Raw genomic sequence first — 461,373 nt, 5'->3', positions numbered from 1 at the left:
GTTTACGTTGTTCTTGACGTCACGATTGAAGGGTTTAAAGAAGTACTAGGGATCTGGATTGGTAAATCATAATCTTCAAAGTTTTGGTTAATAGTACTAAATGAATTGAGAAATCGTGGGGTTCAAGATATTCTGATTGCTTGCACAGACAATTTAAATGGCTTCAGTGAGGCAATCCAGGCAACGTTTCCACAAGCAGAAGTTTTAAAAGTGTATCGTTCATCAAATTCGCAACAGTATCCGTTTTGTCGGTTACAAAGATTTAAAAGCGGTAACGGTTGATTTAAAGCCTGTTTATAAGGCTTCTACGGAAGAATTAGCGACTTTTTCAAGCATCTTGCAGAATTATCATTTATACGACCAATGTGATTGAATGCTTTTGCCGTCAGCTACGTAAACCAACAAAGTCGAAAAGTGTCTTTCCTTCAGATGAATCATTGCTAAAAATGCTGTCTCTCGTTACCATGGATGTCACAAAAAAAGTGAACCATGAAGGTTCAAAATAGGGGACAAATTCTGTCACAATTCGTCATATTTTTTGAAGATAGAGTTACCGATTACATTTAACGGGAAAATAACTTACACAAAAACCTTTACAGATCCAGCTTGCAATAAGAAGTCAAGGTAAAAACTTGTCTGAGTGGAAGGCACGACAAGTAACACATCCACCCGTGAAAACAGATGGATTTTTAACATCTCTAGAAGCTGTCACTACTCGCCTACTCCATAAATGAGGACTTCTAAAAGAACGCCAACCACTCATCACTCGCTACTTTATTTCTTCATCTTGAATAGATTGATGTATTCTCTCTCACTTATGCTATCTCGAATTCTATCTTCTGCTTCTTGTTCCCTTATATATTTTGCAATTGTTTTCTGATTCAAGCCAACTGCACTTACGTAATAGCCTTTTGCCCAAAAACTTTTATTCTCATATTTATACACTAAGTTTCCATGCTGCTCATGGATAAGCGTTGCGCTTCTTCCTTTTAAGAATCCCATGAAACTTGAATTACTTATTTTCGGTGGCACTCTTACTAACATATGAATATAATCTGGCATTGTATGAGCTTCTATTATTTTTTACTTCTTTCATTTCACAGAGCTTACGCAAGATTCTTCCGATGTCCTTTCTCAATTCTCTATAAATCACTTTTTCTTATATTTTGGTGTAACTACTATGTGGTACTTACAATTTCATCGACTGTGTGATAAACTTTTGGCGTCATTGATGACATAGAAAAACTCCTTTCGATAATATGAGCGGTTGGTAGCCATTTATTAGTATATCGATAGGAGTTTTTACCGCTGTATATATGCATGGGATTCCTAGAAAGTTGAAAAAATAATAGACCGTCTTTCAGATTGGGCCCATACTATGAGACTTGCTGGCAAAAGTGTTATACTTTTTTCAACATGTAATTCTAATGGTCATACAACAGCAATAGATACACTGCATTCATATGTATTGCGCTTTAGAGGGAGAGTAATTGGGAAATACGTTTCAGCAGATTTTGTCCCAGATTTGCTAAATCGAGAAGATATTATTTTTATAACTAATAGTGAAAATACTGATAAAATCAATAAAATCGCAGAAGAGATTGTAAGGAAGTGGGACACACCATTTATATCTAATAAGTTCTTGGAAACTACATTTAAAGCCTATAAAGATACACAAATAACAAATATTGAAAATAACTATTCAACAGAAGAAACAGACTATTGGGTTTGTTCTGGAATGATAAATTACAGTTCATTTCAAGAATGGGTTAACGTTCAAGCATAATTTTGATGGTTTATCTCGATATATTAATAAATAATAATTATGGGAGGTTGTTTTTATGAGAAAGAAAATACTATTGTTATTGTTGTTAGAGGTTATTTCTTTACTGAGTTTAATAAATCAATCTCCTCCATTAGAGCCATTCGTAATAATAATTGCTACTATTTTAGGAATCCTTAATGTACACTTTAAATTAATCAATAATTTTAGGCTTGTATATTTTTTGGTTTTCTTGAGTGTTCCGATACGTTTATATTCCATCATTTTTGATAAACATATGATAGATCTAGTTTATGCTAACTTTGTTTGTTTAGCATTTTTAGTTGTTTATATAATTAAGGATAAGAAAAGAGTAATGTAATGAAAAAAGTAAAATATATTCCTTCATATGAACACTCAGAATGTGCTTTGTCGTGTATTACTATGATTAGTCAATATTTCAATAAAGATGTCAGCTTAACTAAGCTAAGAGAATTTTATGGTGTTCCTCAAGGTGGATATTCGATATCACAGATGGCAGAGGAAAATCTATCTTCTGGCTGGGTCAATATGAATGATAACCGTGTGCAGATTAAGCGAAAACAGTTTGAAAAAATGGATGTTATTTAGTGAAAATGAGCCTGAATATGACCTAATATAGGTAGTCGTATCAAGGCTCTTTCTACTTTGAACGGAGCTTAACATTATGGAAAAAAGACGCGATAGCAAAGGACGAATTTTAAGGACTGGAGAGAGCCAGAGAAAAGACGGAAGATACGCCTACAATATATAAGCACTTGGATAGCTAAAGTTTGAGTACGCTTGGAAACTTGTTCCAACGGATCAAAAAACAGCAGGAAAACGTGAGGATATATCACTCCGTGAAAAGAAACAAGCGATACAAAAAGACCTCAATGACGCCATTGACACTGTTGGAAAGAAAATGACAGTCTGCCAGCTTTATGCGAAGAAGAACAGCCACAGAAAGAACATCAAGCGCAAGTACCTTATGGACATTCTGAAAAAAAGCTCCCTCGGTGTTAAAAGCATTGATACGGTCAAGCAGTCAGATGCCAAAGAATGGTATATCAGAATGAAAGAAAATGGATACGTCTACAAGAAGATCGTATCAGAAAGAACCCCTTTTCGATTTTAAATTGAGTGATGTTCTGGAAGATGATACAGAACCTAAAATTGTTTTAATCCCACAACAGGAAGCAAAACTACTGTCCTTTAAAGAAAGCGAGAAGGTTTATGAAAAGTATCGTGATGAAATCATTATTCTCTTGGAAATGGGGCTTCGTGTTTAAGAATTATGTGGACTGACTATTAAAGACTTAGATTTCCAAAACAGGTCAATCAATGTAGACCACCAGATTTTGAGAGATACAGAAGTCGGGTACTACACGGAACTGCCTAAGACAAACAGCGGTATCCATCAGTTTCCCATGAGTGAAAAGGATTATCAACCGTGAAGGTTTGCCAAAGGTAGCAGTAAATTATGAGGGTATAGTTAAAGTGTTGATTAAGAAATATAACAAGACACATGAGGACAAGTTACCAAATGTGCGCCACATATTTTCAGACATACATTTTGTAACAACATGGCAAACATAGGAATGAACCCGAACAGCTTACAGTACATCATGGGATCTTCCAACATAACCATGCCACTTGGCTATTATGCACACGGTTCATTCGTTTCTGCAAAAGCTGAAATGGAACGGCTGTCAGCGTAGTAGTAAAGGATGAATTTACTACACTTTTACTACTTTTGAAAGCAAAGTCATACATGGATATACCAGCTCATGCAATGTATCTTCCGACATTTGATAACATTTGAAAAGATAATAAAAATTCTTATGAATTTTTATTATCTTTTCTACTTTAATGACTTTAGTCAGTTGAAATCTCTAAAGAGATTTCGACAAAAAAACCACGCGTACTGCGCGTGGAGGCCAGAGCTTTAGCGATAAAAACTCCTTTCGATATAATAGATAAAGGCTACCAACCGTTATCAAATCGAAAGGAGTTTTTGAATGTCGAACGACGATAAAAGTTTAGCACATACTCGTTGGAATTGTAAGTATCATCTTGTGTTTACACCAAAATATAGAAGAAAAGTAATCTATGGTAAATTGAGGCGAGATATAGGGAAAATACTAAGGAAATTGTGTGAGATGAAAGAAGTCGAAATCATTGAAGCGCATGCAATGCCCGACCATATCCATATGTTGGTAAGAATTCCACCGAAGTTGAGTGTATCAGGTTTTATGGGTTTCTTAAAAGGAAGAAGTGCAGTAATCATTCATGAACGTCATGCGAATTTAAAATACAATTATGGAAATCGATCCTTTTGGTCAAAAGGCTATTATGTGAGCACTGTAGGACTGAACCAAAAAACGATAGCAAAGTATATACGAGAACAAGAAGCAGAAGATCGAGTAAGGGATAGTATAAACAAAAGAGAGTATAAAGATCCATTTAGGAAGTAACAACTAGATAAGAATAGAAAGGTAGCGGTTGGCGGTCTCTAAAAAAAGCTCCCTTAAAGGGAGCAGCAGGTAGCGAGCCCTTCTAGGGCTAGTAAATATCCACCCGCTATGCGGGTGGATATTTACTTTCATGGGGGACGAGTATAAGAATTATATTAATTGCATTTACAGTTAAGGCTGTTTATTTTTCGCACTTTGTAATTTTAGTATAAATAATCTATGTCCATGATAAATGGATAAACTAAAAAGAAACGCAAAAATAGTTGGAAGCACCCATCCTAACCCTAACGAAGCAAGTGGAATATAATGATGATAGAAATCTATTATATTTACGATAACAGGTTTTTGAGTAATCACAGAAGGAGAATTTTCTAACATATCTATAATGGCTGGAACTGCTGCAAAAAATGTTGTCACTTTATAAATAGTTGGATTTTTATTGAAAAATTTTGTAGTCAGTGATAGTAGTATCAAAGTTAATGAAAGCGGGTAAAGTAGCATCAATACAGGCAAAGACCATTGGATAATGTTATTTAATCCGGCATTAGCAATAATAAATGAAATAAATGTAGTTAAACGTAACCAAAATACGTAGCTGACTTTAGGAAATAATTTATGAAAATCTTGTGCAAAAGAAACAACTAGACCCATGGCGGTAGTAAAGACGCCTAAAGTGACCATTATTCCTAAAAGAATAGCGCCAAAGTTACCCAGATAATAACGGAATATTTCTGATAAAGCAATGCCTCCATTTTCAGACAATGTTAGTTTATTTAGACTCATTACTCCTAAAAGGATGAGCCCAAAATAAATAGCTATTTCAAATAATATACTAATTAATCCAGATTTAGCAGTTACGATTGCTATTTGTTTATTTTTAAACCCTAAATCTCGTACGGAACGGACAAATGTAACACTTAAAGCAAGTAAAGCCACTGCATCAACTGTATTATATCCTTCTAAAATGCCATTTATTAATGGGGTCGATCGATAAGAAAAATAAGCAGGTTGATTTAGTCCTCCCATAGGATAAAAAGTAGCCAATAAAAATATTATAGTCAGCAAAACAAGAAAAATTGTGTTTAAGTATTTTCCTACATATTTGACTAATTGATTAGGATGAATAGTTAAGAAATATATGAATATGAAGAAAAAAGCAGAGAAAACAAACATACCAATTGTCATAAATCTTTCTGGAAGAAAAGGTTTTGCTGCCATTTCAAAAGCGGTAGCTGCAGTACGTGGAGTACCAAAAAAGGGTCCGATTGTTAAATGTACTAGAATAAGGAATAAGGCAGCATACCATTTCTCGGTTGGTTTAGCTAAATCGTATAAACCGTCACTATTAGTTACTGTGACTGCAAGAATAGCTAAAAGAGGAAATAATGCACCTGAAATAGCAAATCCAATTCCAGCATTCGACCAATTATGCCCAGAAAGTTGACCAAGATGAACAGGAAAAATCAGATTACCTGATCCAAAAAATAAGCCGAAGATGAGAGAGCTGATTATTAGAAGTTGTTTATAAGAATGAGTTTTATTCATAAAAGATTCCTCCGATAACAAAAAGTATATTTCTGATTTATTTTTCTAATCGCGATAATATCGTTTCTCATGAGAATCACCACCTTGAAATAAAATAAAAAAGAGCCCTTTTCCACTAGGAAAAGGGCTCTAAAACACTAGAACGATACCACCTTTTTTAACTTAAATAAGTTATCTCTTTCTCGCAGACGCTTTAATGAATACAAGTTATCTGCTAGCCCGATAATGGGGGCAACCACAATGTTCTACATTTTCGACATTGACTCGGAAATGATGTTCGTCTATTCGATTTATTGTCATTTCTCACTTTCATGACTCACTGGGAATAAATACTTGAATAGCTACTGTTTTCCTCTACGATTTACGGTATGAAGTTATTAAAATATGCTTTTTATTTTACATTTACTTGTGGATATAGTCAATATAAAAAAGCTTCATTTGGTATGTTCAAAACACTGTGAAGAAATAAGGAACGATTCTTATGATTGATTATCAATAAATACTCCTATCTTTAAATCATTTGGTTTTGGATTCATAATGACTTGCCAGCCATAAGCTGCCCAATCATAATCCTCCCCAATCTACATGGCAAAAGAATGTCCAGAACCCATCAACTGCGGACCACCTAATTTAGACACATACCACGCAGTGCCTCCATAGCACTCTCCATTGTTTGTGGTTTGCCCAATGACACCGTCTAACACCTTTGTGTTTCCTTTGCTTTTTGTAGGCAAGCTATTCCAATGTTTGATCGCAAATACATCATATTCAGTCAAATTGTACGATTTTATGATTCCCATGGCTCCCTGATAGTACGCACTTCCTTCTGTAATCCTTGCAGTCGCTTAGCTCTACCACAACCTAAACGGTTTTTAAAAGAAATTTTCGAAATTTAGGAACTAAAAGATGCAGATGTGTTTCTTGAAAACACAAAAAATAATTAAGCTAGCGTAGAGTGAAGGAGGTGCTGTATAGACGTACACACTAAATTAAGAACTTTTGATAAATAATTTAGAGAAAGAAAAAGTGAAAAAACTGCAATCGCTATTATACGGTAAAGGTGTGTTAAGTATAGAGTGTACCAAGAACTGCTTTGTCAGAATTAATTGAATCGGAAAGTGGAAGTGAGGTGAGAGATGAAAATCATAGTTGATGGAACACCTGAAGAAATAGAAGAATTGCTCCAAGCTATTGGGAGCAGCGAAGAGCAACTAAAAGTTAAACTACCTATTTCAATAAAAGACAACAAAATTATTTTTTATGAAGTTCATATTTAGCAAGAATTTTGCTGTTTGCATTTAAAGTAGCTTGAGAATAAGTGTAGCAATTGTGATGAAGTTTTTCTTCACGATTTCATCCTGCTAGAGTGTTTTCTAATTTTTTCTGGAATAGATTTAACTTCTTTATTAAAATATCTTTCTGCTAATTTCTCAATTTCGTTTTTAATATCCATGTAGTTTTTACTCTCCTTATTAATATTTAGTCTGTCACCCTGATAAGGAGATTATATGACAAAACGAATATGAATTTTAGAAGTAGTTATTTTTTAAAGCCTCATATCCATCGGGTAAAACGCGTATAAAGAGGCAAAAAAATTCCCCGTTAGGTAGATAACCGACTTCGCTATCGATAAAGTTTTTTGCAGTTAAGAATAATAAAGCGTGTTCAATTTCTTCACGAGCGTATGAAGCTAAAATTGAGTGTTGGAAGAAAGAGTCGGCTCTTGGATGATCCTTAGGATCAAAGTTTTTTGCAACTGAAAGAACATCGTAAGCAATCACAGGAATTTGTTTCACAGAATCACCTCCCAAATAATTATAATAAGTTATTTTAGAAACGTAAATATGAAATAAACTGAGAAATAGAGGAAGGAGAATGTCAAAAGAAAAAAATCTGGAATATTTATTCGTAGAAATTTACTCATTCATAAAGGAATCGATACTGATGAAGTAATAACTGAAAAAGCTATACTTTTTGCTTAAGAAATCGCAAATTTAATTAATACGAAATAAATCAAGCAATTATTCTAATAGATAATTGTTTCTACAAAAAACACGTAAAAATCGAGTGAATGGTTCAACTTCGGAGTAAGATTTTCTAGGTTAAATTTTTTGATACTCCTAAAATCACAGAGACATAATTTTTAGGAATACCTTCGAGGTTTAATCGGCATGTTGATTAATGCCTAACATTATCCAACAATTACGGAATTGGTTCACTAGAGTACTTTTGAGTGCTGCTATTGATTCAACATGTTAAATCTGCTCATGATTATTTGTGGAGTATTCGTATATATGACAGGGAGGTAGGTCAATTGAAAATCTAGGCATCAAAGGAGAATCAATATATATAAAAGACTGCATTGCTTGCTGAAACCAAAAAGGACCCACTTCGAAATAAGCCGAAACGAGCAGGGAAAATGGAGTTAAATGAAACACTATTAATAAAACTCTATTTAAGTAAAGTAATACCATGATTAATGACAAAATTCAATAGATTTTAAAGGAACTACAAAAGGAATGCGAAAAAGAAAGGATATCAGCACTTTGTACCTTGAATAAAGGGCGCAATGTGACTGTTATGTTTGTTGGTTCACTACCTGATATTGCGTTTTGTTTAGCCGTTCAAGAATTAGAGATCCCTATACCCACAAAAATTTTACGGAATGCTGGGCTTGGCTCACTAGGAAAACAAACAGTGAAAATAGAACAGACCATATCTTTGTCATTAAACGATAATAATCGACGTAATTTTTTTAGCATATCAGATCATCTCCATCTGTTTTCACAATTATATCAAAAAATATGGTTTGAAAACTAATATTTAGTTAGTTAACCTAAGCAATTGCAGAAAAAAGACTGCCACCCGATATGACAGTCAATGAGCTGATTGAAATATGCTTTTACCCGACTGGAAAAAAGAAAAAAGGAGGATCAGCTCATCACTATTGTACAACAATTAGAAATGAAAGTGAAATATATGTTCGATATGAAAATTTTTTGATTATTGAATTACGAGTAACTCACGCCAAGTTATTTTGAGTAGGGCGCTCAGAAATGAAGATGGAGAATTGTACGAAAGAAAAATTCCCGAAGGTAAAATGGAAGAAGCTCGCAGTGTTATTGGGTACTATTCAAATTTCAGCAAGACTTTAATTGGATACAACACGATTATGTATTACATGGCGATAAACCTATTAATTACATGAAAACTTACAAAGAAGAGCTAGAAACGATTACTAAGGCGTGTGAAGATTGGTTAAACATGGGAGATCCATTTAATTAATCCGACAAAGTCACCTACGCTTATAGTGTGAAAAAAGGACTGCCGTCTCCTTTAGCGGCAGTCTATGAGTTAGCAGATTTTATTGCAAATAGGAAACGACTGTTACTAGCTCGTCTAAATTATATCACAATATAAAAAGCACCAAGCTTTCGTCCAATGCTATAGGTAATATGACACTACAATTATAGCATAAGGAGTGGCTAATTTGATCGTTTTATTACCAGAAATAGACATAAATAAAACGAAAATGAATGCACGAAAAGTTTTATCTCAGTATCGTAAGTGGGAACGTATCGCAAGCAAAGCAGCTATAGATATTAAATCACCGCTTCTAAGTGACATACATCGAACGTTAGTCGTATCGATAAATAAGACGATGGTCTATTAGAACGAGTGCATGCTGAGAACGAGCGAGATGTCATTATAAGAGCTTTAGTAGCACTTTCCTGGAGTCTATCTATGACTTATCGCGAGCCTGAGAAAGATTCTGTGTATGAAATCAGTTTAGATATGAGATACAGAGAAATCCCAATTAAAAAATATCGTTCAGTTGCATTGATGGAATTTACCGAGGCATATAAACACGGTGAGTTGTTAGTGCGATAATAATTATACTTTTTGTTCGAAAAAAGATGATAGAATAGTAGTGAAAAAATAGTGTATAAGACGACACGCAAAAAAATGGTGAAAGGAGTTGAAAAACTTCATTTCCTTTTAAAGTTCACGTGCCGTATTTATGTTACTGTGGTGGAAAGGGCAGACGCGCTAGAATTCCAAATGATACCAGTTAAGGGCGGAGCTTAGCTCAAATTAGGGGAGGTATCATGCAAGGTTCGAATCCTTTGACAGTGACTTAGTAACCGAGAACGTGGTAGGGGTAGAACCTGATGAGATTGAAGTGGAGATACAGACGGTGTGTAGGTTACTTGTACATAAAAACGGCGCTATAATTTCTAGGACTGATAGAAAATCATTCTATCGGTCCTTTTGAGCATAAAAAAACAAAACATACAGAAGCTCCGTTAGAATTGAATCACCACAACACAATCAAAGGAGCGTTCTGTATGTCTGACCTTCATCTTATCAAACTATTACTAGGAATCAAAGATGAAAACATTCAAATCACTCATGTCGAGAAGAAAAAAATACATTCAATCAACAGTATCGTTGTTTCTGCCACGCTCATTAAAACGATTCAGCGCTGTCCTCAGTGTAAACAGGTGAATCAACATGGGCTGATCGTTAAGAACGGAAAGAAAAAATCGCTGGTTTTTCTCAATAAGTGTGCGAATCAACGGACTTATCTTGCTTTGGCAAAGCAACGGTACCTCTGTCGTGGCTGTCACACCTATTTTACGGCGAATACCTACATTGTTGAAAAAAACTTTTTTATCGCCAAACAAGTACATTATAAAATATTGGAAGAATTGACTGAAAAACAAGCAATGACGACGATTTCTAAACATTGCGGCGTTTCTTGGTCAACTGTTTCGCGAACACTCGCTTCTCTGCTCCCCATGACAAACGTGAAAAGGAATTGGTTGCCTCGCTGTTTATTGGTGGATGAATTTCGTTCATTGAAAAATCAAGTCGGTCCCTATTCTTTTTCTTGTATGGATGGCGATACTGGGAAATTACTGGATATTCTTCCTTCACGTAAGAAGAAAGACTTGGTTTCTTATTTTATGCAATTTGAACGACGTGCACGTTTAAACGTAAAAATACTCGTAACGGATATGAATGCTTCTTATGCTTCGTTGATAAAAGAGTGCTTTCCTCATGCCAAACTCGTTGTGGATCGCTTTCACATCGTCAAGCACCTCATTCGCAGTTTTGAGGATATTCGACTACGAGTCATGAAAAGCTTCGACCGAAACGATCCAATACAAGCCAAACACTATCGACAAGTGAAGGCTTTATCTCGACTTCTGATTAAACGACAGGACATGCTTGATTATGATAAATGGACAAAATGGCGTAATTTTGGTTGGGACTATCTAACCGAAAGTGAAGTCGTAGAACGTCTGCTTTCTACTTCTGATGAACTACGAATAGCTTATGCTTACTATCAAGAAATTCTTCAAGCTTTTCATGACAAAGAAGCGGACATCTTCTTTCAGCTTGTAAAAACAATGCCCAAGTCGGTTTCAAGAGAACTGCACCATATAAAAAAAGCGTTTATAAACTATGAATCCGGCATTCGTTTAGCCTTAGAGTTGCCTTACTCAAATGCCAAAATAGAGAATCTGCATACCCACATCAAAGCATTGAAACGAATAGCTTACGGGTTTAGAAGCTTTCGTAGGATGAAAACCAGAATTTTCTTAATCAATCATCTGATCACTTACTAAACATAAAAAAACATCTAAAGCAGAAAATCAATTCTACCTTAGATGTTCTTATATCACTCTATCAGTCCTATTGACAAAGAGCCTATATTCTATTGTAGAAAAGTGAAAAGATGGTGGTTAATTTCTTGAATAAAGGGGTACTTCCTATGGTTCATAGTTTTATCTCTAGAAAGGAGTAGACATGTCTATTTATCAAGCATTATCGTTGATGATTGCTTTTGCGACGTTAGTGTTGCTGATTACAGATCACAAGAATAAAAAACATCTAACACTTTAGCAGAAAGTAAGTGGTTAAACAATTGAAATTAACTTACCGTCTTTTTAACGATTCTACATGGAACGTATTACTAGCACATCGTTTTTCCATTTGGATTATACCACGAAACAAAATAAATTAAATCAAGACTACTCAGTATAATTGAGTGGTCTTTTTTTAGTCTTAAAAAAGCCACTAGACTATGGGTTCTAGTGGCTAGGTAGCATTCATGAAAAAATTTGTAGGTTGCTATTTACAAATTACAAAAAAAGTTACTACCAAAAAAATTATATCAAATGGGGCTAGAGAATAAAAGAGCTTTTAGAATGTGACATTTATTTTTTACATAAAAGCAACTAGGAGAGAGTATGAAAAACTATTGATATGGATCGTTAACACATAAATACCCACAACTGAACTACTCAGTTGATGTAGTTTGTGTTGTAATGTCTGTGCAGGTAAAGAAGAATGCTACCGTTGTCGAAATGACGAGAGAAGCACCACCGAAAGAGATTGATCATTGTAAGCTAGTTGGCGGATTAGATGGCAATGTTGATCTGAAAGGTATAACTGATAATAGTTACACGAAAAATAACCAATCAACAACAAACACACCAGCTATTGATGCAGGTAAAGAAGTAGAAAATACACCTACTTCTGCAGTAAGAGTTGGTGATACGGTCAAAGTGAAATTTAATGTCGATGCTTGGTCAACTAGTGAAGCTATTCCACAATGGCTGAAAGGCAACAGTTACAAAGTATTGTTAGAAGGTATTTTGTCATGGATTAGTAAAGGCGATATTGAATTATTGCTAGATGTGGCAACAGTTACTGATAACCAATCAGAATCAACTTATGTGGTACAATATGGCGAAACATTATTGGGGATTGCTTATCAATGTGGTACAGACTATTAAATCTTAGCTTCATTAAATGGCTTGGTCAATCCTAATTTGATTTATCTAGGACAAGTTTTAAAAGTCAAAAGATCGTTAATAAGTAATGTTTACACAGTCCGATATGGGGATAATTTATTTAGCATTGCGGCTAAATTTGGAACGACTTATCAAGTGTTGACACAACGAAATGGATTAACAAATCTTAACGTAATCTATTCAGGTCAACAGACAGTTTATTAAGTATTGACTAATACTTAATTGAAATAGTATAACTTTTTTGGCAGTATTTGCTTACTATCAATACTAATCAACTCAAAAGACTGACCAAGAATCTAGTATCGGTCAGTCTTTTGAGTTGATTAGATCATTCGGCTCATAACTGTCCTGATTACAGGCTACATACTTTAAAGCATCTCTAGGCCAATCACTAGTTAGAACTAAGTTTTATCTTGAAAAATAGAATCGAGTGAATACACTAAAAGTATCTTAATGTCTATTGTATTATTTGTGGTCTAATAAAACTTTACATGTATATTTTTTGCAAACAAGAAAGATTTCAGATAAAATATTTTTATCAGATATAAGCAATCCTTAAAAGAAAGTAGCAGGATCAGGGAATTTAGAAAGGGACACTGATCCTGCTACTTTTTCTTTTTTATTGTAATATGTTGAAAGAATAATTATATATGAAAATCAAAGAAAGCCCAAAATAATTAGGGTTTCTTTGTGAATATAAACTATTTATTTAACCTTTTACATCGTCAGCGATATCTTCTGCTTTTTCTTTTACATCAGAAGCTACTTCTTTAACTTTATCGGTCGTTTCTTATCTACCATTTAAACCACCTCTTAAAAAAGAATAATGAACCTTGCAGGATTTAAACCTACGACCTGACGGTTATTAGCCGTTTGCTCTAACCAACTGAGTTAAAGATCCTAAATAAAATGAATGCTTAATTTCTTGAATAATAAAAAAATACATTATAGAATATAAATAGGTGTTAATAACATCCTCCATAAGAGAGTAACAGGGCCTAGGAGCTTGGGGAAGTCTTTTAGGAAAACTGTTACTCTTTTACGCTATAGCTATGTAAGAATAGTATATCATTAAAAATAATCAAGGAGTATTGCACTTGATTATTTTTTGTATACTAAGTATTATGTTTATAAGTGATATAAGATATCCATTTTTCTCCGAGACCTGCATTAGTGTGGGTCTTTTTTACTTCGGCTCTATAATATCTAGTGTTGGTGACGCCTTCTGTTGCCAATACTTTTTCTTTTTTCTAATAAACGCAAACAGACACCTTGAAATCCTTTAGAATAAAGTCGACGAAAACCATTCAAAGGAGTGTTTCAAGATGTCCTATTCAGAGTTTACCAAAGAGTTACTAGATATTCTAGACCTAAATCTTATCTTTCATGAAGATGCCTTTCGCAAAGAGCGAATCAATGACGAAACATGTTTTGTTTTTGATGGCACATTGACCTATCAACCAGAGGAATGCTTCCATTGTCACTATCAAAATAAGCAAACGATCATTAAATGGGGCTGGAAAAAAGTATCCATCTTATTGAATGATGTCAGTAACTACAAGACCATTCTGCGGATTAACAAACAGCGCTTCAAATGTAAACACTGTGGAAAGACTTTTTTAGCAGAAGATTCAGTTAGTGATCGTCGCTGCTCCATCGCCCGCAGAGTCAAACAAGCCATTCTTGAGCTATTAAGTGAGCCTATTTCTATGTCTTTGATTGCACGTATGAAGCACATTTCTCCGACCACTGTCATTCGAATACTTCGCAGCCTTCGGCCTAAAACCGTTTCTTTGAACCAGCCGTTACCAGAAGTGGTGTGTTTCGATGAATTCAAATCGGTGAAAAACGTCTCGGGAGCCATGAGCTTTGTCATGATGGACGGCAAGACCCATCAACTGATTGATATTGTGGAAAATCGGCAACTCAATCCTTTACGCGACTATTTCTTGCGCTACCCTAGAAAAGTCCGTGAACAAGTGCGTCTAGTGGTTTCAGATTTCTATACACCTTATCGCACATTGGTGAAAGAGTGTTTTCCGAATGCCCGAATCGTCGCCGATCGCTTTCATATTAGCCAACACATTGGTCGGGCTTTTACCAACCACCGAATTCAAGTAATGAAGACCTTTAAAAAAGGGGATCGTCGGTCGAAGCACTTAAAGAAATACTGGAGACTACTTCAAAAGAATGCGTGGGAATTGAAAGGTCAGCATCGCTACTGGCGTCCGTCATTTCGAGATCATCTGACAGAAGCAGAGATAGTCGATCGGCTATTATCTTATGATGATTCCTTAAAGCGAGGCTACGAAGTCTACCAGGATTTTCTTTCCGTTATCAGAAGACAAGATGTTCCTGAATTCGTCGCGCTCCTAAAAGAAGACTACAAGGAGTTGCCAGAGCACTACCAACCAGTGTTCACGACCTTCAAGAAATACCAAACAGAAATCAAACGAGCGTTGCGCGTTCCCTATTCCAACGGCCCTATAGAATGTTTGAATAACCATATCAAAGTACTAAAACGAATTGCCTATGGCTTTAGAAACTTTCAAAACTACCGAGAACGAATCTTTTTATATCGAGGAAAATATTTTAAGAAAACTAAGAATACTACCCAACTGACTAAAGCCAGAACAACAACACGGCTAGACAAGATAGCTGTCTAGCCGTGTGAGTATCTCGATTATTCTATTGAATTTCTTCACCAACACTCATTGACGAAGAGCCCTGTGACGAGTTTTCTTTCTTTTAATTCTGCAATTAATTTTAAATTTTCTTCCCAATTCATATGACTATTGCCAGTTTCGTTTGTTTGACTAGTACAATCTAAAGAAACAATACTAAGAAGTAAATGGCTCTTTTCAAGATATTCAAACATTTCTGACGTAAAGTAACCTGTATCATGGGTGGATAAAAAAGCATCTTTACCATCGTCTATAACGAAAATAAAACAATCTTCGCTGAAATTTCCATGTTGTGCAGGAAGGGGATAAATCGTATAGTTCGCAATAGTAAAACATTTGTAGGGCTGAATAACCTGATAATGTAATCGGGTATCGTCTTGACGACCTTCTAAATCAAAGGCGCGCTGATAAAACGTCTTAACTGCTTCATTTCCGTAAACAGTTAAACGATTTGGAATATCTAATGCATAACCAGACATTCGATAAGCCAAATCCTCGCCGTAAAAATGATCGGAATGCCAATGAGAGATTAGTAAAGAGTCAAAGTCTGCAAAACACAAGTCGTACTGCAACAGGTGTAAATAAGAATCCCCTGGAAAATCAATCAGTAGGACATCATCAATAATTAATTGAGTTTGTGTACGAATTTCTCGTCCTTTTTTCTCTCGAGCGTACTTACATAATTTACAATTACAAAAAATTCCTGGAATCCGTTCTGCTGCACCCGTACCTAAATAGTTGATTTTCATTGGGAGTACCTAACCTTTCTTTGACATTCTTCATACTTAGTAGATAACGCTGAACCTTAAAGTAAATGGGCATGGAAACTGAAACATTTGTTGTGTCCATCTTACCTTTTTTAGAGAAGAATTGAAATGGAATTTCTTAAGTAAATTTGCGTAAAATAGAAAAAGCTAGACGCCTTTTTTAATAAGCTGAATTTGTTGCGAATGTTCATGCTATTTCCGAGAAAAAGTTTTACCAAAGGCACTTTCATATCCATCTGCTATTAGTTATAGAAAAATAACAAGATGGACATAGCTTATTAGAGCAAAAATAACTACGCTATTGATAAAGAGTGAGGCGTGTTTTGAACAGGTTACGTGGGCAAATGAATTTGAATAAAAGGGATGACAAAAGATGACTATTGAAAAATTAGAATATTTTTATACCATTGCAAAATATAATAGTATTTCCAAAGCAGCCTCTGAACTCCATGTTAGTAAATCAACCTTAAGTGCGTCATTAAAAGATTTGGAAAGTGAATTGGGCCATTTACTTTTTGACCGTAACGGGAATTCTTTGACGTTAAATTCCTATGGTGATAAAATCGTCCAATCTGTATATATCATTTTAAACGAGGCTAAGAAAATGAAACTTAATTTGCATGAAATGATTGAGAATCCAGTGATGCGTTTAGGTTTTGGAAATACGTCCTTGATGTATAAAGTGACAGAAAATGAGGATCAACTGAATCGTTTTTGGGAATGTTACCATGGTTCATCGTTTGAGTTATTGAATAAATTGGAGAATCATGAGTTGGATTTTGTGATTACTTCTGCAGATGTGAATAGTCCAGTTTTAAAGAAAGAACAATTAATTGAACTAAAAATGTATCTTTGTGTTTCAAGAGAAATTAAACAAGAAATTGAGGAAGAAGGCTTCAGCTGTTTGACCAACTATCCATTTCTATTTTTGCCGCATCACTTAGATCATTTAGAAGCTACCAAGAGTGTGCTAGAAATGTTGCAATTAACAAGTCCGCTTGTTTGTTGCTACGATACGTTGATGCTTACTCGTCTCATTGAAAAAAGTAAAGGAGTTTATGCGGTAATCTCTCTTCGGAAAGAACAACTGCAGGAAATTGATTCTAAACTCTTCTTTTTACCGATTGAACGAAAACAAAAATTTTATTTATACCGAAATGTTTCCAGTTCGGTTTTTGTCCAACCTGGTCAAATCAAGGCAACTTTACAAAAGTTGCTAGAGACTTAGCCATTAAAATTACTTTGGAATAGTTACCAAAAATAGCTTTATTCGCTTAGATTTACTTTTGCTGCGGATAAGGCTATTTTTGTTGTTCATTGTTTAAAAGAGATGCTCAATTATGGGGCTGTTCGATATTTCTGAACAGAATGTTCAATTATTTAATAACTTAAGAATCGATAAATCGTATCTATTACGGTTCAATTTAAAGGGGTTCTGGTGTATAGTTTGGCTATCTAAAGATTTACTTTTTTAAATATAAAATAACTAAATGGCAAGGAATATAAAGAACTGTTGATACGTGAGTACTTGCGATAACTGTGTCGTTAGAAGTTTAAGTGTCATTGTTGCTTTTCCTGTTTTATGTAGTTGCTAGAAAGGACTGTTTTTATGATCGATAGAAAAAAAGTTATTTTGTATACTTGTTGCATGAGTTTGTTTGTAGTGACCATGGATGTTACGGTTGTCAATGTGGCGTTACCATCCATTCAAAGTGATTTTCACACGAATCTGTCTACATTACAGTGGGTAACAGATGGCTACACTTTAATGGTAGCATCCTTATTATTGTTGTCTGGGTCTACAGCAGATCGAATTGGCCGTAAACGAGTCCTTCAATTGGGCTTAGCCTGTTTTGGTTTAGCGTCTTTCCTATGTGGGATTTCGCAAACCCCAGGGCAATTGATCGCGTTTCGCATGTTGCAAGGGATTGGCGGTTCTATGTTAAATCCGGTAGCAATGTCTATTATTACACAGGTATTTACCGAAAAGTTAGAAAGAGCGAAAGCAATTGGCTTGTGGGGCTCTGTTACAGGGATTTCCTTAGGCATGGGCCCGATTATTGGCGGACTAATTGTTTCTTATTTTAGCTGGCGGTATGTCTTTTTTGTAAATGTACCGATCATTGCTGCGGCAATTATCCTTACACAAAAGTTTGTACCTGAGTCAAAAGTAGAGAAAACGGCGAAAAATGATTTTGTTGGTCAAGCATTGATGATTCTTTTTCTATTTAGTTCTATCTATTCCATTATCGGACTACCTAGAAAAGGGCTTTTCGCGCCAGATATTTTAAGTACTGGGATAATCGGCTGTTTAGCCATTGTCATTTTCTTTATTTATGAATATAACATTGACAATCCGTTAATCAACCCGCGTTTCTTTTTATCTATTCCATTTACATCGGCTTCTTTTTTAGCTATTTTTGGCTTCATCATATATAACGGCTATTTATTTTTAAACACGCTATATTTGCAAGAAATGAGAGGCTTCAGCCCGTTGGAAGCTGGCTTATCAACCATTCCTTTGGCTTTTGTTAGTTTTCTTGTTGCACCGAGAGCCGGCGAAATGGTAGGGAGAATAGGGACGAAACGTCCTATTATGCTTTGTGGTATTTCAATGTTGGCTGTTAGCTTTTTACAATTATTTGTAACTAAAACAACGCCTATGATTATTTTATTTATTATTTATATCTTTTTAGGCATTGGGTTTGGGATGTTAAATTCACCGATTACCATTACAGCGATTGAAGGAATGCCACTTTCTCAGTCAGGAACGGCAGCAGCCATTGCGGTGACATGTAAGCAAATTGGCAATTCTTTAGGGGTTGCGCTACCAAGTCTTTTAATTACAAAGCCTATTACTAGTTCGCTTACTCGAACACCTTTTACAAACGTATGGCTTTTATTTGGATGTTGCGCCATTGCGATTATCTTTTTAAGTTATTTATCCAATTCTCCGCTAGCGAAAAAGTCATTGCGCAGAGTTAGGTTTTATTTTTAACAAATCAAGATTTTTTTGAAGGGAAAGGAAGACAAACTTAGATGAAAAAAATAAATAACCGATTAGGACTCTTTTTATTTTTTGTTTTACTCTTTTGGGCAAAAACGATTCTGGCGTATTACCTAGATTTCTCATTGGGCGTTAAGGGCAGTCTCCAGCGAGAAATTTTATGGTTCAATCCAGTTGCTACTACGCTGTTATTATTTGGTTTTAGTTTGTATTTTAAAAAGCATAAAACATTTATGCTTAGCTTAACTCTTTTAAATGTTTTAAATACATTAATTTTATATTTGAATATTATTTTTTATCGTGAATTCACTGACTTTATTACCATCCAATCTGTTTTTGGCTTTTCAAAAGTTTCAGAAGGGATTTCTGGTGATTTACTTGCTTTAATGAGAGTCCACGATGTCTTTTATTGGCTAGATACTTTAGTGCTGCTCGTTTTGGTATTTTACTCTTTTAAACAGCGACGGAATCATCAAGTCTTTGTGACCAAACCTATCAACAGAAGATTGGCGATCTCAATTAGTTGTTTAAGTGTCTTGCTCTTTTCGGTTAACTTATTTTTAAGCGAAACCGATCGTCCTCAATTGCTTCAAAGAATTTTTGATCGTAATTATATTGTAAAATATCTTGGCTTGGATGCATTCACAGCCATCGATGGTGTCAAAACAGCCATGTCAAATGAGGTAAGAGCAGAAGCTAGTTCAAACGAATTACCTGAAATCATGAAATTTACCAAGCAAAACAATTTACCGCTTAATCCGCAGTATGCCGGGATTGCCAAAGGAAAAAATGTATTTGTGATTCATTTAGAAAGTTTTCAACAATTTTTGATTAATATGAAAGTCCAAGGCCAAGAGGTTACACCGTTTTTAAATCAGCTCTATCAAAACAAAGCGACAATCAGTTTTGATAATTTCTTTCATGAAGTAGGGCAAGGAAAAACGAGTGATGCGGAGAACATGTTGGAAACAGGAACATTCGGGTTACCGCAAGGCTCTCTTTTTACACAATTAGGATCAGACAATACTTTCGAAGCGGCTCCCGCAGTTTTAGGACAAAAAGGCTATACAACCGCTGTTTTCCATGGGAATGTGGGGAGTTTTTGGAATCGAGACCATGTGTATAAAAACTTAGGTTATCAATACTTTTTTGATCGGTCATATTTTTCAAAAGATGACAAAATGCTAGGTTACGGTATTTTAGATAAACAATTGTTGCGTGAATCAGCTAGTGAGCTTGAGCATTTACAGCAGCCATTCTATGCGAAGTTTTTAACTGTGACCAATCATACCCCTTATTATACGGATGACCAAAACTTCCCGTTTCCTAAATTGAACACAGGCAATTCGATTGTGGATGATTATGTTCGAACAGCGCACTATTTGGATCAATCGCTAGAACAATTTTTCCATTACTTGCAAACAACAAGTTTATACAATCATTCTATTTTTGTTATTTATGGTGACCACTTCGGTATTTCAGATGCGAACAACAAGGACTTATGTAAAGCCTTCAACCGCGATCCAAAAACGTGGACAAACTATGACAATGCGCAATTGCAAAGAGTACCTTTGATGTTTTACATGCCAGGCTATACGCAAGGGAAAATCATGCACGAATATGGTGGGGAAATTGACGTTTTACCGACACTGTACCATCTTTTAGGTGTCGATGATAAAAATTATATCCATTTTGGCACGGACCTTTTATCTCCTCAATATAAACAAGTGGTTCCTTTTAGAAATGGCGATTTTGTAACGCCTCAATTTTCTTATCTAGGTGGGGAAATCTACAATAATCAAGGAAAAAAATTAGACCAAGTTCCAGCAGATTTAAAAGCAGAAGTCACGAAAGATAACGATTGGGTGAAAAAATCGTTAAGTTTATCTGACAAATTAAATCAGGAAAACCTTTTACGTTTTTATAAACCACAAGGATTCCAAGAAGTGCAACCAAAGGACTACAACTATGATGTGGCTTTTGAAAAAAACAAAGTCTTAGAAGTAGAAAAACAAAAAAATGCACAATCAACTAGCTTGTTTAGTCAAAATGGCAATCAAACGACAGTCCAAAATTATCCGAATACGCCGTAGATCATTTAAGAAGGATAATTTTTGTAAGGGAAAAAGGATCTTGTATGAAGTGAAGAAGGTCAGGACAGAACCGTTTATTTTCGAAGGAATTGGTTCTGTTCCCGCCATTTATCAGGTTTTGAGCCTGGAACAAAAATCCAAAGTGATTTTTGTCCCAGGCTCTTTCGCTCTTTTATTGAGTAAGAAGTCAGTTTAGAATTTATATTAAGTTTCGCTGTACATTTTAAAATTACTATCAACAGAAAATACAACAGGCGGATTTCTAGATAAAAAAATTAGTAAAACAAGTATTAAATAAATAGTATTTTTGAGGATAAAGTAAGAGAAATGTTGTTTTTTTAATAGTTGTTAACGAAAACAAAATTATTTTATAACCATAAAATATATTTTTATTATAATTATATTATAAAATAATGAGCATATGATTTGCAGATAAGTTTTTCAGGGCCTATTCTGAATAGGAACTTAGCTATAAAAATAAAAGAGGAGAGTGGTTTTGATGAGAAAAACTCAGAAGATTGTGCCAATTGTGACAGCTTCAGACGAAAATTATGCTCCTTATTTGAATGTAATGATGACAACTGTTTTAGAAAATTGTCATGCGGAGAGACCTGTTCATTTTTATGTGATTGATGATGGGCTGTCGCTATCTAGCAAAAAAGCACTCCGAGAAACGGTTAGTAGTAACTCACAAAGTGCGACTGTTGAATTTCTAACAGCAGACAAAGAAGTTTATCAAAATTTTTTAGTGAGTGATCATATTACAACGACCGCTTACTTACGCATTTCTTTACCGTCACTTTTACAAAAATATAGCTATAAAAAGGTTCTTTATTTAGATGCAGATACGCTGGTTTTAGATGATATTGTCCAGTTGTATGATACGCCATTAGTGAACCAAACGATTGGCGCGGTTATTGATCCTGGTCAAGCATATGCCTTGAAACGTTTGGGCATCCATTCCTCCGATTATTATTTTAATTCTGGAGTCATGATGATTGATATTGACCGATGGAACGAGAAAGCAATCACTCAAAAAACAATTCAGTATCTAGAAGAAAATGGGGACCGCATAGTTTATCATGATCAAGATGCTTTAAACGCTGTTCTTTATGAAGATTGGCTAGCTCTAGAACCAAGATGGAATATGCAGACGTCTTTAGTTTTTAATCGTCATGAAGCGCCTAATGAGGCTTACCAAAAATTATATGCAGCGGGAAATCAAGAGCCAGCGATTATTCATTTTACTGGTCACGATAAACCCTGGAATACGTTAGAAAATCATCCTTATACAGCTCTTTATCTAAACAAGTTAAAGAAAGTAGGTGCAAGAAATGGAAAATAGAAAAGAATTAGCGATTGTCTCCTGTTGCAATACCAACTTTGTACCGCATCTTGCTGCTATGTTTGTTTCAATTTTAGAAAATAGTCCTTCAGCGGCAGCTGTTCATTTTTATGTGATTGATGACAATATCAATTTTGAAAGCAAGCAACTACTGTATTTTACGATTAAACATACCCAAATCAATGCAGAGTTAACATTTTTAAAAATCAACCCCCATTTTTTCAAAAATGTTGTAACCAGTGAACGAATTCCCAAAACAGCTTACTACAGGATTGCTATTCCAGAGCTGTTTAGAGGAAGCCAGATCGAACGGCTGTTGTATATGGATTGTGACATGATTGCCTTAGATGATGTCGCAAAATTATGGACAGTTGATTTAGGTGAAAATATCATCGCCGCTGTTGAAGATGCAGGGTTCCATCAACGTTTGGAAAAAATGGCGATTCCTGCAGAATCTATGTGTTATTTTAACTCAGGCTTGTTGCTAATCGATGTTAAAAAATGGTTGAATTTAGATGTAACCACTAAAGTCTTAAGATTTATTGAAGAAAATCCAGATAAATTACGTTTCCATGATCAAGATGCATTGAATGCGGTTTTACACGACCGTTGGACCCTGTTGCATCCTAAGTGGAACGCCCAAGGTTATATTCTGTCAAAAGCGAAAAAACATCCAACTATTTATGGAGAAAAACAATATGAAGAAACGAGAAGAGCACCATCCATTATCCACTTTACTGGCCATGTCAAACCTTGGACGAAAGAATTTCAGTGGTATACCAAGCGTTATTATGATCAATATGCGAATAGGACGGCCTTTCGTTGTGTCAACACATTCAATCAATATTTATCTTATACGAAAATTAGCAGAAGGATTGAATATGCTCAATAATGAATATTGTCATGGATTTCGTAAAATCAGTTACTTGTTAGTTGTTGCCAGAACCAAACAATAGAAACGAAGAAGTCGGGATCGAACTGTTTTTCAGATTTTGAGTATGAGACAAAAATCTAAAGTGATTTTTGTCTCATACTCTTTTTTGTCTATTTAAAATAAAGCCAGCAACTGGTATCATATTTAAGGATGGTTTTTTATAAAAAAATGATTTCTTGAGGAAAAAAATATTACAATAAAGAAAAATAAAAAAATGTAAACGTTATCATTTCAAGGTTATAGCGGTATGAAGATATTTATTAATACTTTTTATTGACAAAATAAAAAAAACCACCGTACTATTGGTTTGTGGTTATAACCAGTTAGGGTAAAGGAGAAAGTTATGGAAAATGCCTTTAAAAACAAAGCTTTGTATCATCAACTTGTTGATTTGCTGCAGGAACGAATCGAAACATGCATGATTCCTCATGACAAGTTGCCCTCTGAACGTGAATTGACTGCACAATATGGAGTGAGTCGGACGACGGTCCGGTTAGCGCTACAAGAACTAGAAAATAGAGGTTCCATCTATCGTCGTCATGGCAAAGGAACATTTGTTTCAGATATAAAAAAAGAGGCCGCTGATTTAGCTGGCGCATATAGTTTTACAGAACAAATGAAAGGGCTGGGTCGAAAACCACATACCCGTATATTATCCTTCGAAAAATTGGAAGCGGATAAATTTATTTGTCAGCATTTGAATCTTTCGTTAGGAGAGGCAGTTTTTAAATTAAGTCGGTTGCGGATTGCTGATAACGAGCCATTAATGGTTGAAGACACATACTTGCCTGTGAAATTTTTCTTATCACTCACGGATCAATTACTACGTAGCAAACCATTATATGATCTATTTTCAGAAGATTTTAAGCAAACCGTTCGTTTAGCTGATGAAGAATTATATGCTAGCATTGCGTCAAAAGAAGATGCCAAATTATTGATGATTCCAGAAGGAGCGCCAGTCCTTCATTTAGCACGCCAGACATATAACATGAAAAATGAAATTATTGAATTTACGTTGAGTGTGGCGCGAGCAGACCAATTTCATTATCAGATACGCCATATTCGGAATAGTTAGGAGAGTTAAGTATGTTTACAGCAGAAAAAGAAGAACTAGAACAACTAGGAGCGGAAATCACGACACGTGAAATTCGTCAGCAACCTGAGCTTTGGCAAGAAACCGTGACACTTTATCATGAAAATCAAACAGCTTTGGAAAACTTTTTAAAAGAAGTCCAAGCCAAAGCGCAAGGAAAACGCACAAGAGTAATTTTTACAGGAGCAGGGACTTCGCAATATGTCGGTGATACTGTTGTACCTTATCTCCGAGCACACGGCGACACACAAGCCTTTTCATTCGAAAGTATTGGGACAACGGATATTGTGGCCAAACCAGAAGATTATCTGATTAAAGACGAACCAACATTGTTAGTTTCGTTTGCAAGAAGTGGAAATAGTCCTGAAAGTTTAGCGGCAGTTGAAGTAGCTAATCAAGTGGTTGAAACAATTCATCATTTAGCGATCACTTGTGCCGAAGAAGGACAACTGGCACAAATAAGCCAAAAAGAAGAAAACAGCTTTTTATTCTTAATGCCAACACGTTCCAATGATGGTGGTTTTGCGATGACTGGTAGCTTTTCTTGCATGACCTTGGGTACATTACTACTCTTTGATCAAACAGCCTTTGAGCAAAAACAAGATTATGTAACCGCTCTAATTAAATTAGGTGAAGAAGTGCTATCCCGTGAAGAAGAATTAAATGAAATTGTTAACCTTGATTTTGAACGCATTGTTTATGTTGGTTCTGGAAGTTTAGCTGGTTTGACAAGAGAAGCGCAATTGAAAATTTTAGAACTAACAGCCGGCAAAGTTGCCACAATTTTTGACTCTTCTATGGGCTTCCGTCATGGACCAAAATCATTTATTAATGAAAAAACAATAATGTTTGGTTTTGTTAATAATACACCATACACAAGAGATTATGACTTGGATATCTTAGAAGAAGTTCACGGTGACGAAATTGCGGCGGGTGTTTTCGCGATTGCTCAACCTGGCAAACGTAATTTCTCAGGTTCAACTATTGAATATTCCGCAGAAACTGCTCTATTACCTGATGGCTATTTAGCATTAGCAGATATCATGGTAGCCCAAACAGTCGCACTTTTAACATCTATTAAAGTTGGAAATAAACCGGATACCCCTTCACCGACAGGTACAGTGAATCGTGTGGTTAAAGGCGTAACGATTTATGACTATAAATAATACAACATTTGGAGGAGGAACTATGCTTACGTTAACAGCTGGAAAAAAAGCGGCAATGGATCGTTTGTCAACCCAAGAAGGAATCATTAGCGCATTAGCCATTGATCAACGAGGTGCCTTGAAAAAAATGATCAAAGCACTAGATGTAGAGCCAACCGATGCACAAATTGAAACGTTTAAAGAATTGGTCTCGAAAGAATTGACACCTTATGCGTCCGCCATTTTATTGGATCCAGAATATGGATTGCCTGCTGCAAAAGCACGCGATACCGAGGCTGGATTGTTACTCGCTTATGAAAAAACGGGCTATGATGCAACAACTCCGGGACGATTGCCTGATTTACTAGCAGATTGGTCTGTTTTACGCTTGAAAGAAGAAGGCGCAGACGCGATTAAATTTTTACTCTACTATGATGTGGATGAGGATCCAGAAATCAATCATCAAAAACATGTATTCATTGAACGCTTAGGAAGTGAATGTGCAGAAGAAGACCTACCATTTTACTTAGAATTAGTTTCTTACGATGCACAAATAGCAGATGCAACTTCTTTAGAATATGCAAAAGTTAAACCGCATAAAGTGAATGAAATGATGAAAGAATTTTCTAAACCCCAATATAAAGTAGATGTATTGAAAGTGGAAGTTCCAGTTAATATGAATTTTGTAGAAGGTTTTGCGCCGGCTGAAACAGCGTATACAAAAGAGGAAGCGGCGAATTATTTCTTAGAACAAAGTCAAGCCACTGATTTACCATTTATCTTTTTAAGTGCCGGTGTCTCAACAGAGCTATTCCAAGAAACACTACGTTTCGCTAAAGAAGCTGGTTCAACATTTAATGGTGTTTTATGTGGCCGTGCTACGTGGAAAAATGGCGTGAAACCTTTCGTTGAAGCAGGAGAAACTGCGGCTTGTGATTGGTTAAAAACAGAAGGCCGAGAAAACATTGAAAGTTTAAATGAAGTCATCGCGGCAACCGCCAGCTCTTGGCATGCAAAAGTTCAAGTAAACGAAGGATAATTGGGAGGCATAGCTGTGATAGTAACAGTAACAATGAATCCGTCAATTGATATCTCCTACCTATTAGATCATCTAAAGCTTGATACCGTTAATCGGACCAGTCAGGTGACCAAAACCCCTGGTGGCAAAGGATTAAATGTCACTCGTGTCATTCATGATTTAGGTGGAGATGTTATAGCTACCGGCGTTCTTGGTGGTTTTCATGGGGCGTTTATTGCAAACGAGTTAAAGAAAGCAAACATCCCCCAAGCATTTACGTCAATCAAAGAAGAAACGCGTGATTCGATTGCGATTTTGCACGAAGGGAATCAAACTGAAATTTTAGAAGCTGGACCGACTGTTTCCCCAGAAGAAATCAGTAACTTCCTTGAAAATTTCGATCAATTAATTAAGAAAGCAGAAATTGTCACAATTTCTGGCAGTTTAGCGAAAGGATTAGCATCAAATTTTTATCAAGAATTAGTTCAAAAAGCTCAAGCACAAGAGGTTAAAGTACTACTAGATACTTCTGGTGATAGTTTAAGGCAAGTTCTTCAAGGACCATGGAAACCGTATTTAATTAAACCTAATTTAGAGGAACTAGAAGGATTGCTAGAGCAAGATTTTTCAGAAAATCCATTAGCAACTGTACAAACAGCTTTAACAAAACCAATGTTTGCTGGAATTGAATGGATTGTCGTATCTTTAGGAAAAGATGGTGCAATTGCCAAACATCACGATCAATTCTATCGTGTAAAAATTCCAACGATTCAAGCTAAAAATCCTGTTGGTTCAGGAGATGCAACCATTGCTGGTCTTGCATATGGACTAGCCAAGGATGCCCCAGCGGCCGAACTGCTAAAATGGGGCATGGCGGCTGGAATGGCTAATGCCCAAGAAAGAACGACTGGGCATGTAGACGTAGAGAACGTGAAGAAACATCTTATGAACATCCAAGTAGTTGAAATTGCTAAATAAAGAGCTTTCTTTATTTAGCAATTATCCAGCAATTGAAAGCGTTTACTAGAAAGGGTGGCAATGTGGACAGATTTGAAATTAAAGAGGAGTTTCTTTTAAATGGTCAACCATTTAAAATTTTATCAGGCGCCATTCATTATTTTCGTGTAGATCCCTCAGATTGGTATCATTCACTTTATAACTTGAAAGCTTTAGGCTTCAATACAGTTGAGACATATGTACCATGGAATTTACATGAACCGCAAAAAGGAACATTTCATTTTGAGGGAATATTAGATTTGGAGCGCTTTTTAAAATTAGCACAAGAACTTGGACTATATGCGATTGTGCGGCCGTCTCCTTATATTTGTGCAGAATGGGAGTTTGGTGGTTTTCCAGCTTGGCTATTAAATGAACCAGGACGGATGCGTTCGAATAATCCAACCTATCTGAAGCATGTTGCGGAATATTATGATGTTTTAATGGAAAAAATTGTTCCGCATCAACTTGCTAACGGTGGCAATATTTTAATGATTCAAATCGAAAACGAATATGGTTCATTTGGCGAAGAAAAAGCGTATTTACGGGCGATTCGTGATTTGATGATTGCACGTGGCGTGACAGCACCATTTTTTACTTCTGACGGGCCATGGCGCGCAACATTGCGGGCAGGCAGCATGATTGAAGATGATATTTTAGTAACTGGGAATTTTGGCTCAAAAGCCAAAGAAAATTTCGGTATGATGCAAGCCTTTTTTGAAGAACATGGTAAAAAATGGCCGTTAATGTGTATGGAATTTTGGGATGGCTGGTTTAATCGTTGGAAAGAGCCAATTATTAAACGAGATCCGCAAGAATTGGCTGAATCAGTTAGAGAAGCATTAGCATTAGGCAGTATCAACTTATATATGTTTCATGGCGGCACCAATTTTGGGTTTATGAATGGCTGCTCCGCACGAGGAACCATTGATTTACCACAAATCACTTCCTATGATTATGATGCGCCACTTGATGAACAAGGGAACCCAACCGAAAAGTATTTTGCGTTACAAAAAATGCTTCACGAGGAGTATCCTGCGTTACCACAAGCTGAGCCATTAGTAAAAGAATCTTTTGCGCAAACAGCAATTCCTTTAACCAACAAAGTGAGTTTGTTTGCAACCTTAGAAACGATTAGTCAGCCAGTAATTAGCGTTTATCCGCAAACCATGGAACAATTAGGACAAAATACAGGCTATCTTCTTTACCGAACAAGCATTGAAAAAGATGCTGCAGAAGAAAAGCTAAGAGTGATTGACGGTCGTGATCGTCTGCAATTATTTGTCAATCAGGTACATCAAGCAACGCAATATCAAACGGAAATCGGCGAAGATATTTACGTTACACTGCCGCAAGAGAATAATCAAATCGATGTTTTAATGGAAAATATGGGTCGTGTCAATTACGGGCACAAATTATTTGCAGATACTCAGAAAAAAGGGATTCGAACGGGTGTCATGGCAGATTTACATTTTATGACGCAATGGCAACAATATTGTTTACCTATGACAAGCTGTGAACAGGTAGACTATTCAAGAGAATGGCAACCTGATCAACCAAGCTTTTACCAGTATCATGTGGAGTTAGCAGAAGTGAAAGATACATTTATTGATGTTTCTAAATTCGGCAAAGGAATTGTTTTTGTTAACCAAACCAATCTTGGTCGTTTCTGGAATGTTGGTCCCACGCTTTCCTTATATATTCCCAAAGGATTATTAAAAGAAGGGCAAAATGAGATCGTCATTTTTGAAACGGAAGGAACGTACCAACCAGAAATTCAGTTAGTAAAAGAACCACTATATAAAGAAATGAAAGAGGGATTACAATGAGTATTATTGGCGTAAGAATTGATGGACGTTTGATTCATGGACAAGTGGCAAATTTATGGGCGACAAAATTGAATATTTCCAGAATTATGGTCGTTGATGATGAGGTTGCAGGGAATGCCATTGAAAAAAGTGGCTTAAAATTAGCAACACCAGCTGGCGTGAAACTAAGCGTGTTACCAGTTGAAAAAGCTGCTCAAAATATTTTAGCAGGAAAATACGACTCACAACGTTTACTAATTGTGGTACGGAAACCAGATCGTTTATTAAAACTAGTAGAACTTGGGGTGCCGATTAAAGAAATCAATGTTGGGAACATGTCACAAACAAACGAAACACGGTCGATTACTAAGTCAATCAATGTGGTCGATCAAGATATTGAGGTTTTTAAAGAGTTAAATGCTAAAGGTGTCCATCTGATTGCTCAAATGGTGCCAAGTGACAAAGCGGAAGACTTTATGAGTTTGATAACAAAATAGGAGGGAACAAAAAATGAATATCTTATGGTGGCAGATCTTATTATTAACATTATACGCAGGATACCAAATTTTAGATGAATTACAAATTTATTCTTCATTAAGTGCGCCAGTGTTTGCAGGTCTTTTTGCAGGATTAGTGATGGGGGATATTAAAGCAGGACTTATTATTGGTGGAAGTATGCAATTAACTGTATTAGGAGTTGGGACTTTCGGGGGTGCTTCCAAAATTGATGCTAACTCAGGCACGATTCTTGCCACAGCATTTTCTGTGTCTTTAGGAATGAACCCTGAACAAGCAATCGCTGCTATTGCAGTACCAGTTGCTAGTTTAATGATTCAATTAGACATTTTGGCTCGTTTTGCGAATACCTACTTTGCACATCGGATTGATAAAATGGTCGAAGATATGAACTATAAAGGAATTGAACGTAACTTCTTAATGGGTGCCTTACCTTGGTCTCTTTCTCGAATGATTCCAGTCTTCTTAGCACTTGCTTTTGGTGGTGGTTTAGTACAAAAAGTTGTATCTGTCCTAAATGGCGATTTGAAATGGTTAGGTGATGGCTTGTCTGTTGCTGGGGCGGTCTTACCAGCGGTCGGTTTTGCAATTTTACTACGTTACTTACCAGTGAAAAAACATTTCCCTTATTTAATTCTTGGTTTCACTGTAACTGCTTTACTAGGAACAATCTTTACAAACATGCAACTTTTAGGAACATCTGTTGCGAGCGTTGTGAAAGACTTCAGTGGTGTATTTAACGCACTACCAATGTTAGCAGTTGCTTTAATTGGTTTCGCTTTAGCCGCAATTAGCTACAAAAATGGTCAAATGATTCCGAGTGGGCCAGCAGCCAAAAAAGAACATGCAGCGAATGATTCAGACGAAGGAGAGATTGAAGATGACGAAATCTAATTATAAATTGACGAAAGAAGATTTTAAACAAATTAATCGCAGAAGCTTGTTTACTTTCCAATTAGGTTGGAACTACGAAAGAATGCAAGGATCAGGTTACTTGTATACGATTTTGCCACAATTGCGCAAAATTTATGGGGATGATACGCCTGAATTAAAAGAAGTGATGAAAACACACACGCAATTTTTCAATACTTCAAACTTCTTTAATACGATTATTACAGGGATCGATTTGGCCATTGAAGAAAAAGAAGGCATTGCTGGAAAACAAACAGTTTCAGGTTTGAAAACTGGTTTAATGGGACCGTTTGCAGCAATTGGGGATTCAATTTTCGCAGCTTTAATTCCAACTATTTTTGGGGCGCTAGCTGCCAACATGGCGATTAATGGCAACCCAACTGGTATCTTTATCTGGATTGTTGCTCAAATTGCCGTGATGGTCTTCCGTTGGAAACAATTGGAATTTGCGTATCGCGAAGGAATTTCTTTGGTGACAACTATGCAACACCGCTTAACTGCCTTAACAGACGCTGCAACTTTACTAGGGGTCTTCATGGTTGGCGCTTTAGTGGCAACGATGGTTAATGTCAAACTATCATGGGCACCAAGTATTGGGGATGTAACACTTAACATGCAAAATAACTTGGATATGATTTTACCACGTCTACTTCCTGCAGGAATTGTCGGTGGCGTTTATTGGATGCTAGGTAAAAAGAATATGACGTCTACTAAAGCCATTTTTATCGTATTAATTGTCTGTGTCGCATTGTCTGCGTTAGGTGTTATTTCAAAATAAGTAAGACAGGAGAAAATCGATGAGTGAACATTTAGTTTTAGTAAGTCATGGCCGTTTTTGCGAGGAATTGAAAAAAAGTGCGGAGATGATTATGGGACCGCAAGAAACAATTTCCACTGTTGCTTTATTACCAGAAGAAGGTGAAGCTGACTTTTTAGAAAAATTTGAAGCGATTACGGAATCGCTAGAAGATTTTGTTGTCTTTGCTGATCTATTAGGGGGGACACCTTGTAATATTTTATCCAAAAAAATTATGCAAGGTGCTTCGTTTGACTTATATACTGGGATGAATTTACCGATGGTTATCAGCTATGTAAATGCAAGTTTATTAGCGATCGAAGGTGACTATGTTAAGGAATCAGCAGAAAGTATTGTGAAAGTCAACGAATTGCTGCTAAATGTTGCAGTAGATGGCGAGGATGAATAATTCTGACTTGTTGTCGTAAGTAATCAAAGTTTTTAAGAGAATGATTTAGAGATGGACGTTCCAAAAATAAAAGAATTTATTTTTGGAACGCCCCTTTAATTGTTAATAATGAAAGCGTGTTCAAAAATGTTAGGGGGCTGATTTATCAGATGAAACATGGAAAAATAAAACGATTTAGTACATTGACACTATTGGCAAGCGCAACGATTTTAGTACCATTAAGTACGTCTGCAGAAGAAACAACAAACAGCAGCACTGAAACAAGCTCATCAATGGTGGAACCTGCCGCAACAGAAGAAAAATTGTGGCAATCTGATTTTCCAGGAGGGAAAACTGGTGAGTGGCAAGATGTGATTGGTAAAACAAATCGAGAATTAGCAGGAGAGTCATTGGCGATTTCACGAGATGCAGCAGCAGGTAATAATGCCGTATCTTTAAATTTAGATTCCCCTAAATTAGCTGATGGTGAAGTAGAAACAAAGTTTAAATACACTGCTGGAAGCGGTCGAACGGGTGTGATTATACGTGGTAATACCAAAGATAGCTGGGTTTTTGTAGGCTATAACGCGAATGGCAAATGGTTAGTTGAAAGCCCTAATTCGTGGAATGATTCAATTTCTGGGCCAACGTTAAATGAAGATACGAATTATTTGTTGAAAGTACGTTATGTTGGTGAAAAAATTACTATCTGGCTTAACACCACGTTGATTTACGAAGGAGAACCTGTTTTGGCCAATGGAGACAAAATTCCAACAGAAGCCGGACATGTGGGTGTCCGTTTGTGGTACGACAAAAAAATTGTCAATTATGACTATTTTAAAAATGGCCCCGTAGATAGCATTCCAGAAATTGTGCCAGAAGTGACACAAATTGCGCCAGTCAAAGTTTTTACAAAAATTGGTGTCGCACCAAAATTACCGAAACAAGTAAAAGTGACCTATAATACTGGTAAAGAAGCCAATGAAGCAGTCCGTTGGAATGAAATCGATCCTGATGCATATAAAGAACCAGGAACTTTTGAAGTCGACGGTACTTTGGAAAATACAAACATCAAAGCAAAAGCCAGCATTGTTGTTGCTAAAGACAATGAAGCTGAAAAAGGCGACAAAATCTCTTCCGCAGATTTAACAGCCGTGGTTGATCCACAATTTCCACGAATTATTCGCTACGAAGACCCTCAGAGTAATCAAGTGATTTTTAATGGCCAACACGAGAAAATTGACCAAGTAATGATTGATGGCAAAGCATATAAAGCAACTGCTGAAAAACAGAAGAGTGAAGCAAATCAAGCCGTTTATAACGTAGCTGTCCCAGAAATTGGTTTGCGTTTCACAACGACATTGACTGTTTCCGAAGGCCAAGAATTAGCTATGAAACTCTCAGATATTCGTGAAGAAGGAACCAAAATACACACAATTTCAATTCCAAATCAAGGCTTGATTTCTGTCAATAGTACAGATGAAGGGGCGACTTTTGCTGGCGTTGTGATGAATACTGGGACAAATGCAAATAACGGAAATAAAAATGGTGATACTATCCAAGATTTAACTACAACAAGCCAAGAAGAAACGAAAAAATATATGTATGGTTTCTTAAATACGGCGAATTATGCTGCAAGTTTTTGGACGAACGCCTATGGAGACGGCTCTGTCGATGGTAGTGACAACAATCGAATCCATAAACAAACAAAAGAAGCGGCGACTGGTTTTGTAACAACCTTGTCAAGTGGGGCATGGACCTATCGACCATTTGATGCACCGGAAGATTACACAACTGGAGAAACGCCAGAAGTGAAAGTTAAATTCTCAAAAGATAGCAACGACGACAATCGGGTGGATTGGCAAGATGCGGCAATTGGGTTCCGTTCAATTATGAATAACCCAATGGGTGCGGAAAAAGTCCCTGAATTAGTCAACCAACGGATTCCTTTTAACTTTGCTAGTCAGGCGACAAACCCATTCTTAGTGACGTTAGACGAATCAAAACGTATTTACAATTTAACAGATGGATTAGGACAAATGAATTTACTAAAAGGGTATCAAAATGAAGGACATGATTCTGCGCATCCAGATTACGGTGCTATTGGTCAGCGACCTGGTGGGGAACAAGCGTTGAATCAATTAATTGATGAAGGACATAAATTAAATGCCGTTTTCGGTGTGCATATTAATGACACCGAGTCTTACCCAGAAGCAAAAGGATTTAATGAGGAATTAGTTGATCCAACGAAGCGTGGCTGGGATTGGTTAGATCCGTCTTATTTTATTAAACAAAGACCCGATACATTGAGTGGTCGTCGCTATGAGCGCTTTAAAGAATTAAAACAAAAAGCACCGAATCTAGATTATATTTATGTTGATGTTTGGGGCAACCAAGGCGAATCAGGTTGGGCAAGTCGTCAACTAAGTAAAGAAATTAATTCACTCGGTTGGTTTACAACCAATGAATTTCCGAATGCTTTAGAGTATGACTCGGTTTGGAACCATTGGTCTGCAGAAAAAGATTACGGCGGTACAACAACGAAAGGCTTTAACAGTACAATCGTTCGTTTTATTCGGAATCATCAAAAAGACACTTGGATTATTTCCGACAACCCTTTGTTAGGTGGAGCTGAATTTGAAGCCTATGAAGGTTGGGTGGGTAAAACCAATTTTAATACCTATCGCCAAAAAACTTTTGCCATTAATGTCCCAACTAAGTTCTTACAACATTACCAAATTACAAACTGGGAAACTACAACAGCAGCAGATGGTCAAATCTATGGCACAATTAAATTAGCGAACGGTGCTGAAAAAGTGACCGTTACTCAAGCAGATGCTAATTCGCCAAGAAGCATTACGTTAAATGAGACAGAAGTTCTAAAAGGTGATGCGTATCTACTGCCTTGGAATGTCAATGGTCAAGACAAACTATATCACTGGAATCCAAAAGGCGGTACCAGCACTTGGTCATTGGATAAGAAAATGCAAGGAAAAACGAATTTACATTTATATGAATTAACAGATCAAGGGCGTATTGACAAAGGCGCAATTGCCACTACAAATAACCAAGTGACCATCCAAGCCGAGGCTAATACACCGTATGTCATTGCTGAACCTGATAGTATTGAACCCATGACATTCGGAACAGGAACACCATTTAAAGATCCTGGATTTAATGAAGCCAATACCTTGAAAAATAACTGGAAAGTTTTCCGAGGTGATGGAGAGGTTAAAAAAGATGCCAACGGTGATTATGTCTTTAGTTCAGAAAAAGAAAGAACCGAAATCAAACAAGACATCAATCTTCCTAAACCAGGAAAATATAGTTTGTATCTAAACACAGAAACACATGATCGCAAAGCCACAGTAACTGTTAAAATTGGTGGTAAAAAATATACGCGGACAGTGAATAATTCGGTTGCCCAAAACTATATTCAGGCAGATATTAACCATACAAGCAGGAAAAATCCGCAGTATATGCAAAATATGCGAATTGATTTTGAAATCCCAGATAATGCCAAAAAAGGCTCGGTGACGTTAGCGGTTGATAAAGGCAATTCCGTTACAAAATTTGATGATTTACGAATTGTTGAGCGTCAAACGGATATCATGAACCCAGACAAACAAACAGTTATTAAGCAAGATTTTGAAGACACACAAGCAGTTGGGTTATATCCGTTTGTTAAAGGCTCAGCTGGTGGTGTAGAAGATCCACGGATTCATTTATCAGAAAGAAATGAACCTTACACACAATATGGTTGGAATGGAAACCTTGTTTCAGATGTATTAGAAGGCAACTGGTCCTTGAAAGCCCATAAACAAGGAGCAGGTTTGATGCTTCAAACAATTCCGCAAAATATTAAATTTGAACCGAACAAGAAATATACGGTCCAATTTGATTATCAAACTGATGGTGAAAATGTCTTTACTGCTGGGACCATTAATGGGGAGTTGAAAAATAACAATGACTTTAAGCCAGTCGGTGAGTTGACTTCGACAGCAGCAGATGGTCAAACCAAGCATTATGAAGCAGAAATAATTGGGGATGCTTCAGGAAACACCACGTTTGGTATTTTTACAACAGGTGCCGATAAAGATTTCATTATGGATAACTTTACGGTCACAGTGGAATCGAAAAAATAAATTTAGTCTATCTAGAAGAGGTCGGAACAGAAGTGTTTAACTCCGAGAAATAAGAAGGAATTTCCGGAAATTATTCTATAATTTTTGGAGACCAAGTAGGTATTGTTCATCATCGAATCACTACGTTCTTCGTGATTCTCAACAATTTCGGCTTATTTCCGAAGGACCTTCACCAAGTAGGTACGATGATTTCATCTGTTCATGCTTCACAGTGAAACATCGCAACTCTTAGAGCTGTAGCTCTTTTGAAGGCTGTACTGTGACGAGACGCATGTCGAGAAAACACCTTAGAAGTTGTTGAGATCGGAGCAACGCGTAGTGTTGCTTCTGTTCCCGCCGTTTATCAGTTTTTGAGCGTGAAGCAAAAATCCAAAGTGATTTTTGTCCCACGCTCTACTTCTTTTATGAGAAGAAGCAAGGTCTAGTGCCTCATTTTTATACTGCAGAATAAACAGACACATTTTTTAAAGTGTCAGGCTTCTTTGTGTATTTCATCAAGAACGAATGGACAAACTTGCCTTTTGCCACAAATCGTTTACAATTACAATGATAGGCATAATTTATTTAGAGGTGAAGTGATTGAAGAAATACAATGTTGATTGGAATTACTGGGTTGTCCGCTTTTTATTTGTAATGGCGCTGATTGTTGGCTATTTATTAATCACGAATTATCAGCACTTTGTCCATAGTGTTTCGGGTTTATTAGGCATCTTATCCCCATTCATTACTGGGTTCGTGATTGCTTATTTATTGAGTGGAAGTCAGAAAAAAATCGAGGGATTACTAGAAAGAGTTCCTTTACCAGCCGTAAAAAAAGCGAAACACGGCTTGAGCGTACTCCTTTTGTACCTGATTATTTTGTTTATTTTTGTCTTGACATTAAACTATATCGTTCCGCTACTCATTAGTAATTTAGTAGATTTAGCAAACTCTTTACCCACTTTTTATGATCACATGGTTCAGTTTGTGATGAGTTTAGAAGATAAAGGGATTTTAAAAACAGCCGTGATTGAAAAATATTTAAATAGTGTCCTTAAAGATTTGTCGCCAGAACGTTTTTTAAATCAATGGACACAAGCGTTGTTTTCATTAGGAACGTTGACTAAAAATGTTTCTTCATTCTTTTTAAATGCATTTTTGACGTTGATTATCTCAATATATGCGCTGGTATTTAAGCAATCTATTTTGACATTTGTTAAAAAGGCTGCCCACAAATTGCTGTCTGAAAAAGTGTACAAGCAAACACAAACCTGGTTAAATACAACGAATAAAATTTTCTATAAATTTATCAGCTGCCAATTTCTTGATGCCTGTATAATTGGCGTTTCATCAACGATTTTGTTAAGTATTTTGAATGTGAAATTTGCTGTGACTTTGGGGATTTTATTAGGTATTTGTAATATGATTCCTTATTTTGGTTCGATTTTTGCGTCAATTGTTGCTGGTGTGATTACGCTTTTCACAGGTGGTGTTACTCAAGCCATTACGGTGTTACTAGTTTTATTAATTTTACAACAAATTGACGGTAATATTATTGGTCCTCGAATTATGGGAGATGCCCTAAATGTCAATCCGATTTTAATTATTGTTTCAATCACGATTGGGGGAGCGTACTTCGGCGTCTTAGGGATGTTTTTAGCAGTTCCTGTTGCTGCAATCATTAAAATTATTGTCTCGGAGTGGCTAAATGAATCAAAAGAAAATGATAAGATTGTAGATTCTATTGAATCCTAAAGTAAAACTTTTCGTCGCGCGTTGACGAAAAGTTTTTTAGTGGAAAAGAAAGTTTAATTATTTGGAATTTTTGATATGCTATACTTAAAGTAAATAAAAAATCAAAATTGAGGTGAATAGATGCAGTTTTTAAAAAAATATGGCGGCTATTTTTTAGTTTTAGGGGTCTTACTTGATTTTTTTACACCTTATTATGTCGGATTCAAAGATCAAGGTTACAATCAATTGACAGAAGTAATTAGCTTATTAGGTGAGGTGAATAGTCCAGTTAGGGAAAACTTTAATCGGTTAACTATCATTGCGGGAATGTTGATGTTAGCAAGTTTACCTAGGATATATGCTATTTTTTCCAGAAAAACGAAAAAAGGTGCTTGGTTAGTAGTGGCAATGATTGGCGCTTATGGTTTATTTGATTGTATTTTCAGTGGGCTCTTCAGCGTAGACACTTCAAGCGCTGGCACAGTTGCTGCCGCGCTTCATAACGGAGGATCAGCAGTCGGTTATACAGGCTTTTTGTTGTTATCAGGCGTCTTAACCATTATCTATAGTAAATACGGTTCGCAAAAAAATAAAAAACTTTTTGGCTTTTTGTTTATTTTATGTATGCTTGCAGCCGGCTTATATGGCTTAGCAAGGATTCCACAACTACAACAGGTAAAACCATTTAATTATTTAGGCTTATGGCAAAGAGTGAGTTCATTTTGTAATTATCTACCAATGCTGGCACTGTGTTTACAAACTAAAACCAATGACAAATTTGATTGAACATTTGTCATTGGTTTTTTACTAGTTAAAATTGTCTGGTAATAACTTAATTATTGGCTACGGTGACTTCACCAGTAACAGTGGCACCATCTTTTTCTAAGTCAGCAGAATCTTTGTATTCTTGTTTATCAAAAGTAATATTGCCATTAACTTTGGTACCATTTAAAGTAAAGCCATTTGCTTTCACCTCAATATCACCTTTGACAGTCCCGTGAACGATATTGAAATTTTCAGAAGAAACGATTAGCTTAGGAACCGTGATTTCATATTCAGCAGTTACTTTTTTATTATCATCTTGAGAATAAAGCGCTAATTTACGATAGACATCGTTGGAATCTTTCCCCTTATCATGGAAAGTACCAGCAACTGTTACCTCTTTATCAAAAGTGACATTGTCAGTAGCTGCGACAATCCAATTTCCTTTATCACTTAACGCCATTTCGAGCTCTTCAGGCTTGGCACTAATTGAAGCACCAGAGACTACTTCTGTACTTGAATTAGCTGTTTCTTTGCTACTAGAACTACTATCTGTTTTTTTATCAGATGAACAAGCACTAAGCAGCACAAGAGCAGCAGTTGCCGTCAAAACAGTGGTGAGTACTTTAGACATTTTCATGAAAATCCCTCCAAAAAATTTATTTATTTCTTCCTTTATCATAACTGATTCAAAGGGAAATGAGTAATCATACACTCAAAGATTGAGAAGTTTGGCCAACGGGAAATTAGGCTTATTCTCTCAAGAATGTTCAGGAAATATTCAAAGTAATCATTTCTTTTTCAAATGTTCCTTTTCTGTAGTAAGCTAGTAATAGACAGAATTTAAGGAGGAGATTTTGATGCCTTGGAATATGAATGATTATCCTACATCAATGAAAAATTTAGCACCTTTGATTCGGAAAAAAGCGATAGATATTGGCAATGCGTTGCTTGCGGATGGCTACCCTGATGATCGCGCCATTCCAATTGCGATTAGTCAAGCGGAGAAATGGTATCAAGAGGCAAGTGAAGCAGACAAAAAAGCCTTCGAACAAGAAGCAAATCCTACGAAACAAGATTCGCATAAACAGGATAAACATGCGGGAAAATTATTAACGGCGGCTGTCAACGTTAAATATAAAGACGGCCAATGGTTGGTGATTTCAGACAGCGCTGAAAAAGCAAGTAATACATTTACCCACAAACAAGAGGCGGTTGAACGAGCTCAAGAAATTGCTCGGAATAAGCAAACAAAGTTGAAAATCTATAAGCAAGATGGTACGTTACAAGAAACCAAAGAATATACTGAATAATTTTTCGAAACCTTGATATTCCGTTGCAATTCAAGAAACGGTTATCAAGGTTTTTTTGCGAGGGAGAAATGGACAAGTAAGAAAAAATAACAAAAGTTAAGAATGAGAATAAGACTTGCTTTTCTAGTTTTTGGTGGGTACAATTACACTAATTAAGATAAAAAATCAAAATAATTGAGGTGCTACGACAATGGAAAAAGCCAATCTTGATTGGAATAATTTAGGATTTTCTTACATTAAAACGCCCTTTCGTTATATTAGTTATTGGCGAGATGGCAAGTGGGAAGAAGGCACGCTAACAGATAACAATCAGTTAACGATTAGTGAAGGTTCGCCTGCTTTACATTATGGCCAACAATGTTTTGAAGGATTAAAAGCGTATCAATGTGCAGATGGTTCTGTCAATTTGTTTCGTCCAGATGAAAATGCCAAACGGCTACAAAAAAGTTGTGCGCGTCTACTGATGCCACAAGTGCCAGTAGAAACCTTTGTTTCTGCATGCCAAGAAGTGGTGAAAGCCAACCTTGCTTATTTACCGCCATATGGAACGGGCGGTACGTTGTATCTTCGCCCTTATATGATTGGTGTCGGCGATAATATTGGCGTAGCACCCGCCAAAGAATACATTTTTTCTATTTTTTGCGTGCCGGTTGGTTCGTATTTTAAAAATGGTTTAGCACCAACCAACTTTATTGTTTCTGACTATGATCGAGCAGCGGGTCGAGGAACTGGGGCCGCTAAAGTGGGGGGCAATTATGCAGCTAGTCTTTTACCAGGTGCAGAAGCACATGAGAAAGAATTTAGTGATTGCATTTATTTAGATCCGTATACGCATACGAAAATTGAAGAAGTTGGTGCAGCCAATTTCTTTGGCATAACCAAAGAGGGTACTTTTATTACGCCGAAATCAGCGTCTATTTTACCAAGTATTACTAAATATTCATTATTGACGCTAGCAAAAGAACGTTTAGGGATGACGGCGCTTGAAGGAGACGTTTACATTGATCGATTAGCGGACTTCTCCGAAGCGGGTGCTTGTGGCACAGCGGCGATTATTTCTCCTATCGGTGGGATTCAAAATGGCACAGATTTCCATGTATTTTATAGTGAAACGGAAGTTGGACCAGTGACTAAGCAACTATATGATGAACTGGTTGGCATACAGTTTGGTGACAAAGAAGCGCCAGAAGGCTGGATTGTAAAAGTTTAAAGAGACAAAAAAGAGAGAATTCATGCTCTCTTTTTTTTTGTGTAGAATATTCAGAATTTTCTATAAAAATATTGACTTTGATTCTATTTAAAGGAATAATGGAAGATACAAGATTTAAAAAAGGAGGGGAAGTTATTGCTTATTAAATCAGCAGAATCAGAAGAAATGACGATTTTTTTTGATAAAGAAAACCAACCAAATGCACAAGTTCAAATGGGCATTATTACATTACAACCTGGTGAAAAACGGCCTTTAGCTGGATATGCTCGCCATGAACAGGATGAATATTCTTATGTGATTTCTGGCGAAGCACATACGATTTTAGAAGATGGTCAAGACTTAGTCGGAAAAGCTGGACAAGCCCAATTAATTGAAGCTGGTGAGGGGCACATTAATTATAATAATGGGTTGGAGCCAGCGGTCGTTGTCTGGATGCTTGTTGAAAGGACAAAATAAAAGGGGAGCTGTCTTTCTGTAAGTAAGAGCATAAAAAAATGAAGAGTTATAGGAGAAAGAAGATGAAAAAGTATTTAAAAATCACAATGGTTTGTATTTTATTGGTAGGATTTTTAGCTGGGTGTACCAATAAAAATGAAAATAAAAAGAAACAGAAAAATACCAAAGAAGCCGTTCAACTGATGTCACCCTCGGAATTAACAACGCTCAACACCTCTGTATTATTGGATTTTCCAGATGCTATTGTCCAAACAGCAGCGTTTGAAGGGTTATATAGTTTAGATGAACAAGACCAATTGGTACCAGCCGTAGCAAAAGCATTGCCGACGATTTCAGAAGATGGAAAAACCTACACGATTTCTTTGAGAAAAGAAGCGGTTTGGAGTAACGATGATCCTGTCACAGCGCATGATTTTGAATATGCTTGGAAAAAAATGATTGATCCTAAAAACGGCTTTGTTTATAGCTTCCTCATCGTTGAAACAATTCAAAATGGTGCAGAAATCTCAGCGGGGAAATTAGCACCCAATGAACTAGGTGTCACAGCTGTGGATGATTATACATTAAAAGTGACGCTCAAAGAGCCAAAACCCTACTTTACGTCCTTGTTAGCTTTTCCTACATTTTTCCCGCAAAATCAAAAAGTAGTCGAACAATTTGGTGCGGACTATGGAACTGCTAGTGATAAAGTCGTCTATAATGGTCCGTTCGTGGTAAAAGATTGGCAGCAAACAAAGATGGACTGGCAACTAGCAAAAAATAATCGCTATTGGGATCACCAGAACGTGCGCTCAGACATTATCAATTATACGGTTATCAAAGAAACATCTACTGCATTGAATCTTTTTGAAGATGGACAATTAGATGTGGCTACACTAAGTGGTGAACTGGCGCAACAGAATAAAAATAATACGTTGTATCATTCGTATCCAACAGCGACAATGAACTATTTGCGCTTAAATCAAAAACGGAAAGGGCAAGCAACGCCGCTTGCAAACGAAAACCTGCGTAAAGCATTGGCTTTAGGAATAGATAAAGAAAATCTAGTCAATAATATTATTGCAGATGGTTCTAAAGCTTTACATGGTGCGATTACGGAAGGCTTTGTGGCGAATCCCACAACGGGTCTCGATTTTCGTCAAGAAGCAGGTGATTTAATGGTTTATAACAAAGAAAAAGCGCAAAGTTATTGGAAAAAAGCACAAGCAGAATTAGGAGAAAAGGTTAACGTTGAATTGATGGTAACAGATGATGGTTCTTACAAAAAAATTGGTGAAAGTTTGCAAGGCTCGCTACAAGAACTGTTTCCTGGTTTGACAATAGAGCTAACCGCATTGCCGACCGAAGCTGCATTGAACTTTGGGCGAGAAAGTGATTATGATTTATTCTTAATTTACTGGACACCAGACTATCAAGATCCTATTTCTACCCTGATGACTTTATACAAGGGCAATGATCGCAATTATCAGAACCCTGTCTATGACAAATTATTAGATGAAGCAGCCACAACCTATGCCTTAGAGCCAGAAAAAAGATGGGCGATACTGATTGCAGCTGAAAAAGAAGTGATTGAAACGACTGCTGGCATGATTCCACTTAGCCAAAATGAACAAACAGTCCTGCAAAATGATAAAGTCAAAGGCTTGAATTTTCATACCTTTGGCGCTCCATTAACGTTAAAAAATGTTTATAAGGAAAAATAAAAAGAGAGCCTGGGCTGAAAATCGCTTTTGATTTTCGGCCCAGGCTTAAATCCTGCTTTTTAACCCAAAATTTGTCACCATTTAGCCTTTTCGGGTTTTATCTCGAACGCTTCTGTTCTAATAGTTCAAAATCAGGTGCAGTGTGGGGCTGGGCATATTTTTTCATATATGTCGGCAAGGCTTGACTAATCTTCGTTGGTAAAACAACATAGTCAGTTTTGGCCAAATCATCTCCAATGAGACTGTGTAAGTAGACGGCGCCAGCAATGGTTTCAATTGTCGGCTTAAACTGAGCTAAAAAACCAGCAATGATGCCAGCCAAGGTATCCCCAGTTCCGCCAGTAGCCATCCCAGGGTTGCCACCTGTATTTTGAAAAGGTTCTCCTGCGTGGAAAATTGTTGTGCGATGACTTTTTAAAACAATCGTACTGCCTAATTTTGCTTGTTGGCGCTGGTTATTTGCCAGTGTTTGTTGCTCGATAGGTAAGTGACTCAAACGTTGCCATTCTATTTGATGAGGTGTGAAAACAACTTTTTCAGGATAGGTAAGGGAAAAATTGCCTTGGCTAAACAGGGTAATTGCTGAGCCATCGATAATTAACCATTGTTGTTTTTGATGTTGGGCGAGTACCATCTTTAATATTTGTTGTGCAGTAGCATCTAAGCCTAAACCTGGACCAATTAAAATAACCTCCGCTTGCTCTACGACGTCCGTCAGAAGGACTGTTTCTTCAAAGCCCACGACCATCGCTTCTGGGCATCTTGCATGTAAAGCCCCGTGGTTTTTAACATCAGTAATCACAGTGGTGAGACCAGCGCCACTATTGATACACGCTTCGGTACTCATGATGATGGCTCCGCCATATTGACGGTTTCCTCCGATTAATACGACACGCCCAAAATTGCTTTTATAAGAGTCGGAGGGGCGTTGAGTGATGACTTCCTCTAAAATGTCCTTGCTTAAATAGCGCATTCTATCACTCCTTTTCTTGGGATTTCTTTGTTCTCAGTATACTACAAGAGCCCCGAAAAAATCAGTTTATTTAATGTTAAAAGTTACTCTATTGAAGGCAATGAGGTGTATAATAAGGACCAGATAAATGAGTTAGGAGAGTGAAACAGATGGAAGAGAAAAAAACATTTTATATGAGTGGCTACGTAGGAATTGCGAGCTTATTAGTTATTTTAATTGCGGGAATTGGTTTATTTATTTATGGAGCGAGTCATACCAATGGTGTTCTTGTTGTTTTAGGTATTATTTTGTTAGTTGGGGCTATTTTATTTTTAAGTTCCTTAACCATTGTTAGTCCCAACCAGGCGAAAGCTATTTTATTTTTTGGTCGCTACTTAGGTACGATTAAAGAAAATGGGTTGTTTATTACCATTCCATTTACGCAAAAAATGAACATTTCTTTGAAAGTACGAAATTTCAATAGTTCTCTATTAAAAGTCAATGACTCTGACGGGAATCCAATCGAAATCTCTGCGGTCATCGTTTTTCGGGTAGTCGATACAGCTAAGGCGTTATTTAATGTCGATTATTATCAAGACTTTGTGGAAATTCAAAGCGAAACGGCAATCCGGCATGTAGCAACACAATATCCTTATGACACTTTTTCAGATAATGATGTAACTCTGCGAGGAAATACCGAACAAATTTCCGAGGAGTTAACCAAAGAATTGCAAGAACGCTTAGCAGTGGCTGGTGTAGAGGTTATCGAAACACGGTTGAATCATTTAGCTTATGCAACTGAAATAGCTAGCTCCATGTTGCAAAGACAGCAAGCAAAAGCAATCTTAGCGGCCCGACAAACAATTGTTGAAGGTGCGGTAAGCATGACACAAATGGCCTTAGAACAGATTGAAGAAGGGCAAGAAATTAATTTTACCGATGAACGAAAAGTACAACTTATTAATAATTTACTAGTCTCAATCATTACTGATAAGGGCACACAACCAGTTATTAATACAGGCGACGTTTCTTCTTAAAGAGGAAGCAACGCTAAAAATAGCAAAAAAGAGTCATCTTTCCGATGGCTCTTTTTTTGGCAAACACGAACATTATATAATTTTAATTTATAATATTTCGGTTTTTCTTTGACATCTCTTTTTCTCATTGTTAGAATAACAGTGAAAAAAGGCGGAAGGAGTTATTATATTCATGAAACCATTAGTCGCTGTGATTATGGGAAGTACCTCAGACTGGGCAACGATGAAAGCTGCTTGTCTTGTGTTAGAAGAGTTGAAAATTCCTTATGAAAAACGAGTGATATCAGCACATAGGACCCCTGATTTGATGTTTCGTTTTGCAGAGGAATCACGAACAAAAGGATTGAAGGTTATTATTGCTGGCGCTGGTGGAGCGGCCCATTTACCAGGGATGGTAGCTGCAAAGACAACCTTACCTGTCATTGGTGTTCCAGTTAAAACACGAACATTAAACGGTATTGATTCACTGTTGTCTATTGTGCAGATGCCAGGGGGAGTTCCTGTAGCAACAACTGCGATTGGCTCAGCAGGTGCTACCAATGCTGGGTTATTAGCTGCAGAAATACTAAGTATTGATGATTTACAGTTAGCAGAAAGAATCCAAGCAAGACGACAATCATTGGAAAAAGCGGTTATGGAAAGTGGGGAACAACTTGAATAAACCTTTAAAAGTCGGAGCAACTATTGGCATTATAGGTGGGGGACAGTTAGGGCGAATGCTAGTCATGAGTGGTAAAAAAATGGGTTTCCAAATGATTGTGTTGGACCCAACGCTCAATAGTCCAGCTGGTCAAGTAGCTGACCGTCAAATTGTGGCAGCCTTTGATCAGATATCTGCTTTAACTGAACTAGCAGAGTTATGCGATGTGATCACCTATGAATTTGAAAATATTGAAGTGGCCTCTCTAGAAAAGGCCATTCCACTAGAAAAGCTGCCACAAGGAACAGAATTGTTAAAAATTACTCAAAATCGATTGCTTGAAAAAATGTTTCTTCAATCGATTGGCTGTAAGATTGCCCCTTTTACGGAAGTGAAAAGTCAGAAAGAGCTGCCACAAGCAACAGAAAAGATTGGTTTTCCATGTGTCTTAAAAACTATTCAAGGTGGATACGATGGAAAAGGACAGGTCGTCTTAAAATGCGAAGAGGATTTCTCCCAAGCGACTGAATTATTAGCTAACGCCACTTGTGAATTAGAAAAGTGGGTGCCTTTCACTAAAGAACTTTCAATCATCGTTGCAGGGAATAAGCATGGTTACCAAAGCTTTCCTGCATCTGAAAACATTCATCGAAAGAATATCTTGCATGAATCAATTGTGCCCGCTCGAATTTCTGAGAATGTGCAACAAAAAGCAGCGGAATTGGCGCAACACATTGCTGAGGAATTAAATTTATCTGGGGTTTTAGCTATCGAACTGTTTTTAACGGATTCAGAAGAGTTGTACGTCAATGAATTAGCGCCACGGCCTCATAACTCAGGTCATTACTCTATTGAAGCTTGCTCATTTAGTCAATTTGATGCGCATATTCGAGGAATTAGCAATTGGGGCATTGGGTTACCCCAGTTACTTCAACCAGTGGTTATGGTGAATCTCCTAGGCGAACACTTAGAAAAAAGCTACCAGTTATGCACGTCAAAACCTACTTGGCAAGTCCATTACTATGGAAAAGCCGAATCAAAAGTTGGCAGAAAAATGGGCCACGTCACCATTACAACACCTTGCTTATCAGAAACGTTAAAGGAAATTGAGACTGTTGGTATTTGGAACGTAACTTAATAAATGCTTGCTCCAAGCAAGTTTTTTATTTTTACATTCGACAAACACGAACGATTATTGTTTTTTTATAACTAATGTAAGTTTTTAACTGATGTAAATCAGCTGAGTTAGAAAGAATAGGGTTCATGAAGCTAACGAGAAGAGGGAAAGAATGGAAAAGAAAGCACTTGTGTATACAGGAAAAGCGAAGAAGTTGTATCAAACAGAAAATGCTGCGGTTCTTTTTGTGGAATATCTTGATCAAGCAACAGCTTTAAACGGTCAAAGAAAAGACAAAGTTCTTGGAAAAGGCGCTTTAAATAATCAAATCACTAGTCTTATTTTTGAATATTTACAGCAACAGAAGATTCCCAATCATTTTATCAAAAAAGTATCTGAACACGAACAATTAATTCAGGCCGTAGAAATGATTCCTTTGGAAGTTGTCGTACGTAATTATGCGGCAGGAAGTTTTTCGAAGCGTTTAGCGATTGAAGAGGGCACTAAATTAGTGACGCCCATTATTGAATTTTATTACAAAGAAGATCGTCTGGATGATCCTTTTATTAACGAAGACCATATTCAATTTCTAAAAGTAGCCACTCCTGCTGAAATTGTGGAGATTAAAGCATTGGCTTTACAAATTAATCAGGCGCTTAGTCAACTCTTTCAACGTCTCAATATTTGTTTGATCGATTTTAAAATCGAGATTGGTCGGACGAAGGCCAATCAATTGTTACTGGCAGATGAAATTTCTCCAGACACCTGTCGTCTATGGGATTTAAACACAAACGAACATCTGGATAAAGATGTTTATCGCCGTGAATTAGGAGAAATAGTTCCTGTATATGAAGAAGTTTTACAACGTTTACTAACAGCTAATTGAGGAGGAAGCGCGTATGTATTTTGTCAAAGTCTATGTTACGTATAAAGAATCAATTTTGGATCCCCAAGGTGAAGCGGTTAAGGAAGCAGTCCATCGGCTTGGTTTTACAGAAGTAGCCGAAATCCGTGTCGGTAAGTATTTTGAAATGCACGTCCAGCAGACAGAAGCAATTGAAGAGAAAATTGAACAAATTTGTGATCAACTATTAGCCAATGTAAATATGGAATCCTATCGTTTTGAAATTTTATCTTTGGAGGAAATTTAAATGAAATTGGCAGTGATTGTTTTTCCAGGATCCAATTGTGATGCAGACTTATTGTGGGCTGTCAAAGAGGTGATGGGCGTCGATGCAGAATTTGTCCGACACGATGCCACTTCTTTAGCAAAATTTGATGGCGTATTGTTGCCTGGTGGTTTTTCTTATGGCGATTACTTACGTTGTGGTGCAATTGCTCGGTTTTCGCCAATTATCAATGAGGTGATTCGCTTTGCTACAGAAGGCAAAATGGTTTTTGGTACTTGTAATGGCTTTCAAATTTTAACAGAAATTGGCTTACTTCCTGGCACGTTGCTAAGAAATGATTCGCTTCGTTTTATTTGTAAAAGTGTCCCATTGAAAGTGAATACGCACACAAAGTTTACAAGCGAGTATCCTGAAAATGTTTCGATACATTTACCAGTAGCACATGGCGAAGGGAATTACTATTGTGATGAAAAAACGTTGCAAGAGCTGAAAGAAAAGAACCAAATTGTTTTTACGTATCAAGAAAAGGTGAACGGTAGTCTTGAGAATATTGCTGGTATTTGTAATGAACAGGGCAATGTTCTAGGAATGATGCCTCATCCGGAACGAGCGATGGAAGAATTGTTAGGTTCAACAGATGGACGCAGCTTTTTTGCTTCAATCATTAAAAACTTTGGAAAGGAATTAAGCCAATGATGAATGAACCAACACCAAAAGAAATCAAGGAGACACGGTTGTATGCAGAATGGGGACTAACAGATGAAGAATATCATCAGATTGAGACCATTTTACAAAGAGAACCTAATTATACAGAAACTGGCTTATTTTCCGTGATGTGGAGTGAACATTGCTCTTACAAAAATTCCAAGCCCGTTTTAAAAAAGTTTCCGACGGAAGGGCCACAAGTGCTTCAAGGCCCTGGTGAAGGAGCTGGGATTGTCGATATTGGTGACGGATTAGCTGTTGTTTTTAAAGCAGAGAGCCATAATCATCCTTCTGCAGTAGAACCTTACGAAGGAGCAGCTACAGGCGTTGGTGGAATTATTCGCGATATTTTCAGTATGGGGGCGCGGCCGATTGCTTTACTGGATTCGCTAAGATTTGGCGAACTGACGGATGCACGAACACGTTATTTGTTTCAAGAAGTTGTGGCGGGGATTAGCGGTTATGGAAATTGTATTGGTATTCCAACCGTTGGCGGCGAAATTGCTTTTGAGCCATGTTATCAAGGAAACCCACTTGTTAATGCTATGTGTGTGGGATTGATTCGTCATGATGAAATTCAAAAAGGCCAAGCAAAAGGCGTCGGAAATAGCATTCTTTACGTAGGTGCGAAAACAGGACGAGATGGAATTCATGGTGCGACCTTTGCTTCAGAAGAATTTAGTGAAGGTGAAGAACAGCAACGATCTGCGGTACAAGTAGGTGATCCGTTTATGGAAAAATTATTATTGGAAGCTTGTCTTGATTTAATCAAAAATCATCAAGATATTTTAATCGGCATCCAAGATATGGGGGCGGCTGGCTTGGTTTCTTCAAGTGCTGAAATGGCATCAAAAGCAGGTTCAGGCTTGATTCTAGAGCTAGATAAAGTTCCACAGAGAGAGACGCAGATGAGCCCCTATGAAATGCTCTTGTCTGAGTCCCAAGAACGGATGTTAATCTGTGTGGAAAAAGGAGCAGAACAGCAAGTTTGTGAATTGTTTCAAACGTATGACTTAGAAGCGGTAGCGATTGGCTCCGTAACAGATGATGGACAGTATCGTGTCTTTCACGGTGGCAAAATAGTCGCAGATGTACCAGTAGATGCTTTGGCAGAAGAAGCCCCTGTCTACCAGAAAGCCTATCAAGAACCAGAGCGGATGCGTGCTTTTAAAAAATTAGCGCCCTTCATTCCAGAAATTACGAATAGTACGGAATTATTAAAACGCCTATTGCAACAGCCAACGATTGCATCGAAAAAATCAGTTTACGAAACCTATGATAGTCAAGTACAAACGAATACAGTGGTGCAACCAGGAAGTGATGCAGCTGTTTTAAGAGTGCGGGGCACCAATAAAGCCTTAGCGATGACGACAGATTGTAATAGCCGTTATTTGTATTTAAATCCTGAAATTGGTGGGCAAATTGCGGTTGCAGAAGCAGCCCGTAATATTGTAGCAAGTGGAGCACAACCTTTGGCTATCACTGATTGCTTGAATTATGGTTCCCCAGATAAACCAGAAAGTTTTTGGGAATTATGGACGTCGGCGGATGGAATCGCCGCCGCCTGCCGTCAGCTAGGAACACCCGTGATTTCAGGGAACGTCTCTCTTTACAATGAAACAGATGGTCAAGCCATTTACCCTACGCCGATGATTGGTATGGTGGGAGTGATTGAAGATGTTTCACAAATTACCACACAAGCGTTTAAACAAGTTGATGACTTAATTTATCTCATCGGTGAAACCCACGAAGATTTTAACGGCTCAGAAATTCAAAAAATGCAACTGGGTCGAATTGAAGGGCAATTACGCTCATTTGATTTAAAAGAGGAAAAAGCAAACCAAGAATTAGTTTTAAAAGCAATTCAAGCAGGCCTAGTTGCTAGCGCGCATGATTGCGCTGAAGGTGGCGTTGCCGTTGCTTTAGCCGAGTCGGCTTTTGCTAACGAACTGGGGTTACAGGTGACACTGCCATTAAAAAAAGAATATCTATTTGCGGAGACGCAATCCCGTTTTATTCTTTCAGTTAGTTCCCAGCATCAAGAAGCATTTGAAACACTTATCGGAAGAAAAGCTCAACATATTGGGAAAGTGACTGAAACTGGTTTGATCATTCATGCGTTAGATGATGTGATCAATTGTTCAACAAAAGAAGCCAAAGCCTTATGGGAGGATGCGATTCCATGTCTTATGAAGCAAAAAGCTTAAATGAAGAGTGTGGTATTTTTGGTATTTGGGGTCATCCTGATGCGGCACAAGTGACTTATTTTGGCTTACACAGCTTGCAGCATCGAGGCCAAGAAGGCGCGGGAATTGTGGCGAACAATTCTGGGAAATTAGATGGCCACCGTGATTTAGGTTTATTAGCAGAAGTATTTCAAAAGCAAGAACAACTGAATGCGTTAGAAGGAACGGCGGCTATTGGTCATGTACGCTATGCAACCGCTGGTACGGGTAGCGTGGATAATATTCAGCCATTTTTATTTAAATTTTATGATAGTCAAATTGGGTTAGCACACAATGGCAATTTGACAAATGCCAAGCGTTTACGAAAACAACTAGAAAGAGAAGGAGCTATTTTTCATTCCAATTCAGACACTGAAATTTTAATGCACTTGATTCGAAAAAGCACTGCTGCCTCGTTTCTCGATAAATTAAAAGAGAGCTTGAATTTGGTTAAGGGTGGCTTTGCTTATCTTTTATTAACAGAAACGATGATGATTGCTGCACTGGATCCCAACGGCTTTCGCCCTCTCTCCATCGGACAAATGAACAATGGGGCGTACGTTGTCGCATCCGAAACGTGTGCATTAGAAACAGTTGGGGCTCGCTTTATTCAAGATGTGGCGCCTGGTGAAGTAGTCATCATTTCTGATGAAGGCTTGAAAATAGAGGTTTTCACTACGGAAGTCCAACCGGCGATTTGCGCAATGGAATATATTTATTTTGCACGACCAGATTCAAATATTGCTGGAGTTAATGTGCATACAGCTCGTAAAAGAATGGGGAAGAACTTGGCAATCGAAAGTCCAGTCGCAGCTGATATGGTAATTGGGGTACCAAACTCGTCATTGTCTGCAGCTAGCGGCTATGCAGAAGAAGCACGGATTCCTTACGAACTAGGTTTAGTAAAAAATCAATATGTCGCTCGAACATTCATCCAGCCGACACAAGAATTAAGAGAACAAGGTGTCCGTATGAAACTATCGGCAGTTCGTGGCGTGGTCAAAGGAAAAAAAGTCATTTTAGTAGATGATTCGATTGTTCGCGGGACCACTATTCGACGCATTATTCATTTATTAAAAGAAGCAGAAGCGCAAGAAGTTCATGTCAGAATTGCTTCACCACCATTAAAATATCCGTGTTTTTATGGCATTGATATACAGACGCGGGACGAACTAATTGCGGCAAACTATTCAATTGAAGAAATCAAAGAGCAGATTGGCGCAGATTCGCTGGCTTTTTTGAGTGAAGCAGGGCTGATTGATGGGATTCAATTAAATTATGATGCTCCTTATTCTGGGCTGTGTATGGCTTACTTTAATGGAGACTATCCAACGCCTTTGTATGATTATGAAGAACAATATCAAGCATCCTTGAAAAAAGAAACTAGGAGGAATTGACATGGAAAATGCCTATTCAAAAGCTGGCGTAAATGTTGAGGCAGGATACGAAGTAGTGGAACGAATTCAAAAGCATAGCCAAAAGACACAACGGACGGGAACGTTGGGCATGCTTGGTGGTTTTGGTGGTTGTTTTGATTTAAGCAGTTACAAGCTTAAAGAACCAGTTTTGGTATCAGGAACGGATGGCGTAGGCACAAAGTTACTCTTGGCAATTGAAGAACAGAGACACGAGACAATCGGAATTGATTGTGTAGCAATGTGTGTCAATGATGTCGTCGCACAAGGCGCCGAACCGTTATATTTTTTAGATTATTTAGCGTTAGGGACCGTTAATCCAGCTAAAGTTGAAGCAATTGTTGCGGGTGTTGCGGCTGGCTGTTGTGAGGCGAATGCAGCCTTAATTGGGGGCGAAACAGCTGAAATGCCTGATATGTATGAAGCAGATGCTTATGACGTGGCTGGTTTTGCCGTGGGTATTGCTGAGAAAAGTCAACTCTTGACTCCAAGTAACGTAAAAGAAGGCGATTTCTTGATTGGTCTTCCTTCAAGTGGTCTTCATTCTAATGGTTACTCTTTAGTAAGAAATGTTTTTTTTAAGAAACATTCGTTTAAAACAACGGACAAGCTTCCAGAATTGGCACCCAAAACGTTAGGGGAAGAATTATTAACACCAACAAAAATTTATGTGAAGGAATTATTGCCATTGTTAAAAGCAGGACTCGTGCATGGGGCTGCGCATATTACTGGCGGCGGGTTTTTAGAAAATCTACCAAGAATGTTTTCTTCTTCATTAGCTGCAGAGATTCAATTAAATAGTTGGCCAGTGCTACCAATTTTTAAATTGCTTCAAAAATATGGTGAAATTCCATCTGAAGAAATGTATGAAATTTTCAATATGGGCTTAGGGATGATTTTAGCGGTGAGTCCAGAGCATGTTGAAAAAGTTCAGGAGCTTTTGCCAGAAGCTTTTGAAATTGGTCGTTTGGTACCTAGGAAAACGAAAGCCGTTATTTTTAAGGAAGCCTTATGAAGATAGCTGTTTTTGCATCTGGCAATGGTAGCAATTTTGAGGCGATTGCTGCAGCTTTTTCCCAGAAAAAAATTGCAGGGCAGTTGAGCTTAGTCTTTTGTGACCAGCCTGAAGCCTATGTATTGACCCGTGCCCAAAAACGCAAGATTCCCGTTGTTTGCTTTTCACCATCTGATTTTCCATCTCGTGGGCAGTATGAAGAACAAGTATTGAAACATTTAAAAGAGCATCAGATCGATTTAATCGTGTTAGCTGGTTATTTGAGAATTATCGGCAAGACTTTACTGGAGGCTTATCCAAAGAGAATCGTCAATATTCATCCTTCTCTGTTACCTAGTTTTCCAGGTCTTCACGGAATTGAAGAGGCATTTCATTATGGAGTGAAAATAACAGGAATCACTATCCATTATGTTGACTCTGGGGTTGATACAGGACCGATTATTTTTCAAACAACAACCAAGATTGATACTGAAGATACATTGGACACATTAGCAGAGAAAATTCATGCTCTTGAGCACGAATGGTACCCAAAAATAATTTCACAAATTGTAAAGGAGACAATGAAATGACCAAAAGAGCATTGATTAGCGTTTCAGACAAAACAGGAGTGATAACATTTGCAGCAGGCTTAGTTGCAAATGGCTTTGAAATTATCTCCACTGGGGGAACAAGGACTGTCTTGGAAGAAGCGGGGGTACCGACACTTGCTATTGACGACATCACTGGCTTTCCAGAAATGTTAGATGGCCGTGTCAAAACGTTACATCCGAATATCCATGGCGGACTTTTGGCAAAAAGGGGAAACCAAACGCATCAAAAAGCACTGACTGAACAAGGCATTCAATTTATTGACCTTGTAGTAGTGAATCTTTATCCATTTAAAGAAACAATTTTAAAACCAGCGATCTCTGAAGCAGAAGCGATTGAAATGATTGATATTGGCGGTCCTAGCATGTTACGTTCAGCGGCAAAAAATTATCAAGACGTAACAGCAGTGGTTGATCCTAGTGATTATGAACAGGTATTAAGTGAAATTAGCAGCACTGGAACTAGCCAGTTAGCCACTAGAAAAAGATTAGCAGCAAAAGTCTTTCGTCATACCGCTGCTTATGACGCGCTTATCGCTGACTATTTAACGACGCAAGTGGGTGAAACTGAACCAGAGAAACAGACGCTTACTTATGAACGTAAGCAAACATTGCGCTATGGCGAAAATAGCCATCAACAGGCCACCTTTTATCAATCCGTTGTACCTGTATCATTATCCGTTGCTTCCGCTCGACAACTTCATGGCAAAGAACTGTCATATAACAATATTCGAGATGCTGATGCAGCGCTCCGGATTGCTAGCGAGTTTACAGAACCTACGGTCGTCGCTGTTAAACATATGAACCCATGTGGAATAGGAACAGGAAAAACGATTTTGGCAGCCTATCGTCAGGCATTTGAAGCAGATCCAGTTTCAATTTTTGGTGGCATTGTTGTTTTGAATCGTCCAGTGGACCAAGCGACTGCGGCTGAAATGCATCAAATCTTTTTAGAGATAATTATTGCGCCTAGTTTTGAGGAAGAAGCTCTGGCCCTGTTATCTCAGAAAAAGAATCTTCGTTTGTTAACGTTAGATTTTCATGCTCAAGAAAAAAAAGCGAAGGAATTAGTTTCTGTTATGGGTGGGTTATTAATTCAAGAACAGGATACAGTTGTTGAAAATGACCAAGCATGGCAAGTTGTTACAGAGCGCCAACCCACACCAGCCGAAAGAGACGCCTTGAACTTTGCTTGGAAAGCAGTCAAGCATGTAAAATCAAACGCTATTGTTTTAGCCAATGAAAGCCAAACGGTGGGGATTGGCGCTGGTCAAATGAATCGAATTGGTTCAGTAAAAATTGCAGTTGATCAAGCCCAAGCAGCTGGAAAATTACAAGGGGCCGTCTTAGCAAGTGATGCCTTTTTCCCCATGGCAGATAGCGTGGAATATGCTGCACAACATGGCATTCAAGCAATTATTCAGCCAGGCGGGAGCATTAAAGATCAAGCATCAATTGATCTAGCGAATCATTATGGTATTGCGATGATTTTTACTGGGACTCGTCATTTCAAACATTAATTTTTAAAGGAGAAACCGATGAATATATTAGTGATTGGGCGTGGTGGTCGTGAACATGCAATCGCCAAAAAATTACAGCAAGAAAATAAAGTCAAGACTGTTTATTGTGCACCAGGTAATCCTGGTATGAGTGGTGATAATATTCGGACTGTACCTATCAGTGAAGAGCAGCAAACGGAACTAATTCAATTTGCGAAGGATAATCAGATTGATTGGACATTCGTCGGACCGGAAACGCCATTAATTGAAGGTATTGTAGATGCCTTTCAAGCAGCGGGATTACTGATTTTTGGCCCGACAAAAGCAGCTGCAATAATTGAAGGTTCAAAAAGTTTTGCGAAAGATTTTATGCAAAAATATCAGATTCCAACGGCAGCATATCGGGTCTTTCAACGTTTGGCACCTGCCTTAGAATATATTGAACAGCAAGGAGTACCAATTGTTATTAAGGCAGATGGTTTGGCAGCTGGAAAAGGAGTAGTAGTTGCCGAAACAAAAACAGCCGCAAAACGGGCGCTAGTTGCGATGATGGAGGACCAACAATTTGGAGCAAGCGGTCAAACGGTTGTAATCGAAGAATTTTTGCAAGGAGAAGAATTTTCCTTAATGGCTTTTGTTTCTAATGAGAAGGTATATCCGATGGTGATTGCTCAAGATCATAAGCGGATTTTCGATGGGGATGCTGGGCCGAATACAGGGGGGATGGGCGCTTATACACCAGTGCCTCAGATCCCAGAAGAAGCGGTTCAGCAAGCCATTAGTCAAGTCCTGAAACCGACTGCTAAAGGAATGGTGGCTGAAAAACGTCCGTTTCAAGGGATTTTATATGCTGGTTTAATCCAAACAGCAACTGGCCCCAAGGTTATTGAATTTAATGCTCGATTTGGGGATCCAGAAACACAAGTTGTGTTGGCACGTTTAGAGAGTCCCCTTTCAGAAATAATTTCTTCATTGCTGGCGAAAGAGCAACCAACGATTGTATGGAATGAGTTAGCGAGTGTTGGTGTTGTTGTAGCAGCAGAAGGCTATCCTAATCAATACAAGACAAATCTACCATTGCCTGAAATGTCTGGTGAAACCATCTATTATGCAGGGGTAACTCGTTCAGAACAGGCTCTGGTTTCGGCTGGCGGACGAATCTTTTTAGCAGAAGCAACTGCTTCGACTCTTGAAGAAGCCCGCAAAAAAGTTTATCAAACATTGGATAATTACTCATTTCCTGGAATGTACTACCGAAAAGATATAGGTGTGAAAGGCTTGATTTAGGATTTTCAAAAACAGAGGCAAGGACATTTAATCGAATGTTTCCTTGTCTTTTTTTTATTGCAAATTCAGATAGGGAGGCATAAACTGAAAGTATATCCATCATTAAACTAGAGGAGAAAGCTAAAATAATGAGAGAGAAGCAGATTGAAAAAGTTAGTCAGCGGTTATTTATTGTTACAAGTATTTTAGCAGTCAGTTTACTATTATTAAGTGCGGTGGTATATCCTGATTTACCAGCTCGTGTGCCCATTCATGTGAATTTTTTGGGCAAGGGTAATTCGTTTGGCCCAAGATATAGTATATTTATGTGGCCAGTGGTCCTGTTTGGCTTGAGTATTTATCAACGAAGTTATCAATCAGTACAACCATATGGTAGGTGGCTGAAGGTGTTCTTAATCATTGTTAATCTTGGCGCTTTGTTTAGTATTCTGCGTCTATTTATTCATTTGTTGGTTTGAAGGGGTCGAAAGGTGAGAAAATGAGAAAGTTAATTTTAGTTTTTGTGGGTTGTGCCATGGCCTTTTGTTTATGGCCTAATCAAGCGGAGGCTGTAGCTGGTGGCTATGGCGGTGGACGTGTAGAAAGTCCTAGCGGAGGTAATCCCTCGAATGGTTTTTCGCCAAGCGGTGATGGATCAAGAAGTTATGTTCATCATAACGAGACCGGGACCAGCAACACAACGCCACTGGAAGGCTTAATTTCAACAGTGTTTTTTGTTCTTTTTGGGGGCGCGATGATTTGGCAAAGACGCCGCAGAAATCAACCAGTCGATGAAGGAGCTTTTCAAGAAATGTGGGCAGCATTACCTGGAACATCAAAAGAAAAAAAGGCACTCTTAAAAGAAATACAACAAACGTTTTTAGAAATACAACAAGCGTGGGATCAAGAAAACTTGTCTGTAGTCAAAGATAACTATACAGAAAAACTTTATCAAAAACATCTTGCAGTATTACAAGCAAATCAACAAGCGGGCATCAGAAATCATGTGAAAAAAGTGAAAGTAGCGCCAGCTTCGAATTATCATCCTATTAGTGAAACCAGTTTTTCACTGATGCTTCATTTTTCTTGTATTGACTACGAGGAAGATACTCAAAGCGGTCGTGTTTTATCGGGATACAAGCATCAAAAACAATATTTTTCACAACTTTGGTATTTTGATTACAATCCATCTCTTGGAAAATGGCAAGCAGACTTCATTCAACCTAAAGGATAGTGCTAAAAAGCGCTTGGGGTTTAAACCCCAAGCGCTTTTTTATTCTTCGATGCGTTTTACAAGCTGTATTTTTTTATTTAATACGTAAATCAGGATGCCGCCGACCGTCATTGAAAGAAGTTCACCAAGTCCAACGGTCAACCATGTGTACCAAAAAGGTAACTGATAAAAGAACGTTAAGGGTCCGGCGACAGTGAACATGGACAAAGCAAAAAGAATGGCCGTCAGCATTAGTTTAATCAATAAATTTTGCTGATTTTTTGTCGCAAAATAGGCAATCCATAAGACTGCGCACGTTCCAGCGCTACCGATGACTATATCGATGATACCAAGAGGCGAAGCGGTGTTGGCAATCGCAACCCCTAACGTAATGGACCAGATATATCGCTTGTTAAAAACGCCTAAATAATTAAATAATTCGGCAAGACGAAGCTGTATCGGACCAAAACTAAGCGGAGCGAGAAGTACAGTGACAACAACATACAAAGCGGTAACCAGCGCCATTTTAGCCAACGCCGTAGCTGACCACGTACTGGTTTGTGGATTTGATGAATGATTCATTTAAGATTCTCCTTTATAAAACAACGACGTGTTTTAGTGATAACCATAACCAAAGGAAGGGCAGTAAAGCCAACTGAAGTGTTATGGTGTGAGTTGCCTCACTGTGTTACATGTTACTGAAGAACAGACACTCTGTAAAGTCTTTTTATTTCATGGTCCAACCACCATCAATGGTCATAACTGTGCCATGGATATAATCAGCGTCATCACTAGCTAGAAATAATGAAAGTTTTGCTACCTCTTGTGGCTGTGCCCAACGGCCCGCAGGTGTTTCACTTGCTACCCAAGTAGCCATTTCACCTTCTCCTGCAAAATCAGCTGCGTTCATGGGTGTTTGGATGGCACCTGGCGCAATCGCATTTGCTCGAATGCCTAATTTGGCATAATCGTAGGAAAGTTGTTTTGTATACCCGATGATTGCGTGTTTGGAGGCAGTGTACGCTGCGCCGCCGCCCCCAGCTACTAAGCCAGCGATAGATGCCATATTAACGATTACTCCTTTTTTTTGTTGGAGGAAATAAGGTAATAGAGCATTGGTCACTAAAAAGACACTTTTTAAATTGGTTGCTAAAATTTGATCCCATAAAGCTTCCGAAGTTTCTAGAGAAGGACGATAATCATCTAAAATACCTGCCGTATTTAATAAAATATCAATTTGGCCGTTGTTTTTCACAATTTGTTTCATCGTGGCTTGCACAAATGAGGGAGAAGACACATCACCGACAAAATAAGTAAATGGCTTAGTAGAATCTGGGTTAACCAGTGCGGCTGTCTGTTTTAACCCCGTTTCGTCTAGGTCGATGCCAATAACTTCAGCACCTTGCTCAGCAAAGGCAATTGCTTGTGCTTGGCCAATCCCTGAAGCTGCACCGGTTACAAGCACCCGTTTTGTTTCAAATTCTTTTGGCATAAGAAAAACTCCTTTAAACATTTAAAAATTAAGGTCTGGAAGAACGAGCAATCGCCGTAATCTGCCAGACCTTATGTGTATAATTATGCTTCAACAATCACCCAATCTTCTGCTAAGACATCACAAGGTGTTGGTGAAAACATGCTGTAGCCTTCATCAGAAGTTTTGATTAAAAAATACGGGGTAACTTGTAAAAATTCACCTTCGGAGGTGCCAATTTCATCACGTAATTCAATAAAAAGTTCAAAACCGCTCCAGCCTTTACGTACGGCTTTTTTTCCTGCTTTAATCTGTGGCAATACTTCTTCAAATGTCATTTGATTGTGCTCCTTTTTCGTTAAATGGTAGTTCATGATAGCTTGTTGCACCTTTTTCAATTGTCAACTGACCGTTAAGTAGATCCGTCATTTCAGCTATAAATGTTTCTGTTGCTTGTTCATCTACTAAACAAATTAACTGAATAGACTCTGTGTAAATAGTTTCTTTAAGCGTGTAGGGACTATGTTCCAAAAAGGCTTGGGCTTTTCCTAATAAAGGATAGGCGATCGTAATCAATAGTTCTTGTTGCAATTTGCCAATGACTAAACCAATTTCATCTAAAGTGTTGGAAAGAGCATGACTATATGCTCGGATTAAACCACCAGTGCCTAATTTTATTCCGCCAAAATAACGAGTGACAACAGCCACTACATTGATTAACTCTTTTTTCTTTAAGACTTCCAGCATTGGAACACCAGCAGTACCACTAGGTTCGCCGTCATCGCTGCTCCGCTGAATGTCATTTTTTTCGCCGATCACAAAAGCACTACAATTATGATTGGCTTTCCAATGTTCTTTTTTTATTGCGGCGATAAAGGCTTTTGCTTCTTCTTCTGATGTTACGCGCTTTACAGAACAGATAAACCGCGATTTCTTGATTTCAATCTCGCTGAAACCATCTTGTTTGACTGTAATATAGCTTTCTAACATATGGGCATCCTTTTCTCTCGTAATAAAGTCAGTATAAAAAAGAATCAACTGAATAGCAACTTTTTCTCTCATCTTTTTTGTGAGATTTTTTGGAAAAAAACGTTATAATAAGGTATGATAGAGAAAAGGGAGGCGCTGGAAAATGGTACATACACGACAGAAAAAATATGATACAATTACTCATTATTTGAAAACGAATGGCGGTTCCCAAGTTACCTTGACCTTTACCCAGTTTGATGAATTGTTATTCCCTCATTCTGGTTTACCAAAAACTGCTAAGACAGATGTCGATTGGTGGGCGAACGATTATAAGCATCCAGAAAAGGGCGCTTATGGTTGGTTGAATGCGAGTTACCAAGTAGTTCAAGTGAATTTGGAAAAAGAATATGTGGTATTTAATAAATTACTGAAATCAGCATGGTACGTTTAAACCAAGGTTGTATCCGCTTTAAAAAACAAGAATGATTGACAAAAATTAACTTTACACTATAATATTTTTAATAGATAATGTTGAAAATTGAAAAAGGCAATGGTAAAAGGGGCTGTTAAAATGTCAAAAAAAACAATTATGTTAGTTTGCTCCGCAGGAATGAGTACTAGTTTACTTGTTACAAAAATGCAAAAAGCAGCATTTAATCAAGGCTTAGATGCCCATATATTTGCGGCTTCTGCATCGGAAGCAGAAACGAATTTAGAAAATAATCCAGTTGATGTGTTATTGTTAGGTCCACAAGTTCGTTATATGAAGAGTGATTTTGAAAAGCGTCTATCACCAAAAGGTATCCCAACAGATGTCATTAGCATGTCTGATTACGGCTTAATGAACGGGGAAAAAGTGCTGGAACAAGCCTTGGGTTTGTTAGCACAAGCAGATAAAAAAGAGTAAAAAAACAAGTTGTTTTTTCGAGAATCTTCGAAAAAGCAACTTGTCTTTTTTTATGACTTTAGTTAATTAGAATTGAGCTGAAGCAGTCATTCTGGTTTATCAGTTCCATAAATTATAGAGCCGAAATTAGTCCTGTGAGCTAGAGAAAGACAACTGTCTTTAATTTTTTACTTTAATCTAGATACTAAAAAAACATACTTAACAATCTATTTTCTGAATAATGAACACTTTTTTCTGTAGTCTAAAAGTAGTAAAAAGTAGTAATTCAAAGAATGATTAACAATATTTTTATATACGAGTCATTATAGTATGGCATAAGCAATTCGAATAACAGACTTATTCAGCAAATAAATGAGAGAGAATTCTGTTTTTGTTGTTTAAAAATAATGAGGTTATTTCATAAGGCATACTTTCTTCATACGTGATTTCTAAAGGACTATCTTTATCAAAAGAAATAATTTGTGAGTCAGGCATTGCAAGTAATATAGGTGAATGAGAGACAATAATAAACTGAGACCCCTCATCAATTAGTTTTTTTATAGATATCATTAAGGCTAGTTGGCGTTGAGGTGAGAGAGCCGCTTCAGGTTCATCTAACAGGTACAGACCATTTCCTCTAAACCGATGGTTCACCAGATTCAAAAAACTTTCGCCGTGTGATTGATGATGTAGGGATTTATCGCCATATTCAGAAAAATCTAAGTCTATATTTTCTGCATATGTAGCAACATTGTAGAAACTTTCAGCTCTTAAAAAGAAGCCATCCGTAGCACGCTTTACACTTTTTCCAACAGTTAAATAATTATGTAAATCCAAGTGAGTATCGTTTGTAGAGAAATTAAAATTAATACTACCGCCTTCAGGATTAAATCCCCAATTGACTGCGATTGCTTCTAATAAAGTGGATTTTCCAGTTCCATTTTCACCTGAAAAAAAAGTAATAGGTTTTTTAAAATTTAGTGAATTAAATTTATTCAGCCCTTCAATTTTTGAAAAAACAGAATCTTCTTCAAAAGCTTTGAGTTCTAGTCTTTTTAAAAAAATATTTTCCATGATAAAGCTTGCTCCTTTCTAGTCTTTTCAAATTAAAGCTTGAATTACTAGATATACTTTAACATTAATTTTTCTTTAAAGGTAGATAAATTTGTTTATAAAAAAGCTGCATATAGGTAAGTCGAAAGTAGAAGATTCGTGTAAACAATAAAGCGTATCAAGAGTTTGTTTAGTAGGTAACGACTAGATAAGAATAGAAAGATAACGGTGGGAGATCTCCTTTTTCGCAAAAAAGCTAGAGAAATGCGTATTTTATAATTGAGGTGGTTAACATGGAAGATTTGCATGGACGTAAAATAATTCTTGAAGAAACAGAACCTTCAATACAGACAAAACTGGTTTATTTACCAACAATGTTAGAGCGTTCACCCCTAACAATTCAATGTCAGCGGTGCGGGGAAGTCGTATCCAAAAAAGAAAACAGACTGGCGACAAATGTATACTACTGTCATGCGTGCATTCAATTAGGCCGTGTGACTTCTTGTCAAAAATTTTGTCATTTACCAGAAAGGCCCAATAGCCCAAGAACTGTCTTTTTTGAGTGGTCTGGACAATTAACAAAGGGACAGCAAGCGATCTCGGTTGAACTTTGTGAGACAGCAAAAGCAAGAGAGAATCGCTTAGTGTGGGCAGTTACAGGTGCAGGCAAAACAGAAATGTTATTTGCTGTTTTGCACCAAACCTTACAAGAAGGGGGGCGGATTGCGCTGGCTTCGCCGCGTGTCGATGTTTGCTTAGAACTGTTTCCCAGAATCCAAGCGGTTTTTCCTCATGAAGCAATTGCTTTACTTCATGGAAACAGTCAAGAACCGTATCGTTATACGAAACTAGTGATTTGCACCACCCATCAATTATTGAAATTCCATCAAGCATTTGATTTACTTATCGTTGATGAAGTCGACTCTTTTCCTTTTGTTAATAACGAGCATCTTTATTATGGAGTGCGTAACGCACGAAAAAAAAGAAGTAGTTTGGTGTACTTAACAGCAACCCCTACGAAAGAATTACGGAAGCTTTTACAGCAAAAGAAGTTAGCAGCCAGTATTTTGCCAGCAAGATATCATCGTAGGCCATTGCCTGTGCCACGCCGATTTTGGGTTCAGTCGTGGCAACGTCTTTCTAGCAAAAATATTAAAATCATTGCACATCATTTGAAACGTTTATTGGTGCGTAATTCAGTTTTACTATTTTGCCCAAATATTCCATTAATTCACCAATTGCATCCATTAATAGCTGAGCGATTTTCCGACAAAGAAGTTGTCGCCGTTTATGGTAGTGATGAGCTTCGCCTAGAAAAAGTTCAAGCAATGCGTCAGCAGAAAACGGATATTTTGATCACTACAACCATTTTAGAACGTGGTGTGACTTTTGATGCAGTCTCAGTTATTGTTTATGGTGCCAATCATCGAGTCTTCACTTCTTCAACACTTGTCCAAATTGCGGGCCGAGTCGATCGAAGACAAGAATTCAATTACGGCGAAGTTTTATTTTTACATGATGGGGAAACAAGAGACATGAAAGAGGCAATTCGGCAAATAAAGCAAATGAATCGCTTGGCTAGCAAACGAGGGATGTTAGATGGATTGTAAAAATTGCGCAAGCCCCATTCGTTTGGAGATAACATTAAAAATGCTCTTACGTTTTAAAAAATGGGCGAGGCCTTCACTTTGCCAGCACTGCCAAGCAAAGTTCCAGAAACTGCCAATGACAGGCACTTGTTTTGGCTGTAGTCGCGTCAGCCAAGAGCGCTATTGTTTTGATTGTCAAAGGTGGCAGCTGCTTTATCCAGAGTATTCTTTTCATAATGCAGCGTTGTTTCATTATGATGAAGGAATGCAAGAGTGGATGGAACGCTATAAATTTCAAGGAGACTATCGCTTAAGAATGTGTTTTAACGAGGAAATCAACTTTTACTTTCAGCAACAATCTGCGGACTATATTATTCCGGTGCCCTTATCCGAAAAACGAATGCAAGAACGAGGCTTCAACCAAGTAATTGGCTTACTAGAAGCGGCTGATGTTCCGTACAGCCCTTTTTTAATTAGAAAAGAGGAAAATGTTCCGCAATCTAAGAAAACTAGAAAGGAAAGGATGCAGTTGCAACAACCATTTGACATCCAAAAAGAAAACCAAAAAAAATTAAAAAATTGTTCTATTATTTTGGTGGATGACATCTATACCACTGGACGAACTCTTTTCCACGCAGCTGCTGTTATCAATGACTGTTATCCTAAAAGTTTGAATACGTTTACTCTCGCGCGGTAAAAAGAAAAGAATTCATAAATTTGATGACTATTTTGTTGGCAAAACCCAGATTATTCGATATAATGAAATTAAGAAGAAGGGAATTAAAGAGTGGTCCTTTAATCTTTTCTTTACTGGTAGATGAAAGGGGTAATTGTTATGTTTAGATATAATGTACGTGGAGAAAATATCGAGGTAACCGAAGCGATTCGAGACTATGTTGAGAAAAAAGTCGGTAAATTAGAAAGATATTTCAGCGATTCACCTGAAGCAACGGTTCACGTGAATTTGAAAGTGTACACTGAAAAAACAGCCAAAGTCGAGGTTACTATTCCTCTTCCTTATCTAGTTTTACGAGCTGAAGAAACGTCACCTGATTTATACGCAAGTATTGATTTGGTTGTCGATAAATTAGAACGACAAATTCGTAAATTTAAAACAAAAATCAACAGAAAATCTCGTGAAACAGGACGTAACAATACAAAAGCCGCTGTCTTCTTAGTTGGTGAAGAAACAGAAGAAACACCTTCAGAATTAGACATCGTTCGTACAAAACGTCTATCATTAAAACCGATGGACAGTGAAGAAGCTGTTTTACAAATGAACATGTTAGGACACAACTTCTTCATTTTTGAAGATGCTGAAACAAATGGAACAAGCATTGTTTACCGTCGTAAAGATGGCAAATATGGCTTGATTGAAACAGACTAAAGCTTAAAATAAGAGCTGAAATGCCTTCGTGCATTTCAGCTCTTTAAACATCTTTAAAGCACGGAGTAAAGAAAAAATAAAGAAATACATAAAATAACTTTAAAAGTTCCTCTTTTAAAGGAAAATGTCTGTAAAATAGAGAGAAATGGTTTTCTTTCTCGTCAAGTAATGATAAAATAAAACGGATAGATTGTGCTTCTTGTACAAAAAGGATACAAAAATAAAAAGAGGTAATTGAAAGGAACACAGATACCAATGGCAAATTTTTTGAAAAAAATGATTGAAAACGATAAAAAAGAATTAAGACGATTAGAAAAAATCGCCGATAAAATTGATGCACATGCAAGTGCAATGGAACAACTAAGCGATGAACAATTACGTGAAAAAACAGATGAATTTAAAGCCCGTTATCAAAAAGGGGAAACCTTAGACGAACTATTACCAGAAGCGTTTGCGGTTGTCCGTGAAGCTGCTAAACGTGTACTAGGTTTATTCCCATACCGTGTCCAATTAATGGGTGGGATTGTGCTTCATGACGGGAACATTCCTGAAATGAGAACAGGTGAAGGGAAAACCTTGACTGCCACAATGCCTGTATACTTGAATGCACTATCTGGCGAAGGAGTACACGTTGTTACAGTTAATGAATACTTAGCAACCCGCGACTCTAACGAAATGGGAGAATTATATAATTTCTTAGGCTTAAGCGTTGGCTTAAACATTAACTCTAAATCTTCTGATGAAAAACGTGAAGCGTATAACTGTGATATCACTTATAGTACAAATAACGAATTAGGATTTGACTATTTGCGTGATAACATGGTTGTTTATCGCAGCCAAATGGTTCAACGTCCATTAAACTATGCAATTGTCGATGAAGTGGATTCAATCTTAATTGATGAAGCAAGAACCCCATTAATTATTTCTGGACAAGCTGAAAAATCGACAGCACTCTATACGCGTGCCGATAATTTTGTCAAACGCTTAAAAGAGGATGAAGATTACAAAATTGATATTCAGTCTAAAACAATTGGTTTAACAGAAGCAGGGATTGAAAAAGCGGAACAAACTTTTGGATTGGATAACCTTTACGATATTGAAAATACAGCATTAACGCACCATTTAGATCAAGCGTTACGGGCAAACTATATCATGTTACTAGACATTGATTACGTGGTTCAAGACAATAAAGTCTTAATTGTTGACCAATTTACTGGTCGTATCATGGATGGTCGTCGTTATTCTGATGGCTTGCATCAAGCGATTGAAGCAAAAGAAGGCGTCGAAATTGAAGATGAAACAAAAACAATGGCGACGATTACGTTCCAAAACTACTTCCGGATGTACAAAAAACTAGCCGGGATGACTGGTACTGCTAAAACAGAGGAAGAAGAATTCCGTGAAATTTACAATATTCAAGTCATTCAAATTCCAACCAATCGTCCAATTATCCGTGACGATCGTCCAGATTTACTTTATCCAACCTTAGAAAGTAAATTTAATGCAGTGGTGGAAGATATTAAAGAACGTTACCACAAAGGACAACCAGTGTTGGTGGGGACTGTTGCGGTAGAAACGTCAGAATTACTTTCTGATAAATTAAACGCAGCTAAAATTCCTCATGAAGTATTAAATGCGAAAAATCACTTTAAAGAAGCCGAAATCATTATGAACGCTGGTCAAAAAGGCGCAGTTACAATTGCAACAAATATGGCTGGTCGTGGAACGGATATTAAACTTGGTTTAGGTGTACTTGAACTAGGTGGTCTAGCAGTTATCGGGACAGAACGTCATGAGTCACGTCGTATTGATAATCAGTTGCGTGGACGTGCAGGACGTCAAGGGGATCCAGGGGTTTCACAATTTTATTTATCTTTAGAAGATGACTTAATGAAACGCTTTGGTTCAGAACGAATTAAAACATTCTTAGAACGAATGAATGTGCAAGAAGAAGATGCAGTTATTCAAAGTAAAATGTTTACTCGCCAAGTAGAGTCTGCTCAAAAACGTGTGGAAGGAAATAACTATGACACACGTAAAAATGTCTTACAATACGATGACGTGATGCGCGAGCAACGTGAAGTTATTTATGCGCAACGACAAGAAGTAATTATGGAAGAAAATGACTTGTCTGATGTATTGATGGGCATGGTAAAACGGACGATTGGCCGAGTGGTGGATAGCCATACACAACTAGAAAAAGAAGAATGGAATTTAGATGGGATTGTCGATTTTGCAGCCTCAACACTTGTCCATGAAGATACGATTTCTAAAAAAGATTTAGAAAATAAATCAGCTGAAGAAATCAAAGACTACTTAGTGGCACGTGCGCAAGAAGTATTTGAAGAAAAATCTCAACAATTGAATGGTCAAGAACAATTGCTAGAATTTGAAAAAGTAGTCATCTTGCGTGTTGTCGATACTAAATGGACAGATCACATTGATGCAATGGATCAATTACGCCAATCTGTCGGCTTACGTGCGTACGGTCAAAACAACCCATTAGTAGAATATCAAACAGAAGGTTATTCTATGTATAACAATATGGTGGGTTCAATCGAATATGAAGTAACACGTTTATTCATGAAATCGGAAATTCGCCAAAATGTCCAACGTGAGCAAGTAGCTCAAGGACAAGCGGAACATCCAGAAACAGAACAAGATGCAGCTGCACAAAGCAACACAAGTGCGAAGCGTCAACCTGTGCGTGTAGATAAAAAAGTGGGCCGTAATGATTTATGCCCATGCGGAAGTGGCAAAAAATTCAAAAATTGTCATGGAAGAAACGCTTAATTAAAGAAAAAACGCAGGGTGGGGCAATTTGTCCCGCCTTTGCTCTTTTTACAATAAAGAGAAAGAAGGAATCATTTTGGAAAACCCAGAAATTCGTACATTATTAGACGAAATGACACAAAAAATTACTAGCTTCAGGAGGTCTCTTTGACTTAGACCAGTTAGAAGAAGACATTGCCGAGGCGGAAAATCGGATGGGAGAACCTGGTTTTTGGGACAACACAGAAACGGCTCAAAAGCTAATTAACGAAACCAATAGTTTGAAAGAAAAATATCAACAATTTCATCAGCTCTCTGAGGAACTTGACGAATTAACGGTGATGTTTGAATTACAACAAGAAGAATATGATGCAGAGATTCAAGAAGAATTGGAAGAAAGAATTCATCTCTTGCAAGAACGTTTAACAACGTATGAGCTATCCTTACTACTAAATGAGCCATATGATCATAATAACGCCCTAATTGAATTACACCCTGGTGCCGGTGGTACTGAATCACAAGATTGGGGAAGTATGCTTTTACGAATGTACACACGTTGGGCAGAAAGTCACGGTTTCCAAGTTGAAACGTTGGATTACCAAGCTGGAGATGAAGCAGGGATTAAAAGTGTCACCTTATTAATCAAAGGTTACAATGCTTATGGTTACCTAAAATCTGAAAAAGGTGTCCATCGTCTTGTGCGGATTTCGCCCTTTGATTCCGCCAAACGCCGTCATACTTCGTTTTGTTCAGTTGATGTAATGCCTGAATTAGACGATACAATAGAGATTGCGATCAATCCAGATGACTTAAAAATTGATACCTATCGAGCAAGTGGTGCCGGTGGTCAGCATATTAATAAAACAGAATCGGCTGTTCGAATTACACATATTCCAACAGGCACCGTTGTCGCAAGCCAAGCACAACGTTCTCAATTAAAAAACCGTGAGCAAGCAATGAGTATGTTAAAAGCCAAATTATATCAATTGGAAATGGAAAAGAAAGCTCAAGAAGCAGCAAGTTTACGTGGTGAACAAATGGAAATTGGTTGGGGCTCACAAATCCGTTCTTACGTGTTCCATCCGTATTCAATGGTCAAAGACCATCGGACAAATTACGAAACCGGCAATGTACAAGCTGTGATGGATGGAGACCTTGATGGTTTCATTGATGCCTACTTAAAACAGCGCTTAAGTTAAGCTCTTCATTAAATTGAAATAAAAATGTAACTTAATGCAAGAAGTTTGCAATATTGACATGTTATAATGAGTAGGATTGAAGAAAAAAGAGATGGAGAGAACGCCATGATTGAAATGAAAGATGTAATGAAGAAATATTCGAATGGTACAACAGCGATTCGGAATATTTCAGTAGAGATTGACCAAGGCGAGTTCGTCTATGTGGTTGGTCCCTCAGGTGCAGGGAAATCAACCTTTATTAGATTAATGTATCGTGAAGAAAAAGCAACAAAAGGTAATTTGACAGTTGCAGGTCATGATTTAATGAAAATAAAAAATAAAGAAGTTCCTTATTTACGTCGTGAAATCGGCATCGTTTTCCAAGACTATAAACTATTACCTAAGAAAACTGTGTATGAGAATGTGGCCTATGCGATGCAAGTTATCGGACGACGTCCTCGCGAAATCAAAAAACGCGTGATGGAAGTTTTAGATTTAGTCGGTCTAAAACATAAGGTACGTGTTTTTCCAAGCGAACTTTCTGGTGGGGAACAGCAACGGGTATCCATTGCACGAGCAATTGTAAATACACCGAAAGTTTTAATTGCCGATGAACCAACTGGGAACTTAGATCCAGAGAATTCATGGGAAATCATGAAATTGTTGGACCGGATTAACGCACAAGGAACAACAGTCGTGATGGCAACGCATAATAGTACAATTGTAAATACGATTCGTCACCGTGTTATTGCCATTGAAAATGGTCGCATTATCCGTGACCAAGTGGAAGGAGAATACGGCTACGATGATTAGAACATTCTTTTCTCATTTATTTGAAAGTATCAAAAGTTTAAAACGGAACGGTTGGATGACTGTTGCCTCAGCAAGTGCGGTTACAATTACATTAGTTTTAGTTGGTATTTTTATGGGCGTTATTTTTAATGCAACGAAACTTGCTGATGATGTCGAAAAAAACGTGACAGTGTCAGTTTTTGTCGATATTGGTACAAAACAAAATGAAATGAAAACATTAGAAAAACAACTTAAAGGATTAGACAATGTTGAAGATATTTCTTATTCAAACAAAGATCAACAATTGAAAAAAATCCAAGAACAAATGGGGGATGCCTGGAATCTTTTCGAAGGCGACAGTAACCCATTATACGATGTGTATTATGTCCGTGCGAAAACACCAGAAGACACGAAAGATATTGCGAAACAAGCAGCTAAATTCCCAAGTGTTTTTAAAGCCGATTACGGTGGTGTAAACTCAGACAAAATCTTTAAAATCGCTCAAACCGTTCGAACTTGGGGCTTAGCAGCTGCTGCATTACTTTTATTCGTTGCAGTGTTCTTAATTTCCAACACCATTCGGATTACGATTTTATCTCGTCAAAAAGAAATCCAAATTATGCGTCTTGTAGGAGCGAAAAACAGTTTCATTCGTTGGCCGTTCTTCTTAGAAGGTGCTTGGATTGGGTTGATTGGCGCAATCGTGCCAGTCATCATTATGACGTTAGGCTACCATCAAGTTTATAACATGTTTAACCCGCAGTTATTGCGTTCGAATTATTCATTAATTCGTCCAGAAGATTTTATCTGGAAAGTTAATCTATTAATGATTGCAACAGGAATGATTATTGGATCACTAGGTTCAGTTATTTCAATGCGTCGTTTCTTGAAAATTTAAAAAAGTATAATTTTGCGGACAAAAACCTTGCCATCTAAGTGATTTATCACATAGAGATTGCTAAGATGAGAGAAATGTTTTTGTTCAGTAGGCTATCTTAAAAGTAAAAAAATGACACATAAGTTGACTCGACTTATGTGTCATTTTTTAGTTAATAATCAACACACCAATCCATCGGAAAATCTGTAGTAGATTTTGTATACGGGAGGACCTATCTGATGGTAAAATTTATTGCCATATGCTTAAAACGTATATATTATTTAAGCATAAGCAGATAACCGTAGATTAAAATTGTGGAAATTGTTATTTTTTCTTTCTAAATCATGATAAATTAAAGGGGTAATAGTTATCATAAATTTCTGAAAATTATTTATTGAAAATTGTATCCCTTTACAAAAAATATTGTATAATTAAATTATTAATTGTCATTGCTTAAAGGAGGTTCTCATGTACAGTATAGGTTTAGATTTAGGGATTAGTAGTGTTGGTTGGTCAGTAATTGATGAACGGACAGGCAATGTTATTGATTTAGGTATCCGTTTATTTAGTGCGAAAAATAGTGAAAAAAATTTAGAACGACGCACAAATCGAGGTGGACGTCGTTTAATTAGACGGAAAACGAATCGCTTAAAAGATGCAAAAAAAATACTTGCGGCTGTTGGATTTTATGAAGATAAATCATTAAAAAATAGTTGCCCGTACCAATTAAGAGTAAAAGGATTGACAGAACCATTAAGCAAAGGAGAAATTTATAAAGTGACTCTTCACATTTTAAAAAAACGTGGAATTAGTTACTTAGACGAAGATGATACGGAAGCAGCGAAAGAAAGTCAAGATTATAAGGAACAAGTTAGGGAAAATGCTCAGTTGTTAACAAAATATACGCCGGGTCAAATCCAATTACAGCGGCTGAAAGAAAATAATCGAGTGAAAACAGGAATCAATGCTCAAGGTAATTATCAGTTAAATGTTTTTAAAGTTTCTGCTTATGCAAATGAATTGGCAACCATTCTTAAAACCCAACAAGCCTTTTATCCTAACGAATTGACAGATGATTGGATTGCATTATTTGTACAGCCTGGTATTGCAGAGGAAGCTGGATTAATTTATCGCAAACGACCGTATTATCATGGACCAGGAAATGAAGCCAATAACAGTCCTTATGGTCGTTGGTCTGATTTTAAAAAAACAGGCCAACCAGCAACAAATATTTTTGATAAATTGATTGGCAAAGACTTTCAAGGTGAACTACGAGCAAGCGGCTTAAGTCTATCTGCACAACAATATAATTTACTCAATGATTTAACCAATTTAAAAATTGATGGAGAAATACCACTTTCGCCAGAACAAAAAGAATACATTTTAGCAGAATTAATGACCAAAGAATTTACTCGTTTTGGCGTTAATGATGTGGCTAAATTGCTGGGTGTAAAAAAAGAACGATTAAGTGGTTGGCGTTTGGATAAAAAAGGTAAACCAGAAATTCATACATTAAAAGGCTATCGGAATTGGCGAAAAATCTTTGCAGAATCAGGGATCGATTTGGCTACGTTACCAACAGAAACGATCGACTGTTTAGCAAAAGTTTTAACCTTAAATACCGAACGCGAAGGGATTGAAAATACGTTAGCTTTTGAACTGCCTGAATTAGCTGAATCTGTGAAGTTACTCGTTTTGGATCGCTACAAAGAATTGAGTCAAAGTGTTAGCACGCAAGCGTGGCATCGTTTTTCTTTAAAGACATTACACTTATTAATTCCAAAACTAATGAACGCTACTTCAGAACAAAATACACTATTAGAACAGTTTCAGTTAAAGTCAGATGTTAGAAAACGTTATAGTGAATATAAAAAATTACCAACAAAAGATGTTTTGACAGAAATTTATAATCCAACGGTGAACAAAACAGTGAGTCAAGCCTTCAAAGTCATAGATGCTTTGTTAGTAAAATATGGAAAAGAGCAAATTCGTTACATCACTATTGAAATGCCTAGGGACGATAACGAAGAAGATGAAAAAAAACGAATAAAAGAATTACATGCAAAGAATAGTCAACGAAAGAATGACAGCCAAAGTTATTTTATGCAAAAGTCTGGATGGAGCCAAGAAAAATTTCAAACGACCATTCAAAAAAATCGTCGTTTTTTAGCTAAGTTATTATACTATTACGAACAAGATGGCATATGTGCCTATACAGGACTGTCTATTTCTCCTGAATTATTGGTTAGTGATTCAACAGAAATTGATCATATTATTCCAATTTCGATTAGCTTAGATGATTCTATTAATAATAAAGTACTGGTTTTAAGTAAAGCTAATCAAGTCAAAGGACAACAAACACCATATGATGCATGGATGGACGGTTCTTTCAAAAAAATTAACGGGAAATTTAGCAACTGGGATGACTATCAAAAATGGGTGGAAAGTCGCCATTTTAGTCATAAAAAAGAAAATAATTTATTGGAAACGCGGAATATTTTTGACAGTGAGCAAGTCGAAAAATTTTTAGCTAGAAATCTGAATGATACGCGTTATGCCAGTCGTTTAGTTTTAAATACCTTACAGAGTTTTTTTGCAAATCAGGAAACGAAAGTTCGAGTAGTTAACGGCAGTTTTACTCATACTTTACGGAAAAAATGGGGTGCTGACTTAGATAAAACTCGTGAAACACATCATCATCATGCCGTTGATGCGACATTGTGTGCAGTCACCCCGTTTGTCAAAGTTAGTCGTTATCACTATGCAGTGAAGGAAGAAACTGGTGAAAAAGTCATGCGTGAAATCGATTTCGAAACTGGTGAAATTGTCGATGAAATGTCTTACCGGGAATTCAAAAAATCAAAGAAGTATGAACGAAAAACCTATCAGGTAAAATGGCCTAATTTTCGTGAGCAATTGAAGCCAGTAAACCTCCATCCAAGAATTAAATTTTCTCACCAAGTGGATCGTAAAGCTAACCGCAAACTCAGTGATGCCACTATTTATTCTGTTCGAGAGAAAACGGAAGTCAAAACGCTGAAAAGTGGTAAACAAAAAATAACGACTGACGAGTACACAATCGGTAAAATCAAAGACATTTACACGGTAGATGGTTGGGAAGCCTTCAAGAAAAAACAAGATAAACTTTTAATGAAAGATCTTGATGAAAAGACCTATGAACGATTGTTGTTTATTGCAGAAACAACTCCTGATTTTCAAGAAGTGGAAGAAAAAAATGGTAAGGTAAAGCGTGTTAAACGTTCACCGTTTGCTGTTTACTGTGAAGAAAATGATATTCCAGCGATTCAGAAATATGCGAAAAAAAACAATGGACCACTTATTCGTAGTTTGAAGTATTATGACAGTAAATTGAATAAACATATTAATATCACCAAGGATTCACAAGGACGACCTGTTGAAAAAACTAAAAATGGTCGCAAAGTTACGCTACAAAGTTTAAAACCATATCGCTACGATATTTATCAAGACTTAGAAACTAAGGCTTATTATACAGTACAACTATATTATTCTGACTTACGTTTTGTGGAAGGTAAGTATGGAATCACAGAAAAAGAATACATGAAAAAAGTCGCCGAACAGACAAAAGGACAAGTGGTGCGTTTCTGTTTTTCTTTACAAAAAAATGATGGTTTGGAAATCGAATGGAAAGATAGCCAACGCTATGATGTGCGTTTTTATAATTTCCAAAGTGCTAATAGTATTAATTTTAAAGGGTTAGAGCAAGAAATGATGCCAGCAGAAAATCAATTTAAGCAAAAACCTTATAATAATGGAGCCATCAATTTAAATATTGCTAAATATGGCAAAGAAGGCAAAAAGTTACGAAAATTCAATACAGATATTTTAGGAAAGAAACATTATCTGTATTATGAAAAAGAACCAAAGAATATTATTAAATAAAAAGGAAGAAACGAAAAGGAAAGGGTTGCATGATTAGCGTTTTTGTAGTAATCTTTAATTGTAGTCGACGGACTACCGCGTTTGACGAAACGCGTCTTTAATAATTTTACTGATAAGAAATTATTGAGAATCTACAAAAATAAGGCATTTTGCCGAATTTACCGCCCTACATATGTAGGGCGGTTTTTTTATTAAAAAGGAGGGAATGTTGTTGGGATTTCGAACAGTTTTCGTAAAAAATGGCGAGAAATTAAAAGTAAAGTTAGATAATTTAGAAGTGATAAAAGAAGGGAATACATATGTCATTCCTTTGACAGATATTGAAAGTGTAATTTTAGAAGGCGACCAGACAGTCATCACTACACGGTTACTAGCGAAGTTCGCACAACATCATATTGATACCGTGATTTGTGATAATACGTTCATGCCTGTAGGTGTTTTTCTTGGTATTGGTCAGTATCATCGCAGTGCGAAACGAGCAATCTGGCAAAGTAATTGGACAGAAGAACATAAACAAGTAGCGTGGTGCGAAATTGTAACACAAAAAATTCAGAATCAAATCGCAGTTGCGAAATATTTAGGAACAGATTCCGAACGAGTGGAAGTATTAGAAAAACTTAGTGAAGGAATTTTACCAGGGGATACAACGAATCGTGAAGGACATGTTGCAAAAGTATATTTTCATTCATTGTATGGTGTGGGTTTTACCCGTGAAGAAGAGTGTTTACCAAATGCCTGTATGAATTATGGCTATGCAGTTATTCGTGCACAAATGGCCCGTTGCGTGGTAGCGTTAGGATTATTACCGATGTTAGGGATTTTCCATAAAAATGAATATAATTCGTTTAACCTAGTTGATGACTTAATGGAACCTTTTCGTCCATTAATGGATTGGTATATTCATCAAACGATATTGAAAAAGAATGAAAAGTATTTAACCTATCATAGTCGTTTAACCTTGGTGGAATTTTTACATCAAAAGATTAAGGTGAAAAACAAAAAAATTTATATGAACCAAGCAATGTCTTAATATGTAGCTGCTTTTGTGAAAGCAATGGAAACAGGTGATTTTGAAAACGTTCAGAAAATTCATTTGGTAAATATGTTGGAGTGTGAGGGGAAGTGAGTTTAGGAGTCGTGCGATTAATGTGTTTATTTGATTTACCCTTTGAAACGAAACAGGAGCAAAAAGAATACCGAATTTTTAGAAAACATTTACTGGAAAATGGATTTATTATGTTGCAGTATTCTATTTATTATCGGAGTTTGCCCAATCGTAGTGCGTTAAAAAAATATGAAACAATTCTAAAGAGAAAAGTACCACGTTCAGGGAACGTTCGATTGTTGTATGTTTCAGAAATTCAGTTTCAAGATATGCTATTATTGGCGGGCAGTCGTAGTCATCAAGAAGAAGTAGTTGGCGTTCGTCGATTGGTGGTGATTTAATGAAACAAATTCGTTTAGAATATCAGTATCAATAATTTATTGAATTCTTTTTGGAAGATTATGTATTTTTTTATGGAGGAGAAAACCAATGGCGTCGTAAAATATTACGAACATTAAAACGGTTTGCGAAACAAAAAGCGTTAAGTGACTTAGAAGAATCAATCTATGGAGATAACGGTATTGAAATTTTTTTAGAAGAAAAAAAGTTAAAGGCAAAGAGTATTGATTTTTACTTTTTAGAGGACAATACAAGTATTTTTCAACAAATGAATTTTATCAAAGGTACGTTACTTCACCAGGAATTACTTTATTTACAAGATGATTTTGATATTACAAATCAAATGAGCAATTTAAATGATCAGTTGTTAAAACTAGAAAATTTAATGAATGATAAATTAAATAACTATTTAACGAATATTGAACCGCATTTTTTAGAAATGAATTTTCAGGATATTTTGAAGTATTCGTTGTCATTAAACTATTTAGAAAATGGCCAATCGTTGCCTTTAGAAATGATGGATACAGGGGAATTGTTGGCTGAATTTATTTATCTCTTGCAACGGAGTATCAGCCGAAGAGAACAGCCTGTCTGGCTTGTTATTACAAATCCAGAAAGTTTTTTGGAGACGGAATCAATTTATTATCTCTTTCAGCAGTTAAAGAAATTGGCTCAAGAAACAAAGCAGTTGAAGTTTTTTATTTTTAGTAATAGAAGCTTACCTTTACCGTATACGGAGGAAGATGTTGAGAAAACGATTTTGTTATATGATAAGTATCAGCAGTTGCCAGTTTTTGATGTTTTTCGTCAAAGTATCGAGCGACATTATCCAGATCAACTCTCTTGGACAAATCAACAACTAATTGATGCTTTTTATCGAGTCTGTCATTTTGTTGGTGATCAGTATACAAAAAATTATCTTTTACCTAAAGATATGATATTATTAAAATTGTTGAAGGAATTGTTAGATGACAATAGTGAGTGTGTCGATACGTCGATGGAAAAGCTCACTGTATTGGAAGAACAATATTTTCGCGAACGATTATTGCGGAAAGAGTGAGTTTGGAATTTTAACCGTGTAAAGTTATATTTTTTATCAAAAGGATTATTAATGAGATTTCAAATTTTAAATTTGAGGTTTTTGTACTCTCAATAATTTCTTATCAGTAAAACAGCTTGTTCCGTTTCGCTTTTAAGTGACTGGTTTTTGTACTCTCAATAATTTCTTATCAGTAAAACCGCGTGTATTAATTTTTCGCGGCTGCTTCTGTTTTTGTACTCTCAATAATTTCTTATCAGTAAAACAATAAGGAAGTAGGTTGGATGTACGAACTCGCTTTTATACCCCAAATAATTTTCAAAAAAGCCATCCCCACTAAATGTTTAAATATAGTCATCTTTCTAGCATAATTATTTGTATCTGAAGCAACAGCCAAATTGGCTTTTTCAGATACTTTTTGTTATTTAATTTAAGAGTTTTCTCAGTTGTACCAACAAATTGATAACTTATAATTTTCAAGTCCTACATATAATGGTAAAATAGAATAGATTGAAATTAATTGGAGGAATAATGAATCGATGAAAAAAAGATTGCTATTATTTATTGGTTTGGCAAGTATACTTACTTTGACAGGATGTGCAAAATGGATTGATCGTGGTGAATCCATCACAGCGGTAGGCTCATCAGCTTTACAACCATTAGTAGAGACAGCGAGTGAGGAATATCAAAGCCAAAATCCGGGAAGATTTATTAATGTCCAAGGTGGCGGAAGCGGAACAGGTCTGAGTCAAGTCCAATCTGGCGCGGTAGACATTGGTAATTCTGATTTATTTGCAGAAGAGAAAAAGGGCATCAAAGCGGAAGACTTAATTGATCATAAAGTTGCTGTCGTTGGGATTACACCAATCGTTAACAAAAATGTCGGTGTCAAAGATATCTCAATGGAAAATTTAAAGAAAATCTTTTTAGGTGAAGTAACAAACTGGAAAGAACTTGGCGGGAAAGACCAAAAAATTGTTATTTTGAACAGAGCGGCCGGTAGTGGTACGCGTGCGACTTTTGAAAAATGGGTCTTGGGAGATAAAACAGCCATTCGTGCGCAAGAACAAGATTCCAGCGGCATGGTTCGTTCCATTGTTTCTGATACACCAGGAGCGATTAGTTATACCGCATTTTCATATGTTACTGATGAAGTAGCTACGTTAAGTATTGATGGTGTTCAGCCAACAGATGAAAATGTAATGAACAATAAATGGATTATTTGGTCTTATGAACACATGTACACTCGTAAAAATCCAAGTGATTTAACCAAAGAGTTTTTAGACTTTATGTTGTCAGATGATATCCAAGAACGTGTGATTGGTCAATTAGGGTATATTCCTGTTTCGAAAATGGAAATTGAACGGGATTGGCAAGGAAATGTCATTAAATAATTCTCTTAACACAAAATTTACAAACTTAACATAAAATTTACATGTTATTAAAAACAAATTGATGTAAAAAAGGTACACTATTTTTATCTGTAAAAGTTGGATTGTTTGAGGAGGAAATATTCTTGGAAGATGTACAGAAAAAATTATTAACAAAATCGAAAAGAGCCAAGATGGAGCAACGAGGGAAATTTATTAGTTTCCTATGTATTGCCTTAATTGTAGCAGTGGTTGTTTCAATTTTCTATTTTGTTGCAAGTAAAGGACTTGCTACATTCTTTAAAGATAAGATTAACGTGTTTGATTTCTTATTTGGAACAAACTGGAACCCAAGTGATATCGGCGCAGACGGTAAACCCATGGTTGGGGCTTTACCAATGATTGCGGGTTCTTTTATTGTAACGTTTTTGTCAGCGATTGTTGCGACGCCATTTGCGATTGGAGCGGCTGTTTTTATGACAGAAATTTCACCTAAAAAAGGAGCGAAATTTTTGCAACCAGTTATTGAATTACTTGTAGGGATTCCCTCTGTTGTTTATGGATTTATTGGTTTATCTGTCATTGTTCCTTTTGTCCGTTCAATCTTTGGCGGAACTGGCTTCGGTATTTTAGCTGGTACGTTTGTACTATTTGTCATGATTTTACCAACGGTCACTACAATGACCGTAGATGCATTAAAAGCTGTGCCCAGACATTATCGTGAAGCGTCGTTGGCGCTTGGTGCTACGCGTTGGCAAACGATTTATAAAGTTGTCTTGCGAGCAGCTGTGCCTGGTATTTTAACTGCGGTTGTCTTTGGTATGGCTCGTGCGTTTGGTGAAGCCTTAGCAATCCAAATGGTAATCGGAAATGCAGCTGTGATGCCAACTAGTTTGACAACACCAGCTTCGACACTAACAAGTATTTTGACAATGGGGATTGGGAATACGATTATGGGAACAGTTGAAAACAACGTTCTTTGGTCTTTAGCCTTGATTCTATTGTTGATGTCTTTACTATTCAACATTGTTATCCGAATTATCGGTAAGAGAGGAGCCTTAAAATAATGAATGCAAAAAAAGCAGATAAAATCGCAACAGGTATCTTATATGCCGTATCTGGCGTCATTGTTTTAATTTTGGCGGCCTTACTGATTTACATTTTAGCTAGAGGAATTCCACATATTTCGTGGGAATTTTTAACACAACCATCCAGAGCCTATCAAGTTGGTGGTGGGATTGGTATTCAGCTTTTTAACTCACTATATTTACTATTGATTACAATGATTATTAGTATTCCAATTTCATTGGGTGCTGGAATTTACTTATCGGAATATGCGAAAAAGAATTGGTTAACTGATTTAATTCGTACCTCGATTGAAATTTTAAGTTCATTGCCTTCCGTTGTTGTCGGGCTGTTCGGCTTCTTGATTTTCGTTGTACAAATCGGATATGGCTTTTCAATCTTATCAGGTGCGTTAGCATTAACATTTTTTAACTTACCATTATTGACTAGAAATGTTGAGGAATCTTTGAAAGCCATTCATTATACACAGCGTGAAGCGGGGTTAGCCTTAGGTCTTTCACGTTGGGAAACAGTTAAAAAAGTTATTTTGCCAGAAGCATTACCAGGAATTTTGACAGGTGTTATTTTGAGTTCTGGTCGGATTTTCGGTGAAGCCGCTGCGCTAATTTATACAGCAGGACAAAGCGCACCTGCCTTAGATTTCAGTAATTGGAATCCATTGAGCGTTTCAAGTCCAATTAGCATTTTCCGTCAAGCGGAAACGTTGGCTGTGCATATTTGGAAAATTAATACCGAAGGAACGATGCCAGATGGCGCTGCGGTCTCAGCAGGTGCCTCCGCTGTGTTAATTTTAGTAGTTTTACTTTTCAATTTCGGCGCTCGCTTTATCGGCAACCGTCTTTATAAGAGAATGACATCAGCTTAATGTTAGGGGAATTAGCATGAAAGAATACAATTTAAATGATACCCATTTACTTCAACTAGATAGCCAAAAAGGCCCGATTGCGTTACACACGGAAGACTTACATGTCTTTTACGGGGACAATGAGGCTATCAAAGGTGTTGATTTGCAATTTGAAAAGAACAAAATAACCGCCTTAATTGGACCTTCTGGTTGCGGTAAATCCACGTATTTACGTTCGCTAAATCGTATGAACGATGGCATTGCCAATTCACGTGTTACTGGAAAAATCATGTATAAAGATGTCGATGTCAATACGAAAGAAGTTGACGTCTACGAAATGAGAAAACGCATTGGCATGGTTTTTCAGCGGCCCAACCCATTTAGTAAATCTATCTATGAAAATATCACATTCGCATTGAAACAGCATGGTGAAAAGGATAAGAAAAAATTAGATGAAATCGTTGAAACAAGTTTGAAGCAAGCCGCACTTTGGGATCAAGTGAAAGATAACTTAAATAAAAGCGCCTTAGCTCTGTCTGGTGGGCAACAACAACGTTTGTGTATCGCTCGGGCAATTGCGATGAAACCAGATATTTTATTGTTAGATGAACCGGCAAGCGCGTTAGATCCGATTTCAACAGGAACGGTTGAAGAAACGTTAGTGAATTTAAAAGATGATTACACGATCATCATTGTGACACATAACATGCAACAAGCGGCGCGGATTAGTGACTATACAGCTTTCTTCTATATGGGTAAAGTCATTGAATACGACCATACAAGAAAAATCTTTACACGACCAAAAATTCAAGCAACGGAAGACTACGTTTCAGGACATTTTGGTTAGGAGGAGCAAGATGGGCAAAGAAATTATTTCATCAAAAGATTTACATTTATATTACGGGAAAAAAGAAGCATTGAAAGGCATTGATTTAACTTTTAATCAAGGAGAATTAACTGCCATGATTGGTCCTTCTGGTTGCGGGAAATCAACGTATTTACGTTGCTTGAATCGTATGAATGATTTAATTCCAGATGTAACTATTACTGGAAGTGTTGTCTATAAAGGAAAAGATATTTATGGACCGAAAACAGATAACGTTGAATTACGTAAAGAAATTGGGATGGTTTTCCAACAACCTAATCCATTTCCATTTTCAGTTTATGAAAATGTGATTTATGGCTTGCGCCTAAAAGGAGTCAAAGACAAGCAAGTCTTAGATGAAGCAGTTGAAACCAGTTTGAAAGCAGCTGCCGTTTGGGAGGATGTCAAAGATAAACTTCACAAAAGTGCACTTTCACTTTCTGGTGGACAACAACAGCGGGTTTGTATCGCTCGTGTTTTAGCTGTGGAACCAGATATTATTTTATTAGATGAACCAACTAGCGCCTTGGACCCAGTTTCTAGTGGTAAAATTGAAAACATGCTGTTAACATTAAAAGAGAAATATACCATGATTATGGTGACACATAATATGTCGCAAGCATCACGGATCTCTGATAAAACGGCCTTCTTTTTACAAGGTGATTTAATTGAATTTAATGACACGAAAAAAGTATTTTTAAATCCAAAAGAAAAACAAACAGAAGATTACATTTCTGGTAAATTTGGTTAAAAGGGGGAAAAAGAATGTTACGGACACAATTTGAAGAAGAACTATTGAATCTGCACAATCAATTTTATGAAATGGGTATGATGGTTAGTAGTGCCGTCCATAAATCCGTGAAGGCATATATTAATCATGATAAAAAATTAGCTCAAGAAGTGATTGATCGCGATATTGAAATCAATGATATGGAAGTCAAACTTGAGAAAAAGAGTTTTGAAATGATTGCGTTACAACAACCAGTGACAACAGACTTACGTATGATTATCACTGTTATGAAAGCTAGTTCGGATTTAGAAAGAATGGCGGACCATGCCGTTTCAATTGCTAAATCAACGATTCGCTTAAAAGGAGAAACACGTATTCCTGAAATTGAAAAAGAAATTTCAGATATGTCTGATTATGTGAAAAAAATGGTGGATAATGTTTTAATCGCCTATGTTAAAACGGATCAAAAAGATGCACGAATGATTGCACAAATGGATGATCGTACTAATGAATATTTCGATAGTATTTACAAACATGCCGTAGAAGCAATGAAAGCTAATCCAGAAACGGTCATTAGCGGAACTGATTATCTACATGTGGCACAATACTTGGAAAGAATTGGCGACTATGTCACAAATATTTGTGAGTGGATTGTTTACTTGGCAACTGGTAAAATTACCGAATTGAATAGTAATCGTGACGAACAATTTTAAGAAAAACAAATAAAAAAACTAGGAGACGGCCTTTTTTAGACCAATTCCTAGTTTTTTTAGCGTAAAATGAACTGATTTTATAAAACTAGTCCTTACTAATGAGAAGAAATCGTTCTTAAGTCCTATGACAAATGATCAAAAACAAGGCATAATAATGCATGTAAGGAAAACACTATTGAGTGAAAAATTTGCTAAGGAGGCAATATCCATGAAAGAAAGAGAACGCGTATTAGAATTAGTGAAAAAAGGTATTCTAACGTCAGAAGAAGCGTTAATTTTATTAGAAAATATGGCAACTGAAAAAGATGAAAAACAAATCGAAAAAGCTGCTGAAAAAGTTGATACACAAAATATTGGAACAACAAATAAAGAAGATCAAGTCGCAGATTTAATGGATGCATTAGAAAAAGGAGAATCAGAAGGACCTACTGTTGATTCGTTTGAAGAAAATACACAGGACAGTGCAGAAAAAGATCGTGAAAACTTAGAAAGAATTCTTGATGAGTTAGCAACAAAAGCCAATCGTGCTTCGGCTGAATTGGACGAAGTCAACGCAGAAATTGCCGGCATCAAAGAAGAAATTAAAGAAGTCGCAGAAGAAATTGGAACATTAGATACAAAAGAAGAATTAGATGCATTGACAGAAGATGAACAAGTTCAACGAAAAGACTTGCACGTTTTACTTGCACAATTAGAAGAAAAATTAGCGACTCAAAGTACTGAAAAAACAGCACTGGAAGAAGAACTAAAAAACATTCGTAAAGAACAATGGAAAGGTCAATGGAATGATACAAAAGAAAAAGTTTCTTCTCAATTCTCTGAAGAGTGGAAAGATCAAGCCACAGACACCTTTAACCAAGTCGGCGGCAAAGTTGCCGAAGTTGGCGGCCAAGTGGGAGAATTCTTGAAAAAAACATTTAATTCTTTCAGTGACACCATGAATGATAATGTGGAATGGAAAGACATTAAAATGAAAGTTCCTGGTGTGGCAACAACTAAGTTTGAACATGAGTTTAATTATCCAAATCCACAAGCAAGTTTAATTGATGTCAAGGTAGCAAATGGTACCGTGGTTTTCAAAACTTGGGATCAAGAAGATGTGAAAGTCGAAGCAAAAATCAAATTATATGGTAAAATGGCAGGAGATTCACCAATGGAAGCTTTCTTAGAACGAAGTGACATTGATGTGGATGATGAAACGATCTCTTTCCAAGTGCCAAACAAACGAGTGAAAGCAGATTTAACGTTCTATTTACCAAAACGCACTTACGATCATGTATCTGTTAAATTATTAAACGGAAATGTCTTAGTAGAAGAGTTAACAGCGAAAGATGTTTACACAAAATCAACGAATGGGACGATTACGTTTAAAAAAATTGATGCAACTATGTTAGAAATTGAAGGCGTGAATGGTGAAATTAAAGTCCTAGAAGGAACGATTTTAGATAACATTATTGAAACAGTCAATGGTGACGTGTCTATTTCCGCGGCACCAGAAAGTCTAAGTGTTTCTCTGATTAATGGAGATATCCGCATTACAGCTAAAGAAAAAACGCTTCGTCGTGTTGAAGCAAGCTCTGCAAATGGGAATATCAAGTTGGCCTTGCCAAATGACTTAGGCGTTGAAGGGCAAGTGAAAACGAATTTAGGTAGTATTAACAGCCGTTTAACAGATATTGAAGTTGTTCGTGAAAAGAAAGATCGCGGCAATCAACAATTACATTTTAGACGTGTACTGGAAGAATCAATGGCTCAAATTAATGCTTCTACAACAACGGGAAGTATTTTCCTAAAAGATACGGATAAATAATTAATAATTTTAAGCTAGATGGGCTGACGAATCAGCCTTTCTAGTGTAAAATTTAGTAGACGAGGTGAAAACATATGAAAAGAAAACTAACAAAATCTCCGAATAACGTGGTTTTAACAGGAAGCTTAGCTGGGATTGCTGATTGGCTAGGAATTGACCCAACAATTATTCGTGTTGTTTATGTCTTGCTCAGCTTTTTCTCAGCAGGATTTCCAGGCATTCTCTTATACATTGCCTTAGCAGTCTTGATCCCTTCTGGAAGAACAGGAAGCGATCGCGGCTACGGCCATCAAAATCCTTATAATAGAAATGTTCGCAATGAAAATCCTTATGCTGCCAATAAAAAGCAACGTAAAGAAGCGGAAAAAATTGATGATGACGAATGGAGTGACTTTTAATGACATATTTTCAGCGATTGGTTGTTAATACACTGACATTCATTTCTTTATCAGTTGTTTTTCCTGGCATGATTCATGTGAGAGGCATAATGCCTGCAATTATTGCCGCTTTTGTTCTCTCAATCCTAAATATGTTGGTGAAACCAGTCTTAACAATCTTGTCGCTCCCATTTACTTTATTAACGTTTGGTCTATTTAGCTTTGTTGTCAATGCAGCGATTTTACAAATGACCTCGTTTTTTGTGGGGGAAATGAACTTTGGCTTCTCAAGTTTTTGGGCAGCGGTGCTAATGGCTGTAATTATGTCAATTGTCAATACGATCGTTACGGATCACAATTTATCTAAATATGAATAAAAAAAGCCTGAAGAACGTAGCATAAAATGCGTTCTTCAGGCTTTTTCGATGGTTAAGTTTTCTAGGTGACATTCTGGATGGCGGCTGATATAGCCATATAAAATGTTTAAAAAATCAACTTGTTGCTTCGAGTAATGCTCAATTGTTTTCGGTGGTTTTTTGGGCATGATTTTTTTTGCTAGTTCAAGCGGTGAATATTTTTGAAACGTTTGTTTAGTTACAACACGTGTTGCTACCACCAAGCCTTGGTAAATTAAATAGTATTTGATTTTTTTCTGACAAGGTAACCACATCAGTTGCCAATCTCGTTGGTTAGCTTGACTAATTCGTTGATTTTGGTTTGCAAAGCGCGTCAGAAAGAGCCAATCTTCCTTGAGTTTTGCCGCTTTTTCGAAGGCTTGTTTTTCAGCAACTTCTTGCATTTGTTGAGCAATTCGTTTGATTGGTTCTCGTCCTTGATTATGGAAAAAGTCGAACAATTCTTGTTGAAATAGTTCGGTCGGAATGGCACTCTCTTTTTGAAAGGTTTGATGCCAATAGTTGGTTGGGACGAGATCGTAGATACTATCCAAAATTATTTTTAAACGGTTTAATTTTCGGCGAATCGAATAAGGACCAAAACAGTTCTCTTTAGTGGGAATATTTAAGAGTTTAATCTCTAATTGCCGCTCATTAACGGCTACCGATACATAAGAATATTGTTCATAAGCATTCATTTGGCGATTGTAGCGCGGCCGATACTGTTGAATCAGTTGACATTCTAGAAGGAGCGCATCCAATTCTGTGTCAGTATGGAGAACATCGAAGTCTATAATTTGTTTGATTAAACGCATCGTCTTTCGAGAATGTTGATTACTATTAATAAAATAGCTCGACACGCGATTTTTTAATTTTTTGGCTTTACCCACATAAATAATTGTGTCGGTTGCGTCTTTCATTAAATAAACACCCGGTGTTAACGGTAGTTGATGGGCTTTTTCCTTTAAATATTCTTTCATAAGTTTCCTCTTTTCTTAAAAGGATCGGCTTCAAGTATACAAAGTTTTCTGAAATAGTCAAGTGACAGAAATAGCATAGATAATTTCAAAGAAAAATAGTTTCATTTTTTTGAAATATGATAATTCTAGGAATTATCTAGTGAATAGCTAGAAACTTGTATTTTTAAATGATAAAATATAACAAGTAGCAGAAAGGACTGACATTCGATATGACAGAAGTGGTAAAGATTTATCAACTGGTAGAAAATCTTTCTTTAGAAGTAGTTTACGGAGATGAAGAAAGCTTAAATAGAACAATTAAAACTGGTGAAATTTCCCGGCCAGGCTTAGAATTAACTGGGTATTTTAATTATTATTCGCATGATCGTTTACAATTATTTGGGAGCAAAGAAATTACCTTTGCAGAACGAATGATGCCTGAAGAGCGTTTATTAGTGATGCGCCGTTTATGTGCGAAAGATACTCCAGCCTTTATAGTATCCAGAGGACTAGAAATCCCCGAAGAATTAATTACAGCAGCAAAAGAAAATGGGGTTTCTGTATTACGTTCACCGATTTCAACTTCCCGTTTATTAGGGGAACTATCCAGTTATTTAGATGGTCGTTTAGCTGTTCGGACAAGTGTCCATGGGGTTTTAGTTGATGTTTATGGACTTGGTGTTTTGATTCAAGGAGATAGCGGTATTGGTAAAAGTGAAACAGCTTTAGAGCTTATTAAACGTGGACATCGGCTAATCGCAGACGATCGTGTCGATGTTTATCAGCAAGATGAATTAACCGTGGTGGGAGAGCCACCAAAAATTTTGCAGCATTTAATTGAAATTCGTGGTATCGGAATTATTGACGTCATGAACCTGTTTGGAGCTAGTGCGGTCCGCGGCTTTATGCAAGTTCAATTGGTCGTTTATTTAGAGGCGTGGGAAAAAGACAAGAAATATGATCGCCTCGGTAGTGATGATGCAATGGTTGAAATAGCTAACGTTGATGTCCCTCAGATTCGTATTCCTGTTAAGACCGGCCGAAATGTGGCCATTATCATTGAAGTAGCAGCAATGAACTTCCGCGCGAAAACAATGGGCTATGATGCAACAAAAACGTTCGAAGAGCGCTTAACCCGTTTGATTGAAGAAAATTCAGGAGAATAGAAGGAGAAGATGTGATGATGTTAGCTCAAGTAAATTCAATTGCATTTCGCCTTTTCGGTATTCCCGTCTATTGGTATGCAATTATTATTGTTTCAGGGATTGCTTTAGCTGTTTGGCTAAGTAGTCGTGAAGCCGTTCGTGTTGGTTTAAAAGAAGATGATGTCTTTGACTTTATGCTCTGGGGATTACCTGCAGCAATTGTTGGCGCGCGCTTGTATTACGTCGCTTTTCAATGGCAAGACTATGTAGACAATCCGATTGAAATTTTCTTTACTCGAAATGGTGGCTTAGCGATTTATGGTGGTCTTATTGGTGGGGGACTGGCGCTGTTTTTCTTTACGCGTCATCGTTTCATTTCTACATGGACTTTTTTAGATATTGCTGCACCAAGTGTGATTTTAGCGCAAGCAATTGGTCGCTGGGGCAACTTTATGAATCATGAAGCCTATGGGCCAGCGACCACCAGACAATTTTTAGAAAATCTCCATTTACCAACGTTTATCATTGATAACATGAATATCAACGGAACGTATCATCAACCAACATTTTTATATGAATCTGTCTGGAATGTTTTAGGCTTTATCGTTTTAGTGTTATTACGCAAAAAGCCACACTTTTTAAAAGAAGGCGAAGTCTTTTTAGGTTATATAATATGGTATTCTTTCGGCCGCTTCTTCATCGAAGGGTTACGGATGGACAGTTTGTATGCGTTTAGTAATATTCGTGTCTCGCAATTGTTGTCTTTAGTAATGTTCGTGGCAGCAATTGTTATTGTGATTGTTCGTAGAAGGAATCCCAATTTGAAATTTTACAATCGGGAGAAACAAAAGAAAAAAATAACAACTTCTTAATCCAACTTGATCGAAGAATATGGTAAACTAAAGAAGTAACGTTGTTTAGCGAAAGGAGAGTTTCACCGATGAAACAAAAAGTCGCTGTTTTAGGTCCAGGTTCCTGGGGGACAGCTTTAGCTCAAGTATTAGCCGAAAATGGACACGAGGTCTGTATTTGGGGAAATAAACCAGAGCAAATCGATGAAATAAATACAAAACATACCAACAAACATTATTTACCAGAATTAATCTTACCTACTTCAATTCAGGCAACCACTGATTTAGCTACTGCTTTAGTAGATGTGGATGCGGTACTGTTTGTGGTACCAACTAAAGCCATTCGTTCAGTAGCACAAGAAGTGGCCCAACATTTAAAAACAAAACCAATTATTATTCATGCAAGTAAAGGGCTCGAACAAGGTACACATAAGCGGATTTCAGAAGTGATAGCGGAAGAGATTCCAGCAGAAAAACGGCAAGGGATTGTGGTTTTATCTGGTCCAAGCCATGCAGAAGAAGTCGCTGTTCATGACATCACAACCATTACAGCAGCAAGCGAAAATTTAGCAGACGCTGTGTATGTGCAAGAGTTGTTTATGAATGATTACTTTAGAATTTATACGAATGATGATGTGATTGGTGTAGAAACAGGGGCGGCCTTAAAAAATATTATTGCTTTGGGCGCCGGAGCGATTCATGGCTTAGGCTTTGGTGATAATGCCAAAGCGGCAATTATGACTCGTGGTTTAGCAGAAATTAGTCGTTTAGGGGTTGCGATGGGAGCAAACCCATTAACATTTATTGGTTTAAGTGGTGTTGGGGATTTAATTGTTACTTGTACAAGTGTCCATTCTCGAAATTGGCGTGCGGGTAATTTATTAGGAAAAGGTCATAAGTTAGATGAAGTCTTAGAAAACATGGGCATGATTGTGGAAGGTGTTTCAACAACTAAAGCAGCCTATGAATTGGCACAACAACTAGAAGTCGAAATGCCAATCACAGAAACAATCTACAATGTCTTGTACAATGACGAAGATGTACAACAAGCAGCAAAAGAAATCATGTTGCGCGATGGCAAAACCGAAAACGAATTTACACTTGATTTTTAGGAGGAAAAAAGATGAAAGTTAAAAAGGCAGTTATTCCAGCAGCTGGGTTAGGAACACGTTTCTTGCCGGCTACTAAAGCGATGGCAAAAGAAATGTTACCGATTGTTGATAAACCAACGATTCAATTTATTGTAGAAGAAGCACTAGCTTCAGGAATCGAAGATATTTTAATTGTGACAGGCAAAGCCAAACGTCCGATTGAAGATCATTTCGATTCAAATGTTGAACTAGAAAATAATTTAAAAGAAAAAAATAAAACCGATTTATTGAAATTAGTCGAAGAAACAACGGATGTTAATTTACATTTTATTCGTCAATCCCATCCGAAAGGCTTAGGTCACGCTGTTTTACAAGCGAAAGCATTTGTTGGCAATGAACCTTTTGTCGTGATGTTAGGCGACGATTTAATGGAAGATAAAGTGCCATTAACGAAACAATTAATGGATGATTACGAACAAACACATGCTTCGACAATTGCGGTAATGAAAGTACCCCATGAAGATACTTCAAAATATGGTATTATCAATCCAGAAAAAGAAATCGAAAAAGGACTATACAATGTCGAGAATTTTGTTGAAAAACCAAAGCCCGAGGAAGCACCAAGTGATTTAGCGATTATCGGCCGTTATTTATTAACCCCTGAAATTTTTGATGTACTTGAAAATCAAAAACCAGGCGCTGGTAACGAAATTCAGTTAACAGATGCGATTGACACTTTAAATAAAACACAACGCGTTTTTGCTCGTGAGTTTAAAGGAGAACGTTACGACGTTGGCGATAAATTTGGGTTTATGAAAACAAGCATTGAATATGGTTTGACTCATCCAGAAGTAAAAGATAATTTACGAGAATACATTATTAATTTAGGTGCTCAATTAGCGAAAAAAGAGCAACCAAAAGAAAAATAAATAAAAATAAGCGTAAAATTTCAATTCGTTAGAAGGAAATTTTACGCTTATTTTCTTAAAGAAAAGGGCATGAGAATTTTATAAAATAAATTGTCATTCTTAGCTTTATGAGTTGTGAAAAATATAAGTTGGTGTTATCCTAAGATTATAAATAAAATTTCAGAGGGGAGTAATGATATGTCAGGTGGGGAAATTGCTGCCTTAATTGCAGCGGTAGCATTTGTTGTTTTAGTCATCTTTTTAGTACTTGTGTTATATAAAGTTTCTCAAGTTGTTTCAAAAATTGAAGATACAATTGATGAAACAAATACAACAATCAAAGTCGTGACTAGCGATGTGAATGTATTGAGTCGCCAAGTGGAAGGCTTGCTTGTTAAAAGCAATGAACTATTGACAGATGTGAATCAAAAAGTGGCAACGATTGATCCGTTGTTTACGGCCGTTGCTGATTTAAGCGAAAGTGTCTCTGAATTGAACACCTCAAGTAAACATTTGATTACAAAGGTAGGAACCGTAGGGAAAGGCACAGCGAAAGCTGGTTTAGTGAGTAAAGTAGGCGGTTCTGCTTTTAGAGCAATGCGTTCAAAAAATAAAAAAACAAATAACTAATTGGAGGAGATTTTTATGGCTAAAAAAGGCGGATTTTTCTTAGGAGCAGTAATTGGTGGAACAGCAGCAGCCGTTGCCGCATTATTACTTGCACCAAAATCAGGTAAAGAATTACGTGATGATTTATCAAATCAAACAGATGATTTAAAAAACAAAGCGCAAGATTACACAGATTATGCTGTTCAAAAAGGAACAGAATTAACAGAAATCGCAAAACAAAAAGCCGGCGTTTTATCAGATCAAGCCTCTGATTTGGCAGGTTCTGTCAAAGAAAAAACAAAAGATTCATTGGATAAAGCACAAGGTGTTTCTGGCGACATGCTTGATAACTTTAAAAAACAAACAGGTGATTTATCTGATCAATTTAAAAAAGCAGCTGACGATGCTCAAGATCACGCGGAAGATTTAGGTGAAATTGCCGAAGATGCAGCAGAAGATATCTATATTGACGTTAAAGATTCTGCGGCAGCGGCCAAAGAAACTGTTTCTGCTGGTGTCGTTGAAGCAAAAGAAACCACCAAAGATGTTCCTGAAAAAGCTGCAGAAGCAAAAGAAGATGTTAAAGATGCAGCGAAAGACGTAAAAAAAGAATTTAAAGGGTAACAAGCGTTTAGCTTATGAAAGTTAGCAACGGATCGTGTTGCTTTTGTTCAGCGGCTTACCTTAAAATTTAGAAATGAGGCCATCAGTCCGGTTGACTGATGGCCTCATTTTATTTTTATGCTATTGAATAATTTGCAATTCTTTGGTTGTCTTAGTGAATGGTTCGGAGCCTGTTTTCGTTACGTGTAAACAATCTTCAATACGAACGCCTACTTTTCCAGGAATGTAAATACCGGGCTCAATAGAGAAACACATACCTTCTTCAATGACTAAATCATTGCCATGAACCAGCGATGGGTATTCATGGACAGTGGTTCCAATGCCATGGCCTAAGCGATGGTTAAAATATTCCCCATAACCAGCTTTTGTGATTACACCTCGAGCAATATCATCTAATTCGCCTGCTGTAACACCAGGTTTCACCGCTTCAGTTGCTGCTAATTGTGCTTCTAAAACAATTCCATAAATTTCTTTTTGGAAATCAGAAGGTTCCAAGTAGCTGACTGTTCGTGTGGCATCACTACAATAGCCATTATGAACGACACCTAAATCAAATAACACTAAGTCATGGGGCTCAATTTTTGTTTCGCCAGGTACCCCGTGAGGACTAGCTCCGTTTTTTCCTGTTAAGACTAACGTATCAAAACTCATCGAGCGAATACCTTGACGTTTTAATTGATACTCGATTTCTGCAACAATTTCTTGTTCCGCAACGCCTGCTTGAATTGCTTTGAAGCCAATCTCAAAAGCGACATCCGCCCAACTACCAGCTTCTAGTAAACGTTGAATTTCAGGTTCTGTTTTAATTAATTGAAGTTTTTCAATTAAAGGCGTAACATCATGCGAAAAATCGCTAGCTGGGAAATGGGTTTTCAATTGATCAAAACGAGCTAAAGAAAGAGCTTGTTTTTCTAAAGCAAAGCGTGGTGTGCCTTGTGTTCGTTTATTTAATAAAGCCGCAATTTTTTCCCAAGGATTTTCGCTATCTAAATAACCATAAACGGGATAAGTCCAACTACTCTTTTCGGCATCTTCGACTTCCAATGCAGGTGTAAATAAAAATGATTGGTCGTCCGCAGCGATAAACAAAGCTAACACGCGTTCATGAGGTTCGCTTTCGTAACCGGAAAAGTAAGCGATATGACCAGGATCACTAATATAAGTGAAGTCAATCTTTTCTTGGTGCATCCAATTTTTTAAATCGGCAATTTTTTCTTGATTCATAAAACATCCTTCTTTCTTTTATTCTGAAGTGAATCACAGTACTATCATAACATGAAATGACAAAAAGTTCCTTTTGAAATGGAAAGTAAATTTTCATGAAAAAACGATAAAACGGTTGCAAAAATAGAAGAATTTTGATATTCTAGGCTAGGAAAGAAATGTAAACAGTGTTTTCAGAAAATGAGAACAAATTCATATTTATAGGAGAAGAAACATGGAAAAACAAACAATTACAATTTATGATGTTGCTAGAGAGGCAAATGTATCTATGGCTACTGTTTCTCGTGTTGTCAATGGTAATCCCAATGTAAAACCAGCAACGCGTAAAAAAGTCTTAGAAGTGATTGATCGCTTAGATTACCGTCCTAACGCAGTCGCACGTGGTTTAGCAAGTAAAAAAACGACAACAGTGGGTGTCATTATTCCAGATGTTAGTAATGCATTTTTTGCTTCATTAGCACGTGGCATTGACGACGTGGCTACAATGTATAAATATAATATCATTTTAGCTAATTCAGATGGAGACGATCAAAAAGAAGTTACTGTATTAAACAATTTACTTGCCAAGCAAGTAGATGGGATTATCTTTATGGGTCATCGCATTACAGATGATATTCGTGGTGAATTTTCACGTTCAAAAACACCTGTTGTCTTAGCAGGTTCAATTGATCCAGACGAACAAGTTGGTAGCGTTAATATTGATTACACAGAAGCAACGAAAGATGCAACAGCGACTTTAGCGAAAAATGGGAACAAAAAAATTGCTTTTGTTAGTGGTGCATTAATCGATCCAATTAATGGTCAAAACCGAATGAAAGGCTACAAAGAAGCTTTAGCGGAAAATGGCTTGTCTTATAATGAAGGCTTAGTTTTTGAATCTGAATATAAATTTAAAGCAGGCATTAATTTGGCTGAGCGTGTCCGTAATAGTGGGGCAACTGCTGCCTTTGTTACAGATGATGAGCTAGCAATTGGCTTATTAGATGGGATGCTAGATGCTGGTGTGAAAGTTCCAGAAGAATTTGAAATCATTACAAGCAATAACTCATTGCTTACAGAAGTCTCTCGTCCACGTCTATCAAGTATTACACAACCTTTATATGATATCGGTGCCGTGTCAATGCGTTTATTAACAAAACTAATGAACAAAGAAGAAATTGAAGAAAAAACAGTTGTTTTACCTTATGGAATTGATCAAAAAGGTTCAACAAAATAAATTGAATTAAACGGCTAAACTAAGAGCGTTAACTCTTAGTTTAGCCGTTTTTTGATACCTAAAAATGAGCCAGAAAACGTATTTTTCTGGCTCATTTTAGCGAGTTAATTATTGTTCTTTTTATTATCGTTGTTTTTATTGTTGTTATTATTTGTAGTGGCACGTGGAGCAAGATTTCCCCAGTAAGAAGCGTAATTGCTGTCTGTTCCACCGATCCCAAATTTATAGGTACTTTGTGGTGCACCATCTTTGGCATAGTATGAAGTCGTTGTTTTGCCAGGTGTATTGAACTTGGCACCATTATAGGTAATTGAGCCAGGTTTTTCACCAGTAAATTCAGAAACTTTTGATTTAATGACACTTGGGTCTAATTCAAATTTTTGACCAATGCCAAACAATTCTGGATTCGCATAGTACAGCGCGTTAGCTAAGTTCGCCATATAATTCCCGTTATTGTCGCCGCTGGTCGTCGTCATTGGCGCTGGTAGATCATGTCCTGACCAAGAACTTAGTGTCACAGTCGGGGTAGAGACAATTAGCCATGAATCTTTATAGTCATTAGTTGTCCCAGTTTTTCCGACCCAATCAGCACTGGCTAAATGAGGATTCAAGCCAGCTAATGTTGGTTTGAATTTTGTCGTATTCGCAGAATCCACCACTGAGCGCAACAAGTCATTCATAATAGAAGCGGTCGCCGGTGAATAAACTTGCGTTCCTTCATCTTTGTGTTCGTAGACCACATGTCCGCTATTGTCTGTGATTTTTTCAATCATGTAGGCTTTTTGATATTTACCTTTGTTAGCAAGCGCTTGGAAGCCGTTTGTTTGTGTTACAACATTTGTTTCTACTGAACCCAATGGCGCAGATTCGTAAGCCCAAGCATCTGAAGCTGGATAGTTCATTTTACTTAAGTAGTGATTGTAAGAGAAATTATCATCACCCATTTTTTTCCTTAGCTCATTATTAACATGAACGACAGGGATATTGAAAGACCAATTCAAGGCATTCCGAACAGTCACGAATTGATTTAAATCCACATTTGTGGAATTAACAAATTCTGTACCATCAGCATAAGTCGTTGGGTAGTTGGCCAGACGACTTTCAGAACCAATGAGTCCTTGATCAATCGCAGGGCCATAGACAGAAATTGGTTTAATCGTAGAACCAACTTGACGATCGGCATTAAAGGCATGGTTGTTTTGATTAATATCGAAGTTTCTGCCGCCGATAAAACCAAGGATACGACCAGTAGCGTTATCCATTAAAATATTGCCAGTTTCAATCATTGTATTCCCATTGACATCTGCAGTGCCATCATCAAGCAAATAACCATAATTTGCGACAGCGGTTTGCATCGTGTTATAAATGTTCTGATCAATGGTTGATTGGATTGTATAGCCTTGCGACTGGATTTCGCGACGTGCTTGTTCTTCATATTGATCTAAACCAACTTGATCTAAATCATCACGATTAACTTTAGCTTTTTTCATATCTAAATCCATGACAATCTCAACTGCTTTATCTAACACCGTATAGTATAGATAGCCTTCTGTATTGACATTGGCCTGTTCAGTTGGTAAAAAATCTTTTTTCAAGTCGTAAGCTTTGGCTTCTTCATATTCCTTTTGTGAAATTGCTTTTTCTCGGTACATACTGAAAAGAACAAAATCTTTTCTCTTCATTCCTAAAGATAAATCGTCTTTCAAGGCACCAGTGTTAGTATAGGGCGTGTAAACAATGGGACTTTGGGGAAGTCCTGCGATAAAGGCCGCTTGAGGAAGATTCAAGTCCTTGGCACTTTTACCAAAGAGTCCTTTGGCTGCTTCTTCCACGCCTGCAATATTTTCACCTTTGTTATTACGACCAAAAGGGGAGACATTTAGATAAGTTGTCACGATTTCGTCCTTAGAAAAGTATTTTTCAATACGTAAAGCTAATAAAATTTCGTTGGCTTTCCGTTTAAAAGTCGTTTCGTCAGTTAAAATCTGTTGCTTTACCAATTGCTGAGTCAATGTTGAACCACCAGAAGAACCGCCGATACCTGTCGCATCAGAAATCAACGCTCGAACTAGCGCTTTTGGTACTACCCCATGATGTTCTTCAAAATATTCATCTTCTGTTGAAATAATGGCTTTTTTTAGCAATGGAGACATTTGATCGCCATTAATTCGTGTCCGAATTAAATCTGATTTGATGTTAGCAATCGGAGTACCATCTGCGTAAGTCATTTTTGACACTTCGGTAATATCACTGATTTCTTTTTGCAATTCTTCCTTCGTTGGGGGCTGTGTATCTTCAACTAGAAAAGCAAAATAGCCCATTCCAATACCTAAGCCAAGAGAGCCACCTAAGACAATCAGAATAACCCCAAAAACCACTAATGACTGAAAAACGCGAATAATGACATTTAAAATAAGTAAAAAGACATTGCCGCCAGAAGAGGTCGTTGGTTTTTGCTTATTGTTACTTGAATTATTTTTCAAAAGCTTCACCTCAATAAAATGATACATTCTGTGTTATTATAGCAAAAAAAAGCTTCTATGAATAGTTTCTACACCAATTGCCATTTTTTGTTGAAAAAACTTAAGAGAAAATAGGGAAATCTCATTTTTTGACTTTTCAAGTGTGACAGAATCGGTTACTATGAATAGGGGAATTTGATCTATTATTATGTTTTACTATAGGAGGAAAATCATGAATTCAGCTTTTTTTGAAGAATTAAAAGCCCGTGGGTTGGTCTACCAAGTCACAGATGAAGAAGCCTTACAAAAACAATTAAATGAAGAATCTGTTAAATTATATATCGGCTTTGATCCAACGGCAGACAGTTTACACATCGGGCATCTACTGCCAATTCTTATGTTACGTCGTTTCCAACAAAATGGTCATGTGCCCATTGCTTTAGTTGGTGGCGGAACAGGCATGATTGGTGATCCATCATTCAAAGATGCAGAACGTAGTTTAAACACACTTGATACAGTGAAAGCTTGGTCTGAAAGTATTAAGGGCCAGTTGTCACGTTTTATCGATTTTGAAGATGAAAAAAATCCAGCGATTCTAGCAAATAACTATGATTGGCTTGGAGAACTTTCATTAATTGATTTCTTACGTGATGTGGGAAAAAACTTTACAATTAATTATATGATGAGTAAAGAAAGCGTGAAACGCCGAATCGAAACAGGAATTTCTTATACTGAATTTGCGTATCAATTATTACAAGCGTATGATTTCTTGAAATTGTACGAAACAGAAGGCTGTTTATTGCAATTAGGCGGCAGTGATCAATGGGGAAACATTACTTCAGGGATTGAATTATTACGCCGAGAACAAGAAGTTCAAGGATTTGGCTTAACTATGCCTTTAATTACAAAAGCAGATGGTACCAAATTTGGTAAAACAGAAGGAAACGCAGTTTGGCTAGATGCGGAAAAAACTTCGCCATATGAATTTTATCAATTCTGGATTAACACAGATGATCGTGATGTCGTGAAATTCTTGAAATACTTTACTTTCTTAACATTGGATGAAATTGCAACAATTGAAGAAGAATTTACAGCGAACCCAGGTCAACGTGCTGCGCAAAAAGCGTTAGCCAAAGAAGTGACTACTTTAGTCCACGGTGAAGCAGCCTATCATCAAGCGGTTAAAATTTCAGAAGCGTTGTTCAGCGGAGATATCCAAAGCTTAACAGCAGAAGAAATTAAACAAGGATTTAAAGATGTACCAACGTACGAGGTGCAACCAGAGGATCAATTAAGTTTAGTTGACTTATTAGTTACCTCAAAAATAGAACCATCCAAACGTCAAGCCCGTGAAGATGTTCAAAATGGAGCGATTTACGTCAATGGAGAACGTAGACAAGATTTAGCAGCTGAATTGACAGAAACTGATAAAATCGAAGGGCAATTTACTGTGATTCGTCGCGGTAAGAAAAAATATTTCTTGTTAAAATACTAAAACACTGTGAACTTCAATCTTATACGGTTTATAAATTAAAAATAATAGTTAACAGTTAATACTAGCTTAATATTTTGCTTTAGGAAGACTTGTTTACCTTAATGTAAGCAAGTCTTTTTATAAAGTTTTGCTTATAGTACTAGAATCAATAGTCACCAACATTATCTTGAACGGTTTATTATATAAAAATACCGACCAAGTTTCTCTGGTCGGTATTCTGTCTAATTTTTAAGTCTCACTACAGATAGCCAATCCTTACTTGTATAATATTACTGTATGGAAACCTTCCATAGATCCTGACAGACCTTGATTTTGTAGTGAATCAATTTTTATATCAACAATTTCATAACCATCTAACTGCATAGAAGATATTATTTCATCAATTTGCGTAGTGTATTTGTCCTCACAGCCAAAATTTTGATTAATCCATTTACTAAAACTATTTACCATAACTAGATGAGTTAAACCATCTTTAGGTTTTAAAAATTTTTTTATTTCTTTTTGATAAATAGATTCTGCAGCACTTTTTTGTCCTTTTGTAAACATTCCCACTCTATTTCACCACCTTTCCAGTAAAATTATTATTGCTAATATATTTATTGCTTCAAGCTTTTTGTGAATGTCCAAAGTGTTAATCACTAATAAAGTTAGACTATTATTCCTCTCTATGGTGATTCATTAAGGAAAAGTATTGGTTAAAGCATATAGACGATAAAGATAGTATATCAATGTTCACAAAAGTCTACAATAAAAATTCAAATTTGTTATAGACTATATTAGAAAAGTAATGGGTGGGTATTGTTGTATCAACAATAAGGAGGACTGTAAGAAAAGTCCTTTGTCAAGATAGTATTGAAATAAAAAGCTGAAAATCAAAAGGACAAATGTTACAAAAAACTCTTTTTTACTATTGGGCATATTCAATTACAGATAACTTGTGCTATGCTAGAATAAAAAGTGCAGTCGCTATAAGGAGTAGGTTATGAAATCAATTGTCGAAAAGTTAAACTTAACGAAGTATCAGCACCCAGTTATTTTAAATAGACCACAGGCAGAGTATCTATCTGAATTTGCTTCAGCCGCGCAGCAATTACCCTCAGAACCAGTTGAGCTGATTTTTGCATTTGTAAAAACGATGGCGGAATTTCAAGAGATTGTTTCAATGGTGATTGAAGGTCAACATTTAGTAGAAAATGGGTTGTTATATGTGGCTTATCCGAAAAAAGGCAATAAAATGTATCCAACTTTTGTCCACCGAGATGAAATTTTTCCAACATTACAAGTAAACGAGGCAGATGGGTATATTAAAGGCTCAACCTTAAAATTTAATCGCATGGTTAGTTTAGATGAGACTTTTACGGTTGTCGGCATGAAGAATGTTCTTAAAAAGCCAGCGAAGAATCAGACCAGTTCTGCTGTTGGGGATTATGTTCAATATTTACCAGAAATTGAAGCGTTGGTACAAACAGAACCAGCTGCTGCAGCGACATTCGCTGCATTAACGCCTGGTTATCAAAAAGAGTGGGCGCGGTATGTATTTAGTGCAAAGCGAGCGGAGACACGGAAAAAGCGGCAAACTGAAATGTTAGTCATTTTAAAAGAAGGCTATAAAACCAAAGCGCTTTATCAGCAAAGGAAGAAATAATGGCGCAGTCAATTGAAACAGTTACAGCATACATCGAAACAGTTGAACCAAAATGGCGAATTGCTTATCAGCAAGTATTAGACGTCGTTTCGCAAAATTTGCCAGCAGGATTTGAATTAACGATGCAATATGGCATGCCAACCTTTGTTGTGCCGCTTTCAGTATTTCCAGAAGGCTATCTCAACCGTGGTGATGAACCGTTACCATTTATCAGCTTAGGCGCTACTAAAAGGCAAGTAGCTTTATATCACATGGTATTAATGGGAAATGAAGCCGTCCGAAGTTGGTTTCAAGAAGCCTATCAGGAACAAGTGTCAACAAAGCTAAACATGGGGAAAAGTTGTATTCGCTTCACTAATCCTAAGCGAATACCCTATGAACTAATTGGCGAATTAGTAACAAAAATCACGCTAGAAGAATGGCTGCAACAGTATCAACACCACCAAAAGAAAAAGAAGAATTATTAGGAGGAACCACATGTTATTAGGATCACACGTTAGTATGAGTGGCAAGAAAATGCTATTAGGCTCTGCCGAGGAAGCGGCTAGCTATGGCTCAACAACCTTTATGATTTATACAGGCGCGCCACAAAACACGCGCCGGAAACCGATTGAAGAAATGAATATTGAAGCTGGGCAAGCTTTTATGAAGGAACACAATTTAAGTAATATCGTCGTTCATGCCCCGTATATTATTAATTTAGGTAATACAATTAAAACGGAAAATTTCGGTTTTGCCGTAGACTTTTTGCGACAAGAAATTGAGCGAGCACAAGCGTTGGGAGCAACGCAAATCACGTTACACCCAGGTGCGCATGTTGGCGCAGGTCCAGAAGCCGGCATCAAACAAATTGTTAAAGGTCTAAACGAAGTCTTGTGGAAAGAGCAAATCCCTCAAATCGCTTTAGAAACAATGGCTGGTAAAGGGACCGAAATCGGCCGTACATTTGACGAACTAGCTGCGATTATTGACGGAGTTACGCTGAATGATAAACTTTCTGTCACTCTGGATACTTGCCACATTAATGATGCAGGTTATAATGTAAAAGATGATTTTGATGGCGTATTAGTTGAATTTGATAAAATTATCGGATTGGATCGTTTAAAAGTTATTCATGTGAATGATTCTAAAAATCCTATGGGCTCACATAAAGATCGTCATGCCAATATTGGCTTTGGCACTATTGGTTTTGAAGCTTTAAACGGTGTGGTTCACCATGAAAAATTAACTGCTTTACCAAAAATTTTAGAAACACCTTATGTCGGAGAAGACAAAAAAAATAAAAAGGCCCCTTACGGCTTTGAAATTGCGATGTTAAAAAATCAAACATTTGATCCAGAATTATTAGAAAAAATTCAAGGACAAAACTAAAGCAACAATCGCTCTTAAAGGTCCTATTGACATTTAAGAGCGTATATTTTTGACTTTTAATCACTATTTTGCAAAAAAATCAGACTTTTTTCATTATTTAAGAGAAATCCCGCAAAAAGAACTTTTCTTTTTTTGCTATTTCTAGTAAAATAATTCATTGAGAGCAAAACTATACGGAGAGGAGAGAGTTTCAATGGCAACAGGTTGGGTAGTATTAATCGCAGTAATCGCTTTATTAGTAGGCGCTGCAGGGGGCTTTTTCCTTGCACGCAAATATATGCAAGATTATTTCAAAAAAAATCCTCCCGTTAATGAGGATATGTTACGCATGATGATGGCATCAATGGGTCAAAAACCGTCAGAGAAAAAGGTTAGACAAATGATGCAACAAATGAAAAACCAAGGAAAATAGTAAAGGTTATTCAGGTAATCATGAATAAGTGTAAAAACGGGCTGATTTTCAGTCCGTTTTTTTGTTGTTTTGCGGGAGAATAGGATAATCTAGGAGGAAAAGAGCGAAACGTTTAATCAAAAACAACAATAACGAAGAAACCTTCTAGCTCGAAAGTAGTCTTCGTAGAACAACAAAGTAAAGGAGGGACAACTGAATGTCCATATTCAAAAAATTAGGCTGGTTTTTTAAGCAAGAGAAAAAAAGTTATATTATTGGGGTTTTCTCATTAATGATGGTCGCTCTTGTTCAATTAGTCCCGCCCAAAGTTATTGGCGTCGTTGTAGATGAAATCGTTAACAAAGAAATTCGCTTAACGAAAATTATCGTGTGGGTTGCACTCTTGGTTGGTGCTGGGCTTGCCCAATATCTTTTTCGCTATATTTGGCGGATGCATATTTGGGGGAGTGCCGCTCGTTTGGAAAAAGAGCTACGGACTCAATTATTTCATCATTTCACAAAAATGGATAGTATCTTTTATCAGAAATATCGGACAGGTGACTTGATGGCGCATGCAACCAATGATTTAAATGCCATCCAAAATGTGGCTGGAGCTGGGATTTTAACATTTGCTGACTCTGTGATTACGGGAGGAACAACAATTATCGCAATGGTTCTATTTGTCGATTGGCGCTTAACATTAATTGCTTTATTACCGCTGCCTTTATTAGCGGTCACCTCACGAGTTCTAGGTTCTAAGTTGCATGATGCCTTTCGAGATTCACAAGCTGCTTTTTCAGCGATTAATGATAAAACACAAGAAAGTATCACTGGAATTAAAGTCATTAAAACATTTGGGCAAGAAAAAGAAGATCTTGCTGATTTTACAGAGAAAATTGATGATGCTATCGTCAAAAATAAACGAACGAACTTTTTAGATGCACTATTTGATCCGTTTATTACGCTGATTATTGGTGTTTCTTATGTTTTGACAATTATTATTGGTGGTCGTTTCATCATGGAAGGAACGATTAGTTTAGGTCAGTTGGTCTCTTTCATTGCCTATATTGGGATGCTAGTTTGGCCAATGTTTGCGATTGGGCGCTTATTTAATGTGTTAGAACGTGGGAATGCTAGTTACGATCGTGTGAACGAATTATTACATGAAAAAACGCATATTATCGAACGAAAAGATGCCATCAAAACAATGGCGCAAGGAACAATTTCAATGAAGATTGATTCTTTTTCTTATCCAAAAGAAGAGGCAGTGGCGTTGGAAAATATCCAATTTTCGTTGCAAGAAGGAGAAACTTTGGGGATTGTTGGCAAAACAGGCGCTGGTAAAACCACTATTTTGAAGTTGTTGATGCGTGAATATGACCAATACCAAGGAACGATTTCCTTTGGAAAACATGACATTAAAAATTACACATTAGATGCATTGATGGGTGCAATGGGTTACGTGCCACAGGACCATTTTCTCTTTTCCATGACGGTACGAGATAACATTCGTTTTGCTAAACCAGACTTGGAACAAGCAGCAGTTGAACAAGCGGCAGCATTAGCATTTATTAACCAAGAAATTAAAGCATTCCCTGAAGGCTATGACACAATGGTTGGGGAACGTGGCGTTTCGCTTTCTGGAGGACAAAAACAACGGATTTCTATTGCACGGGCCTTGATTGTTGAACCAGAATTGTTAATTTTAGACGATGCCTTATCTGCAGTCGATGCGAAGACTGAAGAGGCGATTTTATCAAATCTAAAAGAAACACGCCAAGAAAAAACCACTATTATTACAGCGCATCGTTTAAGTAGTGTCATGCATGCAAAAGAAATCTTAGTGTTGGATGAAGGGAAAATTATTGAACGGGGGACACATCAGGAGTTACTGGCTCAGAAGGGTTGGTATCAGCGGATGTGGGAAAAACAGCAATTAGAAGCGAAAATTGAAGGGAGTGAGAGTTAATGGAAGAAAAGTATCAATCCGAATGGTCCAGAGAGTTACCGCTGAAAGAACAATTAACGATTGTTCAGCGTTTGTTTCGTTTTGCCAAACCGTTTCGACGCATGTTTTACACAGCTATTCTCTTTGCATTTGTCTTATCAATTATCAATATTCTTTTGCCTAGAGTCATTCAAGTTTTTATGGATAATTATTTAACGCCTAAAACTGCTACAATGCAGGTGATTCTAACTTTTGCTGCTATTTATTTTTTTGGTGTCATTGTCAAAAGTATTGTTTGGTTTTTCCAATGGTATTTGTATTCGATGGCTTCTTTAAAAACGTATCAATATATACGAGTGAAATTATTTGAAAAATTACACACTTTAGGTATGCGTTATTTTGATCAAACACCAGCGGGTTCGACGGTGTCTCGTGTTACAAATGACACAGAAACATTGTTTGAATTCTGGTATGTATTCTTAATGGTGATTACAGGAATTTTTGCCGTAATCTCGTCATTTTTTGCAATGTTTCAACTCAGTCCAGAAATCTCATTTTATTGTCTAATTTTCTTGCCAATTTTATTAGTTGTGATTTGGTATTACCAAAAATTTAGTTCAAAATTATATCGCAGTATGCGGGAAAAATTAAGTCAATTAAACACCAAACTAAATGAATACATCTCTGGTATGCAAATCATTCAACAATTTCGCCAAGAAAAGCGTTTGGAAAAAGAATTTGAGGAAACCAATGATGATTATTTAAAAACACGTGTAGCAATGATTCGTATGAATTCGTTATTATTAAGTCCCATCATTAATTTGTTGTATACGTTGGCGATTGCATTGGCCTTAACTATGTTTGGCATCGATGCTTTACATTCACCTGTTGAAGCGGGGATGATTTATGCTTTTGTAACGTATGTCCAAGCTTTTTTTAATCCGATGACGCAAATGATGGACTTCCTAAGTATCTTTACAGATGGGATTGTCGCAGGTAGCCGTATTTTAAAAATTATGGATACGGAAGAATTAACGCCGCAACAATCAGTAGGTGCGAATGGGGAAATTATTCGCGGGAAAATTGAATTTCGCAATGTTACTTTTTCTTATGACGGCAAAAACGAAGTATTGAAAAATATTAGCTTTGTTGCAAATCCCGGGGAAACCGTCGCTTTAGTCGGTCATACAGGAAGTGGTAAAAGTTCAATTATTAATGTACTCATGCGCTTCTATGAATTTTATGAAGGGCAGATTTTAATTGATGATCGTGACATTCGTGATTTTCCCATGACAGAATTACGGGAAAAGATGGGCTTAGTATTACAGGACGCTTTCATGTTTTATGGAGATATTGCTGGAAATATCCGTTTACTGAATCCCAATATTACAGATGAACAAATTAAACAGGCTGCGGAATTTGTTCAGGCGGATAAATTTATCCACACGTTACCCAATACCTATCATGCGAAAGTCATTGAACGAGGAGCGAGTTATTCTAGTGGACAACGTCAATTAATTTCGTTTGCACGAACGATTGTGACTGATCCCAAAATTTTAGTTTTAGATGAAGCAACCGCTAATATTGATACAGAAACAGAAGGATTGATTCAAGAAGGATTAGCCAAAATGCGTCAAGGGAGAACGACAATTGCGATTGCGCATCGCCTTTCGACGATTCGTGATGCAAACTTGATTTTAGTTTTAGACAAAGGACAGATTGTAGAACGAGGAACGCATGAAACGTTATTGGCAGAAGGTGGCCTTTATGCGGATATGTATCAGTTACAAAGTACGGAAGTTTAACGTAACAACTGAAAGAGTTAAATAACCCAAACAAAGACATTTAGTGTTAGGAAATTCCTAATTCTAGGTGTCTTTGTAGCTCTTTAAATTGCAAAAAAGAATAGAAATGGTATGATATGAAGAGAGAAAAACAAACGAGGAAGTTAGGTGGAACTGTGAAGCCAGTTATAGTCAAAAATGTGCGAATAGGTGAAGGGAATCCCAAAATTGTGGTGCCCATTGTTGCTCCAACAGCCGAGGATATTTTGGCCGAAGCAACGGCGAGCCAAACACTAGATTGTGATTTGGTGGAATGGCGTTTAGACTATTATGAAAATGTCGCTGATTTTTCCGATGTATGTAATCTTTCACAACAAGTGATGGAACGGTTGGGGCAAAAACCGTTATTGTTAACTTTTCGTACACAAAAAGAAGGTGGCGAAATGGCTTTTTCCGAGGAAAATTATTTTGCTTTGTATCATGAATTAGTGAAAAAGGGTGCGTTGGATTTATTGGATATTGAATTATTTGCGAATCCACTGGCGGCAGATACGTTAATTCATGAAGCTAAAAAGGCGGGGATTAAAATTGTTCTCTGTAATCACGACTTTCAGAAAACACCGTCGCAAGAGGAGATTGTCGCGCGGTTACGCCAAATGCAAATGCGTCAGGCGGATATTTGTAAAATAGCTGTGATGCCACAAGATGCGACAGATGTACTTACGTTACTTTCAGCAACCAATGAAATGTACACCCATTATGCATCCGTCCCAATCGTTACTATGTCAATGGGACAGTTAGGGATGATTAGTCGCGTAACAGGTCAACTGTTCGGGTCGGCACTAACTTTTGGCTCCGCCCAGCAAGCGTCTGCACCAGGCCAACTATCCGTACAAGTATTAAGAAATTATTTAAAGACATTCGAACAAAACAAGTGATTCAGAAGGTGAAAAAAGTGGCAAAGAAAAAAACACAACAAAAAACGAATGCGATGCGCATGGTAGAACAACATAAAGTACCATATAAAGAATATGAATTCGCTTGGAGCGAAGATCATTTAAGTGCAGAAAGTGTCGCTGAAAGTTTAGGTATTGACAAAGGACGAATTTTTAAAACCTTGGTTACAGTAGGTAATAAAACAGGTCCCGTCGTGGCTGTCATTCCTGGTAATCAAGAATTAGATTTGAAAAAATTAGCGAAAGCTAGTGGCAACAAAAAGGTAGAAATGCTTCACTTAAAAGATTTAGAAGCAACCACAGGCTATATTCGTGGGGGCTGTTCACCAATTGGGATGAAAAAACAATTTCCCACCTATTTGGCTGAAGAAGCTCAACAATATTCTGCAATTATTGTTTCTGCAGGCAAACGTGGCATGCAAATTGAATTAGCTCCTGAAGCAATCCTTTCGCTAACCAATGGACAATTTGCGGAAATAACGACAAAAGAATAAGTGGCTATAAGAAGAAGTCGAGACAGAACCGTTTATCTGTTTTTAAACGTGGAGCAAAAATCACTAGGGATTTTTGCTCCACGTGTTTAATTATCAAATTAATAAAGGAAAAGCATTAAGTAGACAGTGCTACTTTTTATTGGGATAAAATTTTTGTAATGCTTGCCGTGCGAGCATATCGGCCGCTTTGTTTTGACTTTCAGGTAGCCATTTGATTAAGAGCAAAGGGAAATTCTTTTCTAGTTGTTGATATTCTGCTAAATAAGGCTGGTACTTTTCATTTTTAGCATAGTTTTTTTCAATTGTTTGGACAACAATTTTACTATCTGAGTGGAGAAGAACGGTTTGTTGATTGTCTTCATTGGCAATCGCTTGTTTTAAAGCTTCAATCAGCACTTTAAATTCGGCTTCGTGATTACTAACAATGCCTAAAGGCACATGCAATTGTTGCCGCGATTGGTCGGTGAGGTAAACGATACCGCCGCCAGATTCACCTGGATTGCCTTTTGTTGCAGCATCTACATAAATTCTTAACATAAAATTACTCCTAATTTCTTTTTGTTCTTAAAAAAAGTATGTTACTATTATAACATATTTAAATTTAGCGGCGTTGATCCAGAAGTAGTGAGGGCACTTTATGAAAAAACAGAAATTCTATTGGCAGCCAGAATTAGCATCAACAATTATTTACTGGTCTTGCACATTTTGTATATTATTTATTAGTTTAATTTTAGCATTGGAAAATAATGGTCCTTACTTGATTAGTAATCTGGTGATGGTTCCATTTTTTGTGTTTGCGTATCTAGGAATTGCGCGGTCTTTTAACCTGACAGAAACATCTTTAATTGTCAGAGATGTTTTATGGTTTCGCAAAAAAGCACTTCCGCTTTCTCAGATAGAAAAAGTAACCTACAATGAAAAAAGCATCGAAATTTTTTCCTCAGAATTTAAGGAAGGCTCAAAAGTCTTTTTAATGAAAAAGAAAACGATTCCGTTATTTCTTGAGGCACTTAAGGTAAAAAAGCCTGAATTGAAGGTAGCAGAAGATCATTCTTTGGGCCTTCATAAAAAAGAAGAAAAAAACAAGAGTGAGTCATAAGTCGAAACGACTGGTGACCCACTCTCAAAATCTTAAAATAATCAGCTGAAACAAACGCTACGTTTACTTACTTTTTGGAGCTAAGCGCTGTTGGTTCAGCTTTTTTAGTTATCTATTTTTTTGACATGTGCTGCTTGTAGCCCACGATTGCCTTCCATTATCTCGAATTCTACAGATTGATTCTCATCAAGTGATTTGAATCCGTCACCTTCTATAGCAGTGAAGTGGACAAAAATCTCATCTTCTTCGTTGTAAACGATAAAACCATAACCTTTTCTGTTATCGAACCATTTGACAATTCCTTTTTGCATCCAATTCACGCTCCTTTTAGATTTGTAAAGACACTTTCATTATACGAGAAAAGGCTACCAAACGTCAATGGTTGGGTTGTTTAAAAAAGGTTATTCTAGCCATTCTATTCAATACAAGCTATAATTTAAAAGAAACAATGTGTCACAAAGACGATAAAGAATTGAAAAGGGGTCCGTTATGAAGACAGATATTAACATTGCACAAGCAGCAACATTAAAACCTATTCAAGAGATTGCCGAAACAATCGGTCTTTCAGAAGATTCGCTCGAACTTTATGGAAAATACAAAGCGAAAATAGATTTTCCAACGCTTCAATCCTTAGAAGCGAAACCAGAAGGTAAATTAATCCTCGTTACGTCGATTAATCCAACGCCAGCAGGAGAAGGAAAGTCAACCGTGACCATTGGTTTAGGAGATGCATTAAATCAAATCAATAAAAAAACAGTTATTGCCCTAAGAGAACCATCATTAGGTCCTGTGATGGGGATTAAAGGTGGCGCAACAGGTGGCGGTTACGCACAAGTATTACCAATGGAAGAAATCAATTTGCATTTTACTGGTGATATGCATGCCATTACGACAGCCAATAATGCCTTAGCTGCGTTACTAGATAATCATTTACAGCAAGGAAATGAATTAAAGATTGATTCTCGGCGGGTGATTTGGAAACGTGCAGTGGATCTAAATGATCGTGCGCTCAGACAGGTCGTTGTTGGTTTAGGCGGTCCTTTCCAAGGTGTACCAAGAGAAGACGGTTTCGATATTACTGTGGCAAGCGAAATTATGGCGATTCTTTGTTTATCGCAAAATTTAACGGACTTAAAAGAACGCTTAAGTCGGATTATTGTCGCCTATAATGACCAAAGAGAGCCGGTGACGGTTAAAGATTTAAACGTGGCAGGTGCCCTGACTTTATTATTGAAAGACGCCTTAAAACCTAATTTAGTTCAAACGATTGAAGGAACTCCAGCTTTTGTTCACGGTGGTCCTTTTGCCAATATCGCTCATGGATGTAACAGTATTTTAGCGACAAAAACGGCTTTGCATCTAGGGGATTATGTCGTAACAGAAGCAGGTTTTGGTGGCGACTTAGGTGGCGAAAAATTTTTAGATATTAAAGTACCTTCTTTAGGAAAAGCACCCGATGCCGTTGTGATTGTGGCAACGATTCGCGCGTTGAAAATGCATGGCGGTTTGGCGAAAGATCAGTTAGCAGAAGAAAATTTACCAGCGTTACAAAAAGGCTTTGCCAACTTAGAAAAACATATTCAAAACATGCAACGTTATGATGTACCAGTAGTTGTTGCAATTAATGAGTTTACACAGGATACAGAGAAGGAAATTCAACTGTTGAAAGAAGCCTGCCAAGCGTTAGGCGTGCCCGTCGAGTTAACAAGTGTTTGGGCGCAAGGTGGCGCAGGTGGCACGAATCTAGCGAAAACAGTAGTAGCAGAGATTGAAGCCAATACAAAACAGTTTCAACCTTTATATAATCCTCGCCAAACTATTGAAGAAAAAATTCAAGCCATTGTACAAACGATTTACGGCGGGGAACAGGCGATTTTTTCTCCGAAAGCGCAAAAACAAATCGCAGACTTTACAAAAAATGGTTGGGATCAATTACCAATCTGCATGGCGAAGACACAGTATTCACTTTCTGACGATCCTCAAAAATTAGGACGGCCAGAAGGATTTACGATTACGATTCGTGAGCTAGTTCCAAAAATCGGTGCAGGGTTTATCGTGGCGTTAACGGGTGACATTTTAACGATGCCTGGCTTGCCGAAAGTTCCTGCTGCGTTAAATATGGATGTGGACGAAACGGGTCAAGCGAGCGGTCTCTTTTAAAGCCGCTCTTTCCTGAGACCTATTTTTAGTATATACTTGAAAGTAGCTCAATAAAAAATAATGACGGAAATTTATTGCGTAGTTTATTATAAGGAGCAACGACTATGGGGGAACGAGCAGATACATTTTTAGCACACTTTAATCGCATTGAAAAGTGGATGAGAGAGAGACTGAACAATCCTGTCAACATGGGATTCAGTGAAATGACAAGACGTCTTTCCCGAAAAGAAAAAGGACAGATTGCTCAATTTGAAGAGGATTTGCTTCAAATGGCTCAGTTAAGAAATGCCATCGTTCATGAGCGAATTGCTGATGATTTTGTAATTGCAGAGCCAAACGAATGGGCAGTTCAACGAATTGAAACGATTGAACAAGCTTTAACAAAACCAGAAAAAGTAGTGCCTAAATTTGCGAAACGTGTTACAGCTTTTGAAATCACCACTTCTTTAGAAACGTTATTAACGATTATTGCAAAAAAACAATATTCCCAATTTCCGATTTATGAAAAAGGTGTATTTAAAGGATTAATCACGGTTCGAGGGATTGGTGTATGGTTTGCCATTGAGAGCACCAAAGGCGAAGTTCACATTGCCAACCGAACGGTGCGAGAATTGTTGGCATCAAATTATAAACGCAGCAACTATCAATTTGTTTCAATTGAAGCAACCGTTTTTGAAGTTGAACAAATGTTTCGGGAGCAGCCACGCTTAGAAGCTGTGCTTATTAGTAAAAGTGGCCATCCTAATGGTGAGTTAGTAGGCATTGTTCGACCAAGAGATTTAGCAAGTATTCATAGAGAAAAGGAATGACGCGATTGTTAGTAGTATATTTTTTAATCAGTGCCTTATTAGTAGGGCTTGACCAATGGAGCAAATATTTGACGGTCCAAAACATTTCTTTGGGTGAAACAAAAGAATTCATTCCTGGATTTTTGTCGCTGACCCATTTAAGAAATACCGGAGCCGCTTGGAGCTTATTAGAAGGAAAGATGATATTCTTTTATGTCATCACAGTAATTGTTAGTGTCGTGATTATTTATTTATTAATTAAGAATTATAAAAAAAGTATCTGGTATTCTGTAGGTTTATCTTTTGTCTTAGCAGGTGCCATTGGGAATTTTATTGATCGTGTACGTTTAGGCTACGTAGTGGACATGCTCCAAACGGATTTTATGAATTTTCCTATTTTTAATGTTGCAGATAGTACGTTAGTGGTCGGCGTTATTTGTATATTTATTTATTTGATTTTAGATGAAAAAGCAGCAAAGGAAGGCAAAAATGGAACAAATTAACGTAACGATTCAAACAGAAAAAGGCCGGATTGATAAAGTATTAAGTGAACATTTACCCAATCATTCCCGCTCGCAAATTCAACAATGGTTAAAAGAAAAACACGTAACAGTTAATGGTGAAACGGTCCGCGCAAATTACAAAGTTACAGCAGGCGATGAAATTGTTGTAACAATTCCTGAACCAGAAGTTCTAGATATGGTAGCAGAGGATATTCCTTTGACCATTGTTTATGAAGACAATGATGTGATTGTCGTCAACAAACCTCAAGGCATGGTCGTTCATCCTTCGGCAGGGCATCCCAATGGTACATTAGTGAACGCGTTACTTCATCATGCGGATCACTTATCGGCGATTAATGATGTGGTGCGACCGGGAATTGTTCATCGAATTGATAAAGATACTTCGGGGCTATTGATGGTGGCTAAAAATGATCAAGCCCATGAATCATTAGCGAAACAGCTAAAAGAAAAAACATCGTTACGTAAATACGTTGCCTTGGTCCACGGTGTTATTCCTCACGATAAGGGAGAAATAAATGCGCCTATTGGTCGTTCCAAGGTTGACCGTAAAATGCAAGCGGTCATTGAAGGCGGTAAAGAAGCAGTCACGCATTTTACTGTTTTAGAGCGTTTTGATGCATTTACCTTAGTTGAATTACAACTAGAAACAGGCCGGACACATCAAATCCGTGTTCACATGAAATATATCGGTTATCCATTAGCTGGAGATCCATTATATGGACCGAAAAAAACATTGCCTGGCAATGGACAATTTTTACATGCGAAGTTATTAGGCTTTACACATCCTACTACAGGTGAACAATTAGTCTTTGAAGCACCTTTACCAGAAGTTTTTGAAAAAACTTTACACCAATTAAGAAATAATCATTGATTTTTTTCTGAAGAAGAGGTAAACTCTTTTTTAAGAAGAAAAATAACTAAATAACTGTAACCTTTAAGTTTAGTCCCGTGAGGCTAAGAAGGAATCATGCAAAAGAACACTAGGTGCGCTTAGTTAGTAAGTTGTGTGGGCTACATGGTACCCTTGTACCTTTTTAAACTGTAACCAACATCCTCCTATCCTCATACGGGTAGGAGGATTTTTTGTTGGAAAAAATAACAGGACAATTTCAATAAAAATCCACTTATTTTTCAGCTGCTCAATTGAAGGAAGAATCGCTGACCCCAAGACAGCGAGGACGTAGATAAAAAAGAAATGAGGAGGAAATTATTATGCCAAAGAAAGAAGTTGTTGACGCAGTCACAATGAAACGAGCGCTTACTCGAATCTCGTATGAAATTATTGAAAGAAACAAAGGAATTCAAGACATTGTTTTAGTAGGAATTAAAACGCGTGGGATATACATTGCACAACGTCTAGCCGAACGCTTAAAACAATTAGAAGATATTGACGTGCCAGTTGGTGAATTAGATATTACTTTGTATCGTGATGATGTGAAAGATATGGAGGAACCTGAATTACATTCTTCTGACGTACCAGTCTCAATTGAAGGTAAAGAAGTTATTTTAGTGGATGATGTCTTGTACACGGGCCGGACCATTCGTGCTGCGATGGACGCTGTTATGGATTTAGGTCGTCCAAGAAAAATCTCTTTAGCAGTCTTAGTAGATCGTGGGCATCGGGAACTACCGATTCGTGCCGATTATGTAGGAAAAAATATTCCAACATCAAAAACTGAGGAAATTATTGTGGAAATGGAAGAGCGTGACGGCGCAGATCGTATTATGATCAGTAAAGGAAACGAATAAAAAGGAGTGAACAACGTTGTCAGAAAAAGAATTTCGAAATGAGGATGCAGTCTTAGATATTAAAGACAGACCGCAAGCTTTTCACTGGGTTGGCCTAAGTTTACAACATTTATTTACGATGTTTGGCGCAACGGTTTTAGTACCAATCTTAGTGGGAATTGACCCAGGGATTGCGTTAGTCAGTTCAGGATTAGGAACAATGGTCTATCTGATTACTACAAAAGGAAAAATCCCCGCCTATCTTGGCAGTAGCTTTGCTTTTATTGCAGCGATGCAGATGTTAATGAAGAGTGATGGTTATCCAGCCATTGCCCAAGGTGCTATGACAACCGGCTTGGTATACCTAATCGTTTCATTAATCATTAAAAAAATTGGTTCCGACTGGTTGGATAAAATTTTACCGCCTATCGTTGTAGGACCTGTCGTGATGGTTATCGGTTTAGGCTTGGCTGCTAACGCCGCAAATAACGCAATGTATAACAACAACGTTTATGATTTTAAATATATTGCCGTAGCCTTGATTACTTTAGGCTTAACCATTTTTTACAACATGTTTTTCAAAGGCTTCCTAGGATTAATTCCAATTCTTTTGGGAATTGTCAGTGGGTACCTAGTCGCTTTAGCTTTCGGAATTATTGATTTAACCCCTATTAAAGAAGCTGCGTGGTTTGCTTTACCGAATTTTGAAGTACCTTTTGTTCAATATGAACCGAAATTGTATTTAAATGCCATTACAACAATGGCACCAATTGCTTTTGTAACAATGACAGAACATATTGGTCATTTAATGGTCTTGAATAAATTAACCAAGCGCAACTTTTTCCAAGACCCAGGCTTATCTAAAACTTTAATGGGAGATGGCTTAGCGCAAATTGTAGCAGGTTTTGTTGGTGGACCGCCAGTTACAAGTTATGGTGAAAATATCGGCGTGTTGGCAATTACAAGAGTACACAGTGTCTTCGTGATTGGTGGAGCCGCGGTGTTCGCTGTAGCTTTAGGATTTGTTGGAAAATTAAGTGCCTTGATTCTAAGTATCCCAGGACCAGTTATTTCAGGAATTAGTTTCGTCTTGTTCGGTGTGATTGCCGCAAGTGGTTTGAAAATCTTAATCGATAATAAGATTAATTTTGATAAGAAAAAGAATTTATTGATTGCTTCAGTAATTTTAGTCATCGGCATTGGTGGCTTAGTCTTCAAAGTAGGAACCTTTGAATTGTCTTCAATGGCATTAGCAACCGTCTTAGGAATTGTTTTGAATTTAATTTTACCGGAAAACGCACGTAGCGAAGAACAGTAGGAGGACTGGACGAATGATTATTACATCTGAACGAATTAGTTTAAAACATCTTTTAACTGCTGAGGCTTTAACCGACCGTGAAGTCATGGGGTTAATCCGTCGCGCAGGAGAATTTAAACAGGGGGCAAAATGGCACCCAGAAGAACGTCAATATTTTGCAACAAACTTGTTTTTTGAAAATAGTACTCGAACACATAAAAGTTTTGAGGTAGCTGAGAAAAAATTAGGCTTAGAAGTGATTGAGTTTGAAGCAAGTAGAAGTTCTGTTCAAAAAGGAGAAACGTTATACGATACAGTACTAACGATGTCGGCAATTGGTGTAGATGTAGCAGTCATTCGTCATGGTAAAGAAAATTATTACGATGAATTGATTCAAAGTAAAACGATTCAATGTTCTATTATTAACGGTGGGGACGGGAGTGGACAACACCCTACACAATGTTTATTGGATCTGATGACCATTTATGAAGAATTTGGTGGATTTGAAGGCTTGAAAGTGGCGATTGTGGGAGATATTACACATTCTCGCGTTGCTAAATCAAATATGCAGTTATTAAACCGTTTAGGCGCTGAAATTTATTTTTCAGGTCCAGAAGAGTGGTATGATCATCAGTTTGATGTCTATGGACAATATGTGCCGCTAGATGAAATTGTTGAAAAAGTCGATGTGATGATGTTACTTCGCGTGCAGCACGAACGTCATGATGGTAAGGAAAGTTTTTCAAAAGAAGGCTATCATTTGGAATATGGTTTAACCAACGAACGGGCAACTCGTTTACAGAAACACGCAATTATTATGCATCCAGCGCCAGTCAATCGGGATGTTGAACTGGCAGATGAATTAGTGGAAAGTCTGCAATCAAGAATCGTCGCGCAAATGAGTAACGGAGTCTTTATGCGCATGGCAATTTTGGAAGCAATTTTACATGGAAAGGCCTAGGTGGAGAAATGAAGACGTTAATTAAGAATGGAAAAATCATCAAAAAAGAGAATCAATTGATTGAGGCAGCACTTTGGCTAGAAAATGGTGTGATTCACGCAATCGGAGAATCGTTTGACGAAGCAGATTTTGAGCAAGTGTTTGATGCGAACGGGCAACTAATCACGCCAGGCTTGGTGGATGTGCATGTTCACTTTAGAGAACCAGGCTTTACGTATAAAGAAACGATTAAAACGGGTAGTAAAGCTGCTGCTCGCGGTGGTTTTACTACGGTTTGCGCAATGCCCAATTTGAATCCAGTACCAGATACGGCTGAAAAATTAAGTGAGGTTTACGACTTAATTCAAAAAGATGCAGTCGTGAAAGTTTTACAATATGCGCCCATTACAGAAGAACTACGGAGTGAAGTTTTAACCAATCAGAAAGCCTTAAAGGAAGCGGGTGCCTTTGCATTTACGAATGATGGTGTTGGTGTCCAAACGGCAGGAACGATGTACTTAGCCATGAAAGAAGCGGCTGCATTAAATATGGCGCTTGTTGCGCACACGGAAGATGAATCTTTATTATTTGGTGGTGTGATGCATGAAGGAGAAGTTTCTAAGAAATTAGGCCTACCAGGGATTTTAAGTGCAACGGAAGCTTCACAAATTGCTCGGGATATTACTTTAGCGAAAGAAACAGGCGTTCATTATCATGTTTGTCATGTTTCAACAGAAGAAAGCGTGCGCGTTATTCGAGATGCTAAAAAAGCAGGGATTCACGTAACAGCCGAAGTTTCGCCACACCATTTAATTTTAGTCGATGAGGATATTCCTGGTGACGAAGGGTTTTGGAAAATGAACCCGCCATTACGTGGTTTAGCAGATCGACAAGCATTGATTGACGGCTTGTTAGATGGCACGATTGACTGTATTGCTACCGACCATGCGCCCCATGGTTTAGAAGAAAAGCAACAATCATTTTTAAACGCACCTTTTGGCATTGTCGGTAGTGAAACGGCCTTCCAATTGATTTATACGAACTTTGTCGAAACAGGCATTTTCACATTAGAACAAGTGATTGATTGGATGGCAGTGAAACCGGCAGAAATTTTTGGATTAAACGCAGGAACACTAACAATTGGTGCACCAGCAGATATTGCAGTTTTTGACTTAGCAACAGCTGCACCAATTGATGCAGAAGCATTTGAATCAATGGCTGTCAATACACCATTTACAGGGTGGACAGTCAAAGGAAAGACACTTATGACATTTGTTGACGGAGCATTAGCTTGGTCGGAGGAGGCGCAGTAGGTTTGAAAAGGTTATTGATTTTAGAAGACGGAACAGTATTTGAAGGAAAAGCGTTTGGTGCAGAAGGCAATGTAGTAGGAGAAGTTGTTTTTACTACTGGCATGACAGGTTACCAAGAAGCAATTACTGACCAAAGTTTTAATGGACAAATGATTACTTTTACGTATCCATTAGTTGGAAATTACGGGGTCAACCGAGATGATTATGAATCCATTGCACCAACCTGTAAAGGTGTCATTGTTAAAGAGCATGCGCGGGTTGCTTCAAATTGGCGTCAACAAATGACCTTGGATGAATTTTTAAAGCGCAAAGGGATTCCGGGAATTTCAGGAATTGATACGCGTGCGCTGACTCGTAAGTTACGATCAGCTGGAACAATGAAAGGGAGCATCATTGATGCCGTGGATGATTTGCCGCATGCATTTGATCAACTAAAAGCGACGGTCATGCCGAAAAATCAAGTGGCACAAGTCTCCACTACTAAACCTTATCCGAGTCCAGGTATTGGGCGTAATGTAGTCGTCGTTGATTTCGGGTTGAAACATAGTATTTTGCGAGAATTATCAAAACGGCAATGCAACTTAACCGTGTTGCCTTATAATACAACGGCCGAAGAGATTTTAGAATTAAGTCCCGATGGTGTCATGTTGACAAATGGGCCTGGAGATCCCAAAGATGTGCCTGAAGCTATTGAAATGATTCAAGCAATCCAAGGAAAAGTTCCAATTTTCGGCATCTGCTTAGGTCATCAGTTATTTTCATTAGCAAATGGTGCGGATACGTATAAGATGAAGTTTGGACATCGCGGTTTGAATCATCCTGTACGAGAAATTGCAACAGGACGCATTGATTTCACTTCACAAAATCACGGATATGCCGTAGATGAAGCAACAATTGATCCAGAAAAATTACTTGTGACCCACGTGGAAGTCAATGATGGAACGGTTGAAGGCGTGCGTCATCGAGATTATCCAGCTTTTACTGTGCAATATCACCCAGATGCGGCTCCAGGACCGCACGATGGTCTTCATTTATTTGACGAATTTATGGAATTAATGGATGCATGGAAGGAGCAAAACTAATGCCAAAACGAACGGACATCAAGAAAATCATGGTGATTGGTTCAGGACCAATCATTATTGGACAAGCAGCAGAATTTGACTATGCAGGCACACAAGCCTGTTTAGCGCTAAAAGAAGAAGGGTATGAAGTTGTCTTAGTAAACTCAAATCCAGCGACTATCATGACCGATAAGGAAATCGCGGATCATGTTTATATCGAACCGATTACTTTAGAATTTGTTTCAAGAATTTTGCGAAAAGAACGTCCTGATGCTCTTCTACCAACATTAGGTGGTCAAACTGGATTAAATATGGCGATGGAATTATCGGAATCAGGAATTTTAGATGAGCTAAATGTAGAATTGCTAGGAACAAAGCTCAGTGCGATTGACCAAGCGGAAGACCGTGATTTATTTAAACAATTGATGGAAGAATTAGAACAACCGATTCCAGAAAGTGAAATTGTCAATACGGTGGAACAAGCCGTGGCTTTTGCCAAACGAATTGGCTATCCAATTATCGTTCGTCCCGCATTTACTTTAGGTGGAACAGGCGGCGGCATGTGTGATACGGAAGAAGAACTCCGCCAAATTGCCGAAAACGGTCTGAAATTATCACCAGTTACACAATGTTTAATTGAAAAAAGTATTGCTGGTTTTAAAGAAATTGAATATGAAGTGATGCGTGATTCGGCTGATAATGCGATTGTGGTTTGTAACATGGAAAACTTTGATCCTGTCGGCATTCACACTGGGGATTCGATTGTTTTTGCTCCGAGTCAAACCTTATCAGATTATGAATACCAAATGTTGCGAGATGCGTCTTTGAAAATTATTCGTGCATTAAAAATTGAAGGTGGCTGTAATGTTCAATTAGCTTTGGATCCGCATAGCTTTAATTATTATGTGATAGAAGTGAATCCTCGTGTTTCTCGCTCATCTGCACTTGCTAGTAAAGCCACAGGGTATCCCATTGCGAAGTTAGCTGCAAAAATTGCTGTTGGTTTAACATTAGATGAAATGAAAAATCCAGTTACTGGAACCACTTATGCCGAATTTGAACCGGCTTTGGACTATGTTGTTTCCAAAATTCCTCGTTGGCCTTTTGACAAATTTGAAAAAGGTGCTCGAGAACTAGGAACGCAAATGAAAGCAACCGGGGAAGTCATGGCAATTGGCCGCAATATTGAAGAATCCTTATTAAAAGCAGTTCGTTCTTTAGAAATTGGTGCTTATCACAACGAGTTAGCAGAACTAAGTCATGTCAGTGATTTAGAATTAACGAAGAAAATGGTCCATGCGCAAGATGATCGATTGTTCTACTTATCAGAAGCCATTCGTAGAGGATATAGCATCGAAGAATTACAAAGTTTAACGAAAATTGATTTATTCTTCTTGGATAAACTTTTACACATTATCGAAATTGAAACAACCCTTGAAAGTCACGTGGACAACGTAGCTGTCTTGAAAGAAGCCAAACAAAATGGCTTTTCTGATCGGAAAATCGCAGCACTTTGGGGACAAACAGAACAAGCCATCGCTGACTTCCGCAGAGCCAATCAAATTGTGCCCGTCTATAAAATGGTGGATACGTGTGCTGCAGAGTTTGAATCACATACGCCTTATTTTTATAGCACGTATGAAGTGGAAAACGAAAGCAATGTTTCGAAAAAGCCTTCTGTACTAGTATTAGGTTCTGGTCCCATTCGCATTGGTCAAGGGGTCGAGTTTGATTATGCAACCGTTCATTCTGTCAAAGCAATCCAAGCGGCTGGTTATGAAGCAATTATTATGAATAGTAATCCTGAAACAGTTTCAACAGATTTCTCTGTTTCTGATAAATTATACTTTGAGCCATTAACTTTAGAAGATGTCATGAATGTGATTGATTTAGAAAATCCGATTGGCGTGATCGTCCAATTTGGTGGACAAACAGCGATTAATTTAGCTGAGCCGCTCACAAAACAAGGCGTTAAAATTCTTGGAACAACGATTGAAGATTTAGATCGTGCGGAAAATCGTGATTTATTTGAACAAGCTTTGCAAGAGTTAGAGATTCCTCAACCACCAGGAGATACGGCCACAAGTGCAGAAGAAGCAGTCGTGATTGCTGATCGTATCGGCTATCCCGTTTTAGTGCGTCCAAGTTATGTTTTAGGTGGTCGTGCAATGGAAATTGTCGAAAATCAAAAGGATTTGGAAGATTATATGCGACATGCAGTCAAAGCTTCTCCAGAACATCCTGTCTTGGTTGATAGCTATTTATTGGGACAAGAATGTGAAGTTGATGCCATTTGTGATGGTGAAACAGTACTAATTCCAGGGATTATGGAACATATTGAACGAGCTGGCGTTCATTCTGGCGATTCAATGGCGGTTTATCCACCGCAGTATCTTTCTCAAGAAATTCAGGCAACAATTGCCGATTATACAAAAAAACTAGCACTTGGTTTAAACTGTGTAGGCATGATGAATATTCAATTTGTTATTCATGAAAATCGTGTTTATGTGATTGAAGTGAATCCTCGTGCGAGTCGAACAGTTCCTTTCTTAAGTAAAATCACAGGGATTCCGATGGCCCAAGTTGCTACAAAAGCGATTCTTGGTGAGAAACTGACTGACCTAGGATATCAAGATGGATTATACCCTGAAAGTAAACAAGTTCATGTGAAAGCCCCTGTGTTCTCCTTTACGAAACTACAAAAAGTAGATACGTACTTAGGGCCTGAAATGAAATCAACTGGGGAAGTTATGGGTAGTGATTATTATTTAGAAAAAGCCTTGTATAAAGCCTTTGAAGCATCTGGCTTGCATTTGCCAAGTTATGGAGCTGTACTTTTCACCATTGCTGATGAAACAAAAGAAGAGGCGTTAGAAATTGCTAAGCGTTTTTCAGCAATTGGCTATAGTTTAGTCGCAACGGAAGGAACCGCTGACTTTTTAGCGAAGCATCAGTTGCCTGTTAAGAAAGTGACGAAAATTTCTAATCCTGAAGGGGAAACCGTGCTGGATGTCATTCGTAATGGGAATGCACAAGTGGTAATCAATACCATGGATAAAAATCGTTCCAGTGCCAACCAAGATGGGTTTTCAATCCGTCGGGAAGCAGTCGAACATGGGATTCCATTGTTTACCTCACTTGACACAGCGAATGCGATTTTAAAAGTTTTAGAATCAAGAGCCTTTACGACAGAAGCCATTTAAGCAAAAATCTGGAACAATCGTCTGAGGAGGACTGTTCCAGATTCTTTTACGAAGAAATAGAAAATCATTTATAGGGGAATCAGAGAATAAAGGAGTGAAGGATACTGATGCAGAGAAAGCAAGAAATGATGACCATTGTAGCTCAAAAACAGTTAGCGCCACGGATTTATCAGTTAGACTTACAAGGCGAGTTAGTGAAAGAGATGACACGACCTGGACAGTTTGTGCATATCAAGGTTCCGCGTGCAGATTTACTTTTGCGGCGACCGATTAGCATCAACCAAATTGATCATTCGAACGAAACCTGTCGTTTGATTTATCGAGTCGAAGGCGCTGGAACGGAAGTGTTTGCCACCATGAAGGCTGGTGAACAATTAGATATTTTAGGTCCTTTAGGAAACGGCTTTGATATAACTACCGTAGCAGCTGGTCAAACTGCTTTTATCGTTGGCGGAGGAATCGGGATTCCCCCATTGTATGAATTATCAAAACAACTCAATGAAAAAGGCGTGAAAGTGATTCATTTTCTTGGTTATGCATCAAAAGAGGTTGCTTATTACCAACAAGAATTTATGGCATTAGGAGAAACACATTTTGCCACAGATGACGGCTCGTTTGGCGCTCATGGCAACGTGGGACGTTTATTGTCAGAAGCGTTAGCAAAAGGACGGATCCCTGATGCAGTTTATGCTTGTGGTGCGAATGGTATGTTAAAAGCAATTGATTCTTTATTTCCAACACATCCACACGTTTACCTTTCTTTAGAAGAACGGATGGCCTGTGGAATTGGGGCTTGTTATGCCTGCGTTTGCCATAAAAAAGGAGACACTACTGGAGCAAAAAGTGTCAAGGTCTGTGATGAAGGTCCGATTTTTAAAGCAAGTGAGGTTATCTTATAATGAAAAATCCTTTAGCTGTTTCAATTCCAGGTTTAACATTAAAAAATCCAATTATTCCCGCCAGTGGTTGCTTTGGGTTCGGGGAAGAATATGCTAACTATTATGACCTTGATCAATTAGGTTCAATTATGATTAAGGCAACAACGCCCCAAGCACGATATGGAAATCCCACGCCACGTGTAGCTGAAACACCTAGTGGTATGCTAAATGCCATTGGATTGCAGAATCCAGGTTTAGAAGTGGTGATGCAAGAAAAATTACCGAAATTAGAAAAATACCCTAACTTACCGATTATCGCAAATGTTGCAGGTGCTTGCGAAGAGGACTATGTGGCTGTTTGCGCAAAAATTGGGCAAGCGCCTAACGTCAAAGCAATTGAATTGAATATTTCCTGTCCTAATGTGAAACATGGCGGCATAGCTTTTGGTACAGATCCAGAGGTTGCTTTTCAATTAACACAAGCAGTCAAAAAAGTCGCATCTGTTCCGATTTATGTTAAACTATCACCAAACGTAACGGACATTGTGCCGATCGCCCAAGCAATTGAAGCAGGGGGCGCAGACGGTTTTTCTATGATTAATACATTGCTCGGGATGCGCATTGATTTAAAAACGAGAAAACCTATTTTAGCCAATCAAACTGGTGGACTATCTGGACCAGCCATTAAACCTGTTGCTATTCGCTTAATCCGACAAGTCGCCAGTGTTTCTCAGTTGCCAATTATTGGAATGGGCGGTGTTCAAACAGTGGATGATGTCTTGGAAATGTTCATGGCAGGTGCTAGCGCTGTCGGTGTTGGTACGGCCAATTTTACAGATCCATATATTTGTCCGAAGTTGATTGACGGATTACCTAAGCGAATGGAAGAGTTAGGTATTGAATCGTTGGAACAATTAATTAAAGAAGTGAGAGAGGGGCAGCAAAATGCACGATAGACCAATTATTGCGTTAGATTTTCCCACGCAAAAAGAAGTGGCTGTTTTTTTAGAAAAATTTCCTAAGGAAGAAGCCTTGTTTGTTAAAGTGGGAATGGAACTTTTTTACGCAGAAGGACCAGCGATTGTTCGCTGGCTTAAAGAACAAGGACATGATGTTTTCTTGGATTTAAAATTACATGATATTCCGAATACTGTGGAAAAAGCGATGACAAATTTAGCAAAATTAGGCGTTGCCATTACCAATGTCCATGCAGCAGGGGGCGTTCGAATGATGCAAGCAGCTAAGGAAGGTCTAATCAAAGGGACTCAGCCAGGCGCTAAGGTTCCTGAGTTAATTGCTGTAACCCAGTTGACTTCTACTAGTGAAGAAGAGATGCACCATGATCAATTAATCAACGTTTCTTTAGAGACAAGTGTCATTCATTATGCTAAATGTGCGGAAAAAGCGGGTCTGGATGGCGTGGTTTGTTCAGCATTAGAAGCACGTGGTATTCAAGAAGCAACCAAGCAAACGTTTATTTGCTTAACACCTGGTATTCGTCCAGCAGGAAGTGCAGTAGGTGACCAACAACGGGTCGTTACGCCGCAACATGCTCGCGAAATCGGGTCCACATATATCGTTGTTGGCCGACCTATTACCCAAGCAGAAAATCCTTACGAAGCCTATCAAGAAATCAAAAAAGACTGGAGCGGAAAGTAACATGACAAAAGTAGCAAAAAAGATTGCCAAAGATTTATTAGATATTGAAGCGGTATTTTTAAACCCTAATGAGCCGTTTACCTGGGCTAGTGGCATAAAAAGCCCGATTTATTGTGATAACCGTATCACGATGAGTTATCCTGCTGTGCGTAAAGAAATTGCAGAAGGCTTAGCGGCAAAAATTAAAGAAACTTTCCCAGAAGTCGAAGTGATTGCTGGGACAGCTACCGCAGGGATTCCACATGCGGCATGGGTAGCCGATATTTTAGGATTACCAATGGTTTATATCCGCAGTAAAGCCAAAGATCACGGCAAAGGGAATCAAATTGAAGGCCGAATTTCTGAAGGACAAAAAATGGTAGTTATCGAGGATTTAATTTCAACCGGCGGTAGCGTTTTAGAAGCGGCAGAAGCGGCGGAACGTGAAGGAGCAACGGTTTTAGGCGTTGCGGCAATCTTCACTTATGAGTTACCCAAAGGAACGGCAAATTTTGCAGATAAACAGATGACGTTACTAACGTTAACCAATTATTCAACTTTAATTGATGCTGCATTAGAAGCAAATTATATCGAAGAAAAAGATGTTACCTTATTACAAGAATGGAAAAAAGATCCTGAAAACTGGGGCAAATAAACGTTGAACTAAAGATAGTTCTTGTCGTCTGATTTTTAGTGTCATTTTCAGTAACCAGATTTAACGGTAGGAGAACTTAGGTCATTTGCCGAGGAGCGTAATGATCTAAGTTCTTTTGTTTGACGTAGAAAAGATGTTAGGATAGAGTTTTAACATGAGTTTTACCTGATTACTATGTGGAAATGAAGGAAGAGTGTATGAAAAAAATAAAAAATATGGACGTTGAATGGAGCTATACAGGCAACGATGGACCGGAACATTGGCATACGCTATGTGACTGGTTTGCAGAAGGTGCTAAGTTTGCTTATCAATCGCCAATTGCTTTAGAAAAAGAAAGTGCTGAGACAGTAAATTCTCAGATTACGTTTCATTATAAAAAAGAAGAATTCACTGAAAAGGAATTCAAAAATACGTTTCATTTTGTACCACCAAATACGGAAAGTTACGTAATGTTTGAAAATGTTGCGTATCATTTAACCGATATTCATTTTCATATGCCTAGCGAACATTTGCTATCGGGAAAGCAGTATCCGCTAGAATTCCATTTGGTTCATATGAATGATGCTGGCGAAAATTTAGTTGTCGGTTGCCTGTTTACCATCACTGAGGAAGAAAATCGTTTTTCAGAAGCGAATCATCCGATGGACTGGGAAAACGGCACGCACCAACAATGGTTTAATCCGTCAATCTTTTTACCAGAGGAGCGTCTACACTACCATTATGTAGGCTCGTTAACAACACCGCCAACTAAGGGTCCAGTGAAATGGTTTGTATTTGATACCATTCAAAAAATGGATCAAGCCTTTTTAAATAAGATCAAGGAAGGTATGTTGACCTTTAACAATCGGCCCCTTCAGCCGTTGAATGGGCGTAAGATTTATTTTTCAAATGATTAGTGTGTGGAGGAAAAAGTGTTGAATATTCAACAAATGAAGTATGTTGCTGCCATAGCTAACAATGGGAGTTTTCGGGAAGCAGCCAAAAAACTATTTATTACACAACCTAGCTTGTCAAATAGTATTCGAGAATTAGAAGAAGAACTAGGAATTTCCCTCTTTTTACGTACTAATAAAGGCGCTTTTTTAACAGAAGAAGGAATGGTTTTTTTAGAACAAGCAGAGAAAGTCTTAGTTCAAATGGAGTTATTGGAAAATCGCTATCGCGAGACAGTGACCAGCGAACGATTCTCCATCTCTTCGCAACATTACGATTTTTTAGGTGAGGTAATTGCCAAAGTTCTTAAAAAGTATGGGGATCAATATAAAGATTTTCGTGTCTTTGAAACCACGACCTTAAAAGTAATTGAAGACGTCAAAGGATTTCACAGTGAGCTGGGGATTATTTATTTAAATGAACAAAATAGTGTCAGTATTGAACGGTATTTAGAACAAGCTAATCTAGCCTACGAGGTAATTAGTACTTTTAATACACACATTTTTTTAGGAAATCATCATCCTTTAGCCAAGCAAAAAGAAATTCATTTAGAGGAATTAGTTCCCTATCCACAAGTTCGCTTTAATCAAGAAGGAAGCAATTTTTCCTATTTTTCTGAAGATTTAGTTGAAATTCCTGAACAGGAATCGGTCATTCATACTACGGATCGTGGAACCTTGATGAATTTGTTGGTAGAAACCAATGCTTATGCTTCTGGTTCAGGAGTCGTAACGGGTTTTACGAAGAAAGAAATTCGGTTAGTGCCATTGGCGCCAGCTTTGGAAAATCGTATTTGTTTACTCTTTCCCAAAAATCGGGAAATCAGTCCAATTGGTCGCTACTTTATCAAAGAACTAAAAGCGTTGTTTAAAAAAGAGGTAGATACCAAAACATTTAGCACTAAGGAATAAAAAGAAGAGGTCGGGACAGAAGTGTTTAACTCCGAGAAATAAGAAGGAATTTCCGAAAATTGTTCTTTAATTTTTGGAGAATTTCGGCTTATTTCCGAAGGAGTTGCTTCTGTTCCCGCCGTTTATTAGTTTTTGAGCGTGGAGCAAAAATCCAAAGTGATTTTTGTCCCACGCTCTTCTTTTTTTGCTCATTTTGAAACAGTAGAAATGGTTTCTCTTTCAATTAATGTGACAGGTACTTGAATGTCTTCTATGATTTGAATGTCTTGTTGCATCGTTTGTAATAACACTTCACCAGCTAGTTTTCCCATTTCTTTAAAGTCTTGCGCCATGGTTGTTAATGGCGGTTCGACAAATGCTGCTGCTTGAATATCGTCAAAACCAATAATCGATAATTCTTCAGGCACATGAATACCTAGGTTTTTACAGTTTCGTAAACAATGTAACGCGCTGAAGTCATTATCGCAGACCACGGCTGTGAGTTGGTGCGCCTCAAAATACTGTTTAAAGTTGTGTTCATCTAAGAGATTGGTTTCCGTGATTGCTGTATGGAACGCCAGATTGGCTTCTTTTAAAGCTTGGAGATAACCTAAATAACGTTGCCGAACGGATTGTAGGGCCGGACTTCCTGAAAGGATATATCCAATTTTTGTATGTCCTAAGCCAATTAAGCGTTCGGTTGCTGTTTTACCACCAGCAAAGTTGTCTGATTGAATGGTTGCAAAAGGTAAATCATGGATCTTTTTATCCAAGACAACGACTGGAAAATTCATCAAAGCCAACTCAAACAATAAGTCGAGGTAGTCATTACTAGTAGCAGCATAATAGACAAGCCCGGCAAACTCATTCACAATGTCCGCAGCATTTTTCTCTCTCAAAAAATTAGGCGAGGTCATAAAGACTTCTAAACCAGCTGCTTGAATAGTAGGGGCCAAACCGCTATAGAAATTTCCTACTGATAAATCGTCTGCAAAAGGCAATAAAAAAAGAACTTTATTTAAAGAGGTATGGAGAGGGTGCTTTGGTGCTTGAACAAAACTTCCTTTTCCTTGGTGACGTTGGATTACGCCTTGCGTTTCCAACTCAGTTAGCGCTCGTTTGGACGTAATTCTACTGACGTTAAACTGAGCCGATAATTCTTTTTCGGTAGGCACTTGCGCTCCAACAGGCAATCGCCCTGAATCAATTTCATTTTGTAAATAATCAATAATTTGTTGATATAATGGTTGCTTCATTCATTTCACCTCACAATAAGATATATCTTATTTATAGTTTACCATAAATTAATTGGTTTTAAAATGAAAAAAATGATTGAAATCACTAGACAAAGTGAAATGTAAACGCTATAATTCAATTGTAAAATGATATATCAAATTTAAGAGGTGACGAGAATGGTTTATACAGAAGTTCCAAAATCCGTAGCAACATTTATGGAGACAATTACAGAAAAATGCGGTGAAGCACATCAAGATTGGGCAAAAAACTTTCAGGCGGCCTTTGCCAATACTTTACTAACAACAGTGAAACGTCAAGAAGATGGTACTACCTTTTTATTAACAGGCGATATTCCAGCAATGTGGTTAAGAGACTCAACAGCACAAGTTCGTCCCTATTTAGTGATTGCGAAAGAAGACGAAGACCTTGCTCAAATGATTGCTGGTTTGGTTAAGCGCCAGTTTCGTTATATTTGCATTGATCCATATGCCAATGCGTTTAATGAAACAGATAATCATGCAGGCCATCAAACTGATAAGACCGAAATGAATGGCTGGATTTGGGAACGGAAATATGAAATTGATTCATTATGTTACCCGGTCCAATTAGCCTATTTACTTTATAAAAATACTGGGATGACCGAACAATTTAATTCAGATTTTGTGGAAGGCGTCAAAAAAATTCTCAACGTTTTTACAACAGAACAAGATCACGCACAGTCACCTTATTTATTTGAACGAGATACGTGGCGTCAAGAAGATACGTTGGTTGAAGCAGGGAAAGGAACACCAGTTGGCAAAACAGGGATGACATGGTCAGGCTTCCGTCCTAGTGATGATGCCTGCCAATATGGTTACTTAGTTCCTTCTAATATGTTTGCAGTCGTAATTTTAGGCTATATTCAAGAAATTTTCTCTGATGTTTTAGAAGATGCTACGATTGTGGCGATTGCTAAAAAATTACAAGAAGAGATTGAAGAAGGCATCCAAACATTTGGACGAACAAAAAATCAAAATAACGAAACGATTTATGCGTATGAAGTGGATGGCTTAGGCAATGCAAGCGTGATGGATGACAGTAATGTTCCCAATTTAGTAGCAGCCCCTTATCTGGGTTATTGTTCAACAGAGGATGAACAATATTTAACAACGCGTCAAACCTTATTAAGTAAAGAAAATCCTTACTTCTATGAAGGCAAATACGCGAAAGGGATTGGTAGCTCGCATACACCAGAAAATTACGTGTGGCCGATTGCTCTAGCAATGGAAGGAATGACAACCAAAGATAAAGCAGAAAAAGAACGAATTTTAGATTTATTGGTTGCCACAGATGCGGGGACTCATTTGATGCATGAAGGTTTTGACGTAGATAATCCTGAAAATTATACAAGAGAATGGTTTTCATGGGCTAATATGATGTTTTGTGAATTAGTTATGGATTATTTTGACATCCGAGTGGAAAAATAGGAGGAAAAGTGATGACAAAGAAAAAAGTCTATATTGTTTCCCATAGTCATTGGGATCGTGAATGGTATCTTCCTTATGAAGAACATCATATGCGCTTAATTGAATTAGTGGATAATGTATTAGATTTAATTGAAAATGATCCTGAGTTTAACAGTTTCCATTTAGATGGACAAACGATTATCTTAGACGACTATTTACAAGTTCGCCCAGAGAAAAAAGAAGCCGTGAAAAAAGCTGTCCAAGCAGGCAAACTAAAAATCGGACCATTTTATATTTTACAAGATGACTTTTTAATTAGCTCTGAATCCAATGTTCGAAACATGCTGATTGGGCATTTAGAAAGTCAAAAATGGGGAGCACCAGTTCAATTAGGTTACTTCCCGGATACATTTGGGAATATGGGTCAAACGCCTCAAATGATGCAATTAGCAAATCTGCCTGCGGCTGCGTTTGGACGCGGGGTGAAACCGATTGGCTTTGATAATCAAGTCTTAGAAAGCGACTATAGCTCACAATATTCTGAAATGTGGTGGGAAGGTCCTGACCAAACCAAAATTTTCGGCTTGCTTTTTGCGAACTGGTATAGTAACGGGAACGAAATTCCTTCAGAAAAAGAAGCGGCAATCGCTTTTTGGAAACAAAAATTGGCTGATGTGGAACGTTACGCTTCCACAAACCATTTATTGATGATGAATGGGGTCGACCACCAACCGGTACAAAGAGATATTACTAAGGCCATCGCTTTAGCCAATGAACTATTCCCAGAATATGAATTTATTCATTCCAATTTCGATGACTATTTGAAAGCTGTTCAAGAGGAGTTACCAGAAGATTTAGGAACAGTAACAGGCGAATTAACGAGTCAAGAAACGGATGGCTGGTACACATTAGCCAATACTTCTTCTGCTCGCGTCTATTTAAAACAGTGGAACACAAAAGTGCAACGCCAATTAGAAAATATCGCAGAACCTTTAGCAGCAATGGCTTACGAAGTAACTGGCGACTACCCACATGACCAATTTGATTATGCTTGGAAAACATTGCTTCAAAACCATCCGCACGATAGTATTTGTGGCTGTTCTGTCGACGAGGTTCACCGAGGCATGATGACTCGCTTTGAAAATGCCAATGATGTCGGGCATTTCTTAGCAGATGAAGCAACACGACAATTAACAGAAGCAATTGATACAAGTGTTTTCCCAGAAAAAGCGCACCCGTTTGTTTTATTTAATACTAGTGGCTATCAGAAAACGGAGGTTGTCACTGTGGAAGTGGAGATTGAACGATTGCCATTTTATACAGGAAAACCTGAAGATCTTTATCATGAATTAAAACAAAAAGCCACCCCAGATTATCAAGTGATTGATCCAACAGGACAAGCCGTTGCAAGCCGTATTGTCAAAGAAGATGTTCGTTTTGGTTACGATTTACCTAAAGATGCTTTCCGTCAACCGTACATGGCTAAATACTTAACGGTCGAATTATCTGTCAAAGAAATGGCGCCATTCTCTTGGGATAGCTTTGCATTGATTCAAGGAAAAACGAAAGCTTTTGAAGGAAGTCTTTTGGCTCAACCAGCAACAAATGAAATGGAAAACGAATTTATTCAAGTGAAAATTGAAAACAATGGTAGCTTAACCATTGCTGACAAAAAAACAGGAGAAACATTTTCAAAATTGTTAACATTTGAAGATACTGGCGACATTGGGAATGAATATATCTTTTTCAAACCGACTGAAGACCAAGGAATTACAACCGAAAATGTAACGGCTGAAATTACGAATAAAGAAAATTCCCCTGTAAAAGCAAGTTATCAAATTAAACAAACCGTCATGTTACCAGTTTCAGCAGATGAACGATTAGAAGAAGAACAAAAGGCTGTTCGTGAGTTTAGAGAACGCCAAGCACAACGTTCAACGACGCTTCGCCCGTTCGAAATAACGACAGTGGTTACAATGATCAAAGAAAGTAACCAATTGTTCTTTGAAACAACCATTAATAATCAAATCAAAGATCATCGTTTACGCGTGCTTTTCCCAACTGGCATGGTCACAGAAACACACGAAGCGGATAGTATTTATGAAGTCGTGACACGACCAAATCAAGTAAGCGACACATGGGAAAATCCAACAAACCCGCAGCACCAACAAGCGTTTGTGAATGTTCATGACCAAAACAAAGGCGTGACTATCTTCAATGAAGGCTTAAATGAGTATGAAGTCTTAGCAGATGGAACCATTGCGGTCACATTAATTCGTTGTGTTGGCGAACTAGGTGATTGGGGCTATTTTGCGACACCAGAAGCACAATGTCAAGGAGAATATACCTTTAAATATGGTTTGTCATTGCATGGAAAACCAGAAGAACGCTTTGCTACGTATCAACAAGCCTATAGTGCACAAATTCCTTTTACTGCAGCTACTACTGCGCGTCATGAAGGTAAACTAGCACCGAACCATGTCTACTTGACAACGGCAGAAGGACCAATTGGTTGGACAGCCGTTAAACGTCAAGAGCAAACAAATCATTTAGTCGTTCGTGGCTTTAATCTAACAGCGCAAAATATTCCTTGTGAACTTCACAAAGAGACACAACCAGCGACTTGTTTAACAAATGTATTAGAAGAACCGTTGACACCAGCGATAGAAGTTGATGCACCATTACGTCCGTTTGAAATTCGGACATGGCGTTTCGAAAAATAAATAAATAGGAGAACTTTGTTGAAAAGGACAAAGTTCTCCTATTTTCTTCTCTGCCGTTTTTTTGAGATATTTATAATAAAAATCTAGCGAAACAATGAGAAAATCATTCATTTTACGGTCAATTTGTGCTACTATAACGTCAACTGAAGGAGTGAAGCTAAATGGATTTAACCAATCGTTTTAATCGTCAAGTAAATAAAATTGCTGTTTCTTTAATTCGTCAATTTGACGAACAAGTCTCAGGAATTGAAGGTATTTTAAAATTAACACTAGGAGAGCCGGATTTTAACACACCTGAGCATGTCAAAAAAGCAGCCAAAGAAGCAATTGATGCGAATTTTTCTCATTATACAGGGATGTCTGGTTTGTTAGATGTCCGTGAAGCAGCCGCTTATTTTATGAAAGAAAAGTACCATTTGACTTACCAGCCTGCGACAGAAATTTTAGTAACAGTTGGAGCAACAGAAGCGATTTCAGCTTCGTTATTAGCAATTTTAGAACAAGGTGACAAAGTGCTATTGCCAGCACCTATTTACCCAGGGTATGAACCAATTATTACATTGGCGGGGGCGGAGCCGATATATTTGGATACACGAGACAACGATTTTGTCTTGACCCCTGAAATGATTGAAGCGGCAATGGCCGAGCATGGGGAACAAGTCAAAGCAATTATTTTAAATTATCCTAGCAACCCAACTGGTGTCACCTATAACCGCCAAGAGTTGCAAGCAATTGCTGATGTTCTAAAAAAATACGACATTTTTGTGATTAGTGATGAAATTTATAGTGAGTTAACTTATGATGAGAGTCATGTTTCGATTGCTGAAATGTTACGTGACCAAACGATTTTAATTAACGGTTTGTCGAAATCACATGCCATGACAGGCTGGCGGATTGGCTTTATTTTTGCACCAGCGATTTTAACAGCGGAGATTATTAAAGTTCATCAGTATTTAGTTACTGCGGCTGCAACAGTGTCTCAAAAAGCGGCTGTTCGTGCCTTAATCGAAGGAATGCATGATGCTGAAATTATGAAAGAAGAGTATCGGAAACGGCGCGATTTTGTTTATGAACAGATGACTCAATTGGGGTTTGAGGTTGCGCGTCCAAATGGCGCCTTTTATATTTTTGCTAAGATTCCTACTGGTTATGAACAAGATTCTATGAAATTTTGTATTGATTTAGCGCAAAAAGAAGCAGTAGCGTTGATTCCAGGTATTTCTTTTGGTCCAGAAGCAGAAGGATACGTCCGAATTAGTTATGCGTCCGATATGGATAAATTAACAACGGCCATGGAACGAATCGCACATTACATGGCGACCCAACGCGTAACGCACTAGCCTTTATAGATTCTTTACACACCTTTACCTTTTATTTACATTTAATTGAAACAGAATTAACAGAGTCTTGGTAGACTAAACTTGTAACTAATTGAAAAGGAAGTGCAAAGATGAAAAAACGTGTAATTGCAGCAACTATGCTGAGTCTAGGGTTATTATTAACTGGGTGCGGAGCTCAAGGAGGCACAACTGAAAAATCCAGCGAAGCGGATAGTAACAAACCAGTTAAAATTGTCGCTGTTGGTTCCACCGCTTTACAACCGTTAGTAGATGCTGCGAAAGATCAATTTACACAAGAACATCCCAATTATACAGTTTCTGTCCAAGGTGGCGGCAGCGGAACAGGACTTTCGCAAGTTGCGGATGGCGCAGTGACCATTGGAAATTCCGATGTGTTTGCCGAAGAGAAAGATGGCGTGGATGCCTCTAAATTAGTCGATCATCGGGTGGCCGTGGTCGGTATGGGACCAGTGGTCAACAAAGAAGTCGGCGTGAAGAATTTAACAAAGCAACAATTGATTGATGTCTTTACTGGCAAAGTCAAAAACTGGAAAGAAGTGGGCGGCAAAGATCAAGAAATCGTCGTAATAAACCGCGCAAACGGAAGTGGCACCCGAGCAACATTTGAAAAATGGGGCTTAGATGGAGCTAAACCAGTTCAATCACAAGAACAAGATTCTTCGGGAACAGTTCGTAAAATTGTTGAACAAACACCAGGAGCAATCAGCTATTTAGCTTTTTCTTATATGGATGATTCCACCGTTGCCTTAAGCATTGATGGTGTTGAACCAAAAGAAGAACACGTGAAAGACAATTCATGGAAAATCTGGTCTTATGAACATATGTATACAAAAGGGGAGCCTAATAAAGAAGTAAAAGCCTTCTTAGACTATATGGTCACCGATGATGTTCAAAAAACCATTGTCAAAGACTTAGGTTATTTAGCCATCACAGACATGCAAGTAGAACGTGATGTAAATGGAAAAGTAACTGAAAAATAAACAAAAAAACTCAGCCAATAAACAGGATTGGCTGAGTTTTTTAGGCTTCTTTTTTTGTTAAAGGCAAGGTGATTGTAAAAGTGGTCCCTAAGCCTAAGTGACTATCAATGACGATTTTACCGCCTAATAATTCTGTGTAATTTTGGACAATAGCTAGACCTAGACCGGTGCCACCAGAATGACGGCTACGTGCTTTATCGACACGATAGAACCGTTCAAAGATCCGTTCTTGGTCTTTTTGACTAATGCCAATGCCAGTATCTTGAACAGATAAACGTAATTGCTGATTTTCAATAGCATAAGAAATAGTAATCTGTCCATTTTCTTGGGAATACTGAATGGCATTTTCAATTAGATTCTTCACGATTGGATAAAACAATTCGTATTTGGTGAAAAATTGGCTCTCTGGCAGACCATGAACGACTGTTTTCAGCTGTTTTGCTGCCAATTGTTGCTGATAAGAACCGAGAATTTCTGTAATGAATTTTTCTAAAGTAATTTCTTGTTCTGCATAAGGAATTGTTGCGCTGCCCCGAGAAAGTTCTAAAATTTCTTGAATTAATTGTTGCAGACGCTGGGCATCTTTTTGCATGATGTGCAAAAATTGATCAAGGACTTCCGGATCTTCTTTGGCGCCATCTATGAGTGTCTCGGTAAAGCCCAAAAGAGAAGTGACAGGCGTTTTTAATTCATGAGACACATTTGATACAAAATCTTTTTGCATTTTTTCTAGTTGGCGAACGCGCGTTAAATCATAGGCAATTCCTAACACTTGATAATCATTGGCGCTTTGATCATCCAAGTAACGAAGAGAAAGATCTAAGCGTAAAGGTGTTGGTCCTTGTGTCACAGTAATTTCTTGATGTAAACTGTTTTTTTCAGCGACGACTTGATGGATTAAATGAATCAAATCGGCGTCTTGAATCACTTCAAGATAATTGCTTTGCATATTTTTAGCAGAGAGTCCTAACATTTCCTGCATTTTAGGGTTCAACAGACGAAGCCGTCCTTGCGTATCAATGATAAAGACACCAATCATCAGCTCATCTAAAAGTTCGTGAAATTGCTCATCCGCAGACGTATACGCTTTATACGTTTGACTTACTTGTTGACTCAGTAAGTTAATAGTTTCGTAAAGTTCATTCCATTCAGAAGATTGCTGGATAATGGATCGATTTTCATCTGGATGTTTAAGCATTCGTTTCAGAATCGGTAAGACAGTCACTAGCGGTTGATTTTTTTGCCGTAACAATAAAAAGATAAACAAGGTAATTAGTAGGAACAAGATGCCAAATGTAAAGATAATATAGCGACGAAAAGATTGGATATTTTTAGAAAATAGCGCAGTTTGTTCCGAAATCCGAATAATACCAACGATTTCTCCTGATTTTAAAACAGGCGTGGCAACGTACAGAAGTTCTTTATTTAACGTTTTACTCTTTCGTAAAGCTGAACCATAGGTAGCTCCTGATAGAACCGCAGCGATTTCAGGTCGTTTTTTGTGCGACTCTAGCGGTTCATTTTGGCTGCTGTCAAAAAAGACGGTACCATTTTTTTGCAACAAAGTTACTCGTTCTTCTGCATCATCTAACGCATGGGTGACAAGGAGTTGTTGTTGGTTTGTCAGTTGCCCTTTTTCGAAAACGGAAGGGGGCAACTGGTCTGTTAAAAGGGTATTTTTTCTTCTTAAATAGGTTTCTTGCTGAGCAACCATTTCTTTTTGAAAGAAAAAATTGGTCGCTGCAATACTCCCGACAAATAATAAAAGCATGACTGCCGCAACTAAAAAATATTCAATCCGCAGTCTCTTTTTCATCGTTTTGGCTCCTGAAAACGGTAGCCAAAGCCACGGACAGTTACTAAGTAAACGGGCCGTTTGGGATCGGGCTCGATTTTATCACGTAAATGACTAATGTGGACATCGACGATGCGACTTTGTCCAGCGAAGTCATATTGCCAAATTCGTTCCAACAAGGTTTCCCGATTAATGACCCGATCTTTGCGTTTCATAAAGTAAACGAGTAATTCAAATTCTTTCGGTGTTAGTTCAATGGGCTGATTGCGCACAAAGACTTCATAATTTTGTTCATCCACACGAATCTCGCCAATCACAAGCGGAGCTTTAGGTGTGTCCTCTTGAAGCGGTTCGGTCGTGGTAGGTTTTAAACGACGGAAAATAGCTTTCATGCGTGCTAGGACTTCTCTGGGACTAAAAGGTTTTGTTAAATAATCATCTGCTCCAATTTCTAAGCCGATGATTTTATCTACTTGTTCATCTTTGGCAGTTAAAATCAAAATAGGCGTGTCAATTTTTTCTCGACGAAGTGCCTTGGTAATTTCTAAGCCATCCATACCAGGAAGCATTACATCTAAAATTATAAAATCATATTGATTAGACAAAGCTAATTCGAAGCCGTTTTTACCATCTTCGGAAGTAGTCACCTGATAGCCTTCTTTTTCCAAATTAAAGGTTAACAAAGTTAAAATCGATGGTTCATCATCGACGACAAGAACTTTTTTCATTTACATAACTCCTTCAAGAAATTTCTGAAAATAAGTGTATATTTCACTATTGTTAGTTTAACATATTTTTAGAGGAAGAACGTACTTTAAAGTAAGCGAGAATGCTACTTTTGAGAAAAGTCAACTCATGGTATAATAGAGAAATGAAATGAGGAGAAGCGAATGATTGGTATTAGTAGTTGCTTAGGTGGGATTTGTTGCCGTTACGATGGAAAATCTCAAGAACAAGAAGCGTTAAAACAACTTGTAACTAATGGAAAAGCAATAATGATTTGTCCCGAAGTTTTAGGCGAATTGCCCATTCCACGTCCGCCAGCAGAAATCATTGGCGGGGATGGCTTTGATGTTTGGGCGAATACTGCTTATGTATATACGGATAACGGGGAAGATGTGACTGTGGCATTTAAAGCAGGGGCACAACGCGCGTATCAAAAATTAAAAGCCCAACAAATTACAACCTTGATTTTGAAAGAAAAAAGTCCCAGCTGTGGCAGCCAGCTGATTTATGATGGACAATTTTCTGGCATTAAAAAAGCTGGAGTTGGAGTCGCAACTGCTTATTTTATTCAACAAGGAATGACCGTTTATTCTGAAGAAACATGGCAACTTGCAGACATTTCTTTTTAAAAGGTAAAAACTTAGTAAAAAAAGATTGACTATTCCCTATGAAATCGGTAACCTATAAGGGATTGAAGATGGGAGCACGGCTCATGGAAATGGAAAAAACAAACCGCATGAATGCGTTATTTGAATTTTATTCGACATTATTAACGGAAAAGCAGATGAATTATATGGAGCTTTACTATGCTGATGACTTTTCTTTAGGAGAAATTGCGGAAGAATATGAGGTTAGTCGCCAAGCGGTTTATGATAACATTAAACGAACCGAAAAAATTTTAGAAGAATACGAAAAAAAGTTACATCTTTATTCAAACTATGTTGTACGGAAAGAATATCTTGAACAACTACAGCAGTATGTTCAAGAAACTTATCCCAAAGATAGTGAAATCAAAAAATATATTGAACAAATTCAAGAAATAGAGGAATGAAACTATGGCTTTTGAGAGTTTAACAAACCGCCTACAACAGGCAATGAGTAAAATCCGTCGTAAGGGAAAAGTTTCCGAAGCCGACGTAAAAGAAATGATGCGAGAAATCCGTTTGGCTTTATTAGAAGCCGACGTTAATTTACAAGTGGTCAAAGATTTCACAAAACGCGTCAGAGAACGGGCAGTAGGAGTTGAAGTATTAGAAAGCTTATCACCAGCCCAACAAATTGTGAAAATTGTTGATGAAGAATTAACGAAAACGTTAGGTTCAGAAACGGTTGAACTGAATAAATCTCCAAAAATCCCGACAGTGATTATGATGACAGGGTTACAAGGGGCTGGTAAAACAACTTTTACTGGTAAATTAGCCAAACACTTAATGAAAACTGAAAACGCTCGTCCGCTTTTAATCGCTGGTGACGTTTATCGTCCAGCAGCGATTGATCAGTTGAAGGTTTTAGGTCAACAATTAGAAGTTCCCGTTTTTGATATGGGAACCGATGCTAATCCAGTGGAAATTGTTCGTCAAGGGTTAGCGTTAGCAAAAGAAAAGAAAAATGATTATGTCTTAATTGATACGGCCGGCCGTTTACACATTGACGAAGCTTTAATGGACGAATTGAAACAAATTAAAGAGTTGGCTAATCCCAATGAAATTCTGTTAGTTGTTGATGCGATGACGGGGCAAGATGCTGTCAACGTTGCAGATAGTTTTAATGAACAGCTTGGAATTACTGGGGTTGTTATTACCAAAATGGACGGCGATACTCGTGGGGGGGCTGCGCTGTCAATTCGGGCAGTAACGGGGGCTCCGATTAAATTTGTCGGTTCTGGTGAAAAATTAACTGATTTAGAAATTTTCCATCCCGATCGTATGTCGAGTCGTATCCTAGGTATGGGGGACATGTTGACGCTAATTGAAAAAGCGCAACAAGATTACGATGAGAAAAAAGCAGAAGAACTTGCTCAAAAAATGAAAGAAAACAGTTTTGACTTTAACGATTTTATTGAGCAATTGGATCAAGTTATGGGCATGGGACCGATTGAAGACTTATTAAAAATGATCCCTGGAATGAGTAACATGCCTGGTATTGAAAATGTCAAAGTCGATCCAAAAGATGTGGCACGGAAACGGGCGATGGTCTTATCAATGACCCCTGCAGAACGTGAAAATCCTGATCTATTAAATCCTAGTCGCCGCCGCAGAATTGCAGCTGGTTCAGGAAATAGTGTGGTTGAAGTCAATCGTATGATTAAACAATTTAAAGAATCCAAAAAAATGATGCAACAAATGTCCAAAGGGGATATGAACATTCCTGGTATGGATCAAATGCTAGGTGGCGGCGTTAAAGGCAAGCTAGGTAAAATGGCCATGAATCGTATGATGAAGAAAAACAAAAAGAAGAAAAAGAAAAAAAGATAAACAGGCTTTAGTTAATTATCGTAAGAAACAGAAAGTGCGCCATCAGTCGAAGAGACTGATGGCGCACTTTCTGTTTAAGCGTAGTTTTGGATAATTGCGTTTAACGCTTCGGCAAAACCAGCGCCGTGTTGTTCATAATATGACGTAAATCGTTCATCGCCAACATACATAAGGCCTAACCCTTTGTGTGCTTCTGGCGAATAGCTTGACCAAGAGTACATTAACCAATCTTTGTGTAATTGGAAAATTTCTTGCGCAAGTTGGCTAGTTAACTTGGGTGATTTTTGATACATGGCTAACTTAGAAAATAAATCTTTTTCCACGTTCTGCATTGCTTGCATGTCTTTTTCCGTCAAGTTTAAATATTTTTTGTTGGCTTGTTCAATCGTTTCGTTGCCATATTTTTCCCGAATCTCTTTACCATATTTTTCTTCGTTTTCTTGAACTCGTTGTTGTTTGAATGCTTCGAATTTTTGCTGATCTGACATGTTTATCTCTCCTTTGTAATGGTGTAAGGTTTGTTGAACAGAGGCTAAAAGACGATCAATTTCATTGCGCTTTTCCAATAGTTTTTGTTGATGCTCGTATAAAGCCTGTTCAACATTAAAGTCAGGTTGCTCCAAAATTTCTTTAATTTCATCTAGTTTCAGATCCAATTCACGGTAAAAAAGAATTTGTTGCAAACGATTCACCTCGGCTTGCCCGTAAATTCGATAACCAGAAGAATTAATTCTGGCTGGTTGAAGAAGACCAATTTCATCATAATATCGTAACGTCCGTGCACTGACGCCAGATAGTGAAGCCATTTTTTTAATTGTATATTCCATCATTCATTCCTCCTGACAAAATCTATCATAAACCTTTACGTAACGAGAGGGTCAAGCAAAAAAATAAAAAAAGTGAGACAACCTGTAAAAAGTTACCTCACTTTTTCTCGATTGATTCAATTAGGCAGTTAAGCGATTAAAGAAATCCACGTAAGCATCTACAATTGATTGTAAGAAACCAACAGTGCCATCAATAATTTTACCATCTTCACCAATTAAGTTCGTAATGCCGCCAATATAGGCTTCAGGTTGTTGTAAAGTTGGAACATTTAAGAATACTAATGATTGTCTTAAATGATGGTTCGCACCAAATCCGCTAATTGCACCTGGTGAAACACTCACCACAAGTCCTGGTTTTTTATCCCAAACGCTTTCGCCATACGGACGTGAACCGACATCCAATGCATTTTTTAAAACAGCTGGTACTGAACGGTTATATTCTGGTGTTACAAACATCACACCATCTATTTGTTTGACTTCTTCACGGAATGTTGTCCAAGCTTCAGTGGGGGTTCCTTCATCATCCAAATCTTGATTGTATAATTCTAAATCACCAATGTTAATAAAAACAGGTTCGAAATCAGCTGGAAATAAGTCCGCCATTGTTTTTGCTACCAATTTGTTAAATGAATCTTTTCTTAAACTCCCTACAAAAATACCAATTTTTTTTGTCATGTAAATCCCTCCATTTTTCTTTTACTTACTTTATGATAGTACTTTTTCGAAAAAAGCGCAAACGTTTTATCCTTGTACATTGTTGAACTTCGTAACTTCACGTATAATAGCTAGTAAAAGGATGAGTAAAGGAGCAACTGCTTGAATAAAAAAATAAATTGGCGCCGACAATTAACACCGTCGGAGAAACAAACATTGACTGAATTAAGAAACAAGGAAATGATTAAACAAGGAACTTTTTATAAATTGGAACAAACATTTCCTGAGGAATCAGCTTATACTTATTATGGTTTATACAGGAAGGGACAAGCCATTCAAGCGTATATCGTAGAGTATTGTTTTGATGGGGAAACCTTGGAAGCGACGATTGTTGCGCCAAATGTAGGACCATTTTTTGAAGAACTTGTTCAAGAACTCGAAAAGCAAGCAGCTTTGTGGGGAATGAAAGAAGTCTTTCTCGTGATGGAAGACAAGCAATCTGTTGGCCTGAATTATTTTAATAGACAAGGAATTGTGCCAGCTTTTTCAGAACAGTATCTGGTTTTTCAAAGAGAAACATACTCACAGGAGTTGGCGAAGCTGACACTTCTCCGACCGCAAGTGGCTGATTTGGATTCCTTGGCTAGGTTACTAGAAGGTACGCCTTTGCCGGAGGACCTTCAACGAACACTTATTTATAAAGAAAACAATCAACTTTTAGCCACGCTACGTTTGGATCATTTTGAAAACGAATGGGGGATTTATGGCTTTGTTGTGACAAAAACGCAACGAGGTCGCGGTCTTGGCCGTCAAGTGTTACAGTCTGCGCTCCGAATGATTTTAGAAAATTCAGCTTCAGCGACTATTTTTTTAGAAGTTGAAACAGAAAATCAAGCAGCGCTTCATCTCTATCAAACAGAAGGCTTTCAAGTGAGAAACCAGTACAACTATTATCAAATTTTGTGAAAATTCTTCATTATTTCGTTTGTTTTCCTGCAAATTGGCTAAAAAAATTGAAAAAAAGTAAAGGTGTCAAGAAAAAACTCTTTACAGGTTGTTGTTAATCTGTTAAACTAACTCTTGTGATTAAGTTAATGGAGGTGTATTTAATAATGGCAGTTAAAATTCGTTTAAAACGTATGGGTTCTAAAAAGAGTCCTTTTTACCGTATTGTAGTAGCTGATTCTCGTTCTCCTCGTGATGGACGTTTCATCGAAACTGTAGGTACTTACAACCCTTTGAAAGACCCTGCAGAAGTAGTTTTAAAAGAAGATTTAGTTTTAGATTGGTTATCTAAAGGTGCGCAACCTTCTGATACAGTTCGTAACATCCTTTCAAAAGAAGGCGTTATGAAAAAACATCATGAAGCTAAAAACGTTAAGAAATAAGGTGATTGAATATGGCAGATGTGAAAGAGTTAATTTTAACTATTGTCCGTCCGTTAGTCAGTCAACCTGAAGCAGTCTCATTAGAAATTGAGGAATCAACTGATTTCCTCGAGTATAATTTGACTGTGGCCAAAGAAGATATTGGACGTATCATTGGTAAACAAGGGCGTGTTGCAAAAGCAATTCGGACAATTGTTTATAGTGTACGTATCGATGGTCCGAAAAAGGTCCGTTTAAATATTCTTGATGGTAAATAAGCATTAACAAGGAGGTAGCCTAGCTATCTTCTTTTTTTATACATAACCAAAAAGTTTTCATTGCTAGAGACAGGCCTTTCTTGCTAAAATAGATGTATCCAGAATAAAGGAGCGATTTGTATGGCAAAACGAATTATCATTATGAACTTTGATATTGAAAGTAAATCGTACCAAGCATTTTCCGAAATAAAAAAGATGCAGGCAGAAAGACAGCTTAAAGGTGAGCAAATGGCGGTTGTTACGCATGTTAATGATGGCCAGCATCAATTTAAAATCAATGATTTTATCGATTTTACAGGCAACAATCATACATCAAAAGATAGCATGATTGGGATGCTAGTAGGCATATTAGGTGGTCCTCTGGGCATTCTTTTTGGCTGGTTTGCTGGAAGTATGTATGGTGCAAGCAAAGACGCCAAAGAAATTCAAGAAGCCCAAACGGTTTTTGAACATGTGATTCAAAAGATTGATGAAGGACAAACGGGATTGTTATTAATTGCAGAAGAAGAAGACAACCGTCCGCTCAACCAATTGGTTATGTTTGACTTAGGTGGCGAAATCACGCGGCTTGATTTAGAGGAAGTCCAACAAGAAATTAACGATGCGAACGAAGTTGCAAATGAAGCGAAACAATCGTGGCAAGCAAAAAAAGAACAACATAAAGAAGCGACATCGAAAGAAGAATAAGGATCAAAGACTGTTTTCTGAATAAAGGGAAACAGTCTTTTAAAATACTAAGAAATCACGGTTTTTTATGGTAGTTTGCTAATTTTTTGTTATTTTATCGTAAAATACGGTAAACTAAGAAGAAAACTTTGAGAAAATAGATAAATTATTATTTGCTAAAGGAGCAAACTTCTTCTAAAATAAAAAGGAAGTTTAAAAGAAAGTATGGTAGCAGATGGAAATACAATTTTTAGGAACAGGCGCTGGTGTGCCAGCAAAACATCGCAATGTCACAGGGATTGCGTTGAAATTATTAGATGAACGAAATTCAGTTTGGCTCTTCGATTGTGGGGAAGGGACTCAATTGCAAATTTTAAAAAGTAGTATTCGCCCAAGAAAAATTGAAAAGATTTTTATTACACATTTACATGGGGATCATATTTTTGGTTTACCTGGTTTGTTAAGTAGTCGTTCTTTTCAGGGCGGGACAGAACCTTTAGAAATCTATGGACCAGTTGGGATTGCTGATTTTGTTAAAACTTCTTTACGAGTCTCACAATCGCGGTTGTCCTATCCACTGAAATTTATTGAATTAACGAAAGAAAATGACGTTATTTTTAAAGATAAACAATTCACTGTTCGCTGTAATATCTTGGACCATGGCATCACGAGCTTTGGCTATCGAATTGAGGAAGCAGCGCATGAAGGAGAATTACAAGTAGAGAAACTTCAAGCTTTAGGGATTCCTTCTGGGCCATTGTATGGCAAACTCAAACGTGGTGAAACGATCGTTTTTGATGGACAGGAAATTAATGGACAAGCGTTTGTGGGAGAACGTAAACCCGGACGAATCGTGACGATTTTAGGAGACACTCGCAAAACCAAAAATAGTGTAACTTTAGCACGACGAGCGGATGTTTTAGTCCATGAAAGTACGTTTAATAAACACGAAGCAAAAATGGCAAAAGCCTACTTCCACTCAACCAGTCAACAAGCAGCTGAAGTTGCAAAAGAAGCGCAAGTAAAACAACTTATCTTAACGCATATTAGTGCCCGTTATTTAACCAAAGAGGCCTATCAGCTTCAAGAAGAAGCCCAAGAAATTTTCCCCAATACAAAAATCGTAAAAGATATGGATATCATTGAGATTCCATTTGCCAATGAAGGAGGAGCTTAGATGGATTTAACAAATAAAGTCGTTGTCGTAACTGGAGGTTCAGCTGGTTTAGGTGAACAAATTTGTTATGAAGCAGCTAAACAAGGGGCAGTCGTCGTTGTCTGCGCCCGCAGAATTAATTTGATTGGTAAAGTTCGCGAGCAGTGTGCCGCTTTAAGCGGACGAGAAGCATTTTCTTATCAATTAGATATTGCCGATCCAGAAAGTGTTGAACGTGTGGTTGAAGCTATTTCAGCAGAAGTTGGTCCTATAGATGTTTTAGTCAACAATGCTGGTTTTGGCTTGTTTGAAAATTTTGTTGAAATTGACTTGGCTGTTGCACGCCAAATGTTTGATGTCAACGTTTTAGGAATGATGACGTTTACTCAAAAAGTAGCTATTAAAATGATTGAAGCTGGGCAAGGACATATTATCAACGTTGCTTCAATGGCTGGGAAGATGGCTACAGCTAAATCAACCGTTTATTCTGCAACGAAATTTGCTGTGTTAGGTTTTTCAAATGCTTTACGTTTAGAATTGAAACCGTTGGGTGTAGCAGTAACGACTGTCAATCCAGGACCAATCCAAACAGAATTCTTTGATAAAGCGGACCCGACAGGCACTTATCTAGCTGCGGTGGATAAAATTGTTTTAGACCCTACGAAATTAGCGAAAGAAGTGGTTGGGAGTATGGGGACTTCTCGACGTGAGATTAATCGTCCGTTTGTCATGGAAGCGGCTGCCCGCTTTTATACATTGTTTCCACATTTAGGAGATTTCATAGCGGGAAATATTTTAAATAAAAAATAAAGGAGTCGATCAAGTCATGAAAAATCAATGGCGTGTTATTTTGGGCCTTGTGTTGGTCTTAATTGTTGTTATTTTTGCTGTTTTAAATAATCAAGCTGTTCCAGTAAACTTTGGTTTTACTAAAATTAGTGGACCGTTAATCTTAATTATTTTAGGTTCTGCAATTATTGGCGCACTAGTTGGATTACTAACCTCCACAACCACCATTTGGAACCAACGTAAGGAATTAAAAGCTGTACAAAAAGAGTTGGATATTTATAAAAATGATATGGATAAATTAGTCAAAGAAGAAACGGAAAAAGTTCAACGTTCTTTTGATAATCAATTGGCTGATTTGCAAGCCAAACAAGCGGCAGCACCACAAGTCGCAGAACCAGTGGTCAACGAACAAACATCAAACACAGAAGTAGACGCAACGCCTGTGTCAGGTAGTCGTATTGATCGTTATGTGAAACCTCGTGTGAATGAAGAGGAACAAAAATAAGGAAGAGACTTTATCGCTAAGTTTCTTTTAAAATAAAACTGTGATATCTGCTATTTATCTAACAGATATCACAGTTTTTTTCTCAGATTTAAAAAAATGCTTTCTTTAGTTTTTGGAAAAATTTTGCTATAATTACTTGGTTAGGAGTGACGTCGTGAAAAAATCAAACTATCAATGGCAGTTACAGACAAAGACAGAATTACCTGTAGAATTTATAGAACAATTAAAAAAAGAAGAAATTAATCCATTAATTGGCCAACTTTTATGGCACCGCAATATCCGGACAGAAGAAGCATTACGTAAGTTTCTACATCCGACTATCGAAGATATTTATGATCCGTTCTTAATGCATGATATGGAGAAAGCGGTAGCCCGCATCCAGCAAGCCGTCGAAGCGGGTGAACAAATCCTTGTCTATGGGGATTATGATGCAGATGGCATCACTAGTACCACGGTTATGAAAGAAGCAATCGAATTAGTCGGTGGCATGGTTCAGTACTTTCTACCAAATCGTTTTGTTCATGGATATGGACCTAATAAAGACGTATTTGCTGAACAAATTGAACAAGGAGTCCAATTAATTGTAACCGTTGATAATGGTGTAGCTGGACATGAAGCAATTAACTACGCTATGGCTCAAGGGGTAGATGTAATCGTTACTGACCATCATGAATTGCCTGAACAATTACCAGAGGCCTATGCGATTGTCCACCCTAGACATCCGCAAGGAGACTATCCTTTTGGAGATTTAGCTGGTGTTGGCGTGGCTTTCAAAGTCGCTACTGCGTTACTTGGTGAATTGCCAATTGAGTTATTAGATTTGGTAGCAATCGGGACAATTGCTGACTTGGTTTCATTAACCGATGAAAATAGAACGTTTGTCAAAATGGGCCTGCAAATGATTCAAACTGGTGATCGAATTGGTTTAGACGTTTTATTACAAGAAGCGGGTGTGAAAAAGGAAGCTGTTTCAGAAGAATCAATTGGCTTTACCATTGGACCTCGTTTAAACGCATTAGGTCGATTAGGAGAAGCCGCACCAGGTGTTGAATTGATGACTACATTTGATGAAGAACAAGCGCTGGAAATCGCTAAATATATTGATCAACAAAACAATGAACGAAAAGACATTGTAACGACGATTGCCAAAGAAGCCCTGGATTTAATCGACCCGAATGCGCCGGTCCATATTTTAGCGAAACAAGGCTGGCATGAAGGCGTCTTAGGGATTGTCGCGGGCCGCATTATGCAAGAAACGGGGAAACCAACCATTATTTTAGCAATAGATGAATCTGGTACGACTGCTAAAGGCTCTGGACGTAGCATTAGCGCATTGAATCTCTATGAGGCGTTGAACGAAGTGCGTGAGCAATTCACTCATTTTGGTGGGCATCATATGGCAGCGGGAATGACTTTACCTGTTGAAAATATTTCTTTTGTTCAAGAACATTTGGCACACTTTATTGAAAAAAATCAAATTGATATGGCTAATGGACAAGAGTTACTCATTAGTGAGAGCTTAGCGGTTTCGCAGGCAACGACTACTTTTATTGATCAATTGCGTATTTTGGCGCCTTTTGGGACTGATAATACTGTGCCAACTTTTGTATTTAAGGAAATCACGCCTACGCAAATTCGGCAAATTGGTGCAGATAATGCACATCTGAAATTTCAAATGAATCAAGAAGGGGCACAATTGGATGCAATTGCTTTTCAAATGGGGCCTCAAGCGGATGAACTAGCACAAGGAACCGCCGATGTGGCAGGCCAACTTTCCATCAATGAATGGAATGGTCGTAAGAAACCACAATTAATGGTGACTGATTTTGCTGTATCGGGAAGACAATTATTTGATTTTCGTGGCAAAAATAATCAAACGAAACCAATTCCTTCAGAAGCAACAGCTTATCTTTTGTTTGATGAAAAAAATCAAAAATTCATTTCAGATCCAACCGCTAATATTATTGTTTGGTCAAACCAAGAAGAATTGGTGGAAGCTGTTTCTCAAAATCAAATCGAACAACTGGTTTTTGTCGACTGTCCTGTGGAAGCAATCACGGTTAAAGAAATTGTTGAAGCGACTGAGATCCAACGTATATACATGATGTTTATTTCACCAGAAGAAGCTTATTTAAACGGTATGGCTTCACGTGAACAATTTGCAACATTGTATAAATTTATTTTGCAGCAAAAAGAAGTAAATCTACGTTCCCAGCTATCGAAGGTGGCAAATTACTTAAATATCCAAGAAAAATTATTAATTTTCATGATACAGGTGTTTTTTGACTTAGGATTTGTTACAATAGAAAGCGGTGTTTTAAACAGTATTGAGAAACCCGACAATCGACCATTGACTGAAAGTCAAGTGTACCAACAACGATTGAAAAAAATAAAAACAGAAGAATTTCTACTTTACAGTGATTGTCAAACAATACAACAATGGCTGTGGAATGAGGAGGACAAATAAAAATGGATTTAAGAGATTACATTGCAAGCATTCCAGATTATCCTGAGAAAGGGATCGTGTTCCGTGACATTTCTCCATTAATGGCTAATGGGGATGCCTACCGTGAAGCAACGAAACAAATCGTGGATTACGCGAAAGAAAAAAGAATTGATATGGTTGTAGGACCAGAAGCTCGTGGCTTTATTGTCGGCTGTCCAGTGGCTTATGAACTAGGGGTTGGCTTTGCTCCGGTTCGTAAAAAAGGAAAACTTCCTCGTGAAACCATCGAAGTGACTTATGACTTAGAATATGGTTCAGATACATTAACGTTGCACAAAGATGCCATCACACCAGGTCAACGTGTTTTGATTTGTGATGACTTGCTAGCAACTGGTGGTACAATTAAAGCAACCATCGAATTAGTCGAACAATTAGGTGGTATTGTGGTTGGTTGTGCGTTCCTAATTGAATTAATGGATTTACATGGCCGCGATAAAATTGATGGCTACGATATTGTTACCTTAATGGAATACTAATCTAATTTAATGGCTCTTCGTCAATGAGTGTTGGTGAAGAAATTCAATAGAATAATCGAGATACTCACACGGCTAGACAGCTATCTTGTCTAGCCGTGTTGTTGTTCTGGCTTTAGTCAGTTGGGTAGTATTCTTAGTTTTCTTAAAATATTTTCCTCGATATAAAAAGATTCGTTCTCGGTAGTTTTGAAAGTTTCTAAAGCCATAGGCAATTCGTTTTAGTACTTTGATATGGTTATTCAAACATTCTATAGGGCCGTTGGAATAGGGAACGCGCAACGCTCGTTTGATTTCTGTTTGGTATTTCTTGAAGGTCGTGAACACTGGTTGGTAGTGCTCTGGCAACTCCTTGTAGTCTTCTTTTAGGAGCGCGACGAATTCAGGAACATCTTGTCTTCTGATAACGGAAAGAAAATCCTGGTAGACTTCGTAGCCTCGCTTTAAGGAATCATCATAAGATAATAGCCGATCGACTATCTCTGCTTCTGTCAGATGATCTCGAAATGACGGACGCCAGTAGCGATGCTGACCTTTCAATTCCCACGCATTCTTTTGAAGTAGTCTCCAGTATTTCTTTAAGTGCTTCGACCGACGATCCCCTTTTTTAAAGGTCTTCATTACTTGAATTCGGTGGTTGGTAAAAGCCCGACCAATGTGTTGGCTAATATGAAAGCGATCGGCGACGATTCGGGCATTCGGAAAACACTCTTTCACCAATGTGCGATAAGGTGTATAGAAATCTGAAACCACTAGACGCACTTGTTCACGGACTTTTCTAGGGTAGCGCAAGAAATAGTCGCGTAAAGGATTGAGTTGCCGATTTTCCACAATATCAATCAGTTGATGGGTCTTGCCGTCCATCATGACAAAGCTCATGGCTCCCGAGACGTTTTTCACCGATTTGAATTCATCGAAACACACCACTTCTGGTAACGGCTGGTTCAAAGAAACGGTTTTAGGCCGAAGGCTGCGAAGTATTCGAATGACAGTGGTCGGAGAAATGTGCTTCATACGTGCAATCAAAGACATAGAAATAGGCTCACTTAATAGCTCAAGAATGGCTTGTTTGACTCTGCGGGCGATGGAGCAGCGACGATCACTAACTGAATCTTCTGCTAAAAAAGTCTTTCCACAGTGTTTACATTTGAAGCGCTGTTTGTTAATCCGCAGAATGGTCTTGTAGTTACTGACATCATTCAATAAGATGGATACTTTTTTCCAGCCCCATTTAATGATCGTTTGCTTATTTTGATAGTGACAATGGAAGCATTCCTCTGGTTGATAGGTCAATGTGCCATCAAAAACAAAACATGTTTCGTCATTGATTCGCTCTTTGCGAAAGGCATCTTCATGAAAGATAAGATTTAGGTCTAGAATATCTAGTAACTCTTTGGTAAACTCTGAATAGGACATCTTGAAACACTCCTTTGAATGGTTTTCGTCGACTTTATTCTAAAGGATTTCAAGGTGTCTGTTTGCGTTTATTAGAAAAAAGAAAAAGTATTGGCAACAGAAGGCGTCACCAACACTAGATATTATAGAGCCAATTTAATTAGAAAGAGCGAAGGAATTTAATCCTTCGCTCTTTCTTTGACATATTTATAAAAACGGAGCGTAGCTTGGGGGGAACACACCGTTTTATTATTTATTAAGGGAACTTACGATAAACGTATCTTGCTTGCTGTTGTTTACGTGTACGTGTATAACGCTTCTCATCCCATGACATAAACCAAAGAATAAATAACGGCGTCACGATCATAAAAGCAAGACGTAATCCTAATGTTCCCAAAAAAATACCTATAACCAATACAAAAAATAAAAATCCAACACGACGAATTGCTTCCATGTGTATCACCTCTTCATTTGATTCGAACGAGTGTTCGTATTGTTATTATACGAATGTATGTTCGTTTTGTAAAGTCTTTTCTACTAATTTATGTTAAAATAATTCGAAAAGAAGAATAATCCTTTATAATAAAGAGATTTAGGGCAATAAAAGAACACGATGCTTTGAGCATCGTGTTCTTATTGTGCTGTGATTACGTATAAAAGAGAACAGAAAAATACATGAGGATCGCTGCAAGCATGACGAACAAGTGCCAAACCACATGCATAAACCGCACATTTTTCAATGAATAGAAGGCTGCACCTAATGTGTAAGACACACCCCCTGCGACCAATAACGCTGTTCCTGTAAACCCAAGAGATTCATATAACGGACGAGCAGCGATGATACAGAGCCAACCTAAAACAATATAAATAATCGTTGAAATGTTTTTCACTGTTTCTTGTTTATGCAACGTGAGGGATTTATAGACAATACCAACGATGGCGATTAACCAAACTAAACTGAATAAAGTCCAACCTAACCAGCCGCCAATACTAATTAAGCAAAACGGCGTATAGCTGCCAGCAATCAATAAGAAAATAGAACTATGATCGAAGACCTGAAAGACCTTTTTGGCTCTTGTAAAAATTAAACTATGAAATAACGTTGAAGATAAAAAAAGTAGAATCAACATGGAGCCATAAATAGCATAAGATACCACGTGAATCGGTGAGCCTAAACGAGCTCCTTTAACAAGTAAAATGACTAAACCAGCAATACTTAAACCTGCGCCTATGCCATGTGTAACTGCATTTAAGACTTCGTTCACGATTAGGTATTTTTTTGAGAAATGCGTTTTTTCCAATAAATTCACTTCCTTTATTTTAATTTGATGAAAAATTCGGCAGTGTCTGTTATACTATAACTAGATAATTAACCGTTTAATGGTATTCTACCATGAAAACAGGTTCCTTTTAAAGAAAGAGTGATAAATTTATGACAAACGTTAAAATCGTAACGGATTCTTCATGTACGATGGAAAAAAGTCTTAGAGATGAATTAAATATCCATATGATGCCTTTATCAATTATGGTTGATGGCGTTGTTTATCCAGATGATGATCATTTGCCAGGCGAAAAATTTATGGACATGATGGCTAATGCGAAGGCCTTACCCAAAACCAGTCAACCACCAATTGGTGAATTTGTAGAATTATATGATCGCTTAGGTGAAGATGGCAGTGAAGTAATTTCGATTCACATGACAAAAGGCTTAAGTGGAACGGTTGAAGCGGCCCGTCAAGCTAGTAACTTATCATCAAGTAAAGTAACGGTGATTGATAGCGATTTTACAGACCAAGGTTTGTCTTTCCAAGTCATTCAAGCAGCAAAATTGGCACAAGCGGGAGCGGGTGTTCCAGAAATTTTAGCTGAAATTGAACGCGTCAAACAAAATACTAAATTATACATTGGCATTTCAACATTAGATAATTTGGTTAAAGGTGGACGAATCAGCCGTACAACAGGATTATTATCAAACATTTTTAATATGAAAGTTGTCATGGACTTTGAAAATACGGAATTGGTTCCTGTAGCGAAAGGCCGAGGCGTTAAAACGTTTAATAAATGGTTTGACGAATTGAAATCAGAATTAAGTAAGATTCCAAATGTTCGACAAATTGGCATTTCTCATGCGGATGGGCTAGAACTAGCAAATGGATTCAAAGAAGGATTACAAGCAATCTTTAAAGACATGGATATTCCCGTATTACATACGAATCCAGTCATTGCAACACATACAGGAAAAAATGCCTTTGCTATTATGTACTATACAGACTAAGAAATAACGAGGTTGGGTCTCACTCTTAAATGAGTAGACGCAACCTCTTTCTAACAAGAAAAGGAAAATTTCTTGTTGGTTTATTTAAAAGGAAGTGACGAAGATGAAAAAACAAACACAGCATATTTTGCTGACCGTCTTAACACCTATCCTCATTGCGCTAGGTGTTTTTACATTGTTAAGTGTGGCCATCCCCAAAGCAAAGCCACTATTAAAGCAAGAGAAAGTGGCCACAACTGCTCAAAAAAATCAAAAAGAAGTCATTCATTATACAGCAATCGGTGATTCTTTAACTGAAGGAATTGGCGATTTGACGAATAGTGGAGGTTTTGTTCCTATTGTGGCAGATGATTTAAAAGAACACTACAACTTGAACGGTGTTCAAACAGACAATTTTGGGAAAAATGGGGATCGTAGTGATCAAATTTTAAAACGAATCAAAGAGAAACCTGAAATTCAAAAGGGCCTTGCCTCTGCGGACGTGATTACGCTAACGGTTGGTGGAAATGACTTAATGAAAGTAATTAGTAGTAATATTTTCGACTTGAAAGTTAGCTCGTTCAATCGTCCTCAAAAAGCCTATCAACGCCGAGTAAGACGACTACTTGAAGAAATCCGAGAGTACAACGAGAAGGCCCCTATTTATGTCTTAGGAATTTACAATCCCTTCTACTTAAACTTTTCCGAAATTACAGAAATGCAAGAAATCGTTGATAACTGGAATCAAGCAACCGAAGAAATGGTTCAAGAGCAAAAACGAGCCTATTTCATTCCTATCAATGATTTACTCTATAAAGGTCGTGGCGATGAAGTTGGCGTAACTGGTGGCGACTCAGAAACTACAGGAAGTAGTGCTAGCAAAGAGGATTTAAACAATTTGTTATATGAAGAAGATCGCTTCCATCCGAATAATCTTGGCTACCAAATTATGGCCGGAGCTGTCCGGGATGAAATGGTCAAGACAGAGAAAGAATGGATAACCAAATCAGAAGGTAGTGAATAAAATGAATGAAGAAAAGCCAAAAACAAGTAAATCAATTAAAAAGACACAACCAACCAATCTTAAACGAAATCCCTGGAAAATCGCTTTTCTTGTTCTAGTGGGTTTAGTCATTGGTAGTGTAGCTTTCGTGACATTTCGAGCAACACAAGTTCGCGAACCAGATTTAAAGAAAATACCAGCAATTGTTGAAAAAGAAGGCGAGCCAGTCGTCACAATTCAGTCAAAAAAACAACAAGTGAACAAACTGATTGACTTTTATTTAGCCGACTTTCAAAAAGGCTCGGAGATTAAATATAAATTTTATTTAGAAAATGATGCTTTATTAAATGGAACATTTCAGGTGTTAGGGCATGACATTCCTTTTTACTTATATTTTGATCCTTACGTGATGGCGAATGGTAATGTACAATTAAAAGCAAAAAGTTTATCTATAGGAACGTTAGGCTTGCCAATTAAAGAAGTATTGAAATTTGCTAAACGTTCTTACAAACTACCTAAATGGGTTGAAATCAATCCAGATGATCAAACTGTTTTATTACGTTTAGATCAGTTTAGAATGCAAAATGGTCTATTTGTTCGAGCAGAAAAGATTAATTTAGTTGACGATGACATTCGGATGAATATATACTTGCCAAAAGAGAAATAAAAAAGGAGTGTTAGAGATGGAAGAAAAAGCAATTTTTGCAGGCGGCTGTTTCTGGTGTATGGTGCAGCCTTTTGATACACAACCAGGGATTATCTCAGTTGTTTCGGGTTATACAGGTGGGCATGTTCCTAATCCAACATATGAACAGGTTCTAACACACACAACAGGCCATACGGAAGCAGTAGAAATCACTTTTGATCCAGCGATTATTTCTTACGAACAATTAGTGGATATTTATTGGCAACAAACAGATCCTACTGATGCTTTCGGTCAGTTTCAAGACCGCGGCGATAATTATCGGCCAGTTATTTTTTATCGTTCTCAAGAACAAAAAGAAACTGCTGAGAAAAGTAAAGAACGTCTAGCTAATAGCGGCCGTTTTACAGAACCAATTGTTACCACCATCGAACCAGCAGCACCATTTTATCCTGCTGAAGAATACCATCAAGACTTTTATAAAAAAGATGCTTTGCGTTATGGATTGTCCCATCAACGTAGAAGTGAATTTATCGAAGAAAAATGGAGTGATTAATTTACATGAGACGAAGCTTTTACCATTACTTAATGACATTAAAAGGTCCGGCTAAAGATCCTGAAACTGATTTTGCCAATGAAGCGGCCAAAGATATTCAGTTTCCAAAACAAACCGAGGATTATCATGAACTTTCTTCTTATTTAGAAATGAATGCTGACTATTTAAGCAACATGGACATCTTTGATGAGTTATGGGAAAAGTACCTTGAAAACAATAAATAAATCCAGAGGAAAAGCAAACAAAGCTTTTCCTCTTTTTTCATTCATGTTATAGTAAACAAAAGTAGTGACGAATTTGTTAGAAATGAGATGAAATCTATGAAGAACAAACGAACTGTTCCTTTTTATCAATATATTATTTCGCTCCTCTGTGTCGCATTTTTAGCTGGAGGAAGTAGTTATATTTATTTTGATCATCGTGTTAAAAAGATGAGTCAAGAAGGGGCAATTACCAATGCTGATTTAAGCAAAGTGCAGGATTTATATAATGAAATTAGTACCAATTATGTAGGTGAAGTAGATAAAAATGAATTAGTTGAAGGCGCCTTAAAAGGCATGTCTGAAGCCATTGGAGACCCATACTCAACTTATCTAAATGAATCTGCTGCCAATGATTTAAACGAAAGCTTATCTGGCGATTTTGAAGGAATTGGTGCCACTATGACAATGAAAGATGGCGAACCAGTTGTAGCAGAGGCACCTGTAGCAGATTCCCCAGCTGAAAAAGCGGGAATCAAAGAAGGCGATATTATTGAAAAAGTTGATGGTACAGCTACAAAAGGGATGAAACTAGCAGAAGTCGTCTCAAAAGTCCGAGGTAAAAAAGGAACTTCCGTTGAATTGACTATCCAAAGAGAGGGAGAAACTAAAAATATCTCAATCAAACGTGGGAAAATTCCCGTTAAAACAGTGACTGGTGAGTTAGACAAAAATGATGCACAAATTGGCTCGATTAAAATTACGTCCTTTGGTAAAAAAACATATCAAGAATTGAAAGAAACAATCACGAATTTACGAGACAAAGGAGCTAAATCCTTTGTAATTGATGTACGCCAAAATCCTGGTGGACTGCTAGATCAAGCAGAGCGAATGGCCAGTATGTTTTTAAAAAATGGCGAAACAATTGTTCAATTTGAAGACAAAAAAGGACGTACGATGAAAGAAGTTGCTTCCAAAGAATTAGACGACGGCTTTAAAGTAAAAGAACCTGTTGCAGTTATCATTGATGGCAATAGTGCCAGTGCATCCGAAATTTTTGCTGCAGCACTGCATGAATCTGCGAATGTCCCACTAATTGGAACGAAAACATTTGGCAAAGGAACGGTCCAAACGGTGAAAGATTTAAATGACCAAACCGAAATAAAATTGACTGTTTTAAAATGGTTAACACCAAAAGGCGAATGGATCAACGAAAAAGGAATTGAACCAACCATCAAAGCTGATTACCCCGAGTATGCCTATTTAAAATTGATTCCTCGCGATAAAACGCTAAAAGAAGGAGATCAATCTGAAGATATTCAGAACTTAAATGCTATTTTAGCTGTATTAGCGTATCCTGTTGATGAAAACAATGCAAACTACACCGCAGAAACAAAAGCAGCGGTTAGCGATCTTCAACAGAAAAATGGCTTGCCTGTAACTGGAGAAATCGACAATGAAACAGCCACAAAAATTGAAGCCACTTTAGGTAAATTAATTCTTGAAAATGACGCTGCCTACGATACAGCAGTCAAAGAAATTCAAAAAAACTAGAAAAAAGGTGGCACGAAGTTGAAGAAGAAACGTGATTATGTTGGGTATTTAATGTACTTTCTGAAAATCTTAGTACCAGCAATCGTAGCCGTTTTTATTTTAAGAGGATTTTTCCTGATTCCTGTTCGGGTGGATGGCCATTCCATGCAAAAAACCTTGAATCAAGGAGATATGATTGTGATGGAAAAATTCTCCGCCATTAAACGGTTTGATGTGGTGGTCTTTAAAACAGACACAGGATCGATTCTGATTAAACGTGTGATTGGTTTACCAGGAGAAGCTGTGCGTTACGAAAACGATCAATTATATGTCAATAATCAGCCAATCGCTGAACCGTATTTAACTAAAAACAGAAAAAAAGATCATGAAACGATGCCTTACACTACGAATTTTGATTCAAAAGAATTGTTAATGCAAGAAAAATTACCTAAAGATAGCTATTTTGTGCTTGGTGATAATCGCCGTATGTCCAAAGACAGCCGTTCTTTTGGTGCAATACATGCAGATCAAATCTTAGGGAAAGCACAATTTGTTTATTACCCACTCACTCATATGAAGATCATTCCTAAATAAGTAAGACCACTAGTTCGTTTATTTAAATAACGACTAGTGGTCTTTTCTAATCTGAAAAATTGTTCTCTTAGCTGAAAAATGTTAAGGTTAAAGTAATGATAGATGTAGGAGGTCATGCAAATGATTAGAAAAACAATTTTAGCAAGTTCTATCTTAGGTGTTGGGTTACTGATTGGTGCATGTGGAAACCAAACCCAAACCCAAATGAATTCAACCAATACCAGTGAATCATCACAGCCTAAAGTAACCGAATCAAGTCGCAAGTCATCTGAAAGTGCGTCTAATAACGAAGGTGTATCAAGCGATTCTAGTAAATCCACAAGTTCCACTACAGAATCAGAAATGTTAAAAGGTCTGGCGGAAGAAAAAATGCTAAAAGAAAAAATTCCGTCCTTAAATCAAACAACGATTAAGAAAGTCACTGATAATGAGTATAAACGCATTCTTGTGATGGAAGAAAAGGCTACAGGAACGACCTATAAAAGTATTTTGATCAAAAAACAAAATCGCTTAAAAATTGTCAACGAAACAACCGATGAATTGTTATACAATGGAACCCTATAAGAACGAAACCATTCAATAAACTCAAAAGTATAGCCATTGTTTTCAAAGAAAAATTTCTTTGGAAACAATGGTTTTTTTATTGACAAAAGAATTTCTAGGATATATAGTTAGTTACATAAGTAGTTAACCATTTAAGTGAGGTGTAAAAATGGAATTTAATTTTTCGGGGGAAAAGCCTTTATTTCAGCAAGTAGCCGATCAGATTGCCGAAGGAATTTTTAATGGCGCTTACTTAGAAGGCGAACAAATTCCCTCAACCACAGAAATATCAAAAAGTTATCAAATCAATCCAGCCACCGTTTTAAAAGGAATGAATTTATTAGTAGAACGACAGCTGATTGAAAAGAAAAGGGGGATTGGCATGTTTGTTTTACCAGGCGCTCAAGAGAGAGTAAGAAGTGCACGGAAAGAAGAATTTTTAAATAAAGAAGTCTTAGAAGTTGTCGCAGAAGCTAAAAAATTAGGGATTACAGCCGAACAATTAAAACAACTAATTGAAAGAGGGTATGACGCATGAGTTTGCGGGTGGAATCAGTAAGCAAAAAATATCATCAAAAAAAGGCATTAGATAATATTTCAATTACTTTTGAAAAAGAAACGATTTATGGGCTCTTAGGCAGAAACGGGGCTGGTAAAAGTACGTTATTAAATATCATAAATAATCGAAGTTTTGCCACTTCAGGTTCCGTTCAATTGGCGGGAGAAACAGTGACCGATAATGAGGCCGCTTTGACTCATATTTACTTAATGAGTGAAGATAATTTGTTTCCTCCTCAGTTAAAAATTAAAGATATTTTTAAAACGACTGAAGGTTTTTATGGATCCTTTGACTGGTCTTTGGCCGAACAAATGTTAAGCGATTTTGGTTTAGATAGTAAAAAGACATTCAAAAAATTATCAACTGGTTATCGGAGTATTGCTAAACTAATAGTGGCGCTATCCGTCCCCTGTGAGTATATTTTTTTAGATGAGCCAGTCTTAGGTTTAGACGCCAATCATCGGGAATTATTTTATACTTATTTAATTGAGACATACCAAGAACGTCCCCGTACGTTTGTGATTTCTACCCATTTGATTGAAGAAATTGCGAATTTATTAGAAGATATTATCATCATTGATCAAGGAAAATTGATTCGCGCAGAATCTATTGAAACAATTTTGAAAAACGGTCGCATTGTTTCTGGGCCGAAAGAACAAGTAGAGCGCTATACTCAGTCATTGGAAATCTTAGGCATGGACACTTTAGGTGGGGCAGTTACGGCTTACGTGTACGGCGACTTGCCGACTGAAAAAGCAGAGGTTCAAATTGCGCCGCTAAATTTACAAACATATTTTGTGCAATTAACCAATAGAAAGAAGGAAAAGTAAAATGAAATTTAAAACAGCTTTGCAGTATCGTGTTATTTATCAAGTCCGTTCTTTAGCAATTTATTTTGGCTTTTATGCTTTGTTCGGCATTCTTTTTCCTCTTATTGGCTTGCTCTTTTCTAACGACGTAAATACTGTCAGCTCTGATGCAGTAATTCCTTGTCTGGTTTTTATGGGGATACTATCATTTTTAGGGGTAAACACAGATTTTAAACTGTTTATTCAAAACGGGCTTTCCCGCTGGACAATTTTTTTGGTGAATTTTGTAAGTAATGCTATTTTATCTTTGGTTGGATCCTTGGCTGTACTTGTACTGATTAAAGTATTTAGCGGCAATTTCATTTCTCATTTTCAATTATCAATGAAATTAATTGATGTCTATGCGCAAGGAAACTTTTTCATGTCGTGGTTGCTCTTTTTTATCTTACTAATGCTTAGCGGCTCACTTGGCTTGTTAGCAGGTGTCTTTAATGATCGGATAGATGGCGTAAAAAAACTCATTGTTTTATTGCTGTTATTAATGATTCCTATTTTACTGGGCACGATTGCACAATTAGGGGGGGCACCAATGCGCCTGAGAATGCTCCATGTCTTGCAAGCAATGGTTGGTTATCAATCCACTGGTTTTACTGTCCTGCCACTTCTTCTGACAATCAGTTGCTTTGTGGGCATTAATCTTGGTTTGGCCTATTTATTGAATAAACATCGTGAAATTAAACGCGTAAATGCATAACTAATTAATAAGAACATGTTCAATGAGGTGAATTTGGAACATGTTCTTATTGTTTTAATTGAGAGATACATCGGAAGTACCATGACAAAGGAAAGGGCTTCCGTCAAAATAGAAAGAGAAGAAAGGAGTATGAAAAGAGTAAAAAACTTTGTAAATAAGTAAACGACAAAGAATGAAAAATGGAGGGGTAACATGGCGGTAATTGAAGCAAAAAATATTAAAAAAAGTTATGGAAAGAACGAAACAAAATTTGATGCGTTAAAAGGTGTTGATTTAAAAGTTGAAAAAGGTGAATCTGTGGCCATAATTGGTAAAAGTGGCTCTGGGAAATCAACATTTATGCACATTTTGGCATTGCTAGATCAACCAACTTCAGGAGATATTTATTTAAATGGTAAAAATGTTACTAGTATTAGAAAGAAAGTGCTGAATAAAACGAGAAATGAAGAATTTGGTTTTGTTTTTCAACAATTCTTTATGAATGCCAAGGATACAGTTTTAAATAATGTTCTTTTACCATTAAAAATTGGTGGGATTTCCGGTAGCAAGAGGAAAAAGATGGCTTTAGATGCGTTAAAAGCAGTCGGTTTGGAAGATAAAGTTCAAAATAAAGCGAATAATTTATCTGGTGGCCAAAAACAACGGGTATGTATAGCGCGTGCTTTAGTTAATAATCCGCAAATTATTTTTGCAGATGAACCTACAGGGAATTTAGATTCTGCCACTGGGAAGAAAATTGAAGAATTGTTATTTGATTTAAATAAAAATAAAGGAATTACCTTAATTATTGTGACACATGATCCAGACTTAGCAGCACGTTGTGATCGGCAAGTTCATGTTCGAGACGGCTTGATTGTAGGAGGAGATGAGTAAATGAAATTTAGAGATATTTTAAAATCAGCTAGTACCAATTTAATGCGTAATAAAGGTCGAACCGTATTGACCATTATTGCAATCTTTATTGGAGCATTTACCATAGCTTTAACTACAGGAGTCAATATTGGTGTAAATGATTATATTGACAAACAAGTCGGCAGTGTCGGTGGTGCAAATCAGCTATTTATTCAGCCAAAAATGGAGATGAATGTTGGTAACGGAACAGAACCAAGTAAATATAATCCAGAGAAAAAAACCAGTACGATTCAACAACAAAGTATGCTTGCTGAAAAAGATATTGAGAAGATTAAAAAAATCTCGGATGTTACATCAGTGGAACCAATGAAATCCGTTGCTATCGATTATATAAAAGGAGCAGATAAGCATAAATATGTATTTTCAGCTACTTCTGCGCTAGATGAGATGACCATTGATTTAGCGGCTGGCCGTAAAGTTTCGCAAACGAGCCAGGACTTCGAAATTAATTTGTCACCAGAATATGTAAAAGCGCTCGGCTATACATCTAGTAAAGCTGCCGTGGGAGAAACAGTTCAATTAGGTATCTCAAGTTCCTTGAAAGGACAAGAGCAAGTTATTGAAGCAAAAATTGTTGGCGTTAGAAATGCCAGTGTCATTCAAAATGGGCTCTCGCTGATGAATAAAGCATTGATTGATAAAGTTGTCTCAATCAATCAAGCAGATCTTCCAGAACATTTAAAAAATCAATACGCGATGATTATTGCTGAAGTTAAAAAAGACAGCACGCCAGAGCAGATTAAGGACATCAAAAAAGATTTAGATAAAGCTGGCTATTTAGCGACTACTGTCGAAGATGAAATTGGCATGATTCGTAATATAATCAATGCAATCACTGGTGTTTTAACCATGTTTGGTGCAATTGCCTTGTTAGCTGCAAGCTTTGGCATTATTAACACGCTGTATATGTCTGTCCAAGAAAGAACGCGAGAAATTGGTTTAATGAAAGCCATGGGACTTAGCAATGGGAAAGTCTTTACAATTTTTAGTGTTGAGGCGGCTTTAATTGGCTTTTTTGGCTCAATATTAGGCATTTTAGGAGCTGTTGGGGTTGGAAATTTAGTTAATCGTTTGGCAACGGATTCTTTTTTAAAGGCTTTAACAGGATTTAAATTAATTCAATTTTCATTGCCATCTTCATTAACGATTATCTTAGTTATTATGTTTATTGCTTTTTTAGCAGGAACTTTACCAGCTCGAAGAGCAGCAAAATTAGATCCAATTGAATCTTTACGTTATGAATAATAGACTAAAAACAGCTACTTTCTCTCAATTTAACTAAAGCATATTCTTATATAAAAAGAAGGCAATAGGCGTATACTAAAAGTGTGAAAAATGAAACAAATGAGAGGAAGTTGGTTTATGAAAGCTGTTGTGATTAATCAGTACGGAAGTAAAGAGGTACTTGAAGAAGCAGAAGTAACACTGCCAGAATTATCGGAACATCAAGTGTTGGTAAAAGAATACGCGACATCAATTAATCCGATTGATTGGAAATTGCGTGAAGGATATTTAAAACAGATGTTTGATTGGTCCTTTCCGATTATTCTTGGTTGGGATGTCGCTGGTGTGATTACAGAGGTGGGGAGTCAAGTAACGGATTGGCAAGTTGGCGATAAAGTTTTTGCTCGTCCTGAAACTACTCGTTTTGGTACCTATGCAGAAGTAACGATTGTGGATGATCATTTATTAGCAAAAATCCCTGAAACAATTAGCTTTGAAGAAGCGGCTGCCGTTCCGTTGGCTGGTTTAACCGCTTGGCAAGCATTGTTTGATCATGGTCACCTTAAAGAAGGAGAAACTGTTTTAATTCATGCGGGTGCAGGTGGGGTCGGTACTTATGCGATTCAACTAGCAAAAGAAGCGGGCGCACATGTCATCACGACCGCTAGCGCAAAAAATCATGCTTTACTGAAAAAAATTGGTGCAGATGAAGTGATTGATTATCATACAACGAATTTTGCAGAGGTATTAGCTGATGTTGATTTGGTCTTTGATACAATGGGTGGTGAGGTTCAAAAAAATAGTTTTGACGTCTTAAAACCAAACACCGGTCGTCTTGTTTCAATTGTGGGCATTGAAGATAAACAATTGGCAGCCGAAAAAAATATTTCTGCTGAAAGTATTTGGCTTCAACCAAATGGAGAACAATTACAAAAAATTGCTGATTTGATGGCAGCTGGAAAAGTGAAATCAATTATTGGTGAAGTTTTCCCTTTTTCTAGACAAGGGATTTATGATGCACATGCACTCAGTGAAACGCACCATGCAGTTGGTAAAATAGTTGTTCAAATGGCAGAATAAAAAGAAGCTCAGACAGTGAATTATCTTAAAATAGAAAAAGTGGGTCCTAAGTCATTTCGACTTAGGACCCACTTTTTTGTTAAGAGGACAGATGTACCAACCAAGTTTGTGTTTCCTTAATTTCTTGATAAGTTAATTGATGACTTTGTGTCCAAACCTCTTGTACGGTTGCTCCATGATTCTGAAATAATTGAATCACACGCATACTTTCAGGAAGTGGGACAATCGGGTCATGCTCTCCTAGAGATAATAAAACAGAAGTGGCGGTCAAGTCTGGTTGATTGGTCAATTCAACAGGAAACATGGGATGATAGAGGACAGCTTGATGGTAGCTGCCGGGATGAGTAAGCAATAATTGAATAGCGATATTGGCCCCATTTGAATAGCCAATAAAAATAATTTTATCCAATGAAAATTGATGCTCGTTAGCGGCTTGTTGAATAAACTTATGAAGCGCCTCACCGCGTTTTTCTAGATCTTCTAAGTCATAATGACCTTCCGCTAGGCGCTTAAAATAACGATTCATTCCATTTTCTGAAACATCACCACGAATACTTAGTACAGTGGCTTGTTTATTTAGTTCTTGGGCAATTGGTAGGAGAGATGTTTCATCACCACCTGTACCGTGAAGTAGCACAAAGACAGGTGCTTCAGGATGTCCTTTTTTAAAAATTGAATGCATGTTTTTTCCTCCTTAGGCTCGTTTTGTATTGAAAGGCTTGATAACACTCTCAATATACTCACGACGGTTTTCTAAAAATGGTGCAAGAGATAACTTTTCTCCTAATGTTTCGTAAGGTTCATCCCCCATAAATCCTGGTTCATCGGTGGCTAATTCGACTAAAATATGCCCAATGCGAACATACAATGATTCAAAATAATAACGATCGACATAGCCAGAGTTTTGTAAGCCTAAATGATCAAAGAGCGCTTGCCAAGTCCCAAGTGATTTACGATCCGCTAGGCGGAATGCAACGTGATGTACTTCACCATATCCTTGTTGTGCTTGTGAGCTAGTATCATCGTCTACCAAAACGACTTGGGCACCATTGCCACCTTGGCCAACTTCTAGTAAATAGCGATTGCCTTCTTGTGCCACTAGGTGAAAGCCTAGAATTTCTTCAAAGACTTCTTTGAATTCATGAAAATAGGAAATAGCTATTTCGACAGGTCCTAAGCCATAAATCGCAAATTCTGTTGGAACAGGTCCTTTTTTCCAAGGGGTGCCCGCTGCAACGCCCTGATTTAATTCATCAGAGATTAATTGATACGCTTGATCATCAAAATCCCAGAAGCGAAGGACTTTTTTGCCAAATTCTTCAGAAATACCTGTGTGTTTGACCGCAAATTTATTAAAGCGATTTTCATAATAAGTCAAAGCTGCATCTGAAGGAACCCGGAACCCTGTTCTTGAAATTGTATTGGTTCCTTTTAATCCTTTAGGGTTATTGGGAAAATCGAAAAAGGTCATGGTTGTACCTGGTGTACCCAAATCATCAGCAAAATAGGTATGGTAAGTATAGATATCATCTTGATTCACTGTTTTTTTGACTAAACGCATCCCTAAAACGTCTGTAAAGAAGTGATAGTTTTTTTCTGCATCACTTGTCATAGCTGTAACGTGGTGGATTCCTAATAATTGATCTTCTTTTTTCATCATTATTTCCTCATTTCGTTTCATTTGTTATTTTTCGTAAAGTTTTTTGAAGAAGTGTTAATTCTTCGGAAGAGAGTTGTTCAAATGCTTCTGCAATTCGCTTTGCATGCGTCGGGAAAATTTCTTCAATTAATGTTTTTCCAGCTTCTGTTAATTCGACGTAAGTAATGCGTCGGTCTTTTTCACTGGGGGTGCGCGTTACATAGCCTTTTTTATGTAATTGGTCAATAACATAAGTGGTGCTACTGCTAGCAATTAAAATTTTCTCCTTAATTTTTTGGATGGTCTGAGGACCTTTATGGAGTAACAGCTCTAATACTGAAAATTCTGTAATGTTTAAGTCATAACAAGTAACATCTTGCTTGGCAAGTTGCTCTAGTTGATGGCTGGTTCTTAATAAACCGATATAGGCTTTTAAAGCTTCTTGCTGTTGGCTCATTGTTTCACCTCTTTTTATTTCGAATTCGAGATAAATATAACTTGCTTTTGGTAAGTAATCAATTAATATGCTTAAAAAGACAGCCAGCAAAAAATGTGAATTTTTGCTGGCTGTCTTTTTTGTTTAATTTAGAAGATCGTTGGAACTAAGCCGCCATCGATTCTTAAGGCTTCGCCTGAGAATGAAGAAGAATCCGGGCTGGCCACAAAGGTAACAAAACGACCAATTTCTTCTGGTCGAATGAGCCGTTGGATTTGTGAACGAGAACGATGATTTTTCATGAAATCTTTTTCCCAATCCTCTTTGGGAATGTCTGAACCAGCGTACATATCTTCCAACATTTTTTCTACACCTTCGGTAAGGGTTGAGCCAGGCATAACCGTGTTAACGGTGACATGTGTGCCGACAGTTAAGTTGGATAAACTTTTAGCTAAGGAAAGATTCATCGTTTTTGTCATGCTATATTGGGGCATTTCGCCAGAAGGCATCACTGCTTCTTCGCTAGCGATGAAAATAATGCGACCAAAATCTTGTGCAAGCATTTTAGGTAGATAAGCTTTTGCTAATGCATTGCCTGACAACACGTTCACAGTAAAAAATTTTTCCCAAGTGGCGTCATCGATGTCCCAGTATTCCATTGGTTCAAAAATCCCCATATTATTCACTAAAATGTCGACTTTAGGGAATTTTTCAAGTAAAGTAGTTCGTTGACTTTCAATGGAAATATCGGCAGTTCCTGCTTGAGGATGAGTGTCTGGAAACATTGTTTGTATTTCTTCAACAACTTTGATTACTTCGGCTTCATTGCGCCCATTGATAATGACATCGGTCCCTTCACGAGCCATTTCAATCGCAATTGCTTTGCCAATTCCTTTGGTTGAACCAGTAATTAATGCTAATTTATTCGTTAAGTGTAAATCCATTTAAATCCCTCCAACGTTTGTCTATCTCTAGTGTAGGTCTTTTTCTGGACTTTTAAAAGGAAAAAGTTTTTTCGGCCTGCGGGAAACAAGCCCCAATAATTACTTAACAGCTAGATTTTCACTTTTTGGGCGTAAAACGAGTAATTATTGTCAGTAAAAAAGCATCACTTTTTTGATAGAATAACTAGAGACGAAATTGGCTAAGACCAATTTTGTAAAATTGTACATAAAAAAGAAGAGTGGGAATGCTATGAAGAAACAATATTACTGGAATATACCCGATAACTTACTAAACTCGTTAAAACAGCGGAAAAAGTTATACAACTTTTATAAAAATGAACAAAATAAGGCAAGAGAATTAGTAGAAAATTGTCAGTCGGTTCTTTTTCCTGAATTAGTCGCTTCGCTGAATAAAATAGATGAACGGATTAAATTATTGATATTCTATCAAAATTTAGAAGATTGTGAGCTTTCAGAAGAAGAAATTATTACTGTGATTGAGCGAGAATATTTTGTGACTTTTTATGAAACAATTGAAGAACCGACCACTGAAATTATTAGTAGTCATTCTATGTATTATTTATTGCAACAGCTGACTAAAGAAATGCTTTGGGATTTAGACTTTAGTAACATGTTAAAACAAGGTCAGTTAGTTGATTTAATGGATTACCAAAAATTGACCAAATGTTATCAAAAGCTACAGAATCAAGCTAAAAATTTGATTGAAAAATTAAATAAAGAAACATTTTACACATTCTATAGTCAACTTTTATTGATTGATTGCCAATGCAAATTATTAATAGAAGAGGCGCTTCTGAAAGAAGAATCATTGATGACGGTCGATGAATGCTTAATAGCCATTAAGCAAGAAATTCGAAAAATTCATTTTGAACAATTTAAATACCAACATTATTTATTCGAAGATTTATCTTTGCGGTACCAAGTTTAACGAAAGTGACAAAAAGAATGGTTGAATCTAACAAGAATGTTCGTTGTTTTCTGTTATATAAAAAGATATGATAGTTTCTGTAGAAAAAATAAAGGAGACGATTCATGAACGCAAATCGCTTAAAGTTATTGATGATGGGGTTAATGGTTCTTGACCATATTAATTATTTTGTTCCGCCAGAATGGGCACTGATTTTTCATGTAATTACTCGTTGTGTCGGTGTGTTTTTTGGTTATATGGCTGTAGAAGGCTTCAACTATACACGGAATGTTTATCGCTACAATGGTCGTTTGTATATTTGGGCAGCAATCATGTTTGTTGGAAATACGCTGCTAAATCATTTAGTGAATAATCCAGCTGTCGCTGTTCACAACAATATTTTCTTCACCTTAGCCCTTGGTGTCAGTATGTTAATTGTGACAAAAGCGATGCTAGAGATGCCAAAAATCAGTTTAAAAATTGTTTTATTGATTAGTATACTAGCAATTTTAGGAATAGGAGCAATGTTTGCTGAAGGTGGCATTGTGATGTTACCTTTTATGTTGATTACGTATTTAGCCAGAAAGAGACTTGTCTTACGGAACTGTTTATATGGTGCATTAGCGCTCTTTTTCTTAGTTACAAGTTTTCAATGGTTGGGAGATTGGCCAACGACAATTGAAATGTTAGCTTATAATTCTGATTTTATGTTTATCACTGTGTTACCATTTATATCGCTTTACAATGGTGAGAGAGGGAGCAAAGCACCATTTTTCAAATATTTATTTTACGGATTCTATCCGCTTCATTTATGGCTGATTGCATTGATAGCTAATTACGTTCATTAAACCTTTTTATATTAAAAGAATAAAAACAGCGGCTCACAAAAATGTGAGTCGCTATTTTTTTAGATGGGTAAGATACTGATTCCTAAAAGAAGAGTGACAAGTAGAAAAACAAAAAGCACAATTCGCTTATCATGAACCAGTAAGGCAATGTATTCTCGGATTAGAGCAGTTGGTAAAAAATATAAGGCAGTTGGCGCCCCGACACCTTCAGCTTTTAAGCCGACACGATGGGCATACATAGCTCCTCGTAAGACATGATAGTTATTTGTTGAAAAAATAACAGAGGGTTGTTTAGAATCAGACGGCATCTTTTGCCAATCTGCCTGAATTATTGCTTTAGAAAACAACATATTTTCATAAGTGGTGGTGGATTGGTCCTCCATCAAAATTGCTTCTGCAGGAATATTTTGTGAAAGCAAATATTTTTTCATTGCGAAAGCTTCGGCCACAGGTTCGTCAGGACCTTGACCCCCGCTGACTACAAATTTAGCGGTGGGATTTTTCTCATAATATTCAATTCCTTTATCTAACCGACTCTTCAAAAGTGGAGGTACTTCCTCGCTACGAATTCCCGAACCTAAAACAATGATATAATCAACCGCTTTTTTTAAAGGAATCATTTGGTACATCCATGAATACAAGACGTAAGCAGCAAATAGAAAGGTCAGCAAAAGATCCATTAACAATAGAAAAAGTAAGAACAGAAAAAGCACATAAGGTATTTGCGCTGTGCCAACTGATAATAAATATAGAAAGGCTGGTAAAGCAATTAATAAGTTCAGCCCTAAGCCCGCCGACAATTTAGCCGTGACACTTTTGCCTTCTTTCGTTTGCATCGTACGTGAGTTAAAAATAAAGTAAAGGCAAATGCCGATAAACACAGCGGGAATTAATAGATAAGCAATGGCCAAGGTAATTAGGTCGCCATTCTTAAAATGTAAATAAATTTTGTCTAGTCCGATAAATAGTAAGGTGACTAATGACAATAAGGTGCCAGAAGCCAAAGTGATACCGCCGAGGATACTGCGGTTATTAATTTTTAATATACCAAATCCTAGTAGGGCGATAAACAAAAAGAATAGTAGTAGTGCCATTTAATTCCTCCTAAAAATAAGTATCTAAAGTATAACATGGTTTAGAATCTGACATAAATAAACAGCTGTGCCGAAGTATAAGTTTTCCTTTCATTCTTAGAAAAGAAGTTTTTTCATGAAAAGTAAATTAGATAACGATTGTTTAGAGAAGGAAAAGCTTGATTTACTAAGCTTTTCCTTCTCTATAAAAAATATTAATAAGGGCATAAAAATTAACAATTTGTATGCGCTTACATACTAAGGTAGATTTAAAGTGTAAAGAAGAAAAAATGAGGTGAGAAAATGATCACTGTTTCAATTGCAGGAGGTTCACAACCAGAGATTTTACAGCTAGTTAAAAAAGCACTAAAAGAAGCCGAGCAACCGTTGCAGTTTATTGTATTTGATACAAGCGAAAATCTTGATACTGAAAATCTCTGGAAATATGTTCATTGCTCAGATGAGGCCGCGGTAGCACAGGAAGCTGTCAGTCTAGTTGCAACCGGTCAAGCACAAATTTTATTGAAAGGAATTATTCAGACCCACACATTACTAAAAGAAATGTTGAAAAGTGAGCATCAATTAAAAAATAAACCGATTCTTTCCCATGTAGCAATGGTGGAGCTGCCTGCGGGGAAAACCTTCTTGTTAACCGATTGTGCGATGAATATCGCCCCCACTCAAGCGACACTCATTGAAATTGTTGAAAATGCTAAAGAAGTCGCCCAAAAATTGGGACTGCACCACCCGAAAATTGCTTTGTTAAGCGCAGCGGAAAATTTCAATCCTAAAATGCCTTCGTCTGTTTTAGCAAAAGAAGTCACGGCACATTTTAATGATCAACAAGAGGCTACGGTTTTTGGTCCACTTTCGCTTGATTTAGCGACCTCTGAAGAAGCGGTTGCGCATAAACGTTACAGCGGTCCTATCATGGGGGATGCAGATATTTTAGTGGTCCCAACTATTGATGTTGGCAATTGTTTATACAAATCATTAACCTTGTTTGGGCACGCCAAGGTGGGAGGAACGATTGTTGGCACAAAAGTCCCAGTCGTTTTAACATCTAGAAGCGATTCGACAGAAAGCAAATTCCATTCATTAAGATTTGCCATGAGACAAGTTTAAAAAAAGGAGCAGAAAACAATGGAAACAGTATTGGTTATTAATCCTGGCTCGACCTCCACGAAGTTAGCGCTTTTTGCTAATCATGATTGCTTGGCGGAAGAAACGCTTAGACATAGCGTCCAAGAATTGGCACCTTTTGAAAATGTTGTCAGTCAAACATCATTTCGAAAACAAATGATCGCGGAATTTTTAGAAACACATAACATCACACAATTAGCCGCTGTCGTGGGGCGTGGTGGTTTGCTTAAGCCTATTCCTGGCGGTACGTATCTTGTCGATCAACAAATGCTAGAAGATTTGCGGACAGAACGCTTTAATACCCATGCTTCAAATTTAGGGGCGATTTTAGCTAATGAGTTTGCAGAAAAATATCACGTGCCAGCCTTTATTGTCGATCCTGTTGTTGTAGATGAGCTACAGCCATTAGCCAGGATTTCTGGATTAAAAGGCATTCAGCGGCGTAGCGTTGGTCACGCCTTAAATCAAAAAGCGGTCGCTCGAAAAATCGCTGAGGATTTAGGAAAAACATATGAGCAAAGCAATTTTATCGTTGTTCATTTAGGTGGGGGCATTAGCTTGGGGGCGCATCAAAAAGGCCGCATGGTGGATGTGGTAAATGGGCTTGATGGTGAAGGTCCTTATACGCCTGAACGCAGTGGCGCCTTACCGCTCGTTGAATTTGCGCAATGGATACTTGAACAGGAGTTAACGATTAGCCAAGTGAAAAAGCTAATTGCGGGGAATAGCGGTCTTAAATCATACCTAGGTGAAACAGATTTACGGCATATCCAAGCACAAATAGCTGCAGATGATCAAACAGCAAATTACTATTTAAAAGGAATGTGTTACCAAATCGCAAAAAGTATTGGCGAGATGGCCGTAGTTCTTGAAGGCACAATTGATGCAATTATTTTAACAGGGGGCGCAGCCTACTCGCAAACCGTTGTTCAAGAAATTAGTCAAAAAATCACTTGGATTGCACCAATTAAGGTTTACCCAGGTGAAATGGAGATGGCTGCTTTATATGAAGGCGTCAATCGAGTATTAACAGGGGAAGAACAAGCTTTAAATTATAGTGAAGCAAAAATTGAGCAGGAGTGATCAAAATGGCGGAACAAACAGATTTACTGATTTTAGGTGGCGGAACAGGAGGCTATGTAGCAGCAATTCGAGCCGCACAAAAAGGGCTAAACGTCACAATTGTTGAAAAATACAAATTAGGTGGCACTTGTTTGCACAAAGGCTGTATCCCTACAAAAGCTTTATTAAGAAGCGCAGAGGTTTTTGATACCTTAAAACAAGCGGCTTCTTTTGGGATTGAAACAGAGGCAGCGTCCATTGATTTTTCTAAAATACAACAACGGAAAGAAGGAATTATTGAGCAGTTACACAAAGGTGTTGAAGGCTTATGCAAGAAAAATAAAATCAAAATTTTAGCAGGCGAAGGTGCGATTTTAGGTCCCTCTATTTTTTCACCAGTCTCTGGCGCAGTGGCAGTTACGTTTAATGATCCAACACGGGAAGAAGAAATTATCGTTCCTAAAAATGTCATTATTGCGACAGGCTCTAGTCCTAAAACGTTACCTAATTTGCCACTGGATGAAGAATTTATCTTATCTTCTGATGGGATGCTTGAATTAGAAGAGCTACCAGAATCAATTGCAATTATTGGTGGTGGCGTTATTGGTGTCGAGTGGGCTTCTTTATTAAATAGTTTAGGTGTCAACGTAACTATCATTGAATTTTTGGATCGTTTACTTATAAATGAGAGTGCAACAATTTCTAAAGAATTAAAGAAACGTTTAGAGCAACGAGGAATTAACATTTTATTAGGTAGCAAAGTCCAAGAAGCGAAAGTTACCGGACAGAAGGTTCAAGTAGAAGTTGCAGGACAAGAAACCCTCACTGTTGACAAAGTCATGGTAGCAATTGGTCGTCAACCCAATATCAATAAGTTAGGGTTACAGAATACCTCAGTGAAATATACTGACAAAGGCATTGAAGTAAATGAATTTTATCAAACCACAGAAGGACATATTTATGCGATTGGTGATTGTATTGATACACTTCAACTAGCGCATGTGGCTATGAAAGAAGGAGAGCTAGCTGTTCAGCATCTTTTAGGCGAGACAGTTGAACCTTTAAATTATACAAACGTGCCTCGAGGTGTTTATACAAATCCTGAAATAGCAAGTGTCGGCTATACTAGAGAAACTTTGCCAGCAGATAAAGAAGTAGTGATTGGCACCTTTAATTTTAATGGTAATGGTAAATCACTTGTTTATGGAGAAACAGATGGCTTTATAGAAGTAATTCGTGACAAGAAGACCGATGATTTATTAGGGGTTTCTATGATTGGGCCACATGTCACGGATTTAATTGCCGAAGCAAGTACTGCCATGTATTTAGATGCCGCGCCCATTGAAATTGGTGAAGCAATCCATGCGCATCCAACAATGACAGAAGTATTGCAAGAAGCAGCCTTAGATACTTATGGCTTAGCGATTCACAAATAGAGAAAGGTTGATGAAAATGAAAGCGCTTAAAAAATCAGGTTTATCAAAAGAAGAATTGATTCAGGCATATCGTCAAGTACTACGAGGACGTCGTTTAGACGAACGGTTGTGGCAATTAACAAGGATTGGTAAGACCTCTTTCAATATTTCTGGTCAAGGGGCAGAAGTTGCACAAGTAGCGATGGTGATGGCTTTTGATCCTCAAAAAGATTATTTTTTACCGTATTATCGTGATATGACCGCGTGCTTGGTTTGGGGCATGACCTCCAAAGATATTTTAATGGGTTCTTTTGGAAAAGAAGCGGATCCTTCTTCCCATGGTCGTCAAATGCCGAATCATTATGGTTCAAAAGAGCATAATATTGTTTCCTTCTCTTCAACAGTAAGTACACAAATGCCATTAGCGACAGGTGTTGGTTATGCAGCGCAACTTCAAAAGGCTGATTTTGTTGCATTGACCACCACTGGGGAAGGCTCTGCCAATCAAGGAGAAGTCCAAGAAGCTATGAACTTTGCAGGCGTAAAAAAATTACCAGTCATTTTTGTTGTTGAAAATAATGAATATGCGATTTCTGTCCCAATTGAAGAACAGTATGCCAATAAACGAATGGCCGATCGCGCGAAAGCTTATGGCTTTGAAGGTGTAACCGTTGATGGTAGTGATTTTACTGAAGTCTATCTAGCGTTTAAAGAAGCAGTAAAAGCGGCTCGCGGGAAAAAAGGACCAAAATTGATTGAATTAATGGTTTCTCGCTTGACTTCTCATTCCGCTGACGATGATCAATCTGTTTATCGTTCAAAAGAAGAAATTGAAGAGATGAAAAAGAACGATGCAGTGAAGCTTTTTGAAAAACAATTATTAGAAGAGGGCTATTTAACAGACGAAGACATTGCCAAAATTGATGAAGAAATTCGTGCAGAAATCAATCAAGCAACGGATGAAGCAGAAGCAATGCCAGATCCTGTACCGACATCAATTTTAGAAGAAGTGTATGCAAAATAAGAGAAGAGGAGAAGAAATATAATGGCTGAGATGACTTATTTAGAAGCAATTAACTTAGGAATTTCTGAAGAAATGGCTCGTGATGAAAAAGTAGTTATTTTTGGAGAAGATGTCGGCGGCGACAAAGGCGGCGTGTTCGGTGTAACAAAGGACTTGGCTGCTAAATACGGTGACGAGCGTTGTTTTAATACACCGTTAACAGAAGGCTTAATTGGTGGTTTAGCTGTCGGCTTAGGTTTAATGGGCTATCGCGCAATTGGTGAATTTCAATTTGCGGATTACATTTTGCCTGCAACCAATCAATTGTTATCAGAGGCTCGGACAATGCGCTATAGAACAAAAGGCGATTGGACTGCGCCAATCGTTTATCGGACACCTTATGGCGGCGGTGTTCGTGGTGGGCTGTATCATTCTCAGTCTACAGAAAAAGTTTTTTGTGGACAACCAGGATTAAGAGTTGTGACCCCCTCTAATCCTTATGATGCAAAAGGGATGATTAAAGCAGCGATTCGTTCCGATGATCCAGTCATTTTTTACGAACATAAGCGTTTATATCGTTTACTAAAAGATGAAGTGCCTGCAGATGATTATATCGTACCAATTGACAAAGCCAATGTCGTTAGAACGGGTAGTGATTTAACCGTGATTAGTTACGGCATGACCTTGCAATTAGCTTTAGCTGCGGCGGAAAAACTAGCCGCTGAAGGAATTGATGCCGAAATCGTCGATGTTCGCTCATTATATCCTTTAGATCACGAAACATTAGTAGCTGCAGCTAAGAAAACAGGGAAGGTTTTACTCGTAACAGAAGACAATAAAGAAGGCAGCGTGATGAGTGAAATTGCGGCAATGATTTCAGAAGATGCTCTCTTTGATTTAGATGCACCGATTCAACGACTTGCAGGACCTGATTGTCCAAGCATGCCTTATGCATTACCTTTAGAAAGAGAATTTTTAATCAATGAAGAGCAAGTATTAGCAGCAATGAAAGAATTAGCAGAATTTTAATTGAAGCAAGGAGGAAAAAATAAATGGCCACAAAAGAAATCAAAATGCCTCATCTAGGCGAAAGTGTCACAGAGGCAGCCATTGTCCAATGGTTAGTTAAACCAGGAGATGCAGTGAAACGCTATGATCCCTTAATGGAAGTCGTTTCTGATAAAGTCACCACGGAAGTCCCATCAGATTTTGATGGTGTAGTAAAAGAATTTCTGATTTCTCTAGATACAGATGTGCCCATCGGAACAGCGGTGATGACGTTAGAGACAGAAGAAACAACAGAAGAAACAGAAGTAGCTACTTTAGCACCAGTGAAAGAAGCAAGTGCGGAACAAGCACAAGAACATGAAACGGCTGAAACAACAAGCACTGCGACGTCCCATCAAAAAAATAATGGTCGTTATTCCCCAGCAGTCCTTAAAATTGCCCAAGAAAAAAAGATTGATTTAACACAAGTTACAGGGACAGGTCGTGATGGTCGGATTACTAGAAAAGATGTTACAAACTTTACACCAACACAGGCAAGAACACCTGATAAAACAGTGAGTCCAGGAACTAGCCCTTCAAATTCAGAGGAGCCAGTTGCTTCGCAAAATGAAAGCGCCGCAACAGCTAGTCCAACTGAAACAACCACAGATAAAATTGTCTCTGCAGATCCTGTACGTAAAGCGATTGCTAAAAAAATGGTCCAAAGTGTCAACGAAATCCCTCACGCTTGGTTAATGGTGGAAGCGGATGTGACCAACTTAGTCCAACTTAGAAATTCATTAAAAGATGAATTTAAACAACAAGAGGGCCTATCTCTAAGCTTCTTCCCATTTTTTGCCAAAGCAGTCATTCAAGCGTTAAAGAAAAATCCAAAAATCAATACATCTTGGGATGATGGCTCAATTATTTATCATAAAGATGTTAATTTATCCATAGCTGTAACGACAGACGAGCATCTTTACGTGCCAGTGATTCAACAAGCGGATAACTATTCGATTGCAGGGCTAGCTAAAGAAATCAATCGCTTGGCACAAGAAGTCCGACAAGGAACGCTAGCAAGCAAGGAAATGCAAGGAGGGACCTTTACTCTTAATAATACTGGAACACTAGGTTCCGTCCAATCGATGGGAATTATTAACCATCCACAAGCTGCGATATTACAAGTAGAGTCAATTAATAAACGCCTTGTGCCAACCGCAGATGGAGGCTTTAAAGTGGCAGATATGGTTAACTTATGTCTTTCTATTGATCATCGAATTTTAGATGGACAACAAGCAGGTAAGTTCTTGCGAGATGTTAAAGATAATTTAGCGAAATATAATGCGGATACGGATGTATATTAAAAATCGTTCCTTGCTTTAGTTAAATAAAAAGCGCCTCAAAGAAATAAGCGCTCTTCTTTGAGGCCGCTCTTTATCTAACAGAAAGTTCAATCATTCTCAAACTTGTTTTAAAAAAACAAAAATAATCAATAGGAGTGTTGAAAATGCCCACTGATAAACTGGATGCTCAATTAACCCCAAGAATATTTTTTAACAAAGTGTTAGCTGGAACAGCTTCCGGCACCATTATCGCCTTAATTCCCAATGCTGTATTAGGAGCCATTTTAAAATATTTTGCAGAATACAAGATTATCGAAATGATTATTCATGCGGCGCAAATTTTCCAACTAGCCACCCCTTTAATTATTGGTGGACTGATTGCTTTTCAATTTGGCTTAACGCCACAGAAAATGATGATTGCTGGCGGTGCAGCATTTGCTGGCTCTGGCGTGATTAAATTTAATTCAGAAGTGAAAGGCTTTATTGGTGCAGGTACTGGTGACATCATTAATATTATGATTACCGCTTCTGTTGCAGTCTTACTTTTATTAGTCATTGATAAAAAATTCGGTTCAGTGGAAATCATTGCTTTACCGATCGTTGTTGGAGTAGGTGCAGGCTTGTTTGGCATGTTGATTTACCCATATGTGACACAGATCACGGTTGCCATTGGGAAAGTGATTAACAATTTTACTGATTTCCAGCCAATTATCATGAGTATTTTAATTGCTTGTTCATTTGCTGCACTGATTATTTCACCAATCACTACTGTGGCAATCGGTTTGGCGATTCAGTTGAATGGCTTGTCTGCAGGTGCTGCCGCAATGGGAATTGCAGCCACAACTGTTGTTCTTGTGATTAATTCTTGGAATGTCAACCAATCGGGAGTGACACTGGCTGTCTCTTTGGGCGGTATGAAAATGATGATGCCTAACTTATTTAAATACCCAATTATTTTAATTCCTTGTTTATTTACAGCGACTATTTCAGCAATTCCTGTGGTTCTATTCAACATTTCAGGAACCCCACAATCGGCTGGATTTGGCTTGGTTGGACTCGTGGGGCCACTTGCTTCATTGGATGCGGGCTTAGGGATCTTACCTTTACTCTTTTCTTGGTTTGTTGTTCCAATTGTCGCGGGTTTATTCTCAAAATTCTTATTTGAAAAAGTGTTGAAACTTTATGATAGTAAAGTCGTCTTTGCTTATCAAGGCTAGGCTATCCATTAATTTTCTTTAATGATTTGGATAAAATCTCTAACATCTTCTGTCAGACTAAAATCGCGGCGCAAAGCAATGCCGATGGGGAAATAGTCAAACTTATCTTTTAAAGGAATCCATTTCAGTCCTTGACTTTTTCCCACTTCATAATATTCAATCGGCAGCAAACAAATCGAATTATTTTTTTGTAAACTATAAAGAAGTACTTGTAAATCATCGTTATGCAAAATGATATTCGGCTCATAACCGAAGCTCCGAGTCCGATCTAGTAGTAGGCGACCAATCATAAAATTATCACTTAACGATGAAAATCGTTGATCTTTCAAATCTTTAAAAGTTAATTTTTCATATTGGGAGAGAGGATTTGATTCTGGTACCACGACATAAACATGGTAGCCTTTGGTAGTCGTTTCTAAAGGTTCAATATGAATAATTTCAGGTAAGGTATTTGGGAAAGAAATTAGTCCCATATCAATTTCTTTATTTGCTAACATCGTTTGTAATTTTGGCGAGCCGTCTTGCTGTAATATTAAATTCACATGTGGATGGGTTGTTAAAAATCGTGAAATTTCTTTCATAAATTGTACAGCAAATAAAGTAGTTAACCCTAAACGCAATTGCTTTTTAACTGGTTTCTGGTTCATTTCACGAATATCTGTTACCAATTGATCGAATTGAAAAACAACTTCTTGGCCATGTTCATATAAATAAACACCAGTATCGGTCAATTGAAACGGTTGATCAGAATGATCAAACAACGCTGTGCCTAACTCAGATTCCATTTTTTTCAATGCTAAAGAAAGTGTTGGTTGGGTGACAAATAAATTGCGAGCGGCCGCCGATAAACTGCGGGTATTAACAATTTCAATGAAGTACTTTAAAAGCTGAATATTCATCAGAAACTCCCTTTCTTTTTAAAAGCGCTTACACAAATGTGCTTGGATAAAAAATAACAAATAGATCACTTATAATATAACATATGTTTTGCCTTTTTATTGCTATAAAAGTAAGAGATAGAGATTTTCTTAGCAGATTTTTACCTAAAAATAAAAAATTGAACGGAGGAAAAGAAATGAAGATTATTATCGCAGGTGCTGGCGCTATGGGCAGTCGCTTTGGACTAATGTTACATCAAGCAGGAAATGACGTTATTTTTGTTGATGGTTGGCCAGAACATATTGAAGCAATAAGAAAAAACGGGTTAGTTGCTGATTTTAATGGCGAAGTGATGACCGCTAAAATTCCTATTTATCCTCAGACAGAAGTAGCAAGCATCGATTTTACAGCAGACTTAGTTATCCTATTTACAAAAGCAATGCAACTGGAAGGAATGCTTGAAGCATTAGAACATTTCCTTAATAAAAATACGAAAGTTTTATGCTTGTTAAATGGAATTGGTCACGAAGATATTATCAAAAAATACGTGCCATACGAAAATATTTTATTAGGAAACACAATGTGGACCGCTGGGTTAGAAGGACCTGGCAAAGTAAAATTATTTGGCAATGGTTCGATTGATTTACAAAATTTAGGAGCGCAAAGTGAACAAGCGGCAGAAGCAGTCATTAAGGTATTAAATAACGCTGGCTTAAATGCACGTTATTCTGAGAATATTTTATCATCCATTTATAAGAAGGCCTGTGTGAATGGAACAATGAATGGTTTATGTACTTTGTTGGATTGTAATATGGCAGACTTTGGCGAAACAGAGCAAGCAGATCAAATTGTTCAACAAATAGTTAATGAATTTTTAGCAGTCGCTGAAGCGGAACAAGTTACGTTAGATAAACAAGCAGTCCTTCAACAAATCCGCTCGTGTTATAATCGAGAAACAATTGGTCTGCACCATCCATCGATGTATCAGGACTTAATAACCAATCATCGTTTAACCGAAATTGATTATATCAATGGAGCAATTGTTCGCAAAGGGAAAGTCTATGGGATTGCTACACCGTACTGTCAGTTTTTAACAGAGTTAATTCATTGTAAAGAAAATTTACTTCATGCTAAATAACAAGTAAAAACAGAAATATTTTTGAGTCAGTCTTGAGAAGAGCTTGACCTACTAATTTCTATACTTTGCCAGTGTACAAGGCTGAGACAAAATCCAAAGTGATTTTGTCTCAGCTTTTTTGTTTTTTTAAGAACACTGCAGAAAATAAATCAAATCCGTGAAAAATATGTTAAACTAGAGAAGGTGTTTTTTCGCAAGAATCTACGCGGAACACAGGACTCGTTGAAGAATTGAATCAAAGAAACAATGTGTTAAAGAAGGGATTTGAACAGATTATGACCATTCAATGGTTTTCCGGCCATATGGCCAAAGCAAGAAGAGAAGTTTCTGAAAAAATCAAATATGTCGATATTGTATTTGAACTAGTTGATGCGCGGTTACCGCTTTCTTCCCGTAACCCAATGATGGACCAAATTGTCCAACAAAAACCACGATTAGTCCTTTTAAATAAAGGGGACTTAGCAGATAACGACCAAAATAAAAAATGGCAACATTACTTTCAAAAGAAAGGGTACCAAACCCTAGTCATCAATGCCCAACAAAATAAAGGAATCAATAAAATTGTGCCAGCAGCCAAGGAAGCGTTAAAAGAAAAATTGGCTCGTGAACAGGCGAAAGGCTTGAAACCGCGTGCGATTCGCGCCATGTGTATTGGGATCCCCAATGTTGGTAAGTCAACCTTAATGAATCGTTTAGTCGGAAAAAAAATTGCGCAAACTGGGAACAAGCCAGGTGTGACAAAAGGACAACAATGGTTACGCTCTGGTTCCCAATTGGAATTACTGGATACACCAGGAATTCTTTGGCCAAAATTTGAAGATGAAGAAATTGGGAAAAAATTAGCTTTAACTGGCGCTATAAAAGATCAATTATTGCATTTAGATGATTTGGCGATTTATGGATTAGAATTTTTTGCACGTTTTTATCCGCAACGTTTGACGGAACGATATGGTTTAACAGAGGAAGAGCTATTTTTACCTGCCCCAGAACAATTGATGTTAATTAGCCAAAAACGTGGTTTTAGAGATGATTATAATCGAGCCAGCGAAATGATTATTTTAGAAATTCGCAGTGGAAAATTAGGTACGTATACTTTGGACCGCTGGGAAGAACTAGGAGACGAATAACATGGCAAAAGAGTCGATTCAGGCAATCAAAGAAGCGTTGCTAACTGTCACTGATGCAACCGATGAACGATTAGCAAGCTGGCGAGAAGATGAACGTTCAGGAGTGCAACAAGCGATCAAACAATGGGAACGTCGCCAGTTAGCCAAAGAAAAAGAATGGCAACTTTTTAAAGAAATGAGTCAATTTGAGGAAGCGGCCTATAAAAAAGGCCATCGTTTAATTGCGGGAATTGATGAAGTAGGCCGCGGACCATTAGCTGGCCCTGTTGTGACAGCTGCAGTTATTTTGCCGAAAGATTGTCAATTATTAGGCTTAAATGATTCAAAAAAACTATCTGCTAAAAAACGGGAAACGTTATATAACCAGATTCAAGAACAGGCTGTCGCTATCGGGTTAGGTATCGCTGATCAAGGAGTCATTGATCAAATTAATATTTATCAAGCAACTAAACAAGCGATGAAAATGGCAATTGACGATTTAGCTTTTGCACCAGATTATTTATTAATTGATGCAATGCAGTTAGACGTTCCCCAACCACAAGAAAGTTTGATTAAAGGGGATGCGCGCTCCATTTCGATTGCAGCAGCCAGTATTATTGCAAAAGTAACAAGAGATCGATTAATGGAAGAATATGATGAATTATATCCTGGATATGGATTTAAAAACAATGCAGGTTATGGAACAAAAGAACATCTTCTCGGGTTAGAAAAATACGGTGTAACACCCATTCATCGACGTACGTTTGCGCCAATAAAAGATATGATTTAAAAATAAAACACTTTTTTTACGTATTCTTATTTTAAGAAGATGTGAAAGAGGTGTTTTTTGTTGGAAATTTTACAACGACAATTATTATTTAAATTAGCGGTATGCCAAGGAATTGGCAATTTAGGGATCTTAAAAGTGTTACAAGAAGCTATCGCACAAAAGCGTGTTGATTTTTCCAGTACAGAAATTATTAGAATTGCTGAAATCAAGAAATATCGTGAATTATTTGAACAATCTTGGTTACACCATACGATTCATAGTGAAGCGTTATATATACGACAATGCCAACACCAATTTATGACAATTTTAGATGCCGTCTATCCTAAATTATTACGAGAAATTTATAATCCACCAGCAATTCTTTTTTATAGAGGAAATTTACAATTGTTAAGCAGAAGGAAAATTGGCATCGTCGGCGCTCGCTATGCCACTTCGTATGGGTTAAGAGTGACTGAAGCTCTGGTTCCTAAAATAGTCAAAGAAGGGTTCACAATCGTCAGTGGTCTTGCCAAAGGTATCGATAGTCGTAGCCATGAGATGGCCATCCAGAACGGGGGTCAGACAATTGGAATTTTAGGCACTGGATTAGATGTATATTATCCGTATGAAAAGAAAGAATTACAGCAAACTATGAAGCAGAATCAGCTTGTTTTAACAGAATATGTGAATGGGAGTGGGCCGAAAAAATATCATTTTCCTGCACGTAATCGCATTATTGCTGGATTATCTTTAGGGGTCTGCGTGATGGAAGCTCGTAAGAATAGTGGCTCTTTAATTACTGCACAAGCGGCGATGGATTACGGGCGCGAGGTATTTGCCGTACCGGGAAGTATTTTCCAGTCTTTTTCAACAGGCTGCCATGAATTAATTCAGGACGGCGCTAAATGTGTTCAGACAATAGATGATATTTGTGAAGAATTGTGACTTTTACTAATTGTGAATTGACAACCTACGTTCACTTCGGTACTATTTAATCAGATTTTAATCTTTTGGTTGTTAGTTAGGAGTGTCTAAATGGAAACGGTTGTTAGAAAAAGATGGTTGTTTGGTATGCAGCTACTGGGCTTTTTGGTTTTGGATCAAATTCCTTTGATGATGGTCTCAGTTGTTCAAGTTTCTACAGAAAACTTTTGGTTTCGCTTTGTTAGTGGATTAGTGGCTGTTGGACTTGGTGCCTATTTCGTCTATCTATTTGTTGCTTTTTTGAAAAAGAAAAAGCTCATAACTTGGACTTTTTTAGGAATCAAAGAAACCTTGCCAGTGGCCTTGTTAGGTTTGGTGATAATCTTTTGTGTGGGAATATTTGGTGATTTCTTATTACGTCTGGAAGGACTAGAGACGACCTCTAACCAACAAAGTGTTGAAGAAATTGTTCAAGCCATTCCTAAAGGGCTTATACTTATTTTTGCAGGTGTGATTGGGCCAATTTTCGAAGAGGGAATTTTTCGTGTCGGGATTCAAGCGTTTTTCAAGCCAGCTTCAAAAATAGGCATACTCGTTTCTTCTATTTTATTTGCACTTGTGCACACGCCCACAGATATAGGTAGTTTTATTATTTATTGGGGCATGGGTTTAGCGTTAAGTTGGGTCTATCTACGCACGGGTCGCTTTGAAGCTGCTGTCTTGACTCATTTTATTTGGAATGTTTTGGGTATTTTAATGCTTTAGGATAAAATCTATAAATCATATGCATTTTTTATTTATAAATTCGGACAGTCAAACAGAAATGACAGAAATGTTAGAAAGCCTAGTCTTGACAAACCTGTTCTATATAGCATATGATGTATTACGATTTGTGCGTTTTTTACATATATTATATAGTAGGAAAGCGAACGCGAAAGGAGCTAATTGAATGGCCTATAAGTATCTCGTGATTGTAGAATCACCTGCCAAAGCCAAAACAATTGAAAAATATCTAGGAAGAAACTACAAGGTGGTTGCCAGTGTTGGTCACATTCGCGATTTACCAAAAAGTAAAATGGGGATTGATATTGAAAATAATTATGAACCTCATTATATTTCGATTCGCGGAAAAGGCGATGTCATCAAAAGTTTAAAAGCGGCTGCAAAAAAAGCTGAAAAAGTCTATCTCGCAGCCGATCCGGACCGAGAAGGTGAAGCAATTGCTTGGCATTTAGCTTATCTTCTTGGCCTTGATTTAAAAGATAAAAACCGTGTGGTATTCAATGAGATCACTAAAGAAGCGGTAAAAGCGGCATTTAAAGAACCTAGAACCATCAACGTTGATTTAGTTGATGCACAACAAGCACGGCGCATTTTAGACCGTTTAGTTGGATACTCGATTAGTCCTATTTTATGGCGTAAAGTAAAAAAAGGTTTGAGTGCTGGTCGTGTGCAATCTGTTGCTTTAAAAATGATTATTGATCGAGAAAATGAAATTCGAGAATTTAAACCTGAAGAATATTGGAGCATTGATGGGAATTTCCAAAAAGGTCGCAAGAAATTCAAAGCAAATTTTTGGGGCGTAGATGGTAAAAAGAAAAAATTACCAAATGCAGAAGCGGTGAAAGAAATCACTTCTCGAATTGACGGTAAAGATTACGATGTTACAAAAGTTGAGAAAAAAGAACGGAAACGTAATCCTGCATTACCTTTTACAACCAGTAGTTTACAACAAGAAGCGGCACGTAAATTAAATTTCCGTACCCGTAAAACCATGATGGTTGCGCAACAATTGTATGAGGGAATTGCTTTAGGGAAACAAGGCACTGTGGGGCTGATTACCTACATGCGTACAGACTCAACCAGAATTGCTGATTCCGCCAAAGCAGAAGCTGCTGAATTCATTGAAAAGACCTACGGAGATGAGTTCTCAGCACATGGCGGCCGCAAAGCAAAAAATACGCAAGGTGCACAAGATGCCCATGAAGCGGTTCGTCCGTCAAGCGTTTTAAGAACACCTGATGAAATGAAGAAGTATTTAGATAAAGATCAATTAAAATTATATACTCTTATTTGGTCGCGCTTTGTTGCTAGTCAAATGACACCAGCGATTTTAGATACCATGAAGGTCACGCTTCAACAGAACGGCGTAACGTTTATTGCCAATGGCTCCAAAGTGAAATTTAAAGGGTTTATGCAAGTATATGTTGAAGGACGCGATGATGGTAAAGAAGACAAGGAAAATATTTTACCTGAATTAGTAGAAGGTGACGTTGTTAAATCGGTCGATATCGAACCGAAACAACACTTTACTCAACCACCGGCTCGTTTTAGTGAAGCCACGTTAATCCGGACTTTAGAAGAAAATGGTGTGGGCCGACCATCAACATATGCGCCAACATTAGAAACCATTCAACGGCGTTATTACGTGAAGCTAACCAATAAACGGTTTGAACCAACGGAATTAGGTGAAATTGTGAATTCCCTAGTTTCAGAGTTTTTCCCACAAATTGTCGATACACATTTTACAGCGACAATGGAAACGGACTTAGATAAAGTCGGTGAAGGCCAAGAAAAATGGGTTGAAGTTGTCGATCGCTTCTACAAGCCCTTCGAAAAAGAATTAACAAATGCCGAAGAAAAAATTGAAAAAATCCAAATTAAAGATGAACCAGCAGGCTTTGACTGCGAACTATGTGGACATCCAATGGTGATTAAACTGGGTCGCTACGGAAAATTTTATGCATGTAGTAATTTCCCAGATTGTCGGAATACAAAAGCGATTGTCAAAGAAATTGGCGTGACGTGTCCTGTGTGTCACGAAGGGCAAGTTATCGAACGCAAATCAAAGAAAAATCGGATTTTCTATGGCTGTAGTCGGTACCCAGAGTGTGACTTCACTTCTTGGGACAAACCAGTAGGCCGACCATGTCCAAAATGTGGGCAATATTTAGTAGAGAAAAAAGTTAAAGGCGGCAAACAAGTCGTTTGTATCAATGGTGATTATGAAGAAAACGTCCAAAAATAAGAAAAATTGAGACCGAAGAATTTACTTCGGTCTTCTCTTTTAGTAAAATGAATTGAGTTTGTAAGAGACAGCTCTTAACTTCTTGACATAGAAAGGAATTTTTATACATGACAAAAAAAGTCACAATTATTGGTGCCGGTTTAGCTGGAAGTGAAGCGGCATGGCAAGTGGCCAATGCTGGCGTACCAGTTGATTTATATGAAATGCGCCCTGTCAAAAAGACACCAGCGCATCAAACAGAAAATTTTGCAGAGTTAGTTTGTTCTAATTCATTACGTGGAAATAGTTTAACCAATGCGGTAGGTGTTTTGAAAGAAGAAATGCGCCGTTTAAATTCAATCATTATTGGTAGTGCAGATCAAACCGCTGTACCAGCTGGCGGCGCCTTAGCAGTTGACCGTGATTCTTTTTCTGAAACAATCACTGAAAAAATTAAAAGTCATCCATTAATTACAATCAAAAATGAAGAGATCACCGATATTCCGGAAGGGATTGTAATTATTGCAACGGGTCCCTTAACCTCTGAAAGCTTATCTCAAAAAATTCAAGAATTTAATGGTTCTGAAGGCTTTTATTTTTACGATGCAGCAGCACCAATTATTGATAAATCAACAATTGACATGGATAAAGTTTATTTAAAATCTCGTTATAACAAGGGCGAAGCGGCTTACTTAAACTGTCCGATGACTGAAGAAGAATTCAATGCTTTTCATGAAGCACTAGTCAATGCAGAAGTGGTTCCTTTACGCACGTTTGAAAAAGAGAAGTTTTTCGAAGGCTGTATGCCCATCGAAGTAATGGCGCAACGTGGCATTAAAACCATGTTGTTTGGTCCGATGAAACCTGTCGGACTAGAAGACCCTAAAACAGGTAAACGCCCTTATGCTGTAATTCAATTACGTCAAGACAATGCTGCAGCTTCTTTATACAATATTGTTGGTTTCCAAACGCATTTAAAATGGGGTGAACAAAAACGAGTATTCCGTATGATTCCGGGATTAGAAAATGCTGAATTTGTTCGCTATGGCGTCATGCACCGTAATAGTTTTATGAATTCTCCAGAGTTGCTAAAACCAACCTACCAATCAAAAAAACGTGACGATCTGTTTTTTGCTGGACAAATGACTGGTGTTGAAGGATATGTTGAAAGCGCGGCAAGTGGTTTACTCGCAGGTATTAACGCAGCTCGTCTTGCCAAAGGGGAAGAGCCGATTGAATTCCCTCGCGAAACGACTTTAGGAAGTATGGCTTATTATATTACACATGCAGAAGGCAAACATTTCCAACCAATGAATGCAAACTTTGGGCTTTTCCCAGAGTTACCTGAACGAATTCGTGACAAAAAAGAACGCTATGAAGCAATTGCTAATCGGGCCTTAGATGTCCAAGCTCAAGTTATCCAATCTTTAGACTAAATTAGAAAAAATATGAGAAAAGACCGAGCATCATTGCTAAGAAATGCGATGATACTCAGTCTTTTAATTTTTAGAAAAAAATAACAAAAGCTAAAGAATAGTTAAAATTGTGAACATATTTAGAAATATTGATTAAATTCTGACAACTTAATTGTCTTTTGAAAAAGGTTATGCTAAAGTTACTTTGTAATCGAATGAGGAGGGCTATCACATGGAAGAAAAGAATTGGCCTGAGTTATTTGCTCGTTATCTTATTGTCGAAAGAGGCTATTCAGAAAAAACAAAAAAAGCATATCAAGAAGATATACAACATTTTTTTTCGTTTTTAAAGACTTCAGGTAATGACAATTATTTGACTGTGGAACATTTGGATGTTCGGGCTTATTTGAGCGAATTGTACGATCAGGAATATAGCCGTAATTCGATTAGTCGAAAAATTGCCAGTTTGCGTTCTTTTTATCAATTCTTATTAAAAAATGAAGCAATCCAAGAAAATCCTTTTTCCTATGTTCATATGAAAAAGAAACAGTTACGGTTGCCCCGTTTTTTTTATGAAAAAGAAATGGATGCATTATTTGAGAGCGCACAAGGGGAGCAACCGCTTGATTTGAGAAATCAAGCATTACTAGAAGTTCTGTATGGGACTGGTATTCGGGTCAGTGAATGTGCGAACTTAACGGTGGACGCAGTTGACTTTCAAGCTTCTGTTTTATTGGTTCACGGAAAAGGAAATAAAGACCGTTATGTGCCTTTTGGTTCATTTGCACAAGACGCCTTAAAGGATTACTTAGAGAATGGCCGCGCGCTATTAATGACAAAATATCAAAAAAAACATCCGTATGTCTTTGTTAATCATCATGGTGAACAAATCACGCCAACAGGGATTGAATATGTCTTAAACCAACTAATTAAAAAAAGTTCATTAAATGCGGAAATTCATCCCCACATGTTACGCCATACATTTGCGACACATTTATTAAATAATGGCGCCGATATGCGGACAGTTCAAGAATTATTAGGACATGCTAATTTATCAACAACTCAGATATATGCGCATGTGACAAAAGAAAGTTTACAAAAAAATTATCGAACGTTTCATCCTCGTGCATAATGGAGGGAAACGTCTAGGAGGAACAACAATGGTTGAATCACAATTTCACTCTACAACAATTTGTGCAGTCGAAAAAGATGGAAAATTTGCAATGGCTGGTGACGGCCAAGTAACAATGGGCGAATCTGTCGTTATGAAAGGTACAGCCAAAAAAGTGCGCCGTATTTACAATGATGAAGTCGTTGTCGGTTTTGCAGGAAGTGTGGCAGATGCCTTTACATTAGAAGAAAAGTTTGAAGGGAAATTAAATGAATACAACGGAAACTTAACGAGAGCTGCGGTTGAGTTAGCCCAAGAGTGGCGTACACAACAGTCTATGCAAAAATTAGAAGCTATGCTGATTGTGATGAATAAGGAAGAAATGCTCTTAGTTTCAGGAACTGGGGAAGTCATTACACCAGACGATGGTATTTTAGCAATTGGTTCTGGCGGTAATTTTGCTTTGTCCGCTGCAAGAGCCATGAAAAACTTTGGTGATAAAGAAATGCCAGCGAAAGAGATTGCTAAAAATGCCTTAAATATTGCTGCAGATATCTGTGTATTTACGAATCATAATATCATTGTAGAAGAATTATAAGCGAGGGAAAATCCATGAATGAATTAAACAAAACACCAAAAGAAATAGTCAAAGAACTAGATCAATATATTGTTGGACAGCAAGCTGCCAAAAAATCAGTGGCGGTAGCTTTACGTAACCGCTATCGTCGCTTGCAATTAGAAGAAAATATGCAACAAGATATTACGCCTAAAAACTTACTAATGATTGGACCAACAGGTGTTGGTAAAACTGAGATTGCTCGTCGTCTCGCAAAAATTGTCAATGCGCCTTTTGTAAAAGTTGAAGCAACCAAATTTACAGAAGTAGGGTATGTCGGTCGGGATGTCGAATCAATGGTTCGGGATTTAGTAGAAAATGCGATCCAAATTGTTGAAAAACAACAATACAGTCGCGTGTACGCGCAAGCGTTGAAAAAGGCCAATCAACGTTTAGTCAAAGTATTAGTGCCTGGAATTAAAAAAGAACAAAAACAGGCTGGCGGTAATCAATTTGAACAAATGATGAATATGTTTAACATGGCTCAGCAACAGCAAGAAGCACAAGAAGAAGTAACGGAAGATATTCGAACGAATCGCCGAACAATTTTGGAACAGCTGGAAAAAGGTCTATTAGATAATCGTGAAGTAACAATTGAAATTGAAGAACCGAAGAAAACGATGCCAGCTATGAACAATGGCCTAGAACAAATGGGCATCGACTTAAATGAAACGTTAGGCGCTCTGTCACCAAAGAAAAAAATCGAACGTACTGTAACGGTGAAAGAAGCACAAGAATTATTAGTGAAAGAAGAATCAGCAAAAATTGTCAATGACGCTGATATTCATAGTGAAGCGATTCGTTTAGCTGAATCAAGCGGAATTATTTTTATCGATGAGATTGATAAAATCACCTCTAAAAGTCAACAAAGTTCGGGCGAAGTCTCTCGTGAAGGAGTACAAAGAGACATTTTGCCGATTGTTGAAGGCTCTCAAGTTAACACGAAGTATGGTCCTTTACAAACGGATCACATTTTATTTATCGCTTCAGGTGCTTTTCACTTGTCAAAACCAAGTGACTTGATTCCAGAATTACAAGGCCGCTTCCCAATTCGAGTTGAATTAGATGATTTAACGGCGGATGACTTCGTAAGTATCTTAACTGAGCCAAATAATGCTTTAATTAAACAATATGTAGCATTAATTGGCACAGAAAATGTTTCAGTCATCTTTACCAAAGAAGCAATTGAACGGTTAGCACACATCGCTTATGATGTAAACCGTGATACAGATAATATTGGGGCGCGTCGTTTACACACAATTTTAGAACGTTTATTAGAAGATTTATTATATGAAGCACCAGATATGCAAATGGGTGAAATTACGATTACCGAAGCATATGTCAATGAAAAATTGAATGACATTGTTCAAAATGAAGATTTAAGTCGTTACATCTTATAAAAAAGGCTGGAGGAGAAAAGATGGCTACATTATTAGAAAAAACACGTCAAGTGAACGAGCTTTTGCAAAAAAATAATCTGTTTGACGTACAAGCAGAACTTCCGTACAACAAAATGGCAATGATTTTAGGGGATATTTTAGAAAGTAATGCGTATATTATTAGCAGTTCAGGAGATTTGTTGGGGTATACTGAAAAATTAGATGTTAATAATGCCCGTATCAAAAATATGTTTAAAGAGAAAAAATTTCCTCAAGGATACACCGAGGCCGTGGATATGCTCAAAGTAACCGAAGCCAATATTCCAATAGATAGTGATTTAACTGCATTTCCTTTTGAATCACGAGAGCTGTATCCGTTTGGTTTAACCACTATTGTGCCTTTGTACGGTGCCGGCAAACGCTTGGGTACGATTATTTTAGCGCGTGTTGAAAAATCCTTTAACGAGGATGATTTAGTGTTAGCTGAATATAGTGCGACCGTTGTCGGCATGCAAATTTTGTATCATCAATCCAGAACAATTGAAGCAGAAGTTCGCAGTGCGACTGCCGTGCAAATGGCCATCAACACTCTTTCCTATAGTGAATTAAAAGCCGTCCATGCCATTTTTGAAGCCTTAGATGGCGAAGAAGGTCGTTTAACTGCTTCAAGTATTGCAGACGAAATAGGCATTACTCGTTCCGTAATTGTGAATGCCTTAAGAAAATTAGAATCAGCTGGAATTATTGAATCACGTTCTCTTGGTATGAAAGGGACTTATTTAAAAGTGTTAAATCAACAATTTATTAAAGAGTTGGAAAAATAAGCAATTGCTCGTATCAACTAGGAGGACAACGCAATGACTGTACAAATTGAAAATGAATTTCTAATCGCAACATTTGCTGAAGAAGGAGCAGAATTAGTAAGTTTACAATCAAAAGAAACCGGCATTGAATATATTTGGCAAGGAAATCCTGAATTTTGGGCCCGCCATGCGCCCGTACTTTTTCCGATTGTCGGTCGTCTAAAAGAAGATACGTATATGTACCAAAATCAAGCGTATCATTTAACTCAACATGGTTTTGCTCGTGATCAAGTATTTGATGTGATTGAAAAAGGTGGAGAAGAAGTTTCTTTTTCACTAAAATCAACAAAAGAAACCAAGAAGAAGTATCCTTTTGATTTTGAACTAGTGATTACTTATACATTAGAACACCAAGAATTGACTGTAAACTACCAAGTAGAAAATACAGGGAAAGAAGAGATGTATTTTGGGATTGGTGGTCATCCAGCCTTTAATGTACCTTTAGAATCTTCACTAACGTTTGAAGATTATTATCTAAGTTTTTCACCTAAAAAATCACGGACACAAATTCCCTTAGCAGGCCCGTTTATTGATTTAGCGAATAAAACGCTAGCCCAAACGAATACCAGCTTTGACTTAACGCATCAATTATTTGAAAATGATGCAATGATTTTTGAAACAAAAGGTCAAACAGCAATTACGATTGCCACAGACGAAAGTGACCATCAAGTCACTTTGAGTTATCCAGAAATGCCTTTTGTGGGGATTTGGTCACCGACACCGAAAGAAGCGCCTTTTGTCTGTATCGAACCTTGGTGCGGGATTGCTGATGCTGTCGACGCAACTGGCCAACTTGCTGAAAAATTTGGCATCAATAAGTTACCAGCTAACGAACTATTTAAAACACAGTATATGATTAGTGTAAAATAAAGAAAAAGGCTGTGAACATTATTTGTTCACAGCCTTTTTCTTTATTTTTTTGCACGTAAGCCAAAAGAGAGGCGACTTTCTGTTCCATTTTTAATTCGCTGAATGTTTTCACGATGACGGACAAAGATAAAAGTAGTCAAAGCAATCGCAATCACGGTTAATAACCAGTTAAATGTTGGTAAAATAGCTGGGACAGTGAAAGGCAAAATAATAGTAGAAAGTGTAATTAGTACAGCGCTAATCATACTTGTTAAACTCACCATACTGGTTAGATACAGACAAATCACAAAAATAAGAGCAGAATAAATAAAAAATGTGGGGCTGTATGCTAATAACATGCCAGCGCTAGTGGCTACGGCTTTACCACCTTTGAAATTGGCAAAAATAGGGAAGGTATGCCCTAAAACAGCTGCTACCCCAAAGAAGAGCGGATTCACGCCTTGTAAACCAAACAAATAGGGTAATGAAGTGGCTAACGTTCCTTTCAAGATATCCATTAATAATACCGTAATTCCGGCAGGTTTCCCTAAGACACGAAATGTATTGGTTGTTCCTGTATTCCCACTCCCAAATTGGCGTATATCTTTTTTAAAGAAAAGTTTGCCAATCCAAACACCTGAGGGAATCGAACCTAATAAATAGGCAACAAGTAACAAAATGACGATTTTCATCAAGTTAACCTCTTTCTTATTCAAACTAGGATTTATTTTATCATGAATAGAAAAACGGAACAACGTCTAATAACTAAAACAAGAAAAGTTTTTCTTTTGCTTGAGGAAGCGTTGACAAATGGTTGATAACCGTTATAATAAATGTGTGTCATTAGACAAAGACGTCTAATCACTGGTTTGAAAATTAGTTATCAACGAAGATACAATATATATGTACTTATGAAGTGTCAGGGAAAGAGGTGCGAATCCTCTACAGACCTACCTACTGTATGGTGGATGAAACCAATAAGACCACAGATTATTCTGGAAGGATTGGGAGTAAGAAGAAGCTAAGTCAGGATACCGGCTTGATAAGTCTAATCATTCTTTTGTAGGAAAAAGAAGGGGCTTTGAAGATAACTGGCTGAGTATATCATTAGCATAGTTAAGTGACTGCTTTTTTTCTATTGGAGAAAAAAGTGGTTTTTTTGTATTGTTTTGACGTTGAGACAAAGGAGGTTCATTTCAGAAAATTTTCCCCAAAATAAAATAGACGAATGCGAGGATGAAAAAATGAAAAAATTTACTTTAACAATGATGACTTTAGGTTTAGTAGCAGCACTTGGCTTAGCAGGATGTGGTAAACAGGAAAAGAAAGCAACTACCTCTTCTGAAAAAACAGAAGTAACGTTACCAACCAAAGACCGTAGCGGCAAAGAAATTACTTTACCCAAAGAAGCAACCAAAATTATTTCCCTAGTGCCATCAACAACAGAAGTGATTGAAGACTTAGGTAAAACCGACCAATTAATCGCAGTTGATACTCAAAGTAGTACAATGATGACTGATTTAAAAAAATTACCACAAATGGATATGATGGCTGTCGATGCAGAAAAATTGATTGCCTTGAAACCGCAAATTGTTTATGTGAATGACATCAATTTAGCTAGTTCAGAAAGTGTTTGGAAACAAGTGGAAGATGCTGGAATTACAGTCGTTAATATCCCCACTAGTACAAGTATCAAAGCAATCAAAGAAGACGTCCAATTCATCGCGGATAGCTTATCCGAACATGAAAAAGGACAAAAGTTAATCAAAACAATGGATCAAGAAATCGACGAAGTAGCCAAAATTGGGAAAACTATTAAAAAACCAAAAACTGTTTTGTTTGAAGTGGCTGCCTTACCAGACATTTATAGTTTTGGTAATGGGACATTTTTAAATGAAATGATTGAAACAATTGGGGCAAAAAATGTTTTGGCAAATGAAAAAGGCTGGTTACCAGTGACAGAAGAAGCGGCCATTGCTGCAAAACCAGAAGTCATTTTAACCAATGTTAACTATATGAAAGATCCCGCCAAAGAAATTTTAGCTCGTAAAAACTGGGAAAACGTTCCTGCAGTTCAAAACAAAGAAGTTTTCGAAATTGATAACATGTCTAGCTCTTTACCAAATAACCACATTACCAAAGCATTAAAACAAATGGCAAAAGCTGTTTATCCAGAGGAATACAAGGATTTAAAAGATGAGTAAAAAAACGTGTCTCATACTGATGCTCTTGATCAGTATGAGCATGCTCTTTTTGGGTATTAAAATTGGAAGTGTTCAGATTTCGTTAACGGATTTGCTTCAAATTTTAGTGAAAAAGACGGTTTCAGAAGACGGGATTTTAGAGGGAATCATCTGGAATGTTCGGTTACCGCGTGTCGTGATGGCCTATCTCGTGGGCGCAGGCTTAGCAGTAAGTGGCACGGTGATGCAATCACTCTTGGGTAATCCTTTAGCTTCTTCGTATACTTTGGGCGTATCAGCGGGAGCATCCTTAGGCGCTGCGTTAATCATGGTAACTGGAGTAACTGCTTCGATCTTAGGGGCATTTTTATTGCCTTTAACTGGTTTTATCTTTGGCTTAGCAACGGTCTTTTTAGTTTTGTTATTTACGCAAACAATGGATAGTCAAATGTCCAATCAAACAGTTGTTTTAGTAGGAATGATTATGACCTTGTTTGTCGGTGCTATTTTGACGTTGATTACAGCACTTTTCCAAGATTATTTGAAACAATTAGTCTTTTGGCAAATGGGTAGTTTTTCTGGCAGTAATTGGCAAAAAATTGCTATTTATTGTCCAATCTTGCTTGTCAGCAGTCTGTTTCTTTGGTTTGATGCCAACGCATTGGATGTTCTTGGCTTAGGAGAAGAACATGCGATGTTAGCGGGAGTAGAAGTCAAAACAGCAAAACTACGCATTATTCTTTTGGCTAGTTTATTAGCAGGAAGTGCGGTTTCATTTGTCGGTGTGATTGGTTTTGTTGATTTAATAGCACCACATATTGTCCGTCGCTATTTAGGGGCGACTCATCGCTGGCTGATTCCCGGTTCAGCAATCTTAGGTGGGACCATCATGGTAATAGGGGACACAATTGCCCGCACGATTTTATCACCAAGAGAAATTCCCATTGGGGCCGTAACAGCCTTGATTGGAGCGCCATTCTTCTTGTATATTTACTTTAAAAAAAGGGGCGTTGCTGCATGATTGAATTAAAAGAAACAGCTGTAACGCTCCAACAAACCCCCATTTTAAAAGATATTTCCCTCGTTTTTCCGACAGGTAGTAAAACTTGTATTTTAGGTCCAAATGGTTGCGGTAAAACGACACTTTTAAAAACGATTGCCGGACTTGTCCCTTATAGTGGTTCTGTTTTAATTGATGGTCAAGAAGTTCATGGACAAAAGCGGAAGGAATTGGCAACGAAAGTAGCGATGATGAGTCAATTCACGACAGTTGCTTTTGATTATACGGTTTACGAAACAGTTTTGATGGGGGCGTATCGACAACAAGCACAACGTTTTTTACCCATTGTTTCTAAACAAGAAAAAGAACGAGTCCTTTATTATTTAGAACGCACGGGTTTATTGCCTTTAAAAGATAAAGTTGTCAATCAGCTTTCAGGAGGACAACAACAACGAGTATTTTTGGCTAAATTATTTGTACAAGATCCAGAAATTATTTTATTGGATGAACCCAATAATCATTTGGATATTCGGTATCAACAAGAATTGATTCAGCAGTTAAATGAGTGGAGTGCGCAAGAAGGGAAAACGTTAATCGGGGTGTTTCATGATATCCGTTTAGCGTTAACGCTAAGTGAAAAAATTGTGTTTATGAAGCAAGGGAAAGTGGCCGCGCAAGGTGATTTTCAAACGTTGGCTTCCAAAGAATTTTTACAAACAATTTTTGAAACAGATATTGTCTCCTATTTTCAGAAACAACATAAAGTTTGGAAAACTATTCAATAATTTTGACAAGTTTTTTGGAAACAGGTAAGATAAAGGCAAAGAATCAGAAACACAATGGCGTGTTTTAACAAATCGGCAAAGGAGCCCAAGACTAAGTACGTGATGGTACTTGCTTTGGGCTCCTTTTTTATGGAGGTAGCGATGAAACGAATCATTTTAATGGGAGCTATCGGTTGTGGCAAAACCACGTTATGTCAAGCTCTGCAAGGCAAAGAATTAATTTATGATAAAACACAGGCGGTGGAATTTCATACAGAAATGATTGATACACCAGGCGAGTTTATTTTGCATCGGCAATATTATAATGCGTTAAACGTCACAGCGGCAGAAGCAGATGTGATCGGTTTGGTTCAAAGTGCTGTAGAAACACAACAAGTTTTTTCACCAGGATTTGGTAGTATTTTCCCGAAAGAAATCATTGGTATTTTAACCAAGATTGATTTAGCACAAGATTCTCAGCAGTTAGAGATTGTTCGGCAACAATTAAAAAGTGCGGGTGCAACAAGAATTTTTGAAATTTCTTCTGTTGAAAAAATTGGCTTGCAAGAATTAGTAGATTATTTAGAGGAGGATGAAGCAGAATGAAAATTTATACAAAAACTGGCGATAAGGGAATGACGAAATTAGTCGGCAGCTCAACCGTCGCTAAAGATTCTGATCGAGTTGAAAGTTATGGAACGATTGATGAATTGAATTCTTGGGTCGGCTATATTATCAGCCAACTTCCACAAGAAAATCAAGAAATTAAAGAAGAACTAGAAGCTTTACAACATTTACTTTTTGATGCGGGAACAGATTTGTCAACACCGATTGAAGCACAACGACCATTTAAATTACAAAAGGCAAGTGTGCATTGGCTAGAACAGCGGATTGATTTCTACACTGCACAATCACCAGATATTGATCGTTTTATTTTACCTGGCGGAACCCCAGCAGCCAGTATGGTTCATGTGGCTCGGACGATTGCACGGCGCGCAGAACGCATCATTGTTCGTTTAAATTGGACAGCCAAAATTAACGAAGAGGTATTAATTTTTACCAATCGTTTATCAGATTATTTTTATGCGTTGGCTCGCTATTTAAATGTTCAAGCACAACGACCTGATGTTTTTTATGAACGAAGCGAAAAAGTTTTCCACAAAATTAAAGAAGATGGATTGTAAACAGTTGCTTTTCTAAAAAACTTATGGTAAATTTCAGATAGATTAAACGAATATTTTATGAAAATATGAATGGAAGCCAGTGAGAATCTGGCACGGTCCCGCCACTGTGAAGAAGCAAGGTTGCTTTTAAGTCAGGTCTTTTCATTTTTTCATTATTGGGCATGCTGTTTCGAGGCAAAACAGGATGTTTCTTAACAACGCTTGTGTTGAAAATCCAGCCCAAGATATTTGTATTAATCCAATTAATGGCACGAGGAAGTGCTTTTGGGAATTTTGGGCTGGTCTTTCAATGTTGAAGGAGATTTCAGGTACAATGACGTACTGCTATATTCCCTTTTTTTATTGACAATTAATTAAAGGCGTTGTACTCTATGGATAAGGTTTCGTGTACAATGGCGTATACATAAGGAAGCAAAGACGCTTCAGACAGATGATTTTTCGTTTGTTTGAAGTGTCTTTTTGTATTTTATTAAGGAGGAATTGAGATGAAAACAATTCATTTCCCTACCGAACTATGGGTAGGAGAAGGCGCATTAGCCAATTTGGAAACACTTCATGATAGACGTGTTTTCATTGTCACAGATCCATTCATGGTTGACTCTGGATTTGTGAATGAAGTGACAAAGCATTTAACAAAAAGTGAATGGCAAATTTTTAGTGACATCATCCCCGATCCACCAATTGATAAGATTGCTGCGGGAATTAAGCAGTTAGCGACATTTCAAGGAGATACGATATTAGCTTTAGGTGGGGGATCCGCTATTGATGCGGCCAAAGCAATGAAATTTTTTGGCAAACGTACTTTGCAAACTCAGATTGCTGAGTTTATTGCGGTTCCTACAACTAGTGGGACTGGTTCAGAAGTTACGAATTTTTCAGTGATTACGGTTGCTGAAACTGGTACCAAAATCCCGCTTGTAACGGATGAAATTCAACCAGAAATTGCTATTTTAGATACAAATTTAGTGATGAGTGTGCCACCAAAAATCACAGCGGATACAGGAATGGACGTCTTAACGCATGTTATTGAAGCGTATGTTTCAACAGAAGCAAATCCGATTTCAGATGCGTTGTGCGAAAAAGTCGTTCGCTTAGTATTCGACAATTTAGAAATAGCCTTTAATCAGGGTAGCAACCAACAAGCCCGTGAAAATATGCATTTAGCTTCATGTATGGCAGGGATGGCGTTTAATGTTACTTCGTTAGGCTTGAATCACGGTATTGCTCATGCGGCCGGTGCGCGTTTACATGTGCCACATGGACGAATGAATGCAATGCTCTTACCTGAAGTCATTGCATATAACAGTGGCTTAGCGAATGGCAAAGTCACCAACGAACCAACAGCTAAACGTTATGCGCAGTTAGCAAATTGTCTAAATGATACACAGACAACCAATGCACGAATTGGTGTTCAACAATTTATTCGACAAATCAAGCAACTCCGTCAAAAATTAGACATGCCTGCCACTTTTAGTGATTATGGTTTACCAAAAGAAGAAGTCCAAGCTGCGATCCCAAAAATAGCTGAAGGCGCATTGATGGATGGCTGCACCAAAACAAATCCTGTCCAACCAACAGCAGCAGAAGTGACAAAAATTTTAAATTCTATCTTATAAGCGATTGACAGGATGAAATCGATAACATATAATGTGGGTAGCACAACGGCGTGCTTCAAAATTTAAGAGCAAAGAAGCTCCTTAGTAGAAAGCGAAAGTGGAACCTTTACGTTTTTTATTGAGGATTTTTTATTTGCTAAATTAAAGGAGCGAGTCTGGTTGGAAGAAAAACAACGAATGATTCAAGAATATGTTCCTGGGAAACAAGTAACGTTAGCGCACATCATTGCTAGTCCTAATAAAGAAATTTATACAAAATTAGGGTTGCCAGAAGGCACCAGCAATGCACTAGGTATTTTGACAATCACTCCGAGCGAAGCGGCAATTATCGCTGTTGATATTGCGACTAAAAGCGGAGATATCCAAATCGGTTTTATTGATCGTTTTTCTGGATCGGTGGTCATTTCTGGTGACGTAAGCTCAGTGGAAGCAGCCTTACAAGCGGTGATTGAAGGTTTACAACAGATTTTAAACTTTTCTGTAACTTGTAAAATTACCAGAACATAGCGTTGAAAGGACAAGGGCGTGAAGAAAATGGATGGACGAATTGTAATAGTCGATGATGAACCTATTACGAGACTTGATATTCGTGATATTGTGATAGAAGCAGGGTACGAAGTAGTCGGTGAAGCAGCTGATGGTTTTGAAGCAATTGAGGTATGTAAAAAAACACAACCTGACCTAGTATTAATGGACATTCAAATGCCAATTTTAGATGGTCTAAAAGCAGGTAAAAAAATTGTTCAAGACCAACTAGCCAGTAGTATTGTCTTTTTATCTGCATACAGTGACGTACAAAATACGGACAAAGCTAAAAAATTAGGCGCACTGGGTTATTTAGTTAAACCTCTAGATGAAAAATCATTAATACCTACAATTGAAATGAGCATTGAACGAGGCAAACAAACGCAGCTGTTACTAAATCAAATCGATAAATTAAGTTTAAAATTAGAAGAACGTAAAATTATCGAAAAAGCCAAAGGTATTCTTGTAAAAGAAAATCATATATCGGAAGAAGAAGCCTACCAAATGTTGCGTACGTTAAGCATGAACAAACGCGCACGTATGAGTGAAATTGCAGAATTGATTGTAATGGATGATGAATAAATGAAACGATTAGAGCAATTATGTCACCAATATACCAATCTTTCAGAATCAGACATTAAAGAATTACAACGTACAGCACGTTATCTTTCTTCGACGACACTCTATCAAAGTGCAGATGTTTTTATTGATGTGTATAAGGAAATGTCACAGCAAGCACTAGTCGTTTATCATAAGCCGCCTGCGAAGACAACTTCTTTATATAGCGGAGATGTCGTCGGGATGGAAGCTTTATTAAAAAATGAACCTGGTGTTCTGCGTACCATGCAAACTAGCTTAAATAGCATTGGTTTGTTAGCAGTGACTCAGGAAAATCGTTTGATTAAGCAAAATATCTATCCCATTCGCAATGAACATCGAACGATTGGTGTCATTATTGTCGAGATTGCGGCAGATGAAGAGATTCAAGCGGACTTACAAAAAGAGGAGCTAAATAACTGCCAGTTAGCAAAAGTAGCGAAATCAACTAGTCAAGTCGACGCATTATTTATTGATCAATTGGCAGAAGCCGTTTTGATTTTTGATGCGGCGGGTCACTTATTAATTACCAATCACAATGCACAAGAGCTTTATCGCAAACTTGGTTATCGGGACAATATCATTGGAATGAGTTATGACAATTTGTCCATCGATTATACAACTTTTGAATATGTGTTGTATCAAATGAAATATAAAATGAGTAATCAACCAATTGAAAGCAAAACGACCTACCTTAATTATTATTTTAAGGTTCGGAAAGTGTGGTTGGCATCAGAAGAACAACTGATTATGATTATTCAAGACAATACAGAATTTAAAGAAAAAGAAGCGGAAATTATTTCCAAATCTGTTGCGATTCGTGAAATTCATCATCGTGTTAAAAATAACTTGCAATCGGTGGTTTCCTTATTGCGTATTCAAGAAAGGCGAACGCAAAGCCCCGAAGCAAAGAAAGTCCTTCATGAAAGTGTCAATCGAATTATGGCGATTGCAGCCACCCATGAATTGCTGTCAAAACAAGTCAAAGATGACGTTGCTTTACGGCAAACATTGGAAGCAGTGATGTATAATTTTAGACATCTTTTTCAAGGCGCACAACCCATTGAGATGATGATGGATGTTGATCCAGCCATTATGGTTTCTAGCGAACAAATGGTCACCATTTCCCTTGTTGTCAACGAACTATTACAAAACATTTTTGATCATGCATTTGAGCCACAAACAAGTGGCGTTGTTAAACTTAGTGGAACATTAGATAATAAAATGATTACCATTACTGTTACAGATAATGGTAAAGGCTATGACGTTCATCAAAGTAACGAGACCAGTTTAGGTTTGATGATTGTCAAAAGCTACGTAAAAGATAAATTAAAAGGAAAAATTACAATTGAATCCAATAAACAGGGAACTAAAACCTGTTTCTATTTCGAACAGAACACCAGTGATGTTGTTCATTGATTAAGCAAAGGCGCTTAAAGAAAAGTAGAAAGAAATTTTCTAACGATTCTTTAAGTGCCTTTTTGTATGCAAAAGGAGGCGAGTCAGGCGATGTCGAAGGAAACACTTTTAACCGTAGGGATTGATTTAGGGACGTCTACAACCCAATTAGTCTTGTCAGAATTAACTGTTGAAAATTTTGCCTCTGCGTTTACAGTACCACGTATCAGCATTTCTGATAAAAAAGTCATTTACCGAAGTGACATTATCTTTACACCCTTACTTAACCAATCAGAAATTGATGCAGAACCTATCAAAGCGTTTGTAGCGGAGCAATATCGCCAAGCAGGTATTCATAAACAAGATATTCAAATGGGTGCGGTAATTATCACAGGTGAAACTGCTCGAAAAAGCAATGCCAACAATGTGCTACGAGCACTTAGTGGCTATGCAGGTGATTTTGTCGTTGCTACGGCTGGACCTGATTTAGAAAGTATCATTGCCGGGAAAGGCGCTGGGGCTCAAACCTATTCTGAAACGAAACGCAAACCAGTGGTTAATTTAGACATTGGTGGTGGAACGACAAATTTAGCTGTCTTTAAAGATGGCGAAGTGATTGACACGGCTTGTTTTGACATTGGCGGACGCTTAATTAAATTAGATCAACAACAAAAAATCACCTATATAGCTCCGAAGATTCAAGAAATTATAAATAAAAAAGGGCTAACCTTGCACCTTGGTGACCAAGCCACCGAACAAAACTTACTGCCAATTATTTCGGAATTAGTTGCCGTGTTAGAAAATAGCATTGGCTTGGGGACACAAAGTCCGTTCTACCAGTTATTAGTAACCAACCATCCACTACGAAAAGCTGAGGAATTACCAATTGTAACATTTTCTGGTGGTGTGGCTGATTGCTTAAATACGACAAGTACGAATCTCTTTAAATATGGGGACATCGGCTTACTTTTAGGGAAATACTTGAGAAAGTCACTGATTTTTTCGGAAAAAGAAGTCTTAGAAAGCGCAGAAACAATCCGAGCGACGGTCGTCGGAGCAGGTTCACATACTGCTGAAATTAGCGGAAGTACGATCGCTTACCGTGAGCAAATTTTGCCGGTAAAAAATATCCCAATTCTAAAATTAGCGCAAGAGGATGAAACCCTTACTGTGACAGAATTAGGCCAGCGAATCCAAGAAAAACTCAATTGGCATCGTATTGAAGAAACACCCCAGATTGCCCTAGCAATTAGAGGCATGAGCAATCCAACATTTGCTGATATTCAACGCTACGGTCAAGGGATTGTGGAAGGATTAGCTAGTTTAGTTGCTGAACAAATTCCCATTATTGTTATGGTGGATGAAGACATGGCGAAAGCTTTAGGGCATGCCTTAAGTGCCCATCTGCCAAAAGACTATCCGTTTATCTGTCTTGATTCGGTCAAAGTAGAAAACGGTGATTATGTAGATATCGGTTTACCAGTGGCAGAAGGAGCCGTCCTTCCAGTCATTGTTAAGACCTTAGTATTTAATTAAAAAGGAGCGACACAAAGATGATTTTAAAAACCAAACTATTTGGCAAAGTCTATCAATTTACATCCGTTAAAGAAGTCTTAGCCAAAGCCAATGAAGAAAAGTCTGGCGACAAGTTAGCTGGCGTAGCTGCTAATTCAGCCGAAGAACGCGTGGCAGCAAAAGTCGTTTTATCGGAATTGTCCTTAAATGACTTGTTTAACAATCCCGTTGTTGATTATGACGAAGACGAAGTGACGCGCATTATTATTGATCAAGTCAATATGCGAATTTTTGAAAGTATTAAACATTGGACAGTTGCAGAATTACGCGAATTTATCTTATCTTCGGAAACAACCGATTTTGATATCAAACGAATTTCCCGTGGACTCACTTCTGAAATGATTGCTGCTGTCTGTAAATTAATGTCCAACATGGATCTAATTGTTGGCGCAAAAAAAATCAATATTGAAAAAACCGCCAACACAACAATTGGCCGTCCCGGAACTTTTTCAAATCGTTTACAGCCGAACCATCCAACCGATAATGTCGATGGCATTATGGCATCAGTTATGGAAGGTCTTTCTTATGGCGCCGGTGATGCGTTAATTGGTTTGAATCCTGTTGATGATTCTACAGAAAGTGTTAAACGGATCTTAAACAAATTTGAAGAGTTCCGCAGCGAATGGGAAATTCCAACACAAACTTGCGTGCTTGCTCACGTAACGACACAAATGGAAGCCATGCGTCAAGGCGCGCCAACTGGCTTAGTCTTTCAATCCATCGCTGGTTCAGAAAAAGGGAACACAGCATTTGGTTTAAATGCAGAAATTTTAGCTGAAGCACAAGATTTAGCGCTTCACAGTGGTCAAGCAGCTGGTCCTAATGTGATGTATTTTGAAACAGGTCAAGGCTCAGAACTTTCTTCTGAAGCGAACTTTGGCGCAGACCAAGTCACAATGGAAGCGCGTTGTTATGGCTTAGCCAAAAAATTTGATCCGTATATTGTAAATACCGTTGTCGGCTTTATTGGACCAGAATATCTTTACGATTCAAAACAAGTCATCCGCGCTGGTTTAGAAGATCATTTCATGGGCAAATTAACTGGAATTTCAATGGGCTGTGATGTCTGCTACACCAACCATATGAAAGCTGATCAAAATGATATGGAAAACTTAGCAATGTTATTAGCAACAGCTGGTTGTACGTATATCATGGGGATTCCTCATGGCGATGATGTCATGTTAAATTATCAAACAACTGGGTTCCATGAAACTGCGACGATTCGTGAAACATTAGGCTTACGTCCAATTAAAGAATTTGAAGAATGGATGGAAAAAATGGGCTTAATGGAAAACGGAAAATTAACAAGTCGCGCTGGCGATGCATCTGTATTTATTAAATAAACGAGGTGAGAATACAAATGAACGAAAAAGAATTAAAAGAAATGATTGCCGGAATTTTAACAGAAATGGTCGCTGACAATCAAGCGGTTTCGACTGCCACTGTGACTGCTGAAGAAAAACCAGTCACAACACACGTCACTGAAACGACAGAAATTGAAGAAGGCCTAATTCCTGACATTACTGAAGTAGATTTACGTAAACAATTACTATTGAAAAATGCCGTTGATCCTGAAGCACTATTAAAAATGAAAGCTTTCTCGCCAGCTCGTTTAGGCGTTGGTCGTGCAGGGACACGTTATATGACTAGTTCAACATTACGTTTCCGAGCGGACCATGCGGCAGCACAAGATGCGGTCTTTTCAGACGTAAGCGAAGACTTGGTAAAAGAAATGAATTTTATTTCTACAAAAACAATCTGTAACAGTAAAGATGAATATTTAACACGTCCAGATTATGGTCGTCAATTTGATGAAGAAAATAGTGAAATCATTCGGAAAAATACGACACCAAAAGCCAAAATCCAAATGGTCGTAGGGGATGGCCTTAGTTCAGCTGCTATCGAAGCGAATATTAAAGAAGTCCTACCAGCAATTAAACAAGGATTAAACATGTACAACTTAGATTTCGACAATGTAGTTTTTGTTAAATATTGTCGCGTGCCAGCAATGGATAAAATTGGTGAAATCACTGACGCTGATGTTGTTTGCTTGCTAGTTGGCGAACGTCCTGGTTTAGTAACAGCTGAATCTATGAGTGCCTACATTGCTTACAAACCAACTGTCGGTATGCCAGAAGCACGGCGGACAGTTATTTCAAATATTCACAAAGGTGGGACACCGGCTGTTGAAGCAGGGGCCTACATTGCCGAAATTATTAAAAAAATGTTAGACAAGAAAAAATCTGGTATTGATTTAAAAGAAGCTGAATAAAGGAGGATTTCTCATGAAAAATGATCGTCTAGGCGCAAATGTCCTAAGTATGAAAGTCATTCCCAATGTCGATCCGGCATTAGCAAAAGAATTATCATTGAAACCAGAACATCGCTCATTAGGAATTGTTACTTCCGATTGTGATGATGTCACTTATGTTGCATTAGATGAAGCAACCAAAGCCGCCGATGTTACTGTAGTTTACGGTAAAAGTATGTATGCTGGCGCAGCAAATGCTTCAACCAAATTAGCCGGTGAAGTGATTGGCATTATTGCTGGTCCGAGTCCTGCCGAAGTCAATAGTGGCTTGAGTGTCATTACGCAAGTCATTGAAGAAGAAGCCAGCTTCTATAGTGCTAACGAAGATGACAGCATTGTTTATTTTGCACATGTAGTGTCAAGAACGGGTAGCTTTTTATCTGAACAAGCGAATATTCCTGAAGGTGAAGCGATTGCTTATCTGATTGCACCACCGCTAGAAGCAATGGTTGGTTTAGATGCAGCAATGAAAGCTGCCGATGTTCAAATGGGTGTCTTTTATGGCCCACCTTCTGAAACGAACTTTGGCGGCGCTTTATTGACAGGTAGTCAATCTGCATGTAAAGCTGCTTGCAGTGCGTTTGAACAAGTCATTCAAAATATCGCTGACAATCCGTTGAGTTATTAAGGATGTGACCTGAATGAAAGCATTAGGAATGGTCGAAGTCAAAGGATTTTTAGGTGCCATTAGTGTGGCCGATGCGGCATTGAAAGCCGCCGACGTTACTTTGTTAAAAGCTGAAATTATTAATGGCGGTTTAACAACTGTGGAACTGATTGGTGACGTTGCCGCGGTTCAAGCTGCCGTTGAAGTAGGCACGGAAGTAGCTAAAGAATTAAATTGTTTAATTGCTCATCATGTGATCTCACGGGTTGATGCTCAAACGGAAGTAATTTTATCAGATCAAGAACCCAAGTCAGCACCTGAACCGATGGAACAAATAGAAGTAATTGAAGAAGAGATTGAAACACCAGATTTGGAAGAACACACTGGCACACGCCAAAAATTAGAAACACAACGCGTGGTTGATTTACGCAAACAAGCCTACAAAATGAACCTAAGTAGTTTAAAGAAAAGTGAGATTAAATTTGCCAATAAAGAAGCTTTAATTCAAGCAATCATGGCTGAAATAGAAAGAAGTGAAGACGAGTGGAATTAGTAGATAAAGACTTACGTTCCATCCAAGAAACAAGAAATTTAATCAGAAAAGCCAAAGAGGCACAGCAAGTATTAGCAACATTTTCGCAAAAACAAATCGATGCGATTGTCCAAGCAGTTTCAGAGGCTACGTTTAACCAACGAGAAAAGTTAGCGAAAATGGCCAATGAAGAAACAGGATTTGGTATTTATGAAGATAAAATCATCAAAAATGCTTTCGCTTCAAAAGTAGTATATGACGAAATGAAGGACAAAGCTACAGTTGGTGTGATCCATGATGACGCTGCCAAAAAAGTCACTGAAATTGCTGTCCCAGTTGGTGTAATTGCAGGATTAATTCCTTCTACCAACCCGACATCAACAGTCATTTACAAAGCATTAATTTCATTAAAAGCGGCCAACAGCATTGTTTTTTCACCACATCCCAATGCGTTGAAATCGATTATTGAAACAGTGGAAATTATCCAAAAAGCGGCTATTGCTGCAGGGGCACCAGAAGGTTGTGTCTCGGTCATCAAAACGCCAACCATGCAAGCGACCAGCGAATTAATGAAAAATAAAGAAACAAATTTAATTTTAGCTACTGGTGGAAACGCAATGGTTAAAGCAGCGTACTCTTCTGGAACACCAGCAATCGGTGTCGGGCCTGGTAATGGACCAGCCTACATCGAACGAAGTGCAAATGTTCCCCATGCAGTGAAACAAATAATGGATTCAAAAACTTTCGATAACGGTACAATTTGTGCATCGGAACAATCAATTATTGTTGAAACTGTCAACCGTGAAGCGGTCAAAGAAGAGTTAATTAAGCAGGGAGCGTATTTCTTAAGTCCAGCCGAAGCCGACAAATTAGCTAAATTTATTTTACGACCAAACGGTACAATGAACCCGCAAATCGTAGGACGTTCCGTTCAACATATTGCTTCATTAGTCGGTTTATCTATTCCAAAAGATCGCCGCTTAATTGTTGCCGAGGAAACACATGTAGGCTTGAAATATCCATTTTCAAGAGAAAAATTGGCACCGATTATTGCTTTCTATACAGTTGAAAACTGGGAAGCAGCTTGCGCGTTATCAATTGAAATTTTGAAAGGTGAAGGTGCGGGTCATACGATGGGTATTCACACAGAAAACAAAGAAGTCATTCGTGAATTTGGCTTAAGAAAACCCGTCTCTCGTTTGCTTGTTAACACCTCTGGTACACTTGGCGGAATTGGTGCTTCAACTAACTTAGTGCCAGCATTAACACTAGGTTGTGGCGCAGTTGGTGGCAGCTCAACTTCTGATAATATTGGGGTTGAAAATCTGTTCAATTTACGTCGTGTTGCTTATGGCGTGCGTGATTTAGAAGAGATTCGTCAAGAATTTGGTCAAACATCAACCACATCTGTGGCTACTTCTTGCGAAACAACCAATCAAGAAGAACTAGTAAATGCCGTGGTGGCTCAAGTTTTAGCTCGCTTAAACTAACAAGAAACGAGCGAGTAAGAGTAAAACAAATAAATTATTGGATTTAGGGTTTGGGACCTAAGTCAAATTGATAATTGTCCCAAATTTTTAAAAATAAAACATACATCTTAGGAGGAAATTATAATGTCAAGTACAAATGCTTTAGGAATGATCGAAACTCGTGGTTTAGTAGGTGCTGTTGAAGCAGCTGATGCAATGGTGAAAGCGGCAAACGTTACTTTAATTGGAAAAGAACAAGTCGGTGGCGGTTTAGTTACAGTAATGGTTCGCGGTGACGTTGGTGCTGTAAAAGCAGCAACAGATGCTGGTGCTGCTGCAGCAGAACGTGTTGGTGAATTATTATCTGTCCATGTAATTCCACGTCCACATACAGAAGTAGACGCTATTTTACCACACGCAACAACTGAATTATAATTTTGATTTTTTGGGGCAGAGGTAGGTTCATTACTTCTGTCCTAAACTTTCATTGAGGAGGGGTGTTATGACAGTTATTACAGAAGATATGCTTCGCAACAAAAGGCTTAAAAAAGAACTAGAAGATGGCACGGATTTTGTGTTTCCTGTAGGCAGTTTTCTGACGCCAGCCGCCAAAAGCTATCTACGCGAGCATCGGATTAATAGCAGCTTCTCTTCAACAAACCCATTGCTTTCTGAGGTTCATTCAGTGAAGGCCTCCTCACAAAAACAAAAACAAGAACATTTATCAAAAGAAACAATTTATGAGATTCGGCACTTAAGCCATCTATTGTATTTGCCTTTCTTAACGAATGAAGCGTTATCAACAGAAGGTTGGTTATATTTCGAACAACAACAACAGTGGTTAGAGAAGTTTATTTTAGAACAGTCGATTGTAATGGAACCAGTCATTTCGGAATCAAAGGTAACTATTCTAACTAACCAACAGAGACAATGGCGCTATTCCTCAAAAGAAATTCAATTACAACTAGATAAAATTATTCTCCAGTTAAAAGGAGAATCACAACTGTTCGGCCTTTTTCAATCTTGGGCTACAGAATTAATTAGCACCATGGCTGAAATATCACGAAACTAGGAGATGAACAAATTGGATTCAATGAATGAAATTGTTGAAGAAGTTGTTAAACGAATTCAGCAACAACAACAAAATACTTTTGAAGTTGAAGCATCTGGCCGACATGTTCATTTGTCTCGTCAAGAGATTGATGCATTATTTGGACCAGGATATCAACTAACAAAAGTGAAAGATTTATCACAACCTGGACAGTTCGTTTGTAAAGAACGAATTACGGTTGCTGGACCTAAAGGACTTTTTCAAAATGTGGTTATTTTAGGCCCTGAACGTAGCGAATCACAAGTCGAAGTTTCTATGACGGATACGCGTATTTTAGGAATTAATGCCCCAGTTAGAGAGAGTGGCAAGACAGAAGGGACACCTGGCGTCACGCTGATGAACGGATCAGCAGTTGTGACATTAAGTCACGGCTTAATTGTTGCCAAACGTCATATTCACATGACACCAGAAGATGCCTTAAAAAATAAAGTAAGCAATAGCCAAATTGTGCAAGTCAAAGTGGAAGGCACACGTCCGTTAATCTTTGATGATGTAGTTGTACGAATCAGTCCGCGATTTGCAACGTACATGCACATTGACTACGATGAAGCCAACGCTTGCGGCTTAACCAAAGGAGCTCGTGGCTATATTCTTAAGTAAAAGGAGGAAGGACAATGAACGTTTCTGAAATGGAAAATTTGATTCAACAGATTACTGATCAAATTTGTCAACAATTGCTGTCGTCGTCTTATTCAGTGGCTTTAGCAGAAGCAAAAGAAGCATTTCCTGAAGAAATGTTTGTTCGTTTTCCTGATGTAAATTGGGTAACCAAGGAGCAGAAGCTAGCACGAGGCTTGGTTGTAAAGAGGCTAACGATTTCCCAAGTAAATGCGATTGCGCATTTACAGGAAACGGATGAATTAGTCAAAAACATCTTAGCATTCTTATTTGAAGGTAAGCCGGTATTGGTTTTAACCCCAATACCTTCAGTGAGTAAAAACTCACGATTGAAGTATCGTTTGAAACAAACGATTCAGGAAAACGTGGACATGTGCCAACAGTTTGGGATGATTTTTTATCATGATTCAGAAAATTACGCTGTGTTTCAGGCGGCCTGTCAAAAACAACTTCGTTCTTTAGCTGAGACCAAACGAACCTACATTACTGAAAAACAATTGATAAGAATGACAGAATCAGGTGTTTCTTTAAGTAAAAACGCCTATTTAACCCCGTTAGCGAAAGATTATGCTAGGAAACATCAATTGCTGACGTAAGGAGGAAAAACGATGCTTTTAGGAAAAGTGACTGGTAGCCTTTGGTCAACAAGAAAAGATGAAAAATTAAATGGCTGGAAATTTATGATGGTTGATATTTTGAATCAAGAGGACGAAAAGCAAGGATTTCTAATTGCTGCTGACAACGCTGGAGCTGGTGTCGGGGACAAAGTGTTAATTAGTCAAGGCAATGCTGCCCGTATTTCGGCAGAAGATCCGAATGTCCCAATTGATGCAATGATTGTTGGTGTCATTGATTCTACAGAGGAAGAATAGGGAGGACGAGACATGAGCATTAATGAAATTATTATGTATATTATGGTTCTTTTCATGATTATTGGAGGAATCGATAAATGTATTGGCAACAAACTAGGTTTAGGGGAGCAATTTGAGGAAGGGATTATGGCTATGGGTTCTCTAGCGCTTTCTATGGTAGGGATTATCACTTTAGCGCCTGTCTTAGCCAATCTTTTAAGTCCGATTGTCGTTCCTGTCTATGAATTACTAGGGGCTGATCCAGCAATGTTTGCCACAACCTTATTGGCTAATGATATGGGCGGCTTTGCGTTAGCGCAACAATTAGCCAATGATCCACAAGCTGGTTTATTTGCGGGGGCAATCTTAGGTGCAATGATGGGGCCAACGTTAGTCTTTACAATTCCAGTAGCGCTGGGCATTATCCAAAAAGACGATCAGCAATTCTTAGCAACGGGTGTTTTGAGCGGGATTATTACAATTCCTTTTGGTTTATTAGCAGGTGGTTTAACAGCTGGCATGCCATTGTCATTGATTGTTCCTAACTTAATTCCAATTATTATTGTTGCCGCTTTAATTATTTTAGGTTTATGGTTAGCGCCAAATGGCATGATTAAAGGCTTCCAAATTTTTGGTCAAGGCGTAGTGATTGTCGCTATCTTTGGTTTAGTTGTGGGGGCGATTCAACTATTATTAGGAATTACAGTGATTCCTGGTATTGCACCAGTTACTGAAGGAATTGAAGTCGTTGGCGGGATTGCTTTAACTTTAGCTGGCGCTTTCTGTTTAGTAGCAGTGATTACGAAAGTCTTTAATAAACCATTGATGAAACTAGGAAAAGTTTTAGGAATGAATGAAGTAGCGGCTGCAGGAATGGTTGCTACATTAGCTAACAATATTCCCATGTTCCAAATGTTAAAAGACATGGATAATCGAGGAAAAATTATTAATATCGCTTTTGCTGTTTCGGCTTCTTTCGTTTTAGGTGACCACCTTGGTTTTACTGCAGGCGTAGCAAAAGAAATGATTTTTCCAATGATTGTTGGCAAATTAGTTGGAGGGATTACCGCCATTTTTGTGGCTATCTTTATGGCAAATCGAATGCTAGGGAAACCCGAAACAGAAGTGAAATAATGAGGTGTAAATATGACAGAATTAAAACGTGAAATGATTGAAACGCTTGTTCGACAAATTGTCACAGAAAAATTAATGCCGACTAAACAAGTGGATCCCAGTGGAATTATGTCCATCAAATTACCCGAAATTGACGTAACAGAAGACGATCGCTTAGATACAGGCAACCCAGCGGACATTGTTTACACAAAAGATCTGTTTTCTTTAGAAGAAAGCCCGCGCCTTGGTTGCGGTTTAATGGTGATGAAAGATACCACCTTCGATTGGACACTAGAATACGATGAAATTGATTATATTATTTCAGGACAACTAGATATACTGATTGACGGACGTAAAATTTCTGCAACAGCCGGCGAAATTATTTTAATCCCGAAAAGTAGCAAAATTCAATTTTCAGTGACGGGGGATGCCCGCTTTGTCTACGTGACTTATCCAGCAGATTGGCAAAGCCAATAATTATTTTGTCGGTATTCAGAGAATAATTTTGCCAAAACCCTTTACTCAGCGTTATAATAAATAAGAACGAAAAAAGGGGTTGAGTGAATGACATTTGAGAATCCAAGTCAAAATCAAATTTTTGATATTCTAAAACAAGCAAAAAATATTGCGGTGGTTGGTTTGAGTAACAAGCCCGACCGCACAAGTTACAAAATTGCAGAAATTTTACAGCAACATGGCTATCGTGTGTTACCTGTCAATCCAGTTTTAAAAGGTGAAACGGTGCTTGGCGAAACGGTTTATGGGGCATTAACAGAGATTCCTGAAAAGATTGATATTGTTGACGTTTTTCGGCGAAGTGAATTTTTGCCAGAAGTGGCCGCAGAAGCATTGAAAACAGAAGCGCCTGTCTTTTGGGCCCAACTAGGTTTGGAAAATGAAGAGGCAGCGAACTTGTTATTAAATGAAGGTCGTCAAGTTATTATGGACCGTTGTATTAAAATTGAATTGGCAAAAATGGCAGATGCTGAATAAACACGTGTAATTTTATAAAGAAAGAGCGTCCTGAACGGAAAGCTCTTTTTTTTTTGACCCAGATAGAGTATTATTGTAATGATGGTTTTAGAAGGAGCGAACGGAAAACGCAAGAAACCGGCTCACTCTTCTTCTAATTCTTTAAGAAATAGTTAATGTACGCTTATTAACTAAACGAGAATCTAAGTATAAGGAGTTTTTTCTTTGGCTAAAAAAATTAACAATGAGTACAATGATGCCTCTATCCAAGTCCTAGAAGGATTGGAAGCAGTGAGGAAAAGACCTGGTATGTATATCGGTTCAACCGATAGCCGTGGACTCCATCACTTAGTCTATGAAATTGTCGATAACGCAGTCGATGAAGCGTTATCTGGCTACGGGAATGAAATCAACGTAACTATCCAAAAAGATAATAGTATTTGTGTTGCAGACTCTGGCCGCGGAATGCCAACAGGGATGCATGCTTCTGGTATCCCAACAGTAGAAGTAATTTTTACTGTCTTACATGCGGGTGGTAAGTTTGGCCAAGGTGGCTATAAAACTTCAGGCGGACTCCATGGGGTGGGTGCCAGTGTTGTTAATGCCTTATCTAAGTGGTTAGAAGTTCATATTGTCCGTGATGGCGTAGAATACATGGAACGATTTGAGGACGGCGGTAAACCAGTTGGTACCTTAAAAAAAATCGGCAAAACAAAAAAACGCAACGGTACCTCTGTTACTTTTTTACCTGACGACACCATTTTCTCTACGACAAATTTTTCTTACGAAATTTTAGCAGAACGTTTGAGAGAATCAGCTTTCTTATTAAAAGGCGTCAAAATTACTTTAACAGATGAACGTGGGGAAGAACCCAAAGAAGAAGTCTTTCACTACGAAGAAGGCATTAAAGAATTTGTTGCCTATCTAAATGAAGAAAAAGATACATTAACACCCGTTGTTTATTTTTCAGGAGCCAAAGAAGGTATTGAAGTTGAATTAGCTTACCAATACAACGATGGCTATTCTGAAAATGTTTTATCTTTCGTTAACAATGTCCGCACAAAAGATGGCGGTACCCACGAAGTCGGTATGAAAACGTCAATGACAAAGGCGTACAATGAATATGCACGTAAAGTAGGACTATTAAAAGAAAAAGATAAAAATTTAGAAGGTAGCGACTTCCGTGAAGGCTTAGCAGCCGTCCTTTCTATTCGAGTACCAGAAAACTTACTACAGTTCGAGGGCCAAACCAAAGGGAAATTAGGTACACCTTTAGCAAGAACCGTTGTCGATAACGTCGTAGGCGAACAAATGGGCTTCTATTTACAAGAAAACAGTGAAATGAGTCAATCATTAATTCGGAAAGCGATTAAAGCCCGTGAAGCCCGTGAAGCGGCTCGCAAAGCCCGTGAAGAAAGCCGGAACGGTAAAAAACGGAAAAAAGGCGAATCGTTACTTTCTGGAAAATTAACCCCAGCTCAATCCAGAAATCCTAAGAAAAATGAATTATATCTTGTCGAAGGAGACTCGGCCGGTGGTTCAGCAAAACAAGGACGCGATCGGAAGTTTCAAGCCATTTTACCGCTACGAGGAAAAGTCATTAATACGGAAAAAGCGAAAATGCAAGACATCTTGAAAAACGAAGAAATCAATACTATGATCTATACAATTGGCGCAGGCGTTGGTCCTGAATTTTCAATTGAAGATTGTAATTATGATAAAATCATCATCATGACCGATGCGGATACCGATGGTGCACATATTCAAGTGTTGCTATTAACGTTCTTCTATCGTTATATGAAACCATTAATTGAAGCCGGCAAAGTCTACATTGCCTTACCACCACTTTATAAAGTCTCTAAAGGAACTGGAAAAAAATCAGTCATTGAGTATGCTTGGACCGATGGTGAATTGGCAGAAGTGATTGATAAAGTTGGTAAAGGCTATATGCTCCAACGCTATAAAGGTTTGGGTGAAATGAATGCAGAACAACTTTGGGAAACAACGATGGATCCTGAAACTAGAACCTTAATTCGTGTTCGGATTGATGATGCAGCTCAAGCAGAACGCCGTGTGACCACATTAATGGGCGACAAAGTCGAACCTCGTCGAAAATGGATTGAACAACATGTTCAATTTACGTTGGAAGAAGATGGCAGTATTTTAGATCGTTCAGAAGAAGACACTTCTGTACCAACAGGAGAAAGTCTTTTAGATGCGGAAAAAACAAAAGAAGCAGAACAAACCGATGACACTGAAATCAGTTTGTTTGACATAGAGTAGGGAGTGACAATTTTGGAAAAACGCCAAGAAGTTCAAGAATTAACCCTTGAAGAAGTAATGGGCGATCGTTTTGGAAGATATTCCAAATACATCATTCAAGAACGGGCCCTACCAGATATTCGAGATGGGCTAAAACCAGTACAACGCCGCATTCTCTTTTCAATGAATAAAGACGGCAATACCTTTGATAAAGGCTTTCGTAAATCAGCAAAATCTGTCGGAAACATTATGGGGAATTATCATCCCCATGGCGACAGTAGTATTTATGAAGCGATGGTGCGTCTAAGTCAAGACTGGAAATTACGGGAAGTACTAATTGAAATGCACGGAAACAACGGAAGTATGGATGGCGACCCACCAGCGGCGATGCGTTATACAGAAGCTCGTTTATCACAGTTAAGTGGTGAGTTGTTAAAAGATATCGACAAAAATACCGTCGATTTCGTCTGGAATTTTGACGATACAGAAAAAGAACCCACTGTTTTACCAGCCAAATATCCTAATTTATTGGTAAACGGCTCAACGGGGATTTCAGCAGGCTATGCAACAGAAATTCCTACGCATAATTTAGCGGAAATCATTGATGGAACTGTGTATTTAATTGATCATCCTAATGCAAGTTTAGAGAAATTAATGGAATACATTCCAGGACCAGATTTCCCAACAGGTGGGATCCTACAAGGAAAAGCAGAAATTAAAAAAGCCTACGAAACCGGCCGTGGTAAAGTAATTTTACGTGCGAAGACAAAGATTGAGCCCTTAAAAGGCGGCAAACAACAAATTGTCATTTCTGAAATTCCTTATGAAGTCAACAAAGCAACGCTAGTGAAGAAGATGGATGAAATCCGTTTAAATAAAAAAGTAGACGGCATTGCCGAAGTTCGTGACGAAAGTGACAGAACTGGCTTGCAAATTGTTGTTGAACTAAAAAAAGATGTCAATGCAGAAGGTATTTTAAATTATCTATTTAAAAATACTGAATTACAGATTAACTATAATTTTAATATGGTTGCGATTGACAACATGACCCCGCAACAAGTGGGCCTTAAACGGATTTTAGAAAGTTACATTACGCACCGCAAATCAGTTATCATTAATCGTTGTCAATTTGAGTTGAACAAAGCTCGCAAACGTGAGCACATTGTTGCTGGTTTAATTAAAGCATTGTCTATCTTAGATAAAGTGATTGCAACAATCCGTGGCAGTAAAGATAAAAAAGATGCGAAGAAGAACTTAGTATCCGACTATGCGTTTACTGAAGAACAAGCTGAAGCAATCGTTACTTTACAGCTATACCGTTTAACCAATACGGATATTACTGATTTACAAGAAGAAGCAAAAACTTTAGAGCAACAAATTGCTGAGTTATTGAACATTTTAAACAATGAAAAAGAACTATTCTCAGTCATGAAAAAAGAACTTCGCGAAGTTAAAAAGCAATATGGCAATCCTCGCTTAACTCAAATTGAAGAGGAAATCCAAGAAATCAAGATTGAAACAGCCGTGTTAGTTGCACAGGAAGACGTGGTCGTAACCGTGACGCACGAAGGCTATATCAAACGGAGTAGTATTCGTTCTTATACAGCATCAAAACCAGAAGAAATCGGCATGAAAGAAGGCGACTTTTTACTATATGCTGGCGAAGTCAATACATTAGATCATCTTTTACTAGTAACAAATAAAGGAAATATGATCTATCGCCCCGTCCATGAGTTGCCAGATTTACGCTGGAAAGAAATTGGCGAACATATTTCTCAAACCATTTTAAATCTTGCTATCGATGAATCGATTATTGCTGTATATCCTTATAAAGAGTTAAGTCCGACAAAAACCTTTGTTTTCATTACAAAAGCTGGCATGATTAAACAAACCAAAATGGCTGATTTTGAGCCTTGGCGCACTTATAAGAGCCGCCCGACATCTTGTATGAAATTAAAATCAGACCAAGATGAAATTACCAATGTTTATTTAACAAATGATCAAGACTTATTGGATGTTTTCCTCGTGAGCAATCGCGGTTTTGGCTTACGCTATCCATTATATGAAGTACCTGTTGTGGGTAGTAAAGCGGCTGGAGTTAAATCAATGAACCTCAAAGAAGACGATTATGTCGTTAATGGTTTACTGGTTCATTCTGAAGGGGATACACCGATTGTCATCGTTACCCAACGTGGCGGTGTTAAACGCATGTTAGCCCAAGAATTAACACAATTAGGACGAGCAAAACGTGGATTAATGGTCTTACGGGAATTGAAGAAAAATCCACATCGTGTTGTCTTTATGTCTGAAAGTACCGATTTAGATTTATTAGTTACTACGCAAAAAGGCACACAAGAAGTTATTCAGTCGAAAAACTATCCAATCAGTGAACGAACATCCAACGGTTCCTTTGTCATCGATGAACAAAAAGATGGCCAAGTAATGGAAGTCCACGAGATGCATTCTGCAGTGATTGAAGAAGAACAAACAAACTAAACTGTGTTATAAATATCTCCACAGCAGCCATCTGTATTAATACAGATGGCTGCTGTTTTTAATACAGAAGTACATTTTTCACAAGTGATAACAACTATAAATCGTTCTTATTTTCACAAGTATAAATGTTTATATATCAGCGTTTATAATCTTCGCTCCCCGTTTATTTATTAAGAAAGTGCAATAAATAATAAAAAAACGCTTGCATCTAAAAGGTTATGTGTTATACTAATCACATAAAGCTGTTACATACAATCAAGTAGCAGTTAACTAAGGAGGCAAACACTTCATGAAACAATGGGAAGGCTTTAAAGGCGACAAATGGAGAACAAGCGTTGACACTCGTGATTTTATTCAAAACAACTACACAGAGTACAAAGGCGACGACAGTTTCTTAGAACCAATCGCTCCGAGCACTGACAAATTATGGACAAAACTACAAGAATTATTTGAAATCCAACATGAAAAAAATGGCGTTTATGACATGGATAGCGATATCCCAGCAACTATTACGTCACATGAACCTGGTTACTTAATCAAAGAAGAAGAAAAAATTGTCGGTTTACAAACAGATGTACCATTAAAACAAGCATTTATGCCATTCGGTGGTATTAAAATGGCGAACAATGCCTTAGTTTCAAATGGTTATGAAACTGACGAAGAAATGACAAAAATCTTCACAGAATACAGAAAAACACATAACCAAGGTGTTTTTGATGCCTACACAGCTGAAATGCGTTTAGCACGTAAAAACAAAATCATTACTGGTCTTCCAGATGCTTATGGCCGTGGCCGTATTATCGGTGACTATCGTCGTATCGCATTATATGGTATCGACTACTTAATGGAACAAAAGAAAAAAGATCATGATAACACTGGTAACAAAGAAATGACAGACGATGTTATTCGCTTACGTGAAGAAATTTCTGAACAATACCGTGCGTTAAATGACTTAAAACAAATGGCTGCTTCTTATGGTTTCGATATTTCTCGTCCTGCTGCAAATGCGCAAGAAGCAATCCAATGGTTATACTTTGGTTACCTAGGTGCCATTAAATCTCAAAATGGTGCGGCAATGTCAATTGGTCGTATCTCAGCATTCTTAGATATCTATATCCAACGTGACTTAGAAGCAGGTTTAATCACTGAATTCGAAGCACAAGAAATGATTGACCATTTAATCATGAAATTACGTATGGTTAAATTTGCACGGACACCAGAATACAACCAATTATTCTCTGGTTATCCAATTTGGGCAACATTATCTATTGCTGGTATGGGTATTGACGGTCGTTCATTAGTTACCAAAAATGACTTCCGTATCTTACACACATTAACAAACATGGGACCATCTCCAGAACCTAACTTAACTGTATTATATTCTTCTCACTTACCAGAAGGCTTCAGAACATATGCAGCTAAAATCGCGAAAGAAAGCTCATCTATCCAATTTGAAAACGATGACTTATTACGTGAAAACTGGGGTTCTGACGACTGCGCAATCGCATGTTGTGTTTCTGCAACAGTTATGGGTAAAGATATGCAATTCTTCGGCGCTCGTGCGAACTTAGCGAAAGCTGTTCTTTATGCAATTAACGGCGGGGTCGACGAAAAAACTAAAATGCAAGTAGCACCAAAATATCGTCCAATGACTGGTGACAAATTAGATTACCATGAATTCATGGAACGCTATAAAGACATCTTAGACTGGTTAGCTGAATTGTATGTTAACACATTAAACATTATTCATTACATGCATGATAAATATGCATATGAAGCACCACAATTAGCTTTAATGGATACTGATTTACAACGGACATTCGCAACTGGTATTGCCGGAATCTCTCATGCGACTGATAGTATCATGGCAATTAAACACGGTGAAGTAGAAGTAATCCGTGACGAAGATGGTATGGCAATTGATTATGTACCAACAAAAGAATTCCCAACATACGGAAACGATAACGAAGAAGCCGATGCAATGGCTAACTGGATTTTAGATTACTTTATGACACAAATTAAACGTCAACACACATACCGTAACTCTAAACCAACGACTTCATTATTAACAATCACTTCAAACGTTGTTTATGGTAAAGCAACAGGGAACACGCCTGACGGACGTCGTGCCGGCAAACCTCTTGCACCAGGTGCGAACCCAAGTTATCAAGACGGTAAATTCTTAGGTGAGAAAAATGGCTTGTTAGCTTCATTAAACTCAACAGCTCGTTTAGAATATACAATCGCTTTAGATGGTATTTCTAATACACAAACCATCAACCCTAATGGTTTAGGTAAAGACGACGACACAAGAATTAACAACTTACGTAACGTATTAGATGGCTACTTCGATAAAGGTGGTTACCACTTAAACGTAAACGTATTTACAAACGAATTATTATTAGATGCACAAGCACATCCAGAAAAATATCCAAACTTAACTATCCGTGTATCTGGATATGCCGTGAAATTCCGTGACTTAACTCCTGAACAACAAGCAGACGTTATCTCAAGAACTTCACACGACAGACTATAAAAAACATTTACATTATTTAACTGAAAGGGTGACATTCAACGTGTCATCCTTTTCGTTTGAAAGAAGAGGGATCATTATGACAACACCAGTTACAGGTAGAATTCATTCAACAGAAAATTTTGGTACCGTTGATGGCCCAGGTGTCCGTTTTATCGTATTTACACAAGGGTGTCGCATGAGATGTCAATTCTGTCATAATCCAGATACTTGGAAAATTGGTTCCGGTGGTCGTGTGGTGACGACTGACGAAGTATTAGAGGAAGCATTACGTTTTCGCTCTTATTGGGGCGAAAAGGGTGGTATCACTGTCAGTGGTGGTGAGCCGCTATTGCAAATGGACTTTTTGATCGATTTATTTAAAAAAGCCAAAGCACAAGGCATTCATACAACCTTAGATACGTGTGGCAAACCTTTTACTCGGGAAGAACCCTTCATTAGTCAATTTGATGAATTGATGAAGTACACAGATTTACTCTTATTCGACATCAAACATATTGATAACGAGCAGCATAAACTGTTAACAACGCAATCAAATGATAATATTTTGGAAATGGCTACCTATTTATCTGAAATTAACAAACCTGTTTGGATTCGCCACGTATTGGTGCCTCAACGTAGTGATTACGACGAATATTTAATCCGTCTGGATGCCTTCATAAAAACATTAAACAATGTAGATAAAGTTGAAGTGCTTCCTTACCATACGATGGGCAAGTACAAATGGGAAGAACTAGGTATTCCTTATCCATTAGAAGGAATTGAGCCTCCTAAAAATGATCGTGTTGAAAATGCGAAAAAACTACTACATGTCGAGGACTATCAAGGTTATCTAGCACGTTAACAAACGAAAAAATAGAAAAGAAGACAATTTTTTTGTTGTTTCTTTTCTATTTTTTGTTATCATTAAGAGTGAATCAAAACCAAGGAGTGTGTATTATGTCAAAAATTTTAGTTTTTGGACACCAAAATCCTGATACAGATGCTATCGGAGCGGCAATTAGTTTTGCTTACTTACAAAAAGAATTAGGAAAAGAGACAGAAGCTGTCGCTTTAGGAACACCAAGTGAAGAAACACAATATGCCTTAGATTACTTCAATATTGAAGCACCACGTGTTGTCACTGAAGCAGCTAGCGAAACAAACCAAGTCATGTTAGTGGATCATAACGAATTCCAACAAAGCATTTCAGATATCGCTGAAGTAAACATTTTAGCAGTAGTGGATCATCACCGGATTGCCAACTTCGAAACAGCAGATCCATTGTATTATCGTGCAGAACCAGTAGGGTGTACCAGTACAATCATCTATAAAATGTTTAAAGAAAATAACGTGACAATTCCAGCTCAAATTGCTGGTATGATGGTCTCAGCGATTATTTCTGATACATTATTATTTAAATCACCAACTTGCACACAAGAAGACATCGATGCAGCGCACGCCCTAGCTGATATTGCTGAAATTAATTTAGAAGGCTATGGTCTTGACTTATTAAAAGCAGGAACAAATTTAAGCGATAAATCAGCTGAAGTCCTTTTAGATTTAGATGCTAAGAGCTTCCCAATGAACGGCAAAGCAGTTCGCGTTGCTCAAGTAAATACCGTCGATTTAGCAGAAGTTTTAGATCGTCAAGCTGAATTAGAAGCAGCTATGGCCGCAGAAAATGCAGCCAATAATTATGACTTGTTTGTCTTAATTATTACGAATATCCTAGACAGTGATTCTGAATTATTAGCGATTGGTGCGGAACAAGCCAAAATTGAAGCAGCGTTCAATGTAACATTAGTTAACAATCGTGCGTTCTTACCAGGCGTTGTTTCTCGTAAAAAACAAGTAGTACCACAATTAACAGAAGTCTTTAACTAAAACCGTAAGCGCCTAAGCAACGCGATAAATTCCTTGTTGCTTAGGCGCTTCAATAGTAAAGGGGCGTTAACATGAATGATTTAGCAATTTACTATCATTCTCCGCAACAAACGAAACAATACAATCATTTGCTCAACCAATCACTTTTTTTCCCTCTTGTTACTTTTATGTATGAACATCGGGAAGAAAGAATCATTTTAAGACAATTAAAAGCGGCCTTTGCAACAGAAGCCAAGTTAGAACAATTTTTATCAGAAATGATTGATTGTCAGTTAATCATTCGTGAAAATCGTCAATATCGTTTGAATTTTCCTATTTATACGGCAGCTGAAGTTGCGAGTTTGCCCTTGGCTGAAGACGAACTTCCTAAGTTTAAAGGAACTGTAACAGAGCAATTATTTTGGCTAGCTGAATCTTTTTGGCCACAAGTGTTTCCAGAAGAGGAAGACTATTTTTTTGGCGTGAGCGGTGGCCCCTCATTTTATCAAAAACAAAGATTGGCCTCGGCACAACTATCTATAATTACGCTTGAAAAAGAAAAGACAGAGGTTCCAACAATGCCTCGTTATTTTGATTACTTGGGCAAAGAGCAATCCTTGCCAGAAGCCTTCAGCGCTTTATATGACTTGCTAGGGGACGTAAATCCTGAATACTATCTTTCGCAAGCGAGAAGAGTCATTAAACAAGCTCTGCGAGGCCGCAAAGTCAGTACTGTGCCTAATATTTTTCAAGAAAGTTTGCACTTGACCCAAGTGATTACGATTGACCAGGACCACTTAAAACTCCTTTTACCAGTAGCAACGGAACAAGCCGATCCTTTAGAAGCACAGTCGGATATTCTAGCATTTTATTATGAAAAAATTGCTAACCGATCGGCCATCGAACGCTTAGTTTTTATGCAACAATTGATTGAGCAACTAGGTACGAACTCTCTAAGTTATCTTAGAATAAATTAAAGTTACGATAATTTTATTATGTAAACTAAAAATCAATAACAAGAAATGACGCCGCTTCTTAGTGAGAAATGGCGTCATTTCTTTTGCGAACTTTTTTCGTCCAAAACCCACCGGAAATGAACTTAGGCTCATAGGAAATGATAAATGCTCTCGGCTCTAATTGATTGATTAATTTGTACAATGTACGTTCGTTTTTTCTTGGGGAAAGAATTTCTAAAACCATTCGTTCTCCTTCGCGTCCGTAGGCAACACTTTGTGTAACACCATAGCCGTGTTCACGAAGTGTTTCTGGTAAATGAAATTGTTCAGTAGTAGAAGGGAGGATAACCGATACCATAATATAACCCAAGGCCAAATAGTCTTCGATTTTAATTCCTACACTAATGCCAACAGCGTAACCAAGCGCATAAACAAGTAAATTTAAAGGATTGTCTAACCGATTCAGAACCATACTTAGCCCTAAGACATAAATTGTTATTTCAGCCATACTAACCAGCGGTGCAATAACCCGATAACCTTTCATCGTTAACATAAAACGAATAGTATTTAAGGTAATATACGCAAAATTAATGATAAAAATCATAGCTAACATTTTCAAATCAACGACCATAAAATAAGTACCTCTTTTCAAAATCTTTACATCCAGCCCTCATTATAGTACAGAAAAACTGAGAATCAAAGGCGAAACACTTATAGAAATGAATTCTTTTTTGAATACTCGCTCATATTATTCGCCTAATTTAACTGTTATTTGATATAATCTTAGTATGAAGTAAGAAGGAGGTAAGCGATGAAAATTTTTGTTTGGATTTTGTTATTTTTATTAGTAATTAACGTTATTGCTGCCTTAATTACTGTTTTTAGAAAACCTCGTAGTATTTCCAGCGTTTTAGCATGGATGATGACGTTGATTTTCTTGCCCGGTATCGGCTTTATTATTTACTTATTCTGTGGGCGAGGCATCGATGGACAAGAAGTTTTTAAATTGTCTGATGATGAAAAACAAATGGTTCAACGAATTAAAGAAAAAGTGGACGTTGATAACAAAAAAGCAGGGCGCGATAAACGTTATGATTTACTTTATGATGCGAAAGTTTTAAATCGTTATTTCCGGAATATGGACGCATCACCGTTGGCCAAAAGAAATAGTTTGCAATTATTCACAGATGGCCAAGAAAAATTCCAAGCATTATTTGAAGATATTCGTGCAGCGAAAGAAACCGTTCATGTGGAGTATTATGCGTTTTTTAATGACACAATTGGTAATCAATTTTTAGATGTATTAATCGAAAAGTTGCATGAAGGCGTGGAAGTTTACTTAATTTACGATCCTTGGGGTTCACCCGGCGCAAATAAAAAGTTTTTTGCTCGTTACGTTGACGCTGGAGGAAAAGTAGCTCCCTTTATTACTTCTCGCGATATGATCCGTAAAACACGTCTAAATTATCATTTGCATCGAAAAATTGTTGTCATCGATGGGAAAATTGGCTGGACCGGCGGGTTCAATGTTGGGGATCAATATTTGAATGTCACCGAAAAATTTGGTTACTGGCGAGATACCCATATTCGTTTGGTCGGGACGGCCGTATTTTCATTGCAAGAGATATTTATCATGGATTGGAATGCTTCAGTCAAATATCCTGAAGAACGTATGACGTATCATGAAAAATATTTTAAATTACCAGAAGATCATGAAGTGGAGCATTTGTCCTTACAAGTTGTTTCAGATGGTCCTGATTCAGAAGAAGAAATTTTGAAAAGCGGGTTTGTTCGGATGATTTTTTCTGCAGAAAAGAGTGTCTGGATTCAAACACCGTATTTAATCCCTGATGATAGTATGATTAATGCGTTGTTAGTGGCGGTTCGTTCGGGTGTCGACGTGCGAATTATGATTCCTTGTATGCCTGACCATCCCTTTATTTACCGCGCAACACAATATTACGCGAATTACTTACACAAACGCGGCATTAAAATTTATATTTATGATAGTGGGTTTATTCATGCAAAAACAATGGTGATTGATGATGAATTAGCTATGGTTGGGACAACAAACCAAGATATTCGCAGTTATTCATTGAATTTTGAGGTAAGTACGTTTATTTACAATCCTGACATTGCGTGGATGTTAGCGCAAGTCTTTGAAGAAGATATAGAAAAAAGTGTCTTACTAACCGACGAGATAATTAAAAAACAAGGGTACTGGCTACGCTTCAAGCAAAACTTTTCACGCTTGTTGTCACCAGTCTTGTAATCAAATAAATCAGCAGTGAATGTAGTAAACTACTATTTTTACTGCTGATTTTAGTAACAAAACACTGAGGTGGTCTACCTAATTCATTGATAATCCCTCTAAATAATGGTAAATTAAAAATAAATTCAATCAGCTATTCTATCGTGAGAAACATAATTATTACGTAGATCAGATCAAAGGGACATTCACGACGAGCAAATATTGAGTGTGTTTGCTGAAACGTGCATGTGTGATTTGGTCTTTTTTATTGAGCTGTTATTTTATAGATAAGGAGTGGTCACCATGGACTACCAAGCAATAGCAAAAGAAATTTTGAAAGACGTAGGTGGCAAAGACAATATCGTGGATGTCACACATTGTTATACACGATTGCGTTTCGTATTGAAAGATACGAAACAAGCGAACAAAGAAGCCTTACTACAAACAGAAGGTGTCATTTCTGTTGTTGAAAGCGGCGGGCAGTATCAAGTGGTTTTAGGCAATAAAGTCGCGCATGTCTATAATGCTCTAGAACCTTTGTTGGCTCAGCCACTTACGACCAAAACATCCACAAAAGAAAAAAATTCATTAGGTAATCGAATTTTAAATACTGTTGCCGCGATTTTCACACCTGTCGTACCAGCAATTGCCGCTTCAGGCATGTTAAAAGGAATTCTAGCCATCGCTGTGATGGTCGCAAACAATTTTTACCAGGTCGATTTAAAACCTTTGAATACGTATATTATTTTAAGCGCCGCTTCCGATGCACTTTTTTATTTTATGCCAGTTATTTTAGGTTATTCAGCTGCTAAGGTTTTCAAAACAAACGAATATATCGCCATGGTAATTGGTGCCACCTTATGTTATCCAACCATCGTTTCATTAATGACTGAAGAATCAGCGGTTACCTTGTTTGGATTACATGTGACCAAAGCCAATTACGTTTCCACAGTAATTCCTATTATTCTTGCAATTTTTATTTTAGCTTATGTACAACGCTTTTTGGAAAAAGTGATTCCAGAAGTTCTAAAAATTATTATGGTTCCTACGCTGTCATTACTTTTAATGATTCCAGCCACTTTATTATTATTTGGACCGATAGGGATTTATTTAGGTGACGGCGTGAATTGGTTGTATTATTATATAATGAATTTTAGTCCCATCTTGTTAGGCGGTTTTATCGGCGGAATTTGGTGTGTCTTAGTCATTTTTGGGGCTCACCGTGGGCTTGTGCCAATTGGGATTAATGATGTCGCTCGAACAGGACGGCAAAATTTGCTAGCGTTTGCTGGTGCAGCGAACTTTTCTCAAGCGGGCGCCGCATTTGGCGTGTTTGTCCGCACAAAAAATAAAGACTTGAAAGCTGTTGCTGCCTCTGCAACAGTGACTGCATTATTTGGTATCACAGAACCAGCCATTTATGGGGCAAACTTGCGGCTAAAAAAACCGATGATTTATGCGGTGGCTAGCGGAGCAGCAGGCGGGGCCTTAATGGGCTGGGGCGGTTCCTACGGGACAGCCTTCGCTAACCAAGGACTCTTGACCATCCCAGTTTACGCAGAAGCAGGAACCAAAGCCTTTATTTGTTATTTATTAGGTTGTGGCATTGCTTTTTTTGGTGCATTTCTATTAACGATTTTTCTAGGCTTTAATGATTTACCGCTTGACGAGTCACGTCAAGAACCAGTCCTAAAGACAGAGGCAACGACAGTCAAAGAAAAACAACGGATTCAAGCACCTGTTCAAGGACAACTCGTATCTTTAGACCAAATCAACGATGAAGTCTTTGCTTCTCAACAAATGGGAAAAACGCTAGCTATTTATCCGACAGAGGAACAAATTGTTTCACCAGGAAATGGGCAAGTGACGGCTTTATATCCAACTCATCATGCAATTGGCTTAAAGTTAGACAATGGTGCTGAAATCCTCCTTCACATTGGAATCAATACAGTCGAATTAAAAGGGCGGGGATTTGAAACGTTCGTAAAAGTAGGAGAAAGGGTCAGACTAGGACAGAAACTGCTCTCTTTTGATAAACAAATCATCCAAGCTGCTGGTTATGATCCAACCGTCTTAGTCATCGTAACAAATACTGCGGAAATGGCTATAATTGAGACAACCAAACAAACAGAGATTACACCACAAACAAATTTATTTTTCATGCAAGTAAAGGAGCAAAACTAATGGTTAAACAATTTAAGAACGATTTTTTATGGGGCGCTTCTTCCTCCGCTTTTCAAATTGAGGGCGCTTGGAATGAGGACGGCAAAGGCCTAACAGTCGCTGATTACAATTCTTTTAAAAAGTCAGCTGTACAAGCAGATACGAAAGTCGCCAGCGATTTTTACCATCGTTTCAAAGAGGACATTGCGTTAATGAAAGAATTAGGCTTAAAAACCTATCGTTTTTCTCTTTCATGGGCACGAATCATTCCAACAGGTGATGGCGAAATCAATCAAGCCGGCATCGATTTTTATAATGCTGTCATTGATACACTTTTAGAAAACGATATTTTGCCGTTTGTCACACTTTATCATTTTGATTTACCTTTTGCATTGGTGGAAAAATACAATGGTTGGGTTGATCGTCGCTGCGTTTCCGCATTTCAACGCTATGCGCAAGTTTGTTATCAAGCGTTTGGTGATCGAGTCAAAAATTGGCAAGTTACGAACGAACAAAACTTAATGATTCGTGTTGATGAACGAATGAATATGTACGATGTTGCACCAGAAAATGCTGAAAAAATTCGTGCACAAATGGATTACCATATGTTTGTTGCCCATGCGTTAGCGACGAATGATTGTCACCAATTGGTCGCTGGGGGAAAAGTCGGTCCCTCTGTTTCCTCAACGATGACTTATCCTAGTTCCAATAAACCTGAGGATGTTTGGGCAGCTCGTATGAATGATAACTTTAAAACAAATTATGCTCTAGAAATGTATTGTTTTGGCGAATACCCTGGTTACTATCAAGAGTATTTAACCAAATGCGGCATTTATCCCGAAACACAGCCAGAAGATCAAGCAATTTTGAAAGCCGCTAAACCAGATTTTATCGCCCTTAATTATTATCGGACGTTAGTCGCTAGCTATTTACCGACAGATGAGCAACACCCATTGGGTACGAAAGAAAAGGACATTGATTTTGATCTATACGGTTATTTCAAAATCGAAAAAAATCAACATTTAAAAACCTCTAAGTATGGTGCCCAAATTGATCCAACTGGTCTACGTTTAGTTTTAAATGATTATTATCGTCAATACCGTTTGCCGTTAATCATTACAGAAAACGGCTTAGGCACACCAGATCACCTAACAGAGGACGGAAAAATTCATGATGACTATCGAATTGCGTATTTGCATGATCATATTGCTGCTTGTCATGCGGCTATTTCTGACGGTGTTGAGTTGTTTGGTTATTGCCCTTGGTCGGTCATGGATATTTTAAGTTCCCATCAAGGATTCAAAAAACGCTACGGTTTTATTTACGTTAATCGTGAAGACCATGAGTTAAAAGATTTACGACGTATTAAAAAAGATAGTTTTTATTGGTACCAATCAGTGATTAAAAATAATGGGTTACCAGAAGAATAATGACCAAAAAGGATCATCCGTTGGCATAAGCGGGTGATCCTTTTGTTTTCAAGTTTTGTCGTTCCGTGTTAGGCTTAAGTTAATAAACCCATTAAAGGTGGTGAGAGAGATGAATAACTACGATTTATGGAAATGGGCTGCCGGGAAACGAACCGAAAAAGATAAAAATGAAACCTATAGCGCCAAAAATTGGTGGTATGTTTTACTAATGCTCGGTGTATTTGTAGGGATCATGTTGTTGTATTATTTAATCTCTGTGCTTTGGAATTAAGGGAAAATGGGCAAATGAGGAATTAAGAATAAAAAAAGACACCTTTTCAGGTGTCTTTTTTAACAGGATTCAGACAATGATAGCTGAATCGGAATAGGATAATTTTCCTCGAGCGTAACATCAGGATCCTTCATTCTACGAAGCAGTAAGTCAATCATAACGTCACACATCTCGTCGATTGGCTGCACAATGGTTGATAGTTGTGGGGCAATTCTTTTGATTAATTTTGTCCCATCATAACCAATTACTTTTAATTCTTCAGGAATGGCTATCTTCAATTTTTGAGCAATATTCATAACTGTAATTGCTGTCAAATCATCGGTACAAAAGATGCCGTCTACAGTTTTATTTTGAAGCAAACGTTCGATTTCTAGATTTTTTAATGTTGTAGAGGTTCCATTATCAATTTGTAGAATCGTTTTTTCTGTGCCATATTTTTCCATTGTTTGTTTATAACCAGCCAATCGATAATCGCTAGGTGCGCCTGTGTTATTAGCACCAGTAATAATTGCAATCTTTTGTGCACCACTTGCAAATAAGGCTTCAGTGGCTTTTTGGCCCCCTTGAAAGTTTTGCGAAGAGACAATTGGAATGCCAGGTGCCAAGAAACGGTCAAAGGAAACAATAGGTAGTGAAACATTTTCATATTCGTTAATAGCTAAGTTATGGCTACCAGTGATTACACCGTCCACTTTATTTGCAGCGAGCATTCGTAAATAGGCGCGCTCTTTTTCTGGATCTTTTTCACTATCACATAAAATCACTTTATATCCTTGAACAAAGAGCTTTCTTTCCAGTGTTTCAATTAATTCACCAAAAAATGGATGACTAACAGAAGGGAAGACTAAACCAATCAGCTGCGTACTTTTTCCTTGGAGGCTTCTGGCTAATCCATTAGGTTGATAATTTAATTCTTCCATCGCTTGATGAACTTTATCAATTGTTTTTTGACTAAGATAACCATAATTATTAATCACGCGGCTTACCGTTGTCGGGCTCACCCCAGCAAGCTTTGCTACATCCGTTAATTTAACCACCATCAAAATTCACCATCATTCCTAATTATTCGTATTTTCCAGCTCATAAAAACAAGCTTTTGCCGTCTTGGATAGATGAAGATACTGTTGCGCTTTATCTGGAAAGAAGCGACCAGTCATCGTTTTTTCACCTTTATTTACATAGATTTCTGCAACAGAGCAATCAACAAAAATAGTTAACTGAACTGACTTATTTTTCCTAATTTTAGTTTCACGAATTGTGCCATACTTTTCAGCAAAAGGTTGGCCAGCAAATGTTCGATCAAGGGTTATTTTACCATGAATCGTATCAATTGTAATTAAAAGTCCTTTTGAACCCGTTTCGTTCGCTAAAAGCCGAATAAAAGCAATCTCATTTTTGGAAATATCCACTTCTAATTCAAAAGAAGCAGTAGATAAAAAATGGCAGCCATTTGATAAAGTAGTGGCGGATTGACGAAGCATTTTTGTTTCAGAAACTGGATATTGAAATAGTTTCCCGTTGTGAATTGTGAGTTCTTTAACCAGACTTAAGCCATTTGCCCAACCCTCCACATCACTTGGGTAAGTGATTTCTGGCAATCCAATCCAACTGACCGCAAGTGCACGACCATCTGGCGCATTAAAGGCTTGAGTGGCGTAGACATCAAATCCTTCATCTAAATTTTCAAAAGGCCTAGCCTGAACTAAAGAAAGATTCTCCAAATCAAACGTTTCGGCCAATGTGTACATATTCGGATAGATATTCTGATAACTTTTTACAGATGGAGATAGACCTTGTGGGCAAAATAATAAGACAGGCTGGCCATCAATAAATACCAAATTGGGGCATTCAACCATGTAGCCTAATTCTTGGTCGGTGAACGTCAATTCGCCAAGTTGATGAAAATTGTGTACGTTTCGATCTTTAGAAAAATAGACCACAATTTTTCCTTGTCCATTTAAATCACTAGCACCAATTAATAAAACAAGTCCTTCTTGATAAGGAAATACCATCGGATCACGAAAATGGGAAGAATAATTGGGGTCAATAGGTAGGAATGGTGTTGATTCCTTTGTGATCGCACCTAAAGAATTCAGCCATGCAATATTTTGATATGCAAATCGTTGCCAAGTTTGATCACGAACATTTCCTGTATAAAATAAACATAGTTGGTTATCTATTGGTAAAGCTGAGCCTGAATAGACGCCATGAGAATCATATTCAGAGTCGGGATAAAGGGCAATTCCTTCATAATCCCAGTGAATTAAGTCGGAGGAAGTTAAGTGGGCCCAACTTTTTAGTCCGTGAACACTCCCGAAAGGAAACGCTTGATAAAATAAATGCCACTGGTTATTGAAATATGAAAAACCGTTGGGATCATTTAGTAGTCCTGTCTGTGGTTGAATATGATACTTAAAACGCCAACTAGATTGCGCGATAATAGAAGTTAAATTTTCGAGGTGAGCAGATGTCCAAGAAGAATAAGGTGCATAACGTAATTCATCAGTCCATTGGTTCATGATGCTTAACATAAGTAATGTCTCCTTTATTAGAAAATAGTAGTTAGTCTAATAGTATAAACAAATCAGAAAAAAGTCAAACGTATAACACATATAAATCTATTCAAATCAAAAGAATATTATAATTTACATTTATTTATGATAAACGTTTGACATATTACGCAAAAACGAGTATCATACAGAATGTAAAAACGGTTACAGAAAAAATTAACAGGACTAGTTTAAGAGTGAGGAGAACCAGAATGAACAGAAATTGGTGGCAAAAAGAAGTGGCCTATCAAATTTATCCACGTAGCTTTTCGGATAGTAATAATGACGGAATTGGTGATTTACAAGGCATTATTCAAAAACTGGATTACTTAGAAAATTTAGGAATTACGCTGATTTGGCTGAGTCCAATGTACCCGTCGCCAATGGCTGACAATGGATATGATATTTCAGACTATTATGGTATTTCTAGCGATTTTGGTACAATGGCAGACTTCGATGAACTCATTGAAGAAGCAAAAAAACGAAACATAAAAGTTATTTTAGATTTGGTGGTAAACCATACATCTGATGAACATGCTTGGTTTCAAGATGTTTTAAAAAATCCTCAAAGTCGTTTTCGAGACTTTTATATTATAAAAGAAGGACAAGAAGCACCTACAAATTGGCGGTCTAACTTCGGTGGTAGTGTTTGGGAAAAATTACCTGGGGAAGATGCCTACTACTTTCATGCCTTTCATAAAAAACAGCCGGATTTAAATTGGGAAAATCCTGAACTACGCAAAGAAATCTACCAAATGATCCGTTTTTGGTTAAACAAAGGAATTGCTGGTTTTCGTGTAGATGCGATTAATTTTATTAAGAAAGATTTGACTTGGACAAACTTACCTGCTGATGGGGCAGATCAATTAGCCAAAGTAACAAAAGCTAGTAGAAACATGCCAGGAATGAGTGACTTTCTGAACGAGTTAAAAGAAAAAGCTTTTGATGGTTTTGATATTGTCACAGTTGCCGAAGCGGCCGGCGTCAATTATCCAAATTTATCAGAATTTATTGGAGAAACAGGGTATTTCGACATGATTTTTGACTTCAAATGGTCTGATTTGGATGTAAAATCAGGAAGCGAATGGTTTTATAGAATCGATTGGTCTTGGAATGATTTACGCACATTAATTTTCAAACAGCAAGAAGCCATGCAAGAGGCTGGTTGGAGTGCAAATTTTATCGAAAATCATGATCAACCTCGAGCGACAACGAAATATTTAAAAGAACAGGCTCAACAGCCAAATGCGATTAAAACATTCGGCGCCATGTATTTCTTTTTAAGAGGCACGCCTTTTATTTACCAAGGACAAGAATTAGGAATGACCAATTTTGAAAGGGGTTCGATTGATGAATTCGATGATATTTCTAGCATTGATCAATACTATCGAGCAATAAAAGAAGGATTTACGCCCAAAGAAGCCTTGTCACTTGTCAATTTACGTAGTCGAGACAATGCCCGCACGCCTTTTCCATGGAATGATTCTATGTATGGCGGTTTTTCAAGCGTCAAGCCTTGGTTAGGAATGGTGGATAATTATAAAGAAATCAATGCCGAAGCAGAAATAAAAAATAGTCAAAGTATTTTTCATTTCTATAAGCGGATGATTGCATTTCGTCAAAAGAGTCCCTATACAGACATCTTACTTTATGGAACATTTGAGGGACTATCAAATCTTCCAGATAATGTTATTGCTTATAAACGCAAATTAAATGAAAAAACGATTTACGCCTTTTTTAATTTTGGTGAGGCGGTTCCAATCCCTCATTATTTAGTTAATGGCACAGTTATTTTTGATACACAGTCTGAAGAACGAGAGCAATTAGTTCAGCAGGGAACATTATTAAAAAGCTATCAAGGACTATTGATTACTATAAATGAGTAGCTAGGAGGAGTATAACATGGCAGAAAATTATCAGCAGGCAGCCAAGGACATTATTCAATTAATCGGTATGGATAACATTATATCGGTCACCCATTGTCAAACGCGGTTACGTTTTATTTTGAAGGACCACGAACAAGTAGATGGTAAACAACTAGAAAAAATCGATTTAGTCAAGGGTGTTTTTTATAATGGTGGTCAATACCAAGTGATTTTAGGAACTGGTATTGTGACTAAAGTGTATGATGAAATAGAAAAACTTGGAATCAATGTTGTGTCAAAAGCAGAGCAAACAGCAATTTTAAAAAATAATGAAACGGGCATGCGCAAAACAATGCGCATTTTAAGTGAAATATTCATTCCAATTGTTCCAGTAATTGCAGCAACAGGATTGTTCCTAGGGTTAAAAGGTGTTATTTTTAACGATACTTTTTTACAATTATTCGGAGCAAGTGTAGCCAATATTCCTGAAAGCTTTCAACAAATTGTCTCTGTCATTACAGATACCGTCTTTGCCTTTTTGCCAGCTTTGATTGTTTGGTCTACCTTTAAAGCATTTAATGCGACGCCTGTAATCGGGATTGTTATTGGTTTAATGATGGTATCACCCATTTTACCAAACGCTTATGCAGTTGCAACACCAGATTCTGGCGTGAAAGCTATTATGGCTTTTGGTTTTATCCCAGTTGTCGGTGCACAAGGATCCGTGTTAAGTGCAATTGCTGCTGGTATAATTGGCGCAAAGATTGAACTTTTTTTCCGAAAAAAGATGCCGAATATTCTTGATCAAATTTTTACACCCTTTATGACTATGTTAATTACTTTTTTAATCATGATTCTCGGAATTGGCCCAATTTTGCATACCGTTGAGTTAGGCATGGTAGATGTTGTCCAATGGTTGATTGGGTTGCCCTTAGGATTAGGTGGTTTTGTGATTGGTGCCTCATATCCTTTAATGGTTTTGATTGGTATTCATCATACACTAACTATGGTAGAAACATCATTATTAGCAAATACAGGATTTAATGCATTGATTACAATATGTGCCATGTATGGGTTTGCCAACGTTGGCAGTTGTTTAGCTTTTGCGAAAAAAGCGCAAGATAGCAAAGTGAAGTCGACGGCCATCGGTTCTATGTTGTCTCAATTATTTGGAGTTAGTGAACCTGTGTTATTTGGATTACTTATTCGTTGGAACTTAAAACCGTTGCTATGTGTCTTGTTTACGTCAGGTTTAGGCGGAGCAATTTTAGCTATTTTTCATATTCAATCAAATTCTTATGGATTAGCCGTTATTCCTTCTTTCTTAATGTATATCTATAGTGCACATCAATTAGTGATCTATTTATTAGTCGCACTTTTATCTGTCGGTGTATGTTATGCATTAACCAGTCTATTTGCAATTCCACAAGAGGTTTTAATTTCAGATAAAGTAATCGAAGAGGAAGAACGCGAAGTCTTTAAAATGCAACATAACACCTTAGATGAACAACTTTTTTCTCCGGTAAATGGTTACGCCATGAATCTTACTGCTGTTAATGACCCAGTATTTTCAAGCGAGATGATGGGCAAAGGTTTAGCAATCATGCCAACAGCGAACAAGGTTTACGCGCCTGCAGATGGTTTATTAAACTTGGTTGCAGAAACTGGACACGCTTATGGTATCCAAACGGACGCAGGAGCTGAGGTATTAATTCATATAGGAATTGATACTGTCACATTGGGGCAGGAGGTCTTTCAGACACAAGTAAGCCAAGGTCACCGTGTTAAAAAAGGAGATCTTTTAGGAACGTTCGATCGAAAAGCCATTAAAGAAGCTGGGCTTGACTCAACTGTCATGGTTATCATTACAAATACTTCAAGTTATTTAAGCGTAGAGCCAATGATGTCAGATCATAATGAAATTACGCCGGAACAAATCATTTTAAATCTAAATACACCTAACTAAACAAAAGAACAGCAAGAAGTAGTTATCACTTCTTGCTGTTCTTTTTCTTAATAAAAAACCAATGATTTTCGGTTGTATTTGTCTATCCGTTTGTAGTATGATTGAGTCAGTTTTAAAGGAAACATGCCAAGTATGGAAGACCATACTTGACACGCATTGACTAATTAAACATGGGGAACGTTGCCATAAGTTGATGTTCCAGTCAATAATGCAAGTAAATCAAACATAGCATGTACCTCCTTTAATTGATAATCAAAGTATAACATTTTTTAATGAATTTACATAATAATACAAGTGGAGGTCTGTTCGTGAAGGTAGCAGGAGACAAAATAAAACAAGCGAGAAAACTTAAAAAAATCACACAATCAGAGCTGGCTAACGGCATCTGTACGCAAGCAACAATTAGTAATATTGAAAACCGTAATCTATGTGACAGTTTAGATATTTTCTCATCTATTTGCCTCCGATTAGATTTAGAAGTAGAAGAATGTATGATGATTTCTGAAGAAAAGAAAATTGAAAATCTACTAAACAAAGTCGAGGATTTATCTTTACGGCTATTTCACTTAGAGGCCTACAATTTATTACAAGAAGTGCCTGAAGGTCTTATCTTATCTAATAATGAACTAACGACTAAATTGTTATATTATAAGGGAATTACTTGTTTATTAGGAAAAAAAGATAAAGCAGAGGCCTTGTTTTACCTATACCGGGGCGCGGAAATTGACCGTAAAGTCAATATTTACAACATTTTAAGCCTGAATGCGCTAGGTACGCTATATGAACTGGAAAAAGATATGAGAAAAGCGCAAGTGTATTACGAAAAATCATTACAAGAATTGGAACAATTTAAATTAGAATGTTCCTTGGAGCGTTGTAGAATTTATTATAATTCTGCTAAATTCTACTCGGAAATGAAAGACTACCAAAAAAGTGTCATTTTAAGCGAAAAAGGGATTCAGATTTGTCGTGACAAACACTCCATTTATTTGCTAGATTATCTTTTATATGAAAAAGCCTTTAACAAACAAATGCTCGGGGAAGACACAGCCGATGACTATCGTCAAGCTTATTATTTTACACAATTTTTTGGTAATACAGAAGTTCTACAATATATTGAGAAAGATATGAAAGCTTTTAATATTTCCTATTAATTTAATCAAAAAGCCGATAAAAACTGAAAACCCAGTTTTTATCGGCTTTTTGAAAAGTCTAGGCAAGTTGCTTTTAAAAATCAGCAGTCACGGTTACGATAAGCAAGACGAAGTATTTAGGAGGATTTAAAAATGAAAAGAGTAATGTGGTTTAGACGTGATTTACGATTACAGGATAATAAAGCATTAGCACACGCGTTACAAAATTCTGCAGCTGATGAATTGATTTTATTATTCCAAATGAATCCTCAACAATTTATTCAAGAAAGTGCTAATCATAACGCTTTTTTTGCAAGTTTAGCCTCGTTTAAAGAACGAATCGATCAAGAGGCACATTTACAAATCATGGTCGGCGAACCGTTAGATTTATTTTCACGTTTGAAACGCAAATTACCCGATTGGCAGGCCATTTATTTTAATGAAGATACTTGTGGCTTTGGGGCAAAGCGGGACCAGCAAGCTATGCGCTTTTTTGAAGAAAATAATATTCAGCCTTTCTCTTTTCAAGATGCCTATTTGCATGGCTCTGAAGAAATTAAGAAGAACGATGGTAGCAAGTACCAAGTGTTTACGCCCTATTACAATAAATGGAAAGAGGCGCCTAAAGAAACCCCGATTCCTGTTTCCTATACAGCTGAAAAAATTTTTAGTGCGTGTCTTTTTTCAGAAGAGGAAGCAGATTATCGTGAACAGATTGCGAGGATTCCTTTAAAACACTATATTGTCGGCGAAAAAACAGCCAGAAGGTGCTTAAATACTTTTATTGATCAAAAACTTCAATCCTATGAAAATAAGCGTGATTTTCCTTATCAGGATCAAACGAGTCATCTGTCTACTTTTTTAAGAACGGGAGAACTTTCGATTCGCACCATTTGGCAAGAGCTTGCATCTGCGCCTTCTAGCTTAAGTAAAGAAACCTTCAAAAAAGAATTAGCTTGGCGCGACTTTTACAATATGATCTATAGTACGTTTCCACAACAAAAAGAGGAAGCTATTCAAGAAAAATTTCGTTATATTCAATGGACAAATGACCCAGAAATGTTTGCCAAGTGGCAAAAAGGGGAGACGGGGTACCCTATAATTGATGCCGCAATGCGACAACTGAATCAAACTGGTTGGATGCACAACCGCTTAAGAATGATTACTGCCTCTTTTTTAGTTAAAAATTTACACATCGATTGGCGTTGGGGTGAAAAATACTTTCAAAAAATGTTGATTGATTATGATGCCGCCAATAATATCGGTGGCTGGCAATGGGCTGCTTCGACAGGAACGGACGCTGTCCCGTATTTTCGGATTTTTAATCCAATTATCCAGTCAAAAAAATTTGATAATGACGGCCAGTTCATCAAAAAATATGTTCCAGAACTTAAGCAAGTGCCACAAAAGTATATTCATCAACCAAATCTAATGAACGAAGCCTTACAAACGCAATATCATGTACATTTAGGAGAAAATTATCCAAAACCCATTGTCGATTATGCATCAAGTAAAAAACAAACATTATTTCTATATGAAGCGAGCAAAGAAATTCATCAAGAAATGAACAATCCAAGGTTTCAATAAACAGTAAACCCAACTAGCTTAGCAAACAACTGTAAGGTTAGTTGGGTGAATTGATTGGTCGAAAGAGAGGTGCAATTTATCGGCTAAAGTTTTTTATTTTATTCTAGTTTACATAATATACATTATACAAAGTAGTTTTGAATTGGCGAATGTTAGGATTAAGCGCAACATATAATTGTTTTAGTATAAAGATTGTTCGTGATTTGCTCTATTATATCATGTTTCAATTTCCGTATAAATAGTATCGTTCGTTTTATTCTTTTTTATAACAATGTAAAAAATATTTGTTGGTGCTAGAAAGCTTTCGAATACTCCAAATTAAATTTGTGCTGCGGTGATTTCCACTTAAAGATTTTTCGTGGCCGTAAATTCATACTTTGAACAGCTTGATTGATCTTATTTTGAGAAATATTTTTAAAATTAGATGGTTTTGGAAAATATTCTCTGAGTAATCCATTATGATTTTCATTTGATCCGCGTTCATGTGGCGCGCATGGATTAGCATAATAGATTTTGCAGTCAAAAGTGTCTTCAATAAGTCCAATTTCAAACTGATTGACAAACTCGCTTCCACGGTCACATGTGATCGATTTCACACTATGTGGATACATTTCCACTAGACGCTTAATTGCTGTCATCATGGATCTACCTGTCTTGTTCGGTATCTTAATTGCTACATAATGCCTTGTTTTACGTTCTATGAATGTTGCTAGACACAACGGTATCTGCTTCCCAATGACCGAACTCCGTTCGTAACTGAACCTCTTCTGGTCGGTTCTCCAACGTGCGCCCTTCAAAGAAAGCTCGATCCGGCCGTTTTAATCGTTTCCCAGTATTCTTTATTTTGTAACGTTTTCCACGACCGCGTAATTTCTTAATATCGAAAGGAACGATCTTTTTGTAAATCCAGTTATAAATTGTTGATGTACAAACCTTTACACTACGAACTGCGTTCGCTATCTGTTCCGGCGAATATTTCATATCAAGATACTTCATGATAGTTTTAGTATTGTGTACAGTAGCCTTAGTAGTTGTTCCGCAATTTTTCTTGCGAATACGTACTAAATTACCAGCGCTAGTTGCTTGATAAGGCAAACTAGCGAGACTCTTCTTCTTTCTTTGCTCGGAACCACGTTTGATCTCTCTAGAGATCGTGGATCTATGCCGATCCAATCGGCGAGCTATCTCAGCCTGAGAGACTCCTTCCTTCAGATACGCTTCTATTTGTCCACGCTCTTCAGCTGATAAATGGTTATACGACATTTCATAAACTCCTATCTAAAAAAACAAACCCAACAAACGACGCTTCTAGTAAATCACAAAGATTTCTGCCCACAAATCCCTTAATGACAAGGCGTTCGTAGGTAGACCATTCTCATTTCACAATCTAGGTGATTGAAATCCTTGCTACGACAATCACTTGAAATAATCCTCACTTATGTTAACCGTTAATGAAATAACATATTTTTTAATAAGCTGATCTATTTTAAGTGTTGTAATATTTCTAGAGGAGTTTCTAAACTAATATCTGCACTTGAGAATAGTGGATTTTCTTTTGCTCCCCACTTTGCTAAAGCAAATTTAGCTCCAGCTGATTGTGAGCTATGCATATCATAGATAGAATCGCCTATATAAATTGTTTCTTCGGGTAAACTTCCTAATTTATTTAATGCATATAGAATTGGTTCAGGATTAGGTTTATGTTTCGTTGTATCAGAGGCAGTTACTGAAATATCAAAAAGTTTACTTAAACCAAAATGTTCAAATTCATTTTCCATTTCTTCATTTGTTTTGGATGTAACGATCCCAATTTGTATCTCGTTTTCTTTTAACTTAGTCAATGCTTCTTCCACTTGAGGAAACAAAGTCGCAAGATGAGAGTATTGTTTAACATTTTCGGACCAACATGCATGTAGCTTATCAACTTCCTCTCCAGATGATGAATACCGTTCAATTGCTTTTTTACCTGGTATACCTAAGATATACTCTAAATTTTCTTCTGGAACGTCCAAGTTTTTCTCTTCTTTTAGAGTTTTTTGTAAAGACTTAATCATGACAAATTCTGTATCTAAGATTGTTCCATCTACGTCAAATAATACCGTTTTAATCATGTTTGCACCTACTTTGAATTTATTATAGAGACATTACTATCTGATATTGTTCTTTCTAAATCATCTGGTAGACGACTTTCTATAACAAGAAAATCAATATCTTCGAAATCTAAACCTTTATAGTTATGACTTAATCCGATTTTTGTATTATCAATTAGTAAAACTACAAGTTTGGATTGTTTTCTTATCTTTTTTTTGAAATCTATATCTTCATCGTAGGCGTAATAAATGCCTGAAGTTGTGATTCCAGCGGCACTCATAAAAGCAACATCAAAGATAAATGAATCCAGCTCAAGCATTGGTTTCGTTCCAACGACATTTCGTTTGATAGGATCGACGCTTCCACCTAAAATCTTAGTTTTACATTTAGTATTTCTCAATAGTTGGTCGGTAATATCTAATGAATTTGTCGTTGCTATGACATTCTCATAAGGTCTTATATGTCTTGGAATGCAACTGACCGTTGTCGAAATATCTAAAAAAATATGGGAATTATCTTTTACTAAATTACTAGCAGTTTTTGCTAGAATATCTTTTTCAGCACTGAGATCTTCAGTACGTTCAAGATATTCATCTAAACGACTAAAGGTATTGGGCAAACTAATTCCACCATATGTGCGATCAATAGCATTACTTTGAGCTAATTTGACAATATCTCTTCTTGCTGTATCTCTTGAAGAACCTGTTAAGTTTATAATTTCCTTCAAACTAAGAGTTCCGCGCGTCTTCAATTCCTCTAAAATTAACTCAAGTCGTTTCTTTTGAATCATAAACATGCCTCCTTTTAAGCTGGTATAAGCATATTTGTACATTAGCTTAAAATAGCTTATTTGTCAATGTTAACCCTCGATACATAACAAAAACACTCAACAATAATTTGCTGAGTGTTGCACTTTATTCTAGTATTCGGGAGTAGAGTAAAAAGCATTGAAAAGCAAACAAAACCAGTCTTTAGTTTATCTAGACTGGTTTTGTCACGTACGTTATATAAATTATGCTTGTTGCTTGATGGCTTGTGCGACGCGTGCTCCATATTCTGGATTTACTCTAGTGAACAAATCAATTTGACGCGCGATGATTTCTTGATTTTTCACTTGACCTAAAGATGCCGCTATATTGTTAATTAAGTTTTCTTTTTCTTCGCTTGGCAGCAAATTATACAAAGCGTTTGCTTGTGTAAAGTGATCTTGATTATAGCTATAATTACCAACATTTCCCTCAACTTCAAAGGAGCTAATTTTCGCCTTAGGATCTTCTTTTGGTGTTTCAGTATAACTATTTGGTTCGTAATTAATTTCGCTATTGCCATTGTCAAAACGCATATTGCCGTCTTTTTGGTAGTTATTTACAGGTGCTTTTGCTTGGTTGATTGGCAATTGGTGACTATTAGCGCCCACGCGATGACGATGTGCGTCCCCATAAGCGAACAAACGTCCTTGCAATAATTTATCTGGAGAAGCTTCAATACCAGGAACGAAATTCCCTGGTGAAAATGTTACTTGTTCAACCTCTGCAAAATAATTCTCTGGATTTCTATTTAAAGTCATCGTGCCAACTTCAATCAGCGGATACTCTTTTTGAGAAACCGTTTTTGTTACATCAAAAAGAGTTTCTTTCATTGTTAACGCATCTGCATACGGGATAATTTGCACAGATAATGTCCAAGAAGGAAATTCTTGATTTTCAATTGCATTATGCAAATCTTCAATATGGAAATCTGGGTTTTTCCCAGCAATTTCTTCTGCTAATTGACTCTCTAGATTTTTGATTCCTTGATTCGTCTTGAAGTGATATTTAACAAAAAATACTTCTCCAGCAGCATTGACCCATTTGAATGTATGGCTACCAAAACCATGCATGTGACGGAACGACAACGGAATGCCACGATCACTCATTAAAATTGTTACTTGATGAAGGCTTTCCGGTGAATGAGACCAAAAATCCCAAACTGCTTCTGGACTTTTCAAATGCGTCCGCGGATTTCTTTTTTGGCTATGAATAAAATCTGGAAACTTAATTGCATCACGAATGAAAAAAATGGGCGTATTATTGCCAACTAAGTCGTAATTTCCTTCATCTGTATAGAATTTAAGCGCAAAACCGCGAGGATCACGCAATGTATCTGATGAACCTAACTCTCCAGCTACAGTTGAAAAACGAGCGAATAAAGGTGTTTCTTTGCCAACTTCAGATAAAAAATCTGCTTTAGTATATTGTGCCATTGATTGACTCACCTTGAAAACACCATGAGCACCAGCACCTTTGGCATGAACAACCCGTTCTGGTACGCGCTCACGATTAAAATGAGCTAATTTTTCTAATAAATGAACGTCTTGGATTAGGACAGGTCCAAATTCTCCTGCAGTTAGCGAATTTTGATTATCGCCAACTGGACTTCCTTGTGACGTAGTTAAATGTTGATTTTTCACCTAAAACACTCCTTCATCTAAAATTATACTCATTGTATAAAAAAACCACTCTGCATAACAAAAATAATGCTTAAAAACACTCGAAAACATTTGTTATTTAATAGAATGATTAAAAATAGCAGTAGAATTTAAATCAAAAACAAATGTATTAACTTTAAACTGTTTACACCACCAAAAATAACAACCAATAATTCAAAGAAAACTAAAATGCTGTTTTTTTATTCAAAAAAGACCTAGCATCCCAATCATGCTAGGTCTTTCGTTACTTTTTTTGAGGGACCGTTTTTATTGGTCATTCAGCGTTATTGATTGATCGCAACAGTCGTGTCTTCAGTCGATAGACCTGTCATAGAGGTGCTATCGGAAAATATTTTTTCAACTTCTTGTTCTGATAAAATATTTTCTTTCTTAGGCATTGAAATCGTCGCTTTTTTGGCTTTTTGTGTAATGCTAATTTTACTAGATAATGATTCAAGTCCCATGTCAACGTTCTTGTCTTGCTGCGGTTTCACATTAATCAACATATTTGTTTTATTTTCTTTTGTATTAACAGAAACTTTAGCAGAAACATCTTTGATTTTTTCGAAAGGATCTTGTTCTTTACCTTTCTCAGATGCTTCTGTCGTAATTTTGATTAACTTTTGTAATTCTTTTTTTGTAAACGTATGGGTAATGGTGTCCCCTTTTTTCTCGAACGTATCCTTGTCTAATCCTTCTAAAAACTCTTTGTATTCTTCCATCGTTTGCTTAAGGTCTTCTTCAGATTCTTGAGTCTCTTTAATTGTATCTTGCCATTCTTTCGCGCTTTCCTCGTTCATTGCTAAAAGATCAATGTATTTTCCTTTTAGTTTTTCTGTATCTAACTGAGAACTGTCAATAGCACCGTCAGTCATTGAGTCTGCGACAGCGACAATATATTCCATCATATCTGTTGCTAAATAGAGTTTTGGCTCTTTGCCCTCGTTATCTAATGATCCAACCAATGAAATCGGTACATCCATGCCCATCGCTTTTAATTTCATCTCTAAGTTGAATGCTTTTTCTTTTTTGGCATCTACTTGAATCTTCCCAGAAAGCGATGCGTCTTTGATTTGCGTGATGAGCATCCCGATCATAGGATTCGTTTGTGCACCATCTTCTTGTGAAAATTTCATGTCACTAATTGACATAGAGAAATCCCAAACCCCAGATTCTTGTGCGTTTTGATTGCCGATCCCTTGAATGAACTCATCTTTCGCACTTTTGCCACAGCCTGTCAGTAACAAAGCTGAACAGAAAACGCCTGCGATAATCCCCACTTTTCTTTTTAACACACTTTTTCCCCCTCATTATATAAAAATTAATTCCCTTTTATTAAGAATAGCAAACATTGCTTATAAATAGCAATGTTTAATTTTAGATTTCCTCTCTTTTAATAAGTGGGATTGATTTAATCTTTTAGGTTTGAATCATTAAGCTGTATTATTTTTAAAATAAAATTGCTTTTCGCCAAAAAATACTGGGAAAAGTTCTGCTAAACTGCCAGCTAAAGGACCTTCTCGCAATTCTTTTTCAGTGACCCAAAACAAGGGTTGTTCCGTTTCTTCTGGTAGTTCATCCGCTGTTTCTGCAATGAATAATGTGGCTAATTCCCGCGCACCCGAACAATCATTCAGCCATTCTGCAACACCTACTAATTGTGGCTTTAGCACTAAGCCTGTTTCTTCAAGGAGTTCGCGAACCATGGCTGTTTCCATACCCTCGTTTTTTTCAACATGCCCGCCAGGGAACGTCCAACCAGGCCAATCCTTTTTTTGTCGTTCTTGCACAAGGATTTCATTTTTCTGATTTCTAATCATACATAATGTTGTTAATTCCACTTCAAAATTCCGCTTCATTTGGCACCTCATCATTTTTCCTTTGTTAAGGTTACGATACAGAAAAACAGAGAAAGATTCAACTAAGAATTTTCTCTGTTTTATCATCTAGCTCTTTAATAAGTCGTATTGCGATTGATATAAATGATGATATAACGCATGTTTTGCCATTAGTTGATCATGAGATCCTTCTTCCACAATACGACCACCATCAATATAGAAAATTTTATCGCTATTTTTGATGGTAGAAAGTCGATGAGCAATAATAAACGATGTCCGTCCTTTCAGAAGTTGTTGTAATCCTTCTTGTAACAATTCTTCTGTTTTTGTATCAATACTGGAGGTTGCTTCGTCTAAAATTAAAATTTTGGGATCTGCCAGTAAAGCACGAGCAAATGAAATTAATTGGCGTTGTCCTGCCGAGAGTGTACTACCCCGCTCTTCCACAACTGTTTCATAGCCATCTTTTAAATCCTTGATAAAATCGTGCGCACGAACAATTTTTGCGGCTTGGATGACTTCTTCCTCTGTGGCTGCTAAATTTCCGTACCGAATGTTTTCAATAATCGTTCCTGAAAAAATAAACGTATCTTGAAGCATTACCCCCATTTGTTTCCTTAACGAACGGAGTGTCACATCGCGAACATCATAACCATCAATTTTAACGGCCCCTTCATTCACATCATAAAAACGACTTAACAAATTGATGATTGTTGTTTTACCCGCACCTGTTGGCCCAACCAAGGCGATTGTTTGTCCTGGCTCAATATGAAAACTAACATCGGTCAAAATATTTTTTCCTTCTTCATAACGGAAATAAACATGCTGAAAGTCGACGGTTCCTTTAATTGGCGGCAACTCAATAGCGTGCGGCGCATCTTGAATTTCTGGAACAACATCCATCGTTTCAAAAATCCTTTCCAAATAGGCAGTTGCAGTAATCAGAGAATTGTAAAAGTTACCAATATTGATGACCGGATTCCAAAAGTTATTGATATAACCGATAAAAGCAATTAGCGTCCCAGTGGTAACGGACACACCTAATTGACGGATTCCTACGAAATAGATAAAACAAGTCGTAATGACGGATATATTTTGCACTGCTGGCCATAATAAATACTGGACACGCACAGCTTTCATAAAGGATTGACGATATTCTTCGCTTACCTCGTTAAAAATCTGGAAATTTTCATCTTCTCGTGCAAAAGATTGTGTAATTTTAATTCCTGAAATACTTTCATGAATATAGGCATTTAAGTTTGATTGTTTATTGCTAAGCTCTTGGTAAGCTTTCCGTTGTTTCCCTTGGATAAATAGAACCATCACGAACAACACAGGCAATAGCAGTAAACTGTATAAGGTTAATTTCACATCAATAAATAACATGAAAATTAAGGTAATAATCACATTAAATAAATCAGAAATTAAATTGATCAATCCGTTACTTAGTAAATCACTTAACGTATTGATGTAATTGACCACCCGAATTAAGATTTTTCCATGCGGCCGACTGTCAAAATAAGAAAATGGTAATTTTTGTAGATGCTCAAAAATTGAAAAACGCATATCTTTTAAAATATCTTGTCCAATTTCTGTGATGGCATATATTCGATAACGCATACACCAACCAATAATCACCAAGGAAAATAGGAAAATAGCCCCTAGTATCAAGAGTAACGAGAGATTCTTTTGTGGAATTACTTGGTCAATCGCAATTTTAGTAAAGTAAGGGCCTAACATACTTGCCAGATTAGCTAATATGATGACAAATAATGTTTTAAAAACAGCTTTTTTGTAAGGCTTAATATAGGCGCCTAATCGTTTATAATGAGACCAATTAAATTCTTTTTCTAAAGTCTCATCTACATCAAACGTATTTCTAGCCACGCGACTCACCTTCCTTTGTCAGACCTAATTGTTTTTGATATACGTCAAAATATTTGCCTTTTTGTTCGACTAATTCGCTATGAGTACCGCTTTCCACCACACGGCCTTTTTCCATCATCAAAATTAAATTGGCCTCTCTCACAGAAGAAATTCGGTGGGCAATAATAAATGTCGTTTTCTTTTCCGTCAAACGACCTAGTTCTTTTTGAATTTTTGATTCTGTTTCCATATCAACAGCGGAAGTTGTGTCATCTAAAATTAAAATAGCTGGATCTTTGGTTAAAGCACGGGCTAGTGAAATCCGCTGTTTTTGGCCACCAGATAGGCCAACGCCGCGTTCACCAACAATTGTTGCATAACCTTCGGGCATTCTGGAAATAAAGCTATGGGCATCAGCAATTTCAGCCATCATTTGCACTTGTTCCAAGTTAGCCAGTGTATTACCAAAAGCAATGTTATCTTCTATCGTATTGGAAAAAAGAAAGACATCTTGCATAACCATGGAGATATTTTCTCGCAATTTACGAACAGAATAGCTTTTAGCATCTTTTCCATCAATATAAACAGTGCCTTTGGTTGGATCATAGAACCGAGCGATTAAGTTAACTAAAGTGGTTTTGCCTGAACCAGTTTCCCCTAAAATACCAATTGTTTCACCAGGTTTTGCTGAAAATGAAACATCCGATAAAATGGGGGTTTCTGGATCATCTGAAAAATGAAAGGACACGTGATCAAACGTCACATAGCCTTGGATCGGTTCTGCTTCTTTTTCCCGAGCAATGGGAATCTTCGGTTTCGTTGCTAATAACTGACGAATTTTAATGGACGATGCCGTAAAGCGTTGCACATCATTGATCAACCAGCCACTCATTCGCATCGGCATGTTCAACATCCAGAGAAAGCCGTTAAAGGCCACTAAATCACCAATTGTCATCCGACCTTGAATCACAAAGAGGCCACCAAGAACTAAGGCAATAACATTTAAACTACCTGCAAAACCGTCTAACCACGGTAAATATTTTTTAGAGACATCTGCGGAAGCCATATTCCATTTTTTATAGTCTTCATTGTGCTTGTTAAACTTTTCAATTTCATAAGGTTCTTGAGAAAAAGCTTTAACCACCCGATTTCCACCAATATTTTCTTCGACCATTGAATTTAACCGAGAAAAACTTTCCCGAATCTCAAAAAATACCGGATGCGATTCCTTCGACATTTTTTGTGTTAACAGAAAAATCAAAGGTGTAATTAAAATTAATGCCAGCATCAATTGCCAATTGATCGTCCCCATCACAATCACGGCTGCGATGAACCATAAAATACATTCTAAGAGGTTATAAGTGACCCAAGAAACGAAATGGCGGATAGCGTCTGTATCCCCTGTCATTCGCGCCATAATGTCGCCAACACGTGTATGATTAAAGAAATCAAAATCTAATTCTTGAAGTTTGATATACATATCTTTTCTTAAGTCAAATAACGCAGATTGTCCGACCGATTCAAACAAGACTTGATAACTATAACGAACAACTGTCCGAATAACGGTCACCCCAATCATAACCCCAAGAATTGGGACAAGCTCTTCAGTTTTCCCCTGATTGATTACTTGGTCTACAATTCTGCCAGATAACAATGGAATAATAACAATTAAAATAGCGTTAATAACGACAAAAATAACAGCTAGCAGTAACTTATTCTTATTTTTTTTAGCATATTGCCAAATCCATTCAAAACTATTCATTTTCTCCCCTACTCTCTCTTGTTTTTATGGACGTGTATAAGATTACTGTTTTTTTATAGGAAAAGAAATGGGCATTCTTGTATATTTTGATGTACAATATAGTATAGAAAGCGGATACAAGTAGGAGTGATTTTTTATGAACTACACAAATAGTCGAACGTTTAATCCTGAAATTTTATATGCCTTCGATCCTTGGAACGAAGAGACCCACCCTTATAATTGTCATCATCATGAATTTCTGGAAATATCTATTCTTTTAGAAGGTGAATCTGAATATATTGTTCAAGGGCAACAGTACCATGCCACTGCTGGTACGGTGTTTCTTTTTAATCCGCGAACGGAACATGGTGAGCAACAAAAAGCAGGAACTTACTCACATCAACTACACATTGGCATTTCAAATCTCTATTTAGAAGGCTTAGCGCGAAACGTATTTCCAAATAAATCAGCTTTATTAGATTTAAGTCATTTACATGGTGCTTTTTTAGAAAAAGCTTGGCAAATTGTTCATGAATTAAACCATCAAGAAGTTGAATCAGCGTTACAAATTAAAGCTTTAGTTATTGAACTATTGGTCTATATTTTAAGAAGCTTAGCAGTTGATCAAGAAAATAAAATTGAAACTCGGCTATCGAAAACGGAAAAAAGAAAACGAAATTTAGTCAATCATACGATTTATTATCTGGAAACGCACCATGACGAAGAAATTACTTTGGAACAGTTAGCAGAAATGTTATATGTTACCCCGACTTATTTGTCGAAAACCTTTAAAGCGGCCACAGGCGTTGGGCCAATCAATTATTTAATTCAAATCCGCTTAAACCATGCGAAAGAATTGCTGAAAAATGATTCCTTAAGTGTCAAAGAAGTGGCAAAAACGGTTGGTTACGAAGATGCCTATCATTTCAGTAAATTATTCAAAAAATATTATGGAAAATCCCCTTCACAATTTTAAGATAAAAAAACAAGGAATCGTCGGCTTCATTGCGTCCGTTTCCTTGTTTTTGCTTTACGTTGACTCTTTTAACTGTTTCGTCATTGTATAATCGGTATGGCGTTCATTTCCCATATAAAAATCATGTTCATCTGTTTTGACGAAGCCTAACGATTGATAAAATTTTTGCGCTGGATGATTATGTTCCCAAACACCTAACCAAACCGTCTCTTTTTCTGCTTCTTCCGCTAATTCAATTGCTTTCGTAATCAAATGTTTGCCTAAGCCTAAACGCTTAAAAGATTTACGAATATAAATGCGCTCAACTTGTAACGCTTGTGGATGTTGATAGGTAATCTGAGCATCACCGTGATTTAATTTCACATAACCTGCAAGTTCATTATTATAAAAAGCAAAGAAATATTGCGAATCTTTATGTAAGATTTCGCTTTCTAAAACTGCTGGACTAAATTTCCTCTCATAATGTGCCTGTAAATCCTCTTCGTTTTCGCCATCTCCATAAGTATCTGCAAAAGTCTCTTGGCAAATGGCCTCTAATTCTGGTACGTCTGCGACGGTACACTCTCTAATAAATACTGACATACTAAAACTCCTTTGTAGATTAAATCAACTGTTTAATTAAAATTAAACAAGGATTCCAAGCGTCCCATAATGTCGGAAAAACCTCAAGGCGCTTAAAACCCAATGATTCGTAAAAACGAATAGTATGATCGTACACGGAATAATTTCCTTCGTCAACTGTTTTGACTTGAATAAAAAAATAGTTATTTTTAGAATACGTTTCCACGCTTTCTATCAATAACTTGCCGATACCTTTGCGATGATACCGCTTTTTAACTGCCATACAATGGATTTCTACTGTATCTTTACTTGTTTCTGAAAGTGTTATAAAACCGAGTATTTTATTCTCTACATCCTTTGCCACCCACATAGGTAAAGTGCTAGCTATATCGATATACTTGCGGGTCTCTTTTTCAAGGTCAAACCATTCTGGAAGATTAAACAATACTTCTTGTGCTGCCTGAGTCTTTTTATCTGCATTTTTTTCCCTTATAATTGTAAATTCTTTCAATTTACAACCTCCTTTTTGTTTACATAACAAAATTATTGTATACCCAATCTTTTTTATTAAATAATAGCATAGGTAGTTTAAAAATGTAAGTTAGTCATTTATTCTTTATTATTTCCTTAAACCGACTCCTTTTCTCGCTAAATCTGCCCTTCCTTTGTTTTTTTCTGTTAAACTAAACGTATTAAGTCTATGAGGAGCGTGCGTATATGGATTATCTGAACACCTATAAGCGGTTGCTAGCATTGGCGGATGCAGGTCTTTTTTACGGGAAAGATGCTTTTGATCAAGAACGTTACCAAGAACTACGAGAACTTACGTTACAACTTATTAGCGCAACCGGACCCGAAGCGACTGTCTTGCCCGACTTAGAAAAAATCTTAACTAAAGAGGAAGGTTATCCAACACCGAAAGTAGATGTTCGCGGTTTAATAAAAAAAGAGAATCGTTTTTTATTAGTTGAAGATTTACGGACCAAAGAATGGTCATTACCTGGTGGCTATGCCGAAATTGGCTGCTCTCCTAAAGAAAATATTGAAAAAGAAGTATTGGAAGAAACTGGCTTAGTTGTTACAGCAAAAGAATTGCTTGCTGTTTATGATACAGATAAACGAAAAGACATTCCTCAACTATTTCAGTACTATAAAATGATCTTTTCTTGTGAGATTTTAGAAAATCATCCCTTTGAAAAAAACATTGAAACCTCGAATTGTGCTTATTTTTCTTTAGATAATCTCCCCCCTCTTTCTATCAAACGAACAACGAAAGAGCAATTAATGGCATTAATGAACCAAACAACTGGAGCGCTTAGTGACTAACAAAAAGGATGAGGAACAGAAGTTCTTCATCCTTTTTCTATTATTATTAATTACATATTTTCTAAAGCGGCTTGGGCTAATAAGTTTAAGTAGTTCCAAGGGCGATCAAAATGTGGTTGGAAGAAGAAATCAGAAATCGCTAAATCTTCGACAGTCATTTTATTTTGGACCGCTAATGATAAAGTATTGGCAGATTGTGTGATATCATATTTAGACATCAATTGACCACCAACAATGCGTTGTGTTCCTTTTTCATAGACTAATTCCATCAGAACTTTTTCAGTTGTTGGCATAAACTCTGGACGATAGTTATCTTCGAAAACAGTTGCTTCGACATCTAGTCCGTTTAATTTGGCACTTTCTTTTGTCACACCTGTTGAACCAATTTTCCAACCGAATAAATATAAACCAGAAGTTCCCTGTGTGCCACGATAAGCCAATTTTTGTTCAGTCAAATTACGACCTACTAGCATACCTTGACGAACAGCATTCGTTGCTAATGGGATATAATTTTTTGTTTGACTTGGGTTGTAGTGAACAACTGCACTATCACCCGCAGCAAAAATATCAGGATTGCTTGTTTGCATATACTCATTGACTTCAATTGCACCATTTGGTAACATGTCAACTTTATCTTTTAATAATTCTGTATTTGGACGGAAACCAACACACATAATCACCATATCTGCTTCGAATTCTTGACTTGGTGTAATGACTTTTGCTACTTTTCCTTGCTCATCTGCTACGAATTGTTGGACATTTTCACCTAAAGCTAAATTAACGCCACGATCAACTAATTCTTTTTCTAGAACATCTGTGAATGGCTTATCTAAATATTTATTTAAAATGCGGTCTAACCCGTCAACTAAAGTGACTTCTTTACCAGATTCTACAAAAGCTTCTACTAATTCAATACCAATATAACCGCCACCAACGACAACGACACGTTTGGCATCTTTCGCTTTTTCGATGATCACGTTGGCTTGTGAATAGTTCTTACATAATAAAATATTTTCAGCATCAATTCCTGGAATTGGTGGAATAATTGGCCAAGAACCAGTTGTCATCACTAATTTATCATAAGAAACGGTCTCAGTTGCACCCGTTTGTAAGTTTTTTGCTGTAACAGTTTTGTCGTCCACGTTGATTTCTTCAACATTGTGTTCCATCTTCACTGTTGCTCCTAAAGAAGCCAGTTCTTCTGGATTTGAATAAAATAAATCAGCAGCATTTTTAACTACGCCTCCAACGTACAAGGCAATTCCGCAAGATAGGAAGGAAATATTGTCATTTCTTTCATATACAGTGACTTCCGCCTCCGAGTGATTTGCTAAAATACTTTTAACTGCTGAAGTTCCAGCATGGGTACATCCTACGACTACGACTTTCATGTTGTAAATCCCTTCTTTCACAATCTTTGTTTTGCAGAGGTGACGTCTCCCTCTGTCTGTTTAAAATATATCAGAGGAATCAAGCTTATTCGAGTTCTATGCTTGTGAATCGCATATAAAAAAATTCACAAACTGTTGCTAATTCTTAATAATAGCTAGTTAATTTTTTGTTTTTAAGAATTTAAAAGTCAATAACCACACAAAAAAACAAGCATAAGAGTGAAAACTCTTACGCTTGTGAAATTTGCCTAGACAAGTGACTTATCTTTTGATAAATTTTTAACAGTATGTAATTTTTTACACATTCTCCTGTTGTGCTTGTTGGCAATCTGGACATAATCCATATAATTCTAAACGATGTTCATTAATTTCGAAGCCTGTTAATTTACTAGCGGCCATTTCAACGTCCTCTAACCCTGGATAATGAAAATCAACGATTTTACCACATTTTTGACAAATCACGTGATAATGTTTCTTCGAACTAAAATCAAAACGACTAGATGCATCGCCATAACTCATTTCTTGAACGAAACCGATTTCAGTAAATAAACGTAGATTGTTGTAAACCGTTGCTACACTCATATTTGGAAAATGATCTTCTAGTGCGCGATAAATTTCATCAGCTGTTGGGTGTGTATGATTTTCGATTAAATATTCCAAGATAGCATAACGTTGCGGAGTAATTCGGATATTGGCTTCTTTTAATTCAGCAAGTGCATTTTTAACCAATACGTTGTCCATCTTTGTATCCCTCCCCTGTCTATCTTTCTTAAATAATACTATTTCTTATTACGATTGACAAGAATTATTGTAGGATTCTCGTGGAAAAAACGAGCATTTTACTAAACTAAGAGAAATGCTCGTTTTTTTGCGTGTTTTTTATTCTGGAAATTCGTAAAGAGCTGTCGAAAGATAACGTTCACCGTTATCTGGAACCAGCGCTAAGACACGTTTGCCTGCGCCTAATTCAACTGCCAAATCAATGGCAGCTTTAATTGCTGCCCCTGCTGAAATCCCCACAAGGATGCCTTCTTTTGGCCCCATTAAACGAGCAGTTTCTAATGCGTCTTCACTAGAAACAGCGGCAACTTTTTGATAAACAGTGGTGTCTAAAACTTCTGGGACAAAACCAGCGCCTATTCCTTGGATTTTATGTGGACCTGGTTCGCCACCTTCTAAAACAGGCGACTCCGTTGGTTCTACTGCAACAATTTCAATATCTGGAAAAATCCGTTTCAATTCATGGCCAACTCCTGTAACGGTTCCTCCAGTGCCAACACCAGAAACAAACGCATCTAAGCCACGTTTACCAAAGACATCAACAATTTCTTTTCCTGTTTTTTGTTCATGTACCATTGGATTAGCTGGATTATTAAATTGCAAAGGCATGAAGTACCCGTGTTCTTCTGCTAAGGCTGTGGCTTTTGCAATTGCCCCTTTCATTCCTTCGGCACCAGGGGTTAATAATAGATCAGCCCCATATGCTTGCATTAATTTGCGGCGTTCAATACTCATAGTATCTGGCATCACAATCTTAACTGGATATCCCAACGCAGCACCTACCATTGCTAACCCAATGCCTGTATTACCACTAGTCGGCTCAATAATCGTTTGTCCAGGTTTTAGGCGACCATCTGCTTCGGCTTGTTGGATCATGCTTAAAGCAATTCGATCTTTCACACTGCCACCAGGATTAAAGAACTCTAGTTTAACAAAAACATCTGCAGCTCCTTCTGGTACCATCCGTTTTAATTTCACAACTGGGCTTTGACCAATTAACTCTGTTACTGATTTTACATAACCTTTAGTCATAATCCTACATCCTCCAATTTTACAAACAATATAATAATTCTTTCTCTAAGCATAGCTCAAAAAAACGATTTCTACCAGAAAAACGAATTTTAGTTTGTGAAAAATTAAATAAAAAAACAGATTATGCTCATCAAATAATTGCTGCTAGCCCTACCTATTTTCACGATAAAAGACCTTACAAAAACTACTGCTTTTGTAAGGTCCGTCTTCAACTAAATAATTGCAAAATTAACCGATTTGGATGGTTTGACCCACCGATAAAACAGAATCCAATGTTAATCCATTTAGTGACATTAAATTATCAACTGTCGTTCCAAAACGTGCAGCAATGTCCCACAATGTGTCGCCGTTTGCGACAGTGTAACTTTGACTAGCTACAGTTTCTGCTGTTGCTGTTGCAGAAGCCGCTGTATCGATTGTTGTATCAACGGTTCCCGTTGTATCTGAATAACTAGTGGTTTGAGCGACTGGTGCTCCCCAATCATATTGAGTTAAATTATATGCTTCAATTAACCAATTCAATTTTTCGGCATAGCCTGGATCAGTTGCATAACTTCCAGCTAAAGCGGCTGTTGCATCGCGATAACTGCTAGTATTACTCTTCCAAACGCCTGAATAATGGTATGTATCCCCAAAAGCAGTGGAACGAATAACATTGGCATGATCTTGGAACGATTCCGCATAAGAATTATAACTTCTAAATGCTGCTGTGACGGTCACCCATTGTCCGTCTAAATATTCTTTTGTTGGCATATAAACAGATTGTCCATTATAACTTCCTTTTACACCAAACAAGTTATAGTTCGGTGCAGATGCTAACCCAGAACTACCATAACTACTTTCTAGCAACGCTTGAGCAATCATGACGGAAGCATACATATCATTGCTATTGGCAACGGCTGCTGCTGAATTTCCGATTTCATTAATAAATGCTTGCTGGCTAGATTCTGCTTGGGCAGGTACCGCAGCACCAACCACAGGTGCTAAAATCATTGAAGTCCCCGCAACGGCGGTAGCACGTTTATAAGCTTTTTGCTTTTTAAGAGCTTTTTGAATATGTTTACTACTTCTTGTTAACTGTTCGCTCATTCATTTTTCCTCCTCACTGTCTCACTTTTCTATTTTACCGTTAATTTCCTATTGAAACAAGAAATAAACGTATTAAATTTTGAGTTTTAAAATTTCTGTAATGTAATTGAAATCTTGTTTGTATTTAATTAACCCTCTTCACACTTGTGAAAACAACCACTTCTTCTTTTCAATTTGATGAGATTTTTGTTATTTATCCTCTTACTTTTCTTTATTTATTGTGATAAACTTTTTAATGGACTTGTCACTTTTTGAACAAACTTTATAAGAGAAGTCTGTTTTTGTAGTCAAAACAACTATTACCGAGTAGTTGTTGTATTACAAAATGAATTACATAGAAATGTAGGTGGTTAGATGAAGAAACAACAATCGGGTTTAACAAATCAAGTGACGTTTTTATTAGCGTTAACTTGCGGGGTTGTGGTCGCCAATATGTATTATATTCAACCAATTGGCACCCAAATTGCTCAGGCCTTTCAAGTCAGTATTGGTTCTATTGGTTTTGTTACTATGCTGACCCAATTAGGCTATGCGCTAGGCTTACTTTTTCTTGTTCCATTAGGCGATGTCGTTGATCGCCGCAAATTAATCATTCGAGTAGCCGCGCTCTCCTCGCTGTCTCTAAGTGCTGCGTTTTTTGCACCAAGTTTTCTCCTTTTTGCACTCTCTTCTTTTTTTATCGGGCTGCTCTCTATTGTCGCCCAAATTATTATTCCTTATGCTGCGGTCATGGCGGGACCAGCGAACCGTGGTAAAGTAACAGGTCGAATGCTGGGCGGACTATTGACAGGAATTTTATTGTCTCGAACGATCTCGGGTTTCATTGCTAGTGCAGCTTCTTGGCGAACAGTCTACTTAATCGCCGTAATATTCGTGTTAGCATTGGTCGTTCTACTTCAATTAAAATTGCCCAAAACAGTGATACATACTCAAACTTCAAATCGATTAACTTATTTAGGTTCTTTGAAAAGTCTTCCTAAGCTAATCAAATCGCAACCTTTGTTAAGAGAAGCAACTGTCAATGGCTTTTTTATGTTTGCAACCTTTTCAATCTTTTGGTCTACATTAATTTTCTTTGTTAGTAGTCCAGCTTATTATTGGGGACCGAAAGAAGTCGGTATTTTAGCAATTTTTGGGTTATCAGGGGCTTTCGTAGCACCCATCATTGGTCGTCTATCCGATTATTATCCAGAACGGAAGATTGTTTTGATTGGCCTGTTAATGCAGTTCGGTAGTTTTATCTTACTTTTTCTAGGTGGAACACATGTGGTCTTACTAATCTTAGCAATTATTGTTTTAGATATCGGTACTCAATTTGGGCAAGTAGCCAATCAAACACGCGTTCAAAATTTGGGAGAAGAAGCCAGCAATCGTAACAATACCGTCTTTATGTTTTTCTATTTCATCGGCGGTTCACTAGGGTCATTGATTGGGACATTAATGTGGCAAAACTATGGTTGGTCTGGTGTTACTTTAACTGGTATTGGATTCCAATTGTTCGCATTATTTTTTCACTTTATGCTCTTTGCTCCCAAAAAGAAATGAAGCAAAAAACCTGAATGCTATCACAAGCATTCAGGTTTTTTAATCTTTATTTATAGTGATTTATAGGTATTAACCACATTTTCAGGAGTAAAGCCGAATTTTTCAAGAACTAGACCGCCAGGTGCAGAAGCGCCGAAGTGATCAATTGTAATTGTTTTGCCTTCCGTCCCTACATAGCGTTCCCAACCAAAGCTTGCTGCAGCTTCAATCGCCACACGTTTTGTCACAGCTTTAGGTAACACACTTTCTTTATATTCAGCAGATTGTTTTTCAAATAAATCAAAACTTGGCATTGACACGACAGATACATCGATGCCTTCTTCCGCTAATTTAGCTTGTGCTTCCACTGCTAGATTTACTTCAGAACCAGTCGCAATTAAAATCCCTGCTGGTTGTTCACCTTTTTGTGGTGACAATACATAAGCACCTTTTTGAACAGAATCAGAAGCGTGTTCTAACGTTCCTTCTAAAACAGGTAAGTTTTGACGACTTAGAACTAAAATAGTTGGTGTTTCCGTAGAAGTCATAGCAATTTTCCAAGCAGCAACAGTTTCATTGCCGTCTGCTGGACGAATCACATGAACATTTGGAATGCAACGAACACTTGCTAATTGCTCAATTGGTTCGTGTGTTGGCCCATCTTCACCCACCGCAACAGAGTCATGCGTTAAGACGTAAGTTACAGGAACTTTTTGTAAAGCGGCTAAACGGATTGCTGGACGTAAGTAGTCAGTAAAGACGAAGAATGTTCCGCCATAAACATGGCTACCACCGTGTAATTGAATCCCGTTCATTGCTGCAGCCATTGCAAATTCGCGAACACCAAACCAAATATTACGGCCTTCGTATTGACCAGGTTCGAAATCTTTTTCTGCAGCAACCATTGTATTATTTGAGGCTGATAAATCAGCTGAACCGCCCCAGAAACTTGGAACAACTTTTGAAATAGCTTGAATCGTTTCTTTACTTGTTACACGACTTGCGGCACTTGTTCCTAGTTCATATTTAGGTAATTCTTGTTCCCAACCTTCAGGTAATTGATTGGCAAAAGCTTCTTTAAATTGTTTGGCTAATTCTGGATGCGCATGTTCATAGTTCTTAAACATCTCATTCCAAGCCTCTTCAGCTTTTTGGCCTTCGTCAATCATCGTTTCTTTAAAACGAGCAGCGACTTCCTCTGGCACAGTAAAGCCAGGATATTCCCAACCATAAACAGCTTTAGCCGCTGTAATGCCCTCTTCACCAATTGGCGCGCCGTGAACGGAAGATGTTCCTTCTTTTGGTGCTCCGTAACCGATGACTGTTTTAACTTCAATCAGTGTTGGTTTATCTGTTTCAGCTTTAGCCGCTTCAATCGCAGCCTCTATTTCATCTAAATCATTGCCGTCTTTAACTAAAATATGTTGCCATCCGTATGCTTCATAACGAGCCCCAACATTTTCAGTAAAGGCTTTAGAAGTTGGTCCGTCTAATGAGATGTCATTTGAATCATACAAGACAATTAATTTACCTAATTTCATATGACCAGCCATTGAACTTGCTTCTTGAGAAACACCTTCCATTAAATCGCCGTCACCACAAATTGCGTACGTATAATGATCCATAATAGGGAAACTATCACGATTATAAGTTGCAGCTAAATGCGCTTCAGCCATTGCCATACCAACAGCCATAGCAATCCCTTGTCCTAGAGGTCCCGTTGTTGCTTCAACACCATCTGTGTGGTGCACTTCTGGATGCCCTGGTGTTTTACTATCCCATTGACGGAAATTTTTCAAATCGTCAATTGTTACGTTGTATCCTGATAGATGTAATAAGCTGTACAACATTGCAGAGCCGTGGCCTGCTGAAAGTACAAAACGATCACGATCAACCCAGTTTCTAGAAGTTGTGGGGTTCACCTTTAAATGTTTTGTCCAAAGTGCATACGCCATTGGGGCAGCACCCATTGGTAAACCAGGATGTCCTGAGTTCGCTTTTTGTACGGCTTCAATACTTAATGTCCGGATTGTATTAACGCCCAATTGATCTGTCTTGTCAAACAAAAAAATCATCTCCTAATTTAGGTTTTTTTTACCTTTATTCATAGTGTAGCTTATTTCGACAATGAAAGCAATTACTTTCTGTTGTGAAGTCCTTTTTCACGTTGAATTTGTTTTAGTTTTTCAGGAGTCACATCGGTCCCTTCTTGATCCACGACCTTCATTCCTTCGATATGGTGACGCATCCCTCCACGAAATGCTTCTAAATACTCTTTACGTAATTCTTGTTGTTCGACTTTTTCTTTCGCACTAAGTTCTTCCACTTTTGCTTTATTCGCTAATTCATTTATACGGGCAATTTTTTCTTTCGATAACATCAAAATCCCTCCTTACTCTCACTGTCTATATTATAAGAACTGCCTTAAAAAAACAACTATATTCTGATATTTATAAAACACGAACGCTTGTTTGATTTCGTTCGCATTTTATGGTACACTAATTTTATCAATTGAAAGAAGGTGCGGGTTTTGGCGAAACGTACAGAAACAAGACAATTAGAAGTACTTAAATATATATACGAACAAGTCGAATTAAAGGGCTATCCGCCAACCGTTCGCGAAATTGGGAAGGCTGTTGATTTATCCTCAACTTCTACCGTTCACGGACATTTAGCTCGTCTTGAAAAAAAGGGTCTAATCTTACGTGACCCAACAAAACCGCGAGCAATCGAATTAACACCAGAAGGCTTGGAAAAGATCGGAATTCAACCGACAACTATTCCGATGTTAGGTGTCGTAACTGCTGGTGAACCAATTTTAGCGGTGGAAGAAGCATCAGATTTCTTCCCGTTACCTCCTGATTTACGTACAGAAGAAAATGCTTTATTTATGTTGACGATTCGAGGAGAAAGTATGATTAACGCAGGTATTCTAGATGGCGACCAAGTGATTGTTCGTAAGCAATCGAATGCCAATAATGGCGACATCGTAATCGCAATGACCGATGAAGATGAAGCAACCTGTAAACGATTCTTCCGAGAAGTAGATCATATCCGCTTGCAGCCTGAAAATGATGCATTAGCGCCTATTCTTTTAGATAACGTTACAATTTTAGGTAAAGTTGTTGGTTTATATCGCAATCATATTTAATAAAAAAAGGAAGTCACTCCGTTGAGCGGCTTCCTTTTTTGCTTGTTAACAAGTGAATAGCCTTTTGGGCTTCCTCGATAACCTCTTCTTCAGTTTCTACAGAAAGTAGATAATTTAAAGCTTCTAAACTTTGCTCGGGTTCTCTTTTTGCGAGCTGACCTAACGACCAAGCAGCTGTTCCGCGAATGACAGGACGCTGATCATTTAAACAGAGAATAATTTGTGGGATAGCTTCACGGCCGCCCAAATTCGCTAACGCAATTAAAGCATTTCGTTGCAATGGTTTTTTGCCACGCCAAGAGCCTGCTAAGTGTCCGAATTGCTGTTTAAACTCTTTATTGGAAATAGTTAATAACGGTGCCAATTTGGGATAGACTTCTTCAATCTTTGGTTCCATCTCTTCATGAAAATGAAAATCTTTTCCTTTATTATAAGGGCAAACCAGCTGACAAATGTCGCAACCATAAATGACGTTACGCATTTTTTTTCGATACTCTTCAGGCATCATGCCTTTTGTTTGCGTTTGATAAGACAAACATTTTTGAGCATTCATTCGACCGTCCCCTAACAAAGCCCCTGTAGGACACCCTGTGATACAACGAGTACAATCACCGCAACCATTTGGAACAGGTTCATCTGGTTCAAATTGAATGTTGGTGGTCACCTCACCTAAATATACAAAGGAACCAAATTCTTCGGTAATCAGTAGACCATTTTTACCAATGAATCCTAAACCCGCCCGCTGAGCAACAGCGGTGTCAACATATTCGCCAGTATCTACTTGCGGCCGAAAGTGCCAGTGTTCTTTTTCTGCTTCAGTGGCAGCTTGCTCTTCAATAAAAGCAATTAATTTTTGCAACCGATCCTGCAAAATGTGATGATAATCAATTCCCCAAGAGGCTCGCGCAAATTGTCCACGCTTTTCATCTCTAGGCATTTTTTCCTGAGCTTTGGTGGGATAAGCTAAAGCAATGGAGATAATACTTTTAGGATGCTCAAACGTTTTTTCTGGGTAAATTCGTTCTTCCACATTTTGATGTTCAAATCCCGAGTTATATCCTCGCTCTCGTTGTTCATGCAGAGAATCTTCTAATTCAATAAATGGTTCAGCATGAGTAAAGCCGATTTTATCGATGCCTAAACGTTGACTCTCTTGAATAATTTTTTCTTTCAATGTCGGCATTGCTCATGCCTCCCTTCATTTTATTATTTATCGTTTCGATGATACGTTTCATAGTCATGTGCATAGAGATTTTTCTCGTCCACGACGCCGGGAACAGTGGCAACTTTTTCCCAAACAGACCAGTCGATTTCTGGAAAGAAAGTGTCGCCTTCAAACGTTTCATGAATCATCGTCCGATATAAGACATCGCATGCGGGAATCAATTCTTTAAAAACGACAGAACCTCCACCAATAACGGTCACGCCTTCATACTTGTCAGCATACGCAAGAATTTCCTCTACGGAATGCATAACCAAAACGCCTTCAGCTTGGTAATCCGGATTACTGGTAAGAACAATCGTTGTTCGATTTGGTAACGGACGACATCCCATGCCTTCGAAAGTTGCACGTCCTAAGACCAATGTATTATGAATTGTTTTTTCCTTGAAAAATTTCAAGTCGTTGGGTAAATGCCAAGGCAATTTGCCTTCTTTACCAATCACTCCTTGTTCATCTTGGGCCCAAATAGCTGCTAACATAGCTTCTCTCTCCTTTTTTATACGGCAATCGGCGCTTTAATCGTTGGATGTGGGTCATAGCCTTCTACTTTAATATCTTCCATATCAAAATCAAAAACAGAAGCCTTGTCTGGATTCAAAACGAGCGTTGGGAAAGAACGAACTTCTCGTGATAATTGTTCTTGCATTTGCTCCACATGATTTTGATATAAGTGGGCATCTCCTAGCGTGTGTACAAACTCGCCCACTGCTAAACCTGTTTCATGTGCAATTAGATGTGTCAATAAAGCATAGCTTGCAATGTTAAAAGGAACACCTAAAAAAACATCGGCACTGCGCTGATAAAGTTGACAGCTTAATTTTCCTTCATTTACATAAAATTGAAACATAGTGTGACAAGGCGGCAACGCCATTGAAGGCACATCTTCTGGATTCCAAGCAGAAACAATTAAACGGCGAGAATCAGGATTGGTTTTAATCATTTCAATCACATTAGCTAATTGATCGATAAAGCTACCATCTTTGGTTTCCCAGTGACGCCATTGCGCACCATAAATATTCCCTAATTCACCATATTTTTCTGCAAACTCTGCATCATTTAAAATGGTGTCACAGAACTTTTGATGTTCTTCTTTGTATTGTTCTGCAAACGCTGGATCTTGTAAGACACGATGCCCAAAATCCGTCATGTCTGGTCCTTGATAATCTGCGCTTTTTACGTAACGTTCGAACGCCCATTCATCCCAAATATGATTATTTCGCTCTAACAAATAGCGAATATTCGTGTCGCCTTTTAAAAACCACAATAACTCACTTTTAATCAAGCCAAACGGTACTCGTTTGGTTGTTAGTAAGGGAAATCCTTTGGCCAAATCAAAACGCATTTGATAGCCAAATAAACTATACGTACCAGTTCCTGTACGGTCTTCTTTAAAATGACCTTCTTCTAAAATCTTTTTTCCTAGCGCTAAGTATGCTTCTTCCATCTTATTCCCTCCGTCTCTTAATCCGCGTATTCACTCAAGTATTCCCAACGATTCATTTTTTCTTCTAACAATTGTTCCGTTGCTGTTACTGCTTCTTGCAATTCTTGTAAACGAACAAAATCATCACCCTGATGATTCATTTCTTCAGTTAATGTTTCTAATTTCGTTTCTAATTGTGTGATGTCTTCTTCAATTGTTGCCCACTCTTTTTGTTCCATATAAGTCAGCTTTGTTTTTTCTTTCTTTTCTGTCGATGCTTCTTTTACTGGTTTATTGAGCGGTTTTTCTTTGACCTTTTCTTGTTCTTTTTGGTTCGCCAAATATTCACTCATTGTGCCATAAAATGATAGGATCTGACCATTTCCTTGAAAAACTAACAATTTATCCATTGTTTTATCCAAGAAATAACGGTCATGAGAAACAGCAATTACCGCTCCTTTAAACGTTTGAATATAATCTTCTAAAATGGTCAATGTATCAATGTCCAAATCATTGGTTGGCTCATCCAATAATAACACGTTAGGCTGACTAATTAATAATTTTAAGAGATATAACCGGCGTTTTTCTCCACCAGACAGTTTGCCAATCAGTGTCCCGTGCATAAAACGAGGAAATAAAAAGCGCTCTAACATTTCAGCGACCCCAACGCTGCTTCCATCACTGCGTTTCACTTCTTCTGCTGCTTCTTGCAAATAAGCAATCATTCGTTGATTAGGATCCATTTCTTCGTTTTGCTGGGTATAATAGCCAATTCGGACGGTTTCACCGATACTATATAGACCACTCTCTAAAGGAATGCGGCCAGCTAAAATATTTAATAATGTGGATTTGCCTGCACCATTTTTACCAGTAATGCCAATTCGATCGTTTGCTTGAATGAGTAAATTAAAGTCTTTCAAAAGCTGTTTATGATCAATGGCATAATTTCCTTCCTTGATTTCCAGAACTTTTTTCCCTAAACGCTGCGTGGCAAAGTCTGCTTCTAAGGTGCCATTGGTTTGTACCTGATGCAAGTTTTCTTTTAAATCCTGAAACCGATCAATTCTTGCTTGCTGTTTCGTTCCTCGTGCTTGAACGCCTGCTCGCATCCACGCAAGTTCTTGTTTGAAGAGGCGTTTTCTTTTTTCTTCTTGTTCTACAGCGACACGTTCACGTTCGGCTTTTTCCATCACATACGTTTCATAGTTTCCTTTGTATTCATACAGTTTTCCAAAAGAAAGTTCGAAAATCCGATTGGTTACTCGATCTAAAAAGTAGCGGTCATGGGTCACCATTAAAACCGCGCCACGATAGTTATTTAAAAAGTTTTCCAGCCATTCAATCGTTTCATAATCCAGATGGTTCGTTGGTTCATCCAATAACAGTAAATCAGGCGCTTCAATTAAGACTTGCGCCAAGCTTACTCGTTTTAACTGCCCACCAGAAAGCTCACCTATTTTCTTTTCCAATGTGGGAATACCTAATTTTTGTAAAATAATTTTTGCATTGGTATCTGCTGTCCAAGCATCTTGTTTATTCATGGCTTCTTCTGCTTGCGTGTAACGTCTTTGAACCCCTTCGTCTAAACCATTCTCACTTAAAGCAGCTAACGCTAATTCATAATTTTTGACCGCTTTTATGATCGGGCTGTCTCCCTGAAACACGGCTTCTGCAATCGTAATATTCTCGTCAAATGTTTGATTCTGGGAAAGGTACCCAATTTGATAATCACTTGGCTGCTGAATTGCAGCAAGATCACCATCACCGCTATCTACGCCAGCAATAATATTTAATAAACTGGTTTTCCCTGTGCCGTTAATCCCAATTAAACCAATGCGATCTTTTTCATGAATCAAAAAAGAAAGATGATCAAATAGTGTTTTTTCCCCATATGTTTTGGTTAAATCTGTTACTTTTAATTCTTTCACCGACACTACCAACTCCTTCTATTTTGGTCTTGCTTATTGTATCAAAAATCAGCGTATGCGGCTACCAAAAAAATAAATTATAGACGTTCAGAATAATCTTCTTCAAGAGAGAATTTCATATGTAGCGAACCTTAACCTTGGACAAAAATTCAAACCCGTTTTGTCCAAGGTTCTGTATGTTCTTTATTTTCTTGATAAATAGCCTCGAGCAAGCTCCCAAACACTGTCTTCATAATTACTAAAAACTGTGTATATATCTTTTCCCAAAGGATTGAACAGTGAACTACAGGAAACACTGGGATCACAACCTTCAATATAAATATGCGTATGATTTTTTGTTGGATTGGCCAACCAAATTCCAAGTCCGTAATGTTCTTTTTCATTTCCTGCATGTTTTTTAATCATTTCTGAAATGCTCTTTTCAGATAAGATTTCATAGGAGAACAGTCCATCCCAAAAGTTACAGTTGTTTCATTCAGGACTAAGATGCCTTGCATCGCCAACTGCATTTCTTCTAAGCTAGTGGCGAATAAGTTTTTGGTTTGTCGGTCAAACTCATTGAGCTTTTGAATTTGCTTGTGGAGTTTGTCAATGTCTTGTTGCATGCTTTCTGCCATCTTAATAAAGGTCCGTTGGGCATTTTGTAAGAGTTCATAAATTCCTGGAATTGGCTGACTATGGGCTAATGTGGCGACTGCCCTAGCAGAATCGTGCAATAATTGTTGGTTGGCTTTCATGATTTTTAGGTTTTATATTTACTTTAAATAGAGTGATTACAGTTAATTCAAACCACAACCACTCCAGTTATTTTTAATGAATATACAGTTAGCTTTTGTTAGTTATTGACAATTTGGTTAATAAGTTAATCCTTACTAGTCAAGACTTTATCACTTGATTACCAGTCTTGTGATAAAGTGCCTTTTTTGTCTATGGATTTTCTATACACTAAAACCTAGATTTTGTTAATATCCCAAGGATATTAACAACTCTGCACCAACTTCCCTACATTTTTTCCATTCACTAGCATTTTTGAGTGCTTCTTCACACCAAAGCGCTTTATTCTTACTCATATCATCTAATTTTTCATCAATATCTAAAAATTGCTGATACTGTTCTAAAGTTATCCAATTATTTTCAAATAATTCTTTTGCATAATTTAATGTAATATCTGAAAAATCTGAAGCTATTTCATCAGCAACTGTAAAACCTTTTAATTTTTTGATTTGTTCTTCTGCAGGCATTGAAAATTCTTGAAGATTTTCGATAACTCTACCATATAACATTGTCAATTTTTCTACGTCTTCAGTCATTCTTTCACAACCTTTCCATTCATATAAATTCTAGTAATTCCATATTCTGGAGAAGATACTTTGTAATATGGTAAATCTCCATGATGACCACCTCCAGGGTGATATTGAATATATCTTGAGCTTCCACTAGATCCTGCAGGAGGATTCATACTAAATCCCCCACCTTGTTCAAAAGGAATACCCGCATTTCCACCTTTTTTCAAAGGAGTTGCGGTCCACCCCTCTTTCTCTACAAATTCAACAATATCTGTAGGATTAACATTAGCCAAAGAACTAGGTGTATTTATTATATTATCTACTGAATTAACTGGATTTTTCCATTTAACATTTCCAACACCATACTTATCTTTAAAATAATTATTCCAATCTTTTCCTGATACAGAATTTTTTACGCCAAAATCAGTTTCAGGTGGGTTAGCCCCACTAGCTTTCTTATATGGTACCGTTCCAGCACTCTTATTCCTATCAAGCGTATAAGCCTGTCCATTCTTACTTCCTTTTAAGACATTACCCGTGCTACCAGTTTCTTTTGAAAATGTCTGGGTACTTCGGATTACTGCGGTACTTAAGCCTAACATCCACAGGGAATCCCACACACCTGACTCTTGGATTTCATCCATGACTCCTTGACCTTTTGACAGGAGACCTAATCCTAAAACTCTGTCATCTTTTTCAAAGTAATTATAACCTTTTTTCTGTTGGTTATTGACCCAGATAGTCAGTTCCTTTGGCGTCAATTCTACTACATCTAAGTCATATTTTTTTATTAGAGAAGCCAAGTTTCCTGATAGTTTTTTCTCGTCTATTCGGTAGGAATAGCCGTCCTTTTCTAGCATGTAATAATTGAAACCGTTCTTTTTATCATGAACATAAAGAATGGTGCAACCCGCTAACAGCTGTTTGTCAGTCACTTCATTTTTAGTATCTTTTTTGATTTCCGTGAAGTAACTTTTATCAACACCACTTGGCAGGGTGTAGAGACCGTTGTTTTTGACAGTTGTTTCATTCAGGACTAAGATCCCTTGCGTCGCCAACTGCATTTCTTCTAAGCTAGTGGCGAACAGGTTTTTGGTTTGTCGGTCAAACTCATTGAGCTTTTGTATTTGCTTGTGGAGCTTATCAATGTCTTGTTGCATGCTTTCTGCCATCTTAATAAAGGTCCGTTGGGCATTTTGTAAGAGTTCATAAATTCCTGGAATCGGATGACTATGGGCTAGCATGGCGACTTCCCTAGCAGAATCGTGCAATAATTGTTGGTTGGCTTTCATGATTTTTATTTTTAATTTGAGTTTGTCTTCATCTAAAAAACCTTCACTGGCAATAAACGCATCCGCAGCGCTGTATTTGGCCAAATCACTTTGGACATTATCAACGGCGGCAGTCATTCGATGAATCGTCGGAATCACTAATTCTGAAAATAGCCCTTTTCCCGCATTATAGGCAGCACCAGACAATGTATGACCGTCGATAGCTGCGATTAGTTGCTGACAACCTGCTGTTAGCTCACTGGTGGTTGTTCGGGCAACTGCTAGGTTGCTGGACAGCGCGCGCATCATTGCTGAAGAATCGCTACTGGAGTAGATTAATCCCATGACAACCGACTCCTTTCTCTTTGGAGCTGTAGTCGTTCTTCATTCGATTGTGCGGTTGCTTTTGTGTATCTTTGACTTAATTCATGTGTCTGTTGTTGTAAAAAGCCCCTTAAATAGCGTTGTTTTCCAGAGAGCTCCTCTTGCTCCCAACGCGTCGGCTTACCGCCTTTATGAATCACTTCTGCGTTGAGTTGCTCAAGTTCGCGAAAATTTCTAGTTAGTTCAGACTCTAGTGTACCAAAAATGGTTTGGATTTGCTTCTTTTCCTTCGACAATTGATCCATTGCTCGTTCTTTTTCGACAATCTGTTCCGCGTAGTTCCTTCTTAATTTTTCATTCGTATCCTTTTCCATCGTTTCTCCTTATTTAAACGTTGTTTGGCTATCTCTAGCCGCCATCGTTGCCGCTAATTTGGGGAATTTATTGGCTTGTGCGTTGACACCATTGACTACTTTTGCTAATTGATTGAGCAATTGATTACTGACTTTAACCCCTTTTTTCATGCTTGAAATATTGCTTTCTCCTAAATGACATATTTGATTTTTATTCACAGATACATTCTTAATCCCGGCAATTGCCTTTTGGGCAGTGCCTTGATTGGATGCGATTTTTACCATCAACTTCCTCCTTTAATTATTATATAAAAAGAGCATTCAAAAGAATGCCCTTTCAATTCATTAAAAATCAGAAGAAATTTCTTACTCTTCTGATTCTTCATGTGCTCGAAACATCTGATTATATCTTTCTTCATCTTCTTGATTATCTCTAATGACTTTAGATAAAGTGAATGAAGAAGAAATTAACCCTACCGATCCCATTAAATAATATCCCTTTACCATTAAAGGCTCCTTTAATGTATAAAGTCCCACCAAAATTAATACCACAAAGAACAGAAACGAACCCCATGCTAACATCACAAAAGCTGGTGTGTTTCGATAAGCTTTTTTCTTTAAATGATTATTCATTTTCCCCTCCAACAACTATAATTATTTAAAAACCAAATGAATGTGCATCCTGTTGATCTCGTTGTGCGACAGTATCAGCGTATTTGTTCAATTGTTGATTGATGCTAATAAGTAATTCTTCCATTTTTTTCACGTTACCCTCTAATTGATTATATTGTTCCAAGTACGCTTGAAATGCTTCGCCTTTCCATTGTTGCGAAATTTGTTGATTCATTGAATTAACTTTGCGAATTGCATTGTTAATTTGATTCGAGGCTTGTGCGTAAACTTTAGCTTGACTCTTAAGTTGTTCTGGAGTTACCGCAACTGTCCCTACCATTTTCACCACTCCTTTTTAATCGTATATTTATTATTACAATAATTAAATTGTACACACAAACACCACATAAATAAAGGTTTTTTTAACGAAATATTAAAAATTGTTATTAAATAACGTTTTAGGCATATATCAAGAAATATAAACAAACGTTGCGAATAATCATTAAAATATTTATTTTATTAAAAATTATATCTATCAATGGATTTTGTTATTATTTTTAATTAAATGTATAATTATTATAAAGAAAAAACCACCGTAAAAATTCTTTAAAATAAAAAATTTTACGGTGGTTTTTAGTCTGTACTTAAAATTTAGTTATAGGATTTTTAAATTTTGAAGGAGATATCAACTCTTCTCATACACTATTACTTATTCTTTATTAAAATTTTTAACAAATCGTTTCAGCGGAACGTTATTCATTTCGCCGCTAATCGAATAACTCTCTAATAAATTGACATTTTTTCGTAACTCGTTCGCTTCGATAATTGAAATGCGTTCAGATTGTTCGTAATGATCAATCATCCGTCGTTCTTCTTGGAAGCCTAATAATAGGTCTTTGACATAGTCTGTCTCCGTATGAACAATATATGAATCAATAAATTCGCCTTTTTCAAACTTATGGGCTAAATCCAAGCGTCCGTCAATGAAGAAATCAATTAAATCATCATCATAGACACCGCGCAAATTATCTAAACTCTTCAGAATAACTTGAGAATTTCTTAGAAAAACTTGGCGAATATTTTCTAGTTCTTCATTTCGTAATTCTTTTTCTTCTTCAGAAGCTTCACCACGATTGAAAAATAGCTTAGGATGTAAAAGAATCGAAATGATTTGTCGAGCAAATAATAACCAAAAGCCTACAATCGATAATAATTGTTTGGCAATCGACCGTTGCATCCGTGTAATCAAGCGTTGATACATACGATAACTTCTGACACTAATTTCTCCTTGTTTCAGACTTTCTTCTAAGCCGTCTCGTTCAATGGACACAATTAACGTCCGCAACTCTTGCACTTCTTGTTTTCGTTCTGCACTTAGCTGCTCGGTATACAATTCTTTTAAACGATCTTGATAATTTTCAATGACCGCATTCATTTCACCACGAGGATTCTCTTCATTTTGCTGTTTTAAGACATCAATGACATCACGTAATAAATCAATTTCGATTGACTCTTCATTTTCCACTTCCGTCTCTGAATCAGTTAAAAATGGTAAAACTAGAATCCCGCCAATCAGAGTCACCAAAATAACACAAGCCGTAATAAATAGTAATAACGGTCGTTCTTTAAAATGCTCGCCGTTAATCGCTGTTGGCAAAATAAAGATGGTGGCTAAACTCACTGTTCCTTTAACACCGCCAAAAGTTAAAATCAGCATTTCATTCATTGCGTTTTTAACTTTCTTAAGTCCATGTTGAAGCGTGTAAACACTGAAAATGGCTAAGAAACGAATCAAAAAGACAACGGCGCTAATAATTAGAACAACCATTAGTAGGAACCAGTTTGAATATTGTTGGTCAATCCAAATTGGCGAAAACACTTGAGAAAGTTCAATTCCTAAGAATAAGAAAACTAAGGCATTTAAGGTGAACTCAATCATACTCCAAATACTTTCGCCAACATTTGACAGTTCTGCTTCAAAAAGCGAAACTTTTTTCAAACTAGACGCTTGCATAATTCCAGCAATCACAGCAGCAATAATTCCAGAAACGCCAATCAACTCTGAAATTAAATAAGCAATAAATGGCAAGAGTAATTCAATCAACAAGTAGCCTGTAACATCTTTTGCCACTGCAGTTTCAAGTAAATGAACAATTTGCTGTTTTAATAGAACTAACACGATTCCGACTACCGCTCCACCAATACTGGAAATAACCAAGGTCCCTGCCGCTTCCACCGGCGAAAATGACCCCGTTAATAAAGCCGCTAATGCAAATTGAAAGGCTGTAACGCCTGATGCATCATTAATGAGTCCTTCACCAGATAAAATGTTCATCGAACGTTCAGGAATGTCAATTCGACCTGATAACGAACCTACCGCCACCGCATCCGTTGGCCCTAAAGCCGCTCCAAAAGCGAAGCAAGCGGCTAATGGTAAAGTAGGCAAAATCATATGCAGGGTCCAGCCGACTCCGACTAAGGTAATTAACACACCAAAAAAGGCCAAGAAAAGAATCATCCCGAAATTTTTCATCATTGCTTTCAGATTGATTAGCTCCCCTTCTCTAAATAAAAGCGGTGCAATAATCATTACTAAAAACACTTCAGGCTCAAATTCAATTTCCTGCCCCATTTTAGTTAAACCAATTAGAACGCCTACAATAATTTGCACAATTGGCAGCGGAATGACGGGAACAATCCGGTTGAATATGTTTGAGAAGGTAATAGACAGTGCAAAAACAATGATTAGAAAGGTAAATTCCATCCTATCATTCCCTTCTATATTAAATTTTTATTGACTTACCGATCAAAACATTTAAGTAATTTTTTCTTTTTAAGAATAATTTTCTTTTCGACTTCTTCTAACTCAGAACTGCGTTCGCAAAGTTCCAATTGAGCGCGTCGTGCTTCTAAACGAAGAAGTTCTCCTTTAATTAATTCAATCTTTTTGTAGCGTAAGAAATTTTTCTTTTGCATACGTTCTGCAAAGTGTTGTCGTTTTTCTTCAGGGATTGCTTGATATTTCTTTTTCAAGTCAGCGACACACTTTTCAAATTCTTCACTCACCGAAACAACTTCCTTCCAAAATTTAATCTGACTAATTATAACAAATTTTACCAAAAGTACAAGCAAAATTGCTTTCTTTTTTTCAAAAGAAATTCAGACAAAACTTAACGCGTGAAAAGCTGATTTCTAGGAGCTGAACATGGTTAATCTTCATTAACAATAATATCAATTTCTGCCTCTTCATTCATCCGTGTTGAAAGAAAAAGAACCATTTCTTCTAGTGGCGCAGAAAAGCGTAAAACCACCCCTCTTCTGCCTTTTTTTAAATACCCTAAACGAATACCGTTCGACTTTTGAACAAGGACAATCTTTTCGATATCTTTAAAGGCCGTGCCCCGATTGTCAAAAGGATGCGTAATAATACAGTCCTCCGCAAAACCTCTTGCATCGTAAAGAAAACTGAAGATAATCAAAATATATAACACACTTCGAATCATTTCAATTTTATCTCCTGCCGAAAATGCATTGGCCAGAATCATTAAACTAAAAAAAGCAACTAAATATTTTGTTGTAGGATGTTTTGCAGCCGGAATTACAATACTTTTACGTACGAAGTAAAAGTAACCATACATAACGACGACAAATAAAAATAGCAATAACGTAAATCCATCGATAATCACAAACGACTCCTTTATTTCTTTTTCTTTTGAATATCTGTTAATATATCATTTATTTCTTTAATTTCTTTTTTTGATTCGTTAATCTTTTTGATAACCGCCTCACGGTTTTTTCCAGGCGGTAAGTCAATTGATTCTTGGTAGTAGTTTGCTAAAGCTTGAACTTTTTTCATTTTTTCGCTTTGCAACAAGGCTATATTTCTTTTCATTTAACCGCCTCCTCTTCCTTAGTATACATTACTTTGTAAGGAATTGCTTAATTTGCAAGATATTTTCTAATAAAAAGGAGTAATTTTACATTTTCTTATAAACAAAAAGTATTCGGCTGAGTAACAGCAGCAAACGACAAAATAATAGAATAAAAGATGAGACAGAAGTAGTTTACTTTTGTCTCATCTTTTATTATTGAGCTGAAATCGCTAAACCAATTGCTTTTTCCCCTAGGTGGGTCCCAATAACTGGACCAAAATGACCGATTTCAATTTCTGCATTTGGGTATAGCTTTTGTAATTTTGCTTGTTCTTTTTCAGCAACGATGCGGTTATTGGCATGAATCACGTACAGTTTAACTGGCGCTTCAATCCCTGCGTTTCGTTCACCAATAATCTTTTCTGCACGAGCAAAAGCTTTCTTTGTTGAACGGATTTTTTCAAATAATACAATCTTTCCATCTTCAAAAGTCAAGATAGGTTTAATCTTCAATAGCCCAGCGATCAAGGCTGCGCCATTCGTTAAGCGACCGCCACGAACTAAGTTGTTCAGATCTTCTACAATTAGATATGCATACGTATTGTCACGAATTAAATCTAATTTGGCAAAAATTTCTTCTAAGCTGGCTTTTTCTTCTGTTAAATCTAAAGCAGCTTCTACCATGTGTCCCATTGGCATACTTGTAATTTTTGAGTCATATGGATACAAAGCAACGCCTGGGATTTCATCAGTAAGTCCGTGCAATGTATGAACAAAACCAGAGATTCCTGAAGAAAGATGAATGCTGATGATGGTGTCGTACCCTTGTTCAGCGATTGATTTGTAAAGCTCTAACACTTCTCCTAAAGCAGGTTGTGAAGTCGTCGGAAATTCTTTACTATTATTTAGCAATGCATAATATTCATCTGCTTCAATGTCAATGCCTTCGTTGTATATTTTTCCATCTAAAATGACTGGGATGGGAATTACAAAAAGATTCGGATGATCTTTAATGCGCTCGGGTAAATAAGCTGTACTATCTGTCACAATAGCAATTTTCATTTTGTAACCTCGTTTCACTAATTTTCCACGTTGTTTCTAATATAGCATAAAAAAGGATATTTTAAAATGCTTTCCTTATTCGTTCAGGAATTTTTCGATGGCGTCAGCATTTTTTTGTTCATCTACTTCTAAAATACTGCCTGCATAAGAGGATTCACCAAAATTCCAAGAATCTGGTACCGGAACCGATAATGACTCAACCCCTGCTTTTCCTTTAATCAACAATGATGGTCCGTTCGTTAACATGAAACTAACAGGCACATCTGTCGACATATAGCCGACTAATTTCCCAAGTGATTCTGGGGTTCTTAATAAAGTCATTGGGTTTTTCATTTGGCTCATTACAGCTGACATAACTTGTTGTTGGCGACGAACCCGACCAAAGTCGCCTTCTTCATCCATCCTAAAGCGAGCGTATTGAAGTAAGACATGTCCATCCATGACCTGTTGCCCTTTTTCAATATCAACGCCATCTAAATTCAGTGATTTTTCTGCATCGATTTTGACACCTTTTGGAAACATAGAGTCAACAATTTTTTCAAATGATTGGAAATCTACCTTAGCATAATATTTCGTATCTAAATTAAAGTTTTGTTTTAACGTTTCACGAACCAATTCAGCACCGCCATAAGCGTATGCGGCATTAATTTTATTCGGCCCGACACCAGGAATGTCCACGAATGTATCACGCATAAATGAAATTAATTTCGGTTTTTTTGATGGTCCATTTAGTTGGAGAACCATTATTGTGTCGGCTCGTCCAGCATCTTCCCCACGTGTATCGCTGCCAAGAATTAAAATATTCTTAGCCCCGTTGCTACTTTTGACACCATTAAATGTTTCTACTTTTTCTTGAGGCAACGAGTCATCATGTTCTGCTGCAGATTTTCCTTTTAAAAACATGACTGTACTATAGGCAAATAACAGAATCAATAGGATCACTAGCCATTTGAAAAAGCGTTTTGTTTTTGATTTTTTACGTTTCTTTTTTGGTTTCTTGTCTTTTTTTCCGCGGGGTGGTTGGTCAGAACCGTTGCCACCACCTGAATCTGTTTGATGTCGCCTCTCACTTCTGCGACTGTCCTCAGTATAGCTGTCTTCGTAAACTGGCTCTTGAAGGCTTTCAGCTAGTTCTTCTGGTTCTTCTTCTCTATGTTCACCCATTGATTTTCGGGGATTAAAGGTCTTTTTATGCTCTGCTGGTCTCGATTTTTCATGAATATGTTTATAACGATCTACACGACTCATCGTGTCACTCCTTTACCTCTGTGTTTTATCACCTTTCTTAGGATACCTCATTTCGCAGGAAATTCCTATTACAAATATGTAATTTAATAAAAAATGAAACTCACTTTATCTAATAAGTAAGCTTCATTTTCATTTTTAACTCTTTAAAGTGTGGACAAAACATAGATCGGGTAATCCCCTAAAATTTTTATTTCTGCGCCAATGAGTTCCAGTTCTGTTAAGGCTGCTTCAATTAATTTTTCTGGTTGATCATTCACTAAGTCCATTAAAAAGAAGTACTCTCCTAGCTTTGTTTTCAACGGCCGCGATTCTATTTTGCTAAGATTAATCCCTCGCCAACTAAACACGCTTAATGCTTTGTGTAAAGAGCCAGGAACATTACTTGGCATCGTAATCGCCAGCGTTATTTTTTTCTCAGATAGCGGGAAAGAAATCGCTAAATTTTCAGAACCAAGAACCCAAAATCGGGTTTGATTTACCGATAAATCTTGTATATTTTTTTCAACAATGGTCAAATCATACATTTCCGCAGAAAGTTTTGGTGCAATAGCTGCAAAAGGTAATTCTGGATGTTCTGCAATGTATTTGGCGGCGTAAGCTGTTGAAGGCGTTGCTTCTAAAATCGCTTCTGGAAAGTTTTTCTCTAGAAACATCTGCGATTGAGCTAATGCTTGCGGATGTGATAAAATTTTCTGACTTTGTTGCCAGATCGATTGATTCTCTTTTGCCACCATTAATTGTTGTTGAATCGGTAAAACTAACTCTGCTTGGACAGGTAACTGCGCTTGATGATACAAATAATCTATCGATGCGTTAACAGTTCCTTCAATCGTGTTTTCTATTGGGATAATACTACATGCCACTTCTTGCTGTTCAATTGCTTTCAAGCAAGCTGGAATCGATGCGTACGGTATCAACGTAGCATCAGGAAAAGCAGCCAACGTTGCACTGTACGTAAAGGAACCAATCGGACCTAAATAACCAACTTTCATCGTTTCTCTACTCCTTTAATTGTTGCAGAATTTCATTGATAATTTCTTCTGGCGAGCGATTGGTCGTATCAATTGTCATCTTCGCACATTCTTCATAAAAATTTTTACGAGACTCAAATAAAGTAATGATTTCTTTTGAAGAACGTTCTATAGCTAAGGGTCGTTGGTTTTCAGTATCTTCTTTGATTCTTTTTAACAGCTCTTCTGGTGTCGCATGTAAATAAACCACTTGCTGAAAAGATTTTAATAAGCTACGATTTTCTGGTCCGACAACAATCCCGCCCCCAGTTGAAAGGACGGCTGTATTTTTTGACAGCTCCTTTAAAAGTTGGGTTTCCTGTTCTCGGAAAGCTGCTTCACCATATTTTTCGAAATAGTCAGGAATTGAGCGTCCTATTTTTTCAATTAACGCTGTATCTAAATCAAGATGAGGCATCTTTAGTTTATTGGCCAAACTTTGGCCGATAGTTGTTTTACCCGCACCCATGAAACCAATTAAAACAATGCTTTCCATGGTTCGTTATCCTCCTTCGTTAACAACTTAAACGTTCTAAGTCGTCAAAAAATGCTGGATAAGAAACTGAAACTGCTTCAGCCTTATCTAATTCAACAGTGCCTTCTTTTACAAGTAATGCAGCAATTTGTAACATCATCCCGATACGATGATCCCCATAACTGGTAACTCTTCCACCATGTAAAGAAGTTGGTCCATGTATAATTAAGCCATCATCAGTAGGCGTGATGTCGGCGCCTAAAATTGTTAATTCTTTCGCTACTGCATCAATCCGATTGGTTTCTTTGACTTTCAATTCTTCTGCATCTCGAATGATTGTCGTGCCAGTAGCCTGAGTAGCTAACAAAGCAATAATCGGTAACTCATCAATTAAACGTGGGATAATAGCGCCACCAATCTCTGTAGCTGTCAATTGACTCGTTTTTACAAGTAAATCGCCAGAGTGATTGGCCTCATCTTCATTTAAAATAGTGACGGAACCACCCATGTTTTTAATCACATCTAAAATACCTGTCCGCGTTTGATTTAAGCCAACATTTTTCAGAAGTATCTCGCTATCTGGGACTACTAAACCCGCAACTAAAAAGAAAGCTGCAGAAGAGATATCGCCAGGAACTACCACATTTTGACCTGTTAATTGTTGCGGTCCAGTTAACATAATTTTTTTACCGTCTACTTCAAGCGTCCCACCAAATTGTCGAATCATCTCTTCTGTATGATCACGTGTCTTTTCTTTCTCAACCACTACAGAAGTGCCCTTGGCTTGCAAAGCGGCGAATAAAATAGCCGATTTCACTTGAGCACTCGCAACAGGCATTGTGTAGTCAATCGGTTGCAAATTTTGAGTCCCGCGAATAGAAATTGGCGGAAACTCCGTTTGCTGAACCCCTTGACATTCCGCTCCCATTTGGTTTAAAGGAAGCATCACACGATTCATCGGTCGTTTGGCAATAGACGCATCACCAGCTAGGCGCGTTTCAAAGGGACAGCCAGCTAAAATGCCCAGCATCAGACGAATTGTTGTACCTGAATTTTCAACATCAATTGTATTCCTCGCCTTTTTTAAACCTGCAAATCCTTGCCCCTCAACGGTGATTGTCGTCCCGTCATCTTCAATGTTCACACCCAAAGAACGAAACGCCGCTAAGGTACTTAAACAATCTTCGCCTCTTAGAAAGTTTGTAATCGTCGTTTTTCCAGAAGAAATCGCTCCAAACATAATACTTCTATGGGAAATCGATTTGTCGCTAGGAACCATCAGAGTCCCTTGTAAATGTTTCACATTTGTACGTAGTTGCACCCTCATCACCTCTTATTTTTCATAACACGTATAGTTCGTTTTTTTAGATAAAATTTGTTTTGCAGCTTGGCAGTCTGGTTGATTTTTAAAAGACAATTGAAGAATCCCATAGATTTCTTCTCTCGTTTCTAAAATTTTAATATTTGTAAGAGAAAGGTCCGCTTCGCCTAAAATTTGCGTAATTTCAGCAATGATTCCTGGTTGATCTGGTACATCAACAAACAGATCATAGAAAGCTGGGATTGCGCCTTCTTTATGAATGGGCAACTGAGCACGTGTTTCTTTGGCCTTATCAAAAAAATTACGAATAGCTGGGGCATTTTTTTCTGTTAACCATTGGCAAACAGTAGTCATCTCTTTTTGCCAATTTTCTAGTAAGTCCAATAATACTAAGCGATTGCTTAATAAAATATCCGTCCACATCGTTGCATCAGAGGAAGCAATTCGAGTAATATCTCTAAATCCTCCAGCCGCTAGCTGCTGTGCTCTAGGGTAAGTGGTATTCAGTTGCTGACTTTCGTTCACTAAAGCTGCGGCAACAATATGTGGCAAGTGACTTAGAGCACCAGTAATTTCATCATGTTCCTGTGCAGACATCGTAATAAACTTCGCATGCGTTCCTTTTAGTAACGTTTGTAACTCCTGAATCTGTTTGTTTTTTTCGCCATGGTCATCGGTAAAAATATAGTAGGCATTTTCAAACAAACGTTCATCAGCGGCTGTTACGCCGGATTTATGTGAACCAGCCATTGGATGACCACCAATAAAATTTTTCATTTTAAGCTTTGTTGCTAACTGATTAATTTCCACCTTGGTACTACCCACATCTGTGATCAGAGCAGTTTCTGGTGATAATTGGTTTAATTCTTCTAGTTGTACTAAAGTTGCTTTAACTGGGGAACAAAGAAAAATAATCTCTGCTCGTCTTGCCCCACTTGTTAAAGATTCAGCTATCTCATCAATTAGACCCGTTTTCTTAGCAAATTCAGTTGACTCCGCTTGATTATCAAAACCGATAATCTCACTGTTTGGATGCCCTTTTTTGATACACAAAGCCAGTGAACTCCCGATTAGCCCTAATCCTACGATTAAAATACGTTTCTTCATTTTTTCCCTCCATATACTTGCGACTTTCTTCCATTAAAAGTTTTGAGTATATAGACGATAACGTTTCACTGCTTCTTTCATTTGTTCAAATGAGTCACTATCAAATTTTTCGAGCATAGCCTTCGCTACTTCCGTTGCAACAACGGCTTCACAAACAACGCTAGCGGCCGGTACTGCCGTGCTATCAGAGCGCTCAACGCTGGCCTTATAAGGCTCTTTTGTATCAATATTAACGCTTTGTAATGGTTTATAAAGGGTTGGAATAGGTTTCATGACACCACGAACGATGATTGGCATTCCGTTGGTCATTCCTCCTTCAAAACCGCCTAAATTGTTGGAAGTTCTGGTATAGCCTGTATTTTCGTCCCAAACAATCTCGTCCATCACTTGACTACCAGGGCGTTGCGCCATTTCAAATCCAATGCCAAACTCAGCACCTTTAAAAGCATTGATGCTTACAACAGCTTGCGCAATTTTGGCATCTAGTTTACGATCCCATTGAACATAGCTACCTAAGCCAGCTGGAACGCCACCCACAAGTACTTCTACTACCCCACCAATTGTATCGCCATTTTTCTTGGTTTGGTCAATTAGTTCTTTCATTTTTTCTTCTACGGAAGGATCTAATACGCGAACGGCAGATTGTTCAGATCGTTCTTGAATTTCACGAATCGTTAAATTTTCAGGAATCGTAGCTTCAATCCCGCCTAATACCGCGACATGCCCAGCGACTTGGATATCCAGTTCAGCTAAGAGTTTTTTAGCAACCGCACCAATCGCCACACGCATCGTTGTTTCTCGTGCCGAAGAACGTTCTAAAACATTCCGTAAATCATCATGTTGATATTTCATGCCACCAACTAAATCAGCATGTCCTGGACGTGGTTTGCTGACGCGGCGGATTTTCTTTTGTTTTTCAGGAACCGGCTCTACTGACATCACGGAGGTCCAATTTTTCCAGTCTTTGTTTTCGACAATCAACGTTACTGGTGAGCCAAGTGTTTTACCATGCCGAATACCCGAAGTAATACGTACTTGGTCTTTTTCAATTTTCATCCGTCCCCCACGACCGTAACCGCCTTGACGTCTTGCTAATTCTCGGTTAATCTCTTCGCTACTTAAAGGCAAGCCGGCTGGTAAGCCTTCAATAATAGCAGTTAATTCAGGTCCATGTGATTCGCCTGCTGTAATAAAGCGCATCTTAAATTCCTCCTTCTCTGTTTAAAAATGCTCGAATTTCTTCCGTTGGTAAAGAGACAATTTTCGCTTGACCAATTTTTTCTAAGACAATGATTTTAATCTGTCCCCCACGTGTTTTTTTATCATGTGTAATTGCTTGATAGAGACGTTCTTCTGGCCAACGATCTGTCGTTACTGGTAAATCGAACTTTTCTAGCATGGTGACCAACTCTTGGGTAGTCCCAAGTGGGGAAAGTCCTCGTTGTTCTGCGACTTGAGTTATTTGAATCATTCCTAAAGAAACGCCTTCACCGTGAGCAATCACCCCGTAACCAGCTGTATTTTCTAATGCGTGGCCAATCGTATGCCCAAAATTCAGAATCAAACGTAAGCCCAAATCTAATTCATCTTCTTCGACGACATCACGTTTAATCTTGCAACAGGCCGTGATAATTTCTTCTGCATGTGCGACTAAATCTTGTTCATTTTCCAAAGAGGATAAACGGTGCCACAATTCAACATCAGCGATAGCTGCTGATTTTACAATTTCTGCAATTCCTTCACGAACACGTCTAGGTTCTAATGTTTTAAGTGTATTAGGATCAATTAAAACCCCATCTGGTTGGGCAAAAGTACCGACAAGATTTTTGGCTTTTTTAGTGTTAACCGCTGTTTTACCTCCAATGCTACTATCTACTTGTGCCAGTAAGGTTGTTGGTACTTGCAAAAAGTGAATACCGCGCATATAGGTTGAAGCGACAAATCCAGCTAGATCTCCCACAACGCCTCCACCTAGAGCAATTAGACCATCACTTCGAGTCAATTGCTGTTCCGCTAAAAAATCATAAAGTAGCTGAGCTGTTTCGAGGCTCTTACTTTGTTCACCTGCCGCTACAGCAATCAATGATGTTTCAAAACCAGCAGCTTGCAATTCTTTCTCAACAGCTGCGCCATATAATTTATTCACCGTTTCATCGGTAATAATCGCTACCCGTTGTGGCTGCCACAGGCTACGTACCCAGGTGCCAATTTTATCTAAGGCACCTGTTTCGATGGTTAAATCATATGAATGTGTAGGTAACGTTACGGTTAATTTCATGTCCTCTACTCCTCTGTCTTTACTAATCTTCTAAAGCATTAATTTCTTTCATTGCTTTTTCGATGATATGAACTTCTTTCATCATACGTAGGTAAGTTTTTTCATTCAAGGATTGTGGCCCATCTGACCACGCATTCGCTGGATCTGGGTGAATTTCTACAATCAAGCCGTCCGCACCTGAAGCAACACCTGCTCGGGCCATTGGCGGTACTAAATCCCAGATACCAACACCATGACTCGGATCAACAATAATTGGAAAATGACTTAATTTTTTAATTAAAGGCACCGCACTTAAATCAAGTGTATTGCGCGTAGCGGTTTCGTACGTACGAATCCCACGTTCAATGAAGATCACATTGAAATTCCCTTGCGCAGCAATGTATTCAGCTGCGTTTAGCCATTCATCAATCGTACCGGCAATCCCGCGTTTTAAGCCAATAGGTTTTCCAGTTTTACCAACCGCTTGTAATAACTTGAAATTTTGCATGTTGCGCGCACCGATTTGTAAAATGTCACTGTATTTTGCGACAAGTTCTAAATTCGCTTCATCCATCACTTCTGTAATGACTTGCATATCTAATTCATCAGCCGCTTGGCGAATGTATTTTAGTCCTTCTTCTTCTAGCCCTTGGAAAGCGTATGGCGACGTTCTAGGTTTGAATGCACCACCTCGTAAAATTGTTGCACCGCCAGCTTTAGCAATTCGCGCACATTCACGAATCTGATCTAAGCTTTCGATTGAACAAGGGCCCGCCATCATGGTCATACTGCCGTCACCGATTTTAACACCGTTCACATCAACCACTGTATTCTCTGGATGAAATAAACGACTCGTTAGTTTGTAAGACAACGAAATGCGGACACTTTTCTCCACGCCTTCTAATGCTGTTAACTCTGCTTCAACTAATTTTTCTGTATCACCAATCAAGCCTATCACTGTTTTTCCATTATCTTGACTTGTTTGAGTAGTTAAGCCTGCACCTGTTACTAAATCAATGACTTGTTTCATTTGCTTTTCGGTTGCATTTTCTTTCATAATTACGATCATTATATTCTCTCCTCATGCCTTTAAACGGCGCTCTTTTTATCTATTTTCAATTTTACGTTTTACGACTGATACAGGCATTTTTTGTCCTGTCCATTGTTCAAAAGCAGCAGCTCCTTGATAAAGTAGCATGTCCAAGCCGTTGCTTGTTTCTGCGCCACGTAAACGGGCTTCTTTTAATAACTGTGTTTCTCTGGGATTATAAATAGCATCATACACAAATAACTTCGGTTGAATCATTGCATAATTTTCTATAGGACTACTATGCGCATGTGGATGCATACCCACACTCGTTGCATTAACTAACAAGACGCTTTCAGCAACATCTTTTGCTAGTTTTTCAGTATCCGCTAAATCGTTTAAATGAATTACACAGTTGGTTCGTTCAGTGAAATTTGCCAGTTTTTTTTGACTGTCGTTAAACCCCGCGCTTTTCCTGTTGTAAACGGCGATTTCTTTCACGCCATCTAAAGCAGCTTGGGCAATGATTGATAAGGCTGCACCACCTGTTCCTAAGATGGTCATTTTATTCTGAAAAACGTCAACCTTTTTCTCTTTCAAACTCCACATAAAACCAGTACCATCCGTGCTGTCTCCGTAAAGTTTTCCATCTTTGTTGACAATCGTATTAATTGCGCCAACCAGTTGAGCGGTAGGACTTAGTTCATCCATATAACTTACAGCCGCCACTTTATTGGGCATTGATAAGTTGGCCCCTAACATGTGAAACGTTCGAATCGCTTCAATTGCTTGTGGCAGTGTCTCTTGTCCAACGTCAAACGCCAGATACCGAGCATCAACTCCTAAATTTTGAAATGCTGTATTATGAATCAACGGTGAAATACTGTGTCGGCTGGGTTTCGCGAATAGCCCAGCTAAACGAGTAGATCCAGTTATTTCTTTCATCCTGTGTGCTCCTTTACGAAATTTTTTTAGTAAGTTTCTGAAATCCTAATTTTTGGCCAAACAAAAAGGATATTCACAGTAAATTTTAAGAAAAATCTACAGTGAATACCCTACAAAAAAGCAATATAAAAGCCACTATAGATTTTCTTAAATCTACATGGCTGAAAGTCATCTTAAATTTCCCTAGCCATTATAGATACAAACGTTTGTTGTCTGTACCCATAATGTTATGAATACAAACCTATCTAAAATAGCTAAAGTAAAAGTTATTCAGTTGTGTATGGTTTTTCTTCGTTGTTGTCATAAGAATCACTCCAAAACTGATTTAATTAAGAATTGTTAACAGTATACCGCTAGAAAAAACATGTGTCAACACTTATTCCCTTATTTTTTTGACTATTTCATTAAAACCAATGTTATTTTATTTGTCAAAAGGCTCAAAAAAGCCACAGGAACCAGTCATTTCACTGATTCCTGTGGAGCAAAAATTATTTTAATTCTTCAGCGTATACATCATCAACTGTTTGTGTTGGATCGATAACAATGTATAAGTTTTTAGTTTTTTCGCTGACTTTTGTAGATTGATAGATGTTATCCAAGCCCTCATCTGTTTTATCTTTGTAAGGGAAATAAACTAAATCTGGTGTGCCATTTTTGTAAAGAATTTCCATACGTTCGATATCTTCATATTTTAAAGCACGAGAGAACATCCCTAATTCTAAGCCACCTAAGTTAATATCGTGGGTTTGAACATGATCTCCTTCTTGGAAAATTTCAATTTTGAACCCTTCACATGGATGAATTTCAACAAATTCACTACCATGGATACGGCCAAAACTTGTTGTAATATGTTTGATCCATAAATCACCAATAAAACGACGATCAATCGTCCAAGTTTCACCATTTCTGAAATAAAATTTAAGTCCTGTCATTTCTCTAGCCATAGCACAAATCTCCTTACTTAAAAATAATTTCTTACATTATTAGTTTACCATACTTTTGATAAACGGTCACAAACTTTCGCTGTAGATTCTTAATATTTTGTTATTCTTTTTAAAAAAGAATCAATATCAACTACTGCACGTTGGTGAGAACCTTTGGCAATTTGTCGTTCTCCTTCATAAGCAACAAATTCATAGCGTATTTTGTGTGCAGTCTGTTCAATGCTGGTCATCGTAACAACGATTGTCGCCCCTACCGCAGATGGATATAAGTGGTGTAATTCTAACACCGTTCCGACAGTTGTTTCCCCAACTGATAATTGGTCCTTCACAGCTTCTTTGGCTGTTTGTTCAATCATGGCAGCTAAAGCAGGAGTTCCTAAAACTTCTAAGTCACCAGAACCGAGAATTTTAGCCGTTTGTGATTCTTTCACCAAGAATTCTTTTGTAAACATTTCTGTTGGCATTATGCTTTCTCTCCTTTTGAACGTTGTTTTTTGGCAAACGAAAGCAGAACTTCTTGTTTATTCTCTAAGCTACCTTCAACAACGTGTTGCTCGATTTCAGCAATCAGTTCCCCTAACCATTTGCCTGGTGTTTCTTCTAAGACGGCTAAAAGGTCTTTTCCTGTGATGGCCAATTCATGTCTTTGATGAATGGGTAATGCCTTAACTAACTCTTTTGTTACTTGTACTTGACTCTCTTGTTGGTAATAATATAAAAGCCTTTCAACAAGTACTGCTGATTCTTCGCCTAATTCATAAAGCATCATTGGCTGCCAGTCGTTACTCAAGCGAAAACGCAAACCGCGTACTAATTGTGAAACGTTTTGAATTAATTGATTTGAAAGTTTCCAAGCCTTTAAGAAGGAGCGAATTTCTGCTTCTGGTAAATTCAACGATTGGATAAGTAACGTCCACGCTTCTGCTTCTGTTTCAATTTGACGAGCAGGCAAGTTCATTAAACGAAAAAGTCCAGCCCCTTGTTCTCGTAATTTGGGACAATATTGATAGCATTCTGTTTCAATAAACGGAGCTAAGCCACCTTGTCGATTAACCCCTAAAAGCATTTTTACAAATTCAATTGTAATGCGTTCTACTGAAATTTTTTCCAATAAAGGATGAAATTCAGCGATAGCGGCTAAGGTTTTTTCTTCAATTTTAAAATCTAATTGGCTAGCAAAGCGTAAGCCCCGCATCATTCGCAGAGCATCTTCATGAAACCTCTCATGGGGATTACCGACAGCACGAATGGTTTGATTAGTTAAATCTTCGATACCATCAAATAAATCAATGATTTCACCTGTGCTGTCGAGCGCCAAGGCATTAATCGTAAAATCTCGCCGTTTTAAATCTTCTTTCAAGGAGCGAACAAAGGTGACTTCATCTGGTCGACGAAAGTCTTGATAAGTTGACTCGGTACGAAAGGTTGTTACTTCATACTGTTGGTCTTCCATCAATACAAGGACTGTACCATGTTCGATACCCACATCAACGGTTCGTTTAAAAATTTGCTTGATTTCTTCTGGATAGGCACTTGTCGCAATATCGACATCATGAATTGGTTTATTTAATAAAGCATCACGGACACTGCCCCCGACAAAATACGCTTCAAAGCCCTGTGCATTGATTTCACGAATAACGGGAGCGGCTTCTTTAAATTCGTTTGGAATAGTTGTCAATTTCATAGCATCTGTTCCAATCCGTAAAGTAGTTCTGTTCTCTGTACCACTTGCCGACAAGCTAACGCCACTCCTGTCATGAATGAACGTCGATCATAAGAATCATGCCGAATAGTGAGCCCTTCACCTACACTGCCAAATTGGACTTGTTGGTGTGCCACTAAACCAGGTAAGCGGACACTATGGATTCGCAGACCCTCGAAATCAGCCCCGCGTGCCCCTGGTATTGATTCTACCTCTTGCGGATTCCCTTGTTTTTTTGCTGGCCGAACTTCTTGAATCATTTCTGCAGTTTTTATAGCCGTTCCACTTGGTGCATCTAATTTGTTATCATGATGTAATTCAATGATTTCCACATCCGGAAAATACTGTGCCGCTTTTTGGGCAAATTGCATCATTAAAACTGCCCCAATTGCAAAGTTTGGCGCAATTAAGCCGCCGATGGCTTTTTTTCGAGATAGGTTTGTCAATTCGTTGATTTGTTCCTCCGTAAAGCCTGTCGTCCCAACAACAGGCGCCATACCGTGTTCCAACGCAAAACGCGTATTTGGATAGGCGGCTTCAGGAACCGTAAAATCAATCCAAACATCTGGTTTGACAGCTAGGACTTCTTCTAAGTGCTGAAAAACGGGAATTGCGGTTTCATCATCGAAAGAAACAGTTTCTTGTGCTTCATGAGGATCATACACACCTACTAATTCAAAGTCTGCGGTTTCTAAGACCATTTGGGTAGCAGTACTGCCCATCCGTCCTTTAAACCCAGCGACAATTATTTTAATCATGTGTTTTCCCATCCTTTCTTTCAAAGCGATAGCGATCCCGCTTGTTAAATTTGGCCATATTTTCTTCAAAAACTTCGGTTAAATCAATCTCTAAAGAATTTGCCATGCTAATCAATACAAAAAAGACATCTCCAAGTTCCTCTGATACTGTCTTTGGTTTTTCGTCTGCTTTTTTCTGTTTTTCACCATAATAATGATTGACTTCACGGGCTAATTCTCCGACCTCTTCCGTCAAACGAGCCATTTGTCCTAATGGTGAAAAATAGCCTGTTTTAAACTGTTGAATATAATCATCAACTTCTGTTTGCATCGATTGCAAACTACGTTGTTCTGATTCTGACATTTTACCCCAACCTTTCTTACTCTACCTCCTACATCTTATCAAAAACTTGGCTATCTGGAAAGGTTCTACTTGTTGTTTTATATAGAGAATGATACAGTTTATACTGTAAAAGGACGTGATTAAATGGAAGAACAAAGATTTTATTTTAAAGATGTGTTATTTATTGTATTAGGAAGCTGTATCTATGCCTTTGGTTTGGTTACTTTCAATATTGCCAATGATCTAGCCGAAGGTGGTGTCACGGGGATTACTTTGATTTTAAGAGCCTTATTTCATTTTAACCCAGCATATACGACATTATTAATCAATATTCCGCTCTTATTAATTGGTGGCAAAATTTTAGGCAAACGTTCCCTCTATTATACGCTAATTGGCACCGTGTCGTTATCGGTATTTTTGTGGTTTTGGCAAAAATTTCCTGTTGAAATTAATTTAGATCATGATTTATTGATTGCTGCTCTCTTAGCTGGTTTGGCCGCAGGATTCGGTAGTGGCCTTGTTTACCGCGTAGGCGGAACCACTGGTGGGACCGACGTCATTGCCCGCATTTTCGAAAAATACTTTGGGATTAGCATGGGCCGCTCGTTGTTACTTTTTGATGTTGCAGTCTTACTCCTCTCGTTGACCTATATTGATGTCAAACGAATGATGTATACTTTAATTGTGTCTTTTGTTTTCAGTCGTGTTGTTGATTCTGTACTCGATGGAGCCTATGCTGCGAAAGGAATTTTAATTGTTTCCAATCATTCCGAAGAAATCGGTCAAAGTTTAATGGCTTCTTTAGAACGTGGGGTAACATATTTAAATGGTGAAGGTGCTTATTCACAAGTGGAAAAACGGGTTCTCTACACGGTAGTCAGTCCTCGAGAAATAATGGAAGTCAAACGGATTGCTAATGAAATAGATGAAAAAGCCTTTGTGTCCATCATTAACGTACATGAAGCAATTGGCGAAGGCTTTACTTATGCAAAACCCAGCAAACAACGGCGCTTTAAATTAAAACAATAAATAAAACCCAGCATTTTCAATAAATGCTGGGTTTTATTTATTGTTGTTTCAAACGATTTAGTTCATCGGATAATTCTAAAAACGCTTCTTTGTTGCCTGTTTCTAAAGCATCATCAATTTGAGCTTTAATTAATGCCATTCGCTGCGTTTGTTCTTCTTGCTTAAAATATTGATCAATCGCTCTGGCAACTTCCTGATCCACTTGTTCATTCCATGGCGCAAACGGATTATCTTCTAAAACAGATAAATACTGGCTCGTTTGCCAAGCCTCTGGAAATACACATTCTAAATAAAGAGCTTTCCGCCAATTCATCCGAATCTCATGAAAAATTTGTTCCGGATCTGTAAATTCTTGTGCTTGGATAAAAAGCAATAACGGCTCCTTACCTAAACCATCCGCTACCACACGAATCCCCCGATCGGTTTTCTCTACGTTCTCAACAAAATGAACATTATTTAAAATCGCATCGTGCGTTAATAAGTAATTTAAAATCCACAGTACTTCTCTTCTTCCAAAAGGCACGGTATTCACTAACCAAGTTAAAAATTTTTTCTTTTCTGATAAACTAACAAACATCGTCGTTTCCTATCTTTCTTCCATATCTGCTAGCACAGATTGCATGTCGACATCACCAGGTTCATGTTCCAAATAGTGGTATAACAAGTGTTTTGCTTTTTCAAGTTCGCCTTCTTCTCGTAAGAACAATGCGTATTCTTTTAGAAATTCTGGTTCGTGAGACAATTCTTGCGCTGCTTGTTCATAATGAACTTTAGCGACGGCAAAGTCTTCTAATTCGTTGTACGCTTTTGCTAAGTTCCATTCAGCATAAGGATGATCCGTTTCCTCTAAATCATTTAAGATAGTAATTACTTCCTCAAAACGCTCTTCCGTGATGTAGAGATTACTTAAGGTCAAACGACTTTCATCTGTTTTCTCACCTAATTCCAAAGCTTTTAACAACCAGTTTTCAGCACCAGCAATATCGTGTAAGCGATAGGCATTTTCAGAGGCAAATTGGTATAACTCTACTTGGAATGGGTTTTCCGCAATTCCTTCTTCGATCACCGCTTTTGCTTCCTCTAATTGCTCTTCTTCTTGGAGCGCTTCCGCTAAATATAGATAAAGCGATTGATAATGTGGGTTTAGTGTTTTTAATTGCTGGAACAACGCAATGGCTTTTTGATTCTCATGTAACTGTAAATAAGTGAAAGCTAACTGGAATAAACGATCGTCTGTTTGTTCTTCTTTGACCGCGGCTTCCAAATAAGGAACCGCTTCTTCAAAATCACCTAACATGCTGTAACTACTTCCTAAGCGTTCATTCAAGGAAATAGCAGAGATTTGCGCTGTCCCGCTTTCTACAATGCTTTGATAATGAGTGATAGCCTCGACAAATTGACCATTTGTAAAATATAGTTCTCCCAAAGCAAATTGAATTAACGGCTCTTCTGGCATAAGATTAGCCGCTTCTTTTAATTTCGCTTCACTGACTTCTGGAATCCCTAAAACTTGGTACAAATCCGCAGTAACTAAGAGACTTTGAACATAACTGTCACTAGTTTCTGGAATTTTTTCTAAATAGATGAATGCGTCATCTATTTCATTATTTTCAATGGCGATTTCTGCTAATGGAATGTTTAAGCCATCTGCATCGGGAAATTGTTCCAACAATTGTTGGAAAATTTGTTTGGCTTCTTCTAGAAAACCTAAAGATAATAACGTTTCCCCTAAATCAGCTAAGGTATTTTCATCATCTTTCTTTAATGCTTCTTCAAACATTAACTGTGCTTCTGCTAAATTTTCAGCTTGTAATGCTTGAACCATTTTTTCACTATATGACATAATTTCCCCTCAAATCTCTTTTAAAATTTCTTGGTATCTTTCAATCGTTGTTAACAGTTGATCGGGCGTTGGCTTTAAAGTTGCTCCTAGTTGACCGATTTTTTCCAACACCATAGGAGGACCTAGTGTTTCTGTGTGAGCCAAGACTTGTTCTGCGTAATCAGCACTTAAAATTTCTTTTGGAAACGCCACCGGAAAACCTAAGCGAATAAACCAAACGATAAAATTTTTAAATTGAAAGTCAAAGTGATTGACTTGCTGGCTCCATAAAACTTGTAACAATAATCCCAATAATCGTTTCATGGGACCTGATAACAAATGGCCATTTTCGGTTGTAGCAAAGGCCGCTTCAAAAACTCGGCCAAATTGATCCACTTTTTCCCCTGCTCGTTCATAAAAGGATAACAACTCGTCTAAAATACCATTAAATGACGTTTGATTCAACCGTTTTTTATCTGGATACGTTTGGTATAGCATTTGTAAATAAGCATAATCACAGACAAGACCCGCTCGAATAAAAACGAGCAAATCAATTAAAGGAGCGGCACCTTTTTTATTGGTCAAGGTACTATCAAACAAAATTTCTTCTGAATGATTTTCTATATGCATGGTTGCATGCTGTGCTTGCTGAATTGTGACACTTGGTAAAAGTCCTTGGCGTAACGCTTGAACAGACACAGGCATCAGCCAACATTTGGAGGAACACTTACTTACTTGGTGCAAAAATGCGGTTAATTGTAGTACCCCTTCATTACCCAAACCAATCAATAAAACATCCTGATTTTCTGGCCAATCAGCTAAGAAACGTAACACACTTTCTAATTCTGATAAGTCATTGCAATGAACATCATTGCGACAAATATACCAGTTTAATCCCAACTGTTCCCCAAAGGCATAATTAATCTTCTCCGAAAAAAGATCATAGTAACGCTGATTCGCCAAAACAACGATTGACTCCGTCGTTACTGGTCGTTTTTTTAGGACAGAAGCAAATGTTTCTCCATAAATAATAGCGACCTTGTTTTCCCCTCTAGAATAGTTGTATTTCATTGATTCACCACCTTAAGACTGTTTCCTCTTCCTTCACCCCAAGTCTAGCATAACCACTAAAAAACAGCTACTGGCAACAACTTATTTTTGTCCTTCATTCATAAATCTTTCTCTTTTTATCAAAAAAGCAAGGAGCGAGTGTCGAACCGTTCCCGCTTGATTCTCGGAGCGAAGCACGTTTTTCTCACCCAAGGTTCGTTACAATTTAGCCTTTTAGCGTACTGTTTCGACCACCTCTTAAAATAACATTTTTTATGTATGATTCAAAAAAGAACCCTTGGAAACCAAGGGTTCTAATTGTCTGTCTTATTTCACTGCATCTTTCAATGCTTTACCTGGTTTGAATGCAGGTACTTTGCTTGCAGCGATTTGAATTTCTTGTCCAGTTTGTGGGTTACGTCCTTTACGAGCTGCGCGTTCGCGAACTTCAAAGTTACCAAAACCGATTAATTGAACTTTTTCACCTTTAGCAAGAGTTTCTTGAATTGTTGAAAAGACAGCGTCTACTGCTGCAGTAGCATCTTTTTTAGTTAAACCAGTTGAAGATGCAACGTTTTCGATTAATTCTGCTTTATTTGCCATGGATCATTTCACCTCCTCTATAAGAGATACGATGTTTTTACACACCTAAAGTTCCGTCTATTTTTGAGTGGTCCAAAAACAGACAGCAAATATTGATCTGGTTCAATATTCTGTTAACAAGATAGCATAAGAAAGTTGTAATAGCAAGGTTTTTAGTGTATTTTAACCAGTTTTTTCAAAAAATAATCATTTTTTCTCAAAGTTGATAAATTTATTTGAATATCTAAAAAAAGTATGGTAGAATGCACTATTTTCGGCGTCGCGGAATGATTTTAATCGGCGTGCCCTCAAACGTAAATGCTTTTCTGATTTGATTTTCTAAAAACCGGGCATAAGAAAAGTGCATTAGTTCTTCTTCGTTGACAAAAATAACAAATGTAGGTGGTTTGACTGCCACTTGTGTTGCATAAAAAATCTTCAAACGTTTTCCTTTATCAGTTGGTGTCGGATTAATTGCTACAGCATCCATTATAACGTCATTTAACAACGCTGAAGGAATCCGTAAGTTTTGATTCATACTTACTGTTTCAATTAGTTCAGGCAGTTTGTTTAAACGTTGTTTGGTTAATGCAGACACAAAAATAATGGGTGCATAATCTAAATATTGGAATTCATCACGAATTTCCGCTTCAAAATCACGCATTGTATTTGTATCTTTTTTGACTGTATCCCATTTGTTGACCACGATAATAATACCGCGACCTGCTTCATGGGCATAGCCCGCCACACGCTTGTCTTGCTCACGAATACCTTCTTCTGCATTCAAGACCATTAAAACAATGTCTGAGCGTTCAATCGCCCGCATTGCGCGCATGACGCTATATTTTTCAGTTGATTCGTATACTTTTCCACGTTTACGCATACCAGCTGTATCAATCATTAAGAACTTTTGACCTTCTTCAGATTCAAAATACGTATCGATTGCATCTCGCGTTGTTCCTTCAATATCTGAAACAATCACGCGATCTTCACCAAGAATAGCATTAATCAATGATGATTTACCGACATTTGGACGCCCGATTAAACTAAATTTAATTGTATCTTCGTCCTCTTCTTCTGAAGTGTTAGGAAAATGTTTAACTGCTTCGTCTAACACATCGCCAATGCCTAAACCATGACTACCAGAAACTGGGAAAGGATCCCCTAGTCCTAAAGCATAAAATTCATAAATATCATTACGCATTTCAGGATTGTCAACTTTATTAACAGCTAAGATCACTGGTTTATTACTACGATATAAAATTTTTGCTACTAACTCATCTGCATCAGTAATTCCTTCACGGCCACTAGCAACAAAGATAATCACATCTGCTTCATCAATCGCAATTTCTGCTTGGTGTTTGATTTGGTCCATAAATGGTTCGTCACCTAAATCAATCCCACCGGTATCAATAATACTAAATTCACGCCCTAACCATTCTCCAGTTGTATAAATACGGTCGCGTGTTACGCCAGGAGTATCTTCTACAATCGAGATACGCTCACCGGCAATGCGGTTAAAAATAGTCGATTTACCGACATTCGGTCTACCGACAATCGCAATAGTTGGATTTGCCATTTGATTCCCTCCTTGAGAATTTCAATCCTTACTAGTTTACCTAATCAAACCTTAAAGTGCAAGAAAAGTTTTAGTTTCTGCTGATTTTCTAACCAATTCAAGAAAAAATGAGTTTGACATAGCCGATCTGTTTACGGCTATGTCAAACTCATAAATTTCAAGAAAGTAACGGGTTATTCCTCTTCTTTCGCATCAGATAAAGCGTCACCTAAAATATCGCCCATGGTAAAGCCAGTATTTTCTTCAGGCAATTCATATTCCTGTTCTTCTTTTGGTTCTTCTTGAGACTCAGGTTTTGGTTCTAACGCTTTGATACTTAAAGCAATACGATGTTCCTCTGGATTAACTTCTAAAACTTTCACTTGTACTTGATCCCCTTCATGAAGGACTTCATGAGGCGTTGCAATATGCTTGTGAGAAATTTGAGAAATATGCACTAATCCTTCCACACCAGGGAAAACTTCCACAAAGGCACCGAAGCTTGTTAGGCGTTTTACTGTGCCATCTAAAACAGTCCCAGCGGCTGCTTTTGTTTCGATATCTGTCCATGGTCCAGGCAATGTTTCTTTAATGGATAAAGAAATACGTCCTTCTTCTGGATTAATTGAAAGAATTTTTACTTGAACGTCTTCGCCAACAGTTAACGCATCACTTGGTTTGCCCACATGCTGATGAGCAATTTCAGAAACATGAACTAAACCATCCACGCCACCTAAATCAATGAATGCGCCGAAATCTGTTAAACGAGCTACTTTCCCTTCAACAACGTCTCCGTCATGTAAAGAAGAAAGTAATTCTTCTTTTTTCGATTCTTTTTCAGCTTCAACAACTGCTTTATGTGAAAGAATTAAGCGGTTTTCTGAAGGTTCGATTTCAATAATTTTAAATGCTAGTGTTTGACCTTTATATTCAGAAAAATCTGCAACAAAATGATCTTCAACCATTGAGGCAGGAACAAATCCGCGAACACCAACATCAACAACCAAACCACCTTTAACAACATTTGTAACAGGTGCTTCGATTACTTTGCCCGCTTGGAAATCTTGTTCAATTTCTTCCCAAACTTTTTTAGCATCTAAACGGCGTTTTGACAGTAAATAACTGCCGTTTTCTTTATCTTTGCCAATTGATGTGATAACAACTAAATCTAACACATCACCGACTTTCACAAGTTCGTGTACATCTTCAACTGGTAAAGTCGATAATTCCTTTGCAGGAACAACGCCTTCAACGCCCGCTCCTTCAATGCCGACAACAACTTGTTTGTCTTCAATGGCTAAAACTTCGCCTTTAACAATATCGCCAACACTGACTTCTTGAACGCTGTTCATTGCATCTTCCATTGTTTCGTTGTTTGCTACTTGTTTGTCTTCAAAATCTGTCATGCCTCTTATCCTCCTATGCCAACAAAAATTCCAAAACTTAGCTATATATACTTACATAGTACGAGATTTTTGTAAAAAAATAAAGCGATTTCTTCTATTTTTCTTAAAATTCTTTAAAAAAGTTCAAAACCTTTTTGTTTAATCACATTTTGTATGGCGGCGACGACTTCTTCAATCGTCAACCCTGTTGTATCGATTTTCACAGCATCACTTGCTTGGACAAGGGGTGATACTTCTCTGGTTGAATCTAAATAATCCCGACGTTCAATCTCCGCCTTCAAAGTTTCAAAATCCGTCTCAATCCCTTTTTCTTGATTTTCTTTAAAACGACGTTCTGCACGTTCTTCAACGCTAGCCACCAAGAATATCTTTACTTCGGCCTTTGGTAGAACTGCAGTACCAATATCTCGACCATCCATGACAACTCCGCCAGCTTGACCAATTTTCTGTTGTAACGCCACCATTTCTTCTCTAACTTTTGCATGTTTTGAAACAGCTGAAACAGCATTCGTTACATCTGGCTGGCGAATCGCTTCGGTCACTTCATGACCGTCGATAAAAACACGTTGGCCATTCTCTGCTTGCTGAAAAGAAATAGTGTGGTTGACACAAAGCGCTACTAATGGTTCTTCCGCTTGAATGTCGATTTGATTTTGCAAGGCCAAATACGTAATCGCTCGGTACATGGCCCCCGTGTCACAATACACATAATTCAATTGTTTTGCTAAAATTTTTGCAACTGTACTTTTGCCTGACGAAGCTGGTCCGTCAATAGCAATACTGATTTTCCCCATGAAAAAACTCCTTAACTGATATGCATCCTTTAAAATGCGCTTCTTCTTTTATATTAAAATCAGAAGAAAAGAACTTGGATTTAAACTGATGACGAGTTTCTAACGAAAAAGCAATAAGCCGAAATCCCTCGAAAGACGCAAACCATCTTTCGGAAATTTCTGCTTATTGGCATTCTCATGTAATCATCCGTCGCGGTTTAGCCCTTGAAAGTGCTGTCCAAACCTCTTTTTCTGGATTATTTAATACGTAATGGTTGTCCTGGATAAAACACAGATGTATCAATCCCAGGATTTAACGCTAAAATTTGTTCTAATGTCATTCCGTTACGTTCGGCAACTTGACGTGCCCCTTCGCCACTTTGAACGGTATCATAAACAGGTTGTTGGTTCTGCGCTTGTTGCTGTTGTTGATTTTGAGCTTCTTGTTGTTGTTGCTGCTCTTGTTGTTGCTGTTGCTGTTGTTGTGCTTGTTGGTCCTGTTGTTGCTGTGCAGCAGCATCAGAACTTGAAGGTGTTGTATTTTCAGCTGGTTGGCTGCTTGCTGGTTCTGAGCTTTCCACTGATTTTGACGTACTTTCTTTTTTCTTCTCTTTTGATGATGATTGGACTAATGAAGAAGATGGCTGGCTATTTTTACTAGCACTTTCGTTCGGTTTCTTGTCTTGCATCATCCATAAGAAAGTCCCAATTGGAATGGCAATAATTAATAATAGCAAAATAACTAAAACAGTTAGAAATAATGAATTTCCTCGTTGCTGTTGGCGTTTTGCTAAACGAGAACCACCACCATTTTGATCAGGTTCATAAATTGATTGTTCCCATGGCTCACGAGCTTGTTTTTTCTTTTTGTCCTTTTTACTCACTGCTAATTTCCTCCTAAACTTCTCTCGCTTGTTATTATATCATAGCTTTTGCCAACTGCCGACTAAAAAAATGAATTAATCACGTTCTTTAAATAATTTTAGAAATTTAGAACGCCAATCTTCTTCATTTTGATTGCTGGTCTTGTTCGATTTTACTATTGAATCTTGGTAAATGTCAAAGAATAACGCACAATTATCACAACAAGTTTCCGGTGATTGTTTTACAATTGGTTCTTGAAAATAGGTTTGAATCAACGTTCTTCGACAGGTTGTGGTTTCAATATACGTCAGCATCCCTCTTAATTGCGCTTGACGATCTTTTTCTTTCTCCTCTAAACGATGCTCTAGCTCTTCAAAAGAATAATCCTTGGCTAAATAGCCTTGAACCCATTTTTGTTGTAACTCGGTGGCATTTTCTAACAAACCTGCTTGTTCTTCTCCTTCAATCAGCGATTTTAAGGTCGCTCGATTCGCTCTTGTCTCTTCTAAGAAAAACCGATGAATAAATTCATCCCCTTTTTTATACAATAATAGCGCCCAACTTTTTTGACCATCACGTCCAGCTCGCCCGATTTCCTGCAGGTAATTTTCTAAGCTATCAGGCAAATCAAAATGAATCACTCCACGAACATCAGGTTTGTCGATTCCCATCCCAAAAGCATTCGTTGCACAAAGAATATCGATTTGATTATCAATAAATTGTTCTTGCAAGCGACTACGTTCACTAGCCTCCAAGCCCCCATGATAATAGGCCACCTTAAAACTGGTTTTCGCCTGAATAAGTTGACTAATTTGTTCTGTTTTGTTGCGCGTGGCGCAATAGATAATGATTTTACCAGCCGTTTTAGATAAGTAATCTAGTAACACTTCTTCTTTTTCTGACGTTTCCTTCACGAACAAGCCAATATTTTTTCGATTCACTGAAGAAAGAACTTCTTGATAGCTACCATGAGAAAATAATTGTTTTATAATTGCGTGCTGTACAACGGGTGTCGCCGTGGCAGTTAACGCCAAGGTCAAAGGAAAGTCTAGCTGTTTTTGGACCAGATCTAATTTACTATATTCAGGGCGAAAATCGACGCCCCACTGATAAACACAATGGGCTTCATCCACCACAAATAATGCAATTTTTTGGCGTTGTAACACACTAAGTACTTCTTGCTGCAAAAGCATTTCTGGGCTTAAAAACAGATAATCGTATTGGAACATTTTCGCTAAAATATAACGCTTTTCTGAATATTGTAACGTACTGTTTAAGGCAACCGCACCTTTAATTCCTTGTCTTTGTAATTGACGCACCTGATCTTCCATTAACGAAAGTAAAGGAGAAACAATTACCGTTAGTCCCTCTAACTTCTGGCCCACAAATTGATAACACAATGATTTACCGGTGCCTGTTGGCAAAACAGCCAATGTATTCATACCGTCAAGTAAGTTTGTAATCACTTCTTTTTGACCAGGCTTAAACGCTGCATAACCAAATCGAGTGAATAATTCTTGTTCTAATGTCAACAACACTCACTCCTTTTCTTGCCAAATTTGTTGGATTTGATATAAGCGGAAATCTAAATAAGAAAGCGTCTCTTCTTGCGCTCGCCAATCCCGATACACCCACAACCGCGGATCTTGTTCTATTTGAGCCAATTTTTGGAGCATTGCCTCCTTTTCAAGATAAACAGACGCCTGCAGCTGCCCTTGAATAGCCAACTCTAATAGATGATCATGAATGGTACTCAGTTTTATTTTTCGCTGCTCAGCAATTTCTTGAAGTGTCTTACCTTCCGTTAACAATCGTTGAGTTTCTTGCATACTTTGGTTTAGATTTTTTTCTAGATACGGCCATACAAGCGTTTGTAAAGCAGGATAGTTTCCTCCGTACATTATCAACTGCAGTAAATGATGAACCGCTTGCGTATGCCATAAACGCTGTTCAAGAACTGTCTTATGGCTTGTTAATTGCTGAGGAACTTTGCCAGTTTGCTGATAACCAGAAAGTTGCGCAACCAAATAGTCGCTTTCTGCTTCAGGTAGTAACTCAAACCCTCGCAACAGTTCTTCTTTGATTGATTGAATGCGCTGCTCTTTCTTGTCTTGTTGTAACCATCGTTTCAAATATAGTTGCGGAATCGGTGTTGATAAAAGTGGAATATACTGTTTTTCCTCAAATGATAAATACGAAGTCACTTGCACGGCAAATTGAATGAGTTGCCAACTTTCTCGATCACTTCTGCCAAAACGATAAAGATCAATTGCAGGATAATCCAGCAACGAAAAATGGTGCTCCTTTAAAAATAGTTGCCCTTCTTTTGTTAGTTGAATCTCATTTGTCTCTTTGTGATACTGAATTTGTTTCGCCTTCGAAAGTTTTTCAAGAAATTGAAAAAAGGCTTGTTCGGAAATCGTTGGCCACCAGCCAATGAACCGTAAACAATCATATAAAAAACCATAAATCAAAACAGAGCTAGTCCGTTTGCCTTTTAAAAGATGATACAAAGTTGATGCACGTACCTTGTATCCATGAGATAATAACGCTAAAATAAAAGTTGCTTCCATAGTAAACCTCTTTTAGATAGGATGTGTCACTGTTTATGCAATCACGTTTAGTTCCTGAAAAATGTATTGCTTGTGGACTTTGTCAAGTTTATGCGCCCAATATATTTGATTATGATGATCATGGGATTGTCCTTTTTAAAGACGAGCCGCATGCTCGACAACAATTTATTCCAGAAAACGAACGCGAGAATGTGTTAAAAGCGTACCGCAAATGTCCCACGCGTGCAATAGAAATAAGCAAAAATGAGTGCTAAATAATTTAGCACTCATTTTTGCTTAGAGTATTTTTTCGAGCCAAGCAAGTGTTTGTTCATCTATCGAAACAAACTGTAATTGTCCTTCTTTTAGCGGTTCTTTGACTAAATGAATTTGATCATTTAGGCCATTGATCCATTCATAACGAAGACCATTTTCTTTTGCTTTAGAATTTTTAGCTTCTAAATAATAATTGACATGGTAATTTTCTTTACCATCCAATTGTAGTGTATTAATGGTTACTTCAAAATCTGGTGAAACATCGGTCGATTTCTTTTCACGTAATCGTTCAAGTGCTTCTATAAAAGAAGGAAATTGAGGATTATTTTCCCCACCAACGAGATATTTTTTAGCAAATTCTGTACTATCCGTATGACTTTTCACTTGTTTGGCAAATGCTTGATAAAAGGTTTCTAGCGCTTTGCGGGCATCATAGTCGCTAGCTAACGGAAAATTCAATTGTAGCGTTGGATTATCGGAGAGCGCTTCGACAAAATCATTTTCACCAATCGTTTCTTTTGATGTTTGAATTTCTTCTCCATTAATCGTCTTTTTAAGTTGAATCGTCATCCCTTTGGACCAGAACAAAGGGCCAATCGTTTTGCTTCCATTCGTTAGCGTACCAACTTTCCGATCATTAATATAAATATCTGCGTCTGGCAGATTGCTCTCCACAACAAAATTCATTCGTTTAAAATCTAAAGGAATACTAGAAATATAATTTTCCTCTTCTAATAAACGATACTCTTCTGTGATAACAGGTTCGCCGGTGCTATCTTTCACTGTGGCTGTAAAGGTATATTGTCCTGGCGCTAAGGGTCCCAATTCTTTTTGATAAGTGGTTGAGTCGGAAGTGCCCACTTCCCGCCCGTTCATTGCCAGCGTCACACCGCGCTGATTCGTCGTTAACTGAACAGAAACAGGCGTTAAAATGAATTGATAACGGTGAAAGAAAAATGCTGTTTGACTTGTTTCACGAATAGTTAAACCATGTAGCTTTTTATCCTTTAATAGCGCTTTTTCTAATTTTTTTAGCTCAGTTGAATTTTTTTGATAATAAGTGATTAAAGGCTTAATGCTTTGCGGATTCACTTGAAATTCAGACTCGTTCGTCCTCATTTTTTTACTTAATTCTTGGGCATCACCATTCTCAATCGCTTCAATAAAATGAGAAATTTGTTGTTCCTTAGAAAAATAATGCGTCCCGAGAAAATAGCTACCCGCTCCAAGAACGATGAACACAAAAAGAAACACCCAGATCCAGCTTCTTTTTGATCTGAGAGGAGTAGATTCGTTCCCTTTATTCATTGATGGTTGTGCTTGGTTTTCCTCTTGATGCATTGATTCATTCATTAGCGGAGCGCCGCATTCTTCACAAAAGGACTCCGTATCACGATTCACGTGACGACAATTTTTACACTTTTTCACTCAGGAAAACTCCTCTTTCTTTGATGATTTCTATCATACCAAGGGAAAGTTAAAATTACAATGCAGATGGTTTAGTATTTTTTAACAGAATGATGACAGATTATGACAACCTCTTTTCTTTTAGGCGTAAATTTTAAAAACCCACTGTCAAACATTGTTCAACAGCAGGTTTTTTATCATTTATTTTGTTAACGGTGTTTTTTTCTGAATAGTATGTTGTTTTTTTGATAGCCATGGCAATAACTTCGCATGTAGTACTAGAAAAACACCACTGACTAAGAGGCCTTTAATAAGGTTGAATGGCACAATACCAATCGCCACATAGCTTGCTAAAGATGTTCCTAAAAATTGTTGTGTGGTCACACCATATAATTGTAAGTAAATGGGTGTAATGACAAAATAATTCGCAATACTCATGAAAATTGTCAAGGCTAAGATCCCACTTACTAAGCCCACTATCCGATTTGTACGGATATTTTTCTTTTTACCAAAGAAATAAAAAATTGGCAAGGTGAAGATACTACTTGCTAAAAAGCTAGCGAAATCTCCCACCATATTTTGCGGTGCTAGTCCGGTTAAGAACAGGTGTAGCAACGAACGAACAAAAGCAGTAATTACTCCTGCTAACGGTCCGTACAAGAACATTCCGAGTAGAATCGGAATATCACTAAAATCGATTTTCAAAAAACTAAACGCCGGCATAATCGGAAATGCCACAAATTGTAATACTGTACCGATTGCAGCCAACATTGCAATGCTGACCATTTTTTGTACCTTGTTGTTCATCTGAAATCCTCCAATTAAGGACCCATCTTCAACGAACTTTTTGATTCGCTTCTTTGTCATACAAAAAAACCCTATTTTTCTGCAGGGAAAAATAGAGTAGGATTATCTGATGAAAAAGCGTCTCAAATAAGCCCTATCTTCTTTATCCAGACTATACTGTCGGTATTGGAATTACACCAATTCAATCGTTAAAAACGAGTCGTGGACTATAACCACCGGTCGGGAATTACACCCTGCCCCTGAAGACGAACCTTGTATTATATTTTTTTACTTACTTAGTGTAACCGATTTGAACAATGAATGCAACTAACTAAGCTTTTTTATTAAATTTCATTGATTGTTTCATTTCTCAAAAAAAACAATCCCTTCGCCATAAGCGCGAAGAGATCGAGTCATTTTATCTTATTTAGCTTGATTTAATAATTGACTGATTTCTTTTTTAGTTAAATCACGATATTGTCCTGGTCGCAAACCTTGTAAGGTCAACTCACCATAACGTTCACGTTTTAATTTTTGAACAGGGAAACCAACAGCTTGAAACATTTTCTTCACTTGATGATTACGTCCTTCATGAATCGTTAATTCCACGACACTGCTACCTGTTTTAATATCCGCTGAAAGAATTTGAAAATTGGCTGGTGCTGTGCGTTTGCCATCAATGCGAATGCCTTTGGCTAATGGCAATAGATCTCGTTTAGTTGGTACACCTTTAATTTTTGCTACGTAGACTTTATCTACTTCATGTTTAGGATGGGTTAATTTTTGTGAAAAACTTCCATCATTCGTTAAAAGTAACAACCCAGAAGTATCATAATCCAGACGACCGACTGGATAAATTCGCTCAGTAACATCTGTAAAATAATCCGTTACTACTTTACGGCCTTTATCGTCAGACACCGCAGAAATAACCCCTCTTGGTTTATAGAATAAATAATAACCATATTCTTCTTGATAAATTGGTACACCATCAACTTCAACGGTATCTTGTTTACTTACTTGTGTTCCTAATTCTTTGACCACTTGGCCGTTGACTTTTACGCGACCTTTGACAATTAATTCCTCTGCTTTGCGACGCGAAGTCACCCCAGCATGAGCAATTGCTTTTTGTAATCTTTCCATTGTTTAAGCTTCCTCGCCTTCTGTTGTTTCAGACATTGGGTTCGTTTCTTGATAACGATCAAAAAATAGATCCATTGGTAGTTCTTCTTCTAATTCATCTTCCATTTGTTGGATATCTGGTAATTCATCTAAACTTTTCAACCCAAAGTAATCCATAAAATACTTCGTTGTGCCATACAAAATTGCTCTACCAGGACCATCTACGCGGCCTTTTTCTTCTATCAACTGACGGGCAACTAACTTTTGGATAGAACCAGAAGTCTGTACGCCACGAATTTCATCAATTTCAATACGCGAAATTGGTTGCTTATAAGCAATAATGGATAATGTTTCTAGCGCCGCTTGTGATAAGGCGTTCGACATAGGCGATTGCGCATATTTTTTTAGTAATGAGGCATATTTTTTCTTAGTTGTTAAGACAAAATGATTGCCGACTTCTAAAATATTCAACGCCGATTTATTGTCAGAAGCATAATGTTCTTTCAATTTCGTTAATTCTTCATAGGTTTTTGCTGTTGACTTCTCTAATAAGTACGCAAGCTCTTCCAAGCCAATTCCTTCTTCGCCAACCACAAATAAAATTGCTTCAATTTGACTAACTAATGTCACTGTGTTTCCTCCACCTCTGTTGTATCTTCCTGCTGGGTTTCTGTATTAAATAACAAAATTTCACTATAATTATTTTCTTGTTCAGCATAAATCGCGCCCGTTTTCATTAATTCTAAAAGAGCCATGAATGTTGTCACAATTTCTTGTTTGGAATAAGAATCGAAGAAAGAATCAAACGACACTGCCTTCCCTTTCTGTACTTGACGCATACGCTCTGAAATAGCGGTGATTTTTTCTTCGATGGAAACATCGTCACTAGCAACAGTTGTTTCAACAGGCTGGCGATTTTTTTTCTTTTCTAACATGGCGTGAAAGGCTAGAAATAAATCAATTGTATTGATTTGATTAGGCGGTAGTGTTGTATCTTCCTCTTTATAATCATCCATATCCATTGGTTCTTTTGTATAATAGAGTTTACGTTCTTCTTCTTTTTCATGTAAAACAGTCGCTGCATATTTAAATTTCCGATACTCCAATAACTGAGCTACTAAAGCTTCCCGTGGGTCTTCCTCTTCAAAAAAATCTTCATCATCAATGATTTCAAGCTCTTGTTTTGGAAGCAACATCTGACTTTTAATAGCCATTAAGGTGGCAGCCATGACTAGATATTCTCCAGCGACTTCTAACTCTAAGGTTTGCATCGCATGAATATAAGACATGTATTGTTCAGTTACTGCTGTAATGGGAATGTCATAGATATCGATTTCTAATTTTTGAATTAAATGTAGTAGAAGATCCAGTGGTCCTTCAAAGACATCTAGTTTTAAATTAATTTCTTGCAAAAACGACACCTACTTTCTTTTCTCGACTTCCTAGTTTACCATAAATTTATTCGTTTGTGGGCATTCTCGCAAATTAAGCCCGAGGAAAATGTTCCTTATAAACATCTGCCATTCGTTGTTTGGTAATATGTGTATAAATTTGTGTCGTGGAGATATCTGCATGTCCTAATAATTCTTGCACGATTCTAAGGTCTGCGCCATTTTCCAACAAATGTGTCGCAAAACTATGCCGTAATGTATGCGGCGTAATATTTTTCTCTATCTGGGCTTCTCGGACAATCTGTTTTAAATTTTTCCAAATGCCCTGTCTAGATAACGGTTCGCCATGATGATTAACGAACAGGTGTGTTTCATTCGGATGGTTTTTAATCAATTGAGGTCTGGCTTCGTTCATATAGCGCTCAATCCATTGAATCGCATAATCGCCTAAAGGAATAATTCGTTCTTTGTCCCCTTTTCCGATTGTTTGCAATAAACCAATGGATAAATGCAGATCCCCTAATTTTATTTCAATTAGCTCACTAACTCGCAGGCCCGTTGCATACATCACTTCTAAAATAGCACGATTCCGCATACCTAGTGGTTTACTTGTATCAGGGGTTTCAATTAATCGAGTCACTTCGTCAACAGATAATGTACTTGGCAATTTTTGAACTTTCTTGGGGGAGTCAATATGTTGCATCGGATTATGTTCGCTTAAGCGTTCTTGACGTAAAAATTGATGAAATCCTCTCAAACTAGAAATCATCCGAATCACACTTGCTGAAGCTTGCTGTTCTTCGTGAAGGGATTGCAAAAATTCTGTAATCATGTAACGGTCAACTTCGTCCCAAGAATGCAGGCCTTGTTCTTGTAAAAAGGCTACGTATTTTTTTAAATCTCGTTCGTAACTCCGTCGTGTGTTATTTGATAAGCCCCGCTCTATTTGTAAATAGTGTAAATAATCGACTAATTGTTCTTCCATTATCCTTCCCTCATTTCTAGTACTATCCTATCAGATTATGCCCTAGATTGCATGGGTAAATTCCAACTTATTAAAAAAAATCAACTGACAACAAAAGACTTGTTCACTAAGTCGTTAACTTAAGAACAAGTCTTTTGTTGTTGCTACTATTAGTAAAGAATAAATTTGTTATTTTATATATTTATCTAGAAAAGCAGCTACTGTTTCCTTATATTTTTCTGGGTTTTTATTATAAGCTTTCGCATGCTCTGCTCCAGGCACGACATATTTTTCTTTAGGTCCTTGGGTTGCATTATAAACTTCGTCTAACATACTAAACGGCACAAACGTATCATTTTCACCATGAATAAAGAGCATTGGTAAATGATTCTTTTGTAATTGTTTAACAGCGCTTGCTTCCCCAAAGAAATAGCCAGCTCTAAGTTTCGTAATCCCGCTAGTAACATTAACTAATGGGAAACTTGGTAAATTGAAAAGCTCTTTCAATTGATATTGCAACTCCTGATTGACTGTAGAATAGCCACAATCTTCCACAATGGCTTTCACGTTATCTGGTAATTTTTCCCCGCTCGTCATCATGACTGTAGCAGCACCCATACTGACACCGTATAAAGTGATTTGTTCTTGCTGACCATTTTCGGTTAAAACTTTCTCAATCCATTGGACATAATCTTTACGATCGGGCCAGCCGAACCCAATATAATCTCCTTGACTTTTCCCGTGACCACGCGCATCTGGCGCTAACACATTGTAGCCCCAATCATGATACATTTTCGCAAAGACAGACATCGTTTCTGCCGAACCCATATAACCATGCGCCATAATAACGGTACGATTACTTTTTTTGTCGGCTGGTAAATAAATGGCCTTTAGACGTAGCCCATCTTCCGAAGTAATTGACCATTCTTGTCGATTTTTGTCATCTTTAAACCACGCGCCTTCAGGTGTCTGGACCACTTTTGACCCTGGGGTATTCTCATTTATAAAGTCTTTCTTTCCTGGAACTACTGCATAATTATAAAAATATAAGCCTGCCGCAATTAAACCAATTGCAATTACTACAATAAGCGCAATCAAAATTTTTAACCATCGATTCATCTACGTACTCCTTTTATTTAAACTGTATGATTCATTATAAGTTGTCGCCCTTTTTTTGACAACTACCATTCAAAGATTCAGCCATCTTTCTTTACCACTACAATGGGACAATTTTGTTGCGACAAAAAAAGCATAGCACAAAAATATTACCTTTTACGCTATGCTCCACTTATCTATTTATAGGAAACTAAAAATTATTTATTTTCAATAAGTTTAAAACTTGACCATGGTTTCAAAAATTCTAATAAGAAACGTTCGTCATCAGAAATACGACCAACCACATTTACACGGCCATCATTTTTCATTTCTTTTAAAGCAATTTGTGTTTCCCCTTTGTATTGTCCATAGCCAACGTTGTCAATCAAGACATCGCCTCGAACAATATCTCTCGTTGTATGAGCTGGGAAAGGACGATCTTTATAGTAAACACGTGTCATTGTTGAACGCAAAACGTAATCAGAACGATCTCCACGATAACTGTGTAAGTTATCGAACAATGCAATTCTTTCATCTTCTGTGATTTCTGGTTCTGTATCCACTTTGATCGAAGGATACGGTGCATGAAAGGCTTCTGCCATTGCTGCTAATTCTGCTTCTGAGGCATAAGCATTTCCGACAGAAATATCATCGATTAATCCTGTTAAAACTAAATGCTTAACTTGCGTTGCAATTTCTAAATCGCGGTGGTCTTCCAAAGAACATAACCCATCTTGTGTCGGCCATGGCCCAAATGTAGCATCGTGTGAGTTCACAAACGCCATCGTATTTAAATTATATTTTCTAAATTTTTCTGAACAATAAACAAAATGATCATAGCCTAAGCCTGTATAGCGATGTGGATAGAAATTATGTGAGCCTAGTAAATTTTCTGTATTTGGTGAGTAAGCCATAATATTATCTACATAACTTGTCCCTGAACTCATATTAATTTCAATTTTAATGCCATAAGGGTTTCTTGTCATATTCGCCTCTTCTTGCCCAGTAAAGCCAAGATCTAAACGAATACCGTAAGCGCCCATATCATGGAAAAATGATAAATCATCATAAGAGATGCCTAATTGTTCGAACAATGCAGGATTAATATCGACCATCACTTCCATACCTAATTGGTTGGCGTAATCTACGACTTTTTTAAACTCTGCTAATACCTTTTCCCGATCATCATTGATTTGCAATAAACTAGTAAAGACACGCTTAAAGCCGTATTTATGAGCCAAATCCAAATATGCTTTGTCCTTTTCAAATGTTGAACGTTCTGGATAAATTGAAATACCTAATTTTCCCATGTGATTGCCTCCTAAATTGTAAAACATAATAATGTATCTGCTTACATTGTAACAAAAAAAACAAAAGTGGTCTACACCTTTCCTATAGGAAATCTTATAAAAATTCCACTGGTTTGTTATCTTCTCTTTTGTTATGATAAAAAAGAACCTAATTGTCAGTGTGAAAGGAAGAGGAAAACAGATGAAACATAAGAAAATGCTTGCTGTTGCTTCAGTTGCAGCATTCACCTTGCTTTTAGCAGGCTGTAACACAACCAATAATAAAGGCACGACCGCAACGAGTGATTCTGTCGCTAAATCCAGTGAAAGCAAAACAAAGGATTCGGTCGACTTAAATTCACTAGATTTACCACAACTAGATGACAAAGTTGCCGAAGATCAAGACTTAGTCCAAATGGTTACTTCAATGGGAAATATTGAAATCAAACTATTTCCTAAACAGGCTCCAAAAACTGTTGAGAACTTTATGAAACATGCCAAAGATGGCTATTATGATGGCTTGACTTTCCACCGCGTCATCAATAACTTTATGATCCAAGGTGGCGATCCTAGCGGTGATGGAACTGGCGGAAACAGCATCTGGAATAAACCATTTGAAGATGAATTTTCAAACCAGTTATATAACATTCGTGGCGCATTATCAATGGCGAATGCAGGACCTAATACTAACGGCAGTCAGTTCTTTATTGTCCAAAATACAGATGATCAATCTGATGGTCTTTTATATGATGATTATCCAAAAGCAATCATTGATGCTTACAAAAAAGGCGGCTATCCTTCTCTTGATAAAAAACATACTGTTTTCGGTCAAGTAACCAAAGGAATGGATATTGTCGATAAAATTGCCAAAGTCGAAGTTGGTGCCAACGATAAACCAAAAACCGATGTTAAAATTGAAAAAATCAATATTCTTCAAGAAGCAAAAAAATAACAAAAAGTCAGAACGTATGCTGAAGATACGTTCTGACTTTTTGTTATTTTTGAATCGCTTGTAATGCCTTTTCTGGTACTTGGTCTTGATTGACCTCTTCATACGTATTGATGTGGGCCCCTTTATTTGAGACTTTTAGATAATGATCTGTTTTTAATTCATGGTCCGCTGTGAAAGTTATTTCTCGCGTTTTGCCTTCCTCATCTGCGGCTACTTGCGTATAACTAGCAATTCCATAGCCATTAACGCTATCGGCTTTCTTTGTTTTAACATACACATTTCCTTCTTTAACCAATGGATTTAATTGATCTAACACACCAGCTAATTCGCCAGAGTTCTTTTCTGCGTAAAACTTGGCCCCAAATAAACCACCACCAATAACAATTGCTGTCACCACTAAAAATTTAATAAATTTCATCACATAAATCCTCCCGAGTAATTATTCTCTGTTACTTCTTCCAAAGTATAACAAGATTTAAACAATCCTTCCTCGGGCGCAACGACCAGTTTTTTCTCAGACTTATGTCGTATTTTTGTTATTTTGAATAAATAACAAAACACTACTCTTCTATCAACAATTGACTTAATAATTGAATTTCTTGATTCTTAGTTAAGTCAATTGTCTTCATTGTAACCGCTGTGGCTAAACCTAAATAGATTACCACCATTTTAGGAAATAATTCGACAAATTTTCCTTTGTCCATTTGTACATATTTTTTATCCAATAATAAATGCTCTTCAAAAAAAGTTTGAAGCATTTGCTGCAATTCTTCTTCATAACCATGTGCTTTCATAAATAACGCCGTATAGATTTTTTGATGTTTTTGGGCAAATAATATAAAGTTCAGACCCAATGCAATCACTGGGTCTGAGGCACCGACATCTGCTTTATAAAATAATTGCATACGATGAAATAACGATTTAATTAAGGTTCGTTTTAAATCGTCCATGTTGACAAATTCTAAATAAATTGGCTGCGTAGAAATCCCCATAGCATCTGCAATATTTCTAGCAGTTAAATTAGAAAAACCTTTATCTACTAAAATTTTTTCAGCTACGTTTAAGATTTTTTCCTTTGTATATACCTTCGTTCTAACCATTTTCATACCCCTTTTCTCTTTTAGTTAACAATAACTTTATTATGTTCACACAAAAGAAAACCATTTTCATTATATATATAATATTTTACACTTTTTTATGCGTTTCTTTTCTCAAAATTTTCTATACATTTCAAAAAAATTGAGAATTTTCATCGCCTATAAACAAATAGGTCCAGAACAAAAGGTCATCACCTTTTGTTCTGGACACTAAACGGCTGCACTCTTTATTCTTCTATTTGTTTGCCTTGTTCTTTGGCAAGCTCATTTTTATCATAAGCTACAAAGAACGGATAGTAAATCAAGATGGCCACTAGAATTAAAACGATATTCAAAACAGCAGCACGCCAATCGCCGCCTGTCGCCATAAAGGCGCCAATTGGCCCTGGTAAGGTCCAAGGTGCGGTAAAGACAACTTCACTTACTAAACCTAATTTAGTGGCAAACCAAGCAATCGTTGCTAAAACCATTGGTGCAAAGATAAAAGGAATCATTAAAATCGGATTTAAGACAATCGGTACACCGAAAATAACTGGCTCATTAATATTAAAAATAGACGGTGCTAAAATAGCTTTTCCTAGTTTTGAACCATATTCTGATTTTGCCCGAAAGGCTAATAATATGGCTAAACCAATTGTGGCTCCGGCACCACCAATCCAAATGAACCATTGGTAAAAAGGTTCTGCCGCAATCCGAGGTAATGCTTCGCCAGCTGCTTTAGCAGTCGTGTTTTCCTCTAATAGTTGTAGCCATAGAGGACGCGCCAAAGATCCTACGATTGAAGCGCCGTGAATCCCAAAGAACCAGAAAAATGTGGTTAAAAAGACTAACAGCAAGACACTCAATAAAGAGTCTGCTGCTTGAACTAGTGGTCCCACCAAGTTCCCTACAAACGTGTGCCAATCAAAGCCTAAATAATAAGTGATTGAACCAATCAATAACATGACAATTAAAGTCGGAGTCAATGATTCAAATGAACGAGCAACAGCAGGTGGAACGTTATCAGGCATTGTAATTTTGAACTTAGACTTATCTGTTACTCGATAGATTTCGACAGCAATAATTGACGTCACAATCCCAACAAACATCCCTGCACCACCCAAATTAGCCATTGGTAAAACAAACCCAGAAACACCAGCTGCTTTACTGGCTTCTTCAGGAATCGCTACAGGTACTAATGTTAATAAAAAAGCAATCGTAGCCAAAATCCCTCCAGAGACTTGATCAAGATTATATGATTTCGCTAAACTAGCGCCAATGCCAAAAGTCGCATATAACGCCATAATGTACATTGTCATTCGGTAAGGCAATAAGATTGTAGCAGCATTACTTGTTAAAAATTGAGTAATGCCCCAAGATTCTGGTAACGGCGGAAACGCAATAATTAGAAAAAAAGAACCGACAATAATTAAAGGTAATGTCGCAATAATCCCATCCCGCACCGCACGTAAATGGCGCTGATTGGCAATTTTAGCCATTGGTCCAGCTAGATGATTTTCAATCCAAACAGTCAGTTTATCTAACATAAATAACACTCTCCTCTGTTTTTCTCTTAAAAAATAACTCCTTTAATCAGCCATAAATAAGAGATAAGCTCTAATAAAATAAGAGAAATTAAAAACAACCAAATAAAACGCTTACAAAAACCTGTTTTCGTTTCAATAAAATAATGACTATACGCTAACGCAAAAGCAATCCCAACAGGCAAAAAAATCATGGCACCAATATTAAACGGCAGACTGAAAGTCCATAATAAAACACTCGGCAACAGGACACCACATAAGAACCCCATACTAAAAAGAAAACCGGCACTTTTAACTGAAAACTTAGGAACCATTGCTTGATTGTTTTCCATTTCAATTTCGCTCCTTTCGTTTGTTATTTTGTTACATTTAAAATTATAAGCTATTAAAAATATTATTTCAATCTATTCGCTAATTTAATACTAATTTTAAAATAAAAAACCAGTTCACTGAGTGAACTGGTTTTATGCTTATTCGACAAATTCAAATTCAAAATTACCAATCCGAACAATGTCGCCATCTTTCGCGCCACGTGCTCGTAATGCCTCATCGACACCCATACCACGTAATTGACGTGCAAAACGCATTACTGTTTCATCATGATCGAAATTCGTCATTTCAAATAATTTTTCTAATTTTTCACCAGATAAAACCCATGAAGCATCTGGTTCACGATCAATCGTAAATTCTGGACCTTCTGGTTGGAAGCCATAACGAACGGTTTCTTCCTCTACCACTTCATCTTCATATAATGGGAATTCAGGCGTTACTTCCAACAAGTCAGCTGTTGCATTTAATAAAGGTTCAATACCTTTACGAGTAACCCCAGAGATTGGGAAAATAGGTAGCTCATCAGCATACTCATCGGTGCGTTCCTTCGCAAGTTGCTCTTTAAATTTCGCTAAATTCTCTTCTGCTTCAGGCATGTCCATTTTATTGGCAACAATAATTTGAGGTCGCTCCATCAAACGTAAATTGTGTGAAGCCAATTCTTTATTGATTGCCAAATAATCTTCATAAGGATCGCGTCCTTCCATGCCACTCATATCAATGACATGTAAAATAACACGCGTCCGTTCAATGTGGCGTAAGAACTGTGTTCCTAAGCCGACACCTTGAGAAGCTCCTTCAATTAAGCCTGGCAAATCTGCTGCAGCAAAGCTTCGACCATCACTAGTAGTCACCATCCCTAAGTTTGGAACTAACGTCGTAAAATGATAGGCACCAATTTTCGGACGAGCGGACGAGATAACAGAGAGTAATGTTGATTTTCCTACAGAAGGAAACCCAACTAACCCAACATCTGCTAAAACTTTTAATTCTAATTCGATTTTACGTTCTTGACCCGGTTCGCCGTTTTCGGCAATTTCTGGTGCAGGGTTTCTTGGGGAAGCAAAGCGAATATTCCCGCGACCACCGCGTCCGCCTTTTGCTACTACTAAGGTCTGACCATTCTCAATTAAATCCCCAATTAAAGCTCCAGTTTCTGCATCACGAACTGTTGTACCTGGTGGAACTTTGACAAGTAAATCTTCTGAACCACGACCGTGCATTCCTTTACTCATACCATTTTCTCCAGGTGTCGCCTTAAAATGACGATTAAACCGGAAATCCATTAATGTGCGTAATCCTTCTTCAACAACTAAAACAACGTCGCCACCGCGTCCGCCATCACCACCAGCGGGACCCCCGTCTGGTACATATTTTTCTCTACGGAAAGCAACCATTCCGTCGCCGCCTTTACCAGCTTTGACATCAATCGTCACTTGATCTAAAAACATGGACATATAATTTGTCCTCCTATTCTACTTCTACTATCTTTAATCACCTCAAAAAGCGTGATTCGAAAGTCTTTATTATTGTATCGGGAAAACAACCGTTTGTCTAGCAATTCTAGTTAGTTATCGTTGGAAAAAGCAAAATTTCTCATGAATCTTTCGCTTTCTTTTTGTCGCTTCGCTATCAGTCTTTTGACAAAAAAATTTTAGAGGTTCATACTATAGATAGTTGAAGAAAATCACTTTTTCAGCAAGGGTCCAAAGAAACACAAACATCTAAAGGAGGAATTTTTGTTATGACAGTCAAAGTAGGAATTAACGGTTTTGGAAGAATTGGTCGTTTAGCCTTTCGCCGAATAAAAGAAGTTTCTGATGATATTGAAGTTGTGGCTATCAATGATTTGACTAGCCCAACAATGTTGGCTCACTTATTACAATTTGACTCTACGCATGGCACCTATCCTGGCACCGTGACAGCCACTGAAAATGGCATTGTGGTTGACGGCGAAGAAACCCGTGTCTACGCAGAACCAGATGCAAGTAAAATCCCTTGGGTTAAAGAAAACGGAGTAGACATTGTGCTTGAATGTACAGGTTTTTATACCTCTGAAGAAAAAGCGCAAGCTCATTTAGATGCAGGTGTGAAACGTGTGGTTATCTCTGCTCCTGCAGGCGCAATGAAAACAATCGTTTATAACGTCAATGATGATACACTTGATGCCAACGATAAAATCATTTCTGCTGGTTCATGTACGACAAACTGTCTAGCACCGATGGCTTACTTCTTAAATAATGAATTTGGTATTGAAGTTGGTACCATGACAACTGTCCATGCCTACACATCAACACAAATGCTATTAGATGGCCCTGTTCGTGGCGGAAATCTTCGTGCGGCACGCTCTGCTGCAGACAATACTATTCCCCATTCAACTGGTGCTGCTAAAGCAATTGGCTTAGTTATTCCAGAACTTAATGGAAAATTACAAGGCCATGCCCAACGTGTTCCCGTTGTGGATGGATCCTTAACAGAATTAGTTAGCATTTTAAAAACAAAAGTAACAGCTGATCAAGTAAATGAAGCAATGAAAAAACACACCATTGATAACCCTTCTTTCGGTTATGATGATCGTGAAATTGTTTCTGGAGACATAATCGGCACGACAGAAGGTTCGATTTTTGACCCAACGCAAACAGAAGTAACGACAGCTGGCGATTTCCAATTAGTGAAAACTGTGGCTTGGTATGACAATGAATATGGTTTTACTTGCCAAATGATTCGCTTATTGGAAAAATTCGCTAATTTATAATTCCAATGAATAAAAAACTGCCTTGCATAAATTAATGCAAGGCAGTTTTTTTAATGTTTACTTTGACAACTTTGACAAATACCATGAAAAGTTAAGCGATGATCTTTGACTAAAAAATGATACCGACTTTCAACAATTTGCTCTACTTCACCAAGCAAGTCTTCTTCCACTTCCTCAATTGTGCCACATTCTAAGCATAACAAATGGTGGTGAAAGTGTTTGGCGCCTTCTTTTCTTAAATCATAGCGAGCTAAACCATCGTTAAAGCTCACTTTATCAACGACTTTTAAGTCTGTTAAAATTTCTAGCGTTCGATAGACTGTTGCTAGACCAATTTCCGGACTTTTTTGTTTTACCAAGAAGTAAATTTCTTCTGCTGATAAATGATCTTTTTCATTTTCCAATAATACAAGTACGGTTGCTTCCCGTTGTGGTGTTAATTTAAAGCCTGATTCATGTAATTGTTTTTTTGTCTTTTTTAAAGCAGCAGTCGAATCCATTATTACAGCTCCTTGTTTAGAATGATTACAAATTAAGAAACTTAATTTATCAATCAAATTAAAATAATTATAAAAGAAATAACTGTAATTTGCAAGATATTCTCAATTAGCTACCTTAATTTTTTTCTTTTGATTGTTCCAACGAGCCAATTAGAATTGTTTTACCATCTTCTTGTTTAATTAATTTTTGTTTCATTAAATGGCCTAAGGCGCGTTTAAATTGAGCTTTACTAATGCCAAAGGTTTGTTTAATTTCATCAGGGCTTGATTTATCGGTGAAAGGAATTTGGTGATCGTTTGCTCTTTCTAAGAAAGTTAGAATCATTAACGCATCATCGCTGATTACTTCATGACTTCTTGGTTTTAACGAAAGATTCAATACGCCGTCCGGCCGCACGCCAATCACACGCCCCACTACTTTTTCACCTAAACGTGGTTCCTGGAATCGTTCAGAAGGATGGATAAATCCAATGTATAAATCATCAGTTAAAATATACGTTCCTGCAAGTTTCAGACGATACACATGCCCAGTTAAGTTTTGGTTTTGCATTTCAGCATTCCCTCGTTTTGCCATGGCTTTAAAGACTTTTTCATCTGCTAATTCGCCCCAAATGCGGTCTTTACTGTCCACTTTTAAAGTAACCATTACTCGGTCTTCTTTTTTAGGCCAAAGTTCCCGCATAGTTGGTAATTCATCCAACGAAATAACGACATCTTTATCTGGTAAGCCAACATCCACAAAGACACCTAAATCACGTCTCGTTCCCGTGACAGTACCAAAGCCATAGCTACCAATGCGCACAGTAGGAATTGTAGTTGTCAGTGCTGGCTCTTGTTTTTGATTTAAATAACCAAACCCTTCTACAGCCTCTCCTATGGCATGCGTACCTTCTTCTTTTTTTAAACGGAATGTGATGCCATTTTTTTGAACAAAATAAAATTGTTCATTTTCATCGACCACAATGCCGGTAAATGTTGTTGCTAGTAATTCTCTCATTTATCATTAACTCCTCAAGGAAAATCAATCGAACAAAAGATTTCCGCTTTTGTTCGATTGTTTCTATTTTCTTTTATTGCCCTGCATTACGAGAAGCGTTCCCTTTGAACCAACCTGTTTTAGCATTGATTGTAACTAAATACATGTGAACATTTTTCTCTGTAGTGCCTTCTAATAATTTTGATTGATTGTTTGTTGCATAAAGATTGTAGTAACCTTCGCCATTCACAATTTTGGCAGGTTCTAAAGAATATCCGCCAGGAACCACATAGCCACGAGCAATCACTGTGTCTAAGACTTTTTCTTTCACACCTGGTGCCCATGTCCACGCTGGATTGCTACTATCAGCGATATCAGCAGCATCTGGCGCATAAAGCGGACTAGTGTAAACCCCGTCACTATTCGGCGCCGTGTAGCCATTCGCTTCTGTTTTTGCTGTTTCTTCCTTCTTAGCGTTCTCTTTTTTCGCGGCAGCAGCTTGTTTTGCTTGTTCTTCTGCTTGTTTTGCTTGCTCTGCGGCAGCTTGTTCTTCTGCAATTCTTTTCTGTTCTTCTTCAACCTTGGTTAACGCTTGGTCAGCTGTCGTGACTTGTTTGACCAGTTCTTTTTTCAGCTTATCACTTGTTACTTTACCTACTTCTGCCTTAGCAGCTTGATACGTGTCTCGATTCAGCTGATTGGTAGTTTTTCCATCTTTATAAATGACCTCAACCGCTTTTTTAGCTTTTTGTAATTGGTTGTATTGTTGGTTCGCTTGATCGATTGCTTGGTTCATCAATTGGTCAAATGGATCATTTCCTGTTAAATTCTTTACGGAAATTGGTTGATCAGCAGCTAAAATCGCCGGTTTCAACTCATTGCCATTGACAATCGGCGCCTCAAATAATTGGTTGATTTGTTGAATGGTTTGTTGCTTCTCTTTCAATGTTTGAATTTGTTTATTTAATTGAGAATACTCTTCTGAATCTTTAATTTCCGCGACTTGTTTTGAGAGTTTTTCTGGACTAACAGTCACCATATCGGGTTTAATAAAAACTTGCTCCTTCGTGGTATAAAAGGCTGCTAGTTCATCTTTCAGCGTATCTGTTTTCTTGGTTAGTGCCGCCGCCTCTTGCGCGGCAGCTTTTTGCGTTTGATCATGATACGCCCAAGCACTACCTCCAGCTAATAAAACAACCGCAAGCGCAACGAAAGCCACTTTTTTTGATGGTTTCTTCGGAGCAGGCGCTGGTTGAGCATTCCCAGTTTCATTCATCGGTGGTATCACACCTGAATCTGAAACTTTTTCCACGGTTGTATCAGCGTCGCTCGGTTCCTCTAGCGACGCTGCACTCGTTAACCCTTCTTCAGAATCTGAAATGGATTCAGTTGGTGTTTCGGCTTGGGTTAATACTGCCTCACCGCTGTTTTCTAACTCTTGGGTCTCTGCTGTTTCTTCTGATGGATTTTCAGACATTTCTGTATCTGCTCGATGCGCTTGAATATAAGCTTGCAAAGTTTCGTTTGGTGTTACATCTTGATCTTCTATCGGTGGTTGTGAAAAAATTTCTTCTTCAGAAGTAGTAGAGATAACTTCAGTTCCTGAAATCTCTGTTAAAGTTTCCTCTTCTGACTTCACCGTCTCAGATACCTCAGCTGTTTCTGCTTCAACAGTAGTTGTTTCTTCCGTTGTTTCTTCTAAATTAACTGCTTCGTCCGTTGCTAGTTTTTCTTCTGTTGAATGAGTAGGCGTCTCTTCTGTCGCTGGTGTCGACTCCTCCACCGAATCATGAGTCTCCTCACTAGCCCCTTCTTGAAGCGATGTTTCTAGACCAGAAACATCCTCTGAATCAGAGACTATTAAGTTATCTTCTGTTGACTCTTCTTTTTTGTCATCATTACTTTCTTCTTCTGGTGATTCGCCAAACAGTTCCATCACATGGCCTAAGCTCATATCTTTTAACTCAGACCACTCAATATTCTCATTTAATTGATCTTCGTGTTGTTCATTTTCCTGTGTTTCAAAATCTATATTTGTTGAAGTCGTTTCCACTTCTTCTTTATCAACTGTTGTGTCAGTTAGTGAATAGCCACATGTTGGGCAGGTCGTTAATTCTGCATCGAATTCGTTCCCGCACTTCGGACATTTCTTTGTCATTCTTCCGCCTCACATTCTGCTAATATTCCATTACTTCTAATTTACCACAACTTGCGCCTTCTTCCAATAACTAGCAATGACATTTAGAGACTTTTTAAGAAACAAAAGCGGCTCTTCTCCCATGCACGAAAAGAGCCGCTAAACGGTATGTTTATTCTAAAAAGTCTTTTAATTGTTTTGAACGAGAAGGATGTCTTAGTTTTCTTAACGCTTTTGCTTCAATTTGACGAATACGTTCGCGAGTGACACCGAAAACTTTTCCGACTTCTTCTAGCGTACGTGTCCGACCATCATCTAAACCAAAACGTAAACGTAAAACATTTTCTTCACGGTCTGTTAAAGTATCCAGAACATCTTCTAGTTGTTCTTTTAACAATTCGTAAGCTGCATGCTCAGCAGGACTGGTAGCATCTTGGTCTTCAATGAAATCACCTAAATGTGAATCATCTTCTTCACCAATTGGTGTTTCTAAAGAGACTGGCTCTTGTGCGATTTTTAGGATTTCACGAACTTTTTCTGTTGGTAAATCCATTTCCGCACCAATTTCTTCTGGCGTTGGTTCTCTACCTAAATCTTGCAATAGTTGGCGTTGAATCCGAATCAATTTATTGATTGTTTCAACCATGTGAACAGGAATTCGAATCGTTCTAGCTTGGTCCGCAATTGCCCGCGTAATCGCTTGACGAATCCACCAAGTAGCATACGTAGAGAATTTGAACCCTTTACGGTAGTCAAATTTTTCAACAGCTTTCATTAAGCCCATATTACCTTCTTGAATTAAATCCAAGAATTGCATACCACGACCTACATATCGTTTGGCAATTGAAACAACCAAACGTAAGTTAGCTTCTGCTAAACGTTGTTTTGCTTCTTGATCGCCTTCTTCAATTTTAAGTGCCAATTCAACTTCTTCTGCGGCAGTTAATAATTGAACGCGCCCAATTTCTTTTAGGTACATACGCACGGGATCATTAATTTTAACACCTGTTGGCGCAGATAAGTCTTCTGCTTGGGCCTTTTCCGCTTCTTTTTCATCTTTTTTCAAGCTATGTTCACTTGGGTCTCCATTTTCATCGACTACGCTGATACCAGCATCTTCAACTTTTTGGATCAATTTTTCCATAGCTTCTGCATCCAAAGTATACGGTGTGGCTAATTGATTCGCTAAATCATCATAAACCACTGTTCCTTTAGGCTTGTTTTCTTTGATAAATGCTGCCACTGCAGCTTCATATTTTTTACTTGTTTCTTTTTCCATGAAAGAAGGCCCCCTTCATTTTTCGGTTCACGCTTGAAATAACTGATAAATCACTGGGACTTATCAAAATAAAATGAACAAAACGCTTAGTTTTATTCATTTATTGCTTAAGTAAATGTTCGTTGAGCTTTAAGCTGTCGAGCCAATTGGATAATCTCCATTGTTAATTCGGCTTCAAGCTGTTGGTTGCCCACTCGTTTTGCTTCTTGCTGTTGAATCTTTTTCTGCTCAATTGCCTCTGCAATACTTGATAAGGCAATTACATGTAATAAATCGGCAACTTCTCGCTCAGAGCTTTCTTCTGATAAATTCTGATACGCAATTTCAATTGCTAATTGTTTGGTTTGATTATCTTGCAAGAAATTAATAAAATCGGCAATGTCGAAACTTTGATGCAGTGTCGCATAACTTTCTAGCAAGAAATACAATTCTTGGTATTCATCATGAGCGAATGAAAAATCTGGCAATTGTTGAACGGTTTGCCGTACTCCTTGTTCATTCATTAAACGAAATAATAAAGAACGTTCTGCTTTTTGAACTTGGGTTAACGGTAACTTGTTCTGGACGTGATTCTCTTCAAAAACAGGTTCTTCCATTGGTGGTGGCATCATTTCATCTTGATAAAATTGTTGCCTTTCTTGCCGTTGGACTGAACGTTGCTCTTGCTTCAATTGATTGAATTGTTCTTCTAAACTATGAACAGAAAGTTGAAATTCCTGAGCAATTTGGTTTAAATAACGATCACGTTCCAAGGGAGATTGAACATTGGTTAACTCCCGTAACAATTCGTTCACATAATCCAATTGTTCTTTTTCGTTATTCATGTTTCTAGTTAACCGATGATAGTTCATTTTAAAACTAAAAACTGTTTCTCGGCCATGATTGGCTAAATTTTGAAAAGCTTCTGCGCCATATTTCCGCACATATTCATCAGGATCCAGCTTTTCAGGGATGCTGACAATACTCAAGTCAAAATGACTGTTTTCTTGCAATAATTGAATCGCACGGTTTGTGGCTTGAACACCGGCATTATCGCCATCGTAACAAATAACTACTTCCTTAGCGACCCGTTCCAAATGCCGAATTTGTTCATTGGTCAAACTAGTCCCCATTGAAGCCACCCCACTTTTTACGCCTGATTGCCAAGCAGCGATAACATCCATGAATCCTTCAAAAAGCAAGACTGTATTTTCTTTACGAATTTCTTTTCTGGCTTTATCAAAGTTAAACAGCGTTTCTCGCTTATTAAAAAGTGTTGTTTCAGGACTATTCAAGTATTTAGGCATCTCATCCCCTGGAAAATCAGCTGTTTTTAACAAGCGACCAGAAAAGGCGATGACATTGCCTTGGGGATCATTAATTGGAAACATGATTCGTTGATAGAAACGATCCAAAAACGTACCGTTATCTCTTTGGACAAACAGCCCAGAAGGCTCAAAAAGCGTTTCATCCAGTTGTTCATTTTTAAAAACTTGACTTAAGAAATCACGTTTTTGCGGCGCGAATCCAATTTGAAAGGTCTCAATTAGTTCTTGTGTTAACCCCCGCTCTAATAAATAGTTTAATGCGGGTTCGCCAATTTTAGTATTCACTAAAATATGATGGTAAAGTTCTGCGGCTTTACTATGCAGTTGTAACAAACTCCGTCTTTGTTGGTTTTCTGGGGTATCCGCTACTTCACGCGGCTCTGACCAATCAAAGTCCACAGATAAATGTTCCAAATCTGCAACACGTTTCACGGATTCTGGAAAACTAATGCCTTCAATTTCTTGCAAGAAATTAAAAACAGTTCCACCTTTCCCGCAGCCAAAACAGTGAAAAATTTGTTTGTCTTCTGCTACTGAAAATGAAGGGGAACGTTCTTCGTGAAACGGACATAAACCCATATAATTTTTACCGGATTTTTTTAACTGGACATACTGCCCAATAATATCTACTATATTCGTTCGGTGACGAACTTCCTCAATGACTTCCTGAGGAATGCGTTGTGCCATTGTCCTCACCTCCTAAGAATAGCATTGTGCTAACTCATGTGATTGACCGTTTAAAAAACGCACTGTCATTTCAGTGCGAATTCCAATGGACACATTTACACATGATTTATTGTATCACATAATCTCTGTTTTTCAAGTATCTTGTTTCAACTCAACAAAAAAAGAAAGTATCTAGGACAAAAGTCATCCTGACTCCTGCCCCAGACACTAACTCTTAAAATAATCAGTTAAACATCAAACTTGCTCCGACTTCCTTCAAGATTTAAAGAAGAACTGCATTTCTGGAGACGAATGCTTTTAGCTCAATCTCTGCTTTTTATAAATCTTTAATTGTTTTTCCAGCACGTTTCATTTGTACGAAACCAATTGTTACACGCACTACAATATTAATGGCCATCATAATAAAGAAGAGACCCATTGTTTGCGAAGTTAAGAAACCAATTTCTAAAATGTTGTGGAATAACATAGCTGCTACATAAATACCAATAATGGTACTGAAAACCAAGAAAATGCGTAATGGATTTAAAGGCAGACATGCTCGAACAACAGCCATACAGCTAATTCCAACTAATAAATAATACATTAACGTCGTGGTGTCTAAAGAAGAAAATCCTTGATTTTGTCCAATCAGATAAACAGCAATGATATTCGCTACAACTAAAAGCGCATTAACAGACGCATTTTTCAAAGCCGTTGGTAAAAACTTCCCGACAACTTTTCGTTTGTCCCCTTCGAAAGATAAGAAGAAAGCAGGATATCCTTCAATTGCTAAATCAATCAAGGTCACTTGAATCGGAATGAACGGGAACGCAATGGCCGTTAAGGCACAAATGATTGAGAGAATAAACGAATAAATCGTTTTAATGAAGAAAACGCTGGAAACTCGGGTTACATTATTTACCACACGTCGTCCTTCAAACAAGACATCTGGTAACGTTGTAAAATCAGAATCTAGCAAAACTAGATTAGAAATTTGCCGAGTAGCGCCATCTCCTTCTGCCATGGCGATACTACAATCCGCTTCTCGTAACGCTAAAACATCGTTGACGCCATCGCCGGTCATCGCCACCACATGCTCTGTGTCTTTCAACTCACGCACAATGGTTCGTTTTTGCTGAGGCGATACACGTCCGAACACTGTGTATTGCTGAACTGCTTCACGCACTTCTGCTTCTGTCGTTTTGGTCGACAAATCAATATAAGACTCATAACCGGGTAGCCCGGCACGACGAGCAATATTTGAAACAGTCACCGGATTATCACCAGAAATTACTTTTAAGTCGATTCCTTCTTCTTTTAGATAAGCCAGTGTTTCTTTGGCATTTTGGCGAATTGGATCGTCAATTTCTAGAATTGCTAATGGCTCTAAATAAGGCATTTTGGTTTCGTTTAACGGTTGTTGTTCCGCAATGGCTAACATCAAGACGCGATAACCATTCTCTTGTGCTGTAAAAACAGCTTCTGGCAACCGACTATCGTCTACCAAACGCTCAGGAGCCCCTAAATAAACTGTCCCAATTTCTGGAAATTCAATAGCCCCCCATTTTCGTTCAGAAGAAAAAGCCAAGACTTCTTTTGCGCCAAATCGATTGGATACTTCATAATGATCACGAATTGCTTGCATTGTAATATTATTATCCGTACTTTCAGATAGGTAGCTTCCGATAATCTGCGGGAAGAGTTCTTCATATTTGTCATGCAAGATAATCGCCTTTTGCACTTTCATTTTACCTTCTGTAATCGTTCCAGTTTTATCTAAACACAAAGTGTCCACATGGGCCAATGTTTCAATTGAGTACATATCTTGTACTAGAATACGTTTTTTGGCTAACTTAATGACACCTGTTGTCAGCGCAATACTAATTAATAGTACTAATCCTTTTGGTAACATCCCTAACAAAGCTGCTGCAGAAGCAACAACAGATGTTTTGATGCCAGCATCTCTTAACCAAAAAGCTTCAACAAATAAAATAATCCCCAGAGGAATAATCACCCAACTTGTAAATTTAGAGACTTTACGAATCGAATTGACTAACTCTGATTGAATTGGTTTATGCACTTTGGCTTCTTGGGTGATTTTCACAGCATAGTTTTCGGCACCAACGTGGATAACACGGGCATAGGCTTGTCCGCTAACAATGAAACTTCCAGAAAGCAAGGTATCGCCGATTTCCTTTTCAATTAAATCTGATTCACCTGTTAACAACGCTTCATTCGCTTCGACTTTACCGTCAATAACTTCCATATCAGAAGGAACTTGTTCCCCTGCAGAGATAATAACAATATCTTCCATAACTAGTTCTTTTGTATCAATTTCTTGTTGTACGCCATTTCGAACAACATGAACATTTTCTTTTGCCACAATAGATAATTTTTGAACTAAATTACGGGCATGAATTTCTTGGAAAATCCCGATTGACATGTTCACAATAATAATCGCTAAGAAAGCCAGATTGGAATACGCTCCGACAAATAGTAAACAAACAGCGATTGCAAAGTTTAAAAAGTTGAATAACGTCATGACGTTATCAAAAATAATATCTTTTGTAGATTTTGCTACATTTTCCTCATAATTATTTTGAAGGCCTAACTCTTTCTGCTTGGCAACTTCTTCTGTACTTAACCCTTTTTTCAGGTCGACTTTATTCAACATCCAGCTCTTTCCCTACCTTTTCAATTAATCAGTTACATCCCTTCTAGTTTACTTGCATTTTCATGAAACTGCAAGAAAAGCCTAAAAAATTCCTGTAAGTTGAAAGAATTCTTTAGACTTTTCTCGTTTTAATTTAACTTTTCAATAAACCAACGATTCATTTTGACAATTTCCGCATAGAACATATTGCCACCATTTTGATAAAGGTAACCACCATTGTAAACTAACGCTTGCCAACGATAATAACGATATTTCGTATTTTGGTCATTCCCTAGCAACGGTGAAAGGACTTCTCTTGAATATTCTTCTGCTAACTCTGTCGTGTGTTTCCCGCCGCGTTCTTTAACAAACTGAATATAATCCAGTCCATAATTATATGCTTGTACGCCTGTCCACTCATCACAGCCAGCGTCTTTTGCTTTCGCTAACGCTTCCGCGAGAAATTTGACGCCATGTGCGATGCTTTCCTCTGGTGTTTCAATCACTTCTTGTTGTCCATAAACACTTTCACTGCTCTGCATAATATCGCCAGATTTCCCTTTAGATTCTGTATAGATAATCGCTAAAGCTAATGTTTTGTATTCAGGTATTTTATTTTTTTTGACTTCTGCTTCTACTTGTTTTTCAAAGGTCATTACCGTTTCAACATTTTGATGTATTTTATAGCCAAGATAGCCAAGACCAGCAACTAAACCAACAAACAAAAGTAGCATGATTTTATAAATTATTTTTCTTACTCTACGCATCGAATCATCCAAACTTTTTCTTTTAAGATACGTTCTATGTTACTTGAAATAACTGAAAAAAGCGAAGTTTTTGTTACTTCTTTAGTTTTATTTAATAAAAGTAACTTTTTTGTGAACAAACCGTAACTTCGCAAGATTGAACGTTTTCACCTAGAATAGAATAACAAGTAATTTTGTTCTATTGGCGCTTATTTATTGCATCAAAAAAGCCCAGATAAGAATGAACAAAATTCTTTTCTAGGCTTGACTTTATACAACTTATCTATTCTTTTAACAAACAGTCAAATGTTTTATGGAATTTTTTTCCCAGTCATTTCTTCATAGTCTCTACTCATCATTCTCCAAGCTTTTTCAATATCTTCATTCAATCCAAACAATCCGCTTCTACCAACAATATAAATATCAGGTCCTGCAGCATCAATTCGCTTAAATGAATTTCTATTCGATGAGCCGTCCATTTCAATTACATAACGATACCCTTTTTCTTCACGTAAATTACGAAGAGCAACAATTTTATCAAGTGTTCCTTCAATAAATCGCTGGCCAGCAAAGCCTGGATCAACGGTCATGATTGTGATTTTATCCAACAATTCAATATATGGAAAGATTGATTCAATAGGCGTTTCGGGATTAAGGACGATCCCTGCTTTAAGATTAGCATTGTGAATTTGGTCAATTAGGCGAAATGCTAGACCATCTAAAACCTCTGCATGCATACAAATCCATTCACATTTGATATCTACTAGTTGTTGTACCCAAAAGCTTGGATTCGTAACCATTAAATGGGCAGATACTGGGAGCTTCGAAATTTTTCTTAACTCCTCAATAAACCACGGAGATAGCGTGATATTTGGCACATAGTGACCATCCATAATGTCTATGTGATACGAAGCAACATGATCATTCAAAAAGGTGATTTGTTGTTTAAACTTGTCCAAATCCATCGTCATTAGTGACGGAGAAAATTCAACTTTGTTCATTCTAATTTTCAACTCTTTCTATCTGATTATTTGGTTGATGTTTTTGAAAATTTTTCTAACTCGTTATATTCAGACGTTGACACATCTCTGACAGGCAATATAAATTGCATTAATTTTGTTACGCTTTTTCATTTTGTTTAGAAAATTTGAATATCTTCCAAGTTTATCTCCTCTTCTTCTTTTTCTACTAAAGCTTCCATATCTTTCTCAGTTACATCTTTCTTAATAATAGCTAAAACTAAACCGGTAACCACAGCGTTTACAACAATTGCAATAATGCCAGCCAGCGGTTTACTCATTGTTGGAATCATTAAAACACCGCCAAATGGAACTGTCGCATCTGCCCCTAAGATCATTGTTGTTGCGCCACCCATGAAGCCGCCAATCGCTGTAGCAATGACTCCTCGGACAATATCATTCATAACTAAAGGAATAACACCTTCAACAATGTTAATCACGCCCATTGGTACGGCAGACTTTAACGTTTCAACTTCTAGTTTTGTATAAATATTTTTTCTAAATAATTTAGCAAAGAAGAAAGCTAATCCAAAGCCTATTGGCGTTGCTGTATTTACTAATTGCAATGCTGTAATTGGTCCATTAAGTCCTTCCGCTTGCATTGTCAAAACAAAGGCAAAAACAGTTTTGTTAATGGGTCCGCCATAGTCTATACCACTTAATAAACCAATTACACCACCAAAAATTAATAATGACGAGTTACCTAAGCTATCTAAAAAGTTCGTTAATAATGAAGTAAATGCCGTTATTGGGGTCCCGATAATATATATCATGATTAATCCACCAGTAATTGAGGTTAAAAATGGAATAATTAATGTTGGCATTAACCCTTTCGCCCAGTTTGGTAATTTCACATATTTTAAAATAGCTAATACAAGATATCCTGCCAAGTAACCACCTAAGATACCACCAATAAAGCCAGCGCCAACTGCATTCGCAGTTAAACCAATAATAAAGCCTGGAGCAATTCCAGGTTTACCGGCTATTGAAAAAGAAATGCCAGTAGATATAACAACCGGAAGTAAGCCTAAGCCAGCGCCACCCATAGTAGCTAAAGCATCCCAAAGCGAAAATTCACCTGGTACCAAGGTTCCTTGACTTGAGCCACCAAACCCCATACCAATTGCAATTAAAAAGCCAGCACCACAGACAATTGGAATTAAATATGAGATTGCTGTTAATAAATGACCTTTAAGATTTAACTCTTTTAGTTTTTTCATTTTTATCCTCCTAAACATTGTTCTTTTATTTTATTTTCTATTTAAAAAAATTGCTGTTATGAATTCTTCTGTAGAAAATATCCACAATATGCTGTCTTAGTAATTTCATTAAGAGAATGCCTTCACTACATCCTCTGGCGATTTTGATTGAAGGAATTCTCTCACTACTTCATCATTTCCGAGTTTTCTGGCAAACAATGATAATAGTTTAAGATGGCTAGTTGTTTCTTTATGATCATTGCCCACAGCAAAAAGAATGATTCCTTTTACGCCATTATCATCTAAAGATTCCCAAGGAATTTCTGTACTATTAATACCAATGGCCACGCCTATTTTTTTTACATACGCACTTTTGCCATGTGGAATGGCTAGATAGTTTCCGATGCCTGTTTGGCCTTCCGCCTCTCTAACATAGATATCTTTTATAAAGCCTTTTTCATCTGAAATATTGCCATTTTCAAGCAAAAGATTGGCTAATTCTTTTAACGCTTCCTCTTTTGTATTTACATTCATATTCGTTTTAACGGTTTTTAAGTCAATGATATCCTTTACTTCCATTACAATTCCTCCTAGAAGGTTACTTTTCTTGTGTCATAACTTCTTCTGCTTTTTCAATTAGTTTAGTGGGTGATTTTACAGCAACTTCTGTAGGTACTTGAATGATTCGTTTCCCATCAAAACGCTCTCTTCCAGAAATTTTTACATCAATGGCTAATATAACAATGTCCGCTTCCTTAATTTGTTCATCCGTTAGTTTGTTTTCAATCCCAATGGTCCCTTGTGTTTCTATATGGATCTCAACTCCTGCTTTTTTTGCAGCGTTCTCCAATTTTTCTTGTGCGATATATGTGTGAGCAATTCCTACTGTGCAGGCTGCTACGCCGACTATCTTCATTATTTTTCCTCCTCAAATTTTTCTATATTTTTATAAAAATCTGTTTCTGTTTTTAAACGCAACAACTTTTCTAAGAAGTCTTCATTTGCTAATTTTCTAGTAAATCGACTGATTTCTTTTTTTACTTTTAACTGTTCATTTTCTTTTAGTAAGATGACAATAATTAATTTCACTTGCTTAATGACTGCCGTCCATTCTTGGATTTCTGTTTTTAAGCCAATCAGATATATTTCACTTTTTTTCAAGAATGCATTTTCTAAATGTGGCAAGACAATTTGCTCTGCAATCTGATTACTTCCCATCTTCTCACGATTTACCAAAGATTCCTCAATCTGCTTTTTTTCTTCGGGCGTTAACAAAGGTGCTGCTGTTTCTGCAATGAATTGATATACTTGCTGTTTTGAAAGAAGTTCTTGGTTTAGGAAAACTTGGTATAAAGGATTAACGTTCATGATAGATTTCCTCAACTTTTCTTTGTAATCGATACTGATCATCCATTGTAAACATGGCACTTACCAACAATGATTTAATGGGGACCTTTTCCTGTAAATGAATCGTTGTAAGAATCAATTCAATATCAGAATAATCTTTTAATGATTTCTTTATATTTCGTGTGGCAATAATTTCAACAATTTGTAATTCAGGGAATTTCTTTTCAACTTTTACTCTCAATAGTTCTGAAGTTCCAATTCCAGTGGTACACATAATCAAAGTACGAATAGGTAACTGATTGGTTTCAATCATTCGCGCAAAATACAATGTAATAAACCCATTCTCGTCTTCGTTTATAGCCGGTAGTTGATAGTTTTTACTTACTTGCTTAGAAACTTGCACAATTTTTCTGAAAATTGTTTCATACGTCATTTTTATTTGATCCAATAAACTATTCTTAACATGTATGCCGTTTTCAAGACGATTTATCATTGGTTTTATATGACTAGCCAATTCAAGAAGTAGCTGATCATTATCAGTTAAAATTTTTAGTTGTGCACTCATTTCCTCTAAATAAAATTGAGTAATTTGCATTACTTTGAAAGAAAAATTAGTTACTTTACTAAATGAACCTTGCATCCTAGAAGAAACCAAATATTGATATAAGTAATAAATTTCAACGTTAGGCAGTCTCTTATTTAAATAAGTTTCAATCTGTTGAATCGTTGTTTGCGCGACCTTTTTGAGTACTAAGTCCTTTGTTAATTCTTGTTCTTCTTCGTTAGATAATTGGTATTTTTCAGAAATAGCTACTTTTCGTGAACGACTAATTAAGATATAAAGATGCGAAAAGATGTTTACGTTATATGGATGTGGAATAGTAATATCCAGTTTTTTTTCAATGTTCCTGACTTGATCTAACGTAAAAAGGACATCATAATTATTAAAATTTAATGCTTTGTTGTTTCGAAGATCCTCAATATCGATAATGTTCAACAGCTGTATTCTATCGGAAATGGCTTTCCTGATAGCTCTTTCCTCACCGATAATTGCCAACGTTCGATTTTTCCGTTTGAGTGTTAAATCATATTTCTTTAAATCTTCGGATAATTGTTGTTCATCGCTAAATATCACAGAATCGCCAACATAATATCTTGCAAATAATTCATAAACATTTTTAGCTTGTGGAGAAGCTAACAACAATTCCTCCAGAATTCGATTGCGTCTTTCCCTTGGCGAAAAATCACTTTCTTTTTCGACTAAATGTCGATTCTGTTCCATAAATCGTTCATAGTCTAGCTTGTATCCTCGTCCTTTCTCAGATAATATGAGTGAACCTTCTGAAAATTCATCGTTAATTTTTTTTATCAAACGATAAACTGTCTTAGGAGAAGTACTTAGGCAGTTTGCCAATTCTTCTGCAGTCATATAATCTTGTTTTTTTGAGAGAAGTAACAACAATTTTTGTCCACGTTCTTTTTTCGAACTCATAGCAACCCCTCCTTGATATATTTATTATAATCCATATAAAAGAAAACGCTTCCTTGTTTTCTGTCCGTTACATTGGCCATTTTTGTGAGTGGTTAAAGTGTTCAATTATGCGAAACTTTCTAAGGCTATTTATAAATAAAAATCTGTAGAGCAAGCTATTTTGAATTACTGTCTCTACAGACACTAATACTTTCAAAGAATACAAAAAAAGGGCTGCCTTGCGGCTAGCCCTTTTTTACTTTTATTTTACGGTAACATTCCCGATTACATCATTTATTGAAGTCGTTTGACCTGCTTTTTGTAAATCGTATTGAGCAACGATGTCTTGATTTGTGAAAACAACAATTAAATCTGATTTTTTGCCAGCTTGTTCTAATGCGGCTAAATCAATGGTTGCAATTTTATCGCCTTGTTTTACAACTTGGCCTTCTTCAACATGTAATGTAAATGGTCCACCTTGTAACTCAACAGTATCTAGACCCATGTGTAATAATACTTCAATGCCTGAATCTGTTTGGATACCTAACGCATGTTTTGTTGGGAAAATGCTAGTAATTTTACCAGCAACGGGTGTTGAAACTTCGCCGTCTGTTGGTACGACAGCAAAACCGTCACCCATCATTTTTGCTGAGAAAACATCATCTGGTACTTCAGAAATAGGAATAACTTTCCCATTCGCTACAGAATATAATTCAGTTTCTTTTGTTGAAACCGGTGCTTTTTCTTCAACAACTGGTTGAGAAACAGGTGTTTCTTTGACTGGTGTTGCTGGCGCTTGGTGGTTATATAATCGTTGCATTTCGTCAGCAACAAATTGTACTTCCGTACCAACGATCACTTGGATATTGGTGTCATCAATGACTTTCACACCAGGAACCCCAGTTGCTTTAATTTTTGCTTGATCCACTTTGCCTGTATCTTTCACTGTTAAGCGTAAACGAGTTGTACAGTTATCAATAGAAGTTACATTAGCATCAGCGCCTAAACCATCATAAATACGACGAGCTAGAGAAGCAAATTTGTTGTCGCCTTCTGCAACATCTGGCGTTTCTTCGCCATCGCCTTCTTCACGTCCTGGTGTCATTAAGTTAAACTTAGTGATTGCAAAACGGAAACCGAAGTAGTAAATTGCTGCAAAGACAAGTCCTTGAACCACCAACATCATTGGATGATTCGCGACTGGGTTTTTCAAACTTAAGAAGAAGTCTACAAAACCTGCACTAAAGGCAAAGCCAGCTGTCCAATGCATAAACGCAGCGAATGCTAAAGAAATACCTGTAAAGACTGCATGTAAAACATATAAAGGCCAAGCAACGAACATAAATGAGAATTCTAAAGGTTCAGTTACGCCTGTAAAGAAAGCCGCAAAACCAGCAGCTAACATTAATGAAGCTGTAACTTTTTTCTTCTCAGGACGTGCACATTGATAAATAGCAAACGCGCCTGCTGGTAAACCAAACATCATTACTGGGAAGAAACCAGCTTGATACATCCCTGTTTGTCCTACAATTGCTTTACCAGTATCTAACGCTTGTTGACCAGCTAAAAAGTTCCCAATATCATTGATACCAGCAACATCAAACCAGAAAACAGAATTCAAGGCATGGTGTAAGCCTGTTGGAATTAATAGTCGGTTAAAGAAACCATACAAGCCAGCTCCTACGAAACCTAAGCTAGAGATTCCTTTACCAAAAGCAACTAATCCGTTATAAACAACTGGCCAGAAGAAGAATAAGACAGCTGAGATTGCTAACATCGAAATAGCTGACATAATAGGAACTAAACGTTTTCCACTAAAGAATGATAAAGCCATTGGCAATTTCACACCAGAGAAACGATTATACATTGCCGCAGCAACTAAACCAGCGACAATCCCGACAAAGACATTGTTGTCCATGCTGTTGAAGGCTGGGTTTACTTCAGCAATATCCTTGAAGCCTTTAATGGCTTGGATAGAAGCAGGCGCTAAAACAGTTTTTGGCACTAAATAAGCGACTAAACCAGCTAATGCTGCCGATCCATCTTTATCTTTTGACATTCCTAACGCTAAACCAACCGCAAATAATAATGCTAAGTTGTTTAAGATAGCCAAACCACCATTCATTAGAAAAGTTGTGGCTGGACTAGCGCCGATTGTTCCCACGATCCAGTTAGCAATACCGACTAATAAAGAAGCCGCCGGTAATACAGCAACTGGTAACATTAACGAACGTCCCATTCTTTGCATATACGCTTTCATTATACGTAACTCCTCACATAAACTATTTAATTTTTATTATTTGGTCATTCTTAATCGTTCAATGTGAATCGATAAATAACCAAGTTCTTCATTTGGTACTTGATAATGAAAATTTCTCATTAATAAGACTTGTACTTTTTTTGAGATTTCATAGCTTTCAGCATACTTTTTCTTTACGACTTCCAAAATTTCTTCATCTAAAACAGCGTATTGATTTTGTTGGAAGCGATGAATAAACAAACGTAAATGATTCACCAAACGTGAATAACTGAGACTATTTTTATCATCATGAATATCAATAGCCAATTCCTGCTCGATTAAATGAATAATTTCAGAAACGATTGTAACTTCACGGATACTTTTACTATTATCAGTACGCCCGCTGCGAGCACTATGGATATGAATTGCAATATACCCCGCTTCATCATAACTAAATGGAATCTCTAAGGTTTGTGTTAAATATTCTACAGCCCATTGAGCAATAGCAAATTCTTCACTATATAAAATCTCAATTTCACTTAAAAGCTTGTTCCGAACAATAATATTATTTTGAATATTTTCAGCTGCAAAAGCAATGTGATCACTCAACCCAATATTAATATGTTCATTCAACTTTTCACCCAATACCGTTTCAGCATGTTGGATAATTTCTTCACTCGCTAAAAAGTATTTGTCTTCAATTTGTGATAGCAGTACTTGAAGTTTTTTCAGTCCTTCTGGCTCCATCACAAACATCCGCTCCACCAATTGTCGAGATAAGACATCATTTTTAGTCTTATTAAACCCGACGCCTTTACCGACAGCTACTTTCTCCTGTCCTTCGTCAAGAACAAGTACAGCATTTTGATTTAGCACCTTTTTAATTTTCATAAATGACCCTCTTCTGCAGAAGTAATTCTAACATCTTCAGTGAAAACAACAAAAAAAGCATAGAACAATCCCGTTAAACATGTTGCGTAACCATTGTACACCACATTGTATTACGAAATTCTTCCATGCCTAGTATTATCTAGTCACATGAAAACGCTATTCATTTGTTAACAGTGCTTATTCTAACGAGTATCATTATTTTTGTCAACCTTTTTCAATTATTTTTTTATTAATTGTTGACTATTAACAAAAAAGAAGCTCTTATCGGGAAAAAAGTACCTTCAGCTAAAGGTACTTTTTTTCACTAATTTATTCTTTATAGGCATACTTATATGTGCTCGTTGCACCGAAGTTATGATACTGAATACCTTTGACACCTGGTCGTATAAGCTGACTACGAGCCTCTTGGTATAAAGGAATTAAAGCGGCATCTTCTTCCACCAATACTTTTTCAGCTTTAATTAATGTTTGCCAACGAGTTTCAGGATCATTTGCGTATTTAGTTGTTGACTCTTCAATTAGTTGATCAAACGTTGGGCTAGAATAGTTCATACGGTTACCACTAACTGAGCTTTCTAAGAAAGTCATTGGATCCTGATAATCGGGTCCCCACATGCCAACAGACAATTCATAATCCCCTTTTCTCATTAATTCAATCGCATTATTTAAAGGAACTGTTTTGACATTAATAGTGAGACCTGGCAACGTTTCTTGTAACTGGCCTTGGATAAATTCAGCAACTTTTCGGTCACTATCACCATCTCTTGAAAGAAGTTCAATGGCTACATCTCCGTTTAGCTCTGCTTTTGCTTTATCTAAATACTCTTTGGCTTTTTTGGCGTCTGTTTTGACAAGGGCGCCTGCTTCTTGACGAAAATCTTCATTCGTTTCTGGGTTATATACAAATTTTTCTGGAATGTACCCATAAATTTCTTTTGAACCATCTGCTAAAATATTGTCGACTAAACTTTTTTTATCCAAAGCATAAGCTAAAGCTTTGCGGACATTCTCATTTGCAAAAATGGATGGTTTTTCGTTTCTTTTTTGGTTTAAACGTAAGGAATAGACTTTTGACCGTTCGATTGCTTCATAGTCTGGGTTGTCTCGATTTTGTTTAGCAAAATCTCCTGTTAAGACAGCCACATCTAATTCACCTGATTCGTACAAATTGTAAACGGTATTTGTTTCTTTAAGAACTTCAAAATGAATCGTTTCTGATTTTACTTTTTCTTTATCGTAATAGTCGGGATTACGCACAAAATCCCACGACATCGCTGACTGATCCCAATTTTTCATTAAAAACGGACCATTAGATACAATCATTTCACTAGAAGTGCCATAGGCTTGTCCTTTTTCTTTCACGAATGCTTCGTTTTGTGGGAAAAATGGAGAAAATGCCAATAACGACGTAAAATATGGTACAGGCTTTTCTAAAGTAACCTCTAAAGTATAATCATCAAGCGCTTTGACACCCAATTCCTCTGGTGCTTTTTCCTCTTTTGTAATAGCTGTTCCGTTCAGAATCGTTCCTTCTAACAAGAAAAAGTAATTAGCTTGGTTTTTGGGATTCGCTAATTTACGCCAAGCAAAAACGAAATCATTGGCTGTTACAGCATCACCATTGGACCACTTGCCATCTTCTCTTAGTTTAATGGTATATCGTTTGCCATCCTCAGAAATTTCTGGCATCTCTTTAGCAGCAGCAGGTATTAGTTGATCTTTTTCATCCAATTGATATAACCCTTCAAAGACATTGGACTGTGCGTTAATACTGGCTTCATCTTGTGTAAAAATAGAATCCATTGAACCGATTTCCGAGTTCTCCATTAAATTTAAAACTTTTTTCGAGACACTGGTTTTATCAGTTGCTTTCTCGTCTATTTTTGTTTCTGCTGTTGTGCCACAACCTACCAAGACCGTACTAACAAATAACATAATCCCCATCATTTTTAACTTTTTCATACTATTCCCCCTATGTGTCAATCAAACGGCAACTCTTCCATGGAAAGCCGTTCTTGCGAAACTATCAAGCATGCGTAGGGCAAGCCCTCATTTTCGTACTCAAATTCTCCCCGCTGGTTGTCAATTGGGTCTGCACGCAATTGCATTTTTGACGGCTGAAAGTCTGCCTGGATCTCACTATTTGCGACCATTCTAAAAACATCTAAATTGCCGAAATAATGATTCCACCGCTGTCTATCCCCGTCTCGGTAAGCACCTCCGCCAAAAGACAAATCCGCAAAGAGCCAGCCGTACGGTTCTATATAAAATTGTGCCCAATCATGACAGCCTGTATAATGTGTAGAAACATATAATCCCGATTGCCATTTGGCTGGTATCCCTGCAATCCGACAAAGCGTGATAAACAAAATCGCTTGCACGCCGCAGTCACCTTTTAAATTAGTTGCAGCATACTCTGAAATATTGGAAATTGTAAAATATTCACGCATGAAAGAATAATGAATCTTTGTCGTCACAAAGTCATAAATCAAGCGTGCCTTTTTTAAGGGATTACTTTCATCGCCTACAATCTCATCTGCTAAATTTCTTAAATAAGGCGTGAATCGAATATGCGGTAACTGTTCCTCTAAATCAAAGCTTGGTTGCATTTTGTCTACGTTATTTTCTTCTAACTGTTGGTAAACCATCCGATTAACATAACAATATTCAACTGTAAACGTTTGATTTTCTTTTAAGATTGTTTCAAAACACAGTGTTCGTTGAGGCGCATCTTCTGCCGCAATATAGGTTGCTTCAGGTGACGTAGCTAGGATTTCAATTTCTGATTGTTGTTGACACGCTTTGGGCAGCGGCAAATGGACACGAACACGCTCACCTGGACGCTCAAATTCTTTTTTCACCTGAATGGTGGCTTTAATTGTTGTTCTCACTTTTCTACCACCGTTTTTTTGCATTTGTTCGATGTTCTCTTTTAGTTCTTTTTTGCGGAGAATTTCTAATTGATTGCTTTCTGCTTCCCGCAAACGTGCAACATATGCCGCATTTGTTTTAATTAAATTGGCCAAAAATCGAAGTTGGAAATACGGTTCACCATCAATATAAACCCAGTCCACTAATCCCGTTTCTTTTAAACGAATTAATTCCTCTGTTTGATAATCCTGAAAAGTGTCTCTCATCATTTGATCAGCTTTTGCAAAGCTATGAGGATACTCATTCATACGCATCATTTTAATGACATCTTTTTCAATTATCAAACGTTCTTTTAATGCCTGCGGAAGTTCTTTTGTCAACCAAAAATCAATGGCAATATCCGCACTTGCAAAATCGCCAAATTCTTTCACCCTTTGAATTTCCTCAGGCAAAGGGACACTAAGATACTTTAAATCATACTTCATTTGCTTTACTCCTTTTTTAATGAGAAATGCCTAATCCAGCTGCTTCTCCTAATTCCAATAATGGTTTTGCTTCTAAGGATACGCCCCCAGTTACGGGCGCAGTTTCTAAACCGAATGTCGCATCTAAATCTGCTCGTGTGATATTCTTTTGAGCAGCAGCTAAATGGGCAGCAGCCGTGATGCCAATGGTTGTTTCTTCCGCCATGCAACCAATCATGCATTCGATGCCTGCTGTTTCACAAATCTGATTAATTTTCAGCGCTTCATGAATGCCGCCACACTTCATTAATTTTATATTGATAACATCGACTGTGCCTTTTTTAACTAATTCCAACGCATCTTGAGCATCAAAACAGCTTTCATCAGCCATAATTGTCGTATTAACTTGTGAAGTAACGTATTTTAGACCTTCTAAATTGCGCCTTTTAACTGGCTGTTCCACTAATTCAATTTGATAATCTGCCAATTCTTGAATTGCTTTAACAGCATCTTTGGGCGTCCAAGCCTGATTTGCATCTAAGCGGAGCTTGATATCAAAGCCAACTGCTTCACGAATCGCTTTTACTCTTGCGATATCAGCTTCAATTCCTGTTCCGACTTTAATTTTTAATGTATCAAAACCTAGTTTGACTTTTTCGACGGCTTTTTGTGCCATCACATTTGGTTCATCAATACCTAGTGTAATATCCGTTATTACTTGGTTATCATAGCCGCCTAACAATTGATAAAGAGGCAGTTGAGCTTTCTGACCCATCAAATCATAACAAGCAATATCGATTGCTGCTTTTGCCGCTGGAGCGAAAGCAGATATTTTATCCATCACTTCATGAATTTTCTCAATATTAAAGGGGTTTAAGCCAATGATTGCTTGGCCAAATAATTCGATCGTTTCAATCGTGCCAGCCAACGTTTCACCGGTAATAAAAATGCCTGGCCCTCCTTCTCCATATCCAACTAATCCCTCTTCTGTTTCAATTTCCACAATTGCACTATCCGCTGATTCTATCGTCCCCAAAGCGATCGTAAATGTTTCTTTCAGTTTAATTTTCGATGCCCTAACATGTACCTGCTTAATTTTCATAAAATCCTCCCTTTGATATTTCCAATTGACTGAAAATTCAGTTTTTTAAAAATATCCAAAAATTAAATTTAGATTGTTATCGATCATTCTAAACTCATTGTTTTCTAATGTCAACAAAATAATGAGATTTCAATTAAAATAAAATGAATTTCTAATTTTATGAGCTTTTTTAATAAATCAGTAAATTCCATGACATGTGAGATACTTCTCATTTACAAACATTCTTAAAAAAGGTATGATAGTAAAGAGGCAACTTGCAAAGGAGTAGAAGACGAATGAGTGAACAACCTCAACAACGTTCAACCGAAGAAGTTGAAGCAATTAAAGAAGATATTTTAACTGCATTAGAAACAGTGATTGACCCTGAATTAGGCATCGATATTGTTAATTTAGGACTAATTTATGAAGTTGAATTTGCAGAAGAAACTGGTGATACTGTCATCAAAATGACCTTAACCACAATGGGTTGTCCGTTAGCAGATGTTTTAACAGAACAAATCCATGGTGTTTTAAAAGATATTCCTGAAGTGAATAATATCGAAGTAAAATTAGTCTGGTATCCTGCTTGGACAACGGATAAAATGAGCCGTTACGCACGAATTGCTTTGGGTATTCGCTAGTTATTTCGAGACTAATGATAAAAAACATATGAAAGAACCGATTGGTCCGTTCTTTCATATGTTTTTTTGTTTGTTTAATTTACTTATTTGAAAAAAACTACCTGATGCCATCAATACTTGGCTTTTTCCAAATTTTTGCTACTGGATGGAAGTCTAATAAAAACTGTAGCTGCGTTCCACCGAAGCCTGACGCTCCAGCAAACATGATATGAAAAGTGAGTCCTCTATCCATAATCAGATACCCTGTATCCTGCACGCCATTTCTTTCATAAAACTGATAACGTTTTTCTCTTTGGGCTTCATTCGCTGCATTTTTGCCAATTTCTTCACTCTCTAAAAGAACCCCCTTAGGATAACGTGTCTTCAATAACTCTAACACGGTTGAGCCTAATCGTTGGTTTCGGTGGTGCTGATCAATTGCAAAGAAAAAGACATAGGTTGCTTCAGGTGCAATTGGACTATTTAACAAAATCCCCACGTTCTCATCCGCCTCTTGAATAACAAACAAATGAAATTTTCCTGCTTGAGAAGACGTCAATAATTGATCAAATGGCAGTCTCTCTTCTTCTGGAAAAGCTTCTATGTAGGTTGCTTCCCAATAGGCTTGATTTTCTTGATTTAATAATGTGAATTGCATAAAAGCTCCTTTCTAAAATGATTGCTTCGTACTAATAACTTTTGTTACTTACATAAGACCGAAAAGGTATTTAAACATGCGACTGGTTAGCCCTATACGCAATTATTTTTTGATACTAATCTAGTAGTTTAATTGTTCTCTGTTTCTGAGTCAATAAAAGAGCACACGATTCGAGTCTTTCAACATTTAGCGAAAAGGCGATTCTTATTTCATTACAACCGATTCACTATTCGCTGCCCTCTTTTTTCTATTCGTTGATTTACTTGAACTAAATATTCATTTATCTCCTCTATATTCTGAGGTAAGATAAACGAGTCTTTTTTCAAATGATTTTTCCATAGCGCTACTGGTTGATACTGTTCATTTAAAAATGGTTGCATCTCATACGTATGAACGTAGCTTTCCCATGAATGAAATGAAGCTAAAAATATCGAAAGTTGTTCTAAGGAATAATCCCAATAATCTTTAAACGATAAGCTTCTTCCGCTGTTAAATCCTATTGGAACTACTGTAATGTTTCCAATTGAATGGGTAAGTTCGGCAAAACGCTTTAATTGTGGGTCCTGATGAACTCGCTCAAAGTTAGTAAAATTGTCGAGAAGGAATTCATTCCATGTATATTTTTTGGGTACAGGATTTGGTAAATAGTCAGGAAAAGCTTGGTCAAAATAAGTTAAATATCGGTCCGAAATCACAGCCGATGTCCCGGAATCATGAGGCGGATACTTGCTATTTACTGCAAGCAAATTCTGTTCAGAAGGTTTTTCTAAATAGCTTTCTTGATTTTCCCCAATTACTTCCGCTGGTCTAAAGAAATTGGGATAAACAAGTTGTAACATAATTTTATACGTTGTCCAAAATGAGTTCATAATATCTTTGTGCTCGGTCGCCTTCCCAGTTAACTTTAAAAAAACATCCTCCACAACCTCGTACTTTTCAATATGGACATTCGATGTTCTAGCTTTTAAAATATTTTTAACTGGCTGCTGTTGGTCATACTCTTGACCCAAAAGCAACTTCTTTAAATCATCTTTCGCTGAAATTGTCTTAACTGTAATCTCCGCCACTTTGAATAACTCCCATCCTACGATTTTCTCTATATTCTTTTATATTATTATACTAGAAAAACGCTCCCTCCTGCCCTTTTTTAATCAACAAATCAGTAATTAGAAAACACCAACGAAACAGAAGTGCAACACTAGCATGCGAAAAAATGCGATCGGCAACTTATTTTTTAGACACTCTGTGTGTTTCGTATAGTCGAGGCTGGTTGCGTGTATTTTTTTCAAGAAAATTGAGAACAGCTATGGTATAGTCAAAACTACAATTATTTCAAACACGGAGCGACAGTTTATGGAAATGTACCAAGTAATTAGATATTTTTTAAATGAAATGGAGAAAAAGATTTGGCATGCCTTGTTAACATTAGTACTTTTTTGTCTTTATATTTCCATTTTTGATGTTCCTTTTACAATTAAAAATACATTCATCGGCAGACTACTTTTCCCGAAAGCTTTTATGAACGCAGGAAGTGCGAATCTGATTTTTTATTTGATTAGTTTTTTTGGTTTTTTATGGTCGATTTTCATTTTTGCTTATCTATTGAATAAGACACGCCTCAAATTATTAAATAAAACCTTTCCTTATCTTTTGGAAATATTAGAAGTCTGTATTTTGCCTTTAGTGATTCTTTTTGCTTACATTTATATTTATTTGCGGGTCCATGGCGAAGGTTTCAGCTATATACGAGAATCTCTTTTACAGCAAGAGTTAACTTATTCAATGAAATGGTTCCTTTGCCTTGGTAGTTTGGCGCCGTTATTTTTCTTTTTAAGCACTTTAAATTTAACTAAACGAGTCAGACAAAAAAAAGACATGGAATCATGAAAATCCATGTCTTTTTTAGTCGGATATTGTTTTTACCGCAGGACAGTTTTCTTCCAAAAATTCAAAAATACTACTGTAATAATTTTCAGGTTCGTAGACACTTGAAGATAAATGTGGTGCTTTAGCAACAATGAGGCCTTTTTTTATCCCCTGAGTTGCCGCTAAATTTTCTTCAAACATTGTCATTGGAACAAAGCGATCACCTGTACCGTGAATAAAGAATGTGGGCAACGTATTTTTGTGTAATTGTCTCACGGAAGAAGCGGTTTTCAATTGAAAGCCATAGTTATTTAATGCTAATTGATTAGCAATTGTTAAAATAGGAAAAGCGGGTAAATGAAAAGATTCATGTAGGACGTATTTAAATTCATCATAAACAGAAGTGTAGCCACAATCCACTATTAATCCGCGCACATTCGTTGGTAACTTTTCACCACTTGCCATCATGACAGTAGCCGCTCCCATGGAACCGCCCACTAAAATAATTTCTGCTTCCATATCAATGGCAAGAACTTCACTAAGCCAACTTAATAAATCTAACCGATCCAGCCATCCCATCCCAATTTTATTCCCTGAACTTTTCCCGTGCGCACGCAAATCGGGAACTAAAACATTGTAGCCTTCTTCTGCAAAACGTAATGCAGTATATGCCATATCGCGTTTTCCGTTTGAACGATAACCATGCACACAAATCGCCCAACGATGGTTATCTGGATAAGGAATAAAGCACCGTGCATACAATGTTTCATCTTTAATTTTCAACCAACGATCTTCAGCAAAAGACTCTGTCCAAAAAGCTTCGCCTTCTTGTTTTTGTTGTTCTTCTATTTTAGTATATCTTGTTTCTCGTTCTTGAAAATTATCAGGATTTAATAACCGATGCCCTTTTTTATGATACCAAGGGTTGTCTTTAAGCAACGCGATTTTCAAAAAATAATTGGCAATGTAAACAGAAAAAACAACGCCAATCATTGCAAAAATGATCAGTAACCCGAGGAGCCATTTCATCTGCAAATCACACCCTCTTCTAAAGTATTTCCTTCTTCATTTAATATACTATGGATTTTTCATTTCTGAAAGAAATCACCCTTACATTTTGTTATTTTTTGAAAAAAAGCAGCCGTCTCAAAAAGAGGCGGCTACTTTTAATCTATCAACAATCCAACGTTGTCATATCTTCATATGTCTCACGGCGAGCAACTAATTTTGCTTGTCCATCTTCGACAAAAACCACCGCTGGTCGAGGATTTCGGTTGTAATTACTTGCCATTGAATAACCGTAAGCCCCCGTACTACTAATGGCCAATAAATCCCCTGCTTTAACTTCTGGCAATAAAATATCTCGAAGTAAGACATCTCCTGATTCGCAATATTTACCAACCACTGTGACTTTCTTGACTGAATCATGCCCCTCACGATTCGCTAGAAAACCATCATAAACTGCTTGATACAAAGCAGGCCGTATATTATCACCCATGCCACCATCTACGGAAACAAAATGACGAACACCAGGAACCTCTTTTTGCGCGCCAACTGTATATATCGTTGTGCCCGCTTCGGCAATTAAACTGCGGCCTGGTTCAATCCAAAGCTCAGGCAGTGGATACCCTAATTGTTCACAATGACCTTTCAAGGAATAAACAATTTTTTCAACAAATGTTGCTGGTGCTAATGGCTCATCTTGCTGCGTGTACTGCACACCAAAACCACCACCCATATTTAAAACACGTGCTGTAAATTGATGGACTTGCCGCCAGTCTTCTAAAATAGTGAACATTTTTTCAACAGCAGCTAAAAAGCCTTCCACAGCAAAAATTTGCGAGCCAATATGGCAATGGACCCCTTGCACATCAAAAGAGGGATTCGATAAAAGACGAACGAGCGCTTCTGTTGCCTGGCCACTTGCAACATCAAAACCAAATTTTGAATCTTCTTGACCTGTCAAAATGTAATCATGTGTTTCTGCATCCACGCCAGGACTCACTCGAAAAAGAACTTTTTGTGTTTGGTTTCGTGTAGCTAATAATTCTTCCAACAAGTCAATTTCGTAAAAATTATCAATGACAATTGTACCTATTTTGTTATCCAAAGCATAACGTAATTCTTCAGGGGTTTTATTATTTCCATGGAACTCAATTTCCGCTGGCTCCATGCCCCCTTTTAAAGCTGTGAATAGTTCTCCACCAGAGACAACATCGCAAGCAATATCTTCTTCCTTTAACACTTGATAAATAGCTAAACAACTAAATGCTTTACTTGCATAAACCACTTTATTTTTGATACCTAATTGATTTAACGTTTGTTTAAAACCACGTGCTTGTGCGCGAATATGAGCGACATCATAGACAAATAACGGCGTCCCGAATTTTTTCACCAACTTTACGATGTCACAACCACCGATTTCTAAATGATTTTCCCGATTCATTTTTGCTGTACCAAATAACATGTTTTCCCGCCCCTTCATTTTGTTTTATTAAAAATCATAGCATAAAACCCAGTAGCTTCCTATAATTTTCCACATTTTTCTCTGACTTTCTCCTGTTGCTTTTTTTAGCCAAATAGCCTACAATAATTGGCATACGAATAAAAAACCTTTATTATCAAGACTTTAATCTTTTAAATCAAAATTGGTATATACGAAAAAGAAAGAAGGCAGATGACTTGGCTACACTGAACCGCGATCAACAAATTGAAGAAATTATTAATTTGGAAGCAATTTTGAATTTACCGAAAGGAACAGAACATTTTGTCAGTGATTTACATGGTGAATTTGAAGCTTTTGACCATATTTTAAGAAATGGTTCTGGGCGAATCCGAGAAAAAGTTCAATTTTTATTTAAACAAGAATTAAATGCCCATCAGATGGACGAGCTTTGTTTTATTATCTACTATCCAGAAGAAAAATTAACACTTTTAGAAAATGAAAGCGCCCTCTCTTATGAATGGTGGCTATTAACGATTCGCCGTCTGGTTGAAATCGTCCGTTCTTCTTCGATGAAGTACACACGTTCTAAAGTTCGCAAAGCCCTTCCTGAAACCTATGGGTATATTCTCGAAGAATTGATTTATCAATATGATGAAACAACAACCAAAAACGGTTACTATCAACAAATTATTGAAAAAATTATTTTACTAGGTGAAGCCAAACGTTTCGTGACAGAATTAGCTTATCTAATCCAACGTCTGATTATTGATCACCTACATGTTATTGGTGATATCTATGATCGGGGGCCAGCACCAGATAAAATTATGGACCGATTAATGTCCTATCACTCCTTGGATATTCAACTAGGCAATCATGATATGATTTGGCTGGCTGCTTATAGTGGTTCACTGGCTTGTTTAGCCAATGTAGTACGTATTTGTGCTCGCTATGGAAATTTAGATTTGTTAGAAGAACGTTATGCTATCGATTTAACCGCCTTAAAAAAATTTAGTTTAGAAACGTATAAAGAAAATCCTGCTTTTGCACCCAAGAAAAATCCCTATCGTGCGTTAACTGAAGCTGAAAAACAAGTAGCGATGCGTGTGCAACAAGCCATTGCCATTATTCAAGAAAAACTAGAAGGCCAAATTATTGGTCGACGCCCTGATTTTAACTTGGCACATCGGCTACGCTTAGATAAGATTCAAGGGGAAACTATTACTTTTGACAAATGTCGTTATACATTAATTAACAGCTGTTTCCAAACCGTTTCTGAAGAGCAGCCTTACCAATTAACACGTGAGGAAAAACAGATAATTGATGATTTATTAACGCAATTTCAATCTTCACCGCGGTTAACAAAACACATGCACTTTCTAATGGAAAAAGCTTCTCTTTACCTTGTGTATAATCAAAATTTATTGATTCATGGCTGTCTGCCTCTGAATGCGGACGGTACTTTTCAAGCTTATACATTTAAAGGCCACTCCTATTCAGGAAAAGCTTTAGTTGACTTCTTTCAGGAAATGTTAGAAGAAGCTTATGCTCAGCCTGCTAGTACAGATGACTATGCAACAGATTGTTTATGGTATCTTTGGTGTGGCGAAGGTTCCTCATTATTTGGTAAACGAGCTATGAAAACCTTTGAGCGTTATTTTCTCGCTGAAAAAGAAACACATCATGAAGAAAAGAATCCTTACTACTCTTTGCGTGATACGGTTGAAGTTTGTGAAAGAATCCTAGATGAATTTGAAGTGACTGGTGAAAATCGACATATCATTAATGGCCATACACCAGTTAAACGAACAAAAGGCGAATCGCCAATCAAAGCAAATGGCACGCTTCTCGTAATTGACGGCGGCTTTTCAAAATCTTATCAGACAATTACTGGAATTGCTGGTTATACATTGTTGTACAACTCGTTTGGTTTACAACTGACCGCGCATAAATCTTTTTCTAGTAAAGAAACAGCCATTTTAAATAATCAAGACATTCATTCCATCAAACAAGTCATCGATCGTCCCTTACAGCGGCTATTGGTGAAAGATACCACTATCGGCAAAGAGCTATTAAAGCAATCGCAAGCACTCCAAAAACAAATGAAACAAAACCAGTAGTGCCGTTAAAAAGACGCTTGCGCTCTTATCCGAAAAATGATTAAATGGAGGAGTTGAGAAAAATATCTATTAGAGAAACGGAAAGGGTTTTACATTGAAGAAACAGCAACTCTCACTATACGGCACCATTTTCTTTCTTTGCTTTTTCCTAATTGTGGGCTTCTTCTTCTCAAGTCGTGGCGAAGATTATGCCAAAGAATCTGAACAAAAAGTTACAATTGATTCCGCCAAACATGAGAAGCATACGAAAGACAAGGAAGAAAATAATTCAGCAAATACAGTATTTTTTGATAAAATAAATGACCTGCTCGTCGCTTCTGTCAAAGAATTTGAAGGAACGGTCGGGATTAGTTATTTAGATTTGGAAACTGGCGAACAGCGTTCCGTGAATGGCCAACATGAATTTTATACAGCTAGTACTATTAAAGTGCCCCTGACGATGCTAGTCGCCGACACGGTTGCTTCTGGTCAAAAAAAATGGACAGACCTGATTCCCTATAACGCCGAAGAAGATTATGAAGAAGGAACTGGGATCATTGCCTATAATATCCAACCAGAATATCCATTAAAAACGTTACAAGAATATGCCATCACCTATTCTGATAATATCGCTAAAAATATGCTCTATGATACATTGGGTGGTGATGCAAAAGCAAAACGAGAAATGTATCAGCGTTATTTGCACAAGACACCTTCGATTGAAGAGCCACAATTTTCTTCGGAAGATGCGCTTGTTATTCTACAAAAATTATATACTGAAAAAGCAACAAAACCAGATTACCAAGCGATTTATGATTCTATGAAACAAAGTGTTTTCCATGAAAGAATGGATACTCCCACAACTCAAGGAAAAGTTGCTCATAAAATTGGTTCCTATGATGAATTTATTCATGATATGGGGATTTTAGAAACACCTCACCCCTTTGCTTTAGCAATTTTTACTAAAGGACCTGATAATGCTAAGAGTGCTGCGTTTATTGCTTCAGTGACAGATAAGTTATGGCAATTACAGGTGTCTGAATATCCTAATGATAACAGTTAAGAAAATACCCTTGGTTTATTAAGATGACTTAATAAACCAAGGGTATTTTTTTATTGTTTGTTATCATTATCCATTTGTACAGACAACAACTTCGTAAAACGTTCTGCCAACATTTGGTGGGCATCAATTTTTTTGGTTCCTTGTGCTTTTGTTGCAAAACTAGCAAAGTTTAAGCCAGCCCCAAATAGTTGTAACGCACCGTTGCCTAAATCTCCCTTTTTAAGAGCTTCAAGCCCATCTTCGATAAATTGGTTACTTTCATCTAAATGACACTCAGGAAGATATTTCACGCCGTGATGATATCGTTTTACATTCAGAATGATTTGCTTCGCGGCTTCTTCTGAAATAGCCGCTCCCAAGTTTAACAGTAGCTCATTGATTGGTTCCACCAAGTGAGCATAGTCACTTTCGTATTTTTGACAATTCAGTGCAATCGCTTTGCGGCGTTCTTCATTTTTCATTTTTTCCACTCCCTTTTTTATTAAAAACGAGCACGAAAGCTACCAACTGGCTTCGCACTCGTTCTTTCTAACCATTAATTTTCTTTGTTCATGCTTTTAATTTTAATTAGACGTGTAATTTCGCCACGTTCATTTTCTTCTAATTTCATTTGAATGTAGTAAATTGTTTCTTCTAATTGTGGAATCGTCATATACTCTAAGGCGTTGACACGACGACGCGTTTTTTCAATTTCTTTTGATAATAATTGGCACGTCTTTTCAACATTTGCAAGTGCTAATAATTTCGGTAAAATGCTTGAAATTTTAGCAAAAGCTTGATCAAGCTCGCTGTTTGAATTCACGTAGCCATAATCTAAGGGTGCTTCTTGAACCGATTCATCGTAATCAAAAATCATTTTAGGAACTGGCACACTTAAGATGTTCTGTTCAATAATTTCTAATTCAACTTTTTCGGCTGGAATTGCCACTAACTCTTCAATAAAGGCTTCGTTCAACGTTGCGTTTGCCAATACAAAATTTGATAACGCATCCGTCACTTCTTGTTCAACCTGAATACGTAACTCATTGTTTTCTTTGACTAGCGCAATAAACCGTCGCATCAATTCATCTTGTTTGTCTTTCAGCAACTTATGACCTCTCGTGGCCGTAGTTAACTGTTTTTTCAATCGGGAAAGTTCCATACGGGTTGGATTAACATTTAATCGAGCCATTTTTCTACTTCCCTTCAGTTAAATATTGATCGAGCATATCCTCTTTAATTCGTTTTAGTTCTGTTCTCGGTAGCATACTTAATAGTTCCCACCCAAGATCTAACGTTTCTTCAATCGAACGGTTTGTATCGAATCCTTGATTGACATATTCTTCTTCAAAACGTTGGGCAAAAGCTGCGTAAATTTTATCGACATCGGAAAGAGCTGATTCTCCTAAAATGACAGCTAATTCTTTGGCTTGTTTCCCTTGTGCATAGGCTGAGAACAATTGATTCATCGTCGCTGCATGATCCCCGCGCGTTTTGCCTTCACCAGTTCCTTTGTCTTTAAGACGGGAAAGTGATGGCAAGACATCAATTGGTGGTTGGATACCGCTCTTATATAGTTCCCGGGACAAGATAATTTGCCCTTCTGTAATATAGCCAGTTAAATCGGGAATTGGATGTGTTTTATCCTCCTCTGGCATTGTTAAAATAGGAATCTGTGTTACGGAACCTTTTGAGCCACGAATTCGTCCTGCCCGTTCATACAACGTTGCTAAGTTCGTGTAAAGATAACCTGGGTAACCACGACGTCCTGGAACTTCACGGCGTGCTGCTGAAATTTCCCGTAACGCTTCGCAATAATTGGTCATATCCGTCATGATAACTAAGACATGCATGCCCTTTTCATAAGCTAAATATTCAGCGGCTGTCAAAGCCATTCTAGGCGTTGCAATCCGTTCAATGGCTGGATCATTCGCTAAGTTCATAAACAAGACTGAACGATCAATTGCGCCTGTTTGACGGAAATCTTCCATAAAATATTCCGCTTCTTCAAAGGTAATCCCAATGGCCGCAAAAACTACGGCAAATTCTTCTTCACTATTTAACACGTTGGCTTGTCTGGCAATTTGTGCTGCTAATTCTTTATGAGGTAAGCCAGAAGCTGAAAAAACAGGTAATTTTTGACCACGAACTAAGGTATTTAAATGGTCAATCGCTGAAATCCCTGTTTGGATGAACTCATCGGGATAATCACGAGCAACTGGATTGATAACTTCGCCGTTAATATCTAATTTTTTCTCAGGTAATAATTCTGGTCCATTATCTTTTAAGCGACCTAAGCCGTCAAAAACGCGCCCCATCATATCTGGCGAAACCCCTAATTCTAAAGGATGTCCCAGAAAGCGAACTTTTGAATCACGAATATTGATGTTACTCGTTCCTTCAAAAATTTGGACCATCGCTTTATCTCCATTGATTTCTAAAACTTGCCCTTGGCGAATTTCGCCATTTTGCATGCGTACTTCAATTAATTCTTCGTACTTTACGCCTGCCACTTTTTCAACAATCATCAGAGGACCAACGACTTCATTGATTGTGCGATATTCTTTAATCATTCGTCATTCCTCCTTCAGCAATGATTTCTTTTATCGTTGTTTTAATTTCTGCTTGTAAACGATCCAATTTTTCTAATTCTTCTTCTGGTAAATACTTGCTACGAGCAATGCGATCACGGATTTCAACTGTTCCCGCCATTAACTCAGAGAAATAAGTGCCTAAACTTAAGGCTTTTTGACCTTCTTTACCAAAAGTTAGAATCAATTGCAACATTTTCGCTTGTTTGGTTCGAGAAGTGAACGTATCCACGTCATCAAAAGCATTTTGTTGCAAATAGTCTTCCCGTAATGATTTGGCTGTTTCCAACGTTAAACGGTCTTTATCCGACAAGGAATCAATCCCAACCAAACGAACAATTTCTTCCAATTGAGATTCCTCTTGTAAAATCCGCATCCCTTCAGCTACCATAGCGGCCCAGTTTCCTTGCAATTCCAAGTCTAAATATTGCCCTACTTCTGTGGAGTAAAGAGAATAACTTTGCAACCAGTTAATAGAAGGAAAATGACGTTTTTGTGCTAATTGAGAATCTAAGCCCCAGAATACTTTAACAACGCGTAACGTATTTTGTGTGACAGGTTCTGATATGTCCCCACCAGATGGCGAAACCGCACTAATCGCCGTAATGCTTCCTTCACGATGATCTTTTCCTAACGCGATGACTTGTCCTGCTCGTTCATAATATTCAGCTAAGCGACTACCTAAATAGGCTGGATAGCCTTCATCACCAGGCATTTCTTCTAACCGACCACTCATTTCTCGTAACGCTTCTGCCCAACGAGAAGTAGAATCCGCCATAATTGCGACTGAGTAACCCATATCACGGAAATATTCTGCAATGGTAATCCCTGTATAAATCGAGGCTTCCCGTGCCGCTACCGGCATATTTGACGTATTCGCAATTAAAATCGTCCGATTCATCAAAGACTCACCAGTTGTTGGATCAATTAATTCTGGAAATTCATTTAAAACATCTGTCATTTCATTCCCGCGTTCTCCACAACCAACGTAAACGACTAAATCGACATCGGCCCACTTGGCAATTTGGTGCTGAACGACTGTTTTTCCAGCGCCAAATGGTCCTGGAACTGCTGCCGCTCCGCCTTTCGTAATTGGGAAAAAGGTATCAATTACGCGTTGTCCGGTCACCATCGGTACTTTGGGACTTAGTTTTTCTAAAATGGGACGTCCCCGCCGAACGGGCCATTTTTGCATCATGCTAAAACTTTCCGTTCCTTTAGCCGTTTTCACTGAGTAAACTGTTTCATCAATGGCAAAGTCACCTGCTTTAATTTCGACAATCGTTCCTGAAACGCCGAAAGGCACCATAATTTTATGTTGAATAATCGGTGTTTCTTGAACCACACCGACGATGTCACCTGCCGACACTTCTTCACCAACTGCCACAGTCGGTTCAAACGTCCATTTTTTCTCACGATCTAATGCATCAATTTTAACGCCACGGCCTAAAAAGTTACTGTGGGTTACTTCTTGAAATGTATCCAATGGTCGTTGAATACCATCAAACATTTCGGCAATTAAACCTGGGGCTAATTCAACAGATAATGGTTCTCCTGTTGAAATAACTGGTTCTCCTGGTCCAATGCCTGTTGTTTCTTCATATACTTGAATCGAAGCGACGTCGCCTCGCATTTCAATAATCTCTCCGATAACGCCTAAATCTCCTACATGACAAATGTCTTGGATACTAGCATCTGACATGTTTTCAGCTAAAATCAAAGGACCTGAAACTTTGACAATTTTTCCAATTTGCACGCTCATTCTCCTTTGCATTATAAAATATTTTGTCCAATTGCTTTTTCAACATTTTTTTCAATCTCACTTAAACCGATTCCGATTGTACCATTATGACTTGGGATCAAAATAATCGCTGGTGTCACTTGTTCTTTGTATCGTTCAATCGTTTCTTCTGCTAAAGTAGAGGCTTCTTCCGTTATGAAAATGACCCCAAACTTATTTTTCGCCATAGTTTCAATGGCTTCTCTAACTTGCATTTCTGAAATGGCATGATGGACCTCAAAGCCAAACAGTTTAAATGGTAAGATTGAATTTTTGTCTCCAATGACACCAATTTTATACCCCATTGACTTTTCGCATCCTTTCTCGAATTTTTTCATTTGAAAACCCACTATGTTTTCCGACCAAAATTAAACGCAAATTTTTCCATTCAACTTCTTTCGCATTCAAAAAGGCTAGTAATGGGAGCGGCCCAAAAGCAACCGTCCGACCGTTTTCATACATTGAGGTCAGGTAATCATCTTTGAGTTTTTCAAAAGCCAATAAATTTAATTCATTGGTTTCTTTATTGATAATCTTTTCTAATAGTTGTCCGTAATTCGTTGTTCTGACAAATGCTGTAAATTCTACAAGTGACTTTTCCGCATAGGTCAACAGCTCTTTCTTTGAGAGACTGCCAGCGCTAGAAATCACGGTTGATAAAAAGTTGCTGTTTTGATGTTGAACAATCCCTCTAGCCATCGTTGATAGATTAGTTAAATCAATAAAAGCGATGACTTCCTTCGTTAACTCTTCATACCCCAATTCATCCGCTAATTTTCGCTGTTGCTGTAAAAATGCTCGATCATAAAGGATATCAATTGCTTGCGGCAAACCGCCTTCTTCCAGATAGGCAAAAACATCACGGATCACTTCTAATAATGCTGGTTCAAGTTCGGAAGAGTTTTTTGTATGAATGGCACTTTTGACTGTGTTTAGAGAATAACGACCATCTTCTAAATAAAGATAATCAAAATCTTTACCTGTTCGCTCAGCTTTCGTCAAAATTTTCAAGTTATGGAAGGTAAAACGCATCGTATACAACGTTACTACAGCTGGTTCTGGAGCCATTTCATATAACCAGCGATAAAGACTTCCCAGCGCTTCAGAAGAATGGTAGTCAAATTTTTCTTCAAAAGTTTCGGTTAAATAAGGTTGATAAACCGTACTTTTTAACATATTTTTAACGTCTTCAACTGTTTCCGCTTCTAAAAGTTGTTGAAACTGTTGCTCAGAAAGCAGCTCCGTTTCTTTTAAACGAATCAGCGGATTAATTTGATGATACGTTGGTTTTCTCATGCTACGTCCTCCCTTCTTAACTGAAAAGTTTTTCTGCTACTTTAAAGCCTTCTGTTTTTTGAATCTCTTCAACTAATGCTGAAAAGAGAAAATTATAATCCAAACCGTCTTTTGCAACGATAAAGCCACTTTCTTTTGGAACAACTTCCTCTGAAAGCTCCCATTGAACAGTAGCATCAGAAAGGGCGGTCAGCCATTCTTGCGTCACTTTCGTTTGAGAATACTCGCCTAAAAGAATGGTTGCTTTTCCTGTTAATTCAAGTGAACCTAATTGTGCTTTCATGAATTGTTGAAATTCTTCCGCTGACCATTCACTCATCTTTAAGACCACTTCGTCAAATAATTGGTTAAGATATGCTTGTTTTTTATTTAATGCATCCTGACGAATTTCTAGAGTTTGCCGTTGTTGGCGTTGTTTAAATTCTTTTAATAATTGTTGTTGTCGTTTTTCTATTTCATGTTCTTGCTTCAGCAAAATTTCTTGTTGTGCTGCTTGGAATTCTTGATCGATGCGCGTTTGTTCACTGGTGACATAGGCTTCGACTTCTTGCTTTCCTTGCTGCTTAATTTCACTGATGATTTTTTCAATGGCATCCATCCATCTGCCTCCTCAATTATTTGACGTTCAATACAAGTAAGAAGGAAATTACAAACCCTAAGATGGCATAAGTTTCAACCATGGCAGCATAGATAATTCCTTTTGTTGCATGTTCTGGTTTCTTCGCTAAAATTTGGATCCCCGCAGCGGCTACACGACCTTGGGCAATCCCAGAGAACAATCCTGCAAAAGCAATTGGTAAAGCTGCTACAAAATAGTTCAACCCTTGAACCATACTCATATCGTTTCCTAAGTTAATATAAATTAAGAAAGCAATAACGAAACCGTATAGTCCTTGTGTACCTGGTAATAACTGTAAAATTAACGCTTGACCAAATTTTTCTGGCTGCTCCGTCGTTAAAGCTGCTGCTGCTTCCCCAGTAAAGCCAACCCCTTTGGCTGATCCAATCCCAGCAAAAATTGTCGCCATCGCCATTCCTAATACTGCAAAAACAATTCCACCATTATTATTAATTAAGTAATCCATCATCTCTATTTTCCTCCAATAAATAATTTTCTATTTTTTCTCAACATTGACATACTTTTCTTTTGTTTTTAGCGGATTAAACGCCCGGCCACCGCCTGTGTAAAATTTTCCAAAGAACTCAACATATTGCAAACGTGCGCCGTGAACATAAGCACCTAATAACGATAAGAATATGTTTAACGCATGTAAAACAATTAACAGCAAGATGCCCACGCTAAAACGGGCAACTGGCGGCATGAACTCTACGAGCATATTAAACGCTGAAGCAATACTTCCCCCAGCAATTCCTAACGCCATCAAACGTGTATAACTAACTAAATCACCGACATAACCTGTCACACCGTATAGTCCATACAGTCCTTTGGCTAAACCTTTTAATTTGGCCTTCGATTGAATCATTGGAATCACAATAATTGCAATGGCAGAAAGGCTAGCTAAAATTGCACCTGCTGTAAATAAGCCTTCATTTTTAACCACTAATTTACCAACGACTAACAATGCTAAACCAAACAAAATCCCTAACCAAGCGTAACTTTCGTTAATACTATCTAAATAGCGCTTTTGTTTTGATAACTGAATCCCATTAATCATTAAACCGACAACCAATTGAATAAACCCAAAAATAACCGATAAAATAAGAATCGTATTTACATCTTCGGTCGTTGATAAAATCGGAAATGGTGATTTGATTCCAAACATTGTTGGCGGTAATGCTGCACCGAAAAACGAACCGTAAATGAAGCCCCAAATAATTGTTGGAAATGATAAAATCAAGAAAAAGTCGGCAAAACGTTTCATGCCTCTCGGTAAAACAAATGCTTTCAAAGCAATAATAGACAAGAGCAGCATCAGTAAGCCATAGCCAATATCCGCTACCATCATGCCAAAAAAGACTAGATAAAACGGCATCATCGCAGGTGTCGGATCAACTTCTTCATATTTTGGTAAGCTATACATCTCTGTTAACATTTCAAACGGCTGCACCAGTTTATTATTCGCTAGTTTAACCGGTATATCCGTCTCAATTTCCGCCTTCGTAGGATTTTCAAAAGTAAGAGCTATTTCGTCCTTAGGAACTTTTTCTTCAATCGCTGTCAAAATATCGGCTTTTTCTTCGACTGGAATCCACGTTTGCAAGATGAAAAATGATGAAGCATTTAACAAATGTTGACGTGCTTGTTCTCTTTGGATAACCGCCAATAAGACTTCTTCAGCCAAGCAAAACGTTTCATAAAAATCATGATAAGAAGCCAGTTGTTGCTTTAAGTTTTTTTCTTCTTTTTGTAAAATTTCATATCGTTCTTTGACTTGTTGATATGCCTCTTTAGGCGGAACATCATAACGGTATTGGAGTGGTTCAAAACTATATTGGTTTAATAACTCGGTTACACTCTGCTGATGTTCCTTCAGGTAAACGAGTGTAAAGTAACTATGATGCATACTTTGATAAATTTCTTCAAAATAAACCGTTGGCCATTGAGACAACGCGCTCAAGAAACTGGCTTTATTGGCTAGATTTATCGAACCATGAACGACATAACTACTTTTTAACTGCTGTTTGTGCGGTAGAACATCCAGATATTGCCAGCGGCCTAATAATTCTTCTTCGGTTTCTAATCCTTGACGATCCGTTTGAATTTGTTTCAAAGATTCTTGAATATTCTTTAATTCCGTCAAATAGCTTTGTAATGTTTCTTCATCAAAGGTTTGTTCCAACTCTTCCAAAGTATAGACTTTTCTTTTTATCTTTAACCCTTTTCCTGAAGAGCGTGTCAAAAATAAAAGAAGCTCTTGCAATTGTTGTAGCATCGTTTCATATTTACGTAGCTGTTCAGTTGACTGTTCTGCTTGTAAAAAAGAATATTGACTCTTTAAGGCTTGTTCTTCTTCAGGCGAATGAAAAATCCGTTTTACTTCGACAATTTGCAAGCCTTGAATGGCTTGCAGAATTGCTGCTTCTTTTTCGGCAGCGGCAATTATTGTCATTTTTTCCATTTTACTAACTGCCATAAACGTCTTTCACCCTCTCAATAATTGAATCAATGACTTGTTCTTTGTTCGCTTCGTAACGTTCGTGAAGCGCTTGTTCAGTGCGCTTTGTTTCATCTAAAAGTTGTTCTTTTTCAAGTTGTAACATCTTTTCTTGCGTTGCTAGTGAATCCGTCAGCACTTTTTCAACAGCTTCTTCACTCTCTTGACGTAGTTCAGCTAAACGTTCTTGCTTCTGTTCTTCATATAAACGACAATTCATCTTAGCTTGTTGCCGATGCTCTTCCACCGCATCTTCCGCTGCCTTGATTTGTTCTAGTACTTCTTGTACCATTGTCTCCACCTCCTTAGTTTTTACACCTTTAGCATATAAGAAAAAGGACTAGCGAAATAGAGATACGCTCAGCCCTTTTGTTTTAGGTATGCAAAAAGGCGCAAACTCAAAAATTGTTCTTCTCACCCCTTGAAGAACTGAATCCTTGAAGCTTTCGCCCAACCATTCTTTATTCAATACTCTACCATCTTAGCAAAGTTTTTCGCAAAATTCAATACTTACCCAAATGAATTAAAATAACAAATTTTCACTTTTATAATAGGTAATAAAAAGGCATTATTTTTTTCGCTTTATAATTATTGATCTTGAATTTTTTTCACATAGATGTGCTATACTTACGTAAACAATTAAATTTATTTGGAGGGATCTCTGATGAATATACGATATATTTCAATCTCTGGTAATACACGCTCATTTGTTCAACGTTTAACAGCTTATGCTGAAGAGCAACATCAGCACAACGAAAAAAATCCTACGATTACTTTCAAAGAAATTTCGGAAAATTCTCCGTTAGAAGTAGAAACAGAACCATTTTTTACCTTTGTGCCTACCTATTTAGATGGTGGCGATGGCATCAACAACGGCAATACCGAAATTTTAACAGAAGTCATGCGAGAATATCTTGCTTTTGAAAATAATTATCGTTATTGCTCTGGCGTGGTGGGCAGCGGCAATAAAAACTTTAACCACCAATACTGCCTGACAGCTAAACAGTATGCGGAACAATTTAACTTCCCCTTCTTAGCTGATTATGAATTAAGAGGTACCCAAGCGGATATTGAACGAATTTATGCTATTTTAAAGGAAAACCAATAAGCAAGTTTCATTACTAAAAAGCTCACCTATGATAGACTACATTTTGAGGTGAAGAAAAATGAGAAATACATGGTTAGCAGAACAACTTCAGTCAATCAGCGAAGAACCCAATTCTTTTATTATCGAGGAAACCATCAAATATATTGAACAATTAGAAGATGATAATGAAAGTCTTCAAGTTGCATTGGAAGGAACCATTTGGAGTCCTAAAAAATGGAACGAACCATTGGAAAAATAATTTAAACAGAAGAAAAGAGCCAGAAACGTAAGTGTTTCTGGCTCTTTTCTTCTGTTATTTACAAATTATAGACGTGCATTTAGATCTTTTGCTAATTCTTCAAAACCTGGTTTACCTAATAAAGCGAACATGTTGCGTTTGTAAGCTTCAACACCTGGTTGGTCAAATGGATTAACCCCATTTAAGTAACCTGAGATGCCCACCGCAATTTCGAAGAAGTACATAACATAACCTAATGAATAAGCATCCATTGTTGGCACTTTAACGATCATGTTTGGCACACCACCATCTGTGTGAGCAAGCAACGTACCTTCGAACGCTTTTGTATTGACGAAGTCAATTTCTTTTCCTTGTAAATAGCCTAAGCCATCTAGATCTTCATTTTGTTCTGGAATTGAAATGCTATGGCGTGGATTTTCAATTTTAACCACTGTTTCAAATAAGTTACGCATACCCTCTTGAACATATTGACCCATAGAATGTAAGTCAGTTGAAAAGTCTGCGGCTGCTGGGAAAATACCTTTGCCATCTTTTCCTTCTGATTCACCATATAATTGTTTCCACCATTCAGAGAAATAGTGCATACCAGGCTCATAGTTAATTAACATTTCAGTTGTTTTACCTTTACGATATAAAATGTTACGTAACGCAGCATATTGATAGGCTTGGTTTTCTTTTAAGTCGCTCGTTGCGCCGTATTCTTTACGGGCATCATTTGCACCTTCCATTAAACGATCAATATCCGCACCGCTAACAGCGATTGGTAAAAGACCTACTGGCGTTAAAACAGTGAAACGGCCGCCCACATCATCAGGAATCACAAATGTTTCCCAACCTTCCGCATCGGCTTCAACTTTTACTGCTCCTTTAGCACGGTCAGTTGTCGCATAAATACGTTTATTGGCTTCTTCTTTGCCATATTTATTAATTAATAACTCTTTAAAGACGCGGAAAGCAATCGCTGGTTCTGTCGTAGTTCCAGATTTTGAAATAACGTTGACAGAAAAATCACGATCACCAATCACATTGATTAAATCAGCTAAATAAGTTGAGCTGATGCTATTTCCAGCAAAGAAGATTTGTGGCGCTTTCCGTTCTTCTTTTGATAATAGATTATTAAATGAATGTGTCAAAAATTCAATTGCTGCACGGGCACCTAAATATGAACCACCGATACCAATGACTACTAATACCTCAGAGTCAGATTGAATTTTTGCTGCTGCTTTTTTAATGCGCGCGAATTCTTCTTTGTCATAGTTTTCTGGTAAATCAATCCAGCCAGTAAAATCATTACCAGCTCCTGTACCTTCACGTAATGCTTTGTCCACTGCAGTGACTTGTGTTTGCATGTATTCCAATTCATGGTCAGCAACAAATGGTGCTAATTTGGAATAATCTAATTGAATGTGTGACATTCCTTTTCCTCCTCGAAAGTAAACTTACTACATGTATACTTTACGTGTTTTTAGACATTTTTTCAAGCAAATTCTTTTGGATAGACCAATTGTTTAATTTTAACTATTTAATTAGAGATATTTATTCTCTTAATCAAACAAACCAAGAAAAAATGCTAGGAAATCCTAGCATTTTTTGTTATTAAACGAGTCCTTGACTTAGCATCGCTGCCGCTACTTTTTCAAAGCCAGCAATATTCGCACCTAAAACAAAGTTATCTCGTGCCTGATATTCGTTAGCTGTATCACGACAAGTCTCATAAATGTTTTGCATAATTTGATCTAGCATACCGTCAACTTTTTCAAAGGACCAAGCTAAACGTTCAGCATTTTGGCTCATCTCTAATGCAGAAACCGCAACACCACCAGCATTAGCGGCTTTGCCTGGACAATAAATTACAGCTGATTTAGCAAAAACGGCGACTGCTTCTAGTGTACAAGGCATATTTGCGCCTTCTGCCACGACTTTCACTCCGTTTTTCACTAAAATAGCGGCTTGCTTTTCGTTGATTTCATTTTGTGTTGCACATGGTAACGCAATGTCATACGCTGTTTCGAAATCCCAAACAGATTCTTTATCATAATAAGTTGCGCCTTTACGTGTTTCAACATATTTTGAAATGCGTTCACGATTTTTTTCTTTTAGTTCTTTTACTAACGCCACATCAATTCCTTCTGGATCATAAACAAAACCAGACGAATCGGAACATGTGATTACTGTGGCGCCTAGCTCAGTTGCTTTTTCCATGGCATAAATTGCGACATTCCCGCTACCAGAAACAGCGACTTTTTTGCCTTCAAACGTATCGTTTTTATCTGCTAATAAATGTTTAACAAAATAAACCGTTCCATAACCCGTCGCTTCTGTTCTTGCTTGGCTTCCCCAGTATCCTAAAGGTTTTCCAGTCAACACTCCTGCATCATAGTTGCGCAAGCGTTTATACATGCCAAACAAATAACCAATTTCACGAGCGCCTACGCCAATATCGCCTGCTGGAACATCTGTACTTGGACCAATATGTTTTTGAAGTTCGGTCATGAAACTTTGACAAAAGCGCATCACTTCAGCATTTGACTTACCTTTTGGATCAAAATCACTACCGCCTTTGCCGCCACCGATTGGCAAACCAGTTAAACTATTTTTAAAAATTTGTTCAAAGGCCAAAAACTTCATCACACTTAAATTCACACTTGGATGAAACCGCAAACCACCTTTGTATGGCCCAATCGCTGAATTATATTGGACACGATAGCCTCTGTTCACATGCCAATTGCCCTGGTCATCTTGCCACGGCACACGAAATTGAAAAATACGTTCAGGTTCAATCAAGACACCTAAAACATTTGCTTCAATGTATTGAGGATTTTTTTCTAAAAAACCTTCTACGGTTGGTAAAAACTCATCGACTGCTTGTAAATATTCTGTTTGACCTTGGTCTAATTGGTGAATCTTTTCTTGAATATTTTTAACATATTGTTTTGCGTCCATTTAATCATCCTCTCATTGTTATAGGTTTATTTTAACTGAAAATTCAAAAATTACCATAGTCAAACGTTTATTTTTTTATTTATTTCTTTTTTGCATTTTTATTGCGCTAATGAAAGCGTTGACATATTTTTGTAAAGTATGTAATATAAAATTAGTAAGCAAAGATAAAAATTTGTTGATATTTTGCATTAAATACACTCTTATACATCAAGATGTATTTAAAGAAAAGAGGAATATTTATGGAAATGGAAAAATTTAAAGATGATTTAAAATCGTTAGGTAAAAGAGTAACAAAATTAAAGGAAAATATTGCTACCGAAGAAGCAACCAAAACTTCTTTAATTATGCCCTTCTTTCAAATACTGGGTTATGACATTTTTAATCCTTTGGAATTCGTTCCAGAATTTACTGCTGATGTAGGGATTAAGAAAGGGGAAAAAGTAGATTATGCGATAGTAATTGATAGTATTCCTACTATGTTAATTGAAGCAAAATCTGTCAACGAGCAATTAACAAAACATGATTCTCAATTATTTAGATATTTTGGGACTACGACATCAAAATTTGGAATATTAACAAATGGTAAAGAATATAAATTTTTTACCGATTTGGAAGAACCCAACAAAATGGACGTCTCTCCATTTTTAACTATTGATATAACTAATTTGAAGGATACACAAATACCAGAAATTGCTAAATTCCATAAAGACACATTTGATATTGATAAAATTACAAGTAGCGCTTCTGAATTGAAATATTTAAATAAATTTAAAGCTTTCTTATCAGATCAGCTTTTAGACCCTTCAGAAGATTTTGTAAAATATTTTGTTGGAGAAATTTATGGCGGAGTAAAAACTAAACAAACATTAGATAAGTTTACACCTATAATAAAAAAAGGAATAAATCAATTTATCAATGAAAAAGTAAATGAAAAGTTAAGTGCTGCATTAAATACTTCTGTTTCGGACAAAGAAGATGATTTGTCTGAACAGCCTGAAGATGAAATCGAGAATAATATAGTTACTACTCCTGAAGAATTAGAAGTTTACACAATTTCTAAACTCATTTTAAAAGATACAGTAGTGTTGGATAGGATATTTTACCGAGATAATAAAAGTTACTTTAATGTACTCCTAGATAATAATATCAGAAAATGGATTTTAAGATTTTACATGAATAATAATGGTATGAAAATAGAACTAAACAACGGATTAAAAGAATTAATTTCAATCGAATCACCATTAGATGTGTCTAATCATTCAGAAAAAATAATAAAAATTGTAAACGAGTTCTTATAAAACTAAGGAGCCAGTTAGTAAATTTTCAATTAGCTGGTTCCTTAGTTTTATTTATTTTTTTCCTTAAATCCAGAAAAAATCCCGTAATTATGGTACACTACCTATTGAATTGGAGGAGAACTATGAAGAAATTTGATGTAATTATTGTCGGTGCTGGGACGAGCGGTATGATGGCCACGATTGCGGCCGCAGAAGCAGGCGCTCAAGTATTATTGATTGAAAAAAATCGCCGTGTTGGGAAAAAATTATTAATGACTGGTGGCGGCCGCTGTAATGTAACTAATAATCGGCCCGCAGAAGAAATCATTTCATTTATTCCTGGGAATGGAAAATTTTTATACAGCGCATTTTCACAATTTGATAACTATGATATCATGAACTTTTTTGAATCCAATGGTATTCACTTAAAAGAAGAAGATCACGGACGCATGTTCCCTGTCACAGATAAATCGAAGTCAATTGTTGATGCGCTATTTAACCGCATTAACGAATTAGGAGTCACTGTTTTTACAAAAACACAGGTCACAAAATTACTACGAAAAGACGATCAAATAATTGGCGTTGAAACCGAACTGGAAAAAATTTATGCACCGTGTGTTGTATTAACAACTGGCGGCCGCACTTATCCTTCCACAGGAGCAACTGGTGATGGCTATAAACTAGCCAAAAAAATGGGGCATACCATCAGCCCGCTCTACCCTACCGAATCGCCTATTATTTCTGAAGAACCTTTTATCCTTGATAAAACGTTGCAAGGTCTCTCTTTACAAGATGTTAATTTAACTGTTTTGAACCAAAAAGGAAAACCTTTAGTTAATCATCAAATGGATATGCTGTTTACACATTTTGGCATTTCAGGACCTGCCGCGCTCCGCTGTTCTAGTTTTATTAACCAAGAATTAACTCGCAACGGCAATCAACCTGTCACGGTAGCCTTGGATGTGTTTCCGACAAAATCTTTTGAAGAAGTGCTGAAAAACGTTGATTACATGATTGAGGAACAGCCAAATAAAGTGGCAAAAAATGCCTTTCATTCTTTAGTACCAGAACGGCTGCTCACTTTTTATCTAGAGAAACTAGCAATTGAAGAAGTGCCTGCCAAACAACTAACAGAAAAGCAACGTCTTTCCTTTGTGGAACTACTGAAAGACTTTCAGTTCACTGTTACGAAAACATTGCCTTTGGAAAAATCTTTTGTCACAGGCGGTGGGATTTCCCTCAAAGAAGTGACCCCTAAAACAATGGAGAGCAAATTAGTCAATGGTTTATTTTTTGCTGGTGAACTTTTAGATATTAATGGCTATACTGGAGGCTACAATGTTACAGCTGCATTTGTCACTGGACATGTTGCTGGCTCCCATGCCGCAGAAATTGCAGAATACACCTATTTACCAATTGAAGAAGTCTAAACAAAAAGTCGCTAAAATAGCGACTTTTTGTTTACTTTTTTTATTTATCAATAATTTTCCCGTTTTCTAAATAAATAGTGCGGGTGGCTACTTTTTCCACAAACGTTTCATCATGCGAGGTGAAAATTACTGTTCCTTGATAGGCACTTATAAATTCTTCAAGTGCTTGGATTGTCTCTAAATCAAGAAAATTGGTGGGTTCATCCAATAAGATGATATTATTTGGTTCTATAAATAATTGCGCCAAAGTAATTTTTATGGCTTCGCCACCACTTAGAGAAGATATCTTTGTCTGTAAATTTTCTTGTTGAAAACCTAGCCGATATAAAAGTGAACGCACAACCTTTTCAGAATAATTTGTCCGCTTCAATAAATAAGTCAACAGTGGTTCATCATTTTTTAATCGATAATCTAATTGATGATATGTTCCTAACCGGACTTTGGGAGAAAAGTAAATGGCTGGGTGACGAGCTTCAATTTGTTGAAGGAAGGTACTCTTCCCAGCACCATTTTTTCCACAAAGTGCTATTTTTTCGTTTAAAGGAATTTGAACGTTCACTTGGTTAAGAATTGTTCGATTCTCATAAGCGAAAGTTAAATTTTCAATTCTAATTGGATATGGATTGTATAAAGAGAACTGATTATTAGTAGGAAAAATAATTTTTCGCTTTTGTTTTGCTTGCGCAACATCGGGTAATCTGTCAATTCTGACCCTAAAATCAGAGAATCCGACTTTAGTAGGATACAATTTTACCGAAACTATGGCAAAATAAAGACGGAGGTGAAAACCATGAAGATTACATTGACACGAAAAACATCAGCTTGGGGCGCGTTACGCTATTTTACATTTTATAAAAATGGTGTGCATCAAGGGAAACTTTTTACTAATGTACCTATTGAAATTGAGGCTGATCCTGGGGATGTTTTAACGTTCTATGAAGGCTGGTTCCAGTTTTATCGGCGCATTGAAGTTACTGAAGATACCAAAGAAATCACGATTATCAATTCTAAAAAATTGCAACACGTTTTTTATACCTGTGTCGTCTTATTTTTAATTTTAACGCTATTATTCCTTTCCGCACAGAAACTTTCGACATTTATTATTGCTGAAATTTTAATTTACTCTGGTATTCAGTGGCTGTTCCGGCAACAAACCTATCATTTTACTGTCAAGAAAAAAACGGAATCCTTTGCTTCCTATTCTAAAAAAAGTATCGCACACTAAACGAATCTTTAGCGTGCGATATTTTTTAATTACTTTTCATTAATTCGGCCACATATGTGACTGTTTCTGGTTGTGTTTCTTCAATTTTATTAATCGCATCTGCAAAATTCGGTAAATACGCTTTGTGGGCAATTAATAATTCGTCCAACAAGGTCTTCGCCATGACGCCGCCAGGAACTAATGGATTAATAGTGAAAGCATGCAATGCTGCGCCGTAATCACCATTGATGGCTGCTCGAATAACCGTTTCTTCCATAGCTTTCATATTTTGAATAATTCCTCGTGCTGCTGGCGGAAAGGCCCCCCAGTTGTAAGGTTCATGTCCATGTGCTGTCACAGGTCCAGATACTTCTACAACACAATCATACGGTAAATCAGTAATTGTCCCATTATTTTCAGTAGAAACAACCATATCCGTTCGTTTATCATTATAAATTGATGCAATCATTTCACAAGCTGCATCGCTATAGTGTGTGCCGCCCCGTTCTTCTAATTCTTTTGGTTTGTAATCTAGTTTGGGGTCTTTATACAATTCAAACAGACGACCTTCCGTTTCTTTAACCACTTGTGCTCTTGTTTCGCCCCGTTCATACTCTTCGATGGAATGCTTCAACATCTCATCTTCAATATAATAATAGCGATGATAACCACATGGTAACATTCCTAAATCTTTTAACTGTTCATAATGGAACGGCGCATCAAAAATATTTTTCAAATGACTTTCTTGCTCTTGCTTAGGCCCGTAAATTAAATCAATGAGTTCTTGTGTTCGCTCTTGTCCTTCTTTGTCCCAAACGCGGTGCCAATGGAAATGATTAATTCCAGCAAATTTAAAGAATAAGTCTTCTTCTGGAATTCCCAGCATTTCGGCCGCTTGTTTTCTATGACCAATCGGCACATTACATAAGCCAACTGTTTTTTTCCAACCGCCATGTTTAATTGCAGCTTCCGTAACCATTCCAGCTGGATTAGTAAAATTCACTAACCAAGCATCTGGGCAAAGACGTTTCATATCGTCAATAATAGCTAAAATGACAGGAATTGTTCGAAATGCTTTAAACATTCCTCCCGCGCCATTTGTTTCTTGGCCTAATACCCCATGGGACAAAGGAATCCGTTCATCTTTAATGCGAGCATCTAATAATCCTACACGGAACTGTGTTGAAACAAAATCCGCCCCTTTTAAGGCTGCTTCACGGTCCAATGTTAAATGAACTTCCCAATCTAAACCAGCAGCTTTAATCATGCGCTTCGCCATTGCCCCAACGATTTCCAATTTTTCTTTACCAGCTTCAATATCGACTAACCAAATTTCCTTAATTGGCAGTTCATCTTTTCTTTTAATATATCCTTCAATTAATTCAGGTGTATAACTAGAACCGCCACCAATTGTTGCAATTTTTAATGCTCCTCTTGTCATCCGTCTTCTTCCTCCTTGATTAAATTGTTATCGTTTACATCTTTAGGATAAATTATGGGAATGTTCCCATGTCAAGCACTATTTTCAAAAAAATGTATGCTATACTTCTTATAAGAATACATTCCACTTTGGAGGTAAAAAATGACGTCTATCATTGATGTAGCAAAAGTTGCCGGTGTCTCGAAATCGACTGTTTCTCGCTTAATTTCTGGAAAAGGATATGTGAGTGCCGATAGTCAAGAAAAAATTCTCAAAGCAATGAAAGAATTAAATTATACCCCGAATTATGTGGCGCGGAATTTACGAGCAGGTGCCACAAAAACCATTGGCTTTTTAGCCCCTAGCTATTTAGGTTCCTTAGGCATTTTCTTGAATCGCTTTATTTCAATTGCCAAAAAATACAATTATTCCGTAACCTTATTTTTTACAGATGGCGATCAGCAGAAAGAAATTGATGCCTTGAACCAATTAAAATACAAACAATTAGATGGCTTGTTTTTATTGACACGAACAAATGAATGGTCGGTGATTGAGCCTTACAGCGCGTATGGCCCTTTAGCAACCTGGCATCGTATCGATTCACCCAATATATATTCTTCCTACATTGATCATTACTCTGGTTATTATCGTTCCTTAGAATATTTACAACAACAAGGATACCAAAAAATTGGTCATGTCCTCGGTAATCCCGAAAATTTAAACACGCACGCACGAAAACGTGCAATGAAAGATTTTTATGAAAACACTCAGGCACCTTGGCAAGCTGAGTGGCTGATTAATGATCAGTATACTAACCATTCTGGTCGCAAAATTGCCCATTACTGGCAACAATTAACCGACAAGCCAGAAGCTTTGGCCTTTTATAATGATCACGTAGCAGCTGAGTTTATTTCAGAACTTGAAAATCTAAATTATGCCGTTCCTCGCGATGTCGCTGTCATTGGCTTTGATAATAGTTATGTCAGTGAGTTGATGCATATTACGACTGTTGATTATGCCATTCAGTATCAAGCCGAAAACTCATTTATTTACCTATACAACCAATTAAATCAGACGAATATTCCTGAAAAAAAATTAACCGTTCGTCTAGTTGAACGACGAACGGTACCTAAAAAAGACCCGGCAGATCAGTCACTTTGACTGATTTACCGGGTCCTTTTAGAGTTAAACAAAAATTATTTATGCTTTTGTTCATTTTTTAAAATAGAAATTGACTGTTTTAAGGATTGAATCATGCCGCCTTCGCTGTATACAAGAACGTTTGATTTGTATAAACGAGCAGAGAAGATTGTTAAAATGATTCCAAAGACTGCCAAAATCACTAATGAGACAATTGCTTCCATTGTTGATGCCGTTTCGGTCGCCAAGCGTACTGGCATGATATATGACGAAATCAGTGGAATAAAGGAAGTTACTTTCACCACGATATTTTGTGGATCATTCGTTCCAAACGTAATACCAATCATATAACCGATTAAACCAATATACATGATGGGCTGAACTGCTTTTGCTGTATCCTCTGGTTTGGAAACAAGAGAACCACAAAGTGCTGCCAAAACAGCAAAAACGAGAATACCAATAATGAAAAAGCCTAATGTAAAAATAAAGGTTGATGAAAAAATACTTTGTGGTGAAATACCACTTAATAGACTTTTCATAAAATCAAGATTTTTCAATTGAGAATAGCCGAGAACAAACGCCACTCCGTAAATGAAAATTTGTGTTAAAGCTACTAGAATAACCCCAGTTAATTTGCCATAAAAATGGGTTTGCGCTTTTGTACTAGAGAGAATAACTTCCATGATTCTAGTGCCTTTTTCAGAAGCAATCTCTTGGGCAATAATTGAAGAATAACTGCTGATGAAGACAAATAACAAAATTGTTATCCCCATTGCTAACGCCATTTGAATCCCTGTGTTATCTTCTCCTGTTTTTATTTTGCCATTTTCATCAAAACTAATTTTGGCTTTTTTAAATGTTGCTTGTTGATTCAACATGGCAACTTGCTCAGCTATTAGGTTTAAACGATTGGCATTCGCCATTGTTTGTAATTGGTTTAACATTTGAGGAATTAGCATCTCGGTTGCATTTCCTAAAGAGCGTTCAGAGTAAAGCTGACCAGAAATCTGATTATCTGTAGTGTCCAAAAGTAAATAGGCATCAATTTTCTCGTCTTTTAATTGTTCTTGGGCCTTTTTCTCAGAAGAAACAGCTTTGAAAGAAAAGTCCTCTGTTTTATTCTTTGTCAACTCTTTAACGAGCGCTTGATTTTCCGAAACCAGACCAATGGTAGTATCTCCTGAAAAACCGCTAGCTAGAGAGCCCGCTAAGTAAACAATTCCTACAAGAAGAAATGGCGCTAAAATCATGATTAAGAAAGACAGCGACTTCACATTTTTCTTATAGACATCAGTCGCAATAATCCAAAATTTACTCATCTTGCCCACCTACTTTCATTTTGAAAATTTCTTCCAATGTTGGTGGTTGTTGATTAAACATTGGAATGTAGCCGTTGGCTGTCGCTTTATCAAACAACACTTTGCCCACTTCAGCATTTTCTAATGTTGCTTCTAAGACGCCATCTTGTCGCAAGTGCGCTTCTTTCACACCTGCTGTAGCAGCAACTTCCTCAACAGATAACGGTGATTCTAAAAATAATTTTGTTCGACCAAATTGTTGTCGAATTTCATGAACCTGACCATCTAAAACCATGCGTCCATTTTTTAACATGACTAAATGGTCACAGATTTTCTCCACATTGTCCATATTATGACTGGAAAAAATGACACAAGAACCTTGATTTTTCAATTCAATAATGCCGTCTTTTAATAATTCTGCATTAACTGGATCCAAGCCACTGAATGGTTCGTCTAAAATAATTAACTTCGGTTCATGAATAAGTGTCGCAATCAATTGAACTTTTTGTTGATTTCCTTTTGATAAAGATTTAACTTTATCCGTTTTTTTGCCTTTAACTTGAAATTTTTCCATCCAAAAGTCAATTTTAGGTTCAATTTCTTTTTTAGTTTTTCCCCGCAACGAAGCGAAATAAATTAGTTGGTCTTCAATCGTAATTTTAGGATATAAACCCCGTTCTTCTGGTAAATAACCAATAATATTGTACTCTTTTTCGTTTAATGGTTGACCATTCCATAAAACTGACCCGCTATCTTGTGTTAAAAAATTTAAAATCAAGCGAAACGTAGTTGTTTTCCCGGCACCATTTTGGCCAATTAATCCTAAAATTTTCCCGTCCGGTATCGTAAAGGATACATGATCAACTGCTTTAAAATCCCCAAAGGTTTTGACTAACTCTTTTACCTCTAACACATAAACGCCCCCTTCACTTTTTCTAAACCGCTGTTTAGTTACTCATATCGTATCTTTCCTGTGTTGGCTTGTCAATGACAATTGTTATGGAAAGATGTTGCACTTTAATCAGACGCTTTATTTTCTGCTAAACGAAAAAGGCCATCCGTCTCGGCAGAAATATGCACTTCATTTGCGGTCAAGCCTGTGCTTTCATAAAATGTATTTTTAAATTCCTTTGCCGATTTTGATGATTGACAGGCCCAAATTCGACCTGTACGATTCAACCACGTACCCAATTCATTCATCAAACGCTCATCAATCAGTAATTGATTTGGTACTTTTTTAAATTTTATTTGATAAACGGGTGTTAGTATTTTCATGATCAGACGTCCTCTCTTTTAAGTTAGTTTTAGTATATCACGAAAGAAATCGTTATCATATTTTCTTGAGAGTTCAACTTTTCATGAAAAAATTGAATAAAAAAACCAGACAAATTAGGAAAAGCACCTAATTGGTCTGGTTCATTTTCATTTATTTTTCTATCTCAGAGGTTGTTTCTTGGTGTAAATGACGATACACATTCTTTGCGACAGTTTCAGGTAACCCAGCTTTTCTTAATTCTTCAACACTGGCTGCCGTAATATTTTTAAGCGATTTAAATTCTTTTAAAAGATTTTTTTTGCGTTTCGGTCCCAAGCCTTCAATGTTATCTAATTTGGAAGCAAAACTATTTTTACTACGTAATTGACGATGGAATGTGATGGCGAAACGATGGACTTCATCTTGGATTCGTTGCAACAAGAAAAATTCTTGTGAGTTTCTTTCCAATGGTACAACTTCTAAGTTTGGACCAAATAAAAGTTCACTCGTTTTGTGCTTGTCGTTCTTGGCTAATCCAGCTACAGGAATATCGACTCCTAGTTGATTGGCTAACACATCTTTAGCAACATCGACTTGACCTTTACCACCATCGATTAAAATTAAATCAGGAAAAGGCAAGCCTTCTTTTAAAACTCGTGAATATCTGCGATAAATGACTTCTCTCATAGAAGCGTAATCATCAGGACCTTGCACAGTTTTTATTTTATATTTTCGATACTCATTTTTAGCTGGCCGTCCGTCAATAAACACAACCATCGCAGAAACAGGGTTGGTTCCCATAATATTTGAATTATCAAATGCTTCAATTCGAATGGGCGCAGGTATGTTCATCGCATTGCCTAATTTTTCAACTGCACCAATTGTTCGTTCTTGTTTCCGTACAATCAAATCGAATTTTTCATTTAAAGCAACTGCAGCATTTTTACTGGCTAATTTAACCAGTTTTTTCTTTTCTCCCCGTTGCGGCTGCAAGATTTTCGTAGCTAATAAAGCTTCAACGCTTTCTTTATCAATGTCATCAGGAATCAAGACTTCTTTTGGCACAAAATGCTCATTCTCTTGATAAAATTGTCCAATAAAAGTTAAAAATGCTTCACTGGCATCATCATAAAATGGAAAAATCGATACATCACGTTCGATTAATTTTCCTTGTCTGACAAAGAATACTTGGACACACATCCAGCCTTTATCAACAGCATAACCAAACACATCACGATCAATTAAATCTACATTCGTCATTTTTTGGCGGGTCATAACTGTTTCAATCGCTTTAATTTGATCGCGAAATTCTGCAGCTTTTTCAAATTCCATATGTGCAGCTGCATAAGCCATTTTTTCTTGTAAGCGGTCCTGAATTTCTGTATGTCCACCAGAGAGAAACCCTTTAATCTCTTCCACCATATCTTTGTAGACTTGCGGATCCACATCAAAAGCATAGGGACACAGACATTGTCCTAAATGATAATACAAACAAGGTGTTTTTTGCGACGGATTACATTTTCGCAAAGGAAAAAGCCGATCTAACAGTTTCTTTGTTTCATTCGCTGCATTTACATCTGGATATGGGCCAAAATATAACGCTTTGTCTTTTAAAACCTTTCGAGTAATCATTAAACGAGGATATTTTTCGTTTGTGATTTTGATAAAAGGATAGGTTTTATCGTCTTTTAACATGATGTTATATTTGGGATTATTTTTATGGATTAAATTAATTTCTAATAAAAGTGCTTCAATATTCGATTCTGTCACAATATATTCAAAATCATCGATTTCACTGACTAATCGTTCTGTCTTAGTATCATGGCTACCACGAAAATAAGACCGGACACGGTTTTTCAAAATTTTGGCTTTCCCAACATAGATAATCGTGCCGTTTTTATCTTTCATTAAATAACAACCAGGTTGATCAGGAAGCAGTGCTAATTTATTTTTTATTCGTTCGTTCATACGATACTTCCTTTCTAACAAAATGCTTCGTCTATTATACACCTCTTTTTGTAATTAAACAAAAAAAGCCGCTACTTTATGTACGAAAGAAACAGCCTGAAAAGACAATCGCTAATGATTTCTCTTCAGACTGAATCAGACTATTCGTAATGACTAATCAACGTTTATAAGTGTTTGGCAATCATTGCTTGCAATTGGTCTTTTGTATGAACACCGACTGCTTTTTCAACAACTTCGCCATCTTTTTTCAATAGCAATGTTGGGATGCTCATGATTCCAAAACTTGCTGGTGTTGCAGGATTTTCATCCACATCCATTTTGACGATTTTTACTTCGTCTTCATCATATTCTTCAGATAATTGTTCTAAGATGGGTGCTTGCATACGACAAGGGCCACACCAAGTTGCCCAAAAGTCGATTAAGACTAATCCTTCATCTGTTTCTGTTGCAAAATCTTTATCGGTAATTGCTTGTGTCATTTCACAAACCTCCTACTCTTTACTCTTATTACATGCTTAGTATAACACGTCATCTCTAAGATAGCGAGTGTTCTGCTTACTTATTGTAAGTCCTTATTTATTGGAATTTTACGACAGTCGCACCATTACCACCTTGGTTTTGTGGCGCAAATTCATAGCTTTTCACACTGCGGTGATTTTTTAAAAATTCCGTTATTCCGGTTCTTAATGCACCTGTTCCTTTGCCGTGAACAATGGTTACTTGTGGATAGCCCGCTAGAATCGCAGCATCAATGTATTGGTCAACTTCTGCCAATGCTTCTTCGTAGCGTTTGCCACGTAAGTCTAGTTGTGTGCCAACATGACTGCTTTCTGCAGAACGAACCGTTGTAACTCTTGGTTTCGCTTCTTTTTGTGGAGCGACAGGCGTCATATCCTCTTCAGATACGTTCATTTTTAAAATGCCCAATTGGACTTGCCATTGTCCTTTGCCGTTGTCTTTTAATAAGGTCCCTCGTTGGCCGTAAGTATTGACAATTACTTCATCGCCAGCTTTTAATTTTTTCTGTTCTTTCGCCTTCTTCAGCACTTTGTTTTTAGCAAGCTTGGTTTCTTCATGGTGTAATTGAGAAAGTTGTGTTTTCGCATCAATTAACTGATGTTCTTTGACACCACCTTGTTGGCCACTTTCCAATTGCATTTTGCGAATATCAGAAATAATAGTTTCCGCATTTTCTTCCGCTTCTGCAATAATTTTATTCGCTTCTTTCCGCGCTTTTTGTAATTCTTTTTCTCGTTCTTCAAAAAACACTTGATAGGCTTCTTTCAGTTCTTTATGCAAAGCCGCCGATTCATCGACATAGTGGCGAGCTTCTAAATATTCAGTTTCGGCCATTTTGCGACGGTTTTCCAGGTCTTCAATCATTTCGTTTAAATCTTGACTTTCACCGTCCATTATTTGTTTTGCAGCTTCAATAATACTGTTGTCTAATCCAAGACGTTTCGAAATTTCAAAAGCATTACTTCGGCCAGGCACGCCAATTAATAAACGATAGGTTGGACTCAAGGTATCTACATCAAATTCCATACTGGCATTGATTGTTCCAGCTCGATTATAGCCATACACTTTTAATTCAGGATAATGGGTTGTTGCCATCACATAGGCTCCTTTAGCACCCAATGAATCTAAAATGGCAATCGCTAAAGCGGCCCCTTCTTGCGGATCTGTCCCAGCACCTAATTCATCAAATAGTACTAAACTTTGATGATCGACTTTCTTTAAGACAGACACGATATTCGTCATATGTGAAGAGAAAGTACTTAAACTTTGTTCAATCGATTGTTCATCCCCGATATCCGCAAATACTTCTGTAAAAATCCCCATTTTACTCTCTTCTTCAACTGGAATAGGTAATCCAGCTTGACCCATTAATTGTAAAAGACCTAACGTTTTCAGAGTAATGGTTTTCCCGCCGGTATTAGGCCCTGTAATCACAATTGCTTGATATTCTTCTCCAATCACAATGTCATTGGCTACAGCTTTTTCTGGATCCAATAGCGGGTGCCGGGCTTGTTTAAAAACTACATGATTTGCTTGACTAATTTCTGGAACAACTGCTTTTAGTTCTTTTCCTAGTCGTGCCTTAGCATTAATAAAATCAAGTTTACCGATGACATAGGCATTATGCGTAATTTCACGGCGATAAGGGACCAACTCGGCCGACAGTTCTGCCAAGATGCGAGTAATCTCATTTCTTTCGGCAATTTGTTGTTGTCGCAAGCGATTATTCATTTCTAAAATTTGTTTAGGTTCAATAAATAAGGTTTGTCCTGAAGCACTTTGGTCGTGAACCACGCCACCAAAAATATTTTTATATTCTTGTTTGACTGGAATCACGTAGCGTTCATTTCGCATAGTAACAAGGGCATCACTAAGGTAACGTGCGTTTTTCCCACGAATAATACTATCTAGTTCTTCTCGAATGGTCTGCTCACTACGTCGAATATTTTGCCGAATTGCCTTTAAGGCTGGCGAAGCTTCATCTGTGACGTAGCCATCATCATCAATGGCTTGTTTGAGTTGGCGATTTAATTCAGGCAAAACTTCTAGTTGCTCTCGCCACATATATAAACGTTCAAAATCAACTTCATTTTCACTTAACTCATCAAAAAAACGAGTCAGTTCTGAAGTAGTCGACAAGACACGGCCTACTTGTGCTAATTCTATGCCATTTAAATCCGCACCAATTTCAATCCGTTTCATGTGTGGTTGGATATTTTCTAATTTAGGAATGGGGATTCCACCACGTAATCGTTGAACTTTTAAACCATCCTGTGTTTCATTTAGCCATGATTGAATTTTATTTTCATCAGCAATCGGTAATAATTCCGAAACTTCGTTTGTCCCCTGAGCTGTCACAATAAATTGCAACAACTGTTGTTTTACTTTATCAAACCCTAATGTTGATAGAATACGCTGATTCATTTTTCCACCTACTTTTCTAACTTTTTCATTTGTTGAAAAGACTGAGACATAACATAAGAAGTTTCGCTTTGCTCACTTACTTCTTATCTCTATCTCAGTCCCATTCAGCTTTATTTCGTAATTGGTTCAACCCATAATTCATATGCTTGTTTTGTTAGAATTGGGGTATTTTTTACAATGCCTCGTGCCAAGCCACTTGACCGAAACTGATTTTGGACAATATCTGACGGAATCATTGACGCCGTAGCTAACACTAGAAAAAGACCCACGTATAACACAAGAACACTTAATACGCCACCTAATAGTCCATTTACCTGTTTCAAAACTGGAATAAATGTTAATCCATGTAAAAAGATAGCTAAAAAACGAACGACCAACCAGCCTGCAAACAGCAATAATAAAAACGCAACCGCTGAATAAAAGGCTTTGTCCAAGTCTAAAGAAATCTCTTGATTAAAAAAGACAAGCTTTGACGTTGGCGTAACCGATGGATATGGAATATACAATTCTAAATGAGAGGCGACCTCTTTGTAATAGGTTCGAGCAACAAAATATGAAATTAAGTAACCTACCGAATAGAGCACTTGTAAAATCAAGCCTCGTTTAGCTCCTGTATAAAATCCAAAGGCTAAAAGTAATAAAATAAGTATTGTTAACATCTTGTCATCCTTTCAGGAACTACTCCGAAACACCTTTATTTTGAATCTGCTGTTTTCGATTTTCATTCAAAATTTGTTGGGCTTCCACATGATTATGAATTTCTACATCTTCTTGTCCATTCTTTTTCAAAACATCCCGTGCTTCTTCTTCGATAATTTCCATTCGGCGCACACGATTCTCTAATTCAGCCAAACGAATGGTTTTCTGTTTTAAATCTGCTACTTGTTTTTCCAATTTTAAAGCATATTCTTGTTTTTTTAGTTGATCTGAAATTGCATTAATTGCTAATAAAACAGAAGCTTGTTCCGTATCAGTTTGCGGAGAAAGATGTTTAATTTCCGCCAGTTGTTCGTTGACAATTTTTGTGACTAAATCCATATGTTGTTTTGACTCTTGGCCAATAATTGTATACGTATGGTCTGCAATGATTGCTTTATATCGTGTTTTTTCATTTGATGCCATGTTGAGGTTCCCTCCTGTAAATCAATCCATTCTTGCTTATTGTACCATGAAAAAAAAGCGAAGCGCAATTTTCGTACAAATTCTCTCTTATTATATGCCACAAAGCGAAAAATTTAAAGATTTCTTTACAAGAACTCTGGCAATTTAAGAACGAATAGAAATTGTGTAGGAGAAAAAGCGTGAAACAAAAAGTCAAAGTGATTTTTGTCCCACGCTCAAACTCTGATAATCAGCTAAAAATGTTTGTTTCAGCTGTACTTTTTAAGGCTTAGTTATTATCTTTCATCTTTTCTACACGTAAACAACGCATAGCATTTAAAACAGCGATAATAGTTACACCAACATCAGCAAACACTGCTGCTTGCATTGAAGCCAAGCCTAATGCACCTAGTACCAAGACAATGATTTTAACAGCAATCGCAAAGATAATGTTTTGTTTAACAATTCTCAATGTTTTTCTTGATAATTTAATCGCAGAGGCGATACGACTTGGTTCATCATTCATAATCACCACATCAGCAGCTTCAATTGCCGCGTCACTTCCTAAACCACCCATGGCAATCCCAACATCAGCCCGAGCTAAAACAGGTGCATCATTCATGCCGTCACCAACAAAGGCAACTTTGTTTTTAGGTGAAGATGCTTTTAACAACTCTTCTAAACGATCCACTTTGCCATCTGGTAAAAGTTCTGCATAAACTTTGTCAACACCAACTTCTTTTGCAATAGCTTCTGCAACCTGTTGATTGTCTCCAGTCAGCATAACAGTTTGTTTGACCCCTTCAGCTTTTAATTCTTTTATTGCTGAAATGGCGTCTGGTTTCAATTGATCCGCAATCACTAAGTAGCCTGCAAATTGATTATCAATAGCGACAAAAATTAAAGTTCCCGCTTCCTTCACTTCTGGTGCTTCGATACCAAATTGTTTCATTAACTTCGCATTACCGACTAAAACTGTTTTACCTTCAATTGTGGCTTTGATACCGTGTCCGGCAACCTCTTCAATTGCTGTTGCTGGAACAGTTTCTTTGCCATAGCTTTCTTTAATAGAAATAGCAATAGGATGAGTGGATAATTGTTCTGCTGTTGCTGTTAAACGCAACAACTCTTCTTCAGGTAAAACAACACTAGTTATGTTTTGAACCACAAAATTTCCTTTTGTTAGCGTACCAGTTTTATCAAAAACAATCGTTTCCGTATTCGCTAAAATTTCTAAATAGTTGCTCCCTTTAATTAAAACACCTAGTTTGCTGGCTCCGCCAATTCCACCGAAGAAACTTAAAGGAACAGAAATGACTAAGGCACATGGACAAGAAATAACCAAGAACGTTAATGCCCGATAAACCCATTCATTAATAGAAGTATCAGGGAAAATAAATGGTGGAATCACTGCCAATAAGACAGCTAAAACAACGACAACTGGTGTATAGTAACGAGCAAATTTAGAAATAAAGTTTTCTGCAGGGGCTTTTTTACTGCTAGCATTTTCAACTAAATCTAAAATTTTGCTAACTGTTGAATCCCCAAATTTTTTCGTAACATTAATGGTCAAGGCCCCATTTTTATTGATAAAACCACCTAAGATTTCATCGCCGACTTTGACCGTTCTTGGAACGGATTCACCAGTCAACGCAGAGGTATCTACCATACTTGAGCCATCAATAATTTGACCATCTAATGGAACTTTTTCACCTGGTTTCACTAATATTTGTTGTCCAATTTCAATTGTATCTGGAGCGACCGCTTTTATTTGTCCATTTACTAAAAGATTTGCTGAATCTGGACGAATATCCATTAATTTGGCAATTGATTTTCTGGATTGATCAACCGCAGCACTTTGGAACCATTCGCCGACCTGGTAGAACAACATTACTGCCACAGCTTCGGGATATTCCCCAATAAAGAATGCCCCGATCGTTGCCACAGACATTAAGAAATTTTCATCAAACACTTCCCCACGAAAAATATTCGTTACCGCTCGTTTGACAATGTCGCCACCAATTAAGACATAAACGACTAAATAAGACGCCAAAGCAACCCAATTATTACTTGGCTTAATGATAATAAGTGCTAAAAATAAAACAAATGCAATAATGATACGAATTAAGCGATTCTTATTTGGATTACGTCCCTCTTCTTCTTTGACATCTTTTAAAGAAATAACTTTGACATCTGGTTCTAACTTACCAATCACTGCACGCGCTTCATTTTCGACTTCTAAATCATGTCCTGATTCAACTTCCAGTGTCATCTTTTCAGCCATGAAGTCCACACGCGCTTTTTCTACTCCGTGAATTTTTTGGACAGATTTTTCAATTTTATCTGCACAACTTGCACAATCAAGTCCTTCTAGTTTATAACTCTTTTGCATTTAAACACCTTCACTCCCTATATAATAGCGATTATTCCGTTTACATGAATAACCTTTCATGAATCTATTATAAATGAAGATGCAATCATATGTCAACCGCTTCACGTAATCTTTTTCTATTTTATAGACATAATGGCATAATTGCTGTAGGTGGAATGGATAACTGAGTAATAACTTTCGGATTGAGTCTATTGCTGCCTTTCCACCAAATTTTGGTTTGTTGGTGTTGAAACCAAGCACTTTGTTCAAAAGGTGCTGACAATGTTTGTAAGTGATGCACTTCGATTTGATTGGTTGCCTGCGGTTCTGTTGTGAAATCATGGGCCCGAATACCTATAGAATGACAAGAAATAGGAACTTCTTGTGTAACCATTAGTGTTTGTTGCCAACCAATCACTTGGACTCTGTGCGTATCTATGCGTTTGACAGGCCAAATATTTTTACAACCAGTGAGTTTAGCTGCTTCAATCGTTTGAGGTTGGTTAAATAATTGATTTGTTGCACCAAAAAGTGTTTGGTTTTTTGTGATTATCACTAAACTCTGACATAACTTATACAGTTCATCTAAACTATGACTCACAATTAAGGCATGTTGATTTAAATTACTTAATCGCTGTTGAAGTTCAATTTGCAGCTCTTCCTTTAAGGGTGCATCTAATGCGGAAAATGGCTCATCCAATAACAGGTAAGCCGGCTGAGCCGCTAGCATTCGCGCAAAAGCCACTCGTTGTCTTTGTCCTCCAGAAAGTTGACTAGGATATTGTTGTTGGACTTTAGTTAAGTGAAAAGACGCAAGCAATTGAGTGACCAATTGTAAATCTTTTGTCACGCACGTCAGATTTTCTACTACCGACAAATGAGGGAACAACGCATACTGCTGAAACAAAAGACCAATTTTTCGTTGTTGCGGCGACAAATTGATCTTTTGTTCAGCATCGAATAAGACTTGATCATTTAAAACAATCTGACCTTTATCCGCAGTCTCAACACCCGCAATACATTTTAATAACATACTCTTGCCGCAACCAGAAGCACCTAAAATTCCTGTTGTTTGCGTCTTTGTTTCAAACTGAATTTGCAAAGTATGACTTTTCAATTCTTTTTGAATATCAACAATTAATCTCATTCCGATCTTCTCCAAGCGCGCTGACTAAAAAATTCCGTAAAAAATAAAATAATCAGGCAAAGTAATAACATAATCACAACATATTGATTGGCTAAGCGCCAATCCCCACTTGCTACAGCAGAGTAGATAGCTAAAGGAAGCGTTCTTGTTTTGCCAGCAATATTCCCTGCTAACATTGTCGTCGCTCCAAATTCGCCTAGCCCGCGGGCAAAGGCTAACACGCCACCGGCCAAGAGACCGTTCATCGACAAAGGTAACGCAATTTTTCTAAAATATCGACTTTCCGAAAACCCGAGTGTCTGGGCTACCGCCAACAATTCACTATCCATTTGTTCAAACGCCGTTAAGGCTGAACGATACATTAAAGGAAATGAAACAGCAACGGCAGCAATAACCGTAGCTGGCCATGAAAAAACAACTTGAATGGCAAAAAAATCAAGTAAAAACTGGCCCACTGGTTGCTGAACACCAAAAATAGTTAAGAGAAAAAAACCAAAAACAGTCGGCGGTAAAACTAATGGCAACGTAAATAAACTATTCAAAAGAATTTTTAATTTACGATTTTTCAAACGAAAAACAATATACGCAACGCCTGTTCCTAAAACAAAAGTAAATAAAATGGCGATTATTGCTGTCTGAAAAGATAAAAGAATTGGTCGAACATCCATTTTCCCACCTACTTTGTTAACTTAAAGCCAATATTTTCAAAATATTTTCTGCATTGTTGACTCTGTAAAAAATTTAAAAAAGCATCTGCTGATTTTTGTTTCTTAGAGGCGGCAACTTTACCAACTGGATAGATAATTGGCTTTTTCAAAGCAGCTTCAGGCATGGCCGCAACAATCGCTACTTTTGAATTGGTTGCTGCATCTGTCGCATAAACTAAGCCAGCTTCTGCACTTGCATTCGCTACCCATTCAAGGACTTCTGTTACATTCGTGCCAAAGCTTGCGTGTTTTTCTACATAAGACCAAGCGCCTAAAGCTTTTAAGCCTTCTTCGGCATATTGACCAGCTGGAACACTCGCAGGATCACCAATTGCTATCATTTGGGCTTTTTTTAAATCAGAAAAATCATGCCACTTTGCTTGATCTTGGTTAGGCACAATAAGAACAAGCTGGTTTTCCAATAAAGGAACGACACTTTTTTTATTAATTAGTTTTTCTGCAACCAATGCATTCATTTGTTTTGTCGAAGCTGAGAAAAATACATCGGCTTTTAGGCCTTTTTCAATTTGCATCTGTAATTTTCCAGAACTATCATAGGTTCCAGTTACCTGAATATCTGGATGCTCTTTTTCAAAGGCTGGAATAATTTTCTTCTCCATGACTGATTCTAAGCTAGCTGCTGCCGCAAGGGTTATTTCTTCTTTTTTTGTTGAAACTGTTTCTTTTTGCGGCTGATTTGTACATGCAGCAATTAGGGCAACTAAACTGAATAAACTAAGCAAGAACACAGTCTTTTTTTGTTTAGACATTTGAACGCCTCTTTTCTTTTATAAATACCCGCCATAACTCAAGTCAATAATTTCAGATTTTTTAATCACTTCTTTGGCCATTAATCTTGGTAACAACAAATCAAAAACAGTTTTTTCTGAAAATAAAACACCACCTGGTAAGCCAATGATCGTTTGCTCTCCTTTATAAGCTAGCAAAAACATTGAGCCTGGTAAGACTGGTGTCCCATGGGTTACGATTTCAGCACCTGTCTGCTTAATTGCTAACGGTGTCAAATCATCAGGATCTACACTCATACCACCTGTACAAACAATCAGATCAAGCCCTTGTGCTAACATCTTTTTGATCGCAACAGTAATTTTTTGCGGCTGATCATCGACAATTTCTTGCTTGACAATCGTAACTAAAGGATACGCGGAGAACTTGGCTTTTAACACAGGGTAAAAAGCATCCTCAACCAATCCTGTGTAAACTTCACTGCCAGTAGTTACAATCCCGACCCGTATTTTTTTGAAAGGTTTCACAGAGATTAGTGGCTCAGACGTGCTGAACTGGCGTGCCTTTTCTAATTGGCTTTTAGAAATTGTTAGTGGAATCACTCGAAAGGCTGCAACTTTTTCATCTTTCTGAACTTCTATATTGGTAACTTTAGTTGACAAGGCGAGACCTTCAATTTCATTTAAAGCAATTAATTTTTCTCGATTGACTTTTAAAAGACCTCTCGTGCTAGCTTTAGCAACAATTTTTCCTTCATGGACTTCACTCGGCTGACATGAGTCATCTGTTAACAGGTTATACAAAAATGTCGCTGCCTCTTCTTCATGTATTTCTGCTGGATCCAAGGCAACAAACAGATGTTTTTTCCCTAATGATAAAAGAATTGGAATATCTTCTTGAACAACTATATGTCCTTTTTTAAAACACACTTCCTTGGTCTTTCCATAGTCAATTCGCGTAATATCATGACTCAATGGAAGGCCAACTGCCTCTTCTGTTCGAATTGTTTTCATGGTTTATTCCTCATCATGTATGATTTTTTTATTTGTGATTAAATCCAAAGCGTGGGGCAAAACAGGCAACAAAAAATGCAAATGTTCTGTTACACTTTTCGGGCTACCAGGCAAATTAACAATGAGCGTGCGTCCTCTTTGAACAGAAACGCCTCGACTTAACATAGCAAATGGTGTTTTTTCCAAGCTAAGTTGACGCAAGCCCTCACTGATCCCAGGAATGATTCGCTCTGCTACACGTAAGGTAGCTTCTGGGGTCCGATCCCGTTCACTCAACCCTGTGCCGCCTGTCGTTAAAATCAAATCACAGGTCTTAGACCACTCTTGCAATAGCTCTACTAATTGATTTTCTTCATCTGGTAAAATGGTTTGTTTGGTTACCTGGTAGAGCGCAGGTAACTGTTCACGAATCAAGGGACCCGATTGGTCGACAGCAAGCCCTTGAAAGCAACGATCACTTAACGTTACAATGCCCACTTTAAACAACGTCAAACTGGTCTCCTTTTTTAATATGACCTTCTGTCACAACGACTGCAAAGATTCCTTCTCTAGGCATGATGCAATCGCCCACTCGCGCGTAAATCTGACAGTGTTTATGGCACTCTTTCCCAATTTGAGTAACCACCAATTCGGAATCGCCTATTTTCATTTTCGTTCCAACAGGTAATTGACGTAAATCAATCCCTGAGACGATTATGTTTTCCCCAAAAGCACCATTGCCAACCCGAGCTCCTTTTTCATTGAAAGCCGTTATTTCTTCAAAAGATAACAAACTGACTTGTCGATGCCAATTCCCGCCGTGCGCATCATTTTCTAATCCGAAACCTTTAATTAAGTTGACTTCAGGAATTTCCTTTTTCTGTGTGCCTCTTCGCGGGCTAATATTTATTGCAATAATTTCTCCTGTTTTCATACTTACCCTCCTATTTGTGACATAAATCGTTGTTCTCCTTGTTGTTCCAAGAAAAGATGTTTTTCAGGCTTACAGGCAATGCCACTCTTGATAATCCCTAACAATTCTGCTGTTTGTTCCATAGCTAAAGCTTCCTTTAACGAGTAGCCGTCTGCAGAATGCAGGCACGTTTTTAAATGACCGTCTGCAGTAATTCGAATCCGATTGCACGTCTCGCAAAAACAATGCCCTAATGCACTAATAAAACCTATTTTTCCTTTAAAATCTTTTAAGGCGTAATAACTAGCAGGGCCATTGCCCAATGGTTTTTGGTATGGTTGTAACGTTCCATAATGTTGGGTTAAAATGTCTTCTACTTCTTCTTGTTGCTTACCTGGATGCTCCTTCCCTAATCCAATTGGCATCATTTCAATGAAACGAAGATGCACAGTCTCTTTCTTAGCGATTTCAGCCAGTTCTACAATTGTTGCTTCACTTAGCTCTTTCCTAGCTACAGTATTAATTTTGATATTAGGTAATCCCACATCAATCGCTTGTTCTAAGCCCGCCAGAACATTCCTTAACTGACCAACTCTTGTTATTTCACGAAATTCTTCTGGATCCAAAGTGTCTAAGCTAATATTAATGCCGTCCAAGCCCGCCTCTTTTAATCCTTGAGCCTCATGAGCTAACTTCATGCCATTAGTCGTTAGGGTTACTTTTTCGATGCTTGAGATTTGCTTTATCCTTTTAATTAAAGATAGTAAATTTGGTCTAACAAGCGGTTCACCACCTGTTAATTTAACTTTTTTGATGCCTTCTTTCGCTAATATCCTCAGTAAAAAAATAATCTCATCATCTGTTAGAAGCTGTTCTTTTTTTAAAAAGCAAAGACCTGTTGCTGGCATGCAATACGTGCAACGTAAGTCACAACGATCTGTTAAAGACAAACGAACATAATCAATTTCACGGTTAAATGCATCTTTCATGCTGTTCACTCATCACTTTCCTTTGATTTAATTGAAGAACGAATGAAATGACCACTACGTCCACCATTTTTCTCTAATAAACCAATGTTTGTCATTGTCATTCCTCGATCAATTGCTTTACACATGTCATAAATTGTCAAGAGTGCTGCCTGCACACCTGTTAGCGCTTCCATTTCAACGCCAGTTGAACCCACTGTTTTTGTAAAGCAACGTACTTCTAAACAAGTTTGATTGCGCCAATCAAACTGAATTTCACACTTTGTTAAAGCAACTAAATGACACAAAGGAATCCATTCAAACGTTCGCTTTGCGGCGGTAATCCCAGCGAATCTTGCTACCTGTAATACTTCACCTTTTTTAATCATTTGGGTCTGGATCGCTTCTGCTGTCACTTCCAACATGTGAATTTCTCCATAAGCGAGGGCTGTTCTTTCAGTGTCATTTTTTTCCGAAATATCAACCATATGCACTTCTCCTTGTGTATTCAAGTGCGTAAATTCCTTACTTTGAACCATTTCTCCACCTCACATTTGACATTTGTTAACGTTTACACAATACTTCTTTTTCAAGTGTATCACTCTTGCATCAAAAAAACAATCTGGCATCCATAATTTTTTTTAGCGAGAAATCGAAGTTAAAAAAGTTAAGCGACAAAAATTACGTGCTTTGCTTAGCCTGACCAGACTTTTGTCTTAGTCTTAAAACTTGATAAGCAATAAGCCACCAGTCGACTCGACTGATGGCTTACTTTCATACTAATCTTAGGTCAGGTTGTCATCAAGTTTGCCAATAATAGACTTTTACAAGCGCGCCTTTTTTGAGTAGTACACCAGCTGGTTGTTCTAGCAGACAATTTGTTTCTAAAGTATTTGATAAATTGGATGAAAGATGACTTTTTGTCACTAAATTTACTGTGCCATCTATTTCTTTCGCTCGGTAAAATCGACGTAGTCTACTTGGTGCTAATTCATGCGCTAAAATTACTGTTCGTTCCTTGAGATTTAACTCGACACAATTAAAAAAAGTAGCTAATAATGTCCAGTAAAAAAGATGTAAATTAACCATTGCCGCAAACGGATTGCCTGAAACGCTTAAAATGAGTGTTTCTTGAAATTTACTTCCCATAACTGGGGTTCCAGGTTTCATATTTACAAAATGAAACAACTCTGTTCCTCCGATACGTTTAATTGCTAAAGGTAAATTGTCCTTTTCACCTACCGAAACACCACCACAAGTAATTAATACATCAAGTTTTGGTGAAATCTCAATCAGCCTATTCGCTAATTCTTCAGGGTCATCTGAACAATGGTCTAGGTGAATTACTTCATTACCACTCGCTTTGACAAAAGCTGCTAACATGTAGAGATTACTATTATAAATTTTCCCAACTGACAGTGGTTCTTCCAAAGAAACTAACTCACTACCGGTCGCTAAAATCCCCACCTTCATGCGCTTCAAAACAACAACTTTATCAATCCCTTGCATTGCCAACAAACCAATCATACGACTATTAATCTGTTGATGTTTTGCTAAAATTTTTTGCTGAAAAGCAATATCTTCTCCAATTTCCGCATAGTTTTGGCCCGCTGTGACAGAGCGAAAAATTTTAACATGGTCTTGCCCAAAATCCGTCCATTCTTGTGGCACTACAGCATCAAAATCGGTTGGAATAAAAGCACCTGTTGTTATTTTAATCGCACAGTTATTCGTCTGATTACAATAAAACATGGAATCCCCTGCCACTAAAGAACCGACGACTTTTAAACAACTTGGGCTTTCAGCAGTCGCACCTCGTGTTTCTACTGCACGAACGGCATACCCATCCATCCCGGCACGAGGAAAATGAGGAATCGCTGTCTCTGCAAAAATGGTTTCTCCGCTAATCCGTCCCAAGGAATCAAGCAGCGCCACTTCTTCTGTTTCACATTGACTCTTCATATGTTGGGTCATTTTCTCTCGTGCTTCTTCCAACTCGATCATGTTTTAACCATCCTTTTTTATTTATTCACTGGTTTAATCGCAACGGCACAAACTTTATATTCAGGAATTGTGGCGATATCATCAAATACAGCATTGGTGATTTCGTTAACATTCCCATCTGGAAAGTGGAATGTCATAAAGACTTCTTGCGGAAATACTCGATTTCCGACAGCCGCATAGGTTTCGATTTTGCCACGTCGAGAATGAACTTCAACTTTGTCACCTTCTTGGATTCCCAGAGCTTGTGCATCGACTGCATTTATCTCAATATAAGAGTGATTCGCTATTTGGTTAATCCCTTCCGTTCGCCCTGTCATTGCTCGGGTATTGTAATGGTAAAGCATTCGGCCTGTCGACATTAAATACGGGTACTCTTCATCTGGTAATTCTTGTGCTTGCTTATACGGAATTGCTTTAAATAAACCTTTCCCACGAGCAAAACTGCCCACATGCATAATCGGCGTACCTGGATCTGTCAAGCTCCGACAAGGCCATTGTAAGCTCTCCTTCTCTAATCGTTCATAATTAATTCCACCAAACGAAGGCGTCACAGCTGAAATTTCTTCCATAATTTCTTTTGCAGATTCATACGCACAAGGATAGCCCATTCGTGTCATGACTTCACAAAAAATTTCATAGTCTTCTCGCGCTTGTCCTCTTGGTTCAACAGCTTTACGAACTCTTTGCACGCGCCGTTCTGTATTTGTAAATGTCCCGTCTTTTTCTGCATAACTGATGCCTGGTAAAACGACATCTGCATAAGCAGCCGTTTCTGTCATAAATAATTCTTGAACAACTAAAAAGTCTAAACTTTCTAAAGCTTGACGAACATGTCCTGTGTCTGGATCCGTAACAATTGGATCTTCTCCAAAAATATAAAGGCCTTTGACGTTTCCTGCCGCTGCTGCTGGCAAGACTTTAGTAGAAGTTAAACCTGTGTTTCGATTTAACGGCACATGCCAAGCTTTTTCAAATTTGTCGATTACTTCTGGATTATTGACTTTTTGATAGCCTGGGAAATCATAAGGCATACAGCCCATATCGCAAGCACCTTGAACATTATTTTGACCTCGCAAAGGATTGACACCACAGCCTGGTTTTCCAACTTTACCAACCAACATTGCCAAATTAGACATACTCATAACACCCTCAGTTCCTGTCGAATGTTCCGTTACGCCTAAACAATAAATGATTGGTGCTTTCTCTGCTTTTGCATACATGCGTGCTGCTTGAATTAAATCTTCTGGATGAATATGACAAATTTCTGCGACTTTTTCCGGCGTATAATCAGCCACCATTTTTTCTAAATCTGAAAATCCTTCTGTCCGTTCTTCAATAAAGTGGCGATCTGCTAAACCTTCTTTCAAAATCACATGCATCATGCCATTAGCAAATGCGACATTCGTTCCCGCCTGAACTTGTAAATGCAGTGCACTATCCTTCACTAAGTTAATTTTCCGCGGATCAACAACAACAACTTGTGTTCCTCTTTGGACAGCTTGGCGAATTTGCGCACCAATAACTGGATGAGCTTCTTCTGGATTGGAACCTACTAATAAAATCATGTCGACATCTTCAGTGATATCAGCAATAGGATTGGTCATCGCACCAGAGCCTAAGGTTTGGGCTAAACCATGGACCGAAGCCGAATGACAAACACGGGCACAGTTATCAACATTATTGGTACCAAAAGCAGCACGCACCATTTTTTGAAAGACATAATTATCTTCATTTGTTGCTCTAGAGCACGAAAAACCAGCAAGAGCATCCGCGCCGTTTTCTGCTTTAATTTCGTTAAATTTTGACGAAACAAGCGTTAAGGCTTCTTCCCAAGAAGCAGGTTCAAAAATGCCATTCCGTTTAATTAATGGCTCCGTTAAGCGATCTCCTGACCCAACAAATTTATATGAAGCAAATTTTCCTTTCACACAAAGTAAATTTTTATTAGCTGGTCCATCCAGGGGTTCAACACCCACCAAACGATTATTTTTAACGAGTAAATTCATCTGACAGCCTGTCCCACAATGCGGACAAGTTGTAGGAATTTTCTGGGTTTCCCATTTGCGGTACTCTTTCGTATCTTTTGCTGTTAACGCTCCTGTAGGACAGGAAGAGACACAATTGCCACATGATTCACAGATAGATTGATCAAACGCCTGCCCATAACTCGGCATCATTTTTGTTTCAAAGCCACGATCAGCAATACTAAGTACATCTCTTCCCTGCCGCAATTGACAGACACGAGCACAACGACGACACATGATACACTTTTCTGGATCATAAGAGAAAAATGGATTACTGGTATCTTCTTGATGGCAAGGCATTCTTTTTCCCTCGGTAAAGCTAGTGGCATCAATCCCATAATCTAGCGCATACTGTTGTAATTGACAATCCCCGTTTTTTCCACAAGAAAAACATTCTAATTTATGATTACTCAATAATAAATCAAGAATAAAACGTCTGGAATCAGCAACTTTTTCAGAATGTGTTGCCACAACCATGTCCTCTTGACAATGTGCCGTACAAGCAGTTGTTAAGCCACCACGTCGGCCGCCTTCCACCTCAACCACGCACATCCGACAAGAACCATCAGGTGCTAATTCCTTTAAATGACAGAGCGTTGGAATTTCAACACCTAGCGCTTTCGCTGCTTCGAGAATAGTAGTCCCTTTAGGCACAGTTACTTCTTGGTTATCAATAGACAATGTAACTGTTTGCGTATGCAACTTTGTTTTCATTTTTACCAACCTCCTTTGCTGGTGGCATAGATTTCTGTTTCAGCAGTCGTTTCAAATTCTTCTGGAAACAAAGCCAATGCACTCTTCATTGGATTTGCGACGGATTGGCCCAAACCACAAGCTGATAATCGCGTGACATGTGTGAGCATCTTTTCCAATCGTGGCAAATCACTAGCTGTTGCCTCGTTCCGATTGAATTTACTCAATAATTCCAAAATCCTAGTTGTTCCCAATCGACAAGGGGTGCATTTACCACAGGACTCATGAGCAAAAAAGGCTGCCACGTGTACTAAATAGTCCACAACATTGACTGAATCATCCATTACTACAATTGCACCAGAGCCGACAGATAAGTCATGGGCCCATAAATCTTCGTAGGAATACAAACAATCCCTTAACGTTGCGACAGCACCAATTGGACCGGATTGTCCACCGAAGTGAATAAATTTTAATGATCGACCAGTTGCAGAGCCTCCGCCGTATTGCTCGCCATAAATTATTTCTTCTAATGGTGTTCCAAGGTTGACCTCGTATAAGCCCCGATTTTTAATATGTCCAGACAAACAAATTAGCTTTGTGCCGCCACCATCGGCAGTACCCATCTCTAAAAAGGCTTGTCCACCTTCTCGTAAAATTACGGGAACACTTGCAAATGATTCAACATTATTCACTAATGTTGGTTGCAAATATAAACCAACATCTGCTAAGTGTGGTGGTTTGACACGCGGCCGCCCCGTTTTTCCTTCAATTGAATTTAAAAGTGCTGAATTTTCCCCACAAATATAGGCGCCAGCACCAGAAATAATCGTAATATCATAATTGAATCCTTCAATTCCTAAAATGTTTTCCCCTAAAAAGCCAGCTTGTCGTGCATTATCGAGTGCTTCTTGAAATGTTTTTTGGATTCTGCGATATTCTCCTCGCATATAAATATAACCTGCTTTTGCTGAAAATAAATAGCCAGCAATGATCATTCCTTCAATCACACTCAATGGATCTTCAGATAAAAGTACTTTATCCTTAAAGGTCCCTGGTTCGCCTTCATCAGCATTACAAACAATGTACTTTGTGGTTCCTTTTGCATGATAAAGATGGCGCCATTTTTTTCCTAAAGGATAGGCTGCTCCACCGCGACCTCTTAAGTGCGCAATATCCAGTTCGTTTAAAATTTCTTCATCCGATAGTGAAATTGCTCTTTTTAAACCATCAAATCCATCGTATTTACAATATTCAGAAACATCGGTCGCAGATTGCATTTTCCCCATTCTCTCTAATAACATTGGTTGGTTTCTCTTAAGCATTGTCTCACCTCCTACAGTCCTTCATAGCAATCATTTTGTAAATGTTGAATTAATTGATAAATTTTCTCTTCTGTTAGTTGACTAAAAACGGTGTCCTTAATTTTAATTACTGGACCTAAATCACAAGCCCCGATACAAGGAATACTGTGATACATAAATAAGCCATCTGGTGTCGGCTGATTCTCTGGCACTTCTAAAATGGTTTCTAAAACTTCGGCAACCATCGCCCCACCAGTATAATGACACGGTGTGCTGTTACAAATCTTCAAGACATACTTCGCTTGCGGTTCCGTCTTTAAAATGGCATAAAAACTGACGATTTCATAGACTCGCGCTTCCGTTAAATGTAGATGCTCTGCAACTAATTGAGCTGTCTCCTGATCGATATACCCTTCTTCTGAAGCAAATTGTAATTCAATTAAAATATTTAAAATTCGTTGTGGATCAGCATCGTTTTCTAGAATAATCGCTTCTTTTTCAATTAAGCTTAATGCACACATTCCTTTTTATTCCCCCTTTTTAGTGAAACTTGAAGTTGTTCTCCTTGATAATAGATACGCAATTCTTTTGGTATTTCAGCAGATAGTAAACAAAAATCGGCTTTATCTATGACTTTTTTTGCTGATTCTTTTTGGCAATTCTGGTTATTCATCATAAGAAATAGTCCTGGCTGCACAACATTACGTAATGAATTTGATTCACAAATGATTAATGCTTGGGCCGGCACAGCTTTCAGAAATTGCTGAATGGCTTCCGCCAAATTTTCTTGAAAAACTTTCAATAGAAAAACTTTTTGACAGCCTGCAGCTAATAATTTCATGGTATCTTTATTGCCAATCGTCTCTTGCTCTTCTACTAATTCATAACCAGCTGTAATACTGGTACAAATTCCGCATCCTTTTGTGCCTCGTTGACACACCCCTCGTTGACCACTAATCGTAATAATCTTCAAGCCATAAATTGGATAGACTTCTTGGTACTGTTTAATAAGAGCTTCGGCTAATGTCGTTTTGCCACTATTCCGACCAGTAGATCCAATTTGAATCATGTTTGGTACCTCAATTGCCATAGAGCTCCTCCGTCTGAATCGTTTTCTCAACTCTTGGTTTGACAGTTGCTGGTTTTGTCATAAAGATCAATGGTACGGCCATAAAAAGACTGCCCCCTACCGCATTGCCTAAAAATACCCATAGTGTATTTTGCAAATAATCCCACCAACTGATTGTGGTGCTTTGTGAAAAAATTGCCGCTGGAATAATAAATGCATTGGCGACCACGTGTTGAAACCCACAAACAACGAAAACCATGACAGGAAACCACAAGCCAAACATTTTACCTAAATATGATTTTGCCAACGCTCCGAGATAAACCGCTAAACAAACAAAAATATTACAGCCAATCCCTGAAACAAAAGCAACTAGCGGTGGATCAGCAATTTTCGCCTGAGCAACTGCGACTGTTTTATCCAGAAACGCACCTTCAGTTAGCCCAACAATATGGCCAAATAAATACGCCACAAGAAATCCGCCTAGACAATTGGTCAATAAAACAACTAGCCAGTTATAACAAAGAGTGCCCACTCGAACCTTTTTCTGTAATACGCCTAATGTCATTACCATCATATTGCCTGTTGCTAACTCACCACCAACAAAAGTAAGCGCTATCAATCCAACTGGAAATAAAGCTCCACCCAGAAAGTTGTTAAAACTTCCCCATTCTGTGGGGGCGGTTCCAGTGATACGAATAAACGCCAAGTAACCTAGTGCAATACAAAAACCAGCCATGATACCTAAAATACAGAGTCGAACAAACGATAATTTCCCTTTTATTTCTGCCTTATCACCTAAGCTTGCAACTATTTCTTCACTACTGAAAAAATCCATTACGATTCCTCCTTTTTATCGATACCACTGAGACAATTCTTCTTTTCGATTGACATTTTTAAGTTGATTCTCTTTTGATAGTTGCACCGTTTTTACAGATAGATGCTCAAATTCTTGCCGAATCTGATAGTTATTTTGCGCAAGCTGTTTTTGAAATGTTGGTAAACAAGAACATCGATAAAAGCCAAATAATGGTTCTTGACGACCTTCAAAGTCAAAGATTGTTACTTGATTTTGTCCACGCTTAGAAGCTAACTGATACACAAGTTTAGGAGAAAAAGTTGGTATATCACAGGCAATTACAAACACTTCAGCTTTCTGAGTATAGTTCATTGCTGTCACAATCCCACCTAATGGCCCCTTTCCAAGATACATATCTTGAATGATTGTGCATTTTCTAAACGCCTTAGGAAATTTTTGACTATCATTCGTTACTAAAATAACCTCTTCGAACAGTTCCATTAACTTTTCAGCTGTTTGCAAGATCACGTATTGCCCTTGAATTTTCAATAATGCTTTATCAAATCCCATCCGTGAACTTTTCCCGCCGCATAACAGCACTGCTGTACAATCAGCAATAATTTTCGCCACTCCTTTACCATAATTTTTATTAGTTAAAAAAAATATTTTTTAGTCATGTATTAAGTCTATTATAAGACATCCCTCGTACAAGTCAATTCCTTTTAAAAAAAAAGAACGAGAAAAAGAGCGACTCTTTTTCTCGTTCTACCTTATTCATCTGTTTGACGTTTTATTTCTTCAATCTCAATGCGTAATGATTTTCGTTTCTCAATGGCGACATAAACCAATCCAATCAAAAAGGGTAACACAAAGCTACCAAATCGATACAGTAAAACAGATGCTACAGCATCAACATTGCCGACCAATGGTTTAAACAACAATAAGTAAACAAATTCAAATGGACCAATGCCAGCAGGTGTTGGAATAACTCCTGAAAGAATAACAGCAAAACTGGTAAAGGACATCACTAATAATAAATCAATATTCGGGTGATTTTCTACTAAAACAATGTAAGGAATAATGTACCAAAATAATAATTTAAATACATTCCATGAAAAGATTCGAAGCAACGCTGAGCGATCTTGTGTAATTGTTTGGACAGCTGCCCGCAAGGAATAGATTTGTAAATTACAATTATCCACCCAATCTCTTAGTTTTGGTCGTTTAAACCAACGATTGGCAAACTTAACCAATAAAACTTGCAACTTTAAGCTACTAGATAAAATAAGCAATGCTGCAATTATTACTAATGTTAAAATAACACCTGCTAAAATGAATGGAATCATCTTAGGCGCATTTTCATAAAACAGGGAAAATTGAATAATCAAACCAATAATTGCTAAAAAAATCACGGCTGCTTTGTACATAATCATATGTAATGCCGTTATCCCTACACTTTTAGAAACAGGAATTCCCTTTTTCTTATAAAAATAAATTTCTGAAAGCAAGGTTCCCGTGCCAAATGAAATAATCCGATAAAATGCTACATAACAAGAAGTAAAAAAACCATCCACTGTTGTAAAGTCTTTGTTAAAATAACGAGCTATTTCCTTGATTGAGCGCCCTTCTGCAAATTGATAAACTACTCCAAAAAAAATAACAGCAATCAGCACCAGCCAACTCGTTTCCATCAGTTGAGCAAAAATATCACTTAATGAATTATCCATGACATAAAAGATTACGCCTAAAACGATAATCATTAACAACATATTTAAGCCAATTTTTACTTTTCCTTTCATCGCTTCTCCTTTTTTGTTCTTACTTAAACGTTAGATAGATGCAACTAATCATCGCGATTACGCCAATTGAATAACACAATGCAAAAACTGGTTTTTGGGTTTTATGATGAAATTTCTTTTGTCCCATTAGCCCACCTAGACCGCCACCGACAAGTCCTATCGTCAATAAGCGGCGTTCTGGAATACGCCAGTTCCCACGTTTTGCTTGTTTTTTATCATAACCCATCATACTAAACAATACTAAATTAATGACGAGGAAATAAATGATTACTATCCACTGAAGCATTCTTTCTGGCCTCCTAACTAGTTACTGTACTAGGATACCTTGTTCTGATTCTAATTGCAAAAAATTTTTCAATGACTCATGAAACTACAACAGGAAAGTAAGTTCTCGGTTGCCCGTTTTCTTACTTTCCTATTGAGTGCCTCATTTATTTTGCATTTAATTCAGCAATTTTAATAATCACATTGGTCGCTTTTTCCATGGCTTGTAATGAAACAAATTCAAAACGGCCATGCATATTTTCGCCACCAGCAAAGATATTTGGTGTTGGAATCCCTAAATAAGAAATTTTTGAGCCATCCGTTCCACCGCGAACAGGTTCAATAATTGGTTGAATTGACAATTCTTCCATTGCTTGTTTAGCAATTTCGACAATGGACATATCTTTTTCAATCACTTCTCGCATATTATAGTATTGATCAAATAAATCAACTTTGATTCGTTCTTCATCAAATGGTGCATTCAATGTTTGCTGAATTTCTTTAATTTTAGCTTTACGTGCTTCAAAAATCTCGCGATTGTGATCGCGAATAATATACGTCATTGTAGCTTCTTCTGGCGTTCCAGCAAACGCTGCTAAATGATAAAAGCCTTCTTCACCTGCTGTTTTTTCTGGAACTTCGTCAGCAGGTAAGGCATTATGGAAATCAATTCCTAATTGTAACGCATTAATCATTGTATTTTTTGCTGTTCCTGGATGAACGTTTTTCCCTTGAATTGTAATTTCTGCTTGCGCCGCATTAAACGTTTCAAATTGTAATTCACCTACTGGTCCGCCATCCATTGTATAAGCAAAATCCACGTTAAATTGAGCGACATCAAATTTGTCGGCACCTACACCAATTTCTTCGTCGGGACCGAAAGCCACACGAATGGTGCCATGTTTAATTTCTGGGTGATTAATTAAATATTCCATGGCTGTCATTATTTCCGCAATACCTGATTTATCATCAGCTCCTAATAAAGTGGTACCATCGGTTGTAATAAGTGTTTCACCACGATAATTTTTTAAGTTAGGAAAGTCTTTCGTATTTAAAGTGAATTTGCCTTCTTTATCTAAAGGAATCGTTGATTCTCCGTCATAGTTCTCAACAATTTGCGGAGAAACATTCACTGCATTAAAATCAGCGGTATCCATATGGGCAATAAAGCCGATTGAACGAACGTCTTTCTCCACGTTACTAGGTAACGTAGCAATTACAAAACCATTTGTTTCGTTATAAATAACATCGCTCATCCCTAATTCTTCTAATTCTTTTTTTAAGGTTTGTGCAAAGGCTACTTGTGTTTGTGTTGATGGTGTCGTTGTGCTAGTTGCATCTGAGCGTGTTTCTGTTTTCACATAGCGTAAAAAACGAGGTAATAGATTTTCATACATAAAAGAACACTCCTTTAATCTTCATTTTTTTATTTAAAACGAAATGGGTTGGTATTCGCTTCTGATTCAAAAATAGATACAGCCCACTCATTTTCTTGTTTCCATTGATTCATTAATTCCACAAGTTTCGGCTTACAAAGCGCTTCAATGTAATGACCAGGATCGATGACTGGTAAATCTTCAGCAATCATGTCATGTGCCGTATGATAATACACATCACCAGTAATATAGACATCGGCTTGTTTACGTAATGCATCATGATAGAATTTTTCACCACTTCCACCACAAATGGCTACCCGTTGAATCATTTTAGTGTCATCTTTTGCAATGACCCGCAAGCCATCCAATTGGAAAGCTTCCTTGACTTGCTGTACAAAATCAGAAAATCTCACAGGCTTGTCTAATACTCCAACCCGACCTAAACCAAATTCTTTTGATTGATTTTCAATGGTATAAACATCATACGCCGGTTCTTCATAAGGATGCGCCTGTAACATAGCTGCAAGAACTTGTTCTTGCTTAGTTTCAGGGAAAATCACTTCGATTTTTGCTTCTTGGACGACACTTTCTTGACCAATTTCGCCAATCGTGGGATTTGCTCCTTGTGTTGGTGTAAAACGTCCTGTTCCAATTAAAGAGTAACTTGTTTTAGAATAATCACCTTGAGCTCCAGCGCCAGCTAGACCTAAAGCTTCTCTCATTTGCGGAGCTTCATCAATTGGCACAAAAACGGCTAATTTTTTATAAGGAACAGTATGTGTTTTAGTTAAAAAGGTGGTCTGTTTAATTCCCAATAATTCACAAAACCAATCGTTTAACCCATTGTCAATAATATCCATATTAGTATGCGCTGCGTAAACAGCAATATCGTGTTTTAATAAATCAGCGTACATTTTTTCTTGAAAATTATCTGTGGTTAATCGCTTAACTGGGCGGAAAATAGGTGGGTGTTTCGCAATAATCAAATCAACCTGCTTCTCAATTGCTTCTGCAACGACCTCAGGACGAACATCTAAGGTAACCATCACATTTTCAATTGGTTTATCTAACGTACCAATGTGCAAGCCCACAGGATCTCCCGTTTCTGCTAACCATTCGGGACAATAGTCATTGAAGCGTCGAATCAATGTCTTACCGTTCACAGCCATTGGCCAGCACCTCCTCAATTAATTGTTGATCTTGCTGTAGTTTTACTTTTTTTTCAATATGTTCTCCACTTGCTTTTGCTAGTTGTGCAAGAACAGTTTTGCGCTGTTTTAATTCTCGATGCCATTTTTTGGTAAAAACCGGTCCTTGTTTTTTAATTAAAACTGGCCCAAATAGTAATTCTCGGTCCGTATAAGAAACGGATTGCTCTGTTTTTTCGGCTACGATAATTTCATACAACTTACGGTTTTCTTCCACGATTGTTTCATCAATAATACTGTAGTCATTTGCCATTAACCAGCGGCGTAAAGTTGGTTCACCAATATTCGGTTGTAAAACAAGGCGTTCCTTCCCTGTTAAACGATTTTTTTTGCGTCCTACTTCTAAAATATCTCGGATTAATGTGCCGCCCATTCCACAAATACTAATGACGTCTATTTGATCTTCAGGTTCAATTGCATCTAGCCCGTTCGCTAAACGTACGATAATTTTATCCGTCAAATTGGATTTACTGACTTGGGTTTTGGCAGATTGATAAGGGCCTTCTACCACTTCCCCAGCCACAGCAAAAGACAGTTTATTTTCTAACATTAAAGCAACTGGTAAATAAGCATGGTCTGAACCAATGTCTGCTAAGCGACTTCCTCTAGGGATTAAATCACCAACCGTTGCGAGACGTTTTGATAATTGATTTTCATTCATATTTTTGATTCCTCCGTTGCTTATTATACCATTGTCAATTGAAGATGAAAACTTACACATTCGTGCAATCTACTGTTTCCTCTCCTTAATCATTTATAAAAAAGAACCCCCTTCAAAATCAATTTCATAACTTTGAAGAGGGCTGTCATTATTGCTATAAAGAGCATTCTCCTTATATTAATAATAGGGAAAACATTTTTAATTAGGCATTTGCCAACCAGTTTTCAACTTCTGCTAAGGCATCCGCAATCCCTGCTGGATTTTTCCCACCAGCTTGAGCCATATCAGGACGACCACCGCCGCCACCGCCAACTTTTGGCGCAATTGCTTTGATTAAGTCACCGGCTTTTAAGCCTTTTCCGTTCATGTCTTTTGTCATAGCCGCTAACAAGCTTACTTTTTCATCTTGTGCAGTTGCTAGAACTAGTACATCAGACAATTCTTTTTGTTTCCATTGGTCGGCCAATTGGCGTAATTGATTCATGTCTTTAACATTGACTTGAGCGGCAATATAACGAACACCGTTGACGTCTTTGACATCTTTAAAAATGTCACCAGCTTGTTGGTTCGCTAATTTGCCTGCCAATTGTTCGTTTTCTTTTTGTAGATCACGTAATTGTTGTTGCAATTGCTCTGTTTTCGTAACCACTTCTTTTAATTGAGGTGATTTAACTAATGTAGCAATCTCTTTCAATTGACGTTCTTCTTCTTGTAAAAGTTGATACGCTTCTTTACTCGTCACTGCTTCAATACGGCGTACTCCTGCACCAATTCCAGATTCAGAAACAATTTTGAAAATCCCGATATCTTCTGTATTAGCAACGTGTGTTCCACCACATAATTCGATAGAGTAATCCCCAATATTAACTACACGGACTTCTTTGCCATATTTTTCACCAAATAACGCCATTGCGCCCATGTTTTTCGCTGTATCAATATCTGTTTCAATTGTGACAACAGGAATAGCTTCCCAGATTTTTTCGTTAACGATGGCTTCCATCCGCGCTAGTTCTTCTGATGTAACTTGCCCAAAATGAGTAAAGTCAAAACGTAGATGTCCTGGTGCAACTAATGAGCCTGCTTGGTTGGCATGCTCCCCTAACACATCTTTTAAAGCACGATGCAATAAATGGGTTGCCGTATGATTTTTCAAAATACGTGTCCGCATCCGTTCGTCCACTTGCAATTGATAAATTTGACCTTCTGCTAATGGCGCCAAAACTTCTACTTTGTGTAAAAATTGACCGTTTGGTGCTTTTTTCACATCTACCACGTTGGCAACGACTTCCCCTGCGGTATTTTTTACATAGCCGCGGTCAGCAATTTGTCCACCCATTTCCGCATAAAATGGTGTTTCAGCAAAAATTAATTCGGCTGTTCCTGCAGATGCTTCACTTACTAGTGCGTCACCTTGAATAATAACAAATAATTCACTATCATGTGTTAATTCTGTATAGCCAACAAATTTACTTTCTACTTTAATATCTGTTAATAAAGCAGATTGAACACCCATTGAAGTTTCTTTACTGCGGGCAGAACGAGCACGTTCACGCTGTGCTTCCATTTCTGTTTCAAACCCAGCATGGTCGACTTTCAATCCTTCATCTTCTGCAACTTCTTCCGTTAATTCTACTGGGAAGCCAAAAGTATCATAAAGTTTGAAGATAATTTTTCCATCTAATGTATCGCCTTTTGCATCTTTAACTTCTTTAATAACCTCATTTAACATGCTTAAACCTTCATTGATGGTTTCATGGAAACGTTCTTCCTCTGTCCGAACCACTTTTTCGATGAAGTCTTTTTGTTGTAATACTTCTGGATAGTAACTTACCATGATTTCGCCAACAACAGGCACTAATTTGTATAAAAAGGCTTCATTAATGCCTAATTTTTTCCCGTGCATTACCGCACGACGTAATAAACGACGTAACACATAGCCACGACCTTCATTTGAAGGAAGCGCACCATCACCAATTGCAAAGGATAAGGCACGAATATGGTCAGCAATCACTTTAAAGGAAACATCCGTTTGTGGTGCATCTCCATATTTCACGTTGGTTCCTAAAGCTTCTACCGCATGAATGATTGGCATAAATAAATCAGTTTCAAAATTTGTTGGTGCATCTTGAATGATAGATACAACACGTTCCAAGCCCATGCCCGTATCAATATTTTTATGTGGTAATGGTTCATACGTATCTTCTGGTGTATGGTTAAATTCAGAGAACACTAAGTTCCAAATTTCTAAATAGCGTTCATTTTCGCCACCAGGATAATTTTCTGGATCATCTTCTGGAATATCTAAAAATTCTTCGCCGCGATCATAAAAGATTTCCGTATCCGGACCACTTGGACCAGCACCGATATCCCAGAAGTTATCTTCTACATCAATAATATGATCTTCAGATAAACCAACTTCATCACGCCAAATGCGTTTTGCTTCTGTATCTTTCGGATAAACAGTCACATATAATTTTTCTGGGTCAAAAGCAAGCCATTCAGCACCAGTTAAAAATTCCCAAGCCCAGTGAATCGCTTCATTTTTAAAATAATCTCCAATTGAGAAGTTCCCTAACATTTCAAACATTGTATGATGACGAGCCGTTTTTCCAACATTCTCAATATCATTTGTACGAATAGATTTTTGAGCATTCGTAATTCTTGGATTTTCTGGCACAACAGAGCCATCAAAATATTTTTTCAAGGTCGCAACACCAGAGTTAATCCATAATAATGTTGGATCGTTTACTGGTACTAAAGAAGCGCTTGGTTCTACTGAATGTCCTTTAGACTTAAAGAAGTCTAAATACATTTGACGAACTTGACTACTTGTTAATTCTTTCATTGATTTTCCTACTTTCTATTAATAATTAACTATTTATATTTTGTACCCTCTTAAGTGGCAGATTGTGAACACAAAAAACACCATTGCAGTCAAGGACGATTGCTCGCGGTACCACCTTGATTGCAATGATGTTGGATCATTACCTCTTAAGCTCTATAACGCAGAGTCGCGTTGATATTTCTATCAAGTCCATCTAAAGGGAGCAAGTAAATTTATCTGATGCCCTTCTCTCAGCAATGAACGGCTTTCTGTGATCAAAATAAGATTCCTCATATCCTTTAGCTTATAGTCAAAAGTATAAGAAAGATCTGCTAAAAAGTCAATTGTTTTCGTAGGAATCTTTCCTTACTGAGCTGTTTCAAATAACGTTTGCTCTAAATAAGGCAAAATTTGTTCATTTATTTGATACCCTTTTCCCCAAGAGGTTGTAATAATCTCTTCATTCATGCCTGCATCACTAAATTTTTGTTTCACTCGTTTACATACGAAAGACAGCTGCGATTTTGTAGAAGCATCTGGTTCTTTCTGCCAAAGCAAGCGACAAATTTGATCACGATCCAACCCTTCGTGGGCATGCTGATACAAGATTTTTAAAAAGCGTTGCTCGTTTTTTGTAAAGCGAATCTTTTTTACTTGGTCATCAAGTAGCTCGGCTGTGACTTCGGCAAAACTTTGATCGACAGTGTCAATTTTTTCACGAATATCTTCCAATGAATCTTTGAGGCCTAACCACCGGATAATACCTCTTTCCTGCCAAATCTCCGCTTCACGTTTATTGCACATCGATTGTGAACGTCGATAAATCGGCTTCTCTAACGAGGAAAGACTTCCTAATAATCTCAAGCAATCGTTCTGAGAAAGTGTTTCGCTTAATACAATTGCATCAAAATAATTAAAAAAAGTTAACTCATGTTCTATAGTTTCTTCAAAGCAGTTCGTACAAAAGACTTCATAATTTAAATGTTGTAATTGCTGCTGAAATGTTTGCTCAACTAAAATGTTCTTTGTTAATACCAAAATCCTTCTCATTTCTTCTTTCCTCCTAGAACTCTTTCTGCTACCAATAACTAAACGCACCAATCAAACTACGTTACCAAATCGCGTGTTTTCTCCATCGATTGGTTAATAAACACCTTTTTATCTTCATCTCTCTTCGCTCCTTTATTCTTTATTTTGGTGGTTATTTATATTATATTAGAAAATGATTTTTTTTGTGTGTAAAATTTTTTTATCCTCCGTAAAAAAAAATGAATTTCCTTTAATATCAACTAATAAAGCTGATTTTTTAACAAAAAAAGTGCCGAAACTTCCTACTTTTTGCTAAAACTCGCCAAAAAATCTGTAATTTTATTATTTTTTTCTCAAGAAAACATCAAAATGTTGGTTCTAAACACCAACATTTTGATGTTTTTAACAAAAATCTTTACAATTAATTGGTAAATTTCTCTACTTTTAGCAATAGTCACTTTAAAAAAAGAGTTATTTTAAAAGTGACTTAAATATTTATCATATAAAAAAGTAAGGGACGAGAATCTTCACGATTCTCGTCCCTTACTTTAAATAATCCACAACAATGTTAGTTAGAAGAATTCTTTTTTGCTTTTCTAGCAGAACGATCTTTTTGACGACGTTCAATTTTACGTTTTTTCTTATTGCTGTCTTCAATTGCCCAATTAATTTTTTTCTTGTATCCTGGTTTAATTTTTTTCTTTTTCTTTTTCACTAAACCAATTAACGTTGGGTCTAATTCTTCTCGAGATTTTTCTCGTTTTGTTCGACGATTGCGATCATACGTTTCTACAATCTCACCATTTTTAATTTCTTTTGGTTTGAAAGAAACACCTAACTGCTCAATCTGAGTAATCGCTTCATCATCCGCTGGTGAATATAATGTTATGGCAGTTCCATTCAATCCATTACGTCCTGTGCGGCCAACCCGATGGATAAAGAAGTCCAATTCATGTGGAACTTCTGCATTGATGACATGTGAAACCCCTTCAATATCAATCCCACGTGCGGCTAAATCAGTAGCTACCACATATTGGTAGTCAAGATTTTGAACTTGACGCATCACACGTTTTCTTTCGCGTGGTGTAATGTCTCCATGAATTTTGGCAACTTTTAGGCCCTGATCTTTTAAGTAATCAGTGATTTCATCAACTCTTTGTTTAGTATTTGCAAAAACAATCGCTAAATAAGGATGTCCGATAGTCAATAATTGATAAATTATTTGATTGCTGTTTTTTCCTTTGGTGGAAATCAACCAATTGTCAATTGTTTCTGAAATAACTGCTTTTGGTTTGATATGTTCAATCACTGGATTTTCTAAATATTTTTTTAAAAATGGTCGTAATTTTTCTGGAATGGTTGCAGAAAAAACGAGCATTTGTAATTTTTCTGGCAAACGACCAGCAATTTGATCGACTTCTGCTAAAAAGCCCATATCTAATGTCATGTCTGCTTCATCGACAACAAAGGCAAAAGCCGTATGCACTTTCAAGGCTTGTTCATTCATCATATCTAAAATCCGCCCTGGTGTACCAATCACCACATGAGGTTGTTGATGCTTTAATTTATTTAATTGACGTTGTTTATCTGTTCCGCCAACAAAATTTGACACGCGAATTTCTGGTTGACTGAAACGAGCCAGTTGCTGCGCTTCTTGATAAATTTGATTGGCTAATTCACGACTAGGCGCAGTAATCACAATTTGTACTTCGTCGATAGTTGGCTTAACTTTATCCATTAATGGAAGTAAAAAAGTATGCGTCTTTCCACTTCCTGTTTGCGATTGTCCAATGACACTTTTCCCTTTCTTAATGATTGGGATTAATTTTTCTTGGACTTCTGTTGGTTCTTCAAACCCTTTTTCTGCGAGTGCTTCGTTGATAAAAGGTTGAAATTGAAATTGTTTAAATGAAGGCACTTGCCTCACCTCTTCTCGTTAAATTCTTTATGCACTTTGGCATTATAACACAAAAACAACTTTTACTCACCTGCTGATTCCTTTGTTTTCGCAACTTCTAATGTACTGACTGTATAAGTGTGGCTGGCTTTTTCATAAAACAAACGCCGTTTTTTACGAATCAAGGTTAACAAAACGTTGATCAAAAATAGTAAATATAAAATTAAACAGAACAAATACAGAAGCAGTGACACCATTTGCAACATCCGATTAGAAGAATTCAATAAATCAGTGGCATTAGCTAGATAAATACTAATTAAACCATACACAAAATACAAATAACCATAGCGAACAAACAAGGCTTTTAAACGAATTTTTTCATGTCCTGTTTCAACCACCCGAATGCGAACAACTTTTTTACCTAACGTTTGACCATTTGTCAGTTTCATCATGATGATAAAGACCGCAAAAACCATGATAAAGAACCACATCCGGTCTGAAAAAATCGGATAATTGGTTGCCCAATTTTTATAAGCTGGAATGAAATTTAGTCCAAAAACGAGCAGGCCTTGCACAAAGCCAATCACCAACCAATCAATCCCCCATGCAAAGAAACGTCTTAACAGGCTAACTGTCTGCCCTTTTTCATAAGAGGTGGCATCAATTTCTTCTCTTGTTGGCAATAAAAAGGTAAAGAGTGGCGTCAACCAATAACCGACCATGCCTCCGACGGTATTATTAATTAAATCATTGACATCCGCCAGGCGATACGAACGTGGATAAATAAAATAAAGGCCAGATAACTGTGTTAATTCAAAAAATAATGACAATAAAAAACTCGCAAGAACTGTTTTTAAAAATGAACATTTGAAATAATACCGTAAATACACACCAAAAGGTAAAACTAATAAAACATTAAACAGTGGTTCTAAAACGGCATGCTGTTTTAATGCTGGCAAATACGTACTAGGATCTTTGAGCGAAAAAACAGTTTCGTTTAAAATCCCTGAAATAAAATGAAAAGGCCGCAGTTCCATTGTTGGTCCTGTGTATTGAGCCACTTCTGCCCGAGAAGGCAACGGTAAAATTACCAAGAAATAGGCACATAATAAATAAAAAACAAATGAATACAAAATCATTGCTCGTGTCCAAACAAAGGAACCATATTTGCGGTATTCATAGATTAATAATGCCCCAGAAATAAAAAATGCTAGAAATGGGAAAATAATGATTGCCCATTTAATTGGTTCGCTATATACTGCCATAAAAATTCCTCCAAGATAAACAATTTCAAGTATGAATGCCTCAATAACACTATACTTGTTTCTAAAAAAATGTACCAACAATAAATTTTATTTTGCAAATCCTCTCCTTTGCAGTATCATTAAGAAAAAGGAGGACGTTCTCATGTTACAGCCATATTTTGCGTTTGGAGTGCCGCTATTTTTACTTGTGCTCTACTTACTCTTTGCACTGATTCACCGTCAAACAACGATTCATTATTTACGGTTTATTTTGTTACTTATTTCAACATTTCTCATGGTTTTTAGTTTCCAAGTATTGCAAGAATCATGGACCATCAACCCTGAAACGTTAAAAGATGCCGCTTATTCTCCGCAATGGTTATGGATTCCTTTAGGTATCGGGTTAATCCTCACACTTTACAACGCTTGGCACGGCCTTCGTACAATGATAAAATACAAGACCGATAAACATTAGTAAGAGTCTAGGACGATGGTTGTGTCCTAGACTCTTACTGTCTCATCATTCAAATGAAATTTAATTTTTCTTAACAAACTCTGATTTTAACTTCATTGGACCAAAGCCATCTACCTTACAATCGATGTTATGATCACCTTCCACTAAACGAATGTTTTTCACTTTTGTGCCTTGTTTAATTGCGCCACTGGCACCTTTAACTTTCAAATCTTTGATTACAGTAACACTGTCACCATCCGCTAAAAGATTGCCATTTGAGTCCTTGACTACTAAGCCTTCTTCTGCAACTTCTTCTGTTGGTGACCATTCATGACCGCATTCTGGACAAATAAATAATCCGCGATCTTCATAGGCATATGCCGACCCACATTCAGGGCAGTTTGGTAATTGCTCTGTCATTAACGTTCTCCTTTGTAAAAAATAATTCTTTTTCATTTTACCTTATTTTCTAGTGAATGAAAAGTAGTCCTAATGATTTATCAACGTCCGATAACTACTTTCTAATTACTTATTTATTTTTGAGCCCACTCTTGGCAAGCTGCTTGGATTTCTTGGTAAATCACTTCAATTTCAGCCACATCACGGGCATTAGCGCCACTTGCCAAAGGATGGCCGCCGCCATGATGTTTTTTAGCAATTGTATTAATGATTGGTCCTTTGGAACGTAACCGAACGCGATAATAACCTTCCGGCTGTTCAACAAAGATTGCCCATGAGAGAACATCTTCAATTTTTCCTGGCATTGAAACAATGGCTGCCGTTTCAGAATCGACAATATCATAACTGTTTAAAATACTTTGTGGTAAAACGACACGAGCAGCGCCATTTGCGTCGATTTCTAAATTTTGATAAATATAACCCGCTAATTTAGCAACCTTTAAAGGCATTTGGTCTAACTCACGATTTAAGTCTGCGGCATTAAAGTTAAACGTACGCAATTGCGCAGCGACAGCGAGTGTATGCGCCGAAGTGGAAGGATAAAGAAAACGTCCTGTATCCCCCACAATCCCAGCATACAATAAACGAGCTGCATTATCTGTCATCGTTAATTCTGCTAAATGCTGTTGCCAAAAATCAACAATAATTTCACTACAACTACTTGCATTTGTATTCACCCAAACTAAATCTCCATAAGGTTCATCATTCGGATGATGATCGATTTTAATTAATTGATCGCCTAAAGAAAAACGCGCATCACTAATTCGTGGAGCATTTGCAGTATCTGTTACAATGACTAATGCACCTCGATAGACATCGTCAGTAATAACGTCCATTTCAGCTAAAAACTCTAAGCCTTCCACTGGTCCGCCTACTTGATAAATATTTTTTTCAGGAAAGCTCGCTCTTAAGAGTTCTGCTAACCCAACCTGTGAGCCAATTGCATCTGGGTCGGGCCTTTGATGTCTATGAATAATAATTGTTTCATATTGTTTAATTGCTGCCATAATTTCTTTTACTACGTCCATTCTTTGTAGCCTCCTACGTTCTCTCCATCACTTGGCAAACAACAATTGCTTTTGCCACAATGACATTTTCTAAATAAACTTCGATATCTAATTTTGCAGAGCGACGACCAATTTCTAAAATACGTGGACGAATGTCCAATTCACTTTCCAACTGGATTAGCCGCAAATAATGTAGATTCACTTGTTCAATTAATACATTTCTTTTTTGATTCATCAACATTGTTCGTTGTGTCACGTTAGAAATAATTTCACTTAGGACACCGAACGAGATGGTACCAACACTGTTAACCATTTGGGGCGCAACCGAAAAACGAAAACGGGTTGTTTCTTTGCCATTTTCTTCAACAGGCATCACTTCCCCGGAAATTTGATCTGAAATTGTATCTGCAATTTGTGGTTGTCGTTGCACCAATTGCATGGCTTTCATCACATCTTGGCGAGAAACAATTCCAACAAGCGCTAAATCATCTTCCACCACCGGCATGACTTCTAGACCATCCCAAATCATTTGATGACTGACACTCGCTACACTCATCATCTTTTTCACAACATTGGGATCCTTTGTCATGACTTTATCCACGGTTAAATGTTCACTTTTACCAATGACATCTTTGGCTGTGACAATCCCCACTAAACGTAATTTCTTATTTACTACTGGGAAACGAGAATGATGGGTACTTTCAGATAATGCCTGATAATCTGCAATCGTTTGAGTTGTCAACAAATAATTGGTTTTTTCAAGCGCTGTATAAATATCACTGACGAGTAAAATGTCTTTTTTAATCAGCTGATCACTTAAAGCACGGTTAATCATAGTAGCCACAGTAAATGTATCATATGTGGTTCTCAAGACAGGCATACCCAGACGATCTGCTAACTGCGCAATCTCTTCAGATGTTTCAAATCCACCTGTAATTAAAACGGCTGCCCCATTTTCTAAAGCAAGCTTTTGCACGCCTTGGCGGTTACCAACAATCATTAAGGAACCTGGAGTAATATATCGCGTCATTGCGGTTTCTGTCATCGCACCAATTACAAATTTATTAAGGACTTTGTCTAGACCAGAGCTACCGCCTAACACATCCCCTTCAATAATCCGGACCACTTCACCAAATGTTAATTTTTCAATATGTTTTTTTAACTTACGCTCAATTCGTATCGTACCAACACGTTGAATGGTGGAAACAAGCCCAATATTTTCTGCATCTTTGATGGCCCGATACGCTGTTCCTTCACTAACACTTAAACTTTTGGCAATGCTTCGAACAGAGATTCGATCGCCAATCGGTAATTCTTCAATATGTTTTAAAATTTGATCATGTTTCGTCGCCATAATTTCCTCCTAAACTAGGATCGTCTCTCCTGGGTTTAATACTTTCCCGCCAACTACTTGCTCTACGAATATTGCTGGATTTTGTTGGATAACAGGAAAGGTATTGTAATGAATTGGAATGGTTATTTTGGGATTTAAGTAAGAGACTGCTTCTAGCGCATCCTCTGGTCCCATCGTATAATTATCGCCAATTGGTAAGAACGCTACATCAATGGATTTGTCTTTTGCAAAAAGGCGCATATCTGAAAACAACGCCGTATCACCAGCGTGATAAATTTTTTTATCTTCTGCTTCTAAAATAATCCCGCTTGCTTCGCCCATGTAGGTCATTACGCCGTCTATTTCATAACCGGAACTATGCAAAGCTGGCACAAATTTAACCGAACCAAAAGGAAAGACATAACGCCCACCTAGATTCATTCCATGCGCTTTTACCCCTTGCGACTGCGCATACGTGGCCACTTCAGCTATCGCAATAATCGTTGCCTTGTTTGCTTGAGCAATTGCTAGCATATCGCCAATATGATCGCTGTGTCCGTGGGTGATTAAGATGTAATCAGGGTGTAAATCTTCAAGTGAAACGTCCGCTAAAGGGTTGCCATTAATAAAAGGATCAAATAAAAGGTTCGTGCCGTCGTTTAGACGAATTTCAATACATGAATGTCCATGTCCTATCAGTTCCATTTGTATTCCTCCTACGGTATTTTCTACACACTCTTATGATAATTAATCGTCAAATTCATTCTTAAAAGTAGTACAGTTTAGTACAGTTTAGTACAGTTTACTTTCTTTATTGTAACAGAGAATTAGAAATATACAATCGCATTTGCTTATTTTCTTAGCTAGTAAAGAAACAGACGAGAAAAATCATGAATCTTTCTCGTCTGCTTCTTTTTACTTATTTGGTTGTTTTCCGAAAACGTAAAATCGTTAATATAAAGGCCGCCACACATAATAGAAAGGCGACAAAAAAGGTTTCACGCATTCCCACAATAAATATATCTGGGCGATTAGCCAGATACGTGGTTACTCGTTCACCATAGGCTTCGCTCATACCACGATATAAAATGGTCGTTGACAACGCAATCCCAATGACCATCCCTAAGTTTCTAGCAAAAGAATTCATACTTCCTGCTACACCTAAATCTTGCTTTTCAACACTGCTCATAACCATTGTATTGTTTGGAGACTGGAAAAGTGCATTTCCCAAGCCCATAATGGCCGTTGCAATCACATAATACCAGATGGGCGAATTCATATCTAAAAACATATACATTAACGACGTACAGCACAAAAGCAACAATCCGCCAAATGTTAAAATACCTGGGCCAATTTTATCCGTCAAATAGCCACTCAGAGGAGCCCCAACCACCATTAATAACGGAAATACCATCATTAATAGACCAGCATAACTAGCACTTAGTTTGCGTGCATCCTGCAAATAAAATGGAATGACAACATTTACAAAAAAGTTTGAGGCAAAAATTAAAACGGCGGACAATAAACTTAAAGTAAAAATTTTGTTTTTAAAAATTGCGAACTTAATAAGTGGGCTTTTTCTTTTTCGTTCAACCATTATAAATAATCCTAGTGCGATTACTGCAATAATGAACAATAAATAGGATTGTAACGAGCCAAACCCGCTCTCTTGTCCGAGGAAAATCCCGCCGAAGAACGTCATAATCGCAATGGCAATACAAGCAAATCCTGAAAAATCGATTTTTTCTTTTGTTTTTGTAATATCTTTTGGTAGAAACTTTTCACCAATTAAAATTGTAACTAGCCCCACGGGAACATTAATCCAAAAAATATACGACCAAGAAAAGTTTGATAAGATCAATCCACCAATCCCAGGACCAGCAATCGCGCCTAAAGAGACAAAGGCACCTACTGCACCAAGCGCCCGCCCTCTTTCATTTAAAGGGAATACTTCCGTAATAATTCCTGAATTGGTCGCCATGGTCATGCTAGCACCAATACTTTGAACGACTCGCGCAAATAATAGAAAGCTCAGCGATTGATTAAAGCCACAAAGTAACGAACCAATCGTAAAAATAACCGTGCCAATTCGATAAACTTTTATTTTTCCAAAACTGTCGCCAATTTTTCCAAATAATAATAAACAAGCACAGACAACCATTAAATAAATAGATACGACCCATTCCGCTTGATTCATGGGTACGGACATTTCTTTTGAAATAGTCGGTAAAGCAATATTTACAATGCTGGAATCTAATGTAGACATGAAGGTAAACATAGCCACAGAAACTAAGATCCACCAACGATTTTTCTGCACTTCAGAATCCTCTTGGTAACTTTTAATTTTCTCCATTGATTCATCCCCTCTCGCTCCAAAACAGTTTACTTACTAATAATAACTCTATTTCTTCTTTTTTTCATCGGAAATTTTCTAAAAAATCACTCATGAGATGTTCACCTTCTTATTACACGCTCGCAATTGACAACCATTCGCTTTTACGCTAATTTAAAATTAGCAAACGGAAAACACAAGGAGGACTTGAAATGACCTTAATTTCTCGCATTAAACAACTAGCTCAGTCAAAGCAATTAACCCTCGCCCAATTAGAAAGAAACGTCGGCATTTCCAATGGACAAATTCGTCGTTGGGATACCTCTTCGCCTAAAGTAGAGAATCTTTTAAAAATAGCAGACTATTTTTCTGTCTCCTTGGACTATTTAATGGGCCGCACCCAACAAACAGAGATCAATCATCAGGCACCTATGACAAGCACACAAAAAGAGTTACATATTCACATTACTACGGAAGAGTTAACAGAAGAAGAAATTACTCAGTTAGAGGAAGAAGCAAATCGTTTCTTGCGGTTCCGTAAATTTGAAATGACAAATTCTTAAAGAACGTTCACTTCTCCTAGTCAATTGATAGCAAAAACTAGAACCTAAACAAAAAAAACCACCACGACCGTCGTCTGTGGTGGAAATGAAGGTTGTTATTTACTCTTGGTAGGAGTAAGTATGAAAAAACCAATTCGGGATAATTGGCATAACGTAAGTATAGTAGTTTGTGCCTTTTTTATCATGAGTTTCAGCTATATTTTTTATAAAACTTTTATTAGAACACCATTAACAGTCCTTTATTTAGATTCTTTAAAGCGTTTTCTTTTATTGAACATATTGTTTTAAACATTCGATTTCCTGTGCTACACTTACTTTTAGAAGGGGGATTTTATTATGGCAAATCAAAAAAAAGATAGCTTATCAACATTATTTTCTGAAGAAGTTCATGGACCGTTTGTTACTTTCTTGTTTAACACCCATGTCGCTCATCAAAACGTAGAAAAAGATTCGCTTGTTTTGAAAAATTTTGCAAAAGCGGCAAAAACACGCTTTGAAAAAAAATTTCCTGAGGAAAAATGGGCTGTTTTTCAAGAAAAAATTGACGCACTTCTAGCTGATGCTTCCTTCTGGCGCAACGGCACAGCAAGTGTTTCAATCATCTTATCTCCAGAGAACACCTTTGTTCAACGATTAGATGTGCCCGTTGACGATCAATATTACGTGGACACGATTCCTTATTTACTTGGACTAGTCAAAGACAAACAATTTAACTACCATTATTACCTACTTGCTCTAAATCGCGATTCAATGAAACTTTACAAGGTCGATCATACGACTGTGACTCCTGTTGAATTGCCTAAAGATGCACCAACAGACGTGGTCACAGCTTTAGGTGATGAATTAACGGGGGGTAATTTAAACTTTTCAACTCAAGGTAGTTCTAACGGTTCTAAAGAAGGTGTCGCTTATCATAGCATCAATACTAAAGATAAAGAAGTTGAAATTGATTGGGTGAACTACTATCAAGCAGTCGATACTTTCTTAAAAGATCAACTGGATAATCCTGAAAAATTACCGCTTTATCTTTATGCTTTACCAGAAAACCAAACACTCTTTAAAAAGATTGCTAAAAACCCTTATTATGATTGCTCAATTTCAGTTGCTGCTTCACCTGCACAAGCAACCATTCAAGATATCCGCAGCGCTAGTGAAAAAATAGCTGCTGAGTTAACAGAAAAAGAAACAGCTTCTTATAACAAATTACTAGATCGTAAATTCTTAGATCAATTTACAGATATTTCGCCAGCGGCAGCTGACGGCAAAATTTCCCATCTTTTTATTGCAACGTCACTCTTTGTTACTGAAAACAATGAAATGTCATCTGAAGAGTATGATCGTCGCAAACTTTTAAACACCATTGCTTACCAAGTCATTCAAAACGGCGGTCAAGTTTTTGTTTTAGACCAAAAAGCTGCACCAGATGAAAAATCTTTAGCGGCTATCCTCCGTTATTAAAAACAGGCAAAAAGCCCATTGTAAGAAAGCGCCTTACAATGGGCTTTTTTTCTGAGACTTATTGAAACAGCACTATAACAGCCTTATCTTCACTTTCTAGTTTTTAAAAAACATCCGATAAAAAAGAAAATAAGGTTATCGCTATACAAAAACCAGTTAGTATGCTATAGTAATAGATGTAGTTTTTGTTCGGTAATATGGGTAGCTGTTTCAAATAAACATCTTCCACATTTTTCACCTTTCAAGTAATTGCAAAATATGAATGTGTTATAACACACATCTAGGAGGATATTTATTATGGAAACAGGTACAGTAAAATGGTTTAACTCAGACAAAGGCTTTGGCTTCATCACTGCAGAAAACGGAAACGATGTATTCGTACATTTCTCAGCTATCCAAGGTGACGGCTTCAAAACTTTAGAAGAAGGTCAAGCAGTAACTTTCGAAATCGAAGAAGGTCAACGTGGCCCTCAAGCAACTAACGTTACTAAAGCTTAATTAAACAATACTGACTCAAAAACCTGACGTTAATCGTCAGGTTTTTTTTATAAAAAAAAAGAACAAGAAAACTTTCTGAAACTAAGTGCTTCCTCTATTTTTTTTGAAGAGTTTTCGTTATACTGAAGAGGAAAAATGTTTTAAAGGAGTTTATTTATGCAATTTTATGGTGATTTAACCTTTTTAGGTGTTTATTTATTGGGTCTCTTTTTCATTCCCTCGTGGCGGAAAAAGAAAAAAGAACACGATTGGTTGCCGTGGATGTTTGGCTGGACCGTCTTTATGTTCTTCTCATATGTTTTATATTTAGAAATCATTCGTGGCACAGCCTTCTTTTTAATTCCCATTGCTTTTTTTGGCTTGTTTGCGCTCTTCTACTTCAAAGAAAAAAGGCGTTTACTGAATGGAACATTATTTAATATTTTTCTTGTGGTTCTAGCGACTTATTTAGGGATTACTGCGATTCGTACAAACAACTACTTTCTAATCACCTTAGCAATTATTGCCCTGCTGGCAATTTTTATCGCTTTGGCTTTAGGACTCTATGCCTTAATTATTTTCCTTTATTGGAATGCGGTCGTTGTTATGAGAAAAGAAGGTCGGTCTCTAGGGAACTTGTTGACGTTGTTGCTGGCAATTGGCTTAACATTACTATTAATCTATAATTTCTTTTTTCAATCGTTGTTACCAACGTGGCTCTCCTTACCCTTAACTATTGCGCCATTTATTTTGACTTATTTCGCGTTTGTTTTTTATAATTTTTTAACTGTTTCTACGTTGTATCAATTTAATCAGCCAAAATATACACAGGATTATATTGTTGTGTTAGGTTCGGGGTTAATCAATGGTGAGATTGTGCCGCCGTTATTGCAAGCCCGTATCAACAAAGCCATTCAATTTTACAAGGCTCAAAATCGCGCAACGTTAAATCCACCAAAAATCGTCATGTCTGGTGGCCAAGGCCCTGATGAATTACTTCCTGAAAGTGTCGCGATGAAAATGTATGCTTTGACACAAGGTATTCCTGATGATGATATTTTAGTAGAAGCTCATTCAAAAAACACACTAGAAAATATGCGTTTTTCCAAAGAAACAATGATTGAGGATTTTGGAAATGCTAATTTCCAAGCCATTTTTACTACAAACAATTATCACCTTTTCCGAGCGGGTCTTTTCGCTCGAATGGCTGGCTTAAAAGCTGATGGCATTGGTGCAAAAACCGCTTTTTATTTTTTACCTAACGCGTTTATTCGAGAGTTCATCGCCATTGTAGTGATGTACAAACGTCGCCATATTATTGTTTGCGGCCTAGCTGCCATCGGTATGGTTATGTTATTCTTAACAGGATTGATTATTCAGTAAAGAAGGAGTTTCCCCTATGAGTTTGTATCAAAAATTTATTCAAAATGAACGTTTGCGACGTTTTTGCGTCCTTGCTTTGATTATTTTTGTGCTTTATTTATCCAGAAGCATGATTACAACAATTCTTTTAACATTTATCTTTACCTATTTAGCTGTTCGTTTGGTCCATTTTGTTCAACGCTATATGAAAATCCCGACGATTGTCATCGTTCTCTTAACCTATGCATTGGTTGTTTTTCTAATCTATTTAGCGATTACTAAATATGTTCCCGTTCTAGTTAACCAAACGACTCAAATGATTAATTCTGTAGTTGATTTTTATCAAAGTCCACATACAGATACAAATCAAGTATTGCAATTTATTGATCAATACTTGGAAAAATCTAACTTACTCTCTCAACTCCAGAATGGCGCTTCAATGATTTTACGCTACATTCAAGATATTGGCGCTGTCGGTTTATCATTTGTCATGTCCTTTATTTTAAGTTTCTTCTTTATGATTGAGAAGAAGCAAATGGCTGATTTTTCTAAGTTATTTTTAAAAAGTGATTTTGATTGGTTTTTTCAGGATATCTATTATTTCGCCAACAAGTTCGTTAACACATTTGGTGTCGTAATGGAAGCTCAGTTTTTCATTGCTGTGGTGAATACAGTCATTACTACCTTGGCCTTGGCGATAATCGGCTTTACTCAGTTACCTAGTTTAGCCATTATGATCTTCATTTTGAGCTTAGTCCCAGTTGCTGGTGTGATTATTTCTTGCATTCCGCTAAGTTTCATCGCTTATTCCCAAGGTGGCTTGAACGATGTGATTTATATCTTAGCTTTAATTACAATCGTCCATTTATTTGAATCTTACGTGCTAAATCCTAAATTCATGTCTAGTAAAACAGAGTTACCAATCTTTTATACGTTTGTCATCTTATTAGTTAGTGAGCGTCTCTTTGGTGTATGGGGACTTATTGTAGGAATCCCTGTGTTCACTTTCTTCTTAGATGTCTTAAAAGTAAAACCAATTCGTGGCCTGAAACGTCTACCTAATGTGAAAAAAAATAGTTCAGCAGAATAATTTCTGCTGAACTGTTTTTTTATTGTTTTCTTAAATCATTTAAAATAGCCAAGGCTCGGTCTTGGTTCATCGTTTTTTGACGTTTTAATTGTTGAGCGACTGCCTCAACTTCTTTACCAGTAGCTCCGACCGTCATCGCTAAAGAACGTGCTTGTAGAGCCATGTGTCCTTTTTGAATTCCTTCAGAGACTAAGGCCCGTAACGCCGCTAAATTTTGTGCCAAACCAACAGCCGCTACTACTCGACTTAGTTCTTTTGCATCCGTCACTGCTAACAAATCAGCAGCTGCTTGAGATTTAGGTAAGACTTTTGTGGCACCGCCAACCGTGGCTAAAGCAAGCGGAACTGAAATTTCACCAATTAGTTGTTCGCCATCCAGCGTCCAACTAGTCAAGCCTTGGTAGCGACCTTCCTTCACCGCAAAAGCATGACAAGAAGCGCTAACAGCGCGTGTATCATTTCCTGTAGCTAAAACTACAGCTTCAATGCCATTCATGATTCCTTTGTTATGCGTGACTGCCCGATAAGGATCTAATGAAGCATAGCGTGAAGCTAAAACAATTTTTTCAGCAATTTCCCGGCCATTGCTCCCCTTACTTAAACGCGAAACTGGAATAGCCGTTTTCATCGTAACAACCGACTCCGTGGCGTAATTGCTTAAAATACTGAATAGAATCTTTTGCTCCGCAAACCATTCACGGAACAACTCGGCCACACCTTCCAACATAGCGTTAACGATATTTGCCCCCATTGCATCCTTAACATCTACTAAAAAGTCGACAGATACAAATGATTCATCAAAAGCACGATATTGCAAATCTCTTAAGCCGCCGCCCCGTTTTACGATAGATGGATAACTTAAATCTGCTTGTTGAAAAATTTCCGCTTCTCTTACTTGTAGTTTATCAATCAATGACTCGGGATCTGCAACATCGTAAAAAACGATTTGTCCACGCATTAAACGTTGTTGATTCACTGTTTTAAATCCTTGTGCTATTTTTGCACCATTACTCAAAGCCGCAATCACTGAGGGCTCTTCTGTCGCCATTGGTACCAAATAATCAGTTTCGTCCACTTTTAAATGTAAGCCAATGCCCATCGGCACTTCTGTTTCACTGATTTGATTTTCAATCATATGATTGGCAATCTGCGAAGATAAAGCCGTATTTTCAAATTCTTTTTTTGTATCAGCAGAAATCTGGCCTTCATTAAGAAGCGAAGCCAGGCGTTCCTCAGGACTCATTTGATAAAATCGGCTGTTTTTTTTTTGCTGAGGTCTCTCTAGTAGCATAGCGAGTCCTAAGCCACCGCCGATACATAAAGAAGCCACTCCATATTTCTTTTCTTTTTGATTTAATTGATAACTTAAACTCGTTAATAAACGAGCACCTGTGGCACCAATCGCATGACCTAACGAAATACCGCCACCATAAATGTTGACCTTTTCCTCTGGTAAAGCCAGTTCTCTTTGGACCACAATTGAAGTTGCTGCAAATGCTTCGTTGATTTCATACAGATCAATTTCTTCCGTAGTAAGTTGATTCCGCGCTAACAGTTTTTGAATGGCTTTAATCGGCGAAATTCCCATATAGGCTGGATCAATACCGACTTCCACACTGTCTCGAATAATAGCTAAATAAGGAAGACCGTGTGCTTCGGCATATTCTTGTGAAGCAATAATCAAAGCAGAAGCCCCATCATTAATGGTTGATGCATTCCCTGCTGTTACAGTACCGTCTTCTTTAAAAACTGTTTTAAGCGTTCCTAGCTTCTCAACGCTCGAATTAGGGCGAATCCCTTCATCTTTCTCCACAAGCGTTCCTGATACTTCTAATGGGGCTATTTCGTCAGCGAATATCCCTTCTGCTTGTGCTTGAGCTGCTTTTAATTGTGAATGTACAGAAAATTGATCTTGCTCTTCTCTAGTCACATGATACTTTTCGGCCACATTTTCAGCAGTTAAGCCCATTGCTTGATCACTAAAGGCATCCGTTAACCCATCATACATCATACTAGAAAAAGGCGCATCATAGCTTTCTGTTTCGTAATTAAATCGTTGTAATTTAGGTGCTTGGGACATATTCTCAATCCCGCCAGCAATTAAAACTTCCGCTTCCCCTAATTGAATCAATTGTTTCGCCAAAATAACGGCCTTCATGCCTGATCCGCAGACCTCATTAACTGTCATTGCGGGAACTTCATGAGACAAACCGCTGTTTATTGCTATTTGTCGTGCGGGATTTTGGCCATTTCCAGCTTGTAAAACATTTCCAAAGATTACTTGATCAATTTCTTCAGAAATAGTGGAATGTCTTTTTAAAAGTTGTGTTGTAACATGTGTTCCTAAGTCTACGGCACTTACTTGACTTAAGCTGCCTTTATATTTTCCAATTGGTGTTCGTAATGCATCAATAATAACTACTGTTTTCAACTAAATGCACCTCCATCTTGAAATATATCATAAAATCCCAGAATCACAAGTGCCAATTACTGAATGTTAACAGACTTATAAGATATTTTTTAATAATCTATGAAGTTAGTACAAAAATTCCCCATTTTGATTCATTTCGTGCTATTTTATATAATGAATCTATTTATCGTAAAGGAGTTAAAGAAATGACAATTGGGATTGATAAAATTAGTTTTTTTGTGCCCCCTTATTATATTGATATGACGGCACTGGCTGAAGCCAGAAATGTAGACCCTGGAAAATTTCATATTGGTATTGGGCAAGACCAAATGGCGGTGAACCCAATCAGCCAAGATATTGTGACATTTGCAGCCAATGCCGCAGAAGCGATCTTGACCAAAGAAGATAAAGAGGCCATTGATATGGTGATTGTCGGGACTGAGTCCAGTATCGATGAGTCAAAAGCGGCCGCAGTTGTCTTACATCGTTTAATGGGGATTCAACCTTTCGCTCGCTCTTTCGAAATCAAGGAAGCTTGTTACGGAGCAACAGCAGGCTTACAGTTAGCTAAGAATCACGTCGCCTTACATCCAGATAAAAAAGTCTTGGTTGTAGCGGCAGATATTGCAAAATATGGCTTAAATTCTGGCGGTGAGCCTACACAAGGAGCTGGGGCGGTTGCAATGTTAGTTGCTAGTGAACCGCGCATCTTGGCTTTAAAAGAGGATAATGTGATGCTGACGCAAGATATCTATGACTTTTGGCGTCCAACAGGCCATCCATATCCTATGGTCGATGGTCCTTTGTCAAACGAAACCTACATCCAATCTTTTGCCCAAGTCTGGGATGAACATAAAAAACGAACCGGTCTTGATTTTGCAGATTATGATGCTTTAGCGTTCCATATTCCTTACACAAAAATGGGCAAAAAAGCCTTATTAGCAAAAATCTCCGACCAAACTGAAGCAGAACAGGAACGAATTTTAGCCCGTTATGAAGAAAGCATCGTCTATAGTCGTCGCGTAGGAAACTTGTATACGGGTTCACTTTATCTGGGACTCATTTCCCTTTTAGAAAATGCAACGACTTTAACCGCAGGCAATCAAATTGGGTTATTCAGTTATGGTTCTGGTGCTGTCGCTGAATTTTTCACTGGTGAATTAGTAGCTGGTTATCAAAATCATTTACAAAAAGAAACTCATTTAGCACTGCTGGATAATCGGACAGAACTTTCTATCGCTGAATATGAAGCCATGTTTGCAGAAACTTTAGACACAGACATTGATCAAACGTTAGAAGATGAATTAAAATATAGTATTTCTGCTATTAATAATACCGTTCGTTCTTATCGAAACTAAGTATTTAAATCCCCCGATTCAATCAACAAAAGAGCTAGACATTCAAGTTTTTGCTTGAATGTCTAGCTCTTTTTATGAAAGCCAAACTTCTTTGACCCCGTCTGTCACGGCGATACCATCTGTCAAAGCTAAACGTTGTGAATAAGAAACGTAGCCATAATAAACATCAACACCGCCGCCATTGTTCCAAGTAACAGTGATTTTAACATTTGGAGTAATCGATTTTGTAGCTGGTTGGGTCGTCGGGCGATAACTAGTCGTATCATAACTTAAAATAGTGCCCGAAGCTCCACTTATTTCGGCTTTTCCTGTGTAAATTTCGCCATTCGTATTCGTCTGCGTGACCGCTCCATTCGCTTCAATGATTAACCCCGCTTGCTTTTGATCTCCTCGTGGATAATAAAAAAGATACGTGGTTGCCCATTTAGCAAATTCATCTGGAATTGGTTTAAGTGATTCCGTTGGTGCCGGACTCGACTTCGTTTGCTTTTCAACCGCGACTTCTTCTTGTCTTTTTAAGCCTTCATTATTTTGATTATTTAGTTTCTCAACCGTTTCTTTAACGATCGAATAGTGAGGTTTCCCTAAATCGCTAACAGGGATCGTAGCTAATTTTTCTTCTGATTCTTTATATTGCCCCTCTGCCGTTAACTTTTTAGCTTCTGTAATAATGGCATCATACTTGGTTTGGTCTACGGAAGAGGATGTGCTTTGTCCCGTAGCTTCGACTTGTTTTGTGACACTGGTTTTTTCTGTGGTCACGTCTGATGAATTTCCACAAGCACTTACAAACATTGAGCTAACGATTAATAAACATCCCACAATCACATGCTTTTTCATCTTTAAATCCCCCATTTGTCTATCTTTGTTATTTTTTGTTACTTAAATTATCCCATAGATGAACAAAAGAAACCATTATTTATAAAAAAGTTTAGCAAGCGCTTCAAGAGAGGCACTTGCTAAACTTTTTTCTCACTGTTATTGATTGATTACTTTGACTAGTTCTTCAAATAATAATGCACTAGATGCTGCTCCTGGATCAATATGACCAATTGCTCGTTCCCCTAAATAAGAGGCACGTCCTTTTTTCGCCACCCAATCTTTTGTTGCTTCAGCAAAGTGTTCAATTTTTTCTTCATTAAATTGTTCCGTTCCAATTACTTCAGCAACAGGTGCCCAGACATCAACCATCGTTTTATCTCCTGGTTCAGCTTTGCCACGCATCTGAATCCCAGCTAGACCTTGCTGAACAATTTCTTTTAATTGCTCTGGCGAACTGATGGTTTCCAAATCTTTTGTCGCTTTAGTCATATTCATAAACGCAGTACCATATAAAGGACCAGAAGCTCCGCCAACTTTTGAAATCAAAGCCATGGATAGGACTTTAAATGTCTCCGTGATTGTTGTTGGTACTTTTTTGTCAAACGCAATTTTGTATTCAGCCATACCACGAGCCATGTTGTTACCGTGATCCCCATCACCAATCGGCGTGTCTAATTCACTTAAATAGTCTTTTTTTTCTTCAATAACTTTTGAATAATTGTCTAACCATGTTTGAATGTCTTTTACTGTTAATTCCATCTTTTATCACCCTTACCAAGAAATTGTTGTTACTTTGCTTTCTAGCGCTGTTTGCCAGTCTTTTGTTGCCAAGTCAATCATCGTTAAAGATAATCCTTGCATGTCAATAGACGTCATATAGTTACCCACTTTATGGAAGGTCACTTGAACACCTTTATCTTCTAATAATGTTAGCACGTCGTTCATAAATACAAATTGTTCCATTAATGGCGTGCCGCCCATGCCATTGACAAGTACCCCCACTGTTTGTGGTTGTTGTTCATAGCTACTTAATGTTTTTTCAACTAATTCTTTCGCTAACTCTTTCGATGGTTGGATTTTTTCACGACGATAGCCTGGTTCTCCGTGAATCCCTACGCCAAATTCAATTTCATCTTCTGGTAAAGTAAAACCTGGTTTGCCAACTTCAGGCACAGTGGCTGCTTTTAAAGCCACTCCAATTGTTTTCGTGGCTGCTACAATCTTTTCTCCTAAAGAAACGAGCTCTTCTAAAGAAGCACCTTGGCGGGCATGATGTCCTAAAATTTTATGGACAAGAACAGTCCCGGCAACGCCGCGTTTTCCAGCGGTATAGGTGCTATCTTCGACTGCAATATCGTCATCGACAACGACCATTTCTACATGAATGTCTTCCATATCAGCCATATCTTTGGCCATTTCAAAGTTCAAAATATCGCCTGTATAATTTTTTACGATTAACAGAACACCGGCCCCTTGGTCCGCCGCTTGGATCCCTGTTAAAATTTGATCTGGTGTTGGTGAAGTAAAGACATCACCTAAAACTGCGGCATTTAACATTCCATCACCAACAAACCCAGCATGTGCAGGCTCATGACCACTTCCACCACCAGATACTAACCCAACTTGTTTGTTTGAGTCGTTGCGAGCAATCACGCGAGAATCTTCGACTTGATGAACAAGGTTTCCATAGCTTTTCACAATTCCTTGGAGCATTTCTTCGACAATTTTACCAGGTTCATTAATAATTTTTTTCATTTAGTTCCACCCTTTCTTACCAGCATTTTGAGCTTCTGCTAAAATTTGCGTCAAATCATCTGAGACACCTGCAGTAATTGCTGCCGCAAAGGCACCTTCAACCAATGGTGCATCGACTAAATGATAATGTTTCTGTTGGTCTTCTTCTAGCATATCAAAAGCTAATTCTGAACTTAAAACGGCACTGCCTAAATCGGCAAAAATTAAAAATTCTCGGTCAGAGTCCGCTTCGTTAATCGTGTCAATGATTTTCATTGGATCTGAACCTAATGAACCATCTGATGTGCCACCAAGTGAATGAATCGTAATTTCTTCACTGGCATTCATCTGTTCAATCATCTCTTTAATACCATCTGTAATCATTTTGCTATGTGAAACGAGTAAAATATCTGCTTTCATGTGGACACTTCCTTAATCTAATTTATGTCTTGTTTTATATTCTTGTCCGACTTTATCTGCAACAATGATTGCATTCGCTACTTCTTCAACGACAATTGGGAATGGCATTGAATGAATTGATTCTTCTGGAATGCAAGCAATTTTGGCTACTTCCAATGCTTCTTCATAAGTGATTTCATCGACACCAATGTCTGAAAGCGTTAATGGTAAACCTACAGAAGCGCTAAAGTCTAAAACAGCTTCTAATTCGTCTTTTGCTGCATCTTCTAATACAAGTTGTGCAATCGTTGCAAAGGCTACTTTTTCACCATGTAAATAACTGTGCGCACCAGGTAAGACTGTCATACCGTTATGAATCGCATGCGCTGCAGCTAAACCGCCACTTTCAAAACCTAAGCCTGAAAGTAAGATATTTGTTTCGATAATCTTATTCAATGATTCAGTAACCACATTTGCATCACAAGCTAATTTCGCTTTTAACCCATCTTCCTGGAGGTTTTCCCAGCAAAGTTTCGCCATGGCCAAAGCTGCATATGTGCCGCTAGCAGCGGGCGTTAAGCCTTCTCTTGAACCCATTGGCAAACTAGCATTAACCCGAGAATATGAATTGTGTGTTGCGCGTGCTTCAAAATATGTGGATAAGGCATCCCCCATTCCAGCAACTAAAAATCTAGTTGGCGCTTTGGCAACCACTTTTGTATCAACCATCACGACGCTTGGACTTTGTTTAAAGTAAGCATAATCATCAAATGAGCCATCTTCATGATATAGTACAGCTGAATGCGAAGTTGGTGCATCTTGAGCCGCAATCGTTGGTACAATAATTAAGTTTTCACCTTCTGCTACGACTTTTGAAGCATCGATTGCTTTACCGCCACCTAAACCAATGATACAGTCTGCTTGTTCTTTTTGTCCAACGTTTTGCAAGCGCTTTGTTTCTTCACGCGTTACTTCTCCACTAAAGCCACCCTCTACGAAGGTAATGTCAAACTTTTTCGCTGTTTCTTCCAATTGTGGACGTACACGATCAACGTCAGCAGGATTTGCAATTAGTAACGCTTTTTTTCCAAAAGTTGAAACGAAGTAACCTAAGTTTAGTAATTCATCTTCCCCTTGAACATATTTCGTTGGTAAAATCAATGCTTTTCTCATGTTGATAGCCTCCTATATTTTGTTTACATACATAGTATAAAACGCTTTCATCAAAAAAGCATTGAACTTTTGGTATCGTTTTCTTGCAAAAAATGATAGAATTATTTTGTGAAATAATAAAATATTATGATTTTTAAACTTTAGATTGAAGGATTGCCTTATGACTGTAGAATTAAAAAATATTTTAGATTTAGAAAAGTGGGAAAAATTGCAAGAATCATTGGCCTTAAGCACTCGTTTAGCCATTATTTTAGTCGATTATAAAGGGCGACCTGTGACGAAACATAGTCAAGTTCAACCCTTTTGCCAACTGGTACGTCACTCCCCTGAGCTCTCGAAACTTTGTGAAAAATGTGATGCTCGTGGTGGCTTGGAAGCTGTTCGCACTGGTCAGCCTTTTATCTACCGTTGTCACTTTAACATCGTTGATATGGCCATCCCCATTATTGTTGATGACCAGTATGTAGGAGCCATTATGGCTGGTGAAGTTTTGCTCGAAGATCACCAAGAAGAGTTAGAACAGGTTTTAACCATGAATGATGCCTTCATTCAAGAATTTTTAGTAACACACCAAGAGCTGTATCAACAATACCCTGTTTTAGAACTAGCAGACTTAGAAAAGAGCGCGACATTAATCGCTGATCTAAGCCAATATATTATTTCTGAAGCCATCAAAAAAGATTATTTAATCAATACGTACAAACAGTCCTTACAGATTAGTTCGCGAAAAGAAGAGCTGGAGCCATTGAATATGATCCAAAAAGATATTCAACAAACTTTGTTAACTGCTCAATTAACTCCTTCAAGTGCCTATCAAACTAAAAATAAGCAATTGCAACCGGTTTTAGATGCCCTTTGGGAAAACAAATCGCTGCGTTTAAATTTACAAGAACTGGCAGACCTTGTTCATTTGACACCGACGTATTTAAGTCGTTTATTAAAAGAGGAGTTTGGTATTCCCTTTAGTCAATTTTATCGACAATTAAAAATCACATGGGCTAAACAGCTTCTTTTGGAGACAGATAAAACGATCGCCCAAATCAGTGAAGATTTAGGGTTTGTTGAAGATAGCTATTTTGTCCGGATCTTTAAACAAGAAACGGGTGAAACACCCCTTAAATACCGTAAAAGAAAGAACAGAGCATAAAAAAACAACGACTTCTAGGAGTCGTTGTTTTTTTACACCTTTTGCTCTTGCTGTGGCTAATGCAACAAGTGCAAAAGGCGCATTATATCTGTCGTGCGACAAAGTGATACTATTAAATATGAATTGGTAAACCTAAAGCCAATTCAGCTGTATCCATAGTAATTTCGCCCAATGATGGGTGTGGGTGGATTGTTAAAGCAATGTCTTCTGCATTCATGCCAGATTCAATAGCTAAAGCTAATTCAGAAATCATGTCACTTGCACCGACACCGGCAATTTGTGCACCGATGATGACATTGTCTTCTACAGTTGTAACTAAACGCATGAATCCTTCAGTTTTATCTAAAGAGATTGCACGGCCGTTACCAGCAAATGGGAATTTGTAGCCTTTTGCTTCGATTCCCGCTTCTTTTGCTTCTGCAACAGTCATACCAACGCTTGCCAATTCTGGATCAGTAAAGGCAACAGCTGGCATTGCTTTGTAATCAACTGCAACTTTCTTACCAGAAATTGCTTCAGCAGCAATTTTTGCTTCGTAGCTTGCTTTATGCGCTAACGCAGCACCTGGTACGATGTCGCCGATTGCGAAGATGTTTTTCACGTTAGTACGTCCTTGGTTGTCAACTGGGATTAAACCACGTTCGCCAATTTCAACGCCCGCTTGTTCTAAGCCTAAGTCGTCTGTGTTTGGACGACGTCCAACAGTGACCATTACGTAATCTGCTTCAACACTTTCTTCTTTTCCGTTAACTTCATATTTAACAGTGACGCTATCGCCATTGTCAACAGCTTCTTTAGCCATTGCAGAAGTCACGATTGTTACGTTTTTCTTCTTGAAGTCGTCTGTGACAACTTTAACCATATCTTTTTCATAAGTTGGTAAAATTGATGGGCTACCTTCTAAAATTGTTACTTCTGAACCTAAGTTAGCATAAGCGCCACCTAATTCAGCACCGATGACACCGCCACCGATAATAACGAATTTTTTAGGAACTTCTTTTAAGTTTAAACCGCCTGTAGAATCTAACACGCGTCCGCCAAATTTGAATCCTGGGATTTCAATTGGACGAGAACCTGTTGCTACAATAGCATTATTGAATGAGTAAGTTTGTGCTGAGTCTGGGTGAATAACACGCAATGTATTTTCGTCAACGAAGAATGCTTCGCCTTCAATAATTTCTACTTTGTGTTTTTTCAATAACATGCCAACGCCGCCTGTTAATGATTTTACAACTGTGTTATCTTTCCAGTCTTGTGTTTTTGCAAAGTCTAATTCGACTCCTTTAGCTGTTACACCAAAAGTTGAAGAATCTTGTGCTTCTTGGTAATGATGTCCAGCAGCAATTAAAGCTTTTGAAGGAATACATCCAACGTTTAAACAAACGCCTCCGATGTATTCACGTTCGATAATCGCAACTTTTTGACCCATTTCTGCGGCACGAATTGCGGCAACGTATCCTCCAGGACCAGCTCCGATTACGACTGTATCTAGTTCAATGGCGAAATCTCCTACTACCATTTGTTAATCATCCTTCCATTAATAGTAATTCTGGATCAGCTAATAAGCGTTTAATGTTGTTCATTGCTTTTTGAGCAGTTGCGCCGTCAACGATACGGTGGTCAAAGCTTAATGATAATTTCATCATGCGTCCCACAACGATTTCGCCGTCTGCATTAACAACTGGTTCTTGTGCAATTGTACCAACGCCTAAAATAGCAACTTCAGGGTAGTTGATTACTGGTGTAAACCAGCCGCCACCGACTGAACCAATGTTACTAATTGTGATTGTACCATCACGCATATCTTGTGCAGTTAATTTACCTTCGATAGCCAATGCTGCTTTTTCGTTGATTTCATCAGCGATAGCAAACATGCTCTTCGTATTAGCATTTTTAACATTTGGTACATATAAGCCATGATCTGTATCAGTAGCGATACCAATGTTAAAGTAATTTTTGTAAACAATTTCTTGTGCTGCGTCATCGATTGATGCATTCAAGATTGGGAATTTTTGAACAGTTGAAGTCAATGCTTTTACAACGTATGGTAAGAATGTTAATTTTGTACCATTTGCAGCAGCAACATCTTTAAATTTCTTACGGTGATCCCATAATTTAGAAACTTCTACTTCATCATGTAATGTTACGTGAGGAGCAGTGTGTTTGCTGTTAACCATTGCTTTAGCAATTGCTTTACGTGTTGGTGTCATTTTTTCACGTGTTTCCATTTCGCCTAAATCAGAAGTAAAGGCTTTTGGCGCTGCTTTAGGTGCAGCTGCTTCCGCTTTAGGTGCTGCTTCTGTTGCGGCAGCTTCAGTAGCTGGTGCTGCTTGAGAGCCACCAGAAACAAAGGCATCAATATCCGCTTTAATGACACGGCCACCTTTACCAGTTGCAGTTACTTGTGTAATATCAACGTCTTTTTCACGCGCATACTGACGAACAGATGGCATTGCTAAAACGCGTTTGTTTGGATCAGCGGCTGCAACTACGCCTGTTGAAGCGGCTGGAGCTGATGCTTCCGCTTTAGGAGCGTCAGTAGCTGGTGCTGCGGCTGCCGGTGCTGCTGAATTATGACCAGGTGCGTCAATTTCAACTAACACGTCACCCACATTGGCAACTGTTCCTTCTGGTACAACGATATTTTTTACAGTACCTGTTACTGGTGATGGAATTTCTTCTACTGATTTGTCATTTTGTACTTCTAATAATGAATCATCTTCATTAATTGTGTCGCCCGCTTTAACGAACCATTTAACGATTTCGCCTTCGGCAATTCCTTCACCGATGTCTGGTAATTTGAATTGGAAAAATCCGCCAGCTGCTTCGGTTGTTGGTACAGCAGCAGGTTGTGCTGGTGTTTGTTCTTGTGCAGGAGCTGCTGGTGCTGCATCGTTATCTTCGTGACCAGGTGCGTCGATTTCGATTAACACGTCACCAACGTTTGCAACTGTTCCTTCTGGTACAACGATATTTTTTACAGTACCTGTTACTGGTGATGGAATTTCTTCCACTGATTTGTCATTTTGTACTTCTAATAACGTATCGTCTTCGTTGATTGTATCGCCAGGTTTTACAAACCATTTAACGATTTCGCCTTCGGCAATCCCTTCACCGATATCCGGTAATTTAAACTGATAAGCCATTTTTTAAGTCTTCCCTTCTTCGTTGGATCTGTCTATTTTCTTAGGAGCAAAACGCGGGGAAACGACTATAGTAGCTGAACATTTCATGCCTATAGCCGTATTCCACCTGTTTAATTCTTCGTTTATCTACTTCGAATAACTATTAAAATTCGACGATTTCTCTAGCTTTTGCTTCGATATCTTTCGCATTTGGTAACCAGATATTTTCTGCTTGTCCGAATGGGAAGATTGTATCTGGAGCAGATACACGTCCGATTGGTGCTTCTAATGATAATACGGCACGTTCAGAAATTTCAGAAACAACCATAGCGCCAACGCCAGCTTGTTTTTGTGCTTCTTGAACGACAACCACACGGCCAGTTTTTTCAACAGAGTTAATAATTGTTTCCACATCTAAAGGAGCCACTGTACGTAAGTCAATGATTTCTGCTGAAATATTGTCTTTCGCTAAGCTATCAGCTGCTTTAATCGCTTCACGAACCATAGCGCCGTAAGTGATGATTGATACGTCTGTTCCTTCACGAGTTACAGCCGCTTTATCTAAAGGCACTTCATAAGCTTCGTCTGGCACTTCCTCACGGAATGAACGGTATAATTTCATGTGCTCTAAGTAAACAACTGGATCGTTGCTACGAATAGATGAAATTAATAGTCCTTTTGCATCGTAAGGGTTTGATGGAATAACAACACGAACACCTGGTGATTGTGCGATTAATCCTTCTAAGTTATCTGAGTGAAGTTCTGGTGTATGAACACCACCACCAAATGGGGCACGAACAGTAATTGGCATATTACGAGTTCCACCCATACGGTAACGCGTACGAGCCATTTGACCAACGATTTCGTCAAATACTTCAAAAACGAAACCAAAGAATTGGATTTCAGGAACAGGACGGTAACCTTGCAAGGCAAGACCGAAAGCCAATCCACCGATACCAGATTCAGCTAAAGGTGTATCGAAGACGCGGTCTTCACCAAATTTTTCTTGTAAACCTTCAGTTGCACGGAAAACCCCACCGTTGTTACCAACGTCTTCACCGAAGATTAAGACATTTTCGTCTTTCTCTAATTCAAGAGCTAAGGCATCTGTAATTGCTTGGATCATAGTTTTTTGTGCCATTTTTATTTCGACTCCTTCGCTTCATAAAATGCAATTTGTTCTTTAATTGTTTGAGGTTGAACTTCAAACATATTTTTCAAGAAATCAGAAACTTTTTGTTTTGGCGCTTTATCCGCTTCTGCAATCGCTACTTTGATTTCTTCTTTTGTTTTTTCAATAATTTCTTCTTCTTTTGCTTCAGACCATAAGCCTTTATCTGTTAGATATTTACGGAAACGAGTCAATGGATCTTTTTGTACCCATTCGTCATCCATTTCTTTTGAACGGTAACGTGTTGGATCGTCTCCAGATAAAGTATGTGGACCATAACGATAGGTTAATGTTTCAATTAAAACTGGACCGTTTCCTGCAGCTGACCAATCACGTGCTTCTTTTGCAATTGCGTAAACTGCTAATGGATCCATACCATCAACTTGAATACCAGGAATTCCTGCTGCAACAGCTTTTTGAGCTAAAGTTTTAGCCGCTGTTTGTTTTTCACGAGGTGTAGAAATCGCAAAACCATTGTTTTGGATAATGAAGACACCGTTTGCTTGGTAAGCACCAGCAAAGTTAATTGCTTCATAGAAGTCCCCTTGTGAAGAACCGCCGTCACCAGTATAAGTGAAGACAACATTTTCTTTTCCACGTTTTTTCAATCCTAAAGCAACACCAGCTGCTTGGATGTATTGAGCACCAATGATAATTTGTGGTGGTAATGCATTTAAATCTTCCGCGTAGTAGTTCCCTGCTACGTGACCACGAGACCATAAGAAAGCTTCTCTTAATGGTAAACCATGTTGTACTAATTGAGGTACATCACGGTAACCTGGTAGTAAGTAGTCTTCTTTTTCCATTGCAAATTGGCTTGCCAATTGGCTTGCTTCTTGTCCAGCTGTTGGTGCGAAGAATCCTAAGCGTCCTTGACGGTTTAATGCAGTAGAACGTTGGTCTAACACACGAGACCAAACCATGCGTGTCATTAATTCAACTAATTCCTCATCCGATAAATCAGGTACTAAATCTTCATTCACAATTTTTCCATCTTGATCCAAGATTTGGAAAGTTGGGAAATCAGCGTCGACTTTAGCCATTAGCTCTTTAAAGTCAATAGGTTTTTGTTTCTTAGCCTTTGCCATTTTGTCACACAATCCTCTCTATTACGTTTCTTTAATTTCGATAAAAGTAAAACAGAGTGCGAAACTGTATTACTTTTTATCGACTACACTTAACAAATTATCACTAAATTCGAAAAAGCGCAAGAAAAAAACTCTAATTTCTTCATTTTTTCACAAAAGAGCAAAACCGCATGTTTTTGCGGTTTAGTGATAATTTTCACAAACAAGAAAACGGTTTCTGTTCCACACTTCTTCTGTACTATTTTTCTCCCAACTGTTATATTCTATTTTGAAAATATTATATAACAGTTCTATTAATTTGAGCCCCCTTATCCCCGAACTGGCTAGTAATCTTATTTCCGAACTTTGCGTTTTCATGAAAATTATCTTGAAAAAACCAAAAAATAAAAACCGTCAGCCGAGTAACCTACTCAGCATGCGGTTTTTTATTTTTTAGAGAACAAAGTTTTTTTCGTTAATTTTTATTTTTTTTGGCTCGTTTTTTTGCCAAATACTTTACCTTAGGTTTTATCACGAACATTCATTGCTTAAAATCACCAAATTTTCGCAAAACGAGTAATACAGCTTAGCAATTTCTTTTCTCTTTCAGTAGATTTTACTAAATCCATTCCTTAGTAATTTTAATATATAAACGTTTAGCTACTTCAACAGTTAACATGTACGCAATGATGATTCCAAAGAACCATGGCCAGTAGTTAGCCGGAAGTTTCACAAAGTCAAAAACCTCTCTTATGGGCGTTGCTACAATCAAGAAACCGAGTAAAATTGCGCCTAAACTACTTAACATCACAGGCATTGACGCACGACTTTGAATGAATGGTATTTTCCGCGTCCGGACCATATGAACAACTAACGTTTGACTAACAAGTCCCACCATAAACCAACCTGTTTGGAATAAATGTTGAGTTGCCAAACTATTGGCGCTAAACACAAACCACATGACAAGATACGTTAGAATATCGAAAATACTACTTACCGGGCCAATACATACCGTAAATTTCGCTAGTCCGTTCGTTTCCCACCGAACAGGGCTTAATAACTCTTCTTCATCGACATTATCCCAAGGAATTGTCAACTGAGCCACATCATAAATCAAATTTTGAATCAAGAGTTGTAAGGAAAGCATTGGTAGAAATGGTAAAAAGGCACTGGCTACTAAAATTGAAAAGACATTCCCAAAATTAGAACTGATGGTAATTTTAATATATTTCATCATATTGCTAAATACTTTTCGTCCTTCAATCACACCAGATTCCAGTACATTTAAACTTTTTTCCAGTAAAATAATCGAGCTAGCATCTTTAGTAATATCAGCTGCAGTATCTACTGAAATGCCCACATCAGCTTTTCGTAATGCCGGTGCATCATTAATGCCATCCCCCATAAAACCAACCGTATGACCTTTTGCTTGTAGCAATTCAATAATTTTAGATTTTTGCATCGGATTTAATTTGGCAAATAAATTAGTTTCTTCTACTTGCGCCCGCAACTCTTCATCTGTCATTGCTTCAATTTGAGAACCTAATAACACATGGGAAACTTCAATGCCTACATCTTTACAGACTTTTTTGGCGACAATGTCATTATCGCCCGTTAGCACTTTCACGTTGACACCATGTTCATGTAAGGAGCGGATAGCGCTGACGGCTGACTCTTTTGCTGGATCAAGAAAACCCATAAATCCAATCAATGTCATCTCTTTTTCATCTTCAACTGAATAAACTGCTTCTTTGTGGACATCTTTTTTTACAGCTACCGCTAACACACGCATCCCTTGTTTGTTCATTTGAACATTTACTCGGCGTAGTTCTTCTCGTACAGCACTGCTTAATGGTACAATTTCGCCATTAATTTGTGCATGCGTGCACACTTCTTCCATTTCTTCCACGGCGCCTTTCGTAATCATCAATTGATGATCATCTGCATTTACGACAACCGTTAAGCGGCGTCTGGAAAAATCAAAAGGAATTTCATCAATTTTAGTGACATTTTTAAACGGCGTTTTCCATTGATGCTCTTCATAAAAATTAATAACGGCAATATCCATTAAATTTTTCCAACCTGTTTGATAAGAAGAATTTAAGTAGGCTAAATTTAGAACCTCGTCACTCAAATCACCTAATGGATTCAAATGTTGAACCAAAACTACACGATCTTCGGTAATCGTTCCAGTCTTATCTGTACAGAGCACATCCATACCACCCAAATTTTGGATAGCCGCTAATTCTTTAACAATGACTTTATGTTTCGATAAGGATAATGCACCCTTGGCTAAGTTACTCGTAACAATCATTGGCAACATTTCTGGTGTCAAACCAACTGCAACGGCAATCGCGAAGAAAAACGCTTCGCCCCAAGCACCTTTAGTTAAACCATTAATCAAGAAAACGATTGGAAACAAAATCATTACCATTCGTAATAAAAACTTACTGACTTTTGCTAAGCCTAAGTCAAAACTAGTTTTTCCTCGTTGTGTTGTAGCATTTTTAGCAATATCACCAAAAAATGTATGTTGCCCAGTTTTTAAAATAATCGCTTTTCCTTGTCCACTCAAGACATCTGTGCCCATAAACACTAGGTCTTGCATATCTAATGCAGAAACCTCTGTTTGTTGACGATCCACACCTGCATCCACAAATTTTTCGACAGGCATGGATTCGCCTGTTAGTGACGATTGATTAACGAATAAATCTTTGGTCCAAATCAACACGGCATCTGCAGGAATCATGTCTCCTGTAGCTAAAGTTACAATGTCTCCTGGAACAATTTCGTCCATTGGAATTTCTTTCGTAATTCCTTCCCGTGTCACTGCAGCGGTATTTTCAATTAATTCTTTTAAATCCAAACTCGCTTTTTGAGAACGATATTCTTGTATAAAAGCAATCAAGACACTGGCTAAAATCATCACGCCCATCACGATAGCGGCTTCGAAATCTTTCGTTAAAGTTGAAACGACCATCAATAAGGCTAAGACATAGACAAACGGATCTTTGAATGCACTTAAAAATAAAATAATTGCTGGGGTTGGCTTTTGTGCAGAAACTTCGTTTGGTCCAAATTCCTCTAATCTTTTTTCGGCATCTTCATTCGAGAGTCCTTTTTCAGATGTCCGTAATTCCATCATTAATTCCCGTTCAGAAAGCAACGCCAATTTACGTAATTCTTGATCTTTTGTTGCTTTTCTCATATCCATTGTTTTTTTGTTCATCATTTTCTTTTCCTCCAAGGTTGTGGTCACCTGCCGAAAAGAGTGCTAAAATCTTCTCCTTTCGTTGGTGACTGTATTTTGTTTCTCTGTTCACTTCCAGGGTCTTCCATGACAGTCATCCTTTCTTTTTCTTATTTATACTTCCAGTGAATAATTGCTTTTTTGCCAAACACACAAAAAAGGACCTACTCAACAATAGAGTACGTCCCAAAATACCATCTTTAAATAAGATTCTCTATCGTTGAGCTTTAGCACTATAGGGCGTAGATAACATGTATCAGCTACATTATGAATAACCTTCACGATTATTCCTGTTCAACCAACTAAGGGTCTCTCGATCCTTTCGCGGCAGCAGCATTTGTCCAAATAGGAGCCTCACCTAACAATTATTCAGTTTTTATCCACTTCTTATAATAGAGGAGTTTGACATTCTTGTCAAAAGATTTATGACTTTTTTGTTATAAATAAAAAATAACTACTTTAAAGTTTCCTTTATTTCTGCTTTTCGCTCAGGAATAAACCACATAACTAAAACAATCGTATCAATAATCAGAACAGCGATTGGCGCTACTAGTTTGCCTACAATCAACGCAATAATATTCAACACAATCGAAAGCGTTAATTTTGGATAGTGGCCAAACAAACGTTGTACTTCGGATTTGGGCCCATTTGCCTGAATCAATGCCCGCACCACTAGATAATAAGCAACATCAGCTCCTAATACTACTAAGCCATACAAAGCTTGTGGCGGCCAAGAAAATGGATGTTCACCTACCCAACCAGTAACAAACGGGAAAAACGTCAACGTCAAAATTAATAAATTATTCATCCAAAGGACACGTCCATCAATTTTACGGACACTTTGAAATAAATGATGATGATTGTTCCAATAAATCAATAAAGTAACAAAACTAATTAAATAAATAATGATTTTGTGTCCAGATTGAGTCAGAGCAGACCAATCTGCTTTTTCAGGAATTTTTAATTCTAAAATTAATAACGTTAAAATAATCGCAATCACTGCATCTGTAAATGCTTCTACACGTGTTTTCGGCATTATTTCCCCCTACTTTCATAAAAATTAAATAACTTACTCAAAGTAAGTATAACGCATTTCTGTAAAAATTCAATTATTTACGAAGTCTCTCGGTTGTTGAAGTTCCTAAAAACGAGTGCAAGAGCCCCACTTAAAAGTAAGCCTCTTGCACTCATTATAGAACAAATCAGTTATTGGAAGACCCCTGCCTGATAAGGTGCTAACTGCATCCGTTTCTTCACCGTAAAATCTTGATTCCCTAACAATTGTTGCCACTTTCTGCCCAGTAATTTATTCGGCAAGTCAAATTGGCACTTTTCTCCACTTAAATTGACAATCACTAATGCTGTTGCCTCGGTTGTTTTTCTCAAAAAAGCAAAAACAGACGGATGATTGGGCGCTAATAGTTCAAACTGTCCATCTGTAAAGACTGGATTTTCTTTACGCAGCGCAATTAACTTTTTGTAATAATTCAACACGGATTGCGTATCCGTTTCTTGGTCAGCCACATTTATTTCTTTGAAATTGGGATGAATTGCTAACCACGGATGCCCCGAGGTGAATGAACTTGCCTCTTGACTCGTCCACTGCATAGGCGTACGCGAATGGTCCCGCGTCCAATCAGCCACTTCTTTTAACGCTTGTTTCGCATCGTAGCCACTTTCTATAAGCAAACGATAATGGTTATGAGAATCTTTAGCATCTAACTCGTCAATCTGTTGAAACGGATAATTAACCATGCCGATTTCCTGTCCTTGATAAATAAACGGCGTTCCTCGCAAGAGCAAGGCGATTGTTCCAATCGCCTTAGCAGAATGAGAGGTTTCATTGCCTAAAATTGAATTGATTCTGGGATTATCATGATTTTCTACATATAATGCATTCCAGCCTTCTGTCCCTAAATGCTTTTGCCAGCGAGCCATTACTTTTTTATAGCCTAAAATATTTAACCGTTCTTCTCCTGGCTTCCCTTCTCGAACATTGTGCTCTAATTCAAAAATCATATTCAGATAGCCCGCATCATTGGTCCATTCCACCGCTTTTTTACTTGAAACGCCACTAGCTTCCCCCACTGTCATGATGTCATACTCAGCAAAAATAGCTTTCAAATCCAACATATAGTCTTCAATGCCTTTTACATTCATAAAGGGAGCCCATGGATTCGTGGTAATCTTAAAATTCCAAGGTTCTTTTTGGATATGACTAATCGCATCTAATCGGAAACCATCAATTCCCAAATCTAACCACCAGCGAATCATCGCATAAATCTCTTCACGAACTTTAGGATTTTTCCAGTTCAAATCAGGTTGCTCTTTTGCAAACACATGAAAATATGCTTGCTTTGTATCCTCGTCATACGTCCAAGTCGAGCCACCAAAAAAGCTTTGCCATTCATTCGGCATACGTTCTGGTGTCGCATCGGCCCATAAATAATACTCACGATACGGATTATCTAAACTTTTTTTTGCTTCAACAAACCACGGATGTTGATCACTGGTATGATTGACCACTAAATCAAGAATAATCTTCAAACCTAATTGATGCGCTTGGTCCAAAAGTTCTTGAAAATCTTCCATCGTACCAAATTCTGGCTGAATCCCTTGATAATCCGCAATATCATAACCATTGTCAACGTTTGGCGAAGTGTAAATCGGATTTAACCATAAAAAATCGACCCCTAGTTCTTTTAAATACGGTAATTTCTCAATAATTCCCTGCAAATCACCAATGCCATCCCCGTTGCTATCTTTAAAACTCCGAGGATAAATTTGATAACCGACAGCATTTTTCCACCATTGTTCCATCTTATTGACTCACTTTCACAACAAATGCTTGCCAAGGCGCTAACGAATAGTCTGCTAAAGCAGTGACATCTGTCGGCATATTTTCAATCATTACTTGTTCTACAGAAACGTCTGCAGAAAATGGCTGAACTTTGTCAGAAAAGTTCGTTACAACAAGCCAGCGTTCCTCACCATAGGTACGATAAAAACTGATCACTTCCTCCACTGTTTCCAGCAATTCAAAGTTGCCCCAAACGATTAAAGGATGTTCTTTTCTCAAACGAATCATTTCTTGGTACGTATAGAATAGTGAATTTTTATCTGCCAAAGCAGCAGCGACGTTAATCGTTTGATAATTGGGATTAACATCAATCCAAGGTGTACCCGTCGTAAAGCCCGCATTTTTTTCAGCAGTCCACTGCATAGGCCGGCGTGCATTGTCGCGACCTTTAGTATTAATTTTCAGCAAAATTTCTTCTTTAGAATATCCTTTTTCCAAATACTCATGGTACATGTTAATTGTTTCGATATCCCGTGCTTCACGAATATCTGTGATTGGCGTATTGGTCATACCAATTTCTTCCCCTTGATAAATATAAGGTGTGCCTTTCATCATGTGCAGTAAAATAGCGAATAACTTACTGCTTTCCAACCAATATTCTTGATCATTTCCCCAACGTGAAATCATTCTCGGCAAATCATGGTTATTCCAAAATAAAGAATTCCAGCCATCATTTCCTAATTCTGTTTGCCATTTTGCAAAAACCTGTTTCAACTTGGCAACTTCCATTGGCTGAAGGTCCCATTTTTCTTTACCTGGTTGTTGATCCAAGCTCATATGTTCAAACTGAAAAATCATGGATAATTCATGACGCTCTGGACTAGAGTACATTTTTGCAATTTCAGGTGTGGCCCCCCATGTTTCACCTACAGTTAACAGCTCTTTGCCGCCAAATGTCGCGGCGTTCATTTCTTGTAAATAACGATGTAAATGAGGTCCATTCGCGGTGATCTCTTCTCCTGGAATTTTACCCACTAAGTCAATTACATCTAAACGGAAACCGCCAATTCCTTTATCAATCCAAAAATTCATCATCTCGTAAACCGACTGACGCATTTGTTGGTTTTCCCAATTTAAATCTGGTTGTTTTTTACTAAACAAATGCAAATAGTATTGCCCACTCGCTTCATCAAACGTCCACGCCGAACCCGAAAAGGCAGATTTCAATCGGTTAGGCACACCGCCATCTGAAGCAGGATCAGCCCATACATAATAGTCTCGATAGGGGTTCTCCTTGCTTTTTTTTGCTTCAATAAACCAACGATGTTCATCTGACGTATGGTTAACCACTAAGTCCATAATAATTTCAATCTTTCGCTTTTTCGCTTCCTCAATTAGACGATCCATATCCGCCATCGTCCCAAACTCTGTCATAATCGCTTCATAATCAGAAATGTCATAACCATTGTCATCATTAGGTGATTGGTAAACTGGTGATAACCAAATAGCCCCAATGCCTAACGTTTCCAAATAATCCAATTTTTCAATAATTCCTGGTAAATCTCCAATGCCATCTCCATTGCTATCCTTAAAACTGCGAGGATAAATCTGATAAACCACGACTTCTTGCCACCAATGTTTTTCCATTCTTCTTCACATTCCTTTGCTTAATTATTATGCTTGATATAAAAGAAAACCTTTTGGTAAAACCATTATCTGTTCTGAAGCAGTTTCGATAGAAGAACTTAGCAAAACTTCTCGATCAGTTCTATCAACAAATTGTGTCTCTTGGCCAGTATTAAAAATCCCATAGATCGTTTGTTCCTCCAAACGACAAGCGAGTCTAATCAACCCCGTTTCAAAAGAAGTGCCTGTCCAATCGATTGTTCCACCAGAAAAAACAGCCGCATACTTTTTGCGAAGGGCAATCAATGATTTTACAAATTCCTTCAAATCCAAATCTTGCTGATTTTCCTCCCAAACCATACAACGACGACAATCAGGATCCATATCACCTGTCATACCAATTTCATCACCATAGTAAAGACAAGGGACGCCTGGTTGAATATACGTAAACGCTAATACTTGGCGCATCAGCTCTTTATCCTCTTTCGTTTCATGCAATAAGCGTGGTGTATCGTGGGAATCTAAAACATTAAACTGCATTTGATTCGTTTGTTGTCGATAGAGCATTAACTGGTTGTTCATTTCAGAGAGCATCTTTTCCAAGGACAGTTCTTGCTTGACAAAGTAGCCCATAATCGCATCTGTGTATGCATAATTCATCACTGCATGAAATTCGTCTCCTTGGAGCCAGCTTTGCGACGAGTGCCAAATTTCTCCTAAAATATAAAAATCTTCTTTTGCGTCATCACATGTTTGCCGGAATTTTTTCCAGAACGCATGATCCACTTCGTTTGCCACATCTAAACGCCAGGCGTCAATATCATATTCCTCAATCCAATAACGAGCAATTTCTAAAAGATAGGCTTGCACTTCTGGATTTGCTGTATTTAATTTAGGCATATGCGGAGTGAATGCAAAAGTATCATAGGTAATGTTGCTTGCTTCTTCAAAATCAGCACTTTCTTCATAGCTAGCTGGAAACTCATTTACGTGGAACCAATCGGCATAAATTGAGTCCTGGCCATTTTTTAACACATCTTGCCATTGAGGCGAAGTGTCCCCCATATGGTTAAAAACGGCGTCCAACATAATCTTGATGCCCCGTCGATGACACTCTTCGACTAAACGCTTAAAGGTAGCACCATCACCAAAAGCTGGGTCAATTTTTAAATAATCAATCGTATCATATTTGTGATTAGAAAACGCTTCAAAAATCGGGCAAAAATATAAGCCGTTAACACCTAAATCTTCAATGTAATCAAGATGATCTAGCACCCCTTGCAAATCCCCACCAAAAAAATCTTGTCGATCTGGTCTTTTAGATTCCCACGGCAACGTCCCTTCAGGATCATTGGTGGGATCACCATTTGCAAAACGCTCTGGAAATATTTGATACCAAACCGTTTCTTTGACCCATTCAGGTGCTTTAAAACGATCGATTTCATGAAAATACGGCATCCGAAAATAATTATTCGCCATCGCTAAATACTTTTCTTCTAAAGGATAAATGCCGTGTTCGCCATAAAACGCCGTCAAGCCATCCGTCCCTACTAAAGTAAAAGCATATGAAAGGCGCTTAAATTTTGCACTTAATGCAATAAACCAGTAATCATATAACTCCGTAGATACTAACTTCTCCATGGTTAACGACTGTTGGTACCACTTTTCTTTCCCTAAAAGATAAGGATCTCCTTGCACTAATTGGACAGAGGCAATGTCGCCTTTTGCCGTACGCAAACGAATATGCATTGTTTCTTCTGTATAAAGATAAGCAAATTCACTTTCTGGACGATGGTAGATTGCAGCAGTGTTCATTTAATTCTCTCCTTTAATTGTCGCTTTTCGTGTATTTTCTAATACTCGAACACATTTTAGCGCAAACGATTGCATTTGTATACCCTTTTTTATTTTTTTATTTAAAATGCTTAATTAGTGGTATACACCACTTTAAACAAACAGTATGTTATTTATAACAAAAAAACTTTTTTAACTTTCTCGATGAAAAACACTTGATTATTTCCGCAATCGGTTGCATAATAAGACTTGTAAAAAATAATTTTTGGAGGGTTCAAAAATGAAAGCGAATTGGAAAAAGATTTTAATGGGCGGTATCCTTTTAAGTGCTTCCGCGGTTTTACTTACTGCCTGTGGTGGCGCAGAAAAAACGAAAGCTGAAAATGAAAGCGGTTCAGCAAATAAAGCAGCTGGTGACGTAAAATTATGGGTTGATACTGAATATATGGGCGTCTTTAAAAAAGTTGTCGCCGATTTTGAAAAAGAAAACCCCGATATTAAAGTTAACTTAACTGCTGGAAATTCGGCAGATGCTAAAAAAGACATTGCAAAAGATCCTAAAGCTGCCGCAGATGTTTTCATGATGCCACATGATCAAATTGGTCAAATGGCAGAAGCTGGTCTGATTTACCCTAACACAAAATATGAAAAAGAAGTCAAAGAAAACAATATCGACTCGGCAGTCGCAGGAGTCACTTGGAAAGACAAAGTCTATGCCTACCCTTATGCCGTAGAGTCACAAGTTCTTTATTATAACAAAGATACGTATTCTCCAGAGGAAATCAAAACTTGGAAGTCTTTAACTGAAAAAGGCAAAATCGGTACCAATTTTGGCGAAGATGGCGCAAATTATATCTTCGGTCCTCTATTTATGAGTAACGGCGATTACTTATATGGTGAAAATGGCGAAGATCCAAAAGGTACCAACTTTAACAACCAACAAGGTATAGAAGTATTACAATGGATTGCCGATCAAAAAAATAATCCTGGTGTGATCCAATCAAATACAGAAGCATTGTCTAATCTAGGTTCTGGCAAAACGGATGCCTTCCTTTCTGGTCCTTGGTCTAAAAACGATGTAGAAAAAGCTCTTGGCGACAAAATGGGGGCCGCTGCCTACCCAACCATTGATTTTGGCAATGGAGAAAAACAAATGAAAGCTTTCTTGGGCGTTCGTAGTTTTGCTGTCAACCAACAAACACAAGCACCATTGGCCGCAATGACATTAGCAAACTATTTAACAAGTGAAAAATCACAAATGACTTACTTCAAAGAAATCGGTTTTGTCCCTTCAAACAAAAAATTACAAACAAACGAAGAAATCACACAAGATACTGTTGCAAAAGCTATCTTAGAAATGGCGCAACCAACCCACTCTGTGGTAATGCCAAAAATCCCAGAAATCGTTTCATTCTGGCCTGCGATGGATGCAGTGATCAATGATACGTACAAAGGCAATATCAAACCTGCGGATTATCAAGCAAAATTAGATAAATTAGTCCAAGACACATCAAAAGAAGCAAAAGAATAAAAAGAGTAAAGAAATGGGACGAGCTTCAATCTGCTGTCCCATTTCCTCTATCTTTTTTATTTAAGTAGAAAGTGAGTGAACGAAGATGTTCAAGAAAAAGAAAGCCCAGACGTCATTTCGAGAGGTCTTTAAAAAAGGCGACTTCGCTACAAAACTATCTTTTTTAGTTATGGGTGCTGCAAACTTCGCCAACAAGCAGTGGTTAAAGGGAATCATCTTTTTAACAGCTGAAATTGGCTTTATCTATTGGTTAATCCGTAATGGTTTCCACGCATTAATGATGCTAGGAACACTAGGGACCCAGCAGCAAGGATTAGTATATGATGATTCTTTAGGGATTGAAGTTCTAAAAGAAGGCGATAATTCAATGCTCTTATTATTATTCGGAATTGCAGCAATTTTAGTCTGTTTATCGCTAATCATTTTATATGTAATCAATTTAAAAAGCGCCCGTCACCTATATGAATTAAAGACAGCCGGCAAAAAAATTCCAACAACTATGGATGATTTACGTAGCTTGTTAAACGAACGTTTCCATGCAACTTTAATGACGATCCCCTTACTAGGCGTTCTTTTCTTTACCATCTTGCCGTTGTTATATATGATTTCAATTGCCTTTACCAACTACGACCATAACCATTTGCCACCGAAAAATCTTTTTACTTGGGTTGGATTGGCAAATCTAGGTAATGTAATCACAGGCGATATGGCTTCAACGTTCTTTCCAGTACTTGGCTGGACCTTGATTTGGGCTGTTTTCGCAACCGCAACTTGTTTCTTTTTTGGAATCATTTTAGCCTTGCTTATCAATACGAAAGGCTTAAAATATAAAGCGTTTTGGCGGACTATTTTTGTCATCACGATGGCCGTACCTCCGTTTGTTTCACTTTTAATTATGCGAAACCTCTTAAATGGTTCTGGACCTATCAATGCTCTGTTGTTAAATTGGGGCTTAATCGATTCTTCTATCCCCTTCTTAACAGATCCGAATTGGGCAAAATTAACCATTATTGTTGTCAATATGTGGATTGGTATTCCTGCTACGATGTTAATCTCTACAGGGATTATCCAAAACCTTCCTGAAGATCAAATCGAAGCAGCTAGAATTGACGGTGCCAATAAATGGCAAATTTTTAAAAGTATTACGTTTCCACAAATTCTATTTGTGATGACCCCGGCGCTGATTCAACAATTTATTGGCAACATAAATAACTTCAATGTCATTTATCTATTAACAGGTGGTGGGCCAGCCAATTCTAACTTCTACGGTGCAGGCTCAACTGACCTTTTAGTTACCTGGCTATACAAATTGACTGTCGATACAATGGATTACAATTTAGCCTCTGTGATTGGTATTTTAATCTTCATTCTCTCCGCAGTCTTCAGTTTAATTGCCTATACACGGACGAATTCATTTAAGGAGGCGTAACTTATGGCTAAAGCAAAAAGTTACCAGAAAAAACAACGCACTGCACTTACCAGCGTTTACATCATTCTAACCATTTTAGCAGTTTTTTGGATGTTCCCCATTGTGTGGATTATCTTAACAAGTTTTCGTGGCGAAGGCGGTGCATTTGTTCCCTATATCATTCCCAAAACATTCACTTTAGAAAACTATAAAGTATTATTAACAAATCAGACTGGCAACTTCCCCTTTGTCCGTTGGTTTTTGAACACCTTGTTCGTCTCCATCGCAAGCTGTCTGTTATCAACTTTCATTACAATCGCAATGGCTTATGCGCTGTCCCGGTTGCGTTTCCGCTTAAGAAAACCATTTTTAAAAGTGGCGCTCGTTTTAAATATGTTCCCTGGTTTTATGAGCATGATTGCCGTTTACTATATTTTAAAAGCCTTAAATTTAACTGAAAGTTTATTCGCTTTAATTCTGGTTTACTCTGCAGGTTCGGCGCTAGGTTTTTACATCGCCAAAGGGTTCTTCGATACCATTCCGATGGCTTTAGACGAATCGGCTATGATTGACGGTGCCAACAAGTGGCAAATTTTCACAAAAATTACGTTGCCATTGTCAAAACCAATTATTGTCTATACTTCTTTAACCGCCTTCATGGGCCCTTGGATGGATTTTATTTTCGCAAAAGTTATTATGGGTGATAAAGTTGAAAATTACACCGTTGCGATTGGTCTCTTTTCGATGATGACCAAATCAACAGCCAATTCACTATTCATGGCTTTTACAGCAGGATGTGTGCTAATTGCCATTCCAATTACTATTTTATTTATATTAATGCAACGTTTCTATGTAGAAGGCGTGACTTCTGGCTCTGTCAAAGGCTAGAAAAAACATCGTTTGGTTTATAGCCAAACGATGTTTTTTATTTTTTGGCGTTGTTTTCCTTACACGTTTTTCTTCGTAGCGCTTGATAATTGGACAAAATTTTCATGACCGCCAAAAAGTGTTGATTGACCTCTTGATAATCCTCTAAGGAAAGAACACTAAGCGTTTCAGATAGTTGCTGTTTTACTTGATTTTCTTTTTGCTTAAAGAGCTTCTCGCCTTCTTTTGTCGTATAAACATTAACCACGCGGCGATTTTCTTGATTATGGCGACGTTGAACAATCGCTCGTTCTTCTAACCCCGCAATAGAGCGACTCACTTGAACTTTCGACGTTCCTACTTGGTTGGCTAACTCTGTCATACTGATTCCTTCATTCGTTGCCACAATTAATAAAATTAACATGTCTAACTTTGTTAATTTTAGATCCTCCAAGTCTAGGTCTTTAAAAAGCAATTGGCTCATATATGAAAAAATTTCAGTAAAGACACTAATATCTAAATTTGATGAATGCTTCTCTTTATCCATATGTTCTCCCTCGTTTCCCACCTAGTGTATACTAAATTCACTTGATTATCAAATGGTAATGATTGATTTTCGTTAACTATTATGTTACGTTATACACTAACTTAAGGTTGTGTTGTTGATAAATTGGAAGAAGGATGCGAAAAATATGCTAGAACTCAAAGAGATAAAAAAATATTATACTGTCGGCGGAACGACCACTAAAGCTTTAGATGGCGTCTCTGTCGCTTTTCGAAAACAAGAATTTGTAGCCATTCTGGGTCCCAGCGGCTCTGGTAAAACGACGATGTTGAATGTGATTGGCGGATTGGACAATTACGATTCTGGTGACTTAATCATTAACGGCAAATCAACAAAAAATTTTAAAGAAGCCGACTGGGATGCTTATCGGAATAACTCAATTGGTTTTATTTTTCAAAGTTACAACTTAATTAGTCATCAAGGGATTTTGGATAATGTCGAGCTTGGTATGACACTAAGTGGTATTTCAAAAGCAGAAAGACGCCAAAAAGCCGAAGATGCACTCATCCGTGTCGGTTTGAAGGACCATATCCATAAAAAACCTTCCCAATTATCTGGCGGTCAAATGCAACGGGTGGCCATTGCTCGTGCTTTAGCTAATGATCCCGATATTTTACTTTGTGATGAACCAACTGGTGCATTGGATTCAGAAACTAGCCTGCAAATTATGGCACTTATCCAAGAACTTTCGAAAGAAAAATTAGTCATTATGGTGACCCACAATCCTGAATTAGCTCACGAATACGCTGATCGAATTATTGAATTTTCAGATGGCCAAATTCGGCATGACTCGCGTCCTCATATTGAACATGAAAAAAAAGAACCTTTCGAATTGAAACGCACCAAAATGAAATTCACGACTGCGTTGCGTTTGTCTTTTAATAATATCCGCACTAAAAAAGGGCGAACTTTTTTAACCGCCTTTGCTTCAAGTATCGGAATTATCAGTATCGCGATTGTCCTTTCTCTTTCAACAGGATTCCAGAAACAAATTGATAAAACTCAGTCGGAAACGTTAGCGCAATTTCCGATTACCATTTCTAAAATAGCGACAGATCAAGATCCAGAAAGTTTCAATAATCAGGACAAAAAAGGCACCTTCCCGAAAGAAAAAGAAGTGACTGCTAAAATTAGCGATGCGGACCGTGCGCAACACACGAATTTAATTGATAAAAAGTTTATTGACTATGTCAATCACATTGATCCTGAATTAAGTAATAATATCGGCTATACTCGTCTAGTCAATATGAACTTATTAAGAGAAATCAACGGGAAAGCACAAGCTGTCAAATTTTCAAACGATGCACCCGACGGCCAATCAAACGCGATGGCTTCTATGATGGCTGCCCAAACTGGCGTCGGCGTTTCTGCTTTTCCTAAACAACTAGAAAATGGAAAAAACAATTTCTTAAAAGACAATTACTCGTTGCTTGAAGGAAATTATCCAGAAAAAGAAACCGATGTCGTTTTAATCGTCGATAGTAACAATACCACCAATATTAATGCTTTAAAAAATCTTGGCTTTGACGTGAAAGATAATCAAAAGGTTGCCTTTTCAGACATTGTTGGCACAAAAATGAAATTAGCCAATAATAATGCATTTTACACCAAATTACCGACAGACAACTTCATTCCTAACCAAGATTTGCAAGCTGTTTACGATAATCCAGAAAATACCGAATTAACAATTTCAGGGATTTTGCGAATTAAAGATTCTTCAACAATGAATCTATTAGCACCTGGAATTGCTTATAGCGATGCACTTTCAACTAATATGATTGCCAAAAACAAAACCTCTGACATTGTTAAAGCGCAAGAAGCCAGCAACACTAACGTTATGACTAACGAAACATTAGATGCTTCCGCGAAAGAAAACCTGTTGTCTTATTTAGGAGCGAACGAAATCCCTTCAAGTATTATGATTTATCCAAACGATTTCAAATCAAAAGATAAAATTCTTGATTATTTAGATGCTTATAACAAAGGAAAAGATAAAAAAGACCAAATCATCTATTCTGATTTAGCTGGAACAATGACCCGCTTAACAGGTGGTTTAATGGATGCAATCACCTATGTGCTGATTGCATTTGCTGGGATTTCCCTTGTTACAAGTATGATTATGATTGGGATTATCACCTATACTTCTGTCATTGAGCGGACCAAAGAAATCGGTATCCTGAAAGCGTTAGGAGCTCGTAAAAAAGATATTACCCGGGTGTTCGATGCCGAAACTGCTATTTTAGGCGTTGCCTCTGGTATTCTTGGTGTTGTGATTGCCTTTCTCGCAACATTTCCGATCAATGCAGTGCTCTATAACCTGACTGATTTAGAAAATGTTGCCACCTTAAATCCAATTCACGGGATTATTTTGATTGTAATTAGCACAATCTTAACCATGATTGGTGGCCATATCCCTGCCCGAATGGCAGCGAAAAAAGATGCGGCAGTTGCTTTACGTGCAGAATAAATAACAAAAAATAATCCTTTAATTTCTCTTAAAGGATTATTTTTTGTTTGTAATTTTTATAAAACCACCGTATACTAAATGATTGTGAATGCTTAATAAAAAGAAACGAGGTAATTTCATGTTAAAAAAACCATTTTTACTATTTTTTTCACTTTTAGGAGCTATTTTTATTTTAGCTAGTTGTGGCATAGGAAAAGATGCTGTCACAGATACTAAGTACAAAGTTAGTTTGCAGCAAGCTGCTGAAATCTACGAAAAAGAAGCTGGCAACAGCAAACCATTAGTAAATGTCCAATTTGATACAAAACCAGAAAGTGACTACAGCTATATCTTTACCAACGATACAGAAACACTTTACGTGAATCCTGAAACAGGAAAAGTCACCAAAAATACTGAAGCAAATCAACTTGGCGAAAACGAGACAGCCTTTTCAGCTGCTGAAGTCAAAGAATTAGGCGCTGTTAACGACGTCTTAGCCAAAGCAAAAAAAGAAGTTGGAGGACTTTCGCCACGTATTTTGACTTGGAAGTTAACCAAAAATAACAATAAACTTGTTTATACAGTAGATGTTAAAACAACTACGGCAGATGAAAAAATTACCTTAGATGCCAATAAATAAGCACAAGCGTATAACTTATCACGAAATAACCAAATCTTAAAATACTCTTTGGGACAGAACCTACGCATTCGGAAACCTTAACATTTTCCGAAGCCGATCGTTCTGTCCCAATTTCATTCTTTTAAGTAATAATAATTGTTCGTTACCCCTGCTACCGTTATACTTAGTTTAAAAGAAAAGATGGGAGTATCAATTCATGGTTTATACAGTTGATTTTAAAGAAGTAGCCACTATTGGTTTAGAAAGTTCACCAGCGGCACCTGCCCTTGCTGGACTAAGAGCGAATGAAGCTCGCTATTTTTGGAATAAATACAAACATCGCTTTACGACCGTCCCTGCCTCTGAAGCTCCAGAAACATTGGCCTGGATTGAAAAAATTTTATTGGAACGAGCGTTACATTTCCCTTACAAGCCACTTGAAATTTCTTCTTTCACTTTAGATGGCATAAAAATGGCCTATGTATTTTATGAAAACGGCTTAGCAGTTAACGTGATGTACACATTAGCTGAGGAAGGCAAACGCGCCGTTGGGTTTAAACTTTCAGATGGTATGGCAATCCCTGCAGAATTTGAAGGAAAATTCAAATTTGCTCGTCAAAAATCAAAATTAGCTGGAACCATTCGCGGCTCTTATTTTGTCATTAAAGGAACCTATTAAAAAAATGCTTTTGCCCTTATTCTTAAAGGCAAAAGCATTTTTTTATTTTAATTCTTCAATATAGTTAAATACTTGTTGTCCAGCAATACCGCCTTCACCGACCGCTGTCGTGATTTGACGCAATGTTTTTTCACGGACATCACCAATGGCATAAACACCAGGAATTTTTGTTCTCATTTCTTGGTCTGTTTCAATCCAACCAGCCTCATTCGTAATACCAGCTTTCTTAAATGGTTCTGTTAATGGATCTAGCCCCACGTAAATGAACACGCCGTTTGCTTCAATTTCAGAAACTTCATCTGTTTTGACATTCCGGGCTTTCACACCTGTCACGACCATTTCATTGCCAACAATTTCTTCGACAACTGTATCCCAAACAAAGGAAATCTTTTCATTTGCAAAGGCACGATCTTGAATGATTTTTTGCGCACGCAATTCATCGCGACGGTGAACAATCACTACTTCAGAAGCAAATTGTGTTAAATAGATTGCTTCTTCAACTGCAGAATCGCCGCCACCAACAACTACTAAGCGTTTATTTTTAAAGAAGGCACCGTCACAAACGGCACAATAAGAAACACCACGGCCAGCAAATTCTTCTTCGCCTTTTACACCCAATTTTCGGTGTTCACAGCCTGTTGCAATAATTACCGCTTTAGCTTCATAAGATTTGTCATCACAAATCACTTCTTTATAGGATCCGTGGTCTTCGATGCCCATCACAATACCATACGCATTTTCCGTACCAAATTTTTCTACATTTTCATACATTTTATAGGCCAATTCTGGACCCATAATAGAATCAAAGCCTGGGTAATTCTCTACCTCAGCAGTGTTGTTCATTTGCCCACCAGGCGCACCGCGTTCAATCATCAATACAGAAAGATTAGACCGTGATGCATAAAGTGCTGCCGTCATCCCAGCAGGACCGGCACCAATGATAATTACATCATACATTTTATTTCCCCCAAAATTTTAAGTAAGTTTACTTTACTCCTTAAACAATTTCTTGTCTACTTTTCTGCCCTTTTTTGACATTCGGAGTAGGTGTGTCTATTACGTAAGTTATTGTACCACGGTTTTGTGTTTTCTAGGAGGGGTAATGAAGATTAATTTAGCTATTGTATTTAAACCAGAATTCTTCAATTTTTTCTTTGTATGCTATCGTTGGATAATTCCCTCTTAAATCAAAAGTGTGTCTATCACCATCACTAAATTTTATTTGATAATTATAAATAACCTCACTTTCCATTTGTCTGAAAAGTCCTACATCAATGAGGTAATTTTGCAAATAAGTTAGCCATTCCGCCTCCTTGTGCCCAATAATTCATCGTTCCAGCAACAGCCCCAACAGGTACGCTATTTTAAGATTTCATTCGTTTTCATTCCCTCTTTCCTTTTATCCTTCGTACCATTCCTTTTTTGAAAATCCATAATCAAGGCGAAATTCCTCTGAATATTTTTTTAACAACATTGACGAAATAAAATTTGGATAAAACATTCGGATAGGTAAAATAATTAATATCAAAAAACATAGACTCCCAACGATTAATTGCCCTAATGCAATTATTGCATTGATTGCATTAGATTCATTACTTTCTATCCAGAATTTATTCATTCTATAAAATTGCATAACTCCTATTATTACAATAATTCCATACGAAGTAGTCTTTTCGATGACTTTACCCACTTTAGGAACCTTTATATCTTTTACAAACAAAGAAAGCTCTTGTTTTATTCTATATTTCATATAGTTATATATTATTAATAATATATAATAACACCCTGCTATAGAAAATACAGTTTGTACTAACATCTGTAAATAAAACTCACTAGTCATTTTTCCAGAATAAGTTAATAACAACAACCAAATGCTACAACATACTATAAAAGAAGCAATACTAAAAACGATTGAACAGCATGAATAATATCTAATTAAATAACTTTTTGAGAAGCTTTTAAAATTTAATCTAAAAAAGTAGATTATAGTAATTAACACAATACTAGTTTCTATTAACGCAAACACAGGATTAAATAAATCTTTACTTAAAAAACTTGTAAACATTGCTATCTCTAGCAATATAACAATAATGAAAATACAGTATTTAACAACAATCAATCTTTTGCTAAATACTTGTTTTACATTAATCCCTTGTTTTGCTTTTTCGTAACTAATATTATTTATTTCATTTTCATATCTTTTAACAAAAAATTCATTCATTTTATTTCTCCAATAATTTTTATAATTTCAATCATTATTATAGTTTATATCTGGATTAAAACTTTTACTACCACTTCCTGGTTGCAGATCATGTCTGTAATTTTTGTCTGTTGTTCGAGCCGTTGGATTACCATAACTTTCATATTGCTTATCTAACCAGCTACGTTTTTCAGCATTAAAATTCCAACCAAAAGTTTCTCTCCCTCCAAGTACTAATTTAGGCAAGTTATTAATTATTTTATATTTGCTATAGAAATAAACTGTATTGAGTGTCCCAGCCAAAGCTCCAACAGGTCCCCCATATTGTGCTCCTTATAGTGGTCCGGCATTCCATAAGAATAAGTTTATTCCTCCATAAATGGCCTTACTTTCATCTCCGTAGGCCGGACTTTTGGGATTGGTGTATTCTTCATAGGCATAGGAAAGGAAGGTTAAACCATCTCCTATATATAATAGTCCTTCTTTCAGTACGAGATGTGCTTTTAAAAAATCAGAAATAGCTTGCATTTTTTTGAACTCTTTGAGGCTTATTTTAGATCTTACAGTAATTCTTTATTCTAGCGAAATTTTTGAAAAGATATCTGTGAAATACCACATTTAGTTGTTTATATTATATAAACGAGGTCAGGTTCAAACTTGACCTCTTTTGTTCTAACTATCTTCACCATACCATTCTTGCTTTGTAAAGCCATATTCTTGACGGAATTCCTCGGAAAATTTTTTCAAAACAATTCCTTCAACAAATATTTTTTTATTAAATATCATAGTTGGAAGTAGAGAAAAAACAAGAACAATGAGAAAAATAATGGCAATTATTATTAAAAATATCGCTGTTCATAGCCATTTATTTTCTATAACCAATAAACCAGTTTCATTTGTACTTTGACTCAACCAAGATTTATTTAATCGATAAAACTGTATTCCTGTCACAATTAGTACAATCATCAATGTAGATAATTTTAATATCAGACTATTAAAAAAAATTGTCTTTTTGGAAATTTCAACATTAATATTTTTTTGTCTTAGATACTCCAAAACCATGATTTTGCATCTCAAAAAACTAAGTATCCCTACAATAATTAAATAACATACAGAAATAAGTATATAAAAAGAGCCAAACAGAGGTTTTCCGTCTGATTGTATTCCTAGAATTATACTTAATGTCCAGCTTTGTACTAACAAATATATTGTAAAACTATCACTAGCTTGAATTAAGAACTGATATTTAACGTGACATAAACTATTTAAACTGTAACTACCACAAATTATTATTATTAAAATCAAAGTAGTCCATACAGAGTTATTTACTGTCAATAAAGATAAAAAAATACTAAATAGTCCTAAACAAAGTATTTTATATTTTTGCGTTTTGTATAATTGAGTACTAGTAGTTTCTATTAAATTCTTTGCATCATCAAAAGATATTTTATTTAAGATTTTATTCATATTATCCCTCTACATTCTATTAGTTTTAATCATTTGGATTAAAATTAGGTGTTCCACTTTGAGGTTTTACACCAGTTTTATACTCTTTGTCTGTTGGAATAGCTTCGTGCTTGCCGTAATTCTCATATTGTTTTCTTAACCACTCTATTTTCCACTTTTCTCTTTCCTTTGAATTTCCAGAAAATCCGACATAGTAATTTTTGGAATGAATAGATACTTTACCGAAAATAGTATTAACTTTGATTTCAGGTGTTGTATAATCAACTCCTTTTATTAGTGTATTAAGCATTCCAAACACAGCTCCAACAGGTTCTCCATATTGAGCTCCTTCTAACGGTCCCATATCCCAAGCAAATGAATTAATTCCTCCATAAATGGCTTTACTTGCATCTCCATACGCAGGACTTTCAGGATTAACATACTCTTCATATGCATAAGCTATAACAGAGATTCCATCACCACCTATTGATAACACTTCACCCAACAGTGGATTTGCCTTGATGCCTCGAGAATCCAATGACCTAGTTGACAAAATGTTCGTCAACTAGGTCATTACTACTGGTATTTTCCAATCGTTATTATTCTCCGTACCATTCCTCTTTACTAAATCCATATTCTTGACGGAATTCTTCAGAGTATTTTTTCATTAATTTTCCTTTTACATAATCTGCTGGCGAAAATAACAAATTAGGCAATAAAGTAAAACCAGCTAGCAATCCTAACAGCACCACCGACCATATTGTGTATTCCAAAATGCTCGGATCACCTGTAGTCAATTTAATATTTCTCATCCATGATTTATTCACTCGATAAATCATTGTAATTGCTATAATGGTTGATAGAAAAACAACTAATCCTTTTGTCAATTTCATATCGAAAAAATGGTTTATTCTAGACGTCGCTTTTTTTCCCACATGGTATTCCCTTTCTAAATAGCTATTTATCTGTATTTTCATAATAAAAAAAGAAATAGTATAAGAAAAAATAATGTAAAAAAGTGGTATTAGATTATATTTATCTCCTCTAACGACCAAAAAAACAATCAAGAAAAAAATGGCTGCTGTTTGCCATATGAAAAAAAGTAGTTTATTATAGTCTAATACTTTAAAAAGAGGACATAACAATGTATACCTGTAAAAAATTATACATAACGCACCAAATAATATAGCTGAAAAAATCCAAAAGTAATTAGTTGCAGGCAAACTTAGAACTATAGCTATAAAACAACTAATAAGTACAGCTCTTACATATCCTCCAGATTTTTCTTTCTTTTCCAGAATTTCTTTAATTTTTTTGATTGGAATTTTATTTTTTACTATTTCAAAACTGATATCATTCATAATTTTACCACCTTGGAAGTCCATTATTAAAATCTTCTATATTTACACGACCATCTTGTTTACCAAGCCAATCCTCTTTTATTTCACTTATATTTCCTTCATTCAAATTTTTTTTTGCGGCTTTCATAGAAAGCATATTGTTCTTCAAGCCACTTATCGGCATCTTCCTGCGTGCCTATTCCCATAATTCCATCCCAACCAATTTTTCCATCTTTACCTAACCATTTAAAAGGAGTTTGAAGTTCTATACCCTGAAAAATAGTATTTAGCATCCCTGCTATTGCTCCAGCAGGACCGCCATACTGAGCTCCTTCTAATGGTCCAACATTCAGAAAGAAAATATTTAAACCTCCATAAATAGCTTTACTTGCATCTCCATACGCAGGACTTTTAGGATCAGTATATTCTTCATACGCATAGGAAGCAACAGATACTACATCTCCACCCACAGATACTCCCTCTTTTAGAACTGGATGTGCTTTTAAAAAATCAGAAACAGCTTTCAATTTTTTAAACTCAGCTAAACCTACTTTGGAACCTGCAATGATTCGTGAACCTAATGAGCTTTTTGACAAAACACCCGTCAAGTGGCTCATTGGTGCTAAAACTTCCCAACCCTTTTCACTTAATTTAATTAATACCCCATATAATTGAGCTTGTTTATCTAGCGGCAACTTTTCTGCTAAAATAGCCAGCTCCGAACTTCTTAAAACCTTCAGCGCTTTTTCTTTAGGCCAATCATTCACATTTTCTTGAAAAATAAATATTTCTAATGCTGCCATTTTCAGTTTCTCTGGTACTTTATCTGAATCCAAGGCAGTAATAATATAGTTAAACAATCGTTTATCTTTTTTGACTTTTTCGATAGCTGCCGCTGGATTCTTCTTAAATAAGTCATTAATCATTTTTGCCATATTTTGTTGATTTTTCTTTGCTTCTTCTAAACTTTCAATCCCTTGAATTTTTGTAAACCATTCTTTACTCGTTCCTTCTGGCAATGTATAACTACCATCCGCATGAATTGTTGTTCCATTCAACACCATTATGCCTTGCATAGCCAGTTTAAATTCAGCTAAACTTTCTTGAAACAGCCCACTTATTTTGCCATTAAATTCTCTTAGCTTATTCAACTTTTTTTCAATCCGTTGAATATCCTTTTGACAGTCTTGCGCTCGCCTCGCGAAATCTCGCTGCATCCCTCTTATCATTTCTGATAGTAAGGGCTCTGGCAATGCATTGGCAATCATGTTGGCTGTACGTTCAGCGTTCTCCAAAGCTGTCTTTGAACTTTTACATAATGTTAATTGTTCATTTAAGTTGTCTTCTTCCAAATAACCTTCACTGGCAATAAAACTGTCCGCTGAAGAAAACGCATTCAAATCTCTTTGAACATTATCTACTGCACTCGAAACACGTTTGATTGTTGGAATCACTAACTCTGAAAATAACCCTTTCCCTGCGGTATACGCTGCTCCTGCTAATGTCTGGCCATCGATTGCTGCGATTAATTGCTGACTACCAGAGTTTAGATTACTGACTGCTGTCCGAGCAATAGAGAGATTCGTTGCTAATGAACTTTTGATGGCATCGCTGTCACTACTTGAATAGATTAATCCCATGGCAATTCATTCCTTTCTTTTTGATATTCAAGACGTTCTTCGTTTAATTGTTCATTTTTTCTGACACATTGTTGATAAAATTCCTGATGAACTTGTTGAAAAGTAGAGGTTTGCTTTTGCTGCTTCTGAAGATAATCTTCTTGTAGCCATCTTGCTTCTTGATTACCATTCTTAGCTAATTCATGATTCAGATTTTCTAACTTACGTATATTTCGCGTTAAATCTCCTTCTAATGTGTCAAATAAGTTTTGAACTTGTCTCTTTACACTAGAAATTGAAGATATTTCTTGCTCTTTTTCAATAATTTTTTGATTGTATTCCGCTCGTAACTGCTCATTATTTTTCATTTTATAATCCTCTTATTTAAATCTTGTCCTGCTATCACGTGCTGCGATGACTGCGGCTAATTTAGGAAACTTACTTGCTTGATTATTTACACATTCCACCATCTTTGATACGTTAGCTACAAGCTGATTACTGACTTGCGCACCTTTTTTCATACCAGAAAGATTACTCTTTCCTAATTGACATTTAGCGCCTCCACTCACCGATACATTACTAATCCCAGAAACCGCCGCTTGTGCGGCTCCTTGATTTGAGGCAATCTTTCCCATCTAGTCCTCTCCTCCTTTTCTAAAATAATAAAATGGGTCTCCATTTGTTTCCATTTCCGTTTTTTCTAGTTCACTACTTTTTTCAACCTCCGGTTCAGAATCCTTTGGAAACGATTCTGCACTCCCGTTCATTTGTGAAAGTAAATTTTCCAAAAACTCTTCATCCGTTTTATCAGAAAAACCTTCAAACAAAACCTCTATAATTTGCTCTACTTCAATTGAAAAGACTTCTTGTGTTGGTATATCCCCAAAAGGATGTGGTGCAACTTTATAACGAGAAACAATTTCTCCGTTACCATTTTTGGCAATCGCTCGAGCAACAATGAAATAATATAATGTATCATTGGTTGTATCTTTTAACTTCAACACACTCCCCAATGGTAAAAAAGGGGTAGTTAAATCTTCACTCATTTGTTCACCTCCATTGGCACAACAATTTTATCTAATACTTCTTCTTTTAAGCGATGTAACACATTTTTAGGGACAGGAAGATTTTGCTGATCATAAGGAACATTTTCAACAAATGATTGATTTTGCAATGTACCTCCGAAAAGAACTTGTTCTGTATTTTCTTTGATTGTCGAAATAAAACTACTGTAAGTAGATGTAAGCTTTGCTGAAGTATCCAATAAAATTAACTGTAGTTTGCCGATAGGACTATTTGTTATATAAGCCAGACTATCAATATCCAATGATAATTTATCGACCAAGTCTGCCAAGCCATTAATAATCACAATTCGTTGTGTCGTTTCATCAATTAACATTGCTTCTAACGCTTCTTTCAACTCCACGTTCTGTTGTACTACTTGTGTTCGTTGAATATAAAGGGATACTTTTTCAGACCATTCTTCTAAGTTCCCCGCTACATCAATCAAGACAACTTCATAATTGACAGTTAATTCACTGATTTGCTGCATAAACCATGGAAAGATTAGTTGGGATTGTTTAGTAGATTCTGGAAAAATACCTAGCGTTTTTCTTTGGAATAAGGGTAACGTTTCTGGTTCAGCACTTAATTTGTTTAATCCCAAATATAACTGATTCAATTCTTTTTCTGGCACAAATTGTTGGAATTGTTCATGTGATAATTTTTCAGGAACCATTGGAATTCTTTCAGGACGAATTCCCACCCAGTTATGATTCATCGTAGCCACTTTGGCTTCTAAATTTTCTAATAATTCTGCACTATTTTCACCCTCTGCTGGCAAGTAAAATTGAATCGCCGTTGGCGTATCCAACATGACTTGCCCACGTCCGCTGATTGCTTGAGCCATTAAAGCATCTCTACCTAACAAGTTACCTATTTCACTTTCATCATTTAAATAAAGAACGACTTTAGTTGCGATATTACTCATCATATTCATCCGAATACTGCCAGAACGGCTCGCAGTAAAAATTAAGTAAACGCCAAGACTAGCACCATCTCTTAAGAGTTGTAAAAGTAGCTCGTCAATCCCGTCTTTCCGTTGATCTTCTAATGAGTAAGTTCCATTACTATTGACAATTGTTTCATCCAATGCTATAAAACCTTGCATGGCAAGCTCCATCTCATTGAGACTATTGTTAAATAAGCCATTGGTTTGCATAGTAAAATCATTGAGCTTTTGCAATTTCTTTTAGAACTTGTCAATATCTTGATAGATACTATCCGCCTTTTGTTCTTCCAGACCAAAAGAAAGCTGTATTGGGTTCTGTTTTTTAATAAAGGACGTACTTGTTCAATATCAAATATATTTTTAGATACTACGTACAAATCATTTGTAGACTTTTGTCGTCCATTCTTCACCTTTCCAGCATCATCCAAGCCGTCTAGTCTTGATGCAGCTTTGTTCCCATAATATGAACCTAGCATTACATTGCCAACTTCTGTCAATGTTCCCACCCAACCAGCATATTAAAATTTATTGGCTTCTCTTTCTGAAATTTTTTCTCCTGTATAGGGGTTAATTCCTAGGTTTGCTAAGGCGATTGTTTTTTTAGTGATTTTTTCTATACTATCAGTTGGTTTGATTAGCTCAATTTTTTGTTTATCCGAATCAATAACTGTTGGCATATCCTTTTTAATTCAGTAAAGTAACTTTTATCGACATCACTTGGTAATTTGTCTGCTATATCTACCAAGCCAGATAACAATCTGTTGATATTAGTATAAAAAAACTATCATTTGTTATGTATTTCACTTATATATTTAAATAAGTAATTCTAACCATAATTACAGTTAGAATCACTTATCATTTTCTTTGGCTATTTCTTTCTATTCACAATTAGTTTCTTCATCGTTCTTCTTTGCATATTCACTTTTATTATATACCTTCGATACTTTCACTAGCCAATAGACAATTGCTAGAACCATTGCTAATGGAATGATTTTCATAAAAAGTTCCATGAGATTCCTCCTCCCTTTTAAAGTCTAAAACTATGTTTATCATCCAACAAATTGATAAGTTACCATTTTGTCTATGGATGGTTTCCATTCATATTTTACAGCAAGGTTATCTGTAACATATTCTACATCACTAATTGTATCTGTTAATATTCCAAACCTTCCCTGGTATTCTGTTCCTTGTCCAACAGATAAAGCCATTTCGAACTGATCCCTGGTTTGAGAATAGACTGCTTTGGTTGATAATTTTTCGGCCATGGAGATTGCTCTCTCACTAAACTGAAATAATCATCTATATTAGCTTAAGGATTATTTTTCATAAAATGGATTGTATTCTTTAGTAACGTTCCTCCCAAAATCACTGTTTAAAGAAATTATATCAAGTATATCTTCTTTCCCTAGATACTTTTGAACTTTATTGCTTATGCTTACATACGGTAGTATTTGATCTTCATCTTTTGAATCGATTACCAATAAATAGCTTTTTTGAAGATTTTTTCTTACCATTTGCAATAAAAAAGCTTTGTTTATTTTAGTTTCTTTTTTGAAAATTTTTTTACATTTATCCACAAAAAATTCTGGATACTCTCGTGGGATTCCGATTGACACTTGTTCATTTTTCTGATATTTCCACTATTTGATTTTATAAACTCTAAATTACCTCTATTTAAAACTAAATTTTGGCTGTAAGGATTGATTACTATACCAGTAATAGATAAATCTTCTTGAATAATTTTCAAATAATCATATATAGTAAAAACTACAGCGTTACTTTCTTCGCCTAATCGGAGATTTTCCCAGTCTGTAAACGCTGGTATATAATCATTGCCTACAGAATCCTCAATTTTAATAATATTAAGTTTATTTTTAGAATCGAAGTTAACTGGTAGTAACAGTTTTGAATCTTCTAATTTTTCGTAAAAGAATTGCTCATTCTTTTGCGTATAATCTTTTTTAATACGTTCAATTCTAGTTACTAATTCAGGATTTTTGACTTCTTCTTGTTCCATTCTTTCATCTCCTAATTTACGATAATAACCTATCTAATTTTTCTAATTCTGGAATAACAGGGCTAGAAAAATGTGTAGTTTCATCAACAAACTCTCTAATCAAACTGTTAAAATTTATCTTTTCTTTATAAGCTTCACCACTCAACACTGATGAATAAATATTTTCAACAATAGTTCGAATGTTCTTTACTACCCCTGCATAATATTGTTGATTCGGAAATTCCTTATCTAACAATATTAAAATTTTTTTGCATGTCTCTTTTAATTCTTCCATTTCATTTCACTCCTATTTGCTAGGTACTACTCTTATATCTATAATCCATTCTAATGGCCAATCTTGAGGTAACAATATTTGATCCGCGCCTCCTTTTAAAACTGTTCCAGTTTTGTCATTTATTTGAGGAGCCACTTTCCCAATATTAAGTTTTTCACCTTTAGGTATTGTTATTTCCGCTTCATACATTCTAGAATTTTTCCACTCTGGTAAAAGTGCAGTATCCATCTTGGCGTCTATTCTCGAAACGGCTGGCTCTGTTGTTGCAAATCCTCCACCAGCATCTGCATTTCCGCCAAAGGTTCTATAAGTTTTTAATTCATCTACGGATTCGACAGTTCTATAATAATTATCTGTATATGTTTTTTTCAACCCATCTGGTAAATTTGCTTTTTCTATTTCTATAACTTTAGAGTCTATTTTTGTACTATATTCACCATATACTCCATTGGCTTTCTTATAACTTACAGTTCCAGTACTTTTAGGCTTATCTAACACATAAGTTTTTCCGTTTTTACTTCCCCTTAAAGCAGCGTTATCTGTTCCTTTAACCTCGTTAGAAAAAGTCTGCGCATTCTTTACCGACGCAACGCCCATTCCTACCGACCACAAGGAATCCCAAACTCCTGATTCTTGAATACCTTCTATAAAGTCTTGTCCATGAGACAGCAGTCCTAATCCTCTTATTTTTTCGCTTTTGTCAAAATAATTGTATCCTTTTTTCTGCTGATTAATTGACTCGGGCGTTCAATTCCTTTGGCGTCAGTTCTACCACCTCTAAGTGGTATTTTTTTACTAAAGATGCAAGTTTTCCTGATAGTTTTTGCTCATCTAATTGGATTTTTCCATTTTTCACTTATTTCTTTAAAACATCAATTTGCAAAATATACTTCTAACAATAATTAAATTTAGAGCCAGTCGCTTTAATAAATATTGTCTATTACAATTTATACTAAGATAATTTCTTTTTTTCACTTATTAACCATTCTTTATGTTCTAAAATAACTTTAGACAAATGCTCTTCTGTATAAAAGTATTCAGGAGTCATATCATTATTAATTCCCTGATACTGATAAGGCATATCAAATGGAGATTGCAAATCCAGCCAAAACTCACTAATCTCTAATAAAGCATTGATGGTATCCATACATTTAATCTCGTTTAATAGGTTATTAACTAAAATCCATCGCCATTTGTAGTAAGCCTGCAAATCTTCATCAGAATTAGTAATTGAATCCAAAAGGTCATACACTTCCGTTTCATCATATGATAAAGATAAGCTTCCTAATTCCCATAAAAAAGAATTCTCCTCATTTTCATTCTTAGATAGATAATCTAACGTATATGCCATTACATAATCATCATTAATCCTTCCTTGCAGATAGAAATTATCATCTGAATAACCAAATCTACCGATTTTCAGTTCGCTCCAAGAAAAAGAAATAGCATTTTTTTTAAATTCGTCTATATAGTTCATCATTTTATAGGCACTCCGTTCAATTCTATATTTCTTACAAACATTCTATGAGTAACTTTTCCATTTTGGATTATCCATTCAAAACGCCCCATAACACCGTTTTGACTTCCTTGAATTTGATATAGTTTAGCATTCCCTAAATCAGTGACTTTTGCTAATCCAGCATAATTATCAACTATATCAGAGAATCCATGTGCTTTAGGAACATGAGGAAACTCATCTATAATAATTTGAATTTTTTTCGTAGGATGTTTTCCTGTCAATGGGTCAATATCGTAGATATATCCTTTTCCTTTAATTGGCTTAATATCATCTATCTTCAGCCCGCTCCCAGTTCTAGGAGATTTTATAATCGGATTAGAAACCTCCTCTAACACTTTCAAATTAGTTCCACTATCTTTTTTACTAAACGATTTTTGCTTCACATTCCCCACGTCATCAAGTCCGTCCAATCGTGAAGCGGCTTTGTTCCCATAATATGAACCTAGCACTACATTTCCCACGTCTGTTAATGTTCCCGACCATGCGGCATACTTAAATCGATTGGCTTGACTTTCATTTATCTTTTCACCTGTGTAGGGATTGATTCCAAGGTTGGCTAAAGCGATTGTTTTTCTGCTGACTTCTTCTATACTATCAGTTGGTTTGATTAGCTCAATTTTTTGTTTCTCTGAATCAATAACTGTTGAGGTGTCTTTTTTAATTTCCGTGAAATAACTTTTATCGACACCACTTGGTAGTGTATAGGTTCCGTTGCTCTTGACAGTTGTTTCATTCAATACCGTAACACCTTGCATGGCAAGTTCCATCTCGTTGAGGCTATTGTTAAATAAGCCATTGATTTGCATAGCGAAATCATTGAGTTTTTGCAATTTCTTTTGGATTTTGTCAATATCTTGTTGAAGGCTATCTGCCATTTGAATCAAGGTGCGTTGCGTGTCTTTTAACAGGTTATGAATCCCTGGGATTGGCGTGTTATAAGCAATCGTTGCTACTTGTTTAGCTGCTTCATGCAAGGATTTTTGACTGGCTTTCATGATTTTGATTTGTAATTTTAACTTATCTTCATTTAAATAGCCTTCACTGGAGATAAATGCGTTGGCTGCGCCATATTTGGTCAAATCACTTTGAACATGATCAATGGCAGCCGTCATTCGATGAATCGTTGGAATCACTAATTCTGAAAACAAGCCTTTTCCGGCGTTATAAGCCACTCCTGACAACGTATGTCCGTCAATGGCTGCGATTAGTTGTTGACAACCAGCTGTTAATTCACTGGTGGTCGTTCGTGCGACAGATAGATTACTAGCCAGAGCACTCATTAATTCTGAGGAGTCTGCACTAGAATAGATTAATCCCATGATAACGTACTCCTTTCTTTTTGGAGTTGATCACGTTCTTCACGCACTCTTTCTGTCGCCTTAGCATAATTCCGTGTAAATTCTTGATTTTGTTGTTGGAGAAATCCAGTAAGGTATCGTTGTTTACCGGATAATTCATCTTGTGCCCAACGAGCTGGTTTATTGCCTTTACTAATGTCCTCTCCATTCAATCGTTCTAGTTCTCGAAAATTTCTAGTTATCTCATAGTCTAGTGTACCAAATATAGCTTGGATTTTCTTCTGATCATTTGATAAATTATCCATTTGATGTTCTTTTTGAATAATTTTTTGACTATACTCATTGCTTAAACGCTTTTTATTTTCAGTCTCCATTTTTTCAACTCCTTATTTGAAACGTGTCTGACTATCTCTTGCGGCAATCGCCGCTGCTAATTTAGGGAATTTATTGGCTTGAGTATTGACACATTTCACTAGTTTAGACAAGTTATTCAGCATTTTATTATTAACTTTTACGCCTTTTTTCATTCCAGAAATGTTACTTTCTCCTAATGTACACTTTGTATTTTTACTAACGGACACATTTTTAATCCCAGAAACGGCTGCTTGAGCCGCTCCTTGATTTGATGCAACTTTAGTCATTGCTTATTTCCTCACTTTCTAAATTTGTAAAAGGGATCTTTTTTGAGTTTTTCTTTTTCATCGACAATTTCTTCTGATTCATTTGGAGCAACTACTTGAGCAGTTGGCTGAGCAACAGGTATGTCTTTGGCATTCGTCATTTTAGTGATTAAACTTTCGAGAAATTTATTGTCAATTTCATTTGTATATCCTTCGAAAACTACTTCAGAGATTTCATCATGTCTAATTGAAAAAACATTTTCCGTTGGAACATCTCCAAATGGATGCGGCGCTACTTTGTATCTAGAAATAATTTTGCCGTCATTATTTTTAGCAATTGCTCGAGCTACTATAAAAAATAACATTGCTCCGTGGATTCCCTCATTTAAACGAATCACACTACCCAGCGCTAAAAAAGGAGTTGATAATTCTTCACTCATTTTTTGGTCACCTCCGTCGGAATGGTAATAGCTTCTAATACATCATCTTTCAAACTATGCAAGACATTTCTAGAAACTGGCGCATTCTTTTGATCCAATGATAAATTCTCAATAAATAATTGTTTGTTGAGACTACCACCGAAAAGAAGATATTCTATATTTTCTTTAGCTAAGGCTGTCATACCGCCATAAGTTGCACCAACTTTACTTAAGGAATCAACACATAACACTTGCAAGTTTTGCTTACGGTTGTTTAGTAGCATTATTATTGCTTCTGGTTCTAAAGAAAGTTTTTCAACTAAATCAGCAATTCCATTTATAACCACCACTCGCTGCCTTTCTTTTTCTGCCACTATTGCTATTAGGGCTTCTTTAAGTTCAGCGCTTTGCTGTGCCACTTGTGTTCGTTCAATGTAAATTGCGACTTTGTCTATCATCATTTCCAAATTCCCTGCAACATCAATCAAGATAACTTCGTGATCAGCAGACAATTCTTCCAGTTGCTGCATAAACCAGGGCATTAATAACTGGAATTGTTTATTGGATTCGACAAAAATCCCCAATGTTTTTCCTCGGAATAACGGGAATGTTTCTGGTAAAGCACTTAATTTGTTTAATCCCAAATAGAATTGATTGGCTTCTTTTTCTGGGACAAATTGTTGGAATTTTTCAATAGTTAATTCTTCGGGAACCATCGGAATCGGTTCTGGGCGCGTGCCTGTCCAATCTTGATTCATTTTAGTGACTTCTGATTCTAAGTTTTCCAACAGCTCCGCACTAGTCGCTCCTTTTGTTGGCAAATAAAATTGAATCGCAGTTGGTACTTCTAATAGGACCTGCCCGCGACCATTGATGGCTTGGGCAGCTAAGACTTCCCTTCCTAGTAAAGAGTTTAATTCGCTTTCATCGTTTAAATACAATGCCATTTTTGTAGCAATGTTACTCATCATATTCATGCGAATGCTGCCAGATCGACTAGCTGTGAAAATCAAGTAAATTCCTAAACTGGCGCCATCTCTTAAGAGTTGAAGTAATAATTCATCGATGCCGTCTTTGCGTTTGTCTTCCAAACTTAATCCATCGTAGCTATCTAATAAGTTAATAATGATTGGCAATTTGCTTTGCGTTTTGGCTTCATACTGTGCCAAGCTGGCCACACCATTAGTTTTAAAAAGCTTTTTCCGTTGTGCTAGAAGTTGACTAATTTTATCCAACATTTTCTGTAATTTTTCTGCTTCTTCTAAAGTCACAATATCGGCTACATGAGGTAGATCTTTTAGTGGCAATAAGCCGTTATTTCCGAAATCAATTAAATTAAATTGAACTTGTTCAGGGGTATTCTTATGGGCAAGATTGATTGCTATCGTTTGTAAAATCGTCGATTTCCCATATCCTGGACTCGCAAAAATTGCTGTATGACTGGACTTCTCCAAATCATATTCATAGACTTCTTGAGCTTGCTTTGCAGGAATATCAAGTAAGCCTATTGGTACTTTAAGGCTACGATCATTTGATTTTCCAATACTTGGTGTTGCTATTTTTTCTTCAAGATTAGGTAACCACGGTTTATCTGGAATCGTCAGTGTTGATTGTTCAAAAATTTCGCCAATCGTAGTAATAACAGCTTCCAATTGGGTTGGTAAGTCGCTCTTATCTTTTCCTTGAACCACTTCTTCACCTGGATCATAAAGCAATTCAGTTTGACCTAAATCATTGATCCGATATAGCCGTTCATCCACCACTTCTTCCATCACTTGGTCAGGATCGTAAGGAACCCCCGCATAACCACTTTGGAACATTTCATAAACTTCATTTTCCCCAACTTTTAAATACCCCCGACCAGGATTGGTAATTTGAGCTGCATCTGGTGTTTTTAATAATTCATTAGAATCTTGGACACTAGCCATTTTCAAAGCAATTTTGCTGGTACTATTGGCTTCAATTTGATCATTTACCACACCACTTGGTTTTTGTGTCGCCAAAATTAAATGAACACCCAATGAACGGCCAATCCGCGCCACCGAAGTTAGCTCATCTAAAAATTCTGGAACATTCGCTTTTAATTCCGCAAATTCATCAGAAACCAAAATTAAATGAGGCAATGGTTTAGCAGGATAGATAATATCAGGTTTCGGTTCGTGTCGTTGTTTGTATAAACTCATATATCCGTTGATATTATTCACACCATATTTGGCGAATTCTCGTTTATGTAGTTTAAATAAAAAAAATAATCAATAAAGTAGATACTAAAAAGTATCTACTTCAAAACTCTAATCAGTTCAAAACTATTTAACACCAATCATCAAATCAGTGTATACCTTATTATCTATTACTTGCGGACAATAGAAAATTGGTGAAACAATTGTCAAATCTTCCTGAACAACTATAGTGATTAACTCTTCTAATGCTTTAGAGAATTCAGATAGCTTATCGCCTTTTGCTCTAGTTGCTAACATCTTATTCACCTGAAAATAAGATTGGAAACGATATTCTGCTGGAATATTCTCTTGGCATTCTTCATTGACAGGTAAAAAAACTTGAATCAGCAATTCTTCTTCACGAATGTCAGAATTCATTGAATAGAAAAAGCTGTCTGATAAAGAATAATCTGCTTCAAAAATTGTTTCCAAAGCATCTTCTAAACAACGACCCATCTCCTCTGAAGTCGTTACATAATAACGACTGATGACATTTTGATAATGTAATGATTGTTTATAGCCAATTGTTTTTCTCATTTTTTCACCTACTCTTTTGTTGGGATTAAAACATCTACCCAATATTCATCATAAACTAAGGTCATTACCAACAATAATTTATCGTCAAATTCAATCTTTTGTTCCAGCAAGTAATCCGTCATTTCCTCAATATTAGCACCAAGTTCATCATCAAAAGGAATTCTTTTACGAACTAGATGATCATAATGAATATTTTCTACAGTAAAAATCTCGCCACTTTCAACTGGCTCATTCACAGGAATATAAAATTTATACGTTTGTTGTTCTTCACTTAATTCAGTTGGTTTTAGTTCAATCATTGTTGGTCCATTTTTATAAAAACCTTCTTCATAAGTTAATTCTTCTGATTGTAAAATTAAATCCACTAATTGATCTGTTGTTGCTCGTTTTTCAATATACACTAAATTGTTCATTTCCAATGATACTTTTTCAATCATCTTCTTCCCTCTTTTCATTAAATTAATTTCCTAAAATCGATCTATTTTTAAATTTTTCAATACCTACCAATTCCTTTGACTGAATCTTAGAAGGCTGGTTTTAAGCCTCCTGAGGTGCTTAGCCGAGTAAAGTCTTTGCCTTTTCTCATATATTTATCAATTCCGGTTAGTTTATCAAACTTACTCAACCATTTCTCGGCTTTTTTGCTGACTAAAGTGCCGTCTGACATTCGTTTAATTCTGGAAGAAATGTTTTTATGTTTTTATTTTTTTGTTTTCTTGTTCTTCATCATTTCAATTGAATTTCCATATGCAGAAACATCTTCATTTTTTTTGGTTTTCCAATATTCATATACTCGTTGAAAATCAAAAGTTACGAAAAATAGAACAACCATTACAATTAAACATGCTGCAAGAAAAAATAAATTTTCTTTTTCTGTAACATAAGAGATTATTGCTAATGATATCCCCAAAATACCAATAACGTTCGAAAAATAATTAGTAGCTGCAGCTATCAATTTAAGGTTATTTCGTTTCAACGACCACCAAACCAAAAGAGCATGTACAAGTAGCTCTAAAATCCATCCAATAAATATCACAATCATACCTACAACAAAGTTATGAAGCGGTCTATCTGTTATTAGAGATAACAATGCTATCCCGCTAAAAATTCCTAAAACGCCTGAAAAGTATACAACGAGAACTAAATATTTTTGTAGTTTTATCTTTTTAAATTGTATATAACTTATTCCGTTGATAAGAATCACTATCACAGAATATATTATTTGAAAATATAAAAACCCTTTATTTTCTGTGAAATCATTTTTATTCCCAATCGTTCCGTAAATTATCAATAGAAAAGTTAACGATATTCCATAACCTATCATAACTTTAATGAAGGACGCGTTTGAAAATAATAATTCTTTTTGCTTTTTAAAGTTATTTGGGACAAAATGCTTTATGATAGATTTCATTTAAACCACCCTGAAATTCCTTTTATCATTGAGTTCACTCCCTTTTTTGCTATATTAATTGCATTTGTTTTTTTCAAAATGAATTCAGCTCCCATACTAACTCCTATTCCTACACCAACAACTGCAGTTAATGATGCAGTTGCTGGTAATGCAGCAACAAAAAAGCCGACAGTCGCTGTCACAACTGCAACCTTTCCGACATCCACCAATGCACCGCCAACTTTACTTGCGGTAATTTCATGCCCTTTCAATCCGTCTTTTCTGGCTTGTTTCTCACTCTTGCTTATTCCTTGCACAACCTCCACAGCACCTGCCGCTATGTTTAATCCGGGAATAATTTTTCCTGCACCTTTTGCATTGATTAATGCTTTGGCACCTTTCACAACACTGTTAATCTCAAAACTTATAGTAGTTACTGCTTTTTATTTTCCTTATTCTTCATCATCTCAATTGAATTTCCATATGCAGATTTGTTTAAATCAATCGATGGTATTTTCTTCCAATATCGTATTACACGAGGAAAATGGAAAATTCCAATATTCATAAGTATAGATATTGTGATAGAAAATGCTATAAAAAACAATGAGCTATTATCCAATATCTTTGCTAAAAGAAGAATTAATAATCCGAAAATGCCAATAAAGTTCATACAATAATTTGCGTATTTATCTCGAATGCTCAGATTATTTTTTTTCAAGGAGATGAAAGTTAAAACAAAATTATTAACAACCTGCAAAAATAGACAACTAAAAACAAGAATAAGCTCCCATATAAATACATTAGTTGTGTTATCTGATAATGATGCTGTAAATGCACACAAAATTATTAAAAATAACATATCTAACGCATAAATAAATACAGCTAAATATTTTTGCAGCTTTTTTATTTTAAATAACATTAAACATACAACATCTAATATTAGTAATTGCATAATTATCTTTAAAAAGTTTAAAATAAACTGATTGGTTTCATCTGTTATGGTTCCCGAAGATCTTCCAGACCACCTACCTAAAAGCCAAAATAAAAGCAAAAATATATATCCACTTCCTGACAGTAAAAATGATTTATTTGTATACTCCTTTAAACTATATTTTTTATAATTCATTGGAATAAAATTTTTAAAAATACTTTTTATTTGAACCATCCAGACACCCCTTTTACCATTGAATTTATTCCAGATTTTAAAGAATTAGTTACTTTCCATTTCTTATCTGCATAATTAATTGCTCCTGAGACCGCAATTCCAGTTAAAACCACACCCACAACAGGAGCGCCAAAAAATCCTGCTACAGCACCAGCCGCTCCTATCGCCGCCGTTGTCACCGCCACTTTCCCGACATCCACCAATGCACC

The 461,373-nt window shown here is 37.3% G+C and carries 443 protein-coding genes, 1 tRNA gene, 9 pseudogenes, 4 riboswitches and 1 other annotated feature (2 of these 458 only partly in view); of the genes and pseudogenes, 224 read left to right on the top strand and 229 right to left on the bottom strand.

Going from position 1 to position 461,373, the window contains the following annotated elements:
- Positions 1-567: pseudogene (locus AB1I62_RS08715) on the top strand (IS256 family transposase); it begins 551 nt to the left of the window's first position.
- A gap of 207 nt (positions 568-774) precedes the next feature.
- Here AB1I62_RS08715 and tnpA (AB1I62_RS08710) read toward each other — a convergent pair.
- A pseudogene (tnpA, locus tag AB1I62_RS08710) lies at positions 775-1,182 on the bottom strand (IS200/IS605 family transposase).
- A 196-nt stretch (positions 1,183-1,378) separates the two neighbouring features.
- On the opposite strand from tnpA (AB1I62_RS08710), the gene AB1I62_RS08705 reads away from it, so the two are divergent.
- From AB1I62_RS08705 to tnpA (AB1I62_RS08685), 5 genes and pseudogenes are all read left to right on the top strand, one after another.
- A complete protein-coding gene (locus AB1I62_RS08705) occupies positions 1,379-1,786 on the top strand; it encodes a hypothetical protein (protein WP_367019161.1) in 408 nt (135 codons plus the stop codon).
- Positions 1,787-1,841: 55 nt separating this feature from the next.
- Positions 1,842-2,144: a hypothetical protein gene (locus tag AB1I62_RS08700; RefSeq protein WP_367019160.1), complete on the top strand. Its 303-nt coding sequence runs from the start codon at positions 1,842-1,844 to the stop codon at positions 2,142-2,144.
- Positions 2,144-2,392, top strand: coding sequence for a cysteine peptidase family C39 domain-containing protein (locus AB1I62_RS08695; RefSeq protein ID WP_367019159.1), 249 nt, complete (start codon positions 2,144-2,146; stop codon positions 2,390-2,392). The genes AB1I62_RS08700 and AB1I62_RS08695 overlap by 1 nt, the downstream gene beginning before the upstream one ends.
- Before the next feature lie 73 nt (positions 2,393-2,465).
- Positions 2,466-3,501 (top strand): annotated as a pseudogene (locus AB1I62_RS08690) (site-specific integrase).
- Positions 3,502-3,801: 300 nt separating this feature from the next.
- On the top strand, positions 3,802-4,257 hold the full coding sequence (gene tnpA / locus AB1I62_RS08685; RefSeq protein WP_010712524.1) for an IS200/IS605 family transposase: 456 nt from the start codon (positions 3,802-3,804) through the stop codon (positions 4,255-4,257).
- Positions 4,258-4,428: 171 nt separating this feature from the next.
- Here tnpA (AB1I62_RS08685) and brnQ read toward each other — a convergent pair whose 3' ends face one another.
- Both brnQ and AB1I62_RS08675 read right to left on the bottom strand, forming a co-directional pair.
- Positions 4,429-5,802: a branched-chain amino acid transport system II carrier protein gene (gene brnQ, locus AB1I62_RS08680; RefSeq protein WP_367019158.1), complete on the bottom strand. Its 1,374-nt coding sequence runs from the start codon at positions 5,800-5,802 to the stop codon at positions 4,429-4,431.
- Between the two features lie 491 nt (positions 5,803-6,293).
- Positions 6,294-6,578 (bottom strand): annotated as a pseudogene (locus AB1I62_RS08675) (lysozyme); the annotation flags it as partial.
- A gap of 360 nt (positions 6,579-6,938) precedes the next feature.
- Between AB1I62_RS08675 and AB1I62_RS08670 the strand changes: the two are divergent.
- Positions 6,939-7,079: a hypothetical protein gene (locus AB1I62_RS08670; RefSeq protein WP_367019157.1), complete on the top strand. Its 141-nt coding sequence runs from the start codon at positions 6,939-6,941 to the stop codon at positions 7,077-7,079.
- Positions 7,080-7,331: 252 nt separating this feature from the next.
- Here AB1I62_RS08670 and AB1I62_RS08665 read toward each other — a convergent pair whose 3' ends face one another.
- Positions 7,332-7,598 (bottom strand): hypothetical protein, encoded by a 267-nt coding sequence (locus AB1I62_RS08665; protein WP_367019156.1) that lies wholly within the window; start codon positions 7,596-7,598, stop codon positions 7,332-7,334.
- Between the two features lie 775 nt (positions 7,599-8,373).
- On the opposite strand from AB1I62_RS08665, the gene AB1I62_RS08660 reads away from it, so the two are divergent.
- The 6 genes and pseudogenes from AB1I62_RS08660 to AB1I62_RS08635 all read left to right on the top strand — a co-directional run.
- Positions 8,374-8,622: a hypothetical protein gene (locus AB1I62_RS08660; RefSeq protein WP_367019154.1), complete on the top strand. Its 249-nt coding sequence runs from the start codon at positions 8,374-8,376 to the stop codon at positions 8,620-8,622.
- Between the two features lie 661 nt (positions 8,623-9,283).
- Positions 9,284-9,475 (top strand): hypothetical protein, encoded by a 192-nt coding sequence (locus AB1I62_RS08655; RefSeq protein WP_367019153.1) that lies wholly within the window; start codon positions 9,284-9,286, stop codon positions 9,473-9,475.
- Between the two features lie 71 nt (positions 9,476-9,546).
- Complete coding sequence (locus AB1I62_RS08650) at positions 9,547-9,693, top strand: hypothetical protein (protein ID WP_367019152.1); 147 nt, start codon at positions 9,547-9,549, stop codon at positions 9,691-9,693.
- Positions 9,694-10,151: 458 nt separating this feature from the next.
- Positions 10,152-11,438 carry an ISL3 family transposase gene (locus AB1I62_RS08645; RefSeq protein WP_367019151.1) on the top strand — a complete coding sequence of 429 codons (1,287 nt, stop codon included), beginning with the start codon at positions 10,152-10,154 and terminating at the stop codon, positions 11,436-11,438.
- 181 nt (positions 11,439-11,619) lie between these two features.
- Complete coding sequence (locus tag AB1I62_RS08640; RefSeq protein ID WP_367019150.1) at positions 11,620-11,715, top strand: putative holin-like toxin; 96 nt, start codon at positions 11,620-11,622, stop codon at positions 11,713-11,715.
- A gap of 506 nt (positions 11,716-12,221) precedes the next feature.
- Positions 12,222-12,833: pseudogene (locus AB1I62_RS08635) on the top strand (LysM peptidoglycan-binding domain-containing protein); the annotation flags it as partial.
- 623 nt (positions 12,834-13,456) lie between these two features.
- Here AB1I62_RS08635 and AB1I62_RS08630 read toward each other — a convergent pair.
- Positions 13,457-13,530 (bottom strand) — tRNA-Ile (locus tag AB1I62_RS08630).
- A gap of 424 nt (positions 13,531-13,954) precedes the next feature.
- Here AB1I62_RS08630 and AB1I62_RS08625 point away from each other — a divergent pair.
- Positions 13,955-15,295, top strand: coding sequence for an ISL3 family transposase (locus AB1I62_RS08625; protein WP_127978659.1), 1,341 nt, complete (start codon positions 13,955-13,957; stop codon positions 15,293-15,295).
- A 62-nt stretch (positions 15,296-15,357) separates the two neighbouring features.
- Here AB1I62_RS08625 and AB1I62_RS08620 read toward each other — a convergent pair.
- Positions 15,358-16,062: pseudogene (locus AB1I62_RS08620) on the bottom strand (MBL fold metallo-hydrolase); the annotation flags it as partial.
- Positions 16,063-16,453: 391 nt separating this feature from the next.
- On the opposite strand from AB1I62_RS08620, the gene AB1I62_RS08615 reads away from it, so the two are divergent.
- The 17 genes from AB1I62_RS08615 (at position 16,454) to AB1I62_RS08535 (ending at position 38,775) form a co-directional block, all read left to right on the top strand.
- Positions 16,454-17,308 carry a LysR family transcriptional regulator gene (locus AB1I62_RS08615; protein WP_002361978.1) on the top strand — a complete coding sequence of 285 codons (855 nt, stop codon included), beginning with the start codon at positions 16,454-16,456 and terminating at the stop codon, positions 17,306-17,308.
- 381 nt (positions 17,309-17,689) lie between these two features.
- On the top strand, positions 17,690-19,078 hold the full coding sequence (locus AB1I62_RS08610) for an MFS transporter (protein ID WP_002391405.1): 1,389 nt from the start codon (positions 17,690-17,692) through the stop codon (positions 19,076-19,078).
- 41 nt (positions 19,079-19,119) lie between these two features.
- Positions 19,120-21,180: an LTA synthase family protein gene (locus tag AB1I62_RS08605; protein WP_048737269.1), complete on the top strand. Its 2,061-nt coding sequence runs from the start codon at positions 19,120-19,122 to the stop codon at positions 21,178-21,180.
- Between the two features lie 499 nt (positions 21,181-21,679).
- Positions 21,680-22,525: a glycosyltransferase family 8 protein gene (locus AB1I62_RS08600; RefSeq protein WP_048737267.1), complete on the top strand. Its 846-nt coding sequence runs from the start codon at positions 21,680-21,682 to the stop codon at positions 22,523-22,525.
- Positions 22,515-23,417 (top strand): glycosyltransferase family 8 protein, encoded by a 903-nt coding sequence (locus tag AB1I62_RS08595; protein ID WP_002382420.1) that lies wholly within the window; start codon positions 22,515-22,517, stop codon positions 23,415-23,417. Before AB1I62_RS08600 ends, AB1I62_RS08595 begins: the two co-directional genes overlap by 11 nt.
- A 385-nt stretch (positions 23,418-23,802) precedes the next feature.
- Positions 23,803-24,534 carry a GntR family transcriptional regulator gene (locus AB1I62_RS08590; RefSeq protein WP_002360115.1) on the top strand — a complete coding sequence of 244 codons (732 nt, stop codon included), beginning with the start codon at positions 23,803-23,805 and terminating at the stop codon, positions 24,532-24,534.
- A gap of 11 nt (positions 24,535-24,545) precedes the next feature.
- A complete protein-coding gene (locus tag AB1I62_RS08585; RefSeq protein ID WP_002357242.1) occupies positions 24,546-25,718 on the top strand; it encodes an SIS domain-containing protein in 1,173 nt (390 codons plus the stop codon).
- Between the two features lie 22 nt (positions 25,719-25,740).
- Complete coding sequence (lacD, locus tag AB1I62_RS08580) at positions 25,741-26,736, top strand: tagatose-bisphosphate aldolase (RefSeq protein ID WP_002357245.1); 996 nt, start codon at positions 25,741-25,743, stop codon at positions 26,734-26,736.
- Positions 26,737-26,751: 15 nt separating this feature from the next.
- Positions 26,752-27,693, top strand: a complete 942-nt coding sequence (locus tag AB1I62_RS08575) for a hexose kinase (RefSeq protein ID WP_082153286.1) — start codon at positions 26,752-26,754, stop codon at positions 27,691-27,693.
- 32 nt (positions 27,694-27,725) lie between these two features.
- The gene (locus AB1I62_RS08570) at positions 27,726-29,540 is read left to right on the top strand and encodes a beta-galactosidase family protein (protein WP_174078482.1); all 1,815 of its coding nucleotides are present in this window, start codon (positions 27,726-27,728) and stop codon (positions 29,538-29,540) included.
- Complete coding sequence (locus AB1I62_RS08565; RefSeq protein WP_002361968.1) at positions 29,537-30,016, top strand: PTS sugar transporter subunit IIB; 480 nt, start codon at positions 29,537-29,539, stop codon at positions 30,014-30,016. The genes AB1I62_RS08570 and AB1I62_RS08565 overlap by 4 nt, the downstream gene beginning before the upstream one ends.
- Before the next feature lie 13 nt (positions 30,017-30,029).
- Entirely contained in the window at positions 30,030-30,929 is a 900-nt protein-coding gene (locus tag AB1I62_RS08560; RefSeq protein WP_002357253.1) for a PTS sugar transporter subunit IIC, read from the top strand.
- The gene (locus tag AB1I62_RS08555; protein ID WP_002357254.1) at positions 30,916-31,725 is read left to right on the top strand and encodes a PTS system mannose/fructose/sorbose family transporter subunit IID; all 810 of its coding nucleotides are present in this window, start codon (positions 30,916-30,918) and stop codon (positions 31,723-31,725) included. Before AB1I62_RS08560 ends, AB1I62_RS08555 begins: the two co-directional genes overlap by 14 nt.
- Before the next feature lie 19 nt (positions 31,726-31,744).
- On the top strand, positions 31,745-32,152 hold the full coding sequence (locus AB1I62_RS08550) for a PTS sugar transporter subunit IIA (protein ID WP_048737261.1): 408 nt from the start codon (positions 31,745-31,747) through the stop codon (positions 32,150-32,152).
- Positions 32,153-32,301: 149 nt separating this feature from the next.
- Positions 32,302-36,276 (top strand): endo-alpha-N-acetylgalactosaminidase family protein, encoded by a 3,975-nt coding sequence (locus AB1I62_RS08545; RefSeq protein WP_048737259.1) that lies wholly within the window; start codon positions 32,302-32,304, stop codon positions 36,274-36,276.
- Between the two features lie 579 nt (positions 36,277-36,855).
- Positions 36,856-38,010 carry an AI-2E family transporter gene (locus tag AB1I62_RS08540; protein WP_048737088.1) on the top strand — a complete coding sequence of 385 codons (1,155 nt, stop codon included), beginning with the start codon at positions 36,856-36,858 and terminating at the stop codon, positions 38,008-38,010.
- A gap of 120 nt (positions 38,011-38,130) precedes the next feature.
- Entirely contained in the window at positions 38,131-38,775 is a 645-nt protein-coding gene (locus AB1I62_RS08535) for a DUF998 domain-containing protein (RefSeq protein WP_048737086.1), read from the top strand.
- Positions 38,776-38,821: 46 nt separating this feature from the next.
- Here AB1I62_RS08535 and AB1I62_RS08530 read toward each other — a convergent pair whose 3' ends face one another.
- On the bottom strand, positions 38,822-39,433 hold the full coding sequence (locus AB1I62_RS08530) for a lipoprotein (RefSeq protein WP_002382413.1): 612 nt from the start codon (positions 39,431-39,433) through the stop codon (positions 38,822-38,824).
- A gap of 178 nt (positions 39,434-39,611) precedes the next feature.
- Here AB1I62_RS08530 and AB1I62_RS08525 point away from each other — a divergent pair, with 178 nt between their 5' ends.
- The 4 genes from AB1I62_RS08525 to AB1I62_RS08510 all read left to right on the top strand — a co-directional run bounded on the left by AB1I62_RS08525 (position 39,612) and on the right by AB1I62_RS08510 (position 43,433).
- On the top strand, positions 39,612-40,064 hold the full coding sequence (locus AB1I62_RS08525; protein ID WP_010710281.1) for a DUF2188 domain-containing protein: 453 nt from the start codon (positions 39,612-39,614) through the stop codon (positions 40,062-40,064).
- A gap of 190 nt (positions 40,065-40,254) precedes the next feature.
- Positions 40,255-41,274 (top strand): branched-chain amino acid aminotransferase, encoded by a 1,020-nt coding sequence (locus AB1I62_RS08520; protein ID WP_010713328.1) that lies wholly within the window; start codon positions 40,255-40,257, stop codon positions 41,272-41,274.
- Between the two features lie 135 nt (positions 41,275-41,409).
- Positions 41,410-41,730, top strand: a complete 321-nt coding sequence (locus tag AB1I62_RS08515) for a cupin domain-containing protein (RefSeq protein WP_002369266.1) — start codon at positions 41,410-41,412, stop codon at positions 41,728-41,730.
- A 62-nt stretch (positions 41,731-41,792) separates the two neighbouring features.
- Complete coding sequence (locus AB1I62_RS08510) at positions 41,793-43,433, top strand: peptide ABC transporter substrate-binding protein (RefSeq protein ID WP_367019148.1); 1,641 nt, start codon at positions 41,793-41,795, stop codon at positions 43,431-43,433.
- Positions 43,434-43,530: 97 nt separating this feature from the next.
- On the opposite strand, the gene AB1I62_RS08505 is transcribed toward AB1I62_RS08510, so the two are convergent.
- Positions 43,531-44,406 (bottom strand): NAD(P)H-hydrate dehydratase, encoded by an 876-nt coding sequence (locus AB1I62_RS08505; protein WP_048737082.1) that lies wholly within the window; start codon positions 44,404-44,406, stop codon positions 43,531-43,533.
- Positions 44,407-44,555: 149 nt separating this feature from the next.
- On the opposite strand from AB1I62_RS08505, the gene AB1I62_RS08500 reads away from it, so the two are divergent.
- The 14 genes from AB1I62_RS08500 to AB1I62_RS08435 all read left to right on the top strand — a co-directional run bounded on the left by AB1I62_RS08500 (position 44,556) and on the right by AB1I62_RS08435 (position 58,255).
- On the top strand, positions 44,556-45,422 hold the full coding sequence (locus AB1I62_RS08500; RefSeq protein WP_002357267.1) for an SPFH domain-containing protein: 867 nt from the start codon (positions 44,556-44,558) through the stop codon (positions 45,420-45,422).
- Between the two features lie 172 nt (positions 45,423-45,594).
- A complete protein-coding gene (gene purE, locus AB1I62_RS08495) occupies positions 45,595-46,083 on the top strand; it encodes a 5-(carboxyamino)imidazole ribonucleotide mutase (protein WP_002365766.1) in 489 nt (162 codons plus the stop codon).
- Positions 46,076-47,200 carry a 5-(carboxyamino)imidazole ribonucleotide synthase gene (purK, locus tag AB1I62_RS08490; protein WP_048737080.1) on the top strand — a complete coding sequence of 375 codons (1,125 nt, stop codon included), beginning with the start codon at positions 46,076-46,078 and terminating at the stop codon, positions 47,198-47,200. The genes purE and purK overlap by 8 nt, the downstream gene beginning before the upstream one ends.
- 151 nt (positions 47,201-47,351) lie before the next feature.
- The gene (purC, locus tag AB1I62_RS08485; RefSeq protein ID WP_002361953.1) at positions 47,352-48,065 is read left to right on the top strand and encodes a phosphoribosylaminoimidazolesuccinocarboxamide synthase; all 714 of its coding nucleotides are present in this window, start codon (positions 47,352-47,354) and stop codon (positions 48,063-48,065) included.
- A gap of 13 nt (positions 48,066-48,078) precedes the next feature.
- Positions 48,079-48,330, top strand: a complete 252-nt coding sequence (gene purS, locus AB1I62_RS08480; protein ID WP_002357271.1) for a phosphoribosylformylglycinamidine synthase subunit PurS — start codon at positions 48,079-48,081, stop codon at positions 48,328-48,330.
- Positions 48,331-49,005: a phosphoribosylformylglycinamidine synthase subunit PurQ gene (purQ, locus tag AB1I62_RS08475; RefSeq protein WP_104874901.1), complete on the top strand. Its 675-nt coding sequence runs from the start codon at positions 48,331-48,333 to the stop codon at positions 49,003-49,005.
- On the top strand, positions 49,002-51,221 hold the full coding sequence (gene purL, locus AB1I62_RS08470; protein ID WP_104874900.1) for a phosphoribosylformylglycinamidine synthase subunit PurL: 2,220 nt from the start codon (positions 49,002-49,004) through the stop codon (positions 51,219-51,221). The genes purQ and purL overlap by 4 nt, the downstream gene beginning before the upstream one ends.
- Entirely contained in the window at positions 51,197-52,636 is a 1,440-nt protein-coding gene (purF, locus tag AB1I62_RS08465) for an amidophosphoribosyltransferase (RefSeq protein WP_010824715.1), read from the top strand. Before purL ends, purF begins: the two co-directional genes overlap by 25 nt.
- A gap of 1 nt (position 52,637) precedes the next feature.
- On the top strand, positions 52,638-53,669 hold the full coding sequence (purM, locus tag AB1I62_RS08460; RefSeq protein WP_048737074.1) for a phosphoribosylformylglycinamidine cyclo-ligase: 1,032 nt from the start codon (positions 52,638-52,640) through the stop codon (positions 53,667-53,669).
- Complete coding sequence (purN, locus tag AB1I62_RS08455; RefSeq protein WP_002360141.1) at positions 53,666-54,238, top strand: phosphoribosylglycinamide formyltransferase; 573 nt, start codon at positions 53,666-53,668, stop codon at positions 54,236-54,238. The genes purM and purN overlap by 4 nt, the downstream gene beginning before the upstream one ends.
- Positions 54,235-55,776, top strand: coding sequence for a bifunctional phosphoribosylaminoimidazolecarboxamide formyltransferase/IMP cyclohydrolase (gene purH / locus AB1I62_RS08450; RefSeq protein WP_048737070.1), 1,542 nt, complete (start codon positions 54,235-54,237; stop codon positions 55,774-55,776). The genes purN and purH overlap by 4 nt, the downstream gene beginning before the upstream one ends.
- A gap of 18 nt (positions 55,777-55,794) precedes the next feature.
- On the top strand, positions 55,795-57,042 hold the full coding sequence (gene purD, locus AB1I62_RS08445; protein ID WP_048737069.1) for a phosphoribosylamine--glycine ligase: 1,248 nt from the start codon (positions 55,795-55,797) through the stop codon (positions 57,040-57,042).
- A 128-nt stretch (positions 57,043-57,170) separates the two neighbouring features.
- Positions 57,171-57,500 carry a DUF1648 domain-containing protein gene (locus AB1I62_RS08440; RefSeq protein ID WP_048737068.1) on the top strand — a complete coding sequence of 110 codons (330 nt, stop codon included), beginning with the start codon at positions 57,171-57,173 and terminating at the stop codon, positions 57,498-57,500.
- 20 nt (positions 57,501-57,520) lie between these two features.
- A complete protein-coding gene (locus AB1I62_RS08435) occupies positions 57,521-58,255 on the top strand; it encodes a TIM44-like domain-containing protein (RefSeq protein WP_082153256.1) in 735 nt (244 codons plus the stop codon).
- 39 nt (positions 58,256-58,294) lie between these two features.
- On the opposite strand, the gene AB1I62_RS08430 is transcribed toward AB1I62_RS08435, so the two are convergent.
- From AB1I62_RS08430 to AB1I62_RS08415, 4 genes are all read right to left on the bottom strand, one after another.
- On the bottom strand, positions 58,295-58,816 hold the full coding sequence (locus tag AB1I62_RS08430) for a QueT transporter family protein (protein ID WP_002385866.1): 522 nt from the start codon (positions 58,814-58,816) through the stop codon (positions 58,295-58,297).
- Positions 58,817-58,961: 145 nt separating this feature from the next.
- On the bottom strand, positions 58,962-59,747 hold the full coding sequence (locus AB1I62_RS08425) for a 3-oxoacyl-ACP reductase (protein ID WP_048737066.1): 786 nt from the start codon (positions 59,745-59,747) through the stop codon (positions 58,962-58,964).
- A 62-nt stretch (positions 59,748-59,809) separates the two neighbouring features.
- Positions 59,810-60,043, bottom strand: coding sequence for a DUF2829 domain-containing protein (locus AB1I62_RS08420; RefSeq protein WP_002357284.1), 234 nt, complete (start codon positions 60,041-60,043; stop codon positions 59,810-59,812).
- Positions 60,033-60,695, bottom strand: coding sequence for a YigZ family protein (locus tag AB1I62_RS08415; protein WP_048737064.1), 663 nt, complete (start codon positions 60,693-60,695; stop codon positions 60,033-60,035). Before AB1I62_RS08415 ends, AB1I62_RS08420 begins: the two co-directional genes overlap by 11 nt.
- 142 nt (positions 60,696-60,837) lie before the next feature.
- Here AB1I62_RS08415 and AB1I62_RS08410 point away from each other — a divergent pair, with 142 nt between their 5' ends.
- Together AB1I62_RS08410 and AB1I62_RS08405 are read left to right on the top strand one after the other, a co-directional pair.
- A complete protein-coding gene (locus tag AB1I62_RS08410; protein ID WP_002357286.1) occupies positions 60,838-61,125 on the top strand; it encodes a hypothetical protein in 288 nt (95 codons plus the stop codon).
- Positions 61,126-61,245: 120 nt separating this feature from the next.
- Complete coding sequence (locus tag AB1I62_RS08405) at positions 61,246-61,581, top strand: PTS sugar transporter subunit IIB (RefSeq protein ID WP_002360150.1); 336 nt, start codon at positions 61,246-61,248, stop codon at positions 61,579-61,581.
- A 336-nt stretch (positions 61,582-61,917) separates the two neighbouring features.
- Here the strand turns inward: AB1I62_RS08405 and AB1I62_RS08400 are convergent, their stop codons facing one another.
- A complete protein-coding gene (locus tag AB1I62_RS08400) occupies positions 61,918-62,634 on the bottom strand; it encodes an AAA family ATPase (protein WP_010710290.1) in 717 nt (238 codons plus the stop codon).
- Between the two features lie 272 nt (positions 62,635-62,906).
- Between AB1I62_RS08400 and AB1I62_RS08395 the strand changes: the two genes are divergently transcribed.
- The 20 genes from AB1I62_RS08395 to AB1I62_RS08300 all read left to right on the top strand — a co-directional run bounded on the left by AB1I62_RS08395 (position 62,907) and on the right by AB1I62_RS08300 (position 85,784).
- Positions 62,907-64,223 (top strand): DEAD/DEAH box helicase, encoded by a 1,317-nt coding sequence (locus AB1I62_RS08395; RefSeq protein ID WP_010824707.1) that lies wholly within the window; start codon positions 62,907-62,909, stop codon positions 64,221-64,223.
- A complete protein-coding gene (locus AB1I62_RS08390) occupies positions 64,213-64,899 on the top strand; it encodes a ComF family protein (RefSeq protein WP_104859639.1) in 687 nt (228 codons plus the stop codon). Before AB1I62_RS08395 ends, AB1I62_RS08390 begins: the two co-directional genes overlap by 11 nt.
- A gap of 138 nt (positions 64,900-65,037) precedes the next feature.
- Positions 65,038-65,589 carry a ribosome-associated translation inhibitor RaiA gene (raiA, locus tag AB1I62_RS08385; RefSeq protein ID WP_002357293.1) on the top strand — a complete coding sequence of 184 codons (552 nt, stop codon included), beginning with the start codon at positions 65,038-65,040 and terminating at the stop codon, positions 65,587-65,589.
- Between the two features lie 255 nt (positions 65,590-65,844).
- The gene (gene secA / locus AB1I62_RS08380) at positions 65,845-68,382 is read left to right on the top strand and encodes a preprotein translocase subunit SecA (RefSeq protein ID WP_002381826.1); all 2,538 of its coding nucleotides are present in this window, start codon (positions 65,845-65,847) and stop codon (positions 68,380-68,382) included.
- Positions 68,383-68,458: 76 nt separating this feature from the next.
- Positions 68,459-69,560 (top strand): peptide chain release factor 2 gene (prfB, locus tag AB1I62_RS08375; protein ID WP_111997025.1). Its coding sequence is split into 2 segments (ribosomal slippage): positions 68,459-68,530 and positions 68,532-69,560, totalling 1,101 coding nucleotides; the frame shifts between segments, so codons are not numbered across the junction.
- 105 nt (positions 69,561-69,665) lie between these two features.
- The gene (gene ftsE, locus AB1I62_RS08370) at positions 69,666-70,352 is read left to right on the top strand and encodes a cell division ATP-binding protein FtsE (RefSeq protein WP_002361935.1); all 687 of its coding nucleotides are present in this window, start codon (positions 69,666-69,668) and stop codon (positions 70,350-70,352) included.
- Positions 70,345-71,229, top strand: a complete 885-nt coding sequence (ftsX, locus tag AB1I62_RS08365; protein WP_002360154.1) for a permease-like cell division protein FtsX — start codon at positions 70,345-70,347, stop codon at positions 71,227-71,229. Before ftsE ends, ftsX begins: the two co-directional genes overlap by 8 nt.
- 447 nt (positions 71,230-71,676) lie before the next feature.
- Entirely contained in the window at positions 71,677-75,129 is a 3,453-nt protein-coding gene (gene cas9 / locus AB1I62_RS08360) for a type II CRISPR RNA-guided endonuclease Cas9 (RefSeq protein WP_104859640.1), read from the top strand.
- Positions 75,130-75,334: 205 nt separating this feature from the next.
- Positions 75,335-76,159 carry a type II CRISPR-associated endonuclease Cas1 gene (gene cas1, locus AB1I62_RS08355; RefSeq protein ID WP_258080158.1) on the top strand — a complete coding sequence of 275 codons (825 nt, stop codon included), beginning with the start codon at positions 75,335-75,337 and terminating at the stop codon, positions 76,157-76,159.
- Positions 76,160-76,275: 116 nt separating this feature from the next.
- Positions 76,276-76,575 (top strand): CRISPR-associated endonuclease Cas2, encoded by a 300-nt coding sequence (gene cas2, locus AB1I62_RS08350; RefSeq protein WP_002408903.1) that lies wholly within the window; start codon positions 76,276-76,278, stop codon positions 76,573-76,575.
- Between the two features lie 50 nt (positions 76,576-76,625).
- A complete protein-coding gene (gene csn2-St / locus AB1I62_RS08345; RefSeq protein ID WP_241689142.1) occupies positions 76,626-77,633 on the top strand; it encodes a CRISPR-associated protein Csn2-St in 1,008 nt (335 codons plus the stop codon).
- Between the two features lie 518 nt (positions 77,634-78,151).
- Entirely contained in the window at positions 78,152-79,006 is an 855-nt protein-coding gene (locus tag AB1I62_RS08340) for a phosphate ABC transporter substrate-binding protein PstS (RefSeq protein ID WP_002357298.1), read from the top strand.
- A gap of 122 nt (positions 79,007-79,128) precedes the next feature.
- Positions 79,129-80,049 carry a phosphate ABC transporter permease subunit PstC gene (pstC, locus tag AB1I62_RS08335; protein ID WP_002357299.1) on the top strand — a complete coding sequence of 307 codons (921 nt, stop codon included), beginning with the start codon at positions 79,129-79,131 and terminating at the stop codon, positions 80,047-80,049.
- The gene (gene pstA / locus AB1I62_RS08330; RefSeq protein WP_002357300.1) at positions 80,049-80,933 is read left to right on the top strand and encodes a phosphate ABC transporter permease PstA; all 885 of its coding nucleotides are present in this window, start codon (positions 80,049-80,051) and stop codon (positions 80,931-80,933) included. The genes pstC and pstA overlap by 1 nt, the downstream gene beginning before the upstream one ends.
- A 16-nt stretch (positions 80,934-80,949) precedes the next feature.
- Complete coding sequence (pstB, locus tag AB1I62_RS08325) at positions 80,950-81,759, top strand: phosphate ABC transporter ATP-binding protein PstB (protein ID WP_104874853.1); 810 nt, start codon at positions 80,950-80,952, stop codon at positions 81,757-81,759.
- Between the two features lie 10 nt (positions 81,760-81,769).
- Positions 81,770-82,528 carry a phosphate ABC transporter ATP-binding protein PstB gene (gene pstB, locus AB1I62_RS08320; protein WP_002357303.1) on the top strand — a complete coding sequence of 253 codons (759 nt, stop codon included), beginning with the start codon at positions 81,770-81,772 and terminating at the stop codon, positions 82,526-82,528.
- Between the two features lie 14 nt (positions 82,529-82,542).
- Positions 82,543-83,220, top strand: a complete 678-nt coding sequence (gene phoU / locus AB1I62_RS08315; protein WP_002357304.1) for a phosphate signaling complex protein PhoU — start codon at positions 82,543-82,545, stop codon at positions 83,218-83,220.
- 208 nt (positions 83,221-83,428) lie between these two features.
- Complete coding sequence (gene liaX, locus AB1I62_RS08310) at positions 83,429-85,030, top strand: daptomycin-sensing surface protein LiaX (RefSeq protein WP_002360155.1); 1,602 nt, start codon at positions 83,429-83,431, stop codon at positions 85,028-85,030.
- 74 nt (positions 85,031-85,104) lie between these two features.
- Positions 85,105-85,428 (top strand): PspC domain-containing protein, encoded by a 324-nt coding sequence (locus AB1I62_RS08305; RefSeq protein ID WP_002357306.1) that lies wholly within the window; start codon positions 85,105-85,107, stop codon positions 85,426-85,428.
- A complete protein-coding gene (locus AB1I62_RS08300; protein ID WP_002357307.1) occupies positions 85,428-85,784 on the top strand; it encodes a phage holin family protein in 357 nt (118 codons plus the stop codon). The genes AB1I62_RS08305 and AB1I62_RS08300 overlap by 1 nt, the downstream gene beginning before the upstream one ends.
- A 35-nt stretch (positions 85,785-85,819) precedes the next feature.
- Here AB1I62_RS08300 and AB1I62_RS08295 read toward each other — a convergent pair whose 3' ends face one another.
- Entirely contained in the window at positions 85,820-86,782 is a 963-nt protein-coding gene (locus tag AB1I62_RS08295) for a GIY-YIG nuclease family protein (RefSeq protein ID WP_010822901.1), read from the bottom strand.
- Positions 86,783-86,991: 209 nt separating this feature from the next.
- Between AB1I62_RS08295 and hprK the strand changes: the two genes are divergently transcribed.
- The 6 genes from hprK (at position 86,992) to AB1I62_RS08265 (ending at position 91,989) form a co-directional block, all read left to right on the top strand.
- The gene (hprK, locus tag AB1I62_RS08290; protein ID WP_002357309.1) at positions 86,992-87,927 is read left to right on the top strand and encodes an HPr(Ser) kinase/phosphatase; all 936 of its coding nucleotides are present in this window, start codon (positions 86,992-86,994) and stop codon (positions 87,925-87,927) included.
- A 17-nt stretch (positions 87,928-87,944) separates the two neighbouring features.
- Complete coding sequence (lgt, locus tag AB1I62_RS08285; RefSeq protein WP_002381830.1) at positions 87,945-88,778, top strand: prolipoprotein diacylglyceryl transferase; 834 nt, start codon at positions 87,945-87,947, stop codon at positions 88,776-88,778.
- A 68-nt stretch (positions 88,779-88,846) separates the two neighbouring features.
- Entirely contained in the window at positions 88,847-89,869 is a 1,023-nt protein-coding gene (locus AB1I62_RS08280; protein ID WP_002357312.1) for an NAD(P)H-dependent glycerol-3-phosphate dehydrogenase, read from the top strand.
- 11 nt (positions 89,870-89,880) lie between these two features.
- Positions 89,881-90,777, top strand: coding sequence for a UTP--glucose-1-phosphate uridylyltransferase GalU (gene galU, locus AB1I62_RS08275; protein WP_002357314.1), 897 nt, complete (start codon positions 89,881-89,883; stop codon positions 90,775-90,777).
- A 177-nt stretch (positions 90,778-90,954) separates the two neighbouring features.
- Positions 90,955-91,386, top strand: a complete 432-nt coding sequence (locus AB1I62_RS08270) for a DUF948 domain-containing protein (RefSeq protein ID WP_002357316.1) — start codon at positions 90,955-90,957, stop codon at positions 91,384-91,386.
- 15 nt (positions 91,387-91,401) lie between these two features.
- The gene (locus tag AB1I62_RS08265) at positions 91,402-91,989 is read left to right on the top strand and encodes a YtxH domain-containing protein (RefSeq protein ID WP_025193784.1); all 588 of its coding nucleotides are present in this window, start codon (positions 91,402-91,404) and stop codon (positions 91,987-91,989) included.
- Positions 91,990-92,109: 120 nt separating this feature from the next.
- On the opposite strand, the gene AB1I62_RS08260 is transcribed toward AB1I62_RS08265, so the two are convergent.
- Positions 92,110-93,213 carry an aminopeptidase P family protein gene (locus AB1I62_RS08260; RefSeq protein ID WP_104859295.1) on the bottom strand — a complete coding sequence of 368 codons (1,104 nt, stop codon included), beginning with the start codon at positions 93,211-93,213 and terminating at the stop codon, positions 92,110-92,112.
- A 214-nt stretch (positions 93,214-93,427) separates the two neighbouring features.
- On the opposite strand from AB1I62_RS08260, the gene ccpA reads away from it, so the two are divergent.
- Positions 93,428-94,429: a catabolite control protein A gene (gene ccpA / locus AB1I62_RS08255; protein ID WP_002357319.1), complete on the top strand. Its 1,002-nt coding sequence runs from the start codon at positions 93,428-93,430 to the stop codon at positions 94,427-94,429.
- 104 nt (positions 94,430-94,533) lie between these two features.
- Here the strand turns inward: ccpA and AB1I62_RS08250 are convergent, their stop codons facing one another.
- Complete coding sequence (locus tag AB1I62_RS08250) at positions 94,534-96,939, bottom strand: transglycosylase domain-containing protein (RefSeq protein WP_033786253.1); 2,406 nt, start codon at positions 96,937-96,939, stop codon at positions 94,534-94,536.
- 184 nt (positions 96,940-97,123) lie between these two features.
- On the opposite strand from AB1I62_RS08250, the gene tyrS reads away from it, so the two are divergent.
- Entirely contained in the window at positions 97,124-98,386 is a 1,263-nt protein-coding gene (tyrS, locus tag AB1I62_RS08245; RefSeq protein WP_002357324.1) for a tyrosine--tRNA ligase, read from the top strand.
- Positions 98,387-98,641: 255 nt separating this feature from the next.
- On the opposite strand, the gene AB1I62_RS08240 is transcribed toward tyrS, so the two are convergent.
- Positions 98,642-98,932, bottom strand: coding sequence for a hypothetical protein (locus AB1I62_RS08240; RefSeq protein ID WP_002393362.1), 291 nt, complete (start codon positions 98,930-98,932; stop codon positions 98,642-98,644).
- A gap of 436 nt (positions 98,933-99,368) precedes the next feature.
- Between AB1I62_RS08240 and AB1I62_RS08235 the strand changes: the two genes are divergently transcribed.
- The 8 genes from AB1I62_RS08235 to ybaK all read left to right on the top strand — a co-directional run bounded on the left by AB1I62_RS08235 (position 99,369) and on the right by ybaK (position 106,975).
- A complete protein-coding gene (locus AB1I62_RS08235) occupies positions 99,369-100,031 on the top strand; it encodes a YdeI/OmpD-associated family protein (RefSeq protein WP_002361915.1) in 663 nt (220 codons plus the stop codon).
- Positions 100,031-100,498 carry a DUF1801 domain-containing protein gene (locus tag AB1I62_RS08230; protein WP_048737053.1) on the top strand — a complete coding sequence of 156 codons (468 nt, stop codon included), beginning with the start codon at positions 100,031-100,033 and terminating at the stop codon, positions 100,496-100,498. Before AB1I62_RS08235 ends, AB1I62_RS08230 begins: the two co-directional genes overlap by 1 nt.
- 10 nt (positions 100,499-100,508) lie before the next feature.
- Complete coding sequence (locus AB1I62_RS08225) at positions 100,509-101,402, top strand: deoxyribonuclease IV (RefSeq protein ID WP_002357396.1); 894 nt, start codon at positions 100,509-100,511, stop codon at positions 101,400-101,402.
- Between the two features lie 193 nt (positions 101,403-101,595).
- Positions 101,596-101,814 carry a YneF family protein gene (locus AB1I62_RS08220; protein WP_002357397.1) on the top strand — a complete coding sequence of 73 codons (219 nt, stop codon included), beginning with the start codon at positions 101,596-101,598 and terminating at the stop codon, positions 101,812-101,814.
- A gap of 196 nt (positions 101,815-102,010) precedes the next feature.
- Complete coding sequence (locus AB1I62_RS08215) at positions 102,011-103,762, top strand: ABC transporter transmembrane domain-containing protein (protein WP_048737051.1); 1,752 nt, start codon at positions 102,011-102,013, stop codon at positions 103,760-103,762.
- Positions 103,762-105,546, top strand: coding sequence for an ABC transporter ATP-binding protein (locus tag AB1I62_RS08210; protein WP_104859297.1), 1,785 nt, complete (start codon positions 103,762-103,764; stop codon positions 105,544-105,546). Before AB1I62_RS08215 ends, AB1I62_RS08210 begins: the two co-directional genes overlap by 1 nt.
- Before the next feature lie 155 nt (positions 105,547-105,701).
- Complete coding sequence (gene aroD, locus AB1I62_RS08205) at positions 105,702-106,463, top strand: type I 3-dehydroquinate dehydratase (protein WP_002357400.1); 762 nt, start codon at positions 105,702-105,704, stop codon at positions 106,461-106,463.
- On the top strand, positions 106,460-106,975 hold the full coding sequence (gene ybaK / locus AB1I62_RS08200; protein ID WP_002397353.1) for a Cys-tRNA(Pro) deacylase: 516 nt from the start codon (positions 106,460-106,462) through the stop codon (positions 106,973-106,975). Before aroD ends, ybaK begins: the two co-directional genes overlap by 4 nt.
- Before the next feature lie 129 nt (positions 106,976-107,104).
- On the opposite strand, the gene AB1I62_RS08195 is transcribed toward ybaK, so the two are convergent.
- Positions 107,105-107,512, bottom strand: coding sequence for a ribonuclease HI family protein (locus AB1I62_RS08195; RefSeq protein ID WP_002357402.1), 408 nt, complete (start codon positions 107,510-107,512; stop codon positions 107,105-107,107).
- 100 nt (positions 107,513-107,612) lie between these two features.
- On the opposite strand from AB1I62_RS08195, the gene AB1I62_RS08190 reads away from it, so the two are divergent.
- Complete coding sequence (locus AB1I62_RS08190) at positions 107,613-108,074, top strand: EbsA family protein (protein WP_002366775.1); 462 nt, start codon at positions 107,613-107,615, stop codon at positions 108,072-108,074.
- A gap of 104 nt (positions 108,075-108,178) precedes the next feature.
- On the opposite strand, the gene AB1I62_RS08185 is transcribed toward AB1I62_RS08190, so the two are convergent.
- Positions 108,179-108,385 carry a cold-shock protein gene (locus AB1I62_RS08185; protein WP_002357404.1) on the bottom strand — a complete coding sequence of 69 codons (207 nt, stop codon included), beginning with the start codon at positions 108,383-108,385 and terminating at the stop codon, positions 108,179-108,181.
- Between the two features lie 178 nt (positions 108,386-108,563).
- On the opposite strand from AB1I62_RS08185, the gene AB1I62_RS08180 reads away from it, so the two are divergent.
- The 16 genes from AB1I62_RS08180 (at position 108,564) to AB1I62_RS08105 (ending at position 126,103) form a co-directional block, all read left to right on the top strand.
- A complete protein-coding gene (locus AB1I62_RS08180) occupies positions 108,564-110,234 on the top strand; it encodes a formate--tetrahydrofolate ligase (RefSeq protein WP_048737047.1) in 1,671 nt (556 codons plus the stop codon).
- A gap of 104 nt (positions 110,235-110,338) precedes the next feature.
- Positions 110,339-111,043 (top strand): CBS domain-containing protein, encoded by a 705-nt coding sequence (locus AB1I62_RS08175; RefSeq protein ID WP_002360173.1) that lies wholly within the window; start codon positions 110,339-110,341, stop codon positions 111,041-111,043.
- Between the two features lie 5 nt (positions 111,044-111,048).
- A complete protein-coding gene (lspA, locus tag AB1I62_RS08170) occupies positions 111,049-111,525 on the top strand; it encodes a signal peptidase II (RefSeq protein ID WP_002360174.1) in 477 nt (158 codons plus the stop codon).
- Entirely contained in the window at positions 111,512-112,417 is a 906-nt protein-coding gene (locus tag AB1I62_RS08165; protein ID WP_002371061.1) for an RluA family pseudouridine synthase, read from the top strand. Before lspA ends, AB1I62_RS08165 begins: the two co-directional genes overlap by 14 nt.
- 341 nt (positions 112,418-112,758) lie before the next feature.
- Complete coding sequence (gene pyrR, locus AB1I62_RS08160) at positions 112,759-113,295, top strand: bifunctional pyr operon transcriptional regulator/uracil phosphoribosyltransferase PyrR (protein ID WP_002357409.1); 537 nt, start codon at positions 112,759-112,761, stop codon at positions 113,293-113,295.
- Between the two features lie 16 nt (positions 113,296-113,311).
- Positions 113,312-114,592, top strand: a complete 1,281-nt coding sequence (locus AB1I62_RS08155; RefSeq protein WP_002357410.1) for a solute carrier family 23 protein — start codon at positions 113,312-113,314, stop codon at positions 114,590-114,592.
- Positions 114,593-114,605: 13 nt separating this feature from the next.
- Positions 114,606-115,532: an aspartate carbamoyltransferase catalytic subunit gene (locus AB1I62_RS08150; RefSeq protein ID WP_002357411.1), complete on the top strand. Its 927-nt coding sequence runs from the start codon at positions 114,606-114,608 to the stop codon at positions 115,530-115,532.
- 8 nt (positions 115,533-115,540) lie between these two features.
- Positions 115,541-116,824, top strand: a complete 1,284-nt coding sequence (locus AB1I62_RS08145) for a dihydroorotase (RefSeq protein ID WP_002357412.1) — start codon at positions 115,541-115,543, stop codon at positions 116,822-116,824.
- Between the two features lie 2 nt (positions 116,825-116,826).
- Positions 116,827-117,906 (top strand): carbamoyl phosphate synthase small subunit, encoded by a 1,080-nt coding sequence (locus AB1I62_RS08140; protein WP_002360175.1) that lies wholly within the window; start codon positions 116,827-116,829, stop codon positions 117,904-117,906.
- A complete protein-coding gene (gene carB, locus AB1I62_RS08135; RefSeq protein ID WP_002361908.1) occupies positions 117,906-121,088 on the top strand; it encodes a carbamoyl-phosphate synthase large subunit in 3,183 nt (1,060 codons plus the stop codon). Before AB1I62_RS08140 ends, carB begins: the two co-directional genes overlap by 1 nt.
- A gap of 107 nt (positions 121,089-121,195) precedes the next feature.
- Positions 121,196-121,987 (top strand): dihydroorotate dehydrogenase electron transfer subunit, encoded by a 792-nt coding sequence (locus AB1I62_RS08130; RefSeq protein ID WP_002365731.1) that lies wholly within the window; start codon positions 121,196-121,198, stop codon positions 121,985-121,987.
- Positions 121,984-122,922: a dihydroorotate dehydrogenase gene (locus tag AB1I62_RS08125; protein ID WP_002369312.1), complete on the top strand. Its 939-nt coding sequence runs from the start codon at positions 121,984-121,986 to the stop codon at positions 122,920-122,922. Before AB1I62_RS08130 ends, AB1I62_RS08125 begins: the two co-directional genes overlap by 4 nt.
- A complete protein-coding gene (gene pyrF, locus AB1I62_RS08120; protein ID WP_002365730.1) occupies positions 122,912-123,625 on the top strand; it encodes an orotidine-5'-phosphate decarboxylase in 714 nt (237 codons plus the stop codon). The genes AB1I62_RS08125 and pyrF overlap by 11 nt, the downstream gene beginning before the upstream one ends.
- A gap of 1 nt (position 123,626) precedes the next feature.
- Positions 123,627-124,259, top strand: coding sequence for an orotate phosphoribosyltransferase (pyrE, locus tag AB1I62_RS08115; RefSeq protein WP_002357418.1), 633 nt, complete (start codon positions 123,627-123,629; stop codon positions 124,257-124,259).
- Positions 124,260-124,456: 197 nt separating this feature from the next.
- Positions 124,457-125,155 carry a carbonic anhydrase gene (locus AB1I62_RS08110; RefSeq protein WP_010817337.1) on the top strand — a complete coding sequence of 233 codons (699 nt, stop codon included), beginning with the start codon at positions 124,457-124,459 and terminating at the stop codon, positions 125,153-125,155.
- Positions 125,156-125,173: 18 nt separating this feature from the next.
- Complete coding sequence (locus tag AB1I62_RS08105; protein WP_002361904.1) at positions 125,174-126,103, top strand: LysR family transcriptional regulator; 930 nt, start codon at positions 125,174-125,176, stop codon at positions 126,101-126,103.
- A gap of 188 nt (positions 126,104-126,291) precedes the next feature.
- Here AB1I62_RS08105 and AB1I62_RS08100 read toward each other — a convergent pair whose 3' ends face one another.
- On the bottom strand, positions 126,292-127,338 hold the full coding sequence (locus AB1I62_RS08100) for a GntR family transcriptional regulator (protein ID WP_002360181.1): 1,047 nt from the start codon (positions 127,336-127,338) through the stop codon (positions 126,292-126,294).
- Between the two features lie 156 nt (positions 127,339-127,494).
- Here AB1I62_RS08100 and AB1I62_RS08095 point away from each other — a divergent pair, with 156 nt between their 5' ends.
- From AB1I62_RS08095 to AB1I62_RS08080, 4 genes are all read left to right on the top strand, one after another.
- Complete coding sequence (locus AB1I62_RS08095) at positions 127,495-128,784, top strand: glycoside hydrolase family 125 protein (RefSeq protein ID WP_002357422.1); 1,290 nt, start codon at positions 127,495-127,497, stop codon at positions 128,782-128,784.
- A gap of 11 nt (positions 128,785-128,795) precedes the next feature.
- Complete coding sequence (locus AB1I62_RS08090) at positions 128,796-131,486, top strand: alpha-mannosidase (protein ID WP_048736873.1); 2,691 nt, start codon at positions 128,796-128,798, stop codon at positions 131,484-131,486.
- A 161-nt stretch (positions 131,487-131,647) separates the two neighbouring features.
- Positions 131,648-132,826 (top strand): pyridoxal phosphate-dependent aminotransferase, encoded by a 1,179-nt coding sequence (locus tag AB1I62_RS08085; protein WP_048736870.1) that lies wholly within the window; start codon positions 131,648-131,650, stop codon positions 132,824-132,826.
- Positions 132,827-132,936: 110 nt separating this feature from the next.
- On the top strand, positions 132,937-133,827 hold the full coding sequence (locus AB1I62_RS08080) for a phosphate ABC transporter substrate-binding protein PstS family protein (RefSeq protein WP_002357425.1): 891 nt from the start codon (positions 132,937-132,939) through the stop codon (positions 133,825-133,827).
- Between the two features lie 40 nt (positions 133,828-133,867).
- Here AB1I62_RS08080 and pnpS read toward each other — a convergent pair whose 3' ends face one another.
- On the bottom strand, positions 133,868-135,643 hold the full coding sequence (gene pnpS / locus AB1I62_RS08075; protein ID WP_048736868.1) for a two-component system histidine kinase PnpS: 1,776 nt from the start codon (positions 135,641-135,643) through the stop codon (positions 133,868-133,870).
- Entirely contained in the window at positions 135,640-136,350 is a 711-nt protein-coding gene (locus AB1I62_RS08070; RefSeq protein ID WP_002360193.1) for a response regulator transcription factor, read from the bottom strand. The genes pnpS and AB1I62_RS08070 overlap by 4 nt, the downstream gene beginning before the upstream one ends.
- A 162-nt stretch (positions 136,351-136,512) precedes the next feature.
- Between AB1I62_RS08070 and AB1I62_RS08065 the strand changes: the two genes are divergently transcribed.
- The 3 genes from AB1I62_RS08065 to ffh all read left to right on the top strand — a co-directional run bounded on the left by AB1I62_RS08065 (position 136,513) and on the right by ffh (position 138,822).
- Complete coding sequence (locus tag AB1I62_RS08065; protein ID WP_010824689.1) at positions 136,513-136,977, top strand: DUF523 domain-containing protein; 465 nt, start codon at positions 136,513-136,515, stop codon at positions 136,975-136,977.
- Between the two features lie 83 nt (positions 136,978-137,060).
- A complete protein-coding gene (locus AB1I62_RS08060) occupies positions 137,061-137,399 on the top strand; it encodes a putative DNA-binding protein (protein ID WP_002357429.1) in 339 nt (112 codons plus the stop codon).
- A 4-nt stretch (positions 137,400-137,403) separates the two neighbouring features.
- Entirely contained in the window at positions 137,404-138,822 is a 1,419-nt protein-coding gene (gene ffh / locus AB1I62_RS08055) for a signal recognition particle protein (RefSeq protein WP_002360194.1), read from the top strand.
- Between the two features lie 74 nt (positions 138,823-138,896).
- On the opposite strand, the gene AB1I62_RS08050 is transcribed toward ffh, so the two are convergent.
- Entirely contained in the window at positions 138,897-139,652 is a 756-nt protein-coding gene (locus tag AB1I62_RS08050) for a MerR family transcriptional regulator (protein ID WP_002377293.1), read from the bottom strand.
- A 117-nt stretch (positions 139,653-139,769) separates the two neighbouring features.
- On the bottom strand, positions 139,770-140,324 hold the full coding sequence (locus AB1I62_RS08045) for an NADPH-dependent FMN reductase (RefSeq protein ID WP_048736862.1): 555 nt from the start codon (positions 140,322-140,324) through the stop codon (positions 139,770-139,772).
- 141 nt (positions 140,325-140,465) lie between these two features.
- Between AB1I62_RS08045 and AB1I62_RS08040 the strand changes: the two genes are divergently transcribed.
- The 9 genes from AB1I62_RS08040 (at position 140,466) to AB1I62_RS08000 (ending at position 148,046) form a co-directional block, all read left to right on the top strand.
- On the top strand, positions 140,466-141,269 hold the full coding sequence (locus tag AB1I62_RS08040) for an N-acetyltransferase (RefSeq protein ID WP_048736860.1): 804 nt from the start codon (positions 140,466-140,468) through the stop codon (positions 141,267-141,269).
- Positions 141,270-141,415: 146 nt separating this feature from the next.
- Positions 141,416-141,691 (top strand): 30S ribosomal protein S16, encoded by a 276-nt coding sequence (rpsP, locus tag AB1I62_RS08035; RefSeq protein WP_002357434.1) that lies wholly within the window; start codon positions 141,416-141,418, stop codon positions 141,689-141,691.
- Between the two features lie 11 nt (positions 141,692-141,702).
- Complete coding sequence (locus AB1I62_RS08030; RefSeq protein WP_002357435.1) at positions 141,703-141,948, top strand: KH domain-containing protein; 246 nt, start codon at positions 141,703-141,705, stop codon at positions 141,946-141,948.
- A gap of 120 nt (positions 141,949-142,068) precedes the next feature.
- The gene (locus AB1I62_RS08025) at positions 142,069-142,635 is read left to right on the top strand and encodes a hypothetical protein (RefSeq protein ID WP_002357436.1); all 567 of its coding nucleotides are present in this window, start codon (positions 142,069-142,071) and stop codon (positions 142,633-142,635) included.
- Positions 142,636-142,849: 214 nt separating this feature from the next.
- Entirely contained in the window at positions 142,850-143,791 is a 942-nt protein-coding gene (gene rnz / locus AB1I62_RS08020) for a ribonuclease Z (RefSeq protein ID WP_048736858.1), read from the top strand.
- A complete protein-coding gene (locus AB1I62_RS08015) occupies positions 143,792-144,580 on the top strand; it encodes an SDR family oxidoreductase (RefSeq protein ID WP_002364028.1) in 789 nt (262 codons plus the stop codon). It abuts the gene before it with no gap.
- Between the two features lie 16 nt (positions 144,581-144,596).
- A complete protein-coding gene (locus AB1I62_RS08010; RefSeq protein WP_002357439.1) occupies positions 144,597-145,064 on the top strand; it encodes a lipopolysaccharide assembly LapA domain-containing protein in 468 nt (155 codons plus the stop codon).
- 154 nt (positions 145,065-145,218) lie between these two features.
- Positions 145,219-147,531 (top strand): single-stranded-DNA-specific exonuclease RecJ, encoded by a 2,313-nt coding sequence (gene recJ, locus AB1I62_RS08005; RefSeq protein ID WP_048736855.1) that lies wholly within the window; start codon positions 145,219-145,221, stop codon positions 147,529-147,531.
- Positions 147,532-147,533: 2 nt separating this feature from the next.
- Positions 147,534-148,046 (top strand): adenine phosphoribosyltransferase, encoded by a 513-nt coding sequence (locus AB1I62_RS08000; protein ID WP_002357441.1) that lies wholly within the window; start codon positions 147,534-147,536, stop codon positions 148,044-148,046.
- 72 nt (positions 148,047-148,118) lie between these two features.
- Here AB1I62_RS08000 and AB1I62_RS07995 read toward each other — a convergent pair whose 3' ends face one another.
- From AB1I62_RS07995 to AB1I62_RS07985, 3 genes are all read right to left on the bottom strand, one after another.
- Positions 148,119-149,459 (bottom strand): ISL3 family transposase, encoded by a 1,341-nt coding sequence (locus tag AB1I62_RS07995; protein ID WP_127978659.1) that lies wholly within the window; start codon positions 149,457-149,459, stop codon positions 148,119-148,121.
- A gap of 235 nt (positions 149,460-149,694) precedes the next feature.
- A complete protein-coding gene (locus AB1I62_RS07990) occupies positions 149,695-149,892 on the bottom strand; it encodes a hypothetical protein (protein ID WP_002360203.1) in 198 nt (65 codons plus the stop codon).
- 193 nt (positions 149,893-150,085) lie between these two features.
- Positions 150,086-150,739: a hemolysin III family protein gene (locus AB1I62_RS07985; RefSeq protein WP_002357443.1), complete on the bottom strand. Its 654-nt coding sequence runs from the start codon at positions 150,737-150,739 to the stop codon at positions 150,086-150,088.
- Positions 150,740-150,870: 131 nt separating this feature from the next.
- Here AB1I62_RS07985 and AB1I62_RS07980 point away from each other — a divergent pair, with 131 nt between their 5' ends.
- The 14 genes from AB1I62_RS07980 (at position 150,871) to AB1I62_RS07915 (ending at position 162,102) form a co-directional block, all read left to right on the top strand.
- Complete coding sequence (locus AB1I62_RS07980) at positions 150,871-151,713, top strand: DegV family protein (RefSeq protein WP_048736853.1); 843 nt, start codon at positions 150,871-150,873, stop codon at positions 151,711-151,713.
- A gap of 103 nt (positions 151,714-151,816) precedes the next feature.
- Complete coding sequence (locus AB1I62_RS07975) at positions 151,817-152,716, top strand: SGNH/GDSL hydrolase family protein (RefSeq protein ID WP_002365717.1); 900 nt, start codon at positions 151,817-151,819, stop codon at positions 152,714-152,716.
- Positions 152,709-153,362, top strand: a complete 654-nt coding sequence (locus AB1I62_RS07970) for a YpmS family protein (protein WP_002357446.1) — start codon at positions 152,709-152,711, stop codon at positions 153,360-153,362. The genes AB1I62_RS07975 and AB1I62_RS07970 overlap by 8 nt, the downstream gene beginning before the upstream one ends.
- Positions 153,363-153,378: 16 nt before the next feature.
- A complete protein-coding gene (gene msrA, locus AB1I62_RS07965; protein ID WP_002365716.1) occupies positions 153,379-153,894 on the top strand; it encodes a peptide-methionine (S)-S-oxide reductase MsrA in 516 nt (171 codons plus the stop codon).
- A gap of 5 nt (positions 153,895-153,899) precedes the next feature.
- Positions 153,900-154,118 carry a YozE family protein gene (locus AB1I62_RS07960; RefSeq protein WP_002357449.1) on the top strand — a complete coding sequence of 73 codons (219 nt, stop codon included), beginning with the start codon at positions 153,900-153,902 and terminating at the stop codon, positions 154,116-154,118.
- Between the two features lie 87 nt (positions 154,119-154,205).
- Entirely contained in the window at positions 154,206-155,648 is a 1,443-nt protein-coding gene (locus tag AB1I62_RS07955; protein ID WP_016630427.1) for a S41 family peptidase, read from the top strand.
- 18 nt (positions 155,649-155,666) lie between these two features.
- Positions 155,667-156,221, top strand: a complete 555-nt coding sequence (lepB, locus tag AB1I62_RS07950; protein WP_002382369.1) for a signal peptidase I — start codon at positions 155,667-155,669, stop codon at positions 156,219-156,221.
- Positions 156,222-156,335: 114 nt separating this feature from the next.
- Entirely contained in the window at positions 156,336-156,785 is a 450-nt protein-coding gene (locus AB1I62_RS07945; RefSeq protein WP_164978365.1) for a hypothetical protein, read from the top strand.
- 148 nt (positions 156,786-156,933) lie between these two features.
- Complete coding sequence (locus AB1I62_RS07940; protein ID WP_002357453.1) at positions 156,934-157,302, top strand: GntR family transcriptional regulator; 369 nt, start codon at positions 156,934-156,936, stop codon at positions 157,300-157,302.
- Entirely contained in the window at positions 157,299-158,153 is an 855-nt protein-coding gene (locus tag AB1I62_RS07935) for an ATP-binding cassette domain-containing protein (protein ID WP_010707542.1), read from the top strand. The genes AB1I62_RS07940 and AB1I62_RS07935 overlap by 4 nt, the downstream gene beginning before the upstream one ends.
- 1 nt (position 158,154) lies before the next feature.
- Positions 158,155-158,886, top strand: coding sequence for a hypothetical protein (locus AB1I62_RS07930; protein ID WP_002357455.1), 732 nt, complete (start codon positions 158,155-158,157; stop codon positions 158,884-158,886).
- A 192-nt stretch (positions 158,887-159,078) separates the two neighbouring features.
- Positions 159,079-159,759: an ABC transporter ATP-binding protein gene (locus tag AB1I62_RS07925; RefSeq protein WP_002357457.1), complete on the top strand. Its 681-nt coding sequence runs from the start codon at positions 159,079-159,081 to the stop codon at positions 159,757-159,759.
- Entirely contained in the window at positions 159,760-161,043 is a 1,284-nt protein-coding gene (locus tag AB1I62_RS07920) for an ABC transporter permease (RefSeq protein WP_002357458.1), read from the top strand.
- 90 nt (positions 161,044-161,133) lie between these two features.
- Positions 161,134-162,102, top strand: coding sequence for an NADP-dependent oxidoreductase (locus AB1I62_RS07915; RefSeq protein ID WP_002394481.1), 969 nt, complete (start codon positions 161,134-161,136; stop codon positions 162,100-162,102).
- Between the two features lie 79 nt (positions 162,103-162,181).
- Here the strand turns inward: AB1I62_RS07915 and AB1I62_RS07910 are convergent, their stop codons facing one another.
- The 4 genes from AB1I62_RS07910 to AB1I62_RS07895 all read right to left on the bottom strand — a co-directional run bounded on the left by AB1I62_RS07910 (position 162,182) and on the right by AB1I62_RS07895 (position 165,121).
- Positions 162,182-162,784 (bottom strand): alpha/beta hydrolase, encoded by a 603-nt coding sequence (locus AB1I62_RS07910; protein ID WP_048736848.1) that lies wholly within the window; start codon positions 162,782-162,784, stop codon positions 162,182-162,184.
- 12 nt (positions 162,785-162,796) lie between these two features.
- Positions 162,797-163,759, bottom strand: coding sequence for a ring-cleaving dioxygenase (locus tag AB1I62_RS07905; RefSeq protein ID WP_033594769.1), 963 nt, complete (start codon positions 163,757-163,759; stop codon positions 162,797-162,799).
- Between the two features lie 10 nt (positions 163,760-163,769).
- Positions 163,770-164,198 (bottom strand): MarR family winged helix-turn-helix transcriptional regulator, encoded by a 429-nt coding sequence (locus tag AB1I62_RS07900; protein ID WP_033594768.1) that lies wholly within the window; start codon positions 164,196-164,198, stop codon positions 163,770-163,772.
- 128 nt (positions 164,199-164,326) lie between these two features.
- A complete protein-coding gene (locus tag AB1I62_RS07895; RefSeq protein WP_033594766.1) occupies positions 164,327-165,121 on the bottom strand; it encodes an SDR family NAD(P)-dependent oxidoreductase in 795 nt (264 codons plus the stop codon).
- A 250-nt stretch (positions 165,122-165,371) separates the two neighbouring features.
- On the opposite strand from AB1I62_RS07895, the gene AB1I62_RS07890 reads away from it, so the two are divergent.
- Positions 165,372-166,070, top strand: coding sequence for a hypothetical protein (locus tag AB1I62_RS07890; RefSeq protein WP_367019145.1), 699 nt, complete (start codon positions 165,372-165,374; stop codon positions 166,068-166,070).
- Between the two features lie 104 nt (positions 166,071-166,174).
- Positions 166,175-166,897, top strand: a complete 723-nt coding sequence (locus AB1I62_RS07885) for a TraX family protein (protein ID WP_104859646.1) — start codon at positions 166,175-166,177, stop codon at positions 166,895-166,897.
- A 59-nt stretch (positions 166,898-166,956) separates the two neighbouring features.
- On the opposite strand, the gene AB1I62_RS07880 is transcribed toward AB1I62_RS07885, so the two are convergent.
- Entirely contained in the window at positions 166,957-167,991 is a 1,035-nt protein-coding gene (locus tag AB1I62_RS07880) for a YdcF family protein (RefSeq protein ID WP_002382358.1), read from the bottom strand.
- A 282-nt stretch (positions 167,992-168,273) separates the two neighbouring features.
- Here AB1I62_RS07880 and ptb point away from each other — a divergent pair, with 282 nt between their 5' ends.
- The 7 genes from ptb (at position 168,274) to AB1I62_RS07845 (ending at position 176,140) form a co-directional block, all read left to right on the top strand.
- The gene (gene ptb, locus AB1I62_RS07875) at positions 168,274-169,095 is read left to right on the top strand and encodes a branched-chain phosphotransacylase (protein WP_048736843.1); all 822 of its coding nucleotides are present in this window, start codon (positions 168,274-168,276) and stop codon (positions 169,093-169,095) included.
- Positions 169,096-169,113: 18 nt separating this feature from the next.
- Complete coding sequence (gene buk, locus AB1I62_RS07870) at positions 169,114-170,196, top strand: butyrate kinase (RefSeq protein ID WP_048736842.1); 1,083 nt, start codon at positions 169,114-169,116, stop codon at positions 170,194-170,196.
- Between the two features lie 5 nt (positions 170,197-170,201).
- Positions 170,202-171,611: a dihydrolipoyl dehydrogenase gene (gene lpdA / locus AB1I62_RS07865; protein WP_010777656.1), complete on the top strand. Its 1,410-nt coding sequence runs from the start codon at positions 170,202-170,204 to the stop codon at positions 171,609-171,611.
- A 10-nt stretch (positions 171,612-171,621) separates the two neighbouring features.
- Positions 171,622-172,614 carry a thiamine pyrophosphate-dependent dehydrogenase E1 component subunit alpha gene (locus AB1I62_RS07860; protein ID WP_082153225.1) on the top strand — a complete coding sequence of 331 codons (993 nt, stop codon included), beginning with the start codon at positions 171,622-171,624 and terminating at the stop codon, positions 172,612-172,614.
- A gap of 21 nt (positions 172,615-172,635) precedes the next feature.
- Positions 172,636-173,622, top strand: coding sequence for an alpha-ketoacid dehydrogenase subunit beta (locus tag AB1I62_RS07855; RefSeq protein WP_048736839.1), 987 nt, complete (start codon positions 172,636-172,638; stop codon positions 173,620-173,622).
- A 23-nt stretch (positions 173,623-173,645) separates the two neighbouring features.
- On the top strand, positions 173,646-174,944 hold the full coding sequence (locus tag AB1I62_RS07850; protein ID WP_048736837.1) for a dihydrolipoamide acetyltransferase family protein: 1,299 nt from the start codon (positions 173,646-173,648) through the stop codon (positions 174,942-174,944).
- A 143-nt stretch (positions 174,945-175,087) separates the two neighbouring features.
- Positions 175,088-176,140, top strand: coding sequence for a PTS sugar transporter subunit IIC (locus AB1I62_RS07845; protein WP_002384478.1), 1,053 nt, complete (start codon positions 175,088-175,090; stop codon positions 176,138-176,140).
- Between the two features lie 8 nt (positions 176,141-176,148).
- On the opposite strand, the gene AB1I62_RS07840 is transcribed toward AB1I62_RS07845, so the two are convergent.
- Positions 176,149-177,039, bottom strand: a complete 891-nt coding sequence (locus tag AB1I62_RS07840; protein WP_002369350.1) for a LysR family transcriptional regulator — start codon at positions 177,037-177,039, stop codon at positions 176,149-176,151.
- A gap of 176 nt (positions 177,040-177,215) precedes the next feature.
- Between AB1I62_RS07840 and AB1I62_RS07835 the strand changes: the two genes are divergently transcribed.
- From AB1I62_RS07835 to AB1I62_RS07780, 12 genes are all read left to right on the top strand, one after another.
- The gene (locus tag AB1I62_RS07835) at positions 177,216-178,157 is read left to right on the top strand and encodes a 2-dehydropantoate 2-reductase (protein ID WP_048736835.1); all 942 of its coding nucleotides are present in this window, start codon (positions 177,216-177,218) and stop codon (positions 178,155-178,157) included.
- Positions 178,158-178,432: 275 nt separating this feature from the next.
- Positions 178,433-179,284, top strand: a complete 852-nt coding sequence (ylqF, locus tag AB1I62_RS07830; protein ID WP_367019144.1) for a ribosome biogenesis GTPase YlqF — start codon at positions 178,433-178,435, stop codon at positions 179,282-179,284.
- Between the two features lies 1 nt (position 179,285).
- The gene (locus tag AB1I62_RS07825; protein ID WP_002357481.1) at positions 179,286-180,053 is read left to right on the top strand and encodes a ribonuclease HII; all 768 of its coding nucleotides are present in this window, start codon (positions 179,286-179,288) and stop codon (positions 180,051-180,053) included.
- Positions 180,054-180,113: 60 nt separating this feature from the next.
- A complete protein-coding gene (dprA, locus tag AB1I62_RS07820; RefSeq protein ID WP_002382350.1) occupies positions 180,114-180,977 on the top strand; it encodes a DNA-processing protein DprA in 864 nt (287 codons plus the stop codon).
- Positions 180,978-181,067: 90 nt separating this feature from the next.
- On the top strand, positions 181,068-181,721 hold the full coding sequence (locus AB1I62_RS07815; protein WP_048736833.1) for a type II CAAX endopeptidase family protein: 654 nt from the start codon (positions 181,068-181,070) through the stop codon (positions 181,719-181,721).
- Positions 181,722-181,905: 184 nt separating this feature from the next.
- The gene (gene topA, locus AB1I62_RS07810; protein ID WP_002357484.1) at positions 181,906-183,984 is read left to right on the top strand and encodes a type I DNA topoisomerase; all 2,079 of its coding nucleotides are present in this window, start codon (positions 181,906-181,908) and stop codon (positions 183,982-183,984) included.
- Between the two features lie 107 nt (positions 183,985-184,091).
- Complete coding sequence (trmFO, locus tag AB1I62_RS07805; RefSeq protein WP_002357486.1) at positions 184,092-185,399, top strand: FADH(2)-oxidizing methylenetetrahydrofolate--tRNA-(uracil(54)-C(5))-methyltransferase TrmFO; 1,308 nt, start codon at positions 184,092-184,094, stop codon at positions 185,397-185,399.
- Between the two features lie 211 nt (positions 185,400-185,610).
- Positions 185,611-186,510 (top strand): tyrosine recombinase XerC, encoded by a 900-nt coding sequence (gene xerC, locus AB1I62_RS07800; protein WP_002357488.1) that lies wholly within the window; start codon positions 185,611-185,613, stop codon positions 186,508-186,510.
- Between the two features lie 28 nt (positions 186,511-186,538).
- Complete coding sequence (hslV, locus tag AB1I62_RS07795) at positions 186,539-187,087, top strand: HslVU peptidase proteolytic subunit (RefSeq protein ID WP_002357489.1); 549 nt, start codon at positions 186,539-186,541, stop codon at positions 187,085-187,087.
- A gap of 14 nt (positions 187,088-187,101) precedes the next feature.
- A complete protein-coding gene (hslU, locus tag AB1I62_RS07790) occupies positions 187,102-188,505 on the top strand; it encodes an ATP-dependent protease ATPase subunit HslU (RefSeq protein WP_002396306.1) in 1,404 nt (467 codons plus the stop codon).
- 20 nt (positions 188,506-188,525) lie between these two features.
- On the top strand, positions 188,526-189,308 hold the full coding sequence (gene codY, locus AB1I62_RS07785; protein ID WP_002357492.1) for a GTP-sensing pleiotropic transcriptional regulator CodY: 783 nt from the start codon (positions 188,526-188,528) through the stop codon (positions 189,306-189,308).
- A 33-nt stretch (positions 189,309-189,341) separates the two neighbouring features.
- Complete coding sequence (locus AB1I62_RS07780; protein ID WP_002363997.1) at positions 189,342-190,217, top strand: aldose 1-epimerase family protein; 876 nt, start codon at positions 189,342-189,344, stop codon at positions 190,215-190,217.
- A gap of 41 nt (positions 190,218-190,258) precedes the next feature.
- Here AB1I62_RS07780 and plsY read toward each other — a convergent pair whose 3' ends face one another.
- Positions 190,259-190,888, bottom strand: a complete 630-nt coding sequence (gene plsY, locus AB1I62_RS07775; RefSeq protein WP_002360243.1) for a glycerol-3-phosphate 1-O-acyltransferase PlsY — start codon at positions 190,886-190,888, stop codon at positions 190,259-190,261.
- Between the two features lie 194 nt (positions 190,889-191,082).
- Positions 191,083-191,254: riboswitch (cobalamin riboswitch) on the top strand.
- A gap of 117 nt (positions 191,255-191,371) precedes the next feature.
- Between plsY and AB1I62_RS07770 the strand changes: the two genes are divergently transcribed.
- The 29 genes from AB1I62_RS07770 (at position 191,372) to AB1I62_RS07630 (ending at position 220,735) form a co-directional block, all read left to right on the top strand.
- Positions 191,372-192,400, top strand: coding sequence for an ABC transporter substrate-binding protein (locus tag AB1I62_RS07770; RefSeq protein WP_367019143.1), 1,029 nt, complete (start codon positions 191,372-191,374; stop codon positions 192,398-192,400).
- Positions 192,393-193,400: an iron ABC transporter permease gene (locus AB1I62_RS07765; protein ID WP_002361862.1), complete on the top strand. Its 1,008-nt coding sequence runs from the start codon at positions 192,393-192,395 to the stop codon at positions 193,398-193,400. Before AB1I62_RS07770 ends, AB1I62_RS07765 begins: the two co-directional genes overlap by 8 nt.
- Positions 193,397-194,164 carry an ABC transporter ATP-binding protein gene (locus AB1I62_RS07760; RefSeq protein ID WP_048736830.1) on the top strand — a complete coding sequence of 256 codons (768 nt, stop codon included), beginning with the start codon at positions 193,397-193,399 and terminating at the stop codon, positions 194,162-194,164. Before AB1I62_RS07765 ends, AB1I62_RS07760 begins: the two co-directional genes overlap by 4 nt.
- Before the next feature lie 141 nt (positions 194,165-194,305).
- Positions 194,306-194,749, top strand: coding sequence for a EutP/PduV family microcompartment system protein (locus tag AB1I62_RS07755; RefSeq protein WP_002363995.1), 444 nt, complete (start codon positions 194,306-194,308; stop codon positions 194,747-194,749).
- Positions 194,746-195,327 carry a cob(I)yrinic acid a,c-diamide adenosyltransferase gene (locus tag AB1I62_RS07750; RefSeq protein ID WP_002365686.1) on the top strand — a complete coding sequence of 194 codons (582 nt, stop codon included), beginning with the start codon at positions 194,746-194,748 and terminating at the stop codon, positions 195,325-195,327. The genes AB1I62_RS07755 and AB1I62_RS07750 overlap by 4 nt, the downstream gene beginning before the upstream one ends.
- 44 nt (positions 195,328-195,371) lie before the next feature.
- Positions 195,372-195,520, top strand: a riboswitch (adenosylcobalamin (AdoCbl) riboswitch).
- A gap of 292 nt (positions 195,521-195,812) precedes the next feature.
- Positions 195,813-196,943: a 1-propanol dehydrogenase PduQ gene (locus AB1I62_RS07745; protein ID WP_048736826.1), complete on the top strand. Its 1,131-nt coding sequence runs from the start codon at positions 195,813-195,815 to the stop codon at positions 196,941-196,943.
- Between the two features lie 159 nt (positions 196,944-197,102).
- Positions 197,103-197,450, top strand: a complete 348-nt coding sequence (locus AB1I62_RS07740; protein WP_002345864.1) for an ethanolamine utilization microcompartment protein EutS — start codon at positions 197,103-197,105, stop codon at positions 197,448-197,450.
- 27 nt (positions 197,451-197,477) lie between these two features.
- On the top strand, positions 197,478-198,050 hold the full coding sequence (locus AB1I62_RS07735) for a response regulator (protein ID WP_002357503.1): 573 nt from the start codon (positions 197,478-197,480) through the stop codon (positions 198,048-198,050).
- Positions 198,051-199,484, top strand: a complete 1,434-nt coding sequence (locus AB1I62_RS07730) for a sensor histidine kinase (protein ID WP_002357504.1) — start codon at positions 198,051-198,053, stop codon at positions 199,482-199,484.
- A gap of 66 nt (positions 199,485-199,550) precedes the next feature.
- A complete protein-coding gene (eutA, locus tag AB1I62_RS07725; protein ID WP_016617362.1) occupies positions 199,551-200,999 on the top strand; it encodes an ethanolamine ammonia-lyase reactivating factor EutA in 1,449 nt (482 codons plus the stop codon).
- A 17-nt stretch (positions 201,000-201,016) separates the two neighbouring features.
- On the top strand, positions 201,017-202,381 hold the full coding sequence (locus AB1I62_RS07720) for an ethanolamine ammonia-lyase subunit EutB (RefSeq protein ID WP_002357506.1): 1,365 nt from the start codon (positions 201,017-201,019) through the stop codon (positions 202,379-202,381).
- Positions 202,382-202,398: 17 nt separating this feature from the next.
- Positions 202,399-203,310, top strand: coding sequence for an ethanolamine ammonia-lyase subunit EutC (gene eutC, locus AB1I62_RS07715; protein WP_002363986.1), 912 nt, complete (start codon positions 202,399-202,401; stop codon positions 203,308-203,310).
- A 13-nt stretch (positions 203,311-203,323) separates the two neighbouring features.
- Complete coding sequence (eutL, locus tag AB1I62_RS07710) at positions 203,324-203,977, top strand: ethanolamine utilization microcompartment protein EutL (protein WP_002357509.1); 654 nt, start codon at positions 203,324-203,326, stop codon at positions 203,975-203,977.
- 13 nt (positions 203,978-203,990) lie between these two features.
- Positions 203,991-204,509: a BMC domain-containing protein gene (locus tag AB1I62_RS07705; RefSeq protein WP_048736824.1), complete on the top strand. Its 519-nt coding sequence runs from the start codon at positions 203,991-203,993 to the stop codon at positions 204,507-204,509.
- Positions 204,500-205,978: an acetaldehyde dehydrogenase (acetylating) gene (locus AB1I62_RS07700; protein WP_002357511.1), complete on the top strand. Its 1,479-nt coding sequence runs from the start codon at positions 204,500-204,502 to the stop codon at positions 205,976-205,978. The genes AB1I62_RS07705 and AB1I62_RS07700 overlap by 10 nt, the downstream gene beginning before the upstream one ends.
- Positions 205,979-206,101: 123 nt before the next feature.
- Positions 206,102-206,392, top strand: coding sequence for a BMC domain-containing protein (locus AB1I62_RS07695; protein WP_002357513.1), 291 nt, complete (start codon positions 206,102-206,104; stop codon positions 206,390-206,392).
- A 67-nt stretch (positions 206,393-206,459) separates the two neighbouring features.
- Positions 206,460-207,029 (top strand): hypothetical protein, encoded by a 570-nt coding sequence (locus tag AB1I62_RS07690; RefSeq protein ID WP_048736822.1) that lies wholly within the window; start codon positions 206,460-206,462, stop codon positions 207,027-207,029.
- Between the two features lie 3 nt (positions 207,030-207,032).
- Positions 207,033-207,668 carry an ethanolamine utilization phosphate acetyltransferase EutD gene (eutD, locus tag AB1I62_RS07685; RefSeq protein WP_002357516.1) on the top strand — a complete coding sequence of 212 codons (636 nt, stop codon included), beginning with the start codon at positions 207,033-207,035 and terminating at the stop codon, positions 207,666-207,668.
- Between the two features lie 14 nt (positions 207,669-207,682).
- A complete protein-coding gene (locus AB1I62_RS07680; RefSeq protein ID WP_002415555.1) occupies positions 207,683-208,282 on the top strand; it encodes a TIGR02536 family ethanolamine utilization protein in 600 nt (199 codons plus the stop codon).
- 12 nt (positions 208,283-208,294) lie between these two features.
- Entirely contained in the window at positions 208,295-208,558 is a 264-nt protein-coding gene (locus tag AB1I62_RS07675; RefSeq protein WP_002357519.1) for a EutN/CcmL family microcompartment protein, read from the top strand.
- A gap of 12 nt (positions 208,559-208,570) precedes the next feature.
- Positions 208,571-209,671, top strand: coding sequence for an ethanolamine utilization protein EutH (eutH, locus tag AB1I62_RS07670; protein WP_002379468.1), 1,101 nt, complete (start codon positions 208,571-208,573; stop codon positions 209,669-209,671).
- Between the two features lie 12 nt (positions 209,672-209,683).
- Positions 209,684-210,127 carry an ethanolamine utilization protein EutQ gene (locus AB1I62_RS07665; protein WP_104859667.1) on the top strand — a complete coding sequence of 148 codons (444 nt, stop codon included), beginning with the start codon at positions 209,684-209,686 and terminating at the stop codon, positions 210,125-210,127.
- A gap of 87 nt (positions 210,128-210,214) precedes the next feature.
- Positions 210,215-210,643: a CoA-binding protein gene (locus tag AB1I62_RS07660; RefSeq protein ID WP_010713382.1), complete on the top strand. Its 429-nt coding sequence runs from the start codon at positions 210,215-210,217 to the stop codon at positions 210,641-210,643.
- A 204-nt stretch (positions 210,644-210,847) separates the two neighbouring features.
- Positions 210,848-212,905: a DNA topoisomerase IV subunit B gene (gene parE, locus AB1I62_RS07655; RefSeq protein ID WP_104859666.1), complete on the top strand. Its 2,058-nt coding sequence runs from the start codon at positions 210,848-210,850 to the stop codon at positions 212,903-212,905.
- 12 nt (positions 212,906-212,917) lie between these two features.
- On the top strand, positions 212,918-215,380 hold the full coding sequence (gene parC, locus AB1I62_RS07650) for a DNA topoisomerase IV subunit A (protein WP_104859665.1): 2,463 nt from the start codon (positions 212,918-212,920) through the stop codon (positions 215,378-215,380).
- A gap of 289 nt (positions 215,381-215,669) precedes the next feature.
- Complete coding sequence (gene pflB / locus AB1I62_RS07645) at positions 215,670-217,916, top strand: formate C-acetyltransferase (protein ID WP_002357529.1); 2,247 nt, start codon at positions 215,670-215,672, stop codon at positions 217,914-217,916.
- A gap of 76 nt (positions 217,917-217,992) precedes the next feature.
- Positions 217,993-218,757: a pyruvate formate-lyase-activating protein gene (gene pflA, locus AB1I62_RS07640; protein WP_010822833.1), complete on the top strand. Its 765-nt coding sequence runs from the start codon at positions 217,993-217,995 to the stop codon at positions 218,755-218,757.
- A gap of 95 nt (positions 218,758-218,852) precedes the next feature.
- A complete protein-coding gene (locus AB1I62_RS07635) occupies positions 218,853-219,779 on the top strand; it encodes a manganese-dependent inorganic pyrophosphatase (protein ID WP_367019142.1) in 927 nt (308 codons plus the stop codon).
- A 71-nt stretch (positions 219,780-219,850) separates the two neighbouring features.
- The gene (locus AB1I62_RS07630; RefSeq protein ID WP_104859664.1) at positions 219,851-220,735 is read left to right on the top strand and encodes a DUF1803 domain-containing protein; all 885 of its coding nucleotides are present in this window, start codon (positions 219,851-219,853) and stop codon (positions 220,733-220,735) included.
- A 58-nt stretch (positions 220,736-220,793) separates the two neighbouring features.
- On the opposite strand, the gene AB1I62_RS07625 is transcribed toward AB1I62_RS07630, so the two are convergent.
- Entirely contained in the window at positions 220,794-221,345 is a 552-nt protein-coding gene (locus tag AB1I62_RS07625) for a DUF2179 domain-containing protein (protein ID WP_002361848.1), read from the bottom strand.
- 180 nt (positions 221,346-221,525) lie between these two features.
- Between AB1I62_RS07625 and cls the strand changes: the two genes are divergently transcribed.
- The 4 genes from cls (at position 221,526) to AB1I62_RS07605 (ending at position 226,829) form a co-directional block, all read left to right on the top strand.
- Positions 221,526-222,986 (top strand): cardiolipin synthase, encoded by a 1,461-nt coding sequence (cls, locus tag AB1I62_RS07620; RefSeq protein WP_002371124.1) that lies wholly within the window; start codon positions 221,526-221,528, stop codon positions 222,984-222,986.
- A 282-nt stretch (positions 222,987-223,268) separates the two neighbouring features.
- Positions 223,269-225,149 (top strand): beta-glucoside-specific PTS transporter subunit IIABC, encoded by a 1,881-nt coding sequence (locus AB1I62_RS07615; protein ID WP_104859663.1) that lies wholly within the window; start codon positions 223,269-223,271, stop codon positions 225,147-225,149.
- Entirely contained in the window at positions 225,149-226,558 is a 1,410-nt protein-coding gene (locus AB1I62_RS07610; RefSeq protein ID WP_104859662.1) for a glycoside hydrolase family 1 protein, read from the top strand. Before AB1I62_RS07615 ends, AB1I62_RS07610 begins: the two co-directional genes overlap by 1 nt.
- Before the next feature lie 109 nt (positions 226,559-226,667).
- Complete coding sequence (locus tag AB1I62_RS07605; RefSeq protein ID WP_002361843.1) at positions 226,668-226,829, top strand: hypothetical protein; 162 nt, start codon at positions 226,668-226,670, stop codon at positions 226,827-226,829.
- A 59-nt stretch (positions 226,830-226,888) separates the two neighbouring features.
- Here the strand turns inward: AB1I62_RS07605 and AB1I62_RS07600 are convergent, their stop codons facing one another.
- Together AB1I62_RS07600 and AB1I62_RS07595 are read right to left on the bottom strand one after the other, a co-directional pair.
- Positions 226,889-227,869 (bottom strand): LacI family DNA-binding transcriptional regulator, encoded by a 981-nt coding sequence (locus AB1I62_RS07600; protein WP_367019141.1) that lies wholly within the window; start codon positions 227,867-227,869, stop codon positions 226,889-226,891.
- Positions 227,870-227,887: 18 nt separating this feature from the next.
- On the bottom strand, positions 227,888-229,348 hold the full coding sequence (locus tag AB1I62_RS07595) for a sucrose-6-phosphate hydrolase (RefSeq protein WP_104859668.1): 1,461 nt from the start codon (positions 229,346-229,348) through the stop codon (positions 227,888-227,890).
- Between the two features lie 242 nt (positions 229,349-229,590).
- Between AB1I62_RS07595 and AB1I62_RS07590 the strand changes: the two genes are divergently transcribed.
- The 4 genes from AB1I62_RS07590 (at position 229,591) to AB1I62_RS07575 (ending at position 235,929) form a co-directional block, all read left to right on the top strand.
- Positions 229,591-231,264 (top strand): alpha-glucosidase, encoded by a 1,674-nt coding sequence (locus AB1I62_RS07590; RefSeq protein WP_104859661.1) that lies wholly within the window; start codon positions 229,591-229,593, stop codon positions 231,262-231,264.
- 16 nt (positions 231,265-231,280) lie between these two features.
- On the top strand, positions 231,281-233,209 hold the full coding sequence (locus AB1I62_RS07585; protein ID WP_104859660.1) for a sucrose-specific PTS transporter subunit IIBC: 1,929 nt from the start codon (positions 231,281-231,283) through the stop codon (positions 233,207-233,209).
- Positions 233,210-233,481: 272 nt separating this feature from the next.
- Entirely contained in the window at positions 233,482-234,363 is an 882-nt protein-coding gene (locus AB1I62_RS07580; RefSeq protein WP_002363971.1) for a helix-turn-helix domain-containing protein, read from the top strand.
- Positions 234,364-234,495: 132 nt separating this feature from the next.
- Positions 234,496-235,929 (top strand): deoxyribodipyrimidine photo-lyase, encoded by a 1,434-nt coding sequence (locus tag AB1I62_RS07575; RefSeq protein ID WP_104859248.1) that lies wholly within the window; start codon positions 234,496-234,498, stop codon positions 235,927-235,929.
- A gap of 293 nt (positions 235,930-236,222) precedes the next feature.
- On the opposite strand, the pseudogene AB1I62_RS07570 reads toward AB1I62_RS07575, so the two are convergent.
- The 8 genes and pseudogenes from AB1I62_RS07570 to AB1I62_RS07535 all read right to left on the bottom strand — a co-directional run bounded on the left by AB1I62_RS07570 (position 236,223) and on the right by AB1I62_RS07535 (position 245,953).
- Positions 236,223-237,192: pseudogene (locus AB1I62_RS07570) on the bottom strand (IS30 family transposase).
- Between the two features lie 218 nt (positions 237,193-237,410).
- The gene (locus tag AB1I62_RS07565; protein ID WP_048736810.1) at positions 237,411-238,040 is read right to left on the bottom strand and encodes an HAD family hydrolase; all 630 of its coding nucleotides are present in this window, start codon (positions 238,038-238,040) and stop codon (positions 237,411-237,413) included.
- Between the two features lie 8 nt (positions 238,041-238,048).
- Positions 238,049-238,810, bottom strand: a complete 762-nt coding sequence (locus tag AB1I62_RS07560) for a DeoR/GlpR family DNA-binding transcription regulator (RefSeq protein ID WP_048736808.1) — start codon at positions 238,808-238,810, stop codon at positions 238,049-238,051.
- A gap of 222 nt (positions 238,811-239,032) precedes the next feature.
- Entirely contained in the window at positions 239,033-240,469 is a 1,437-nt protein-coding gene (locus tag AB1I62_RS07555; RefSeq protein ID WP_048736806.1) for a catalase, read from the bottom strand.
- Positions 240,470-240,771: 302 nt separating this feature from the next.
- Entirely contained in the window at positions 240,772-241,782 is a 1,011-nt protein-coding gene (locus tag AB1I62_RS07550) for a hypothetical protein (RefSeq protein WP_048736805.1), read from the bottom strand.
- A 138-nt stretch (positions 241,783-241,920) separates the two neighbouring features.
- Positions 241,921-242,346 carry an NUDIX domain-containing protein gene (locus tag AB1I62_RS07545; protein WP_002394459.1) on the bottom strand — a complete coding sequence of 142 codons (426 nt, stop codon included), beginning with the start codon at positions 242,344-242,346 and terminating at the stop codon, positions 241,921-241,923.
- Between the two features lie 87 nt (positions 242,347-242,433).
- Entirely contained in the window at positions 242,434-244,212 is a 1,779-nt protein-coding gene (locus AB1I62_RS07540; protein WP_002360293.1) for an ABC transporter ATP-binding protein, read from the bottom strand.
- A complete protein-coding gene (locus tag AB1I62_RS07535) occupies positions 244,205-245,953 on the bottom strand; it encodes an ABC transporter ATP-binding protein (RefSeq protein ID WP_048736801.1) in 1,749 nt (582 codons plus the stop codon). The genes AB1I62_RS07540 and AB1I62_RS07535 overlap by 8 nt, the downstream gene beginning before the upstream one ends.
- Positions 245,954-246,089: 136 nt before the next feature.
- Here AB1I62_RS07535 and AB1I62_RS07530 point away from each other — a divergent pair, with 136 nt between their 5' ends.
- On the top strand, positions 246,090-246,908 hold the full coding sequence (locus tag AB1I62_RS07530; protein WP_002357554.1) for an AraC family transcriptional regulator: 819 nt from the start codon (positions 246,090-246,092) through the stop codon (positions 246,906-246,908).
- Between the two features lie 54 nt (positions 246,909-246,962).
- On the opposite strand, the gene AB1I62_RS07525 is transcribed toward AB1I62_RS07530, so the two are convergent.
- Together AB1I62_RS07525 and AB1I62_RS07520 are read right to left on the bottom strand one after the other, a co-directional pair.
- Entirely contained in the window at positions 246,963-247,490 is a 528-nt protein-coding gene (locus tag AB1I62_RS07525; RefSeq protein ID WP_002357555.1) for an N-acetyltransferase, read from the bottom strand.
- Between the two features lie 19 nt (positions 247,491-247,509).
- The gene (locus tag AB1I62_RS07520; RefSeq protein ID WP_048736800.1) at positions 247,510-248,010 is read right to left on the bottom strand and encodes a GNAT family N-acetyltransferase; all 501 of its coding nucleotides are present in this window, start codon (positions 248,008-248,010) and stop codon (positions 247,510-247,512) included.
- 176 nt (positions 248,011-248,186) lie between these two features.
- Here AB1I62_RS07520 and AB1I62_RS07515 point away from each other — a divergent pair, with 176 nt between their 5' ends.
- Positions 248,187-248,795, top strand: coding sequence for an NUDIX hydrolase (locus AB1I62_RS07515; protein ID WP_002363964.1), 609 nt, complete (start codon positions 248,187-248,189; stop codon positions 248,793-248,795).
- Positions 248,796-248,845: 50 nt separating this feature from the next.
- Here AB1I62_RS07515 and AB1I62_RS07510 read toward each other — a convergent pair whose 3' ends face one another.
- The 4 genes from AB1I62_RS07510 to AB1I62_RS07495 form a co-directional block, all read right to left on the bottom strand.
- Positions 248,846-250,186 carry an NADH oxidase gene (locus AB1I62_RS07510; protein WP_048736798.1) on the bottom strand — a complete coding sequence of 447 codons (1,341 nt, stop codon included), beginning with the start codon at positions 250,184-250,186 and terminating at the stop codon, positions 248,846-248,848.
- A 297-nt stretch (positions 250,187-250,483) separates the two neighbouring features.
- Positions 250,484-250,927 carry a Fur family transcriptional regulator gene (locus AB1I62_RS07505; protein WP_002357560.1) on the bottom strand — a complete coding sequence of 148 codons (444 nt, stop codon included), beginning with the start codon at positions 250,925-250,927 and terminating at the stop codon, positions 250,484-250,486.
- 138 nt (positions 250,928-251,065) lie between these two features.
- A complete protein-coding gene (gene cysK / locus AB1I62_RS07500; RefSeq protein WP_002357561.1) occupies positions 251,066-251,998 on the bottom strand; it encodes a cysteine synthase A in 933 nt (310 codons plus the stop codon).
- A gap of 228 nt (positions 251,999-252,226) precedes the next feature.
- Positions 252,227-253,087, bottom strand: a complete 861-nt coding sequence (locus AB1I62_RS07495; RefSeq protein ID WP_002357562.1) for a glucosaminidase domain-containing protein — start codon at positions 253,085-253,087, stop codon at positions 252,227-252,229.
- 354 nt (positions 253,088-253,441) lie between these two features.
- Here AB1I62_RS07495 and AB1I62_RS07490 point away from each other — a divergent pair, with 354 nt between their 5' ends.
- Positions 253,442-254,632, top strand: coding sequence for an MFS transporter (locus tag AB1I62_RS07490; protein WP_002357563.1), 1,191 nt, complete (start codon positions 253,442-253,444; stop codon positions 254,630-254,632).
- Positions 254,633-254,682: 50 nt separating this feature from the next.
- Here AB1I62_RS07490 and tkt read toward each other — a convergent pair whose 3' ends face one another.
- Both tkt and AB1I62_RS07480 read right to left on the bottom strand, forming a co-directional pair.
- Positions 254,683-256,677 (bottom strand): transketolase, encoded by a 1,995-nt coding sequence (tkt, locus tag AB1I62_RS07485; RefSeq protein ID WP_367019140.1) that lies wholly within the window; start codon positions 256,675-256,677, stop codon positions 254,683-254,685.
- A 71-nt stretch (positions 256,678-256,748) separates the two neighbouring features.
- Positions 256,749-256,991, bottom strand: coding sequence for a DUF896 family protein (locus AB1I62_RS07480; RefSeq protein WP_002384502.1), 243 nt, complete (start codon positions 256,989-256,991; stop codon positions 256,749-256,751).
- Positions 256,992-257,141: 150 nt separating this feature from the next.
- On the opposite strand from AB1I62_RS07480, the gene lexA reads away from it, so the two are divergent.
- Entirely contained in the window at positions 257,142-257,762 is a 621-nt protein-coding gene (lexA, locus tag AB1I62_RS07475) for a transcriptional repressor LexA (RefSeq protein ID WP_002357566.1), read from the top strand.
- 13 nt (positions 257,763-257,775) lie between these two features.
- Here the strand turns inward: lexA and queG are convergent, their stop codons facing one another.
- The 31 genes from queG to AB1I62_RS07320 all read right to left on the bottom strand — a co-directional run bounded on the left by queG (position 257,776) and on the right by AB1I62_RS07320 (position 284,252).
- Positions 257,776-258,945, bottom strand: coding sequence for a tRNA epoxyqueuosine(34) reductase QueG (gene queG, locus AB1I62_RS07470; protein ID WP_010712461.1), 1,170 nt, complete (start codon positions 258,943-258,945; stop codon positions 257,776-257,778).
- Positions 258,946-258,968: 23 nt separating this feature from the next.
- On the bottom strand, positions 258,969-259,463 hold the full coding sequence (gene dfr / locus AB1I62_RS07465; RefSeq protein ID WP_002360302.1) for a trimethoprim-sensitive dihydrofolate reductase: 495 nt from the start codon (positions 259,461-259,463) through the stop codon (positions 258,969-258,971).
- A 17-nt stretch (positions 259,464-259,480) separates the two neighbouring features.
- Positions 259,481-260,428: a thymidylate synthase gene (locus AB1I62_RS07460; RefSeq protein WP_002398298.1), complete on the bottom strand. Its 948-nt coding sequence runs from the start codon at positions 260,426-260,428 to the stop codon at positions 259,481-259,483.
- Between the two features lie 17 nt (positions 260,429-260,445).
- A complete protein-coding gene (locus AB1I62_RS07455; protein ID WP_002365663.1) occupies positions 260,446-262,335 on the bottom strand; it encodes an ABC-F family ATP-binding cassette domain-containing protein in 1,890 nt (629 codons plus the stop codon).
- Between the two features lie 183 nt (positions 262,336-262,518).
- Positions 262,519-262,740 carry a hypothetical protein gene (locus AB1I62_RS07450; RefSeq protein ID WP_048736792.1) on the bottom strand — a complete coding sequence of 74 codons (222 nt, stop codon included), beginning with the start codon at positions 262,738-262,740 and terminating at the stop codon, positions 262,519-262,521.
- A complete protein-coding gene (locus tag AB1I62_RS07445; protein ID WP_240466834.1) occupies positions 262,737-263,072 on the bottom strand; it encodes an LXG domain-containing protein in 336 nt (111 codons plus the stop codon). Before AB1I62_RS07445 ends, AB1I62_RS07450 begins: the two co-directional genes overlap by 4 nt.
- A 225-nt stretch (positions 263,073-263,297) precedes the next feature.
- Positions 263,298-263,645, bottom strand: coding sequence for a hypothetical protein (locus tag AB1I62_RS07440; protein ID WP_048737610.1), 348 nt, complete (start codon positions 263,643-263,645; stop codon positions 263,298-263,300).
- The gene (locus tag AB1I62_RS07435) at positions 263,642-265,237 is read right to left on the bottom strand and encodes a T7SS effector LXG polymorphic toxin (protein ID WP_240466833.1); all 1,596 of its coding nucleotides are present in this window, start codon (positions 265,235-265,237) and stop codon (positions 263,642-263,644) included. The genes AB1I62_RS07440 and AB1I62_RS07435 overlap by 4 nt, the downstream gene beginning before the upstream one ends.
- Positions 265,228-265,590, bottom strand: a complete 363-nt coding sequence (locus tag AB1I62_RS07430; protein ID WP_048737189.1) for a hypothetical protein — start codon at positions 265,588-265,590, stop codon at positions 265,228-265,230. The genes AB1I62_RS07435 and AB1I62_RS07430 overlap by 10 nt, the downstream gene beginning before the upstream one ends.
- Before the next feature lie 9 nt (positions 265,591-265,599).
- On the bottom strand, positions 265,600-265,854 hold the full coding sequence (locus tag AB1I62_RS07425; protein WP_048737191.1) for a hypothetical protein: 255 nt from the start codon (positions 265,852-265,854) through the stop codon (positions 265,600-265,602).
- Positions 265,855-265,935: 81 nt separating this feature from the next.
- Positions 265,936-266,202: a YiaA/YiaB family inner membrane protein gene (locus tag AB1I62_RS07420; RefSeq protein WP_010828797.1), complete on the bottom strand. Its 267-nt coding sequence runs from the start codon at positions 266,200-266,202 to the stop codon at positions 265,936-265,938.
- 25 nt (positions 266,203-266,227) lie between these two features.
- Entirely contained in the window at positions 266,228-266,521 is a 294-nt protein-coding gene (locus AB1I62_RS07415) for a WXG100 family type VII secretion target (RefSeq protein ID WP_033594709.1), read from the bottom strand.
- Between the two features lie 369 nt (positions 266,522-266,890).
- A complete protein-coding gene (locus AB1I62_RS07410) occupies positions 266,891-268,945 on the bottom strand; it encodes a cation:proton antiporter (RefSeq protein ID WP_048737195.1) in 2,055 nt (684 codons plus the stop codon).
- A gap of 35 nt (positions 268,946-268,980) precedes the next feature.
- Positions 268,981-269,313 (bottom strand): ACP phosphodiesterase, encoded by a 333-nt coding sequence (locus AB1I62_RS07405; RefSeq protein WP_002357572.1) that lies wholly within the window; start codon positions 269,311-269,313, stop codon positions 268,981-268,983.
- Positions 269,314-269,390: 77 nt separating this feature from the next.
- On the bottom strand, positions 269,391-269,867 hold the full coding sequence (locus AB1I62_RS07400; protein WP_002357573.1) for a hypothetical protein: 477 nt from the start codon (positions 269,865-269,867) through the stop codon (positions 269,391-269,393).
- 11 nt (positions 269,868-269,878) lie between these two features.
- Entirely contained in the window at positions 269,879-270,073 is a 195-nt protein-coding gene (locus tag AB1I62_RS07395) for a hypothetical protein (RefSeq protein ID WP_002357574.1), read from the bottom strand.
- 193 nt (positions 270,074-270,266) lie between these two features.
- Positions 270,267-271,115 (bottom strand): DegV family protein, encoded by an 849-nt coding sequence (locus AB1I62_RS07390; RefSeq protein ID WP_002382324.1) that lies wholly within the window; start codon positions 271,113-271,115, stop codon positions 270,267-270,269.
- A gap of 75 nt (positions 271,116-271,190) precedes the next feature.
- Complete coding sequence (locus tag AB1I62_RS07385; RefSeq protein ID WP_002365661.1) at positions 271,191-272,363, bottom strand: LCP family protein; 1,173 nt, start codon at positions 272,361-272,363, stop codon at positions 271,191-271,193.
- A gap of 143 nt (positions 272,364-272,506) precedes the next feature.
- Entirely contained in the window at positions 272,507-273,355 is an 849-nt protein-coding gene (gene pheA / locus AB1I62_RS07380) for a prephenate dehydratase (RefSeq protein ID WP_002389216.1), read from the bottom strand.
- A 7-nt stretch (positions 273,356-273,362) separates the two neighbouring features.
- Positions 273,363-273,869 carry a shikimate kinase gene (locus tag AB1I62_RS07375; protein ID WP_048737197.1) on the bottom strand — a complete coding sequence of 169 codons (507 nt, stop codon included), beginning with the start codon at positions 273,867-273,869 and terminating at the stop codon, positions 273,363-273,365.
- A gap of 19 nt (positions 273,870-273,888) precedes the next feature.
- On the bottom strand, positions 273,889-275,175 hold the full coding sequence (gene aroA, locus AB1I62_RS07370) for a 3-phosphoshikimate 1-carboxyvinyltransferase (RefSeq protein ID WP_104859670.1): 1,287 nt from the start codon (positions 275,173-275,175) through the stop codon (positions 273,889-273,891).
- 6 nt (positions 275,176-275,181) lie between these two features.
- The gene (locus tag AB1I62_RS07365) at positions 275,182-276,276 is read right to left on the bottom strand and encodes a prephenate dehydrogenase (protein ID WP_086317882.1); all 1,095 of its coding nucleotides are present in this window, start codon (positions 276,274-276,276) and stop codon (positions 275,182-275,184) included.
- A gap of 33 nt (positions 276,277-276,309) precedes the next feature.
- Positions 276,310-277,476, bottom strand: a complete 1,167-nt coding sequence (aroC, locus tag AB1I62_RS07360; RefSeq protein WP_002377413.1) for a chorismate synthase — start codon at positions 277,474-277,476, stop codon at positions 276,310-276,312.
- A 1-nt stretch (position 277,477) separates the two neighbouring features.
- On the bottom strand, positions 277,478-278,554 hold the full coding sequence (gene aroB, locus AB1I62_RS07355; protein WP_002369401.1) for a 3-dehydroquinate synthase: 1,077 nt from the start codon (positions 278,552-278,554) through the stop codon (positions 277,478-277,480).
- Positions 278,555-278,576: 22 nt separating this feature from the next.
- A complete protein-coding gene (gene aroF / locus AB1I62_RS07350; protein ID WP_002363948.1) occupies positions 278,577-279,602 on the bottom strand; it encodes a 3-deoxy-7-phosphoheptulonate synthase in 1,026 nt (341 codons plus the stop codon).
- A 36-nt stretch (positions 279,603-279,638) separates the two neighbouring features.
- Positions 279,639-280,505, bottom strand: a complete 867-nt coding sequence (gene aroE, locus AB1I62_RS07345) for a shikimate dehydrogenase (RefSeq protein ID WP_086317880.1) — start codon at positions 280,503-280,505, stop codon at positions 279,639-279,641.
- A gap of 488 nt (positions 280,506-280,993) precedes the next feature.
- Complete coding sequence (locus AB1I62_RS07340; RefSeq protein WP_002357586.1) at positions 280,994-281,449, bottom strand: hypothetical protein; 456 nt, start codon at positions 281,447-281,449, stop codon at positions 280,994-280,996.
- A gap of 89 nt (positions 281,450-281,538) precedes the next feature.
- On the bottom strand, positions 281,539-281,913 hold the full coding sequence (locus AB1I62_RS07335) for a thioesterase family protein (protein WP_048737202.1): 375 nt from the start codon (positions 281,911-281,913) through the stop codon (positions 281,539-281,541).
- The gene (locus tag AB1I62_RS07330) at positions 281,913-283,133 is read right to left on the bottom strand and encodes a CCA tRNA nucleotidyltransferase (RefSeq protein WP_048737204.1); all 1,221 of its coding nucleotides are present in this window, start codon (positions 283,131-283,133) and stop codon (positions 281,913-281,915) included. Before AB1I62_RS07330 ends, AB1I62_RS07335 begins: the two co-directional genes overlap by 1 nt.
- Entirely contained in the window at positions 283,130-283,909 is a 780-nt protein-coding gene (gene dapB / locus AB1I62_RS07325) for a 4-hydroxy-tetrahydrodipicolinate reductase (RefSeq protein WP_048737206.1), read from the bottom strand. The genes AB1I62_RS07330 and dapB overlap by 4 nt, the downstream gene beginning before the upstream one ends.
- Complete coding sequence (locus AB1I62_RS07320; protein WP_002363944.1) at positions 283,902-284,252, bottom strand: nucleotide pyrophosphohydrolase; 351 nt, start codon at positions 284,250-284,252, stop codon at positions 283,902-283,904. Before AB1I62_RS07320 ends, dapB begins: the two co-directional genes overlap by 8 nt.
- 123 nt (positions 284,253-284,375) lie before the next feature.
- Here AB1I62_RS07320 and AB1I62_RS07315 point away from each other — a divergent pair, with 123 nt between their 5' ends.
- On the top strand, positions 284,376-285,260 hold the full coding sequence (locus AB1I62_RS07315) for a YitT family protein (RefSeq protein WP_002357595.1): 885 nt from the start codon (positions 284,376-284,378) through the stop codon (positions 285,258-285,260).
- A gap of 37 nt (positions 285,261-285,297) precedes the next feature.
- Here AB1I62_RS07315 and AB1I62_RS07310 read toward each other — a convergent pair whose 3' ends face one another.
- The 10 genes from AB1I62_RS07310 to AB1I62_RS07265 all read right to left on the bottom strand — a co-directional run bounded on the left by AB1I62_RS07310 (position 285,298) and on the right by AB1I62_RS07265 (position 295,888).
- On the bottom strand, positions 285,298-285,837 hold the full coding sequence (locus tag AB1I62_RS07310) for a ReoY family proteolytic degradation factor (protein ID WP_002361802.1): 540 nt from the start codon (positions 285,835-285,837) through the stop codon (positions 285,298-285,300).
- Between the two features lie 9 nt (positions 285,838-285,846).
- Entirely contained in the window at positions 285,847-287,103 is a 1,257-nt protein-coding gene (locus AB1I62_RS07305) for a tetratricopeptide repeat protein (protein ID WP_048737208.1), read from the bottom strand.
- Positions 287,104-287,112: 9 nt separating this feature from the next.
- Positions 287,113-288,153 carry a hypothetical protein gene (locus AB1I62_RS07300; protein ID WP_129234943.1) on the bottom strand — a complete coding sequence of 347 codons (1,041 nt, stop codon included), beginning with the start codon at positions 288,151-288,153 and terminating at the stop codon, positions 287,113-287,115.
- A gap of 306 nt (positions 288,154-288,459) precedes the next feature.
- A complete protein-coding gene (locus tag AB1I62_RS07295; protein WP_002357604.1) occupies positions 288,460-288,735 on the bottom strand; it encodes an HU family DNA-binding protein in 276 nt (91 codons plus the stop codon).
- A 247-nt stretch (positions 288,736-288,982) separates the two neighbouring features.
- Complete coding sequence (gene der / locus AB1I62_RS07290; RefSeq protein WP_002360340.1) at positions 288,983-290,293, bottom strand: ribosome biogenesis GTPase Der; 1,311 nt, start codon at positions 290,291-290,293, stop codon at positions 288,983-288,985.
- A 173-nt stretch (positions 290,294-290,466) separates the two neighbouring features.
- A complete protein-coding gene (gene rpsA, locus AB1I62_RS07285) occupies positions 290,467-291,678 on the bottom strand; it encodes a 30S ribosomal protein S1 (RefSeq protein ID WP_002360341.1) in 1,212 nt (403 codons plus the stop codon).
- 113 nt (positions 291,679-291,791) lie between these two features.
- The gene (cmk, locus tag AB1I62_RS07280; protein WP_002357612.1) at positions 291,792-292,472 is read right to left on the bottom strand and encodes a (d)CMP kinase; all 681 of its coding nucleotides are present in this window, start codon (positions 292,470-292,472) and stop codon (positions 291,792-291,794) included.
- A gap of 236 nt (positions 292,473-292,708) precedes the next feature.
- A complete protein-coding gene (locus AB1I62_RS07275) occupies positions 292,709-293,335 on the bottom strand; it encodes a LysM domain-containing protein (protein ID WP_048737213.1) in 627 nt (208 codons plus the stop codon).
- Positions 293,336-293,410: 75 nt separating this feature from the next.
- The gene (locus AB1I62_RS07270) at positions 293,411-294,853 is read right to left on the bottom strand and encodes an ATP-dependent DNA helicase RecQ (RefSeq protein ID WP_016618860.1); all 1,443 of its coding nucleotides are present in this window, start codon (positions 294,851-294,853) and stop codon (positions 293,411-293,413) included.
- A complete protein-coding gene (locus AB1I62_RS07265; RefSeq protein WP_048737216.1) occupies positions 294,854-295,888 on the bottom strand; it encodes a helix-turn-helix domain-containing protein in 1,035 nt (344 codons plus the stop codon).
- Between the two features lie 35 nt (positions 295,889-295,923).
- Between AB1I62_RS07265 and AB1I62_RS07260 the strand changes: the two genes are divergently transcribed.
- Positions 295,924-296,142, top strand: a complete 219-nt coding sequence (locus AB1I62_RS07260; protein ID WP_002357617.1) for a ferredoxin — start codon at positions 295,924-295,926, stop codon at positions 296,140-296,142.
- 22 nt (positions 296,143-296,164) lie between these two features.
- On the opposite strand, the gene AB1I62_RS07255 is transcribed toward AB1I62_RS07260, so the two are convergent.
- The 8 genes from AB1I62_RS07255 to AB1I62_RS07220 form a co-directional block, all read right to left on the bottom strand.
- Positions 296,165-297,496: a zinc ribbon domain-containing protein gene (locus tag AB1I62_RS07255; protein WP_164978376.1), complete on the bottom strand. Its 1,332-nt coding sequence runs from the start codon at positions 297,494-297,496 to the stop codon at positions 296,165-296,167.
- Positions 297,497-297,751: 255 nt separating this feature from the next.
- Positions 297,752-298,417, bottom strand: a complete 666-nt coding sequence (locus AB1I62_RS07250) for an ECF transporter S component (protein ID WP_002382314.1) — start codon at positions 298,415-298,417, stop codon at positions 297,752-297,754.
- Between the two features lie 71 nt (positions 298,418-298,488).
- Positions 298,489-298,608, bottom strand: a riboswitch (FMN riboswitch).
- A 151-nt stretch (positions 298,609-298,759) separates the two neighbouring features.
- On the bottom strand, positions 298,760-299,476 hold the full coding sequence (locus tag AB1I62_RS07245) for a pseudouridine synthase (protein WP_002357624.1): 717 nt from the start codon (positions 299,474-299,476) through the stop codon (positions 298,760-298,762).
- A 3-nt stretch (positions 299,477-299,479) separates the two neighbouring features.
- Positions 299,480-300,085: an SMC-Scp complex subunit ScpB gene (scpB, locus tag AB1I62_RS07240; RefSeq protein ID WP_002357625.1), complete on the bottom strand. Its 606-nt coding sequence runs from the start codon at positions 300,083-300,085 to the stop codon at positions 299,480-299,482.
- Positions 300,082-300,876 carry a segregation/condensation protein A gene (locus tag AB1I62_RS07235; RefSeq protein WP_002396363.1) on the bottom strand — a complete coding sequence of 265 codons (795 nt, stop codon included), beginning with the start codon at positions 300,874-300,876 and terminating at the stop codon, positions 300,082-300,084. Before AB1I62_RS07235 ends, scpB begins: the two co-directional genes overlap by 4 nt.
- Positions 300,877-300,940: 64 nt before the next feature.
- Positions 300,941-301,831, bottom strand: coding sequence for a site-specific tyrosine recombinase XerD (xerD, locus tag AB1I62_RS07230; RefSeq protein WP_002360354.1), 891 nt, complete (start codon positions 301,829-301,831; stop codon positions 300,941-300,943).
- Positions 301,832-301,999: 168 nt separating this feature from the next.
- Positions 302,000-302,929, bottom strand: a complete 930-nt coding sequence (locus AB1I62_RS07225; protein WP_002357629.1) for an alpha/beta hydrolase — start codon at positions 302,927-302,929, stop codon at positions 302,000-302,002.
- A 194-nt stretch (positions 302,930-303,123) separates the two neighbouring features.
- Positions 303,124-304,215 (bottom strand): DUF871 domain-containing protein, encoded by a 1,092-nt coding sequence (locus AB1I62_RS07220; protein ID WP_002357630.1) that lies wholly within the window; start codon positions 304,213-304,215, stop codon positions 303,124-303,126.
- A gap of 181 nt (positions 304,216-304,396) precedes the next feature.
- On the opposite strand from AB1I62_RS07220, the gene AB1I62_RS07215 reads away from it, so the two are divergent.
- Entirely contained in the window at positions 304,397-305,146 is a 750-nt protein-coding gene (locus AB1I62_RS07215; RefSeq protein WP_002374887.1) for a peptidylprolyl isomerase, read from the top strand.
- Positions 305,147-305,189: 43 nt separating this feature from the next.
- Here AB1I62_RS07215 and AB1I62_RS07210 read toward each other — a convergent pair whose 3' ends face one another.
- The 5 genes from AB1I62_RS07210 to obgE form a co-directional block, all read right to left on the bottom strand.
- Complete coding sequence (locus AB1I62_RS07210; protein ID WP_002357632.1) at positions 305,190-305,564, bottom strand: YxeA family protein; 375 nt, start codon at positions 305,562-305,564, stop codon at positions 305,190-305,192.
- Positions 305,565-305,706: 142 nt separating this feature from the next.
- Positions 305,707-306,252 carry a TetR/AcrR family transcriptional regulator gene (locus AB1I62_RS07205; protein ID WP_002369419.1) on the bottom strand — a complete coding sequence of 182 codons (546 nt, stop codon included), beginning with the start codon at positions 306,250-306,252 and terminating at the stop codon, positions 305,707-305,709.
- Between the two features lie 218 nt (positions 306,253-306,470).
- Entirely contained in the window at positions 306,471-307,769 is a 1,299-nt protein-coding gene (locus tag AB1I62_RS07200) for a PTS sugar transporter subunit IIC (protein WP_002363934.1), read from the bottom strand.
- Positions 307,770-307,795: 26 nt separating this feature from the next.
- Entirely contained in the window at positions 307,796-308,098 is a 303-nt protein-coding gene (locus AB1I62_RS07195; RefSeq protein ID WP_002374891.1) for a hypothetical protein, read from the bottom strand.
- A 138-nt stretch (positions 308,099-308,236) separates the two neighbouring features.
- The gene (gene obgE, locus AB1I62_RS07190; RefSeq protein ID WP_002384537.1) at positions 308,237-309,553 is read right to left on the bottom strand and encodes a GTPase ObgE; all 1,317 of its coding nucleotides are present in this window, start codon (positions 309,551-309,553) and stop codon (positions 308,237-308,239) included.
- Positions 309,554-309,840: 287 nt separating this feature from the next.
- Between obgE and gap the strand changes: the two genes are divergently transcribed.
- Positions 309,841-310,851, top strand: coding sequence for a type I glyceraldehyde-3-phosphate dehydrogenase (gene gap, locus AB1I62_RS07185; protein WP_002357638.1), 1,011 nt, complete (start codon positions 309,841-309,843; stop codon positions 310,849-310,851).
- A 50-nt stretch (positions 310,852-310,901) separates the two neighbouring features.
- On the opposite strand, the gene AB1I62_RS07180 is transcribed toward gap, so the two are convergent.
- The 18 genes from AB1I62_RS07180 to AB1I62_RS07095 all read right to left on the bottom strand — a co-directional run bounded on the left by AB1I62_RS07180 (position 310,902) and on the right by AB1I62_RS07095 (position 333,718).
- Positions 310,902-311,351: a Fur family transcriptional regulator gene (locus tag AB1I62_RS07180; protein WP_002357640.1), complete on the bottom strand. Its 450-nt coding sequence runs from the start codon at positions 311,349-311,351 to the stop codon at positions 310,902-310,904.
- Positions 311,352-311,466: 115 nt separating this feature from the next.
- Positions 311,467-312,348, bottom strand: a complete 882-nt coding sequence (locus AB1I62_RS07175; RefSeq protein ID WP_002361792.1) for a S1-like domain-containing RNA-binding protein — start codon at positions 312,346-312,348, stop codon at positions 311,467-311,469.
- 73 nt (positions 312,349-312,421) lie between these two features.
- Positions 312,422-314,485: a cell division site-positioning protein MapZ family protein gene (locus AB1I62_RS07170; RefSeq protein WP_104859691.1), complete on the bottom strand. Its 2,064-nt coding sequence runs from the start codon at positions 314,483-314,485 to the stop codon at positions 312,422-312,424.
- A gap of 151 nt (positions 314,486-314,636) precedes the next feature.
- Entirely contained in the window at positions 314,637-315,743 is a 1,107-nt protein-coding gene (gene rpoD / locus AB1I62_RS07165) for an RNA polymerase sigma factor RpoD (protein ID WP_002360364.1), read from the bottom strand.
- Positions 315,744-315,850: 107 nt separating this feature from the next.
- Positions 315,851-317,737 (bottom strand): DNA primase, encoded by a 1,887-nt coding sequence (gene dnaG, locus AB1I62_RS07160; protein ID WP_101731770.1) that lies wholly within the window; start codon positions 317,735-317,737, stop codon positions 315,851-315,853.
- 316 nt (positions 317,738-318,053) lie between these two features.
- Positions 318,054-320,390 carry a cation-translocating P-type ATPase gene (locus AB1I62_RS07155; RefSeq protein ID WP_002357645.1) on the bottom strand — a complete coding sequence of 779 codons (2,337 nt, stop codon included), beginning with the start codon at positions 320,388-320,390 and terminating at the stop codon, positions 318,054-318,056.
- Between the two features lie 128 nt (positions 320,391-320,518).
- The gene (locus AB1I62_RS07150; RefSeq protein WP_164978367.1) at positions 320,519-321,136 is read right to left on the bottom strand and encodes a lysozyme family protein; all 618 of its coding nucleotides are present in this window, start codon (positions 321,134-321,136) and stop codon (positions 320,519-320,521) included.
- 290 nt (positions 321,137-321,426) lie between these two features.
- Positions 321,427-322,116: a D-allulose 6-phosphate 3-epimerase gene (gene alsE, locus AB1I62_RS07145; protein WP_002369425.1), complete on the bottom strand. Its 690-nt coding sequence runs from the start codon at positions 322,114-322,116 to the stop codon at positions 321,427-321,429.
- Between the two features lie 137 nt (positions 322,117-322,253).
- Positions 322,254-323,354, bottom strand: coding sequence for a PTS fructose transporter subunit IIC (locus AB1I62_RS07140; RefSeq protein ID WP_101731772.1), 1,101 nt, complete (start codon positions 323,352-323,354; stop codon positions 322,254-322,256).
- Positions 323,355-323,462: 108 nt separating this feature from the next.
- On the bottom strand, positions 323,463-323,912 hold the full coding sequence (locus AB1I62_RS07135; protein ID WP_085366381.1) for a fructose PTS transporter subunit IIA: 450 nt from the start codon (positions 323,910-323,912) through the stop codon (positions 323,463-323,465).
- Between the two features lie 19 nt (positions 323,913-323,931).
- Entirely contained in the window at positions 323,932-324,249 is a 318-nt protein-coding gene (locus AB1I62_RS07130) for a PTS fructose transporter subunit IIB (RefSeq protein ID WP_002408519.1), read from the bottom strand.
- Positions 324,249-324,701: a PTS sugar transporter subunit IIA gene (locus AB1I62_RS07125; RefSeq protein WP_104859689.1), complete on the bottom strand. Its 453-nt coding sequence runs from the start codon at positions 324,699-324,701 to the stop codon at positions 324,249-324,251. Before AB1I62_RS07125 ends, AB1I62_RS07130 begins: the two co-directional genes overlap by 1 nt.
- Entirely contained in the window at positions 324,691-326,172 is a 1,482-nt protein-coding gene (locus AB1I62_RS07120) for a PRD domain-containing protein (protein ID WP_016615008.1), read from the bottom strand. The genes AB1I62_RS07125 and AB1I62_RS07120 overlap by 11 nt, the downstream gene beginning before the upstream one ends.
- 241 nt (positions 326,173-326,413) lie before the next feature.
- Entirely contained in the window at positions 326,414-328,411 is a 1,998-nt protein-coding gene (nagE, locus tag AB1I62_RS07115) for an N-acetylglucosamine-specific PTS transporter subunit IIBC (protein ID WP_002369431.1), read from the bottom strand.
- Positions 328,412-328,447: 36 nt separating this feature from the next.
- Positions 328,448-329,281, bottom strand: a complete 834-nt coding sequence (locus AB1I62_RS07110) for a PRD domain-containing protein (RefSeq protein WP_002357655.1) — start codon at positions 329,279-329,281, stop codon at positions 328,448-328,450.
- Between the two features lie 309 nt (positions 329,282-329,590).
- Positions 329,591-331,243, bottom strand: coding sequence for a peptide ABC transporter substrate-binding protein (locus tag AB1I62_RS07105; RefSeq protein WP_048737228.1), 1,653 nt, complete (start codon positions 331,241-331,243; stop codon positions 329,591-329,593).
- 17 nt (positions 331,244-331,260) lie between these two features.
- Complete coding sequence (locus AB1I62_RS07100) at positions 331,261-332,637, bottom strand: transglutaminase-like domain-containing protein (RefSeq protein WP_002369433.1); 1,377 nt, start codon at positions 332,635-332,637, stop codon at positions 331,261-331,263.
- A gap of 16 nt (positions 332,638-332,653) precedes the next feature.
- Positions 332,654-333,718 carry a dipeptide epimerase gene (locus tag AB1I62_RS07095; RefSeq protein WP_048737230.1) on the bottom strand — a complete coding sequence of 355 codons (1,065 nt, stop codon included), beginning with the start codon at positions 333,716-333,718 and terminating at the stop codon, positions 332,654-332,656.
- Positions 333,719-333,993: 275 nt separating this feature from the next.
- Here AB1I62_RS07095 and AB1I62_RS07090 point away from each other — a divergent pair, with 275 nt between their 5' ends.
- A complete protein-coding gene (locus AB1I62_RS07090; RefSeq protein WP_002357660.1) occupies positions 333,994-334,338 on the top strand; it encodes a metal-sulfur cluster assembly factor in 345 nt (114 codons plus the stop codon).
- A 97-nt stretch (positions 334,339-334,435) separates the two neighbouring features.
- On the opposite strand, the gene AB1I62_RS07085 is transcribed toward AB1I62_RS07090, so the two are convergent.
- Positions 334,436-334,975, bottom strand: coding sequence for a GNAT family N-acetyltransferase (locus AB1I62_RS07085; RefSeq protein WP_048737232.1), 540 nt, complete (start codon positions 334,973-334,975; stop codon positions 334,436-334,438).
- 212 nt (positions 334,976-335,187) lie between these two features.
- The gene (locus tag AB1I62_RS07080) at positions 335,188-336,042 is read right to left on the bottom strand and encodes a hypothetical protein (protein WP_002369437.1); all 855 of its coding nucleotides are present in this window, start codon (positions 336,040-336,042) and stop codon (positions 335,188-335,190) included.
- A 286-nt stretch (positions 336,043-336,328) separates the two neighbouring features.
- On the opposite strand from AB1I62_RS07080, the gene AB1I62_RS07075 reads away from it, so the two are divergent.
- The gene (locus tag AB1I62_RS07075) at positions 336,329-336,862 is read left to right on the top strand and encodes a hypothetical protein (protein ID WP_002360384.1); all 534 of its coding nucleotides are present in this window, start codon (positions 336,329-336,331) and stop codon (positions 336,860-336,862) included.
- 15 nt (positions 336,863-336,877) lie between these two features.
- On the opposite strand, the gene AB1I62_RS07070 is transcribed toward AB1I62_RS07075, so the two are convergent.
- Positions 336,878-337,870 (bottom strand): alpha/beta hydrolase, encoded by a 993-nt coding sequence (locus tag AB1I62_RS07070; protein ID WP_016617300.1) that lies wholly within the window; start codon positions 337,868-337,870, stop codon positions 336,878-336,880.
- Between the two features lie 145 nt (positions 337,871-338,015).
- Positions 338,016-339,326 carry a diaminopimelate decarboxylase gene (lysA, locus tag AB1I62_RS07065; protein WP_048737237.1) on the bottom strand — a complete coding sequence of 437 codons (1,311 nt, stop codon included), beginning with the start codon at positions 339,324-339,326 and terminating at the stop codon, positions 338,016-338,018.
- 197 nt (positions 339,327-339,523) lie between these two features.
- Here lysA and AB1I62_RS07060 point away from each other — a divergent pair, with 197 nt between their 5' ends.
- Both AB1I62_RS07060 and AB1I62_RS07055 read left to right on the top strand, forming a co-directional pair.
- Positions 339,524-341,404: a fructose-1,6-bisphosphatase gene (locus tag AB1I62_RS07060; protein ID WP_048737239.1), complete on the top strand. Its 1,881-nt coding sequence runs from the start codon at positions 339,524-339,526 to the stop codon at positions 341,402-341,404.
- Between the two features lie 154 nt (positions 341,405-341,558).
- Positions 341,559-342,446, top strand: a complete 888-nt coding sequence (locus AB1I62_RS07055) for a serine hydrolase (protein WP_048737255.1) — start codon at positions 341,559-341,561, stop codon at positions 342,444-342,446.
- A 50-nt stretch (positions 342,447-342,496) separates the two neighbouring features.
- Here AB1I62_RS07055 and AB1I62_RS07050 read toward each other — a convergent pair whose 3' ends face one another.
- The 10 genes from AB1I62_RS07050 to AB1I62_RS07005 form a co-directional block, all read right to left on the bottom strand.
- The gene (locus AB1I62_RS07050; protein ID WP_048737241.1) at positions 342,497-342,907 is read right to left on the bottom strand and encodes a hypothetical protein; all 411 of its coding nucleotides are present in this window, start codon (positions 342,905-342,907) and stop codon (positions 342,497-342,499) included.
- 74 nt (positions 342,908-342,981) lie between these two features.
- A complete protein-coding gene (locus tag AB1I62_RS07045; protein ID WP_002357673.1) occupies positions 342,982-343,617 on the bottom strand; it encodes a V-type ATP synthase subunit D in 636 nt (211 codons plus the stop codon).
- A gap of 4 nt (positions 343,618-343,621) precedes the next feature.
- Positions 343,622-344,998: a V-type ATP synthase subunit B gene (locus AB1I62_RS07040; RefSeq protein WP_002357674.1), complete on the bottom strand. Its 1,377-nt coding sequence runs from the start codon at positions 344,996-344,998 to the stop codon at positions 343,622-343,624.
- A complete protein-coding gene (locus tag AB1I62_RS07035) occupies positions 344,991-346,772 on the bottom strand; it encodes a V-type ATP synthase subunit A (protein ID WP_048737245.1) in 1,782 nt (593 codons plus the stop codon). Before AB1I62_RS07035 ends, AB1I62_RS07040 begins: the two co-directional genes overlap by 8 nt.
- Positions 346,773-346,789: 17 nt before the next feature.
- On the bottom strand, positions 346,790-347,101 hold the full coding sequence (locus AB1I62_RS07030; RefSeq protein WP_002357676.1) for a V-type ATP synthase subunit F: 312 nt from the start codon (positions 347,099-347,101) through the stop codon (positions 346,790-346,792).
- Positions 347,091-348,092 (bottom strand): V-type ATPase subunit, encoded by a 1,002-nt coding sequence (locus AB1I62_RS07025; RefSeq protein WP_002369446.1) that lies wholly within the window; start codon positions 348,090-348,092, stop codon positions 347,091-347,093. The genes AB1I62_RS07030 and AB1I62_RS07025 overlap by 11 nt, the downstream gene beginning before the upstream one ends.
- A gap of 16 nt (positions 348,093-348,108) precedes the next feature.
- Positions 348,109-348,690 carry a V-type ATP synthase subunit E gene (locus tag AB1I62_RS07020; RefSeq protein WP_002365627.1) on the bottom strand — a complete coding sequence of 194 codons (582 nt, stop codon included), beginning with the start codon at positions 348,688-348,690 and terminating at the stop codon, positions 348,109-348,111.
- A 16-nt stretch (positions 348,691-348,706) separates the two neighbouring features.
- Positions 348,707-349,180, bottom strand: coding sequence for a V-type ATP synthase subunit K (locus AB1I62_RS07015; RefSeq protein WP_002363905.1), 474 nt, complete (start codon positions 349,178-349,180; stop codon positions 348,707-348,709).
- A gap of 27 nt (positions 349,181-349,207) precedes the next feature.
- A complete protein-coding gene (locus AB1I62_RS07010; RefSeq protein ID WP_104859457.1) occupies positions 349,208-351,187 on the bottom strand; it encodes a V-type ATP synthase subunit I in 1,980 nt (659 codons plus the stop codon).
- Entirely contained in the window at positions 351,177-351,500 is a 324-nt protein-coding gene (locus tag AB1I62_RS07005; RefSeq protein WP_002381927.1) for a V-type ATPase subunit F, read from the bottom strand. The genes AB1I62_RS07010 and AB1I62_RS07005 overlap by 11 nt, the downstream gene beginning before the upstream one ends.
- 116 nt (positions 351,501-351,616) lie before the next feature.
- Positions 351,617-351,664: a sequence feature (sodium ion sensor (DUF1646 type); this cis-regulatory element may regulate processes involved in with the transportation of sodium ions), on the bottom strand.
- A 208-nt stretch (positions 351,665-351,872) separates the two neighbouring features.
- Here AB1I62_RS07005 and nrdI point away from each other — a divergent pair.
- A complete protein-coding gene (nrdI, locus tag AB1I62_RS07000; protein ID WP_104859456.1) occupies positions 351,873-352,316 on the top strand; it encodes a class Ib ribonucleoside-diphosphate reductase assembly flavoprotein NrdI in 444 nt (147 codons plus the stop codon).
- Positions 352,317-352,374: 58 nt separating this feature from the next.
- Positions 352,375-352,554, top strand: a complete 180-nt coding sequence (locus AB1I62_RS06995; protein WP_002357684.1) for a hypothetical protein — start codon at positions 352,375-352,377, stop codon at positions 352,552-352,554.
- A gap of 65 nt (positions 352,555-352,619) precedes the next feature.
- On the opposite strand, the gene AB1I62_RS06990 is transcribed toward AB1I62_RS06995, so the two are convergent.
- Both AB1I62_RS06990 and gdhA read right to left on the bottom strand, forming a co-directional pair.
- The gene (locus tag AB1I62_RS06990) at positions 352,620-353,969 is read right to left on the bottom strand and encodes a glucose-6-phosphate isomerase (RefSeq protein WP_002357685.1); all 1,350 of its coding nucleotides are present in this window, start codon (positions 353,967-353,969) and stop codon (positions 352,620-352,622) included.
- Between the two features lie 181 nt (positions 353,970-354,150).
- Positions 354,151-355,497 carry an NADP-specific glutamate dehydrogenase gene (gene gdhA, locus AB1I62_RS06985; RefSeq protein ID WP_002357689.1) on the bottom strand — a complete coding sequence of 449 codons (1,347 nt, stop codon included), beginning with the start codon at positions 355,495-355,497 and terminating at the stop codon, positions 354,151-354,153.
- Between the two features lie 239 nt (positions 355,498-355,736).
- Here gdhA and AB1I62_RS06980 point away from each other — a divergent pair, with 239 nt between their 5' ends.
- Together AB1I62_RS06980 and AB1I62_RS06975 are read left to right on the top strand one after the other, a co-directional pair.
- Complete coding sequence (locus AB1I62_RS06980) at positions 355,737-356,795, top strand: type I restriction endonuclease (RefSeq protein ID WP_002357690.1); 1,059 nt, start codon at positions 355,737-355,739, stop codon at positions 356,793-356,795.
- Positions 356,796-356,917: 122 nt separating this feature from the next.
- Positions 356,918-358,204 (top strand): NAD(P)/FAD-dependent oxidoreductase, encoded by a 1,287-nt coding sequence (locus AB1I62_RS06975; RefSeq protein WP_002374922.1) that lies wholly within the window; start codon positions 356,918-356,920, stop codon positions 358,202-358,204.
- A 40-nt stretch (positions 358,205-358,244) separates the two neighbouring features.
- Here AB1I62_RS06975 and AB1I62_RS06970 read toward each other — a convergent pair.
- Positions 358,245-358,913 (bottom strand): annotated as a pseudogene (locus AB1I62_RS06970) (ATP-binding cassette domain-containing protein); the annotation flags it as partial.
- Positions 358,914-358,922: 9 nt separating this feature from the next.
- Here AB1I62_RS06970 and AB1I62_RS06965 point away from each other — a divergent pair.
- Complete coding sequence (locus AB1I62_RS06965; RefSeq protein ID WP_002357693.1) at positions 358,923-359,429, top strand: hypothetical protein; 507 nt, start codon at positions 358,923-358,925, stop codon at positions 359,427-359,429.
- Positions 359,430-359,454: 25 nt separating this feature from the next.
- Here the strand turns inward: AB1I62_RS06965 and AB1I62_RS06960 are convergent, their stop codons facing one another.
- Positions 359,455-360,849, bottom strand: coding sequence for a 6-phospho-beta-glucosidase (locus tag AB1I62_RS06960; protein ID WP_367019139.1), 1,395 nt, complete (start codon positions 360,847-360,849; stop codon positions 359,455-359,457).
- Positions 360,850-360,990: 141 nt separating this feature from the next.
- On the opposite strand from AB1I62_RS06960, the gene AB1I62_RS06955 reads away from it, so the two are divergent.
- The gene (locus tag AB1I62_RS06955) at positions 360,991-361,989 is read left to right on the top strand and encodes a LacI family DNA-binding transcriptional regulator (RefSeq protein ID WP_002363900.1); all 999 of its coding nucleotides are present in this window, start codon (positions 360,991-360,993) and stop codon (positions 361,987-361,989) included.
- Between the two features lie 35 nt (positions 361,990-362,024).
- Here the strand turns inward: AB1I62_RS06955 and AB1I62_RS06950 are convergent, their stop codons facing one another.
- From AB1I62_RS06950 to AB1I62_RS06790, 33 genes are all read right to left on the bottom strand, one after another.
- Positions 362,025-363,287 carry an ABC transporter permease gene (locus AB1I62_RS06950; RefSeq protein ID WP_104859315.1) on the bottom strand — a complete coding sequence of 421 codons (1,263 nt, stop codon included), beginning with the start codon at positions 363,285-363,287 and terminating at the stop codon, positions 362,025-362,027.
- A complete protein-coding gene (locus AB1I62_RS06945; protein WP_002357699.1) occupies positions 363,280-364,179 on the bottom strand; it encodes an ABC transporter ATP-binding protein in 900 nt (299 codons plus the stop codon). Before AB1I62_RS06945 ends, AB1I62_RS06950 begins: the two co-directional genes overlap by 8 nt.
- A 104-nt stretch (positions 364,180-364,283) precedes the next feature.
- Positions 364,284-364,541, bottom strand: coding sequence for a DUF3884 family protein (locus tag AB1I62_RS06940; protein WP_002369461.1), 258 nt, complete (start codon positions 364,539-364,541; stop codon positions 364,284-364,286).
- Positions 364,542-364,692: 151 nt separating this feature from the next.
- The gene (gene uvrC / locus AB1I62_RS06935) at positions 364,693-366,489 is read right to left on the bottom strand and encodes an excinuclease ABC subunit UvrC (RefSeq protein ID WP_002366633.1); all 1,797 of its coding nucleotides are present in this window, start codon (positions 366,487-366,489) and stop codon (positions 364,693-364,695) included.
- Positions 366,490-366,653: 164 nt separating this feature from the next.
- Positions 366,654-366,968 (bottom strand): thioredoxin, encoded by a 315-nt coding sequence (gene trxA, locus AB1I62_RS06930; protein WP_002357703.1) that lies wholly within the window; start codon positions 366,966-366,968, stop codon positions 366,654-366,656.
- Positions 366,969-367,065: 97 nt separating this feature from the next.
- Positions 367,066-369,432: an endonuclease MutS2 gene (locus AB1I62_RS06925; RefSeq protein WP_002369462.1), complete on the bottom strand. Its 2,367-nt coding sequence runs from the start codon at positions 369,430-369,432 to the stop codon at positions 367,066-367,068.
- A 110-nt stretch (positions 369,433-369,542) separates the two neighbouring features.
- Complete coding sequence (locus AB1I62_RS06920) at positions 369,543-370,091, bottom strand: CvpA family protein (RefSeq protein WP_002357705.1); 549 nt, start codon at positions 370,089-370,091, stop codon at positions 369,543-369,545.
- Between the two features lie 19 nt (positions 370,092-370,110).
- Positions 370,111-370,554 (bottom strand): cell division protein ZapA, encoded by a 444-nt coding sequence (zapA, locus tag AB1I62_RS06915; RefSeq protein ID WP_002357706.1) that lies wholly within the window; start codon positions 370,552-370,554, stop codon positions 370,111-370,113.
- Positions 370,555-370,822: 268 nt separating this feature from the next.
- Positions 370,823-372,925, bottom strand: coding sequence for a heavy metal translocating P-type ATPase (locus AB1I62_RS06910; RefSeq protein WP_002357707.1), 2,103 nt, complete (start codon positions 372,923-372,925; stop codon positions 370,823-370,825).
- Between the two features lie 121 nt (positions 372,926-373,046).
- Entirely contained in the window at positions 373,047-374,051 is a 1,005-nt protein-coding gene (locus AB1I62_RS06905; RefSeq protein ID WP_010825216.1) for an ATP-binding cassette domain-containing protein, read from the bottom strand.
- Positions 374,048-374,719 carry a molybdate ABC transporter permease subunit gene (gene modB / locus AB1I62_RS06900; RefSeq protein ID WP_002357709.1) on the bottom strand — a complete coding sequence of 224 codons (672 nt, stop codon included), beginning with the start codon at positions 374,717-374,719 and terminating at the stop codon, positions 374,048-374,050. The genes AB1I62_RS06905 and modB overlap by 4 nt, the downstream gene beginning before the upstream one ends.
- 8 nt (positions 374,720-374,727) lie before the next feature.
- Positions 374,728-375,528 carry a molybdate ABC transporter substrate-binding protein gene (modA, locus tag AB1I62_RS06895; RefSeq protein ID WP_002357711.1) on the bottom strand — a complete coding sequence of 267 codons (801 nt, stop codon included), beginning with the start codon at positions 375,526-375,528 and terminating at the stop codon, positions 374,728-374,730.
- 18 nt (positions 375,529-375,546) lie between these two features.
- Positions 375,547-376,518: a molybdopterin-binding protein gene (locus tag AB1I62_RS06890; RefSeq protein WP_142956372.1), complete on the bottom strand. Its 972-nt coding sequence runs from the start codon at positions 376,516-376,518 to the stop codon at positions 375,547-375,549.
- A 3-nt stretch (positions 376,519-376,521) separates the two neighbouring features.
- The gene (locus AB1I62_RS06885; RefSeq protein WP_002361756.1) at positions 376,522-377,004 is read right to left on the bottom strand and encodes a MogA/MoaB family molybdenum cofactor biosynthesis protein; all 483 of its coding nucleotides are present in this window, start codon (positions 377,002-377,004) and stop codon (positions 376,522-376,524) included.
- A complete protein-coding gene (locus AB1I62_RS06880; RefSeq protein WP_367019138.1) occupies positions 376,997-377,431 on the bottom strand; it encodes an MOSC domain-containing protein in 435 nt (144 codons plus the stop codon). The genes AB1I62_RS06885 and AB1I62_RS06880 overlap by 8 nt, the downstream gene beginning before the upstream one ends.
- Before the next feature lie 2 nt (positions 377,432-377,433).
- Positions 377,434-378,408 carry a GTP 3',8-cyclase MoaA gene (gene moaA / locus AB1I62_RS06875; protein ID WP_367019137.1) on the bottom strand — a complete coding sequence of 325 codons (975 nt, stop codon included), beginning with the start codon at positions 378,406-378,408 and terminating at the stop codon, positions 377,434-377,436.
- Positions 378,405-378,914, bottom strand: coding sequence for a cyclic pyranopterin monophosphate synthase MoaC (gene moaC, locus AB1I62_RS06870; RefSeq protein ID WP_104859316.1), 510 nt, complete (start codon positions 378,912-378,914; stop codon positions 378,405-378,407). The genes moaA and moaC overlap by 4 nt, the downstream gene beginning before the upstream one ends.
- Positions 378,915-379,176: 262 nt before the next feature.
- A complete protein-coding gene (locus AB1I62_RS06865) occupies positions 379,177-380,379 on the bottom strand; it encodes a molybdopterin molybdotransferase MoeA (protein WP_104859317.1) in 1,203 nt (400 codons plus the stop codon).
- Between the two features lie 17 nt (positions 380,380-380,396).
- Entirely contained in the window at positions 380,397-383,117 is a 2,721-nt protein-coding gene (gene fdhF / locus AB1I62_RS06860) for a formate dehydrogenase subunit alpha (protein WP_104859318.1), read from the bottom strand.
- A gap of 2 nt (positions 383,118-383,119) precedes the next feature.
- On the bottom strand, positions 383,120-384,418 hold the full coding sequence (locus AB1I62_RS06855) for an NADH-ubiquinone oxidoreductase-F iron-sulfur binding region domain-containing protein (protein WP_202250933.1): 1,299 nt from the start codon (positions 384,416-384,418) through the stop codon (positions 383,120-383,122).
- Positions 384,419-384,429: 11 nt separating this feature from the next.
- A complete protein-coding gene (locus tag AB1I62_RS06850; RefSeq protein WP_002357722.1) occupies positions 384,430-384,918 on the bottom strand; it encodes an NAD(P)H-dependent oxidoreductase subunit E in 489 nt (162 codons plus the stop codon).
- The gene (locus AB1I62_RS06845; RefSeq protein ID WP_104859319.1) at positions 384,906-385,487 is read right to left on the bottom strand and encodes a hypothetical protein; all 582 of its coding nucleotides are present in this window, start codon (positions 385,485-385,487) and stop codon (positions 384,906-384,908) included. The genes AB1I62_RS06850 and AB1I62_RS06845 overlap by 13 nt, the downstream gene beginning before the upstream one ends.
- Complete coding sequence (locus tag AB1I62_RS06840) at positions 385,477-386,301, bottom strand: formate/nitrite transporter family protein (protein WP_104859320.1); 825 nt, start codon at positions 386,299-386,301, stop codon at positions 385,477-385,479. Before AB1I62_RS06840 ends, AB1I62_RS06845 begins: the two co-directional genes overlap by 11 nt.
- A 15-nt stretch (positions 386,302-386,316) precedes the next feature.
- Complete coding sequence (locus tag AB1I62_RS06835; protein WP_002361748.1) at positions 386,317-386,892, bottom strand: molybdenum cofactor guanylyltransferase; 576 nt, start codon at positions 386,890-386,892, stop codon at positions 386,317-386,319.
- Between the two features lie 140 nt (positions 386,893-387,032).
- A complete protein-coding gene (locus AB1I62_RS06830; RefSeq protein ID WP_002360426.1) occupies positions 387,033-388,061 on the bottom strand; it encodes a lysylphosphatidylglycerol synthase domain-containing protein in 1,029 nt (342 codons plus the stop codon).
- 19 nt (positions 388,062-388,080) lie between these two features.
- Complete coding sequence (locus tag AB1I62_RS06825; protein WP_002360427.1) at positions 388,081-388,347, bottom strand: DUF1294 domain-containing protein; 267 nt, start codon at positions 388,345-388,347, stop codon at positions 388,081-388,083.
- 145 nt (positions 388,348-388,492) lie between these two features.
- On the bottom strand, positions 388,493-389,722 hold the full coding sequence (pepT, locus tag AB1I62_RS06820) for a peptidase T (RefSeq protein WP_002360428.1): 1,230 nt from the start codon (positions 389,720-389,722) through the stop codon (positions 388,493-388,495).
- A gap of 29 nt (positions 389,723-389,751) precedes the next feature.
- A complete protein-coding gene (locus tag AB1I62_RS06815) occupies positions 389,752-390,870 on the bottom strand; it encodes a Nif3-like dinuclear metal center hexameric protein (RefSeq protein ID WP_002413840.1) in 1,119 nt (372 codons plus the stop codon).
- Positions 390,854-391,570 (bottom strand): tRNA (adenine(22)-N(1))-methyltransferase TrmK, encoded by a 717-nt coding sequence (locus AB1I62_RS06810; RefSeq protein ID WP_104859322.1) that lies wholly within the window; start codon positions 391,568-391,570, stop codon positions 390,854-390,856. The genes AB1I62_RS06815 and AB1I62_RS06810 overlap by 17 nt, the downstream gene beginning before the upstream one ends.
- A gap of 202 nt (positions 391,571-391,772) precedes the next feature.
- Positions 391,773-394,415, bottom strand: a complete 2,643-nt coding sequence (alaS, locus tag AB1I62_RS06805; protein WP_104859323.1) for an alanine--tRNA ligase — start codon at positions 394,413-394,415, stop codon at positions 391,773-391,775.
- A 345-nt stretch (positions 394,416-394,760) separates the two neighbouring features.
- The gene (locus AB1I62_RS06800; protein WP_002374960.1) at positions 394,761-395,444 is read right to left on the bottom strand and encodes a helix-turn-helix domain-containing protein; all 684 of its coding nucleotides are present in this window, start codon (positions 395,442-395,444) and stop codon (positions 394,761-394,763) included.
- Between the two features lie 547 nt (positions 395,445-395,991).
- Positions 395,992-397,341 (bottom strand): DEAD/DEAH box helicase, encoded by a 1,350-nt coding sequence (locus tag AB1I62_RS06795; protein WP_002357738.1) that lies wholly within the window; start codon positions 397,339-397,341, stop codon positions 395,992-395,994.
- 62 nt (positions 397,342-397,403) lie between these two features.
- A complete protein-coding gene (locus AB1I62_RS06790) occupies positions 397,404-398,585 on the bottom strand; it encodes a VanZ family protein (RefSeq protein ID WP_010712400.1) in 1,182 nt (393 codons plus the stop codon).
- Positions 398,586-398,727: 142 nt separating this feature from the next.
- Here AB1I62_RS06790 and AB1I62_RS06785 point away from each other — a divergent pair, with 142 nt between their 5' ends.
- Entirely contained in the window at positions 398,728-399,039 is a 312-nt protein-coding gene (locus tag AB1I62_RS06785) for a hypothetical protein (RefSeq protein WP_002357740.1), read from the top strand.
- 60 nt (positions 399,040-399,099) lie between these two features.
- Here the strand turns inward: AB1I62_RS06785 and AB1I62_RS06780 are convergent, their stop codons facing one another.
- The 5 genes from AB1I62_RS06780 to AB1I62_RS06760 all read right to left on the bottom strand — a co-directional run bounded on the left by AB1I62_RS06780 (position 399,100) and on the right by AB1I62_RS06760 (position 404,170).
- Positions 399,100-399,438, bottom strand: coding sequence for a zinc ribbon domain-containing protein YjdM (locus tag AB1I62_RS06780; protein ID WP_002357741.1), 339 nt, complete (start codon positions 399,436-399,438; stop codon positions 399,100-399,102).
- 113 nt (positions 399,439-399,551) lie between these two features.
- Positions 399,552-400,505 (bottom strand): bifunctional oligoribonuclease/PAP phosphatase NrnA, encoded by a 954-nt coding sequence (locus tag AB1I62_RS06775; RefSeq protein ID WP_104859325.1) that lies wholly within the window; start codon positions 400,503-400,505, stop codon positions 399,552-399,554.
- Between the two features lie 13 nt (positions 400,506-400,518).
- Positions 400,519-401,838, bottom strand: coding sequence for a DRTGG domain-containing protein (locus AB1I62_RS06770; RefSeq protein ID WP_002357743.1), 1,320 nt, complete (start codon positions 401,836-401,838; stop codon positions 400,519-400,521).
- Between the two features lie 9 nt (positions 401,839-401,847).
- Entirely contained in the window at positions 401,848-402,522 is a 675-nt protein-coding gene (locus tag AB1I62_RS06765) for a metal-dependent hydrolase (protein ID WP_002377640.1), read from the bottom strand.
- Between the two features lie 214 nt (positions 402,523-402,736).
- Positions 402,737-404,170 carry an MFS transporter gene (locus AB1I62_RS06760; protein WP_002357746.1) on the bottom strand — a complete coding sequence of 478 codons (1,434 nt, stop codon included), beginning with the start codon at positions 404,168-404,170 and terminating at the stop codon, positions 402,737-402,739.
- Between the two features lie 191 nt (positions 404,171-404,361).
- On the opposite strand from AB1I62_RS06760, the gene AB1I62_RS06755 reads away from it, so the two are divergent.
- The 5 genes from AB1I62_RS06755 (at position 404,362) to AB1I62_RS06735 (ending at position 409,099) form a co-directional block, all read left to right on the top strand.
- Positions 404,362-404,712 carry a helix-turn-helix transcriptional regulator gene (locus AB1I62_RS06755; RefSeq protein WP_002357747.1) on the top strand — a complete coding sequence of 117 codons (351 nt, stop codon included), beginning with the start codon at positions 404,362-404,364 and terminating at the stop codon, positions 404,710-404,712.
- Positions 404,713-405,048: 336 nt separating this feature from the next.
- Complete coding sequence (locus AB1I62_RS06750) at positions 405,049-406,170, top strand: hypothetical protein (protein WP_002357749.1); 1,122 nt, start codon at positions 405,049-405,051, stop codon at positions 406,168-406,170.
- Between the two features lie 297 nt (positions 406,171-406,467).
- Positions 406,468-406,668 (top strand): cold-shock protein, encoded by a 201-nt coding sequence (locus tag AB1I62_RS06745; RefSeq protein WP_002357750.1) that lies wholly within the window; start codon positions 406,468-406,470, stop codon positions 406,666-406,668.
- A 156-nt stretch (positions 406,669-406,824) separates the two neighbouring features.
- Positions 406,825-408,030 (top strand): YdcF family protein, encoded by a 1,206-nt coding sequence (locus AB1I62_RS06740; RefSeq protein ID WP_002382277.1) that lies wholly within the window; start codon positions 406,825-406,827, stop codon positions 408,028-408,030.
- Between the two features lie 16 nt (positions 408,031-408,046).
- On the top strand, positions 408,047-409,099 hold the full coding sequence (locus AB1I62_RS06735) for an AI-2E family transporter (protein WP_002357754.1): 1,053 nt from the start codon (positions 408,047-408,049) through the stop codon (positions 409,097-409,099).
- A 19-nt stretch (positions 409,100-409,118) separates the two neighbouring features.
- Here the strand turns inward: AB1I62_RS06735 and AB1I62_RS06730 are convergent, their stop codons facing one another.
- The gene (locus AB1I62_RS06730; RefSeq protein WP_104874916.1) at positions 409,119-411,530 is read right to left on the bottom strand and encodes a hydroxymethylglutaryl-CoA reductase, degradative; all 2,412 of its coding nucleotides are present in this window, start codon (positions 411,528-411,530) and stop codon (positions 409,119-409,121) included.
- Between the two features lie 185 nt (positions 411,531-411,715).
- Here AB1I62_RS06730 and AB1I62_RS06725 point away from each other — a divergent pair, with 185 nt between their 5' ends.
- Positions 411,716-412,867: a hydroxymethylglutaryl-CoA synthase gene (locus AB1I62_RS06725; protein WP_002361740.1), complete on the top strand. Its 1,152-nt coding sequence runs from the start codon at positions 411,716-411,718 to the stop codon at positions 412,865-412,867.
- 72 nt (positions 412,868-412,939) lie between these two features.
- On the opposite strand, the gene AB1I62_RS06720 is transcribed toward AB1I62_RS06725, so the two are convergent.
- The 5 genes from AB1I62_RS06720 to AB1I62_RS06700 all read right to left on the bottom strand — a co-directional run bounded on the left by AB1I62_RS06720 (position 412,940) and on the right by AB1I62_RS06700 (position 416,995).
- Positions 412,940-413,722: a hypothetical protein gene (locus AB1I62_RS06720; RefSeq protein ID WP_002394413.1), complete on the bottom strand. Its 783-nt coding sequence runs from the start codon at positions 413,720-413,722 to the stop codon at positions 412,940-412,942.
- A gap of 123 nt (positions 413,723-413,845) precedes the next feature.
- Complete coding sequence (dhaL, locus tag AB1I62_RS06715) at positions 413,846-414,448, bottom strand: dihydroxyacetone kinase subunit DhaL (protein WP_104859563.1); 603 nt, start codon at positions 414,446-414,448, stop codon at positions 413,846-413,848.
- A gap of 12 nt (positions 414,449-414,460) precedes the next feature.
- A complete protein-coding gene (gene dhaK / locus AB1I62_RS06710) occupies positions 414,461-415,444 on the bottom strand; it encodes a dihydroxyacetone kinase subunit DhaK (RefSeq protein ID WP_104859564.1) in 984 nt (327 codons plus the stop codon).
- Positions 415,445-415,843 (bottom strand): dihydroxyacetone kinase phosphoryl donor subunit DhaM, encoded by a 399-nt coding sequence (gene dhaM, locus AB1I62_RS06705; RefSeq protein ID WP_002357762.1) that lies wholly within the window; start codon positions 415,841-415,843, stop codon positions 415,445-415,447.
- Between the two features lie 12 nt (positions 415,844-415,855).
- A complete protein-coding gene (locus tag AB1I62_RS06700; RefSeq protein WP_002363858.1) occupies positions 415,856-416,995 on the bottom strand; it encodes a glycerol dehydrogenase in 1,140 nt (379 codons plus the stop codon).
- Positions 416,996-417,155: 160 nt separating this feature from the next.
- Here AB1I62_RS06700 and AB1I62_RS06695 point away from each other — a divergent pair, with 160 nt between their 5' ends.
- The gene (locus AB1I62_RS06695) at positions 417,156-418,142 is read left to right on the top strand and encodes a PocR ligand-binding domain-containing protein (protein ID WP_002382271.1); all 987 of its coding nucleotides are present in this window, start codon (positions 417,156-417,158) and stop codon (positions 418,140-418,142) included.
- Positions 418,143-418,254: 112 nt separating this feature from the next.
- Here the strand turns inward: AB1I62_RS06695 and lpdA (AB1I62_RS06690) are convergent, their stop codons facing one another.
- From lpdA (AB1I62_RS06690) to AB1I62_RS06650, 9 genes are all read right to left on the bottom strand, one after another.
- Positions 418,255-419,661 (bottom strand): dihydrolipoyl dehydrogenase, encoded by a 1,407-nt coding sequence (gene lpdA / locus AB1I62_RS06690; protein WP_002357765.1) that lies wholly within the window; start codon positions 419,659-419,661, stop codon positions 418,255-418,257.
- Between the two features lie 7 nt (positions 419,662-419,668).
- Positions 419,669-421,288 (bottom strand): dihydrolipoyllysine-residue acetyltransferase, encoded by a 1,620-nt coding sequence (locus AB1I62_RS06685; RefSeq protein WP_002357766.1) that lies wholly within the window; start codon positions 421,286-421,288, stop codon positions 419,669-419,671.
- A gap of 142 nt (positions 421,289-421,430) precedes the next feature.
- Positions 421,431-422,408 (bottom strand): alpha-ketoacid dehydrogenase subunit beta, encoded by a 978-nt coding sequence (locus tag AB1I62_RS06680; RefSeq protein ID WP_002357767.1) that lies wholly within the window; start codon positions 422,406-422,408, stop codon positions 421,431-421,433.
- A 2-nt stretch (positions 422,409-422,410) separates the two neighbouring features.
- On the bottom strand, positions 422,411-423,526 hold the full coding sequence (gene pdhA, locus AB1I62_RS06675; RefSeq protein WP_002357768.1) for a pyruvate dehydrogenase (acetyl-transferring) E1 component subunit alpha: 1,116 nt from the start codon (positions 423,524-423,526) through the stop codon (positions 422,411-422,413).
- A gap of 598 nt (positions 423,527-424,124) precedes the next feature.
- Positions 424,125-426,764 carry a magnesium-translocating P-type ATPase gene (gene mgtA / locus AB1I62_RS06670; protein WP_002385942.1) on the bottom strand — a complete coding sequence of 880 codons (2,640 nt, stop codon included), beginning with the start codon at positions 426,762-426,764 and terminating at the stop codon, positions 424,125-424,127.
- Between the two features lie 196 nt (positions 426,765-426,960).
- Positions 426,961-427,128, bottom strand: a riboswitch (M-box (ykoK) riboswitch).
- A gap of 81 nt (positions 427,129-427,209) precedes the next feature.
- Positions 427,210-427,791, bottom strand: coding sequence for a TMEM175 family protein (locus AB1I62_RS06665; protein WP_010817244.1), 582 nt, complete (start codon positions 427,789-427,791; stop codon positions 427,210-427,212).
- 170 nt (positions 427,792-427,961) lie between these two features.
- Positions 427,962-429,575, bottom strand: coding sequence for an alpha-amylase family glycosyl hydrolase (locus tag AB1I62_RS06660; protein WP_202242479.1), 1,614 nt, complete (start codon positions 429,573-429,575; stop codon positions 427,962-427,964).
- Between the two features lies 1 nt (position 429,576).
- Positions 429,577-431,202, bottom strand: a complete 1,626-nt coding sequence (locus AB1I62_RS06655) for an alpha-glucosidase (RefSeq protein ID WP_002394410.1) — start codon at positions 431,200-431,202, stop codon at positions 429,577-429,579.
- Positions 431,203-431,229: 27 nt separating this feature from the next.
- Positions 431,230-432,996 carry a glycoside hydrolase family 13 protein gene (locus AB1I62_RS06650; protein ID WP_104859565.1) on the bottom strand — a complete coding sequence of 589 codons (1,767 nt, stop codon included), beginning with the start codon at positions 432,994-432,996 and terminating at the stop codon, positions 431,230-431,232.
- A gap of 259 nt (positions 432,997-433,255) precedes the next feature.
- Here AB1I62_RS06650 and AB1I62_RS06645 point away from each other — a divergent pair, with 259 nt between their 5' ends.
- The 3 genes from AB1I62_RS06645 (at position 433,256) to AB1I62_RS06635 (ending at position 436,802) form a co-directional block, all read left to right on the top strand.
- Positions 433,256-434,506 (top strand): extracellular solute-binding protein, encoded by a 1,251-nt coding sequence (locus tag AB1I62_RS06645; protein ID WP_002395113.1) that lies wholly within the window; start codon positions 433,256-433,258, stop codon positions 434,504-434,506.
- An 85-nt stretch (positions 434,507-434,591) separates the two neighbouring features.
- Positions 434,592-435,935, top strand: a complete 1,344-nt coding sequence (locus AB1I62_RS06640; RefSeq protein ID WP_002357775.1) for a carbohydrate ABC transporter permease — start codon at positions 434,592-434,594, stop codon at positions 435,933-435,935.
- Positions 435,936-435,938: 3 nt separating this feature from the next.
- Positions 435,939-436,802: a sugar ABC transporter permease gene (locus tag AB1I62_RS06635; RefSeq protein ID WP_002360454.1), complete on the top strand. Its 864-nt coding sequence runs from the start codon at positions 435,939-435,941 to the stop codon at positions 436,800-436,802.
- Positions 436,803-436,839: 37 nt separating this feature from the next.
- Here AB1I62_RS06635 and AB1I62_RS06630 read toward each other — a convergent pair whose 3' ends face one another.
- Positions 436,840-437,349, bottom strand: coding sequence for a MarR family transcriptional regulator (locus AB1I62_RS06630; protein WP_002365578.1), 510 nt, complete (start codon positions 437,347-437,349; stop codon positions 436,840-436,842).
- A 124-nt stretch (positions 437,350-437,473) separates the two neighbouring features.
- Here AB1I62_RS06630 and AB1I62_RS06625 point away from each other — a divergent pair, with 124 nt between their 5' ends.
- From AB1I62_RS06625 to AB1I62_RS06615, 3 genes are all read left to right on the top strand, one after another.
- Positions 437,474-439,813 carry an ABC transporter ATP-binding protein/permease gene (locus AB1I62_RS06625; RefSeq protein WP_104859566.1) on the top strand — a complete coding sequence of 780 codons (2,340 nt, stop codon included), beginning with the start codon at positions 437,474-437,476 and terminating at the stop codon, positions 439,811-439,813.
- Between the two features lie 118 nt (positions 439,814-439,931).
- Positions 439,932-440,432, top strand: a complete 501-nt coding sequence (gene camE / locus AB1I62_RS06620) for a plasmid sex pheromone cAM373 precursor (RefSeq protein WP_104859679.1) — start codon at positions 439,932-439,934, stop codon at positions 440,430-440,432.
- 196 nt (positions 440,433-440,628) lie between these two features.
- Complete coding sequence (locus AB1I62_RS06615) at positions 440,629-441,090, top strand: phage tail protein (RefSeq protein ID WP_104859680.1); 462 nt, start codon at positions 440,629-440,631, stop codon at positions 441,088-441,090.
- 42 nt (positions 441,091-441,132) lie between these two features.
- Here the strand turns inward: AB1I62_RS06615 and trxB are convergent, their stop codons facing one another.
- The 32 genes and pseudogenes from trxB to AB1I62_RS06455 all read right to left on the bottom strand — a co-directional run.
- Entirely contained in the window at positions 441,133-442,047 is a 915-nt protein-coding gene (trxB, locus tag AB1I62_RS06610) for a thioredoxin-disulfide reductase (RefSeq protein WP_002357780.1), read from the bottom strand.
- Between the two features lie 442 nt (positions 442,048-442,489).
- The gene (locus AB1I62_RS06605) at positions 442,490-443,311 is read right to left on the bottom strand and encodes a hypothetical protein (protein ID WP_202250931.1); all 822 of its coding nucleotides are present in this window, start codon (positions 443,309-443,311) and stop codon (positions 442,490-442,492) included.
- Positions 443,312-443,338: 27 nt separating this feature from the next.
- Positions 443,339-443,593, bottom strand: coding sequence for a hypothetical protein (locus AB1I62_RS06600; protein WP_239660067.1), 255 nt, complete (start codon positions 443,591-443,593; stop codon positions 443,339-443,341).
- Positions 443,594-443,623: 30 nt separating this feature from the next.
- Positions 443,624-443,818 (bottom strand): hypothetical protein, encoded by a 195-nt coding sequence (locus tag AB1I62_RS06595; RefSeq protein WP_239660068.1) that lies wholly within the window; start codon positions 443,816-443,818, stop codon positions 443,624-443,626.
- A 327-nt stretch (positions 443,819-444,145) separates the two neighbouring features.
- Positions 444,146-444,757, bottom strand: a complete 612-nt coding sequence (locus tag AB1I62_RS06590; RefSeq protein WP_239660069.1) for a hypothetical protein — start codon at positions 444,755-444,757, stop codon at positions 444,146-444,148.
- Positions 444,758-444,782: 25 nt separating this feature from the next.
- Complete coding sequence (locus tag AB1I62_RS06585) at positions 444,783-445,232, bottom strand: hypothetical protein (RefSeq protein WP_231434690.1); 450 nt, start codon at positions 445,230-445,232, stop codon at positions 444,783-444,785.
- A gap of 103 nt (positions 445,233-445,335) precedes the next feature.
- Positions 445,336-446,097, bottom strand: coding sequence for a hypothetical protein (locus tag AB1I62_RS06580; protein WP_225620857.1), 762 nt, complete (start codon positions 446,095-446,097; stop codon positions 445,336-445,338).
- Between the two features lie 98 nt (positions 446,098-446,195).
- Positions 446,196-447,716, bottom strand: a complete 1,521-nt coding sequence (locus tag AB1I62_RS06575; protein WP_239660070.1) for an LXG domain-containing protein — start codon at positions 447,714-447,716, stop codon at positions 446,196-446,198.
- Positions 447,707-448,063 (bottom strand): hypothetical protein, encoded by a 357-nt coding sequence (locus AB1I62_RS06570; RefSeq protein WP_002394401.1) that lies wholly within the window; start codon positions 448,061-448,063, stop codon positions 447,707-447,709. Before AB1I62_RS06570 ends, AB1I62_RS06575 begins: the two co-directional genes overlap by 10 nt.
- Positions 448,064-448,075: 12 nt before the next feature.
- Complete coding sequence (locus AB1I62_RS06565; RefSeq protein WP_002394400.1) at positions 448,076-448,330, bottom strand: hypothetical protein; 255 nt, start codon at positions 448,328-448,330, stop codon at positions 448,076-448,078.
- Positions 448,331-448,741, bottom strand: coding sequence for a DUF4176 domain-containing protein (locus AB1I62_RS06560; RefSeq protein WP_016617253.1), 411 nt, complete (start codon positions 448,739-448,741; stop codon positions 448,331-448,333).
- Positions 448,738-449,865, bottom strand: coding sequence for a hypothetical protein (locus tag AB1I62_RS06555; protein ID WP_048737011.1), 1,128 nt, complete (start codon positions 449,863-449,865; stop codon positions 448,738-448,740). The genes AB1I62_RS06560 and AB1I62_RS06555 overlap by 4 nt, the downstream gene beginning before the upstream one ends.
- Complete coding sequence (locus AB1I62_RS06550; RefSeq protein ID WP_141411560.1) at positions 449,850-450,203, bottom strand: hypothetical protein; 354 nt, start codon at positions 450,201-450,203, stop codon at positions 449,850-449,852. The genes AB1I62_RS06555 and AB1I62_RS06550 overlap by 16 nt, the downstream gene beginning before the upstream one ends.
- Positions 450,204-450,224: 21 nt before the next feature.
- Positions 450,225-450,383 carry a hypothetical protein gene (locus AB1I62_RS06545; protein WP_161796734.1) on the bottom strand — a complete coding sequence of 53 codons (159 nt, stop codon included), beginning with the start codon at positions 450,381-450,383 and terminating at the stop codon, positions 450,225-450,227.
- A gap of 201 nt (positions 450,384-450,584) precedes the next feature.
- The gene (locus AB1I62_RS06540) at positions 450,585-450,716 is read right to left on the bottom strand and encodes a hypothetical protein (RefSeq protein WP_258080186.1); all 132 of its coding nucleotides are present in this window, start codon (positions 450,714-450,716) and stop codon (positions 450,585-450,587) included.
- A 39-nt stretch (positions 450,717-450,755) separates the two neighbouring features.
- Entirely contained in the window at positions 450,756-450,971 is a 216-nt protein-coding gene (locus tag AB1I62_RS06535; protein WP_048737014.1) for a hypothetical protein, read from the bottom strand.
- A 51-nt stretch (positions 450,972-451,022) separates the two neighbouring features.
- The gene (locus tag AB1I62_RS06530) at positions 451,023-451,283 is read right to left on the bottom strand and encodes an enhanced serine sensitivity protein SseB C-terminal domain-containing protein (RefSeq protein WP_048737017.1); all 261 of its coding nucleotides are present in this window, start codon (positions 451,281-451,283) and stop codon (positions 451,023-451,025) included.
- On the bottom strand, positions 451,241-451,723 hold the full coding sequence (locus AB1I62_RS06525) for an SseB family protein (RefSeq protein ID WP_048737019.1): 483 nt from the start codon (positions 451,721-451,723) through the stop codon (positions 451,241-451,243). The genes AB1I62_RS06530 and AB1I62_RS06525 overlap by 43 nt, the downstream gene beginning before the upstream one ends.
- Positions 451,724-451,739: 16 nt before the next feature.
- Positions 451,740-451,997: a hypothetical protein gene (locus AB1I62_RS06520; protein WP_048737021.1), complete on the bottom strand. Its 258-nt coding sequence runs from the start codon at positions 451,995-451,997 to the stop codon at positions 451,740-451,742.
- Between the two features lie 12 nt (positions 451,998-452,009).
- On the bottom strand, positions 452,010-452,594 hold the full coding sequence (locus tag AB1I62_RS06515; protein WP_239660071.1) for a hypothetical protein: 585 nt from the start codon (positions 452,592-452,594) through the stop codon (positions 452,010-452,012).
- 355 nt (positions 452,595-452,949) lie between these two features.
- Entirely contained in the window at positions 452,950-453,477 is a 528-nt protein-coding gene (locus AB1I62_RS06510) for a DUF2247 family protein (RefSeq protein WP_202250930.1), read from the bottom strand.
- Entirely contained in the window at positions 453,474-454,835 is a 1,362-nt protein-coding gene (locus tag AB1I62_RS06505) for a T7SS effector LXG polymorphic toxin (RefSeq protein WP_082153250.1), read from the bottom strand. The genes AB1I62_RS06510 and AB1I62_RS06505 overlap by 4 nt, the downstream gene beginning before the upstream one ends.
- Positions 454,826-455,188, bottom strand: a complete 363-nt coding sequence (locus AB1I62_RS06500) for a hypothetical protein (protein WP_048737022.1) — start codon at positions 455,186-455,188, stop codon at positions 454,826-454,828. The genes AB1I62_RS06505 and AB1I62_RS06500 overlap by 10 nt, the downstream gene beginning before the upstream one ends.
- Before the next feature lie 12 nt (positions 455,189-455,200).
- Positions 455,201-455,455, bottom strand: coding sequence for a hypothetical protein (locus AB1I62_RS06495; RefSeq protein WP_033625594.1), 255 nt, complete (start codon positions 455,453-455,455; stop codon positions 455,201-455,203).
- Between the two features lie 11 nt (positions 455,456-455,466).
- Positions 455,467-455,874, bottom strand: a complete 408-nt coding sequence (locus tag AB1I62_RS06490) for a DUF4176 domain-containing protein (RefSeq protein WP_033625593.1) — start codon at positions 455,872-455,874, stop codon at positions 455,467-455,469.
- Positions 455,871-458,081: pseudogene (locus tag AB1I62_RS06485) on the bottom strand (FtsK/SpoIIIE domain-containing protein); the annotation flags it as partial. The pseudogene AB1I62_RS06485 and the gene AB1I62_RS06490, both read right to left, overlap by 4 nt.
- Before the next feature lie 78 nt (positions 458,082-458,159).
- On the bottom strand, positions 458,160-458,609 hold the full coding sequence (locus tag AB1I62_RS06480; RefSeq protein ID WP_048737027.1) for a DUF5085 family protein: 450 nt from the start codon (positions 458,607-458,609) through the stop codon (positions 458,160-458,162).
- Between the two features lie 8 nt (positions 458,610-458,617).
- Positions 458,618-459,064 carry a hypothetical protein gene (locus AB1I62_RS06475; RefSeq protein WP_025189366.1) on the bottom strand — a complete coding sequence of 149 codons (447 nt, stop codon included), beginning with the start codon at positions 459,062-459,064 and terminating at the stop codon, positions 458,618-458,620.
- 245 nt (positions 459,065-459,309) lie between these two features.
- Complete coding sequence (locus tag AB1I62_RS06470) at positions 459,310-460,020, bottom strand: hypothetical protein (protein ID WP_048737029.1); 711 nt, start codon at positions 460,018-460,020, stop codon at positions 459,310-459,312.
- Positions 460,017-460,403, bottom strand: coding sequence for a hypothetical protein (locus AB1I62_RS06465; RefSeq protein WP_141407810.1), 387 nt, complete (start codon positions 460,401-460,403; stop codon positions 460,017-460,019). Before AB1I62_RS06465 ends, AB1I62_RS06470 begins: the two co-directional genes overlap by 4 nt.
- Before the next feature lie 29 nt (positions 460,404-460,432).
- The gene (locus tag AB1I62_RS06460; RefSeq protein ID WP_048737479.1) at positions 460,433-461,164 is read right to left on the bottom strand and encodes a hypothetical protein; all 732 of its coding nucleotides are present in this window, start codon (positions 461,162-461,164) and stop codon (positions 460,433-460,435) included.
- Positions 461,152-461,373: the final stretch of a T7SS effector LXG polymorphic toxin gene (locus AB1I62_RS06455; protein WP_367019136.1), read on the bottom strand. It continues 1,323 nt past the right edge of the window; the window shows 222 of its 1,545 coding nt (coding positions 1,324-1,545); the start codon falls outside the window, past its right edge; its stop codon occupies positions 461,152-461,154. Before AB1I62_RS06455 ends, AB1I62_RS06460 begins: the two co-directional genes overlap by 13 nt.

This window comes from Enterococcus sp. AN402 (assembly GCF_040719405.1).
In the GTDB taxonomy this organism is placed as follows: domain Bacteria; phylum Bacillota; class Bacilli; order Lactobacillales; family Enterococcaceae; genus Enterococcus; species Enterococcus faecalis.
The sequence above is the reverse complement of the archived record's forward strand: the minus strand, read 5'-3'. Positions and strand labels throughout refer to the sequence as shown.

Coding starts and splice junctions, on each gene's coding strand:
- AB1I62_RS08705 (WP_367019161.1), top strand. CDS start 1,379: ATGAGACTTGCTGGCAAAAGTGTTATACTTTTTTCAACATGTAATTCT.
- AB1I62_RS08700 (WP_367019160.1), top strand. CDS start 1,842: ATGAGAAAGAAAATACTATTGTTATTGTTGTTAGAGGTTATTTCTTTA.
- AB1I62_RS08695 (WP_367019159.1), top strand. CDS start 2,144: ATGAAAAAAGTAAAATATATTCCTTCATATGAACACTCAGAATGTGCT.
- tnpA (WP_010712524.1), top strand. CDS start 3,802: ATGTCGAACGACGATAAAAGTTTAGCACATACTCGTTGGAATTGTAAG.
- brnQ (WP_367019158.1), bottom strand. CDS start 5,802: ATGAATAAAACTCATTCTTATAAACAACTTCTAATAATCAGCTCTCTC.
- AB1I62_RS08670 (WP_367019157.1), top strand. CDS start 6,939: ATGAAAATCATAGTTGATGGAACACCTGAAGAAATAGAAGAATTGCTC.
- AB1I62_RS08650 (WP_367019152.1), top strand. CDS start 9,547: ATGACTTATCGCGAGCCTGAGAAAGATTCTGTGTATGAAATCAGTTTA.
- AB1I62_RS08645 (WP_367019151.1), top strand. CDS start 10,152: ATGTCTGACCTTCATCTTATCAAACTATTACTAGGAATCAAAGATGAA.
- AB1I62_RS08640 (WP_367019150.1), top strand. CDS start 11,620: ATGTCTATTTATCAAGCATTATCGTTGATGATTGCTTTTGCGACGTTA.
- AB1I62_RS08625 (WP_127978659.1), top strand. CDS start 13,955: ATGTCCTATTCAGAGTTTACCAAAGAGTTACTAGATATTCTAGACCTA.
- AB1I62_RS08615 (WP_002361978.1), top strand. CDS start 16,454: ATGACTATTGAAAAATTAGAATATTTTTATACCATTGCAAAATATAAT.
- AB1I62_RS08610 (WP_002391405.1), top strand. CDS start 17,690: ATGATCGATAGAAAAAAAGTTATTTTGTATACTTGTTGCATGAGTTTG.
- AB1I62_RS08605 (WP_048737269.1), top strand. CDS start 19,120: ATGAAAAAAATAAATAACCGATTAGGACTCTTTTTATTTTTTGTTTTA.
- AB1I62_RS08600 (WP_048737267.1), top strand. CDS start 21,680: ATGAGAAAAACTCAGAAGATTGTGCCAATTGTGACAGCTTCAGACGAA.
- AB1I62_RS08595 (WP_002382420.1), top strand. CDS start 22,515: ATGGAAAATAGAAAAGAATTAGCGATTGTCTCCTGTTGCAATACCAAC.
- AB1I62_RS08590 (WP_002360115.1), top strand. CDS start 23,803: ATGGAAAATGCCTTTAAAAACAAAGCTTTGTATCATCAACTTGTTGAT.
- AB1I62_RS08585 (WP_002357242.1), top strand. CDS start 24,546: ATGTTTACAGCAGAAAAAGAAGAACTAGAACAACTAGGAGCGGAAATC.
- lacD (WP_002357245.1), top strand. CDS start 25,741: ATGCTTACGTTAACAGCTGGAAAAAAAGCGGCAATGGATCGTTTGTCA.
- AB1I62_RS08565 (WP_002361968.1), top strand. CDS start 29,537: ATGAGTATTATTGGCGTAAGAATTGATGGACGTTTGATTCATGGACAA.
- AB1I62_RS08560 (WP_002357253.1), top strand. CDS start 30,030: ATGAATATCTTATGGTGGCAGATCTTATTATTAACATTATACGCAGGA.
- AB1I62_RS08555 (WP_002357254.1), top strand. CDS start 30,916: ATGACGAAATCTAATTATAAATTGACGAAAGAAGATTTTAAACAAATT.
- AB1I62_RS08550 (WP_048737261.1), top strand. CDS start 31,745: ATGAGTGAACATTTAGTTTTAGTAAGTCATGGCCGTTTTTGCGAGGAA.
- AB1I62_RS08545 (WP_048737259.1), top strand. CDS start 32,302: ATGAAACATGGAAAAATAAAACGATTTAGTACATTGACACTATTGGCA.
- AB1I62_RS08535 (WP_048737086.1), top strand. CDS start 38,131: ATGCAGTTTTTAAAAAAATATGGCGGCTATTTTTTAGTTTTAGGGGTC.
- AB1I62_RS08530 (WP_002382413.1), bottom strand. CDS start 39,433: ATGATAAAGGAAGAAATAAATAAATTTTTTGGAGGGATTTTCATGAAA.
- AB1I62_RS08525 (WP_010710281.1), top strand. CDS start 39,612: ATGCCTTGGAATATGAATGATTATCCTACATCAATGAAAAATTTAGCA.
- AB1I62_RS08520 (WP_010713328.1), top strand. CDS start 40,255: ATGGAAAAAGCCAATCTTGATTGGAATAATTTAGGATTTTCTTACATT.
- AB1I62_RS08510 (WP_367019148.1), top strand. CDS start 41,793: ATGAAAAAGTATTTAAAAATCACAATGGTTTGTATTTTATTGGTAGGA.
- AB1I62_RS08505 (WP_048737082.1), bottom strand. CDS start 44,406: ATGCGCTATTTAAGCAAGGACATTTTAGAGGAAGTCATCACTCAACGC.
- AB1I62_RS08500 (WP_002357267.1), top strand. CDS start 44,556: ATGGAAGAGAAAAAAACATTTTATATGAGTGGCTACGTAGGAATTGCG.
- purE (WP_002365766.1), top strand. CDS start 45,595: ATGAAACCATTAGTCGCTGTGATTATGGGAAGTACCTCAGACTGGGCA.
- purC (WP_002361953.1), top strand. CDS start 47,352: ATGGAAAAGAAAGCACTTGTGTATACAGGAAAAGCGAAGAAGTTGTAT.
- purS (WP_002357271.1), top strand. CDS start 48,079: ATGTATTTTGTCAAAGTCTATGTTACGTATAAAGAATCAATTTTGGAT.
- purQ (WP_104874901.1), top strand. CDS start 48,331: ATGAAATTGGCAGTGATTGTTTTTCCAGGATCCAATTGTGATGCAGAC.
- purL (WP_104874900.1), top strand. CDS start 49,002: ATGATGAATGAACCAACACCAAAAGAAATCAAGGAGACACGGTTGTAT.
- purF (WP_010824715.1), top strand. CDS start 51,197: ATGTCTTATGAAGCAAAAAGCTTAAATGAAGAGTGTGGTATTTTTGGT.
- purM (WP_048737074.1), top strand. CDS start 52,638: ATGGAAAATGCCTATTCAAAAGCTGGCGTAAATGTTGAGGCAGGATAC.
- purN (WP_002360141.1), top strand. CDS start 53,666: ATGAAGATAGCTGTTTTTGCATCTGGCAATGGTAGCAATTTTGAGGCG.
- purH (WP_048737070.1), top strand. CDS start 54,235: ATGACCAAAAGAGCATTGATTAGCGTTTCAGACAAAACAGGAGTGATA.
- purD (WP_048737069.1), top strand. CDS start 55,795: ATGAATATATTAGTGATTGGGCGTGGTGGTCGTGAACATGCAATCGCC.
- AB1I62_RS08440 (WP_048737068.1), top strand. CDS start 57,171: ATGAGAGAGAAGCAGATTGAAAAAGTTAGTCAGCGGTTATTTATTGTT.
- AB1I62_RS08435 (WP_082153256.1), top strand. CDS start 57,521: ATGAGAAAGTTAATTTTAGTTTTTGTGGGTTGTGCCATGGCCTTTTGT.
- AB1I62_RS08430 (WP_002385866.1), bottom strand. CDS start 58,816: ATGAATCATTCATCAAATCCACAAACCAGTACGTGGTCAGCTACGGCG.
- AB1I62_RS08425 (WP_048737066.1), bottom strand. CDS start 59,747: ATGTTTAAAGGAGTTTTTCTTATGCCAAAAGAATTTGAAACAAAACGG.
- AB1I62_RS08420 (WP_002357284.1), bottom strand. CDS start 60,043: ATGACATTTGAAGAAGTATTGCCACAGATTAAAGCAGGAAAAAAAGCC.
- AB1I62_RS08415 (WP_048737064.1), bottom strand. CDS start 60,695: ATGTTAGAAAGCTATATTACAGTCAAACAAGATGGTTTCAGCGAGATT.
- AB1I62_RS08410 (WP_002357286.1), top strand. CDS start 60,838: ATGGTACATACACGACAGAAAAAATATGATACAATTACTCATTATTTG.
- AB1I62_RS08405 (WP_002360150.1), top strand. CDS start 61,246: ATGTCAAAAAAAACAATTATGTTAGTTTGCTCCGCAGGAATGAGTACT.
- AB1I62_RS08400 (WP_010710290.1), bottom strand. CDS start 62,634: ATGGAAAATATTTTTTTAAAAAGACTAGAACTCAAAGCTTTTGAAGAA.
- AB1I62_RS08395 (WP_010824707.1), top strand. CDS start 62,907: ATGGAAGATTTGCATGGACGTAAAATAATTCTTGAAGAAACAGAACCT.
- AB1I62_RS08390 (WP_104859639.1), top strand. CDS start 64,213: ATGGATTGTAAAAATTGCGCAAGCCCCATTCGTTTGGAGATAACATTA.
- raiA (WP_002357293.1), top strand. CDS start 65,038: ATGTTTAGATATAATGTACGTGGAGAAAATATCGAGGTAACCGAAGCG.
- secA (WP_002381826.1), top strand. CDS start 65,845: ATGGCAAATTTTTTGAAAAAAATGATTGAAAACGATAAAAAAGAATTA.
- ftsE (WP_002361935.1), top strand. CDS start 69,666: ATGATTGAAATGAAAGATGTAATGAAGAAATATTCGAATGGTACAACA.
- ftsX (WP_002360154.1), top strand. CDS start 70,345: ATGATTAGAACATTCTTTTCTCATTTATTTGAAAGTATCAAAAGTTTA.
- cas9 (WP_104859640.1), top strand. CDS start 71,677: ATGTACAGTATAGGTTTAGATTTAGGGATTAGTAGTGTTGGTTGGTCA.
- cas1 (WP_258080158.1), top strand. CDS start 75,335: ATGTTGTTGGGATTTCGAACAGTTTTCGTAAAAAATGGCGAGAAATTA.
- cas2 (WP_002408903.1), top strand. CDS start 76,276: ATGTGTTTATTTGATTTACCCTTTGAAACGAAACAGGAGCAAAAAGAA.
- AB1I62_RS08340 (WP_002357298.1), top strand. CDS start 78,152: ATGAAAAAAAGATTGCTATTATTTATTGGTTTGGCAAGTATACTTACT.
- pstA (WP_002357300.1), top strand. CDS start 80,049: ATGAATGCAAAAAAAGCAGATAAAATCGCAACAGGTATCTTATATGCC.
- pstB (WP_104874853.1), top strand. CDS start 80,950: ATGAAAGAATACAATTTAAATGATACCCATTTACTTCAACTAGATAGC.
- pstB (WP_002357303.1), top strand. CDS start 81,770: ATGGGCAAAGAAATTATTTCATCAAAAGATTTACATTTATATTACGGG.
- phoU (WP_002357304.1), top strand. CDS start 82,543: ATGTTACGGACACAATTTGAAGAAGAACTATTGAATCTGCACAATCAA.
- liaX (WP_002360155.1), top strand. CDS start 83,429: ATGAAAGAAAGAGAACGCGTATTAGAATTAGTGAAAAAAGGTATTCTA.
- AB1I62_RS08305 (WP_002357306.1), top strand. CDS start 85,105: ATGAAAAGAAAACTAACAAAATCTCCGAATAACGTGGTTTTAACAGGA.
- AB1I62_RS08300 (WP_002357307.1), top strand. CDS start 85,428: ATGACATATTTTCAGCGATTGGTTGTTAATACACTGACATTCATTTCT.
- AB1I62_RS08295 (WP_010822901.1), bottom strand. CDS start 86,782: ATGAAAGAATATTTAAAGGAAAAAGCCCATCAACTACCGTTAACACCG.
- hprK (WP_002357309.1), top strand. CDS start 86,992: ATGACAGAAGTGGTAAAGATTTATCAACTGGTAGAAAATCTTTCTTTA.
- lgt (WP_002381830.1), top strand. CDS start 87,945: ATGTTAGCTCAAGTAAATTCAATTGCATTTCGCCTTTTCGGTATTCCC.
- AB1I62_RS08280 (WP_002357312.1), top strand. CDS start 88,847: ATGAAACAAAAAGTCGCTGTTTTAGGTCCAGGTTCCTGGGGGACAGCT.
- galU (WP_002357314.1), top strand. CDS start 89,881: ATGAAAGTTAAAAAGGCAGTTATTCCAGCAGCTGGGTTAGGAACACGT.
- AB1I62_RS08270 (WP_002357316.1), top strand. CDS start 90,955: ATGTCAGGTGGGGAAATTGCTGCCTTAATTGCAGCGGTAGCATTTGTT.
- AB1I62_RS08265 (WP_025193784.1), top strand. CDS start 91,402: ATGGCTAAAAAAGGCGGATTTTTCTTAGGAGCAGTAATTGGTGGAACA.
- AB1I62_RS08260 (WP_104859295.1), bottom strand. CDS start 93,213: ATGAATCAAGAAAAAATTGCCGATTTAAAAAATTGGATGCACCAAGAA.
- ccpA (WP_002357319.1), top strand. CDS start 93,428: ATGGAAAAACAAACAATTACAATTTATGATGTTGCTAGAGAGGCAAAT.
- AB1I62_RS08250 (WP_033786253.1), bottom strand. CDS start 96,939: ATGTATCATTTTATTGAGGTGAAGCTTTTGAAAAATAATTCAAGTAAC.
- tyrS (WP_002357324.1), top strand. CDS start 97,124: ATGAATTCAGCTTTTTTTGAAGAATTAAAAGCCCGTGGGTTGGTCTAC.
- AB1I62_RS08240 (WP_002393362.1), bottom strand. CDS start 98,932: ATGTTTACAAAAGGACAAAAAAGTGCTGCAGAATCTATTTATCAAAAA.
- AB1I62_RS08235 (WP_002361915.1), top strand. CDS start 99,369: ATGAAATCAATTGTCGAAAAGTTAAACTTAACGAAGTATCAGCACCCA.
- AB1I62_RS08230 (WP_048737053.1), top strand. CDS start 100,031: ATGGCGCAGTCAATTGAAACAGTTACAGCATACATCGAAACAGTTGAA.
- AB1I62_RS08225 (WP_002357396.1), top strand. CDS start 100,509: ATGTTATTAGGATCACACGTTAGTATGAGTGGCAAGAAAATGCTATTA.
- AB1I62_RS08220 (WP_002357397.1), top strand. CDS start 101,596: ATGGCAACAGGTTGGGTAGTATTAATCGCAGTAATCGCTTTATTAGTA.
- AB1I62_RS08215 (WP_048737051.1), top strand. CDS start 102,011: ATGTCCATATTCAAAAAATTAGGCTGGTTTTTTAAGCAAGAGAAAAAA.
- AB1I62_RS08210 (WP_104859297.1), top strand. CDS start 103,762: ATGGAAGAAAAGTATCAATCCGAATGGTCCAGAGAGTTACCGCTGAAA.
- AB1I62_RS08195 (WP_002357402.1), bottom strand. CDS start 107,512: ATGTTAAGAATTTATGTAGATGCTGCAACAAAAGGCAATCCAGGTGAA.
- AB1I62_RS08190 (WP_002366775.1), top strand. CDS start 107,613: ATGAAAAAACAGAAATTCTATTGGCAGCCAGAATTAGCATCAACAATT.
- AB1I62_RS08185 (WP_002357404.1), bottom strand. CDS start 108,385: ATGCAAAAAGGAATTGTCAAATGGTTCGATAACAGAAAAGGTTATGGT.
- AB1I62_RS08180 (WP_048737047.1), top strand. CDS start 108,564: ATGAAGACAGATATTAACATTGCACAAGCAGCAACATTAAAACCTATT.
- AB1I62_RS08175 (WP_002360173.1), top strand. CDS start 110,339: ATGGGGGAACGAGCAGATACATTTTTAGCACACTTTAATCGCATTGAA.
- AB1I62_RS08165 (WP_002371061.1), top strand. CDS start 111,512: ATGGAACAAATTAACGTAACGATTCAAACAGAAAAAGGCCGGATTGAT.
- pyrR (WP_002357409.1), top strand. CDS start 112,759: ATGCCAAAGAAAGAAGTTGTTGACGCAGTCACAATGAAACGAGCGCTT.
- AB1I62_RS08150 (WP_002357411.1), top strand. CDS start 114,606: ATGATTATTACATCTGAACGAATTAGTTTAAAACATCTTTTAACTGCT.
- AB1I62_RS08145 (WP_002357412.1), top strand. CDS start 115,541: ATGAAGACGTTAATTAAGAATGGAAAAATCATCAAAAAAGAGAATCAA.
- carB (WP_002361908.1), top strand. CDS start 117,906: ATGCCAAAACGAACGGACATCAAGAAAATCATGGTGATTGGTTCAGGA.
- AB1I62_RS08130 (WP_002365731.1), top strand. CDS start 121,196: ATGCAGAGAAAGCAAGAAATGATGACCATTGTAGCTCAAAAACAGTTA.
- pyrF (WP_002365730.1), top strand. CDS start 122,912: ATGCACGATAGACCAATTATTGCGTTAGATTTTCCCACGCAAAAAGAA.
- pyrE (WP_002357418.1), top strand. CDS start 123,627: ATGACAAAAGTAGCAAAAAAGATTGCCAAAGATTTATTAGATATTGAA.
- AB1I62_RS08110 (WP_010817337.1), top strand. CDS start 124,457: ATGAAAAAAATAAAAAATATGGACGTTGAATGGAGCTATACAGGCAAC.
- AB1I62_RS08100 (WP_002360181.1), bottom strand. CDS start 127,338: ATGAAGCAACCATTATATCAACAAATTATTGATTATTTACAAAATGAA.
- AB1I62_RS08095 (WP_002357422.1), top strand. CDS start 127,495: ATGGTTTATACAGAAGTTCCAAAATCCGTAGCAACATTTATGGAGACA.
- AB1I62_RS08090 (WP_048736873.1), top strand. CDS start 128,796: ATGACAAAGAAAAAAGTCTATATTGTTTCCCATAGTCATTGGGATCGT.
- AB1I62_RS08085 (WP_048736870.1), top strand. CDS start 131,648: ATGGATTTAACCAATCGTTTTAATCGTCAAGTAAATAAAATTGCTGTT.
- AB1I62_RS08080 (WP_002357425.1), top strand. CDS start 132,937: ATGAAAAAACGTGTAATTGCAGCAACTATGCTGAGTCTAGGGTTATTA.
- pnpS (WP_048736868.1), bottom strand. CDS start 135,643: ATGAAAAAGAGACTGCGGATTGAATATTTTTTAGTTGCGGCAGTCATG.
- AB1I62_RS08070 (WP_002360193.1), bottom strand. CDS start 136,350: ATGAAAAAAGTTCTTGTCGTCGATGATGAACCATCGATTTTAACTTTG.
- AB1I62_RS08065 (WP_010824689.1), top strand. CDS start 136,513: ATGATTGGTATTAGTAGTTGCTTAGGTGGGATTTGTTGCCGTTACGAT.
- AB1I62_RS08060 (WP_002357429.1), top strand. CDS start 137,061: ATGGAAATGGAAAAAACAAACCGCATGAATGCGTTATTTGAATTTTAT.
- ffh (WP_002360194.1), top strand. CDS start 137,404: ATGGCTTTTGAGAGTTTAACAAACCGCCTACAACAGGCAATGAGTAAA.
- AB1I62_RS08050 (WP_002377293.1), bottom strand. CDS start 139,652: ATGATGGAATATACAATTAAAAAAATGGCTTCACTATCTGGCGTCAGT.
- AB1I62_RS08045 (WP_048736862.1), bottom strand. CDS start 140,324: ATGACAAAAAAAATTGGTATTTTTGTAGGGAGTTTAAGAAAAGATTCA.
- rpsP (WP_002357434.1), top strand. CDS start 141,416: ATGGCAGTTAAAATTCGTTTAAAACGTATGGGTTCTAAAAAGAGTCCT.
- AB1I62_RS08030 (WP_002357435.1), top strand. CDS start 141,703: ATGGCAGATGTGAAAGAGTTAATTTTAACTATTGTCCGTCCGTTAGTC.
- AB1I62_RS08025 (WP_002357436.1), top strand. CDS start 142,069: ATGGCAAAACGAATTATCATTATGAACTTTGATATTGAAAGTAAATCG.
- rnz (WP_048736858.1), top strand. CDS start 142,850: ATGGAAATACAATTTTTAGGAACAGGCGCTGGTGTGCCAGCAAAACAT.
- AB1I62_RS08015 (WP_002364028.1), top strand. CDS start 143,792: ATGGATTTAACAAATAAAGTCGTTGTCGTAACTGGAGGTTCAGCTGGT.
- AB1I62_RS08010 (WP_002357439.1), top strand. CDS start 144,597: ATGAAAAATCAATGGCGTGTTATTTTGGGCCTTGTGTTGGTCTTAATT.
- AB1I62_RS08000 (WP_002357441.1), top strand. CDS start 147,534: ATGGATTTAAGAGATTACATTGCAAGCATTCCAGATTATCCTGAGAAA.
- AB1I62_RS07995 (WP_127978659.1), bottom strand. CDS start 149,459: ATGTCCTATTCAGAGTTTACCAAAGAGTTACTAGATATTCTAGACCTA.
- AB1I62_RS07990 (WP_002360203.1), bottom strand. CDS start 149,892: ATGGAAGCAATTCGTCGTGTTGGATTTTTATTTTTTGTATTGGTTATA.
- AB1I62_RS07980 (WP_048736853.1), top strand. CDS start 150,871: ATGACAAACGTTAAAATCGTAACGGATTCTTCATGTACGATGGAAAAA.
- AB1I62_RS07975 (WP_002365717.1), top strand. CDS start 151,817: ATGAAAAAACAAACACAGCATATTTTGCTGACCGTCTTAACACCTATC.
- msrA (WP_002365716.1), top strand. CDS start 153,379: ATGGAAGAAAAAGCAATTTTTGCAGGCGGCTGTTTCTGGTGTATGGTG.
- AB1I62_RS07960 (WP_002357449.1), top strand. CDS start 153,900: ATGAGACGAAGCTTTTACCATTACTTAATGACATTAAAAGGTCCGGCT.
- AB1I62_RS07955 (WP_016630427.1), top strand. CDS start 154,206: ATGAAATCTATGAAGAACAAACGAACTGTTCCTTTTTATCAATATATT.
- AB1I62_RS07945 (WP_164978365.1), top strand. CDS start 156,336: ATGCAAATGATTAGAAAAACAATTTTAGCAAGTTCTATCTTAGGTGTT.
- AB1I62_RS07940 (WP_002357453.1), top strand. CDS start 156,934: ATGGAATTTAATTTTTCGGGGGAAAAGCCTTTATTTCAGCAAGTAGCC.
- AB1I62_RS07935 (WP_010707542.1), top strand. CDS start 157,299: ATGAGTTTGCGGGTGGAATCAGTAAGCAAAAAATATCATCAAAAAAAG.
- AB1I62_RS07930 (WP_002357455.1), top strand. CDS start 158,155: ATGAAATTTAAAACAGCTTTGCAGTATCGTGTTATTTATCAAGTCCGT.
- AB1I62_RS07925 (WP_002357457.1), top strand. CDS start 159,079: ATGGCGGTAATTGAAGCAAAAAATATTAAAAAAAGTTATGGAAAGAAC.
- AB1I62_RS07920 (WP_002357458.1), top strand. CDS start 159,760: ATGAAATTTAGAGATATTTTAAAATCAGCTAGTACCAATTTAATGCGT.
- AB1I62_RS07915 (WP_002394481.1), top strand. CDS start 161,134: ATGAAACAAATGAGAGGAAGTTGGTTTATGAAAGCTGTTGTGATTAAT.
- AB1I62_RS07910 (WP_048736848.1), bottom strand. CDS start 162,784: ATGCATTCAATTTTTAAAAAAGGACATCCTGAAGCACCTGTCTTTGTG.
- AB1I62_RS07905 (WP_033594769.1), bottom strand. CDS start 163,759: ATGAAAAAAGAAGATCAATTATTAGGAATCCACCACGTTACAGCTATG.
- AB1I62_RS07900 (WP_033594768.1), bottom strand. CDS start 164,198: ATGAGCCAACAGCAAGAAGCTTTAAAAGCCTATATCGGTTTATTAAGA.
- AB1I62_RS07895 (WP_033594766.1), bottom strand. CDS start 165,121: ATGGATTTACACTTAACGAATAAATTAGCATTAATTACTGGTTCAACC.
- AB1I62_RS07890 (WP_367019145.1), top strand. CDS start 165,372: ATGAAGAAACAATATTACTGGAATATACCCGATAACTTACTAAACTCG.
- AB1I62_RS07885 (WP_104859646.1), top strand. CDS start 166,175: ATGAACGCAAATCGCTTAAAGTTATTGATGATGGGGTTAATGGTTCTT.
- AB1I62_RS07880 (WP_002382358.1), bottom strand. CDS start 167,991: ATGGCACTACTACTATTCTTTTTGTTTATCGCCCTACTAGGATTTGGT.
- ptb (WP_048736843.1), top strand. CDS start 168,274: ATGATCACTGTTTCAATTGCAGGAGGTTCACAACCAGAGATTTTACAG.
- buk (WP_048736842.1), top strand. CDS start 169,114: ATGGAAACAGTATTGGTTATTAATCCTGGCTCGACCTCCACGAAGTTA.
- lpdA (WP_010777656.1), top strand. CDS start 170,202: ATGGCGGAACAAACAGATTTACTGATTTTAGGTGGCGGAACAGGAGGC.
- AB1I62_RS07860 (WP_082153225.1), top strand. CDS start 171,622: ATGAAAATGAAAGCGCTTAAAAAATCAGGTTTATCAAAAGAAGAATTG.
- AB1I62_RS07855 (WP_048736839.1), top strand. CDS start 172,636: ATGGCTGAGATGACTTATTTAGAAGCAATTAACTTAGGAATTTCTGAA.
- AB1I62_RS07850 (WP_048736837.1), top strand. CDS start 173,646: ATGGCCACAAAAGAAATCAAAATGCCTCATCTAGGCGAAAGTGTCACA.
- AB1I62_RS07845 (WP_002384478.1), top strand. CDS start 175,088: ATGCCCACTGATAAACTGGATGCTCAATTAACCCCAAGAATATTTTTT.
- AB1I62_RS07840 (WP_002369350.1), bottom strand. CDS start 177,039: ATGAATATTCAGCTTTTAAAGTACTTCATTGAAATTGTTAATACCCGC.
- AB1I62_RS07835 (WP_048736835.1), top strand. CDS start 177,216: ATGAAGATTATTATCGCAGGTGCTGGCGCTATGGGCAGTCGCTTTGGA.
- ylqF (WP_367019144.1), top strand. CDS start 178,433: ATGACCATTCAATGGTTTTCCGGCCATATGGCCAAAGCAAGAAGAGAA.
- AB1I62_RS07825 (WP_002357481.1), top strand. CDS start 179,286: ATGGCAAAAGAGTCGATTCAGGCAATCAAAGAAGCGTTGCTAACTGTC.
- AB1I62_RS07815 (WP_048736833.1), top strand. CDS start 181,068: ATGGAAACGGTTGTTAGAAAAAGATGGTTGTTTGGTATGCAGCTACTG.
- topA (WP_002357484.1), top strand. CDS start 181,906: ATGGCCTATAAGTATCTCGTGATTGTAGAATCACCTGCCAAAGCCAAA.
- trmFO (WP_002357486.1), top strand. CDS start 184,092: ATGACAAAAAAAGTCACAATTATTGGTGCCGGTTTAGCTGGAAGTGAA.
- xerC (WP_002357488.1), top strand. CDS start 185,611: ATGGAAGAAAAGAATTGGCCTGAGTTATTTGCTCGTTATCTTATTGTC.
- hslV (WP_002357489.1), top strand. CDS start 186,539: ATGGTTGAATCACAATTTCACTCTACAACAATTTGTGCAGTCGAAAAA.
- hslU (WP_002396306.1), top strand. CDS start 187,102: ATGAATGAATTAAACAAAACACCAAAAGAAATAGTCAAAGAACTAGAT.
- codY (WP_002357492.1), top strand. CDS start 188,526: ATGGCTACATTATTAGAAAAAACACGTCAAGTGAACGAGCTTTTGCAA.
- AB1I62_RS07780 (WP_002363997.1), top strand. CDS start 189,342: ATGACTGTACAAATTGAAAATGAATTTCTAATCGCAACATTTGCTGAA.
- plsY (WP_002360243.1), bottom strand. CDS start 190,888: ATGAAAATCGTCATTTTGTTACTTGTTGCCTATTTATTAGGTTCGATT.
- AB1I62_RS07765 (WP_002361862.1), top strand. CDS start 192,393: ATGAGTAAAAAAACGTGTCTCATACTGATGCTCTTGATCAGTATGAGC.
- AB1I62_RS07760 (WP_048736830.1), top strand. CDS start 193,397: ATGATTGAATTAAAAGAAACAGCTGTAACGCTCCAACAAACCCCCATT.
- AB1I62_RS07755 (WP_002363995.1), top strand. CDS start 194,306: ATGAAACGAATCATTTTAATGGGAGCTATCGGTTGTGGCAAAACCACG.
- AB1I62_RS07750 (WP_002365686.1), top strand. CDS start 194,746: ATGAAAATTTATACAAAAACTGGCGATAAGGGAATGACGAAATTAGTC.
- AB1I62_RS07745 (WP_048736826.1), top strand. CDS start 195,813: ATGAAAACAATTCATTTCCCTACCGAACTATGGGTAGGAGAAGGCGCA.
- AB1I62_RS07735 (WP_002357503.1), top strand. CDS start 197,478: ATGGATGGACGAATTGTAATAGTCGATGATGAACCTATTACGAGACTT.
- AB1I62_RS07730 (WP_002357504.1), top strand. CDS start 198,051: ATGAAACGATTAGAGCAATTATGTCACCAATATACCAATCTTTCAGAA.
- eutA (WP_016617362.1), top strand. CDS start 199,551: ATGCAAAAGGAGGCGAGTCAGGCGATGTCGAAGGAAACACTTTTAACC.
- AB1I62_RS07720 (WP_002357506.1), top strand. CDS start 201,017: ATGATTTTAAAAACCAAACTATTTGGCAAAGTCTATCAATTTACATCC.
- eutC (WP_002363986.1), top strand. CDS start 202,399: ATGAACGAAAAAGAATTAAAAGAAATGATTGCCGGAATTTTAACAGAA.
- eutL (WP_002357509.1), top strand. CDS start 203,324: ATGAAAAATGATCGTCTAGGCGCAAATGTCCTAAGTATGAAAGTCATT.
- AB1I62_RS07705 (WP_048736824.1), top strand. CDS start 203,991: ATGAAAGCATTAGGAATGGTCGAAGTCAAAGGATTTTTAGGTGCCATT.
- AB1I62_RS07695 (WP_002357513.1), top strand. CDS start 206,102: ATGTCAAGTACAAATGCTTTAGGAATGATCGAAACTCGTGGTTTAGTA.
- AB1I62_RS07690 (WP_048736822.1), top strand. CDS start 206,460: ATGACAGTTATTACAGAAGATATGCTTCGCAACAAAAGGCTTAAAAAA.
- eutD (WP_002357516.1), top strand. CDS start 207,033: ATGAACAAATTGGATTCAATGAATGAAATTGTTGAAGAAGTTGTTAAA.
- AB1I62_RS07680 (WP_002415555.1), top strand. CDS start 207,683: ATGAACGTTTCTGAAATGGAAAATTTGATTCAACAGATTACTGATCAA.
- AB1I62_RS07675 (WP_002357519.1), top strand. CDS start 208,295: ATGCTTTTAGGAAAAGTGACTGGTAGCCTTTGGTCAACAAGAAAAGAT.
- eutH (WP_002379468.1), top strand. CDS start 208,571: ATGAGCATTAATGAAATTATTATGTATATTATGGTTCTTTTCATGATT.
- AB1I62_RS07665 (WP_104859667.1), top strand. CDS start 209,684: ATGACAGAATTAAAACGTGAAATGATTGAAACGCTTGTTCGACAAATT.
- AB1I62_RS07660 (WP_010713382.1), top strand. CDS start 210,215: ATGACATTTGAGAATCCAAGTCAAAATCAAATTTTTGATATTCTAAAA.
- pflB (WP_002357529.1), top strand. CDS start 215,670: ATGAAACAATGGGAAGGCTTTAAAGGCGACAAATGGAGAACAAGCGTT.
- pflA (WP_010822833.1), top strand. CDS start 217,993: ATGACAACACCAGTTACAGGTAGAATTCATTCAACAGAAAATTTTGGT.
- AB1I62_RS07635 (WP_367019142.1), top strand. CDS start 218,853: ATGTCAAAAATTTTAGTTTTTGGACACCAAAATCCTGATACAGATGCT.
- AB1I62_RS07630 (WP_104859664.1), top strand. CDS start 219,851: ATGAATGATTTAGCAATTTACTATCATTCTCCGCAACAAACGAAACAA.
- AB1I62_RS07625 (WP_002361848.1), bottom strand. CDS start 221,345: ATGGTCGTTGATTTGAAAATGTTAGCTATGATTTTTATCATTAATTTT.
- cls (WP_002371124.1), top strand. CDS start 221,526: ATGAAAATTTTTGTTTGGATTTTGTTATTTTTATTAGTAATTAACGTT.
- AB1I62_RS07615 (WP_104859663.1), top strand. CDS start 223,269: ATGGACTACCAAGCAATAGCAAAAGAAATTTTGAAAGACGTAGGTGGC.
- AB1I62_RS07610 (WP_104859662.1), top strand. CDS start 225,149: ATGGTTAAACAATTTAAGAACGATTTTTTATGGGGCGCTTCTTCCTCC.
- AB1I62_RS07605 (WP_002361843.1), top strand. CDS start 226,668: ATGAATAACTACGATTTATGGAAATGGGCTGCCGGGAAACGAACCGAA.
- AB1I62_RS07600 (WP_367019141.1), bottom strand. CDS start 227,869: ATGGTGGTTAAATTAACGGATGTAGCAAAGCTTGCTGGGGTGAGCCCG.
- AB1I62_RS07595 (WP_104859668.1), bottom strand. CDS start 229,348: ATGAACCAATGGACTGATGAATTACGTTATGCACCTTATTCTTCTTGG.
- AB1I62_RS07590 (WP_104859661.1), top strand. CDS start 229,591: ATGAACAGAAATTGGTGGCAAAAAGAAGTGGCCTATCAAATTTATCCA.
- AB1I62_RS07585 (WP_104859660.1), top strand. CDS start 231,281: ATGGCAGAAAATTATCAGCAGGCAGCCAAGGACATTATTCAATTAATC.
- AB1I62_RS07580 (WP_002363971.1), top strand. CDS start 233,482: ATGAATTTACATAATAATACAAGTGGAGGTCTGTTCGTGAAGGTAGCA.
- AB1I62_RS07575 (WP_104859248.1), top strand. CDS start 234,496: ATGAAAAGAGTAATGTGGTTTAGACGTGATTTACGATTACAGGATAAT.
- AB1I62_RS07565 (WP_048736810.1), bottom strand. CDS start 238,040: ATGATTAAAACGGTATTATTTGACGTAGATGGAACAATCTTAGATACA.
- AB1I62_RS07560 (WP_048736808.1), bottom strand. CDS start 238,810: ATGATTCAAAAGAAACGACTTGAGTTAATTTTAGAGGAATTGAAGACG.
- AB1I62_RS07545 (WP_002394459.1), bottom strand. CDS start 242,346: ATGAAGCGGAATTTTGAAGTGGAATTAACAACATTATGTATGATTAGA.
- AB1I62_RS07535 (WP_048736801.1), bottom strand. CDS start 245,953: ATGAATAGTTTTGAATGGATTTGGCAATATGCTAAAAAAAATAAGAAT.
- AB1I62_RS07530 (WP_002357554.1), top strand. CDS start 246,090: ATGAACTACACAAATAGTCGAACGTTTAATCCTGAAATTTTATATGCC.
- AB1I62_RS07525 (WP_002357555.1), bottom strand. CDS start 247,490: ATGTCAGTATTTATTAGAGAGTGTACCGTCGCAGACGTACCAGAATTA.
- AB1I62_RS07515 (WP_002363964.1), top strand. CDS start 248,187: ATGGATTATCTGAACACCTATAAGCGGTTGCTAGCATTGGCGGATGCA.
- AB1I62_RS07510 (WP_048736798.1), bottom strand. CDS start 250,186: ATGAAAGTCGTAGTCGTAGGATGTACCCATGCTGGAACTTCAGCAGTT.
- AB1I62_RS07505 (WP_002357560.1), bottom strand. CDS start 250,927: ATGGACAACGTATTGGTTAAAAATGCACTTGCTGAATTAAAAGAAGCC.
- cysK (WP_002357561.1), bottom strand. CDS start 251,998: ATGACTAAAGGTTATGTAAAATCAGTAACAGAGTTAATTGGTCAAAGC.
- AB1I62_RS07495 (WP_002357562.1), bottom strand. CDS start 253,087: ATGAGCGAACAGTTAACAAGAAGTAGTAAACATATTCAAAAAGCTCTT.
- AB1I62_RS07490 (WP_002357563.1), top strand. CDS start 253,442: ATGAAGAAACAACAATCGGGTTTAACAAATCAAGTGACGTTTTTATTA.
- AB1I62_RS07480 (WP_002384502.1), bottom strand. CDS start 256,991: ATGTTATCGAAAGAAAAAATTGCCCGTATAAATGAATTAGCGAATAAA.
- queG (WP_010712461.1), bottom strand. CDS start 258,945: ATGCCGACATTGAAAGAAAAAATTATTCAAGAGAGTCAACGTTTAGGC.
- dfr (WP_002360302.1), bottom strand. CDS start 259,463: ATGTTAGCAGCTATTTGGGCCCAAGATGAACAAGGAGTGATTGGTAAA.
- AB1I62_RS07460 (WP_002398298.1), bottom strand. CDS start 260,428: ATGGAAGAAGCATACTTAGCGCTAGGAAAAAAGATTTTAGAAGAAGGT.
- AB1I62_RS07450 (WP_048736792.1), bottom strand. CDS start 262,740: ATGATTAAAAAACATGCAGGAAATGAAAAAGAACATTACGGACTTGGA.
- AB1I62_RS07445 (WP_240466834.1), bottom strand. CDS start 263,072: ATGAAAGCCAACCAACAATTATTGCACGATTCTGCTAGGGCAGTCGCC.
- AB1I62_RS07440 (WP_048737610.1), bottom strand. CDS start 263,645: ATGACTGAAGACGTAGAAAAATTGACAATGTTATATGGTAGAGTTATC.
- AB1I62_RS07435 (WP_240466833.1), bottom strand. CDS start 265,237: ATGGGATTAATCTACTCCAGTAGCGATTCTTCAGCAATGATGCGCGCG.
- AB1I62_RS07430 (WP_048737189.1), bottom strand. CDS start 265,590: ATGGAAAAGGATACGAATGAAAAATTAAGAAGGAACTACGCGGAACAG.
- AB1I62_RS07425 (WP_048737191.1), bottom strand. CDS start 265,854: ATGGTAAAAATCGCATCCAATCAAGGCACTGCCCAAAAGGCAATTGCC.
- AB1I62_RS07420 (WP_010828797.1), bottom strand. CDS start 266,202: ATGAATAATCATTTAAAGAAAAAAGCTTATCGAAACACACCAGCTTTT.
- AB1I62_RS07415 (WP_033594709.1), bottom strand. CDS start 266,521: ATGGTAGGGACAGTTGCGGTAACTCCAGAACAACTTAAGAGTCAAGCT.
- AB1I62_RS07410 (WP_048737195.1), bottom strand. CDS start 268,945: ATGGAATTTACCTTTCTAATCATTGTTTTTGCACTGTCTATTACCTTC.
- AB1I62_RS07395 (WP_002357574.1), bottom strand. CDS start 270,073: ATGAAAAGAAATATAGCCTTGTTGCAAAGCGAAAAAATGAAAAAAGTT.
- AB1I62_RS07390 (WP_002382324.1), bottom strand. CDS start 271,115: ATGAAAATTGCTATTGTGACAGATAGTACAGCTTATTTACCCGAGCGC.
- AB1I62_RS07385 (WP_002365661.1), bottom strand. CDS start 272,363: ATGAGTCGTGTAGATCGTTATAAACATATTCATGAAAAATCGAGACCA.
- pheA (WP_002389216.1), bottom strand. CDS start 273,355: ATGAAAGTTGGTTATTTAGGTCCGATTGGTTCCTTTACGTACAGTGCA.
- AB1I62_RS07375 (WP_048737197.1), bottom strand. CDS start 273,869: ATGGAAAGCATTGTTTTAATTGGTTTCATGGGTGCGGGTAAAACAACT.
- aroA (WP_104859670.1), bottom strand. CDS start 275,175: ATGAGGGTGCAACTACGTACAAATGTGAAACATTTACAAGGGACTCTG.
- AB1I62_RS07365 (WP_086317882.1), bottom strand. CDS start 276,276: ATGAAGAAACGTATTTTAATCGTAGGATTAGGGCTAATCGGGAGTTCA.
- aroC (WP_002377413.1), bottom strand. CDS start 277,476: ATGCGCTTTATTACAGCAGGCGAATCACATGGACCTGAATTAACTGCT.
- aroB (WP_002369401.1), bottom strand. CDS start 278,554: ATGAAATTAACCGTAACGTTACCTACACATTCATATGATTTAACCATC.
- aroF (WP_002363948.1), bottom strand. CDS start 279,602: ATGATCGTAATTATGAAAGAAAATGCAACCGAAAAGCAAATGAAACAA.
- aroE (WP_086317880.1), bottom strand. CDS start 280,505: ATGAAAGAAATAACTGGATCTACTCGTTTAGCTGGGCTATTCGCGAAA.
- AB1I62_RS07340 (WP_002357586.1), bottom strand. CDS start 281,449: ATGGCTAGAGAAATGACAGGACTTAAATTTTATTTCAGAAATGGTGAA.
- AB1I62_RS07335 (WP_048737202.1), bottom strand. CDS start 281,913: ATGCCAACAGAAATGTTTACAAAAGAATTCTTGGTGAAAGAATCACAA.
- AB1I62_RS07330 (WP_048737204.1), bottom strand. CDS start 283,133: ATGAAATTGACAACTATTCCAAACGAATTTAAAGAAGCCGCTCCCGTT.
- dapB (WP_048737206.1), bottom strand. CDS start 283,909: ATGATTAAAATAATTGTCGCTGGGTTTAAAGGACGGATGGGCAGTACT.
- AB1I62_RS07320 (WP_002363944.1), bottom strand. CDS start 284,252: ATGTCAGAATCAGAACAACGTAGTTTGCAATCGATGCAAACAGAAGTT.
- AB1I62_RS07315 (WP_002357595.1), top strand. CDS start 284,376: ATGGAAGAACAAAGATTTTATTTTAAAGATGTGTTATTTATTGTATTA.
- AB1I62_RS07310 (WP_002361802.1), bottom strand. CDS start 285,837: ATGTTTGTTAGTTTATCAGAAAAGAAAAAATTTTTAACTTGGTTAGTG.
- AB1I62_RS07305 (WP_048737208.1), bottom strand. CDS start 287,103: ATGTCATATAGTGAAAAAATGGTTCAAGCATTACAAGCTGAAAATTTA.
- AB1I62_RS07300 (WP_129234943.1), bottom strand. CDS start 288,153: ATGAAATACAACTATTCTAGAGGGGAAAACAAGGTCGCTATTATTTAT.
- AB1I62_RS07295 (WP_002357604.1), bottom strand. CDS start 288,735: ATGGCAAATAAAGCAGAATTAATCGAAAACGTTGCATCTTCAACTGGT.
- der (WP_002360340.1), bottom strand. CDS start 290,293: ATGGCAAATCCAACTATTGCGATTGTCGGTAGACCGAATGTCGGTAAA.
- rpsA (WP_002360341.1), bottom strand. CDS start 291,678: ATGACAGATTTTGAAGACAAACAAGTAGCAAACAACGAAACAATGGAA.
- cmk (WP_002357612.1), bottom strand. CDS start 292,472: ATGGGGAAAATCAGTATTGCTATTGACGGACCAGCTTCGTCAGGCAAA.
- AB1I62_RS07265 (WP_048737216.1), bottom strand. CDS start 295,888: ATGGAAGCAACTTTTATTTTAGCGTTATTATCTCATGGATACAAGGTA.
- AB1I62_RS07260 (WP_002357617.1), top strand. CDS start 295,924: ATGCAATCACGTTTAGTTCCTGAAAAATGTATTGCTTGTGGACTTTGT.
- AB1I62_RS07255 (WP_164978376.1), bottom strand. CDS start 297,496: ATGAATGAATCAATGCATCAAGAGGAAAACCAAGCACAACCATCAATG.
- AB1I62_RS07250 (WP_002382314.1), bottom strand. CDS start 298,417: ATGACAAAGAAGCGAATCAAAAAGTTCGTTGAAGATGGGTCCTTAATT.
- AB1I62_RS07245 (WP_002357624.1), bottom strand. CDS start 299,476: ATGGAAAGATTACAAAAAGCAATTGCTCATGCTGGGGTGACTTCGCGT.
- xerD (WP_002360354.1), bottom strand. CDS start 301,831: ATGGAAGAACAATTAGTCGATTATTTACACTATTTACAAATAGAGCGG.
- AB1I62_RS07225 (WP_002357629.1), bottom strand. CDS start 302,929: ATGAATCGATGGTTAAAAATTTTGATTGCGCTTATTGTAGTAATTGCA.
- AB1I62_RS07220 (WP_002357630.1), bottom strand. CDS start 304,215: ATGGGAAAATTAGGTATTTCAATTTATCCAGAACGTTCAACATTTGAA.
- AB1I62_RS07215 (WP_002374887.1), top strand. CDS start 304,397: ATGAAACATAAGAAAATGCTTGCTGTTGCTTCAGTTGCAGCATTCACC.
- AB1I62_RS07210 (WP_002357632.1), bottom strand. CDS start 305,564: ATGAAATTTATTAAATTTTTAGTGGTGACAGCAATTGTTATTGGTGGT.
- AB1I62_RS07205 (WP_002369419.1), bottom strand. CDS start 306,252: ATGAAAATGGTTAGAACGAAGGTATATACAAAGGAAAAAATCTTAAAC.
- AB1I62_RS07200 (WP_002363934.1), bottom strand. CDS start 307,769: ATGTTAGATAAACTGACTGTTTGGATTGAAAATCATCTAGCTGGACCA.
- AB1I62_RS07195 (WP_002374891.1), bottom strand. CDS start 308,098: ATGGAAAACAATCAAGCAATGGTTCCTAAGTTTTCAGTTAAAAGTGCC.
- obgE (WP_002384537.1), bottom strand. CDS start 309,553: ATGTCCATGTTTTTAGATCAAGTGACGATTGATGTCAAAGCTGGTAAA.
- gap (WP_002357638.1), top strand. CDS start 309,841: ATGACAGTCAAAGTAGGAATTAACGGTTTTGGAAGAATTGGTCGTTTA.
- AB1I62_RS07180 (WP_002357640.1), bottom strand. CDS start 311,351: ATGGATTCGACTGCTGCTTTAAAAAAGACAAAAAAACAATTACATGAA.
- AB1I62_RS07175 (WP_002361792.1), bottom strand. CDS start 312,348: ATGAGAGAATTACTAGCAACAACATTTACCGGCATTGTGGTCGATGAA.
- AB1I62_RS07170 (WP_104859691.1), bottom strand. CDS start 314,485: ATGACAAAGAAATGTCCGAAGTGCGGGAACGAATTCGATGCAGAATTA.
- rpoD (WP_002360364.1), bottom strand. CDS start 315,743: ATGGAAAAAGAAACAAGTAAAAAATATGAAGCTGCAGTGGCAGCATTT.
- dnaG (WP_101731770.1), bottom strand. CDS start 317,737: ATGGCACAACGCATTCCTCAGGAAGTCATTGAGGAAGTTCGTCACCGA.
- AB1I62_RS07155 (WP_002357645.1), bottom strand. CDS start 320,390: ATGTTGAATAAAGTCGACCTGAAAAAAGGGTTAAGTACAGAAGAAGTT.
- AB1I62_RS07150 (WP_164978367.1), bottom strand. CDS start 321,136: ATGCGTAGAGTAAGAAAAATAATTTATAAAATCATGCTACTTTTGTTT.
- alsE (WP_002369425.1), bottom strand. CDS start 322,116: ATGAACAAAGTTGAATTTTCTCCGTCACTAATGACGATGGATTTGGAC.
- AB1I62_RS07140 (WP_101731772.1), bottom strand. CDS start 323,354: ATGAAAAAACTAAAAGAGTTAAATCTTAAAGGTCATTTATTAACAGCA.
- AB1I62_RS07135 (WP_085366381.1), bottom strand. CDS start 323,912: ATGGAAGTAAAGGATATCATTGACTTAAAAACCGTTAAAACGAATATG.
- AB1I62_RS07130 (WP_002408519.1), bottom strand. CDS start 324,249: ATGAAGATAGTCGGCGTAGCAGCCTGCACAGTAGGAATTGCTCACACA.
- AB1I62_RS07125 (WP_104859689.1), bottom strand. CDS start 324,701: ATGAACGTTAATCCTTTATACCAAGTTTTCCTAAACCAAGAACTTCTT.
- AB1I62_RS07120 (WP_016615008.1), bottom strand. CDS start 326,172: ATGAGTTCGAAAAAAGAACGTGGACAAAAATTGTTGTTACTTCTCTCA.
- nagE (WP_002369431.1), bottom strand. CDS start 328,411: ATGAAAGCGTATATGCAAAGAATGGGACGTTCGTTAATGTTACCAGTT.
- AB1I62_RS07110 (WP_002357655.1), bottom strand. CDS start 329,281: ATGAAAATTAAAAAGGTGCTAAATCAAAATGCTGTACTTGTTCTTGAC.
- AB1I62_RS07105 (WP_048737228.1), bottom strand. CDS start 331,243: ATGAAAAAGTTAAAAATGATGGGGATTATGTTATTTGTTAGTACGGTC.
- AB1I62_RS07100 (WP_002369433.1), bottom strand. CDS start 332,637: ATGAAGTATGATTTAAAGTATCTTAGTGTCCCTTTGCCTGAGGAAATT.
- AB1I62_RS07095 (WP_048737230.1), bottom strand. CDS start 333,718: ATGAAAATTAAGCAGGTACATGTTAGGGCATCGAAAATTAAACTGAAA.
- AB1I62_RS07090 (WP_002357660.1), top strand. CDS start 333,994: ATGAGTGAACAACCTCAACAACGTTCAACCGAAGAAGTTGAAGCAATT.
- AB1I62_RS07085 (WP_048737232.1), bottom strand. CDS start 334,975: ATGCAATTCACATTATTAAATCAAGAAAATCAAGCCTATTGGGAAGCA.
- AB1I62_RS07075 (WP_002360384.1), top strand. CDS start 336,329: ATGGAAATGTACCAAGTAATTAGATATTTTTTAAATGAAATGGAGAAA.
- AB1I62_RS07070 (WP_016617300.1), bottom strand. CDS start 337,870: ATGAAATGGCTCCTCGGGTTACTGATCATTTTTGCAATGATTGGCGTT.
- lysA (WP_048737237.1), bottom strand. CDS start 339,326: ATGAAGGGGCGGGAAAACATGTTATTTGGTACAGCAAAAATGAATCGG.
- AB1I62_RS07050 (WP_048737241.1), bottom strand. CDS start 342,907: ATGAAAAATGAAGAACGCCGCAAAGCGATTGCACTGAATTGTCAAAAA.
- AB1I62_RS07045 (WP_002357673.1), bottom strand. CDS start 343,617: ATGGCTCGATTAAATGTTAATCCAACCCGTATGGAACTTTCCCGATTG.
- AB1I62_RS07040 (WP_002357674.1), bottom strand. CDS start 344,998: ATGATTAAAGAATATCGCACAATCAATGAAGTCGTTGGTCCTCTGATG.
- AB1I62_RS07030 (WP_002357676.1), bottom strand. CDS start 347,101: ATGGGGTATAAAATTGGTGTCATTGGAGACAAAAATTCAATCTTACCA.
- AB1I62_RS07025 (WP_002369446.1), bottom strand. CDS start 348,092: ATGAGAAAACCAACGTATCATCAAATTAATCCGCTGATTCGTTTAAAA.
- AB1I62_RS07020 (WP_002365627.1), bottom strand. CDS start 348,690: ATGGATGCCATTGAAAAAATCATCAGTGAAATTAAGCAGCAAGGAAAG.
- AB1I62_RS07015 (WP_002363905.1), bottom strand. CDS start 349,180: ATGATGGATTACTTAATTAATAATAATGGTGGAATTGTTTTTGCAGTA.
- AB1I62_RS07010 (WP_104859457.1), bottom strand. CDS start 351,187: ATGGCAGTTAGTAAAATGGAAAAAATGACAATAATTGCCGCTGCCGAA.
- AB1I62_RS07005 (WP_002381927.1), bottom strand. CDS start 351,500: ATGGTACAAGAAGTACTAGAACAAATCAAGGCAGCGGAAGATGCGGTG.
- nrdI (WP_104859456.1), top strand. CDS start 351,873: ATGAATATACGATATATTTCAATCTCTGGTAATACACGCTCATTTGTT.
- AB1I62_RS06995 (WP_002357684.1), top strand. CDS start 352,375: ATGAGAAATACATGGTTAGCAGAACAACTTCAGTCAATCAGCGAAGAA.
- AB1I62_RS06990 (WP_002357685.1), bottom strand. CDS start 353,969: ATGTCACACATTCAATTAGATTATTCCAAATTAGCACCATTTGTTGCT.
- gdhA (WP_002357689.1), bottom strand. CDS start 355,497: ATGGACGCAAAACAATATGTTAAAAATATTCAAGAAAAGATTCACCAA.
- AB1I62_RS06980 (WP_002357690.1), top strand. CDS start 355,737: ATGGAAATGGAAAAATTTAAAGATGATTTAAAATCGTTAGGTAAAAGA.
- AB1I62_RS06975 (WP_002374922.1), top strand. CDS start 356,918: ATGAAGAAATTTGATGTAATTATTGTCGGTGCTGGGACGAGCGGTATG.
- AB1I62_RS06960 (WP_367019139.1), bottom strand. CDS start 360,849: ATGACAAGAGGAGCATTAAAAATTGCAACAATTGGTGGCGGTTCTAGT.
- AB1I62_RS06955 (WP_002363900.1), top strand. CDS start 360,991: ATGACGTCTATCATTGATGTAGCAAAAGTTGCCGGTGTCTCGAAATCG.
- AB1I62_RS06950 (WP_104859315.1), bottom strand. CDS start 363,287: ATGAGTAAATTTTGGATTATTGCGACTGATGTCTATAAGAAAAATGTG.
- AB1I62_RS06940 (WP_002369461.1), bottom strand. CDS start 364,541: ATGAAAATACTAACACCCGTTTATCAAATAAAATTTAAAAAAGTACCA.
- uvrC (WP_002366633.1), bottom strand. CDS start 366,489: ATGAACGAACGAATAAAAAATAAATTAGCACTGCTTCCTGATCAACCT.
- trxA (WP_002357703.1), bottom strand. CDS start 366,968: ATGACACAAGCAATTACCGATAAAGATTTTGCAACAGAAACAGATGAA.
- AB1I62_RS06925 (WP_002369462.1), bottom strand. CDS start 369,432: ATGAATCAGCGTATTCTATCAACATTAGGGTTTGATAAAGTAAAACAA.
- AB1I62_RS06920 (WP_002357705.1), bottom strand. CDS start 370,091: ATGTTAACAATACTTATTTTATTACTTTTAGCCTTTGGATTTTATACA.
- zapA (WP_002357706.1), bottom strand. CDS start 370,554: ATGGCATCAAATGAAAAAACACGATATAAAGCAATCATTGCAGACCAT.
- AB1I62_RS06910 (WP_002357707.1), bottom strand. CDS start 372,925: ATGCAAAAGAGTTATAAACTAGAAGGACTTGATTGTGCAAGTTGTGCA.
- AB1I62_RS06905 (WP_010825216.1), bottom strand. CDS start 374,051: ATGAGATTAATTGTTGATATTCAAAAAGAATTGAAAAGTCATACTTTG.
- modB (WP_002357709.1), bottom strand. CDS start 374,719: ATGGATGTTCGACCAATTCTTTTATCTTTTCAGACAGCAATAATCGCC.
- modA (WP_002357711.1), bottom strand. CDS start 375,528: ATGTCTAAACAAAAAAAGACTGTGTTCTTGCTTAGTTTATTCAGTTTA.
- AB1I62_RS06890 (WP_142956372.1), bottom strand. CDS start 376,518: ATGAAAACAATTCGAACAGAAGAGGCAGTTGGCCTTCCATTGAGTCAT.
- AB1I62_RS06880 (WP_367019138.1), bottom strand. CDS start 377,431: ATGAAAACAGGAGAAATTATTGCAATAAATATTAGCCCGCGAAGAGGC.
- moaC (WP_104859316.1), bottom strand. CDS start 378,914: ATGGTTCAAAGTAAGGAATTTACGCACTTGAATACACAAGGAGAAGTG.
- AB1I62_RS06865 (WP_104859317.1), bottom strand. CDS start 380,379: ATGATCGAGTTGGAAGAAGCACGAGAGAAAATGACCCAACATATGAAG.
- fdhF (WP_104859318.1), bottom strand. CDS start 383,117: ATGAAAACAAAGTTGCATACGCAAACAGTTACATTGTCTATTGATAAC.
- AB1I62_RS06855 (WP_202250933.1), bottom strand. CDS start 384,418: ATGCTTAAGAGAAACCAACCAATGTTATTAGAGAGAATGGGGAAAATG.
- AB1I62_RS06850 (WP_002357722.1), bottom strand. CDS start 384,918: ATGTGTGCATTAAGCTTAATTGAAAAAGAAGCGATTATTCTAGAAAAC.
- AB1I62_RS06845 (WP_104859319.1), bottom strand. CDS start 385,487: ATGGCAATTGAGGTACCAAACATGATTCAAATTGGATCTACTGGTCGG.
- AB1I62_RS06840 (WP_104859320.1), bottom strand. CDS start 386,301: ATGGATTTTTTCAGTAGTGAAGAAATAGTTGCAAGCTTAGGTGATAAG.
- AB1I62_RS06830 (WP_002360426.1), bottom strand. CDS start 388,061: ATGAAAGGAAAAGTAAAAATTGGCTTAAATATGTTGTTAATGATTATC.
- AB1I62_RS06825 (WP_002360427.1), bottom strand. CDS start 388,347: ATGCTTCAGTGGATAGTAATCATTTATTTCCTCGTCATTAATTTAGTA.
- pepT (WP_002360428.1), bottom strand. CDS start 389,722: ATGTATGAAAATCTATTACCTCGTTTTTTACGCTATGTGAAAACAGAA.
- AB1I62_RS06815 (WP_002413840.1), bottom strand. CDS start 390,870: ATGGCTGTGAACGGTAAGACATTGATTCGACGCTTCAATGACTATTGT.
- AB1I62_RS06810 (WP_104859322.1), bottom strand. CDS start 391,570: ATGAATGAAAATCAATTATCAAAACGTCTCGCAACGGTTGGTGATTTA.
- alaS (WP_104859323.1), bottom strand. CDS start 394,415: ATGAAAGAATTAACAAGTAGTCAAGTTCGTCAAATGTATTTAGACTTC.
- AB1I62_RS06800 (WP_002374960.1), bottom strand. CDS start 395,444: ATGAGAAGGATTTTGGTATTAACAAAGAACATTTTAGTTGAGCAAACA.
- AB1I62_RS06790 (WP_010712400.1), bottom strand. CDS start 398,585: ATGGCAGTATATAGCGAACCAATTAAATGGGCAATCATTATTTTCCCA.
- AB1I62_RS06785 (WP_002357740.1), top strand. CDS start 398,728: ATGTTACAGCCATATTTTGCGTTTGGAGTGCCGCTATTTTTACTTGTG.
- AB1I62_RS06780 (WP_002357741.1), bottom strand. CDS start 399,438: ATGACAGAGCAATTACCAAACTGCCCTGAATGTGGGTCGGCATATGCC.
- AB1I62_RS06775 (WP_104859325.1), bottom strand. CDS start 400,505: ATGGACGTAGTAAAAGAAATTATGGCAGCAATTAAACAATATGAAACA.
- AB1I62_RS06770 (WP_002357743.1), bottom strand. CDS start 401,838: ATGGCGACGAAACATGATCAAATTTTAAAACATATTGAAGAATTACCG.
- AB1I62_RS06765 (WP_002377640.1), bottom strand. CDS start 402,522: ATGGAACTGATAGGACATGGACATTCATGTATTGAAATTCGTCTAAAC.
- AB1I62_RS06760 (WP_002357746.1), bottom strand. CDS start 404,170: ATGGAGAAAATTAAAAGTTACCAAGAGGATTCTGAAGTGCAGAAAAAT.
- AB1I62_RS06755 (WP_002357747.1), top strand. CDS start 404,362: ATGACCTTAATTTCTCGCATTAAACAACTAGCTCAGTCAAAGCAATTA.
- AB1I62_RS06750 (WP_002357749.1), top strand. CDS start 405,049: ATGGCAAATCAAAAAAAAGATAGCTTATCAACATTATTTTCTGAAGAA.
- AB1I62_RS06745 (WP_002357750.1), top strand. CDS start 406,468: ATGGAAACAGGTACAGTAAAATGGTTTAACTCAGACAAAGGCTTTGGC.
- AB1I62_RS06740 (WP_002382277.1), top strand. CDS start 406,825: ATGCAATTTTATGGTGATTTAACCTTTTTAGGTGTTTATTTATTGGGT.
- AB1I62_RS06735 (WP_002357754.1), top strand. CDS start 408,047: ATGAGTTTGTATCAAAAATTTATTCAAAATGAACGTTTGCGACGTTTT.
- AB1I62_RS06725 (WP_002361740.1), top strand. CDS start 411,716: ATGACAATTGGGATTGATAAAATTAGTTTTTTTGTGCCCCCTTATTAT.
- AB1I62_RS06720 (WP_002394413.1), bottom strand. CDS start 413,722: ATGGGGGATTTAAAGATGAAAAAGCATGTGATTGTGGGATGTTTATTA.
- dhaL (WP_104859563.1), bottom strand. CDS start 414,448: ATGGAATTAACAGTAAAAGACATTCAAACATGGTTAGACAATTATTCA.
- dhaK (WP_104859564.1), bottom strand. CDS start 415,444: ATGAAAAAAATTATTAATGAACCTGGTAAAATTGTCGAAGAAATGCTC.
- dhaM (WP_002357762.1), bottom strand. CDS start 415,843: ATGAAAGCAGATATTTTACTCGTTTCACATAGCAAAATGATTACAGAT.
- AB1I62_RS06700 (WP_002363858.1), bottom strand. CDS start 416,995: ATGAGAAAAGCATTGATTTTACCAACGAAATATGTTCAAGGGGAAGAT.
- AB1I62_RS06695 (WP_002382271.1), top strand. CDS start 417,156: ATGACTGTAGAATTAAAAAATATTTTAGATTTAGAAAAGTGGGAAAAA.
- lpdA (WP_002357765.1), bottom strand. CDS start 419,661: ATGGTAGTAGGAGATTTCGCCATTGAACTAGATACAGTCGTAATCGGA.
- AB1I62_RS06685 (WP_002357766.1), bottom strand. CDS start 421,288: ATGGCTTATCAGTTTAAATTACCGGATATCGGTGAAGGGATTGCCGAA.
- AB1I62_RS06680 (WP_002357767.1), bottom strand. CDS start 422,408: ATGGCACAAAAAACTATGATCCAAGCAATTACAGATGCCTTAGCTCTT.
- pdhA (WP_002357768.1), bottom strand. CDS start 423,526: ATGGCAAAGGCTAAGAAACAAAAACCTATTGACTTTAAAGAGCTAATG.
- AB1I62_RS06665 (WP_010817244.1), bottom strand. CDS start 427,791: ATGCCGAAAACACGTGTAGAAGCATTTACAGATGCAGTGATTGCGATT.
- AB1I62_RS06660 (WP_202242479.1), bottom strand. CDS start 429,575: ATGGAACAATGGTGGAAAAATGCTGTCGGTTATCAAATTTATCCTCGG.
- AB1I62_RS06655 (WP_002394410.1), bottom strand. CDS start 431,202: ATGGAAAAACATTGGTGGCAAGAAGTCGTGGTTTATCAGATTTATCCT.
- AB1I62_RS06650 (WP_104859565.1), bottom strand. CDS start 432,996: ATGAACACTGCTGCAATCTACCATCGTCCAGAAAGTGAATTTGCTTAT.
- AB1I62_RS06645 (WP_002395113.1), top strand. CDS start 433,256: ATGAAAGCGAATTGGAAAAAGATTTTAATGGGCGGTATCCTTTTAAGT.
- AB1I62_RS06640 (WP_002357775.1), top strand. CDS start 434,592: ATGTTCAAGAAAAAGAAAGCCCAGACGTCATTTCGAGAGGTCTTTAAA.
- AB1I62_RS06635 (WP_002360454.1), top strand. CDS start 435,939: ATGGCTAAAGCAAAAAGTTACCAGAAAAAACAACGCACTGCACTTACC.
- AB1I62_RS06625 (WP_104859566.1), top strand. CDS start 437,474: ATGCTAGAACTCAAAGAGATAAAAAAATATTATACTGTCGGCGGAACG.
- camE (WP_104859679.1), top strand. CDS start 439,932: ATGTTAAAAAAACCATTTTTACTATTTTTTTCACTTTTAGGAGCTATT.
- AB1I62_RS06615 (WP_104859680.1), top strand. CDS start 440,629: ATGGTTTATACAGTTGATTTTAAAGAAGTAGCCACTATTGGTTTAGAA.
- trxB (WP_002357780.1), bottom strand. CDS start 442,047: ATGTATGATGTAATTATCATTGGTGCCGGTCCTGCTGGGATGACGGCA.
- AB1I62_RS06605 (WP_202250931.1), bottom strand. CDS start 443,311: ATGAATGAATTTTTTGTTAAAAGATATGAAAATGAAATAAATAATATT.
- AB1I62_RS06595 (WP_239660068.1), bottom strand. CDS start 443,818: ATGCAAGCTATTTCTGATTTTTTAAAAGCACATCTCGTACTGAAAGAA.
- AB1I62_RS06590 (WP_239660069.1), bottom strand. CDS start 444,757: ATGAATAAAATCTTAAATAAAATATCTTTTGATGATGCAAAGAATTTA.
- AB1I62_RS06580 (WP_225620857.1), bottom strand. CDS start 446,097: ATGAATGATATCAGTTTTGAAATAGTAAAAAATAAAATTCCAATCAAA.
- AB1I62_RS06575 (WP_239660070.1), bottom strand. CDS start 447,716: ATGGGATTAATCTATTCAAGTAGTGACAGCGATGCCATCAAAAGTTCA.
- AB1I62_RS06570 (WP_002394401.1), bottom strand. CDS start 448,063: ATGAAAAATAATGAGCAGTTACGAGCGGAATACAATCAAAAAATTATT.
- AB1I62_RS06565 (WP_002394400.1), bottom strand. CDS start 448,330: ATGGGAAAGATTGCCTCAAATCAAGGAGCCGCACAAGCGGCGGTTTCT.
- AB1I62_RS06560 (WP_016617253.1), bottom strand. CDS start 448,741: ATGAGTGAAGATTTAACTACCCCTTTTTTACCATTGGGGAGTGTGTTG.
- AB1I62_RS06555 (WP_048737011.1), bottom strand. CDS start 449,865: ATGCAAGGTTTTATAGCATTGGATGAAACAATTGTCAATAGTAATGGA.
- AB1I62_RS06545 (WP_161796734.1), bottom strand. CDS start 450,383: ATGCCAACAGTTATTGATTCGGATAAACAAAAAATTGAGCTAATCAAA.
- AB1I62_RS06540 (WP_258080186.1), bottom strand. CDS start 450,716: ATGGAACTTTTTATGAAAATCATTCCATTAGCAATGGTTCTAGCAATT.
- AB1I62_RS06535 (WP_048737014.1), bottom strand. CDS start 450,971: ATGGCCGAAAAATTATCAACCAAAGCAGTCTATTCTCAAACCAGGGAT.
- AB1I62_RS06525 (WP_048737019.1), bottom strand. CDS start 451,723: ATGGAACAAGAAGAAGTCAAAAATCCTGAATTAGTAACTAGAATTGAA.
- AB1I62_RS06520 (WP_048737021.1), bottom strand. CDS start 451,997: ATGGAAGAATTAAAAGAGACATGCAAAAAAATTTTAATATTGTTAGAT.
- AB1I62_RS06515 (WP_239660071.1), bottom strand. CDS start 452,594: ATGGGCGTTGCGTCGGTAAAGAATGCGCAGACTTTTTCTAACGAGGTT.
- AB1I62_RS06510 (WP_202250930.1), bottom strand. CDS start 453,477: ATGATGAACTATATAGACGAATTTAAAAAAAATGCTATTTCTTTTTCT.
- AB1I62_RS06505 (WP_082153250.1), bottom strand. CDS start 454,835: ATGGGATTAATCTATTCTAGTGCAGACTCCTCAGAATTAATGAGTGCT.
- AB1I62_RS06500 (WP_048737022.1), bottom strand. CDS start 455,188: ATGGAGACTGAAAATAAAAAGCGTTTAAGCAATGAGTATAGTCAAAAA.
- AB1I62_RS06495 (WP_033625594.1), bottom strand. CDS start 455,455: ATGACTAAAGTTGCATCAAATCAAGGAGCGGCTCAAGCAGCCGTTTCT.
- AB1I62_RS06490 (WP_033625593.1), bottom strand. CDS start 455,874: ATGAGTGAAGAATTATCAACTCCTTTTTTAGCGCTGGGTAGTGTGATT.
- AB1I62_RS06480 (WP_048737027.1), bottom strand. CDS start 458,609: ATGAGAAAAACAATTGGCTATAAACAATCATTACATTATCAAAATGTC.
- AB1I62_RS06475 (WP_025189366.1), bottom strand. CDS start 459,064: ATGAAAAGAGGGAAGAAGATGATTGAAAAAGTATCATTGGAAATGAAC.
- AB1I62_RS06470 (WP_048737029.1), bottom strand. CDS start 460,020: ATGAAATCTATCATAAAGCATTTTGTCCCAAATAACTTTAAAAAGCAA.
- AB1I62_RS06460 (WP_048737479.1), bottom strand. CDS start 461,164: ATGGTTCAAATAAAAAGTATTTTTAAAAATTTTATTCCAATGAATTAT.